Below are 461,373 nucleotides of genomic sequence, written 5' to 3' on the forward strand. Positions count from 1 at the left end.
GCGCTCGACCAACCTGCGCTGGTCGGCGGACGGCACCCCGCGCAGGGAGCGGTTCCACATGGGCGAGGCGCTGGTCAACCCGGCCCACTGGGCGTCGCGACCGCGCTGGCAGGACGATGTGGAACTGCTGCTCCTGGGCATCGAACCCGAGTGGCTGGAGAAGCTGGCGGCCGAGGGCGGGGCCACCGGCAAGGTCGAGCTGGTCCCGCGCTACCACTTCACCGATCCCCTGCTGCGGACGCTGCTGGAGCGGCTGGTGGCCGAGTACGCCGGCCCCGGCCCCGTGGACCCGTTGTACGCGCAGTCGCTGGTGCAGGCCGCCGCGGCGGTGGTGTTGCGCGTCGCGGGCCAGGGCGGGTCCGCCACGGCCCGGGCCGGCGGCCTGACGCCGCGCCGGCTGGCCGAGGTGGTGGACTTCATCCACGCGCACCTGGCCCGCCGGGTCACGCTGGCGGAGCTGGCCGCCGTGGCGGGGGTGAGCGAGTCGCACTTCACCCGGGCCTTCAAGGCGTCGACCGGCGACTCCCCCCACCAGTACGTGCTCCAGCGGCGCCTTGAGCACGCGCGGCGCGAGCTCGTACGGACCGACCGGCCGATCGCGGAGATCGCGGCCGAGGCGGGGTTCGCCGACCAGAGCCACCTGACCCGGACCATGCGCCGGCACGACGGAGCCACGCCGCGCCTCCTGCGCCACGACGGGGGCCGCTGACCCCGCCCGCCCGCGTCGTGGCAGCGGGTCGTCGTCGGCCCGGGCGCGCGGTCGTGAGTGGTTCGTTCCACCGATGAGCGGAACGTTCAAGATCGATCCGTGCGGTCGCGGCGAGGCTGGGGGCGTGGCACGGTCGGCATCCACCGGCCTGTCCCTCCCAGCCACTCCCCCAGGAGGCCGTCATGGTCAACACCCCGGACACGACACTCAACGGCAAGGTCGCCTTCGTCGGCGGCGCCTCGCGCAACCTCGGCGGGCTGATCAGCACCACGCTGGGCGCCTCGGGCGCCCGCGTCGCCGTGCACTACAACAGCGCGTCCTCGCGGGCATCGGCCGAGGAGGTCGCCGAGCGGATCAACGCCGGCGCGGGCGAGGCGTTCACCCTCCAGGCCGACCTGACCCGGGTGAGCGAGGTCGAGCGGGCCTTCGACGAGGTCCTTGGGCGCTTCGGCACGCTCGACATCAGCGTCAACACCGCCGGCATGGTGCTCAAGAAGCCACTGACGGAGATCACCGAGGAGGAGTACGACCGGATGTTCGCGGTCAACTCCAAGGCCGCGTTCTTCGTCATGCGCGAGGCGGCCCGCCGCATCGCGGACGGCGGCAAGATCATCACGATCCTCACCTCGCTGCTCGCCGCGTACACCGGCCTGTACTCGTCGTACGCGGGCAGCAAGGCCCCGGTCGAGCACTTCGCACGGGCCCTGTCGAAGGAGTTGTTCGGCCGGAACATCTCGGTCAACAACCTCGCCCCCGGGCCGATGGACACCCCGTTCTTCTACCCCGCCGAGGACGAGGACGCCATCGCCTTCCACAAGTCCTCCGCCATGAACGGCGACCTCACGAAGATCGAGGACATCGTGCCCTGGGTGCGGCTGCTGCTCACCGACGGCTGGTGGGCCAACGGCCAGACCCTCTTCCTCAACGGCGGCTACACCACCCGCTGACCGATCGACGCCCGGCCCGGGAACGCGGCGGCCCAGGACACGCGCGCCTCCCGGGTCAACCGGGCCCCGCCCCGCCGGGGTCGGCGGGCGCCGGGCGGGGGGCGCGGGTCCGGTAGTGGTCGGCGGCGATGCGGACGAAGGAGCGTACGAGCGGCGTGGGGCGCTCCGCCCGCCAGGCGATGACCAACCGGCTCGGCGGCGCGTCGGTCAGCGGGACCACCGTGAGCCCCGCGGGCAGGGCGTGGCCGAGCGGAGCCAGGCCCACCGAGCCGCTCCACAGCACGGACTGCAGGCACTCGTGGACGGTGCGCACGACGGGGCCCGGCCGACGCCGTTCCGGCTCGCTCGTCGCGGCCCAGAACGCCTGCCACGCCGGGTCGGTGCCGTCCGGGAAGCGGAACCACGGGCGGTCGGCGACGTCGGCCAGGCACACCTGGTCGCGGCCGGCCAGCGGGTCGTCGGCGCGCAGGACCACTCCGACCGGGTCCGAGCCCAGCACGTGGGTGGCGATGCCGTCGCTCGCGAACGGCGCCCGGGTCAGGGCCACGTCCACGAGGCCGGCGCGCAGCCCGGCCGTCGGATCGGCGAAGTCGGCCTCGCGGACGGCGACGCGTACACCGGGGTGCCGGTCCCGGAACGCGGCGGCCAGCGCCGCGCCGGTCTGCTCGACGCTGTCGGCGAGGGTGCCCAGCGTCACGGTGGCCGCCCCGGCCGCGGCGACCACCCGGGCGCGGGCCCGTTCGGCCTGTGCCAGCAGGGCCCGCGCCTCCTCGTACAGCAGCGCGCCGGCGGGGGTGAGGGCCACGCCGCCGGGCGAGCGGCGCAGCAGGGCGCAGCCGAGGTCGGTCTCCAACCGCTGGATGGCCCGGCTCAGCGGGGGCTGGGTCATCTGGAGGCGCGCGGCGGCCCTGCCGAAGTGGAGTTCCTCGGCCACCGACACGAAGTAGCGCAACGTGCGTAGCTCCATCAGCGGCGACGATACCCGTACGGCATGGGGCATGCCCGATCGGTGTTGGACGCCCCGGTGGGCGAGGCGGTGGACTGGGTCGGGCCGGAACCGCCGGCCGACCGCGTCCGCGACCCGGGCGCCCCCGTCACCGCCCCGCACCCCAGGAGTCCCCGTGTCCGATGCCGTGTTGTCCGCCTCGTCCGAGCCCCTCGTCCATGTCGCGGGCGCCCGGGAGATCGCCCGGGATGTGCTGGTCATCCCGGACCGGCGGGTGCGACTGGTGCCCAACATCGGCCTGATCGGCGGCGAGCACTCGGTGCTGGTGGTCGACACGGGCCTGGGGCCGGGCAACGCGCGACGGGTGCTGGACTTCGCGCTCGACTACGCCGGGGGGCGCGAGCTGTACCTGACGACCACGCACTTCCACCCGGAACACGCCTACGGGGCGCAGGTCTTCGCCGGGGCGGCGACGTACCTGGTCAACCGGGCCCAGGCCGAGGACCTCACGGTGAAGGGCGCCGGTTACCTGGAGATGTTCCGGGGGCTCGGCGAGCCCGTGGCGCGCCAGCTCGCCGGCGTCGAACTCCCCCGGCCCGACGTCGTCTACGGCCAGGCCCACCGCCTGGACCTGGGCGGCCGGGTGGTGCACCTGCAGGCCACGGGCCGGGCCCACAGCAGGGGCGACCAGGTGGTGACGGTGCCGGACGTGGGGGTGATGTTCACCGGGGACCTGGTGGAGGCCCGGCAGTTCGCGATCTTCCCGTGGTTCCCGCCGCACGACATCGACGTGTCGGGCACCCGTTGGCTGGCGGTCGTGCGGCGCCTGGCGGCCGAGGCGCCGCGCGTCGTGGTCCCCGGCCACGGCGAGGTCGGCGGCCCGCGACTGCTGGCCGACGTGCGTGACTACCTGCAACTCCTGTGGGACGAGACGTGGATGCGGCGCGCCGGGGCCGCCAGCGAGCAGACGCACGTCGAGGAGATCGAGGCGCTGATGGTCCAGCGGCACCCGGACTGGTCCGGCCGCGAGTGGATTGCGAAGGGCGTCGCGTGCCTGTGCGCCGAGCACACCGGCTGACCGCCGCGTACGCCCCCGGGCGCGGGTCGCGGGGCCGCTCGTTGGGCGCCCCCGCAACCACGCGGTGACGGGCTGTTCTACAGTGCCAAGGTCAGTACCGTCACCTGGTGGCCCGAAAAGGAAAAAACGGATTATGCCGACAGAGACGTTCGAGTTTCAGGTGGAAGCGCGCCAGCTTCTCCAGTTGATGATCCACTCGATTTACTCGAACAAGGACGTGTTCCTGCGCGAACTCGTCTCCAACGCCTCCGACGCGCTGGACAAGCTGCGTCTCGAAGCGCTCCGCGACGACTCGCTCGACGTGGACGTGTCAGACCTCCACATCGACATCGAGGCCGACAAGAGCGCCCGTACGCTGACCGTGCGGGACAACGGCATCGGCATGTCGCGCGAGGAGGTCATCAAGCTCATCGGGACGATCGCCAACTCGGGCACCGCGGCGTTCCTGCGCGAACTGAAGGAGGCGCAGGACGCCAAGGACGCGGCGTCGACCGAGGGGTTGATCGGCCAGTTCGGCGTCGGCTTCTACGCCAGCTTCATGGTGGCCGACCAGGTCACGCTGTTGACCCGGCGGGCGGGCGAGAGCCAGGGCACGCGCTGGACCTCCGACGGCGAGGGCACGTACAGCATCGAGGACGTCGCGGACGCGCCGCAGGGCACCTCCGTCACGCTGCGGCTCAAGCCGGAGGACAGCGAGGACCGGCTGCACGACTACACCGCGCCGTGGAAGATCAGGGAGATCGTCAAGCGGTACTCGGACTTCATCACCTGGCCCATCAGGATGGCCGCCGAGCCCGCCGCGACGGCGAGCGACGACGCGGCGGACCCCGATGACGCCAAGGACGCCAAGGACGCCAAGGACGCCGACGACGCCGCGAAGGCGACCGAGCCCGAGACGCTGAACTCGATGAAGGCGCTGTGGGCGCGGTCGCGGGACGAGGTGAGCGACGACGAGTACCACGAGCTGTACAAGCACATCAGCCACGACTGGAACGACCCGCTCGAAACCATCCGGCTGCACGCGGAGGGTACCTTCGAGTACCAGGCCCTGCTGTTCATCCCGGCGCACGCGCCGCAGGACATGTTCATGCAGGACTTCAAGCGCGGCATCCAGCTCTACGTGAAGCGCGTCTTCATCATGGACCACTGCGAGGCGCTGCTGCCGCCGTACCTGCGCTTCGTCAAGGGCGTGGTCGACGCGCAGGACCTGTCGCTGAACGTCTCGCGCGAGATCCTGCAGCAGGACCGGCAGATCCAGTTGATGCACCGCCGGTTGGCCAAGAAGGTGCTCTCCACGATCAAGGACATGCGCGCCTCGCACGCCGACCGGTACGCCACGTTCTGGCGGGAGTTCGGGCCGGTCCTCAAGGAGGGGCTGCTCAGCGACTTCGAGAACCGCGACGCGATCCTCGGCGTCTCCTCGTTCGCCTCCACCCACGACGCGCAGGAGCTGACGACCCTGCGGGAGTACGTGGAGCGGATGAAGGAGGGCCAGCAGGACATCTACTTCATGACGGGCGAGTCCCGGCAGGCCATCGAGAACTCGCCGCACATGGAGGCGTTCCGCGCCAAGGGCATCGAGGTGCTGCTGCTGACCGACCCGGTCGACGAGGTGTGGGTGCAGGCCGTCCCCGAGTTCGAGGGCAAGCAACTGCGCTCGATCGCCAAGGGCGAGGTGGACCTCGACACCGAGGAGGAGAAGGCGGAGGCCGACTCCGCGCGCGAGAAGCGGCAGGAGGAGTTCGCGGACCTGCTGACGTGGATGAAGGAGCGGCTGGGCGAGCACGTCAAGGAGGTGCGACTGTCCTCGCGCCTGACCGTCTCGCCCGCCTGCGTGGTCTCGGACACCCACGACGTCACCCCGGCGCTGCAGAACATGTACCGCGCCATGGGCCAGGAGGTGCCGACCGCCAAGCGCATCCTCGAACTCAACCCGGACCACGCGCTGGTCAGCGGCCTCAACAAGGCGCGTGCCGCCCGCGAGGGCGACGACGGCCTGGCGGAGACCGCCGAGCTGATCTACGACATGGCGCTGCTGGCCGAGGGCGGGGAGCTGACCGACCCCGCGCGGTTCGTCAAGCTCATGGCCGACCGCCTGGAGCGCGCGCTGTGAGCCAGCCCGCGAGCCGCTGACCCGGGTCCGACCGCCGCGCCGCCCCGCGAGCCCCTCCCACCGGAGGGCGCCCGCGGGGCGGCGTCGTGTACCGGCTCGCGTCGGACGGGGCGGATGGTCGACCCTACGGGGATGAGCCAGCCCAGAATCCGCGTCGCCGCCTACGTGCTCCGCCACCGCGCCGCCCGCCCGGAACTCCTGGTCTTCGACCACGTCGGCCTGCCGGAGGCCGGCACCCAGGTCCCGGCGGGCGGGGTCCGGCCGGGCGAGAGCTTCGAGGAGGCGGCGCTGCGCGAGGTCGCCGAGGAGACGGGGCTGCGGACGGCCACCGCCGTCCGCGAGCTCGCCGTCGAGGACAAGCCACACCCCGAGACCGGGCAGCCGCGCAGGACCACCTTCCTCCTGCTGCGCGCACCGGCCGACGCCCCCGACGCCTGGCGGCACCACGTCACGGGCACCGACACGGACGCGGGCCTCACGTTCGCGTGCCGCTTCCTGCCGCTCCCCCTGGCCCGGCCGCTGGCCGACGACCAGGACGCCTGGCTGGGCCGCGTCGACCCGCGGCTGGCGACCGCGCCGGGGGGCGGGCGGTAGGGGCGGGGTCCGTGCGCGGCCCTGGGCGCGTCAGTCGGCGGTGCAGTGCTTCTGCGCGTCCTTGCGTACCGTGCGGCCGGTGAACTCCTCCAGGATGGCGATGTTCTCCGGCGCGTAGTTCGTCGCGGTGATCTTGTCGGCGTCGGGGCCGCCGACCACGCCCGTGTAGGGCGCCGACTTCTCCAACCAGTACGCCGTGCGCAGGAACTGGGTGAGCACCAGCTCGCGCAGCTTGGGCTCGGCCTTGATTTTTGCCCAGTAGTCGGGGTGCTTGGTCTTGGCCACCCGCAGGTAGAGCAGCAGGTAGCGCAGGTTGGTGGCGGCGATGTCGCGGGCGTTGCTGGCGCCGACGCCCTTGATGTACTCGTGGACGACCGTCACGGCCGGCAGACCGGTCAGCCCGGCGTTCTGCTCGGCCAGCACGCCCTGCAGGCGGTAGGTGCCCTGCGTGGCGTCGCGCAGGTAGGTGTTGTCCATGGAGGCGGTGAGCCGGTCCTTGATCAGCGGCAGGATCTCCTTGCGCGGGAACCCGCCGTGCACGGGGACCTGTGTCGCCTGCTGCGAGCCGTTGATCCAGGCCGCGATGGACACGTCCCACTTCGTCCGGGACGGGTCGAGGTCCCACATGTGGGTCTCCTCGTGGATGGCCACCATCATCGACTCGGCGAAGCCCTCGAAGCTGCGCTTGTTGACGAACTGGTCCCAGTACTTGTCCTTGGCCTGGGCGATGGCCAGCTTCTCGCCGCTGGGCCAGCGGCGCTGGTACATGGCCTGGAGGGTGCGCATCCAGTTCGACGCGTTGAAGGCGGCCCGCAGGTCGCTGACGTCGGCCTGCGGGTTCGACGGCTCGGAGTAGCAGAAGGGTTCGGCGGCGCCGGCGGGGCGGGCGGGGGCCGGCTGCCCCGAGGGGGCGGGGGCCGCCGAGGCCACGTAGCCCGATCCCAGGGACAGGGCGAGACAGCCGGTCAGCAGGCGGAGGGACCATCGTCCACGGCTCACGGGGACACCTCGTCTCAGAACGGACGGTAGGGGGACGGCAGGTTCCGCACGCCGGGCCGCGCGGCGCCGGGCCGCGCCGGACCGGCGCGCGTTTGTCGTGGACACAACGTATGACCGACGCGCGCCCGCGCCTACTTCCATGGCGTCATAACACCCGGGAAGGGTTCGGCCCCCGCCGGGGAGCGCCGACGCCGGGCCGCGCGGCGGGGCCGCCGGTCGGCCGGCCAGGGTGGCCGGGAGGGATCGCCCTGCAACCATCTCGCAACCTCGCGCCCAGTTAGCTGGTGTCGCCCGCGGGCCGGTGCGGCGACCACCGGCCGCGGCGCACGCGCGGCGACGGGGCGCGCGCCTGGGGAGTCGGCACTGCGGGTGGACGGTACGGCGATGAGGTGGGGAGGGCGGGATGGGCGACGCGTACGGCGTCTCGCGCATCGCACTGACCGACGCGGCACGGGAGTTGCTGCGGCGGCTCACCCGCGTGCACGGGCCGCTGATGTTCCACCAGTCGGGCGGCTGTTGCGACGGCAGCTCGCCCATGTGCTACCCGCGGGGCGAGTTCCGCACCGGCGACTCCGACGTGCTGCTCGCCTCGCTCGCGGTGGACGGGCTCGCCGAACGGATCGACTTCTGGATGGCGGGCCCGCAGTTCGAGCGCTGGCGCCACACGCACCTGACGGTGGACGTGGTGCCGGGGCGGGGCAGCGGGTTCTCGGTGGAGGCCCCCGAGGGCGTGCGGTTCCTGATCCGCTCGCGGCTCTTCACCGACGAGGAGCAGGCCCTCCTCGACGGGTGACTCGGCCGCGATCCGGCACCGGGCGGCGGCCCGGTGCCGCCACGACGGCGGCTGGCGCGGACGGTGCGTCAGCCGCTTCGCCGCCGGCGGGCCGGCCGCTCACGCGGCGAACGGCCGGCCCGCTGGCCGGGCGGGCGCGCCCGCCCCGCCCGTACGGCCCTCCGTCGCCCGGCCCTTCGCGCGGCGACGGCGCGGAGGCCGCCGCGAGCACGGGGCGGCTCGCCCCGGGGCCGGCCGCCGGGGTGTCAGCCGCTGGCCACGTCCGTCAGGGCGAGTTCGTGCAGCCGGTCCGGCGGGCCCGGCCGCGCGTAGTACCAGCCCTGGGCCGTGTCGCAGCCGAGCATCCGCAGGTGCTCCGCCTGCGAGCCGGTCTCCACGCCCTCCACCGTCACGGCCAGGTCGAGCGTGTGGGCCAGCGAGACGATGCCCTCCACGATCTTCACGTCCACCGGGTCGGCCGGAGCGCGCTGCATGCCCAGTGTGAAGGACCGATCCAGCTTGAGCGTGCTCACCGGAAGGCGGCGCAGGTACGCGAGGTTGGAGTAGCCCGTCCCGAAGTCGTCCAGGGCGATGTCCACGCCGAGGTCGGCGAGTTGCCGCAGCGGGCGCAGGGCCTCCTCGTCCGCGCCGATCAGGTCGTTCTCGGTCACCTCAAGGCACAGCGCCGCGGGGTCGAGGCCCGCCTCGTCGAGCACCGCGACGGTGTCGGATACCAGGTCGGGGTAGCGCAGTTGGCACGGCGACAGGTTGACGTTGACCCGCAGCGGCTCGCCGTCGTCGCCCGCGTCCCGCCAGGCCCGGGCCTGCCGGGCGGCCTCGGCGAGCACCCAGCGGCCGAGCGGCACGATCAGCCCGGTGTTCTCGGCGAGGGTGATGAACTGGTCGGGGCCGAGCACCCCGTGGACCGGATGCAGCCAGCGCACGAGGGCCTCGGCGCCGCGTACGGTGCCGTCCTCCAGGCGCACCAGCGGTTGGTACTCGATGAAGAACTCGCCCTTCTCCAGCGCGGCGGGCAGCCCGTTGGTGAGGCTGTGCCGGGCGATGACGCGGGCGTCGGACGCGGCGTCGGCGACCTCGTACCGGTTGCCGCCCGCCGCCTTCGCCCGGTACATCGCGATGTCCACGCTGCGCATCACGGCGGCCCGGGTGGTCTCGCCGCGGGTTCCGCTGGCGACCCCGATGCTGGCGCGCACCAACAGGTCCCGGTCCTTGATCCGGACCGGCTCGGCCAGCGCCCGCAGCATCCGCTCGGCGAGGTCGATGGCGTCGCGCTGGGCGGTGGGCCCGGCGGTGAGGGCGAAGAACTCGTCACCGCCGGGGCGGGCGACGATCTGGGAGGGCGAGGTCAGGCACCCCTGCAACCGTTCGGCGACGGCGATCAGCAGGTGGTCGCCGACGATGTGGCCGAGGCTGTCGTTGACGGCGCGGAAGCCGTCCAGGTCGAGGTAGCACATGCCGAACCGGGCCGCCTCGTCCGCCCCGCGCCCCGCGCCCGGCACGCGACCGCCCGCCTCGCGGTCGGTGGCCGGCTCGTCGGGCGGGCCCGGGGGCCGCGCGAAGTCGCCGGGCCCGTAGGCCGCCCCGGGCGCGGGCGCGGCGGCGCCGTTCGTCCCCCGGCGCCACGGTCGCCGCTCGTCGGCGGCCGGGCCGTGCTCGTCGGGTACGGGGGCGTGGTCGGTGGCGGCCGGGCTGGACGACCCCGGTATCGCCTCGGCCTCCGCCTCCGCCAGGGCCGCGGCCTCCCAGCCGGCCCCGGCCGGGTGGTCGCGGTCCGCGTCGGCGGTGTGGGGCTCGGCGAACCCGGTGGACTCGGCGGCGGCCGGGCCCGCGATCACCGCGTCGAGGCGCTCGAAGAACAGCGTGCGGTTGGGCAGGCCGGTCAGCTCGTCGTGGGTGGCCTCGTAGCGCAGGCGGTCACGCAGCCGGCGCTGCTCGGTGATGTCCTCCATCAGGGCGAGTTGGTACTGCGGCTTGCCGTGCGCGTCCCGCAGCAGGGTGACGGTGAGGTTGGTCCACAGCACGCTGCCGTCGCCCCGGTAGTACGGCTTCTCCATCCGGAAGTGCTCGCGCTGACCGGTGATCAGCTCGCGGTAGATCTCCATCGCGGCCGGGGCGTCCTCCGGGTGCGCCCAGTCCACCACGTTCTCGCCCAGCAGGTGGTCGCCCGGCCGGCCGAACATCCGGGCCACGGCGTCGTTGACCAGCAACACCTGACCGTTGAGGTCCGCCACGCCGACGCCGATGACCGCCCCGTCGAAGACCGCCTGGAAGCGGGCCTCGCTGTCGTGCAGGGCCTGTTCCGCGGCGGCGCGCGCGGCCAGCGCCTCCCGGGAGACCGACTCCTGCTCGCCCTTGGCCCGCTCACTCAGCGCGTGCGCGAAGCCGGCGGCGAGCGCGTGCTGGAGCCTGGCGCACCGGGCCCGGCTCTCCTCCGCCGGCATCGGTCGCCTGGGCGGGCAGTACAGCACCAGGTAGGCGTCGAGCACGCCGAGCGTGACCGGCAGCCCGCCCGCGACGTCGCACCGGGCCGCGACGAGCGCCTGGCCCACCTCGTAGGCGGGTTGGGTGTTCAACGGCATGGTGCGCAGCGCGTCCCGCAACCGGCGCGCGAGGGGCACCAGGTGCTCCACGAACTCGCCCTCGGGCATGGAGATCGCCGTGGACGGGCGAATGGCCCGACTCCAGATCCTGGCGAAGCGTCGGAGCCGATCGTCCTCGCTCTCCGGCCCCGTACTGTACGGCTCCGCGTCCTGTGTCCCGCTCGGCCTCGCGGTCACGCCTCGCGCCTCACTGCGGCCCGCTCCATCAGTACTCTCCAGATCTCCCGGGGGGTGTGGTCCGGCTCCGCGCACCGTTGCTGAGCAGACATTACTGATCGCCCGTTCGAAGGGAAGACGCAAACGGAAATCCACGATCCGCATCTGGCCGCGGGCCAGGGGGAATTCTGCCGTGCCCAGCGTGGTCGCGTCGCCTGGTGCGCGTGTGAAGTGGGCCTGATGAGGTAGAGGAGGCTCACAGGTACGGACGTGGCGTACCAATGCAGCGCCGTGGCCGAGGTGTTTCGATGTGCGGCCATTTTCCGTCGTACGTCCGTTCCCGCTGTGGCGCCTTACCGCCACCTCGCCGCCCGTCGCACTCTGGTGCGCGGGGTTCCGGAGCGCCGCGGGGCGCCCGGGCGCTCCGCCCGTACGCGCCGGAGCGCGACCCCGCGCAACCGCCGTTCCACACAACACGCCGCCCGTGCGCCGGCGTTGCGGTCGGGTGCCACCGCCCCGGCCGGCGGGGGCGGCGAGGGGCAGGCGCGGGCTGGGGCGACGCGCGTGCGGCGGGGCGCGGTGAGGCGCGCGGCGGTTCACGGTGGGGCGGGACCGGGGCTCTCGCGGGGCTTGCGGCGTGCGGTGCTTGCGGTGAGCAACTCGTCTCGACGGGCGGGTCGTTCAGTCCTCGGTGGTACGCCGCGCCGCGCCGCCCGTCGCGGCCTCGTCGCGCGCGTCGGGGGTCGAGTGCGGGGCGGCGCCCGGGGGCCACGGTGCGCCGGCCAGGTGCTGGGCCACCGCGGTGGCGAGCGCGCGGGCCCGGGCCGCGGCGTGACGCGGGCCCGTGCGGCGGCCGGGGCCGGCGGGGTGGGGCAGGCCGCCGACGGCGAACACGCCGGGGTGTGAGGTGCGGCCTTCGGCGTCGACGGCCGGGCGCCCGAGGTCGGCGGCGACGGCCAGGCCCGCGGCTGCGGCCAGCTCGTTCTCCGGGACCCAGGAGCCGCAGAACACCACGGCCGCGCAGTCGAGTTGGGCCATCGCGCCGTCGGCGCGGCGCAGCCGCACGCCCGTGACGCGCCCGCCGGCGCCGGTCAGTTCGGTCACGGCGGCGTCGCCGAGCACGGGGACGCCCCAGCCGAGCCTGGTCAGCGCGCGCCACGGCGACGGGCCGAGCGACGGCGCGCCGACCAGCGCGACGGGCCGGGTGCCGGCCTGCCGCAGGGCGTCCGCCACCCGGTAGCCGGCGTCGTCCGCCGACCCGACGACCACGGCGGTGGCACCGAGGAGTTGGCCGGGTTCGTCGAACGCGCGCAGCGCACCCTCGCCGGTGAAGACGCCCTCTCCGCGCGCGCCCGGCACCCCGCGCGCGGCGCGCGGGCGCTCCCTGGCGCCGGTGGCCAGCACGACGGCCCGCGCGGTGATCAGCTCGCGCCCGCCGGGCCCGGTAGCCGCCAGGGTCAGCGGGCCCGCCCAGCCGGTGACGGTCCAGCCGGTGCGCACCAGGGCCCCGGCGCCGGTGGCCGCGTCGAGCAGGCGCCGCGCCGCCTCCCGGCCGGCCGGGGCACGGCGCGGGGCGCGGGGGTCGGGCCAGGCGCCGCAGGCCCACGGCGCGTAGCGCAGCACGCCACCGGCCGAGGGCTGTTGCTCAAGCACCTCCACCCGGCCGACCCCGGTCGCGGCCAGCGCGCCCGCGGCGGCGAGGCCGGCCGCGCCCGCGCCGACCACCAGCACGTCCACGCCCCGCTCGACCGGCCCGACGGCGTCCGCGTCGTCGGGCGCGGTCGCGGGCGCGGGGCGGGTGGCGGCGGTGTCGTCGCCAGTGGCGGCGGTCGGTGGTCGGGCCTCGCACAGGGCCCGTACCGCCGCGGCGCACCGGGTGCCCTGGCACCGGCCGGCCGCCACCCGGGTGCGCCGGCGCAGCCCGTCCAGGCCGGCCGGTGGCACCGTGCTGGCCAGCGCGTCCCGCACCTCGCCCCGGGTGACCCGCTCGCAGGGGCAGATGACGGTGCCGTACTCCGGGTCGGCGGCGATGAGTTCGGGGCGCTCGAAGGGGCGCGGCGACGCGTCGCCGAGGGCGGGCATCCGCACCGGCGGCAGTTCGCGCGGGGCGCCGAGGGTCAGGCCGCCGGCGGCGAGGAGTCCGACGACGTGGGCGGCGATGGCCAGGGAGCCGGTCAGGCCGGTGGAGCGGATGCCGCCGACCGTGACGTAGCGCTGCTCGGGGTGCGCGTGGATCTGGTAGTCGTCGTGCTCGGTGGCGGCGCGCAGCCCGGCGTAGACCGCGGTGACCTCCTCGGCGAGCAGTTCGGGCAGGACGCGCGCGCCGTGCGCGCGCAGGAACGCCAGCCCCGCCTCGGTGGACTGGGTCGCGCTCTTGTCGGCCAGGTCCTCGGCGGTGGGGCCGAGCAGTACGTTGCCGAAGACGGTCGGCGCGACGAGCACGCCCTTGCCGAGTGCCGTGGGGACCGGGAGCACGATGTGGCGCACCAGGCGGTGGGCGCTCTTGTCGAAGACCATGAGTTGGCCGCGGCGTGGGGTGACCGTGAAGGCGTCGTGCCCGAGCAGCCGGTCGATCTCGTCGGAGCGCAGGCCCGCGGCGTTGACCAGGTGGCGGGCGCGCAGCGTCCCGCGGTCGGTGAGGATCTCGTGCCAGGGCCGGCCGCCGCTCCCCCGGTCCCGCTGGCCGCCGACGCCGTGCACCCGGCAGCCGAGGTGCAGGTCGACTCCGGCGCGTACGGCCTGCGTGGCGTAGCCGATGACCGTGGTCCACGGGCAGATGACGCTCTCATCCGGCACCTCGAGGGCGCCGAGCGCCCCCGGGCCCAGGTGGGGTTCGCGGCGGCGCAGCTCGGCGGCGTCGAGCAGGCGGGTGGCGTGGTAGCCGTTGCGCTCGGCCTTGGCGGCGAGCTGGGGCAGGGCGGCGAGTTGCTCCGCGTCCCAGGCCACGAGCAGCGCGCCGACCCGGCGCACCGGGATGCCCGCCTCGGCGGCGTACCCGGACAGCAGCCGGTACCCGTCGCGCACCAGGCGGGCCTCCAGGGTGCCGGGGGTGGCGTCGAAGCCGGTGTGCAGGATCGCGGTGTTGGCCTTGGACGTGCCCTTGCCGACGTCGTCCGCCGCCTCCACGAGCGCCACCCGCAGCGGGTGGCGGGCCAGTTCGCGCGCGATGGCGCAGCCGACGACCCCGGCGCCGACGATCGCGACGTCGTACCCGGTCTCGTGCGCGTCGCGCGGCAGTCGGCCGGTGGTCGTGACGGTCATGCGGTCCCTCGCTGGTCGCTGGTGCCGGGCGCGCGTGGCCGGCCGTTCGCCCTCGCCCGGGATGCCCTCGCGGGCGGCTCACTGGGCGGGGGCCCGGCCGGCTCGCACGGTCAGGCTACGGGGCGCGGGCTGCGGGGCGGCGGGGCGCGACGGTGCGGGTGGGCCGGCCGGGGCGCGTGGTGGCCAGGCGGTTACGGGGTGCGGGCCAGCAGCGTGGCCACGGCCGCGCGGAAGGTCGCGCGTCGCTCGGCGGCCCGCTCCGCGGGGATGCGGGGCTCGTAGACCGCGGCGGGCCGCCAGGCGGGGAGCGCCTCGGGCACGGTCAGCCGGGGGTCGAGGCCGAGCCTGGCCACCGCGCCGACGCCCAGCGCGGTGGCGTCCGGCAGCGCCGACACCTCGACGGGGCGTTGCAGCAGGTCGGCCTGGGCCTGCATGAGCAGGGCCGACCGGGTCAGGCCGCCGTCCACGCGGAGCGCTTCGAGCGGCGCCCCGAGGTCGGCCGCGGCGGCGTCGGCGATCTCGGCGACCTGGGCCGCGATGCCCTCGCACAGCGCGCGGACCAGGTGCCCGGGCCCGGTGTCGAGGCCGAGCCCGGTGAGCGTGCCGCGCGCGTCGCCGCGCCACCAGGGCGCGGCGAGGCCCGCCAGCGCGGGCACGAAGGTCACGCCGCCGGTGTCCGGTACGGTGCCGCCGACCCGGTCGATGTCGTGGGCGCCGGCGAGCACGCCGAGTTCGGTGAGCCAGCGCACGGCGGAGGCGGCGGCGAACACCTGGCCGTCCAGGCAGTAGTCGGCCCGCCCGCCAAGCCGCCAGGCCACGCAGCTCACCAGCCCCGACGCGCCGCGCCTGGGGCGGTCGCCGGTCGGCGCGAGCAGGAAGGCGCCGGTGCCGTAGGTGCACTTGGCGACGCCCGGCTCGGTGACGCTCTGGGCGAGCAGCGCCGCCTGCTGGTCCACCAGCAGCCCGGTCAGCGGCACCTCGGCGCCGAAGGCGGTGGTGCCGCCCACGTGGCCGTCGGCGTCCACGATCTCGGGCAGTTGCTCCCGCGCGAGCCCGAAGACCTCCAGGGCGGTCCTGGACCAGGTGAGGCTGTCCAGGTCCAGGAGCCCGGTGCGGCCGGCGGTCGCCGCGTCGGTGACGAAGGCACCGGTCAGCCGGTGCACCAGCCAGGCGTCGCTGGTGGTCACGACGCCGTCGCGGGTCAGGTGCCGGCGCAGCCAGGCCATCTTGGGCGCGGCGAAGTACGGGTCGAGCGGCAGCCCGGTGATCTGCCGTACGGTCGCGGCGTGTTCGGCCAGTTCCGCGCAGAGCGGTTCGGCGCGGCGGTCCTGCCACACGATGGCGTCGGTCAGCGGCTCCCCCGTGGCGGGGTCCCAGGCCAGCACGGTCTCGCCCTGGTTGGCGAGTCCCACGGCCACCACCGGCTCGCCCGCGTCGGCCAGCGCCCGGCGCCCGGCGTCCAGCACCGACGCCAGCAGGGCCCGCGGGTCGGCCTCGGCCAGCCCGCCCGCCGCGTACCGGGGGCGCAGCTCCGCGTACGCCGTGCCGATCACGCCCCGCTCCGGGCAGATGACCAGCGCCTTGGTCCCGGAAGTCCCCTGGTCCACGGCGAGTACGGGCCCGCTCATCGCTCGCCGCCGCTCACTGGCCTACCACTCACTGGCGCACCTCGCCCTTCGCCGGTGTGATCACGTCCGCGTCCTGCCGCAGTGTCGACGCCCGGTGGCGGGTCAGGCAACCGTGCGGGTCAAACGGTCCCCGGCGGCGGTGCCGTGGAGTGCCGCGGGCCGGTCGGGGACGCGGGCGGTGTGGGCGAGGGCGCGCGAGCGAGGGTGGCGTGGTGCGCGCCCGCCCGTCGCCTTCGTGAACGATGTTCGCGTGGTGGCGAGTTGTGCGGGCATTCGTCCGCGAACTCCGCGCGGGGCGCCCGTCGGCGCCTTCTCGCCGGCCTGGCCCGCCGCTGGTTGATTAATCAAGCGTCGAGTTCTCGAATTTCCTCGCACTATCCACATAACGCCACCACAAGTGGGCCGCGTGCGCCCTTCGGACGGAAATGCGCGCGCCCAGTCGGCCATCGCGTGGCGGGATTCCGCCCGCTTTCGACAATCTGACGGCCCGTAGGTTTTCCCGATCACTGGATTAGCGGGCCTCTTCCCTGTACGAATGCCATCCGAGTGTCAGAACATCAGGCAGACCGCCGCTCCGGCACGGTGTCCGACCGCGGACCGTACGGCTGTTCGCCGCCCCGTAGCCGTACCGCGCGCCGACCACGCCGGTGTGGCAGCCGCCGCACACCACGCACCCTGAAGGACCGATGACCCCCACGCCACGACCCGAGCACCGCCCCCGCGGCGCCCGGGCGCGCTCCTTCCGCACCTCCTCCGCGCCCCCGGGCCGGGGCACCTCGCCGGGGGCGCCCCGTGGCGACTGCGGGCCACCGGGGCCGGGCGAGGGGCCCGGGGCCCGGGCGTGTCGCGCGGTGGTGGCCTGATGGCCGACGAGGAGTTCCGCCCGGTCTACCACCCGGCGGGCCACGACAGCGGTCTGCGGAACGCGATCCAGGACGTGCGCACGGGCCGCTGGGTGGCCATGCGCGACCTGCTCGCCTCGACCCCCGACTGGGGACTGTGGACCCAGCGCACCCAGGTGCTGGCGGCCACGGCCGCGGGCACGGACGTGGTGCGGGCCTGGCGTTCGGAGGAGCCGGACAACGTCGCGGCGCTGGTGATGCACACCCGGGTGCTGGTGGAGCGCGCGGTGCGCGCGCACCGCGCGGGACACCGGCACACCAGGGAGTTATGGCAGGAGGCGTGGGAAGCCTGCCAGCTCACCGCCCACAACGCGCCCGCCGACCCGGTGCCGTGGGTGTGCCTGGTGGCGCTGGCCCAGTTGGACGAGGGGCAGCGGCTCGCCGAGCACCGGGCGCACCCGCCGGAGCCGATGCTCTTCCCCGGCCCGTGGGGGCTGTTGACGGAGGCGCACCGGCGCGACCCGTACAACCGCGAGGCGTACCACCGGATGCTCCAGTTCGTGCACGCCCGGCGCGGTGGCGGCTCGCTGTCCGAGGCGGTGAACTTCGCGCGCTGGGCGTCCTCGCGCGCCCCGGTCGGCCCCGCCGTGCACGCGCTGCCGCTGTACGTGCAGGTGGAGCGCTACCGCGAGGAGCGCGGCCACCAGCGCGCCCTTGACCTGCACTGGACCACCGACGAGGCGCTGCGGGACGCCGACCACGCCCTGCACTACTGGTTCGCCCACACCCCGCCCGAGCGGTGTTCGCTGCTCGACCTGAACTACCTGGCGCACGCGCTGTGGGCGGCCCTGCGCTTCACCGAGGCGGCGCCCGTCTTCGCGGCGCTCGGCCCGTACTACACACCGATGCCCTGGGCGAGCCGCGGCCAGGGCGCCGGCGGCCCGGACGCGGCCGAGGAGGTGTTCCTCCGCGCGCGCGGCCGGTGCCTGGCGGCGGCGCGGCGCTCGGGCCCCTGACCGCCGGCGCGCCCGCCCCACCCCGCGACGCGCCCCGGCGCGAGCCCGGGCCCGACACGGTCCGCGCGCCCTGCTCCGCGCGCCCCCTCGGCGCTTCCCTCGTCCTCCCACCCCCGTACTCCCCCGTTCCCTACTCTCCCCCGTGTTCCCCCTTCGGAAGGTACGTGTCATGGCCCCTACAAAATGGTCCCGTTCGGGCTCCGCCGCGCCGCACGAGGCGGCGCAGCGCGACGAGGAGCAACGGCTGCGCGAGCTGGGCTACCAACCGGTGCTGGCCCGCCGCATGGGGCACTTCGGAAACTTCGCGATCAGTTTCTCGGTCATTTCGGTGCTCTCCGGCTGTATGACGCTCTACGGCTTCGGCCTCGGCACCGGCGGCCCCGCGGTGATGTTGTGGGGCTGGATCGGCGTCGGACTCTTCGTCCTGTTCGTCGGCCTCGCCCTGGCCGAGGTGACCAGCGCCTATCCCACGTCGGGCGCCCTGTATTACATGGCCGACCGCCTGGGTGGCCGTAAATGGGGCTGGTACACGGGATGGCTCAATCTCCTGGGTCTGCTCGGCGCCATCGCCGGAATCGACTACGGCGCTGCCCTGTTCACCGGCGCCGTACTCAACCTGCAATGGGGATTCGATCCGACGCCCGAGTCGACCATGCTGATCTTCGTCGCCATCCTGCTCGTACACGCCACGCTGAACCTGTTCGGTGTGCGGCTGGTCAGCGTGCTCAACTCGATCAGCGTCTGGTGGCACCTGGCGGGCGTGGCCCTCATCGTCATCGTGCTCACGGTCGTCCCCGACCACCACCAGTCCGCCGACTTCGTCTTCACCGAGTTCGTCAACGACACCGGCTGGGACAACCCGCTGTACGTCACCGCCATCGGCCTGCTCCTCGCCCAGTACACGTTCTCCGGCTACGACGCCTCGGCGCACCTGTCCGAGGAGACCTCGCACGCGTCGGTCTCCGCGGCGCGCGGCATCGTGCGCGCCATCTGGGTGTCGTGGATCGCCGGCTTCGTCCTGCTGGCCGGTCTGACGTTCGCCATCCAGGACTACGCCGGGGCGCAGAACAGCAGCACGGGGGTGCCGCCCGCGCAGATCATGCTGGACGCGCTCGGCAACACGGGCGCGGTGCTGCTGCTCCTCGTGGTGATCGTGGCCCAGTTGTTCTGCGGCAACGCCGAGGTCGCCGCCGCCAGCCGGATGGTGTTCGCCTTCAGCCGGGACGGCGCGCTCCCCGGCTCCGGGCTGTGGCGCCGGGTGAGCGCGCGCACCCAGACGCCGGTGCACGCGGTCTGGCTCTCGGTCGCGGTCGCCTGCCTGCTCGCGCTGCCGTCGCTGTACTCCGAGACCGCCTACGGCGCCGTCACGGCCATCAACGTCATCGGCATCACGCCCGCCTACGCCATCCCGATCTACCTGCGGCTGCGCGCCGGCGACCGGTTCGAGCCCGGCCCCTGGCACCTCGGGCGCTGGAGCAGGCCGGTGGGCTGGGTCGCGGTGTGCTGGGTGGCGATGGTCACGGTCCTGTTCTGCCTGCCCCAGTCCCGCCCGGTGACGGTGGACTCGATGAACTACGCCGTGATCGCGCTGGCCGTCGTCCTCACGCTGGCCACCGTCTGGTGGTACGTGGCCCGCCGCTCCTACGGCACGCCGGCCGCCTACGGAACGGCCCGGGAGCAGGCGGAGATCGCCGAGGACATCGTCTGACCCACCCGCGCCCGCTCATCTCGTCCGCCCCCACCGCGCCCCGCCGCCAGCCCGCTCACCAGGCGGCGGGGCGCGCCCGCGCGCTCGTACGGCGGCCGTGAGATGAGCGGGCGCGGCGCGCTGGTGGCGTACGGCCGGTCTGGTACGCGCCGCGCCGGCTGGCCGCGCCGCTGGGAAGCGCCGGGCGTCGGCCACCGCGGGCCCGCGCGAGATGTCCGCAAAGAGGCTAGGAGCCGGCGGCGGCCCGCCCGAGAGTTGGGGCCGCCAGTACGGGGCGCCGGCGGGCGCGCCGCGGACCGGGGGCCCGCGCGCGACGGCCCGCGCCCGGCGCCCTGCCCCCGCGCAGGCCCGCGGAGTCGCCCCCATGACCAGCGAAGTCGCCACCGCGCACGGGCTGTTCGCCGCCCAACGCCGGGCCCGAGTTGGCCGCGTTCCCGCTGGAGGCCGCGGCGCTGCGGCGGGCCGCCGCGCCGGGCCGGCCGGCGCTGGCCGCCTACGGGGTGGGGAGCGAGTGAGCACCGAGGCCGGCCCGGCCCACCCCCCGCCCGCGGGCACCTTCTTCCTGGCCGGGACGATGCGGGGCGCTCACGCCGGCGCCGAGGTGGCCGACCAGTCCTACCGCGCGGCGCTGGCCGCCCGCATCGCCGCGCGGCGGCCCGGCGCGGTGGTCCACGCCCCGGGCGCGCTGACGCGCGCGTGGCTGGCAGAGCACCCCGGCGCGCACGCCGCGCTCGCGGCGACGCCCTCCGTGCGCCGTGCCGGGCTCGCCCCGAACTGCTGGCGCTGACCGCGGCCTTCCATCGGCTCACCCGGCTCGCGGCCGAGAGCGAGGTGTGCGTGGCCTGGCTGCCCGGGCACGAGCCGAGCACGGGCACGGCGGCCGAGATGCTCAGCGCCCACCGCGCGGGGCGCACCGTACTGGCCGTCACCGCGATGCGCCAGACCCGGCGGTGCTCGCGTGCGCCACCGTCATCGTGCCGGACCTCGACGCGTTCGACGCCTGGCTCGCGCACCCGGAGGGCGGCGGATGAGCCGACCCGCGCCGCCGCCGGGTCCGGCCGCCGGCGGCGCGCGGGCTCGGCGGCGCACGCCCACCGCGGGCGGGACCCGCCGTCGCCGGGCCGTCGGCCGACCCGGGTCCTGTCTCACGCCTCACGCCGTATCAGGACACGACGGCGCCGCCGATCGGCGCACACCGGTCGCGAGCCCGCCGGTCACCGCATCCGGGTGAGCGGCCCGAGGGCTTGGTGGCAAAGTGCCGTCCGGCGGGTACCCGCAACGGCATGATCAAGCGCGCACTGTGGCAGGGACTGATCGCCGGCACCGCCGGAGGCGTCGTGATGACCCTCGGCGAGAAAGTCGAACAGACCATCACCGGCCGGCCCGACTCCCACGTACCCGCCCGGGTCCTCCAGCGCCTGACCGGCCTGCCCAAACGCTCCGGCAAGCAGCCTCTGTTGGCCAATTGGGCCATGCACTTCGGCCAGGCCGCCCTCCTGGGTGTGCTGCGCTCGGTGATGGCCCAGTCCGGGCTGCGTGGGCCGGTCGCCTCGGCGAAGTTCACCGTCGTACGCCTGACCAACGACCAGATCCTCGAAAACGCCACCGGAGTCGGCGCCCCGCCATCGACCTGGCCCCGGCGGGAACTCGTCATCGACGTACTGCACAAGAGTGTCTACGCCTTCACCACCGGCGTCATCGCCGACGCCCTCGCCCACCGAAGCGCCGGCCCCGGCCCAGGACAACGCCACGCCCACCTCCGCCCCGGCCGCCACCCCGACATCGGGCCCCTCCCCCGCCAGGACGCCTACGGCAGGTAGCCCGGCTACCGCACGCCCCGCCGCGTCGCCAGGGGCCCGGCCGGCGCCGGGAAGCCGCGCGGTAACGCGCGGCTTCCCGGGTGCCCGGACTCCCGGCAGGCGGACGCCAGCGGCGGACCGGCCCGGCTCGCCGTCACGTCCCGGCCAGGCCAGGCGGCAGCGACGTGGCACACCGTGGGCGACCACGCCGCCGGGTCGAGGTCGCCGACGGCGTCCCGACCGCCCCCGGGCCTCCTGAACTACTCCGCTGCGGCGACCTGAACCGTACGGTCCTCGGCGAGCGAGCGCCGCGCGGCGTCCAGCACGCGCACGATCTCGTAGCCGAAGTCCACGTCGCACGGGTGGTCCCGGCGGCCGTCGGTGACCATGGTCGCGAGCGCGTCGACCGCCTCGGCCGCGGCCACCGAGGCGGTGGTGAAGCCCCGGGGCAGGGTGTGCACGCCCTCCTCCCCGACGGCGGTGGTCACCACCTGGCGGGCGGCGGGTGGCACGGTCAGGCTCAGCGCGGCGGTGCCGGTGGCGCCCGTGGCGTGCCGGGTCGTCAGGTGCACGGTGTCGCCGCGTCCGGCCAGCGCCGTGACCTGTTCGACGGGGCCCAGGAGCGGGGCCAGGAGGGACAGGGCGTGCGGGCCGATGTCCCACAACGCGCCCTCGCTCCGTCGCCAGTCGCCCGGGGCCGGGCGCTCTCGCGGGTCGTAGAGCGGGACGAGCCAGACGGCGGAGGCCGTGTGCCAGCCGCCGGTACGCGCCGCCGCGTCGATCCACACGCGTTGCTCGGGTCGGAAGCGGCAGGTGAGGAAGGTCAGCGAGGCGACGTCGGAGGCGCGGACGGCCGCGCGGACCCGGGCGGCCTGCCCCGGGTCGACCGCCACCGGCTTCTCCAGCAACAGGTGGCGGCCCGCGCGCGCGGCGCGCTCGGCGAGGTCCGGCTGGACCGTGGGCGGGACGGCGAAGGCGACGGCGTCCACGTCCGCCACGAGCGCGTCGAAGCTGTCGTAGGCCGGCACCCCGAGCGCGTCGGCGGTCCGCGCGGTCCGCTCGGGCGACCGCCCCCACACCCCGGCGAGCACACCGCCCGCGCTGGCCCGCAGACCAGCACCGTGCGTGTCGCGCGCCCACGCGCCCGTGCCCACCAACCCGAACCGCAGACCCATGTCAGCCCAGCCCCTTCCGCACCGCCGTCGTATCCGAACAGTGCCACCATGCCGCACCGGCCCCCACCGCGCCCGAACGCCCTCCGTCACGATCACGGTGGGCCTGTCCGGCCACCTCACCCTCGACGGCGCCAAGGGCTGCCGTCAGGTCACAGAGGTCACGTTCGGGCCGCACACGTGCCGAGGACTCCCAGCTCCGCGAGCACCCAGCGCTGAGCCGGTGTCGGCCTGGCCGGGAAGTACAGGTAGCACACGCCGCCCGAGCCGCTCACCACCTTGCCGCTGGCGTTGTACCGCTTGGTCCGCAGCCAGATGTTCTCGAACTCGCGCCGCTGGTAGACCCGGCGCACCGCCTCGTTGGTCTCGCTGTTCGGGTCGTTGGCGACGACGTCGCCCCGCGCCGTGAAGCCGATGACGGTCATCAGGTGGCCCGCCGTGCCGTATCCGGCGCCGGTCAGCTCGCCGGGCAGGAAGGACTGCGAGGTGATCAGCGGGATGCCGGCGGCGATCAGCATCTCGGCGTCGGTGAGCGTGTCGAGGCGGGTCACCACGCCGGTCAGGTCGCGGTAGGTGGCCGCGTAGGCGGCGTTGAAGGGCCAGTTGCCGCAGCCCTCGTACTGGTAGTCGAAGGTGAACCGGGCCGCGTGGCAGACCTGCGGATCGGCGTAGTCGGGGTTGACCCAGGCGAGGTCCGCCCGGCTGGGCCTGCGGCCCCAGTACTCGATGATCATCTGCGACGAGGTCGGGCTGCACCACGCCTCGCCGCCGTTGTCGTACTCCGGGTACTGGCCCTTGTGGACCTCCTGCGAGTACCTCGGCACGGTCAGCTCGCGGCCGGTGGCCATGTCCGGTTCGGAGGCGGGCACCGTGAACCGGTCGGGCACGTCCGAGCCCATCGCCCCCACCCGCCACACCAGCGGCGTCAGCGCGGTGCCGGGGCGGCGGTGGAGGGTCAGCCGCAGCCGGTACGCCGCGATCCGCAGCCCCGCGCCGGCCGGGTCCGCGTCGACGGCCAGCGTGTCGGTGGCCACCGTGCTCTTGCCGTCCCGCTGGCCGTCCACGGAGGTGCGCCGGATGTCCTGGTCGCCCGCGGCCCAGCGGCCCATCACGTACCAGGGGCTGAGCCCGCCGTCGGTGTAGGTCACCCGCAGCTCGACCTGGAGCCAGGTGCCCTGGGGGGTGTGCGCGTTCCAGGAGGCGATGACCTCGCCCGCCGGGGTGGGCAGCGTGTGCACCGGCCCGGTCCAGGTGGCGTACTCCCAGGGGGCCGTGGTGCCGGTGTGCGGGTCGGCGTACTCGGTCGTGCCGGCCGGCTCGGCGATCACGATGCCGGGCCGCGCCCCGTCCCGCACCCGCACGCCCCGCACGGCGCCGGAGCGCCAGTCCGCGCCGCTGGTCCAGGCCCGGTTGTCCACGGTGGAGCCGGCGCGGGCCCCTGTCGCGTTCGGGACGCCCGGGGCGCCGGCGGGCGCCGCGCCACGCGCCGGGGAGACGGCGGCGAGCCCGGCGGTCACGCCGAGCGCGGCGGTCAGGAGGGTACGGCGTGGGGTGGGTCTGCTCATGGTGAAAGGCCCCCAGTCATCCGATACGACGGCAGGTGCACGACAGATGGCCCCACTATGACCGCTGTGCCCGGCCGGGGGCCAGTGATGTGCGGTACGGCGCGTCACCGCTCGGGCACGCCCGCGTGACCGGCGGCCCGCACGCGGCGCGGACGCGCCCCCGCCCGTAGGGTGTCCCGGTGATCGACCGCACCGACCCCTCCCTCGCCGACCTCGCCGAACGGCTGCGCGCCCTGCCGCCGTCGCTGGGGCCGGTGCGGCTGGTCGCGGTGGACGGGCACGCCGGGTCGGGCAAGACGACCTTCGCGGCCCGCCTCGCCGCGGCGCTCGACGACGCGCCGGTGCTGCACACCGACGACCTGGCCAGCCACGCGGCGCTGTTCGACTGGCAGGCCCGGCTCATCGACGAGGTGCTGGAGCCGCTGGGGCGCGGCGCCGTCGCGGACTACGCCGTCTACGACTGGCACGCGCGCCGCTTCGCCGAACAGCACACGCTGCCGCCCGCACCGGTGGTGATCATCGAGGGCGTCGGGGCCGGCCGTCGGGAGGTGCGGCCGTACCTGGCGAGTCTGCTGTGGATGGAGTTGGCGGAGCGTGACTCCTGGCGCCGGGGGCAGCGGCGCGACGGGCCCGGGATGTCCGCCTTCTGGGCGGGGTGGTTCCCCGCCGAGCGCGCGCACTTCGCCGCCGACCCGTCGCGTCCGTACGCCGACGCGCTGGTCTGTCAGCCGGCCACGAGGTCCGAGGGGTATCGCGTACTACCGGGCCCCGGGGGCACCATCTGACCCACCGCCAGCCTCACTCTGCGTGACGCGCACCGGTCATGCCGGGGATCATGGCGACTTCCCACAAGACCCACCCCTCAACTCCGCTTGACCTGGGGGCCATACAGGTCTTACGTTCTCAATGTGCGGCTCGTACGGGTCGCCCGCAGACACGAAGCCCCCGATTGTTCCCCCGTGATCGGGGGCTTCGTTCTGCCCTCCGCGCCGCGATTTGCGCGCTTTGCGAGACTTCACACTCACGCTGGGTAACCGGTTCCGGAATCGCCTTCCGCACATCGCGAAACGACCCGCCACCAACCGAATCACGCCCTTCCCCAACGAACAGCCGTGCGCACCCTTCGGCCGACACCGTCTTCGCAGGTACGATGCCCATCAGTGCCGCCGGCGGGCGGACGCACCAGCGCACTGGTCAATCCCCGGTCGCGGCACGGCGGTTCGGCGAAGCGGCGACCGGGCACCCGCTCGGCGCCACACCACGGGGGCTCGGTTTGTGGGGGATGGGATGGATTTCGGCATCCAGGGCTCGCACGCCCCGGCCGAGCTAGCCTGGCTGCGCGGCGTGGACGCGTACACCATGGGCGCGTACCCGCAGGCCGAGGAGGAGTTCCGGACCGCGGTCGAACTCGACCCCGGCATGGCGGACGGCTGGCTCGGCCTGCACGCCCTGCGTGCCGACACCGCCACCGCGCTGCTGCGCATGTACCGGCACCGCGACCGGTTCGGCGAGCAGCGCGCCCGGCACCGACGCTCGCTCAACTCCTGGTACTGGCTCGGCTGGTGGGTGCAGCCGGTCCTGGAAAGCGGTCGCGACCTGCTCCTGGCGCACGCCTCGCACTGGCTCGACGGCCGACACGTCCCCGAGCTGGACCGCGCGCTGGCGGGCTGCCCGCCCGTCGAGGCCGACCCGCAGGCCCGCTTCCTGCACGCCTGCCGGGCCTACCTGGTCAAGGACTGGGAGCAACTCGTACGGCACACCGAGCCGCTGCTCCAGGACCCGCTCCTCGGCATCGAGGCCGGCCTGTTCGGCGGCATGGCCCGGGTCCGCCTCGAGATGTACAGCCAGGCCGAGCCGCTGCTGTCCGCGGCGTTGATGCGCTGCCGCAGCGAGCAGCCGCAGCGCAAGGAGTTGCGGTACTGGCTGGCGCGCGCCCACGAGGGCATCGGGCGCAGCGCGGCGGCCCTGCCGCTGTACCGGGCGGTGCACCGCATCGACGCGACGTTCATGGACACCGCCGCCCGGCTCGCCGCCATCGCGGAGTCCGACGGCTTCGACGACGGACCCGACCTGGCCCCGGTCTCACTGGCCGGCGCCGGCCAGGACACCGCCGACGGGTTCGACGGCGGCGACGCCGAACCGGTGCCGACGGCCGACCCGCCCGAGGGCCGCGAGCTGCGCCCCGGCCCCGAGGCCCCGCTCGGCACCGGTCCCCGGCCCACCGACGGGCCGCGCGACCGCGTCGTCGCGCCGCGCCAGTCCGACGCCGACCTGCCGACCGGTCCGGCCGATCCGCAGCTCCTCGCCGACACCCTGGGCGAGCTGGACCGGATGGTCGGCCTGGAGCCGGTCAAGCGTCAGGTGCGGGCGCTGTCCGCGCAGTTACGCATGGCCCGGCTGCGGACCGGACAGGGGCTGCCGGTGCAGCCGCCGAAGCGGCACTTCGTCTTCTCCGGCCCGTCCGGTACCGGAAAGACCACCGTGGCGCGCATCCTGGGCCGGGTCTTCTACGCGCTCGGGCTGCTCGGCGGCGACCACCTGGTGGAGGCCGGCCGGGCCGACCTGGTCGGGGAGTACCTGGGCCAGACGGCGGTCAAGGCCAACGAGCTGATCGACTCGGCGCTGGGTGGCGTGCTCTTCGTCGACGAGGCGTACAGCCTCTCTAACTCCGGCTACACCAAGGGCGACGCGTACGGCGACGAGGCCCTCCAGGTGCTGCTCAAGCGCGCCGAGGACAACCGGGACCGACTGGTGGTCATCCTCGCCGGCTACCCCGAGGGCATGGACCGGCTGCTCGCCGCCAACCCCGGCCTCGGCTCCCGCTTCACCACCCGGGTGGACTTCCCGAGCTACCGGCCGCAGGAGCTGACCGCCATCGGCGAGGTGCTGGCCGCCGAGAACGGGGACCGCTGGGACGAGGAGGCCGTCGAGGAGCTGCGCAGCATCAGCGGCCACGTCGTCGACCAGGGGTGGATCGACGAGCTGGGCAACGGACGCTTCCTGCGCACCCTGTACGAGAAGAGCTGCGCCTACCGCGACCTGCGGCTCTCCGGCTGGAGCGGCACCCCGGGCCGCGACGACCTGGCCACCTTGCGGTTGCCGGACCTCATGCAGGCGTACGGCGAGGTCCTCTCCGGCCGCGGCCCGACCGACCGCGACCGCAAGGACCCCCCGTTCGGCTGAGCCCGTGGCCCAGGGGTGACGCGGGCCCCGGCGGCCGGCCGCCGGGGCCGGCGTCAGGGGCGGACCGTGGCGTGTGAGCCCGGCCGGTGCGCGGGGTCGCGGACCTCGCCCACCAACTCCTCCAGCACGTCCTCCATCGCCACCAGGCCGAGCACCCGGCCCGACGCGTCGCTGACCGCCGCCAGGTGGGCCGCCGCCCTGCGCATCACCGTCAGGGCGTCGTCCAACGGCAGTTCGGCCCGCAGCGTCTGGATGGGCCGCCACACGTGCTGCGGCACGGCGCGCTCGGGCTCCTCCAGTTCCAGCACGTCCTTCACGTGCAGATAGCCCATGAAGGCGCCGCCCGGGCCGCGCACCGGGAAGCGCGAGTAGCCGGTGCGTACGGTCAGCTCCTCGACCTGGCGGGGCGTCACGGCCGGGTCCACCGTCACCAGGCCCGCCGGGTCGAGCAGGACGTCGGTGACCGGGCGGGTGCCCAGTTCGAGGGCGTCCGCCAGGCGCTCCTGCTCGTCGGGGGCGAGCAGGCCGGCCTGCCGGGAGTCAGCGATCAGGTGGGTGAGCTGCTCGCTGGTGAACACCGCCTCCACCTCGTCCCTTGGCTCCACCCGGAACAGCCGCAGCACCAGGTGGGCGCAGGCCCCGAACAGGGCGGTCACCGGCCGGCACAGCCGGGCGAAGGCGACGAGCCCCGGGGCCAGCCACAGCGCGGTCAGCTCCGGCGCGGCCATGGCCAGGTTCTTCGGCACCATCTCGCCGATGACCAGGTGCAGGCAGACCACGGCGGCCAGCGCGATGGCGTAGCCGATCGGGTGGATGAGCTGGTGCGGGAGGTGGACGGCGTGGAAGCCGGGCTCCAGGAGGCGGGCGACCGTCGGCTCGGCCACCGCGCCGAGCGTCAGCGAGCACACGGTGATGCCGAACTGCGCGGCGGCCATCATCTGCGGCAGGTTCTCCAGCCCCTGGAGCACGGTGCGCGCCCGGCTGGAGCCGGCCGCCGCCTGGGGCTCGATCTGGCTGCGCCGGACCGAGACCAGGGCGAACTCGGCGCCCACGAAGAAGCCGTTCGCGCACACCAGGAGCAGGGCGAACAGCAGTTGCAGCGCGCTCATCGGCCCGTCCCCCCGGCCGCCGCCCCACCCACGGGCGTACGGTCGTCAGCGGCCCGACCCGGCGCCCGTGCGGCCACCGGCGCGTCGACCGCCGCGCGGGCGGCGCCCGTCGCGACGGCGGCCTCCGACGGCCGGTCGGCGCCGGGCCGCCCGGCCACGCACAGCGCGGGGCTCAGCTCGGAGCGCGGGCCCGGCGCGGCGACCCGTACGGCCGCCGCCTGGCCGGTCCGTACGACGCGGACCCGCTCGGCGCGGTGGTGGCCGACCTGGCGGACCGCGAGCCTCCAGCCACCGGGGAGTTCGGCGACGTCACCGGGGGCCGGGATGCGGCCGAGCAGCCCGGCCACCAGGCCGGCGGCCGTCTCGTACGGTCCCTCCGGGGCCACCAGGCCGATCCGCGCGAGGGTGTCCACGCGGCAGCTCCCGTCGGCCTCCCACACCAGGCAGCCGTCGTCGCCGGCCACCTGGACCAGCTCGGGCTGGTCGGCCGTGTCGTGCTCGTCGCGCACCTCGCCGACCAGCTCCTCCACGATGTCCTCCAGCGTGATGACGCCGGCCGTCCCGCCGTACTCGTCCACGACCACGGCGATGGGCTGGTCGCGCAACTGCTTGAGCAGCGGCTGCACCGGCAGCGTCATCGGCACCAGCAGCGGCGCCTGGGCGATGGCGTCGACCGGGGTGTGCAGCCGGTGGGCCGCGGGTATGGCGAGCGCGTCCTTGAGGTGCACCATGCCGACCACCTCGTCGAGGCGGTCGCGGTAGACGGGGAAGCGGGACAGGCCAGTGGCGCGGGTCAGGTTCAGGACGTCCTGGGCGGTGGCCGTGGCCTGGAGGGCGCTGACCCGTACCCGGGGCGTCATGACGTGCTGCGCGGTCAGCCCGGCCAGCGAGAGCGTGCGTACGAACAGGTCGGCGGTGTCCTGCTCGATGGCGCCGGCCCGGGCCGAGTGCCGGGCGAGCGAGACGAGTTCGCCGGGCGTGCGGGCCGAGGCCAGCTCCTCGGTGGGCTCCACGCCAAGGGCCCGCACCAGGCGGTTGGCCACCGTGTTCAGCAGGGCGATCAGCGGTCGGAAGAAGCGGGCGAAGGCGTGCTGTGGGCCGGCCACGAAGCGGGCGACCTGGAGCGGGCGGGAGACGGCCCAGTTCTTGGGCACCAGCTCGCCGATGACCATCTGCACGGCCGAGGCCACCAGCATGCCCACGGCCACGGCGAGGCCCGGCACGGCGCCGGAGGGGGCCCCGGTGGCGGTGAGCGGGCCGGTGAGCAGGTGTCCGAGGGCGGGTTCGGCGAGCATGCCGACGACCAACGAGGTGATGGTGATGCCCAGTTGGGTGCCGGAGAGCTGGAAGGAGAGCTCCCGCAGGGCCTCGACCACGGTGCGGGCCCGACGGTCGCCGTCGGCCGCGGCCCGTTCCGCCTCCGCCCGCTCCACCGTGACCAGGCCGAACTCGGCGGCGACGAAGAAGCCGTTGGCGAGGATGAGGAAGAACGCCGCGGCGAGCAGCGACAGGGAAACGGTGGGACTCATGCCGCCGCCTCCCGGGGACGTGGAGAGGCGGCGCGGGTACTACAGGACGAACCGTCCATCGCTGGAGGAACTCACTCCTCGGATCGCAGGAGCCGCTTCGGCACGCGCGCGGCGCGTTCAGCCACCGAAAGGGCGGGGCGCGGGCGCGCCTTGGGCACCAGGGTAATCAAGGAGTGAGCGCCTCGGGCAGGGCCGTCAGCGCGTGTGGTCGCCCGTTCCGTGGGCCTCGCTCAGGGCCCGCAGCGTGCGCGCGTCCTCGATCGCCTGCGCCTTCGCGATGCCGGGCTGGATGCCGAGCGCGGGCATGCTGGTGCCGTCGGCGAGGTCGAGGAAGACCCAGGGATCACCCGGTCGCAGGTTGACCCGCAGGATCTCGGGCCACTCCAGGTGCCGGCGCGTGGTCAGGTTGGTGACGGTGACCCCGTCCGGCGCGGCGACGACCTTGGGCCGGGCGAGCAGCGCGAGCACGCCGCAGAAGAGCAGGCCGGTGAAGATGAAGCTGATCCGCTCCCCCGGGCTCAGGCCCGGCAGGGCCAGCGCGATGACCAGCAGCGTGATGAACAGCAGGACGCCGACCGCCAGCAGCACGACCCGGGTGCGGGTCGGCCGGAAGGTGATCGGCAGCTCGGGCAGGGGCGCGGGGGCGGACACTCGGCGGGCCTCTCAGATGTGCGGGGGGTGGTCACCGCGGGTGCGGCGACCGGGGGCGGCGGGGTGTCGGCCCCGCCGCCTCGCGGTCGGTCACCGGCCGGGCCCGGTCGGTCACCGGCCGGGCCTCGGCCCGCGGCGGGGCCGCGACGTCACAGCCGGCAGGCGTGGATGCCGGTGGTCAGGATCGCGCGGGCGCCCAGGTCGTACAGCTCGTCCATGATGCGCTGGGCCTCGTTGGAGGGGACCATCGAGCGGACCGCGACCCAGCCCTCGTGGTGCAGCGGGGAGACGGTGGGCGACTCCAGGCCGGGGGTGAGGGCCACGGCGCGCTCCACGTGCTCCACGCGGATGTCGTAGTCCATCATCACGTACCGGCGGGCGACCAGGACGCCCTGCATGCGCCGGAGGAACTGCTGCACCTTGGGGTCGTCGACGGACTCCCCGGCGCGCCGGATGACGACCGCCTCGGACTCCAGGATCGGCTCGCCGATGATCTCCAGGCCGGCGTTGCGCAGCGTGGTCCCGGTCTCCACCACGTCGGCGATGATCTCCGCGACGCCGAGCTGGATGGCCGTCTCGACGGCGCCGTCGAGGTGGACGACGGCGGCGTCCACGCCGTTGTCGGCCAGGTGCTTGGTGACCAGGCCGGAGAAGGAGGTGGCGACGGTCATGCCGCCGAAGTCGCGCACGCTCTGGGCGGTGCCGGGGCGGGTGGCGTAGCGGAAGGTGGAGCCGGCGAAGCCGAGCTGCATGATCTCCTCGGCCTGCGAGCCGGAGTCCAGCAGCAGGTCGCGGCCGGTGATGCCGATGTCGAGGCGGCCGGAGCCGACGTAGACGGCGATGTCGCGCGGGCGCAGGAAGAAGAACTCGACCTCGTTGGCGCTGTCGACCAGGACCAGCTCCCGCCGGTCCTTGCGCTGCCGGTAGCCGGCCTCATGGAGCATCGCCGACGCAGGCTCGGACAGTGAACCCTTGTTGGGGACGGCGATGCGCAGCATGAGGTCAGCTTCCTTTACGCGGGAGGGAGGGCTTCGCGGATACGTGTCGTGCGTACGGGTCTCGCACGGGGCGGGGAGCGGAGGGGGAGCCGCGGCTGCCCGGGGTGTCCGGGCGGTGCCGCGCGGCGGACGCCGTCGTGGGGTCCGCCACGCGTGGCCGCGTCACAGATGAGCGTATACGTCGTCCAGGGAGATGCCGCGGGCGACCATCATCACCTGAACGTGGTACAGGAGCTGCGAGATCTCCTCGGCTGTGGCGTCGGCGCCCTCGTACTCGGCGGCCATCCACACCTCGGCGGCCTCTTCGACGACCTTCTTGCCGATGGCATGCACGCCCTTGCCCACGAGCTCGGCGGTGCGCGACGTGCTGGGGTCGCCGGTGGCGGCCTTGTGTTGGAGCTCGGTGAACAGCTCCTCGAATGTCTTGTTCGCCATGGTGCGACTTAGCCTACGGGGTGCCGGGCGCGGCTTCAGCGCCAGGGCTCGGAGATCGAGCGCAGGGTGGTGGCGGTGGCGACGGCGGCGGTGACCGCCTCGTGCCCCTTGTCCTCCTTGGAGCCCTCAAGCCCGGCCCGATCGAGTGCCTGCTGCTCGTCGTCGCAGGTCAGCACGCCGAAGCCGATGGGGACGCCGGTGTCGACGCTGACCTGGGTCAGGCCCTGGGTGACGCCCTGGCAGACGTACTCGAAGTGCGGGGTGCCGCCCCTGATGACGACGCCGAGCGCCACGATCGCGTCGTAGCCCCGGCCGGCGAGCACCTTGGCGACCACCGGGAGTTCGAAGCTGCCCGGCACCCGCAGCAGGGTCGGCTCGTCGATGCCCAGCTCGGTCAGCGCGCGGAGCGCGCCGTCCACCAGGCCGTCCATCACCTGCTCGTGCCACTGTGCGGCGACGACGGCGACCCGCAGGTCACCGCAGTTCTTCACGGACAGTTCGGGGGCGCCTTGGCCGCTCATGTCTCTCCTCGTGCGCTGTGCTGAACACTTGCTGAACGCTGTGCTGGTCGGTGTGCGCCCGGCGCCGTCGACCGGGTGTCGAGGCGGCCCGGACGCTTGGACGCGGCGCGGGCCGGGTGGCTCACTGGTCGCAGGTGGTGACCGGCTCCCCGTCGAGCCAGGGCAGCTCGTGCCCCATCCGGTCGCGCTTGGTGCGCAGGTACCGCAGGTTGTGCTCGCCGGCCTGGACCGGCATCGGCTCGCGCCCGGTGACGCGCAGGCCGTGCTCGGCCAGGGCCGCCGCCTTGTGCGGGTTGTTGGTCATCAGCCGTACGGAGCGCACCCCGAGGTCGATGAGGATCTGCGCGCCGGCGGCGTAGTCCCGCGCGTCGGCGGGCAGGCCGAGCTCCAGGTTGGCGTCGAGGGTGTCCCGGCCGCGCTCCTGCAGTTCGTACGCGCGCAGCTTGGACAGCAGCCCGATGCCCCGGCCCTCGTGGCCGCGCAGGTAGAGCACGACGCCGCGGCCCTCGGCGGTGACGCGCTCCAGGGACGCCTGGAGCTGGGGGCCGCAGTCGCAGCGCTGGGAGCCGAAGATGTCGCCGGTCAGGCACTCGGAGTGGACGCGGACCAGCACGTCGTCGCCGTCGCCGAGGTCGCCCTGGACCAGGGCGATGTGCTCGATGCCGTCCACGGCGGAGCGGTAGCCGTACGCCCGGAAGTTGCCGAACGCGGTCGGCAGCCGGGTCTGGGCCTCGCGGCGCACGGTGGGCTCGGCCGCCGCGCGGTAGGCGACGAGGTCCTCGATGGAGATGATCGCCAGGCCGTTCTTGCGGGCGAAGGGCACCAGCTCGGGCAGGCGCAGCATGGCGCCGTCCTCGCCGGCGATCTCCACGATGGCGGCGGCGGGGCGCAGCCCGGCGAGCCGGGCCAGGTCCACGCCGGCCTCGGTGTGCCCGTTGCGGGTGAGCACGCCGCCGGGGCGGGCGCGCAGCGGGAAGACGTGGCCGGGGCGGACGAAGTCGGCCGGGGCGCTGTGCGGGTTGGCCAGCAGGCGGATGGTAACGGCCCGGTCGGCGGCGGAGATGCCGGTGCTGACGCCGTGCTCGGGGCCGGCGTCCACGGAGACGGTGAAGGCGGTGCGCATCGCCTCGGTGTTCTGCTCGACCATCTGCGGCAGGTCGAGCCGGTCGATGTCGGTGGCCTCCAGCGGTACGCAGATCAGCCCGCGGCACTCGCTCATCATGAACGCCACCAGCTCGGGGGTGGCCTTCTCGGCGGCGATGACGAGGTCGCCCTCGTTCTCCCGGTTCTCGTCGTCGACGACGACCACGGGGCGGCCGGCGGCGATCTCGCTGATGGCCCGCTCGACCGGGTCGAGGGTCAGGTCGCCGTCGGACAGCCCGGCGAGGGCGGGGGCGTGCGGGCCGGGCCAGTTGAGTGAGGTGGTCATGCGGGCGCTCCTTCCAGGGCGGGCGCGCCCGTGCGGGAGCGCAGCCACCAGTCGCGGGCACCCCACAGGGCGAGCGCGAGGTAGATCACGTAGACCAGGCCGGAGAAGGCCAGGCCGCTGCTGAAGGCGAGCGGGACGCCCACCAGGTCCACGAGCAGCCAGGCGAACCAGAACTCGACCAGGCCGCGGGCCTGGGCGACCATCGCCGCGAGGGTGCCGACGAAGATGTACGCGTCGGGCCACGGGTTCCAGGACAGCTCGGGCACGGCGGTGAACAGCCCGCCGACGGCGAGCGTGCCCGCGGCGGTCGCGCCGACGAGCGCGGCCCGTTCCCGCCAGCTCGCGAAGCGCACGGCTATCTGGCCGCCGCGGTCCTGGCTCCCGGTGTGCCACTGCCGCCAGCCCCAGGCGGCCACGGCCATGACCAGGAGCTGCTTGCCGAGGCCGCCGCTGAGCTGGGCGGAGGCGTAGGCGGTGACCAGTACGGCGCCGGCCACGAACTGCACGGGCCACGTCCACACGGAGCGCCGCCAGCCGAGGGCCAGGGCGCCGAGCCCGAAGAGGTTGCCGATCATGTCGGACCAGATGACGTGCTGGCCGAGGACGGTGAACGCCTCGTCGCGCAGGCCGTCCCCCACGCTCTGCCACAGGCTCACGGCGCGACCCCCTCTCGGGCGTGCGCCGCGCCCCGCGCGGGGCCGGGCGCGGCGGGGTCCTGCGGGCCGGGCACGGGCAGGCCGGCGCCGGGCACCATGCCGTGCGCGAGCAGTCGCTCGACGTACTTGGCCAGCACGTCCACCTCCAGGTTGACCGGGTCGCCGACCCGCTTGCCGCCAAGCGTGGTGAGGGCCAGCGTGGTGGGGATGAGGCTGACGGTGAAGTGGTCGGCGCCGGCCTCGACGACGGTCAGGCTGATGCCGTCCACGGTGATGGAGCCCTTGTCGACCACGTACCGGGCCAGGTCGGGCGGCAGCGAGATGGTGACGACCTCCCAGCGCTCGCCCGGCACCCGCTCGGTGATCACGCCGGTGCCGTCCACGTGGCCTTGGACGAGGTGGCCGCCCAGTCGGCCGCCGAGTGCCATCGGGCGCTCCAGGTTGACCGGGGAGCCGGGCGCGAGGGCGCCGAGGCTGGAGCGGCGCAGCGTCTCGGCCATCACGTCCGCGGTGAACTCGCCGTCGGCCGCCTCCACGACGGTCAGACACACCCCGTTGACGGCGATCGAGTCGCCGTGCTTCGCGTCCACGGTGACCCGCGGCCCGCGGATGCGCAGCCGGGCGGAGTCGGCGGTGGCCGCGCCGGGGGTGGTCGGGTCAGCCTCGCCCAGCTCTTCGATGGCGGCGATCTCACCCAGTTCTTCAACGATTCCGGTGAACACGTCAGCTCTCCTGAGAGGTGGTGGGACGGGCCGGCCGCTCGGGCACGGCCGTCATCCGCAGGTCGGGGCCGATGCGGGCGACGTCGGTCACGCCTAGCCGCAACGCCTGCCCGATGGTGGTGATTCCGGCGTCGGCGAGGGCCGCTGGCCCCGCGCCGAGAAGGGTGGGGGCGAGGTAGCCGACGACCTTGTCGACCGCCTCGGCGGCGAGGAAGGCGCCGGCCAGCGTCGGGCCGCCTTCCAGGAGTACGGAGCGCACGCCTCGGGCGTGCAGGGCGGCGAGCAGCGCCGAGACGTCCAGGCCGCGCCCGCGCGGGCCCGGCGGCAGCCGCACCACGTCGGCCAGCCCGTCCAGGTGGCGGGCGTCGGCGTCCTCGCCGACGGCCACCAGGGTGGGGGCGACGTCGTCCAGGACGCGGGCGCCGGGGCGTACGGCGGTGGCATGGGTGTCCACGACGACGCGCAGCGGCTGGGTCGGCCGGGCGCCGGGGTCCGGGAGGCGGGCGGCGAGGTGGGGGTCGTCGGCGCGGGCGGTGCCGGAGCCGACGACGACGGCGTCGGCCTCGGCGCGCAGCCGGTGCACGTCGGCGCGGGCCTGCGGTGAGGTGATCCAGCGGCTGGTGCCGTCGGCGGCGGCGCTGCGCCCGTCCAGGGTGGCGGCGTACTTCCACAGGACGAACGGGCGCCCGGTGCGCACTGCGGTCAGCCACGCCTCGTTGCCCACCGCGGCCTCGGCCCCGAGCAGGCCGCTGGCGACGGTGACGCCGGCCGCGGCCAGGGTGGCCGCGCCGCCGGCGGCCTGGGAGGTGGGGTCGGGCACGGCGTAGACGACGCGGGCGACGCCGGCCTCGATCAGGGCCCGGGTGCACGGCGGCGTGCGGCCGGTGTGGTCGCAGGGTTCGAGGGTGACCAGGGCGGTGCCGCCACGGGCCCGGTCGCCGGCGGCGCGCAGGGCGTGCACCTCGGCGTGCGGTCCGCCGGCGCGCTGGTGCCAGCCCTCGCCCACGGGCGTTCCGGACGCGTCCAGGACGACGCAGCCGACGACGGGGTTGGGGCTGGTGTGGCCGAGGCCGCGGGCGGCCAGCGCGATGGCGCGGCGCATGGCCGTCGTCTCGCTCGCGATCGCCTCGTGGGTGGCCACCGGGTCCTCCTGCCTCTTCGGGCACGGACTCCGGGGCTGTCAGAACGACAGGACAACGGACGGAACACGCCGGATACGCCGAGGCAACGACGCGGCCCACCCCCAAGGGATGAGCGCCGGTACGACGGCGCACCTGTGCTCGCCCGTCGCGCACTGCCTCCCATCCGGACTTTAACCGTCGGTCCAGGAGTTTCACCTGGTCAACCGGCCGCTGGCGGCGGACGGGTCGCGGACTGTAACCGCCGGTTCGGACTTTCACCGACCCCGGAGTGCGCTGACGTCACTGGTACGGCATCCAGTCTGCCACGGGTGGCCAGGGGCGCGCGGGCCGGATTCTGTGGCCTGACTCACAGGAGGCGCGTCAGGGGCCGCCCGGAAGCTGGCTGGAACTGATCGAAAACAGCCGTCCGAATCGCCGTCATCGCGGAACTCTCGCGCCTGCCCCTCGCGTTGATATTGGTCCATACCTATTGACGCTTTGGTCTAGTCCTCTTAGCCTCTGCCACACCTTTGAGCAATCGAACCGGGGTGTGCGCACACCTCGGGCCCCCTCTTCACCTCCCACCACCTCCCACAGCGCGCGCTTTGTACGCCCCCCACGGCACGGATCACCCCCGCGAGCTCCACCGAGCCCCTTCCTGGAGGAACCGATCGTGTTGTCCCGTACCCGAGCGAGAGCCACGCTGGCCGCGTCGGCCGCCGCTCTCGCCGGACTCCTCGTCAGCACCCTCTCGGTCGCTGAGTCACACGCCGAGGACCAGTCCACCTGTCGCCCCGACGGCATGTACCGCACCCCGGGCGTCGACGTCCCCTACTGCTCCGTCTACGACGCCGACGGCCGCGAGAAGATGGGCGCCGACCACCAGCGCCGCGTCATCGGCTACTTCACCAGTTGGCGCACCGGCAAGGACGGCACCCCCGCCTACCTGGCCAACAACATCCCGTGGGACAAGGTCACCCACCTCAACTACGCCTTCGCGCACGTCGACAAGGCCAACAAGCTCTCCGTCGGAGCGGATTCGGCCAACAACCCCGCGACCGGCATGACCTGGCCCGGCGTCGAGGGCGCGGAGATGGACCCGGCGTTCCCGTACAAGGGCCACTTCAACCAGCTCAACAAGTTCAAGAAGAAGCACCCCAACGTCAAGACGCTGATCTCGGTCGGCGGTTGGGCCGAGACCGGTGGCTACATCGACGAGAACGGCCAGCGCGTCAAGTCCGGCGGCTTCTACTCGATGGCCACCAACGCCGACGGCTCGGTCAACCAGGCGGGCATCAACACCTTCGCCGACTCCGCCGTGGACTTCATCCGCCAGTACGGCTTCAACGGCGTGGACATCGACTACGAGTACCCGACATCGATGAAGGACGCCGGCCACCCGCAGGACTGGCCGCTGGCCAACGCCCGGCGCGGCGGGCTCAACAAGGGCTACGCGGCGCTGATGAAGACGCTGCGCGAGAAGCTGGACCGGGCCAGCGCCGCCGACGGCAAGCACTACCTGCTGTCGGTCGCCGCCCCCTCCTCCGCCTACCTGCTGCGCGGCATGGAGACGTACCAGACGACGAAGTACCTGGACTACGTCAACATCATGTCCTACGACCTGCACGGCGCGTGGAACGAGTTCGTCGGCCCCAACGCCGCGCTCTACGACGACGGCAAGGACGCCGAGCTGGCCAAGTGGGGCGTGTACACCGCCTCGCAGTACGGCGGCATCGGCTACCTCAACGGCGACTGGTCCTACCACTACTTCCGCGGCTCGATGCCGGCCGGCCGGATCAACCTGGGCCTGCCGTACTACACCCGCGGCTGGAAGAACGTGAACGGCGGCAAGAACGGGCTGTGGGGCACCTCGAAGGCCAGCTCCTGCCCGGCCGGCTCGGGGCTGACCGAGTGCGGTGACGGCGCCGTCGGCATCGACAACCTGTGGCACGACAAGGACGACAACGGCAAGGAGTCGCCGGCCGGCTCCAACCCGATGTGGCACGCCAAGAACCTGGAGAAGGGCGTCGTCGGCGACTACGTCACCCGCTACGGCTTCCCCGCCGACACCAAGCTCACCGGCGCCTACACCCGCAACTACGACTCCACGCTGGTCGCCCCGTGGCTGTGGAACGCCGACAAGAAGGTGTTCCTGTCCACCGAGGACGAGCAGTCGGTCAAGGCCAAGGCCCAGTACGTGGTCGACAAGGGCCTGGGCGGCACCATGATCTGGGAGCTGGCCGGTGACTACCAGTACAACGCCGGCAAGGGCCAGTACGAGCCGGGCAACACGCTGACCAACACGCTGTACGACGCGTTCAAGGCGGCGCCCGGTTACGGCGCCAAGCGGGCCACCACCAACCTGCCGGCCGAGGCGCTCGACCTCGACGTGAACTTCGGCGAGTTCCCGCTGGGCGACTCGAACTACCCGATCAGCCCCAAGGTGCGCATCACCAACAACACCAAGACCACCATCCCGGGCGGCGCCGAGTTCCAGTTCGACTACGCCACCGCGTCCCCGAACAACGCCAAGGACCAGAGCGGCTGGGGCCTGAAGGTCATCCGCAGCGACCACACGGGGAACAACGTGGGCGGCCTGAAGGGCGACTACCACCGCACCTCGTTCAAGTTGCCGAGCTGGCAGTCGCTCGCGCCCGGGGCGTCCCTCAGCTTCGACCTCGTGTACTACCTGCCGACCTCCACGCCGTCGAACTGGACGGTCTCCTTCGGCGGCAAGTCGTACTCGCTCGCCGGCGACCTGGCCCGCGGCACCAAGATCGTCGACCCCGGTGACGGGACCAGCGGCGGCACGGGCGGCACCGGAGGCAACAACGGCGGCAACGGCGGCCAGTGCACGGCGCCGGCCTGGGACAAGACCGCGGTCTACAACGGCGGCGCGGCCGTCTCCTGGAAGGGCCACAACTGGACGGCCAAGTGGTGGACCCAGGGCCAGGAGCCCGGCGTCGACGGTGTCTGGCAGGACAAGGGAGCCTGCTGACCCCCTGATCACCCGGCGGCGGTGAAGTGTGGCGTCACCCGCCGTCGGGTGCGCCACCGGGCCGGGCCCCCTCTCAGCGGCGGGGGCCCGGCTCGGTGGGCCAAACGAGAAGCGCGCCGGGTCCCGGTTTCGGGGCCCGGCGCGCGGGCGTTTCCCTATGGAGCGGGAGTGGGCCGTCGACGGCGTCGGCCCCCCACTCTCGTTGGCCCCTCTGGTCTCACCGATTCACCGGATTCACCGGTTTACCGGACTCACCGGACTCACCGGCCGAGCTCCCGCTCGGAGGCGACGACCACCCCGAACAGGTCGGCGACGGTGGCCAGGGCGGCCCGGTGCACCTGGTCGGCGGGGACCTCGGCGCCCGCCACCGGCAGCGCGCGGGTCGCGCAGGCGTCGGCGACGACGGTCGGGCGGTGGCCGGCGAGGAACGCGCCCTGTGCCGTGGACGCCACGCACATGTGCGTCATCCACCCCGCGAGCACCACGTCCTGACCCGGGCGCAGGCAGGTGGCCAGGTCCGTGTCCACGAACGCGTTCGGGACCCGCTTGACCACCACCGGCTCCCCGTCGAGCGGGGCGACGTCCGGGTGGATCCGCCCGACCTCGGCATCGATGTCGTACGGGGTGCCCGGGCCGCCGTCGTTGATCACGTGCACGACCCGCGCGCCCTCCCGGCGGGCCCGGGACAGCAGTCGCGCGGCGGCGTCCAGCGAGGGCCGCCAGCCGTCGAGTTCCATGACGCCGCGGGTGTAGGTGTTCTGGAGGTCGATGAGGACCAGCGCGGCCTCGCCGAGGATCGCGGGCGTCTGGTCGAGGCCGTTGAGCTCGCGCAGGGTGGTTCTGGGCATGGGTGTACCGCCTTCGGCATGCGGGTGGAGGGGCGGCCCGAACGGTGAGTGGGCCATGCGGGTAAAACTAGGAGCCGGCCATCGATGTCGGCAATGACGTCTCACCCGCAGATACCGACATGCCACAGCGCCCTGCCCACACCCCTGGGGGACCCGTGCCGGACACCGTCCGCCGTCTCGTCGTCATCATGCTCTTCGACGGCGTCGACCTGCTCGACGTCACCGGGCCGCCGGAGGTGTTCTCGCTGGCTCTGCGCGAGACCGAGGAGGCCGCGGGCTACCGGGTGCTGCTCGCCGCCGCGACCACGGACCCGGTCACCACCGGCGCCGGGGTGCGCGTCCTGCCCGACACCACCTTCGCCGAGGCCGCCGCCGGCGCCGTCGACACGCTCATCGTGCCCGGCGCGGTGGAGGTCGACGCCGAACGCCGCGTCCATCCGCTCGTCGACCCGCGCCTGGTGGAGTGGGTCCGGGTGCTGGCCGCCCGCGCCCACCGGGTCGCCTCCGTGTGCGTGGGCGCTCACCTGCTGGCCGCGGCCGGCCTGTTGGACGGCAGGCGCGCCACCACCCACTGGTCGACGGCGCCGCGACTGGCGGCCGACCACCCGGCCGTCACGGTGGACGCCGACCCGATCTTCATCCGCGAGGGCGACGTGTGGACCGGGGCCGGGATCAGCGCCTGCCTCGACCTGTCCCTCGCGCTGATCGCCGACGACCTCGGCGAGGCCGTCGCCCTGCGGGTGGCCCGGCAACTGGTCATGTACCTCAAACGCCCCAGCGGCCAGAGCCAGTTCAGCGCGCCGCTGGAGCAGGTCTCCACCACGCGCCGCGTCGAGGACCTGCGCCACCACGTCCTGCGCCACCTCGACGCGCCCCTGACCGTCGCCGACCTCGCCGCGTACGCGCACGTCAGCGACCGGCACCTGACCCGGCTCTTCAAGACCGAACTCGGCATGACCCCGCACGCCTACGTCGAGTCGGTCCGGGTGGAGAAGGCCCGCCAGGAACTGGAGTCGTCGGACGCGACGCTGGAGCGCGTCGCCGCGCTCTGCGGTTTCGGCACGACCGACACCCTGGTACGGGCGTTCCGTCGGCGCCTGAACACCACGCCGACGGAGTACCGGCGGCGGTTCCGGCTACCGGCGCGGCACTGACCTCAGCCCTCCGGCGCGAACAGGTCGTCCTGGGCCGCGTCCATGGCGGTCAGCACGGCGCCCCGGAGCACCGCGCGGCCTCCCACCGTGCCGGCCCGCACCTCCAGGCGGACCGGGGCCATCCGGGCCACCCGCTCCGCCACGCGCCGGGCCAGCTCGTCGCCGCCCGCGCGCCCGCACTCGCCCCCGATGACCACGCAGCCCGGGTCGAGCACGGCGCTCACGGCCGCGACCCCGATGGCGACGCCGTCCGCGTACGCGTCGAGGAACGCCTCCGCCGGCCCGACCGGCACCCCAGCGCCCCCGCCCTCCTCGCGCTCGTCCCGCTCGCCCCGGCTCTCCCGTACGGCGGCCACGGCGGCGCGCAGCGCGCGCTCGGCCGCCTCGACGCCCGTGCCCTCGACGGGGAGGCCGTGCCGGAGCGCGAGGTCGCACAGCGCGGGGCCGCCGGCGAGCGAGTGGAATCCCCCCTCGCAGCCGCTCGCGCTGGGCAGCCCGCCGGTGCCCGCGACCGGCAGGAACCCGATCTCCCCCGCGCCCCCGGACGCCCCCCGGCGCAGCGCGCCGTCCAGCACGACCGCCGCGCCGGTCCCGCCGCCGAGCCACAGCAGCACGAAGGTGTCCCGGTCGCGGGCAGCGCCGAGCCGCTGCTCGGCGACGGCGGCGAGGTTGGCCTCGTTCTCCAACAGCAGCTCGGCCGGGAAGTGCGCGCGCACCGCGGCGACCAGGTCGGCGTGCCAGCGCGGGAGCCAGCCCGTGTTGCTGCCCAGGGCGCCGGTGGCCGGGTCGAGCAGGCCGGGCGCGCCCACCCCGATGGTGTGCAGCGAGGTCGCCCCGGCCCGCGCGGCGGTGCTGGTCAGCAGGTCCACGGCCGCCGCCACCGCGGGCGGGCCGGCGGCGGGCCGGCCCGGCTCGCCGGTGGCCCGCGGGGCGATGGGCAGCGACGCCTCGGCCAGCGTGCGGCCGAGCAGGTCGGCTACGCAGACGGTGACCCGGTCGGTGCGCACGTCGATCCCGGCCAGGTGGGCGCGGTCCGCGACGATGCCGTACAGCCGGGCGTTGGGTCCGCGCCGCTCGGCGCCCGCCTCACCCACCACGGTGATCAGCCGGGCTCCCCGCAGCCGTTCCACGAGGTCGGCCACGGTCGGCCGGGACAGCCCGGTGAGCTGCTTGAGCTGGCCGGCCGTCAGCGGCCCTTCGCGTTGCAGGAGGGCCAGCGCCAGGCGGTCGTTGATGGCGCGGGCGGTGCTCGGGGAGGCGGTCTTGCCGCCGGAGTGCACACGCGTCGGGGACATGCCGGAATCCTTGCACGCCCCGTGGGAAATCGGTTATTTATCAGGCAGGGTTCCTGATAGTTTCTCGGCGCGCCGGGGAACCCTCCCCGGAGGCCCCGGGATCGGGGCCGACTTCGAGGCTGGGAGGGCCGGGCAGCATGGTGGACGCCGGGACAGGAACGGGCGCCGGGAAACCGGCCGCCGGGCAGCGGCTGCGCCGGGCGCGCGTCGCCGTCGCGCTGGTCTTCGCCGTGCACGGCGCGGTCACCGGCAGCTTCGCGACCCGCGTGCCCTGGGTGCAGGACCACACGGACGCGAGCGCCGGCCAGCTCGGCCTCGCCCTCGCCTTCCCCGCCATCGGCGCCTCGGTGGCGATGCCGCTGGCCGGCTGGGTCAGCCACCGGTTCGGCGCCCGGACCGCGCTGCGCGGGATGCTCGCGCTGTGGACCCTCTCGCTCACGCTGCCCGCCCTCGCGCCCAACCTGGTCGCGCTGTGCGGGGTGCTGCTCGTCTACGGGGCCACGGCGGGCATGTCGGACGTGGCGATGAACGCGCTCGGCGTGGAGACCGAGGAGCGCCTGGGCCGCTCGATCATGTCCGGGCTGCACGGCATGTGGAGCGTGGGGGCGCTGATCGGCTCGGCCGCCGGTACGGTCGCCGCCCACGCGGAGGTGGACGCCCGCGCGCACCTGGCGGTGACCGCGGCCGTGCTGACCGTGCTCGGCGCGCTGGCCTGTCGCGGCGTACTCGACCTGCGCAGCGCCCCGGACGAGCACCCGCCGCCGCACTTCGCGCTGCCGCCGAGGTCGGCCCTGGTCATCGGCGCCGTCGGGTTCTGCGCGGTGTTCGCCGAGGGCGCCAGCCTGGACTGGTCGGCGGTCTACCTGCGGGACGAGCTGAACACCTCGCCGGGCCTGGCCGCCGCGTCCACCACGGCGTTCGCCTGCACGATGGCGATCGCCCGGCTGGCCGGGGACGCGGTGGTGACCCGGTTCGGGGCGGTGCGCACGGTGCGTACGAGCGGGGTGTGCGCGACGCTGGGCGGCCTGCTGGTCGTCACGGCCACCCATCCGGCCATGGCCCTCGGCGGCTTCGCGCTGCTCGGCCTCGGGGTGGCCGTGGTGGTGCCGCTGGCGTTCGCCGCGGCGGGACGCAGCGGCCCGGCGCCGAGCCAGGCCATAGCGGGCGTGGCGACCATCACCTACACCTCGGGCCTGATCGCCCCCTCGGCGATGGGCTCGGTGGCCGACCTGACCTCGCTGACGGTCTCCTTCGGCCTGGTCACGCTGCTGGCCCTGGGGCTGGTCGTGGGCGCCGGGGTGCTCCGCTCGGCGGGCCGGGTGACGCCGGCCACGGGCCCGACCGAGGCCGGCGGGGTGGACGGGGCGGGGGCGCCCGGCGCGGCGGACGCGGCGCCGACACGGGACGCCTGAGCAGACGCGGGGGCCCGGGCCGACACGGGACGCCCGAACCCGCCGCGGGGCCTGCGTCGACGCGAGACGCCTGAACCCGCCGCGGGGCCTGCGCCGACGCGCGGCCCGAGCCGCGCCGGGCCGGCGGCCGGGCGGGGCGGTCGCGCGGGCCCGGCGCCCCGGGCGGCCCGGCAGCGACCCGAGGTGTCGGCGAGCGGACCGGGGCGGGCCGGGCAGGGGTGGCGTTACTTACCGGTTTCCGTGTCGTACTCCGTGGTGCCGCCGTCGAGGAGGGCCGGGCGGTGGGTGCCGGCGGCCTTGGACAGCCAGCGCAGGGCGTGGTAGCCGGTGAGCACGATCAGGGTGCCGAGGGCGATGCCGCTCAGTTCGAAGTTGTCGGTGAACTTCAGCGAGACCCCGCCGATGCCGATGATGACGCCCGCGGCGGCCGGCACCAGGTTCAGCGGCTGGGAGAAGTCCACCTTGTTCCGTACCCAGATCTGCGCGCCGAGCAGGCCGATCATGCCGTACAGGATGACCGTGATCCCGCCCAGCACGCCGCCGGGGATCGCGGCTACCACGGCACCGAACTTGGGGCAGAGGCCGAAGAGGACCGCGAAGCCGGCCGCCGCCCAGTAGGCAGCCGTCGAGTAGACCCGGGTGGCGGCCATGACGCCGATGTTCTCGGCGTACGTCGTCGTGGCCGGGCCGCCGACCGCGGTGGACAGCATGGAGGCGGTGCCGTCCGCGGCGATCGCGGTGCCCATCCTGTCGTCCAGCGGGTCGCCGGTCATCTCGCCGACCGCCTTGACGTGGCCCGCGTTCTCGGCGATCAGGGCCACCAGGACGGGCAGCGCCACGAGGATCGCGGACCACTCGAAGCTCGGCGCGTGGAAGGTCGGCGTGCCGAACCAGTTCGCGTCGGCGACGCCGGAGAAGTCGATCCGCCAGTGGTCGGTCACCTTGCCCGAGCCGTCCGCCGAGTGGATCTTGCCCGTGGTGCGGTCCAGGACCCAGGAGAGCACGTACCCGAAGACCAGGCCGAGGAAGATGGCGACGCGCGCCCAGAAGCCGCGCAGCACCACCAGGGCCAGGCCGGTGAAGAGCATCGTGGCCAGCGCCGTCCACTGGTCCTGCGGCCAGTAGGTGCCCGCGGTCACGGGCGCCAGGTTGAAGCCGATCAGCATGACCACGGCGCCGGTCACCGCCGGCGGCAGGACGGCGTGGATGACCTTGCCGCCGATGACCTGGATGATCACGCCACAGAGCGCGAGCGCCGCGCCCACCACGAACAGGGCGCCGGTCAGCGTGCCGACGTCACCGCCCTGGCCGGCGATGACGGCGGCGACCCCGACGAAGGAGAGCGACGACCCCAGGTAGCTCGGAATCCGCCCCCGCGTCAGCAGCAGGAACAGGATCGTCGCCACGCCCGACGCCATGAGGGCCAGGTTCGGGTCCAGGCCCATGAGGACCGGGGCGACGAAGCAGGCGCCGATCATCGAGACGACGTGCTGGGCACCGAGCCCGGCCGTACGTCCCCACGACAGCCGCTCGTCCGGCTTGACGACTTCCCCCGGCCGCAGGTTCTTGCCGTCTCCGTGCAGCTTCCATCCGAAGCCCGCCATGCTCACGCTCCACATTCGCGACACTCTGCGCGACGCAGAGCCGGGGTGATGATGAGCGGCCCACCCCACCGGAGGCAAACCGAGCCGAAAGCGACCCATCGCCCCGGACGGCCGAGTGAACGGCCCGTCGCACGCTTTTCGTACGTACGTTCCCACGACCGGGAGGCGACCCTGCCGGCACCGGCCCACGTCCCGCGTGGCCACCCTGCTGACCTGCGAAGGCGTCAGTTCGCCGACGTACGGGAGCAGTTGCGCGCCGCGCGCCGACCGAGCCTTCTCCGCCCGCCGCGACCGGCCCGCACCCGGACGACCGGCCGTGGGGCCGCGCCCCGGAGCCGCGACGGCGCACCCGGATCACGCCGCCACCCTCCGCCGTCCCGCCGCCCCCGCGCTTCCGTATCACGGAAGCCACTGCCCGCGATCAGGGTGCCGGCTGCCCGACTCGCGCCCGTACGCGCCCGCCATCGATCCCCGCCGAAGCCGTGGCCGACCCGACACGAGCCGTAACCAACCCCCCTCGGCCTGCTCCCTCGGCCAGGCTCCGCGCCTGTGGCAACCCTCCAGCCACGGGGGCCGAGTCCGGTTCATCCGTTATGAGGAAGGAACAACCGAGGGCTCCCCGGCGGGCGTTCGGGCTGGGACGCTGGCCGCATGACGCAGGCCGAACAGCGATACACCACTCGCCCCGCCCCTCGGCGCGCCGCTCCTCCCACCGTGGAGCAGGCGCTGCACCGGATGACCGCGTTGGAGCGCGCGCTGCCCGGGCGGGACGGGGTCGCCGTGTTCAACGGCGTGTACCTCTCGGTGACCCAGGAGGTCGAGGACCGGCTCTCGGCGGGTCACTTCCACCACGGGCCGGCGGCCGAGGAGCTGACGGCCCGGTTCGCGGCGCGCTATCTGGCCGCGGTGGACGCGGCGGCCCACGGCGGGCGCCCGTCCCCGGCCTGGCGCCCACTGTTCGACCTGCGGCGGCATCCGGCGGTTCAGCCGGTGCAGTTCGCCCTGGCCGGGATCAACGCGCACATCGGCAACGACCTGGCCCTCGCGCTCCGCGACACCTGCGTCTCGCTCGGCTGCGAACCGGCCGCGCTGGAGGCCGACTTCGACCGGGTGGGCGACGTGCTGACCGGCCTGGAGGAGCGGGTACGGGAGGAGCTGATGCCCGGGCCCGACCTGCTCGACATCGCCGATCCGCTCACCCACCTGGTCGGGGCGTGGAGCCTGGACCGGGCCCGCGACGCGGCGTGGGGCGCCTTCCGGGCACTGTGGGGGCTGCGCGAACAACCGGACCTCGCCCGGGAGTTCGCGGAGCGGGTCGACGCCGGCGTCGGTCTGGTGGGACGGGTGCTGCTGACGCCGCTCAGGCCGTGCGACTGACCGAGGCCGCGCCCTCGCCCGGCCCACGGGTGACCGGGCGGGGCTGGCTCAGTCCTCGGGCAGTGCCACCGGCGCGATCGCGTCGTAGACGTCCCCCGGGCCGGGGTTGGTGGGGTCGGTCGCGCCGCCGAGGTGGTGCATCACGCCCCACACCGCGTTCAGCGCCGTCTGCACCGCGCCCTCGGCCCAGCCGGCCGTCCACGAGATGTCGTCACCGGCCAGGAAGATGCCCCGCTTGTCGGCGGGCAGCCGGTCCTGCATGAAGTGGGTGAACAGGCGCCGCTGGTAGCGGTAGTGGCCCGGCAGGTTGGCCTTGAAGGCGCCCATGAAGTACGGCTCGTTCTCCCAGGAGACGGTCACCGGGTTGCCGATGATGTGCTGGCGGATGTCCACCTTGGGGTAGATCTCGCGCAGCGACTTGAGCATGACCTCCATCCGCTCGTTCGCGGACAGCGGCAGCCACTTGAGGCTGTCGTCGCACCAGGTGTAGGAGAGGCAGATCACGGCGGGCTGGTCCGGGCCGTTGTCGAGGAGGTAGGTGCCGCGGGTCATGCGGTCGGTGAGCGTCATGCTCATCACGTCCCGCCCGGTCTCCTCGTCGGTGTCCAGCCAGAACGGCCGGTCCACGGGGACGAACAGCTTGCTGGACTCCATGTAGTGGGTGCGCTCCACCGCCGTCCAGTGGTCGATCGGGAAGAGCGCGTCGTCACAATCGATCTTGGACAGCAGCATCCAGCTCTGCGCCGTGAAGATCGCCGAACGGTAGGTGCGGATGTCGCCGGACGCGTCCGTGACCGTGATCCGGTTGCCCGCCGTGCGGTGCAGCCGGGTGACCGCGGGGCGCGGCGCGCCCTCGTGCAGCGAGCTGAGCGAGGTGCCCTGCGCCCAGTACGTGATCTTCTGCGGTGCGCGCTCCCACAGCCGCTCGGGCAGTTGCTGGCTGCCACCGACGATGCCGCGGTGGTCGTCGTCGGCGCCGGTGTAGACGACGCGCAGGATCTCCAGGATGGAGTTGGGGAAGTCGGTGTCCCAGCCGCCGGTGCCGAACCCGACCTGGCCGAAGATCTCCCGGTGCCGGAAGGACGCGAAGGCCGGGGAGTCGCAGAGGAAGCCGTAGAACGTCTGGTTGTCCAGCTTCTCCACGAGCTGGGACCAGATCGCGCGGATGGTGGGGATGTCCCGTTCGCGCAGCGCCCGCTGCATGGCGGAGAAGTCCGCGCCCTCCTCCAGGCAGGCGTTCCACGCGTCCATCACCTGGTGGTAGACCTCGGGCAGGTCCTCCAGGGTGCGCGCGTAGTGCGACTGGCCCTTGAGGTCCACGACGGTGGAGGGGGTGTCGGGGGCCAGCGGGTTGGGGAACGGCCGGGTCTCCAGGCCCACCAGGTCGATGTAGTGCTGGAGGGCGGTGGAGCACGGCGGGAAGCGCATGGCGCCCATCTCGGCGGTCAGCGGCTGGCCGTCGTCGGTGGTGCAGCCCTCGAAGCGGTCGGTGCGCAGCCGGCCGCCGATCCGGTCGGCCTCGTAGACGACCGGGCGCAGCCCCATCTTCATCAGCTCGTAGGCGGCGACGATGCCGGACAGGCCGCCGCCGATGACCGCGACCTCGGTGCCGTGCTCGGTCGCGGGCACCTGCCCGAGGCCGGCCGGGTGGTCCAGGTAGTCGTCGTACGCGTACGGGAAGTCGGGCCCGAACATCGTGAGCGGCGGCTGGACGGGCCGCGTCGGCTGCTCGTCGTGGGCGGCGGTGGGCACCGTGGACGTCATGGGGGCGGGCTCCTTGCGTGCGGGCGCGGCGGCGCGCGCTCGGGCGGGCACGGGCGGCGGGCCGTGCGGGCGGTGAAGGTGACGGTGAGGGGTGGCGGTGGGCGCGGGACGGCAGGGCGGAGCCGGGCCGTGGCGGACCGACGGCGGGCGACGGTGGGGCGGGGCGAGGGAGCGCGCGTACGGGGTGGGCCTGGCCGCCCCGTACGGAACGGGTCAGCTCAGGGCGGTGTACAGCGCGGGGCGACGGTCGCGCAGATACGGGTTGGCCTCGCGCGACGCGGCCAGGAACGCCGCGTCGACGTCGGCCATCACCAGCTCCGTGCCCTGACCGGCGCGGGCCCTGGCGATCCCGTCGGGCCCGGCCAGGCAGCTTCGACCGACGAAGTCCAACCCGCCCTCGCGCCCGCAGCGGTTGACGTACGCGATGTAGAGCTGGTTCTCGAACGCGCGGACCGGGACGAGGGATTCGGCGACGAACTGGAACGGGTGCATCTGCGCGGTCGGAACCAGCAGCAGGTCGGTGCCGGCCAGCGCGTGCGCGCGGACGTACTCCGGGAACTCCACGTCGTAGCAGATCATGACGCCGACCCGGAGCCCGTCCAGCGCGGGGAGTTCGACCTGGGCCACGGGCGGGTTCCCGGGCGTGAACCAGCGCTCCTCGAACGCGCCGTACAGGTGCGCCTTGCGGTAGTTGAGCAGGCGCTCGCCGTTCGGGTCGATCAACTGGGCCGAGTTGTAGATCAGCTCGCCATCGCGCTCGGGGTAGCCGTAGCAGATGGCGACGCCGTGCCGGGCGGCCGTGCGCGCGACGGCCTGGGCGGACGGGCCGTCCGCCGGCTCGGCGAGGTCGGGCATGCGCTTCCCGATCGCGTACCCGGTCAGGAACAGCTCCGGAGCGGTGAGCAGTCGGGCGCCGGCGGACGCGGCGCGGGCGACTGCGTCGTCGAGGAGGCCCAGGTTGTGCTCGACCTCGCCGGGTCGTCCCGACGTCTGCAACAGGGCGGTGCGCGGCGTGGTCATGGAACCCCTCGGGCGGTGATGCGGGCACAGGGCCACGGCGGACGGTGCGGCTTGCGGGCGGCCATGTAGACGGTACGGTCTGCCCCCGAGACCGGACAAGACGGCTCCATTGCGCGCCCAGGAGAGATTCGTTGCGTGTTCAAGCCTTTGTGCGGCGTTTCGTTGCGCACCGCGTTCACGCAGGTGGGAGCGGAGGCGTCAGCCCGTGGGGGGACGGCGGGGGCTGCGCCGCTACCTCTGGGGTCGTATCCCCGGGTACGGGGGGACGACCGCGCACGTACGGATGATCAGCCCGTGGAGCGATGTGCGCGACCCGGGCCCGGCGGCAGGCTGGTGACCGTCAACACGACCAGTCGCGCTGCCCGTGCGGCCACCGCCCCGGAAGGGTCGCCATGAACCGTTTCTCGCCCCGGATGTCCGCCGCCACGCCCACCCGGGTCCGCCTCGCCGCGCTCGGCGTCGCCGTGCTGCTGGCCGCCGGCGCGGCCGGCGCCGCGGCGGCCTCCCCCGGGAGCGGCCCGTCGGCCGACGCCACGACCGCCCCGGAGCGCGCGGGGCCCGTCGAGCCGGGCGGCTCCAACGGCGCCGACCCGTGGTTCCCGTTCGCCGCGTACGAGCTGCCGGACGGGGACCAGGGCACGATCAGCCCCCGGCCGGTCGGCGCGACCGATACCTCTCCGATAGCCCCGCCGAACGCGGCAGGCTGACGGCGCTCCCCTGCTCCCGTCCCGGTCTATCGGCCGTTCGCGGACGCCACCGCGCGGCGGCCACGCCGCGGCACACCACGCACCTCCCGAAACCCCCGGCCCGGGTCCGTCGTACTCCGTGCCGGGAGACCGGACGACAGGTCCGCACGATGGCCGGCCGCTCCCGCGCCAGCGCCGCGGACCGGGGCAAGCACCGGAGGTGGGCAGCCGCCCGGAGCACGGCTGCCGCTTGGCCCCGTCGCCCACCGCTCGCCACCCTCCGGAGGCGACACTCATCGGCGACGTCGTCCACACGGCGGCCACCACCGCGCGCACGGATCGCGCCTCGCGGTGGTCGCCGTACCGCCCGCTCCCCCCGCCCGTCGGCCCCACCGACCGCACCACCACGCCCTGGCCCGGCCACGGCACGGCTCGCTCGGCCCGCCTCGGCGCGGGGCGCCGGAGGCCGACCGGTCCTGCCGTGGCTATGTGGGGGCGCCGGAGCTGAAGCGCCGCAGCAGCGGAGAGAGGACCAGGACCGACTTGGTGCGCTCGACGAACGGCTCGCCCGCGATGCGTTCCAACACGCCCTCGAAGTGGCGCATGTCGGAGGCGAAGACCTGCACGATGGCGTCCGCCTCGCCCGTGATGGTGGAGGCGGACACGACCTCCGGGTAGCGCGAGAGGCCGCGGTGGATGTCCGTGGGCGAGGTGTTGCGGCGGCAGTACAACTCGACGAAGCCCTCGGTCTGCCAGCCGAGCGCCACGGGGTCCACGCGCACCGTGAAACCGGTGATCGCGCCCTCGGCGCGCAGCCGGTCCACTCGCCGCTTGACGGCGGGGGCGGACAGGCCGACTTCTGCGCCGATGTCGGCGTACGAGCGGCGGGCGTCCTCGGCGAGGGCGTGCACGATGCGTTCGTCGAGCGGGTTCAGTCGCACTGCGGGTGGGTTCATTTCTCTGCGGCGCCCGGCCGCGGGCGGCCGGTGGGCGGAACGGTGGATCAAGGCCCATCGTCACACGAAACGCGCGATGCGGCTGTTGATCTTCCCTGGGCCCCAGCCTGGGCTCGATCCCGGCCCTGCCCCGGCCCCCCGATGTCGCCCCCGCCTCGCCGGCTCGCCTCGCCGACTCGGGTATCGGGCTGCCGCCCGCCCGTCCGATCGTCCGCCCGTCCGATCGTCACGGCCCGCCCTCGATGCAGATCCCGGCACCGATCCCGAGACCGGCTCGGCCGGTGTCTCCCCCGCTGTCACCCCCCGCACTCCTGCCCCTCTCCCCCTTCTCGCTCACCCGGCGCGGTCGCTCGATGGCGGCCTGGGGCGGGCTCAGGTCACGGTCATGGTGTTGCGGAAGGAGCGCCAGTGCAGCCACGTCAGGTTGGCGAGCGTGGGACACAGGTCGCGCTGGGCCACCGGCGCCTCCCGGCGGTCGGCGCCCATCCGGAAGCAGCCGAGGGCGTGTGCCCTGGCCACGACCGCCGTGACCTCCTGCGCGCTCCGCTTCTCGTCGACGAACTGACCAGCGGGAAGCTCGCCCTCGATGTGCGCGTACGCCGCGTCGGCCACCTTTCGGGCGGCGGTGAGCGCCTTCCCACAGGCCACGGCGTCCCAGGCCGCGTCGCCGCACGCGGAAGCGTCCACCGCGTCGTAGCGGGTCCTGTGGGTCGCTAAGAACTCGGCCGGGCTGGCGGGGGCGGGTTTCGACGGCCGGGAACTGTCGGCGGCGAGAGCGCCGGACCGCGACGCCACGAGCCACCCGGTGGAGTTCGGCCGAGCGACGGCCACCCGTCGTTCCCCGCGTCCCCCGCCCCCGTCCCGCTCGCCGTCGCTGCCGCACCCGCTCAGCGTCAGCGCCGCCGCACCCGCGGCGACCCAGGCAACGTACCGGGGCATGATCATGCGTTCTCTCCCTTGTGCTGGTGACCTGGGGCTCGGTACCCACGCCGCGCGGGCACGCGTCGCGTCGTACGCCGCAGGTTCGCGTGCCGGGCGGGGCACCGGGCTCAGACCGCCGTTCGTGTCGGTGGCCGTCCGGTGCTCAACAGTCCAGCACACCACGGGCGGTTCGGCGGCCCCACCGTGCCCGCGAAGCAACCCGCTCACCCGCAACCAGCACATCCGGAGGCCCTGCGTCCCTCCACCACCGTGCGGCAAGCTGGGCTCGCGGGGCCCGCGCGCCAGGCGCCGCGGCCACAGCGGGAGACCGCCGGAGACAGCCAAAGACAGCCGCAGAGGCCAGCGGTGGGGGGACAGCGCATGTTGGTGCTCGTCGAGTTGCTGGTGAACTTCCACCCGGCCAAGGTGAAGTCACGCGCCGCGTACGCCTTGTCGGCCGTCGTGATGACACTCATCGCACTGTGCGGCTCAGCCAGCGTGTGCCGCTGCTTCGGCCAGCCCTGGCCGCAGGCGCTGACGTGGGCCGTCGTCGCCGCCGGCTGTGTCGCCGCCGCGTACGTCCTCGCGTACCCCTTCGTCAGAGGGCGGTTGACCGCTCGCTGACCCGCGAGCAAGGGCCCTGCGGGTTTCGACAACCGAAGCGCTGTAACCTCAGCCGCGCGGCGCCGGCACGGCGCGTGCCCAACTGTGGTCATCCGTCAGGTAGGCGTCCAACGCCAGACCAGCGGCGGCGAGTTCGGCCTCGAACGCGGCGTCCGGGAGGACGCGGGAGACGAAGGAGTGGCTCCACTCGGCCCCCTCGTACGCGTACTCCATGCGCACCGCGACCCGGTCGGCGCCGCGGTGTTCCACCGAGGCCATGCGGATGCGCAGCCCGTCGCGTTCCCAGGTGCGGGGCACCGTGGCCGCGTCGTGCCAGCGGTCGTTCTCGCGCTGGAGCAGTACGCAGCCGTCGGGCGCCACGTGCCGGGCGCAGGCGCCCAACAGGGCCGCGCCCAGCGCCCCGTCCGCCGTGTTCACCAGGAACGAGGCGAGGAGCACGGCGTCGAAGCGCTCGCCCAGGTCGAGGCGCTCGATGGGCGAGCACACCGTGCGCGCGCCCCTGACGTGCGCCAGCATCTCCGGCGACTCGTCCACGGCGACCACCTCGAAGCCCCGCTCCACCAGCGGCCTGGTCAACCGTCCCGCGCCGGAGCCGAGTTCGAGCAGCCGCGCCCCGGCCGGTACGTGGGCCGCCACGATCTCCGGCTCGTCACCCGCCGGCAGGCGGGCGTACATCTCCACGGCGCAGCCGTCCGGCGTGATGGCCCCCGGGCCCGTCCCCTCGTGTCCCTCGCGTCTCGTGGCGTCCATCCCGCCATCACAGCACGCGCCCCGTCCTCGGCGACAGACGTCGGCGGGCGCTTCCCGCGTGCGGTAGTGCGGGAAGCGCGGTCGTGCGGGAAGCGCGGTCGTGCGTCGTGGGCGCGAGGAGGGGCCGGCGCGGTCAGGCGTCGGGGGCGGCGCGTCCCAGGTCGCGCACGAGGTCCAGCATCTCCGCGCGGTAGAGCGCGGCCGGGTCGTCGTACACGGGGCGCAGGTGGCCGTGGATCTCCAGGGTGACCAGGCCGTGCAACCGCGCCCAGATCCGCAGGGCGCGAGCGGCCACGGCGGGCGTGAGGTCCGGGGCCTCGGCGCGCACCCGGGCCCGGTAGGCGGGCGGGAAGTCGGACCAGTCGTCGTCGGGCTCCGTGGGCGCCGGCCGGCTGGCGCAGGCAGCCACCAGGCGGTTGAGCCCGCCGCAGATCCGCAGCGCCGCCTCGTCAACCGGCCCCTCCCCCGGCGGGGGCTGGTAGCCGGGGAGCGGGTCGCCGTAGACGAGTTGGAAGCCCTGCGGGTGGGCCAGGGCCCACGCGCGCAGGGCCTCGCCCCAGGCGAGCAGCCGCCGCTCCGGGTCGGACGCGGGCGCCTCGTCCCGGGCCCGCTCCAACGCGTCGGCGAGCCCGTGGCCGAAGGTCCGGATCAGCTCCGTGACCAGGTCGTCCCGGGTGGGGAAGTAGCTGTAGATGGCGCGCGGTGTCATGCCCATCTCGCGGGCGATGCCCCGCAGGGAGAGCGCCCCTGGGCCGTCGACGGCCATCTGCCGCAAGGCGATCTCCATGATCTGTTCGGTCGCCTCGGCCCGCAGCCGCTCCCGTCGGCTCGGCTCTCGCCGCGTCGCCTCGACCATCGCGCCACCCCTCGTCGCCCGGCCCTCCGGTCGCGGGCCCTCTTCATGATCCCGCATTGCCAAATCGCCGGCGTTACAGAAGTATACGGCGTGTCATTTTTCTTCACCGCGACATCTTTCCTCGCCGCATCACGCATCGCTCCTCTTCGCCGGGTCGCCGCCACGCGCGCGGCCGGCATACCACTGGGAACGGAGTCCGCCATGCCTGCCTACGTGCTCGTCGACGCCGAGGTGTACGACCACGAAGCCGCCGACCGCTACCGCGTGTTGGCCGAGGAGTCGATCGCCCGGTACGGGGGGCGCTACCTGATCCAGGGCACCGTCCCCGAGGCCGCCGAGGGCGGTTGGCCGGCGGGCCGGGTGGTGACCACGCTGGAGTTCCCCGACATGGCCCGCCTCCGGGAGTGGCACACCTCGCCCGAGTACGCGCGGGCCGCGGCGATCCGGGCGGGCGCCATCGACGTGCGCATGCTGTTCGCGGAGGGCACGGCGGCCTGACGAGGGCAGCCCGCCCTCGGGCCGTGGGGCCCCGACCCCGCCCCGGCGCCCGCCGCCACACGCGTCGGCCCGCCCGGTGTGATCGTGACCGACATCGGTCGGGACCACACCGGGCGGGCCGGTTCGCGGACTGTCCGGGTACTGGCTACGGGAACGCCGCCACGCGGGGGCGCCGCGGGCGCGCGCCCGCTACCAGCTCGCGTGCAGCGGCTTGCCCTCCGCGTATCCGGCGGCGCTCTGCACGCCCACCACGGCCCGCTGGTGGAACTCCTCCAGCGAGTCGGCGCCGGCGTAGGTGCAGGCGCTGCGCACGCCCGCGATGATCGTGTCGATCAGGTCCTCGACGCCGGGGCGGGCCGGGTCGAGGAACATCCGCGAGGTCGAGATGCCCTCCTCGAACAGGGCCTTGCGGGCCCGGTCGTAGGCCGACTCCTCGCTGGTGCGGTTGCGCACGGCGCGGGCCGAGGCCATGCCGAAGCTCTCCTTGTACAGCCGCCCGTCGGCGCTCTGCTGGAGGTCGCCGGGGGACTCGTACGTACCGGCGAACCACGAGCCGATCATCACGTTGGACGCGCCGGCCGCGAGCGCCATCGCCACGTCGCGCGGGTGCCGGACGCCGCCGTCCGCCCACACGTGCTTGCCGAGCCTGCGGGCCTCGGCGGCGCATTCGAGGACGGCGGAGAACTGCGGCCGGCCGACGCCGGTCATCATGCGGGTGGTGCACATGGCGCCGGGGCCGACCCCGACCTTGACGATGTCGGCGCCCGCGGCGACCAGGTCGCGCACGCCCTCGGCTGCGACGACGTTGCCCGCGACGATCGGCACCCGCGGGTCGAGCCCGCGCACCGCGTGCAGCGCGTTGATCATCGACTCCTGGTGGCCGTGCGCCGTGTCCACGACCAGCGTGTCCACGCCGGCGTCGAGCAGGGACTTGGCGCGCCCGGCCACATCGCCGTTGACGCCGACGGCGGCGGCGATGCGCAGGCCGCCGGAGGCGTCGGTGGCGGGCGTGTACAGGGTCGCGCGCAGGGCGGCCTTGCGGGTGAGGATGCCCGCGAGCTTGCCGTCCCGGTCCACGGCGGGAGCGAGCTTGCGGTGCGCGGCGTCGAGCTGGTTGAAGGCGAGGCGCGGGTCGATCTCCGCGTCCAGCACCATCAGCTCCTTGGACATGACCTCGGACAACTGCGTGAAGCGGTCCACGCCGGTCAGGTCGGCCTCGGTCACGATGCCGACGGGGCGACCGCCCTCGACGACGACGCCGGCGCCGTGCGCCCGCTTGGGCAGCAGGGCCAGCGCGTCGGCGACGGTCTGGCTCGGGGAAAGCACGATGGGCGTGTCGAGCACGACGTGCCGCGTCTTGACCCAGCCGATGACCTCGGTGACGACGTCGATCGGGATGTCCTGCGGGATGACGACGAGGCCGCCACGGCGGGCCACGGTCTCCGCCATCCGCCGGCCGGCGATGGCGGTCATGTTCGCGACGACCAGCGGAATGGTGGTTCCGGTTCCATCCGGCGAGCTGAGGTCCACGCTCTGCCGGGAACCGACCGCGGAGCGGTTCGGCACCATGAACACATCGTCGTACGTCAGGTCATGGGACGGTCGCACGTCGTTCAGGAATCGCATGCTAACTCTCTCACCTGCGGTTTTACGGAAGGGCGGGTGGGGAGTCAGCGTCGGGCCCAGCGCCTTCGGCGCCTCGGTCCGGGCTGCGGCTCCTACGCCATCATCGCCGATACGGCGCGCAAGTGGCGAACCCGCGTTCGTATCTGTGTACCTTCCACCGAGGCACCCGGGCGTACCTTCGTAGCTTCGCACAAGGCGTGAGCCGCGTCCCGCCCGGGCCGCACGCGACGGCCCGGCCGACCCGCCGGCCGGCAGTCGCAGCCATCCCGGCACCACCACCGCACCGCGCCGCTACGCCGTCGCCCGCTCCCGCACGTCGTCCACGACCGAGGCGTCGAGCGCGGCCCGCACCAGGCCCGCGGCCAGCGCCGCCGTGTCCTCGGTGGGGACCAGGCGGGCGAGACGTTCCGGGCGGTCCGGCAGGCCGAGGCGTTCGGCGCCCCGCAGCGCCTTCGCGTCCAGGTAGGGGGCGAACTCGGGCCAGACCCGCTGCACCTCACGCAGGAAGATGTCGGCACCGGTCGGGCCGAGGCCCGGCACCTCCTGGAGCAGCGCGCGCACCTTCTCCACGTCGCCGTCCGCCTCCCGGCGCATCCGGCGCAGGTCGCTGCCGTAACGGTCGCGCAGCAGTTCGGCGCCGTCGCCGAGCTGGGTCGCCGTGCGCTCGTCGTAGCGGCGATAGCCACCCTCCCCGAGCGCGTCCACGCGCTCCTGCCAGCTCGCGTCGGCCATCCGGCGCGGGTCGCGCAACCCCGCGTCGGCCAGGGCCCGGGCCGTGGAGACCGCCACCGAGGCCCGGATACGGGCGCTCAACAGGTCGGCCAGCACCAGGAGTTGGTAGAGCGGCTGCGGCGTGTCGCGCAGCCGGATGCCCGCCTCCGCCGCGTAGGTCCGGCCGTGGGTGTCGAGCAGGGCGCGCACGGTGGCCCGCTCCCCCGGCTTCTTCTCGCGCGTCTTCGTCATGGCTCAACCTCCCGCCACCCGGGGCCGCGGGCCCCGCGCCCGCGCGCGTCCGCTTCCGAAGCGCCGGCCCGGCCCGCGGGCGGGTGCTAGCGGCCGACGGCCTTGGCCAACTGGTCCTTGTTCATCGACGACCGGCCCTCGACGCCCTTGCGCTTGGCCTCCTCGTAGAGCTGGTCGCGGGTGGGGCCGGCCGCGCCGCTGTGCGAGCGCTTGCCGCCGCGACGGCTGGACGACATGTCCTGGGTGGACGTGCGGCTCGCCGTCTTGGCCTCGCCGGTGCGCGCGCGTTCCTTGTTCACGGTCCGGGCCGCGATCTCCTTCGCCCGCTTCGTGCTCGTACCGCGCTCCTCCTGGCTCTCCTTGATCTTCTCGTACTGCCGCTCACGCTTGTCGCTCGAACCTCGGGGCATGGGGTGCTTCCTCCTCGGTCGTCGTGGGCGCGGGCGCCAAGCCCGCACACCACCTCACTCTGGGAACCTCACTCTGGGACATTTCTACCGGCGTCGCGACACGGCCACGGCCCACGGCCAGCCGCGCCTCGGGGCCGGTGCGCCGCCGGGGCGCGCCGGCTACGCCCACCCGGCCGGGGTCCGGGCCGGGGCCGGTGTCGCGGCGCGGTCCTCATCCCGGTACCCGAGATCGCTCCGGCGAATCGGGTACCCGCGCCCCGGCCGGCGCCCCGGCCGGCGCCCACCGCCACGGTCGGCCGCCGCCCGCGCCGGCCCCCGCGCGACGCTCGCCCCGCACCAACCCGTCCGCCCGTCCGCAGGTTTCCGCGGGCCACCAGCGGCTACCCGGCCAGCGCGAACGAGGACTAGCGAGGGCGACACACAGCTCAAGGAGGCCGGATGACGACGTACGGCTGTTTCCTCGCGTGCGAGGAGCACGGGCCGCGCGCGCTGGTCGAGCAGGCGCGGATGGCCGAGCAGGCGGGGTTCTCGGCCCTGTGGCTCTCCGATCACTTCCATCCCTGGAACGACGAGCAGGGCCAGAGCCCCTTCGTGTGGTCGGTGATCGGGGCGCTGTCCGAGGCCACGTCGCTGCCGGTCGCGACGGCCGTCACCTGCCCGACCGTACGCCTGCACCCGGCCGTCACGGCGCAGGCCGCGGCCACCAGCGCCGTGCAGCTCGGCGGGCGGTTCCGGCTCGGCGTCGGCAGCGGGGAGGCGCTCAACGAGCACGTGCTCGGCGACCGCTGGCCCCCGGCGGCCATCCGGCTGGCCATGCTGGAGGAGGCCGTACAGGTGATGCGGCGGCTCTTCACTGGCGAGGAGGTCAACCACCACGGCACGTACTACACGGTGGAGAACGCCCGGCTCTACACCGTGCCCGAGACGCCCGTGCCCATCGACGTCTCCGGCTTCGGCCCGGCGGCGACCGAGCTGGCCGGGCGGATCGGCGACGGTTACGTCACCATGGCCCCCGACGCCGAGTCCGTCGAGCGCTTCCGCCGCGCGGGCGGCGGCACCAAGCCGGTGCAGGGCGGGCTCAAGGTGTGCTGGGGCCCGGACCGGGAAGAGGCCGTGGACACGGCGCACCGCCTGTGGTCGAGCGAGCAGTTGCCGGGCGAGCTGCCGCAGGTGCTGCCCACGCCGAGCCACTTCGAGCAGGCGACGACGCTGGTGCCGCGCGAGCGGGTCGCGGCGAACGTGCCGTGCGGGGACGACCCCGAGGTGCACGTGTCGGCGATCCGCGCGTACGTGGACGCCGGCTTCGACGCCGTGTACGTCAGCCAGATCGGCCCGGACCAGCGCGGTTTCTTCGACTTCTACCGCACCAAGGTCCTGCCCCGGCTCCCGGGCTGAGCCGCGACCGCCCGGCACCACCGGGCCCGCGCTCCGGCCGACCGGGACGCACGGTGCCGACCCGGGCACGCGGCGGCCGGTGGCCACCGCTCCGGCGGCGGGCCGATCCATTCCGCGTGACCGTGTTCCGTCTGATCACGACGGGGCACTCGGGTCGGGAGCCGCCCGACATCGCGAACGCAAGGAGGCAACATGCGCCTTTCGGATCTCCGTCCGGTCCTCCCCCACTCCGGCCCCTGGGCCTCGGTCTACGTCGACACCTCGCACACCACGGAGGACGCGGCCAAGCACCAGGAGCTGACGGCCCGCGCCGCGACCCAGCAGCTCGCCGAGCTCGGCGCGAGCCCCGCGGCCCGCGACGCGGTCTACAAGGCCCTGTTCAACGGCCCGGACGCCGGGCCGATCGGCCGCCCCCCGACGTCCGGCAAGCGCGCCGGACGCGCCGTCTTCGCCACGGACGGCGAGGTCGTGCTCGACGTGCCGCTCCCGGGCCCGCCGGCGACCCCGATGACCACCTGGTCCGCGCTGCCGAGGGTCACGCCCCTGCTGCGGTCCATCGGCGACCCGACGCCGTGCCTGGTGGCGTACGTGGACCGCACCGGGGCCGACTTCGAGGTCCGCGACGACGCCGGACGGCGAGAGACGGGGCAGGTCAGCGGGGCCGACTGGCCGATACACAAGACCGCGTCGGCCGACTGGTCGGAGCGGCACTTCCAGACGGCCGTGGAGAACACATGGGAGCAGAACGCGGCCGAGATCGCCAACGCCGCCCACGAGATGTGGCAGCGCTGCGGCGCCGAGGTGATGCTGCTGGTCGGCGACGCCCGTGAGCGCAAGGCGGTGCGCGACCGGCTGCCCGGACCGCTGCGGGCGGTGACCGCGGAGAGCGAGCACGGCGCCCGGTCGACCGGCTCCGGCAGCGCACGGCTCGAACGCGACATCGCCCAGGTACGGGCCGCGCACGAGACCGAGCACGTGCGGGAGGTACTGGACCGCTACCACGCCGCGACGCACGACGACGGCGGCGGCAACGCCATCTCGGGAGTGCCCGCGCTGGTGGAGGCGGCCCGCGAGCACCAGATCGACACGCTGTTGGTCACCCCGGACGGCCAGGACACCGGCCGCGAGGTGTGGATCGGGCCGGAGGGTGACCAACTGGCCGTCCGCAGCACCGAGTTGCAGTACCTGGGCGCGGCGCGCCCCGCACCGGCCCGGGCGGACGACGCGCTGGTGCGCGCGGCCGTGGCCAGCGGGGCCGAGGCCGTCGTCGTCAGCGACCCGACCGCCGCCCCGGTGGGCGGCCTCGGCGCACTCCTGCGCTGGCCGGCCAACCCCCACTAGCGGCGGGGCCACCCGTCCGCGCGTCAGCGAGGCGGCGCCCCCGCACCCGGCGTGCGACCGTCCGGCGTCGCCGCGGTGGCGTCGGACGGCGCGGGGTCGAGGGCCACGTCGAGCACGTCGACGAGTCTGCGCAGCTTCTGCTGCGCGCGCGGCGCGTGGGCGCGCGGCACGCGGATCACGGCGGTGGTCACCCTCGCCGGCGCGGCGGTGGCCCCGCTCGCCGAGGCCCCGGCGGACGCGCTCGCGTCCGCCGGGGCCGCCGTGTACGCGAAGTCCGACACCTGGTGGTGGTTGAGGATGGCGGCGAGCCGGGCGAGGGTGCCACGGCCGGGGCGGAGCGTGACGGTGAGCCGGATGTGTTCCATGCGTGGTGGTCCTGTCTCTGGGTCCGGAAACAGAGAAGACCCCTCGCGAGGCGCGAGAGGTCTGCGTGCGGGCGGTGAGTACGGGGAGGTCACTTCCCCGGGCTCGGTGCCGGCACGCCGCGGCTAATGATCCGCTGCTGCATGGCGGGCATGCTGGCAGAAACCGACCACATCCCGGAGGGGCATCTCATACTGCGGACGGGCCGGGGCGTCGGCGGGGCGGGCGCGGGTGACGCCGCGCGGTGCGGGGCGCCTACGGCCGGGGTCACGGGCGCCGGGCGCACTCGGCGCGCAGCCCGGCCGTCAGGACGCGGATTCCGAAGTCGAAGCGCGCGTCGAAGTCGACGAACCGCTCCCACGGGGTGGCGGCCAGCCGCGGGTAGCGCCCGCCCCGTACCGAGGCCGCGAGCAGTTCGGTCTCGCCGCCGGTCGCCCCCTGCTGCTCGAGCACCTCGCCGAGCACGTAGCTGAAGAGGGTGGTGGCGGCCCACAGCGCCTTCTCCGGGGGCAGTTCCGCCTCCCCCAGGATCGCCAGCATGGTGTCGGCGAGGGTGAGCGTGGCCTGCTGGGCCGTGTAGGTGCCGCCGACGATACGCGCGCCGTCCCGTTGCGCGAGGAGCGTCTCGCGCAGCGCGCGGGCGAGGGCCGCGGCGCGCTCCTCCCAGGTGTCGCCGGTGAGGTCGGCGCGCGCGAGGACACCGGCCAGCAGCGTCTCGGCCGTCTCGTCGAGCAGTGCCTGCTTGTTGTCGAACAGCCGGTAGAGCGTGGGTAGTTGCACCTCAAGACTCGCGGCGAGCCGACGCATCGTCAGCGATTCCAGCCCGCCGGAGTCGACCAGCGCCAGCGCCGTCCGCGCCACCGTCTCGGCCCGCAGCGGCGTCCTGGCCCGGCTGCGGTCCCCCTGAGTTCTCATTGACACGTTAACAACGTTATCACTACCTTGAATTCACTGGTGATAACAACGTTAACGTTTTTTTGGGGGTGGCCCATGCGACAGGTGGCCCCGGCTCGCCCGCGCACACAGGCGGACGAGCTGGCGATGGTGGTACGGCAACTGCGGTGGGAGGCCGTGGGCGTGGTCTCCGTCGAGCTGGCCGCGGCGGACGGGGGCGACCTGCCGCCGTGGCGCCCCGGCGCCCACATCGAGCTGGTCCTGCCCACCGGGATCGCCCGCCAGTACTCGCTGTGCGGCTCGGTGGCGGACCGCTCCCGCTACCGCGTCGGAGTGCTGCGCGAGCGCGGCAGCCGGGGCGGTTCGGAGTACGTGCACGCCTTCCTACGCCCGGGACAGCCGGTGCGGGTGCGCGGCCCACGGGACAACTTCGGCTTCCGCCCGGAGCCGGCGTACCTGTTCATCGCGGGCGGCATCGGCATCACGCCGATCCTGCCGATGGTGCGGGAGGCCGTGCGCCGGGGCGTGCCGTGGCGCCTGGCGTACGGCGGTCGCACGGCGGCCTCGATGGCCTTCCTCGACGAACTCGCGCCCCACCGCGCACACGTGTGGCGCTACCCGAAGGACGAGGCGGGCCGCATGCCGCTCGACGACTGGCTCGCCCGGCCCCGCCCCGGCACCGCCCTGTACGCCTGCGGTCCCGAGTCCCTGCTGACCGCGGTCGAGGAGGGGAGCGCGCACTGGGAACCGGGCGCCGTGCGCATGGAGCGGTTCGCGGCGCGGCCCAGGCCGGCCGGGTCACGGGCCGAGGTCGAGGTGGTGTGCGCGCGGTCGAAGGCGACGGTGACCGTGCCCGGCGACCGCTCCGTTCTGCGCGCGCTCGAAGCGGCCGGTGTGCCGGTGGTCGGCTCCTGCCGGGAGGGCGTCTGCGGTACGTGTGAGACCCGGGTGCTCGACGGCGAACCCGAGCACCTGGACGACATCCTCACGGCGGACGAGCGCGCGGCCGGCGACCGCATGTACCCCTGCGTCTCCCGGGCGCGCGGGAGACGGCTGGTGCTCGATGTGTGACCGCTCGACGGCTGACGGGGCGGCGCGGTGCGCGCCGCGAGGAGGACGACCATGACCGAGACCATCGACCCGCCGCGCGGGGCCGCACCGGCCCGGACGGCGGCCGACGCCTACCGGCCGATCGACCTGGCCCGGGTGCGCGAGGTGCTGGGCCACCCGCTGCCCTTCATCGCGGAGAAGAAGGAGCCCTACCTCGGGGAGTTCGCCACCCGCTTCATCGCGCACAGCACCTTCTGCGTGGTGGCCTCCGCCGACGAGCTGGGCCAGTTGGACACCAGCCCCAAGGGCGACCCGCCGGGTGCGGTGCGGGTGCTCGACCCGTGGACGCTGGCCCTGCCCGAGCGCCCCGGCAACCGGCTCGCCGACACCTTCGAGAACGTGTCCCGCAACCCGGCCCTGGGGCTCGCGTTCTTCGTGCCGGGGGTGCGCGAGGTGCTACGGGTGAACGGGGACGCGTTCATCACCGACGACCCCGAACTGCTCGACCGGCTCGGCGCCGAGGGCAAGCCCGCGGTGCTCGCGACCATCGTGCGGGTCCGCGAGGTGTTCGGGCAGTGCGGGAAGGCCGTGATCCGGGCCAGGCTGTGGGACGGCGACGCCCGCGGCCTCGCCGAGGCCCTGACCCTCGGCAGCAGCTTCTCCGCCCTGACCGTCGCGGAGAACGCCGGCAAGATGGCCCGCACCCTCGGCGACCAGGTCGGCTCCCTGGACGCCACGCTGGAACACCACTACGAGAACGACCTCTACTAAAAGGCCCGCCGCTCCCCGCGCCCACACACCCGACGCCCCGGACCCTGCCGGTCCGGGGCGTCGGGTCCCGCCGCGACGTACGGGCTAGCTCGCGCCGCCGGGACCGGGCTGGCTCACGCCGTCCGGGTCGGCCCGGTCGAGGGCCGGGCGCGGGCCCGGGCCGGTCTCAAGCAGGAGGTAGTCCGCGACGGCCGTGTCCGTGACGAGGCTGGTCACCAGGCCGGAGCGGAGCACCGCGCCGATCGCCTCGGCCTTGCGCAGCCCGCCCGCGATGGCCACCACCTCCGGGATGCGGCGCAGCCGGTCGGCCTCCACCGTGATGCAGCGCTCCCCGAGGTCGCGGCCGATGCGGCGGCCCTCGGTGTCGAAGAGGTGGGCCGACATCTCCGCGGCGGCGCCGAGCGAGGCGTACTGCGCCCGCTCCTCGTCGCTGAGCATGTCGTAGACGGTGGAGATGCCCGGCGCCCAGGAGCCGATGGACACGGCCGCCACGGTGACCTTGTCGAAGTACTCGAAGGCGCGGGCGATGCCGGGCTGGCGGCGCAGCGCGGCGGCGGTCGCCGAGTCGGGCAGCAGCATCGGCGCGTAGATGGGGTGGGCCTCGCCACCGGAGACGGCCGCCGCCCGGCGCACCGCCTCGACCGAGCCGCGCTCGGCCGTGCCCGCGTCGTACACGCCGGTGAGCTGGACGACGGTGCACGGCGGGAGACGGTGCAGGGCGGCGGCCATGTTGATGGTGGACCGGCCCCAGGCCAGACCCAGCACGTCGCCCTCGTCGACCAGCTCGCCGAGCAGGTCAGCGGCCACCTCGCCGAGGTTCTCCGGGTCGGTGGGGGCGGTCGTCGCCGGGCCCGCCGCGTCGTCCAGGCCGTCCGTCAGGGCCGGCGCGGACTCGACCACCACCGCGTGGCGCAGCCCGTAACGGGCGCGCAGGGCGTCCGAGCGCTCGGCGTCGAGCTCGGCGGGCACCCGGATCTCGATGCGCACCAGATCGCGGTCGAGCGCGGTCTCCAGCACCCGGGCCACCTTGAAGCGGCTGACGCCGAACTCCTCGGCGATTTGAATCTTGGACTTGCCCTCCAGGTAGAAGCGGCGCGCCATAGCCGCCGCCTGCACCAGCTCGGCGGGTCCCATCCGCGTGGCTGAACGGCCCGTCGACACCGCGTTCTCCTCACTGTTCACGTTCTGGACTCAACCGTCATCCTGTCAGAAACGGCGGTCCTTGGTTCGCCCTTTACCTTGGCGTTCACCAAGCCGTGGCTCAGTGTCCGCACGCCCACGCGGCGGTGGCGGTCGCCTCCTGCGCCTGGGCCCGCAGTCGGCGTACGGCGCCGGCCGGGTCGTCGGCGCCGTAGACGGCGGAACCGGCGACGAACACGTCGGCTCCGGCCTCAGCACAGCGTTCAATGGTCGAAGACGAAACCCCTCCGTCCACTTGCAGCCACATCTGGAGGCCGTGCCGCCCGATCAACTCCCGGGTGCGGCGGATCTTCGGCAGCATGATGTCGAGGAACGCCTGCCCGCCGAAGCCGGGTTCGACCGTCATGACCAGCAACATGTCGAGTTCGGGCAGCAGATCCTCGTACGGCTCGATGGGCGTCGCCGGCTTGAGCGCCATGGAGGCGCGCGCCCCCTTGGCCCGGATCTCGCGCGCCAGCCGCACCGGCGCGCGCGCCGCCTCGACGTGGAAGGTCACCGAGGACGCGCCGGCCTCCACGTACTGCGGGGCCCAGCGGTCCGGGTCCTCGATCATCAGGTGGCAGTCGAGCGGAACGCCCGACGCCTTGCCGAGCGACTCGACGACCGGCACACCGAGCGTCAGGTTCGGCACGAAGTGGTTGTCCATGACATCAACGTGCAACCAGTCGGCGCCGTCGGGGCCCGACACGGCTGCGGCCTCCTCCGCCAGTCGGGAGAAGTCGGAGGAAAGGATGCTGGGACTGATCTGAACGGCCATGCCGCCAAGCCTGCCACGCCGGGCGCCCACGGGCAGCGCCGGGATCACCGCGACGCCACCGCCCGGGCCTCTCCGGGCGGCCGGGCGGCCAGGTCACGCGCGTGCGCCCGCCCGCTGGCGCGGGTCGCGGCCGGATGGTCGGGGGGGCCGGGTGGTCGGGCCGGGGGGACGCGGCGCGGGCGACCAGCGCGCGGGCCGCGAACCGGGGGTCGCGCGCGGCTCGTTGTCGGCCGCACCGGGCCAACTCGCGGGCCGGCCCGGGCCGCCGGCCGGGTGCCCTACCGGGTGGTGACCTTGTGGACGGTGGTGTCGTCGGGGCGCAGCGGGCGCCCGTCCAACGACTGGACCTCCAGCGCGCGCAGGCGGTGCCCGTCGCGGCGGTCGACCAGTCGCGAGTGCTCCTCGCCGGGGGCGAAGAAGTGCGCCTCGCCCCACTGCCGCAGCGCCACGATGACGGGGAACAGGGCCTCGCCCTTCGGGGTCAGCACGTACTCGCGGTAGGCGCTACCGTCCGACGCCGGGACGGACGCGAGGACGCCGCCGGCGACCAGCGCCCGTAGCCGCGCGGTGAGGATGTTCTTCGCCACGCCCAGACCGCGCTGGAACTCCCCGAAGCGGCGGCTCCCGTCGAAGGCGTCGCGCACGATCAGCAGGGACCACCAGTCGCCGATGGCGTCCACCGACCGCGCGACGGGGCAGTCGCTGTCGTCGAACCGGGTCCTCGTCACCATGCCGTCCTCCACTCCCCGCGCTTCCACTCTGGTTGCAACATGCTACCGGCAAGGCTAGCGTGCCGACTGGTAGCAAGTTGAAACCACATGTGGAGGGGTACCGAATGGCCACCGACCGCGCGCCCGCACCGCCCCCGACCTCGGCCCGGGCCACGCCCCGGGCCGAGGAGGCGCCCGGGTACGTCCTGTCCCGTGGGGTCCTGCTGCTCTTCGCCGTCGCCTGCGGGACCGCGGTGGCCAACGTGTACTTCGCCCAACCGCTCCTGGTGACCGTCGGCCAGGACCTCGCCATGAGCCCGGCGCTGGTCGGCGGCGTCGTCACGCTCACGCACGTCGGATACGGGCTGGGCCTCTTCTTCCTCGTACCGCTGGGCGACGTGGCCGACCGCCGGCGGCTCGTCGTGGTCCAACTGCTGCTCCTGGTCGCGGCGTTGGCGACGATCGCCGTGGCCCCCACGGCGGCGGTCCTGCTCGCGGGCATGGTCGCCATGGGGCTGCTCGCCGTCGTCACCCAGACGCTGGTGGCCTTCGCGGCCTCGCTGGCCCCGCCCGCCCAGCGCGGACGCGTCGTCGGCCTGGTGACCAGCGGCGTGGTCAGCGGCATCCTGCTCGCCCGCACCGCCTCCGGCGCCATGGCCGACCTCGCGGGCTGGCGCTCCGTCTACCTCGCGTCGGCGGTGCTCACCGCGCTGCTCGCGCTGGTCCTGCACCGCGTGCTGCCGCGCCACACCGGCGCCCCGCCGGCGGCCCTGGGCTACGGGCGGCTCCTGCGCTCCACGGTCACCCTCTTCGCGCGGGAGCGCCTGCTGCGCCTGCGGGCCGCGCTCGGCCTGCTGATCTTCACCGCGTTCAGCACGCTGTGGAGCGGCGTCGCGCTGCCGCTGAGCGAGGCGCCGCACTCCCTGTCGCACACCGCGATCGGGGCCTGGGGGCTGGTCGGAGTGGTGGGCGCGCTGGCCGCGACGGTGGCGGGCCGGCTGAACGACCGCGGACTCGCGCGGTGGACCACCGGCGCCGCCCTCGCGCTGCTCGCCGTCTCCTGGCTACCGCTGGCCCACACCCGCGACTCGCTGTGGGCGCTGGCCGTGGGCGTCGTCCTGCTCGACCTCGCCGTGCAGGCCGTCCACGTCACCAACCAGACCCTGATCCACGCCCGGCACCCGGCCGCGGGCAGCCGCCTGATCGGCGGGTACATGGTCTTCTACTCGATCGGCAGCGCCACCGGCGCCATCGCCGCGACCACCCTGTACGCGGCGGCCGGCTGGGGCGCCGTCTGCGCCTTCGGCGCCACGGTCAGTTGCCTCGCGCTCGCGCTGTGGGCACTCACACGAGAGGACGCCCGGAGCCGGGCCACCGAGGAAGGCGACGCCTGACGGCGCGAGGCCGGCACCTCAATCCGTACGGCGCAGCAACGCCAGGTACATCGCGTCCGTGCCGTGCAGGTGCGGCCAGAGCTGCACGTCGGGGCCGTCGCCGAGGCCGGGGACGTCGGGCAGCAGGGGGCGGGCGTCGATCCACTCGGCGCCGCCGGCCGACTTCAGCACGTCGTCCACGACGGCCCGGGTCTCGGCCAGGTGCGGCGAACACGTCACGTACGCCACCACGCCGCCGACCCGCGCCGCGGCCAGCGCCTCGCGCAGCAGCCCGCGCTGGAGCGGGGCGAACCCCTCCAGGTCCGCCGGCCGGCGCCGCCAGCGCGCCTCCGGGCGCCGGCGCAGCGCGCCGAGGCCGGTGCACGGCACGTCCACCAGGACCCGGTCGAAGGAGCCGGGCCGCCACACCGGACGGGTGCCGTCGGCGGTGACCACCTGGTACGGGCCCGGGTTGCCGGCCAGCGCGCGGGCCACCAGGCGGGCCCGGTGCGGCTGCTTCTCCGCCGCCAGCAGCGTCGCGCCGCGTTGCGCGGCGAGCGCCGCCAGCAGCGCGGCCTTGCCGCCGGGGCCCGCACAACCGTCGAGCCACCGCGCGTCGGCGCCCTCGACCGGCGCGTTGGCCAGCGCCATGGCCACCAACTGGCTGCCCTCGTCCTGCACGCCGGCGCGCCCCTCGCGGACCGCGTCCAGCGCCCCCGGCTCACCGCCGTCCACCAGCCGCACCGCGTACGGCGACCAGCGACCCGGCAGGGCCCGGTCCTCGCCCGCCGCCGCCAGCAACTCGTCCGCGCCCGAGCGCCCCGGGCGGGCGACCAGCGTGACCTCGGGGCGCTCGTTGTCGGCCGCGAGCAGGTCCTCGATCCCGGCCCGGCCGCCGCCCAGCGCGTCCCACAGCGCGGAGACCACCCAGCGCGGGTGGGCGTGCATGACGCCCAGGTGCGCCTCGGGGTCCTCGTCGTACGGCGGGGCGACGCGGCGCAGCCAGCCGTCGAGGTCGTCCGCGGCGATCTTCCGCAGCACGGCGTTGACGAACTTGGCCCGCCCGTCCCCCAGCACCACCCGCGCCAGCTCCACGGTCGCGCTGACCGCGGCGTGCGTCGGAATCCGGGTGCCGAGGAGCTGGTGCGCCCCCAGGCTGAGCACGTCGAGCACCGGCGGGTCCACCTCGCGCAGCGGCCGGTCCACGCACTCGGCGACGATCTCGTCGTACGTGCCCTGCCAGCGCAGCGTGCCGTACACCAGCTCGGTCGCGAGCGCGGCGTCCCGCGCGTCGAACCCGCCGTCCTCCCTGGCCTTGCGCAACAGCGGGGGCAGTACGAGGTTGGCGTAGGCGTCACGCTCGTCGACGGCCCGCAGCGCCTCGAAGGCGAGCACCCGCACGGGGTCCTTCTTCGGTCGGCGGTAGGGCTTGGCTGGACGGCGGCGATCGTTCACGAAAGGTGCTCCGGAGCTGGGAAGACGAACGCTCCCAGCGTACGTGCCGCGGCGGGCCCCGCGCGCTGCGCGCCCCCGCCACGGCCCCGGGCCGCCCCGGGCGGGTCGGGGCCGGGCGCGGCCGGCGTCACCCGACCGCCGGCCGCACCACGTCGTGGATCAGGCGCAACTGCTCGTCCACGCTGGCCACCCCGGCCAACTCCCGCCCGGTGAACGCCCCAACCAGCGTCTGGTCGGTGATCGCGCAGATCACGTGGTTGATGCCGGCGGGCACGAGCTGGGTACGGATCGCCTCCGCGCACTCCTCGGGCGTCCCGGCGATCGACAGCCGCTCGACCACCTGCGGGCTGGTCAGCTCGATGCCACGGGCCAGATCGCCGGCGCGCACCGCGTCGAGGACGGGCCGCAGCTCGCCCGGGTCCACTCCGTTGCGTCGCAGTTGCTCGTCGGGCATGGCCGACGCGTACAGGCCGACCATGCTGCGCGCGGCCTCCTTGGCCGGCGCGGACTCCGGGCCGGTGGCGAAGACGACCCACGCGCCCAGGTCCAGGCTCCGCCAGTCCCGCCCCGCGCGCTCCGCGCCCGCGCGCACGTGCTCCACCGCGTACGTCAGCGCCTCGCGCGTGCAGCTCATGGCGTGGTGACAGCCGTCCGCCAACTCCCCAGCGGCCTCGAAGGACTTCGGCCCGCGCATCGCCCCCAGCTTGAGCGGCAGGTGTTCCTGTACGGGACGGGCGAAGGTGAACAGCCCCTCGTAGCTGAAGAACTCGCCCCGGCGCGTGATGGTGCCCTCGTCCAGGAGGGTGCGCACCACGCCGAGCGCCTCCTTCACCCGCGACAGCGGGCGGCCCCTCGTCCCCTCGATGCCGTACTGCGCCAACAGCCCGAAGTTGCCACTGGCCAGCACTGCCTCGGCGCGCCCGTGGGAGAGTTCGTCCAGCGTGGCCAGCGCCTGGGCGATCAGCGTCGGCTCGCGCAGCGTGACCGGGGAGGCGCTCGGGCCGAGTCGGATGTTCCGGGTCTGCCCGGCGGCCACCGCGAACAGCGACCACAGGTCCTTGTGCCAGGTCTCGTCCGCCGCGTAACACGCGTGGAAACCGAGTTCGTCGGCGAGCCGGATGGAGGCGAGGGAGTCCTGGAGCGGATAGTCGGGAAGCAGGGCGTAGCTGAACCGCATGAGCGCCACCTCATCTCGTCGGGGACGACCAGCGCGGGCGTGAACCGCCGCCACTCCCAGGGGAGTTGGGCCCGCCGCACCGCCAGCAGTCTGGACAGCCGGTGGCACGCTGTCCAGGGCGCGACCGGGCCCCGCCGAGCCGAGCCGACGCCGGCCCCGCCGCGCGTGAGGCCGGCGCGCGTGAGGCCGACGCGCGTGAGGCCGACGCGTCTGGGCCTGACGCGGCGGGCGCCGCCTGGCTACGCCTCGAACCGCTCCCCCGCCGCGATGCGCACCCCGCGCGCCCAGTCGGCCCCGGCCATCGGCTTCTTGCCCTGCGGCTGCACCCACAGCAACTCGACGGCGTGGCTGCCGGTGCCGGCGAACACGGCGTTCTTCGTCGCGGCGATCTCGCCCGGCGCGAGGTCGGTGCGGTCGGTGACCAGCCGTACGGACTTCACCTTCAGCCGCTCGCCACGGAAGACCGTCCAGGCACCCGGGGCCGGGGCGCAGCCGCGCACCACCCGGTCCACGCGCAGCGCGGGCACCGCCCAGTCGATCCGGGCGTCCTCCACCTCGATCTTCGGCGCGAGCGAGACGCCCTCGGCCGGCTGCGGCACCGGTCGCAGGGTGCCGTCCTCGATGCCGTCCATCGTCGCCGCGAGCAGCCCCGCGCCGGCGAAGGCGAGCCGGGTCAGCAGGTCACCGCTGGTGTCGGTGGGGCGCACCTGCTCGGTGAGGACGCCGTACACCGGCCCCGAGTCCAGGCCCTGTTCGATGAGGAAGGTGGAGGCACCAGTCATCTCGTCACCGGCGAGTACGGCGTGCTGCACGGGGGCCGCCCCGCGCCAGGCGGGCAGCAGCGAGAAGTGCAGGTTGACCCAGCCACGGGCCGGGATGTCCAGCGCGACCTTGGGCAGCAGCGCCCCGTAGGCCACCACCGGGCAGCAGTCGGGCGCGATCTCGCGCAGCCGGGCGAGGAAGTCCTCGTCGCGCGGTTTGACCGGCTTCAGCACCTCGATGCCGGCCTCCTCGGCGCGCTGCGCCACCGGGCTCGCGACCAGGCGCCGGCCGCGCCCGGCCGGCGCGTCGGGCCGGGTGACCACGGCCACGACCTCGTGCCGGTCTGACGCGAGCAAAGCGTCCAGGGCGGGTACGGCGACCTCGGGGGTACCGGCGAAGACGAGCCTCATGTCTGGCGGACTACCTCTCACACGCTGCGGAACGGCGCCCCAGTCTAGGCCGCCGCCTCACCCGGAGTCCCGCCGCCGGGGTCCGCTCGAACCCACCCGATCAGGGGGCGTACGCGATCGGCGTCGCGCGCCCCGGACCGTGACCACGAGGGCGGCTGTGGCGTTGGTCAAGTCAGATTGACCGAATCGGGCCGCTCCAGCGGCCCGATCCTTTTCCCAAGCGACTTCAACGCCGGTTCGAGAGGCTTGTTCATGGCCGACCACGCAACCCACGACGCCCAGGCTCGGGCCAGCCTGCATCTGCTGGTCCGGGACATCGAGCGGGTCCGGCGGCAGGTGGACGCACTGCGTACCCTCACCGCCCAGCTCGGCAACGTCTACCGCCCGCGACGCACCAGTCCGTCCGCGGGCTTCGTCGTCTACGGGCGGGCGCCAGCCCCCACGGTGCGGCTGGCGCAGGAGCTGCGGGACAGCATCGAGACGCTGGTGACGGCCGCGGTGGACTTCGACCGTTCGCTGGGCTTCTCGTGGGACGCGGTCGGCTCGGCGCTCGGCGTCACCAAGCAGGCGGTGCACCGGCGCTACGGCAGCCGCCGGTCCACGGCGACCGGCGGCGCCGAGGCCGGCGGCGAGGCGCTGCGCACGGCCGAGCGGCCGGCGGACGCCACGCCGATCGTCCCCGCCGCCCGCTCGATGCCCTCACTCCCCGCCCCGGCCGGCAGCCCGGCCCCCGCGCTCCGCGAGGACGCCCGCTCGGGCGCGCTCCCCGGACCGCGCAACGGCTGACGCCGCGACGCGGACTCCCCCTCTCCACCTGGCCCGGCGGCTCACCCCCGCCGGGCCAGCGTGGTGTGGGGCCAGCGCCGCACCGCCCCCGGCCGGCGCGCCCGGCCTCAGCCGATGTCGGGCGGGTCCACCCGCACCCACACCGGGTCGCCCTGCTTGCGCGTCAACCGCTGGGCCTGGGCCGCCTTGAGCGCGCTCGCCAGGGCCGCCCCCTGGCCCGGCCGCACCCGGATCAGGGCTCGCTCCCAGCCCCCCGGCTCCTCCGGCGCGCCGAGTCGCGGCGCTGACGGCTCGGCGCCCGCCGCGCGCGCCGGCCCCGGGCGCGGGTCCGCGGCCGGCACCGGGCCGAGGACCTCCGCCGTGTCCGGCAGCTCGACCAGGCGCAACAGGCCGGCGACCGCCGCGGGCGGCCCGGAGACCGCCGCCATCCGGGACACCGGCGGAAAGCCCAACTCCGCCCGCTCGCCCAGCTCCCGCGCCGCGTGCCCGGCGGGGTCCCAGCGCACCAGGGCCTGCACGGGGCGCAGCGTCGGCTCGGCCACGATGGTGACCACGCCGCCCGCGTCCTGCCCGCGCACCAGGGCCGCCGCCGTCAACCAGCGCCGCAGCGCCTCCTCGCTGGCGCGCAGATCCGGACGGGAGAGCAGCGCCCAGCCGTCGAGCAGCAGGGCCGCCGCGTACCCGGGGCCCGGGGCGATGGGCTCGGCGCCCGGCGTGGCGACCACGAGGGCGGGGCGGTCGGGTACGGACTCGCGTATGTGATCGCGCCCCGAGGCCAGCACCGGCACCTCGGGAAAGGCCCGCCCCAGCTCCTCGGCCGTGCGCTGGGCCCCGACGACCTGCGCCCGCGTACGCCGTCCGCCGCACTCCGCGCAGTGCCAGTCGGGGACCTCGGTCCCGCACCAGCCGCAACACAGCGCGGCGCCGGCGGCCGGCGCCTGCACCGGCCCCTGGCAGCGCCCGCACCGCGCCGGCGTACGACAGCTCGCGCAGGCGAGCCGGGGCACGTAACCCCACCTCGGGACCTGTACGAGGACCGGCCCGTGCCGCAGCCCCTCGCGCGCGGTCTGCCAGGCGAGGCTGGGCAGCCGGGCGGCGCGGGCCCCGGCGTCCCGCCCCAACTGCTCGTCGCCGACCGTGCGGATCAACGGGGCAACCCCGCGGGCCACTTCGCGCTCGGCGGCGAGCGGCAGCGCCCAGCGGGTCTCCACGAGCTGGGCCGCCTCGACCGTACGGCTGACGCTGCCCAGCAGGAACGCCGTGCGCTCGTGCGCGCTGCGCAGCAGCAGCACCTCGCGGGCGTGCGGCTGCGGGGCGTGCCGCTCGCTGTGGTTGCTGTCGCCGTCCTCCCAGATCGCGACGAGGCCCAACCGGTGCACGGGGGCGAACATCGCGGCCCGCGTGCCGACCACGGCGCGCAGCGCGCCACGGTTGATCGCCAACCAGCGGCGGTAGCGCTCCTCGGGACCGCTGTCGGCGGTGAGCAGCACATGCTGTCCGGGGCCGAGCAGCTCGCTGAGGGCGGCGTCCACGCGGGCCGCGCTGCGACCGTCGGGCAGCACGGCGAGCGCGCCACGGCCGGCGGCGAGCGTGGCGGCCATGGCACGGGCCAGCTCCATCGGCCAGCCGGGCCCCGGCAGCGCGGTCCACACCGCGCGCGGGGCGTCTCCCCTGGCCAGCGCGCGCAGGAAGCTCGGCCCGTGCGGATAGCGCGCCCAGCTCCCGGGCTCGGGCGGCGCGGGCGGCGGCAGCGGCGCGGGGGACGGCTGGGCCTCCACCCGCGCGTGCCGCTGCGGCACGGCGAGCTGGAGCACGTCGGCCAGCGACCCCGCGTACCGGTCGGCGACCATGCGGCACACGGTGAGCAGCTCGGGCCGCAGGGCCAGCTCCGGCGAGAGGACCTGGGCGATGGCGGCGAGCGGGCCCTGGTAGTCCGACTCGGCGACGCGGTCCAGGATGTACCCGTCGAGGAGCCCGCCGCCCTCGCGCCGCCCGCCGCGGACCTGCCCGGTGCCGGCGCCGAACCGCACCCGCACCCGCACCCCGGGCTGCGCGGCGGCGTCCAGCTCGGCCGGGACCGCGTAGTCCCACAGCTTGTCCAGGTGTACCGGGCCCTTGTCGACGAGCACCCGCGCCACGGGCCGCTCCCTGGCCAGCGGCGCGCCGCGCCAGGTGCGCGGCTTGGCCTTGGGCGCCTTGGTCCTGCGCACCGTCTCGCGAATCAGCGCGAGCTGCTCCCCGGCCCCATCGCCCGCGCCACGCCCGTCGCCGGTCGTCTCCTCCCCCGCCCGAGCGCCCCGCCCGGCCGCCGCGTCACCAGCCCTCCCACCGCCGCGCCCCGCACGCGCCGGCTCGTCACCCGACTGCCCGTTCTCGCTGCTCACAGCATCAGTCTTAGCAGACGGCACTGACAGGGGGCCGGGCCGCGCACACCACGCCGGCCAGGCCAACCGCTCGCACCGGGCCGTGCCACGACGCCCGCCACCCGGCCCCGGCACAACGCCCGCGGCCCCGAACCCTCAACGGGTCCGGGGCCGCGGGCGTGCTGGACGGGCCGGCGCGCGAGCGCGCCGTCAGGCGTCGCTACGTGCCGCTCAGAGGCCGGCGGCCTGCCGCAGCGCGTCCACCCGGTCCGTGCGCTCCCAGGTGAAGTCCGGCAGCGGGCGGCCGAAGTGGCCGTACGCGGCGGTCTGGGCGTAGATCGGGCGGAGCAGGTCGAGGTCGCGGATGATCGCGGCCGGGCGCAGGTCGAAGACCTGGGTGATGGCCTGCTCGATGCGCTCGGCGTCGACGGTGGCGGTGCCGAAGGTCTCCACGAAGAGACCGACCGGCTCGGCCTTGCCGATCGCGTACGCGACCTGGACCTCGCAGCGCGAGGCGAGGCCCGCGGCGACCACGTTCTTGGCGACCCAGCGCATGGCGTACGCGGCCGAGCGGTCCACCTTGGACGGGTCCTTGCCGGAGAAGGCGCCGCCGCCGTGCCGGGCCATGCCGCCGTAGGTGTCGATGATGATCTTGCGGCCGGTGAGGCCGGCGTCGCCCATCGGGCCGCCGATCTCGAAGCGGCCGGTCGGGTTGACCAGCAGCCGGTAGCCCTCGGTCTCCAGCTTGATGCCGTCGTCCACCAGGGCCTTGAGCTCCGGCTCCACGACGAACTCGCGGATGTCGGGGGCGAGCAGCGAGTCCAGGTCGATGTCGGAGGCGTGCTGCGAGGAGACGACCACGGTGTCCAGGCGGACGGCCTTCTCGCCGTCGTACTCGATGGTGACCTGGGTCTTGCCGTCGGGGCGCAGGTACGGGATCGTCCCGTTCTTGCGCACGTCGGACAGGCGGCGCGAGAGCCGGTGCGCCAGGTGGATCGGCAGCGGCATCAGGTCGGGGGTCTCGTCGCAGGCGTAGCCGAACATCAGCCCTTGGTCGCCCGCGCCCTGCTTGTCGAGGTCGTCGTCCTTGTCCCCGTCGGACGAGCCTTCGACCCGGGCCTCGTACGCGGTGTCGACACCCTGGGCGATGTCGGGCGACTGCGCGCCGATGGAGACGGAGACGCCACAGGAGGCCCCGTCGAAGCCCTTCTTGGAGGAGTCGTAACCGATCTCAAGGATCTTGTTGCGCACGAGGGAGGCGATCGGCGCGTACGCCTTCGTCGTCACCTCGCCTGCGACGTGCACCAGTCCGGTGGTGATCAGGGTCTCAACGGCGACCCGCGAGTGCGGGTCCTCCTTGAGGAGGGCGTCGAGGATGGTGTCGCTGATCTGGTCAGCGATCTTGTCAGGGTGGCCCTCGGTCACAGACTCCGAGGTGAACAGGCGGCGGGACACATCGCTCCCTGGGGTTGCAGCGGCTGCTGGCTGAGCATGGGCGGAGACGCACGGGAGCTGCGCCCACGCGAATCCGAGGTCAGTTTATCGGTCGTTCTCGCCGATTGGGCCGCGTGTCTCGCAACACGGGCGCAGGGTGACTTGTCACACACACTTGCGTGGGGTGAATGAGGTGTTCGGCAACACACTGGGGGGCTTTTTCACGCCGACTTCGGTGACACCCGGTTGACCGGGGATCTCGCGTGCTCCCGCCGGCTCCGGCGGTACGTGGAAGAGGTCGGGGCCCGGGGTGCGCCCGCCGCCCCGCGCGCGCCGGGCCTGGGGCGCGCGGGGCGGCGAGGCGGGGTTCAGGCGTCGGTCGCCGGGGGCAGCGCGCGGGCGACCAGGTCCCAGACGGTCTCGGCGAGCGCCTCCTTGGGCCCGTACGGGACGGGGGTCTCGCTGCCGTCGGCGCCGAGCACGACGGCCTCGTTCTCCTCCGCGCCGAACGTCTTGTGCTCGCCCACCTCGTTGACGACCAGCAGGTCACAGCCCTTGCGGGCGAGCTTGGCCCGGCCGTTGGGCACCACGTCGTCGGTCTCGGCCGCGAAGCCGACGACGAGCTGACCGGGGCGGGCGCGTTCGGCCGAGAGCTCGGCGAGGATGTCCGGATTCCGCACCAGCGCGATGGGCTCGGGCTCCTGCCCGTCCCGCTTCTTGATCTTGCCGGTCGCGTACGTCGCGGGTCGGAAGTCGGCCACGGCCGCAGCCATGACCACCACGTCCGCGTCGGGCGCCGCCTTCAGCATGGCCTCGCGCAGTTGCACCGCCGTACCCACGCGCACCACGTCCGCGCCGGCCGGGTCGGGCAGCGCGCTGTTCGCGGAGACGAGGGTCACCCGCGCACCACGGGCCACAGCCGCGCGGGCCAGCGCGTACCCCTGCTTGCCCGAGGAGCGGTTGCCCAGGAAGCGCACCGGGTCCAGCGGCTCCCGGGTGCCTCCGGCGCTCACCACCACGTGCCGGCCCGCGAGGTCGCGCCGGGTGCCGGCGGCCGGGCCGGCGGCCAGCACGCGGCGACAGACCTCGAAGATCTCGCCCGGGTCCGGCAGCCGGCCCTTGCCGGTGTCCACGCCGGTCAGCCGGCCGACGGCGGGCTCGATGACCACCGCGCCGCGCCGCCGCAGCGTCGCCACGTTCTCCCGCGTCGCCGGGTGCTCCCACATCTCGGTGTGCATGGCCGGCGCGAAGACGACCGGGCAGCGGGCCGTGAGCAGGGTGTTGGTCAGCAGGTCGCCGGCGAGCCCGTGGGCGGCCTTGGCCAGCGTGTCGGCGGTGGCCGGGGCGACCACGACCAGGTCGGCCGCCTGCCCGATGCGTACGTGCGCCACCTCGTGCACGTCCGTCCAGACCTCCGTGGAGACCGGGTGGCCGGACAGCGCCGACCAGGTCGCCTCGCCGACGAAGTGCAGGGCGGACGCGGTGGGCACCACCCGTACGTCGTGGCCCGACTCGGTCAGGCGGCGTAGCAGCTCACACGCCTTGTAGGCGGCGATGCCGCCGCTCACGCCCAGCACCACGGAGGGCTTGCGGGCCGCGCCACCGGCTGCCGCCGGCTCGCCCGCCCCGGTGTGTGGTTCCCGCCCCGCGCCCGCCGTCGCTTCGGCCGCCGGCTGGTTGGTGGACTCTTCCATCGCTCGCTTCTCCCCGCGCTCTCGCATGGGCCCATGACACACCACGGGCCCGGCAGCCGCTCCCCCGGCCTGCGCCGGAGGCCCGCTGCCGGGCCCGTGGTGTGAGAAAAACCTACCGCTCGCGCGGCTACTGCGCCGGGCCCTCGATGGCCTCGGAGGTCAGCAGGCCCGCGTTGATCTCGCGGAGCGCGATCGACAGCGGCTTCTCGTGGACGTGGGTGTCCACGAGCGGGCCGACGTACTCCAGGAGGCCCTCGCCGAGCTGCGAGTAGTACGCGTTGATCTGACGAGCACGCTTGGCGGCGTAGATCACCAGGCTGTACTTCGAGTCGGTGGCCTCAAGCAGCTCATCAATCGGCGGGTTGATGATGCCCTCGGGCGCGGTGATGGAAGAGGACACTCTCTGCCTTCCGATCGGGTTCAGCGATGTCGCGGACGCCTTCGGCGACCGCGTCGGTGACGGTGTCACCGGGCGTGTGTCTGATGGCATCTGTTGCGCACGGCGCTGGTCACATAGCGCGCCGTACTGATCGTCAACGACGATAACGGCGGTGTGATGCTTGCCGTACCGAGCGTTGACGAGGGTCGAAGAAATCAGAGCAGATCAGACCACTCGCATCAAGGCTAGCAGCTCAGCGCTGACGTCCTCGACGGAGGTGTTGACCAGGGTGGTGTCGAACTCGGACTCGGCGGCCAGCTCGACCTTCGCCGCCGCCAGCCTGCGCTCGATCACCTCCGGCGGCTCGGTGCCCCGCCCGGTCAGGCGGCGCACCAACTCGTCCCAGCTCGGCGGGGCCAGGAAGACCAACTGCGCCTCCGGCATCGACTCGCGGACCAGCCGGGCGCCCTGGAGGTCGATCTCCAGCAGCACCGGCTCCCCCGCCTTAAGGCGGTCGAGGACCGCCCGGCGCGGGGTGCCGTAGCGGTTGCCCGCGAACTCGGCCCACTCCAGCAGCTCTCCGTTGGCGACGAGCTTGTCGAACTCCTCGTTCTCGACGAAGAAGTACTGGACGCCGTGCCGCTCGCCGGGACGCGGCTTGCGGGTGGTGGCGGAGACCGAGAGCCATACCTCGGGATGGGCCTGGCGCAGGTGCGCGACGACCGTGCTCTTGCCGACCCCGGAGGGGCCGGAGAGCACGGTCAGCCGCGGACGTGCGTCCGGAGGTACGGGGGATACCGCCTGCGAAGCGAGAGGGCTGGTCGCCCCCTGGGGATGTGCTGCCATGCGGCGATTATCCAGGTTCCCGGGAGCGCCGGAAAACGTCAGGCGGCCTTGCCGCCGAACTCACGCTCCAGGGCGGCGATCTGGTTGGAGCCGAGACCGCGCACCCGGCGGCTCTCGGAGATGCCGAGCCGCTCCATGATCTGCTTGGCACGAACCTTGCCCACGCCAGGGAGGGACTCAAGGAGCGCGGAGACCTTCATCTTGCCGATGACGTCGTCCTGTTGACCCTGCTGGATGACGTCGTGCAGCGAGGCACCGGAGTTCTTGAGTCGATTCTTGACCGCGGCGCGCTCCCGGCGAGCCGCGGCGGCCTTTTCGAGCGCGGCTGCGCGCTGTTCAGGGGTAAGGGGCGGAAGAGCCACGCCTACGTCACCTCGGATATCGAACTGTCGGATACGGACCGGTGAGGAACCTAGTCGCCCCTCACCAGGGTGAGCAACGCGCAACACACCTGCGCGTTGTGCTCTCGTCGGAGACTAGCGGCCACGGCCGCTCCAGTCAGCGAGAACAGACGAAAAGTCCTGGTCAGACTCGCTCGACCAGGACTTTTCGGGGCAAAAACACCGGGTTCTGAGGTACTTATTTCACGGCTACCCGCACGTCGTCGGCGATTCTGGCCGCCGCGACGCGCAACGCGGCGGCGTCCGGACCGTGGCGCAGCACCCCACGACTCACGCTGGGCACCACGTTCCCCACCGCGTCGCCGAAGACCGCCGGGAGGTCGGCGGGGGTCGCGCCCTGGGCGCCGATGCCCGGCGCGAGGAGCGGCCCGTCGATGGCGAGCGAGCCGCCGGCGGCGGCGAGCGCGTCGCCCAGCGTGGCGCCCACCACCGCGCCGAAGGAGCCCAGCGGCCGGCCCTGACCCTGCCAGGCGGCGCGCTCGGCGGCGTTGCGCTCGGCGAGGTGGCCCAGCACCGTGGCGGCGACACCGCGGCCGTCGGCGCGCACCGCGTGCTGCACCTCGGCGCCCTCCGGGTTGGAGGTCAGCGCCAGCACGAACAGGCCGCAGCCGCTCGCGCGGGCCAGCTCGACGGCCGGGTCGAGCGAGCCGAAGCCCAGGTAGGGGCTGACGGTGAGCGCGTCCGAGAACAGCGGCGAGGCGGGGTCGAGGTAGGCGGCGGCGTACGCGGCCATGGTGGAGCCGATGTCGCCGCGCTTGGCGTCCATCAGCACCAGGGCCCCGGCGGCGCGCGCCTCGGCGACGGTGCGCTCGAGCACGGCCACCCCCCGCGAGCCGAACCGCTCGAAGAACGCGGACTGCGGCTTGAGCACGGCCACCCGGTCGGCCAGGGCCTCCACCACGGTGCGCGAGAACCGCTCCAGGCCCGCCACGTCGTCGCCCAGGCCCCAGTCGGCGAGCAGCGAGGCGTGCGGGTCGATGCCCACGCACAGCGGCCCGCGGGTCTCCATGGCCTGCCGCAGCCGGGCGCCGAAGGCGGCGGGGGCCTGCGGGCCGCCGGTGACGTCCGTGGCCTGCGGGGTCGGGGTGTCGCTCATGCCGCCTGCTCCTTGGTCTCGGCCCCCACCGCGTCGGCCAGGGTGGCGTACGGGCTGGCTGCCAGGCGGGCGGCCAGCCCCTTGTGCAGGGCGCGGCACCACAGCGGGCCCTGGTAGATGAAGGCGCTGTAGCCCTGGATCAGGGTGGCGCCGGCCAGGATGCGCTCCCAGGCGTCGTCGGCGTCCTCGATGCCGCCCACGCCGACCAGGGTGACCCGGTCGCCGACGCGCCCGTACAGCCGGCGCAGGACCGCGAGCGAGCGCTCCTTGACCGGGGCGCCGGAGAGGCCGCCGGTCTCCGCCACCAGCGCGGGGTCGCTGGTCAGGCCGAGGCCGTCGCGGGCGATGGTGGTGTTGGTGGCGATGATGCCGTCCAGGCCGAGTTCGACGGCGAGGTCGGCGACGGCGTCGATGTCCTCGTCCGCCAGGTCGGGGGCGATCTTGACCAGCAGCGGGACGCGGCGGGTGGTGACCGTGCGGTCGGCCGCCTCGCGCACGGCGGTCAGCAGCGGGCGCAGGTGTTCCACGGCCTGGAGGTTGCGCAGCCCGGGGGTGTTGGGCGAGGAGACGTTGACGACCAGGTAGTCGGCGTGGCTGGCGAGCCGCTCCGTGGAGGTGACGTAGTCGGCGATGGCCTCCGCTTCGGGGACCACCTTGGTCTTGCCGATGTTGACGCCGACGGTAGCCCTGAAGGCGGGGCGGCGGGCGGCGAGCCGGGCGGCGACGGCGGCGGAGCCCTCGTTGTTGAAGCCCATCCGGTTGATCAGCGCGCGGTCGCCCACCAGGCGGAAGAGGCGCTTGCGCGGGTTGCCCGGCTGGGCGTGGCCGGTGACCGTGCCGATCTCGACGTGGTCGAAGCCGAGCATGGTCATCCCGTCGATGGCCATGGCGTTCTTGTCGAACCCGGCGGCCAGCCCGAACGGGCCGTGCATCCGCAGGCCCAGGGCCTCGGTGCGCAGCTCCTTGTACCGGGGGGCGAGCACGGCGGCGACGAGGGTGCGCAGGACGGGGACGCGGGCGACGAGCCTGATCCAGCCGAAGGCGAGGTGGTGGGCCCGTTCGGGGTCCATCCGCTGGAAGAGGAGTCGGAACAGGAGCGGGTAAGGGTTCATGCGGGCGCGGGCTTTCGCTAGGCCGGTACGGGCAGGGCTGGGAGCGGGCCGGGCGGGGCGGCGGGCCCGCTCGGCCCGGGCGGGGACGGGGGTCTGGGCGGGCGCCCGGGGGCCGGCGGGTGGCCGGCCCCCGGGGCGCGTCCGTCCGCTACTTCGCGTCGCGGGCCGCGATGAGCTGCCCGGCGTGCTCCTGCAGGGAGCGCACCCCGACCTCGCCCCTGGCCAGCGCCTCGATGCCCTGGACAGCGGCGGCGAGGGCCTGGACCGTGGTGAGGCAGGGCACGGCGCGGGCGACGGCCGCAGTGCGGATCTCGTAGCCGTCCAGCCGGCCTCCGGTGCCGTACGGGGTGTTGACGATGAGGTCGATCTGCCCCTCGTGGATGAGCTGGACGATCGTCTTCTCGCCGTTCGGGCCCTCGCCCTCGCTCTGCTTGCGCACCACGGTGGCGTCGATGCCGTTGCGGCGCAGCACCTCGGCGGTGCCGGAGGTGGCCAGCAGCTCGAAGCCGTGCGCCACCAGTTCGCGCGCCGGGAAGATCATCGAGCGCTTGTCGCGGTTGGCGACCGAGACGAAGGCCCGGCCGCCCCTGGGCAGCGCCCCGTACGCCGCGGCCTGGGACTTCGCGTATGCCGTGCCGAAGACCGAGTCGATGCCCATGACCTCGCCGGTGGAGCGCATCTCCGGGCCCAGGATGGTGTCCACGCCGCGGCCCGAGGCGTCCCGGAAGCGGGTCCAGGGCAGCACGGCCTCCTTGACGGAGATCGGCGAGTCCAGCGGCAGCGTTCCGCCGTCGCCGGTGGCCGGCAGCAGGCCCTCGGCGCGCAGTTCGGCGATGGTGGCGCCGAGCGAGATGCGGGCGGCGGCCTTGGCCAGCGGCACGGCGGTGGCCTTGGAGGTGAAGGGGACGGTGCGCGAGGCGCGCGGGTTGGCCTCGAGGACGTAGAGGATGTCCCCGGCCATGGCGAACTGGATGTTGATCAGGCCGCGCACCCCGACGCCCTTGGCGATGGCCTCGGTGGAGGACCGCAGCCGCTTGATGTCGAAGCCGCCGAGGGTGATCGGGGGCAGCGCGCAGGCGGAGTCGCCGGAGTGGATGCCGGCCTCCTCGATGTGCTCCATGACGCCGCCGAGGTAAAGCTCGTGGCCGTCGTAGAGGGCGTCGACGTCGATCTCGATGGCGTCGTCGAGGAAGCGGTCGATGAGGACCGGGTGCTCGGAGATCAGGCCGGCGTGCCGGGTCAGGTACTCGGCCAGCGAGGGCTCGTCGTAGACGATCTCCATGCCGCGCCCGCCGAGCACGTACGAGGGGCGGACCATGACCGGGTAGCCGATCTCGGCGGCGATGCCCTTGGCCTGCTCGAAGGAGAAGGCGGTGCCGTGCTTGGGGGCGGGCAGCCCGGCCTCGGTGAGGACGCGCCCGAAGGCGCCGCGCTCCTCGGCGAGGTCGATGGCCTCGGGCGAGGTGCCGACGATGGGCACCCCGTTGTCCTTGAGGGCCTGGGCGAGGCCGAGCGGGGTCTGCCCGCCGAGCTGCACGATGACGCCCGCGAGCGGGCCCGCCTGCCGCTCGGCGTGCACGATCTCCAGGACGTCCTCCAGGGTGAGCGGCTCGAAGTAGAGCCGGTCGGAGGTGTCGTAGTCGGTGGAGACGGTCTCCGGGTTGCAGTTGACCATGACGGTCTCGTAGCCGGCGTCGCTGAGCGCGAAGGAGGCGTGCACACAGGAGTAGTCGAACTCGATGCCCTGGCCGATGCGGTTGGGCCCGGAGCCCAGGATGATCACCGCGGGCTTCTCGCGCGGCGCGACCTCGGACTCCTCGTCGTAGGCGGAGTAGAAGTACGGGGTGCGCGCGGCGAACTCGGCGGCGCAGGTGTCCACCGTCTTGTAGACGGGGCGGATGCCGAGCGCGTGCCGCACCTCGCGGACCACCTCGGGGCCGAGGTCGCGGATGGCGGCGATCTGTACGTCGGAGAAGCCGTGCCGCTTGGCCTCGCGCAGAATCTCGGGCGAGAGCTGGTCAGCGGCGGCGATCTCGTCGGCGATCTCCTTGATCAGGAAGAGTTGGTCGACGAACCAGGGGTCGATCCGGGTCGCGTCGAAGACCTCCTCCTGGGTGGCGCCGGCGCGGATGGCCGCCATCACCGTGTTGATCCGGCCGTCGGTGGGGACGGCCGCCCGCTCCAGGAGCGCGGCCTTGTCGCCGGGCTCGGAGACGAAGTCGAACTGCGAACCCTTCTTCTCCAACGAGCGCAGCGCCTTGTTGAGCGCCTCGGTGAAGTTGCGGCCGATGGCCATGGCCTCGCCGACCGACTTCATGGTGGTGGTCAGCGTGGCGTCGGCGGCCGGGAACTTCTCGAACGCGAACCGCGGGACCTTGACCACGACGTAGTCGAGCGTGGGCTCGAACGAGGCGGGGGTCTGCTCGGTGATGTCGTTGGGGATCTCGTCCAGCGTGTAGCCGACGGCGAGCCGGGCGGCGATCTTGGCGATCGGGAAGCCGGTGGCCTTGGAGGCGAGCGCGGAGGAACGGGAGACCCGGGGGTTCATCTCGATGACGATGACCCGGCCGTCCTCGGGGTTGACGGCGAACTGGATGTTGCAACCGCCGGTGTCCACGCCGACCTCGCGGATGACGGCGATGCCGATGTCGCGCAGGGTCTGGTACTCGCGGTCGGTGAGCGTCATGGCCGGCGCGACGGTGATCGAGTCGCCGGTGTGCACGCCCATGGGGTCGAAGTTCTCGATGGAGCACACGACCACGACGTTGTCGTTCCTGTCGCGCATCAGCTCCAGCTCGTACTCCTTCCAGCCGAGGATGGACTCCTCCAGGAGTACCTCGGTGGTCGGCGAGAGGGTCAGGCCCTGGCCGGCGATGCGGCGCAGTTCCTCCTCGTCGTGCGCGAAGCCGGAGCCGGCGCCTCCCATGGTGAAGGAGGGGCGGACCACGACCGGGTAGCCGCCGAGCTTCTCGACGCCGTCCAGGACGTCGTCCATCGAGTGGCAGATGACCGAGCGGGCGGACTCGCCGTGACCGATCTTGGCGTTGACGGCCGCGACGACGTCCTTGAACTGGTCGCGGTCCTCGCCCTTGTTGATGGCCTCGACGTTGGCGCCGATCAGCTCGACGCCGTACTGGGTCAGCACGCCCGAGTCGTGCAGCGAGATCGCGGTGTTCAGCGCGGTCTGGCCGCCGAGCGTGGGCAGCAGGGCGTCGGGGCGCTCCTTGGCGATGATCTTCTCGACGAACTCGGGGGTGATCGGCTCGACGTACGTGGCGTCGGCGATCTCCGGGTCGGTCATGATCGTGGCCGGGTTGGAGTTGACCAGGATGACGCGCAGGCCCTCGGCCTTGAGCACGCGGCACGCCTGGGTGCCCGAGTAGTCGAACTCGGCCGCCTGCCCGATAACGATCGGTCCCGAGCCGATGACCAGGACGGACTGGATATCGGTGCGCTTAGGCACGGGGGCCCTCCATCAGGGAAACAAAGCGGTCGAACAGGTAGGCCGCGTCGTGCGGGCCGGCGGCGGCCTCGGGGTGGTACTGGACGCTGAACGCGGGCACGTCGAGGCACTCCAGGCCCTCCACGACGTTGTCGTTCAGGCCCACGTGGGCGACCCGGGCCCGGCCGTAGGGCGTGTCCACGACCTCGTCCAGGGGCGCGTCCACGGCGAAGCCGTGGTTCTGCGCGGTGATCTCCACCTTCCCGGTGGTGCGGTCCTGCACCGGCTGGTTGATCCCGCGGTGGCCGTACTTGAGCTTGTACGTGCCGAAGCCGAGCGCCCGGCCGAGCACCTGGTTGCCGAAGCAGATGCCGAACAGCGGGGTGCGCCGGTCCAGGACGCCGCGCGCCAGTTCCATCGGGTGGTCGGCGGTGGCCGGGTCGCCGGGGCCGTTGGAGAAGAACACGCCGTCGGGCTCGATGGCGTAGATCTCCTCCAGGCTGGCGGTGGCCGGGAAGACGTGGACCTCTATGCCGCGCTCGGCCATCCGGCGCGGGGTCATCGTCTTGATGCCCAGGTCGATGGCGGCGACGGTGAAGCGCTTGGTGCCGACCGCGGGGACGACGTACGTCTGCTTGGTGGTCACCTCGCTCCACAGGTCGGCGCCCTTCATGCCGGGGGCCGTGCGCACCCGCTCGACGAGCGCGGACTCCTCCTCCAGGGCGGTGCCGGAGAAGATGCCGACGCGCATGGCGCCGCGCTCGCGCAGGTGGCGGGTGAGGGCGCGGGTGTCGACCCCGCTGATGCCGACGACGCCCTGCGCCGCCAGCTCCTCGTCCAGGGTGCGCCGGGCACGCCAGTTGGAGGGCTTGCGGGCGGGGTCGCGGACGACGTAGCCGGAGACCCAGATGCGGCCGGACTCCGGGTCCTCGTCGTTGACGCCGGTGTTGCCGACGTGCGGTGCGGTCATGACGACCACCTGTCGGTGGTACGAGGGGTCGGTCAGGGTCTCCTGGTATCCGGTCATGCCGGTGGAGAACACCGCCTCGCCGAAGGTCTCCCCCACCGCCCCGTAGGCGCGGCCACGGAAGGTGCGGCCGTCCTCCAGAACGAGCACGGCGGGGACCCTGGCCCCCTGGGTGGAGAGCGTCATCATGTGCCTTTCTCGGGGGTTGCGGGGGTCGCTCCCCGCGGTGTCGCAGCCTCGGGGGTTGCGGGGGTCGCTCCCCGCGGTGTCGCAGCCTCGGGGGTCGCGGGGGTCGCCCCCCGCGGTGTCGCAGCGCCGGCGGCCACGCGACCGTCCTCGTCACGCTGCGTGGCGGTCGCGTCGCTGGGGCCGCCGGTGAGGTCGTTGATCGCGGTGACCCAGGCCGCGTGTTCGGCGGCGTGGTCGGAGCGGAAGCCGGAGTCGATCGCGCTGTCGCCGAGCTGCCAGGTGATCACCAGCAGCCCGCCCTCGGTGAGGACCTTGCCGGCGATGCCCTTGTCGAGCCGGGCGCCGCGCAGCGCGCTGGTGGGCACGTGGAAGTCCCGGGCGCCGGGGCGCCGCACGGTCAGTCCGGCGTCCGTCAGCGTGACGTCGGCGCGGCTACGGACGCCGAGGCCGTGCGCGACGATGCGCTCCAGCCACTGCCCGGCCTTGGTCGAGCCGTGGTAGCGCCCGGCCATGGTGAGCCGGGGCTCGCCCGGGTCGGCGGGCACCTGCGCCAGCTCCGGCAGGTCCGACTGGAGCAGCCCGCGCCACTTCCAGCCCTCCCGCATCAGCCAGTACAGCAGCACGATGACCAGCAGCAGGCCCACGACCCAGCCGGTGCGCGCGGCCCAGTCGCCCGCGTTCTGGGTGTCGTCCGCCGCCAGAAATGTCACAGGTGTCACGTCAGCTTCCCGTCCACGACCGTTGCCCGGCCCCGCAGGAAGGTGTGTGTCACTCGGCCCGGCAGCTCGCGCCCCTCGTAGGGCGTGTTACGACTGCGGGAGGCGAAGCCCGCGGGGTTCACCACACCACGGTATGCCGCGTCGAGCAGGGTCAGGTTGGCGGGCTCGCCGGCGGCGACGGGCCGGCCGTGGCCGGCGAGGCGGCCGATGGCGGCGGGCCGGAAGGACATCCGGTCGGCGACGCCGGCCCAGTCCAGGAGGCCGGTGTCCACCATGGTGTGCTGGACGACCGAGAGCGCCGTCTCCAGGCCCACCATGCCCATGGCGGCGGCCGCCCACTCGCAGTCCTTGTCCTCGTGCGGGTGGGGCGCGTGGTCGGTGGCGACGCAGTCGATGGTCCCGTCGGCGAGCGCCTCGCGCAGCGCGAGCACGTCGGCCTCGGTGCGCAGCGGCGGGTTCACCTTGTAGACGGGGTTGTAGGAGCGTACGAGTTCGTCGGTGAGCAGCAGGTGGTGCGGGGTGACCTCGGCGGTGACGTTCCAGCCCTTGGACTTGGCCCAGCGCACGATCTCCACCGAGCCGGCCGTGGACAGGTGGCAGATGTGCACCCGGGAGTCCACGTGCGCGGCGAGCAGGACGTCGCGGGCGATGATCGACTCCTCGGCGACGGCGGGCCAGCCGCCGAGGCCGAGTTGGGCGGAGACGACGCCCTCGTTCATCTGGGCGCCCTCGGTGAGCCGGGGCTCCTGCGCGTGCTGGGCGATGACGCCGTCGAACGCCTTCACGTACTCCAGGGCCCGGCGCATGATCACCGCGTCGTCCACGCACTTGCCGTCGTCGGAGAAGACCACGACGCCGGCGGCCGACTCGTGCATGGCGCCGAGCTCGGCGAGCTGCGCGCCCTCGAGGCCGACGGTGACGGCGCCGACCGGCTGCACGTCGCAGTAGCCGGACTCGCGGCCGAGCCGCCACACCTGCTCGACGACGCCGGCGGTGTCGGCGACGGGGAAGGTGTTGGCCATCGCGTGCACGGCGGTGTAGCCGCCGACGGCCGCGGCCTGGGTGCCGGTCAGCACGGTCTCGGAGTCCTCGCGGCCCGGCTCGCGCAGGTGCGTGTGCAGGTCGACCAGGCCGGGCAGCAGGATCTGGCCCTCGGCCTCGATGACCGTGGCGCCCTCGGCCGACAGGCCCTGGCCCACGGCGGCGATGGTCTCGCCCTCGATGAGGACGTCGGCGCTGTCGCCGCCGATCAGTCGCGCGCCGCGCAGCAGGGTCTTGGTGGTCTCGCTCATGGCGTGCTGGTCTCCTCGGTGCGGGCGGGCTTGTCGGCGGGGGCGCTCGGGGCGAGGGCGGGCTCGTTGCCGCCGAGCAGCAGGTACAGGGCGGCCATCCGGATGCTCACGCCGTTGGTCACCTGCTCCACGGCGGTGCAGCGGGGCGAGTCGGCGACCTCGGCCGTGATCTCCATACCCCGGTTCATCGGCCCCGGGTGCATGACGATGGCGTGTTCCGGCATTCGGGCCATGCGGTCGCCGGTCAGGCCGTAGCGGCGGGCGTACTCACGCTCGGTGGGGAAGAACGCGGCGTTCATCCGCTCGCGCTGGACGCGCAGCATCATCACGGCGTCCGAGGTGGGCAGCACCGCGTCCAGGTCGTAGCTGACCTCGCAGGGCCAGCTCTCGACGCCGATGGGCACCAGCGTCGGCGGGGCGACCAGGGTGACCTCGGCGCCGAGCGTGGTGAGCAGGTGCACGTTGGAGCGGGCGACGCGGCCGTGCAGGACGTCACCGACGATGGTGACCTTGCGGCCCGCCAGGTCACGGCCGGTGCCGTCACCCGGGCCGCGGTGGTGGGTGGGCCCGCCGTCCGCGGCGCCGGCCAGGTGGCGACGCATGGTGAACGCGTCGAGCAGCGCCTGCGTGGGGTGCTCGTGGGTGCCGTCGCCGGCGTTGACGACCGAGCCCTTGATCCAGCCGGAGGTGGCCAGCCGGTGCGGGGCGCCGGAGGAGTGGTGCCGGATGACGACGGCGTCGGCGCCCATCGCCTCCAGGGTCAGCGCGGTGTCCTTGAGGGACTCGCCCTTGGAGACCGAGGAGCCCTTGGCGGAGAAGTTGATGACGTCCGCGGACAGCCGCTTGGCGGCGGCCTCGAAGGAGATGCGGGTGCGCGTCGAGTCTTCGAAGAACAGGTTGACGACGGTGCGCCCACGCAGTGTGGGCAGCTTCTTGATCGGCCGGTCCGCGACGCGGGCCATCTCCTCGGCGGTGTCGAGGATCAGGACGGCGTCGTCGCGCGTGAGGTCGGCGGCCGAGATGAGGTGACGCTTCATCTGTGGGCTCCGTGAGGTAAGGAGTGGTGGGGCGTGCGGGCATGCGGGCACGCGGCGGCACGGCCCGGGGGCCGATGCCGTACGGGGGGCTACTGCCCGGCGTCCGCGCGCTCCCCTTCGGCGCCGCCGCGGGGGCTTGTGGGGCGCACGCCAAGGAGCACGCTGTCCCGGCCGTCCAACTCGGTGAACTGCACCTTCACCGTCTCGCGGAGGGAGGTCGGGAGGTTCTTGCCGACGTAGTCGGCGCGGATGGGCAGCTCGCGGTGGCCTCGGTCGACCAACACGGCGAGCTGCACGGCGCGCGGGCGCCCGATGTCGTTGAGGGCGTCCAGGGCGGCGCGGATGGTGCGGCCCGAGAAGAGCACGTCGTCGACGAGGATGACCAGCCGGCCCTCGATGCCCGCCGTGGGGATCTCGGTACGGGCGAGCGTACGGGCGGGGCCGAGCCGCAGGTCGTCGCGGTACATGGTGATGTCGAGCGAACCGACCGGGATGGCGCGGGAGGTGATCTCCTCAAGCTTGGCGGCGAGCCGCTGGGCGAGGAAGACGCCGCGCGTCGGGATGCCCAGGAGGACGACGTCGTGGGCGCCCTTGGCGCGTTCCACGATCTCGTGGGCGATGCGGGTCACGACCCGGGCGATGTCCGGGGCCTCGAGCACGGGCCGGGCATCGATCTCCGAGCCAGAGCTATGGCCAGAGCTTGTGGTCGATGCGGGGCCAGGGGGCTGGCTGGGTGCGTCCATAACGGAACGGACCTCCTTCTCCGCCTCACGGGACGGACCTTAAAGGACGTCGGATTTACGTTATTGACGGTACCAGGACCGAAAAGGTGCGCAGTCGTGACCCCCACCCGAGCACGCGTACGCAACTTTCGGCTTGACGAAGCCAGATTACGCTGCGTAACCTCACAGTGAGTTACCAGTCTTCGTCCGGGGAGCTTTATGTCCAGCGAATACGCTAAACAGCTCGGAGCCAAGCTCCGCGCCATCCGCACCCAGCAGGGGCTCTCCCTCCACGGTGTCGAGGAGAAGTCCCAGGGCCGCTGGAAGGCCGTGGTGGTCGGTTCGTACGAGCGCGGCGACCGCGCCGTGACGGTGCAGCGCCTGGCCGAGCTGGCCGACTTCTACGGCGTTCCCGTGCAGGAACTCCTGCCGGGCACGACGCCGGGCGGTGCCGCCGAGCCGCCGCCGAAGCTGGTGCTCGACCTGGAGCGGCTGGCGCACGTCCCGGCCGAGAAGGCGGGTCCCCTGCAGCGGTACGCGGCCACGATCCAGAGCCAGCGCGGCGATTACAACGGCAAGGTCCTCTCGATCCGCCAGGACGACCTGCGCACCCTCGCGGTGATCTACGACCAGTCGCCCTCCGTGCTGACCGAGCAGCTCATCGGCTGGGGCGTGCTGGACGCGGACGCCCGTCGCGCCGTGCAGCACGAGGACCTGTGACCGACCGCCGGTGACCGGCTGCCGGTAGCGCCCGCGACACCTCGGGCGCGCCCTCGGGCCCCGGCTCGCACCTCATCGCCGTACGCACCCCCGCCCGCCGGGGTGGACACCCGCTGTCGCGGAGTGCCCGCCCTCGCGGCGCGGGGGTCTGTGGCGTGGAGCGACACGCAGCGTTGACCCGCGTCCGCTGGTCGGCCGTGGCCGGCCGCCGGCCGTCACTCGTTCGGGCGTACGCGGTCCGACCGCGTCAGGGCTCCGCACATGCCGCTGCCCCTGGCGACCCTCTCGGGTCGTGCCAGGGGCAGCGGCATGAGGCGTACTGGTCAGCCTTCGCGGCGCAGGCTGGGCTTGAGCTCCTTGAGCCGCCCCAGCAGGCCGTTGACGAACGCCGGGGAGTCGTCCGTGGAGAACTCCTTGGCGAGCTGCACCGCCTCATCGATCACCACCGCGTCCGGCGTCTCGTCCTCCCAGATCAGCTCGTAGGCGCCGAGCCGCAGGATGTTCCGGTCGACGACCGGCATCCGGTCCAGGGACCAACCGACCGCGTAGGTGGCGATCAACTCGTCGATGCGGTCCGCGTGGTCGGCGTACCCCTCGGTGAGCTGCATCGTGTACTCGTTGACCGGCGGCTGCCGGTCGTCGGACCGCGAGTGCCTGATCCAGTCCGCGAGCACGGTCGGCACGGCGGTGCCGCGCTGATCGGCCTCGAAGAGGATCTGGAAGGCACGCTTGCGGGCCTTGTTGCGGGCAGCCACGGTTAGCTGTTCACCCGACCGAGGTACTCACCGGAGCGGGTGTCGACCTTGATCTTCTCACCGGTGGTGATGAAGAGCGGGACCTGGATCTCGTAACCGGTCTCCAGGCGGGCGGGCTTGGAGCCACCGGTGGAGCGGTCACCCTGGACACCGGGCTCGGTGTACTCGATGACCAGCTCGACGGAGGCCGGCAGCTCGATGTAGAGGACGGCGCCCTCGTACATGGCGACGACGACCTCGTTGCCCTCGAGCAGGTAGTTGGCCGCGTCGCCGACGGTCTCCGGCGTCACGTTGATCTGGTCGAACGTCTCCGTGTCCATGAACACGAAGTCGTTGCCGTCCTTGTACGAGAACTGCATGCCGCGCTTGTCGACATTCGCCGTCTCGACCTTCACGCCGGCGTTGAAGGTCTTGTCGACGACCTTGCCGGACAGCACATGCTTCAGCTTGGTGCGGACGAAGGCGGGGCCCTTACCGGGCTTGACGTGCTGGAACTCGACGACGGACCAGAGCTGGCCCCCGTCGAGCTTGAGCACCAGGCCGTTCTTGAGGTCGTTCGTGGATGCCACGGTTGCGGAATCTCCTGGACTGAAGCTGGTGGAACCAGGGGTGCGCGCTAGAGCGCGAGCAGCTCCTTGGTCGTGATGGTGAGTAGCTCGGGGCCGCCGTCTGCCTCGGGGCGAACGACGAGTGTGTCATCGATCCGGACGCCGCCCCGCCCCGGGAGGTGGACCCCCGGTTCGACGGTGACCGGCACACGAGCGTCCAGTTTACCCATGGCTTCCGGCGCCAGCCGAGGGTCCTCGTCGTTTTCCAGGCCCACCCCGTGCCCGACCCGGGCCCCCAGCGTCGCATCGCAGCCCGCGGCGGCCAGCACCTGCCGGCTCGCACGATCCACCTCGCGGTAGGCAGTGCCCGGCGCCAGCGCCTCCCGACCGGCCCGCTGGGCGGCGAAGACCACATCGTACAGTTCGATCTGCCAGTCAGCCGGCGAGGTTCCGATGACGAAGGTCCGGCCCACCTCGCAGCGGTAGCCGCGGTAGCCGGCGCCCAGGCAGACGGTGAGGAAGTCGCCCTCCTCGACGCGGCGGTCGGTGGGCAGGTGCCCGAGGCGGCCCGAGTGCGGGCCGGTGCCGACGGAGGTGGCGAACGTCGGGCCGTCCGCGCCGTGGTCCACCAGGCGGCGCTCCAGCTCCAGCGCGAGGTGCCGCTCGGTGCGGCCCACCAGGATCGATTCGAGGAGTTCGCCCAGCGCCTGGTCGGCGATCTCGGCGGCGATGCGCAGGGCGGCGATCTCGTCGTCGTCCTTGACGATCCGCTGCTGCTCGACGGCGCAGCCGAGGTCGGCGAGGTCGAGCCGGGGCGCGGCCGAACGCAGGGCGCGGTGCCGGTCCACGGTGAGGTGGTGCTCCTCGACGGCCAGCCGCGCGGCGCCCGCGGCGGCGGCGAGGTCGGCCGCGGCGACGGCCGGGTCGCCGTGCGGCTCGGTCAGCTCCCGCACCGGAAGGTCATCCTCGGGCCGGGCTGGCGCGGGCTCGGCCGCCCGGGCGGCGGGACGCAGCAACACGTCCTCGGTCGGCCCGAGCAGCAGTACGGCCCCGGGCCGCGTCTCGCCGCACAGATAGCGGACGTTGGCGGGCCGGGACACGAGCGCTGCCGCGTTCCCCACGGCCGCGCAACGCTCGCGCAGGCGGGTACGTCGCGTCGCGAAGACCTCGGACATGCTTCGAGCCTAGGCGCGCCGCGCCCACTCGGCCGGTCGGGCGCGTCCGAGTGGGGACGACTGGCGCCCGGCGTGGGTCCGGACGCGGAGCCGGGGCGCGGGGTCAGGCGACGCGCCAGGGCCCCGGACGGCGGCCCGGGACGCCTCGGGAAGGGGGAGTTCGCCACGGCCGGCCCCGGGCCCGACCAGCGGAAAGGTTCCGACGGCCGGGCCCTGGTGGCTACCAGGTGGGCGGGCTCGCGATGCTGCGCGCGACGGCCTCGTCCAGCATCTGGGCGGTCTGTGCCACGTCGTACTGCGAGTTGTCGATGATCGGCAGCCCCGACCCGTACCAGCCGGCCATCCTGCCGTGGATGCGGGCGACCTCCTCGTCGCTGAGCCTGCGGTTGCCCGAGCGCGCCGCGTTGCGCTCCAGGACGACCTCGAGGCCCGGCAGGAGCACCACGGGCAGCAGCCCGGGGCCGACGTGCCGCTTCCAGCCGCCGAGGCCCACGACCGGGCGGTCGGGGAAGACGGCGTCGTCCAGGATGCAGGAGATGCCGTTGGCCAGGAAGTTGCGGGCCGCGAAGCCGCAGGTGCGGCGGGCGAGCCGGTACTGCGCCTCGGAGTTCTCGTTCCAACCGGACTGCGGGTTGGCGAAGCCGGACCTGACCCACTCGCGCACGTCGTCGAGGCTGATGTGCGCGGTGGGCACCCGCCGGCTGTCCGCCCACAGCCGGGCCACGGTGGTCTTGCCCGCGCCGGCCGGCCCGATGAGCAGCACGGCCACCGCGGTGCGGGACGCGTCGATCACGGGCTGGTCCCGCGACGCGTCGGGCAGCGGTACGGGAGCGCCCGGGGGCAGCGTCACCGGCCCGGTGGTGCCGTCGGTCGCGGGCGGCGGCCCGGAGGGGGCCGACATCGGCGGCGCCGGGTGCGGCGGGGGCGCCGGCGCGGGGAGCGGCGGGCTCCCGGGCCAGCCGGGCGTGGGGGCGGGGCCCGGCGTCGGATGGGGGCCGCCGGCCACGGGCGGCGACCCGGGTGGCGCGGGGTGGCCCGAGTGCTGGGCGGCGCCCGCCGCACCCTGCCCCTGGCCGTGGGACGGGGGCAGCGGAACTCCCACTGCGTGCTGCATCCGGTGGCTCTCCGTCTCGTACGGGCGGCTGACGTGTGTAGACCCGGCCGCGCGCGTGCGCCGGCCGAGTGCGCTACCGAACGGTACTCTCCCACTTCCGGGTGAACGGCGCCTCACCCGGCCCGTCGTTGGCCGGTGCGCACTCCCCCACCGGCGCCGACCGCCGGCCCCGGGCCGCGCCGGGCCCGACCGGCCGGGCGCGCCGCGCCCCCGGGCCGAACGCGCGGCGCCCGGGCCTGGCACCGGGCCTCAACTCGCCGGACGGATACGGGAGTTGAGGTGACCGTCACGCGACGGGGCGTGTGGCGGCGGCGCCTGCTGGGCCCGGGGCGTCGCGCGGGTCGCGTCAGGCGGAGAGCTGGTCCGCCAGGGCCCGCAGGGCGAGCCGATATGACCCGATTCCGAACCCGGCGATCGTGCCGCTGGCGACGGCGGCGATGACAGAGTTGTGACGGAACTCCTCGCGCGCGTGCGGGTTGGAGATGTGCACCTCGATCAGCGGCGCCGTGCGCTGCGCCGCCGCGTCCCGCATCCCGTACGAGTAGTGCGTGAACGCGCCCGGGTTGATCACCACCGGAAGGGCGCCGTCCGCGGCCTCGTGCAGCCAACGGATCAGCTCGCCCTCGTCGTTGGTCTCGCGCACCTCGACGTCGAACCCCAGCTTCTCGCCGAGCGCCGTGCACTGCTCGACCAGACCGGCGTAGGACGTCGCCCCGTACACGTCGGGCTCGCGGCTGCCGAGGCGGCCCAGGTTGGGCCCGTTGAGCACCAACACCCGGCGCCGGTCCGTCACTTGGCCACCTCCCCGTAGGCGGCGAGCAGCACCGCCGGGTCCGGGCCCTCCAGGACGGTGGGCTTGCCGAGCCCGTCCAGGACGATGAAGCGCAGCAGATCGCCCCGGGACTTCTTGTCCACCCGCATCGTCTCCAGGAGCCGAGGCCACTGGTCGGCCCGGTAGCTGAGCGGCAGCCCGACGGAGTCCAGGATGGCGCGGTGCCGGTCGGCCGTGGCGTCGTCAAGGCGCCCGGCCAGCCGGCCGAGTTCGGCCGCGAAGACCATGCCGACCGAGACGGCCGCGCCGTGCCGCCAGTTGTAGCGCTCGTTCTTCTCGATGGCGTGCGCCAGCGTGTGCCCGTAGTTGAGGATCTCGCGCAGGCCCGACTCCTTGAGGTCCGACGAGACGACGTCGGCCTTGACCTTGATCGAGCGCTCCAGGAGTTCCGCGGTGTGCGGGCCCTGCGGGCTGCGGGCGCCGGCCGGGTCGGCCTCGATCAGCTCCAGGATCACCGGGTCCGCGATGAACCCGGCCTTGATCACCTCGGCGAGGCCGCTGACGTAGTCGTTCACCGGCAGCGAGTCGAGCGCCGCCAGGTCACACAGCACCCCGGACGGCGGGTGGAAGGCCCCGACCAGGTTCTTGCCCTCGGCGGTGTTGATGCCGGTCTTGCCGCCGACCGCCGCGTCCACCATGCCGAGCACCGTGGTCGGCACCGCGATCCAGCGCACCCCGCGCAGCCAGGTGGCCGCCACGAAGCCCGCCAGGTCCGTGGTGGCGCCACCGCCGACGCCGATGATCACGTCCGAGCGTGTGAACCCGGTCTGGCCCAGCGCCTTCCAGCAGTACGCGGCGACCTCGGCGGTCTTGGACTCCTCCGCGTTCGGCAACTGGATGGCGATGGCCTCGAAGCCCTGCTCCGCGAGGTCGGCGCGCAGCGCCTCGCCGGTGGCGGACAGCGCCTCGGGGTGCAGCACCGCCACGCGCTTGACCCCGGAACCGATGAGGGCGGGCAGCTCGCCGAGGAGTTGGCGGCCGATGAGCACCTCGTACGACGCGGTTCCCGCGCTGCCCGCGACCTGGACGCGGGTCGGCTGCGCGGGGTCGGCGGGCGCTGCGGTCTTGGACGGGTCAGTCATGCGTTCCTCACTGCGGGATGCGGCGTCTGCGGGATGCGGGTCACACGATCACTTCTCAAGCTCCAGCGCCCCCGCCACCTCGCCGGCCACGTCCTCGGGAGTGCGGTCGTCGGTGCTCACGACGGCGCGGGCCACCTGCGTGTACAACGGGCGGCGCGCCTCCATCAGCTCCCGCCAGCGCTGTCGCGGGTTGACGGCCAGCAGCGGGCGCGGCGCGTCCAGGCCCACCCGGCGCACGGCCGCGGCGAGCCGCACGTCGAGGAAGACCACGGGCAGGCCGGTCAGCAGCGCCCGGGTGTCCTCGTCCATCACCGCGCCGCCGCCGAGCGAGAGCACACCCTGGTGCTCGGCGACCGCGGCGCGCACCGCGGCCCGCTCAAGGGCGCGGAAGTGCGGCTCGCCGTGCTCGAAGAAGATCTCCGGGATGGGCTGGCCGGCGGTCCGCTCGATGTCGGCGTCGGTGTCGCGGTAGGTGGTGCCCAGGCGCTCGGCGAGCAGCGCGCCCACGGTCGTCTTGCCCGCGCCGGGCGGGCCCACCAGGATCACGACGGGCCCGCGGCGCTCGCCGGCGCCGGGCGCGGCGTGCTGCTCCGCGCCGGTCACCGGATCTGCAGGTGGTCGAGGAAGCCACGGACGTTGCGGCGGGTCTCGGGGACGCTGTCGCCGCCGAACTTCTCCGCCACCGCGTCGGCGAGCACCAGCGCCACCATCGCCTCGGCGACGATCCCGGCGGCCGGCACGGCGCACACGTCCGAGCGCTGGTGGTGGGCCTTGGTCGGCTCTCCGGTGGTCACGTCGACGGTGGCCAGCGCCCGGGGCACGGTCGCGATGGGCTTCATCGCGGCCCGCACGCGCAGCAGCTCGCCGGTGGTCAGCCCGCCCTCGGTGCCGCCGGAGCGGCCGGTCGCCCGCTTGATCCCGTCCTCGGTCGGCAGGATCTCGTCGTGCGCCTGCGAGCCGGGGACCCGGGCCAGGTCGAACCCGTCGCCCAGCTCGACGCCCTTGATGGCCTGGATGCCCATGAGCGCCGCCGCGAGCCGCGCGTCGAGCCGCCGGTCCCAGTGCACGTGCGAGCCGAGCCCGACCGGCACGCCGTACGCCAGCACCTCGACCACGCCGCCGAGGGTGTCGCCGTCCTTGTGCGCCTGGTCGATCTCGGCCACCATCGCCTCGCTGGCCTCGGGGTCCAGGCAGCGCACCGGGTCGGCGTCGAGACGCTCGACGTCGCCGGGGGTCGGGTAGACGCCGTACGGGGCCTTCGCCGCGGCCAGTTCCACCACGTGCGAGACGATCTCGATGCCGGCCGTCTCCTTGAGGTAGGAGCGGGCGACGGCGCCGAGGGCGACGCGGGCCGCGGTCTCCCGCGCGGAGGCGCGCTCCAGGATGGGCCGGGCCTCGTCGAAGCCGTACTTCTGCATGCCGGCCAGGTCGGCGTGGCCGGGCCGGGGGCGGGTCAGCGGCTCGTTCCTCGCCAGCCCCGCCAGCACCTGTGGGTCGACCGGGTCGGCGGCCATCACCTGTTCCCACTTGGGCCACTCGGTGTTGCCCACCATGATCGCCACGGGGCCGCCCATGGTCAGGCCGTGCCGTACGCCGCCGATGAACGTGACCTCGTCGCGCTCGAACTTCATCCGGGCACCGCGGCCATAGCCGAGCCGCCGCCGCGCGAGGGCGTCCGCCACCATGTCGGTGGTGATCGGTACCCCGGCGGGCAGCCCCTCCAGGGTCGCCACCAGTGCGGGGCCGTGCGACTCCCCCGCCGTCAGCCAACGCAACCTGCTCAACGGTGCTCCTTAAAACCTCGCGCCCGTGCGACTTCTCAGCTCCGATCCTCCCATGAGCTGCGACGGAGCCCGTTCGCCCGTCCACGCTACGGACGACGGCCCGCGCCGGTCCCGGGGCGGCGCGATGTTCGGGCAGCGTCCGCACGGCGCACCGGCGCCCGACCGCGCGCGCCCCCGGTGGCCACCGGCCGGGCGCGCGCGGAACGCCGCCGCGCGGGCCCGAGCCGCTACGGCGCCGTGGCTCGCTGCCGCGCCGCGAGCGCGGCCTCGCCCGCCTCCCGCATGGCGGCCAGCGGTGCCGCGCCGCCGGTCATCCGCTCCACCTGCAACACCGCCTGGTGCACGAGCAGGTCGAGCCCGCCGACGACGGCGCCGCCGCGCGCCGACCAGGCTGCGGCGAGCGCGGTCGGCCAGGGGTCGTAGAGCACGTCGAAGAGCGCGCCGGGCCGCTCGGGCACGGCGGCGGCCAGCGCGTCGGTGCTGCCGGCCGGCGTGGTGGCGAACACCAGCGGGGCGCTCATCGCCTCGGCGGCGTCCGCCCAGTCCGCGATGCGCACGCGCACCCCGAGCCGCTCGCCCCACTGCCGCATCTCGGTGGCCCGGGCCGCCCCGCGCACGTACGCGGTGACCTCGCCGACCTGGATGCGGGCGAGGGCGGCCAGCGCTGAGGACGCCGTAGCCCCGGCGCCCAACACCGCGGCGCGCTCCACCCGTTCCACGCCGCGCTCGCGCATGGCCGCGATCATGCCGGGGATGTCGGTGTTCTCGCCGACCCGCCGACCCTCCTCGGTGAACAGCACGGTGTTCACCGCCTCCACCGAGGCCGCGGTCTCGCTGATCTCGTCGAGCAGCGGGATGATCGCACGCTTGAGCGGCATCGTCAGCGAGAGCCCGGCCCAGGTGCGGTCCAGCCCCTGGAGGAAGGCCGGCAGCCCGGCCTCGTCCACCTCGTACCGGTCGTAGCGCCAGCCGGTCAGACCCAGCTTGGCGTACGCGGCCCGGTGCAACACCGGCGAGAGCGAGTGCGCGATGGGCGATCCTAGGACCGCCGCCCTGCGGTCGTCCGGCATCTGTCTGTCCCCGCCCCCTGTGTCAGTTACCGCCGCCGCGCGTCTTGTTGAACTCGTCGACCAGCTTCTTGTGCTCGGCGTAGGTCTTGGTGAACTTCGTCGTCTTGAGGTCGACGGAGACGAAGTAGTACCACCCGCCCCGCTCGGGCTTCAGGGTGGCCTTCAGCGCGTCCTCCCCCGGGTTCCCGATGGGTCCGGGCGGCAGCCCCTCGTCGTGGTACGTGTTGTAGGGGTTGTCGTACTTGCGCAGTTCCTCGATCGTCAAGTCGATCTTGCTCTGGTTCTTGATGTAGTTGTACGTCGAGTCGAACTCCAGCAGCCCGTTGGTCTGCACGTTGTCGGGCTTGAGGCGGTTGTAGACGACGTCGGCCATCTTGCGGAAGTCGTCGTGCGTCATGCCCTCGGCGTTGACGAGGCTGGCCACGGTGACGATGTCGAGCGGCGACGACAGGCCCAGGCTCCGCGCCTTGGCCTCGTCGATGCCGAGCTTCTCGTACTCCTTGTTGGCCTGCTCGACCATCTTGCGCAGTACGGCGGCGGGCTTGGCGTCCTTGCCGACGCTGTAGCGGGAGGGATAGAGGAACCCCTCCAGCGGGTCCTTGATGTCGGGGTTCTTGTTCGCCCAGGCGGGGAGCCCGAGGTTGCGGTACTCCTTCCGGGCCACCTCCAGGGTGGTGCCCTCAGCGGCGCCGATCTTCTTGTCGATCGCGGCGTAGACGGCGCGGTTGCGCATGCCCTCGCTGATGATCAGGGAGTTGAGCGCCGCGGGGTCGGTCATCATCGTGACGGCCGCGTCCCCCGACATCCGCTTGTTGAGCGTGTACGTCCCCGCCTGGATGCGATCGCCCTTGGGGCTCTCGTTGGCGGCGTCCACGAACGCCCGGCTGCTCTTGACGACGCCTTCGCGTTTGAGAATCTCGCCCATGGCGGCGACGCCGGTGCCCTCGGGGATCTCGATCTGCACCTGCTCGTCGGTGCCCTCGCCCGCGAAGTCCGGCGCGGCGCCGAAGTGGCTCTGCCAGAACTGGTAGCCGAAGTACCCCACGCCACCCACGACGCCGCCGAGCACCACCGTGACCACCAGACACGCCATGCCGCTACGGCGCTTGGTCTTCTTGTTCCGCCGCTCCCGGGACTGCCGACGCTCCTCGCGCGGGTCGCTGACATCGTCGTCATACGCGTCGTCGAACCCGCCCTCGTGCTCGGCGCCCCGGCCGTCGCCGCGCCCCGGCCCGCGTCCGTCGCGCCCGCCTCGGCCGGCGCCGTCGGCGTCGTCGAAGAAGGAGTTCTTCTCTTCCGCGAAGAAGGGGTGGTCGGGCTGGCCCGGATCGGGCTCGTTCTCCGCCCGCCAGTCGTCTACCGGCTCCTCCGCCGGAGGGCCCGCCGGAGACCGTCCGCGCGTCCGCTGCCGGGGCTCCTGCCCCGCCTGTCCCTGGTACGCCGGCTGCTGCTGGGGGTGCTGGCCGTGCGGGGGCGCCTGCTGCTCGGGCGCCGGATAGCCGTCCGGCGTCCCGTGGTAGTCGGCCTGCCCGCCGCCGTAGGGGTGACCGTGCTGACCGGAGGGGTAGCCGTCGACCGGCTGGCCGTGCTGGTCCGGCGCGTAGGGCTCGCCGGGCTGCGCGTGCTGACCCGTCCCGTACGGATCGCCCGACTGGGCGTGCTGACCCGTCCCGTACGGGTCACCGGACTGGGCGTGCTGACCCGTCGGGTAGGCGTCACCGGGCTGGGCGTGCTGGCCCGTCCCGTAGGGGTCGACGGACTGGTTCGGCTGTTGGCCGTGCTGCTGGCCCGGCTGTTGGCCCTGCTGCTGGCCGTGCGTGTACGGGTCGCCCGGGCCGCCGCCGTACGGGGCGCCCGAGCCCGGCGCGCCGTCCCAGCCGTACTGCTGCTGCGCGAAAGGTTCCTGCTGCTGCGCATACTGCTGGGCCTGGTCACCGTAGGGGCTCTGACCGCCCGCGGCCTGCTGCCCGTGCCACCCCGGGTCCCCGTACAAGGGGTCCTCGGGGTCCCACGGTTGGGAGCCGGAGCTCCGGCCATACTCAGTCATCAATCCCCTAGTGCCGCGCTGCGGCAGCCGGTACGCGCGTGGGGCGCGGGGTTCGCTCCGCCGGGCTATCACGACGCCCGGGATTCGAACGGCTGCCATGCCGCGCGGAACGTTACCGTATCGCGATCAGATGACCACTTCGACGGCCTCTCCCGGCGGGCGGCCCGAGGCGCGCTCCGTCTCCAGCGCGTTCTGGAGGATGATGACGGCGGCGGCCTGGTCGACGACCGACCGCCCCTTCTTGCTCCTGACCCCCGCGGCGCGCAGCCCCTGGGTCGCGGTGACCGTGCTCATGCGCTCGTCGACCAGTCGTACCGGCACCGGCGCAACGGCCCGGGCCAGCTCGTCGGCGAAGCCGCGCACCTTGGTCGCGGCCGGACCCTCCGTACCGCGCAGGGACCGTGGCAGTCCGACGATGACCTCGATCGGCTCGTACTCCTCGACGATCGCCACCAGCCTGCGCCGCGCGGCCGGCACGTCCCGGCCCGGCACCGTCTCCACCGGTGTCGCGAGGACCCCGTCGGGGTCGCACGAGGCCACCCCGATCCGGGCGTCTCCGACATCGACGGCGATCCGTCGCCCGCGTCGCATGGGCCGTTCCTCGCTCACGCCGCCTCGTCCCCGCTCCCGCTCGACCTACCGCTCACGCCGGAGCCGTTGTTCCACCATCGGGGCGACGTACTTCCGTCACCCCGTCCGTTCCCGCGCCCAGTCGAGTGCACATCGCACCGGTCCGGGCGGTCATCGGCCGGCCGGGTGACGTCCACCCGGCCGGCCGACCACTCCTCCCACCACGCGGCGGCCCGCCCGCGCGTCACGCGCGGCGCGGCCACCCGCCGCGCCCACTCAGCCGCGCGGCCCGCCGGCTCGGCCGGTCCGCACGCCTGGTCGGCTGGTGCTCACGCCCGCTGGGCCGCTCCTCACGCCTGCTCGGCGACGAGGCGCTGCACGGCGGCGACCGCGTCGTCGATGGCGGCCGGGTTCTGGCCGCCGCCCTGCGCGACGTCCGGCTTGCCGCCGCCGCCTCCGCCGAGCGTCTTGGCGGCGGTGCGCACCAGCTCGCCGGCCTTGAGGCCGCGCTCGCGGGCCGCCTCGTTGGTGGCGATCACGGTGAGCGGGCGCTCGCCGGCGACGGCGAACAGCGCGACGACGGCTGGGCGACCGCCCTGGATGCGCCCGCGCACGTCGAGCACCAGCTTGCGCAGGTCGTCAGCGCCGGTGCCGTCGGGCACCCGGCCGGTCACCAGCGCGACGCCCCGCACGTCCTGGGCGCCCTCGGCGAGGCCGGCGGCGGCCTGCAGCACCTTCTCCGCGCGGAACCGCTCGATCTCCTTCTCGGCCTCCTTGAGCTTGGCCAGCATTCCGGAGATCTTCTCCGGCAGCTCCTCGGGACGCCCCTTGACCAGGTCCGTGAGCTGCGAGACCACCGTGTGCTCGCGAGCGAGGAAGTTGTACGCGTCGACGCCCACCAGGGCCTCCACGCGGCGCACCCCCGAGCCGATCGAGGACTCGCCGAGCAGCTTCACCAGGCCGAGCTGGGCCGTGTTGTGCACGTGCGTGCCACCACACAGCTCCTTGGAGAAGTCGCCGATGGTCACCACGCGCACCCGGTCGCCGTACTTCTCGCCGAACTCGGCGATGGCGCCCTGCTTCTTCGCCTCGTCCATGCTCATCACCTCGGCGGTGACGTCGAGTTCGCGGGAGAGCACGTCGTTGATCTTCTGCTCGACGTCCGTGAGTACCGTGCCGGGGACGGCGGCGGGCGAGCCGAAGTCGAACCGGAAGCGGCCGGGCGAGTTCTCCGAGCCGGCCTGGGCGGCCGTCGGGCCGAGCGCGTCGCGCAGCGCCTGGTGGGTGAGGTGGGTGGCGCTGTGCGCGCGGGCGATGGCCCGCCGGCGGGTGACGTCGATCTGGGCGTACGCCCCGGCGCCGACGACGACCTCGCCGACCTGCACCACGCCCTTGTGCACGCTCACGCCGGGCACCGGCTGCTGCACGTCGCGCACCTCGACCACGGCGCCGGTGTCCAGCCTGATCCGGCCCGTGTCGGCGAGCTGACCGCCGCCCTCGGCGTAGAACGGCGTGCGGTCGAGGACGACCTCGACCTCGTCGCCCTCGTGCGCGGCGGGCGACGAGACGCCGTCGACGAGCAGCCCGACGACGGAGGACTCGCCCGCCGTCTCCGCGTACCCGGTGAAGACCGTGGTGCCGGAGGTGTCGGCGACCGCGCGGTAGGCCGAGAGGTCGGCGTGGCCCTGCTTCTTGGACTTGGCGTCCGCCTTGGCCCGCTCCCGCTGCTCCTTCATCAGGCGGCGGAAGCCCTCCTGGTCGACGGTCAGCCCCTGCTCGGCGGCCATCTCCAGGGTCAGGTCGATGGGGAAGCCCCACGTGTCGTGCAGCAGGAACGCCTTGTCGCCGGCGAGCGTGGTGGAGCCGGCGGCCTTGGTCTCGCTGACGGCCGTGTCCAGGATGTTGGTGCCGGACTTCAGCGTCTTCAGGAACGCGCTCTCCTCGGCCAGGGCGACCGTCTCGATGCGCTTGCGGTCCTCGAGCAGCTCCGGGTACTGCTGGCCCATCGTCGTGAGCACGACGTCCACGAGCTGCCCGACCACCGGCCCGGTGGCGCCCAGCAGGCGCATGTTGCGGATGGCGCGGCGCATGATGCGGCGCAGCACGTACCCGCGGCCCTCGTTGCCCGGGGTGACGCCGTCGCCGATGAGCATCACCGAGGTGCGGATGTGGTCGCCGACCACGCGCAGGGCGACGTCGGTGTCCGTGCTGGTGCCGTAGGCGACCCCGGTCAGCTCGGTGGCCTGGTCCATGACGACCCGGAGGGTGTCCGTCTCGTACATGTTGCGCACGCCCTGCAGGATCATCGCGAGGCGTTCGAGGCCGAGGCCGGTGTCGATGTTCTTGCTGGGCAGCTCGCCGAGGATCGGGAAGTCCTCCTTGCCGGAGCCCGGTCCGCGCTCGTACTGCATGAAGACCAGGTTCCAGATCTCCACGTACCGCTCGTCGTTGACGGCCGGGCCGCCCTCGGGGCCGAACTCGGGGCCGCGGTCGTAGTTGATCTCGGAGCAGGGGCCGCACGGTCCGGGCACGCCCATGGACCAGTAGTTGGGGCCCATGCCCAGGCGCTGGATGCGCTCGGCCGGCACGCCGATGACCTCACGCCAGATGCGCTCGGCCTCGTCGTCCTGCTCGTAGACCGTGATCCACAGCTTCTCCGGGTCCAGGCCGTAGCCCCCGTCCGCCTGCGAGCTGGTCAGCAGCTCCCAGGCGAGCTTGATGGCGCCTTCCTTGAAGTAGTCACCGAAGGAGAAGTTGCCGCACATCTGGAAGAACGTGCCGTGCCGCGTGGTCTTGCCGACCTCTTCGATGTCGGGCGTGCGCACGCACTTCTGCACGCTGGTGGCCCGGTCGAAGGGGGGCTTGACCTCACCGAGGAAGTACGGCTTGAAGGGCACCATGCCCGCGGGGACCAGCAACAGCGTCGGGTCGTCCGCGATCAGCGACGCCGACGGCACGACGGTGTGCCCCCGCTCCTCGAAGAAGCGTAGCCAGCGGCGGCGGATTTCGGCCGACTCCATCAGTAGTCCTCTTTCCGATCGTTCCGGTCGGTCTTCCGGTCGTTTTCCCGGTCGTTCCAGTCGTCGCCCCGGCGGGTGTCCGGATCGCCTTGGGCGGTCAGGCCCGCGGGGCGGTAGGTCTTCGACTCCAGCACCTGCGCGTGCCGTACGGGCAGTTCCCGGGCGTCGGGCCCCCCGTTGAGTCCCAGCGCGTCGTTCAACGCCGCCTCACGGTCCGACATTCCGACCCGTACGTCCAGGGCGAACTGCTTCAGTCGGTGTCCGGTCTCCACCGCCTTGTCCGCGGCCTGCGCGGCCAGACTCTCGGGGGTCAGCTGGCGCAACTTGCGGTTGACCTTCGTGGTGGCCCACACGCCGGCTGCGGCGCCGGTGGTGAACCAGAATGCGCGGCGGAACATCGCGATCAGTCCTTCTTGCTCCGGTCATTGCTCCGGCTGGTGCTCCGGCTGCGGCGGCCACCGCGCCGTGCGGACGGCACGGTCTTGCCGACGACGACGGTCGTACGCTCCGGAGCCTCGCCCTTGCGGCCGATGGCCCGACGTACCCCGTACCCGAACGCGGCCACCTTCACCAACGGTCCGCCGAAGGCCGACGAGACGGTGGAGGAGAGCGCGGACGCGTTGGAGGTGACCTCCTGGACGTCGGCCGCGATCGAGTCGACGCGCGCGAGCTGCGTGTTGGCGTTGCGCACCGTGGCCGACGCCTCGCTCAGCAGCGGCACGGCCTGGTCGGTCACGTCCGCCACCAGCTTGGTGGTCGCCCTGAGCGCCTGCGCGAGCCTCACCAGCGCGAGGGCGAGGAACGACACCAGGATCGCCCAGAAGACGGCCACGAGGATCCCGGCCACTTCACCACCGGACACGTCGCACCGCTCCCTGCTGATCGTTGACTCGTCATGGGCTGTGCTCGTTCAGCACGTCCCGCCGCCGCTTGCGGGCGGTCAGACATCGCGGGCGCGGGCGGCAGACACCGAGCCTATCGCGCCGCGGCTCGTCGGCCGTACCGCATTGTCGCTCGCCACAGGCCGCTTCCGACGGGGGCGCGCGCCCCGGCCGGGTGGCACGGACGGGGATTGTACGGCCCGCATACCGTTGAGTACGCTCCGTGTTTTATGCGACATGTTCCGCGCCCCGGATCAGCGAAGCCCAGCCCCTCCGCCCAACCCAGCAGAGCGGGCGCCCTCCCCGCCGAAGTCAGCCGGTTCGTCGGACGGTCCGCGGAACTGGCTCAGATCAAGCGACTCCTCGCCCGAACCCGCCTGGTGACGATCACGGGCGTCGCCGGAATCGGCAAGTCCCGGCTGGCGCTGCGGGCGGCCAGGCGGATGCGGAATCGCTTCTGCGACGGCATGTGGCTGGTCAGCCTGGCCGAACTCCCCGCCGACACCCGCCCCGACGAGGCGGTGCTGGGCGCGCTCGGGCTGACCGTGTCCAGCGGGCGGAGTCCGCGCGAGGTGCTGGTGCGGCGCCTCGCGCAGGGCGAGACGCTGTTGGTGCTCGACGGCTGCGAGCACCTGAGCGAGCCGTGTGCCGCGCTGGTGGCCGAGCTGTTGCGAAGGGTGCCGGGGCTGCGGGTGCTCGTCGCCAGCCGGCGCCCGCTCGGGATCACCGGCGAGCGGCTGCTGCCGTTGCGCCCGCTGCCGGTGTGGCCCGACGCCGTCGAACTCTTCGCCGACCGGGCCTCGGCGCTGCTGCCCGCCTTCACCGCGGCGGCCGGCCGCGAGGCGGTGAGCGAGGTGTGTCGGCGTCTGGACGGCGTGCCGCTGGCCATCGAGCTGGCGGCGGCGCAGTTGCGCACCCTGTCCCTGGAACAGCTCCTGCTCCGGCTCGATGACCCGCTCCGGCTGCTGACCAGCGACGGCCACAGCATCCCCGACCGGCACCGTTCGCTGTCCACCGCGATCGGCTGGAGCCACGAGCTGTGCACGGCCGGCGAGCGGTTGCTGTGGTCGCGGCTGTCGGTCTTCGACGGCGGCTTCGACCTGGACGCCGTCGAGTACGTGTGCTCCGGCCCGGACCTGCCGGCCGACGAGGTGCTGCCGGCCCTGTCGGGCCTGGTCGCGCAGTCCGTCGTGGTCCGGGACGACCCGCCCGAGGGCGCCGGCCAGGCCCGCTACCGGCTGCTGCGCCCGGTGCGCGCCTACGGCGCCCGGTGGCTGGCCGAGCTGGGCGAGACGGAGCGGCTGCGCAAGCGGCACCGCGACTGGTACCTGGGGCTCGCCACCTGGTGTGAGCTGGACTGGTTCAGCCTGCGCCAGATCGAGGTGGCCCAGCGCGTGGAGGCGGAGCTGCCGAACCTGCGGCTCGCGCTCGAGTACAGCCTGGAGAGCCCCGAGGACGCGCACATCGGCCAGTACCTGACCGGCACCCTGTGGTTCTACTGGGTCGGCTGCGGGCGGCTCGCCGAGGGCCAGCGCTGGCTGGAGCGCGCGCTGGAACTCGGGGGCGACCAACCGGAGCCGCGCGCGAAGGCGCTGTGGGCGGTGGGCCTGACGGCGGCGGCGCGCGGGGACGCGGTGGCCGCGCTGACCGCGCTGCACGAGTGCCGCGAGCTGGCCGACCGGTGCGGCGACGAGAGCGCGGCGGCGCTGGCCACCCAGATGCTGGGCGCGACCGCGCTCGCCAACGACGACCTGCCGGGCGCGGTGGCCCTGTTACGCGAGTGCCTTGAGCGCTATCGCGCCCGGGGCGAGTTGAACGCCCTGGTGCTCCTCGCCCAGGTGCAGCTCGCGCTGGCGCTGGCGCTGATCGGCGACGCGGAGGCGGCCCTGGCGCTGGCCGAGGACGCCCGCCAGGTGGCGACCGACAGCGGGGAGCGGTGGGTGCGCTCGTACGCCCTGTACGCGCTGGCCTGCGCGCGGGCCGAGCGGGGCGAGGACGAGCAGGCCCGCGAACTCCTGGTGGCCTGCCTGGAAATCAAGCGGGAGTTCGGCGATCTGCTGGGCATGACGCTGGCCCTGGAGCGGCTGGCGCCGCTGGTGGTGCTCGACGCGCCGGAGTGGGCGGCCGAGTTGCAGGGCGCCGCCCTCACCGGCTGGCGCGACCTGGCCGGCGAGCCGCTGCGCTCCCCGCTGCTGCGCCAGCGGCACGAGCGCTGCGCCGCGCGGGCCAGGGGCCTGCTCGGCGACGCGGGGTACGAGGCGGCGCGGCGCGACGGGCGGCGCGGGGGCCTGGACACGGCGGTGGCCCAGGTCCTGGAACGGGGCCGCGGGCGCCCGGCCAGTCTGGTCGGGCAGGCGGGCGGGGTGGCCGGGCGGCCCTGGCCCGAGGAGGACCGGGCCAGCGAGGGCCGGGCGGCCGAGGAGTGGGCCGCGGGCGCGGCAGCCGCGCTGCGCCGCAAGCAGCCGGCCGGCCCCCCGCCGGCCGAGGCGGACGAGGAGCCCGGGGGCTAGGTCCGGCTCGCCCGGCCTGGCACGCGAAAGGCCCCGCCCTCGCGGGCGGGGCCTACCTGCTGAGCTGTGCTTAGCGGGCGTAGTACTCGACGACGAGCTGCTCGTCGCAGATCACCGGGATCTCCTTGCGGTTCGGGTCCCGGTCGAGGCGGAACGCGAGCGCCTTGAGGTTGACCTCGAGGTAGCGCGGCGTCTCACCGTCGGTGTCGTAGCCACCCTCGCGAGCGACCTGGAAGGGGTGCTTCTCGCGGCTGCGCTCGCGGACCATCACGACGTCGCCCGGGCGGACGCGGAAGGACGGCTTGTCGACCTTGCGGCCGTTGACCTCGATGTGACCGTGCACGACCATCTGGCGCGACTGGTAGATGGTCCGGGCGATGCCCGACCGAAGGACGAGCGCGTCCAGGCGGCGCTCAAGCTCGATGATCAGGGCCTCGCCCGTCTTGCCGTCGACCTTCCGAGCGCGGTCGTAGGCACGGGCCATCTGGCGCTCGCTGATGTCGTACTGAGCGCGCAGACGCTGCTTCTCAAGGAGTCGGACCTTGTAGTCGCTGTTCTGCTTGCGGCCACGGCCGTGCTCACCCGGCGGGTAGGGGCGAGCCTCGAAGTACTTGACGGCCTTGGGAGTCAGTGCGATGCCGAGCGCACGCGACTTCTTGACCTTGGGGCGCGACTGGTTCACGTGGAACGAACCTCCGTGTAAGTTAGGTTAGGCTTACCTTAGCCGAGGAGAACGCATGTTTCGACCTGGGAGCCCCACATCAAGCACCGCCCAGGGCAGGGAGTCAGACGACTCCGGGCCTGAAGGCACTGAGGTGGGTCAGCCGCGCCCCGCGGAAGACGCCCGGCAGCCCACTGCCGCCGAGCGCGTACGAACCCTCGTGGAGTCCAAGGCTACGGCTTCTCTCGCGATTCCTGGAATCGAGGAGCCGGAGGACTTCGCCGCGGGCATCCCGACGGCCCGCACCGTCATGCCCGACGGAGACGTGCTACTGCTGGTCCCCGGCGACTCTCCGGCGGCCAGAGCCGCAGCGTACGCCCAGGATGACGACCTCACGTGCGTGATGGAGATCACGGACGTCGCACCCGTTTCGGTGCCGTATCGCGTGCGCGGGCGCGCCTGGGTCGCCGGCTGGCTCACCCCGGTACGCAACGAGGAGCGGGCCGCCTGCGCCATGCTGCTCGCCGAGCGCCACCCGGTGGGCGAGATCCTCGGCATGGACGACGCGCTGCAGCCGCCCACCGCGAGCCGACCCGGCGGGCGTCCCGCCTGGGTACTGCTGCGCCTTGAGGTCGGCGAGGCGTGCGTGGACGACCTGTGGGGCGCCGAGGGCGTCGAGCCGGACGCCTTCGCCGCCGCGGCACCCGACCCGCTGGTGGCCCACGAGGCCGACCTCCTCCAGCACCTGCACTCCGCGCACAGCGAGCAGGTCCAGATGCTCTGCGCGCTCATCGGGGAGCGCGCCCACTGCGGAGCGGCGCGGGAACCTGGCGCACCGCAGCAGGGGGAGGCGCGCGTGTCGGCCGGACGCGCCGTGCGGGCGGTGCCCGTCTCCCTCAGCCGCTTCGGCCTGCGGGTCCGCTTCACCGACTCCACCAGCCGCTCCTTCGACGCCCGCTTCGACTTCCCGGAGCCGGTGCGCGACGTGACGGAGCTACGGCGCGCCATACACACCCTCTTCGAGGCCGCGGCCGAGTAGCCGACCACCGCGCCCGAGCACCCACACCCGCGTGCCCCTCCGCGCCCGCTCACCCCGTACCCCCTCCGACCATCTCGGCGTCCCGGGCACACCCGACCGGTGCGCCCCTCCCCAACTCCCGCACACCTGGCGGGAGTCGGGCGCGTGACGACGGTGCGGCGAACCGGCCGCGCCGGCTGGCCGGCCAAGCCGCGCCGCGTGACCCCGGGCGCCGATCGCGCCCGCCGGGGCGGCCTGGCTCCCGCGCGGGTCGGGTTACTCGGCGGCCTTGGTCTCCGGCTGCTCGCCGCGCGCGGGCGGGGGCGGCGGGTCGCCGCGCAGCCGGGCCCTGACCCGCTCCACGACGTCGGCGTAGCGCGCCTCCGCCCCGTACCGCGTCGGCTCGTAGTACCGCTTGCCGTGCACCGCGTCCGGCGCGTACTGCTGCGCGGCGATGCCGCCCGGCAGGTCGTGCGGGTAGAGGTAGCCCTGCGCGTGGCCGAGCTTCTGGGCGCCCTTGTAGTGCCCGTCGCGCAGGTGTGGCGGGACGGGGCCGGCGAGGCCGGCGCGCACGTCGGCCAGGGCCGCGTCGATGGCCAGGTACGCGGCGTTGGACTTGGGCGCGAGCGCGAGCGCCACCGTGGCCTGCCCGAGCGCTATCCGGGCCTCGGGGTAGCCGATCAGGGCCACCGCCTGGGCCGCGGCCACCGCCGTCTGGAGCGCCGTCGGGTCGGCCATGCCGATGTCCTCGCTCGCCGAGATCATCAGCCGCCTGGCGATGAACCGGGGGTCCTCGCCCGCCTCGATCATGCGGGCGAGGTAGTGCAGGGCCGCGTCCACGTCCGAGCCGCGGATGGACTTGATGAGCGCGCTCGCCACGTCGTAGTGCTGGTCGCCGCTCCGGTCGTACTTCACGGCCGCCCGGTCGACCGCCTCCTCCAGCGTGGCCAGCGTGATCTGCGGCTCGCCCTTGGCTATCGCCGAGCCCGCGCCCGCCTCCAGTGCCGTCAGCGCCCGTCGGGCGTCGCCACCGGCGATCCGCAGCAGGTGTGCCTCCGCGTCCTCGGGCAGCTCCACCACACCGCCGAGACCGCGCTCGGCGGCCAGCGCGCGACGCAGCAGAGACCGCAGGTCGTCGTCGGTCAGCGGCTCCAGCGTGAGCAGCAGCGAGCGGGAGAGCAGCGGGGAGATGACCGAGAAGTACGGGTTCTCCGTGGTGGCCGCGATGAGGGTGACCCAGCGGTTCTCCACGGCGGGCAGCAGCGAGTCCTGCTGGGCCTTGCTGAAGCGGTGGATCTCGTCCAGGAAGAGCACGGTCTCCCGGCCGTACCCGCCCGAGCTGCGGCGCGCGCCGTCGATGACGGCCCGCACCTCCTTGACGCCGGCGGTGATCGCCGACAGCTCCACGAAGCGCTTCTTGGTGGCCTGGCTGACGACGTAGGCCAGCGTCGTCTTCCCGGTGCCCGGCGGGCCCCACAGGATGACCGACGAGGACCCGGCCGGGCCGCCGCTCCCCTCCCCCACCAGCCGGCGCAGCGGCGAACCGGGACGCAGCACGTGCTGCTGCCCCACGACTTCATCGAGCGTGCGCGGACGCATCCGGACGGCCAGCGGGCTGGCGGCCGGGTCCTTCTCCTGGCGCTCCTCGGCGGCGGCGGTGAACAGGTCTGGCTCCACGTGGGAAGCCTATGTCACCGCACCGACAACGGGCCGGGGCGACCAACGGGAAGCCGGGCCCACCCGGGGTTCGCACCCAGGGTGGGCCCGGCCGGCCCGGCGTCTTCGGTCAGGCCCAGAGCTGGCTCTTCCACTTGGTGAGGATCAACATCGCGATGACGCCCATCCACAGCACCGGCAGCACCCAGTGGAACTCCAGGAACCCGCGGCGCAGTCCCTCGGGCGCCGGCAGGAAGCGGTGCTTGACGTTGAACCACGTCACGTAGGAGAACATCAGGATGGTGGCGGCCCAGGCCAGGCAGCACCACAGGCACAGCGCGCCGATCTCGTACAGCGACTGGTACTGGAGCCAGGTGCAGAAGCCGACGCCGAACAGGCAGCCGGCGTTCAGGGTCAGCCAGTACCAGCGCGGGAAGCGCGCGCCGACGAGCACGCCCACGCCCACGGCGATGACGATGCCGTAGGCGATCAGGCCGAGCATGGGGTTCGGGAAGCCGAACGCCTCGGCCTGGTCGCTCTCCATGATGCTGCCGCAGGAGACGATCGGGTTGATGCTGCAGCCGGGGGTGTAGGTCTTCCCCTCGGCCTTCGCCTCCAGGATGTGGTTCTTGTCGAGGGTGATGATCCAGGCGGCCAGCAGGCCCGCGGCGCCGGAGAGGATGAGCAACCAGGCGAAGACCCGGCCGCCGCCGACGGCGCCGCCGGGGGTGGTCTTCTCCGCGTCCCCGTCCGTGTCAGAACGGTGAAGTGCCGAAGTCGTCATAGCGCCATTCGTCTCGTCAGTCGGTCATAGCCCGGTCATTGTGCACCAGGCACCTGTGAATCAACCGCGCCGTGCGCGCAGTTCCTCCACGACGGCGTCCAGGGCGACAGGTGTCTGGTCCCCGCTCTCCAGATCCTTCAGCTGAACGACGCCCTCGGCAAGGTCGCGCTCCCCCGCGACCAGGGCGAACCTGGCGCCGGAGCGGTTCGCGGACTTCATGGCGTTCTTCAGACCCTTGCCGCCGAAGGCGAAGTCGGCGGCGACGCCGGCCCGGCGCAGGGCTGTGACCAGGTCGAAGAGCACGTCCCTGGCCGCATCGCCGAGCGGCACCGCGTACACCTCGGTGGCCGCCGGCAGCTCCAGTTCCACGCCCTCGGCGCGCAGCGCGAGCACCGTGCGGTCCACGCCGAGCGCCCAGCCGACCGACGGCAGGGCCGGGCCGCCGATCATCTCGGACAGGCCGTCGTAACGCCCGCCGCCGCCCACCGCGGACTGCGAACCGAGCCCGTCGTGAATGAACTCGAACGTGGTACGCGTGTAGTAGTCGAGCCCGCGCACCAGCTTCTCGTCGTCCTCGAAGACGACGCCCGCGGCCGTCAACAACTGGCGTACGCGCTCGTGGTAGACCTTGCACGCCTCGCACAGGTGGTCGCGCAGCGCGGGGGCGCCGACGAGTTGCTTGCGCACGGCCTCGCGCTTGTCGTCGAGCACCCGCAGCGGGTTGATCTCGATCCGCCGCCGGGTCTCCTCGTCGAGGTCGAGCCCGCGCAGGAAGCCCTGCAGCGCCTCGCGGTAGGCCGGCCGGCACTCCTTGTCGCCCAGCGAGTTCAGCAGGAGGCGGAAGTCGCGCAGCCCCAGCGAGCGGTAGGCGTCCACGGCCAGGATGATCAACTCGGCGTCCAGGGCCGGGTCCTCGGCGCCGATCGCCTCGGCGCCGACCTGCGAGAAGTGCCGGTAGCGGCCCGCCTGGGGGCGCTCGTAGCGGTAGTACGAGCCCGAGTACCAGAGCTTGACCGGCAGGTTGCCGGCCTTGTGCAGGTTGCGCTCCAGGGCGGCGCGCAGCACGGAGGCGGTCCCCTCGGGGCGCAGCGCGAGTTCGGTGCCGCCCTTGGTGGTGAGGGTGTACATCTCCTTGGTCACGATGTCGGTGGACTCACCGACGCCGCGCGAGAAGAGTTCGACGTGCTCGAAGCCGGGGGTCTCGATGTAGCCGTACCCGGAGCGGCGCAGCGGGGCGGCGAGCGCCTCGCGGACCGCGAGGAAGGTCGCGGAGTCCGGCGGGGTCAGGTCGTACGTGCCCTTGGGGGCGGTGAAGGCGTTCACGGGGTAGGTCGTCACATTCCTCGTCGCGGGGCGGCCGGGCCGCCTCCGAGGCCGGCGGCCACCTGCCGCAGGTACGGGTTGGTGGCGCGCTCCTGGCCGATGCTGGTCTGGGGACCGTGACCGGACAGCACCACGGTCGAGTCGTCGAGCGGCAGGCACACGCGGGCCAGCGACTGGAGGATCTCGGCGTGGTCACCGCCGGGCAGGTCGGTGCGTCCGATGGAGCCGGCGAAGAGCAGGTCGCCCGAGAAGAACACCGACGGGATGTCGGCGCTCTCGGGCAACCGGAAGGTCACCGACCCCTTGGTATGGCCGGGCGCGTGCGCGACGGACAGCTCGAGACCGGCCAGGTTCAGGGCCGCGCCGTCGGAGAGCTCCTTGACGTCGTCGGGCTCGCCGACGGTCAGCTCCCCCATCAGCGGCATCCCGATGGAGCGGCCGAGCGCCTTCTCCGGGTCGCTCATCATGTAGCGGTCGGCCGGGTGGATCCAGGCCGGTACGTCGTGCGCCCCGCACACCGGGACCACCGAGGCCACGTGGTCGATGTGGCCGTGGGTGAGGATGACGGCCACGGGCTTGAGCCGATGCTTGGCGATGGTCTCCGCGACGCCCTCGGCGGCCTGGTGGCCCGGGTCGATGATCACGCACTCCTCGCCGGCGGCGGGGGCGACCAGGTAGCAGTTGGTCCCCCAGGCCCCGGCAGGGAACCCAGCAATGAGCACGATCGTCCTTCAGGTGGTCCGGCGGTCGGCGCGGTGGCCGTGACGCCGGGGCGGAAAGTCGGCGTGCGAAGAGCCTACCTGCGGCGCACGGGCCACAGCGAACCGCTATACGGTACGGCCATGCGCCGGCGGACGGCCGCCAGCGGGCGGCCCGCGCTACCGGCGGGCGGGGCGGACGGAGGACCGTCACGGACCCGCGAGCACGGCACCGGCCAGCGCCGGGAAGCCGCGCCGGGGGACGCACACACGGCAGACGCCGCGCGGCAATGGCGCGGCGTGACAGTTGGAGGAGTAGACCCGGTGGTCAGTCAGGAGCAGCGGCGACGACAGCTCGCCCGCGAGAAGCTGGAGCGTCAGCAGCAGCGCAAGGCCGCCGCCCGGTCGAAGACGCAGAAGCGCAACGCCGCGATCGCGGGCGGCATCGTCCTGGCGCTGGTCGCCGGGCTCGTGGTGGCGGCGGTGGGCCTCTTCGACTCGGACGACAACGGCAAGGACAAGAAGGACACCGTCGCCGACCCGTGCGCCAGGCCCGCCCCGGGCACCCCGTCGGGGCAGACCTGGAAGAAGGAGCCGAAGCTCACCATCGACAAGTCGGCCGACTACACGATGGAGCTGGCGACCACCTGCGGCGACATCACCATCGGGCTGGACGCGAAGAACGCCCCGCACACGGTGAACTCCTTCAACTTCCTTGCCGGCAAAGGGTACTTCGACCACACCAAGTGCCACCGCCTGACCGACCAGGGCATCTACGTGTTGCAGTGCGGCGACCCCAAGGGCGACGGCACCGGCACGCCCGGCTACACGATCCCGGACGAGAACCTGAAGGACCCGAAGCTCAAGGGGAACGTCTACCCGGCGGGCACGATCGCCATGGCCAACCGCTACAACCCGCAGCCGCCCAAGGGTGAGAGCAAGAACGAGGACAGCGGCGGCAGCCAGTTCTTCATCGTGTACCAGGACAGCGAGCTGCCTCCGTACTACACGCCGTTCGGCACGCTCAAGGGCGGCGAGGACGTGCTGAAGAAGATCACCAAGGCCGGCGCGACGGCCCCCGACCCACAGACGGGGAACACCGCGCCGATCGCCACCGTGGTGATCAACAAGGCGACCGTCAAGCGTTCTTGACGTCGGTGCCGGGCGCCGGCGCCGCCCGCGCGGCGCTCCGTCCGCATGCCCGCGCGCTCCCGCGCGGGAGCGCACTGACGCGCGTACTGCGAAATTTCGGTCGCGCTGGATACGGACAGCCGGGCCACCGGTCGCCTATGTTTGCGTTGTGTAGGGTGCCTGCTCCGACGGCTGCCGCCCTGCCGAATCGGTACCCCAGCAGCTCGTCGGACCGGCCCGGCGCTGCCAGGCCGGGAGTAAACCGTGGACGATGCCCGCGGGCCGCGCGCCCGCGCCGGCATCATGTGGAGGAGGCGCTGTGAGCAGCGACCCATGGGGCCGCGTCGACGAGACGGGGACCGTGTACGTGCGTACGGCCGATGGTGAGCGGGTCGTCGGTTCCTGGCAGGCGGGCTCCCCCGAGGAAGCCCTGTCCTACTTCGAGCGCAAGTACGAGGGCCTGGTTGTCGAGATCGGCCTCCTCGAACGTCGGGTGAAGACCACCGACCTATCGGCGAAGGACGCGACCGCCGCCATCGACCACCTGCGCCAGCAGGTGGACGAGCACCACGCCGTCGGCGACCTGGACGCGTTGCGGCAGCGGCTCGACAAGCTGGTGCAGACGGTCGAGGCGCGCCGCGAGGAGCGCAAGGCCGCCAAGGCCAAGCAGTCCGACGAGGCGCGCAAGGCCAAGGAGGCGCTGGTCACCGAGGCCGAGGAGTTGGCCGCCAGCGAGCAGTGGCGGGCGGCGGGCGAGCGGTTGCGGGCCCTGGTGGACACCTGGAAGGGGCTGCCGCGTCTGGACCGTAAGACGGACGACGAGTTGTGGCACCGCTTCTCGCACGCCCGCTCGGCGTTCTCCAAGCGCCGCAAGGCCCACTTCGCCTCGCTGGACGCCCAGCGCGAGGAGGCCCGCAAGGCCAAGGAGAAGCTGGTCGCGGAGGCGGAGGCGCTGTCGAAGTCCACGGACTGGGGCCCCACCGCCGCCCGGTACCGCGAGCTGATGACGGACTGGAAGGCGGCCGGGCGCGCGCAGCGCGAGGCCGAGGACGATCTGTGGAACCGTTTCCGGGGCGCGCAGGACGTCTTCTTCCAGGCCCGTGGCGAGGTGTTCGCGGAGCGCGACGCCGAGCAGCGGGAGAACCTGACGCGCAAGGAAGAGCTCGTCATCGAGGCGGAGAAGCTGCTGCCGGTCACGGACCTGAAGGCGGCGCGGGCCGCGTTCCGGTCGATCAACGAGCGCTGGGAGGCCATCGGCCACGTGCCGCGCGACGCCCGGCCGAAGATCGAGGGCCGGATGCACGCGGTCGAGCGGGCCATCCAGGAGAGCGAGGAGTCGGAGTGGCGGCGCACCAACCCGGAGGCCCGGGCCCGCGCCGCTGGACTGACCGGCCAGCTCCAGGCGGCCGTGGACAAGCTCCAGGAGCAGGTGGACAAGGCCAGGGCGGCGGGCAACAACGCCAAGGCGGACAAGCTCGCCAAGGAGCTTGAGGGTCGCCAGGCCCTCCTTGACCAGGCCCTGAAGGGGCTCCAGGAGTTCGGCGGCTGACGCTGCCGCCCGCCCCCGCGGGCACCAGAGGGCGGGCACGACGAGGGTCCCGGTACGCGATGGCGTGCCGGGACCCTCAGTGCGTGCGGGCGCTGGTAGCGCGCGGCCGTCGCGCGTGCCACGGCCCGGGCGGGCCGGCGGGGTGCGGCCCGTACCCGGGCACGCGCGTCCGCGCGGACGGCTCGGCGTGCGATGGGCCGGCGGGCGCCCCGGGTCCGCGAGGGCCCGGCGGCGGGTAGTCGATGTGCTCGCCACCGGGCCTGACACCCCCTGTCACGGCCCTGACGCGCACGCCGCCACGCGCTGACGCGGTCCTACGGGCACGCCGGTTACGGCGATGGGCCAGCGCCGGCCCGCACGCCATGGCCTTCGCGCCACGCGTACGCCCGCGCTCGCCCGAGGTTCTCAACAGGCGCCGGGATCAGCCTCGTTGGATGCGTTCGGTCTGTTCGCTACCGACCTCGGTGATACGGCGCAGGTACCGCTCGATCACCGCGAGTTCCGGGTCGGTGAAGTCGTCCAGGGCTCGGTCGAAGGCCCTGCCGGGCTCCGCCCAGGCGGCCTCGACGTCCGGGGCGCGGTGGACGGTGAGCGTGACCAGCATCTTGCGCCGGTCGTCCGGGTCGGGTTGGCGCGCGACGAGGCCGGCCCGCTCCAGCCGGTCCACCAGGCGGGTGGCCGAGCCGGAGGTCAACCCGGTCAGCTTCGCGATCTCGCCGATGGTGCGCGGCCGGGGCTCCAGGCCGAGCAGGCTCACGCACTGCAGATCCGTGGGGTGCAGGCCGAGCCGCTCGGCCATGGCCTGGTTGAACAGGGTGTAGGCGGCGTGGTGCCGCCGGGCGGCGGCGGTGACCGCCGCGAGCGCCTCCGCGCGGGTTGACACACAGACCTCCGTGGGGCTTATATCTGCGTCACGCAGATGATGTGTGATGCAGAACTTTCTACCACGCCTCCCAGGAGAACCCGTGTCCACGCACTCCCCCGAGCAACTCCGCGCCCTCTACGACCGCTGGAGCCAGTTGTGGCGCGGCGACTTCAGCCACGCCGCCGACATCCTCGACCCCGGCCTCGTCGTCCACCAGGCACGCCCCGACGGCAGCGACTCAGAGGCGACCACCGGCCCGGAGCGGCTGCTGCCCGAGATCGAGCAGACCATGGCCGCCTTCGGCGACGTGGACCTGAGCGTCGACCTCGGACCGATCGTCGAGGGCGACCTGATCGCCGCCCGCTGGACGCTGCGCGCCACGTACACCGGCGGCATCCCGCACGCCACCGCCCCCGTCGGCACGAAGATCGCCTTCAGCGGCCACGACCTGCTCCGCGCGGCCGACGGCAGGCTGTGCGAGTACTGGACCTGCACCGACATCCTGGACGGCCTGACCCAGCTCGGCGCCGTCTCCGGCCCGAACGGCCCGGCCCGCCCCTGACCCACGCGGGAGACCCGCCCTCGCGCTCCCGCGCTCGCGGCACACGGCGTGCCGGTCGTACGGGAGGTCAGGGCCGGCGGGCCGACGTCACCCGGTAGACGTCGTAGACGCCCTCGACGCCCCGGACGGCCTTGAGCACGTGGCCCAGGTGCTTGGGGTCGCCCATCTCGAAGGTGAAGCGCGAGGTGGCCACCCGGTCGCGGGAGGTCTGCACGGCGGCGGAGAGGATGTTGACGTGCTGGTCGGACAGGACCCGGGTCACGTCCGACAACAGCCGCGACCGGTCGAGCGCCTCGACCTGGATGGCCACCAGGAAGACCGACGACTGGGTGGGCGCCCACTCCACGTCGAGCATGCGCTCCGGCTGCTGGGACAGCGAGTCCACGTTGACGCAGTCGGCCCGGTGCACGGACACGCCACTGCCGCGGGTCACGAAGCCGATGATGGGGTCGCCCGGTACCGGCGTGCAGCAGCGGGCGAGCTTGACCCACACGTCCTCGACGCCCTTGACGACCACGCCCGGGTCGGCACTGGAGCGGCGCTTGGTGCGGGAGCGCAGCGGTGTGGACTCCGCTATGTCCTCGGACGCCGCGTCCTCGCCGCCGAGCGCCTGTACCAGCTTCTGCACGATGTTCTGCGCGGTGACGTGGCCCTCGCCGATGGCGGCGTACAGCGAGGAGATGTCCGAGTAGCGCATCTCGTGCGCGAGGGTGACCAGCGAGTCGCCGGTCAGGATGCGCTGGATCGGCAGGTTCTGCTTGCGCATCGCGCGGGCGATGGCGTCCTTGCCCTGCTCGATGGCCTCGTCCCGGCGCTCCTTGGAGAACCAGCCACGGATCTTGTTACGGGCCCGGGGCGACTTGACGAAGCCCAGCCAGTCGCGCGAGGGGCCGGCGCCCGGGGCCTTGGAGGTGAAGACCTCCACCAGGTCACCGTTGTCCAGCGTCGACTCAAGGGGCACCAGGCGGCCGTTGACGCGGGCGCCTATGGTGCGGTGGCCGACCTCGGTGTGCACGGCGTACGCGAAGTCCACCGGCGTCGCGCCCGCCGGCAGCGCTATGACGTCGCCCTTCGGCGTGAAGACGAAGACCTCGTTGCGGGAGAGGTCGAAGCGCAGCGACTCCAGGAACTCGCCCGGGTCCTCGGTCTCCTTCTGCCAGTCCAGGAGCTGCCGCAGCCACGCCATGTCGTTGACGGTGTCCTGCCGGTCGCCCTTGCTCCTGGGCACGTCGGTGCGCACCTTCGAGGCGCCGGCGACGGCCTCCTGCTTGTACTTCCAGTGCGCGGCGATGCCGTACTCGGCGCGGCGGTGCATGTCGAACGTGCGGATCTGCAGCTCGACCGGCTTGCCGCTGGGCCCGATGACCGTCGTGTGCAGCGACTGGTACATGTTGAACTTGGGCATCGCGATGTAGTCCTTGAACCGCCCGGGCACCGGGTTCCACCGCGCGTGGATGGTGCCGAGCGCCGCGTAGCAGTCGCGGACGGTGTCCACCAGGACCCGGATGCCCACCAGGTCGTAGATCTCCGCGAAGTCCCGGCCGCGGACGATCATCTTCTGGTACACCGAGTAGTAGTGCTTGGGTCGCCCGGTGACGGTCGCCTTGATCCGGGCCGCCCGCAGGTCGCCCTGGACCTGGTCGGTGACGACGGCCAGGTACTCGTCCCGCTTGGGGGCGCGCTCGGCCACCAGGCGCACGATCTCGTCGTACATCTTGGGGTAGAGGATCGCGAAGGCGAGGTCCTCCAGCTCCCACTTGATGGTGTTCATGCCCAGCCGGTGCGCCAGCGGGGCGTAGATCTCCAGCGTCTCGCGGGCCTTCTTCTCCTGCTTCTCCCGCTTGAGGTAGCGCATGGTGCGCATGTTGTGCAGCCGGTCGGCCAGCTTGATGACCAGCACCCGCGGGTCCTTGGCCATGGCCACGACCATCTTGCGCACGGTCTCGGCCTGCGCCGCCTCGCCGAACTTGACCTTGTCGAGCTTGGTGACGCCGTCCACCAGGAGCGCGACCTGGTCACCGAAGTCGCGGCGCAGGGTGTCCAGGCCGTACTCGGTGTCCTCGACCGTGTCGTGCAGCAGGCCGGCCATCAGCGTCGCCGGGTCCATGCCCAGCTCGGCGAGGATGGTGGTGACGGCCAGCGGATGCGTGATGTACGGGTCGCCGCTCTTGCGCTTCTGACCCCGGTGCCACCGCTCGGCGACCTGGTACGCGCGCTCGATCTGGCGCAGCGTGGAGGTGTCGGCCTTGGGGTCGTTGCTCCGCACGATCCGCAGCAGAGGTTCCAGGACCGGGTTGTACGGGCTGGAACGCTGCACGCCGAGCCGGGCCAGGCGGGCGCGCACGCGGTTCGACGAGCCCTGCCGGGGCGTGGGCCCGGGCGGCTGGGGACGGGCCGGCACGCTCGTGTTGGGCCCCCCGGTGGGCAGCGCCGCCGGAGGCTTGGGCCCCGGCTTCGGCCCGGGGCTGGACGCGCCGCCGCCCTTCTTGGGCGCGTTTTCGGCCGCCCCGCCGCCCGCGGCGTTCGGCTCGGCGGGGTGTGCGGCGGTCAGCGGCTTGGCCTCGTCTGGCAAGAGCACTCCTCAAGCGGGACCGGTCCGAAACGGGAGTCGGACGGCCATGGTATCGATCCCGCCACACCCATTGTCCCGCCACGGCGCCCACTCCGGCACGCCGAAGGCGGGTACCCGGGGCTTGCCGGGTACCCGCCTCGTAGCGATTCACGCAGGTCAGACGGTGGTAAGCGCCTCCAGCGGGGCACCGTCCAGGCTGGCCTGAAGCCGTTGCCTGCCGTCGAGGAATCCGAGTTCCAGCAGGACCGCGACGCCCGCGACCTCGGCCCCGGCCCGCCGGATGAGGTGCAGGGACGCCTCGGCGGTGCCGCCGGTGGCCAGAACGTCGTCGATGACCAGAACTCGATCACCGGGGCGCAGGGCGTCGGCGTGCAGCTCGATCTCGGCCGTCCCGTACTCCAGGTCGTACGCCTGCCGCAGGGTCGCCCCCGGCAGCTTGCCCGCCTTGCGCACCGGCACGAAGCCCACACCGGCGCGGACCGCGACCGGTGCGGCCAGGATGAAGCCGCGGGCCTCCAGGCCGACGACCTTGTCCGCCCGGTAGGTGCGGCACAGGGCCGCGAGGGCGTCGGTCAGCGCGCCGAAGGCGGCCGGGTCGGCCAGCAGCGGGGTGATGTCCTTGAACACCACCCCGGGCCGCGGGTAGTCCGGGACGTCGTGGATGCGGCTGAGCAGCAGCGTCCGCAGCTCGTCGGGGGCGAGCCCGACGGCCGCCGGCGGCTCGCCGGCGCCCAGGTCGGTGACCTCGGCCCCGGTCATCGGCGCTTGCCCGACGGACGGCCCCGACCGCGGTTGCGGCCCGGCTGGTTACGGGTGGACGACTGCGGGCGGGCGGGCTCGGTGCCGCGCTGGCCCACCACCCCGGCGGCGGCCTCCTCGCGCTCGGCCTCCTCGTCCACCGCGTCCCGCGGGTCCACGTCCTCGGGGTCCTCGTCGTCCGCGTCATCGGCCGGCGCGGCCTTGCCGGACGACTCGGCCCGGGCAGCCGCCGCCGCGCGCTTGGCGCGCACCCGGGTGGCCAGGGCCTTCATCTGCGGGTCCCGCTCCTTCAGGTCGGCGACCAGCGGAGTGGCGATGAAGATCGAGGAGTACGCGCCGGCCGCGAGGCCGACGAAGAGCGCCAGCGAGATGTCGTTGAGCATGCCGGCGCCCAGGAAGCCGCCGCCGATGAACAGCAGCGCCGCGACCGGCAACAGCGCCACCACGGTGGTGTTGATGGAACGCACCAGGGTGCCGTTGAGGCTGCGGTTGGCGATCTCGCTGTAGGTGTAGCGGGTCTGCTTGGTGAGGCCCTTCGCGCCCTCGCGAAGACCGTCGAAGACGACGACGGTGTCGTACAGCGAGTAACCGAGAATGGTCAACAGACCGATCACCGTACCCGGGGTGACCTCGAAACCGACCAGCGCGTACACGCCGACCGTGATCGTGAGGTCGTGCACCAGCGCGATGAGGGCGGCCAGCGCCATCCGCCACTCGAAGGCGATGGCGAGGTAGATCACCACCAGGAGCATGAAGATCGCCAGGCCCTGCCAGGCTTTCTTGGCGATCTCCTCACCCCAACTGGGGCCGACGAGCTGGGTGTTGATCTTCGAGCTCTCGACGCCGAGTTCCTTGGCGAGCGCCTTCTGGACCGGCTGCGCGGCCTCCGTGTCCAGATCGCTGATCTGGATGCGCAGGCCGCCGTTGCCGAGCTTCTGGGCGATGGCCGTGTGGCCCTCGGCGGACTCCTCCGCCTTGTCCCGCGCCTCGTCGGCCGAGATGCTGGTCTTGGGCGTGGTGAAGACCGCGCCGCCGGAGAACTCGATGCCCATGTGCAGGCCGCGCACCGACAGGCCCACGATGGCCGTGATGGTGATCAGGATGGAGAGGCCGTACCAGATCATCCGCTTGGCGACGAAGTCGTAGCCGACCTCACCGCGGTAGAGCCTGGCGCCGAGACTGCCGAGTCGAGACATCTCACGCCTCCTTCGTGTCGGCGGGGGCGGCGGGGCGGCGGCGGGAGCGCAGCGGCGGTTTGGCGCCGAGCCGCTTCGGGTCGAGGCCCGACCAGGGGTGCCCGGTCGCGAAGAACTTGCGGGTGGCGAGGATCGTCATCAGCGGCTTGGTGAAGAAGAAGACCACCACGACGTCCAGCAGCGTCGTCAGGCCCAGCGTGAACGCGAAGCCCTGCACCTTGCCCACCGTGACGATGAAGAGCACCGCGGCGGCCAGGAACGACACGAAGTCGGAGACGAGGATGGTGCGCCGGGCGCGGGGCCAGCCGCGCTGCACGGCGGGCCGCAGCGTGCGGCCCTCGCGGATCTCGTCCCGTACGCGCTCGAAGTACACGATGAACGAGTCCGCGGTGATACCGATGGCCACGATCGCGCCACAGACGGCCGGGAGGTTCAGGGCGAACTGGATCGCCTCGCCGAGCAACACCATGAGCGAGTAGGTGAGCGTGGCGGAGACCGCGAGGCTGGCGATGGCCACCAGGGCCAGGCCCCGGTAGTAGATGACCATGTACAGGATGACCAGCGCGAGGCCGATGGCGCCCGCGATCAGGCCGGCCCGCAGCTGCTCCTCGCCAAGCGCGGAGGAGACGGTGGTCTCGTCGACGATGTCGAAGGTCAGCGGCAGCGAACCGTAGGACAGGATGTTGGCCAGGTCCTCGGCCTCACCCTGCTTGAAGCCACCGGAGATCTCCGCCTTGCCGCCCTTGATCGCGAAGGTGACCTCGGCGTTCGAGGCGACCTCGCCGTCCAGGACGATGCCGAACTGGTTCTGCGGGGACTGCTGCTTGGCCAGCTCGCCGGTGATCTGGCCGAACTGCTTGCCACCCTTGCCGTCGAAGTCGAGCTGGACGATCCAGCCGGAGCCGCCCTGGGCGCTGAAGACCGCGGAGGCGTCCTCGACGCGGTCGCCCTCAAGTTCGACGGGGCCCAGGATGAACTTGGCCTGGCCCTTGCGGTCACACGCGACGATCGGCTGGTCCGTCGGCCGGCTCGCGGCCTTCGAGCTGGCGGCGGAGCGGGCCTTGGGGTTGGTGCAGTCCAGCGCCGCGAACTGCTTCTGCAGCTCCTCGGCCTGCTTGGCCTGGTCGGCTTGTTCCTTCGTCGGCTTCTGCGGGGCGTCGCCGGTGGGCGTCGGCGTGGGGGTGGGCGCGGTGGGCGCCTTCCGCAGCGCGCTGGGGACGGCCCGACCCTGGGTGGTGGGGGTGGAGGTCGGCTTCGCGGCGTCGCTCTTGTCGGAGTCCCCGTCGCCCTTGTCGCCGTCCTTGTCGCCCTTGTCCCCCTGCGGGGGCTTCTTGCCGTCGTCGCCCTTGTCCGGGGTCTCGTTCGGCTTGGGGACGCCGCCCGGGTCCTTGGTGGGCGTGGGGTCACCGATGGACAGCACCGGGCGGAAGCCGAGCTTGGCCGTGGTGCCGACCTGCTCCCGGGCCTGGTCGGCGTCCGTGCCCTTGGGGATGTTGACGATGATGTGCTTACTGCCCTGGGTCTGGACCTCGGCCTCGGACACACCAAGCCCGTTGACGCGCCGCTCCATGATGTTCACGGCGGTGTCCATGTTGGCGCTGGTGATCGCGTTGGGCTTGCCGGGCTCGTTCTTGGCCTCCAGCGTGAAGCTGGTGCCGCCCGCGAGGTCGATGCCCAGCCGCGGGGTGGTGTTGCCGGAGAGGAACATCCCTCCGACCAGCGCCACCATGGCGACCAAGATCCCGACGAGGGCACGACCGGGCCTGCCTTGGGCCCCGGGGGACCTACGGCCCTTCTTCGGTGCTGCCACCTTTTCGTTTCTCCCTGTCCAACCGCCCGGCTACGGGTGTGCGCCGGGCGGCCACGAAGTGATGTGGGGACGTGCCCCCGCCGGAGCCTAGACCGTCTCGTAGCCGCTGCGCACCGAGCGGTGGTGTCACGCGGCGTCCGAAGCGCGACTACTTCGCGTCGTCGCTGCCGGACCCCTTGCGGTCCTCCGGCTTGGCGTCAGCGTCCTCGGGTCGGGACGCGTCGGCGTCGGCGGCACCCGCGGCGCCGGTCTCGTCCGCGGCGTCACCCTTGGTCATGTCAACTCGCCGGTCGTCGTCGCCCTCGGCCCCGGTCAGGGAGGAAGCGTCGTCGGGAACCACGGGGGCGTCGTCGTCGTGCTCGGACTCGATGCCGTGCACGATGCGGTTGTACTCGGCGTCGTCGAGAACGGCACCCACCGAGTTCTTCGCGTAAATGGCGTGCACGCCCGGCGCGACCTCAAGCAGGAGCGTGTCGTCGTGAACCTCCTTGACCGTGGCGTACATGCCGCCAATGGTCCGGATGCCGGTGCCCGGCTGGATCTGGTCACGCATCTGCGCCGCCTGGCGCTGCTTGTTCTTGGCCGATCGGGTCATCAGGAACATGGCCCCGATGATCACGATGAACGGCAGGAGAGTCACGATATTCACGGGACGGGATTTCCTTCGCACGACCGCGAATGCACGGCCTGGTATACGGGGGTGGGTGCGCCGCACTGAACGGACGGCATCGGCGGAGTCTAAGCGAGCCCGCGCCTAAGGAACAACGCCCAGCATGGCACCGGGGTTCCTGACCGGACCACTGTCCGCGCCGTCACCCGTCGAACAGTCCCGACTGCACGCCGCCGCTCCCCGTCCCCTGCGGCGGGGTGAGGCCCAGGTGGGCCCAGGCCGCCGGGGTGCCGACCCGGCCGCGCGGCGTGCGGGCGAGCAGTCCCTCCCGTACGAGGAAGGGCTCGGCCACCTCCTCGACCGTCTCGCGCTCCTCCCCCACCGCGACCGCCAGGGTGGACAGGCCCACCGGGCCGCCGCCGAAGAGCTTGAGCAGTGCCGTCAGTACGGCGCGGTCGAGCCGGTCCAGGCCGCGCCCGTCCACGTCGTAGACCGCGAGGGCCCGGGACGCGATCTCCTTGGTGATCACGCCATCGGCCTTGACCTGCGCGTAGTCGCGCACCCGGCGCAGCAGGCGGTTGGCGATGCGCGGCGTGCCCCGGGACCGGCCGGCGATCTCGATGGCGCCCTCACCGTCGATCTCGACGTCGAGCAGCCGCGCGGAGCGGTGGATGACGCGCTCCAGCTCGGGGGCGCCGTAGAACTCCATGTGCCCGGTGAAGCCGAAGCGGTCGCGCAGCGGCGGCGGCAGGAGGCCGGCCCTGGTGGTGGCCCCGACCAGGGTGAACGGCGGGAGTTCCAGCGGGATGGCGGTGGCGCCAGGGCCCTTGCCGACGATCACGTCGACGCGGAAGTCCTCCATCGCCATGTAGAGCATCTCCTCCGCGGGGCGCGACATGCGGTGGATCTCGTCGAGGAAGAGCACCTCGCCCTCGGTGAGGGAGGAGAGGATCGCGGCGAGGTCTCCGGCGTGCTGGATGGCGGGGCCCGAGGTGATCCGGATGGGGGCGCCCATCTCGGCCGCGATGATCATCGAAAGAGTGGTCTTACCCAGGCCGGGTGCGCCGGAGAGCAGGACGTGGTCGGCCGTGGCGCCGCGCTGGCGGGCGGCGCGCAGCACCAGGTCGAGCTGTTCGCGGACGCGTTCCTGGCCGACGAACTCGCCCAGGTCCTTCGGTCGCAGCGCGGCCTCGATGGCCTGCTCCTCGCCGTCCGCCTCGGCGCCCAACAGTCGATCGGCGCCCGGGCCGACGGGGCCGGTCGGCCCGGTCAGCTCCGTCGCATGCTCGCCGTGGGTGTCGTCCCCGTTCATGACGTCCTTTCTCGGTGTGCGCGCGGTGCCGGGCCGGTGGCCCTCAGCGACCTCGGCCCAGGGTCTGCAGGGCGGCCCGCAACAGCGTGGCCACCTGGGGCTCGGCGCCGCTGGCCACGGCCTGGTCGGCCTGCGGCGCGACGGCGGCCACGGCCTCGTCGGCCTCGCGGGTGGCGTAGCCGAGGCCGATCAGCGCGCCGTGCAACTGGTCGCGCCAACTGGCGGTGACCGCGCTGCCCACGCCCACGCCGCCGGCGCCGCCGGTGGGGTCGCCGAGTCGGTCCTTGAGTTCGAGCAGCAGCCGTTGGGCGCCCTTCTTGCCGATGCCCGGGACGGCGGTCAGCGCCTTCTCGTCGCCGCCGGCGACCGCCCGGCGCAGCGCGTCGGGGGCGTGCACGGCGAGCATGGCCTGCGCGAGCCGCGGCCCGACTCCGCTGGCGGTCTGGAGGAGTTCGAAGACCTGGCGCTCGTCGTCGTCGGCGAAGCCGTACAGGGTCAGCGAGTCCTCGCGGACCACGAGCGAGGTGGCCAGCCGGGCGGGCTTGCCCACGCGCAGCGCGGCCAGCGTGGCCGGGGTGCACTGCACGGCCATGCCGACGCCGCCGACCTCGATGACGGCGAGGTCGGGGGCGAGGGCGGCCACCTGTCCTTGGACGAACGCGATCATGCGGGGCCCTTCCGGGTGCGAGCGGAGGCGGGGGCGGGGGCCGCGCGGCGGGCGGCGGCGCGGCGGGCAGCCGGCGGTGCGGACTGCGGGGGTGTGGCCGGTCGCTCGGCCGGCGCCTGGGCCTGTCGGTGCGCGGCCACGGCCTGCTGGAGGCGGTTGGTGGCGGGGGCACGCCAGATGTGGCAGATGGCCAGCGCGAGGGCGTCGGCCGCGTCGGCCGGCTTCGGGGGCGCGTCCAGCCGCAGCAGGCGGGTGACCATGGCACCGACCTGCGCCTTGTCGGCGCGGCCCGAGCCGGTCACGGCGGCCTTGACCTCGCTGGGGGTGTGCAGCGCGACCGGCAGTCCGCGGCGGGCGGCGCACAGCATGGCCACGGCGCTCGCCTGGGCCGTGCCCATCACGGTCTGCACGTTGTGCTGGCTGAACACCCGCTCCACCGCGACCAGTTCCGGCTGGTGCGTCTCCAACCACTGCTCGATGCCGCGCTCGATGAGCACCAGGCGCTCCCCGATGTCGGCGTCGGCCGCGGTGCGGATGACGCCGACGTCCACCATCCGCAGCGGGCGGCCCGCGACGCCGTCGACGACGCCGATGCCGCACCGGGTCAGCCCCGGGTCCACGCCGAGCACCCGCATCGCGCGCCCTCCCCCTCACTGACGTATGCGTCGCACATCTGTGGGGGTGTCCCCCCGAACAGGCACAGTAGCCGCTGGCTGTGACAACGCGACGGGCCGACGGGGGCGTCCCGTCGGCCCGGTGGCGGCTGCGCCTCGTGCCCCGGACGGTGCGGCTGGGCCGCGGCGCGGGTTCGGCCGCGCTGGCTCAGTCGTACGGCCCGATGCGCAGGCTAGGCGTCGACCTTCTCCATGACCTCGTCCGACACGTCGAAGTTGGCGAAGACGTTCTGCACGTCGTCGCTGTCCTCCAGCGCGTCGATGAGCTTGAAGATCTTGCGCGCGCCCTCCTCGTCCAACTGGACCTGCATGGTGGGCACGAAGTTGGCATCGGCCGAGTCGTAGTCGATGCCCTCCTGCTGGAGCGCGGTGCGCACGGCCACCAGGTCGGTGGCCTCGCTGATCACCTCGAACGTCTCGCCGAGGTCGTTGACCTCCTCGGCGCCCGCGTCGAGCACGGCGCCGAGCACGTCGTCCTCGGCCAACTCGCCCTTGGGGACGATCACTACGCCCTTGCGGTGGAACAGGTACGAGACCGAGCCCGGGTCGGCCATCGAGCCGCCGTTGCGGGTCATGGCCACGCGCACGTCCGAGGCCGCGCGGTTGCGGTTGTCCGTCAGACACTCGATGAGCACCGCGACGCCGTTCGGGCCGTAGCCCTCGTACATGATCGTCTCGTAGTCGGCGCCGCCCGCCTCAAGACCCGCACCGCGCTTGACCGCGCTGTCGATGTTCTTGTTCGGCACGGAGCTCTTCTTGGCCTTCTGGATGGCGTCGAAGAGGGTCGGGTTGCCGTCCGGGTCGGCTCCGCCGGTCCGCGCGGCGACCTCGATGTTCTTGATCAGCTTCGCGAAGAGCTTGCCGCGCTTGGCATCGATCACGGCCTTCTTGTGCTTCGTCGTAGCCCATTTAGAGTGGCCGGACATCCGCCTGTCTCCTTCGCGTAACCAAATTCCTTACCAACGCCTGCGATCCTACCGGGATCACCGGGCCCGGCCGTGCCCGGAGTCCGGGCGGGTCTTCGCGGGGGTTCGAGCGGGCTCGGGCCACTCTCCCGGCGCGGGGCGCGCGGGGCCGGGCCGGGTGGCGGGGCTCAGCGCTCGCGCACCATGTCCACGAACAGGGCGTGTAGGCGGTGGTCGCCGGTCAGCTCCGGGTGGAAGGAGGTGGCGAGCACGTTGCCCTGGCGGACGGCGACGGTGTGGCCGTCGTGCACGGCCAGCACGTCGACCGAGGCGCCGACGGACTCGACCCAGGGCGCGCGGATGAACACGCCGTCCACGGGGCCGCCCTCGACGCCCTTGACCTCGACGGCCGCCTCGAAGGAGTCGTTCTGCCGGCCGAAGGCGTTGCGGCGCACGGTCATGTCGACGCCGCCGAGGGTCTCCTGGTCGTCCCGGCCGTCGAGGACCTTGTCGGCCAGCATGATCATGCCCGCGCACGTGCCGTACATCGGCAGCCCCGCGCGTACCCGCTCGCGCAGCGGTTCCAGCAGGCCGAAGACGCCGACGAGCTTGGACATCGTGGTGGACTCGCCGCCGGGGATCACCAGGGCGTCCACCTCGTCCAGCTCTTCGGGGCGGCGTACGGGGCGGGCCAAGGCGTCGGCCGCGGCCAGCGCGATGAGGTGTTCGCGGACGTCGCCCTGGAGGGCGAGGACGCCGACGGTGGGGGTGCGGGACACGGGGTGGGACCTCGCAGGAGTAAGCGGGTGGGACAGCGGTCGGGGCGCGGGGCCGGGACCGCGGTGGGCGCGGGCGGCGGGGTGGCGGCCCGCCTGTTGGCGCGGCGCCGGGGTGGCCCCGCGCTGGGGCGGGGCCACCCGCCGCTCACATCGGCCGGGGCCGGCTCACCAACCGCGGTTGGCGTAGCGCTCCGACTCGGGGAGGGTGTCGCAGTTGATGCCGACCATGGCCTCGCCCAGGTCGCGGGAGGCGTCCGCGATGACCTTGGGGTCGTCGTAGAAGGTGGTGGCCTTCACGATGGCGGCGGCGCGCTTGGCCGGGTCGCCGGACTTGAAGATGCCCGAGCCGACGAAGACGCCCTCGGCGCCGAGCTGGCGCATGAGCGCGGCGTCGGCGGGGGTGGCCACGCCGCCGGCGGAGAACAGCACGACCGGCAGCTTGCCCAGCTCGGCGACCTCCTTGACCAGCTCGTACGGGGCGCGCAGCTCCTTGGCGGCGGCGAACAGCTCGTTGTGGTCGAGCGAGCGCAGTCGGCCGATCTCGCCCTTGATCTGGCGCAGGTGGCGCACGGCCTCGACGACGTTGCCGGTGCCGGCCTCGCCCTTGGAGCGGATCATGGCCGCGCCCTCGGCGATGCGGCGCAGGGCCTCGCCCAGGTTGGTGGCGCCGCAGACGAACGGGGTGGTGAAGGCCCACTTGTCGCTGTGGTTGACCTCGTCGGCGGGGGTGAGGACCTCGGACTCGTCGATGTAGTCCACGCCGAGCGACTGGAGCACCTGGGCCTCGACGAAGTGGCCGATGCGGGACTTGGCCATCACCGGGATGGAGACGGCGCTGATGATCCCGTCGATCATGTCCGGGTCGGACATCCGGGCCACGCCGCCGTCCTTGCGGATGTCGGCCGGGACGCGCTCCAGGGCCATCACCGCGACGGCGCCCGCGTCCTCGGCGATCTTCGCCTCCTCCGGCGTGACGACGTCCATGATCACGCCGCCCTTGAGCTGCTCGGCCATGCCGCGCTTGACGCGGGCGGTGCCGGTCTCGGGGTGCTGGGAAGCGGTTTCAGGCGTGCTGGGGGACGTGCTCGACACGGTGTGACCTCACTCGATACGAATAGCGCGAATGGTCCTATCGTAGGCCCGTTCGAAACGAGGGTCGGAATGGCCTTCCGGTCCAGGTTCGGGCCGATAGTGCTACACCTCTGACAAAACCCGCTGGTGGCCCCTGGCGGCAAGGGCCAATCCGGGGCGGGTGGCTCGTTGACTGGTCGGGGCGGGCCCGGCGGGCCGCGCCGACCGGAGGCCAGCCGCCCGGTGGAGGCGGCCCGTGCCCGGCCCCGAAACCCCCCGCCCTGGGGCGTTGCCTCTGCCCCTGGGACAGGGGGCACAGTGGCCGCGTGAACGAGGACGTGAACGAGGAACTGGCCACCGGGGAACTGATCACCATCGGGGAACTGGCGGGCCGCACGCGGCTGAGCCCCAAGGCACTGCGGCTGTACGGGGACCGGGGGTTGCTCTCACCCGCGCACGTCGACCCGCGCACCGGGTTCCGCCGCTACGGGCCCGACCAGGTGGAGCGGGCCCGCCGCATCGCGCTGCTGCGCGCGGCGGGCATGCCGCTGGCCCGCGTCGCCGAGGTGCTGGACGCCGACGACGCGCGCTCGACGCGGCTGCTGGACGCCTACTGGCGTGAGCGCCGGGCCGAGCACGCCGCCCGCCGGGCGGCCGTCGCCTACGCGCGCCACGTGCTGACCGGCGACGGCCCCGCCCCGTACGCCATCGCCGAACGCGACGTGCCCGAGCAGAAGGTGGTCTGCGTCCGCCGGCACGTGGGCGCCGCGGAGTTGCCAGGCTTCCTCGCCAAGGCCACCGAGGTCCTCTTCGACCACCTCCGGCAGACCGGCGCCTGCCTGTCGGGGCCGGTGTTCGCCGCGTACCACGGTCTGGTCGGCGAGGACTGCGACGGGCTGGTCGAGGTGTGCGTCCCGACCCGGAGCCCGGTCGAACCGGGCCCGAGGATCGCGGTGCGCGTCGAGCCCGCCCACCGCGAGGCGTACACGGCCCTGGCCCGGCGGGACACCGGGTACGCGGCGATGGCCGCCGCCCACGACGCGGTCGGCGCCTGGCTCCACGCGCGGGGGCACGCCCGCGGCGGCCCCTCGCGCGAGGTCTACCACCCGAACTGGGCGACGGCCTCGTGCCCCGACGAGCGGGTGGCGGACGTCGCCTGCTCGTTCGCCCCGGCCCCGGGAGGCGCCGGCGCTCCCGCCGGCGGCCGGACCGAGCCCAGTCCGGCGGCGGCCGACGGACGGGCGCCGGGCGGGCGGGGTTGGCCGGCGCGCCTCACGCCACCCGATCGGCCAGCGCGGCCGGCAGTTCGTCGTCCATCTCGAAGGCCAGCGGGAACGGCGCGTGGCCCGCGAGCCGGAACCAGCGCACCTTGCGGTGCCGGCGCAGGGCCCGCGCCGCGCGCACCGCGTCGTTGTGGAACCGCCTGGCCATCGGCACCCGGCGGACCGCCTCCACCAACTCCCCCATCGCCGCGTCGCCGCCCGGCGCCTGTTGCACCGCCTCCACCTGGGCGGACTCGGCGAAGACCGCGCGCAGCGCCTGGCTCAGCTCGCTCTCGGCCACCTCCCGGTGCTCCTCCTCGGCCTGCCGCGCGGCCTGCGCCGCCTGGTACAGCACGATCGAGGCGGCCGGGTCGAGCAGGCTTGAGGTGGCCAACTCCTGGGCCACCGAGGCGCGCCGTAGCAACTGCGCGTCGAGCGCCGCGCGGGTCGCGTCCAGCCGGGTGTGCAGCCGGTCCAGGCGGCCGGCGGTCCAGAGCAGATATCCGGCGATGGCGAGGAGAACGACCGCGATCCAGATCAAAGTGGTCACGCGGGGTCACGGTACCGGCTTCCGAGCACCGCCCGAGCCCACGCGCGACCCGCCCCGGCCCCGCGTCCGCCGGGCTCGCGGCTACTCGCGGCTGAGCCCGAACCGGAAACGCGGCGTCGAACGCTCGTCGGTGGCCACCGACGCCGCGCCCGCGGTGACCGTCTCGTACACGGCCAGGATGTCCGCGCCGACCGTGACCCAGTCGAAGCGGCGCACGTGCCGGGCGCCACGGGCGCGCAGCGCGGCCCGCCGCGCCGGGTCGGCCAGCAGCCGCACCGCGGCCTCGGCCAGCGCGCTCGCGTCCTCGTTGCGGAACAGTTCGCCCGCCTCACCCTGGTCGAGCACCTGGGCGAACGCGTCCAGGTCGCTGGCCAGCACCGGCGCGCCCGCCGACATCGCCTCGACCAGGATGATCCCGAAGCTCTCGCCGCCGGTGTTGGGCGCCACGTACAGGTCCACGCTGCGCAGCAGCCGGGCCTTGTCCTCGTCGCTGACCATGCCGAGGAACTCCACCCGGTCCCGCATGGCCTCGGGCAGGTCGGCGACGGCCTCCTCCTCGTCGCCACGGCCGGCGACCAGCAGGCGGGTCCCCGGGCGCTCGGCGAGGATCTCGGGGAGCGCCCGCATCAGCACCGGCAGCCCCTTGCGCGGCTCGTCGATGCGGCCGATGAACCCGATGGTCTCCCCCTCGGCGCCGCCGTTCGACGCGCCGGACCACTCCCGTTTGGGCTCGGCCCGCGCGAAGAAGTCGACGTCCACGCCGTTGGGGATGACCACGGCGTCGCCGCCCAGGTGCTCGACGAGGGTGCGCCTGGCGTACTCGCTGACCGCGATCCGCGCGCTGATCTTCTCCAGCGCGGCCTGCAGGATCGGGTACGCGGCGATCATCGCCCGCGAGCGCGGGTTGGAGGTGTGGAAGGTGGCCACGATCGGGCCCTGCGCCGCCCAGCACGCCAGCAGGCCGAGCGAGGGCGAGGTCGGCTCGTGGATGTGGATCACGTCGAAGTCGCCCTCGTGCAGCCAGCGGCGCACCCGGGCGGCGGACAGGAACCCGAAGTTCAGCCGGGCGACCGAGCCGTTGTACGGAACGGGTACGGCCCGGCCCGCGGAGACGGCGTAGGACGGCAGGGGCGTGTCCTCGTCGGCGGGGGCGAGCACCGACACCTGGTGCCCGCTGCGGATGAGGTGTTCCGCCAGGTCACGGATGTGAAATTGCACGCCGCCGGGGACGTCCCACGAGTACGGGCAGACGATCCCGATTCTCAACTCGGCTCCGTTCCGGGGCTGCCGGGGTTGTCTGGGCGGGGGTTGTCTGGGCCGGGGTCGAGATCGCTAAGCCACAGCGGTTGCAGCATGTGCCAGTCGTAGGGGTGGCTCGCGATGCCCTCGGAGAAGACGTCGGCGAGGCGCTGGGTCATCACGGCACTCCGCTCGGCGCGGGTGCCGGTGCCCGGGTCCTCGATGGCCGGGTGCAGCCGGCCGTGCATGACCGGCGACCGGTCGTACCAGAGCGTCACCGGCAGCAGCAGCGCCCCGGTGCGCACGGCCAGCGAGGCGGGCCCGCCGGGCATCTTCGTGGTCTCGCCGAAGAACGACACCTCGACGCCGGACGCCGACAGGTCGCGGTCGGCGACCAGGCACACCAGGCCGCCGGCGCGCAGCCGCCGCGCGAGCGCGCCGAACGCGCTGCCGCCGGTGTGCGGCAGCACCTCCATGCCCAGGCTCTCGCGGTAGGCGACGAACCGGTCGTAGAGCGTCTCGGGCTTGAGCCGTTCCATGACGGTGGTGAACGGCGCCCCGAGCCTGGTGGCGACCCAGGCTCCGGCCAGGTCGTAGTTGGCCATGTGCGGCAGGGCGACGACCACCCCGCGGCCGCTGGCCAGGCCCTCCTCCAGGTGGTGCACGCCGGCCGGCGCGAAGCTGTCGCGGATGCGGTCCTCGCCCCAGGTCGGCAGCCGGAAGGACTCCAGCCAGTAGCGCGTGTACGAGCGCATGCCGAGCCGGGACAGCGCGGCCAGGCGGCGCGCGGTCGGGTCGGGCACCACCCGCGCCAGGTTCGCCTCCAACTGGCGCACCCCGGCGCCGCGTCGGCGCCACACGGCGTCGGCGGCGTGCTGGCCGAGGCGGGTGACGACCGGTTCGGGCAGCGCCTTCAGGGTGCTCCAGCCCAGCCCGTAGAGCCCGTCGGTCAGGCGTTCCCTCACGCCCGCTCGCTCCCCCCGCGGGCCGAGGCGCCGGCCGCGGTGGTGGTCTCCGAGGCGTCGTCGCCGTCCTCGGCGTCCGCCTCGAGCGCCTCGCGCCGCACGGTGATCACGCGCTGGATCAGGGTGACCAGGCTGCCCACGCCGACCGCCCACAGCGCGATGGGCAGCAGGATGTCGATGTGCGGGACGCCGAACGTGTGCAGCCCCGACAAGCCGCACGCCACCAGCGAGACGACCAGGCGCTCGGCGCGCTCGACGAGGCCGTTGACGTTCACCGGCAGCCCGATGGACTCGCCACGGGCCTTGGTGTACGACACGACCTGGCCGCTGGCCAGGCAGAAGATGGTCACCGCGCACAGCGTGATGCTGTCGCCGCCGCCGGCGTACCACAGGGCGAGCCCGCCGAAGATCGCGCCGTCGGCGACCCGGTCGAGCGTCGAGTCGAGGAAGGCGCCCCACCGGCTTGAGCGGCCGAGCTGGCGCGCCATGTTGCCGTCGACCAGGTCGGAGAAGACGAACAGGGTGATGACCACCGTGCCCCAGAAGAACTCGCCCTGGGGGTAGAAGACCAGCGCGCCGGCCATGACCCCACCGGTTCCGATGAGGGTCACGGCGTCGGGGCTGACCCCGAGCCGGATGAGCAGGGCGGCGAACGGCGTGAGAACACGCGTGAAGAACGCACGCGCGTACTTGTTCAGCATGGCCTTCCCGAAGGGTCGAAATGGGCCGCGTGGTCAGCAGGCCACCGGCTGGCCCATCGTAGCCACGCGGCATGGCGCGCCGCGCACGCGCGCCATCGCCCGGCGACCTGGGGCACCACTGCGGGCGGCGGGCGGGCCCCGCGACGGGGCGCCGACCCGCACCAGCCGCCCAGGCCGACCGCCCTCCCCCGCCCTCCGTCCACCCCGCACGCCGGGTCCGCCGCTCGGCCCGAGGCAGGCGCCGGCGCGCTGGTGGCGGGGTGGCGGGCGGGTGCGGGGCGGGCCCGGCGTGCGGGGTTACGGGGCCATGTGCGACGTATGGACGCGCCATGACCGCGGTGGAAAGCTCGAAGGACGCGGGTGTCAACCGGGAGGTCGAGACACATGGGCGAGAAGACGAGCACGCATCCAGGGGCCGCCGGCAGGGCGACGACGGCCGACCATCCCCGTGCGATCCGGAACGTGGTGCTGGTCGGCCACAGCGGGGCGGGCAAGACGACGCTGGTGGAGGCGTTGGCGCTGGCCACCGGAGCGGTGAACCGGGCCGGCCGGGTCGAGGACGGGGGCTGCCTGTCCGACTACGACGCGATCGAGCACCGGCAGCACCGGTCCGTACAGCTCTCGGTGGTCCCGGTCGAATGGGGCGGAATCAAGATCAACCTACTGGACACACCAGGCTACGCCGACTTCGTCGGGGAGCTGAGGGCCGGTCTGCGAGCCGCGGACGCGGCCCTTTTCGTGGTGTCCGCCGCGGACGGCGTGGACGGTGCGACGCGCATGGTGTGGGAGGAGTGCGCCGCCGTCGGCATGCCCCGGGCCATCGTCATCACCCATTTGGAGGCAGCGCGCGCCGACTTCGACGAGATGACCGAGACCTGCCGCGACGCCTTCGGCGGCGACGACCCCGACGCGGTGCTGCCGCTGTACCTGCCGCTGCACGGCGACGCCGGCCCCGACGGGCACCGCCCGGTCACCGGGCTGATCGGGCTGCTCTCGGAACAGGTCTACGACTACGGCTCGGGCGAGCGCACCCCGCGCCCGCCGGACGCGGAAGAGGCACCGTTGGTGGCCGCGGCCCGCGACCGGCTCATCGAGGGCATCATCGCCGAGAGCGAGGACGAGACTCTCATGGACCGCTACCTCGGTGGCGAGGAGATCGACGTCGGGACGCTCGTCGAGGACCTGGAGCGGGCGGTGGCGCGCGGCTCCTTCCATCCGGTGCTGGCCGCCGCCCCGGCCGGGGACGGCTCCCGGCAGGGACTCGGCACCACCGAACTCCTGGAACTGATCACCGGCGGCTTTCCCACGCCGCTGGAGCGCGCGGCCCCGCCCGTGACCACGCCCCAGGGCGCGCCGCGACCGGCCCTCACCTGCGATCCCGCGGGTCCGCTGGCCGCCGAGGTCGTGAAGACCTCGTCCGACCCGTACGTCGGCCGCGTCTCGCTGGTGCGGATCTTCTCCGGCACGCTGCGCCCCGACGAGACGGTGCACGTCTCCGGGCACGGCCTTGAGGACCGGGGCCACGAGGACCACGACGTGGACGAGCGCGTCGGCGCCCTCTCCGCGCCCTTCGGCAAGCAGCAGCACACCGTGCCGCGGGCGATCGCGGGCGACCTGGCGTGCGTGGGCAAGCTGAGCCGGGCCGAGACCGGCGACACCCTCTCCGCCAAGGACGACCCGCTCCTGATGGAGCCGTGGGTGATGCCGGAGCCGCTGCTGCCGGTCGCCATCGAGGCACACAGCAAGGCCGACGAGGACAAGCTCTCGCAGGGCCTCGCCCGGCTGGTCGCCGAGGACCCGACGATGCGCCTGGAACACAACCCGGACACCCACCAGGTGGTGCTGTGGTGCCTGGGCGAGGCGCACGTGGACGTCGCGCTGGAGCGGCTGCGCGCCCGGTACGGGGTGCGCGTGGACGCCGTGCCGCACAGGGTGTCGCTGCGCGAGACGTTCGGCGCCACGGCCAGCGGCCGGGGCCGGCACGTCAAGCAGTCCGGCGGCCACGGCCAGTACGCCATCTGTGAGATCGAGGTGGAGCCGCTGCCGGCCGGCTCGGGCATCGAGTTCGTGGACAAGGTCGTCGGCGGCGCCGTGCCACGGCAGTTCGTGCCCTCCGTGGAGAAGGGCGTGCGCGCGCAGGCGGCGCGCGGCGTCGCGGCCGGCTACCCGCTGGTGGACGTCCGCGTCACGCTGGTGGACGGGAAGGCGCACTCGGTGGACTCCTCCGACGCCGCGTTCCAGACCGCCGGCGCGCTCGCGCTGCGCGAGGCCGCGGCCGACTGCCGCATCGACCTGTTGGAGCCGGTGTGTGAGCTGCGCGTGAGCATCGCGGACGAGTACGTCGGGGCAGTGATGAGCGACCTGTCCGGGCGTCGGGGCCGGGTGGTGGGCACCGAGCAGACCGGCTCCGGGCTCACGCTGGTGCGGGCCGAGGTACCGGAGTGGAAAATCAGCCGTTACGCCGTGGACCTCCGCTCGCTCTCGCACGGCACGGGCCGCTTCGAGCGCTCGTACGCGCGCCACGAGCCGATGCCCCCACAGCTCGCCGAGCGCATGCGCGAACCGGCGGAAAGCCAGGCATAGTACGCGCGCCACCGCCGCCAACGGCCCTGCCACGGACGGCTTTCGAGGCGGTGAGGACAGGCGGCACCCGCCACGGATACGCTGGAGGGCGGTTCAGCGGCGAGCCGCTGCGGCGCGGGACACGTGCCGAGGATGCCAGTCGGGAACAAGCCGCAGCAACGCAGGTCTGTGGCATTGGGGGCGGTAGTGACGGCGGATGGATTCGACTTCAGTCCCGGGGCGCAGGTGCCGCTCTCCGGGGCGGCCGGGCAGACGGCCGCGACACAGGCGCTCGCCTCGGCCGCCTACCGCGACAGCGAGGTCAGCAAGCTGCTCGACGCCAACTCCGAGTGGACGGTCTCCGAGGTCAAGCCGCCGCGGTTCTCCCTCTTCGAGCCCAACCTCGGGGAGGCGTTCTCGCGCGCCGTCCAGGTCCGCATGCTCGGCGGCGCCCGCAACCAGATCATCCAGTCCTTCGGCATAGAGCCACAGACCGTGGTCGAGCACTGCCTGGCGGCCAACCGCATCCGCAAGACCCGGGACGCGCGGCTGACCGTGGTCATGGTCGTCTTCGGGCTGCTGTTCCTGCCCGGCGTGCTGCTCTGGCTCGCCGCGTTCCAGATCCGGCGCACGCTGGCGGGCTCGAAGAACAAGCGCGCCGGTGCTGTCGGCATCCTGCTGGCCCTGGTCGCCGCCGGCCTCGTCGTGTTCGGGATGATCGAGGCGCCGACGGACGACTTCTGGTGGATCTACGCCCGGGTGATGCTCGTCGCGCCGGTGGTGGGCTGGTTCATCGCGAAGCAGATCAGCGAGCGCACCGCCAAGGACCTGCGCGAGCGCTGGACCGCGCTGCTGACCGGCGGCGGCCTGGGCGCCAAGGTGCCCGAGGCCGTGCCCCGCAACCCCGGCGAGACGGCGGCCGAGCAGTTGCGCAAGAACCTGGAGAAGCTCACCGCCGAGCAGCGCAGCAACATCGTCTTCTACGCCGGGCCCAAGGGGATACTGGGCATGGGCACCCGCTGGGGCACCTGGCAGCTCGCCGAGGACCTGGTGCCCAGCGAGGCGGACAAGGAGATCAACCCGTTCCGTAGCTGGGACGTCATAAAGGCCATCCACGACCAGCTCAAGCTGCTGGAGCGCGGCCCGCTGCACACCGGCGGCTTCCCCACCCCCTCCGTGCGGCACTGGGTGGTCTCCGCCGTCGGCGAGGGCGCCAAGTCGGTGGCCCGCAGCGGGAGCACGGAGGAGGAGGGCTTCCAGGTCAAGGGCGTCGAGTTGCAGCGCATCTGCAACGACCAGCAGTTCGACAGCGGTGACCGGCACTACCTGGGCGTGCAGTTCGTGCTCTGGGACGGCCAGCTCGTGATCACCATGCTCATCACCGTGACCGTGCTGCACAAGACGCTGCGCATCGAGGTGACGGGGCACGCCCTGGGCCCGGTGCACCCGCTCTTCACGACCAAGCCGTCGCCGAAGACCAAGACGGTCAACAAGACCATCAAGTTCTGGGAGACCCGGAGCATCCCGCAGCCGCTGGTCGAGGCCAGCGAGGTGGTGCGGCTCGCGGCCCGGGCCCCCTTCACCTGGTACCCGCCGCTCCTCGACTACCTCGGCGGCAAGCTCACCCTGCCCGAGCCCTTCGGCCTGCGGCACGCCTGGGCCGACAAGCCCTGGCGGCACCGCTTCATGGCGGACGACGCGCTGCGCGCCGCGACCCCGGTGCTGCGCGTGGTGCACGACGCGGCGCTGCGGGTGCTGCGCGACAACGGCGTGGACACCGAGCGCTTCGGCAACCGCTCGCTCGCCCTCAGCGGCGCGGTGCAGGACGCGACGCCCCGCAAGGCCGACCTGTACGACGCCTGACGTCCCCCGGCCAGGCTCCGACCGGCCTCACGCGAACGCACACCCGCGGCCCGCTCCCGGTCATCCGGGGGCGGGCCGCGGGTGCGTTGCCGCCCGGGAACCGGGTGGCGGGGCGGACGGGGGCGCGGGCCGTCGGCCCGCGCCGTGGGACGGGCCCGGCCAGGTCAGGACAGCGGCCAGACGTCGGCGAGCAACTGCCGGGTGTCGCCGAGCAGTTGGGGCAGGACGCGGGTGGTGGCCACGATGGGCATGAAGTTCGTGTCGCCGCCCCAGCGCGGCACCACGTGCTGGTGCAGGTGCGCGGCGATACCGGCCCCCGCGACGCTGCCCTGGTTCATGCCGATGTTGAAGCCGTGCGCGCCGGACGCGGTGCGCAGCGCCGTCATGGCGGCCTTGGTGAACTCGGCGAGCTCGGCCGTCTCGTCGGCGCGCAGCTCGGTGTAGTCGGCGACGTGCCGGAACGGGACCGACATCAGGTGCCCGGAGGTGTACGGGTACAGGTTCAGCACCGCGTACACGTGCTGGCCCCGGGCGATGATCAACCCGTCCTCGTCGCTCTTGTCGGGGATCGTGCAGAACGGACAGCCGTCATCAGCGCCCGGACCGGTCGGCTTGTTCTCGCCCTGGATGTACGCCATCCGATGCGGCGTCCACAGGCGCTGGAAGGCGTCCTGGGTGCCGACTCCGATCTGCTGCTCCGGCTCACTCGTCATGCGCGCCAGCATATTCCCCGGTGGGGCGGTGGCGCGGGGCGCCCCGGGCGGGCCCGCCGCCCGCACGGCCGGCCCGACCAGCAGCGGCGACGCCGGGGCCCCCGCCGCCCCGCCCGGGGAGGGCGGGGCGGCGGGGGCCCGGTCGGTCATACCTGGACGCGACGCTCCACGGCGTCCACGATCTCCGCGATGGCCTCCGCCCGCGGGATGCCGTTCTTCTGCGAGCCGTCGCGGTAGCGGAAGCTGACCGCGCCGGCGGCCACGTCCTCGTCGCCGGCGATGACCATGAAGGGGATCTTCGCCTTCTGCGCGTTGCGGATCTTCTTCTGCATCCGGTCCGACGAAGAGTCGACCTCGATCCGCAGCCCCCTGGCCTTGGCCTCGGCCGCGAACTCCGCCAGGTAGGGCACGTGCCCGTCACCGATCGGGATGCCGACCGCCTGCACCGGGGCCAGCCAGGCCGGGAAGGCGCCCGCGTAGTGCTCCAGGAGCACCGCGAAGAACCGCTCGATGGAGCCGAACAGCGCCCGGTGGATCATGACGGGCTGCTGCCGCGAGCCGTCGGCGGCCGTGTACTCCAGGTTGAACCGCTTGGGCTGCTGGAAGTCCACCTGGATGGTGCTCATCTGCCAGGAGCGCCCGATGGCGTCCTTGGCCTGCACGGAGATCTTCGGCCCGTAGTACGCCGCCCCGCCCGGGTCGGGCACCAGCGGCAGACCCTGCTTCTCGGCCGCCAGCCGCAGCGCCTCGGTGGCCTCCTCCCACTCCGCGTCCTCGCCGATGAACTTGTCGGACTCGGGGTCGCGGGTGGACAGCTCCAGCTCGAACTCGTTCAGGCCGTAGTCGCGCAGCAGGTTCAGGACGAAGGTGAGCAGGTCGTCCAGTTCCTGCGGCATCTGCTCCTTGGTGCAGTAGATGTGCGAGTCGTCCTGCGTGAAGCCACGGGCCCGGGTGAGGCCGTGCACCACGCCCGACTTCTCGTACCGGTAGACCGTGCCGAACTCGAACATGCGCAGCGGCAGCTCCCGGTAGGAGCGGCCACGGGCCTTGAAGATCAGGTTGTGCATGGGGCAGTTCATGGCCTTGAGCCGGTAGTTCTGCCCGTCGAACTCCAGCGGCGGGAACATGCCGTCGGCGTAGTTCGGCAGGTGCCCCGAGGTCTCGAAGAGCTTCTCCTTCGAGATGTGCGGGGTGTTGACGAACTCGTAGTCCGCCTCCTCGTGCCGCCGGCGCGAGTAGTCCTCCATGACCTTGCGCACCACGCCACCCTTGGGGTGGAAGACCGCGAGGCCGGAGCCCAGCTCCTCGGGGATGGAGAACAGGTCCAGTTCGGAGCCCAGCTTGCGGTGGTCGCGCTTCTCGGCCTCGGCGAGGAACTCCAGGTGCGCCTTGAGCTCGTCCCTGGTCGGCCACGCGGTGCCGTAGATGCGCTGGAGCTGGGGGTTCTTCTCGCTGCCCCGCCAGTACGCGGCGGCCGAGCGCATCAGCTTGAAGGCGGGGATGGCCCGCGTCGACGGCAGGTGCGGGCCGCGGCACAGGTCCTTCCAGCACAGCTCGCCGGTCTTGGCGTCGAGGTTGTCGTAGATCGTCAGCTCACCGGCGCCGACCTCGGCGGACGCGCCCTCGGCGGCGTCGGCCGCGGAACCCTTGAGCCCGATCAGCTCCAGCTTGTACGGCTCGTCCGCCAGCTCGTCGCGCGCGGCCTCGTCGCTGACCGCCCGGCGCGAGAACCGCTGGCCGCGCTTCTGGATCTCCTGCATCTTCTTCTCGATGCGCTTGAGATCGTCGGGGTGGAAGGGGGTCTCGACGTCGAAGTCGTAGTAGAAGCCGTCCCGGATGGGCGGGCCGATGCCGAGCTTGGCCTCCGGGAACAGCTCCTGCACGGCCTGCGCCATCACGTGCGCGGTGGAGTGCCGCAGGATGTTCAGGCCGTCCTCGGAGGTGATGTCGACGGGCTCGACGGCATCGCCGTCGGCCACCTCGTACGCCAGGTCCTTCAGCTCGCCGGCCACCCGGGCGGCGACCACGGAGCGCTCGCCCTCGAAGAGCGCGGCGGCCGTCGTGCCCGTCGTGACCACGCGTTCTTCCCGCTCGGAATCGCGTTGGATGATCACACGGACGTCTGACACCGGTCTCTCCTGACGTATGGGTCGCGCGACAGCGAACACTGCGCGACTCGAATCGTACCGAGCGGGGCACCCCTCCCGCGAAACGGTTCGCCGCACCCCCGCCCCTCGGCCGGGCCCCGCCCCCGGGACGATCACGCCACACACCGCCCCCCTCCCCGCCCTGACCCACCACCCCCTCGCGCCCCGCGCTCCCCCAACTCCCCGACGTACGAGGCGGGTTCGAGGCCACACCACCGGGATCACCCGAGGAGGCGCGGCCGGCCAGCACGCGCGAGGGGGCGGCTCAGCGCTCGGCCCGACGCGCGGCGGCCAGCCCCACACCGGCCGCGAGGGCGCAGACGCCGGTCAGCACGCTCAACACGGTCTCCGTCCCGCCGCCGTCGAGCACCACGGTCAGGATCACGTTGGCCCCCAGGCACAGCCCGAGCATCAGCCACAGCACGCCCTTGGTCGCACCGCTCATCTTCGCCACCTTCCTCGCCACCACCCGGCCCGTCCCACCGGCTTTGTCGCGGTTCACGGTAGGGAGGCGGCGGTGGGGCCCACCATGGAGCACTCCCCCATGTCGGGGTGTATCCAGCTACACCATCGAGGAATGCGCGAGGGGCAACGCAAAGCGCCGCACTCCTCATGGAGTACGGCGCCTTATCGATTCCGGGTGGGCGATACTGGGTTCGAACCAGTGACCTCTTCGGTGTGAACGAAGCGCTCTCCCACTGAGCTAATCGCCCGGCTATTCGGCGGTTATCCCTGGGGGCTTTCCCGCGAACGAGTTGAACAATACAGGTCGCGACGACCGTTGTTCAAACCGCGTTCGCTACCCGGGCCCGACGCCCAGCAAGGCCCGCAGCCCGCGCTGGCCGCCGCGCATCATCAGCGCGTGGTTGAGCACGAGGAACGGCCGGCACGGCAACCCCAGGCGCCGCAGAAGAGGCTTGCACAACTCGACCTCCTGCTCGAAGAGCGCCCGACACCCCTCACCCCGCGCGCCGGCCCGCACGGTCCACCGCGCCCAGCCCTCCAGGTCCCCGGTCATCGCGATCTCCAGCACCCGGGCCACGGGATCGCGCCGCGTCGCCCGCGCGGCGAGGAGGAGGTCGTACGGCAGGAACGAACGAACCCGCATCGACCCACTGAGCTCCCCCTCCGCCTCGGCCGCGCGCACCTGCGGCCACCAGGCCGGATACTCCTCGGCCCGCTCCAGCACCGCGTACACCGCTTCGGGCGGCGCGGCGAGCGTCCACGAGCTGCGAAATCGATAGTGATGCCAACCAACCATGCCCACCAGCCTGCCCCGCACGACCCCCCTCAAGGCCCGAATCTCCCGCACGAAGCCCCGCCCCCGGCGACGGGCAGCCGAGCCACCCCGCCACCTCACAGCCGAGCCCGCGCCCACCCCGCTCCGACGAAGCCGAGCACCCCGGCCGTGGCGAAGCCGAGCCACCCCACCACCGCACAGCCGCAACCAGGCCCACCCCGCTACGGCGCAGCCGAGCCACCCCGCGAGGGCAAGGCCGAGCCACCCCCGCGATGGCGAAGCCGAGCCAGCCCCACCCCGCTCCGGCGAAGCCGAGCACCCCCACCCCACGCCGCGGCCCCACCCCGCCGGGCCCCGGGGGTGCGGGTGGCGGAGCCCCCGCCCGGCGAGGCGAAGCCGAGCAGAAACGACGAAGGCGACCCGGTCCGCGCTTTCCGCGGACACGAGTCGCCTATCGCCTTCGTGGGCGATACTGGGTTCGAACCAGTGACCTCTTCGGTGTGAACGAAGCGCTCTCCCACTGAGCTAATCGCCCTCAGCCCGGCCAACATTACCGCATGTCAGGCCGTGCCTATGACCACGGGTGGGTCACTCCTCGATCTTCCACGGCATGACGATGCCGAACTTCCAGACGTACACCGCGAGGGCCGCGGCCACGATCACCAGGCCGATGACGGTCAGGATGATGTTGCGGCGGCGCACCTTGGGATCGAGGGCGCGCTGGGTGGCTTCGCTGACCTTGCGCTTGGTCCAGCGCAGGACGAGCTGGGCCCAGACGAACTCGGTGGCCCAGATTCCTATGCCGCCGAAGATGACCAGCCAGCCGGGCCCGGGGAGCGGCAGCATGATGATGCCCACGATGACCACCGCGAGGCCCACCACGAAGACGCCGACCTGCCAGCTCAGATGCAGGGCGCGCGACTTCTTGATGAAGTGCGGCGCCCGTGAGCCGAGCACCGGCTCGGCCTTCTCGCGCTCTTCGGTATCCCCCGTATCAGGTGGCGTGGGCGTTACGGTGCCCATCTGCCGCCCGTCACTCTCCGCGTTCATACTAGCCAACCTACCGGATCGCACAGCTTCACTGGAATGGCGGATTTAAGCGAACGAGGGGTCGGCCAGCCGAGCGACCCGAAGACCCGCAAAACGGGCAGAGGGGTTTACAACGGCACCGTAGGTGGCATGTCGATTTCGCCGACGTGCGAATCCCCGAGCGCACACTGAGCGAAAGGCCCTGGCGCTTATGAACACCACGGTCAGCTGCGAGCTGCACCTGCGCCTCGTTGTGTCGAGCGAGTCCTCACTGCCTGTACCCGCGGGCCTGCGGTATGACACGGCCGATCCCTATGCCGTGCACGCCACCTTCCACACCGGAGCCGAAGAGACGGTCGAGTGGGTGTTCGCCCGCGACCTGCTCGCCGAGGGCCTGCACCGGCCCACGGGCACCGGCGACGTCCGTGTCTGGCCGTCCCGCAGCCACGGTCAGGGCGTCGTCTGCATCGCCCTGAGCTCTCCGGAGGGTGAGGCACTGCTCGAGGCCCCGGCGCGGGCCCTGGAATCCTTCCTGAAGCGAACAGACGCCGCCGTGCCGCCAGGCACCGAGCACCGGCACTTCGACCTGGACACGGAGCTGTCGCACATCCTGGCCGAGAGCTGACGTCGCGCACGGGCTGACGTCTCGCGGTCACGCATCGCGACGCGCCGGCTCCCGCCCGCGTGGGGCCGTCCGACTCGGGGAGACGGTTCGCGACACGGCGGGCACTCGACAACCGCATACGAGAGACGGCGGTGCCGTCGCCCGGTTCTGACCGCGGCGACGGCACCGTCGTCGCTCCCAGCCGCTAGAGTCACGGGAGTCGAAGGGCAGCCGCCGACCCAGCCGGCCAGGGAGCAGATGGTGCTGATCAACCACGACACCCGGTGCGCGCTCGACGCGGTCGTCGATCTGGTGAACACGATGCCCGAGGGCGCCGCGCCCGACGGATTGCCCGATGTGGCGGCGCTCGGCGACTTCGTCACCCGGCACGCGATCAGCGACGTGGGCGCCCTCGGCAAGCGCGACCTGGTGGCCGTGCACGCGACGCGGGCGCGGTTCGTCGAGGTCTTCGCGGCCACCGACACACCGACCGCCGCGGCCCTGCTCAACGCCATGGTGGCCGCCGCGGGGACCACGCCGCAGCTCACCGACCACGACGGCTACGACTGGCACGTGCACTACTTCGCGCCGGGCGCCTCGATCGCCGACCACCTCGCCGCCGACGGTGGCATGGCGTTGGCGTTCCTGCTGGTGGCGGGTGAGCGCGAGCGGCTGCGGCGGTGTGAGGCCCCGGACTGCCAGCGGGCCTTCGTCGACCTGTCGCGTAACCGTTCGCGCCGCTACTGCGACAGCCGGACCTGCGGAAACCGTCTGCACGTGGCCGCCTACCGCGCCCGGCGTCGGGAGGCCGGGGTCTGAGGCGACCCGGGCCGCACGCGCGGCACGTCGCCGGGCCGGGCGGGTCGGCGGGGGCGGGGGCAGGCCGCGGCGGCGGCTCACCAGCGGTAGAGGTCGTGGACCGCGGCGAGCAGGAGCAGGGTGGCGATCACGCTGAGGAAGAGCATCAGCGGCGGCTGGGACAGTGCGTACAGGCAACCGCGCGCCTCCTGGTGCTCCACGGCGGGTGCCTGGGTGGTGCCCGGCGCGGGGCCTGACACGGGTCCTGGGGCGGGGGTGCGTTCCCCGGGTGAGTGCGACATCGCTGCCCGATGATCCAGGAGCCGGGTCATCGGCAACGACGAACGCCCCCCGCACGGGGGATAGTTCGCTAGATTCCGTGCTTCTTCAGGATCGCCTCGATATCGGCGAACTCGTCGCCACCACCACTCGTCTTCGCCTTGGTCTTGCGCCGGGGCTGCTGCGCGGGGGCCTGGGCGCCACCGAGCGAGGGCGCGGACGCCTCCGGGGCCAGCGCCGCGCGTTGGGCCGCCGCCGCTGCCCTGCGCTCCTTGCGGGTGCCGCCCTCCTCGGAGCGGCGCTCGACGGCGCGGCAGATCACGAACAGCAGCGCGGAGACGGCGAGCACGCCGAAGCCCAGCCACACGGAGGGCTTGAACACCAGGTCGCTGATCCAGTCGGCGATCCCGGTCATGGCCAGCCCCAGCGGCACGAGCGCGTACGCGGCGATGCGGGTCGCCGCCAGGAACCGCTTGCGGTACGCCGTCATGGCGGCGATGCCCAGGCCCGCCGCCGACAGTGCGGCGCACAGCGTCGAGGTCAGCATGCGGTCCTCCTGCTCGTGGGGTGCTGTCCCTTCCATCGTGCACCGTCGGGCGAGCGTTCAGCCACGATCGGGTCGGGGCACGATGCGATATCCGGGACATCTCGGGGGAGCGTGTCCTCCGCAGGTCCCAGTGTGGCTACTCCCGTAGAGGCTGGAAGACTGCTCCCATGAGCCCGAACGACTCCACCGCTTCCCCCCGCTCCGACTCCGCCAGCTCCCCCGTCGTCCTCGACGTGTGGTGCGAGCTCCAGTGCCCCGACTGCCGCTCGGCCCTCGCTGACCTGCGGGAGCTGCGGGCCCGCTACGGCGACGCCCTGGACGTGCGGCTGCGGCACTTCCCGCTGGCCAAGCACCCGCACGCGTACGCGGCGGCCCAGGCGGCGGAGGAGGCCGCGGCGCAGGGCCTGGGCTGGCCGTACGTGGAGGCGGTGCTGGAGCGGGTGGCCGAGCTGGACGCGCGCGGGGTGCCGGTGCTCGTGGAGGTGGCGCGGGAACTGGGCCTGGACGCCGAGGAGTTGGACACCGCGCTGATCGACGGCCGGCACCTGCTGGCCGTGGACGCGGACCAGGCCGAGGGGCAGGCGATCGGGGTCACCGGCACCCCGACGTACGAGATCGGCGGTGAGCGGCTGGACGGTGGGAAGAGCCAGGAGGGGCTGCGGGAGCGGATCACCGAGATCGCTGACCGGCTGCTCGGCGAGAGCGGGCCGCGGTAGCCGGAGGCCGCAGCGGGCCCGGCACGCACCCGCTCGCTTCTCCCAGCGGGTGCGGCGGGGCCGGGCCTAGAGCAGCGACTTGACCATGTGCGTCACGACGTACCGGTACCCCAGCGACTCGTACAGGCGGACCGCTGGCGTGTTGTTCGCGAAGACGTGCAGGCCGAGCCGGGTGACGCCGGCGGCCAGGCTCTCGCGCTCGGCGACCAGCAGCAGGCTGCGGCCGTGCCCCTGGCCACGGTGCTCGGGCGCGACCTCGACGGCGTAGACGTACGCGCCCTCGCCGTTCTCGGAGCGGTCGCCGATCGCGATCCAGATGTTCCCGCGGGCCACGTCCTCGTGGGTGAGCACCCGGAGCAGGACGGAGCGGGTCGCGGGTCCGTCGGGCAGCAGGGTGGCGTAGTCGGCGTCGGCCTTCGTCGTGGCCTGCTCCTCGGGGACGCCGCGGTCCGTCCAGCTACGGATGTAGGTGGCCCGTTCCCGGGCGAACCACTCCGGGTACTCCGCGTCGGTCAGCGGTCGGACGCGGGTCGCGGGCGGCAGTTCGGGCGACTCGGTCAGGTCCTTGACCATGTTGTGGCCGCGCGCGGTGTAGCCGAGGGCGGTGGTCAGGGCGAGGGCGCCGTGGGCGTCGGCCGGCACGGAGGCCGACACCTGGGTGCAGCCCCAGCCGCGCAGCACCTCCTCCGCGGCGAGCGCGGCCACGGTGCCGCGCCCCCGCCGCCGATCGCCTTCGGCGATGCTCAGGTGCCGTATCTTCCCGAACCTTCCGCCGAACCGGTCGTCGGTGCTCAGTTCGGCGGTGCCGACGGGCCGGCCGTTGACGCACACCTCGTACGCGCGGGAGCGGACCCCGTCGGCGGACTCCTGCTGCGGGGCGGTCGGTCTCAAGGTGGTGGTCACGTGGTTGTTGTACCCGCCGGACCGGGCGCCCGTCACCACGTTTTCCCGGACCCGGTGCGCGGGGCCTGAACCCGGTGCGCACGCCCCGGACCCGTACGACCAGACGCGTACGCACCGCGCGGGGCAGCCGCGCCGAACCCTGCCGGTGGCGTCGGCCTGGCGTGCGCTAGCGGGGGTCGGAGTCGGCCGCCGCGCGCTGGGCGAAGGTCCGCATGGCCGCGCGGGTCACCTGGCCTGGCGCCGGTGTCAGGGTGCGGCCCGCGCCCTCGGGGCCGAGTCGGTGCACGGCCTGCACGTCGCGCAGGGTCGAGGTCAGGAAGATCTCCTCGGCGTCGTCGAGCGCCGACAGCGGCAGGTCCGTCTCCTTGGCGCCCACCCACTCCAGGACCAGCGCGCGGGTGATGCCGGGCAGGCAGCCGGAGGTCAGCGGCGGGGTGTGCAGCTCGCCGTCGATGACGAGGAAGACGTTGGAGCCGGTGCCCTCGCAGAGCTGCCCCACGGTGTTGGCGAACAGCGCCTCGGACGCGCCCTGCTGGCGCGCCGCGCTCAGGGCGACGACGTTCTCCGCGTACGAGGTGGACTTCAGGCCGGCGAGGGCGCTGCGCTCGTTGCGGGTCCAGGGGACGGTGATCGCGGCGGTGGTGTCGGGGCTCGGGGCGGTCGGGCTGAGCGCCACGACGAGCGTGGGGGCCGACTGGCCTCGGTCGGAGCCGAGCGGCGCGAGCCCGCCGGTGTAGGTGATCCGCAGTCGTCCCAGGGGCATGGGGTTGTCGGCCAGCACGGCGGCGACGGCCCGGCGCACCTCGTCGGCGTCGGGCTCGGCCAGTCCCAGGCCGCGGGCCGAGGTGGCGAGCCGGTCCAGGTGGCGGGTGAGCGCGAAGGGGACGCCGTCGACGGCCTTGAGTGTTTCGAATATGCCGTCGCCGACCGTTATGCCGTGGTCGAAGACCGAGACGCGGGCCTCACTCTCGTCCCGCAGTGCCCCATCGAGCCAGATCGTCACCGTATCGTCCCCTCTGCCGCCTGTTGTGCCCCCGACGCTACCGCGAGCAGGCGCGACGCCTTGAGCTCGGTCTCGTGCCACTCGCGCTCCGGGTCGGAGCCCCAGGTGATGCCGGCGCCGGTGCCGAAGCGCAGCACCGGGCCGCCGGCGGCGGTCGCGGGCGACGGGTCGCTGGGGGCGCGGTCGATCCAGAAGGTGCGGATGCCGACGGCCACCTCGCCGGTGCGCTGGTCGGCGTCCACCCAGCCGATGCCGCCGCAGTACGGGCCGCGCGGGGCCGTCTCCAGCGCGTCGATGATCGCCAGCGCGCTGGTCTTGGGGGCGCCGGTCACCGAACCCGGCGGGAAGGTCGCGGTCAGCAGCTCGGGCCAGCCCGCGCCGTCGGCCAGTTCGCCGCGCACCGTGGAGACCAGGTGGACCAGGCCCGGGTGCGGCTCCACGGCGCACAGCGCGGGCACCGTCACCGAGCCGGTGGCGCAGACCCGGCCCAGGTCGTTGCGGACCAGGTCCACGATCATCACGTTCTCGGCGTAGTCCTTCTCCAGCAGCTCGGCCGCGACCCGCCCGGTCCCCTTGATCGGGCCGGACTCGACCACGCGGCCGGTCCGGCGCACGAACAGTTCCGGCGACGCCGTGGCCACCTCCACGCCGTGCGCGGGGAGCCGGACCGTGCCGGCGTACGGGGCGGGGTTGCCCCGGGCCAGCACCGCGGTCAGCGCGTCGACGTCGGCGGGGGCGCCCCCGGGCATGGGCGGCAGCGGCGCGGACAGCACCCGGCAGAGGTTGGCCTGGTACACCTCGCCCGCCGCGATGTGCTGCCGGACGCGGCGCACGCCGGCCGTGTACGCGGCCCGGTCCAGGGAGGAGGTCCAGGCGTCCACGGTGGGGCCACGCCAGGCGCCCGGGGTCGGCCGAGGCACCGGCGCGGGGCGCACGTCGCCGAAGCGGGCGCAGGTCAGCCGGCCCTCGAAGTCGGCGACCACGACCCAGAAGCCCGTCGATTCCAGGGCGGCGGGATCGCTGGTGACGTCGCGCAGGTCGGTGGCGAGGCGTCCGCCGAAGCGGGCCAGGGGCGGCAGGTCGTACACGGTGGCGAGTCTATGGCGGGGGCGCGGGGACCGCTGTGAGGTGGCGACCACCGCAGCACGCTGCGGAAACGGAATTTGAGCTGGCCCAGGAATCCGCTAGAGTTCAACACGTCGCCGGGACACGGAAGCGTTCTGGACAACGACAACTGCGGACGTGGCTCAGTTGGTAGAGCATCACCTTGCCAAGGTGAGGGTCGCGAGTTCGAATCTCGTCGTCCGCTCGAAGTGAAGGATTCGTCCTTCGCTCCTGGTGGAGTGGCCGAGAGGCGAGGCAACGGCCTGCAAAGCCGTCTACACGGGTTCAAATCCCGTCTCCACCTCGGACGATTAGCTCAGCGGGAGAGCGCTTCCCTGACACGGAAGAGGTCACTGGTTCAATCCCAGTATCGTCCACTGGACCTTCGGGTCTCGCACGACCCGGATCCCTGAGGATCACTCGCCAGCCTTCCGGGGCTGGCGATCCCGCGCGATTAGCTCAGCGGGAGAGCGCTTCCCTGACACGGAAGAGGTCACTGGTTCAATCCCAGTATCGCGCACGCAGCAATGCACATCCCGGACGATTAGCTCAGCGGGAGAGCGCTTCCCTGACACGGAAGAGGTCACTGGTTCAATCCCAGTATCGTCCACACTTCACGGCCGGTGGCCGGAGCTTCGTCGCTCCGGCCATCGGCCGTTTGACGTGCGCGGGCACGCGGACGCGGGGCCCGTGGCCCGGTGTCGGGCCGGGCCACGGGCCCCGCGCTGTGCGTCGCGCCGGGCGCGGGCGGTCAGGACGAGAAGAGCATGTGCCCGAAGCCGCGCCGCCGGCCGTGGTGGCCGTGGTGCTGACCCTGGTGGGGGGCGCCCCAGGCGGGAGCCGCGGGGTACGCCTGCGGGGCGTGGCCCGCGGCCGGGGCGGGCGGGGGCGGCGGGGCCTGCTGCACCCACTGCGACTCAAGCTGCGTCAGCGACTCAAGCTCCCCGTAGTCCAGAAAGATCCCCCGGCAGCCACTGCACTGCTCGATCTGCACGCCGTTGCGGTTGTACGTGTGCATCGGCGCATGACACTTGGGACACTGCATGGTCCGCTCAACTCCTAGCCATCGGCATCAGCGCCACCGGAACAGGCGCCCGGCGGCGATGAGTTCACCCTACGGCGTGCGCCCCCGTCGCCCGTCCCTGGTTCGGGGCATCGGGTGCGGAACCCTCGCGCGGGAGCGGGCGCGGGCGGGCGCGGCTCCCCGGGCGGGTGGCCCCTCAGAGGGGTGGGGAGGCCGGCAGGCCCGTGTCGGGCGCGGTCGGGACGCCCGTCATGCGCGCGCAGGCGTCGACCATGGCCTGCTCGGCCGCCTCCAGCGCGCGGCCCGCGGCGGCGGCCTTGGCCAGGCCCGATGCCGCGCTCTGCACGGTCAACGCCCGGGCGGGCACGTCGAGCCTGGGCCAGGGGTCGTCGCCCTCCCCCGCCGCCGTACCGCCCGCCGACCGGTAAGCGGCCAACAGGCGCGTCCACTCGTCGGGGTCGAGCAGCCCGGTGGCGAACCAGGCGGCGGGGCGGGCCAGGTCCCAGGCGGGATCGCCGCGCCCGAGGTCGTCGACGTCGATGAGCAGCCACCCGTCGGCCGCCGCCGTGTCGGCGCGGGGGCTGGTCGGCGGGGAGCCCACCAGTTGGCCCAGGTGCAGGTCTCCGTGGCACAGGTGGTCGGTCGCGGGCGCGGGGGCCGCGCCGCGCGCCCAGGCGGGCAGCGTCGCGGCGGCCCGGTGGACGGCGCGGGCGGCGGGCGAGGTGGCGACGGGGGCGGGCGCGGCGCGCAGCCGTTCCAGCGCGGCGGCCACCTTCGCCGGTCCCCGCGTCGGGGGTACGGGCCCCGGCAGCGCGTCCACCGGCACCCGGTGCAGCCGTGCGAGCAGGACGCCCAACGCCTCCCAGGGCGCGGCCTCCCGGTCGTCGGGGGACACGGGCACACCGTAGGGCCACAGGCTCGCCAGGCGCCCGTCGCTCACCGGCGCGAGCAGGGGCGTGGCCGAGACGGGGTCCGGCGCGGCCGGCGCGCTGTGGTGGGGCGAGGCTGACCCGGGCGCCGGGCGGGGGGAGGGAAGGGGCGGGGGTAGCGCGATGGGGAGGGGCGCGAGGAGGCAGGCGCGCAGGCGCGGGTGGGCCGCGACGCGCAGCCGGGCGGCCAGTTCGGCCGGGGCGCTGTCGGCGGCGTGCACCTTGTAGACGACCGGCCCGAACCGTACGACCGTCCCGTCGGGTCGGTCGGCGAGCACCTGTGGCTCGGCTCCCGCGCCGTGCCCCGGCGTGGGCAGGTGGCGCACGAGGGCGGCGGTGCGGCCCCCGCTCGCCACGTCCGGCGGGCGAACGGCGGCGCCCGGGGCGGCGGATTCGGTGTTCACGAGACCCCCGTGCTGGTGCGGGGGCGCGGCGCGGCCCCGAAGCGGTGTGGGGATCGTACGCGCCGGCGCCGGTCGGGGCGGGCGCACGGGAGGGGAAGCGCCCGGGCTGGCACGCACGAGGGCCCTGGTTCCTCGATCCCCATCGAGGCACCAGGGCCCTTCTCTGCCCGGGGGCCGTGGCCTCGGCGAGTGATACCTCGCCATGGCCGTCGGCCGTCCGAGCTGCGTGCCGTCCGCCGCACCCCCGTCCCCACGGGGTTAATGACCGGAAGTCCCCGGCCCGGGCCGCTCTCCCGGGCCCGGAGCGACTAGCGCTCCAGTATTCCGACCACGGACGACGTCTGTGTGACGACGGCTTCCCAGCCGCCGAACACGACCGCGAGGAGTGCGGCGATCGGCAGCACCATGGCCGCCGCCACCAGCGGGTGGCGCGTCCCCGGTCGCCGGGTGCCAAGCGCGGTGGGCAAGCGCCGCTGCTGTGCTTGGAAGTCCGTGCGTCCTGCGGTGACCGCCATCGTCCCCTCCTCGTGTCTGCTTGGGGCGGCGAGCGTCTGACCTCGGGGGACGAGTGCTGCGCCCGCCGCTTGACCTCAACATTAGGTCCGCGACCGGGGGGTGGGCGTCATGCCCTCGTACCGATTACCGGGCCTCCCGGAGGATGACCCGGGGGTGTAGCCGGTACTCCCCTGGTTGGAGACCTGGGCCTGAGCCCCCGGGTCTTCCCTGAGAGGGACCCTCATCTCGCAGGACGAGAGTCCCGGCGGCGCACGGGTCCCGAGGCGAGCACGCCGGCTCACTCACGTGACGGAGGACCAGGCCACGTGCGCCGCGCACCGCCACGACGCCAAACGGAACTGCCGCGTCCGCCCGGTGGGGCCATGCCGCCCCGTAGGGCGCTGTCGCGCCGCGCCCCCGGGTGACATCCCTCACGTCACGGGCCGCCCCGCACGCCGTGTGGTCGCCCTCGGGGTGCCGGCGGCGGGCCGGCGCCGCGCTGCCGCGCGCGGCCTCCCCTGCGGCGACCACGCTCCGTGCACGACCTCCGGTCACGGCCCCAATCCCCGTTCGGCGGCGGCCCCTTGGCCGGGGGCGCGCGGCGGGGGCCCGTGCGCGCCGTGGCGTCGGTCCGGCGTGCCGGTGGAGTGACGCGCCCCGACAATCCGTCTCCCGACGCATGCGCGGCCTCTGCGCACACCGCCCCGTCAATCCGTAAGCTGTGGCTCGTCAGACGGGCAGCAGTGTGGGGCCTCCCCACCGGAGGTAGGGGACGGACATGGCGATGATGCGGCTCCGGCGCGAGGACCCGCGTGTCGTCGGCTCGTTCCGGCTCCACCGTCGGCTCGGCGCGGGCGGGATGGGCGTGGTCTACCTGGGCTCCGACCGGCGCGGCCAGCGGGTCGCGCTGAAGGTGATCCGGCCGGATTTGGCCGAGGACCAGGAGTTCCGGTCGCGCTTCGCCCGGGAGGTCTCGGCCGCCCGGCGCATCCGGGGCGGCTGTACGGCGCGGCTGGTGGCCGCCGATCTGGAGGCGGACCGCCCCTGGTTCGCGACCCAGTACGTGCCCGGGCCCTCGCTGCACGACAAGGTCGGCGACGACGGGCCGTTGCCCGCCTCGCAGGTCGCCTCGATCGGGGCCGCGCTCGCCGAGGGGCTGCTCGCGGTGCACGACGCGGGCGTGGTGCACCGGGACCTCAAGCCGTCGAACATCCTGCTCTCGCCCAAGGGCCCGCGCATCATCGACTTCGGCATCGCCTGGGCCACCGGGGCCAGCACGCTCACCCACGTGGGCACGGCCGTCGGCTCCCCCGGCTTCCTCGCCCCGGAGCAGGTGCGGGGCGCGGCCGTGACGCCGGCGACGGACGTGTTCGCCCTCGGCGCCACCCTCGCCTACTCGTCGACCGCCGACTCCCCCTTCGGGCAAGGGAGTTCGGAGGTCATGCTCTACCGCGTCGTGCACGAGGAGCCGCAGCTCGCGGGCGTGCCTGACGCGCTCGCGCCGCTGCTGCACGCCTGCCTGGCCAAGGATCCCGAGGACCGGCCGAGCACGCTACAACTGTCGCTGCGGCTCAAGGAGATCGCCGCCCGCGAGGCGCACGGCCTGCCGTCGGCGCGCCGCGTGGACCCGCAGGAGGCGGCGCGGCAGCGCGGCGAGCGGCCGAGCGGCCGGCTGGCCGAGGAGTACGCGCGGCAGCGCACGGAGCGGCGCACCGGCGGCTCTCCCCCGCCCCGTCGGGCGGCGACGCGCGGCGAGGCGCCGCGCGGGCCCGTCGCGCGCGGCACCGGCGCGCGTACGGGTCCCGGCTCCGTGTCCGGCCGTACGGGCGGCGCTCCGCGCTCCGGCTCGGCCGCGCGGCCGGGGGCGCGTACGGGTGGCGGCGGCGCGCCGCGCACCGGGGGTGGTTCGGTGCCCCGCCCGGCCGACGCGTCCCGGCACCCCGCGGCGCGGCCCAAGAACGGGCCGGGCGCGCGGACCGGGAGTGGCGGGTCGCGTGCGGGCGGCCGGGCCACGGGCGCGCGGGGGCCCGGGCGCCGCGGGGACGGGCGGACTCAGGGGCGCGGTACGGCCACGGGGCGCCGGCCGGCGCAGACCAGTCGTCGGCTGCTGCGGCAGCGACTTATCGTTTTTGTCGTGGTGACGCTGCTGGTGGCGCTGGGCATCGCGGCGGCGCAGGGCTGCCAGGGCCCCACCCGCGGCCTGGGCCCCAGCGGCCCGGCGCCGACCGCCACGACCGGTCAGGCCGCGGGGCAGAACGCCACGGGGCTGAACGCGGTGGATCACCGACCGTACGACGCCGGCCAGGCCGGCGGGGCGCGGGGTTTCGCCGGAGCGCCGCACGCGCCGTCCGGGCGCGGTTGAGGTCGGCTGGCCCCTCCCCCGTCACGTCGGCGTCCGCCGGTACGCCGCTGCGCGCTCCAGGCGCGCGACCGGACGCCGATCCACGATTCCCGGCCGGCCGCCCGACTCCGCGCGGGTGGCGGGCGGCTGACGCCGGGTCGGTCGCGGGGTGGGCCTATGCGGTGGGGCGGCCCGTGGTGACGGCGTAGAACGCGACGGCCGCCGCCGCCGCGACGTTCAGGGAGTCCACGCCGTGTGCCATCGGGATGCGCACCCAGGCGTCGGCGGCGGCCAGGGCGTGTCGGGACAGGCCGTTGCCCTCGGCGCCGAGCAACAGCGCCGCGCGCTCCAGGCGGTGCGGGGCGGCCTCGTCGATCGAGGTGGCCTTCGCGTCCGGGGTCAGCGCGAGCAGGGTGAAGCCCGCCTCGCGCACCTGGGTCAGATCGCGCGGCCAGGTCGTCAGGCGGGCGTACGGCACGGAGAAGACGGCGCCCATGGACACCTTGACGGAGCGCCGGTACAGCGGGTCGGCGCAGTCCGGGGACAGCAGTACCGCGTCCATGCCGAGCGCGGCGGCGCTGCGGAACGCCGCTCCGATGTTGGTGTGGTCGTTCACGGCTTCGAGGATGGCCACCCGGCGCGCGGTGGCCAGCACCTCGGTGGCCTCGGGGAGCGGCTTGCGGGCCATCGAGGCGAGGGCGCCACGGTGCACGTGATAGCCCGTCACGCGCTCGGCCAGGGCCGGGTCGACGGCGTACACCGGGGCCGGGGCCTCGTCGATGACGTCGCGCATGGCGTCGACCCACTTGGCCGAGAGCAGCATCGAGCGCATGGCGTACCCCGCCTCCAGGGCCCGCCTGATCACCTTCTCGCCCTCGGCGATGAACAGCCCTTCGGCGGGCTCGCGCCGGCGGCGCAGCTCGACGTCGGTCAGGTCGGTGTAGTCGGCGAGGCGCGGGTCGGCGGGGTCGTCGATGGTGATGAGTTCGGCCACGTGCTGATACTGCCTTGTCTGGTCCTGGCGTGGGCCCGCGGGGCGGGCGGCTGAGCGGGAGCGTGCGGCGGGGCGGAGCGGGGCATGCGACGCGGCCGTGGGCGCCGCGCTGGCTACGCCGGCCGCTTCGGCCCGACGGTCACCACGTCGCCGATGACGATGACGGCGGGCGGGCGCACGCCCTCAGCCTTCGCCCGCTCGCCGACGGTCGCCAGCGTGGCGTCCACGCGGCGCTGGGCGGCCGTGGTGCCCTCCTGGACGATGGCGACCGGGGTGTCGGCGGGGCGGCCGTGGCTGACCAGCGCGGCGGCGATGGCGCCGACCTTCTCGACGGCCATGAGCAGCACGAGGGTGCCGCGCAGCCTGGCGAGCGCCGCCCAGTCCACCAGCGAACGCGGGTCATCGGGGGCGACGTGGCCGCTGACGACGGTGAACTCGTGGGCGACGCCGCGGTGCGTGACGGGTATGCCGGCGGCGCCGGGAACGCTGATGGAGCTGGAGATGCCGGGCACCACCGTGCACGGAATCCCGGCCTCGGCGAGCGCCTCGGCCTCCTCCATGCCACGGCCGAAGACGAACGGGTCGCCGCCCTTGAGGCGTACCACCGCCTTGCCCGCCCTGGCGTGCTCGATGAGCGCCGCGTTGATGGCCTCCTGGGCCATGAACCTGCCGTACGGGATCTTCGCGGCGTCGATCACCTCGACGTGCGGGGGCAACTCGTCCAGCAGGTCGCGCGGGCCGAGCCGGTCGGCGATGACCACGTCCGCGGCGGCCAGCAGGCGCCGGCCGCGCACGGTGATCAGGTCGGGGTCGCCGGGACCGCCGCCCACCAGCGCGACCCCGGGCAGCGGCGCCCCGGCGTCCATCGCGGTGGCCGCGGCGGCCTGGCCCTCAGCGGCGAGGCGGTGGTGCGGGGCGGCCAGGGTGCCGTCCCGCAGGCCCTCGACGATCGCGTCCCGCAGGGCGGCGGAGCGGCGTGGGTCGCGGCCGGTGAGGACGGCCACGGTGACGCCGTCGCCGCGCCCGGTGGCCGGGGTCCAGGCCGTGGCCGCCTCGGCGTCGTCGCTGCGCACGCACCACACCCGGCGGGACTCCGCCTCGGCGGAGGCGGCGGCGTTGGCCTCGGGGTCGTTGGTGGCGACCAGCACGTACCAGGCGTCGGCGAGGTCGCCGTCCCGGTAGCGGCGGCGCTCCCAGCGGATCTCGCCGCCGTCGGCCATGGCCTCGACGGACGGGGTGGCCGACGACGAGATGAGCACGACGTCCGCGCCCGCCGCGATGAGCGCCGGCAGCCGGCGCTGTGCTACCTGGCCGCCGCCGATGACGACGACGCGCCGTCCGCTCAGGCGCAGCCCTACGGGGTAGGCGGGGTTCTCGGACATGACGGTACGGCTCCTCGTACGGCGTAAGGCGCCGCTACTGCACCGGAGCGGCTGGTCAGGATGGGCGCGGGCCCTGCGCACACCTTACGGGGGCGGGCAGGGCCCGCGTGGGTGGAGGCGGTGGTGCGGGGCCTGGCGGGCTGGCGGGAGCCGGGTCCGGCGAGTGGGTCGCGGGCCGGCGGGCGGCCCGGCCTCCGGCGGCGTTCGGTCGCCGGAGGCGGGGCCGGTGCGGGGCCTGGGCCCCGGCGGCACTCGGCTGCCGGCCTTTCGGGCCGGTGTGGGGGGCGCCCCACACCGGCCCGGCCGCGCGGTCAGTTCTTCTCGGTCACGCCGGCCGCGTCGAACGTGGCCACCTCGTGCATGGCGCGCGCGGCGCTCTGCACCACCGGCAGGGCCAGCAGCGCGCCGGTGCCCTCGCCGAGTCGCAGGTCGAGGTCGACCAGCGGGCGCAGGCCCAGCTTGGTGAGGGCCGCCACGTGCCCGGGCTCGGCGCTGCGGTGCCCGGCGATGCACGCGGCCAGCGCCTCGGGTGCGATGGCCCGGGCGACCAGCGCCGCGGCGCCCGCGCTCACCCCGTCGAGGATGACCGGCGTGCGCAGCGAGGCGCCGCCGAGCAGGAAGCCCACCAGGGCGGCGTGTTCCAGGCCGCCGACCGCCGCGAGCACGCCGATCGGGTCGGCGGGGTCCGGCTGGTGGAGTTCGATGGCGCGGCGCACCACGTCCACCTTGCGGGCCAGCGTCTCGTCGGTGATGCCGGTGCCGCGACCGGTGATCTCGGCCGGGTCGGCCCCGGTGTAGACGGCGATCAGCGCGGCGGACGCGGTGGTGTTGGCGATCCCCATCTCGCCCGTGAGCAGCGCCTTGTTGCCCGCGGCGACCAGGTCGCGGGCCGTCTCGATGCCCACCTCGATGGCGCGCAGCGCGTCCTCGCGGGACATGGCGGGCCCGACCGTGAAGTCGGCCGTGCCCGGCAGCACGTTGCGCGGCAACAGGCCGGGGGTGCTGGGCAGTTCGGAGGCGACGCCCACGTCCACGACGCAGACCTCGGCGCCGACCTGGTTGGCGAACGCGTTGCACACCGCGCCGCCGGCCAGGAAGTTGGCCACCATCTGGCCCGTGACCTCCTGCGGCCACGCCGTGACGCCCTGGGCGTGCACGCCGTGGTCCCCCGCGAAGATCGCCACGGCGGCGGGCTCCGGGATCGGCGGCGGGCACTTGCGCGAGAGCCCGCACAACTGCGCCGAGATGATCTCCAGCATGCCGAGCGCGCCCGACGGCTTGGTCATCCGCTTCTGCCGCTCCCACGCCTCGCCGAGCGCCTTGGCGTCCAGCGGCCGGATGCCGCGCAGCGTCTCCTGCAGCAGGTCGTGCGGCTGCTCACCGGGGAGCGCGCGCCGGCCGTACGTCTCCTCGTGCACCACCCACGACAGCGGGCGCCGCTTCGACCAGCCCGCCTGCGACAGCTCGGGCTCGGCCGGGAACTCGTCCACGTAGCCGACGCACAGGTAGGCCACGACCTCCAGGTGCTCGGGCAGGCCGAGAGCGCGCACCATCTCGCGCTCGTCGAAGAAGCTCACCCAGCCCACGCCCAGGCCCTCGGCCCGGGCGGCGAGCCACAGGTTCTCCACCGCCAGCGCGGAGGAGTACGGCGCCATCTGCGGCTGGGTGTGCCGCCCGAGGGTGTGCCGCCCGCCACGGGTGGGGTCGGCGGTGACGACGATGTTGACCGGCGTGTCGAGAATCGCCTCGATCTTGAGTTCCTTGAACTGCTTGGCCCGCGCCTTCGGCAACGACTTCGCGTACGCCTCCCGCTGTCGCTGGGCCAACTCGTGCATCGTGCGCCGGGTCTCGGCCGACCGGATCACGACGAAGTCCCACGGCTGGGAGTGGCCGACGCTGGGCGCGGTGTGCGCGGCCTCCAGGACGCGCAGCAGCACCTCGTGCGGGATCGGGTCCGGGCGGAACCCGTTGCGGATGTCCCGGCGCTCGCGCATCACGCGGTGCACGGCGGCGCGCTCGGCCTCGTCGTACCCCTCGGCCGCGGGACGCAGCGGCGCGACCGTCGCCTGCGACTGCGCCTGCTCGGCCTCGGCCGCCGGCTCGGCCGGCCCGCCCTGGGCGGGCTGGGCGCCGTCGGCGGCCGGTCGCGCCGGCCCGGGGACGGCGGGTGCCACGGGCGCGGGCGCGTCGGCGGCGGCGTTCGGCTCGGCGGACCGCGCGGCGGGGATGCCACCGGACACCGGGCTCGCGGCCTGCGGTGCTGCCGCGGGCGCGGGTTCGGCGGGCTCGGGGGCCGTACGCGGCTCCTCGGCCGCCGGGGCCGCCTGGGCGGCCACGGGCGCGGGGGCCGGCGTACCGGCCGCGGCGGACGCGCCGGCGTCGGCCGGGCGGCTGTCGGCCGGGGCCGGGGCCGGGGTCTGGATCTTGTCCTCGGACCCGTTCGCGACGGACTCGGTGGCCACGGGCTGGGCTTCCTGCATGGTCCGGGCTCCGTCCGTGGCAACCGGTGTGTCGGAGCCCGCGGACGCGGCACCGCTCTGCGTTGCGCCCTCTGCGGGCGCCCCTGTCACCGGTTCGGCGGTTTCGGCCGGCTCGGACGGGGCGACGCCCGGCTCGCCGGTGTCCGACGCGGGGGTGCCCGGCCCGGAGGTGCCCGGCTTGACGACGTCCTGCTTGGCGGCATCCGGCTTGGCGGCGTCGGCTGCCGCGGCGGGGGTCGGTTGCGCCGGCGCGGATTCCTGCGCCGGCGCGGTCGCCTGGTTCGCGGCCGGCGCGCCCGCCGGCTGGTCCTGCCCAGCGGCCTGCGGCTGCGCCGCCGCGGGCTGCTCGGGGGCCGGCTGGCCGGCCGCGTCGGCGGTGGGTTCGGCGTCCTGGGACGCCTCGACCGTCGGCGCGGATGCGGCGGACTGCTGCTCGCCGGGCGACGCGGCATCGGCCGGGGCCTCGCCCTCGGCCTTGTGCTCGGCCTCGGCCTTGTCCTCGGCGGGAGCCTGTCGCGCTGCCGCGCCGGGGGCGGGCGGCTCCTGGACGGGTGCTTCCTCGGCAGCCGCTTCCTGGGCGGGCTTGGGCTGGCCCGCTGCGGCCGGCGCGGCGTCGGTCCCGGTTACGGGTGCGTCGCCCTGGCCGGCGTCGCCTGACGCGGCATCGGCCGGCGGGGCGTCAGGCGATGCGGCGTCAGCCGGTGTGGCGTCGCCTGGGCCGGCGTCGGCGTTCGGCGTGCCGGACTGCGGCTCAGCGGGCTGCGGGGCCTGGTCGTCGGGCGTGTCCTGCGTGGTTGTCGCAGCGGACTGCTTCGGCTGGCCGTCCGACGCGGCGATCGGCGCCGCGTCAGCGGACTGCTCGGCGTTCGCGGCGGTGGGCTGCTCCGCGTCCGCGTTCACGGCCGGTTCGGCGGCGGGTGCGGCTGGCTGGTCCGCGGCGGCCACGGAAGTGCCGTCCTGCGCGGGTGTGGACGCGGGCTCGACCGGCCGCGCGTCCTTGGCGGACGACGCGCCCTGCGGGCCCTCGGCCTCCTCGGGCGCGGCCTCGTTGCCCGACGCTTCGTTGCCCGACGCCTCGTCGCCTGACGCCTCGGCAGCCGGGGCATCGGCCGGCGGGGCCTCGGTCGGCTGAGCGTCGGGGGCGGTGCTGGCCTGCTCCGACGCCGGGTCCTGCGGCGCGGCCGGGCTGCCCTGGTCCGCGCTCTGCGCGGAGGCTGCCTCAACCGAGGCGTCCTGTTCGTCGGCAACCGCGTCGGTGGTGGCGGACGGCTGGTCCGGTGCCGTGACCGTGGCGGGCGGCTGGTCGGCGGCGGGCGCGGCGGCATCGGCCGTGGTCGCCTCGTCCGTCGCGGGCTCGGCACCCGTACCCGCATCGGACTTCGACGCGCTGGCGACGCCCGCAACGGGCACGCCGTTCGCCACCGTACGCCGAGGCTTCGCCGTGGCCCGCCCCTTGGCCGCCGACTTGGCCTGCGGCGTGGGCTTGGCCGGCGCGGCATCCCCCTGCGCCGGCGCGGCGGGGTCGGTCGGCGCGTCAGTGGCGGGCGCTTCGGCGGCGCCTGACGCGGCGGTTGGTGCCGCAGCGGTTGGTGCCGCGGCCTCCGGCGCGGTCGCCGGGGCCCCGGGGGGCGTGCCGGGGGGCTGCGCGGCTCCGGTCGGCTGCGGGGCCACCGCGGTGGCCGGCGTGCCGGCGGCGGGGGGCTGCGCGCCGGCGGGAGCGCCGGGCGTGGACTGGGGTGCGGTCTCGGCAGGCAGTGGTGCGTCCTGTTCGGGCTGTGCGGACCGTACGGGCTGTACGGGGTGTTCTGGTTGCCCCGCCGCTTGCGGCGGCACGGGGGCCGGCCGGGCTTCGGCCGGCTGGGCCACAGGGGCGGTAGCGCGTCGGCCACGCCCCGCACCGGCAGCGGGAGCCGCCTCCGGCGTCGGCTGCGGGCCCGGCTCCGGCTTCGCCGTAGCGGGTTCGGCCACGACGGGCTCAGTGGTCGGAGCGTCGGCGGCTGGTGCGCTGGCATGTGCGCCCGGGGCGTCGGTCGCGGCCTTCGCCGGGCCGGCGGTGGCGGTGCCGGCAGGCGGCGGCGCGGACTCCTCACCGGGGACGGCGGGGGCCTCGCCCGGGGCGGGGGTTGCCGCCTCCGGGGTGGGCGTCGCCGCGTTCGTCGGGGTGGTCGGCTGCTGCGGCGCGGCCTGGGCCGGCTGCGCACCCTCGGCCAGCGCGGCCTGCGCGGGGGCGACCTCGTTCGGAGCGTCGGGCGAGGGTTGCGCGCCGGCGCGCGTCATCCCGCCCGTACCCGCGTCGGCGTGGCCGTCAGCGTCGACGGGCAGCGGTACGCCCGCCGCGCTCGCGCCGGAGTCGGCGGGGGTTGCGGCGGGTTGAGCCGTGGCACCGGGCTGGGTGGCCGCGGCGTTGGCCACGGGCTCCGCGCCCTGGGGGGCCACGGGTTGCGCGCCGGCCTTCGCGGCGGACTGCTGGGTTGCGGGGGCCTGTTCCGTTGCGGTGGTGGTGACCTTGCGCCGGCGCCCCGTACCCGAGGGGACGGCGCTCGGGTCGGCCGGGGTGGGCACGTTCTCGACCGCTGCCGCGCGCCGCGGTCGCCGCCGCGCGCCCCGCGATCCGCCCGACGGAGGCGAAGCCTGCTGCGCAGGCTCCGCCAGCTCACCCGCGGGCTGTTGCGCCGCCTGCGGCTGGTCGGCTGCCGGCGCGGTCGCGCCGTCGGTCGCGGCCTGCACGGGCGCGTGGGAGGCACTGGTCCGCGCCGGCGCGGGGCCGGCCGCGGGTGAACCGGCGGCCTCGCCCCGCTGCGGCACGGACTCGACGGCGGCAGGCGACTGCGCGGCCAGCGGGCCCGCCGGCTGTGCCGTACCGCCCTGCTGACCGACCGTCGGCGCGGCGTCGGCTGACACCTCGGCGGGCAGCGGCGCGGCGGCGGCCTGCTGCGCGGGCGCCGCGCCGGCCTGCTCGGCCTGCGGTACGGGCGCGGCGGTGGGCTCCGGCGCGCCCGGGGCGATGGGCTGCGGTGCTGGTGTTGCTGCTGGTGGCGTCGTGGCGTCGGTGATTATCGCCGCGCCGGGCGCCGGCTCGGGCGTCTCGGGCTGCGGCGTCGCCGGTGCGGGCGCGCCGGGCTGCGGCTGCGGCTGACCAGCCGGCTGCTGCCGGGCTTCGCCCTGGTCGGGGCCTACGGGCTGCGGGGCGGGAGCCGACTGAGTCGCCGTCGGGTCCGTGGGCCCGGGCTGCTGATCGGCGTTGGCCGGTGCCGGTGCGGCGGCACGCTGCTCGCCGTCGGCGGGCGTGCCGGTGGCTGCCGGCGCCTGCCGCGCGGGGCCCTCGACGGGCGGGGTCTGGGCGGCGCCGGGCGCCGGCGTCGCGGGGGCCGTGCGCGCGGGGCCCACCAGTGGGGAGGCGACCGGGGGGCGGCCGACGACGCGCGGCGCCTCGTAGCGCGGCTGCCTGGGGCGCGGCTGGGACTGGCCGGCCGCCTGGCGCGGCGCGGGCACGGAGTTCGCCGCGGCGGGCGCGCCCTGCTGCTCGGCGCCGGTGGTGTTCGGCTGGCGCGCCGGCTCCGGCTGCGGGCCGGAACCCGTGGCGGGAGCCTCAGTCGGGCGGCCGACCGTTTCTGCCGGGGCGCCCGCGACGTGCTGGGCCGTGGGAGCGGCTGACGGGGACTGAGGCTGGGACTGGGGCTGCCAGGGCTCGGCCCGCTGCGGCCCGGCCTGGGCGGGGGCCGCGCCGGGGAGTTCGGGGCTGTCCGCGCCGCCGGCTCCGTCGAGGTACTCGGACCCGCCCGTGGGGGCACCCTGGGGACGCGCCGGGGTCCGCGGACCGGCCGGGCCACGGTCGGCGAGGGACCGTACGACGCCGCCGGTCTGCTCCGCGAGCTGCGGGCGCGCGTGCGGTGGGCGGCGCGCGGGCTGCTCGTGCGGCGCGGGCTGGGCCTGCGGCAGCGGCTGGCCGGGCGCGCCGGGTTGGGCGCCGCGGACCTCGTCGTACGCGAGCGAGCCGGTGTCCCGGCCGCCCGCTTCGTGCGCGCCGGCCGGCGCCGGGTGGGCCGCCGGGGGCCGCGCCTGGTGGTAGCGCGGCTGCTGTTCCGCCCAGGCCCCTTGCGCGCCGGGCATCAGGAGCAGATCATCGTCCTCACCGTGCTCGCCCTGGTCCATGTGGTCGGGGTGGTCCTCGTGTTCGTCGGTGTCAAAGGAGTAGGCCACGGCCGTCTGGCGGCCCGCCTGGCCGGGTGGGTTGCCTGGTGCGACGTCGGCGGTAGCACGAGCATCCGCCGGGCGCGGCGCTCCGGGCTGTCCGCCTGCGTTCGCCGGCAGTCCCTCGCCTGGGATCTCGCCGGTGTCGGTCATGCGTACCCCTCGCCCATCGCTCAGTGCTCCTTCCAACTGCTTTCAAGCAAGAACGAGCGTCCGCGCTGCGCGGCACGTGGCGCGTCCCCCCGCCCGTCGTACCGCGAGCCCCGCCGGATGCGGTGCGCCCAGGTCATGGGCGCGAACGCGGCCTCGGCCGAACGCCAGTACAACGGTCCGCCAGCCTACCCCGGGCCCGCTGGGCGGGGGTCACGGGTGGGGCCGGTGCCCGCAGATCAGGAAGGCGACCGCGCGGTCGCGCTCCGACCAGGCCCGGGCGTCCATCTCCATCGACTGGACCATGACGCACTCGACGCCGTAACCCCCGTCCGAGAGTGCCCTGCTGATGGCTTCCGCCTGGTCACGGGTGGCGGCGTGGGTGACGATGCGTTCGGGGCGGCGGGCGGCGCACGCGGTGGCGACGGCCGCGCCCCCGCCCCCGATGCGGACCACGTCCGGCTCCGGCAGGTCTTCGAGTACCTGTGGCGCCGCGCCGTGCACCACGTGGAGTTGCACCTGGAAACGCCGACCGACGGCCGCGATCCGGCCACAGGTGTCCGCATCCTGGTCGACGGCGATGACCGCCGCGCCGAACCGGGCCGCCTCGACCGCGGCGGCCCCGCTGCCGGCGCCGATGTCCCAGACCAGGTCGCCCACGCGGGGACCGAGGCGGGCGAGTTGGCCGGCGCGCAGCCAGCGGGACTCGCCCTCGCCCCGGTCGGCGGCGGCGCCGTAGGCGGAGCTGGGCAGCGCCCAGCCACGGATGGCCGGCGGGTAGCCGGGGTCGCGGCCGGCGATCCAGCCGCCGCCCTGCGGGCCGCTCGGGGCGGTGGTCTGGCCCGCGCCGCCGATGACGATGACGACGTTCGGATCGCGCCACGTGTGGTCGGCGACCTTGTCCGAGGTGAGCACGGTCATCCGCTCGTGCTCGGTGCCCAGCGCCTCGCAGATGACGAACGTACGGTGCACGGGGCCGAGCAGCAGGGCCAGTTCGGCGGGGCCCGCGCCGGGCGAGGTGAGGACGGCGACCTTGGGGTGGGCCCGGCAGACGTTGACCGCCCGGCGCAGGTCGCGGCTGTGGGCGCTGACGACCTGGGCGTCGTCCCAGGGCATGCCGGCGCGGGCGAAGGCCGCGGCGACGGCGGAGACGGCCGGGACCACCTCGACCTCGAGACCGTGCTCGGGGGCGCGCAGCGCCCGGACGACGCCGAAGAACCCGGGGTCGCCGTCGGCGAAGACCACGGCCGAGCCCCGGTGTCCGGCGATGCGGCGGGCGGCCAGGTCGACGCTGCCGAGTCGGATGCGTTCGGCGCCGGGCGGGACCTCGGGCAGGGCCAGGTGGTGGGCGGCGCCCGCGACCAGCGTGGCGGCGGCGACGGCGGAGCGGGCCGCGTCTGTCAGGGGGGAGCCGTCCCATCCGATCACCGTGACGCGGTCGGCCATCTGTGTCAGTCTCCTGGGCTGTGATCGCGGACCCCGCGGCGTACTTGGGAGAGCGGTCGCGCGGGGAGGGCGTGAACGGGGTCGTGCGGGCCGGGCAGCGGAGCGCGTACGGGCCGGCGCTACCGAGCCGTGGGCGGCGTGGCAGGCGGGGTCACGGTGAGCGTACCTCCGACTGGTCCAGACCGGTGGTGCGGGTTGCTCAGCGCCAACTGGGCAGCGTGGCGTAGCCGGAGTCGTCGATGTGTTGTCCGGGGCCGCCGTCGAGGTCCTCGGGGAGCAGGCTCCAGACGATCAGGTCAGTGCGGATGTCGGCCCAACCACCGTCCTCGGTGCGCGAGCGGGCTATCCACGCGTTGCGCAGCACGCCCTCGCTGATGCAGCCGATCTTCTGGGCGACCTGCTGGGCGGCGGTGTTGTCGGCGGCGGTGCGCATCTCGAGGCGCTCGAAGCGTTGGGAGCGAAAGAGCCAGTCGGCGACGGCGAGGACGGATTCGCTGGCGTATCCCTCGCCCCTGGCCCAGGGGGCGGTGATGTAGGCGATCTCGGTGGAGAGGGTGCGCCAGTCGGTGTGGAAGAGGGTGACGACGCCCACCAGGCGCTGGGTGAGGAACTCGGAGACCGCGAAGACGATGCCGCGCCCCTGCGTGCGCTCGACCGGGGCGCGCCGGGTGATCCAGTCGCGGGCCCGGTCGGCGGTGTAGGGGTGGGAGACCGAGGTCCAGGCCACGATCTGCTCGTCGTTCATCATCTCGGTCAGCGGGAGGACGTCGGCCAGCTCCAAGGGGCGCAGCTCCAGCCGGTCCGTACTGATGGATACGTCCGGAAAGGTGCGTGTCATGCGCTGCTCCAACGCGGAGAGATGTATGTGCCCGGGGCCGTCTGAGTGCACCAGCATGCAGCATGCGGCGGCTCATGTGCCAAGCGCGACGGCCCCGCGCACGCCCGAGGGGTGCGCGGGGCCGTGGTCGGCGAGGGCGTGGATCAGCCCTTCGGGGCGCCGAACGCCGGGATGACGGCGCCCTCGTACTTGTCCTCGATGAACTTCTTGACCTCGGGCGAGTTCAGGAGCTTGGCCAGCTTCTTGACCCGCGGGTCGTCCTCCTTGCCCTTCTTGACGGCGAGGAAGTTGGCGTACGGGTTGTTCTCGGCCTTCTCCAGGGCGAGCGCGTCCGTGGCCGGCTTGAGCTTGGCGCCGATGGCGAAGTTGCCGTTGATGATGGCGGCGTCCACGTCGCCGAGGCGGGCCGGGATCTGCGGGGCCTCCAGCTCGGTGAGCTTCAGGCCCTTCTTGTCCTTGATGTCCTTCAGGGTGGCACCGCTGCCGACGCCCGGCTTGAGCTCGATCAGCCCGTTGTCGGCGAGCAGCTTGAGCGCGCGGCCCTCGTTGCTGACGTCGTTGGGCAGCGCGATCGAGTCGCCCGAGCCCAGGTCGGAGAGCTTCTTGACCTTGTTGGAGTAGAGGCCGAGCGGCTCGATCTGGACGTTGACGATCGGCACGATGTGGGTGCCGTTCTTCTTGTTGAACTCGTCCAGGAAGGGCTGGTGCTGGAAGAAGTTGGCGCCGACCTCACCGTTCTCGGTGGCGGTGTTCGGGAGGTTGTAGTCGTTGAACTCCTTCACCTGCAGCTTCAGGTCCTCCTTCTTCGCCAGGTTGTCCTTGACGAACTTCAGGATGTCGCCGTGCGGCGTGGGGCTCGCGGCGACGATGAGCGCCGAGTCCTCGTCGCCGCTGTCCTTGGAGTCGGAGGGCGCGCTGCACGCGCTGAGGGCGAGGGCGGCCGCGGCGGCGACCGCGGCGGCGGCGGAGAGCTTGATGGTGTTGCGCACGAAGAGTGCCTCTTTCTGGACGGATTCCAACCACTGGCTGTCGCGAGTGGTACGCCCGGCAAAGGGTCCGGGCTGGCGTGGGGACGGGGAGAGCGGTGTGGCGCGGGGGCAGCGGGTCAGCCGGTCCGTGGCTGGGCCGATGCCGTGGGCTCGTCGTCGGGCCGGCCGGCGCCGGGCGCCGTGGCGGCCTCGGGTTCGGCCTTGGTCACGACCGTCTGCTCGGCCGTGGCGGGGGCCTCGGTGGTGGCCTCGGCCGCCGTCGCGGGGGCGGTGCCGGCGGTGGCGAGCGCGGCGCGGTCGGCGACGTCGGGCGTGGCGGCCTTCGGTGCCGTGGCGTCGGGGGCCTTGCGCGGCCGGGGCAGCCGCAGCCAGCTCGCGCCGGCGGGGATGGTGCCGGTGCGGCGGCCGATGACGCGAACCACCACGTCGCCGATGAACTGCACGATGGTGACCACGACGACCAGCAGGATGACGGTGACCAGCATCAGTCGGTCGTCCGAGCGCTGGTAGCCGTTGACGATCGCCAGGTTGCCCAGGCCGCCGCCGCCCACCGCGCCGGCCATCGCCGAGTAGCTGATGAGCGTGATGACGGTGGTGGTCAGGCCCGCGATCAGGGACGGCAGCGCCTGCGGCAGCAGCACCTTGAAGACGATGGTCCAGGTGCCGCCGCCCATCGACTGCACGGCCTCGACGAGACCGCCGTCCACCTCGCGGATCGCGGTCTCCACCAGCCGGGCGAAGAACGGGATGGCGCCGATGGCCAGCGCGACCACCGCGGCGGTGGGCCCGATGGAGGTGCCGACGACGAAGCGGCTGAAGGGGATCAGCGCGACGATGAGGATGATGAACGGCAGCGAGCGGCCGATGTTCACGATGGCGCCGACGGTCTTGTTGACCACGACGTTCTGGAGCTGGCCGCCCCGGTCGGTGAGGACCAGGAGCACGCCGAGCGGCAGGCCGCCGAGGACGGCGTAGACGGTGGACCACCAGACCATGAACAGGGTGTCGAGGCTGGCGTCGTTCAGCGCGGGCCACATCTCGGACCAGGTCACTTGGCACCCTCCTCGGCCGGGGCGGCGACGGCCCGCGCGGAGGCGGTCGACGCGGCGGGGGACGCCGCGCCGTCGGGCGCGACCTCGACGTGCAGACCCTGCTCGCGCAGGAAGCCGATCGGCACCACATTCTCCTCGAACGAGCCGGGCAGTTCGATACGCATCCGGCCGACCTGGCGCCCGCCGATGGTGTCCATCGCCGCCCCGAGGATCGAGATGTCGATGTTGTACGTGCGCGCGAGCTGCGAGATGACCGGCTGGCTGGTGGCCTCGCCGAGGAACGTCACGTCCACGACGGTGCGGCCAGCGCCGGTGGCGTCGCCGCCGACCGGGAACAGCTCGCGCGCGAGCTCGGAGCCGGGGGTGGCGAGCAGTTCGGAGACGGTGCCGGTCTCCACGACCCGCCCGCCCTTCATCAGCGCGGCCGAGTCGCAGACGGTCTTGACGACGTCCATCTCGTGCGTGATGAGCAGCACGGTCAGGCCGAGCTGCTGGTTCAGGTCGCGCAGGAGCTGGAGGATCGAGCGGGTGGTCTCGGGGTCGAGGGCGGAGGTCGCCTCGTCGGAGAGCAGCACCTTGGGGTCGCCGGCCAGCGCGCGGGCGATGCCCACGCGCTGCTTCTGCCCGCCGGAGAGCTGCGCCGGGTAGGCCCTGGCCTTGTCGGCGAGGCCGACGAGGCCGAGCAGCTCGATCGCCTTGCGGGAGCGCTCCTTGCCGGATATGCCGAGGATCTCCAGCGGGAGTTCGACATTGCCCTGCACGGTGCGCGAGGAGAGCAGGTTGAAGTGCTGGAAGACCATGCCGATGCGGCTGCGGGCCTGGCGCAGCGCGGCGCTGGCGCGGTGGCTGTTGCCGGCGAGCGCGGTCAGGTCGGAGCCGGCCACGGTGACCGTGCCGGAGCTGGGGCGCTCCAGGAGGTTCACGCAGCGGATGAGGGTGGACTTCCCGGCGCCGCTCTGGCCGACGACACCGAACACCTCGCCCTCGCGGACGTGCAGATCGACGCCGTCGAGCGCGGTGACCTCGCGGCCTCGTGAGCGGTAGACCTTTGTCAGGCCCGTCGTGGTGATCACAGGGGGTTTCCGTCACTGTCGAGTGCGCGGCGGATGGAGTGCCGGCACGGGGCATTCATTGCGGAACACGGCATACGGAGTTCTCCGGCGAGCGCGGTCATCACTGTCCGGCTCCGGCTTCCGGCGGCGCGGGGCGCGTCTCGCGTCGTACGCGGTGCGCACGGACACGCTGCGGCGCGCGGTCTCGCTTCGGGGCGCGAGGCTCCGGCAGGGGCCCTCAGCGGTCACACATTCGACACATACAACGAGCACCGGGCGTCATGTTCGCCTCGGTCGCTGTGGCGCGGCTGCTCGTGGTGGTCATGCGGGCAAGTAAACCAGACACGCGCGTGGCTCGATCAAGCCTGTCCAAATGGCGGACTCGTCCGGTCAAGGCGTGGACAGCGCGTGATCATGGCCGTTCGTCGACGATCAATTCCAACCCATCGGCCCCGACCTGCACGGATACGCACGAAAGATCCTTTATGACGGCGTCCGCGTGAAGATCGTCCACGGGTGTGGTTGTGGTCAAGGCCACGGTCCTCATGCCCGCGGCCCGGCCCGCCGCGAGCCCGGCCGGGGCGTCCTCGAAGACCACGCAGCGGGCCGGGTCCACGCCCAGGCGTCGCGCGGCCAGCAGGAAGGGCTCTGGGTCGGGCTTGCCGCGCCGCACGTCGTCGGCGCAGACGAGCTGACCTGGCCGGATGCCCACCTCGGCGAGCCGTGCCGTGGCCACCCGGCGGTTGGCCGAGGTCACCACCGCCCAGCGGTCGGCGGGCAGGGCGGCGAGCAGGGTGGCGGTGCCGGGCAGCAGCGTCACGCCGCCGGCCACGTCCGCCGCCTCCAGCGCGTCGATGCGCGCCAGCGCGCCCGGTATCCGCTCGGCCGGCAGCAGGTCGCCGATGATGTCGACGGCGGGCCGGCCGTGCAGCTCGATCCGCGCGAACGCCTCGGCACTCACCCCGTACTCCCCTGCCCAGCGGGTCCAGCAGCGCCGCACCGAGGCCAGCGAGGAGACCAGGGTGCCGTCGTTGTCGAAGAGCAGGGCCGCCGCGGAGATCCTCATGGCGGGCCAGCGTATGCGCTGCCGTGGGATGCCCGGATGGCGCCCAGGGGGCGCGGGCCGGGGCCGGGCCGGGGGCCATTAGAGTCGTCGCATGGCTGTCAATCCCTGTGTGCGCCCCCGTCTCGCGCGCACCCCCGAGCGGAGGTGCCGGTGTTCGACGCGCTGACGTGGGCGGTCAGTCTGACCGCACTGGCCCTCGCCGCGTGGTGCGGCCACGCCGCCTATCTCGACCAGCCGACCAAGGACTGGCACTTCATCGGCATGGCCGTGGTGACGGTGCTGGCACTGGCACAGCTCGTGATCGGGATCGTCCGGCTGGCACAGGGGGACAAGCCCGACGACAGCACGACCGTCTTCGTGGCCTATCTGATCGGCTCCGCCTGCGCGATCCCCGCCGTCGGGTTCATGTCGCTCTCGGAGCGGACCCGCTGGGGCTCGGTGACGGTCGCCGCGGGCGCGGTGGTGCTCGCGGTGCTTGAGGTGCGGCTGTGGGACGTGTGGGAGGGCGGCCATGCCTGAGTCCGAGACGCCCGCGTCCGAGACCCCCGAGCCCGGGGCCGCCGGTCCGGCCGGCGCCGACGAGCCGGAGCGGCGCGGCCGACGCCTGGCGATCGGCGAGGGCCCGGGCCGCCTGCTCGTCCTGGTCTACGGCGTCTTCACCGTCGCCGCCGCCTCCCGCTCGCTCTACCAGCTCATCGCCCAGTACGAGGAGGCGCCGCTGGCCTACGTGCTCTCGGCCGTCTCGGCGCTGGTGTACGCGTTCATCACGGTCTCGCTGGTGCGCGGCGGCGAGGGCGCCCGGCAGGCGGCCCTGCTGTGCTGCGCGGCGGAACTGGTCGGCGTGCTCACCGTCGGCACCTGGACGCTGGTGGAACCCTCCGCCTTCCCGGACGCCACGGTCTGGTCGGACTACGGCATGGGCTACCTCTTCATCCCGATCTTCCTCCCGGTGACCGGCCTGCTCTGGCTGCGGCGGGCCCAGCGCGCCTAACCGGCGGCTGAAGCTCCGGCCAGGGCTCGGCCAGCGGGATGCGGCTCAACCGTGGGCGCGCCACGGGCCGCCGGTGTCATGGACGCCGGCGCGCAGCGCGCGGTGTTCCGGGGGCTCATGGTCTCTCGTCGAGAATTCTCCGCACGTGGGCGGCTTTCCGGGGGAGGCTGTGCACCAGGGCGTTCCAGAGGATGCCGTGGTCGACGGCGCCGTAGCCGTGGGCGACGAGGTCGCGCATGCCTTTCATCGCACGCCACCGCACCTCGGGATGCGACGCCGTGAACTCGCCGTCGAGGCGGTTCACCGCCTCCCCGATGCGGTGCAGGATCGCCTCGGCCGAGAGTCGGAGCATCTCATCGCCCTCGTAGGTGTCACGTCCGCGTGCGACGAGTCGGGCGCCGGTGGCGGCGAAGTCGAGGAAGTCGAGGAGGGTTTGACGGGTGCGTGCGTCCAGGGACTCCCGGTGGGGCGGTTCAGGCTGCACGGTGCTCACAGGGGCTTGGCCTCGGCCGTGATGGCGTCGTGGCTCCCGCGCAGGCCGCCCTCGCTGATGACGTCGACCTTGACTCCGAGGGTGTCCTCCAGATCCTGGGCGAGTTCGATCTGGTCGAACAGGGAGGCGTCGGGGGCGAACTTCACCAACAGGTCGAGGTCGCTTCCGGGGCGGTCCTCACCTCGGGCGACCGAGCCGAAGACCTTGACGCTCAGCGCCTTGTGGCGGGCGGCGAGCGCCTTCACCTCGGCTTTGCTCCGGGCCAGTGCGACGGACGCTCGCGGCTTGGCGGCGGCGGTGAGGCGTGCCAGCATCTTCGGCGACGGTCGGCGGGTGCCGTTCTCGTAGGCGGCGATGTTGGGCTGGGCGACGCCGGACAGTTGAGCCAGTTCCCGCTGGGTCAGTCCGGCGGCCCGGCGCATATCGACGAGCTGTGCTGGGGTGCTCTGAGATGCCATGGCGACCCCCCCCTCTCGATATCAACGATCTCGCGTATCGCCCGGCCCGCGCGGTAGCGGCCCGTGGTGGGTGAGAGGTCGCACGGGATGCGGCACCCCGTCGTGGCCCTCGTCCGGGCGCCGCCCGGCGAACGTCACGGCGGCCGGGCGGCCCGCGTCACGCGTGGGGCCGCGGCGGCCCGGCGTCCGTCGTCGTCAGGTGCGCTACCGCTGCCCAGCGTGCCGCACCGGCACCCGTCGGGCCGGCGGGTGTCGGCCCAACGGGTGACGCGGCGACGGGTGGGGGCACCGCCGGATTGAGCGGTGGTGCTACGCGCTCGCGGCGAACGCCTCGGCCGCGGCCCGCTTCTCCAGCGTGACGACGCTCAGCGAGCGGCTGACCCGCTCGGTGCCGACCTGCGCGTAACCGTACTTGCGGTACAGCCGCAGGTTGCCCTCGCTGCGGTGCCCGGTGCTGAGCCGGTACCGCTTGACCTGCTCGGCCGCCAACCGCATCTCGATGGCGGCCAACAGCCGGCCGCCGAGGCCGTGCCGCTGCATGCGGGGGTGGACGATCAGCCCGGCGATCGCGGCGGTTCCGTCCTCGTGCACGGCGCCCCGCACCGACCCGACGACCTCCTCGCCGAGCCGGGCCGCCAGCACCCAGCCGTTGCCCAGCTCGGCACGGAGGTCGTCGAGGGTTTGGGTCAGCGGCTCGATGGAGTAGTCGCCGTACAGCTCGGCCTCGCTCTGGTAGCAGAGGTACTGGAGCTTGAGGATCTGCTCGGCGTCCTGCTCGCTCGCCGGAGAGATGGTCACGCTCATGCCCATGTGCGCATGCCTCCTCTGTGTGTGCCCCGGCCGCGATGAGGGAGATGGTGCGGCGGGACGTGGGGTGCCCTGACAGGAGTCGCCGCGGGGTGGGCGTCGCCTCCGTGGCGCCGATTGTCTATCGCTCCATTCCCCAGGGTTCAGGAGCGGCAACCTCCGCCAGCAGCATTCTGCGCAGGCATCCAAGGCAACGGGAACGTACCGGCCCCAGACTCCCCTGTGAGATTCCCAACTCACCGGCGATTTCACGGTAGGTCGCGTCCCTGGTCGACATCATCGCCAGCAGCACTCTCGGACACCGGCCGGGCAGTCTGCGCACCGCGGCGCGCACCCGGCGCACCTCGTCGGCGGCCAGCGTCATCCCCTCGGTGTCCGGCGTGCCGAGCGGTACGGGCACGCCGTCGATCCCGTCGTACGGCACCTCCCACCGGGCCCGACGCCGCGCGCCCCTGGCCTCGGCCCGGATGGCGGCGCGCAGCCAGGGTGCCCAGCCGGCGGGCCGGGCCGGCGGGGTGCCCGTCCCGGCCCGTTCCAGGAGCCGTACCCATACCTCCTGTTCGAGGTCGGCGGGGTCGAGCCCGGCGCCGGCCGCCTCGGCCGCCGCCTCCGCGACGAGCAGCGGGCCGAGCGTCGCCAGTAACTGTTCGCCGCCCGGGGCAGCGGTGGCGGGCGCCGCGACGGGGCGCTCGCCGGGGGTGCGGGGCGCGGGGAGGGAGGGGTTCATGCCGCGCTAGACAGTGCCCCGCCCGCCGCCGGTTGCCGTCAACGGGCGGCGTCACCCGTCCGGGCAACGTCCGGCCGCGCCCTTGACGGGGCCTCACGTACGGCGCGCCCCGGGTCGGTGACGAGACCGACCCGGGGCGCGCCCGGCCGCCGCCGCTTCCCCCGTCGCGGCGGCCCACGCTCCGACGCGGGGTCAGCCTCCCTCCGAAAGGGGCTGTCCCCGCGCGAAGGCGGCTACTTCCCGACGAAGTCGGCGCGGGCGAGCAGCGCCGTGTCGGGGTGGTCCGAGAAGATGCCGTCGATGCCCTGCTCGAAGTAGAGCTTGAGGGCGCCGAAGGCGTCCCCGTACGCGGCCGGGTCGGTGCCCTTGCGGAAGTCCAGCGGCAGGAAGCTGTTCTCGTTGCGCATCGTGTACGGGTGCACGAGCAGCTTCCTGGCGTGGGCGTCGCGCACCAGCGTGGTGGGCGTGCCGAGCTTGCCGCTCTTGTCGCGCGGGATGACCAGCGACAGGTCCGGGCCGATGCCGCGCGCGAAGCGGGCGATCCACGCCAGGCCCTTCGGCGTGACCAGGTCGGCCACGGTGCGCGGGTCGCCGGCCTGGACGAAGTCCCAGGGGCGCGAGGAGGCGGAGGACAGCAGCACCACGCCGGGGCACGAGACCAGCTTGCTCAGTCGCTCGATGCTGCTGGGCTCGAAGGACTGGACGAAGTTGGGCGAGTTGTGCCGGTGCCGACCGTGGGCGCGCAACAGCTTGGCCAGCCGTGGCTCCAGCGCGAGGCCGATGTCGCGGAAGTAGGTGGGGTGCTTGGTCTCGATGTGCAGCCAGACGCGGCGCCCGCGCCGCTTGCCCTCGCGCTCGGCCCACTCCAGGACCTCGGCGAAGGTGGGCACCTCCCAGCGGCCGTCGTAGAGCGTGTTCTGCCGACGGGTGCCGGGGATGCGCTCGGTGGCGCGCAGGGTCTTCAGCTCGGCGAGCGTGAAGTCCTCGGTGAACCAGCCGGTGAGCTTGGCGCCGTCCACCGTCTTGGTCGTCTTGCGGTCCGCGAACTCCGGGTGCGAGGCGACGTCCGTGGTGCCGGTGATGTCGTTCTCGTGACGGCACACCAGGTGGCCGTCCTTGGTGGGCACCAGGTCCTGTTCGATGACGTGGGCGCCCATGTCGAGGGCGAGCTGGTACGCGCCGAGGGTGTGCTCGGGGCGGTAGCCGCTGGCCCCGCGGTGGGCGACGACCGTGGGCACCGGCAGGTCACGCCCGTGCTGGCCGTGTCCGTGGCCCCGGCCGGCGGCGGTGGCCGTGCCGGTGCCGGACCACACCATCGCTCCGGCGCCGATGGCGGCGGCGCCCAGTAGGGTGCGCCGTCCGGGCCGCTGCTCCTGCTCCATGCGTACTCCTCGTCTTGCCTGTTCGAGGGGGCGATCGTAGGCGCCCCCAGTTTGCGGGCCGTGGACATTCGTGCCAACGGCGCACGAACAGCCGTGGGCCTCGCCCTTCCACGTCGTGGGCCCGGTGTGCGCACAGGGGGTACTCGCGAGTATCGTCCTCACCTGCGCGGGGAGGCCGGTGGCCCGGTGGGCGAGCCGACCCCCCGCCGGGCGCGCACCTCGCGCCGCGTTCCGACCACCACCGACCGGAGGGTCCGTTGTCCCGCATCGTGCTGAAGGCGATTCTCGGAGTGCTCATGCGCGTCCTGTTCCGCCCGAAGGTGGAGGGGGCGGAGCGCATTCCCGGCGACGGTCCGGTGATCCTGGCCGGCAACCACGTCACCTTCGTCGACTCGTTGTTCGTCGCCCTCATCGTCAAGCGGCCGGTGTACTTCATCGGCAAGGACGAGTACGTGACGGGCAAGGGGCTCAAGGGCCGGCTGATGGCGTGGTTCTTCCGCACCAGCGGCATGATCCCGGTGGACCGGGACGGCGGGCACGGCGGCGTCGCGGCGCTGATGACCGGCCGTCGCGTGCTGGAGGAGGGCAAGGTGTTCGCCATCTACCCGGAGGGCACCCGCTCCCCCGACGGCCGCCTGTACCGCGGGCGCACCGGCGTGGCCCGGCTCGCCCTGATGACCGGCGCGGCCGTGGTCCCGTTCGCGATGATCGGCACCGACAAGGTGCAGCCCGGCGGCAAGGGCCGGCTGCACATCGCGCCGGTGACCGTCCGCTTCGGCGAGCCGCTGGACTTCTCCCGCTACGACGGCATGGAGCGCGACCGCTACGTCTTGCGCGCCCTGACCGACGAGGTCATGAGCGAGGTCATGCGCCTGTCCGGCCAGGAGTACGTGGACATGTACGCGACGAAGGCCCGGGCCGCGTAACCCGGTCCCCACCCGCGCACCCGTCCGCGCCCGAAACCCCGTCGCCGCCCGCCAGTTGAGTGATACTGGCGGGCGGCGCGCGTCTGGTGAGGGAGCAGTGCGCGTGAGAGCACTGGCGAGGGACGGCCCGCGACAGGTCGGCCCGTTCCGGCTGGTCGGGATGCTCGGCGGCGGGGGCATGGGCCGGGTCTACCCCGGACGCTCCGCGCAGGGCCGGACGGTCGCGGTGAAGACCGCGCAGGCCCGGGGGTGACCGGCGCGGCCGACGTGTTCGCCCTGGGCGGCGTGTCGACGTACGCGTGCACCGGCTCGGGCTCCTTCGGTCTGGCCGACCCGCGGATCCTGCTCCATCGCACGGTGCGCGAGGAGCCGCGCCTGGCCGAAGTGCCCGCCGGCCTGCGGGAGTTGGCGGCGCGCCGCCCGGCCGAGGACCCGGCCGCGCGGCCCGCCCTCGCCCAACTGGCCGTGGCGCTCGGGCCGCGCGCCCCGTACGCGGGCTGGCTGCCGGCCGCCGTCGCGCACACCTGCTGAGCCTGATGGCCGACGCCACACCGCCGGCGGCGGACGCCACGCCCGTGACGGCGCACACCCGGGCCCGGCCGGCGACCGTGGGCCCGGAGACCGGTGCGCCACGGCCGGCGTTCGGGCCGCCGCCCCCGCCGCCGGCCGCGACGCTACGGGCGCGGCGGCCCGGCCTTCCCGTCGCGGGGCGTGCCCCGGCCTGCCTCCGCCAGCGCCACCGCCTCGGCCGCGGTGTCGGCCAGCCGCTGGCCGCGCAGCAGGAACCAGGCGGCGACGGCCGTGGCGAGCAGCACCACGGCGCCCACCGAGGCCGCGATCCGCAGCCCGTCCACGAACGCCTCCTGCGCCGACGTCAGCAGGGCCTCCCCCTGCCCGGGGGCCAGTCCGTGCGAGGCTTCGACCGCGCCGCCGAGCGACTCGTGGGCCTCGGACGCCGCCTTGTCCGGGACGCCGCCGGGGGTCGCGAAGTCACGGTAGACGCCGGTGACGATGGAGCCGAGCAGGGCGATGCCGAGCGCCGCGCCCAGTTCGTACGCGGTCTCGGAGACCGCCGACGCGGCGCCGGCCTGGTCGCCCGGCACGCTGGAGAGGATCACGTCGGCGGTGACCGTGAAGGAGAACCCGGCCCCGACGCCGACGACCAGCAGCACCGCGCCGAGCAGCGGGTACCCGGTATCGCTCTCCAGCCAGGCCAGCGCGGCCAGCGCCAGGCCGACGGCCGCGAGCCCGCCGGAGACCACGACGCGCACCGAGAACCGGCGCGCGACCAGGCCGGCGACCAGGCCGGCGGAGACCGCGCCGACCGCGGCCGGCAGCTCGGCGAGCCCGGCCTCCAGCGGCTCCCGGTCCTGGACGAGCTGGAGGAACTGGGACAGGAAGAAGACCAGGCCGGACAGGCCGAGGATGGTCAGCAGGTCGGCGAGGACGGCCCCGGAGAAGCCGCGGTGGTGGAAGAGCCGCATGTTCAGCAGCGGCGACGGCAGCGTGAGCTGGCGGCGTACGAACCAGGTCAGGGCCAGCGCGCCGAGCACGCCCGAGCCGGCGACGTCCCAGCCCAGGCCGTGCGCGGCGGCCTCCTTGACGGTGTAGACGACGCCGATGATGCCGACCAGGGAGAGCCCCACGCTGGGCAGGTCCCAGGGGCCGGGCGAGGGGTCTCGTGACTCGGGCAGCAGCCGCATGCCGACCAGGACGAGCACGAGCATCACCGGCAGGTTGATCAGGAAGACCGAGCCCCACCAGAAGTGTTCGAGCAGGAAGCCGCCCACGACGGGGCCGACCGCCGCGCCGGCCGAGGCCGTGGCGCCCCAGATGCCGACGGCGAGGCTGCGTTCCCTGGGGTCGTGGAAGAGGTTGCGGATCAGCGCGAGGGTGGCGGGCATCAGCGTGGCGCCGGCGACGCCGAGCAGCGCCCGCGCCACGATCATCATCTCCGGACTGGTCGCGTACGCGTTGAGTACGGAGATCGCGCCGAACGCCACCGAACCGATCAGCAGCAGCTTCTTACGGCCGATCCGGTCACCGAGGCTGCCCATGGAGACGAGCAGACCGGCGATCACGAAGGAGTAGACGTCACCGATCCACAGCAACTGGGTGCCCGAGGGGCGCAGGTCCTCGCTGAGGAAGGGGGTGGCCAGGCCGAGCACGGTGGCGTCCACCGCGACCAGCAGCACCGCCAGCACCAGCACGGCCAGCGCCAGCCAGCGCCCGGGGCGCGAGGTCTCGGGGCTGGGGTGGGCGCCGGGGCCCGTCGTCACTATCCGACTGCTCATTGCTCCATGCTCCGTCGCACGCCGCCCAACAGCAGCTCGGCGATCAGTTTCTCGGTGCCCCTGGGGGCGATCCGCCCGGCGTGCACGGCCCAGGCAGCGGCCCCGACCAGGCCGTACAGCGCCTCCGTGCACCAGGCGGCGGTCAGGTCGACGCGGAACTCGCCGCTTTCCTGCCCGCGCCGGAACAGGCTGTTCATCCGCTCGTCCAGGCGGTCCCAGCCCGCGTGCGGCTCGCCCTCGAAGAGCTGGTTCTCGGTGGTGAGGAAGGCCAGCAGCGCGGCCTCGGGCTCGATGTGGGTGATCAGCCGGCGCAGCGCGCCGGTGGCGTCGCCCTCCTCGATGGCCGCGGCGTCCAGCGCCGCCTCGAAGCGCGCGATGCCCATCTCCTCCAGGGCCTCGATGAGCGCGTCGCGGCCCGCGAAGTGGCGGTGCAGCGTGGCGCGGCTGATGCCGGCCGCCTTGGCGATCTCGTCCAGCGAGGCCGTCGCCTTGCGGGTGAGCAGGGTCGCCGCCGTGCGCAGCACCTGGCTTTTGTCCACTGTCATGAGACAACCATACGACACATGAGACATTGATGTCTCACTCGGGTCGTCCACTCCGCGACCGGCCCACCGCATCGCCCCGGGCGGCGGGCACGCACGAGGCCGGGCAGGCTCTTGATGAGCCTGCCCGGCCTCGTGTGGCGCTGGAGCGCGGGCGCGCGCCCGCGCTTACCGCTTGGCCTCGGCCCAGTCCCGCTGGACGGCCAGGTCGGCCTTCACCTCGGCCAACTGGAGCGCGACGGCCGACGGCGCGGTGCCGCCGCGCCCGTCGCGCGCGGCCAGCGCGCCGGAGACGTTCAGCACGGTGCGCACCTCGGGCGTCAGGTGCGGGGAGATCGCGGCGAACTGCTCGTCGGTGAGCTGGTCGAGTTCGATGCCCGCCGCCTCGCACACCTTCACGCACTCCCCGGCGACCTCGTGCGCGACCCGGAACGGCACGCCCTCGCGGACCAGCCACTCGGCGATGTCGGTGGCGAGCGAGAAGCCGGCGGGGGCCAGCTCGGCCATCCGCTCCTCGTGCACGGTCAGGGTCGCCATCATGCCGGTGAACGCGGGCAGCAGGACCTCCAACTGGTCACAGGAGTCGAAGACCGGCTCCTTGTCCTCCTGGAGGTCGCGGTTGTACGCCAGCGGCAGCGCCTTGAGCGTGGCCAGCAGGCCGGTCAGGTTGCCGATGAGACGGCCCGACTTGCCGCGGGCCAGCTCGGCGATGTCCGGGTTCTTCTTCTGCGGCATGATCGAGGAGCCGGTGGAGAAGGCGTCGTGCAGCGTCACGAAGGAGAACTCCTTCGTGTTCCACAGGATGACCTCCTCGGCGATCCGCGACAGGTCGACGCCGATCATCGCCGTGATGAAGGCGAACTCGGCGGCGAAGTCGCGGGCGGCGGTGCCGTCGATCGAGTTGCCGGACGCGCCGCGCTCGAAGCCGAGGTCGGCCGCGACCGCCTCCGGGTCGAGCCCGAGCGAGGAGCCGGCGAGCGCGCCGGAGCCGTACGGCGAGACGGCGGTGCGCTCGTCCCACTGGCGCAGCCGCTCCGCGTCCCGGCCAAGGGCCTGCACGTGGGCGAGCACGTGGTGGGCGAAGAGCACGGGCTGGGCGTGCTGGAGGTGGGTGCGGCCGGGCATGGCGGCGTCCGGGTGCGCCTCGGCCAGCGAGACCAGCGCGTCCTGGAGGTCGGTGAGCAGCCCGCCGATGATCCGGGCGTGGTCGCGCAGGTACATCCGGAAGAGGGTGGCGATCTGGTCGTTGCGGGAGCGGCCGGCGCGCAGCTTGCCGCCGAGGTCGGGGCCGAGCCGCTCCAGCAGGCCGCGCTCCAGGGCGGTGTGGACGTCCTCGTCGGCGACGGTGCCCACGAAGGAGCCGGCCGCCACGTCGCCTTCGAGCTGGTCGAGCCCCTTGAGCATCCGGGTCAGCTCGTCCGCGGTGAGCAGCCCGGCGGTGTGCAGCACGCGCGCGTGCGCGCGCGAGCCCGCGATGTCGTACGGGGCCAGCCGCCAGTCGAAGTGGACGGAGGCCGAGAGGGCGGCCAGGGCCTCGGCGGGACCGTCGGCGAACCGGCCGCCCCACAGCCGGACGTCACCGCTGTTGCTGCTCAACTGTTGTCTCCTCGGAAAGGACGCTCGGGAAGTCAGTGTGCGACCGCCTCCCCGCCACGGGGGCGAGGAGGCGGTGGGCGCTGGCGAGGGTGGCGCTCAGGCCAGGTCGCGCTTGGCGGCGATCTTCGAGGACATGCCGAAGATCTCGATGAAGCCCTTGGACAGCGACTGGTCGAAGGTGTCGCCGGTGTCGTAGGTGGCGAGGTTGAAGTCGTACAGCGACCGCTCGGAGCGCCGTCCGGTGACGACCGCGCGGCCACCGTGCAGGGTCATCCGGATGTCGCCGGAGACCTGCTGGTTGGCCTCGGCGATGAAGCCGTCCAGGGCCCGCTTGAGCGGCGAGAACCACAGACCGTCGTAGACCAGCTCGCTCCAGCGCTGCTCGACCTGCCGCTTGTAGCGGGCCAGTTCGCGCTCGACGGTGACGTTCTCCAGCTCCTGGTGGGCGGTGATCAGCGCGATGGCGCCGGGCGCCTCGTAGATCTCCCGGGACTTGATGCCCACCAGACGGTCCTCGACCATGTCGATGCGGCCGATGCCCTGCGCGCCGGCCCGCTCGTTGAGCTGCTGGATGGCCTGCAGGACGGTGACGGGCTTGCCGTCGATGGCGACCGGCACGCCCTCCTTGAAGGTGATGATCACCTCGTCGGCGTCGCGCGGCGTGGCCGGGTTCGAGGTGTAGTCGTAGACGTCCTCGATCGGCGCGTTCCAGATGTCCTCCAGGAAGCCGGTCTCCACGGCCCGCCCGAAGACGTTCTGGTCGATGGAGTACGGCGACTTCTTGGTGGTCGCGATCGGGAGGTTGTTCTCCTCGCAGAAGGCGATGGCCTTGTCCCGGGTCATGGCGTAGTCGCGGACCGGGGCGATGCACTTCAGGTCGGGCGCGAGCGACGAGATGCCGGCCTCGAACCGGACCTGGTCGTTGCCCTTGCCGGTGCAGCCGTGGGCCACGGTGGTCGCGCCGTGCTTCTTGGCGGCGGCCACCAGGTGCTTGACGATGGTGGGCCGGGAGAGCGCGGAGACCAACGGGTAGCGGTCCATGTAGAGCGCGTTGGCCTTGATCGCCGGGAGGCAGTACTCGTCGGCGAACTCGTCCTTGGCGTCGGCGACCTCCGCCTCCACCGCACCGCAGGCGAGCGCGCGCTTGCGGATGACGTCCAGGTCCTCGCCGCCCTGTCCGACGTCCACGGCCACGGCGATGACCTCCGCGCCCGTCTCCTCGGCGATCCAACCGATGCAGACGGAGGTGTCAAGGCCGCCCGAGTAGGCGAGTACGACGCGCTCGGTCACGGGTTTCTCCTTACGGTGCATACGCTGACTGGCATAAGTATGCATCCCTCCGTATGTTTCGTCAACGCGCCGGGCCCGGGCGCGGCACGCGCCCCGACCGCGCCCGGAAACTCGCAGTTCCGCTACACAAACAATCGGAGAACATTTCACTTGTAGTGCAGAGTCCGCTCGGGCAGGGTGACACCGCCCCGACTCCCCAGGCCGGCTCCCTCCGGCACCCGACCGGACGAACGGACCATGAGACCCGCATCCCCCTGGCACGTCGCCGACTTCCGCACGCTGTTCACGGCCTCGGCCCTCAGCCAGCTCGGCACGCACATCAGCTACGTCGCGGTGCCTCTCATCGCCGTCTCCGCGCTCGACGCCTCCCCCGGCCAGGTCGGCGCCCTCGCCACGCTGAGCACGCTCGCCTTCCTGCTCATCGGGCTGCCCGCCGGGGCCTGGGTGGACCGGATGCGCCACCGCCGGGTACTGATCGCCGCCGACCTGACGCGGGCGGCGCTGTACGCCTCGGTCCCGGTGGCCTGGTGGCTGGACGCGCTCACGATGGGCCAGTTGTTCGCCGTCGTGCTGCTGAGCGGCTGCGCCACGGTCTTCTTCGACATCGGTTCGCAGAGCGTGCTGCCGCAACTCGTGGGCCGCTCGGCGCTGGTGCCGGCGAACGCCGCGGTCGTCAGCCTCAGCGCGGTCAGCAGCGTGGCCGGACGCGGCGCCGGCGGCGGGCTCGTCCAACTGCTGACCGCCCCCATCGCCGTGGCCTGCACCGCCGTCAGCTACCTGGCCAGCGCCCTGCGGCTGATCGCGATCCGCCACACCCCGGCCCCGCGCACCGGGCCCACCGTCCGGCTCCGGGCCCAGATCGCGGAGGGCCTGCGGCACGTGTTCGGCAACCCGGAGCTGCGCGCCCTCGCCCTGACGGCCGGCCTCGTCAACCTCGGCGGCCAGCTCATCAACACCATGCTCCCCGTCCTCTTCGTCCGGGACCTTGGCTACCCGGCGGGCGCGCTCGGCCTGTTCTGGGCCGCGGGCGGGGTCGGCCTCCTGCTCGGAGCGCGCTGCGCCCGCCGCGCCGCGGCCCTCCTCGGCTACGGCCGCACGCTGGGCCTGGCCGGCCTGTGCGTGGCGCCCGCCGGCCTGTTGATACCACTCCTCGACCGCGGGCCCTGGCTGTGGGTGGCCGGCGCGGGGTGGCTCCTTGTGATGTTCAAGACGGGCATGGACAACGTGCTCGGGGTCAGCCTGCGCCAGCACATGACCGCCGACGCACTGCTCGGGCGGATGAACGCCACCTTCCGCTTCGTCCTCACGGGCGCGCTCGCCGTCGGCGCGGCGGCGGCGGGCCTGCTCGGCGAGGTGGCCAGCGTGCGCGCCGCGCTCTGGGTGGGCGGCGCGATCCTCGCCACGGCGTTCCTCCCGGTCTTCCTCTCCCCGCTGCGCACCCGCCGCGACCTGCCCGCTCCCCAAGGGCCGACCGCGGGCACCCCGGCCCCGTCCGCCCCACTCGCGCCGTCCGCCCCGTCCGCGCCGACCCCCGCCGACCAGGGGCCGGGGGGTGCCGATCGGGCCGGCGAGCAGGCGTCGTAGGGCTACGGGCCTTGCCCGCCCGTCGCCGCCGGCGCGCGTCGGCCACGCCTGGCTCCGCCCCGGCCCGCCGCGGGCGAACCCGCGGAACACGAGGGCCGGCCCGGCTCCCGGCTCAGCGTCCCGCGCGCACGGTCTCGGCCAGGATCGTCGCGTGGCTGAGGTCGAGGTCCTTCGTCGCCGTCAGCAGGGTCAGGGTGCCGTGCCTGGCCCGGTCGTGGAGCTGGTCAAGGGCCTCACGGGCCGCCGGCTCCGCCAGTTCCGCCTGGTAGCGGCGGGCGAACTCGTCGCGGCGGGCCGGTTCGTGGCCGTACCAGCGGCGCAGTTCCGTGGAGGGTGCCGCGTCCTTGCACCAGTCGTCCAGGCGCGCCGCGTCCTTCGCCAGGCCGCGTGGCCAGATCCGGTCCACCAGGACGCGGGCCCCGTCGTCGGCCGTCGGCTCCTCGTACACCCGACGCACCCGCACCTTCGCCGCTCGGGCCATGATCGCCTCCAGTCATCGTCCAGTACCCCTCCTCATCATGCGAGGCATGGGAAAGACATACGAACGCATCGAGGGACGGCTGCGTACGTTCATCGAGGAGCAGAAGATCTTCTTCACCGCCACCGCGCCGCTGTCCGGCGAGGGCACCGTCAACCTCTCGCCCAAGGGCGTGGCGGGGTCGTTCGCGGTGCTGGACGAGCGGACCGTGGCGTATCTCGACTTCGCCGGCAGCAACGCGGAGACCATCGCTCACCTGCGGGAAAACGGCCGCATCACGTTGATGTGGTGTGCCTTCGACGGACCGCCGAACATCGTGCGGGTGCACGGGCGGGGCGAGCCCGTCTTCCGCGACGACCCGCGCTGGGCCGGTCTGTTGCGACACTTCCCCGCCGTCGACCCGGAGCCGCACGGGTTGCGGGCCGTCATCCTGGTGACCGCCGAACTCGTCCGGGACACCTGCGGCTACGCGGTCCCCCTGATGGACTACCGCGAGGACCGCGCGCTGCACGCCCGGCGCTTCGCGCGCGAGGACGACGCGTCGCTCGACGCGTACTTCCAGCGCAAGGAGCACATCGCCACGAGCATCGACGGCCTACCCGGGCTCCCGCTGCCGCTGCCGCCGTCCCCTCCCGGCGACCGCCCACAGGCGCCGCGCATCCCCGCGCCGCGTTCGCCCGACTGAGCGGGCGGCTCACCCGGCGCGCGGCCGGAGCGTCAGGTGCGCGGCGGCCAGCGACACGAGCAGCAGGCCGGCGCCGGCCGCCGCCACGGCCGAGCCGGCGACCAGGGCGCAGACCACGATGAGGGCCTGCGCCGCCCCGGCCACCAGCAGCGGCCGGCGCGCGGGCCCGGCCCCGCGCCCCGCGCGGGCGATGCCCCGGCAGGCCACGGCGTCCAACGCCACGACGACCACACCGAAGGCCAGGGCGGCGGCCACCAGGGCGTCGCTGGGGCCGCCGGTGGTCTCCTCCTCGGGCCCGATGCCACCCGCGAAGGTGGGCACGAACCAGAAGCAGTACCCGCAGACCACCACTATCTGGGCGACGAGCAGGACCTGGATCGCGTGCCGCGTCAGTCGGTGCGGGGTGCTCATCGTCTCATTGCCTCTCGTCGGTGAGGGGCGGGTGGGCGGAGTCCGCGGCACCCGCCCGCGCCGTACGGGCCCACGCACGGACGGGGTTGTCGCGTGGGTGGGCGAGGGCGTGTCGCGTGCGACCGTACTCGTCGGTGTGCGGCGGGCCGTCAGCGCTCCCACGCCCGCCGCAGCGCGTCGATCTCCTCCGGCGTGCTCTCGCGGGCGATGTAGGGGATGTCGAGCAGGTGGCGGGTGTGTTCCTCGCCCATCCGCTCGCGCACCACGCGGGCGTCCGCGAGCACCTGGGCGTACAGGGACGCGCCGTCCATGCAGAAGATGTCGATCAGCGTCAGACGGCCGTCCAGGGCACGGCGTACGTTCCCCGCGTTCAGGTCGATACCGTCCCACCAGGGCATGGACGCCCGGTAGGCGGCGTTGACGTCGCACGCGGCGCGGTGCGCGGCGGCGAAGTCGGGGTCGTCCGCCACCACGGGAGCCGGCACCACGGGACCGGCCGCCACGGAATCGCCCGTCGCGGGATCGGCTGTCCCGCGATCGGCTGTCGCGGGAGCCAGCTGCGCAGCCGCCGGCGCGTCCGGCGCGTCGCCGGCGGGCCCGGTCCGCGCGTGGCGGGTGGAGGCCGGTACGGGGGTCGGGCGCTCGTGCCACTGGCGTCGCACCGCGTCGGCCACCGGGGCCTCCACCGGTCGCAGGAACTCCATGACGGTCATCGTGCCGCCGCCGTCCAGCGCTTCGGCCCGCTCGACGCGCGGCAGGTAGGGGTTGCCGTCGCAGCGCCGGCACAGGTCGAGGAAGGCCGCGTACGCCGGGTCGAAGGGGCACACGCGGGCGGCCAGGTGACCGCTCGGCGAGCGCAGGCCCACCGCCCAGTCGCCGACGCCGCAGGGCGTCCAGCCGAGGCGGACGAGGTGGGCCGTCGCGTCCCGGTGCGTGCCCCGCGTCCAGGGGTGATCGGCGAGCGGGGCGAGGTCGGCGTGGGCGGGCGTGGCAGGGTCGAAGGTGCGCATCCGGGCAGCCTAGGAGGCGAAGTGCCGCCGAACACAACGGATTTCGCCCCTGCGCCACGCCGACGCGGCCCACCGCCGCGCGGCGGCCCGCTTGCGCCGCCCTACGTGCCCCGACGTGGCGTGACGTACCAACAGGGTGTGCGCCGAACGCCAGTTGGCCCGCGCGTGTGGGACCCGCGTGGCGCCAAGTTGTGGCAAGGTGTCGCGGTATCGGGGGAAGAGTGCGAGCCTGGAGCACGCCGACGAGCGCGTGCGTAAGGAGCTGACACATGTCCACAGAGAGCACCCGCGCCACCATCGACGCCTATCTGGCCAAGACCCGAGCCCGTGACCTGGACGGCGCGGTGGCGCTGTTCTCCGAGGACGTGGACTGGGACGCCCCAGCCTCGGGCGCGGCGCCCTGGTCGGGCCGGCGGTCCTCGCGCGCCGAGGTCGCCGAGTTCTTCCGACTGCTGCACGAGTACCTGGCGCCGCAGGACTTCACCGTCACGCACACCGTGGTCGAGGGAGACCACGGCGTGATCATCGGCCATCTCACGGACACGGTGAAGGCCACCGGCGCGACGCTGGCCACGCCGTTCGCGGCCCATGTCACCGTGCGCGACGGGCAGATCGTCGGCTATCGCCTCTTCGAGGACACGCACGCCCTGGCCAAGGCGCTCAGCGGGGTCCCGGGCCCGCCCGGCACCGACGGGGCGACCGCCCCCGCCGGCTGACGGGCCGTCCCCCGCGCCCGGCGCGGCCGTCGTCGCCCCACGCGTGCCGTGTCCACGTGTCACCGCGTCGACGTGTCGACAGGCCCACGCCCCCGGCGTATGGACCCACCCCGACGCGGCCCCGCCTCCGACGCCCCAGCGCCGCCCCGGCGTACCCGATCCACTCCACCCGTCCGACCTGCCCCACGTATCCGAGAAGCCACCGACCCACCGCCCCCGGCAGCCGCCGACCCGGCTCGCCGGACGGGCGGGTCCCCCTACGTCGACCTGTCGCGTGCCCCGCACCGGGGCGCGCCGATCGGTAGCAGGAGCACCAGGAAAGGCCCCGATTCCATGAGCCTCAACGACACGCTGTCCCAGCCGGCGGTGCGCGCCTTCGTGGCGGCCGTGAACGCCTGCGACCGCGACGCCCTGTGGGCCGCGCTCACGCCCGACGCGTCCATGACCGACGACGGGAAGGAGCACAACCTCGTCGAGTGGGCCGAGCGGGAGATCTTCACCTCGCACCCGCGCATGGACGTCGAGTGGGAGTCGGCGGACGGGCTGTCGCTGCGGGCCCGCTACCACAACGACATCTGGGGCGACCTCTCCTCCGCGTGGACGTTCACCCTCACCGAAGGGAAGATCAGCCACTTCGCGGCCGGGCCCGCCTGAGGTCGGCCGCCCCGGGCGCGGGCCGGTCGGCCGGCGCCCGGGGCGGGCGGCGGCAGCGCGCGGCAACCGGGGCGCCCGCTGACCGCGTCTCACCCACACACACGGCGATGGGCAGGGGAGAGGAGCCGGGTGAGCCACCCTCCGGGGGGAGCAGCGAACACGGCGGGGAGCGCGACGGTACGCCTGCGGCTGCTCGGACCGGTGGGCGTCGACGTCGACGGGCGCGAGGTCAGCCTCGGGCCGCAGCAGTGCGCGCTGCTCGCCCTCCTCGCGCTCGCGGGCGGGCGGGCGGTGAGCACCTCGCGGATCGTGGACGCGCTGTGGGAGGGGGCCGCGCCCGGCGGCGCCGTGACCACGCTGCGCACCCACATCCTGCACCTGCGGCGCATCCTGGAGCCCGGGCGGCGGGCCAGGGACGGCTTTCGCGTCCTGGTGAGTTCGGGTGGCCGGAGCAACACCAACTACGCGCTGCACCTGGCCGAGCGGGACGTGGACGCGCTGTGGTTCCTGCGCCTGGCGCAGCGGGCGCGGAGCGCGTTCGCAGAGGGCGACGCCGCGGGGGCCGTCGCGCACTGGGACGCGGCCCTGGCGCTGTGGTCGGGCCCGCCCCTGGACGGGGTGCGCGACCGGGGCTTCGCACTGGCCGAGGCGGAGCGGCTCACCGAGATGCGGGTGGTGGCCCGGGAGGAGCGGGTGGACGCGCTGCTCGCGCTCGGCCGCGACGAGGAGGCCGTCGACGCGCTCGGCACGCTGGTCGAGGAGCAGCCGCTGCGGGAGCGGCCCCGCGCCCAACTCGTCCTCGCGCTGTACCGGGCGGGCCGGCAGGCCGACGCGCTCGCCGCCTACCAGGACGTGCGGCGCGTCCTGGACGTGGAGCTGGGCATCCAGCCCGGCCGGGCGCTCCGCGAGCTTCACCAGCGGGTCCTGAACGCGGACCCGGCGCTCGACCTCGACGCGGCGCCGGGCCCGGCCCCCGGTCCGACGGCGGAGCCGGTCGGCGAGCCGGCGGCCCCGGCCGCGCCGGCGCCCGTGCCGCGCCAACTCCCGGTGGACGTGGCCGGGTTCACCGGGCGCGCGGAGCGGCTGCGGGAGTTGGACGCCCAACTCGCCGTACGGGCCCAGGCGGCCGACCAGACGCTGGTGATCTCCTCGGTCTCCGGGATGGCCGGCGTGGGCAAGACGGCGCTGGCCGTGCACTGGATGCACCGGGTGGCCGACCAGTTCCCCGACGGGCAGCTCTACGTGAGCCTGCGCGGCTACGCCCCGGGCGCGCCGCTGGCGCCGGACGAGGCGCTGGGGCAGTTGTTGCGCGCCCTGGGGGTGCCGCCGGGGCACCTGCCGGAGCAGCCGGACGAGAAGGGCGCGCTGTACCGGTCGCTGCTGGCCGGGAAGCGGGTCCTGGTCCTGCTGGACGACGCCGCCGCCCTGGAGCAGGTCCGGCCGCTGCTGCCCGCGTCCCCCACCTGCTGCGTCGTGGTCACCAGCCGCAACGACCTGCGTGGCCTGACCGCCTTCCACGACGCGCACCACATCGACCTCGGCGCCTTCCAGGAGGAGGAGTCGCTCGCGCTGCTGGCCCGCGTCATCGGCTGGGAGCGGGTACGCGAGGAGCCCGAGGCCGCCGCCGAGGTGACCCGGCTCTGCGGCCACCTGCCGCTGGCCGTGCGCATCGCCGCCGCCAACCTGCTGGGCAGCCGGGGGCGCGGCGTCGCCGACCTGGCCGCGGACCTGCGCGAGGGCGACCGGCTGGCGGAGTTGTCGACGGGCGAGGAGTGGGAGACGGCGGTACGGGCCCCGTTCGACCTGTCGTACCAGGCGCTGCCCGAGGCGGACCAGCGGCTGTTCCGGCTCCTCGGTCTGATGCCGGGCGCCGAGTTCTCCACCCGCGCGGCGGCGGTGCTGGCCGGGCTGCCGGAGCGGGAGGTCGGCCGGCGGCTGGACCGGCTGTGCGCCAGGAGCCTGCTGGAGTCCTTCCGCCCCGGCCGCTTCCACCTGCACGAGCTGCTGCGGCTGCACGGCCGCGAGAAGGCGCTGAGCGCCGCCGACCCCAAGGAGCGCGAGGCCGCCACCGGGCGGCTGTTCGCCTGGTACCTGGCCACCGCCGACAGCGCGGCCCAACGGCTGTACGGGACGTTCTACTCGTGGTTCGCCGAGCCGCCGCCCCCGCCCGACGACCCGCTGGCGGCACCCCAGTCGTTCGCGGACAAGCACGCGGCGCTCGCCTGGTTGGAGACCGAGCGGGGCAACCTGCTGGCCTGCGTCGAGCACACCGCCGAGCACGGCCCGTACGTGATCGCTTGGCGGATCTCCCTGGTCCTGCACGGCTACCTGATGGCGCACGGGCAGCGCACGGACTGGCTGCGGGCCGCCGACGCCGGCCTGCGCGCCGCCGACGCCGACCGGGACGACTACGGGCGGGCGGTCATGCACTGGAGCCTGGGCTACGTGCACTGGGAACTGGCCCAGCACGAGGCGGCGCTGTGGCACAGCGCGCGGGCCGAGCGGTTGTACGAGGAGGCCGGGCTGCTGGCCGAGAAGGGCGGGGCGCTGCTCGGGCTCGCCGCCTCCAGCCGGGAGCGGGGCCAGTTGGACGCCGCGCACCGGCACGGGCTGCGGGCGCTCGAGGTCTACCGTGCGGTGGCGGAGCCGGCCGGGGAGATCTGGGCGCTGGCCCTGCTCGGCTTCGGCTGCCTGGACCGGGGCCACTACGCGCGGGCGCACGCGTACTTCACCGAGGGGCACGGCCTGGGCCAGGGCTCCAGCGATCCGCACGCGGCGCTGCTGCCGCTGTGGGGGCTCGGCGCCACGCTGCACGGCCTGGGGCGGTTCGCGGAGGCCAGCCGGATACTCCGAAGCGCGCTCGCGGAGGCCGATCGGCTGCCGTCCACGTACGCCGGCGAGGGCGTGCTGTGCTGCCTGGCGCTGCTCTGCCGGGACGCGGGCGACCCGCGGATGGCGGTCAAGCACGCGTCGGACGCCCTGCACACCACGCAGCGCACGCACCGCAGGCTGGTCGAGCCCGACGCGCTCAACACCCTCGGCGCGGCGCTGCTGACCATGGACGACGTGCCCGGCGCGATCGACCGGCACGAACAGGCGCTGCGCCTGGCGACGGCGGCCGGTTGCCGCCGCGCCGAGGTGGCCGCCCGCACCGGCCTCGCCGCCGCCTACCGGAGCCGGGGCACCTACCGCGAGGCGATGTCCCACGCGCACAGCGCGCTGACCCTGGCCCGGCAGGTGGGGTTGCGCGTGGCGGAGGGCGAGGCGCTGACGGAGTTGGCCGCCGTGCGCGGGGCGTTGCGCCACCACGAGAAGGCGCGGGAGGCGGTGGAGCACGCCGTGCTCATCCACCGGGAGACGGGCTGCCGCCCCGGCCTGGCCCGCGCCCTCGACCTGGCCGGCGAGCTGCTCCAGGGGCGCAACTCACGCGCGGCACAGCGCTACCAGCGCGAGGCCGCCGAGGTGTACGCGACGATGGAGCTGCCCGGCCAGCCCGGGCCCGGCGCGGCCCACGCGGAGTCGAGCTGAGCGGGGTCGGGTCGGGTGCCGGGCCGAAGTGCCGGACGGGGTGGGGCCGAACCCGGCGGCGCTAGGTCAGGGCGCGGGCGGCTGCCGTGGCCGCCGCCGCGACGAGGATGACCAGCGGCACCGGGGCCCTGAGCCGCCAGGCGACGAGGGCCGCGGCGAAGCCGGTGACCCGGGCGTCGAGGGTGAGGCCGCCGTTGTCCGGGGCGCCGAGGAGTTGGGTGACGACCAGCACGGCGAGCAGGGCCGGCGTCAGGTACTCCACGAAGCGCGGGAACCAGGTGGGCAGCGCCCTGTCCCCCATGACCAGCGCGCCGGCGCCCTTGAGGAGGAAGGTCGTCGCCACCAGGGCGCCCAGCACGAGCCAGGTCGGGTCGGTCATCGGGCCCTCCGGGTGGCGACCAGCGCGATGAGGCAGGCCGCGGCGATGGCGGTGTCGGGCAGGCCGGCGGCGGTCAGGGCCAGGGCGCTGCCGGTGGCCGCGAGGGCGGTGGCGCGACGCCCCGGGCGGCCGTCGGTGCCCAGGTGCGGGGCGATGAGCAGGAAGAACAGGACCGGGGACACGGCGTCCAGCCCGTAGCGCGTGATGTCCACGGCCGTGATCGGGCCGAGCGCGCCGACCAGGGTTCCGGTCACCCAGCCGAGCCAGAGCACGGCGCCGGAGGAGAGCAGGCGCACCCGGTCGAAGCGGCCGTCGGCGTCGCTGGCGATGGCCCAGGACTCCTCGATCACCCACTGCGCCTCCACCGCGCGCCGGGCTCGACCGCCGCGCAGCGCGGGCAGGATGGCGAAGCCCATGACGAGGTAGCGCAGGTTGAGCAGGGTGCCGGCGACGGCGGCGGCCACCCAGCCACCGCCGCCCGCCAGCACGGACACTGCGGCGAACTGGGACGAGCCCACGAACACCAGCCCGGACATGGTGGTCGCGGCCAGCGCGGTGAAGCCCGAGCCCTTGGCGAGCACGCCGAAGGAGATGCCGAAGGCGAAGATGGCCACGGTGAAGGGGAGCGCGGCCCGGGCGCCGGCCCGGTAGGCGGCGCGGCGGTCCGCCGTCGGCGCCGCCGGGTGCGGCGGCGGGTGCGGCGCCGGCCGGCCCTCGCCTCGCGCGGGCGGGTCAGGGCCCCGCGCGGGCTCGGCCGCGCTCACCGGTCCGCGCCCGCCGTGGCGGCGGCCACCGTGTCCCGGTAGTCCCGCAGCAGCGTCGCGCCGAGCCCGCCGACCGGGAACACGCGGTCGTCGATCGCGCGGACCGGCTGCACCTCGTACGCGGTGCCGGTGAGGAACACCTCGCTGGCGCGGTCGAGTTCGGCCGGCGCGATGGGACGCTCGTGCACCCGGATGCCGAGGCGCCCGGCGGTGGCGATGACGGTGCGACGGGTGATGCCGTCCAGGAAGCAGTCGGGCACGGGGGTGTGCAGGGCGCCGTCGATGACGAGGAAGAGGTTGGCGCCGGTCGCCTCGGCGAGCAGTCCACGGTGGTCGAGCAGCAGCGCGTCGTCGTAGCCGGCGCGTTCGGCGGCCTGCCGGGCGAGGGCGCCGGTGGCGTACGTGGCGGCGCCCTTGGCCCGTACGGGAGCGGTGTCCGGGGGCGGGCGGCGCCAGCGGGCGGTGGCCAGGCGGACGCCGCGGAGCTGGGCCCCGGGGGCGAAGACGTGCGGCCAGGGCCAGGCCGCGATGGCGACGTGCACCCGGGCGCCACGGGGCGAGACGCTCATCGTCTCGGTGCCGCACCAGGCCAGTGGCCGCACGTACGCGTCGCGCAGGTGCTGGGCGCGCACCAGAGCGCGGGTGGCGCGGTCGAGTTCCGTGGCGCTCCAGGGCAGTTCGAAGCCCAACTCCCGGGCCGACGCGCACAGTCGCTCGCTGTGCTCGTGGAGCTTGAAGACCACGCCGTCGTAGACGCGTTCGCCCTCGAAGACGCTGGTGGCGTAGTGCAGGCCATGGCTGAGCACGTGCAGCCGCGCGGCCCGCCAGGGCACGAACCCGCCGTCCAGCCAGATGACGCCGTCACGCTCGTCGAAGGGCTCGCCGGCCGCGAGCGGCGCGGTGGGCTCGGCCGGGGCGGCACCACTCACGTGGCGAACCCCCGCTCGGCGTACGGGTAGCCCTCCAGTTCGTTGGCGGGGGCCGTGTCGTCGCGGCGGGACGCGTAGTAGACGCGGACCTCGTCGATGAGGCCGGCGTCGTTGAAGCGGTAGACCTCCACGCCGCGCAGCACGGTGCCCAGGCCCGGCTTGAAGCTGGTCCACTCGCAGACGGCCGTGCGGGTGTGCTCGTCGGCGAAGACGCCGTCCACGACCCAGGACGAGGAGTTGGCCGCCACGTCGGCGCCCCAGCGCTCGACCGCCGGGTCGATGCCGACGATGGGCCCGCGCATGCCGACCGCGAGGTAGTGCACGACGTCTTCGGCCAGGACCCGCGCGAACAGGTCGCGGTCCACGGCGTTGCAGGCGTCGAAGTACCGCCGTACGGCCGTCTCCATGTGGTCCCGGCTCAGTGCGGCCCGGTGCGGCTGGGGCGAAGTCATCTCTCTCCCGGTGCGAAGTGGAGCGGCGGAAGGGCGGCGAGCTGGCGGTGGGCCCGGCGCAGGATGTGCTGGTCCGCGGTGAAACGGTAGCGGTCGCCCGCTTCGCCGGCTGGCAGGAACCGCCGCACGAACGCGCGGGCCGCGGCCCGGTACGCGGCGGGCGTCGCCACGCTCGCCTCCAACCGCGTGATGTCCGAGACCAGTTCCGCCAGCGCCGGCAGCAGCCGGCGCCGGTCGAGGTGCAGCCGCTCGCCCCGGTCGGTGAGGGCGCCGGTCGCGCGCAGCCAGGAGAACAGCAGGACGCCGGTGCCGGCGTCGAAGTTGCGTACGGCGTCGTCGGCCAGCGGGTAGCGGAACATCCGCTCAAGGACGATCATGGCGATCTGCTCGTCGGCGTACGGCACGCCGCCACCCGCGCAGGCCAGCGCGGTCTGGCAGTCCACCTTGAGTTCCTCAAGGAGGCCCACGAACCAGTTCATCTTGACCGCCAGGTGCTGGTCCAGCGGCCAGGCGCCCTGGTGGTGGAAGTAGTCGTGCAGGTAGCCCCACAGCGAGCGGGCCTGGTAGCAGGTCTCGGGGCGCAGGCCGCTGGAGGCGCGCGGCACCGAGTCGGGGGTCAGGACGGCCTCGGCGGCGGGCAGCGCGTAGGTCTCGTGGATCCTGCGGAACTTGCTGAAGGTGAAGACGGCGTACGCCTGCGCGGTGACCCGGTCGTGGGTGGCGACGTTCTCCGGGAAGAAGACGATGCAGTTGCCATGGGCGAAGCCCGCGCTGCCGGCGAGCAGCGCGGTGGCCTGCGAGGTGTTCTTCGGGTGCGGGTAGCGCGCGGCCACCGTCTCCAGGGCGCGCGGCTCCTCGCGCCGGATGAGGAAGAACTCCATCCGCTGGCCCACCGGTGGCACGCTGTTCGTGGTCCGGGTCGGGGCCAGGAACGCCGCCCAGTCGCCGTCGGCGGGCGCCACCAGCGCGTCCCGGGAGCGGGCGAAGTGCGGCGGGGTGTCCAGTCCCGCGGCCAGCCAGTCGGCGACGTCCGCCCGCAGCGCGTCGGCCTGGTGCTCCCGCCCGTGCCCGGCCAACCAGCTCGCCGCCTGCGCGGTCAGCCCCCGCAGCGCCCGCGCGTCCCGCTCGCCGGGGGTCGCGATGGTGCCGTCGTCCCGCTGGCGCGCGCGGAAGGCGTCGACGCGCGGGATCAGGGTGCGGGTCAGCTCCCGTGCCGTGGCCAGTAGTTGGGCGTCGGCCGGGTGCGGCGCGGCGCTCACGGCGCGACCTCGATCACCTGGTGGACGGTGAAGACCATCGGTACGGCGCCGAAGCTGTGCACGACCCGCAGGCCGTAGGCGCGGGCCGCGACCACCGTGGTGACGCACGCGTCGGCCCGGCCGTCGGCGCAGTCGATGGCGGCCTGCGCGTTGCTCGACGTGGGGCGCGGTTCGCAGTAGGGCGGCACGAGGCCGGCCGGAGCCGGGTGGGTGGCCACCGTGCGCGGCTTCTCGGGCGCGGCGGCCGAGACGGCCAGCACCATCTCGTGGGTCGGCATGAGGAAACTGTCGACCATGCGGCAGGTGCGCAGGTTGTCGAAGACGAGGGTGTGGAGCCGCGGGTAGACGGCGCAGGCGACCAGCGCGTGCGCCCCGGTGCGCGGGAGGCCGTCGAGCGCGGACTCCAGCGAGGGGTGCAGGATGACGGTGCCGCTGTCCGCGAGGCCGCGGCGATCTATCCACTGCCGGGCGGCGGCCTCCAGGTTGGTGCCGGCCGGGCCGAGCGTGTGCAGCGTGCGGATCGTGTCGAGCGGGGACGGGGCTGCGGGCGCTGCGCCTTCCGGCATGTCTCCCCCAGTGCTCCGCACGCGCGCGGGGCACGAGGTGCGGGCTCGGTGGTGTGGACAGGCATGTGCGAGGACAGCGCGTCGCGTGGGGCCGCCGACACGCTGACCCGGTACAGAAGCGGAATCACGCTACCGCCGCGCCCCCGGGGTGTCGAGAACCACCAACGGGTCCACGCCACCTGCGCAACACGCCGGTCGTCGGCGCGAGATGGGCAGGTGGCGTGGGGTGCGAGCGGGTCAACGGGCGCGCTGGGCCAACCGCATCAGGTGGTCGGCCAGGGCCTGGCCGCCCTGCGGGTCACGGCTGATCAGCAGCAGCGTGTCGTCTCCCGCGATGGTGCCGATGATGTCGTGCACCTCGGCGGTGTCGATGGCCGAAGCGAGGAACTGGGCCGCGCCCGGCGGGGTGCGCAGCACCACGAGGTTGGCCGACGCCTCAGCCGAGATCAGCAGCTCGCCCGCGAGCCGGGCCATCCGCCCCTCGCTCGCCGACTCGCCGAGCGGGGCCCGTGGCGTACGGTCGCCGCCCTCGCTGGGCACCGCGTAGATCAGCTCACCGCCGGTGTTGCGGATCTTGACCGCGCCCAGTTCGTCCAGGTCCCGGGAGAGGGTCGCCTGCGTGACGGTCAGCCCGTCGTCGGCGAGCAGCTTGGCGAGCTGGCTCTGCGAGCGGACCGGGTGCCGGCCCAGGATGTCCACGATCCGGCGGTGGCGGGCGGTGCGGGTCTGCGGCACGGCCGGCCCGGTGGGCGTGTGCTCCCCGCCGGTCACCTCGTTGTCCTGCGCCTCGGTCATCGTCTGTCAGTCTCCGGATCGTTGTTCCCCATCGGGCGCGCTGGCCCCATGCGGCGCGGGTACCCCGTCGAGGACGGCGGGCAGCGCCCCAAGGAACGTGTCGATCTCCTCGGCCGTGACGATGAGCGGCGGCGCGAGCCGGATCACGTCCGGCGCGACCGCGTTCACCAGGAACCCGGCGTCCTGAGCCGCCTGCTGCACCCGCTGCGCGAGCGGCTCGTGCAGCACGATACCCAGCAGCAGGCCCGCGCCACGGACCTGGGCGATGCCCGGGTGGTCCAGCGCCTCGATTCCCTCGCGCAGCCGCCGCCCCACGTGTCGCACGTGGTCCAGTACCCCGTCGGCCTCGATGGTCTCCAGCACGGCCAGGGCCGCGGCGCAGGCCACGGGGTTGCCGCCGAAGGTGGTGCCGTGCTGGCCCGGCGTGAGCAGTTCGGCCGCCGGGCCGAAGGCGAGGGTGGCGCCGATCGGCAGGCCGCCGCCGAGCCCCTTGGCCAGCGTGACGACGTCCGGCTCGACGTCCTGGGCCCGGCTGGCGAACCAGTGCCCGGTGCGGCCGATGCCGGTCTGCACCTCGTCCACGACCAGCAGGGTGCCGGTGGCCCGGGTGATCTCGCGGGCCGCGGCCAGGTAGCCGGCCGGCGGCACGACCACGCCCATCTCGCCCTGCACCGGTTCGACGATGACCAGCGCGGTCTCGGTGGTGACGGCCGCGCGCAGCGCGTCGACGTCCCCGTACGGCACGTGGGTGACCGTGCCGGGCAGCGGCAGGAACGGTTCCTGCTTGGCGGGCTGTCCGGTCAGGGCCAGGGCGCCCATGGTGCGGCCGTGGAAGCCGCCGGTGGTGGCGACCATGTGGGTGCGCCCGGTGCGCCGGCCGATCTTGAAGGCGGCCTCGACCGCCTCCGCGCCCGAGTTGGCGAAGAAGACGCGGCCCGGCTGTTCGGAGCCGAAGAGGCGCAGCAGGCGCTCGGCCAGGGCGACGGGGGGTTCGGCGACGAAGAGGTTGGAGACGTGGCCGAGGGTGGCGACCTGGTCGGAGACGGCGCGCACGACGGCCGGGTGGGCGTGGCCGAGGGCGTTGACCGCGATGCCGCCGACGAGGTCCAGGTACCGCGTGCCGTCGGCGTCCCACACCAGGGCGCCCTCGCCGCGCACGAGCGGCACGCGCGGGGCGCCGTAGTTGTCCATCAGCGCGGCCTGCCAGCGCTTGGCGAGTACGGAGTTGTTCACGTCTGCTCCTCGTCCGGCACGACCATGGTGCCGATTCCCTCGTCGGTGAAGATCTCCAGCAGGATGGAGTGCGGCACCCGGCCGTCGATGACGCGCGCGGTGGTCACTCCCCCGCGCACCGCGGTCAGGCAGCCCTCCATCTTGGGCACCATGCCGCTGGCCAGTTCGGGCAGCAGCTTCTCCAGTTGGGACGCGGTGAGCTGGCTGATCACCTCGTCGCTGTGCGGCCAGTCCGCGTACAGCCCCTCGACGTCGGTGAGCACCATCAGCGTCTCGGCGCCGAGTGCCGCGGCCAGCGCGGCGGCGGCGGTGTCGGCGTTGACGTTGAAGACGCCGCCGGCCGGGCCGTCGGCCGCGTCGCCGCTGCGCGCGATCGAGGAGATCACCGGGATGCGGCCGTCGTCGAGCAGCGCCTGGATGGCGCCCACCTCGATGTGGGTGATGTCGCCGACCCGGCCGAGGTCGACCGGTTCCCCGTCCACCCGGGCGTAGCGCTTGGTGGCGGTCATGGTGTGCGCGTCCTCGCCGGTCATGCCGACGGCCAGCGGCCCGTGCTGGTTGAGCAGCCCGACCAGTTCCCGCTGCACCTGGCCGGCCAGCACCATCCGTACGACGTCCATCGCCTCGGGCGTGGTGACCCGCAGGCCGGCCGCGAAGGTGGACTCCAGGCCCAGCCGGTCGAGTTGGGCGCTGATCTGCGGGCCGCCGCCGTGCACGACGACCGGGCGCAGGCCGGCGTGGCGCAGGAAGACGACGTCCTGGGCGAAGGCGGCCTTGAGGTCGTCGTCGACCATGGCGTTGCCGCCGAACTTGATGACGACGCACTTCCCGTGGTGCCGAGTCAGCCATGGCAGCGCCTCGATGAGCGTGCGGGCCTTGGGCAGCGCGGTGTGTTTACGGGTCGCCGGCTGGCCGGGACGGACGGGCGCGGCCGGCGCGGGCTTGACCGGCGCGTCCGGCTGAGCCGGCAGGTCTGACTGGGCCAGCAGGTCCGGCTGAGCCGGCAGATCCGGCTGCGCGGGCGCGTCGGCGGGCGGGGGCGTGGGCCGGCCGGTGGGCTCGGGGGCGGTGTGGCTCATGAGGAGTACGCGCTGTTCTCGTGGACGTAGTCGGCGGTCAGGTCGTTGGTCCAGATCACCGCGGACTGGCTACCGGCCGCGAGGTCGGCGGTGACGCGCACCTCGCGGTAGCGCATGTCCACCAGCTCCCGGTCCTCGCCGACGCTGCCGTTCTTGCACACCCACACGTCGTTGATCGCCACGTTCAGTTGGTCGGGCTCGAAGGCGGCCGAGGTGGTGCCGATGGCGGAGAGCACCCGGCCCCAGTTGGGGTCCTCGCCGTGCAGGGCGCACTTGAGCAGGTTGTTGCGGGCGATGGACCGGCCGACCTCGACGGCGTCCTCCTCGGTGGCCGCGCCGGTGACCTCGATCCGGATGTCCTTGGACGCGCCCTCGGCGTCGCGGACGAGCTGCTGGGCCAGGTCGGCGCAGACGGCGCGGACCGCCTCGGCGAACGCCGCGTACTCGGGCGCGCTGCCCGAGGCGCCGGAGGCCAGCAGCAGCACCGTGTCGTTGGTGGACATGCAGCCGTCGGAGTCGACCCGGTCGAAGGTCGTACGGGTCGCCGCGCGCAGCGCCTTGTCCAGGGAGCCGGCGTCCAGGTCGGCGTCGGTGGTGAGCACGACGAGCATGGTGGCCAGGCCCGGGGCGAGCATGCCCGCGCCCTTGGCCATGCCGCCGACGGTCCAGCCGTCCTCGCTGCGGAAGGCGGCCGTCTTGTGCACGGTGTCGGTGGTCTTGATCGCGATGGCGGCGCCCTCCCCGCCGTCCGGGGTCAGCGCGGCGGCGGCCCGCTCGATGCCGGGCAGCAGCTTGTCCATCGGCAGCCGCAGCCCGATCAGGCCGGTGGAGGCGACGGCGACCTCGCCGGCGCTGTGCCCGAGCACGTCCGCGACCTTCTCGGCCGTGGCGTGGGTGTCCTGGAAGCCGAGCGGTCCGGTGCACGCGTTGGCGCCGCCGGAGTTGAGGACGACGGCGGAGACCGTGCCACCGGCCAGGACCTGCTCGGACCACAGGACGGGGGCGGCCTTGACGCGGTTGGAGGTGAAGACGCCGGCCGCGGCCAGCCGCGGGCCCTGGTTGACGACCAGGGCCAGGTCCGGGTTGCCGTTCTCCTTCAGGCCCGCGGCCACGCCCGCCGCGGTGAATCCCTGTGCTGCCGTAACGCTCACCGTGCTGCTCCGTTCGCTTCCACGAGTTCCAGGGGGGTGCCCGCGGCGGCTGCCGCGCGCGAGGACGGGTTCGGTACCGGGCGTACGGGCCGCCGGGGCCGGCGCCGCCACGGGGCGGGGCCGTGCGCGTGGTTCACGGCGCCACTCCGGTGGTGGGCAGGCCCAGCTCCTCGGGGAGGCCGAGGGCGACGTTCATGCTCTGGACGGCGCCGCCCGCGGTGCCCTTGGTCAGGTTGTCGATGGCGGCGATGACGATGAGCCGCCCGGCCGCCGGGTCGTGGGCGAGTTGCAGGAGCGCGGTGTTGGCCCCGTACACGGCACCGGTCGCCGGCCACTGCCCCTCGGGCAGCAGCCGCACGAAGGGCTCGTCGCGCAGCGCCTTCTCGTACGCGGCGCGCGCCGCTTCCGCGTCGACGCCGGGCTTGGTACGGGCGCTACAGGTGGCCAGGATGCCGCGCGGCATGGGCGCGAGCGTGGGCGTGAACGAGACGCTGACCCGCTCCCCCGCCACGGCCGAGAGGTTCTGCGCCATCTCGGGGGTGTGCCGGTGACCACCGCCGACACCGTACGGACTCATCGAGCCCATGACCTCGCTGCCGAGCAGGTGTGGCTTGGCGGCCTTGCCCGCGCCCGAGGTACCGGACGCCGCGACGATCACCGCCTCCGGCTCGACCAGGCCGGCGGCGTAGGCGGGGAAGAGGGCGAGCGAGACGGCGGTCGGGTAGCAGCCGGGCACCGCGACGCGCTTGCCGCCGCGCAGCGCGTCGCGCGCGCCGGGCAGTTCGGGCAGCCCGTACGGCCAGGTGCCGGCGTGCGGCGAACCGTAGAACGCCTCCCAGTCCGCGGCCTCCCGCAACCGGAAGTCCGCGCCGCAGTCGACCACCAGCACCTCGGGCCCCAGCTCGCGGGCGACCTCGGCGGACTGCCCGTGCGGCAGCGCGAGGAAGACCACGTCGTGTCCGGCCAGGCGACGGGCCTCGGTCGGCTCCAACACCCGCTCGGCCAGCGGCCCCAGGTGCGGCTGGAGCGCGCCGAGCGACTGCCCGGCGTTGGAGTTGCCGGTCAGCGCGCCGATCTCCACCTCGGGGTGCCCGAGCAGCAGCCGCAGCACCTCCCCGCCCGCATACCCGCTCGCCCCGGCCACCGCTACCCGCACCGTCATCGAACCCCTCCTCCTTGGTGGCATGACTATACGGAGGGGGGTAGCTTTATGCAATGAGTGGCCGGGACTGGCCTCAAGGGTTGAGACGGAGCGTCCGAGTCGCCCCGTAAGCGCTTGAGCTGGCCTGTCTAAGCGCCAGTAGTGGCCCGCTGGGCGGCGGCTGCTCCGTTGACCGGCAGTCATCCCCAGCCCTGGCAGCCAGCCGACCCTGTTTATGCTCACGCCCATGGCACTCGAGTGGGAACAGATCATCGTCGACTCCTCCGACCCCATCGCCCTCGGGCGCTGGTGGGCCGAGGCTCTCGGCTGGGTGGTGGTCGACGAATCCGAGGAGATCATCGAGATCCGGCCTGAGCCGGACCGGATACCGGGCCTGCTCTTCGTGCCTGTCCCCGAGGGCAAGACGTCGAAGAACCGACTCCACCCCGACTTCCGCCCCGACGACCAGGAGGCCGAGGTCGCTCGGCTGCTCTCCCTCGGTGCCCGGCGAGCGGACACCGCGCGGGAGGAGCAGCACTGGGCGACCCTTCTCGACCCCAACACTCCTGACTGCCAGTTCTGAGCATACGCGCACGTCAGCGCCAACGACAGAGCCCCGCCCGGCACTTGGCCGAACGGGGCATCTTGCTGAATACCACGAGCATGAAGTCCCGCCCGCACGCCCCTCCCCTGGGCAAATATGCGGACGGGACTGGTATCCCGACGACCCATAACGTGCTCACGGCTCCGGCTTGACTGCTCGCATATACGGCGAGGAGCGAGGGCGGGTGGCAGCTAGCGCGACGCGTCCTGGTGTGTCTTTCTTCCTCGCCGGTGTGAGGCAGTGCCGGCTGCTTGTAGACGATCCAGGGATCGCGCGAGGACGCGTGCCCACCCTCGGTCAGCGCGTTGGAGCAGGAGCACCAGCGCCAGTCGTCCCGTGGCACCGAGCCCGGTACGGGTGATGCGTTGCGCCATGGTGCGCACGTCGTGCACTGCGAAGCTGCTGACCTGATAGCGCTGGTGGCCCGTCTGAGTCGCGTGCCGGATCATCCACCCGTCCACGTCAGCGGCGGCGCCGCACTCATCCGACTCCGCCCCACAGGACAAACCAGGTCCCCCGCCCAGGCACCCCGCCACATACCCCCCGTGCTGCTGTCCCCAGTGCCGGGGCCAAAGGTCCGCCTTCATCGGCCCTCCGCACCGTCACGCGTCACGCGTGAGTAACTGGTGATCACGTGACGAAACAGCCCGTGGGTGGGGTTGCGACCGGTGTGCCGCATCGCCCAGTCCTCTGCCTCTGCGACGGTGTCGCACCCGTCACTCATCGCCTTGCAGTCGACGGACATACAAAACGCTTCGCACGCGACACCGGCTTCAGGCACCTGGTGGATGGTGTGGGGCAGGTAGCCGTACCGCTGCCGACCCTGCCGTGTGGGCTCCTGTCGCTCCGGGGTGCTCACGTCAGACTCCGCCCCGGCTTGGTCGTGCGCTGGACCAGCCACTGTGCAGCAGGGTGCTCTATCGGCACGACGTCCGTGCGGGCGCTCAGCCCTCGATCGGTGTCCGTCTCACCGTCGATCGTGGCGACGACACCGCCCGCCCGGCTGACCATCTGCCGCAGCGTCACGCTGTCTTGGGGGTCGTGACTTACTCGGGCCCAGGTGGCGACGAGGCAGACCATCCTGGTGCCCGTCGGCTGCCCCTCCATCTCCGCCACCATGGCGCGCCAGTAGGGGCGCCGATGGGCGTGGATCGCGTCGTCACCTGTGTCCACCCACAGCCCCTCAAAACGCCACCCCATGCGGGCTACGTAGGCGTGGCATTGGGCTACTCGCTCCAGCATCCGGCCGGTCTGTGCCGTCGCTTCACGGTCGTAGATGAACGCCTTCACAGGGTCCTGTTCCGACTGCCTCGCGACGCGCGCTTCGGGCGTGGTCGCGTGCGTATGCTCTCTCATGGCTACCTCGCGTCAGGTGGTCCACGCCCCCGGACGTTCGCCGCGTCGCGGGGGTCCTCTGCTGTGAGCGCAGATGCGCGTCACCTCATGAGCTTCAGGTCCACGGCAACCTTTGGGGAACAACGAATGGGGAACCCTGCAAGCCCATTTGGGGAACCCCGTTGGGGACTACGCTTGAGAGCCCTGCCCCCTCAGACCCTGCAGGTGGTGCCCATGGATGACCGCCAGACCAAGCGCAGCGGTTACCCGCTGACGATCCCTGACACGTTGCTACTGAGCGATGCGATGCAACGAGCCTGCGCAGCAAGGGATTTCCAAGAGATCTTCCGTTTGGTCAACAGGCGCACGGGCTCCAGTTATGCGGTTATGGCCGCCGCAATCGGCAAGATGACAACCTCACGTGTGAGCGACGTTATCCGTGGTGTCCGTGGCATCCGAGGTCGGCAGGTTGTAGAACGCGTGGCCGATGGCTTCGGAATTCCCGGACAAATGCTTAGCCTGCCGGAAAGGCCATGGGAAGGCAGCCGGTCAAGTACGGATTCCGCACCAGACGCCGTAACCGCTCCAGCGGCGCTAGATATGCCGATGCTAGGCATTACACCATTCGAGGGTATGACGCTTCAGCAAAGCGGCGAGCAGCTCCTCAAGATGTTTCTGCATCTCGATGATGAACTGGGCGGTGACAGTCTCTTCCTTCCGCTGACGCGTTACGTCACACGGATGGCTGAAAGCGTGCGCGAGAACCCCGGAGACGGGCTCTCAGTTTTTGGCCAACTGACTCAGATGGCGGGATGGCTGGCCCTTGATGCCAATAGCCATTCTACTGCCAGGAGGTATTTTGAAGCGGCTGTGCGGGTTGGGAAGGAGTCCAGCGACCCCGGCCTCATGGCAAGCGCACTCGCCTACATGAGTTTGCAGGAAACATATCGAGGCCGGCCATCGAATGCACTCACCCTTGCCCTTGATGCCAATGAAGTAGAACCCCACAAGCTCACGCCTCTCACTCGCACGATGCTGAGAACGCGGCTGGCGCGGGCGCATGCGGGCTTGGGAAACGAAGATTTGTGCCTGGAAACGTTAGAATTGGCGCGAAAGGAATTTGAGCAAGCAGGGAGTCGGAGAGAGCCCCACTACGTCTCTTACGTGGACTCCGTCGAGATCGCCGCCCAGGAAGGCGCTTGCTATCTCGATCTCGGGTTAACAAGCAAGGCAGTCAAGTCTCTCACTAGCGCCATCGGCCTATTGAGTATTCATAGCCCCAATCGAGTCCGTGATCGAGTCCACTACCTTTCCCGTCTCGCTAAATGTTATCTCCTTGACGGGGAAGTCGAGGAAGCCTGTCGAACGGCTAGCCATGCATTGGACTTCAGTCGGACAATTGGCTCAGCGCGCGTCACCGAACGCCTTGGGGAGTTTGAGGCATTGCTTAACCCTTACAATGGCGTGTCCAGCGCCGCCGACTTCAAAGAGGCGTATCGCGCGACCACGCAAGGTACGGCAGCGCGAATCTCCTAGATTCCACGCGAATCGAAAATTACCTCGAATAGAGCTTCGCTATCGGCCAGGTCTGCAAGCACCAAGTCCGCCCCCGATTCTCGGAGAGCCTCTACGGGGCTACTGCCAGTCGCCACCCCGACTGCAAATGCTCCGGCATCGTGAGCGCCTTTGATATCGTGAGGCGTGTCACCGATGATGAACGTTCGCTTTCCGGGGAAAGCGATCCGGTATTTCTCCTCGGCCCGATCGCGGGCGAGTCGAACGAGGTCAGCGCGGTCGCTTCCGTCGTCACCGTAGCCACCCACATCCAAGTCGATCCCGTCAGCAAGACCGAATGCGCTTAGCTTCGCTTTGGCGATAGATCGGATATTCCCTGTTACGAGTGATTGCACGGCCCTTTTGCCGTGAAATGCGGATATAGCTTCATGAACCCCCGGTAGCGAGTGCCCATTGCTTTGCATCTCACCTTTTAGATCTTGTGCTGCCACACCGAGGGCCGAATAGAAATCTGAGACGAGTGAAGGTGACGCCTCAACATCGTTGAGCTGCAAGGTCTCGGTGATGATGGCGCGCTCCGTTCGCCCGGTCATGGAGGCTAGGTCGCGAAGGGGGCGCCCTATGACCGAGCTAAAAGCCCGCTCATAGATGGAACGACTAACGCCACCGATACTTACGAGAGTATGGTCTACGTCCCACAAGACGAGTGCTGGATCAGTCTGTTTCATCGACACGGTGGAATCTTCTCACGCAAACTCGCACTCGGGAAGCCCGCCGTAGTGGCGCCCCTAACCACGAGCATGCTGAAGCCCCCGCGCCCGCCGCTCTAGCTAGGGTGACGAGCGCGGGGAGCTCTGGGTTTATATGGGAAGCGAGGAAACCAACTGTGATTCCCGGGGGTTTACCTCCACCGAAACGGGCTAATGAACCACGTAGGTTTTTTGTCTCCCTGCCGCTCAGGGCGGTGAAGGGGCGGGAGTTACCCCCCTGGTCAGAACGGCGGACGCTCGGCTGCCTCTCGCCGCGAGCGAGCCTCAGCAGCCCAACCACCCGGCTGCCGACGAGCTGTCTCGCGGTTGTGGCACGCAACGCACAGCGGACGAAGATGCTTCGCCGCGTCCGGGCTCGCCTCGCCCCTCGCGATCAACTCGCGGCGACTCACCGGGAAGTGGTCGGCCACCCGCGCGGACCGGCCGCACAGCACGCACCACGGGTTGGCGTACAGGTACGCGCGCCGGATGCGCTGCCACCGTGTCGAGTACACCGCGCCACCACGTGACGCACGGTCGGCGTTCGCCCCACGCTCGTGCGCGACACAGCGTCCACCAGTAGTCAGCTCGGGGCACCCGGGGACAGAGCACGGGGGGCGGGGTTTGCGGGGAACGGGGGTCACCTCCAGACCGGGCAGCTGTGAAGAGGAACCTACGAACAGTCCGGCTCGGTGTTTGTACTCTCCAGTAACTGTGACGGGGCAGGTAGCGAGAAATTCGCCAGGCCACGCCAGGGTGCACTGCCTAGTCCGCCGCCCTCCTCGTCGGGTGAGATGTCCATCGGCAGATCCCAACAACGAAGCCATGGAGGACACTCATGCCCGGCCCGTATGAGCACCAACGCCACGAGAGTCCCCAGCTTGAAATCCGAATTGGCGGACTCAGTCTGACGATTCAGCGAGTTCCCGGATGGTTAGTAGCAGCCCTCGCCACTGTCACAGGGAGCGCGCTCGCCGCGTGGTTCACGCCGCGGTGACTCTCGCTTCGGCCACGCTTCAGTACGCAGCCAAAATGATCCAGGGCAGAGCCCGCTCCGAGCACACTGCCCCGAACTCCGCGCTCGTCCTGAGTCCGTGGCACCCGTGGCACAGCACCTGAACGTTGCGGTCAACGTCTTCCCCGCCGAGGAACAGCGGACGCACATGGTCCACGTCCACCCCGCCGGCGGGGAAGTCCCCCAAGCACCAGTCGCACCAGGCCGAGCCCCGCTCGTCCACCCGTCGCCGGAGCCGCGCCGCAGCGTCCCGACGGCTCGCCCGTCGCGGCTCCGCGCACGACGAGAGCGGACGGCCGGGCCGCTTCGACTTCCCACGGGGTTCGGTCCGGCACTGCCCCCTGCCGTCAACTCGGGACATCCGGGTATCGGGCAGGGGGTATGGGGCTTACGCGGCATGGGGGCCATTCGGCGGGATCGCCGGGGGGTCTATCGGAGTTCCGTCCGGGTGGCGGAGTGTGAGGTCGATAGCCGTCAGCCGGCCAGCGTGCCGCGTTCGCTGAACTCCCCTTGGCATCACGGTCTCTGTCGCCATGGCCGTGTCGGACCATGCGGGCCGCCCATCCGCATCGCGAGGGAAGTACGGGTAGTCCCCCTCAGGCCCCGGGTCGAGTGCGTCAACCGCCATCATCACTCCTTCTTGTCCAGGAACTCATCCCGAGCCTTTCGCAGCTCGTCGGCGAACTCGGCGGCCTTCTCCGCAGCCTTCCTTTCGGCGTAGCTCTCAATGTCAGTGAGAATGGCCACCGGGTAGTAGCGCTGTTCGGGAACGGTCACGACTTCCTGCAATGCCCGCTGTCCTCGCTGCGCCTCATCGAGAACATGCCTGCGCTTGTGGCGGGCCGACCGGTATTCGACGTAGGCCGCGAACCAGGGTTCCTCGGCCAGCAGTTCATAGAACCGGGCGTGGGAATCGTCCCCAGAGTTTGCGGCTTCCATTGCTCGCCCGGACCAGTTGTTGGAAAATTCGCGGTCGTATACCTCTCCGCGCTCGGCCCTACGGGTCGCTTCGGCTTCCTGTGCCGCTTCCAATTCGGCCTGTGCGTCAGCGAGCGGGGCGGACAGTTTTTCGGCTTGCGCCTGGAGCTTGGCGACGCGCTCCGTTGCCTTCTGGATTTCGTTGGTGGTCATATCAGTTGGCACCCTTTGTCACGTCGCGGCCGTGCTCGGCTGCAATCTTCTTGTCGTTCTCGTAGTAGCCAAGGCTCATCCGGATAGAAGTGCCGAGCGTTTCGAACACTTCGGGGCGCGAGTCGCGCAGTGCGGCGAGTTCTTCCATGCGCTCATCCAGCTTGAATGCGTCGGCGCGGCTCTGTCCCTTGTTGCGCTTCCCGTCCAGGAACGCGGCACGGTTGAGATATTCGTTCACGGTCTTTCCTTCATTGTGTTCGGGCGTGAAAAAGCCCCTGCGTATGGCACGTCAGGGGTTCGTGAGTGAAGCTCTGGAGTTGTGGACGTTCCTGCCCCTATGCGGGGGCCCAATCCGGGATTCCGATCAGCGCACGCGCGGCCATTTGCGTTGCCTGGTACGTCTCCGTTCGGCAGTCCGCCGAGCAGTACAGCGGGCGACGACCCCGCCCGACGTAGTGCAGTTCGTTGGAGCAATTCGGGTGGGCACAGATGCCGGGCCCCGTGCCCTCGGCTCGCTGCCGCGCGTCGGTGACGAGTGCGAGCGTTGTACGTGCGGCGGCCTGGTCGCCGTTCACGGCGCCCTGTGCGGCGTTCTCAGCGCGTCGCAGCAGTGCGCAGACCTCTATGAGTCGTGTGGTGTCCATGGTTTCCCTCGGGCGGGCAGATTGGCGTCAGCGGTCCGTCAGCGTGGGCCGCTTCCTGGTTCGCGGGTAGTAGGGACCGAGGGTTGCCCGCAAAACTATTCAGGCCAGACGAATCGGACACCGAATGTGATGCAGGCAACATTTGAACGGTCCGGAATCGTCGGCATGGACCGAACAGCAGACGCAGAGCGGTGAAGGGGTGTTGAGGGTGACGACAGAGACCCCAATCTCTCTTCTCTCTAGGTTTTTCTTGGCTTCCCCAAAAACAGTCGAAGTTCGACACCCTCAACACCTTTTCGCCTCCCGCTGTTCAGCAGCCCCGCCGATGAGCGGGGCGCGTACGCCTGCCTGTGGGCGCACCGGAGCCCCGGCGGGCAACGGGGCCATCCGGGGCTCTGGAGGGGCATAGGGGGCGCGTCGGGGCCCTTATGCGGCGACCAGTTCGCGGACGGGGTCGACCAGGCGCACGCTCGCGCCCTCGGTCGGCTCGTCTCCGCGCGTCTCGGCTTCCAGCGCCGATGCCTCACCCGCGAGAGCGTCGGCGGCGGGGTCCGGCTCTCCGGACATGGTGAACGTGACACGGCGCGTGTCCAGCTTCCGCCACCCGCCGGGGGTGCCTCGCCGTACGTTTAGTCGCACGCCCGCTTCAACGAGTAGCGCTCGTCGTCCCGCCGTGTCCGCCGCTTCCCACTCGTCGCGGATGGTGCGGCCGGTCGGGGTGACGATGCGTTGCGGCTCGCGCTTCTCGCGGGTCTCCAGCTCGGCTATCCGGTTGTCGAGTGCGTCCGCACGCTTCTGCCACTCGGCCGCAGCGTGGCGGGACTTCTGGCGTCCCTTCTGTTCCTGGTGCTCCGCGAACTCGGCGAGGGTGGCGCGAAGCTCGGGCTCAGGGTCGTACCCGGGGACAGTGACGACGTGCGTTGTCTCCACGGGGCCCATCAGGCGCAGGAACTCGACGGTCACGTACTCGTCGGCCCAATCGCCCCTGACATGAGCGGACTTCTCGCACTTGAAGCCGCGCGAATACGGGTTGCACTTGTAGGTGGGGTGCTGGTTGTTCCTGCTGTCCTGCTTGTTCAGGTACATGCGTCCGCCGCACGAGTCGCAGTGGATGACCCGCAACAGCAGCGCGTCCGTGTCCTTCCGGTCCCCGTTGTCGATGCTCCGCTCGTCCAGTACCGCGCCGATGCGGTCGAACTCTTCACGGGTCATGATCGGCTGTGTGGTTGCCGTGATCGGGTTGCCCTCGGCGTCGCGCACGGGGCGGCCCTTGTGCATCTTCCAGCCGAGCAGCGTTTCGTTACGCAACATGCGCGTGATGACACCGGGGTTCCACATGAACGCGTCTCTAACGAGCCCCTTGACTCCCCCGGTCTTTCCGCCGGTCTTACGGCCCTTCTTGACGGCCCAGTGATCGCGCGGACTCGGAACCCCTTCAGTGTTGAGCCCCACGGCGATTGCCGAAACAGTCTTCCCCTCGAACAGCTCTCGGACGATCCGCTCAATGATCAGAACGGCATCGGGGTCGGGGGCAAGCGTCCAGCCGATACCGCCGTGTTCCTTGGACATGGGGGCGGGCATGTAGCCGTACGGCGGGCGCGCGCCGCGCCACCGCAGCGCCATCTTGCGGATGGCAGCCATGGCGCCGGTAACACGGTCGCTAATGCTCTGCGCTTCCACCTGAGCGGAAAAGGCGAACATCATCATCATGAGTTCGCCCATGGGGTCCATGGGGTTGCGGAAGTCGAAGACCAGCCGGCCCCCGCCGATGCCCTCGGCGAAGACCAGCACCTTGCGATGCTCGCGAGCCCACTTCGCAAGCTCGTGCATGTCCGCCATGGACCGGATAGCGCGGTCGAACCGCCACCACACCAGAGCGTCGAACTCATCGGGGCGGGAGAGCCACCCGCCGAGGGCGGGACGGTCAAAGGGGCTGATCTTGGAAGCAGAGACGTCAAGGTCTACCGCTTCCCGGAGCTGGTCTCCCTCGCCAAAGTCGATGTTGAGGGCTGCCGCAACTATGTCGTCGGCTTCGCGCTGCCGCTCGGGGCTGGTGGTCTCATCGGTGAGCACGGACAGGCGTACGCAACGGACACCACGCAGCGTTTCGGTTTCGTAGACCGTGCCCACGAGGGGGTTCCGGGGTGCACTGTTCATGGTCCCCGTAGGGACCGAGGGGTTCCCGCTGTGCTCCCTGACCAGGACTGATGCCACCACGTCGCCACTCCAGAACGTCTAGTTCTGAGTGTTGGGAGACCCGGAGGGCAACGAATTCTGTGTCCTGGGCGAGCGGAAGAGCTGAGCGGGGCCGGGCACCCGTCCGGGCGGAGGCGCCGGGCGGCTGCGCCCGTCCGCAGCCGCCCCCGCCGCTACCTTCCCGAAGGCGGCATGGACAAGACCTACCCCCCAGGACATGACCGTCGGTCATCGCCGCATCCAGGCAGGGGAGGCTCCTGAACGGCGCTTGCGACCTTCTCGGCGACTGAGCGTTCCACTCGGCGGGACGGGCCGACTGAGCCGCTCAGTCACACTGCGGCCGAGCGCGCCGGTTGGCCACTCCGAGCGGCACCGGTGGCCAGTAGGCTCATATTCATGGACGCGTTCCTGCCATACCTGATCTTGATCTGCGGCCTTGCCGCAGTCCTGGGTTCGCTCACCTGGCTGGCAGCACACATCCGCCGCCGAGGTCTCGCGGGCGGAGCCGTGAGCGCGGCCCTGGCCTCCTACGAGGAGGCGTTCCGCATCACCGCTCACGAATCCCACATGGAGATCCGGGCCCAAGCAGAACGCAGGGCTCCGATCCTCTCGCCTGACGACCACTGGAGGCGCGACCCTGATAAGGCCGGTCAGGCGGGAGTAGGAGGTCAGCGGCCGGTTCGGGCACGCCCTCGCCGGTCACGACGGGGCCTGAGCCGCTGGGTCGATCGCCTGAGGTCCAGCCGCTCGCCATGGACACCGCGCTGACCGTTGGCGTTAGCGTGGGGCGCATGATCGTATGGCTCAACGGCACACACGGCGCGGGCAAGACGACGACCAGCGCGCTCGTACAACAACTGCTGCCGGACTCCCGGGTGTTCGACGCCGAGAAGGTCGGCGAGACGCTCATGGACATCACGCCGGGGCTCCCCGAGACGGACAACTTCCAGCACTGGCCGCCGTGGCGCCCGCTCGTGGTCGAGACCGCCCGCCGCGTGCTGGAGTACGCCGGTGGCACCCTGGTGGTGCCGATGACCGTCCTGGTCGAGCCGTACTGGCGCGAGATCAGCGCGGGCCTGGCCCAGTACGCCATTCCCGTACGGCACTTCGTGCTCCACGCCGACCAGGAGACCCTGCGCGCCCGCATCCAGAACGACACCGTCCTCGGCCCCTCACCCTTCCGCTTCAGGTACGTCGAGCCCTACGCCGAGGCGGCCCGCACCTGGCTGCACGCCGAGGCCGAGGTCATCGACACCACCCACCTCACCCCCGCCCAGGCCGCCCTGCGGATCGCGGAGGCCGTCAAGGGGTGAGGGCCGCTCGCCGGCCCGCGGTGTCGGGGCGCGCGAGCCGCGGCCCGGGGGTTCGGCCCGGCCGGAACGCACGGTTCCCCCCGGCCCGTCCGTCCCGACGATCATGGTTGGTAGCCTCGTCGGATGACCGCGACCTTCAGCGAAGCCGTCCGCGCCCGGCTGCGGGCCCCCCACATCTGGTACGTCGGCACCGTGTTCCCCGACGGAGCGCCGCAGGTCAGCCCGATGTGGGTGGACCTGGAGGGCGAGGGGGAGCTGACGTTCAACACCTCGGTGGGCCGGGTGAAGGAGGAGAACCTCCGTCACGACCCGCGCGTCTACCTCTCCCACGCGGACGCCGCCAACCCCTTCGACCGGGTGCAGATCAGCGGCGAGGTGGCCCGCTTCGTCGAGGGTGAGGAGGCGCACGAGCGGATGGACCGGCTGACCCGCAAGTACCTGGGCAGCGAGCGCTTCGAGTGGATCATGCCGGGAGAGCAACGGGTCGCGGTGATCGTGCGCCCGACCAAGGTCCGGCACATCGTCGGCGTCGAGCCGTTCCGGCCGGGCGGCCCGGTTCCCGCCTCCTGACCCCCGTCCGACGGAGGCCGGGGCGCCGGCCGGGGCGCCGGGGCGGCGACGAAGCGGCGGCCCGTGCCCGGTCACCCGGGCCCGCCCCGCCCGACAGCGTCGGCGGCATCGGCGGCGGCGCCCGCCCCGCGCGGCAGCCCTGGCCGCGCCCGCCCGTGCGCGAGCCTCGTGCCGCACTCCCGGGGCGTGCGCCGCCGGCGCGGTGGCTAGGCTGCCGTTCCATGGCCATAAGCACCGCAGTCTGGTCCTTCGCCTTGGTCGTAGGGCTGTTGACGCTGACTCCCGGTCTCGACACCGCGCTGATCCTGCGCACCTCGATGCTCGGCCACGCCCACCGGGCCTGGGGCGTCGTCCTCGGCGTGCAGAGCGGCATCCTGCTGTGGGGGGCCTTCACCTCTCTCGGCGTGACCGCGCTGCTGACCGCCTCGCACCTCGCCTACGAGTGCCTGCGCTGGGCCGGCGCCGCCTATCTGGTGTGGCTGGGCCTGCGGATGATCCGCGACACCTTCCGCGCCGACCACGGGTCGCGGGTGCCCGACGCGGCGGCGGCGTCGGAGAGCGCGGACTCGTTGCTCGGCGGAATGCGGCAGGGGGCGCTCACCAATCTGCTCAACCCGAAGGTGGGCGCGTTCTACGTGGCGGTGCTGCCCCAGTTCATCCCGCCGGGCACCCACCAGTTGCCCATGGGGCTGCTGCTCACACTGGTGCACATCGTGCTGGGCCTGCTGTGGTCCCTCGTACTGATCGGCTGCGCCCGGCTGCTGCACCAGTGGCTGCGCACGCGGCGGGCGCAGCGGCTCCTGGACCGCGTCACCGGGACGGTCATCACCGCGCTCGGCCTGCGCCTGGCCGTCAGCCACTGAGCCCGACGGCGGTCTGCGGCGGCCGGTGGCGGGCGCGGAGGCGCCCGGTGGCGGGCGCGGTGGCGGCCCGGGTCGGGGCGGAACCAGCCAATCCGCGCGTGCCGGTGCGCGGCGGGGCGGGGTCCTGTCGAGGGAGGGTCGATCACGAGATATCTTGATGTCGAGCAATGTTGCAGACGTGGAGCGGAGCACCCGGTGACTGACTCGACCATCATCTACACGCACACCGACGAGGCCCCGGCCTTGGCGACGTACTCCTTCCTGCCGGTGATCGAGGCGTACGCCTCCACGGCCGGAGTGAACGTCGAGAGCCGTGACATCTCCCTGGCGGGGCGGATCATCGCAAGCTTCCCGGAGCGTCTCCAGGAGAGCCAGCGCATCGACGACGCCTTGGCCGAGCTGGGCGAGCTGGCCAAGACGCCGGGTGCGAACATCATCAAGCTGCCGAACATCTCGGCCTCGATCCCGCAGCTCAAGGCCGCGATCGCGGAGCTGCAGGAGCAGGGCTACGCGCTGCCGGACTACCCGGACGACCCGAAGACCGACGAGGAGCGCGACATCCGCGCCCGGTACGACAAGGTCAAGGGCAGCGCCGTCAACCCCGTCCTGCGCGAGGGCAACTCCGACCGCCGCGCCCCCGCGTCGGTCAAGAACTACGCCAAGGCGCACCCGCACCGCATGGGCGCCTGGAGCGCCGACTCCAAGACCAACGTCGCGCACATGGACGGTGACGACTTCCGCTCCACGGAGAAGTCGGTGGTCATCGCCGAGGACGGCGCGCTGCGCATCGAGCTGTCCGGGGACGACGGCAGCACCACCGTGCTGCGCGAGTCGGTGCCCGTGCTCGCCGGCGAGGTGGTGGACGCGGCCGTGCTGCGCGTCGCGGCGCTGCGCGAGTTCCTGGGCGCCCAGGTGGCCCGCGCGAAGGCGGAGGGCGTGCTGTTCTCCGTACACCTGAAGGCCACCATGATGAAGGTCTCCGACCCGATCATCTTCGGTCACGTGGTGCGCACCTTCTTCCCGAAGACGTTCGCCGAGCACGGCCAGACGCTCGCCGCGGCCGGCCTGACCCCCAACGACGGTCTCGGCGGCATCCTCAAGGGCCTGGAGGCGCTGCCCGAGGGCCCGGCGATCAAGGCGTCCTTCGAGGCGGAGCTGGCCGAGGGTCCCGAGCTGGCGATGGTCGACTCGGACCGTGGCATCACCAACCTGCACGTGCCCAGCGACGTCATCGTGGACGCCTCGATGCCCGCGATGATCCGCACCTCCGGCCACATGTGGGGCCCGGACGGCCAGGAGGCCGACACCCTCGCGGTCATCCCGGACAGCAGCTACGCCGGCGTCTACCAGGTCGTCATCGACGACTGCCGCGCCCACGGCGCCTTCGACCCGGCGACGATGGGCTCGGTGCCCAACGTCGGCCTGATGGCGCAGAAGGCCGAGGAGTACGGCAGCCACGACAAGACCTTCGAGATCCCCGCCACCGGCACGGTGCGGGCCGTCGACGGCAACGGCAACGTCGTCCTCGAGCAGGTCGCCAGCGCCGGTGACATCTTCCGTATGTGCCAGACCAAGGACGCCCCGATCCGCGACTGGGTCAAGCTCGCCGTCACCCGCGCCCGCGCGACCGGCGACCCGGCGGTGTTCTGGCTGGACGAGGGCCGCGCGCACGACGCCAACCTGATCGCCAAGGTCCGGACGTACCTGGCCGACCACGACACCGACGGCCTGCGGATCGAGATCATGTCGCCGGTCGAGGCGACCGCGTTCTCGCTGGAGCGCATCCGGCGGGGCGAGAACACGATCTCGGTCACCGGCAACGTGCTGCGTGACTACCTGACCGACCTGTTCCCGATCCTCGAACTCGGCACCAGCGCCAAGATGCTGTCCGTGGTCCCGCTGATGAACGGCGGCGGCCTGTTCGAGACCGGCGCCGGCGGCTCCGCGCCCAAGCACGTGCAGCAGCTCGTCAAGGAGAACTACCTGCGCTGGGACAGCCTGGGCGAGTTCCTCGCGCTCGCGGTCAGCTTCGAGCACCTCGCGCAGACCACCGGCAACGCCCGCGCCCAGGTGCTCGCCGACACCCTGGACCGCGCGACGGCGACGTTCCTCAACGAGGACAAGTCGCCCAGCCGTCGCCTCGGCGGCATCGACAACCGTGGCAGCCACTTCTACCTGGCGCTCTACTGGGCCCAGGAGCTGGCGCGGCAGACCGACGACGCGGAGCTGGCGAAGTCCTTCACCGCGCTCGCCAAGACGCTGGCCGAGCAGGAGCAGACGATCGTGGACGAGCTGATCGCGGTGCAGGGCTCCCCGGCCGACATCGGCGGCTACTACCAGCCCGACCCGGCCAAGGCCGCGGCCATCATGCGCCCGTCGCAGACCCTCAACCAGGCGCTCTCGACGCTCGGCTGACGCCATCGCGGGCCCGGGCGCGGCCGAACCGGTCGCACACCCCGGGCCCGCGCGGCGGGGGCTGCTCCAGCTCGTACGCCCCCGCCCCACCCGCGCTCCGCGGCCATGCGCCGCGCTCGCCCCTCCGCCCCGGCCGGCCCCGCGCCCGCCGGGGCGGCCGCGTCGCGGGGTGACCGCGTCCCCGGTCCGCCCGCGCCCGCGTTCACCGACGGCGAAGGGCGCCCCACGACCGGGCCCGCGCCGCGAGACTCTGGCATATGCCGAACTTCGCCTCGTACGACGGCGTCACCCTGCACTACTCCGTCCTGGGCAGCGGGCCGCCCCTGGTGTGCCTGTCTGGCGGACCGGGTGGTGACGGGCGCGGCCTCGGCGACCTGGGCGGCCTGGCCCGGGGGCGGACCCTGCTGCGGCTCGACGGCCGCGCCGGCGGTCGCTCCGCGATCCCGCCCGACGGGGCCCACTGTGGCTTCGCCGCGCAGGCCCGCGACGTGCTGGCGTTCGCCGACACCCTCGGCCTGGACCAGGTGGACGTCATCGCGCACTCGGCGGGGACGCTGATCGCCCAGGAGTTCGCGCTACGGCACCCGGAGCGGGTGGGCCGGCTCGTGCTCGTGACCCCCGCGGGCCGGTTGGCGAGGGAGCCGGACGAGGCCGAACTGGGCGCCCTGCGAGCCGAGTTGGGCGAGCGGGCCGACTCCGCCGCGGCGATGGCGGCCGGCGCCGCGCCCGGGGCGTACGGCGCGTGGTCGGCCGCCGCGCGGGCCCACCACGCCGCCGGCGCCGCCTACCGGGTGCCGCCGCCGTGGCTCAGGACCCGGTTCTACGCCGACGTGGCCGACGAGCCGACGCGGGTGGCGCGACTGGGCGCGCTGCGGGCGCCCCTGCTGGCCGTCGCCGGCGGCCGGGACGGGATCGCCGGCACGGCCCCGGCGCGGCTGCTCGTCGCCTGCTGCCCCACCGCGCGTCTCGCCCTGCTCCCCGGTTGCGGCCACTGGCCGTGGGTGGACGACCCGGCGGCGTTCCGCACCGTGGTCAGCGCGTTCCTCGCCGCCCCGGCCGCCGTGTGACCGGCGGACGGCACCGGGCCGCCCGGCGCCGCCCGGCGCGGGACCGGTCGCCCCGAGACCCTCCCGGCCTCGCCGTCCTACCGTCGCGCCATGCCGCTCCGCGTCGTGTTCGCCTGTCTGACCACCCTGCTGATCGTCGCGGCGTCCGCCTGCGAGGAACCGACCCCGGACGAGGGCAACGCCTGCTACGAACCGAGCGCCACCCCCACCCCCGAGGGCGACGAGCGGGTCTGCGGCTGACCCTGCTCCCCCACGGGCCCCGTGCGCGACGGCTACCCGCCCTCCAGCGCGATCCGCAACCGCCGTACGCCTTCGGCCAGTTCGGCCAGGCTCGCCACGCCCGCGAAGGACAGGCGCAGCCTGGGACCGGGCGGCTCGGCCGCGTAGGAGGGCCGGCCGGGGGCCACGGCCACCCCGGCGTGCAGGGCCGCCCGCACCACGGCGGCCTCGTCGGTGCCGGGCGGCAGGGACAGCCACAGGTGGAAGCCGCCGGGCGGGACGCGGGCGGGGGGCAGCCCGGGCAGCTCCGCGCCGAGCGCGGCGACCAGGGCCTCCCTGCGGCGGCGCAGCTCGGCGGCGACCGCGCGCAGGTGGCGCGGCCAGGCGGGCGAGCCGACGAGTTCGAGCGTCGCCTCCTGGAGCGGCCAGGGCACGAAGAAGCTGTCGACGACCTGGATGGCGCGCAGCCGGTCGCGCACCGGGCCCCGGGCCGCCAGCGCGCCGACCCGCAGGCTGGGCGAGGTGGCCTTGGTGAGCGAACAGGCGTGCACGACGGTGCCGTCCGGGTCGTCGGCGGCCAGCGTGGGGGGCAGCGCCGGGGCGTCCTCGTGGGCCAGCCGACGGGCGAAGTCGTCCTCGATCACGAACGCCCCGGCCGCTCGCGCGACCCGGATCACCTCGGCCCGCCGCTCCTCGCTGAGCACGGTGCCGGTCGGGTTCTGCATCAGGGGCTGGCAGGCGAAGACCCGCGCGCCGCTGGCCCGGAACGCGTCGGCGAGCAGGTCGGTGCGTACCCCGTGGGCGTCGACCGGGACCGGCACCGGGCGAACCCCGGAGGCACGGGCGACGGCCAGCAGGCCCGGGTAGGTGGGCGACTCGACCAGCACCGGCGCCCCGGGTGGCGCGAGCGCGCGCAGCGCGGTGGTCAGGGAACTCTGGCCGCCTGAGGTGATCAGCACGTCGGCCGCCGTGACGCCGCCGGTGGGCCCGCTGATCTCGCGGGCGAACCAGGCGCGCAGCTTGGGCAGCCCGTCGATCGGCGGGCGGTCCCAGACGCCCGGGCGGCGCCCGGCCCGGCCGAGCGCCGCCGCCAGGGCGCGTTCCGGTTGCAGCGAGGAGTGCAGGTAGCCACCGCTGAGTTCGATCACGTCGGTGGGCGGGGCGGCCAGCGTGGCGAGGATGCCCGAGGCGTCCACCGAGCGGGGTACGGCGTCGGCCGCGGCCTCCGCGCTGAGCGCCACCTCCTGCCAGGAGGTGTCCCCGGCGCGCGGCTGGCCGGCGCCCCGGTCCGCCGGTCCGGCCCGGAACGCGCCGGCCCCCGGCCGCGTCACGACCAGCCCCTCCGCGGCCAGCAGGGCCAGCGCGCGCGAGACGGTCACCGGACTTACCCGGTGCTGCTCGATGAGGGCCCGACTGGACGGCAGCTTCTCACCGGGAGAGTAGCGATCCAGCTCCTCCCGCAGGACTTCGGCCAGTTCCACCACGCTGCTACGCTCAAACATGACAGGCAAAGATAGCGCTACCCACGTTGACGCGATAGCAGTACCCATAGCGACGCCCGGCGTCACCGGCCCCTGCCACGACGGGCCGGACGCCGGGCGCACTGCCCCGGCCGACCCCGCTGACGCGCCCCTCGCCCCAGCCGTCACCCCGTACCCCGATCCGCACCTGGAAGCGGCCACCGAGCCGACCGGCACGGCGTCGGCGGACGCGACACCGGTGGATACGACGCCGGCGGATACGGCATCGGCGGATACGACGCCGGCGGGCGCCGAGCCGGCCCGGGCGACGGCCGGACCCGGGCCGACCGGGGCCCGGCTCGGGACGCTGCTCGCCGTCCTCGGCGTGGCCACCTTCTCGCTGACCTTTCCCGCCACCGCCTGGGCGCTCAAGGGGCTCGGGCCCTGGTCCACGATGGCGATCAGGTCCGTACTGGCAGCGTTGGTCGCCGGCGGCTGCCTGCTCGCGGTGCGGGCCCCGTTCCCGGCCCGCCGCCACTGGCCGGGGCTCGCTGTCGTCGTGGGCGGCATCGTGATCGGCTTCCCGTTGTTCACCACCCTGGCCCTGGAGACCTCCTCCACCGCGCACGCCGCCGTGGTCGTGGGCCTGCTCCCGCTGACGACCGCCGCGTTCGGCGCCGTACGCACCGGGGCCAGGCCCTCGCGGGTGTTCTGGATCGCGGCGGTGGTCGGGGCCGCCGTGGTGATCACCTTCGCGCTCCAGCAGAGCGGCGGCGAGCCCACCAGCGCCGACCTCTTCCTCTTCGCCGCTCTCCTGGTGTGCGCCGCCGGCTACACCGAGGGCGCCACGCTCACCCGCGAGCTGCCCGGCTGGCAGGTGATCGGCTGGGCCCTGGTGTGCTGCCTGCCGCTGACGCTGCCGGCCACCGCCATCGCCCTGGCCATGGAGCCGGTGAACCTGACCGCGCAGGTGGTGGCCGGGATGGTGTGGGTGTCGATGGGCTCCCAGTTCGTGGGCATGTACGTCTGGTACCGGGGCATGGCCGCCATCGGCGTGGCCAAGGCCAGCCAGCTCCAGCTCGCGCAGCCGCTGCTGACCCTGGTGTGGTCCGTACTCCTGTTGGGCGAGCACCTCACGCTGGCCGCCCCGCTGGCCGCGGTCGGCGTGCTGGTCTGCATCGGCGTCACCCAGCGGGCGCGGAGCTAGCGGCCCGGCGCGCCCCGGGCCTCCCCCGGGCGCGGCGGGCGACACGCCCTTCGGCGCGCACGGTCATACACTGACGAACACGGACATCCGTCCCTCCGGAGTTCCCGGACAGGAGGCCAGCGCAGATGCAAGCGAGCGTAGGTGACCGGTTGTTGGTCCACGGCAGGATCGTGGGACAGCACGACCGCGTCGCGGAAGTCGTCGAAGTTCTCGGCCCGAACGGCACGCCGCCCTTCCGCGTGCGGTTCGAGGACGGCCACGAGACCCTGATGTCGCCGGGCCCGGACACCGTCGTCCGGCACGAGGGCGACCCGCACGCCTGACCCGGCCCGCCGGCGCGCCCCGGGCCCGCGCGCGGTGTGCGCGCCCGGACCCGGCGCGGCCGGCGGCGGCCGTCTCGCTCGGTGCCCGGCTCAGTGCGGGGGCCGCACCCGGCTCCGGTAGTGGTCGGCGACCACGCGGGCCATGGCGCCGGACGGGTCGCCCGCCACCTCCTTGGCGGAGAAGAAGGCGTGCCCCGCCACCTGCGGGTGCCGGCGCGCGAGGGTGAGGTGCCGGGAGAGTTCGGCCACGTCCTGCCAGGGCGCGGGCTGGGCCGGGTCGCCCGCCTTGTACAGGGCCTCGCCCACGTACAGCCGTACCCCCGTCCCGCGCACCGTGCGCGCCCACCACGGCACCAGCGTCGCGTAGTCGGCCGCGGCGAAGCCGATGTGCCAGTAGACCTGCGGGACGATGTAGTCGAGCCAGCCCTCCACGACCCAGCGCCGGGTGTCGGCGTACAGGTCGTCGTAGGTCTGCACGCCGGCCCGGGTGTCCGAGCCCAGCGGGTCGGTGGCCTGGTTGCGCCAGACGGCGAACGGGCTGACCCCGAAGCGCACCCGGCGGCGCAGGCCGCGCACCCGCTCGGACGTCTCGCGCACCAGCAGGTCGATGTTGTTCCGACGCCACGCGGCCCGGTCCGGGAAGCCGGCCCCGTGCTTCGCGTACGCCGCGTCGTCGTCGAAGACCTGGCCGGCCACCGGGTACGGGTAGAAGTAGTCGTCCCAGTGCACCCCGTCCACGTCGTAACGGGCCACCGCGTCGAACATGGCGTCCTGCACGAAGCGCCGCACCTCGGGCAGGCCCGGGTTGTAGTACAGCTTCCCGCCGTACGGAACCACCCACTCCGGGTGCACCCGCGCCGGGTGCGTGGCGACCAGCCGGCCCGGGTCCGTGTGGTTGGCGACGCGGTACGGGTTGAACCAGGCGTGCAGTTCGAGGTCGCGCCGGTGCGCCTCGCGCACCGCGAACCCCAGCGGGTCCCAGCCCGGGTCCCGCCCCTGGGTGCCGGTCAGGTACTCGCTCCACGGCTCGTGCGGCGAGGGCCACAGCGCGTCGGCGGTGGGCCTGACCTGAAAGATCACCGCGTTCAGCCGCCGCTCCACGGCGGCGTCGAGCAGGTCGGTCAGCTCGGCCCGCTGCTGCCGCACCGGCAGCCCGGGCTTGGACGGCCAGTCCCGGTTGACCACCGTGGCCAGCCACGTCGCGCGCAGCTCCCGGCGCCGGCCATCGCCGCGCGCAGCGGGCTCGGCGGGGGCCGCCCCCGGCTCCCGGGCCCCGGTCACACCGCCGTCGCCCGCGCCGCGGCGGGCGGCCAGCGCGGGCCCGCCGGTCAGCAGCCCGGACACCGCACCCGTGGCCCCGACGGCGAAGCCACGGCGGCCCATCTTCCCCAAGCGCCCCATCTGCCATCCCTTCACTGTCGCGTGCGTCACATCACTCTGTGGTCAGCATGCCCGCCCCGACCCCCCGTGTGCAGGTGGGCGCGGAGTAACGTCAGGGCCTAGGCGGTCAGCGAAGCCCTCCGTGCCACAAGCCAGGGGCGGATGTCCGCCGCCGGCCGAAGAAGATCAGCGAAAGGCACGATGTGACCGACATCGAACGCGTCGGAGTGGTGGGCTGCGGCCAGATGGGCGCGGGCATCGCGGAGGTGTGTGCTCGTTCCGGCCTGGAGGTCATGGTCGCCGAGACCACGGGCGAGGCCCTGGAGTTGGGCCGTACGCGGCTGACCAACTCGCTGAGCAAGGCCGCCGAACGCGGCAAGCTCACGCCCGACGAGCGGGACGCGGCACTCGCCCGGCTCAGCTTCACCACCGACCTCGGGGAGTTCGCCGACCGCGACCTCGTCATCGAGGCCGTCGTGGAGAACGAGCAGGTCAAGACGGAGATTTTCCGGGTACTCGACCAGGTCGTCACCCGCCCGGACGCCATCCTCGCCTCCAACACCTCCTCCATCCCCCTGGTCAAGCTGGCCGTCGCCACCTCGCGCCCCGACCAGGTCATCGGCATCCACTTCTTCAACCCGGCCCCGGTGCAGCGACTGGTGGAGGTCATCCCCGCGCTGACCACCGGCGAGGAGACGATCAAGCGCGCCGAGGCCGTCGTGCAGGGCGTCCTGGGCAAGCACGCCATCCGGGCCCAGGACCGCTCGGGCTTCGTGGTGAACGCGCTGCTCATCCCGTACCTGCTGTCCGCGATCCGGATGTTCGAGTCGGGCATCGCCAGCCGCGAGGACATCGACGACGGCATGGAGATGGGCTGCGCCCACCCGATGGGCCCGCTCAAGCTCAGCGACCTGATCGGGCTGGACACCGTCGCCTCGGTGGCCGACTCGATGTACGAGGAGTACAAGGAGGCGCTGTACGCCGCTCCCCCGCTGCTCCAGCGCATGGTCGACGCGGGCCGGCTCGGCCGCAAGACCGGCTCGGGCTTCTACACCTACTCCTGACCCGCGCCGATCCGCCCGCCGACCGCGACGGGCGAATCGGCCGGGCACGCCACGTGCCGAGGGGCCGCCCCACCCGGGGCGGCCCCTCGCCGCGTCTCGTGGCCGCGCCCGGAGTCCCTGGGGAGTCTCGGTGGCGCGGCGGCCGTGGGCGCTCGGCGTCAGGCGATCTCGGCCATGCTGAGCTGGAGGTTCATGGGCAGCTCCTGGCGGCGGGTGATGTTGAGCTTGCGGTAGACGCGGGTCAGGTGCTGCTCGACCGTGCTCACGGTGACGTAGAGCTTCAGCGCGATCTCCCGGTTGGTGTAGCCGTAGGCGGCGAGCACCGCCACCCGCTTCTCGGAGTCGCTGAGCTTGGCGTCCACGTCCGGGTCCGCCGACCACAGCGGGTCCTCCTGGGCGGGTGCCGACCGAGCGTGGTGGCCCGGGACCGGGCGCTCGCGCACGGACTCGATGCCGCACTCCTTGGCCAGGTGCCAGGCGCGGCGGGTGACCATGCTGGCCCGCGCGGGCTCGCCCACGGCCTGGAACGCCTGCCCCAGGTCGGACAGTGCCCGGGAGAGCTCGAACCGGTCGCCGTACTTGCGGAGTTCGTCCACGGACTCGGCCAACAGCCGGGGCCGCTGGCCCACCTCGACGAGCGCCGCCCGCACCCGCAGGGCGACGCCCCGCACCCGGGCGTTGCGCGCGTCGCCCATCGCGAGCTGTTCGGCGACCAACTGCTCCGCCTGCTGCCGGTCGCCGAGCTGGATCAGCGCCTCGGCCGCGTCGGTCCGCCAGGGCACCACGACCGCCCGGTCCAGGCCCCACCGCCGGGCGAGCCGGCCGACCTCGAGGAAGTCGCTGAGCGCGGCGTGGAAGCAGTTGGTGGCCAGGTGGTAGAAGCCCCGGGAGCGCAGGTAGCCCAGCGCGTACACGGTACGGAACAGGCCGTCGGGCACCGGGTGGTTGAGCTGTCGGGCGGCGGCGCCGTGCCGGCCCTGGGCGGTGGCCGTGTAGATGAGGACGCTGCGGGGCGCGCAGGCGAAGACGCTGCCGTTCTTCTCCGGCAGGCAGTCCAGCGCCATCGTGGCGTACTCCTCGGCGACCCGCAGATTGCCCTGCCTGATCATGATGACGGCCTGTGCCTGGGCGAAGGCGGCCTTCCAGCCGGGGGCGCCCCGGCGGTCGGCCTCCTCGACGAAGGACTGGCACCAGGGCAGCGCCCGGTCCGGCCGGTCGCCGTGGATCAGGGTGCGCAGGGCCTGTCCGATGGGCTCGATGGTGGTGTCGGTCAACACGGCGGTCTGCAGGAACCGCTCGGCCGCGGCTGCCGCCGGCTCGCCCTCGGCCGCGGTGGGCACGGCCCACATACCGGCCGCGGGGCGGCTGGCCGCGCTGTCGGTAAGGGTGACCGTCGCCGCGCCGTCGGCGTCCTTGGAGACCGCGACCATGGCCCGCGAGCCGGCCGGCGCCGGGTGGCCGAACTGCGCGCCCAGCAGGTTTCCGCGCACCACCTCCGCCGCCTGCGGACTCCCGTCGCCACGCGCCCGCGCCAGCCGCTCCAGCACCTCGGCAGCCGCGTCCACCCGGCCCTGGGTGACCAGGAGTCGGGCCAGCGCGGGCATGTGGGACTCGACCAGCCGCCCGGCGCGCAGCGCCGCCAGCGGCTCGGCGGTGTGCTCCTCGGCGGCGCACGGGTCGACCCGCCAGGTGACCGCCGCGAGCCTGATCTTGATGGCGCTGGTGCGCTGGTCGTCGTCGCACGCCTGGTGGGCGAGGGTCAGACAGGCCACGGCCTGCGCCACGTCGTCGTCGGCCAGAGCCTGCTCGGCCGCGTCCCGCAGGGCCGCGACCCCCCAGCGCTCGTCGGCCTCCCCGGCCGCCAGCAGGTGGCCGGCCACGGCGGGGCTGGGGGCGCCGATGCTGTGCAGCAGCCGCGCCGCGTCCCGGTGCAGCGCGGCGCGCGCCTCCGGCTCCATGGCGTGCACGATGGCGGCCGGCACGCACGGGTGCCTGAACCCGCAACCGTCGGCGATGCCCGCGGCGTTGAGCGCGTGCACGGTCTGCGACGCCGCCGCCGCGCTGATGCCGAGCAGCCGCCGGACGCACTCCACCGAACCCACGTCGCGCAACACGGCCAGCGCCTCGGCCAGCCGCACGGTCTCCCGCCCGCCCCGGTGCAGGCAGGTCAGGACGGCCTGGGTGAACGGGCCGCCGGCCTCGGGGCTGGGCAGTGCGGCACGGCGCTCGGCGGGGGCGGCCCGGTGCTCCTCGACGAGCGCGCGCAGCAGCAGCGGGTTGCCGCCGCTGATCGCGTAGAGGGCGTCACCGAAGTCCTCGTCCTGCGGCAACCCCTGGTAGGTGGCGGCGAGTTCGGCCACGCCGGAGCGGTCGAGCCGCTCCAGCCGGACGCGCTCGAAGTGCGGCAGGCGCAGCAACTCGGTGCTGAAGACGGGGTCGCTGGCGTGCTCGTGGAGGGATTCGGCGAGGACGAGGAGAATCCGCGCGGAGCGGGTGCGCCGCGCGGCGTACAGGAGGTACTGGAGGGTGGGGTCGTCGACGTGCTGGAGGTCGTCCACGCAGACGACGACGGGGGTGGTGGCGCTGAGTCGGTGCAGCGCGGCGCAGAACTCCTGCATGGCCTCGACCCGGACCAGGGTGGCCGGCTCGGCGGGGGCCATCTGCGGCAGGGTGTCGGCGGGCGCGCTGGCGATGAGTTGGCGCAGGGCGCCGAGGGGGACCGAGCGCTCCCGGGGTGAGCCGACGGCGCGCAGCAGCGTGGCGCCCAGCCCCTCGGCCCGCTCGGCGATGCTCTCGATGAACTCGCTCTTGCCGCAGCCCGCCGGCCCTTCGACGAACACGATTCTGGAGTTTCCGGACAGGCATCCAGCGATCGCGCTATCCAGCGTGTTGAGTTCCATACTCCGATCGATCAAAGCCATGGTTACCCCAAGTCCCCGTGAATTCATAGCTTTTGACGCGCCTGCTACCAGGTCTGCCGGGAGGTGCGCCCGCACGCCGCGTGGGAATCGTTCCCGCGAACGGGTTCAGTCTACGGAGCGGGCGGGCGCCCCCCGGTGTCCATAAGTTGCAAGGCAACAACTACGTGCGAGACCGCCGCTGACGCGCGTGGTACTCCGAAGCGCGGCGGCGCTCAGCGGTTGCGGACGGTGGTCGTCCGCGCCCGTGAAGCGGGCCGCGGCGGGCGGGCGGCGGCCCGTCGTACGGCGAACGGCGGCGGACCCGCCACGGCGCGGGGCTGGACGGCGCGGGCCACGCGGGGTGGCCGCGCCGCGCGTATGAGAAGGCCACCCCGGGTCGCCCGGACGGCGCGCCCGGGCGCGGTGGCGAGGTGTCCGCCGGTAGAGCGGCGGAGGGCGGCCGGGGCCGGGGCGAGCGGGGCTCGGAGCGAGCGATGGCGGGGACCGGGGGCCCGGCCGTGGCCGGCCGTCGGGCCCTTGGCCGGGGGCGTCTCGCGGCCCGCCGGCCGCGTCGGGCGCGCGGTGGCCGGGGCGCCGGCGAGCGCGCGGGGCGACTCGGCGGGCGCGCCGCCCCGGCGGGCGTGCGGGCGGGTGTCGCGGCGAACATGGGGGCCGGGGCCGCTACTACGGGTTCGGGGGCGGGCGTCGCGGCACCGCGCGGTGTGGTCCCGCCGTCGTGGTGCGCGCATCGCGCTCCTCCCTTCACACCCTCGACCGATGGGGCGGCGCCGGGGCCCGGGCTGCCGCGTTCGCGAGCGGCGCGTGGGTCGCTCGTCCGCCGTCCTCGCGCCAGGCCATCGGAGGCGGGGCGCGATCGTTTCTCACGATCGCACGGGCGTAAGGACCGGCCAAGACCGCCCTACCCCTCATCTCCACGGCGTGCGCCCCCTAGCCCGCGCCGGTCGGTCGGAGCGGGGGCGGCGCGGGGACGGCGGCGGGGCAGGGGCCAGGGTGCGAGCGGCGCTCCATGGCATCCAGCATTCGGGCAGGGGGCGGGCAGATCGATGCACGGGGGTGCGGGGAGGGTGCGTACGGGATTCTCCCGCCCCCACCGCGCGCCGCACCCTGCGGTGTGGGACTGGGCCGTCGAGTGGCTGGGTCGCCATCAACGCTGGTCGGCGCGGGTTTGCCGAGTCAGTGGGTGGGTTTCCGCCGGCTGGGTCGAGCGGGCCCAGCCGTCCGGCTTCGGCGCCGGTGGGGTCGGGCCGGGGCCAGGCGCCCGGTCGGGCGCCGCGGGCCGTCCCGGCGCCGCGATCCCGGTCGGGCCGTGCCCGTGAGTGACCACGACGGCGCCGTGGGCCGCGACGCTCCGCAGCGGAGGGGCATATTCCACGGACAGTTGATGGGCGCGCACCAGCCGTATGCGCGTCACTCGCGCGACCCCACCCCCAGCCCCACTCCAACGATTCCCCCTGAGCAGCGACCTGCCACGGGAGCGGGCCGCGCGGCAGGGGATATGGGGGATTCCGGATCGGCGACCCCAAATTTCGATCAGGTCTCGATCAAATGACGACCTGAATACATGATGTCCACCGAAGTCACCCCCTGAATCTCCGCGCGCACCCCCCAGCGCGGCTACCGGGAATCCCGTCGAGCGGCCACGGGACATCGGCCAGATCTTGTCCGCGGCCAGTCCATGGCCACGGAATGCGGTAGTGCGACCCCCATTTGCGGTTGGCAACTTCCTGACAGGTCGGGCCACTTGTTCCCGACGCGCCCGGGCACCACCACCGGGGTGCGCCGCGCCACCGCCGCGGCCCCCCACACACCCCGCCCCCGGCCGTGCGGCGCCCAACACCCGTCAAAGCCAGCCGACATCGGGCGCGCGCCCCGTGTCACCAGCGGCGTCACCCGCCGGCGACGACCAGCGGGCGAGGCGGCGTACGCCCCCGCGGGCGTTCGCTCTGGCGCGCGTCGCCCACGGGCCACCCGCGCTTTTTCCGCCCACCGCCCGGGCGTTCCGCCGCGGTACCTACCGCCGGCGCCCGACCCCGCACCGCGCGCCGCGCGCTCCCCGGGGCGCGGTGCGCCGCTCCCGCCCACCACCGCGCCAGCCGCCCCGCCGCCGGCACGCGGCCCGCCACGCGGCGCCGCGCACCGCGCGCCGGCCGGGGCGGCGGGCAGCAAATACCTCCCCCAAGCGCCCGCCAAGTCCGCACCAAGGAACGACCAAGTCCCGCCCCCGCAATCAGCCGTACGGCCGGGAATGCGGCCGACCACTCTCGCTGAGGCGAGAATTCCGCTTTAGCCGGACTCAAGAGATCATCCATGGCTTTTCCCGCCCGCTTTCCGTCGGCGGACCACCCCGGGCCCGCCCGGAGCGGGATGAGCGCGGCCAATTACCCCCTATACAGTGCACAAATAATCGACACGACACAAAGGAATTGCCTTTCGAATGGGCAAGGAGATCACCAGGAGAGGACTTCCGCTTTTCGCGGCTCTATCAGTTCTCCGCCACACCTCCACCAAACCCCCCGGCGTTACACCCCGTAACGACCGCACCCGCGGCCCCCGGGTCACCTTGCGTGAAGCCTTAGGGAGCAACTGTCGAGTAACACCGACGCACGCCGGCGGGCCCTCGCCAACCGAGGCGAGGACCCGCCATCCGACCGCCGCGCGGTCGCCTTCTCTCGTCAGAGACGCCGCTCTGACGTGCTTAAACTCCGGCTCAGCCGGCCCAGATGGGGTCGCGGCGGATCGCCTGCAAGATCATCGAGGTCGTTGGGTAGGTCGAAGTGGTGCCACTCACGTTCATTCCTCCGCTCGGAACCGGGGCAAGAGCCAAGGCCAGCCATACACCGTGCGGCGCAAGGCGCCAACCACCGACGGACCTTGACGGTCACAAGATTAGCGCGGGACAGTTTCCTTTTCCCTCCGGGAGGAAGCTTTGACGTTGCTCTGGCGTGTACGGCACGTACCGTGATGGGCAGTACACGCGTACCGAGCGGCGGCAACGCCGCTCCCAAGGCTTCGAAGCATTTCCAAGAAAAACCCGATGTCTTAAAGTTGCAAGGCAGCAAGAGCAGGGAAGAGGGGGGACGCTCGGGGATGTCGGCAACCATCGGTTCCGACCCGCCATTCGCGGAGCTGGACGACGTGAGCGCGACGGCATACCGGTTGGCCGTGCAGTTGGGCCGCTTCAACCGGCACGAGATCGCCCGACAGCTACGCATATCGACCGATGAGGCCACCCGCATCGAGCGGGTGCTGAGCCTGCTGTGTCTGCTGCACCCCACCCCGGGCGACGCCGAACTGCTCGTCCCGGTGAGCCCCGACGCGGCGGCCGTGGAACTGGTGGGGTCGGCCGAGAACCAGATCCGTGACCTCCAGCACGCCGTCACCGAGGTGCGGGCCCAGATGCTGTCGCTCACCCCCGCCTACTACGACGGCCGTCGCGAACGCAATCGCATGGAGGCGTTCGACGTCGTCTCGGACGTCGCCACCGTGCAGTCGCTCCTCGACGAGCTGAGCGAACGCTGTCGCAGCGAGGTGCTCACCGTGCAGCCGGGCGGCGCCCGGCCGGCCCACATCCTCACCGCGGCCCGCAAGGTCTCGCTCGGGATACTCGACCGTGGGGTGCGCATGCGCACCGTCTACCAGCACACCGCGCGCTCCGACCTGGCGACCCGGGCGTTCGTCCGGGAGTTGATCGAGCACGGCGGTGAGCTGCGCACCAGCGAGGAAGTCATCGACCGGATGATCATTTACGACCGGGAGGTCGTCTTCCTGCCCGAGCACAAGCCCGTGGGGCGCGAGCCGGGCGCGGCCATCGTGCGCGAGCCGACGCTCGTGGCCTTCCTCTGCTCGGTCTTCGAGCACCTGTGGCGCGGTGCGACCCCCTTCCACCTGGGCAGCGTCGAGTCCGACCCGGTGACCGACGACCTCAAGCGGTCCATCGTGCGGCTGATGGCGGAGGGCTACAAGGACGAGATGGTGGCCAGGCGGCTCGGCATGTCGGTGCGGACCTGCCGGCGCCACATCGCCGAGATCATGGAGGAGTTGGAGGCCACCAGCCGCTTCCAGGCCGGCGCCAACGCCGCGCTGTCCAAGCTGCTCTCGTATCCGCAGGACACGGTGTGACCACGCGGGGCGCGGGCCGTACGGACCGGGGGCGGCGGGCCCGGATCGGGGCGGCGCCCGTGGCGTCGGCGCTCGCCCGGCACCGTGGCCGGCGGTCGCGGGCCCGGCCCCACGCGAGCGCCCCGGCCTCGGGCCCCCGGGGGTGTCATGCGTAGTGGCGCCGCCTCCCCGGGCGGGCCCGCCGCCGAGGGCGCGACCAGCCACCTCATCCACCGGCCACGGTCGTCGGAGCACTACCTCCTGGACGCCCCGTGCACCGGCGAGGAACACTTCGTCCTCATCTCCCGGACGCCGCTCGGGCACCCGCTCTTCAACGACGGCCCCGGCCACTTCCACGACATCCAGGGCACCGCGGAGATGGCCCGCCAGGTGGGCGAGTTCATCGGGCACCAGTTCTTCGGCCTGCCCGCCGAACAGCACGCGGCCTTCGCCCGGCTGCACCTTCGCGTCACCCACCTCGCCGCCTGGCGGGCCCGCCCCGAGCAGGCCGACCTGACGGTGCGCGTCCGGGCCCGCCCGACCGAGGTGGTGCGCGGCGTGCCGCGCGGGGTCGAGCTGCGCAGCGAACTGAGCCTGGACGACGTCGAGTGCGCCACCGGCACCGCCAGCCTCGCCTTCCTGCCGCCCGACCCGCCGCTCCGGTACGCTCCCCCGCCCCGGCCGGCGGTCCCCTCCCTCGAGGAGCGCGAGGACGGTGACGCGTACGGAGCCCCCCAGCGTCCCGCCGCGGCGGCGGAGGTGGGCCGTGGCAGCCCGGCCAACGTGGTGGTGAGCGAGCCGGCCGAGGCCGCGCCGTACGGCCGTTTCGTCACGCAACTCCTGGCCAGCACCTACCACCGGGTGTTCGCCGCCGAGGGCGGGGACCACCTGTCGGGCATGCTGCTCCTTGAGGCGATGCGGCAGACGGCGCTGCTGGCGGCCGGCCGGACGTACGGCTGACGCCGTCGCGCGCGACCATGGCCACCTCGCGGGTCCTCTTCAGGGCGCGCGCCGAGCCCGGCCTCCCCCTCACCTGCACGGCCGTTCCCGGGCCGCTCGGCCGGGACGCGCCGCAGCGGCCCTCGGTGCCGGTCACGGTGACCCTGACCCAGTACGGGCGGCGTGTCGCGGAGGCCACCTCGACGGTCCTGCAGGACTTCTGAACCGCGCCCGACCAGCGGGCGCGTCGGCCGCCGGCCGGGCGGGCTAGGCGAAACAGTCGCCGTCGGCCGTGCTGCGCGGGGTGCCGAACTCGGCGTGACCCGGCTCCTTCGCCGCCGCGGCGTCGAAGACCGCGGCGCTCACCCGGTGCCCGCTGTCCAGCACGACGGAGCTGAACGCCCACTCGTGGTTGCCGCCGAGGCTGCCGTCCGGGCGCCGCACCCGCACCGGCCCGCCGTCCGGGGCGAAGCCGACCTCCGTGAACCGGAACTTCATCGCCTGTCCCATGGCCTTGCTGTACGCCTCCTTCAGCGTCCACAGCCGGATCAGGCTGCTGTTGCGCTCGTACTCCGGCAGGTTGGCCAGCGACACCAGTTCGTAGGGGGTGCAGATGTGCCGGCCGAAGTCCTTGCCGTACACCTGCCGGTCGGCGCGCTCGATGTCCACGCCGATCAACCCGCGCGTGGTCAGCCCCACGACCATCACGCCGTCCGCGTGGCTGAGGCTGATGTCGACCTTGTCGCAGCCCCGGAGGTAGGGGCGGCCGGTGGGCCCGTAGCCGAGTTCGCTGCTGCTCGCGCCGCCGTGTACGACCGTCCGCGCCGCGTACCGCAGCAGCATGCGCGAGGCCGCGTACTCCATCCGCAGGTCCGGGTGGGCCAGCGCGAGGTAGCAGGACCAGTCGTCCCCGAGCAGGGTGCGCAGCTCGGCCGCGGAGGCCGCGCCCGGGTACCAGTCGGCCTGTCGGGCGTGCAGCAACACCGCGCCACGGGACAGGAGTTCGGCGCGCGCCCGGTCCCAACCGGTGTCCTGGCCGACGACCTCTATGGGCGGGCCAAGCGGCGGTCCCGGTCTCGGGCTCTCGGCGGCCGTCATGGCAGTCCTCCAAGGGTGAGATGGCAGACGAGCGGGTCGCCACAGCGTACGGATACGCCGACAAGGATGACCGCCGGGCCGGAATCGTTCCCGGGGCGACGCCGCCGTTCGCGGTGGCCGGGTACAACGCGAGGGCAGGGACGGGCTCTTCGCCGGTCCGCGCGGCGACGCCCGGGGCGCGCGACGGCTGGGGCAACGCGGTCCCTCCCGCTGACGGGGCACGGCGGACGGCGGCGGGCACCCGGCCGCGCCGATGGGCTCCGATGGTCGGCGCACCGGCTCAAGAAGCACTGAGGTCCGGCGACTCAAGGGCCGCTGAGGGGGCGGCCCACCCTCACGCGGTGCCGGGCCCGGCACCTATGGTGAAGCGGTCCAGGTACGGGGGCGCTGCCCGCCGACGCGGCCCGGCTGCTGACCTCGGCCCTCGCGGTGGCGAGCACGCCGATGGACACCCGCGGCCGGTACGAGGCGCTGCGCGCGCTGGGCCTGGTCGCCCTGGAGACCGGCGACCCGGGTGCGGCGCGGCGCCCGTTGGACGAGTGTCTGGAGTTGGCCGAGGCGCTCCGCGATCGGCGCCTGGAGGACTACGCCCGCCGCGCGCTGCGCGCCCGGCGCGCCGGACGGCCACAAAGGCGCACGGACGCTCCGACGGCGCGTTGGGGGCGCCCCAGCGGCGTGGAGGTGCGCCCGGGCGGGTGGCGGTTGCGAACGCCGGCCCCGTTCTGAGCGGACGCCGGGCGCTGGGCCGCCGGGGCGCGCAGCGACCCTCGCGTCCGGCCCCCGGCGTCCGGCTCGCGCGGCCCGGGCCCGCGCCGCCGACGCGGGACGGTTCGGCGCGCGGTGCCCGCTCGCCCCGGGTCCCGCCCCGCTCGTCGCCTCCGCAGGTCGCGGCGGCCGACAAGCGGAGCCGGCCGCCGCGACCTGCGGCAGCGTTGTCAGGCCCGCCGCCACGCGGGCTCGGCGGCGCCCGTACGGCCCCGCGCGCGGCCCACCACGGGGTGGCCGGCACGCGCGTGCTCCGGTCACCGTACGCAGCGGTCACCGGGCGTGGCCGACGGCGCGGCCCCGGTGCGTCCCTGGTCGCCATCGAACGGGCCGGCCCGACCGGTCACGGAACGTCATTCGCACGGGGTGTGCGCGGCCAACCCGCGCACACCGCCTGCACACGCTCCCGCACGGCCCGCAACCGTGGTTCGCTCGGTGCGTTGGTAACCGCACGGACACACATGTGGAAGGGGATCAGGCGTGACCACCGAGCCCGAGCAAGCCGTGGTAGCCGCGGAGCTCGCGGAAATCCGTCGCAACCTCGACGTCGGAGTCGCCCGTATCGACGGGCAACTCGCCCTGCTGGCCCAGCGCAGCGCGCAACACGACCGGGACGTGACGAAAGTGACGGAGCGCGTACGGGTGTTGGAGCACGGCCGCTGGCCGCTGCCCTCCCTGGCGGCGCTCACGGGGGTGGGGGCGCTGGCCGTCGCGGTCTGGCAGGCCGCGGGCCGCTGACCGGGCGCCGACGCCGGGCATCGGCCCGCCCGGTGTCGGCCGCCCCGCGTCGCCCCGGCCGCCCCGGGGCGGGGCCGCCGCGACGAGCGCGCGACGGCCCCGCCCGGGTCGGGTCGGGTCAGGTCAGGTCAGGTCAAGCCAGGACAGGCAGGAGCGGGGCGGCTCATCCCAGGCGTATGTGGTGCAGTAGCAGGAGCGCCGCCGCCATGTTGGCGGCCGGCACCTCGCCCCTGGCCACGATGTCCGGGATGAGCTTGAGCGGGACCCACTCGCGACGATCGGACTCGAAGGCGTCCTCGGGCGGGCCCACGTAGTCGGCGTCCTCCGCCCAGTAGATGTGGTGCCGGGCGTCCGACAGGCCGTTGGAGGGCTCGACGGAGAGCAGGTGGCGCAGCGGGCCGGGCCGCCAGCCGGTCTCCTCCTCCATTTCGCGGGCCGCGGCCTCGGCGACGGCCTCGCCGTCCTCGACTACGCCGGCGGGCAGCTCCCAGCCCCAGGTGTCCGTGATGAACCGGTGCCGCCACAGCAGCAGCACCTCGTTCGCCTCATTGACCACCGTGGCCACGGCCACGGGCCGCAGTCGGATCAGATAGTGGTCGAGGTGGTGCCCATCGGGGAGTTCGACGTCCGCCAGGTTCACGCGGAACCAACGGTTCTCGTACACCGTCTGCTCGCTGAGGTTCTTCCATCGCACGGTCTGCCACCTTCCGCCGGGGGTCGAGGGCAGCGACTCGGCGGGAGCAGCCCCGTGTGCCTCACAGCGGAACGCGCAGTGCCCCGTCGATCAGTTCGGCGGCCTCGGAGGTCGCGGCGCATCCGCTCTCGACGAGATGCTCGCGCACCGCGCGGAGCCGGTCCCGTAAGCGCTGCGATTCCATTCCGCGCGCCCGCTGTGCCATTTCCACCGCGGTCGCCCCCGCCCGATCCGCGTCCCCCTGGCGCAACTCGATATGCGTGAGCATCGCCAGCCGGTGTACCCGGCCCCGGTCGTGCGCGGGAGTGTCCACCGCGGCCGTGGCGTGTTCGCGGGCCGCGTCCAGGTCACCGAGGTTCAACAGCGCCTCGGCGACCTGCACGTTCACCAAGCCCGGCTGTACGTAGCCGGTCTCGTCGGGCTCCTGTCCGGGGCGGATGCGCTCGGCGGCGCTCTCCGCGCGCCGGATACAGGACAGCGCCCCCGCGTCGTCGCCGAGCCGGGCGTACGCCTTGGCCTGCATGGCGTACAGGTCGGCCGCGAGGGCGGGGGTGATACGGGGGCCGGCGGCGCGCAGCGCCGATTCGGCGAAGGCGACCGCCTGCCGGTGTTCGCGCATGTGCAGCGACTGGTTGACCAACAGCGCGATGACGTAGGCGCCGAGGCCGCGGTCGCCGCTGGCCTTGGCGAGCCGCAGGGCCTGGTGGAAGTAGCGCTGGGCGAGCCCGTGCGCGTCGGAGTCGTACGCGCAGATCCCCGCGACGGCGACGAGTCCGCCGGTGGCGCGGTGGAGTTGCCGCCCCGTCGCGTCCGGGTAGCTGCCCCGCAGCAGCGGCGCGGCCTCGGAGATCAGGAAGCCGACGACGCGGGCGCGGGTCGCCACGCCGCCCGCCTTGCGGTACATCTGCTCGTAGTGGGCGCGGGCCGAGCGGAGCATGGTGATGTCGCGCATGCTGACCCGGGTCATGCCCTCCCGCGAGACGTCCGCGTCCTCCGGCGGGTTCTCCCACTCCCATACGGGGATGACCGCGGGGGTGCCGGTGACGGCGGGGGCCCGCACGATGTGGGGGCGCTGCTGTTCGTCCGAGCGCCACAGCGCGGTGGCGCGCTCCACGAAGCCGGACAGCGGCGTGCCGGCCCCGCGCGCGCTGCCGGGGGTGCCGAGGCCGATGGCGTCGAGGGTCAGCGCGCGGTGCAGCCGCTCGCCGAGCACCTCGCAGATCAGGTCGGGCACCTGTCCCCGGGGGCGCTGCCCCTTCAACCAGCGGGCCACGGCGGTGTGTTCGTAGCGCAGCTCCATGCCGCGCGCCCGGCCCGCCTCGTTGACGTGTGCCGCCAGTGCCGCGTGCGAGATGCCCGCCTCGTCCAGCACGGCGTCGAGCAGTGTGTTGGGCTCCATGCCGCCCTCCCGATGCCTCCGGTCAGTTCAGCGTAACGGGGTCGCGCGCACACGGGGTGTGAACTTCGCGTACGGCCACGGGCCGCCGCCGCTTCCGCCCCGGCCGCCCGGCCCTGACCTGCGGCGCCGCCCGGGCGACCGCGGTTACGCGGGTCCCGGCCGCACCGGAGCGCGCCCGGCCCCTCGCCCGCCACGCGCTCCCCGGCCGCCGCTAGGAGAGCTGTACGTCACTGGTGAGCGGCAGCGGCACGGACAGTTGGGCGGGCACCCGGCTGCGGTCGTTGCGCAGGACGAGGAGCGCCGCGTCGTCGCCGAGCCGCCCGCCGGTGTGCCGCAGCAGCGCGCCCCGTACCCGGTCGACGACGGCCTGCGGGTGCACCGGCCCGCCGCGCGCGGCCTCCGTCAGCGCCCAGGCCAGCGGGAAGAAGTCGCCCGCGGCGTTGCGGGCGTCCTCGGCTCCGTCGGTGTAGAGCACCAGCGCCTCCCCGGGGAGCAACAGGACGCAGCGGGTGGGCACCGGCAGGTCGGGCAGCGGGAACAGGCCGAGCGGCGGCATGCTCTCGCCCGGCGCCAGTTGCCGCACCCGGGGCAGCGACGGCCGGTGCGGCAGCACGCACCGCCCGGTTCCGTGCGGCCCCGGCCGCCGGGGGCCGACCGGGCCGCCAAGGCCCTGGCCCACCAGCAGGAACGGCCACGGGTGGCCGCAGTTGAGCGCCATCACCTCGCCCGAGGGCCGCACTTCGAGCAGGAGCACGGTCACGAACTCCTCGGCGACCGGGTGCCCGGCACCGGGGCGCCCGGTCGCCGTGGACGCCGCGGACGCCGTCGTGCGCTCGCGCAGGTGCCGCCGCAGGGTGCGCTCCAGGCGCCGTAGGACGCCGGCGAGTTCCACCTCGTCGTGGGCGGCCTCGCGGAAGCTGCCGAGTACGGCGGCGACGGTGTCGAGCGCGGCCAGGCCGTGCCCGCGCACGTCGCCGATGACGATCCGCACCCCGTACGGAGTGGCCACCGCCTCGTACAGGTCGCCGCCGACCACCGCGTCCCGACTGGCGGACAACTGTCCGCCCGCCAAGGCGAGTTGGTCAAGGCGGTGTGGCAGCGGGCGCAGCAGGGTCTGTTGGGCGGCGACGGCCACGCCCCGGGTGCGGTGCAACTCGCGCACCAGGCGCTGTCTGCGCCGGTTGGCCAGCCCGCAGGCGACGAGCACGATGAGGATCGAGCAGCAGGTGCCCAGGGGCGCGCTCGACGGATCTCGCGGCCCGAACCTCGCCATCGGCACCAGGGCGAGGAGTGCGCACGCGCCGCCGAGGAGCACCCGCTTGCACTCGCCGCCCAGGGCGAGGGCCAGCGCGGGGGCGGCGGCCAGCAGCGGTTCGAGGCGCAGCCCGGGTGGGGCGGTCAACTCCAGGATCAGCACCGCGAGCACCCACAGGCCCGGCAGTACGGTCACGAGCAGCCGCGGGCCTCGCGCCGGCGCCGATCGCGTCGCGCCCACCGCCTTGGTTCCGATCATCCACCGGCCCCCTTAGCTGCCCGTTGAGGCGGTCGGGCGGCCCCTGACCTTCGAGTGGCGGGGACTGCGCGACCGGGACGATTGTGGCGACCATCGACACGGCGTTGACTACTTAAGGTGTCCTTCTCACTCCTTCGGGTGAGGGCACCTCGAACACCGCGTCGCCCTGGTGCACACGCGCCCGAGAGTCGAACGTCTCCGCCTCCCGCGCGGTCGCCGGGTCGCGCGACACGGTCGCGGCCACGGCGCGCTCCCCACTCCCGTGCGCCCCTGAGCTGTCGGCCCGCCGGCCGGGCGCCCCCGTGGCGCACGAAGGGCGTACCCCGCGCGTGATGCGCGGGGCACGCCCCTGGTGTGGTTCCGGGGCGCCGTCGGCGCCCGGTTGCGGATCAGGCTCCGCGCAGCACCGCCCCGGTGCGCTCGACGGCGGTGGCGACCGCCGCGTCCCGGGCCGCCGACGCCTCGTCAGCGGTCAGCGTGCGGTCGCTCGCCCGCAGCCGCAGCGCGTAGGCCAGCGACTTCTTGCCCGCGCCGAGCTGCTCGCCGGTGAACTGGTCGAACAGCCGCACCGATTCGAGCAGTGCGCCGGCGCCCTCCCGCAGCGCCGTCTCCACGTCGGCGGCCGGCACCGAGGCGTCGACGATCAGGGCGACGTCACGGGTGGCCACCGGGAAGGTGGACACGTGCGGCGCCTGTACGGGTCCCGGCGTCGCCCGCTCCAGGCGGTCGAGCTCGATCTCCATGGCGCTGGTGCGCTCCGGCAGGCCGAGCGTCTTGATCACCCGGGGGTGCAGCTCGCCCGCGTTGCCGACCAGCACCTCCTGGCCGTCCACGACGGCCAGCAGCGCGGCGCAGCGGCCGGGGTGCCAGGGGGCCTGCTGGTCCTGGCGGACGATCAGCTCGACGCCCGCCTGTCGGGCGACCGCGCGCCCGGCCTCGATGGCGTCGCTCCAGTCCGCCGGGCGGCCCTTGCCCCACCAGCCCGCGCGCTCACGCGTGCCGGCCAGCACGACCGCGGCGCGGCGCGGCTGCCGCGGCAGGGCCGTGTTCAGCGCGGCGATCTCCGTGTCGCTGGGCCGACGGTCCACCGGCAGCCGCACGGCGGCCACGGCGACCTCGTCGGGGGTCGCCGCCGCGCGGAAGACCAGGCCGGTCTCGAACAGCGCGAGGTCGTGCTCGCCACGGCCGTCGTTGCGGCGCAGCGCGCCCAGCAGCCCCGGCAGCAGCGTGGTGCGCAGCACCGGCTCGGTGTCCGAGAGCGGGTTGGCCAGGCGTACGGTCGCGCGCCGCGGGTCGTCGGAGTCCAACCCGAGCTGGTCGAGGATCTCCTCGCTGGTGAACGGGTAGTTGGGCGCCTCGGTGTAGCCGGCCCCGGCCAGCGCCCGGCCGACCCGGCGGTGCAGCCGCTGACGCTCGGTCAGGCCACGCCCAGCGGGCGGCTGGGGCAGCGTGGCGGGCAGGTTGGCGTACCCCTCCAGGCGGATGACCTCCTCGGCGAGGTCGTTGGGGGCGCCCAGGTCCGGCCGCCAGCTCGGGACGGTGACCACCAGCTCGTCCTGCCCGTAGACGTCGCAGCCGACCTCCTGGAGGCGCCGGACGACGGTCTCGCGCCCGTAGGCGACGCCGGCGACCCGGTCAGGGTGGTCGGCGGACATCGTGATGGTGCGCGGTCCGCTGGGCGCGGTGACCTCGGTGACGCCGGCCTCGGCCGTGCCGCCGGCGAGCAGGACGAGCAGGTCGACGGCGCGCTGCGCGGCGGCGGAGGTCGCCTCCGGGTCAACGCCCCGCTCGAAGCGCCGGGACGCCTCCGAGGAGATCTTGTGGCGGCGGGCCGTACGGGCGATCGAGACGGCGTCGAAGTGCGCGGCCTCGATCACCACGTCGGTGGTGCCGACGCTCTCGCCGGAGGTCGGGTCCGCGGCGACATCGGCGATCTCGGTGTTGGCGCCGCCCATGACCCCGGCGAGGCCGATGGGCCCGTTGTCGTCGGTGATCACCAGGTCCTCGGCGTCCAGGACCCGCTTGACGCCCTCCAGCGTGGTGAGCTTCTCGCCCGGCGTGGCCCGCCGGACGCCGATGGTGCCGCTGATCCGGGACCGGTCGTAGGTGTGGAGCGGCTGGCCGAGTTCAAGCATCACGTAGTTGGCGACGTCCACGGTCAGCGAGATGGGCCGCATGCCGGCCTTCTGCAGGCGGCGCTGGAGCCAGATCGGCGAGCGCGCCTCGGGCGAGAGGCCGACGACGGTGCGCGCGGTGAACCGGTCGCAGCCGACCGGGTCGCTCACGCTCACCGGGTAGCCGTAGCCGTTGGGCGCCGGCACGTCCAGCAGGGCCGGGTCGCGCAGCGGCAGCCCGTAGGCGGTGGCGGTCTCGCGGGCTACGCCGCGCAGGGATAGGCAGTACCCGCGATCGGGCGTGACCGCGATGTCGAGCACCTCGTCCCGCAGCTCGAGCAGTTCGATGGCGTCGGTGCCCACCTCGTGCTCGGGCGGCAGCACGATGATGCCGTCGTGGTCGTCGGACATGCCCAGCTCGCTGGCGGAGCAGATCATGCCCTCGGAGACGTGGCCGTACGTCTTGCGCGCGGAGATCTTGAAGCCGCCGGGCAGTTCGGCGCCGGGCAGCACGACGACGACCTTGTCGCCGACCGCGAAGTTGCTGGCGCCGCAGATGATGTTCTGCGGCTCGCCCGTGTTGTTGGCCTGGCCGACGTCGACCTGGCAGTAGCGGATGGGCTTCTTGAAGCCTTCGAGCACCTCGATGGCGAGCACCTTGCCGACGACGAGCGGGCCGGTGAGCCCGGCGCCGAGCTGCTCGACGGTCTCCACCTCAAGGCCGGCGGCGACGAGCTTGGCCTGCACGTCACGGCCGGTCTCACCGGCTGGCAGGTCCACGTACTCCCGCAGCCAGGAAAGCGGGATTCGCATCAGATCTCCATCCCGAACGGCCGGGTGAAGCGCACGTCACCCTCGACCATGTCTCGCATGTCCTCGACGTTGTGGCGGAACATCAGCATCCGCTCGATGCCGAACCCGAAGGCGAAGCCGCTGTACCTCTCCGGGTCGATGCCGCAGGCGACCAGCACGCGCGGGTTGACCATGCCGCAGCCGCCCAGCTCGATCCAGCCCTCCGAGGAGCAGGTGCGGCAGGGCCGGTCCGGGTTGCCGACCGACTCGCCGTGGCACACGTAGCACTGCATGTCCATCTCGGCGGACGGCTCGGTGAACGGGAAGTAGTTCGGCCGCAACCGGGTGCGCACGCCGGCGCCGAACAGGGCGCCGACCATGTGGTCCAGGGTGCCCTTGAGGTCGGCCATGGTCAGACCCTCGTCGATGGCCAGCAGCTCCACCTGGTGGAAGACGGGGGTGTGGGTGGCGTCGAGTTCGTCCGTGCGGTAGACGCGGCCCGGGCACACCACGTAGATGGGCGGCTCGCGGTCGAGCATCGAGCGCACCTGGACCGGCGAGGTGTGGGTCCGCAGCACGATGCCGGACTCCGCGTCCTGCTCGGCGTCCTGCTTGGCGTCCTGCTTGGCCGCTCCTCCGCCGTCGGTGGCGCGCACGAAGAAGGTGTCCTGCATGGCGCGCGCCGGGTGGTCGGGCGTGAAGTTGAGCGCGTCGAAGTTGAACCACTCCGCCTCGACCTCGGGACCCTCGGCCACCTCGTAGCCCATCGCGACGAAGACGTCCTCGATGCGCTCGGAGAGGGTCGTCAGCGGGTGCCGGGCGCCGGGCGTGAACCGGTCGGTGGGCAGCGTGACGTCCACCGCCTCCTCGACCAGCACGCGCGCGTCGCGCTCCGCCTCCAACTCCTCCTGGCGCGCCTTGAGCGCCCGCGACACCTCGCCACGGGCCCCGCCGACGCGCTTGCCCGCGTCCGCCTTGGCCTGCGGCGGCAGCGCGCCGATCTCGCGGTTGGCCAGGGCCAGCGGCGAGCGGTCGCCGGTGTGCGCGATCTTCGCCTCGTGCAGGGCCGCGAGGTCCCCGGCCGCGGCGAACGCGGCCAGTGCCTCGTCCCGCATCCGGGCGATCTCTTCCGGTTTCAGTGCCTCGACCTCTACCGGGTCAAAGGACTTGTTGGGTGCCGACATCTCTTCCCGTGCTTCCGATTGGCTGCTGGCTTCGCCCCGCCTCGGCGCCTCGATCTCGTCCGGATGCCGAGCACGTGTGGCTCAGCCGACGATGGTGGTGCCAAAGGTGCCAAAGGTCGAGTCTACGGGGCGGGTGTACTCGTCCGAGCCCGTAGGGGTCGCCGGGCCACCGCCCGACGGTGGTCAGGCCAGGTGGGCCGGGGCCCCCACGGGCAGGGTAAATCGGAACTCGGCGCCGCCGGCCCTGGAGCGGCCGACCGTGATGGTCCCGCCGTGCGCCTCGACGATGCCCTTGACGATGTAGAGCCCGAGCCCGGTGCCGCCGCGCTTGCTGCCGCGCCAGAAGCGGGTGAAGACGCGCCCCATGGACTCCTCGGGGATGCCGGAGCCCTCGTCGCTGATGGTGACGGCGGTGCTCGGCTGGGCTGCGGAGTCCACGGCTGACCCTTCTGGCTGGGCGGTGACGACGGTGGGGGTCACCTCGATGGTGACGGTTCCCTCGCCGTGCCGCACCGCGTTTTCCAGCAGGTTGCCCAGCACCTGGTCGACCTTGTCCGGATCGGCCCACAGGTCCGGCAGCGGCTCCACGACCTTGATGAGGAACAGGTCGGGGCGCTGGCCGGCCGTGGTGTGCGCCTGCACGTGACGGCGCACGGCGGCGGCCATGTCCACGCACTGGCGGCGCACCTCGAGGCGCCCGGAGTCGATGCGGGAGATGTCCAGCAGTTCGGCTATCAACCGGGTGACCCGGTTGGCGTCGGCGTCCACCGTCTCCAGCATCAGCCGCTTCTGGTCGTCGGTGAACCTCTCCCACTTCGCCAGCAGCGTGGCCGTGAACCCCTTGACCGAGGTCAGCGGCGAGCGCAGCTCGTGCGCGACGGTGGCGATCAGCTCCGCGTTACTGCGCTCGGTACGGCGCCTGGCCTCGGTGCCGCGCAGGGTGACCACGAGGCGGCGCAGCGGACCGGTGGGGCGCGCCCGCACGTACCGCGCGGCAACCAGGACCTCGCGCCCGCCGGGCAGCAGCAGGTTGCGCTCCGGCTGGCCGACCCGGGTGGTCAGCCCGCCGTACGGATCGGTCAGCGCCCACCAGCGGCGCCCCTCCAGGTCCTCCAGGGGCAGCACCCGTTCGAGCTGGTGGCCGATGGCCTCGGCGGCGGGCGTGGCCGTGATGCGGGCCGCCGCGGCGTTGAAGCAGGTCACCCGGCCCCGCTCGTCGGCGACCACGAGGCCGTCCGGCAGGTCGTCGGGGTGCGGTCCGATGGCGGACGCCTCACCCGTCCACGCGTCGATCTCGCCGGGCGGGCACTGTCTTGGCGCATGCGAGGTGGCCGCTGTCGCGCCGGAAACCCTGACGTCCAATCCCCGCACCCCCTCTCGGGCCCCAGGGCCGCAACCCTACTAGGTCGAGGTGACGCAGCGGAGCCCCTCCGTCGCTACGAGCTGGCGCGCTGGGCGCGCGCGGAGGCGTACAGGCACACGGCGGCGGCGGTCGCCAGGTTCAGGCTCTCGGCCTTGCCGTGGATGGGCACCCGCACCACCTCGTCGGCCAGCGCGCGGGTCTCCTCCGGCAGCCCCCACGCCTCGTTGCCGAAGACCCAGGCCGTGGGGCCGCTCATGCGCCCGGCGTCCAGCTCCGCGTCCAGGTCCCGCTGGCCCGCCCCGTCCGCGGCGAGCACCCGTACGCCCGCCTCGTGCAGCCCGCTCACCACCCGCTCGATCGGCACGCCGACGGTGACGGGCAGGTGGAAGAGCGAACCGACCGACGCGCGGACGGACTTGGGGTTGTACAAGTCGACGGAGGCGTCGGTGAGGATGACGGCGTCGGCGCCCGCGGCGTCCGCGCAGCGCAGCACCGTGCCGGCGTTGCCGGGGTCGCGTACGTGGGCGAGCACGGCGATCAGCCGGGGGCGGGCGGCCAGCACGTCGGACAGCGGCGAGTCCAGGAACCGGCAGACCCCGACCAGGCCCTGCGGGGTGACCGTCTGCGAGATCTCGGCGACGACGGCGTCGCTGGCGGTGTGCACCGGCACGGACGCGACGCGGGCGGCCTCGACGATGTCGGCGTGCCGCTCGGCGGCCTCGACGGTGGCGAACACCTCGACCAGCGTCCCCTGGCCCGCGTCCGCGTCGGCGCGGTGCCGGACGACCGCCTCGCGTACCGCCTGCGGCCCCTCGGCGAGGAACCTGCGCTCCTTGGCCCGGGCGTTGCGGCGGGCCAGTCGGCGGGCGGCCAGGACGCGGGGCGATCGCGGAGAGGTCAGCTCGGGGGCCGCCATGTGGTGGTACTCGCTTCCGGTGCGGGGGTTCCAGCGAAGGGCCCGCGCTGGCGCTGGGCCGGCACGGGAGGGGCGAAGACATCGGACCCGCAGGCGGTCGCCGCCTGCGGGTCCGATGTGGGGCGGGCGCTTAGGCCCGGGCCTGGAAAACCGCTCAGGCGGCCTTCGGGGCGTTGACGTCGCTGGGCAGCGCCTTCTGGGCCACCTCGACGAGCGCCGCGAACGCGTTGGCGTCGTTGACCGCGAGCTCGGCCAGGATCTTGCGGTCCACCTCGACGTTGGCGGCCTTCAGACCCTGGATGAAGCGGTTGTACGTCATGCCGTTGGCACGGGCGGCGGCGTTGATGCGCTGGATCCAGAGCTGCCGGAAGTCGCCCTTGCGCTTCTTGCGGTCGTTGTAGTTGTAGACGAGGGAGTGGGTGACCTGCTCCTTCGCCTTCCGGTACAGGCGCGAGCGCTGGCCCCGGTAGCCGCTGGCCTGCTCCAGGATCGCCCGGCGCTTCTTGTGGGCGTTGACTGCCCGCTTGACGCGTGCCACTTGATTAACTCCTTGTACGGGGCCGCGGTTACCTCACGCGGCCCGGAAACGAATGGGTCCCGAACCGTTCTGCCAGCCCCGCCGCAGCGGGGCCGACATCACTTGCCGAGAAGCTTCTTGACCTTCTTGGCGTCGGCCGGGGCCAGCTCCACGGTCCCCGCGAGGCGGCGCGTCAGCGTGGACGACTTGTGCTCGAGAAGGTGGCGGCGACCGGCGCGCTGGCGGACCACCTTGCCGGAACCGGTGATCTTGAAGCGCTTGCTGGCACCACTGTGGGTCTTGTTCTTCGGCATGTCGCCGTTCTCTCCTCGTCGGGGCGCCCCCGCGGCCGTTGCGGGCACGCGAGCGCGTCAGCTCGTTCAGTGTGGGTTCCGGGGCGTGGCCCCGGGGCGGCGGCCTCGGGCTCAGGCCGCCACGATCAGGCCTCGGCCGGCTCCTCGGCGGACTGCTCGGGCGCGTCCGCGGTGAGGCCCTGGCGCTCCGCCTTGCGGGCCGCCTGGGCCTCGCGGGCTTCGGCCATGGCCTCGGTCTTCTTCTTGTGCGGACCGAGAACCATGATCATGTTCCGGCCGTCCTGCTTCGGGTTCGACTCGACGAAGCCGAGGTCTTGGACGTCCTCCGCGAGCCGCTGGAGCAGTCGGTAGCCGAGTTCCGGCCGGGACTGCTCACGACCACGGAACATGATCGTGATCTTGACCTTGTCGCCCTGCTTGAGGAACCGGACGACGTGACCCTTTTTGGTGTCGTAGTCGTGCGGGTCGATCTTCGGCCGGAGCTTCATCTCCTTGATGACCGTGTGCGCCTGGTTCTTGCGCGCCTCACGGGCCTTCATGGCCGACTCGTACTTGAACTTTCCGTAGTCCATGAGCTTGCAGACCGGCGGACGTGCGGTCGCCGCGACCTCGACCAGGTCCAGGTCGTACTCCTGCGCAAGCTCCAGGGCCTTGGCAAGCGGAACGATGCCAACTTGCTCGCCGCTGGGACCGACGAGTCGCACCTCGGGGACGCGAATCCGGTCGTTGATGCGGGGCTCGGCGCTGATGGGGCCTCCTCAGTTGCACCACACGGCCGCCTGGCGGACAGCCGCGTAACGTCAGTTTTCGGTGTGACCACCGTGCCGAGACGCATAAAACGCCCCGAACGGGACACAGGGGGGCTCCTCACAATCCGGGAGCACCGCTGCGGATCACCGCGGGGCGCATCAGGCAGCTCCACGTCGTCCGTACGGAACGACGGGCTCTGCCAGACCGGGACCCGCCAGCCTCGGGGGCCAGCAAGGTGGGAGAGTCGGAGCCTCCACTTGTGGGCCGGGCACACTGATGCCCAGCCGGTCACGTGCAATGTTACACCAGTCCCGCCAGGGCGCCTCCGGACGCCGTCAAGAGCGCCTCCGGCCAGCGGCCCCGCACGCGCGCGGCCCGCGCGGGCGCGCACCCCACTCCCCCACCGCGCCACGGCGGCGCCCGCCCCACGCGGCGGGCGCGAGGGGCGCCCCGACTCCTCTCGTACGATGCGTACGGACCACTTGGCCGGGCCATGGCGCGTACGGCCGCCGTGGCGCGCGCCACGGGACGGACCGCGTACGCGATCCCCCGCGTGCGCGCCGGCGCCCTGCCGTACGAACCCGCCCGACGCCCGGTCGACGCCTACGGCGTCGGACGTACCACCGATTCCGACAGACGAGAGAACCATGAGCGACGCCGACGCCCAGCAGCCGAACCAGGACCAGGGCGCGAACCCGAACTTCGACGCGATGACCCGCGACATCGCGGACGTGCCCGCCGTCGAGGTGATCACGACGGTCGCGGTGCACCTGATGAGCGCCGCCGCGGTCAACCTCGGGCTCGCCGAGGACGCGCCCGAGCACAAGGACCTGGACGAGGCGCGCAAGTTGATCACCGCGTTGGCGGGCCTGGTCAGCGCGAGCGCGACCGAGGTCGGCTCGTACCACGCGGCACCGCTGCGCGACGGCCTCAAGTCGCTCCAGTTGGCCTTCCGCGAGGCGTCGGTCATTCCGGACGAGCCGGGCCAGGGGCCGGGCGAGAAGTTCACCGGGCCGGTCTTCGGGGGCTGAGCCTCCCGGCCGCGACACGGCGCCGTACCGCCCGTGGCGGTACGACGCCGTGCGCGCTGGCGGCGGGCCGCGCGCGGGTCACCCCGCGGACGCCGGCTCGCGCGCGGTGGGTCAGGTCTCGGCGCGCTCGCGGTCGAGCAGGTCGCCCGAGCGCGGGTGGGTGAACTGGTGGCAGACGGCGGCCAGCGCGGCGCCCACCAGCGGGGCGATCAGGAAGAGCCAGAACTGTTCCAGCGCGTCGGTGCCCGCGAAGATGGCGGGGCCGAAGCTACGGGCCGGGTTCACCGAGGTCCCCGTGAGCGGGATGCCCACCAGGTGGACCACGGCAAGCGCCAGGCCGATCGGCAGCCCGTCGAAGCCGACGACGGCCACCTTGTGGGTCACCGCGAGCACCACGAAGACCAGCAGGAAGGTGAGCATCACCTCGGCCAGGAAGGCGCCGCCGGTGTTGATGTGCACGGCCGAGCGGTCGCCGTAGCCGTTGCTGCCGAACGCGCCGCTGGTCTTCAGCCCCGGCACCTGCTTGGCCAGCAGGAACAGGATGGCCGCCCCCGCGATGCCACCCAGCAACTGGGCGATCCAGTACTCGATCGCGGTGCGTGGCGAGATACGGCCGGCCACCAGCATGCCCAGCGTCACCGCCGGGTTGACGTGGCAGCCGGAGATCGGCCCGAGCGCGTAGGCGAGCGCGAGCAGGGTGAAGCCGAAGGTGAGCGCGATGCCGACGGTGCCGATGTAGTCGGCGGCGAGGACCGCGGAGCCCACCGCGAAGAACACCAGCAACAGCGTTCCGGCGAACTCCGAGATGACGGTCCGCGTCTCCAGCCTCGTGTCCATGCCGCTCTCCCTGGGTGGATGATCGTGAATCGCTCCTGTTGCATTGTGGGGCTTTATGGGACATTTCGCCCGCTGGCGGCACGGCGTGGCCGGCCTCCGACGCGACCGGGGCGGGTCGTACGGCTCCCTGGGGGCGGCGGCTCGGGGTGAGGGGTGGGCGCGGCGGTTCGGCTAGGCGACGTAGAGGGGTTCGCCCGGGACCGTGGCGTGCGCCGGCAGCAGGGCCAGTCGCAGGCCCCGGACCAGCCGGGCGCGCAGCACCTCGTCGCCGGCGAGCGACTCGGCGACGCGCTGGGCGACCTCGCGGGTCGGCGCGTCGGCGGCCAGCGTCAGCGCCAGGGTGCCGTCCGCGTCGGGCTCGGTCGACGGGGCGAGGTGCGCGCGCAGCACGCCGGCCTCCGCGGCCAGCACGGTGCGCAGGGCCCGCGCCACGGCCGGGTCGGCCAGCGGGTCGGTGCTGGTCCGCCCCTCGGCGAGGGCCAGCAGCGCGGGGCCGGCCAGCGGAAAGGTCACCGGGCCCGCGAGGTCGAGCACGATGGTGTCGGCCTTCTCGTGCGCGGCGGCCTGGAGCGCCTGGTGCAGGGGCACCGCCACCGGCCTGGCGTCGGGGCGCCAGCGGGCCAGCGCCTCGGTGGAGGTGAAGGCCGGCAGGGCGCGCCGGCCGTCGGGCGCCCGCAGCGTGGGTACGGCCATGTCGCTGGTCTTCTCGCGGCGCAGCACCCCGCCGTCCGCGGTCGGCACCTCCTCGACCTCCCCGAGCACGGCGACCACCGGCACCAGCAGTCGCGCCCCGGCCAGCGCGCTCAGCACGCGCGGCTCGGCGGCCCGGTCGTCGGCCCAGGCGGCGAGAGCGGCGGCGAGCCGCTCGTCGGCGGAACCGTCGTCGTCGGAGAAACCGGGGTCTGGGATGTTCTTGAGCGCCACGCGTCGAGGCTACCCGGGCCCGGTAGGCGGCCGTGCGGTGGTGCGCCGCTGGTCGCTGGACGGGGTTTCGGGACGGGGCGCCGTGCCGGGGCCGTGGGGCGGTCAGCCGGGGCGGCCGGGGTCGCGCGGGCGGCGGTCGCGCCACAGGACCACCGCCGTGAGCACCAGCGCGGAGCCCGCGAAGCCGGCGGTGAGGGCGAGTCGGCTGGGCCCGTCGTCCGCGCCGTCCGCGCGCTCGGGGAGCGGCCCGTGGCCGAAGTACCGGTCGGGGTAGGCGGCGGGCGCCGGGAGCTGGGCCCTGGCCTCCAGCCGGTTGCCGGCCCTGATCGCGGCGGCGGCGTCCACCATGCCCGCGCCGAGTTCGTCGTTGCGGCCCCCCTCGGGCTTGTCCTGGGCGGTCTCCGTGAGCAGCCGCTTGACCTGCGCCGGGCTGAGGTCCGGGTGCGCGGCCCTGACCAGCGCGGCGGCGCCGGAGACGAAGGCCGACGCCGCGCTGGTGCCCCAGCCCTGGTAGTAGCGGCGGTTGGGGTCGGCGATGACGACGTCCACGCCGGGCGCGCAGAGCGTGGCGTACCAGCGGCGGGTGGAGAAGGCCGCGCGGCTGCCGTAGCGGTCCACGGCGGTCACGGCGATCACGCCCGGGTAGGCGGCCGGGTACGAGGCCCGGTCGCCCTCGCCGCCGCCGTTACCGGCCGAGGCCACCACGACGGCGCCCTTGCGCAGCGCGTACTGCACCGCCGCGTCCTCGCGGCGCTCCGGGTGGGCGGACTCGCTGTCGTCACCGAGCGAGAGGTTGATGATGTCGGCGCCGTGGTCGGCGGCCCAGCGGATGCCGTCGGCGAGGGCCGCGCCGCGCGCGCCGCGGGCGCGCTTGCGGGCCGGGTCGCCCTCTTCGAGGATCACCCGCACCGGGAGGATCCTGACACCGGGCGCGACGCCGACCACTCCGTCGTCCCCGCCCGTGCCGTGGCCACGGCCGGCGATGATGCCGGCCATCGCGGTGCCGTGCCGGGCCCAGGACGGGTCGCCGCGCCGGGCGCCGAAGCCGATCATGTCCTTGCCCTGGAGTACCTGGCCGCGCAGGTCGGGGTGGTCGCCGTCCACGCCGGTGTCCAGCACGGCGACCGTGACGCCCTCGCCCTTGGTCGTCCGCCAGGCGTCCGGTGCGTGGATGGCGTCCAGCGCCCACTCCTGGGACTGGATGCCGTCGGCCTCGGCCACGGGTGCCGGCGACAGCAGCGTGAGGCAGGCCAGCGCGCCGAGCACGGCGAGTAGGCGCGAGCGGGCCCGGCGTCGGGCGGGCCGCCGTCCGTGGTGGCGGTGGGTGGCGGTGCGGGGGCGTCCCTGGAGGGCGCGGCCCCGGCGTGGGCGAAACGTCACCTGGCCTCCATCGCGGCGTTCAGGGCCGTGCGAAAGGCTCGCTCGACGCCGGCCGCGAGGCCCTTCGCGTCGTGCCCGAGGCCCGCCTCGGCCGGGTCGGTGGTCGCCCCGCGCGCGGTGGCCCGGTCGGCGGGCTCGGGCCGTTGGACCTCGCGGCCGTCGGCGAAGCCGCTCACCGCGTACACGACCACCGGGAGGTCGGCCGGCACGCTGATGCGCCAACTGGCCCGCTGGGCGTCGCCGAAGCCCTCGGCAGCGGTGCCGTCGGCCGGGTACGGCTTGGGCAGCAGGTCGGCGCGCTGGCCGAGCCGCTCGGTGGCGAACCGGTTCCGCAGGGTCCGCATGCCGGCCGCGTCGGCGCGCGTGACGACCAGGCCGACCGTGGTGACGCTGGTGCTGGTGGCGTCCGCGTACGTGGCACGGAGCAGGCGCGTGCAGCCCACCGGGGACAGCGCGGTGGCCAGCAGCGGGTCGAAGGCGCCGGCGCAGCCGTCGTCGGGGGCGACCGCGATTCGCGTCCAGGTGCGGTCGGCGCCGCCGGGGCCCGCGCCGCGACCGGTCAGCGTGCGCGGGAACAGCGTGTCGACGGGCACGCCGCGCCACAGCGTACGGGCGTGCTGGAAGGCGTCGGTCGAGCGCGCCGGGTCGCCGCCCTCGCGCAGCAGGCTCCCCACGACCGCGCCGACGAGCAGCCCGACACCGAGCACCGCGCACAGCGCGGCGGTCACCAGACGGGCGAGCCCGCGCCCTGGCCGGGCGGTGCGGGGCGTGGCCGTGGCGGTGAGCCCGTGGGCCAGCAGGTCGGCCGCGAGGCCGGCGACGGGATCGGCCGCGGCGGCCGTCCCGGCGTCGGCGGCACCGGCCGGCCCCGCGTCGCGTGCGCCGTCGGACCGCCCGGGCGCCGTGGCCGGCGGGTGGTTCGCAGCGCCGTACGGCCTGGGCTGTCGCGGCGGCTCGGGCGGGCGCGGCGGAACGCCGACGTGCGGTCGGCCGGTCGGACGCGGCGGCTCCTGCCCGGTGGGCGGGGTGAACGGCTGGGCCGGGAAGGGCGGGCCCGCGGTGGGTGGGGCGGGTGCCGGTGGGCCCGTGGCGGCGTCGGCTCGGCCCGGTGGGCGCGTGGCCGGCGGGCGCGTGGTCGGCGCGGCCGGGGCTGCCGCCGCCCCGGCCGCCGGCCGGGGCCGGTCGGCTTCGGCCGGCGTGGTGGCCGGTGGGCCCGGAGCGTGGCCAGGCTCGCCGGGGGGCTCCGGGGCGCGGGGCGCGTCGGGCCCGCCGGGGTCGGGCATCGCACGGGCCGCGGTCACGGGGTGGGCCGGGGCCGGGGGTGTGGTCGGCGCGGACGGCGGCTGGGGCGCGGTGGACGCGGTGGGTTCGGGCGACCGGCCGGGCGCGGGGGCGGGCGGCGGCGCGCTGGATGGCGCGGACGGCACGGGTACGGGGGCGGAGAGCGGCGGTGATTCCAGGCGGTCGGCCGGGTGTGGCGGGGCCGGCGGCGCGGCGGGGGACTCGACGCGCGTGGCCGGCGCGGACGGCGGGGCCTCGGGCCCGGGCGCCGGGCCGGCGGGGCCCACGGGCGTGTGCGGCGGGTGGGCCGGCGGGATGGGGCCGGGGCCGGTCGCCGGGGGGTGCGCGCGAGGGGCGGGCGGCCCGGGCGGTGACGTCGGGGTGGCGGACGGTGGCGCGGGGGGCGGGCCGCCGGCGGGCCGCGTCCGCGGTGGGCGCGGTGCGGGCGGGCGGCCGGGGGGCAGCGGCGGTCGCGGAGGCGCTACCAGCGGGCCGCTGATCGCCGTCGGGGCCGCGTCGGGGTTCGTACGGCCGCCCGAGCGCGGCGGCGGGGGCGCGGGCACCGGGCCGGAGCGGTCCGGGGGGCGCGGCGCGGCCTGGGGTCGTGGCGGGGCGGGTGGTGCGGGGCGGGAGGCGCGTGCGTGCTCCGCGTCGGCGCCCACCTGCACCCCCTCGCACCCTTCGACACCGTTGTGGTCGAACCACCCGATCGCCTTTCGGGACAGGCCGGTTCGTATGTGGACAGCACGCCGCTGACCTGCCGGTCACGGCGTGCGCGACACTCTACGGGGCGTCGGGCACCGTTCGCACCGGGCGCCCGACTACCCAGCGGTAATGACCTCTGGCAAGCTGCCTCCATGTCGTATCCGAGCACCGACCGGGCCCGTCTCGACCGGGCGACGGCCCACCTTGACGCCCCGCTCGCGGTGGTCGACCTCAAGGCGTTCGACGCCAACGCGCGCAGCCTGGCGCAGCGGGCGCGGGGCAAGCCGATCCGTGTCGCGAGCAAGTCGGTGCGCTGTCGGGCGCTGTTGGAGCGCGCGCTGCGGCAGGACGGGTTCGCGGGCGTGCTCAGCTTCACGCTGGCCGAGTCGTTGTGGCTGGCCAGGTCCGGTTTCCCGGACGTGCTGTTGGCCTACCCGTCGGCGGACCGGGCCGGCTACGCCGCACTCACCAGCGATCCGGAGCTGGCCGCCACCGTGACCGTGACCGTCGACGACCCGGCCCAGCTCGACGCGATCGACGCCGCGCGGGGCGGCACCGAACAGGTGCGGATCTGCCTGGAGTTGGACACCTCGCTGCGCCTCGGCCGCGCGCTGCGGGTGGGGGCGCTGCGCTCGCCGCTGCACGATCCGGACCAACTGGTCGCGCTCGCCCGTACGGTCGTGGACCGGCCGGGTTTTCGACTGGTCGGACTCATGGCGTACGAGGGGCACATCGCCGGCGTCGGGGACGCGGTGCCCGGGCATCCGGTGCGTTCCCGGGCGATTCGGCTGTTGCAGGGCGCCGCGCGGCGTGAGTTGGCCGCGCGGCGGGCGGCGGCGGTGCGGGCCGTGCGGCGGGTCGCGGATCTGGAGTTCGTGAACGGGGGCGGCACGGGCAGCGTGCAGCACACCGCGGCGGAGGACGCGGTGACGGAGCTGGCGGCGGGCTCGGGCCTGTACGTGCCGCGGCTCTTCGACCACTACACGTCCTTCCGTGGTCACCCGGCCGCGCTGTTCGCGCTGCCGGTGGTGCGCAGGCCGGGCGTCGGCGTGGTGACGGTGCTCGGTGGCGGCTATCCGGCCTCGGGCGCGGTGGGGGCGGACCGGCTGCCGTCGCCGTACCTGCCGCGCGGGCTGCGGTACCACCCGCTGGAGGGCGCCGGCGAGGTGCAGACGCCGTTGCTCGGTCCGGCCGCCGACGACCTGTCGATCGGGGACAAGGTGTGGTTCCGGCACGCGAAGGCCGGGGAGTTGTGCGAGCGCTTCGACGCGGTGCAGTTGATCGACGGCGAGCGGGTGGTGGACGTGGCGCCCACCTACCGCGGCGAAGGCAAAACGTTCCTGTAGGGGGTGGGCGCGGCCCGCGTGGTGCGGGCCGCGCCCGGCTCACACACCCTCGCCGTCGCCCGTCGCCGGCTCGATGCCACGGATGATCTCGTCCATGCTCGACAGCGGCGGGGCCGCGGAGCTGACGTCGAAGCCGAGCCGCACGACGACCAGGTCCGCCTCGGCCGCCGGCTGGCCGGGCTCGGGGAAGACGACAGTCTGCACGTAGCCGTCGTCGCCCTTCCTGGTGTTCGCCTTCCACCGCACCAGGTACCCGGGTTGGCCGGCGACCGTGACCTCCTCCGCCTTGAGTTCCTGGTGCCCGTCGAGCCCGCCGTACGCGGCCGGTTTGCCGTCGTTCTGACCGGCGCCGTACGACTCCTCGGCGTTGCGCGCGATGTCCTCCCGGGCGATGCCCTCGGGCGTCTGGGACCGGTAGCCCTTGCCGGCGGCGCCGAAGGTGAACACGCCGCCGCGCACGCAGCGCGAGGCCCCGTCGCCCGGGCACGGGTAGGGCGAGGTGGTGATGCCGAGGCCGTCGGCGTGCGGCGGGGACGCGGTCCACTGGTCCAGGATCGGCACGGCGATGCCGTTCGCCGGGTCGACGGCCACCCGGCTGTCGCCCCCCGGCGCCTTCGGCGATCCGGAGGCGCCGTCGCCGTCGTCGCCCGAGCCGCCCGAGCCGCCCGTGCCCTCGCTCGGCGCGGGCGCGCCGAGCGAGGGGCTCGGCCCGGCCTCGTCGCCCTTGTCGCCGCCGTCGTCGCCGCCTTGCAGGGCGATGACGCCCGCGACGACGGCGGCGACCACGACGGCGGCCACGCCCGCGATCACCGCACCGCGCCGGCCACGGCCGGCGGGCGGACCAGCGGGCGGCGGCCCGCCCGGGTAGCCCGGCGGCTGTCCCGGCGGGGGGCCGTAGGGCGCTGGGCCCTGCGGCGGGCCGTACGGAGCCGTGCCCGGAGGCGGGGGCGCGGGGGCGTACGCGCTGGGCGCCGACAGCATGGTCTGCGCGTCGTGCACCGAGGGCGCGTTGCGGCGCCCCTCGGTCCACCCGGCCCCGTCCCACCAGCGCTCGGGGGCGGGCCCGTGGCCCTGGTGGTCGGGGTCGGGGTACCAGCCGGGAGGTGTCGTCATGCTCACCCCCGCACCCTATGACCAGCCCGGGGCGCGGGACAGCGGCGCGGCGGGCCAACTCCGCGCGCGGCGCGGGAGGCTGGCGCGTCCCGGCCGGGTCCGGCCGGCTCGGGTCGGCTCGGTCAGAGCGGGGTCACGTACGCCCCGGCGATGCCGCCGTCCACCAGGAACTCGGCGGCGTTGACGAACGACGCGTCGTCGCTGGCGAGGAAGGCCACCGCGGCGGCGATCTCCTCGGGTTCGGCGAACCGGCCGACGGGCACGTGCACCAGACGGCGGGCCGCGCGCTCGGGGTCCTTGGCGAACAACTCCTTGAGCAGCGGGGTGTTCACCGGGCCCGGGCACAGCGCGTTGACCCGGATGCCCTCGCGAGCGAACTGCACGCCCAGCTCACGCGACATCGCGAGGACGCCGCCCTTGGAGGCGGTGTAGCTGATCTGCGAGGTGGCCGCGCCCATCACGGCCACGAAGGAGGCGGTGTTGATGATCGAGCCCCTGCCCTGGGCCCGCATGTAGGGCAGGGCCGCCTTGCAGCACAGGTAGACCGAGGTGAGGTTGGTCTGTTGGACGCGCTGCCAGGCGGCCAGGTCGGTGGTGAGGATGGAGTCGTCGTCGGGCGGTGAGATGCCGGCGTTGTTGAAGGCGATGTCCACCGAGCCGAAGGCGTCGTGCGCGGCCTTGAACGCGGCCTCCACCTGGTCCTGGTCGGTGACGTCCACGCGCACGAACAGGCCGCCGACCTCGTCGGCCGCGGCCTCGCCGGCCCGTTCGTCGATGTCGGCGCAGACCACGCGCGCGCCCTCGGAGGCCAGTCGGCGGGCGGTGGCCAGGCCGATGCCGCTGCCCGCGCCGGTGATCACGGCCGTACGGTCCACCAGGCGGCGGCAGACCGGAGCGCTCGTGGCGGCCGAGGGGCGCGCGGCCGGGGCCGGGGTGTCGGTCACGTCAGTTCTCCTCGGTGCTGATGAAGACGTTCTTGGTCTCGGTGAAGGCCGCGAGCGCGTCGGGGCCGAGTTCGCGGCCGAGCCCCGAGTGCTTGAAGCCGCCGAACGGGGTCCAGTAGCGCACGCTGCTGTGCGAGTTGACGGAGAGGTTGCCGGCCGCGACGGAGCGGGCGACCCGGACGGCGCGACCCACGTCGCGGGTCCACACGGAGCCGGCGAGGCCGTAGTCGGTGGCGTTGGCCAGCCGTACCGCGTCGGCCTCGTCCTCGAACGGCAGCACCACCGCGACCGGCCCGAAGACCTCCTCGGTGGCCACCCGGCTGTCGGGCGCCGCCTCCAGGACGGTGGCCGGGTACCAGAAGCCCTTGCCGGCCGGGGCCCGGCCTCGGATGGCGGCGGGGGCGTCCTCGCTGACGAAGGAGCGCACGCGCTCCCGGTGGGCCGCGGAGATCAGCGGGCCCATCTGCGTCGCGGGGTCGGCCGGGTCGCCCACCCGGAAGTCCTGGACGGCGGGTTCGAGGAGTTCCAGGAAGCGGTCGTAGACGGAGCGCTGGACCAGGACGCGACTGCGGGCGCAGCAGTCCTGGCCGCTGTTGTCCAGGAAGGAGGCGGGGGCGGCGCGGGCGGCGCGTTCGATGTCGGCGTCGGCGAAGACGATGTTGGGGCTCTTGCCGCCGAGTTCCAGCGTGAGCCGCTTCACCCGTGGCGCGCAGCGGGCCATGAGCTGCCGGCCGACGGCGGAGGAGCCGGTGAAGACGACCTTGGCGACGTCGGGATGGTCCACGAGCGCGGTGCCCACCACCGGTCCCGCGCCGAGCAGCACCTGGAACAGGTCGGGTGGCAGCCCGGCCTCGCGGCCGAGTTCGGCCAGCCGCAGCGCGCTGAGCGGGGTGGCCTCGGCGGGCTTGAGGAGGACGGCGTTGCCGGCGGCGAGCGCGGGGGCCAGGCCCCAGGCGGCGATCGGCAGCGGGAAGTTCCACGGCGCGATGACGGCGACCACGCCGAGCGGTTCGCGGAAGGTGACGTCGAGGCCGCCGGGGACGGGGATCTGCTGGCCCAGCAGCCGCTCCACTCCCCCGGCCGCGTAGTCGAGCAGGTCGCGGGCGTTGCCGGCCTCCCAGCGCGCGTTGCCGACGGGGTGGCCGGCCTCGCGCACCTCGATGTCGGCGAGTTCCTCGATGTGCTGGTCGACGGTCTGGGCGAAGGCGCGCAGCGCCCGGGCGCGCTCGCCGGGGGCCAGCGCGGCCCAGGTGCGCTGGGCGGCCACGGCCCGCGCCACGGCGGCCGTGACCTGCTGCGGGGTGGTGGCGGCGACGGTGGCGATGACCTCTTCGGTCGTCGGGTTGATGACCTGGTGCTCGGTCGGGAACTCCGCGTCTGCCAACGGTGGTCTCCTCACATGCGTTCGAAGGAGCGGAAGCGCTCCCAGTCGGTGACGGCGGTGTCGTACGCCTCCTGCTCGACGTGCGCCATGCGCAGGTAGTGCTCGACCACCTCGGTGCCGAAGGCGGTGCGCGCGAGGGCGCTGCCGCGCCACAGGTCGGCGGCCTCACGCAGGGTCGCGGGCACGCGCTCGGCGTCGCTCGCGTAGGCGTTGCCCGTGACGGGATCGGGCAGCTCCAGCGCGTTGTCGACGCCGTGCAGTCCGGCGGCGATCATGCCGGCGACGGCGAGGTAGGGGTTGACGTCACCGCCGGGGAGCCGGTTCTCCAGCCGGTGGCCCGGGCCGCGGCCGATGACGCGCAGCGCGCAGGAGCGGTTGTCGGGGCCCCAGGCGACGGCGGTGGGCGCGAAGGAGCCGGGCCGGAAGCGCTTGTAGGAGTTGATGTTGGGGGCGTAGAGGAGGGTCAGTTCGCGCATGGCCGCGAGTTGGCCGGCCAGGAAGTGCCGCATGGTGGCGGACATGCCGTACGGGGCGCTGTCGTCGGCGAGTACGGGGCGGCCGTCCGCGTCCCGCAGCGAGAGGTGGATGTGGCAGGAGTTGCCCTCGCGCTCGTCGTACTTGGCCATGAACGTGAGCGCGCTGCCCTCCTGGGCCGCGATCTCCTTGGCGCCGGTCTTGTAGATGGCGTGCTGGTCGCAGGTGGTGAGCGCCTCGTCGTAGCGGAAGGCGATCTCGTGCTGGCCGAGGTTGCACTCGCCCTTCGCGGACTCCACGGTCATGCCGGCGGCGTCCATCTCCAGGCGGATGCGGCGCAGCAGCGGCTCCACCCGGGCGGTGCCGAGTACGGAGTAGTCGGCGTTGTACTGGTTGGCCGGGGTCAGTCCGCGGTACGCGGCGTCCCACGCCTCCTCGTAGCTGTTCTGGAAGATCATGAACTCCAGCTCGGTGCCCACGTAGGCGCTCCAGCCGCGCTCGGCGAGCCGGTCGAGCTGTTGGCGCAGCACCTGGCGGGGCGAGGCGGGCACCGGGGCGCCGTCGTGCCAGCCGAGGTCGGCGATGAGCATGGCGGTGCCCGGCTGCCAGGGGATGCGGCGCAGCGTGCCCGGGTCGCCCCGCATGGCGAAGTCGCCGTAGCCACGGTCCCAGGAGGACATGGCGTAGCCGTCCACGGTGTTCATGTCGACGTCGACGGCGAGCAGGTACGTGCACCCCTCCGCGCCGTGCTCCAGCACCTGGTCGAGGAAGAATCGGGCCGCGAACCGCTTGCCTTGGAGCCGGCCCTGCATGTCGGTGAAGGCGAGGACGACGGTGTCGATATCGCCGGCTGCCACGAGCCTGCGCAACTCGTCGACCGAGAGCGGGGGCGTGCGAACTGCCACGGGCGTGCCTCCTGTCGGTGCGTCCGAAGGTCATAAGGTAGGCCCGTAGACCATTGGTTGGGAAGTAGCCGTGGCCGGGAGGGCGGGTCGATGGACACCGGGACGAACGCACAGGGGAGCGCGCTGCCGCACGGACCCGCGCGACTGAGCCACCTGGCACCGGTGCTGCGGCCGGTGCGCGCCGGCAACGGCTTCGAGGAGGCGCTGGAACAGATACTCCAGGTCGTGCGGCTCGGCCTGGTCCCGGAGGGCGAACGCCTGCCGTCCGAGCGGGAGTTGGCCGAGCGCCTGCGGATCAGCCGGGTGACCCTGCGCGAGGTGTTGAAGGTCCTCCAGGACCAGGGGCTGGTGGAGAGCAGACGCGGCCGGTACGGGGGAACGTTCGTGCTGGCCAGGCCGGCGACGGGCGGCCCGCGGGCGGAGTTGCGGCGCCGGGGGGCGGACGTGGACGTGGAGGACACGCTGCGCTTCCGCGAGGTGCTGGACGTCGGCTCGGCGGGTCTGTGCGCGGCCCACGACCTGGGTCCGGAGCAGCGGCGGCGGGTGCGGGCCGCGTTGGACGGCACGCGCGACGCTGCCCCGCAGGACTACCGCAGGGCGGACACGCTGTTCCACCTCGCCCTCGCGGGCCTCTCCGGCTCCCCCTCGCTCGCCGCCGAGTACGCGGCGGTACGGGCCCGCCTCAACGACCTGCTCGACTGCATTCCGCTGCTGGTGCGGAACGTGGAGCACTCGCAGGCCCAACACGCCGCGCTCGCCGAGGCGGTGCTCGACGGTGACGCGGACGGCGCCCGCGAGATCATGCGCGAGCACTGCGCGGGCACGGCGGCGCTGCTGCGCGGCTTCCTGTCCTAGCCGCCGCGCCGGCCTCCCGCGCGTAACAGCCCTACGGGGCAAGGCCGTTGCGGGAGGTCACAGGGTCGGGCGGCGGCTCGGCAGGCGCGGGCGGGCGGCGCGTACGCCGGGGCGCGCGGGTTCGGCGGGCGGCCGACCGGCGCCCGCCCACAGACCGTGCGTGGGTCTTGCGCATCCGCGAGCGGGACCGCAAAGGTATGCAGTCACACCTTTCCTCCGGCAGGCGGGAGCGGCCCATGGCCGACGAACCTGAGCTGACCACCTCACCCACGGGCGGCGACGAGCCGGAGAGACCGGACCAGGGCCGCGGCCCCACGCTCCCGCAGGCCGTGCCCGCGGCCCGCGCGGCGGAGGCGGGCGAGGGCGCGGACTCGCGCGCCGCGGCGTACCTGGAGCGGCGCTCCCTGCGCCGGGGCAGCGCCGGCCCGCTGCTGCTGACCGGGCTCGGCGTCGCGTACGTCGTCTCGGGCGACTTCTCCGGCTGGAACGCGGGCCTGGCCGAAGGGGGCTTCGGCGGCCTGGCCATCGCCGCCGTCCTGATGGGGCTGATGTACACCTGCCTGGTGTTCTCGCTGGCCGAGCTGGCGTCCGTGCTCCCCACCGCGGGCGGCGGCTACGGCTTCGCCCGCCGCGCGCTCGGCCCCTGGGGCGGGTTCCTCACCGGCACCGCGATCCTCATCGAGTACGTGCTGGCCCCCGCCGCCATCGCGCTGTTCATCGGCGAGTACGTCGAGTCGCTCGGCCTCTTCGGCCTGGAGTCGGGCTGGCCCGTCTACCTGGCCTGCTTCGTCCTGTTCGTCGGCATCCACCTGTGGGGGGTGGGCGAGGCGCTGCGGTTCATCCTGGTGGTGACCGCCGTCGCCGTGGCCGCGCTGATCGTCTTCGCGTGCGCGGCGGCCACGGAGTTCTCCGCGGGCTCGCTCAACGACATCCCCGTCGACCAGGACGCCTTCGGCGCGGGCTCCTGGCTGCCGTTCGGCATCCTGGGCATCTGGGCGGCGTTCCCGTTCGGCATGTGGTTCTTCCTCGGCGTCGAGGGGGTGCCGCTGGCGGCCGAGGAGACCCGCGACCCGGCGCGCACCCTGCCACGGGCGATGGCCTGGTCGCTCGGCATCCTGCTGCTGCTCGCGCTCGTCACCTTCGTGACGGCGACCGGTGCGCGCGGCGCGGCCGTCATCGCCGACGTCGGCGACCCGCTGGTGCAGGCGCTCCAACCGCACGGCGAGCCCACCACGGCCAGCCGGATCGTCAACTACGCGGGGCTCGCCGGCCTGGTCGCCTCCTTCTTCTCGCTGATCTACGCCGGATCGCGCCAGCTCTTCGCCCTGTCCCGGGCCGGCTACCTGCCCCGCGTCCTGTCCCTGACCAACCGCCGCAAGGCCCCCTACCTCGGCCTCGTGGTCCCCGGGGCGCTGGGCTTCGCGCTGGCGGCGGCGAGCGGGGACGGGGCGCGGATGCTGAACGTGGCGGTCTTCGGCGCCACCATCTCGTACGCCCTCATGACCCTGTCCCACGTCGTGCTGCGCTGGCGCGAGCCCCGGCTGCGCCGTCCGTACCGCACCCCGGGCGGCGTGCTGACCTCCTCGGTCGCGCTGGTCCTGGCCTGCTCGGCGCTGGTGGCGACGTTCCTGGTCGACCCGCGAGCGGCGCTGATCGCCCTTGGCGTGTACGGCGTGGCACTGGTCTACTTCGCGTGCTACAGCAGGCACCGGCTGGTGGCATCGGCACCCGAGGAGGAGTTCGCGGCCCTCGCGGAGGCCGAGGCGGCGCTGGCCCGCGACTGACCGGGAGGACGACGTGGCCAAGCCGCTCATCGGCATCAGCACCTACCTGGAGGACGACGCGCGCTGGGGCGTGTGGCGCCTGCCCGCCGCGCTGCTGCCGGCCGGATACCACCAACTCGTGCAGCGCGCGGGCGGCCTGGCCGCGCTGCTGCCACCGGACGGGGCGCCGGGCGCGGCCGACGAGGCGGTCGCCCGACTCGACGGCCTGGTGATCGCCGGCGGCCCCGACGTGCGCCCCGCCCGCTACGGGGCCGAGCCACATCCCAGGACGGGCCCGCCCGCGCTGGCCCGCGACGCCTGGGAACTGGCCCTGATCGCGGCGGCCCTCGACCGCGGCCTGCCGCTGCTGGGCATCTGCCGGGGCCTGCAACTGCTCAACGTCCTCCAGGGCGGCACCCTGCACCAACACCTGCCGGACGTGGTGGGCCACCCGCACCACGCCGGCCCACCCGGACAGTTCGCCCGACACGAGATCACCCCCGTCCCGGGCACCCTCACCGCCCGCCTGCTGCCCACCCCCGTGAGCGTGCCGACCTACCACCACCAGGCGGTGGACCGCGTCGCCCCGAACCTCACCCCCTCGGCCCACACGGCCGACGGCACCGTGGAGGCCCTGGAGTTCACCGCACCACGCCCCTTCGCACTGGCGGTGCAGTGGCACCCGGAGGCGGGCGACGACGACCGGTTGATGCGGGCGCTGGTGGGGGCGGCGGGTGGGGCCGCGCCCGTGCCGGCGGCCTAACCCTGTGCGTGGCGGTGGATGAGCGAGGCCACACCGTTGAGCCACTGCCGCAGCGTCTCGCCCTTCGGCGGACTCACCTCCATGCCCAGGGCCCGGGCCGCCAGGTCGAGCTCCTCGTCAGACCCCGCCACGGCGAGCACCTCGGACAGCTCGGTGAAGGTCCGCTCGAGCTCCTCTCGGGTGCTCCCGGCCAGGTAGTCCTCAACGGCCTCGCGATGTGACGCGTACTCGTACGAGAAATCCTGGTGGAAGTAGGCGCCGAGCAACTGAAATACCTCGGGGAAGAACTCGCCCCATTCCCAGCGCTTCTCCGGCCCCGAACCAGCCCATCGCTCGGGGTTTCGCAGCGCCGCTCGGACGTGATCTCGAACCAGGCTCAGGGACTCCTCGACGCTTCTGCCCTCTGTGGGACGTACGCGCGGCATCAGTTCCACCTCGTCGGCGATCTCGGGCGAGAACAGTCCGACCGTCAGCAGGTCGTCGAGTTCCCGCAGAAGGCGCGCGCCCCGCGCGGGGAAGCGCGTGACGACGCGCAGAAAACCCCGCAACGCCGGCCCCGGTGTGTCCGGTGTGTCGGTGAACGAGTTTCCTGTCTGGCCATAGGCGCGCAGCAGGTTCTGGACTTCATAAAAACGGTAGCCTGGCCCTGCAGAGGAGTAGGTCATTGCGGTCATCCAGACGAGATCGGCTAAGGAATTGGATAGGAGGTCAGCACTCGATAACCAGATGCTGCGGTTGGGTCGCGCTTGAGAATCACTTTGACTTTATTGACCCAGCTCGGCGGCTCCCCTCTCAGGTAACCGTCTCTCGTGAGAGAGAGCCCAGTACGTTCACCGAACTGCACCTCCGGGAGGGCGAGTTTCGACCGCGTCCCAGCGAGCCACTGCCTCACGAGTTGCTGATGCCGCATCAGTGTCTCATCTGTAAATCGTTGAGCCGACTCCCTGTTGATGAAGCGCGAGTCCGCCGCGAGGCCGGGGTTCGACCTCAGCCTCTTTCGCATGTCCCGTGTCGATTTCTCCACGTGACGTTCGATGGTGTGAGATCCATTCCTTCCCTCGTCGCCCTTGATGTCGGCCCGGTGCTCCGGTTTCGTCTTTCCCTTCCGCTTTTCGCGAGGCCAGGCGTTCCGGGTTTCGCCGGGCGGACCGCTGCCACTGGTGCCCGCCGACATGAGAACCACACCCAGCACACCGAACGCCGTGGCATGGGTCGCGGCTTCGACGGTGAGGGCGCGCATGGCGCCGGTGCCGGCGAGAGCAAGGCCGCCGCCGGGCGGAAAGAGCGCGAGGAGCGCGAGCAAGAGCATGGCGAAGCCGAGGTAGGCAAGGAAGTTGTCCAACGCGTCCAGCAGGTGGACATTGCGGATGACCTTGTCGTCAGGGCTCAGCCCCTCCTGGCTCATGCGACCGAGCAACACGGCTCCGGCGGTGAGCGCCCCGAGCGCGGTGCACAGCCGAAAGCGGACGACGGCCCGCGCTTCGGCCAGCGCGAACATGCCGGTCACCCGCCAGGTGCGGAGCATGTCGATAAGTTGCCAGGCGATCCATACGAACGCCGCCATGCCGAAGCCCATGAGCACAGCGGGCCCGTTGCCGGTCTCGAAGCGGTTCTGGAGACTCGCGGTGGCGGGGAAGGAACCCACGAGGAGGAAGAGCGCGGCCGGGGCCATCAACGCCAGGGAGACGGCGACGAACCACACCCGCCGCCCGTCGCGCATGGCGCGAGCGGCCCGCCACGTCGAGCGCACCCCGATGCCTCGCCATGCGTGCAAGTGATCGGACGCGTCGATCTGTCGAGCGGACCAGGCGACCGTGCGGTACAGGGTCTCGGCTCCCGGGTAGGGTCCGCGGTCCACGCCGTACAGCAAGGCGCGGCGCATCCGGGCGAACCGAAGGGCGATGAGCATCGACCACGGCAGGCGCCACAGCCCGTACCCGCCGAGCGCCTCCAGCCCGACGCGGCCAGCCCGTTCCGAGCCGATCAGCACGCCGGGCAGCGCGCGCTTGGCCCGGCGCGACTGCCCCAGGTCAACACCTATCGCGATGGCCAGGCAGAGCAGCGGGACGACCCACAGGACGGCGTCGGTGTCGGCCACCCACGCCTGGATATCGCGATCGGAGCGGTGGGCTGCGGAGTAGTTGACGAGGAGGTGCTGGGCGCATGCCGCGCCGATGGGCAGGAGGCCCGCGAGCCGCAGCCAGCGCCGGCCCCGTACCAGGATGCCCACGCCGAGCCCGCAGAGCGCGGAGAAGACCAGGTGTTGACTGGTCTCGGCCACCGGGTGGGTCGCGCCGAGGTCCAGGGTGCCGAACGGAGCGGGAAACCAGGCGGAGAAGACCTGGTCGGGTCCCGGGATGTAGGGCGGGGTGAGACTGGTGGGGATCAGCCAGCCACCGGCCGAGTGTTCTGTCGCCCGATCCGCGTCCAGCCCGTACCGGGAAACCGCCTCCAGCAGCCCGAATCCGGCACCCAGCGCGCCGCCGGTCACCACGTGGTCGGTCAGCCCCCACTGCCGCCTGAGCTTGCGACTCCCCGCCACCAGGAGCAGCGGGGCGACCTTCACCACCTCTTCGAGCACCGGGTCGACGGTGTAGCTCGCGCGCTCCACCGCCTCGCGCAGCGCTCTGCCGTCCGGCTGCTCGGCGACCGCGCGGGTGTACGCGTACTCCAGTAGTGCGGTCGCCGCGCCGCAGCCGTAGACCCCCACCGCGATCGCCAGCAGCACGGTGGTCACCCGTATCGACCGCGTCGGGGTGGACAGCACCAGCAACTGCGCCACGCCGTACACGGTCGCGGCCACCATCAGAACCGTCACGCGCGGCCCCCCGCCGTCGCCCCGAGATCATGACGCTAGGAGGGCGAACGCACCCCGCACAAGGCGGACTTGAGCCGTGCTCGGTCAGCAGCGCGTCCCGGCGGCCGTCCGCCAGGTCGGGCGGTCCCGCTACCCACCCCGCCGCGTCAGGCTCAGCAACTCCCGCGCCGGGCCCGCCGGGCGTTCGCCGATCGGCCAGACGGCGCGCAGCTCGCGGCGCAGTGGTGCTCCGTCGACCGGGATCTCCACCAGGCGGTGCGCCGACAGCTCGTCGCCCACGGCGAGTTCGCTCAGGACGGCGGGGCCGGCGCCGCTGACGGCGGCGGACTTGACGGCGGTGGTGGAGGCCAGTTCGAGCAGCGGGTCGGCGAGGCCGCCGTGCGCGCGTAGCGCCGCGTCCAGCACCTGTCGGGTGCCGGAGCCGCGTTCGCGCAGGATGAGTGGGGTGGCCGCGAGCTCGGCCGCCGGAACCGGGCCGCGGCGGCGCGCCCAGGGGTGGGCGGGGGCGGTGACGACCACGAGCCGGTCCCGGCCGATGACCGCCCCGTCCAGTCCGGCCGGCGCCCCCGTGCCCTCCACGAAGCCCAGGTCGGCCTCGCCGTCCTGGAGCCGGCGGGCGACGACGGCCGAGTTGCCCGCGAACAGCGACACCGCGGTTCCGGGCCGGCTCGCGCGCAGCGCGATCAGCCAGCCGGGCAGCAGGTACTCGGCGATGGTCATGCTCGCCGCGACCCGCAGCCGCGAGTCGCGGCGGTCGCGTAGCGCGTGCGCGCCCGCGTCGAACGCCTCGGCCGCCTCGACGACGCGCCGCGCCCACTCGGTCACCAGCGTCCCGGCATCGGTCAGCCGCGAACCGCGCGGCGAGCGCTCCACCAGGGTGACGCCGAGTTGCCGCTCCATGGCCCTGATCCGGCCGCTCGCCGCGGGCTGGCTGATGCCGGTCTCCCGCGCGGCGCGGCCCAGGCTGCCGAGCCGGGCGACGGCGAGCAGCAGTTCCAGGGCGCCGAGGTCGGGCACCCGGTGGGCGAGCGGCGTTCGCGGGGCGTCCGCTCCCCCGTCAGCCCCCGAACCACCGGTCCCGCCATCGCCCTGTGTCATAACTTCAGCTTATGCCCTCATAGCCACGGGGGCCCTGGTCAGCGCGGTGCGGGCGGGGCACCGTGGGGGCATGGTCACCCTCGCTCCCGCGGGCCCGCGCCCGCTCATCGCCGACCGGATCAGCGTGCGCCCGCTCGGGCCGAACTGGTACGCCACCGTCATGGGCACGGCCATCGTGGCCACGGCCGGCGTCGCCCTGCCGATCGACGTGCCGGGGGTGCGCGCGGCGTGCGGCGCGGTGTGGGCGCTGTCGGCGCTGCTGCTGGTGGCGTTGCTGATCGCGCGCGCCGGGCACTGGGCCCGCCACGCCGACCAGGCCCGGGCGCACCTGCTCGACCCGGCCGTCGCCCCCTTCTACGGGTGTCTGGCGATGGCGCTGCTCGCGGTCGGCGCGGGCACCCTCGCGGTCGGCCGGGACCTCGTCGGCACGGGGGCCGCCGTCGCGGTGGCCGGCGCGCTGTGGGTGGTGGGCACGGTGGTCGGCCTGTTGGCCGCGGCGGGCATCCCGTACCTGTTGATCACCCGGCACCGCGTCGGCCCGCGCGACGCCTCGCCGGTGTGGCTGCTGCCGGTGGTCGCGCCGATGGTGGCCGCCGCCACCGGCCCGGCGCTCGTCTCGCACCTGCCCGCCGGCCAGTGGCGGGCCGCGCTGTTGCTGGTCTGCTACGCGCAGTTCGGGCTCAGCCTGCTGGGCACGCTGGTGCTGTTGCCGGCCATCGTCGCCGGCCTGCTGCGGTACGGGCCGCCGGCGCTCGCCCTCACCCCGACGCTGTTCCTGGTGCTCGGGCCGCTGGGGCAGTCCACAACTGCGGTGACCCACCTCGCCGACGCCGCGCCCGGCGCCCTGCGCGCCGACCACGCGAGCGCGCTGGCCGGTTTCGCGTTGCTGTACGGCGTGCCGGTGATGGGCTTCGCGCTGTGGTGGCTGGTGCTGGCCGGGGCGCTGGTGGTGCGGGCCGCGCGGCGCGGCATGCCGTTCGCGATGACCTGGTGGGCGTTCACGTTCCCGGTCGGCACCTGCGTGACCGGCGCCGCCGGGCTGGCCCGGCACACGGAGCTGGCGGCGCTGCGGTGGCTGGCGGTCGGGCTGTACGCGGTGCTGGTCGCGGCCTGGGGGGTGGCGCTGGCGCGCACTGCGCGCGGCGTCGTCAGCGGCGCCCTGCTGCCGCCGCCGCTGACCCCGGCCCCGGCCGCCGCCGTGCCCGCCGCCCTGCCCGCGTCGCCGGCCGCGTCCCCGGCCCGGGTCTAGGCCCGGCTCGGCCCGCGACCGGCCGCGCCGGCGTGCCCGGTCGCGCCCGTACGCGTACCCCGCTGAGCGGCCGACGGGTCAGCGGGCCCGCCGCAGCGCCTCGGCCAGCACCGCGGGGGCCTGTGCCAACGACGGCCCGTACCAGGTGAGATGGCGCCCGCTGACCAGCGCGGCGGGCAGGTCGGGGAACGCCTCGGGGCCGTCGTCAGCGGTGAAGCGGTACGGCTCGTCGGGCAGCACCACCAGGTCGGCGCCGCTGGCCCGCAACTCCTCCAGCGGTACGCGGGGGTAGCGCTCGGCGTGGTCCGCGTACAGCTGGTGGACGCCGAGGCGCGTCAGGAGGTCGCCGGCGAAGGTGTCGCGGCCGAGCACCATCCAGGGCCGGCGCCACACCGGCACCACGGCGCTGCGCCGCTGGCCGGTGGCGTCCGCGGCCACCTGGCGCCAGGCGCGCTCGGCCGCGTCGAGCCAGTCGGGTCTGGCGAGCCCGCAGCCGTCCACGAGCACCCGGTGCAGTTCACTGAACGCCTGCTCAAGACCGCGTACCTCGGTGACCCAGACGTCGAGGCCGGCGGCGCGCAGGGCGGCCAGGTCGGGTTCGCGGTTCTCCTCCTCGTTGGCGATGACCAGGTCGGGGGCGAGGGCCGCGATGCGCGCGGTGTCCGGGTTCTTGGTGCCGCCGACGCGCTCCACCGCGAGGTCGGCCGGGTGGCTGCACCAGTCGGTGGCGCCGACCAGCAGCCCGGGGGCGGTGACGGCCACCGCCTCGGTGAGCGAGGGCACGAGGGAGACCACCCGCCGCACGGCCGGGCGACGCTCTGGGCGGTCGCGACGGTCTGGGCGGTCGGAACGGTCGGGGCCTTCGGGTCGGCTGGGTCCAGGCATGTGCCCCACCGTACGGCGCCGCCGTGGCCCGGAGGGTTCCGGGCCACGGCGGCGTGCGGAGGCCCCGCGGCTGCGGCACGGGGCGACCGCGCGCGGTGCGCGGCGCCCCGTGCCGCCTCGTGAGCGGCCGTGCCGCGGGGCGGGTTCAGCGGGCGGTTACTTCACCGGCGCCATCTTGTCGACGATTCCGGGGTGGGCGTCCATCCACTTCTGCACGCCCTCCTCGATCTTGCCCTTGCCGGCGTCCTGAATGGACGCCTCAAGGCCGGCGAGTTCCTTCTCGGTCATGTGCCATTCCTTCAACCACCCGTAGAACTCCGGGTATTTCTTCGGGAAGGACTTGTGACCGAGCGAGCGGATCTCGTTGTTCTCGCCGAACGCCTTCTTCGGGTCGGCGAGTTTGGTCAGCTCGTACTTGCTGTAGGCCCAGTGCGGGGTCCACAGCACGGCGATGATCGGCTCGCGCTTCTTGTACGAGCGCTCCAGTTCGGCCAGCATCGCGGGCGATCCGGCGCTGGTGACCTCGTACTCCCCGTCCAGGCCGTACGCCGGCAGCACCTTGTCCCTGAGCAGCTTCATCTGGCCAGTGCCCGGCTCGATTCCGACGATCTTGCCCTTGAACCTGTCGCCCTTGCCCTTGAGGTCCGCGAGGGACTTCACGTCCTTGACGTAGGAGGGCACCGCCAGTTCGAGCGAGGTCTTGTCGTACCACGCGCCGATATCGACGAGGTTGTGCTTGTACTTGTCCCAGTACTGTTTCTGGGCCACCGGCAGCCAGCCGTCGAATTCGACGTCGATCTGGCCGGCCGCCATTCCCGTGAACATCGAGCCGACGTCGTACTGCTTGATCGACGGCTTGTAGCCTCGGCGTTCCAGGACGTTCTTCCACAGGTAGGTGGTGGCGATGTCCTCGTCCCACGGGAAGTAGCCGATGCGCGGCGCGGCGCCCGCCTGCTTGCCCTTGGCCTCGGCGCCGGCGACCGGGGCGATCTTGTCGATCATGCCCGGGTTCTTCTCCAGCCAGGCGCGCACGCCCTGCTGCTGGTTGCCCTTGCCGGCGTCCTGGATCGCCTGCTCCAACGTGGTGAGCTGCTTCTCGTCGAGCTTGAAGCCCTTCATCCACTCGGCGACCTGCGGCTCCTTCTGTGCGAAGCCCTTGCGCGCCAGCATGTGCAGGCGGTCACCGGAGCCGAACGCGCCCTTGGTGTCCTTCAGCTTGGTCAGGTCGTACTTGCTGTACGCCCAGTGCGGCGACCAGAGGGTGACCGCGACCGGCTCCTGCTTGGCGTAGGAGCGCTCCAGTTGGGAGAGCATGCCGGCGGTGGAGCCGCTGACGAGCTTGTACTCCTTGTCCAGGCCGTAGCCGGGCAGCACCTTGTCCTTCATCAGCTTCATCTCGCCCGCGCCGGGCTCGATGCCGATGATCTTGCCCTTGAAGGTGCCCCCCTTGCCCTTGAGGTCCTCCAGCGTCTTCACGCCCTTGACGTACGAGGGGACGGCGACCTCAAGCGACGTCGGCCCGTACCAGGAGCCCAGGTCGTCCAGCTTGTCGCGGTAGTTCTTCCAGTACGACTCGTGGGTGACCGGCAGCCAGGAGTTGGTCTGCACGTCGATGTCGCCCGCGGCCATGCCGGTGTAGAGCGCGCCGACCTCGTACGACTGCACCTTGGGCTTGAAGCCGCGCTGTTCGAGGACTTCCTTCCACAGGTACGTGGAGGCGACGCCCTCGTCCCAGTTGATGTAGCCGATGTTGAGCGAGCGGCCCTTGCCGACGTCGGCGGTGACCTCGGGGCCCTTCTCGTCCTCGCCGAAGACGTTCATGCCGCCCGCGACGAGCGCGAGGACCACGACGCCGACCGTGGCGAGCGAGGTCGCCGGCCGCCACTGGAGGACCTTCAGGCCGCTGGCGGCGGCGTTGCGCTTGGCGATGGCGCGGCGGCCCAGTGGCGAGACCCGCTCGCCGAGCGCGCCGGTCATGCGGTCCAGGTACATCGCGAGGATGACCACCGCGAGGCCGCCCTCGAAGCCGAGGGCCACGTCCACGGAGCTGATCGCCTCGAAGACCGAGGAGCCGAGCCCGCCGCCGCCGACCATGCCGGAGATGACGACCATGGAAAGGGCCAGCATGATGGCCTGGTTGACGCCGGCCATGATGGTGGGCAGGGCCAGCGGGAGCTGTACGCGCACCAGGGTGCGGCGCGGGCTGGTGCCGAACGCCTCGGCCGCCTCGACCAGTTCCTCGTCCACCTGGCGGATGCCGAGTTCGGTCATCCGCACGCTGGGCGGCATCGCGAAGACGATGGTGGCGATGGCTCCGGGGACCACGCCGACGCCGAAGAAGAAGATGCCCGGGATCAGGTAGACGAAGGCGGGCATCGTCTGCATGAAGTCGAGGACGGGCCGCAGCATCGTGCTGACCGTGCGGCTGCGCGCGGCCCAGATGCCGAGCGGGACCGCCATCACGATGGTGATGAAGCCGGCGACCAGCACCAGCGACAGGGTCTCCATCGCCTCGTCCCACTGCTGGATCGAGTCGATGAGGGCGAAGCCCGCGAAGGCCACCACGCCCGCGACCAGCCCGCGCAGCCACCAGGCGATGACCGCCAGGATGCCCGCGAACAGCAGCGGCTCGGGCGCGGACAGGACGTCGTGCACGCCCTCGTACATGCCGTCGACGACCTTGGCGATGAAGTCGAAGAGCCAGTCGAGGTTCTCCCGGAGCCAGGTGATCCCCGAGTCGATCCACTTGCCGATGTCGAGCCTAGGCACCCGCGGTCACCTTGCCCTCGGCCGTGCCGTTGCCCGTGGAGCCCTGCGCGGCGTCCTTGTTCACGTCACCCTGATCCGTGTCGCTCTTGTCGCTCTTGTTCGTAGCGCCCCGGTCCGCGGCGTCCTTGCCCAGGTGTGGGCCCGGTGGCGCGGCGGTGGGCTCGGCGGTCTGGGTGGGCTCGCCGAGTACGGCCAGCAGTCGGGCGGCCGGTACGAGCCCGATCAGCTCGCCCGCCTCGTCCACCACGGCGACCGGCTCGGAGCTGGCCGAGCAGGGCGCGAACAGCTCGATGATCGGGGTGTCGGCCAGGACGGTGGCCGGCGCCGCGGCCAGCATCTCGCGCGCGGTGCGCGGCGTGGCGCCGTCCGCGCCGGCGAGCGCGCTGGCGGGCTCGGCCATGATGGCGCCCGCGGTGAGCACCCGGGAGCGGTCCACGTCCTGGGTGAAGGAGGCCACGTAGTCGTTGGCCGGGGTGACCAGGATGTCCTGCGCGTTGCCGATCTGGACGATCCGGCCGTCGCGCATCACGGCGATCTGGTCGCCGAGCCGCATGGCCTCGTTGAGGTCGTGGGTGATGAAGACGATGGTCTTCTTGAGCCGCTTCTGGAGTTCCAGGAGCTGGTCCTGCATGTCGCGCCGGATCAGCGGGTCGAGCGCGCTGAACGACTCGTCCATCAGGAGCAGGTCGGCGTCGGTGGCCAGCGCGCGGGCCAGGCCCACGCGCTGCTGCATGCCGCCGGAGAGCTCGTCGGGCCAGGAGTTCTCCCAGCCGGCGAGGCCGGCCAGCTCCAGAGCCTCCTTGGCGCGCGCCTCGCGGTCGGCGCGGGGCATGCCCTGCACCTCGAGCCCGTAGGCCGCGTTCTCCAGCACGCTGCGGTGCGGGAAGAGCGCGAAGTGCTGGAACACCATGCTGATCTTCCGCGAGCGCACCTCGCGCAGCTCGCGCGCGCTCAACCGGGTCAGGTCCGTGCCGTCGTAGAGCACCTGCCCCGCGGTCGGCTCAAGGAGGCCGTTCAACATGCGCAGCAGGGTCGACTTGCCCGATCCGGACAGTCCCATGACAACGAATATCTGGCCCGCCTCGACGGCGAACGACGCGTCGATCACGGCCGCCGTCGTTCCCTGGGAGCGCAGCTCGTCACGGCTAGCACCGCCCTCCAGGGCGGTCACGGCCGCCTTCGGTCGCCTACCGAAGACCTTGTACAAGTGCTCGGCTCGCAGCCTGGACACATACACCTCTCGGGTCGAACTCAAGAAACGACCCAGCCCCCGGTGGGGGCTTCCCGCCGGGGGGCGAGAGACAGGTCGTGGAGCGGGCGGTTTCGGCCCGCCTGACCACGTGCCCAATGCAATAGTTGAATGCGCTACAGGGTCCGCTCCGGGACGGCGCCTGCCCGGAAGGTCCCGGAGCAAACCCTTTGTGTCCCACCTCACAAACGCCGCCCGTCTGATCGGTACGGCATGATCGGGCCGTGACCCGACGCCTGATGCTCCTCGACACCGCCTCCCTGTACTTCCGCGCCTACTTCGGCGTGCCCGACTCGGTGCGCGCCCCGGACGGCACGCCGGTCAACGCCGTGCGGGGGCTCCTCGACTTCATCGCCCGCCTGGTGGACGACCACCGCCCGGACGACCTGGTCGCCTGCATGGACGCCGACTGGCGGCCCCAGTGGCGGGTCGACCTCATCCCCTCGTACAAGGCGCACCGGGTCGCCGACGAGCCGGCCGCCCCGCAGGGCGAGCACGTGCCGCACTCGGGCGACTACGAGGAGGAGGTCCCCGACACCCTCGCGCCGCAGGTGCCGGTGATCGAGGAGGTGCTGGACGCCATCGGCATCGCCCGGGTCGGCGTGGCCGGCTACGAGGCGGACGACGTGATCGGCACCCTCGCCACGCGCGCGAGCGGCCCGGTGGACATCGTCACCGGCGACCGCGACCTGTACCAGCTCGTCAGCGACGAGCGGCGGGCCCGCGTGCTCTACCCGCTCAAGGGCGTGGGCACGCTCCAGGCCGTGGACGAGGCGTGGCTGCGCGGGAAGTACGGCGTGGACGGCTCCGGCTACGCGGACCTGGCCCTGCTGCGCGGCGACCCCAGCGACGGCCTGCCGGGCGTGTCCGGCATCGGCGAGAAGACGGCCGCCAAGCTGCTGGCCGCCTACGGCGACCTCGCCGGCATCACGGCCGCCGCGGCCGACCCGACGTCCAAGCTCACCCCCACCCAGCGCCGGCGGCTGGCCGAGGCCGCGGACTACCTCGCCGTCGCGCCGCGCGTGGTCCGCGTCGACACCGACGTCCCGCTCCCCGCCTTCGACCCGGCCCTGCCCACCGCCCCGCGCCACCCCGCCGCGCTGGACGCGTTGACCGAGCGCTGGGGCCTGGGCACGTCGCTGAGCAGGGTGCTCGCCGTTCTCGCGAGATAAGCTGTTAGGTTAGGTAATCCTAACTTCCCTTTCCCAGGAGGCATCGTGACAGAGCGTCCGGCCCGCAAGCAGCCGCAGCTCCACCGGGGACAGGTGATCCGCACCGAGCGGCTCACCCCCCACATGGTGCGCGTGGTGCTCGGCGGCACGGGGCTGGCGAACTTCAGCGCGGGCGAGTGGAGCGACCACTACGTCAAGCTGCTGTTCCCGATCGAGGGCGTGACCTACCCCAAGCCCTTCGACATCCAGCAGATCCGCGCCGACATGCCGCGCCACCAGTGGCCGGTGACCCGCACGTACACGGTGCGCACCTGGGACCCGGTCAGCCGCGAGCTGGCGATCGACTTCGTGGTGCACGGCGACGAGGGCGTGGCCGGGCCGTGGGCCACCAGCGTCAAGGCGGGCGAGGAGATCTTCTTCCTCGGCCCCGGCGGCGCGTACGCCCCCTCTCCCGACGCCGACTGGCACCTGATCGCCGGCGACGAGAGCGCGCTGCCCGCCATCGCCGCCGCCCTGGAACGGCTGGCGGCCAGCGAGAACCCGGCGCCGGCCCACGTGTTCGTCGAGGTGGCGGACGAGGCCGAGCGCCAGCCGCTGGCCGAGGTGCCGGGCGCCACCGTGCACTGGCTCCACCGCGACGGCGCCCGCGTCGGCGCCAAGCTGACCCAGGCGGTACGCGACCTCGCCTTCCCGCCCGGCGTCCCGCACGCCTTCGTGCACGGCGAGGCCGGCTTCGTGAAGGAACTCCGCCGCCAACTGCGCGTCGAACACCAGATCCCGCGCGAGCGGCTGTCGATCTCCGGCTACTGGCGCCTCGGCCACAACGAGGACGGCTGGCAGGCGGCCAAGCAGGAGTGGAACCAGCAGGTGGAGGCGGAGCAGGAGCGCGGGCAGGCCGGCGCCTAGACCCGCGCCGCCCGCCTCCCCGTACGCCCGGTTCCCGCTCGGGACGGTCCCCGTTCGGGACGGTCCGCGTACGGGACGGTCCCCGTACGGGCGGCCCCGATCCACGACAGCGCCCGGCGCGCCGCGTCCCCGTCGGGGAGCGGCGCGCCGGGCGCAGGTGGTGGGCGGCGGACACATCGGCCAGGCCAGGCCGCCCAGCGGGGCGAGCGCCGGCCCGCCGGCTCAGCCCACCGACGAGTAGGCCACGACCCCGCGTCGCAGGCCGTCCACGGCCCTGCGGGCGTTGCGCGCCACGGTGCCCTCCGGCGGGGCGGCCACGGCGATCTGCCCCAGCACGTCGATGAGCTGCTTGCACCAGCGCACGAAGTCGCCGGCCGGCATCTCCACCTCGCGCAACACGTCGTCCAGACCGTGTCCGGAGGCCCAGCGGTAGGCCGCCCAGGCGAAGCCGAGGTCCGGCTCGCGTTGGCCGACGCCCTCCGCCTGGTTGATCCGGTGGTTCTCCTCCAGCGCGTCGAGGCGGCCCCAGATCCGCACCATCTCGGTGAGCGCCTGCTTCGACTCCCCGGTGGGCAGCTTGGGCGCCACCGCGTCGTCCGCCGCCCGCGCCTCGTAGACCAGCGCCGACGCGCACGCCGCCAGCTCCGCGGGCTTCAGGCCCTCCCAGACCCCGTCCCGCAGGCACTCGCTGGCCAGCAGGTCCAGCTCGCCGTAGAGCCGCGCCAGCCGCTTCCCGTCCTCGGTGACCTCGTCGTCCTGGAGGTAACCCAGCTCGGTCAGCAGCGCACAGATCCGGTCGAAGGTGCGCGCGATGGTGTTCGTACGCCCCTCGATGCGCCGCTCGAGCTGCCGGGTGTCCCGCCGCAGCCGGTGGTACCGCTCGGCCCACCGGGCGTGGTCCTCACGCTCCGCGCAGCCGTGGCAGGGGTGGGCCCGGATTTCCGTGCGCAGCCTGCTGATCTCGGTGTCGTCGGCCGCCGCCGAGCGCTCCTTACGGCGGCGGTGCGGCTCGTGGTGGCCGGCCTTGGTACGCAGCGCGGAGGCCAGGTCGCGACGCGACTGCGGGCTGCGCGCGTTGAACGACTTGGGGATGCGCATCCGCTCCAGCGCCTCCACCGGAACCGGGAAGTCCATCGCCGCCAGCCGCTTGACCTGCCGCTCCGCGGTGAGCACCAGCGGACGTGGCCCGTCGTGGTACTCGAAGCCGCCACGGTGCCCGCCCGCGCGCCCCGCGGGCAACCCGGGGTCGAGCACCAGGGCGAGCCCGGCGTACTTCCCCGCCGGCACCTGGATCACGTCGCCCGGCTTGAGCTTCTCCAGCGCCGTGGCCGCCGCCGCACGGCGCTGCGCCGCGCCCTGCTTGGCCAGCTCCGTCTCCCGGTCGCTCAGCTCGCGCCGCAGCCGGGAGTACTCCTCGAAGTCGCCGAGGTGGCAGGTCATCGACGCCCGGTAGCCCTCCAGACCCTCCTCGTTGCGCTGCACCTGCCGCGAGATGCCGACGACCGCCTTGTCCGCCTGGAACTGCGCGAACGAGGTCTCCAGGAGTTCGCGCGAGCGGTGCCGACCGAACTGCGAGACCAGGTTGACGGCCATGTTGTACGAGGGGCGGAAGGAAGAGCGCAGCGGGTAGGTGCGGGTGCCCGCGAGGCCGGCGAGCGCCGTCGGGTCCATCGCGCGCTGCCACAGCACCACCGCGTGGCCCTCGATATCGATGCCTCGCCGCCCCGCGCGGCCGGTGAGCTGCGTGTACTCGCCGGGGGTGATGTCGGCGTGCTGCTCGCCGTTCCACTTGACCAGCTTCTCGAGGACCACCGACCGCGCCGGCATGTTGATGCCCAGCGCCAGCGTCTCGGTCGCGAACACCGCCTTGACCAGGCCCTTGACGAAGAGTTCCTCGACGACCTCCTTGAAGGTCGGCAGCATCCCCGCGTGGTGGGCGGCGATCCCCCGCTCCAGGCCCTCGAGCCACTCGTAGTAGCCCAGCACGTGCAGGTCCTCGTCGGGGATGGACGCCGTACGCTCCTCGACGATGGTCCGCACCCGGGCCCGCGCCGCGTCGTCGTTCAGCCGCAGCCCCGCGAACAGGCACTGCTGCACGGCCGCCTCGCAGCCCGCGCGGCTGAAGATGAAGGTGATGGCGGGGAGCAGCCCCTCCGCGTCCAGCCGGTCGATCACCTCGGGTCTGCTCGGGGTCCAGATCCGGCTGCGCTGGCGGCGCTCGCGCTCCCGGTCGGCCTCCCGCATGGAGCGACCGCGCCGCTTGTCCCCGCCGAAGCTGGGGCGGCTGTTCTCCATCCGGGCCAGCCGCACCAGGTCGGGGTTGACCTCGCGCCGGCCGGTGCCGGGCTGGCCCTCGGGGCTGTCCTTCTCCTCGAAGAGGTCGTATATCCGCCGGCCGGCGAGCACGTGCTGCCACAGCGGGACCGGGCGGTGCTCGGAGACGATCACCTCGGTGTCGCCGCGCACCGTGTCCAGCCAGTCACCGAACTCCTCGGCGTTGGAGACGGTCGCGGAGAGCGAGACCAGCGTCACCGACTCCGGCAGGTGGATGATGACCTCTTCCCAGACCGCGCCCCGGAACCGGTCGGAGAGGTAGTGCACCTCGTCCATGACGACGTACCCGAGGCCGTCGAGGGAGCGGGAGCCCGCGTAGAGCATGTTGCGCAGCACCTCGGTGGTCATCACGACCACCGGTGCCTCGGAGTTCACGCTGTTGTCGCCGGTCAGCAGGCCGACCTTCTCGGCGCCGTAGCGCTCCACGAGGTCGCTGTACTTCTGGTTCGACAGCGCTTTGATGGGCGCGGTGTAGAAGCACTTGCGGCCCCGGGTGAGGGCCAGGTGGACGGCGAACTCGCCCACGATCGTCTTACCGGAGCCGGTGGGGGCGGCGACCAGGACGCCCTTGCCGGCTTCGAGTGCTTGGCACGCCTCGATCTGGAACGGATCGAGGCCAAATTCGTACATCTCGCGGAACGGAGCGAGAGCCGTGGCCTGGTCGGCCGCCCGGAGGCGGGCCTGGGCGTATCGCTCGGCGGGAGATAGCTCGTCGGTCATCGTACGTACGAGCCTACCGGCCACCTCTGACAACGCACTCGATCTTTACCAGCACCTGGGACGCCACCGGCCCCGGCCGGAGTCCGCCCTCCCCCACGGTCCGCTGCCACCCGGCCGCCCCGGAGGTCAGCCGCCCAGCAGCCGCACGGCGCCCGGCACGGTCACGGCCGTCAGCGGCAGCGGCCCCAGCGGCTCCCCGTCGGCGTAGCCGGTGAGCCCGGGCGCCGCCAGCGAGACCCGCGCCGCGCGGTAGGTGGTCACCGCCGGGTGGCCGAGATGCGTGCCCCGGTAGACCCGTGGGAAGACCCGCAGCAGCGTGCCGCGGGTGCACGGGCCGACGACCGTGATGTCGAAGAGCCCGTCGTCCAGCCGGGCACCGCCGCATATCCGCATCCCGCCGCCGTACGAGGTCCCGTTGCCGACCGCGATCAGCGTCGCCTCGACCTCCCGTTCGGGCCCGTCGTCCAGCCGCAGCCGGTACGGGAAGGTCCGCAGTCCGGCCAGTTCCGCGACCATCGCCAGGTCGTACCGGAAGCGGCCGGTGGGCCAGCGCATCCGGTTGCCGCGGTCGTTGACCCGGGAGTCGAAGCCGGAGGCGAGGACGGTGCCGAAGTACGTCTCGCCGGCGAGGCCGACGTCCACCGGCCGCCCGCCGTCGGACTTGAGGGAGGCCGCGATCAGTCGGGCCGCGGCGCCGGGGTCGCGCACCGGCAACCCGGTGGCCTGCGCGAAGTCGTTTCCGGTGCCCACCGCCACCACGCCGAGCGGGGTGCCGGTGCCGGCCACCGCCTGGAGCGCCAGCGAGGTCATGCCGTCGCCGCCGACCGCCACCAGCGCCCCCGTGCCGCCCGCGACCGCCGCGCGGGCCCGGCTCAGCGCGTCATCGGCGTCGGCGCCCAGCACCGTCCGCACGCGGAACCCCGCGTCGCGGAGCACCCGCGCGGCCGGCTGCGCGGCCCGCGCGCCACGGCCACGGCCCGCCGTTGGATTGACGAAGAGAGTGATGTCGCTGGTCACGCACGGAATCTACCGGCTTATGTGAAGTCGTCGTAGCCGCTGCGCCGGCCCGCATCCGTGCCGCCGCGCTCATCGCCCGTCGCGCCGCCGGCCGAGACCGTCTCCACGTCGTCCACCGCCTCGGGGACGTGGCTCTGCGACGCCTCGTCGTCATCGACGCCGAAGTCGGGATCGTTGGCCCGCTGCTTGGCCTTGCGCCGGTCGTTGATGAGCGAGACGCCCACCGCGACGAAGTACAGCAGCGTGACGGGCCCGGCGAGGGCGAACATGCCCACCGGGTCGGTGCTCGGCGTCGCCAGGGCGCCGAACACGGTGATGCCCATGATCATGCCGCGCCACCAGCCGAGCATCCGGCGTCCGGTGACCACGCCACCGAAGTTGAGCAGCACCAGGACCAGCGGCAGTTCGAAGGCGAGACCGAAGACGACGACCATGCGGGTCAGCAGGTCGATGAAGTCGTCCAGGGGCAACAGGTTGTCGGCGCCCTCCGGGGTGAAGTCGAGCAGCACCTCGGCGGTCGTCGGGAGGATCGCGTACGCGAAGAAGCCGCCGCCCACGAAGAGCGGCACCCCGGCGGCCACGAAGGCCATCGAGTACTTCTTCTCCTGCTTGTGCAGACCGGGCGCGAGGAACGCCCAGAGCTGGTACAGCCAGATCGGCGTGGCGAGCACCAGGCCGGTCATGAAGGAGACCTTGAGCATGATCGTGAACGGCGACAAAAGGCCGTTCACGGTGAAGTAAGCGCACTTCTGGTCGCCGTCCTTGGCGGCCTCCAGATCGGAGACGGAAAGACCGCCACAACCGACCGAGTCCAAGACCGGCTTCATCAGGAAGTCGACGATGTCCTTGTAGTAGAACAACGCGACGGCCGTCACCAGACAGATCGCCAGGACCGCCTTGAGAAGCCTGTTGCGCAACTCACGCAGGTGCTCCGCGAGGGGCATCCGCCCCTCGGGGTCCTTCTCCTTCTTGCGGGCAGGCTTGAGCAACCCACGTCCTCATCTCGTGCGGCAGACGACGGCCGTCGGCCATCGCCTCAGTCGGCCCTGGATTCAGCGCTTCGTCGTGTGGTCGCTCGGCTCGTTCACCGGGCGGGAGCTGCTCACGTCGCCCGGCGCCGCCTGGATGGTGCGGTGCCCACCGGCCTGGTCGGCGGTGTCTTCGGGGTGCGCCGGCTCGGCCGGGGCGGGCTGCTTGCCCTCCGACTTCATCGCCTTGGCCTCGCTCTTGAGGATGCGCGCGGACTTGCCGAGCGAACGGGCCATGTCCGGAAGCTTCTTCGCGCCAAAGAGCAGAATGACGACGACAAGAATGAGGATGATCTCGGGGGCACCGATCTTTCCACCGAACATAAGATTTACCTTCTCACCGAGGCGGCTGGGGTGGCTGTCCGACCGGTCGGACGCGGGAGTCCGGCAGCCGTTGTGGCAGCGATCGTAACGCGGCGGGGTAAACGGGTGGCAATCCCCGGGCGTACTCCCGATTGCGTCCCCGGGCCTCGATACCAGGGCCGCGCCCCTCAGCGTACCGTTCGTTTGTTCCCCAGAGCAGAGCGCCTGAACTGCGCTAACGCGGACGGGGGGTCGGACGGGGCTCAGCGCCGGCGCAGTCCGTCCACCTGAGCGGCGAGCGGGCCGGTGGCGCGTTCCAGGTCCTGCGAGGCCCGCGCGATCCGGTCCGAGCTCTCCCCCACCTGCCGCGCCAGCCGCCGCACCTCCCGGTACACCCGCGCCGCGAGGACGGCGAGAACGGCGAGTCCGCAGAACGCGAGGGCGATAGCAAGCATGGGCCAGAGCATGGAAGGCAACCTACCGTTCACCCCGCCCGGCCAGGCAACCGCCCGCCGGCCCCACCGAACCGCCCCCGCTTCGCCCGCGGGTGACCCGGGTCACGACACCGCCGCCACCGCCCCGACCGGGGCCCGCCAGGCGCCGGCCCGACCGCGCCGTCGCGGCGCTACACCGCCGAGTGCAGCCGCAGCGTGCTGACGCCGCCGCCGGTCAGCAACTCCACGATCCGCTCGCCCGCCGGCTTGCGGACCGCGGTGCCGCAGTCCGGGCAGGTGAAGGAGTAGAAGGTGGTGCGCGTGGTGCCGCCGACCACCAACCGCAGGGCATCGGCCCCCAGCTCGAAGCTGCCCCGGCACTGCGGGCACCCGGCCTTGAAGATCACTGGGGTGGCTCGCCGCGTCGCCCGCGCCGTCATCTGTGCCCTCCGCTCGCCGTACGTCCACTCCACCGCGCGCACACCGGCCGTGCGCCCGCCGCGCGCGGCCCACCGCCCGACAGCGGTCGCCCTCGGTCGACAGCGCTCCGCTCACCGACCGCCAGCCCCCGCACGCGCCCGGTCACACTCGCCCGCGCGGCGCCCATCCGATCACGGCCGGGCCCCGGTGCGCATCCATCGCGTTCCGCTTCCGCCCGTACGCCCCAAACGTCGCCCCTCAAGAGCCGGCGTACGCCCCGTAACGCGACCGCGACGTCACTCGCCGTAGGCGGCCAGGGCCTCGCGCGCGGCGTCGCGCGCGCTGTGGGCCAGCTCCAGCGGGGTCGTGATCCGGCCGTCCTTGCCCAGCCGCAGCCCGAGGCGGCGCAGCGAGCCGGGGTCGGGGGTGCGCAGGGTGATGCGCAGGCCGCCGTCGGGCAGTTCCTCGGCGCTGTCGTGCGGGTAGTACTCGGCGACCCAGCGACCGCCGGGACCCACCTCGACCACCACCTCCGGGTCCTCGGCCGCCGGCTGCACCAACCCCTCGGACAGGTCGCGCAGTTCTATCGGCGGCGGGTCGGAGACCTCGTCCAACAGCTTGATCTCGGCCACCCGGTCGAGCCGGAAGGTGCGCCGGGCCTCGGAGAGCCGGCACCACGCCTCCACGTAGGTGTGGCCGACGGCGAAGAGCCGGATCGGGTCGACCTCGCGCTCGGTGAGCTCGTCCCGGGCGGGCGAGTAGTAACGCAGCCACAGCCGCCGCCGCTCGGCGATGGCCCGGTCCACGTCGGCGAAGACGCCGCCCTCGGACTCGAAGATGACCGAGAGCCGGGAGCTGGCGCCGGCCGCCTCGCCGGCCGCCGCCTCCAGCTTCGCCGTCGCACGCAGCAGCGCCTGCCGGTCGCCCTCGCGCAGCCCCGGCAGGGTGGCCACCGCGCGGGCGGCCACCAGCAGCGCGGTGGCCTCGTCGGCGGCCAGCCGCAGTGGCTCGGTGTCGGCGCTGTTGGGGTTGTGCCACCAGATGCGGTCGCCGTCGGTGTCTATGTCCAGCAGGTCGCCGCCCCGGAAGCTGGTGCCGCACATCGGCAACACGTCCAGGTCGGCGATCAGCTCGTCCTCGGTGATGCCGAAGGCCCGGGCGACGTCGCTGACGCGCGCGCCGGGGCGCTCGCGCAGGTAGGTCACCAGCGACAGCATGCGCCGGGTCTGGTCGATGGCGTTGGTAGCCATGGTCGGTCCGTCCCTCTCAGCCGTTGGCCACGGCGCGCAGCCGCTCCACCACGTCGGCCCGCAACTCGGCCGGTTCCAGGACCACGACGTCTGGCCCGAACTCGACCAGCCAGGCGTCCAACCCGTGCCCGTACGGGATCTCCAGCTCGTCCCAGCCGGCCGGCTCGCCGTCGGCCGCGCCCTCCTCGGACACCGGCCGGATGCTGATCGCCTTGGCCCGCAGCGGGTAGCCGTGGCCGGCGCGCAGCCTGATCCGGGCGGTGCTGGTGGCGGTCTCGCCCGCCCAGGTCTCCACCGTCTCCCGGACCGTCACGTGGTCGGGCACCTCGGCCGTGAAGGCGCCGGCCCGCGAGCGGACCCGGCCGGTGATGCGCGAGAGCCGGAAGACGCGCTCGGCCGCGCGGTCCCGGTCCCAGCCGGCCAGGTACCAGTGGCCGCGCCAGCACTCGAGAATCCACGGCTCGACGGTGCGCCGCTCCGGGCGCGCGGCGTTGGACTTGCGATAGTCGAAGACCACCGGGCGGCGGTCGCGGCAGGCGAGCATCAGCGGTTCGAAGGCCGCCTCGTGGGTCGGGATGCGCGGTTCGAGGGCGCTGTGCGGCTCGCTCGCGTACGGCTCGTCGGCCAGCGGCATCCCCGCGGCCCGCAGCTTCTGCAACGCGCCGCTGGCCGCGCCCGCGAGCCTGGCCTGCTGCCAGACCTTGGCGGCCAGGCCGAGCGCGGCGGCCTCCTCCGGGTCGAGGGTGATGGGCGGCAGCCGGTTGCTGTCGCGGCGGGCCAGGTAGCCCAGCTCGCCGTCGATGCCGTCGACCGTCTCGATGACGAGCCCCAGCTCGCGGAGATCGTCCTTGTCCCGCTCGAACATCCGGTTGACGGCCTCGTCGCTACCGGTGGCGTCGGCCTCCAGGTACGCCTCGATGGACGACCTCAACTCCCGCTTGGTGAGCGGGCGCCGGGTTTCGAGCAGACACAAGGCCAGGTTCATCAACCGCTCGGCCTTGGCAATGGCCATCGACGCCCTCTTCTCGAAGTGCAGCTCTCCTACGACGGTGACCGTACCGCTCCCGCTCGCGCGGGTGAAAGCCGAGGGCCCGTGGCCCGAGCGAGGTGCTCGGGCCACGGGCCCTCGGTGGCCGCGCGCGGCGGCCGTACGACTGGCTCAGCGGGCCGCGCGGGGGCGGTCGCGCCGTGCGCCGGGTCGGCTCAGACGGCGACCAGGTCGCACACGAAGATCAGCGTCTCGCCGGGGGCGATGCGACCGCCGCCGGCGCCGGTGTCGCCGTAGGCCAGGTGCGGCGGGATGGTGAGCTGACGCCGGCCACCCACCTTCATGCCCTGCACACCCTGGTCCCAGCCGGGGATGACCTGGCCGGCGCCGAGCTGGAAGGAGAGCGGGGTGCCGCGGTTCCAGCTCGCGTCGAACTCCTCACCGGTGCTGAAGGCCACTCCGACGTAGTGGACCTTGACCGTGTTCCCGGCCTGTGCGACAGCGCCGTCGCCTTCCCAGATGTCCTTGATCTCAAGGTCGGCCGGCGGCTCGCCGCCCGGGAAGTCGATCTCAGGCTTGTCGATGCTCACGAAAAACTCCTCGCTTACGGGTGGGCAACCGGGACAGTCTTACAGAATGGCGAGGATGTCGACGGCGAAGACCAGCGTGGAGTTCGGCGGGATGCCGTCCTTCTTCTCCTTGCCGTAGCCCTTGTCCGGCGGCACCACGATCAGCACGCGGCTGCCCGTCTTCTTGCCCGCGAGCCCCTCGGTCCAGCCGGGGACGACCTGCTGGAGCGAGAACTGGGCGAGCTGCTTGCTGGCGTAGCTGGAGTCGAACTCCTTGCCGCCGTCCCACAGGACGCCCTTGTACTGGACCATGACGGCGTCCGTCTTCTTGAGCTTGGGGCCGTCGCCTTCGAGGATGTAGTTCGATACGACCTTGGTGGGGGCCTTGCCCTTCGGCACCTCGATGGTGGGCGGCTCGCCGTCCGTCTTGACCCCCACGACGGGCAGGGCCTTGTCGGTCTGCTCGACCTCCTTGCCCTGCGCCGAGCTCTTGGTGTTGTAGGAGCCGACGATGTCGACGACGAACACCAGGGTGTCGTCGCCCTTGATGCCCGCCTGGGGGTTGCCCTCGGAGCCGTAGCCGAGGGCCGGCGGAATCGCGAGCTGGACCCGGCTGTTCACCTTCTTGCCGACCAGGCCCTGGTCCCAGCCGGGGATGACCTTGCCGACCCCGATCGGGAAGACGGCGAGCTTGTCCCGGTCGTACGAGTTGTCGAAGACCTTGCCGTCCTTCCACTTCTGGCCGAGGTAGTTCACCTGCAGGAAGTCGCCCGTCGCGACGGCCGCGCCCCGGCCGGGCACGAGGGTCTTCACGGCGAGGTCGGGTGAGGGCTCGCCGGGCCCCTTGGCCATGGCGGGTTTCTGACCGAACTCCTTGCCCTTGGTGATGTCGGGCAGCGGCCCTGCCACGATCTTCCCGGTCGGCTCCGCCGTGGGGGACTTCGACGTATCGACCTTGTCGGCCTTATCGGCCTTGTCCTTGTTGTTCTCGTCGTCACCGCAGCCCGCGAGCGCGAGCAGGCCGGCGGGTACGGCGAGGAGTACGGAGCGTCGGCGCACGGAATTCCTCGTTCAGTCGAAACTGGATGTGGGCAATGCGCGCCACTCTACGACGTGCACGGGGCCTCGCACGAGGAACGCGCGAGGCCCTGTGACGCGCCCGAAGGCGCCGTGCTGACGGTGCGGTGACTTACATTCCGGCGATGAGCTTCTCCACTCGATCGTCCACCGACCGGAAGGGGTCCTTGCACAGCACGGTGCGCTGTGCCTGGTCATTGAGCTTGAGGTGCACCCAGTCGACGGTGAAGTCGCGGCGCTGTTCCTGAGCCCGTCGGATGAAGTCGCCACGCAGCCTGGCCCGCGTGGTCTGTGGCGGTACCGACTTGCCCTCGAAGATCTTCACGTCGTTGCAGACCCGGGCCGCCTGGCCCTTGCGCTCCAGGAGGTAGTACAGGCCCCGGCGACGGTGGATGTCGTGGTAGGCGAGGTCTATCTGGGCGACCCGCGGATGCGACATGGTGATGTTGTTCTTCGCCCGGTACCGCTCGATGAGCTTGTACTTCATCACCCAGTCGATCTCGGTGGCGATGCGGTCGAGGTCCTCGGTGCGCACCGCCTCCAGCGTGCGGCCCCACAGTTCCAGCACGCGTTCGACGGTGCCGGTCCTGATGCCGCGCCGCTCGCAGAAGTCGACGGCCTTCTCGTAGTACTCCTGCTGGACCTCGAGCGCGGACGCCTCCCGCCCGCTGGCCAGCCGCACCTTGCGTTGACCCGTGATGTCGTGGCTGACCTCGCGGATGGCCCGAATGGGGTTCTCCAGGGTCAGGTCGCGCATGACCGTGCCCGCCTCGATCATGCGCAGCACCAGATCGGTCGCGCCGACCTTGAGCAGCATGGTCGTCTCGGACATGTTGGAGTCACCGACGATGACGTGCAGCCTGCGGTAGCGCTCCGCGTCGGCGTGCGGCTCGTCTCTGGTGTTGATGATGGGGCGCGAGCGGGTGGTGGCGGAACTGACGCCCTCCCAGATGTGCTCGGCGCGCTGGCTGACGCAGTACACCGCCCCGCGCGGGGTTTGCAGCACCTTGCCGGCGCCGCACAGCAACTGTCGGGTGACGAGGAAGGGAATGAGAATGTCGGCGAGCCGGGAGAACTCGCCGTGCCGGGCCACGAGATAGTTCTCGTGACAACCGTAGGAGTTTCCCGCTGAATCGGTGTTGTTCTTGAACAGATAGACGTCGCCCGCGATTCCCTCCTCGTGCAGGCGGCGTTCCGCGTCGACCAGCAGACCTTCCAGGATGCGCTCGCCGGCCTTGTCATGGGTGACCAGCTCGGTCACGTTGTCGCACTCGGGAGTTGCGTATTCCGGGTGCGAGCCCACGTCAAGGTAGAGGCGGGCGCCGTTACGCAGGAAGACGTTGCTGCTGCGGCCCCAGGAAACGACTCGGCGGAAGAGGTAGCGCGCCACTTCGTCAGGCGACAGTCGGCGCTGTCCCCTGAACGTGCACGTGACGCCGTACTCGTTCTCCAGCCCGAAAATGCGGCGGTCCATGACTGAACATTACGCCTGATGACCCGCTCTGAAACCGGGTTCGACGGCACCGTTTCGATCATTTTCCGCCCCCGCGTCACCGCCCGTTGGGGCACTTGCCCGTACGGCGTCACCAGCGAGGAAGCGGCGGCAACCGACCAGCACCAGCAGCGCGGCGATGCCCGCGGCGCCCGGCGCGACGAATCCGGCGACCACGCCGCCCAGTTCGACGGCCGGCCCCGCGGCGGCCGTGCCGACGGCCGCGCCGACGCCGAAGGTGGTCACCAGCCAGGAGAACGCCTCGGTGACGGTGCCGCGCGGCGCGTGCCGGTCCACGACGACGAAGGCGCAGGCGAGGGCGGGTGCCAGGAAGACGCCGGCGATCCCGGCCAGCACGGTCATGGCCACGACACCGGGCACCAGCACCAGCGGCACGTACCCGACCGCGAGCGCCGCGACCAACAGCAGCAGCCGCCGCTCCGGCTCTCCCGACCAGGTCCGCGCGCCGTAGCAGACGCCGCCGATCAGCGCGCCGACGCCGAGCGCCGAGAGCAGGTAGCTGGAGACCATGCCGCCGCCGTGCTCGTCGGCGTACGCCACCGCCGCCACGGCGATCGAGCCGAGCGCCAGGCCGACGAAGAGGAACGAGCCGATCAGGACCAGGATTCCGGGGGACCGCAGGGCCCCGAGCCAGTGCGCCTCGCGCGGCGCGGAGCGCCAGGCGCGGGACGGCTCGGACGCGACCACCCAGAGCGCGCCGAGCACCCCCACCACGTTGATGACCAGCAGCGCCGCCGCCTCCGACCAGGCCGCGACCAGCAGCGTGACCAGCAGCGGGCCGACCGAGAACATCACCTCCTGCGCCACGGCGTCCAGCGCGTAGGCGGCGTGCACCTGCTCGTGACGCGGCAGCACGTGCGGCCACAGTGCCCGGAGCCCGCCCTCCAGGGGCGGCGTGCAGACCCCGGCGAGCACCATCGCCGCGTACGCGACGGGCAGCGGGTCGAGGCCGACGAGGGCGAAGAGCACCATGCCGAGGCCGGAGGCGACGGCGGCCGGGAGCATGACGCGGGGCTGCCCGTACAGGTCCACGGCCCGGCCGAGCAGCGGCTGTCCGACGGCGGTGCCGATGCCGTAGACCGCCGACAGGGCCCCGGCCAGCGCGTAGCTGCCGCCCTCCGAACGGGTGAAGAGCACGATGGCGAGCGCCGCCGTGGCGTTCGGCAACCGGCCGATGAGCGTGCCGGTGAGCAGTCGCGCCGCGTACCTGGTCCGCAGCAGCTCGCCGTAGCCGGTGGCCATGGCCACTCCCTCCGCCCCGCGCCGCGTGGCGTCCCGGAGCCGTCAAGTGTTACGTATAACGGAGCGCCGTCATACGTACCATGGCCGCTGTCAGCGGGTCTACTCGGTTGCGCCGCCGGGCCGGCGCCGACCGGCGCGGCCGGGACGGCCGGCCGCCCCGCGCGGCCCGGCGACGGCGGCGGCCCCGGACGGGTTCGCCTCGGCAGGCACGGCACGGCAAAGAGACGGAACAGCGGTGACAGACACGGCGGGCCCCGGCCCCGAACGCGCCCCCGGGCACCCCGCACGACGGACCGGCGCGGGTGACGCGACACGCCCCGCGACACCCCCGCAGCGGCCCCAGGCGGCCGGCCCGGCGCACGCGACCGGGCTGGCCCACCCCTACGAGGCGGCCGGGGTCGCCGGGGCGGTCGCGGAACCCGCCGGTACCCCACGCGCGGTGGCGCCCCCGGCGGCCGGCATCGGCGAGGTGCGGGGCGGCGCGCGTGCGACAGGCGCCCGGCCGCCGGCCACGCAGGCCGTCTCGGGCCGCCCCACCAGCCGGGACGTGGCCCGCGTCGCGGGCGTCTCACAGGCCACGGTATCCCTGGTGCTCGGGGACAAGTGGCGGGGCCGGGTCTCGCCCCGGACGGCGGATGCCGTACGGCAGGCCGCGCGGGAACTGGGCTACCGGCCCAACCTGGCCGCCCGCCACCTGCGGCTCGGCCGTACCAGGACGGCCCTGCTGGTGGTGCCCGCGCTCAGCAACGAGTTCTTCGCCCGCGTCTACGCCGGCGCCGCCGAGGTCGCCGCCGCGCACGGCGTCGGCGTCGTGCTCTACCCCTCGCCCGAGGGCATCGGCCCCGCCCGGGACCCGTTCGGCTCGGCGCAGGCCACCCTCGACGGAGTGATCGCCTCCTCCATGGCGGCCGACGCGCTCGCCGCACTGCGCGGGGACGGGCTGCCGCTGGTGATGCTCGACAGCAACCCGGACCGGGACCGGGCCGCCGCGACCGTCAACGTCGACATCGAGGCGGGCATGGGGCGGCTGGTGGAGCATCTGCTCGCCCTCGGGCACCGGCGGGTCGCGCACCTGGCCGCCGCCGTGGACTCCTGGACCTTCCACGTGCGCGCGGCGGCCCTGGCCACGGCCCTGCGCGCGATGCCGGGCACGTCCGTACACACCGAGTACGCGCCGCTCTCCGTCGCCGGCGGGCTGTCGGCCGCCGAACGGGCACTGGCCGCCCCCGGCGCCCGTCCCACCGCGCTGGTCTGCGACGACGACGTCCTGGCCGCGGGTGCGTGCAAGGCGGTGCGGCGACTGGGGCTGCGCGTCCCGCAGGACGTGTCGGTGACCGGCTTCGACGACGTGTCGCTGGCGACCGCGGTCGAGCCGGAGCTGACGACGGTGCGGCTGCCGGCCGAGGAGGTGGGGGCCGCGGGCATGCGCGCCCTGCTGGCCGTCCTGGACGGCGGCGTACCCGACGTGACCAGGCTCCCGGTCGAACTCGTCCCCCGTGCCTCCACCGCCGCTCCCCCATCGGAGCCCGCCGCCCCGGCGTGAGCGCCGGCTCGACGGCTCAGCCGGCGGGCCCGTCGGCCGCTGGCGTCGCCGGGGAGGCCGTGCCCCGAGATCGGGCGGCCGGGCAGCGGGCTGGAGTAGACGACGCTGGCGGTGAGGGAGCCCAGGGTGGCGATGCGGCCCGTGCGGCGCTCCAGATGGCGCGTCGAGCGGGCGACCACTTGAGGACGAAGCACTCCTCGCCGGTCACTCCTCGCCGGTCACGTGGTGGGCTTCGACGGTCTCCGGTGTGGTGACGAGCAGGTCGTGGAAGGGCTCGTAGCTGCCCGTGGGGTAGCGGAGGCGGACGAAGGCCAGGCTGTCCAGGCCCAGCGCCCCGGGGCGTACCAGAGCACGGCCCCGTCCGGCGCGCGGCCGACCCGCTGACGGCGCCGGTCGGCTCGGCCCATCGCGCCTGTGAGGACGCCGCGGCCTCCGCGCCGGCACCCGTTCACCGCCCGCGAGCCCGTGCCACGCACCGCGCCCCGGCACGTGGGTCAGGCCACGTGCCGGGGCACGGTGGTGCGCGGTGTGCGCTCGCCCGTGGCGGGCTACTTCTTCTCGTCGTCCGCTGACGCGTCCGGGTCGACCTTCGGCGCGCCCTTGGCCTTGCCGGCCGGCTTCGCCGGTGCCTCCTTGGCCTCCGGCGCGTCCTCGGACGCGCCCGCGCTGGTGTCCGTGGGAGCGTCGTCGGGCGCCTCGTCCCCGTCGGCGCCGGAACCGGTCGCCGCCGCGTCCTCCTCCAGCAGCCGGGAGAGCTGGCTGCCGAGGATGCGCTTGAACTTGCGCTGCTGGGGGCGGGTCCGGTCCAGGACCGCGACCTCCAACTGCTCGGCGGTCAGGCTGCGCTCGCCGCCGTTGTTGTCCCGGGACAGCGACTCCACGGCGAGCTTCAACGCCTCGCCCAGGGTCATGTCGTCGCGGTGGCGCTGATCGAGGTAGTTGCCGATCTGATCGGAGTTGCCGCCGACCGCGACCGAGCCGTGCTCGTCCACGATCGAACCGTCATGCGGCAGCCGGTAGATCTGGTCGTCCTCGGGGCCGGGCCCCACCTCGGCGACGATCAGCTCGACCTCGTACGGCTTCTCGGCGTTGCTGGAGAAGATCGTGCCCAGCGTCTGCGCGTAGACGTTGGCCAGGCCGCGGGCGGTCACGTCCTCGCGGTGGTAGGTGAAGCCGCGCAGGTCGGCGTAGCGCACGCCGCCGATGCGCAGGTTCTCGAACTCGTTGTACTTGCCGACCGCCGCGAAGGCGATCCGGTCGTAGATCTCGCTGACCTTGTGCAGTGCGCGGGACGGGTTCTCGGCGACGAAGACGATGCCGTCGGTGTACTGGAGCACGACAACGCTGCGACCCCGCGCGATGCCCTTGCGGGCGTACTCGGCGCGGTCGGCCATGGCCTGCTGGGGTGAGACATAGAACGGCGTCGACACCGGCTATCCGTCCCTTTCTGTCAGTGGCGAGTGCATGGGCGAATCTTCCCTGTCCGTCAGAGAACGGCGGCCCGGGGGCCGTCCGGCTGCTGGAGCCGCCCGTCGTGCACGGCCCGCGCGATCTCGGACACCTCGGACTCGGCCAGCCGCCGGAAGCCCGCGTCGGTGATGACGGTGACGATCGGGTAGATCCGCCGGGCCAGGTCGGGCCCGCCGGTGGCGGAGTCGTCGTCCGCCGCGTCGTAGAGCGCCTGCACCACGGCAGTCGCCGCCTGATTTTCCGTCAGGTCCTCGCGGTAGAGCTTCTTCAGCGCTCCCCGGGCGAAGACCGAGCCCGAGCCGGTGGCCGCGAAGCCGTACTCCTCCGAGCGCCCGCCGGTGATGTCGTACGAGAAGATGCGGCCCTTGCCGCGATCGACGTCCCAGCCGGTGAACAGCGGCACCACGGCCAGGCCCTGCATGGCCATGCCGAGGTTGCCGCGGATCATGGTGGACAGCCGGTTCGCCTTGCCCTCGAGGGAGAGCTGAACGCCCTCGACCTTCTCGAAGTGCTCCAGCTCCAACTGGAAGAGCTTGACCATCTCCACCGCGAGGCCCGCCGTGCCGGCGATGCCGACCGCCGCGTACTCGTCGGCCGGGAAGACCTTCTCGATGTCGCGCTGCGCGATGACGTTGCCCATGGTGGCCCTGCGGTCACCGGCGAGCACCACGCCGCCCTCGAACGTCGCCGCCACGATCGTGGTGCCGTGCGGGGCCTCGACGGCGCCGCGCACCTCGGGCAGCGGCCGGTTGCCCGGGAGCAGCTCCGGCGCGTGGTCGCCCAGGAAGTCCATGAACGACGAGGAGCCAGGCGTCAGGAAGGCAGCAGGTAGACGCCCAGTGATACGAGTGTTGGCTTCCACAAGTTTCCTTCCAGATATGCGATGACCCGGCGGTACGCCCGGGCCGGTCGTCAACGTCCCCTTGGCCGCATCGCGGTTGAAGCTCCGTACGCCCGGGACCCTACCCGTCCCATGACGTTGATCCACATGCGCGGTGGAAACGGTCGGGCAGATCGTCGGAGCATCCGCCTGACCGCCACCACCACGGCCCGCGCCGCGGGCCCGAACCCCCTCAGCGGGAGGGTCGATCAGGTGCGCCGGACCTACTGGCCGCCCTTTTGCACGAACGAGCGGACGAAGTCCTCGGCGTTCTCCTCCAGGACGTCGTCGATCTCGTCCAGCACGGAGTCCACGTCGTCCGAGAGCTTCTCCTGCCGCTCCTTCAGGTCCTCAGCGGCCTGTGCGTCCTGGGCCTGCTCGTCGACCTCCTCCTTGGAACGCGTCGCTCGCTGCTGCCCACCGTCGGTGTCCTTGGTCGCCATATCCCTCACCCCGCTCGGTTCGACGTACAAGATCAGACCCTACAAGCCGGGCCCGACATCGGGCCCGTACTTGCTACAACGTTCGAGAACCACCTCGATGATTCCCTGATCCCTCGCCTCTCAGACGCGATCAGCCGCTCGACAGCACGCGGACCAGGTCCTCGGCCGTGCGGCAGCGGTCAAGCAGCTCCTTGACGTGGTCGCGGGTGCCGCGCAGCGGTTCCAGGGTGGGCACCCGCTGGAGTGAGTCGCGACCGGGCAGGTCGAAGATCACCGAGTCCCAGGAGGCCGCCGCGACGTCGTCCGCGTACTGTTCCAGGCAGCGCCCGCGGAAGTAGGCCCTGGTGTCCTCCGGAGGCTTGCGCTCGGCCCGCTCGACCTCGTCCTCCGTGAGGATGCGGGACATCTTGCCGCGCGCCGCGAGACGGTTGTACAGGCCCTTGTCCGGGCGTACGTCCGCGTACTGCAGGTCCACCAGGTGCAGCCGGGCCGCGTCCCAGTCCAGGCCGTCGCGGCGCCGGTAGCCCTCCAGGAGCTCGCGCTTGGCGACCCAGTCCAGCTCGCCGGCCAGGCTCATCGGGTCGCGCTCCAGGCGGCCGAGCACGTCCTCCCAGCGGGTGAGGACGTCCTTGGTCTGCTCGTCCGCGTCGGCGCCGTAGCGATCCTCCACGTACTTGTGGGCCAGCTCGAAGTACTCCATCTGGAGCTGTACGGCGGTCAGCGTGCGACCACTACGCAGTGTGACGAGGCGTCGCAGCGTGGGGTCGTGGGAGACCTGGTGCAGGGTGCGCACCGGCTGGTCGACGGCGAGGTCGACGGCGATGAAGCCGTCCTCGATCATGGCCAGCACCAGCGAGGTGGTGCCCAGCTTGAGGTAGGTCGAGATCTCGGACAGGTTCGCGTCGCCGATGATCACGTGCAGCCTGCGGTACTTCTCGGCGTCCGAGTGCGGCTCGTCCCTGGTGTTGATGATGGGCCGCTTCAGCGTCGTCTCCAGGCCCACCTCGACCTCGAAGTAGTCCGCGCGCTGGCTGAGCTGGAAGCCGTGGTTGCGGCCGTCCTGCCCGATGCCGACCCGGCCGGCGCCCGTGATCACCTGCCGGGAGACGAAGAAGGGCGTGAGGTGGCGAACGATGTCCGAGAACGGCGTCGCCCGCTTCATCAGGTAGTTCTCGTGGGTGCCGTAGGAGGCGCCCTTGTTGTCCGTGTTGTTCTTGTACAGCAGGATCGGCTGCCCGCCGGGCAACTGTGCGGCGCGCTCGGCGGCCTCGGCCATGATCCGCTCGCCTGCCTTGTCCCACAGCACGGCGTCCCTGGGATTGGTCACCTCGGGCGAGCTGTACTCCGGGTGCGCGTGGTCCACGTACAGCCGCGCCCCGTTGGTGAGGATGACGTTGGCCAGCCCGATGTCCTCGTCCGTGAGCTGGCTGGCGTCCGCGGACTCGCGGGCGAGGTCGAAGCCGCGGGCGTCCCGCAGCGGGTTCTCCTCCTCGAAGTCCCAGCGGGCGCGGCGCGCCCGGTGCATCGCCGCCGCGTAGGCGTTGACGATCTGGGACGAGGTGAGCATGGCATTGGCGTTCGGGTGGCCGGGGACGGAGATCCCGTACTCCGTCTCGATTCCCATTACTCGCCGTACGGTCATGCGGCCCTCCTTGCCCGGCGGCGCCCACCGGTGAGGTCGGCGCTCAAGTACCGCTGCGCGTCCGATGCGTGTGCGGTCCCCGATCCCCCACCTCGCGGCGCTGCGGTACCGCAGAGCCTAGAACGGCTGAGCGGTGGTGGGGAGATCATTACAGTCATTGCTCCAGTCGTTGTCCACGCGCACTGGCCGGAGAAAAGCATCCGGCTGCGGACGCCCCCAGGGTTCCCCGCCCGAAGCGGGGAGTAGGACATCCGCAGCCGGAGTGCGGTGCTACAGGTACTGACCGGTGTTCGCCACCGTGTCGATGGAGCGGCCGGTGTCCGCCCCCTGCTTTCCGGTGACGAGCGTACGGATGAAGACGATCCGCTCGCCCTTCTTTCCAGAGATCCGGGCCCAGTCGTCCGGATTCGTGGTGTTCGGCAGGTCCTCGTTCTCCTTGAACTCGTCCACGCACGCGGCGAGCAGGTGGGAGACCCGAAGGCCCTTCTGGTCGTGGTCGAGGAATGCCTTGATGGCCATTTTCTTGGCCCGGTCGACGATGTTCTGGATCATCGCGCCCGAATTGAAGTCCTTGAAGTACAGGACCTCCTTGTCACCATTGGCGTAGGTGACCTCGAGGAAGCGGTTCTCCTCGGATTCGGCGTACATCTGCTCGACGACCGACTGGATCATGCCGCTGACCGCCGCCTGCCGCGATCCGCCGTGTTCGGCCAGGTCGTCGGCGTGCACCGGCAGCGTGGGCGTGAGGTACTTCGAGAAGATGTCCTTGGCCGCCTCCGCGTCCGGACGCTCGATCTTGATCTTCACGTCGAGCCGGCCGGGGCGCAGGATCGCCGGGTCGATCATGTCCTCGCGGTTGGAGGCGCCGATGACGATGACGTTCTCCAGGCCCTCCACACCGTCGATCTCCGACAGGAGCTGCGGGACGATGGTGTTCTCCACGTCCGAGCTCACGCCCGAGCCACGGGTGCGGAAGAGGGAGTCCATCTCGTCGAAGAAGACGATGACGGGCGTGCCCTCGCTCGCCTTCTCACGGGCCCGCTGGAAGACGAGCCTGATGTGCCGCTCGGTCTCACCGACGTACTTGTTGAGCAGCTCCGGACCCTTGATGTTCAGGAAGAAGCTCTTGCCCGCCGGCTTGCCGGTCACCTCGGCGACCTTCTTGGCAAGGGAGTTGGCCACCGCCTTGGCGATCAGCGTCTTGCCACAGCCGGGCGGGCCGTACAGCAGGACGCCCTTGGGCGGCCGGAGTTCGTGCTCCTTGAAGAGGTCAGGGTGCAGGTACGGAAGCTCGACCGCGTCCCTGATCAGCTCGATCTGGTTGCCCAGGCCGCCGATCTTGGTGTAGTCGATGTCCGGAACCTCTTCGAGGACGAGCTCCTCGACCTCGCTCTTCGGGATGACCTCGTACACGTAGCCGGAGCGCGGGTCGAGCAGCAGGGCGTCACCGGGGCGGATGACCGCGTCGAGCAGCGGCTCGGCCAGCCGCACCACGCGCTCCTCGTCGGTGTGCCCGATCACCAGGGCGCGCTCGCCGTCCTCGAGGATCTCCTTGAGGGTGACGATGTCCCCGGCGCGCTCGAACTCCATGGCCTCGACCACGTTGAGCGCCTCGTTGAGCATGACCTCCTGGCCACGCCTGAGCTCGTCGAGCTCGACACTGGGGCTGACATTGACCCGGAGCTTTCGGCCACCGGTGAAGATGTCCGCCGTGCCGTCCTCGTTCGCCTGCAAATACACACCGAAGCCGGCCGGTGGCTGCGCCAGCCGGTCGACTTCCTCCTTGAGGGCCACGATCTGGTCACGTGCCTCACGGAGGGTATTGGCAAGCCGTTCGTTCTGTGCGGAAACGCCTGCGAGGTTGGTCTGCAGCTCGACGATCCGCTCTTCGAGAATCCTCGTGTGCCGCGGAGAGTCGGCGAGCTTGCGGCGCAGGACGGCGATTTCCTGCTCTAGATAGGCAACCTGGCCGGCAGGGTCCTCAGACCCCCGCCCCGGCCGGATGCCGCGGTTGATGTCGTCGTCGTGGGCTGCCACGGTCCTCACCTCCTCCAAGGGGAGCTGGACGCTTCCAGACCCTACCTGGGCCGGTGCGGGTTGAAACCCCTAGATCACAAACCGTTCGGGGTGTGTCCGATCTTCACCCTTGCGCACATCCTCACGCCAGGGGAATACCCACCCAACAACATCGGAAAGCGGGCGGTTGTATCGTCGGGTTGGTCAACACCCGTCAGTGCTGGCTTCAATTGGTTCACCCGCGCAGGAACGGCAGGCGAAATGACCGCACAGAACGAGGTCTCCGACACCGAAACGACGGCCGCCGCATCCGAGGCTCTTGAGGTGTGGATCGACCAGGACCTGTGTACCGGCGACGGCATCTGTGCGCAGTACGCGCCCGAGGTCTTCGAGCTCGACATCGACGGCCTGGCCTACGTCAAACCGCCCGTGGCGGCCGGCGAGGAGGCCGAGCTGCTCTCCGCGCCCGGCGCGACGGCCCCGGTGCCGCTGCCCCTGCTCGCCGACGTCAGGGACTCCGCGAAGGAGTGCCCTGGCGACTGCATCCACGTGCGGCGGGTCGCCGACAAGGTCGAGGTCTACGGGCCGGACGCCGCCTGAGCCGCCGCCCGGCCGGCCCGTCCCCCGGGCGCCGCGAGACCGCGGGCGAAGGCGCCGAGCGGCGGCTGTGGCGGGGTGGGCGGTCGTGGTGAGCGGTGGGACCAAGGGTCGCGGGTTCCCGGCTCGTGCAACTCGCGGCCCGGCGGCCGGCCGGCCGTGGCCTACCGGCTCAGCCAGCGGCCGGGCTGTCGCTGTGCGCCGTACGGCACGACGCCGCGGAGGTCGGCCCGGCCTGTGGCCGCGGGCTCAGGCGGGCGGGGCGGTCTGGGCCTGGTACGTGCCGTACGCGGCCGAAAACCGCCCGTGCCGATCGTGTCGCGGCCCTCAGACGCTCCCCGGCAGCGGCATCGCCTTCAGGACGAACTTGTCCTCCTGCCAACGCCAGTTGACGTTGCGCTCCAGGTCCGGACAGCAGCGGGGCACCTGCTGCGACGAGTAGCCGAGCAGCGTGGCCGAAACGGTGGCGTCGCGGAGCGTGAGGCGCTGCACGCTCATGCCCTCGGTGGGCTTGAGGAACGTGCTCACCACGCGCGGCTTCGCGCCGTGCTTGCCCGCGGAGTTGCTGGCGGGCGCTATCACGTAGATGCCGCTGGGCGGGGTACCCAGCTCCGAGTGGCAGCGCACCACGGCCACCGTCTCGGGCCGACCGTCGCCGTCGAGGTCGCCCGACGCGTGCTGGACGACGTCCACCGAGGCCCGTCCGCAGTCCACCGGGTAGGCCGCGGCGCGGGCGTCCGGGGCGGACGCGGTACGGGCGGGCGGGGGCGCGCCGCGGTCGGGGGTCGCCGTGGCGTCCGACGGTTGGAGCGCTACCGAACCCCCGACCACGGCGGTGAGGGCGAGCGCGGTGGCGATCCAGTGCGCCCACCGGGTGCGCGTGTGTGGGAGGCCCGCATCGGGGCCCGCACCGGGCGCGGCGCTGGACGAGGGGGCGGACGCAGAGCCTGCCGAGGGCTGCACGCGGATAACTCCTGTGAGCGTCGTGGCGTCGGGGGTGGCCAGCATGGTGCCACACGTCACACCCCGCGGGAACAGCGGGGTGGTGGCTGGCGCACTTCACCTAACGACGCGGCGCCGCCGACGGTTCCCCTGGCGGGAAGTCGTCGGCGGCGCCGGGTGGTTCGCGCTGCGTACGGTGGCGCGTGGTGCGCGGGACGTACGGGTTGCGGGTGGTGCCGGAGCGAGACCGGGGTGCCGTGCGGTGGCGGTTACTCGCTCGTGGCGGGGGGCTCGGTGGCCGGGCTGTCCGACGCGCTCGTGACGCCGCCGGACTGACCCCGGCCGGGGCCGGTGTAGTCCTCGCCGTAGGCGCCCTTGGCCGGGCGGCGGCGGCGCAGCGGCGGCTCGACGCCGTCGGCCAGGCGGCGCGCGGTGAGCAGGAAGCCGGTGTGCCCGATCATGCGGTGGTCGGGGCGCACGGCCAGGCCCTCCACGTGCCAGGTGCGGACCATGGTCTCCCAGGCGGAGGGCTCGTTGAAGGTCCCGTGCTCCCTGATCGCCTCGACGGTGCGGGCGAGCTGGGTCGTGGTGGCCACGTACGCGCACAGGATGCCGCCGGGCACCAGGGCCTTGGAGACGGCCTCCAGACACTCCCACGGCGCGAGCATGTCGAGGATGACCCGGTCCACGTCGGTGTCCGACAGGTTGTCCTGCAGGTCACCGACGGTCAGCTCCCACGCGGGGTGCGGGCCTCCGAAGTAGCGCTCGACGTTCTGGGTGGCGATCTCGGCGAAGTCGGCACGGCGCTCGTAGGAGTGCAGCATGCCCTGGTCGCCGATGGCGCGCAGCAGGAAGCTGCTGAGCGAGCCGGAGCCGACGCCGGCCTCCACCACCCGGGCGCCGGGGAAGATGTCGGCCATCGCCAGGATCTGCCCCGCGTCCTTGGGGTAGACCACGGCGGCTCCGCGCGGCATGGACAGGACGTAGTCGGGGAGCAGGGGGCGCAGCGCGAGGTAGGCGACGTTCCCGGTGGTACGGACAACACTGCCCTCGGGAGCACCGATCAGCTCGTCGTGCGGGAAGGCACCCTTGTGGGTGTGGAAGCTCTTCCCGGCTTCGAGCGTGAAGGTGTAGTGGCGTCCCTTGGGGTCGGTGAGCTGGACCTGGTCCCCGACCTGGAAGGGCCCGCGACGGCGGGCGGCACCGGTCGGTTCGGACATGTGACCAGCCTACCGGTCTGTCGCCGGACCACCGACCGCGCCGCGGACCGGCGGCTTCCGCGCGCTGGCCGCAGCGGGTGCCGGGCCCCGCCCCCGGCCTGTGACGCGCGGCTCGGGTGGGCCGGAACGCGGGCTCGAGCGGGCGGGCTCGCGGTCGGGCGCCGGGGCCCGGGGCCGGCTAGGAGGGGCGGGCTATCGCGGCGAGGAACGCGCGCTCCACGTCGACCGTGGAGAGCACGCCGTAGATCTCCCCGGTCTCCTCGACCACCAGGTACTCGGTGGCCGGGGTCGCGCGCAGGGTGTCGAGGAGCTGCTCGCCGGTGAGCTCGGCCGAGACGCGCATGCCCTCCTTGAGGTCCTGCGCGAGGCCGCTGACCGCGACCCAGGGGCGGCGGTGCTCGGGGATGCCGACGATGGCCGCCTCGCGGACGACGGCGGTCGGGTCGCCGTGGTTGTCGACGACGACCAGGGCGCGGGCGCCGGCGTCGTTGGCGCGCCGCAGCGCCTCGGAGAGCGGGGTGTCGGCGGCGACGGGGACGGCGCGCCGGGTGAGCGTACGGGCCCGCAGGTCGGGCAGGCGCTCGCGGAGCCGGGCCATCCGCAGGCTGTTGCCGGCGCCGGTCCAGATGATCGCGGCGAGGATGGCGGCCAGCAGCGCGTCGGTGAGCGAGTCCACGCTGCCGAAGCCGTCGGAGTCGCCGAAGCCTCCCGCGTGGGTGATCAGCGGCAGTCCGATGAGTACCGCGACGGCGAGCGCGCGCCCGGTCCAGGCGGCGGCGACGGTGCCGGTCATGGGCTTGCCGCTGAGCTTCCAGACCACGGCCCGCAGCATGCGCCCGCCGTCCAGCGGCAGGCCGGGCAGCAGGTTGAAGGCGGCGACGATCAGGTTGGAGATCATCAGGCCGGCGAGCAGTACGCCGGGCACGGTGCCGGGCTCCACGACCTGCATGCCGAGGTAGAAGACGCCGGCGAGCACGAGCGAGAGCAGCGGGCCGACGAAGGCCAGGACGAACTCCCGGCCCGGTGTCTCGGACTCCTTCTCGATCTCCGACACGCCGCCGAAGAACTGCAACTGGATGCGGCGCACCGGCAGTTTGAAGCGGAGCGCGGCCACCGTGTGCGCCAGCTCGTGCACGAGCACCGAGGCGTAGAAGGCGATGGCGAAGAAGAGCGAGACCAGGTAGCGCGCGGTGCCCAGCTCCGGCAGCACGCGGTCGAGCTGGCCGCCGAACACCCAGGTGATCAGGGCGGCCACCAGGAACCAGCTCGGCGCGACGTAGACCGGGACGCCGAAGGGCCGGCCCATCAGGAAGCCGCCGCCGACCTCCTTGGGCCGCTCAGGTTTGCGGTCCTCGGGCTCGGTCGGGCGGTCCGGCCCGTCGCCGGACCGCCGCTGCCCGCTGTTGTCCACGGTGTCCTCTCGTCATGTACGTCCCTCGCGCCGCCCGCTCGGTTCCACGATCGTGCGGCGTGAGGCGTTCTGCCGTCGATGGTATGCGTCTGCCTGCGCTTCGCTCGGCCTCGGCTCCCCCTTTACCCTCTGGAGGGGTGGCCCCGGGCCTCGGCGTTCGCGGACGTCGGCGCGGGCGGGACGGTTCCCGTCCGTCGCCTGCGCTCCTGCCCCGTCGCGCCCCGGCGATGCCGCCCGTGGCGCGCGGCCGGCTGCCGCGACTGTCAGTGCCGGGCCGTACAGTCTTGCGGCATGGGAACCACGGAGAAGGCGGGGCGGGCGGCGTCCCGGGCACCGCTGTCGTCGTCGCTGTCGCCGTCGCGGGCCGCCGACTTCATGCGGTGCCCGCTGCTGTACCGCTTCCGCGTGATCGACAAGCTCCCGGAGAAGCCCAGCGCGGCGGCGACCCGGGGCACGGTGGTGCACGCCGTCCTCGAGCGGCTCTTCGACTCCCCGGCGACGGACCGCACGGCGCCCCGAGCCCGGGCCATGGTCCCCGGCGAGTGGGAGCGGCTGCTGGCGGCCAAGCCGGAGTTGGCCGAGTTGTTCGCGACGGAGGACGGCGGGCAGGACCCGGAGCGGCTCGCGGGCTGGTTGCGCGAGGCGGAGCAGTTGGTCGAGCGGTGGTTCACGCTGGAGGACCCGACGCGTTTGGAGCCCGCCGAGCGCGAGTTGTACGTGGAGACGGCCCTGGAGTCGGGCCTGACGCTGCGGGGCTACATCGACCGGGTGGACATCGCGCCGACGGGCGAGGTGCGGGTGGTCGACTACAAGACGGGCCGGGCGCCGGCGCCGCGGTATCGGGGCGACGCGCTGTTCCAGATGACGTTCTACGCGCTGGTGCTGTGGCGGCTGCGCGGCGTGGTGCCCAGGCGGCTCCAGCTCGTCTACCTGGGCAGCGGCGACGTGCTGACCTACGACCCGGTCGCGGCCGAGCTGGAGGCGGTCGAGCGCAAGCTGCTCGCGCTGTGGGCCGCGATCCGGGAGGCGACCGAGACGGGGAACTGGCAGCCGCGGCAGACCAAGCTCTGCGGCTGGTGCGACCACCAGGCGCTGTGCCCCGAGTTCGGCGGCACTCCCCCGCCCTACCCCCTCAAGGTCATCCCCGCGCAGTCGGAGCCGCCCGGTCAGGGCAGAATGGGGCAGGTCTAGCGAAGGAGACCCCGTGGCTATCCGCGTTCTGCTCGTCGATGACCAGCCGCTGCTGCGTACCGGCTTCCGCATGATCCTGGAGGCCGAGCAGGACCTCGCCGTCGTCGGGGAGGCCGGGGACGGGCTCCAGGCCCTCGACCAGGTCCGGGCCCTGCAGCCGGACGTGGTGCTGATGGACATCCGCATGCCGCGGATGGACGGCGTGGAGGCGACCCGGCAGATCACCGGCCCCGGACGGGACGGCCCGGCGAAGGTGTTGGTCCTGACCACGTTCGACCTCGACGAGTACGTGGTGGAGGCGCTGCGCGCCGGGGCCAGCGGCTTCCTGCTCAAGGACGCGCCCGCCAACGAGCTGGTGCAGGCGATCCGGGTGGTGGCCGCGGGCGAGGCGATGTTGGCGCCGAGCGTGACCCGGCGCCTGCTGGACAAGTACGCCGACCACCTGCCCTCGGGCGAGGAGTCGGTGCCCGACACGCTGCACACGCTCACCGACCGCGAGGTCGAGGTCCTCAAGCTGGTGGCCCGCGGCCTGTCGAACGCGGAGATCGCCGCCGACCTGTTCGTCAGCGAGACGACGGTCAAGACGCACGTGGGCCACGTGCTCACCAAGCTGGGCCTGCGGGACCGGGTGCAGGCCGCGGTCTACGCGTACGAGAGTGGCCTGGTCCGTCCCGGCGCCCAGTAGGTCACCGGCGGCACGGCGGCGGTGCGGCGCCGTCGGGCCCCGGCCGGTGGGCCGGGGCCGGTGGGGGTCAGCCCGTCTTGGCGATCTCCCAGAAGCGGAAGACCGTGGACGCGTCCAGGGTCCACTGGAGGCCGGTGATGGCGTCGCTGGCCACGGCGTACTGCTTGCCCTGCCACAGGGGTATCACCGGCAGGTCCTTCGCGACCTGGGTCTGGATGCGCGCGAAGTCGCCGACCGTCTCGGCGCGGTTGACCTGGCTCGCGGTGCTCGGCAGCCACCGTGAGGTGATCTTGCCGGCGTCGTAGTGGTTGGCGAGCACGTTGTCGGGGCCGAAGAACGGCGCCGTGAAGTTGTCCGGGTCCGGGTAGTCGGGGACCCAGCCCTTGACGTAGACGCCGTAGTCGCCGCGGCTGATGCCCTTCTCGTACGTGGCGAAGTCGACGCTGCGCACCTCGGCCTCGAACAGGCCGCTGGCGTTGAGCTGCCCGGCGATCAGGCGCAGGCCCGCGTTGGTGCCGGGGCCGTAGCGGATCGGGGTTCCCCACAGGGTGAGTCTGACCTTGTCGGTGATGCCGTCGGCGCGCAGCGCCGCGCGGGCCTTGGCGCGCTGCGGGCGGTCGCCGTACAGGTCGAAGTACGGCGTCTTGTGGGCGGCGATGCCGGCCGGGACGGTGGAGTACAGCGGCTGCACGGTGCGCTGGTAGACGTCGCGGGCCAGCAGGCTGCGGTCGATGAGGTAGGCCACCGCCTGGCGTACGCCGCGCCGTCCCGCGACACGGTCGCGCAGGTTGAAGACCAGGTGTTGGATCTCGGCGCTGGTGCCCTCGACGACCTGGAGGTCCCTGGCGCCGCCGGGCTGGGTGGCGATCTTGGCGACGGCGGCGGACTCCAGGCCGCGGTAGGCGAGGTCGATGTCGCCGCCGCGCACCGCCGCGGCCAGGGCGGGCTGGTCACCGTTGTAGAACTTCATGGTCATGCCGGAGTTCTGTGGCTCGGCCGGGCCCCGGTAGCCGTCGTTGACCGAGAACCGGGCCTCCTCGCTGTCGAAGGAGTCCAGCCGGTAGACGCCGGAACCGACGGCCCGCGCGTCGGTGCGCAGCCTGTCCTTGGGGTAGACGCGGTGGTCCACGATGGAGCCGGCGCCGGAGGCGATCTTCTGCGGGAACGTGGCGTCCGGGGACCTCAGGCGGAAGGTGACGGTCCGCTCGTCCGGCGTGTCGATCCGGTCGATCGAGGAGAGCATGACGGCGGGGCCGTCCTGGTGGGCGATGGCCAACGTGCGCTCGAAGGAGTGCTTGACGTCCTTCGAGGTGAGGTCGTTGCCGTTGGTGAAGGTCAGGCCGGCGCGCAGGGTGCAGCGGAAGACCTTGCTGGCGCGGTCGCGGAAGCCGCAGGACTCGGCCGCCTCCGGCTGGGGCGTGCTGCTCCCCTTGGGGAAGCTCAGCAATGACTGGAAGACGTTGTTGAACAGCAGCCAGGAGCCGGGGTCGTAGCCGGCGGCCGGGTCGGTGGATAAGACCCGGTCCGACATGCCCATGACCACGCGTTTGCCCGTACCCGCGGTCGCACCGCCGTCCGAGCCGCACCCCGCCAACAGGGAGCCGGCGAGCCCCACGACGAGCGGGGCCGCCAGCCACTGGTTCCGTTTCCTCACGCGCGCCTACCTCACGGTTGCCTCGGATGATTCCTCGGAACCGGTGGCGTCGCTGACACCGGCCCGATCAGCCCTTGACTCCGCGGCCCAGCTCCCACAGCCGGAGCTTGCCCGCGTCGTCGACCGCCCACTCCGCTCCGGTGATGCCGTCACGAGTGGCGACGTACTGCTTCCCCTGCCACAGCGGCAACACGGGCACCTCGTCCGCGATGATGTCCTGCGCCTGCTGGAAGTCCCTGACGGCTACGGTGCGCTGCTCCTGCTGCCGGGTGCGCGGGATCAGGACATCTTCGATCGTGGTGTTTCGATAGGGAGAGCCCAGGAAGTTGTCGGGGCCGAAGAACGGTGCGACGTAGTTGTCCGGGTCGGGGAAGTCCGGGTACCAACCCATGCCGTAGGCGGCGTACTCGCCCTTGGCCGCGGCCGGGCGGAACTTCGTCCAGGGCACGTCCTGGATCTTCACCGCGAAGAGCTTGCTGTCGTTCAGTTGCTGCCGGAGCGCCTGGAACTCCTTGGTGGACGCCGGCCCGTAGTGGTCCGAGGAGTAGCTGAGGGTCAGCTTCACCGGGGTGCTCACGTCGGCGTCGCGCAGGATCTTGCGGGCCTTGCTGACGCTGGGGTCGCCGTAGGTGTTGTGGAAGGAGTTGGTGTGCGCCGACGTGCCGGTCGGCACCAGGGAGTACAGCGGCACGGTGGTGCGCTGGTAGACGTCGCGCACCAGCGCCCGCCGGTCGACGAGCTGGGCCATCGCCTTGCGCACGGCCTTGTCGCGCACCCCGGGGGCGTCGGTGTTGAAGGCGAGGTAACGAATCTCCTGGCCCGAGGACTCGGTGAGCTTGACGTCGCCCTGGTACGTGTTCCGCAGGCGCACGATCTGCTCCGGGCTCAGGGTGCGGTTGAGCGCGCTGATGTCACCCGCGTTGAGCGCCTTCTCCATCGCCTTGGCGTTGGGGAAGAACCGCATCTCGACCTTGCTGTTGCCCACCTCCACCGCGCCCTGGTACTTCGGGTTCTTGGTGAAGACGGCCTTGGTCAGCCGGTTCTCGCTGGTCTCGACGCTCACCTCGTACGGGCCCGAGCCGCTCATCTCGAAGCCGGACCTGAGCTTGTTCTTGGCGTAGTCCTCGCTGTCGACCAGCGCGGTGGCCGGCGTGGCGAGCTTGTGCGGGAAGGTGGCGTCGGGTGACTTGAGGTGGAAGACCACCTCCAACTCGCCGGCGGCCTCGACCTTGTCGATGTTGCTGATCAGCGACTGGGGGCCGTTCGCGTAGTCGATGGCCAGCGTGCGCTCGAAGGAGAAGACGACGTCCCGCGCGGTGAGCTCGTGCCCGTTGGAGAAGGTCAGCCCCTCGCGCAGCGTGCAGCGGAACTGCTCGCTCTGCTTGTCCTGGAAGCCGCAGCTGCGGGCGGCGTCGGGCACCGGCGTGCTGCCGGACCTGGGCATGCGCATGAGGGTCTGGAAGACGTTGTGCATCACGCCCCACGACCCGACGTCGTATACCTGGGCGGGATCGAGCGGCGCCGGCGCCGCCTCCGTGGCCTCGATCAGATCCGTACTTCCGACGACGATCGCGTCACCGTCCGAGCCGGCCCCGTCCGCACTCCCGCAGCCCGCGAGAACAGACGTCAACAGGCCCACCAACGCGGGCAACACCATCGTCTTACGGTTCATTCTCGGGGGTCTCCCTACCATCGAAACCCGGGCCCCCACCGTTGTTTGGACAGCGGGCTACGCGGGGTCGTGCTGATGTTTCCCGGGAGACATTAGTAGGCGTCACCAGCATTACTGGAGTGCGGCGTAGTGGGGGCGATATCTCGGCGTTATCGCGCCGGCTCGTCAGGGGATATGGGCAACGCAGAACGATTCGTGCGAGAGACCGCCAAACGGGACACAAGACCTCAACCGAAAGCGGCCGAATCGGTCGGCCAGCACAGGGAGTGGCCACCTGTCGACGGGCCGTTCAGTGAGATAAATCACGCAACCGCCCCTGCCGTGATAACCATTTACCGCGCGGCGGGCGGAAGGCCGCGCTAAGCGGAATTCGATCAGCGATTCACCGACGGACGGTGCGCACTCAGCGCATATGCGGGGGGCGGTTTCCGTAAGCACCACCGCGACCGTCGCGTTACGGTGCGCAGACGCCGCGTGAAGTACGGCGCCTGCGCGGCCAGTTGAGACAGCCGCATTGCGCGACCCGAGAAGATCATCTTTTTCTGATCCGGCATCACTTTGCGCTGTGCCAAGCGAATATGACGCTCAGTCGGCAATCGGAATACGAACCGCGACCGTCCGCTTACGGAATGGCCGCTCTCTCCTGATCAATTGGCTTGACCAATGCGCGGAGAAAAGCGAGGTCCACGCCTTCGAGGGAGGGCACGACGGTGCGCCCCGGCGCCGGCTCGATGGGGACCACCGAGGGCACCGCGAGCACCGGGCAGCCGGCGGCCTCCGCCGCGCTCACGCCGGTCACGGTGTCCTCGACGACGACGCAGCGCGCGGGGTCGGCCCCGAGGCCGGCCGCCGCGAGCAGGTAGGGGTCCGGGTGCGGCTTGGTGCGCTCGACCTCGTCGCCGGCGACGGTGAGCCGGAAGTTCTCGGAGCCCAGCGACAGCAGGACCTGGTCGATGATGCGCCGGTGCGAGGCGGAGACCAGGGCGGTCGGCACGCCGTGTGCCGTCAGCTCCGTGAGCAGCCGCCGGGCGCCGGGCAGCAGTGGCACGCTGCTCCCGATCAGCTCCGCGAAGCGGGTGTTGAGCCGCGTGATCAGCTCGTCCAGCGCGATGTCGGCGCCGGTGACCTCGATGAGGTAGGAGGCGCTGCGGGTCATGGGGCCGCCGACGACGACCGCGCGGTGCGCCTCGTCGAGCACATGCCCGAGCTCGGCGAAGATCGATGCCTCGGCCGTCCACCACAGGCCCTCGGTGTCCACTAGGGTGCCGTCCATGTCGAGCAGGACGCCCTCCAGGACCGGAGCCCGCTCCTCGCCTGGCCGCGCGTCGACAGCGGGGACGCTGCTGGTCATCCATGCACCTCCGTAACGAAAGGCCCGGGCGGGCCACCCGCGACGCGGCGAGGGCGCCCACGAGGGCAAAGGAGCCGGTCACCCTCCGCCCAGGGGAAGGCAACCGGCTGCTACCGGACCGACCAGTGTACGTCGGGGCCCCCAACCGCGCCCTGGGATATCCCGCGCCGTGCCGGCCCGCTCGGCAGGCCCGGGCCCGGGGCGTGCCGGCGTGGCCGGCGGCGGTCCGGGGCCCGGCCCTGGGGCCAGCGGCCGGCTCCGGCGCGCCCGTACGCGCACCGCCCCGCGCCCACCGCGCGTAGGCCCGGCCGCCCCGCCCCCGCCCGTACGCGCACCGCCCGCCCCACGCCCATACGCCCGCCGCCCCGGCCGCGCGGGGCGCGGTCGGGGCGGCGGGGGTGAGTGGAGCGGCGACGGCGGTCAGCGGGCGTTGAAGTACTTCGCCTCCGGGTGGTGGATCACGATCGCGTCCGTGGACTGCTCCGGGTGGAGCTGGAACTCCTCGGAGAGCTTCACGCCGATCCGCTCCGGCTCCAGGAGATCCGCGATCTTCGCCCGGTCCTCCAGGTCGGGGCAGGCCCCGTAGCCGAGGGAGAAGCGGGCGCCGCGGTACTTGAGGTCGAACATCGCCTCGACCGAGTCCGGGTCCTCACCGGCGAAGCCCAGCTCGGCACGGACCCGGGCGTGCCAGTACTCGGCCAGCGCCTCGGCGAGCTGGACGGACAGGCCGTGCAGCTCCAGGTAGTCGCGGTAGGAGTTGGCCTCGAACAGTTCGGCCGTCGCGGCGCCGATCCTCGAGCCGACCGTGACGACCTGGAGGCCGACCACGTCCCGCTCCCCCGACTCCTCGGGCCGGAAGAAGTCGGACAGGCACAGCCGGCGGCCCCGGCGCTGGCGCGGGAAGGTGAACCGGGTGCGCTCGGTGCCGTCCTCGTGCAGCAGCACCAGGTCGTCGCCCTTGGAGACGCACGGGAAGTAGCCGTAGACCACGGCCGCCTCCAGCAGGTTCTCGGTGAGCAGCTTGTCCAGCCAGCCGCGCAACCGGGGCCGGCCCTCGGTCTCCACCAGCTCCTCGTACGTCGGACCGTCACCGGTACGCGCCTGCTTGAGGCCCCACTGGCCCTTGAACAGCGCGCCCTCGTCCAGCCAGGAGGCGTAGTCGACGAGCTGGATGCCCTTGACGACGCGGGTGCCCCAGAACGGCGGGGTGGGCACCGGGTTGTCGGTGGCCACGTCCGAGCGGACCGGGCCGGACTCCGGCTCCGGCTCGTTGACCTCCACGGTGCGCTTGGCGACCCGGCGCTGGCGCAGCTCGGGCAGGGCCGCGCCGGGCACGCCGCGCTTGACGGCGATCAGCGCGTCCATCAGCCGCAGCCCCTCGAAGGCATCCCTGGCGTAGCGGACCTCGCCCTCGTAGATCTCGTGCAGGTCCTGCTCGACGTAGGCGCGGGTGAGCGCCGCGCCGCCGAGGATGACCGGGTAGTCGGCGGCCAGCTTGCGCTGGTTCAGCTCCTCCAGGTTCTCCTTCATGATCACCGTGGACTTCACCAGCAGCCCGGACATGCCGATCACGTCGGCCCGGTGTTCCTGCGCGGCCTCCACGATCGCCGACACGGGCTGCTTGATGCCCAGGTTGACGACGTTGTAGCCGTTGTTGGACAGGATGATGTCCACCAGGTTCTTGCCGATGTCGTGGACGTCGCCGCGCACGGTGGCCAGCACGATGGTGCCCTTGCCCTCCGCGTCCGACTTCTCCATGTGCGGTTCCAGGTAGGCCACCGCGCCCTTCATGACCTCGGCGGACTGGAGGACGAAGGGGAGCTGCATCTGGCCGGAGCCGAACAGCTCGCCGACCACCTTCATGCCCGCGAGCAGCGTGTCGTTGACGATCTCCAGGGCCGGGCGGGAGGCGAGGGCCTCCGCCAGGTCCGCCTCCAGGCCGTTCTTCTCGCCGTCGATGATGCGCCGCTGGAGCCGCTCGTCCAGCGGCAGGGCCAGCAGTTCCTCGGCCCGGCCCGCCTTGAGCGACTTGGTGGTGGCGCCCTCGAAGAGTTCGAGGAACTTCTGCAGCGGGTCGTAGCCCTCCGAGCGCCGGTCGTAGATGAGGTCGAGCGCGGTCTTGACCTCCTCTTCCTCCAGCCGGGCGATGGGCAGGATCTTCGAGGCGTGCACGATGGCCGAGTCCAGGCCGGCCTTGACGCACTCGTCGAGGAAGACCGAGTTGAGCACGATGCGGGCGGCCGGGTTGAGGCCGAAGGAGATGTTGGACAGGCCGAGCGTGGTCTGCACGTCCGGGTGGCGGCGCTTGAGCTCGCGGATGGCCTCGATGGTGTTGACGCCGTCCTTGCGGGACTCCTCCTGCCCGGTGCAGATGGTGAAGGTCAGGCAGTCGATGAGGATGTCGGACTCGCGGATGCCCCAGTTGGTGGTGAGGTCCTCGATGAGCCGTTCGGCGACGGCGACCTTGTGCTCGACGGTGCGGGCCTGGCCCTCCTCGTCGATGGTCAGCGCCATCAGCGCCGCGCCGTGCTCCTGGGCCAGGGCGGTGACGCGGGCGAAGCGGGAGTCGGGGCCGTCGCCGTCCTCGTAGTTGACCGAGTTGATCACCGCGCGCCCGCCCAGCTTCTCCAGGCCGGCGCGGATGACGTCCACCTCGGTGGAGTCCAGCACGATCGGCAGCGTGGAGGCCGTGGCGAAGCGGCCGGCCAGCTCGCGCATGTCAGCGACGCCGTCCCGGCCGACGTAGTCCACGCACAGGTCGAGCAGGTGGGCGCCCTCGCGAATCTGGTCGCGGGCCATCTCCACGCAGTCGTCCCAGCGCCCGTCCAGCATGGCCTCGCGGAACTTCTTGGAGCCGTTGGCGTTGGTGCGCTCGCCGATCGCCAGGTACGAGGTGTCCTGGCGGAAGGGGACGGTCTGGTACAGCGAGGCGGCGCCGGGCTCGGGGCGCGGGGAGCGCTCCGTGGGGGTCATGTCCCGCACCCGCTCCACGACCTGCCGCAGGTGCTCGGGCGTGGTGCCGCAGCAGCCGCCGACCAGGGAGAGCCCGTACTCGCGGACGAAGACCTCGTGCGCGTCGGCCAGCTCCGGGGGCGTGAGCGGGTAGTGCGCGCCGTCCTTGCCGAGGACCGGCAGGCCGGCGTTGGGCATGGCGGACACCCGGGTGCGGGCGTGCCGGGCCAGGTAGCGCAGGTGCTCGCTCATCTCGGCGGGGCCGGTGGCGCAGTTGAGGCCGATCATGTCGATGCCGAGCGGCTCAAGGGCGGTCAGCGCGGCGCCGATCTCGGAGCCGAGCAGCATGGTGCCGGTGGTCTCGACGGTGACCTGGACGAGCAGCGGCAGGTCCACGCCGGCCTCGGTGAGGGCACGCTTGACGCCGATGACGGACGCCTTGGTCTGCAACAGGTCCTGGGTCGTCTCGACCAGCAGGGCGTCGGCGCCACCCGCGATCAACCCGGCGGCGTTCAGCTGGTACGCGTCGCGCAGCGCCTCGTACGGGGCGTGGCCGAGGGTGGGGAGCTTGGTGCCGGGGCCCATCGAGCCGAGCACCCAGCGGGGCCGGCCGTCGGCCGCGAACTCGTCGGCGACCTCGCGGGCGATGCGGGCGCCCGACTCGGAGAGCTCGTAGATCCGGTCAGCGATGTCGTACTCGCCCAGCGCCGAGAGGTTGGCGCCGAAGGTGTTCGTCTCCACGCAGTCCACGCCGACGGCGAAGTACTCCTGGTGGACGTTGCGCACGATGTCGGGGCGGGTGATGTTGAGGATCTCGTTGCAGCCTTCGAGCTGTTCGAAGTCGTCGAGGCTGGGGTCCTGCGCCTGAAGCATCGTGCCCATCGCACCGTCCGCGACCACCACTCGGGTGGCGAGGGCCTCACGCAGCGCGTGGACGCGGTCGGAGCTGGCATTGGGCGATGGCTTGTGCGAGGCCATGGGTGTGCTCTCCCTGAGGTGCGACGGCTGTCGGCTTTGCGTCTTCCGGTGGAAGGCGCACCCGGCCAGCCTAGCCCTCGGGGGCGAAGTGGCGCCGGACGTCCCGCTGTGCGGGACGGCGCGAGGCGGCGTCGCGGGCCGGCACCCGAGCCCGCGCGCCCGGCCATCTGGTATCCCGAGGTCGGCATGGGCCGATAGTGTTCAGCATTGTCGAACCACAGATGGTTGAACCATCTAGTCCCCGAGTCTCCGAGGAGGTTGCGCGATGGCACGGACCATCCAGTCGCTGGAGCGCGCGGCGGCGATGCTCCGGCTGTTGGCGGGCGGCGAGCGCAGGCTCGGCCTGTCCGACATCGCCTCCTCGCTCGACCTCGCCAAGGGCACCGCGCACGGCATCCTGCGCACCCTCCAGCAGGAGGGCTTCGTCGAGCAGGACCCGGCTTCGGGACGCTACCAGCTGGGCGCGGAGCTGCTCCGGCTCGGCAACAGCTACCTGGACGTACACGAGCTGCGCGCCCGCGCCCTGGTGTGGGCGGACGACCTCGCGCGCTCCAGCGGCGAGAGCGTCTACCTGGGGGTGCTGCACCAGCAGGGCGTGCTCATCGTGCACCACGTCTTCCGGCCCGACGACAGCCGCCAGGTCCTTGAGGTGGGCGCGATGCAGCCGCTGCACAGCACGGCCCTCGGCAAGGTGCTCTCCGCGTACGATCCGGTGGCCCACACCGAGGCGGTCGAGGGCGAGCGCACCGCCTTCACGCCGCGCACGGTGACCGGGGCCGCCGACTTCGAGGGCGTCCTCGACCTGATCCGCGCCCGCGGCTGGGCCGCCGATGTCGAGGAGACCTGGGACGGCGTGGCGTCGGTGGCGGCGCCGATCCACGACCGCCGCCGGATGCCGGTGGGCGCGGTGGGCGTCACCGGCGCGGTGGAGCGGGTGTGCCCGGAGGGCAGCCTGCGCCCGGAGCTGATCGCCGCCGTGCGGGACTGCGCCCGGGCGGTCTCCCGCGACCTGGGCGCGGGCCGCTTCTGACGCCGCCGGCCCGGCTTCCCGTACGCCCCGGGTCTACGCCCCCTTGCCCCTCTCCCTGCCCCTGGCCTCCCGGCCCCTCCTGGCTCCTCCGCCTCGGCGTCCGCATGCCCTCTTCTGGCGGGCGGGGCGGGCGGTCGTGGGGTGGGGCGTGGGCGCCGCGGGTAAGCACCCCGTACTTCCCGGTCAGTTACTGACGAGTTTTCGGTCACAGCACCTTGACGGTGTTGACGGTGTCGAGAAAACTGCCGTGCACCGGTCGGCATTGTCGAACACCTAACGACAATATTCGCTATGGTGGACAGCGCCACGGGCCGGTAAAACGCGCTCACCGAGCGCGCGAACCTCCGGAAGGGACCCGGGGTTCGCCCTCCCCTGGACGAACGACAAAGGAGTCGCGGGTGTCCAGCTCCGACATCTTCATCGGCGAAACCATCGGCACGGCCGTACTCATCCTGCTCGGCGGTGGCGTGGTGGCCGCTGTCACGCTCAAGCGGTCCAAGGCGCTCAACGCCGGCTGGCTCGCCATCACCTTCGGGTGGGGTTTCGCCGTGCTGACCGGTGCGTACATCGCGGGAGGCGTCAGCGGCGCCCACCTGAACCCGGCGGTGACCGTCGGTCTGGCCATCAAGGGTGGCGAGGGCGGCACCCAGTGGAGTGACGTGCCGCTCTACTTCGCCTCGCAGCTCCTGGGCGCGATGATCGGCGCGCTCCTGGTGTGGGTCTCGTACTACGGCCACTTCCAGGCCCACCTCACCGACCCCGAGGTCATCGCCGAGACGGGCGGCCAGGAGGGTCTGGTGGACCAGTCGGCCGCCCCGAAGGCGGGTCCGGTGCTCGGCATCTTCTGCACCGGCCCGGAGATCCGCAACGTGGTGCAGAACCTGGCCACCGAGATCATCGCCACCGTCGTGCTGGTGCTCGCCATCCTCACCCAGGGGCTGACCGAGGGACTGGCGGTCTCCGGTACCGGCGCGCTGATGACGGCCCTGGTCGTGGTCGGCCTCGGCCTCTCGCTCGGCGGGCCCACCGGCTACGCCATCAACCCGGTGCGCGACCTCGGCCCGCGCATCGTGCACGCCCTGCTGCCGCTGCCCCACAAGGGCGGCTCGGACTGGGGCTACGCCTGGATTCCCGTCGTCGGCCCACTTGCTGGCGGCGCCATCGCGGGCGGACTCTACGAACTCGCCTTCGCCTAAAGCCCGACCGACGTCATCACGCAGGAGCCGCACATCATGACCGACACCCAGGACTTCGCCTCCACCCCAGGCGCCGCCTCGCACGGCCACGGCCCGTTCATCGCCTCCATCGACCAGGGCACCACCTCCAGCCGCTGCATCGTCTTCGACCGGGACGGCCGCATCGTCGCGGTCGACCAGAAGGAGCACGAGCAGATCTTCCCGAAGCCGGGCTGGGTCGAGCACGACGGCGCCGAGATCTGGGCCAACGTCCAGGAGGTCACCGACGGCGCGATCGCCAAGGCCGGCATCACCGGCGCGGACGTGAAGGCCATCGGCATCACCAACCAGCGCGAGACGACGCTGCTGTGGGACAGGAACACCGGCGAGCCGGTGCACAACGCGCTGGTCTGGCAGGACACCCGCACCGACGCGCTGTGCAAGGAGCTGGGCCGCAACGTCGGACCCGACCGCTTCCGCCGTGAGACCGGCCTGCCGCTCGCCTCGTACTTCGCCGGCCCCAAGATCCGCTGGCTGCTCGACAACGTGGACGGCCTGCGCGCCCGGGCCGAGGCCGGCGAGATCCTCTTCGGCACCATGGACTCCTGGGTCATCTGGAACCTGACCGGCGGCCCCGACGGCGGCGTGCACGTCACCGACGTCACCAACGCCTCGCGCACCATGCTGATGAACCTCGCCACGCTGGACTGGGACGAGCGCATCCTGGCCTCGATGGACATCCCGGCCGCCGTGCTGCCGAAGATCCGCTCGTCGGCCGAGGTCTACGGCACCGCGGCCGGCGGCGCCCTGGCCGGCGTGCCCGTGGCCTCCGCGCTCGGCGACCAGCAGGCCGCGCTCTTCGGCCAGACCTGCTTCGCCAAGGGCGAGGCCAAGTCGACGTACGGCACCGGCACGTTCCTGCTGATGAACACCGGGAGCGCGCCGGTCAACTCGTACAACGGCCTGCTGACCACCGTCGGCTACCGGATCGGCGACCAGGCACCGGTCTACGCCCTGGAGGGCTCGATCGCGGTCACCGGGTCGCTCGTGCAGTGGATGCGCGACCAGATGGGCCTGATCAACAGCGCGGCCGAGATCGAGACGCTCGCCAGCTCCGTCGAGGACAACGGCGGCGCCTACGTCGTGCCCGCCTTCTCCGGCCTGTTCGCCCCCTACTGGCGGGCCGACGCGCGCGGCGTGATCGCGGGACTGACCCGGTACGTCACCAAGGCGCACATCGCGCGCGCCGTCCTCGAGGCCACCGCCTGGCAGACGCGCGAGATCGTGGACGCGATGACCAAGGACTCCGGCGTCGAACTGACCGCTCTCAAGGTCGACGGCGGAATGACCTCCAACAACCTGCTCATGCAGACCATCTCGGACGTCCTGGACGCGCCCGTCGTGCGCCCCATGGTCGCCGAGACCACCGCCCTCGGCGCGGCCTACGCCGCCGGTCTGGCCGTCGGGTTCTGGCCTGACACCGACGCCCTGCGCGCCAACTGGCGCCGGGCTGCCGAGTGGACCCCCCGGATGGAAGCGGACGTACGCGACCGCGAGTACAAGAACTGGCTCAAGGCCGTCGAGCGGACCATGGGCTGGATCGAGGACGAGGAGTAATCATGACCACCCTGCAGAGCGTCCCCGAGCCCGGGACGCGCCCGGCTGCCGGTCCCCGACAGGACCGCGCCGAAACCCGGGACCGACTGTCCAGCGCGACGTACGACCTCCTGGTGATCGGCGGCGGCATCCTGGGCACCTCGGTGGCCTGGCACGCCGCGCAATCCGGACTGCGGGTCGCGATGGTGGACGCCGGCGACTTCGCCGGCGCCACCTCGTCCGCCTCCTCCAAGCTCGTCCACGGCGGTCTGCGCTACCTGCAGACCGGGGCGGTCAAGCTGGTCGCGGAGAACCACCACGAGCGGCGGGTGCTGGCCAAGGACGTGGCCCCGCACCTGGTCAACCCGCTCACCTTCTACCTGCCGGTGTACAAGGGCGGCCCGCACGGCGCCGCCAAGCTGGGCGCCGGCGTCTTCGCCTACTCGGCCCTTTCCGCGTTCGGCGACGGCGTCGGCCGGGTCATCTCGCCCGCCAGGGCCGCCGCCGACAACCCGGCGCTGCGCACCGAGAACCTCAAGGCCGTCGCCGTCTTCGGCGACCACCAGATGAACGACTCGCGGGTCGCGGTCATGACCGTGCGCGCCGCGGTCGAGTCCGGCGCGGTCGTGCTCAACCACGCCGAGGTCACGGGCCTGCGCTTCACGCACGGCCGGGTCAGCGGCGCCGAGCTGCGCGACGGCCTGGACGGCACCGAGTTCGGCGTCGACGCGCGCATAGTCCTGAACGCCACCGGCCCCTGGGTGGACCACCTGCGCCGGATGGAGGACTCCGGCGCGGCGCCCAGCATCCGGCTCTCCAAGGGCGCCCACGTGGTGCTCAAGCGCAAGGCGCCGTGGAAGGCCGCCATGTCCACGCCGGTCGACAAGTACCGGATCACCTTCGCCCTGCCGTGGGAGGACCAGCTCCTGCTGGGGACCACGGACGAGGCGTACGAGGGCGACCCGGGGCAGGTGCGGGCCACCGACGCCGACATCGACCAGATCCTGGAGGAGGCGGCGTTCTCGGTCCGCGACGAGCACCTGTCGCGCGACCTGATCACCTACGCGTACGCGGGCCTGCGGGTGCTGCCCGGCGGGCCGGGGAACACCGAGTCCGCCAAGCGCGAGACGGTCGTCACCGAGGGTCGCGGCGGCATGCTGTCGGTGGCCGGCGGCAAGTGGACCACCTACCGGCACATCGGCCGCACCGTCATCAACAAGCTGGCCAAGCTGCCCGGCGGCGCGCTCGCCGACGACATGGAGCCGCTGTCCCGGTTGCCGCGCCGGGTGCCGCTGCCCGGCATCGCCAACCCGAACGCCGTCGCGCACCGCCTCTTGGTGGACCGCGAGCCGGGCGTGCGGATGGACCCGCTCACGGCCCGTCAGCTCGCCACCCACTACGGCTCGCTGTCCTTCGAGATCGCCCGCCTGGTCGCCGAGGACCCGGCGCTCGGCGAGCGCATCCACCCGGACGGCCCGGAGATCTGGGCCCAGGCCGTCTACGCTCGCGACCACGAGTGGGCCGAGACCGTGGACGACGTGCTGCGCCGCCGCACCACGCTCACCATCCGCGGCTTGGACACCGACGAGGTGCGGGCCCGGGTCGAGGAGCTGCTGCGCCGCTGACGCCCGGCGCTCGTGGTGAGTCGTGAGAGGGGAGGGGCTCCGCCTGGGGCCCCTCCCCTCCGTGCTGCCCGCGGCGCCACGCGCCCGGTCGTACGATGACGCGACGGCACGGGGGGGGTGGCTCGTTGCGAGGTTCGGCCGCGTGGGGCGCGTGGTGGGGACGGTTACGGGGACGGTGGGCCGCGCCGCGGCGCCGCCCGGCGGAGGGCCGGCGACGAGCGGCGGCGACGGCCTGCCGCGCCGCCTGGCACCGGCTGCGGCGCTGGCGGCCCAGCCGGCGGCTGCTGGCGCGCACGGCGGTGGCGCTCGCCCTGACGCTGCTCCTGCCCCCGCTGACCGCGGGCCTCGCGCTGCGCCTGGCGTACTCGGGCGACCCGGCGCCCGACGCGCGGACCCGGGGCCGGGACGCGATCTGGCTCGGGCACGCCTGGGTGGACGGGCGGCGGGACGACGCGGACCTGGCCGCGCTCGGCCGGCGGCTCGACGGCACGGGCCTGCGCGACCTGTACGTCCACGCCGGGCCGCTGGAACACGACGGGACGCTGCCCACCAGCGCCTACCCGGAGGCCCGTTGGCTCATCGACGCGGCGCGCCGGCGGCTGCCGGGCGTCCGGGTGCACGCCTGGTTGGGCGACGCGCTCAGCTACGGCGGCGAGGACGGCATGCGACTGGACCGGGCCGCCACCCGCGCGCGCGTGGTGGCCAGCGCCCGGCAGGTGCTGGCCGCCGGGTTCGACGGCGTCCACCTGGACCTGGAGCCGACGCACTCGGGCAACGCGGACTTCCTGCGGCTGCTGGAGCGGGCCCGGCCGGCGGTGCGCGCGGGCGGCGGCGTGCTCTCGGTCGCCGCCCACCAGATCGACCCGCTGCCCGCCGCGCACACCGTGCTCGGCGCCCTCACCGGCCGCCCCAAGTGGTGGTCCCAGCGGTACTTCGGGCAGGTGGCCCGGCGCGTCGACCAGATCGCGGTCATGTCGTACGACACGGCGATGCCGCTGGAGAGCCTGTACGGGGGCTATGTCGCACACCAGACGGAACTGGCCCTGGAGGTGACCCCGGAGGGGACCGACCTGCTGATGGGGCTGCCCTTCTTCCACACCGACGACCCGGGCCACCGCGCCGCCGCCGAGACCGTGGCCGCGGCCGTGCGCGGCGTCCGGCTGGGGCAGACCCGTGCGGACCGGCACCGCGAGCGGTTCGGGGTCGCGCTGTACGTCGACTTCGCGGCCACCGAGACCGACTGGGCCGCCTACCGACGCGGCTGGGGCGCCTGCCGCCCGGCCTCCGGGTGCGCGCCCGGCCGGCCCACGGCCCAGCCGCCGGGCCGGCCCTGACGCTCCGGCAGTTCCCCGTCGCGGCCGGCTCGGTGGCCCGGGGCCGCCGGGGGCGATGCGGAAGCCGGGGCCGGCGCCCGGCGGTGGGCGGGGCGCGCGCCGAGCGGAGCGCGGGCGCCACGCCACGGGCTGAATGCCATGGGCGCCCGGGGGCTGCGGGTCAGGGCCGGAGAAGCCGTAGGCTTGGGGCCGCACGCAACGGAACTGGAACCGGCGGGGTCACCCGACCACCCCGGTCGGAAGGAGGCGCTGGGTGATCGAGCTTGAGGGGGTTCCCGAGCTGATCGACCCGGTCATGATCTGTGCCTTCGAGGGCTGGAACGACGCCGGAGACGCCGCCTCCACCGCGGTCGGGCACCTGGACCGGGAGTGGAAGGGCGAGGTCTTCGCGGCGCTCGACGCCGAGGACTACTACGACTTCCAGGTCAACCGGCCGACCGTGTGGCTGGACGGCGGGGTGCGCAAGGTCACCTGGCCGACCACCCGGCTCTCGGTGGTGCGGACCGGCGGCGACAAGCCGCGCGACCTCGTGCTGGTGCGGGGCATCGAGCCGAGCATGCGCTGGCGCTCGTTCTGCAACGAGATCCTGGGCTTCGCGCACGAGTTGGGCGTGGAGATGGTCGTGGTCCTTGGGGCACTGCTCGGCGACACCCCGCACACTCGGCCGGTGCCGGTCAGCGGCGTGACCTCGGACCCGGATCTGGCCCGCAGCCTCGACCTGGAGGAGTCCCGTTACGAGGGGCCGACCGGCATCGTCGGCATCCTCCAGGAGTCGTGCACGCATGCCGGCGTCCCGGCCGTGAGCCTGTGGGCGGCCGTGCCGCACTACGTCTCGCAGCCGCCCAACCCGAAGGCCACGCTGGCGCTGCTCAACCGGCTGGAGGACCTGCTGGAGCTGCGCATTCCGCTCGGCGAGCTGCCGGAGGACGCGCGGGCCTGGCAACTGGGCGTGGACCAGCTCGCCGCCGAGGACAGCGAGGTGGCCGAGTACGTGCAGTCGCTGGAGGAGGCGCGGGACACGGCGGAGCTGCCGGAGGCGTCCGGCGAAGCCATCGCGCGCGAGTTCGAGCGCTACCTGCGGCGCCGGGACGGACAGCCGGGGCCCGGCGGGCACGCCAGCGACTCCGGCGTCGCCGACAGCCGCGACTCGTACCTGCGCGACCCCGGCAGCGGTCGGGCGCGCCCGACCAGGTCGACCGCGCGGGACGAGCCCCGGGACGAGCCCCGGGAGGAGTCCTCCGACGCGGCGAAGGCCGAGCCGGACGGGGCCGCCGCCACCGGCGACGGCCGACCGGCGGGCGGGGCGAAGCCCCGGGGCGAGGAAGCCGGGAAGGCCGGGCGAGCCGACGCGGAGGACGAGCGGGCCGAGGACCGCGCGGAGGGCGAGGCGGAGCGGGCCAGGCGGGGCGAGGCCGAGGAAGACAAGGCCGAGCAGGGGCCCGAACAGGACGCGGGCCGCGAGCCCGGCGGGTCCGGCGGGTCCGGCGGGTCCGACGAGGACCCGGCCGACGAGGCCGACGGCAACGCCTGAGCCCGGGCCGCGCCCAGGCTCGGGCGAGCGCGCGGGGCTGACGTGAGGAGGGTGGGTGGTGGGCCGAGGCCCACCACCCACCCTCCTCGTACGTCGCCGTGGCGGCAGTCGCTACAGCGCCACGCCCAGGAGCGCGTCCACGGCGCGCGAGACCACGCCGGGCGCGCCCTCGTCCGTGCCGCCCGTGGTGGCCTGGCGTTCGGCCCAACGGTCCACCGCCGCGAGGGCGGTCGGCGCGTCGAGGTCGTTGGCCAGGGCAGCGCGCACCTCGTCGACCAGGTCGTCGGCCGGCGGGCCGTCCGGGCGGGAGACGGCGGCGCGCCAGCGGTCCAGCCGCTCCCGCGCCTCGGTCAGCACGCCGTCCGTCCACTCCCAGTCGGCGCGGTAGTGGTGCGCGAGCAGCGCCAGCCGGATCGCGGCGGGGTCCACGCCGTCGCGCCGGAGCTGCGAGACGAAGACCAGGTTGCCCTTGGACTTGGACATCTTCGCGCCGTTGAGGGCGACCATGCCGGCGTGTACGTACGCCTTGGCGAAGGGGTGCTCGCCGGTCAGCACCTGGGCGTGCGAGGCGCCCATCTCGTGGTGCGGGAACGCCAGGTCGGACCCGCCGCCCTGCACGTCGAAGCCCATGCCCAGGTGTTCGAGGGCGATGGCCACGCACTCGATGTGCCAGCCGGGGCGGCCGGGGCCGAGCGACGCCCCGTCCCAGCTCGGCTCGCCGGGGCGGGCGGCCATCCACAGCATCGGGTCGAGCGGGTTCTTCTTGCCGGGGCGGTCCGGGTCGCCGCCGCGCTCGGCGGAGAGCAGGCGCATGGCGTGCGCGTCGAGGCCCGAGACGCCGCCGAACGCGGGGTCGGACTCGACGGAGAAGTAGATGTCGCCCTCCACCTCGTAGGCGGCGCCCAGCTCACGCAGCCGCTCCACAAGCGGGACGATGCGCGGGATGGACTCGACCGCGCCGATGTACTGGCGCGGGGGCAGGATCCGCAGGGCGGTCATGTCCTCGCGGAAGAGGGCCGTCTCCCGCTCGGCGAGCGCGGTCCAGTCGTCGCCGTTGGCCACCGCGCGCTCCAGCAGGGGATCGTCGATGTCGGTGACGTTCTGGACGTAGTGCACCTGCCGCTTGGTGTCGAGCCACACGCGCTGAACGAGGTCGAACGCGTTGTAGGTCGCCGCGTGTCCCAGGTGGGTGGCGTCGTACGGCGTGATGCCGCAGACGTAGATACGGGCGACGGGGCCGGGGTCGATGGCTATCGACGCTCCGGTCGCGGTGTCGTGAATCCGGAGGTCGCGGCCCTTGCCGGGCAGGGCGGGAACCTCAGAAGCGGGCCAGGCATACATGACATGAGCGTAACCGGACGCGGCATCCGGCTACGAACCGGTTCGGGTGTCTTGGCGCGATAGGCGGTCTTGCCCACCCGCCCCGTGACGTGCTCGTCAGACCGGGGGCCAGGGGATCGCGGGCCACTGGCCGCTGGGTTCGGGGTGTCTGCCGCTCCGCAGCAGATCGGCTATTCGGCCGCGCAGCGCGTCCAACTCGGCCGTGGTGATCAGCTCCGCCATGCGGGCGGCCAGCGGCCGAGACTCGGCCAGGTCGGCTGAAAGTCGCCGTAGTACCTGGCGGGCCTCCTCGGGCAGCGGCTCCCCCGCCCAGCCCCACAACAGGGTGCGGAGCTTGTCCTGCGCGTGGAAGGTGACCCCGTGGTCGATGGCGTACACCGCGCCGTCCGCGGTGGGCAGCAGGTGCCCGCCCTTGCGGTCGCCGTTGTTGATGACCGCGTCGAGCACCGCGAGCCGCCGCAGCCGCGGGTCGTCGGCGTGCACGAGCAGCGCGGTGCGCCCCTGCCCCACGTCCGCGTGGCCGACCGCCTTCCAGCCGGGCCCCGGCTCGCCGCCCTCCACGAGCGCGAGCAGTTGCGGGCCCGGGGTGTCGCTGTCGCCGTCCGCGGTCTCGATCCACAGCTGGCACATGCCCTCGCCGTACGGGCCCTCGCGCAGCACCGTCGGCGGGATCAGGCCCCACCCGGTGGCCTCGGAGATCTCGTACGCGGCGACCTCGCGCCGGGCGAGGTTGCCGTCGGGGAAGTCCCACAGCGGCTGCTCGCCCGCCACCGGCTTGTAGACGCACTCCAGGCTGTGCCCGCGGTGGGTGACCGTGCACCACAGCACGGCGTTGGACGCGTCGGTCACCTGGCCGCGCACCGTCAGCTCGCCGGCGGCCAGCACCTCGCGCGGCGACGGCGCGTCCGCCACCGAGGGGTCCGCGGACGCCGCCGGCCGGGGCGTCAGGCCCCCCTGCGGTAGCCGTTCTGGCGCGGGCATACGTGTCCCTCCGGGTCGAGCGGCAGACTGCACAGCGGGCACGGCGGGCGGCCGGCGTTGACGACCTCCAGGGCGCGCTTGGCGAACGCCCGGGCCATGGTGCCGGTGAGCCGCACCCGAAGCATCGGCGGCCCGTTCACATCGTCCTGCAGCAGCCGTTCCTCGGCCTCGGCCAGGTCCTCGTCGGTGTCGGCCTCCAGCTCGACGAGGGCCTGCGCCTCCACCACCATGCGCTGTTCCTCGCCGTCCCAGGCCAGCGCCATGGTCCCGACCCGGAACTCCTCCTCGACCGGGGCGTCCAGCGGCGCCGTGTCGGTCATCTCGGCGGGCGCGACGGCCGGCACCGGCGCATTGCCCCCGGTGCGCCGTACGACCTCGTCAAGCAGCTCGTCGATCCGCTCGGCCAACGCCTCGACCTGGGCCTTTTCCAGCGCGACGCTGGTGGTGCGACCGGCCGCCGTCGCCTGCAGGAAGAAGGTGCGGCGGCCAGGCAGCCCGACCGTACCGGCGACGAAGCGGTCCGGCGGGTCATAGAGGAACACCTGACGGGACAACGTCCTGCTCCAGTTTTGTTCGACGGTTCGGCTTGCGGTGGTGCTGCGACGGCCGGTGCGGCCCGGCCTCGGTGGGCCGCTGGGTCCGCCGTCCTGGGTGTCAGGACCACGGTCTCATGCGCGGAACCACCCTACTGCGCGCGGAGATCACGGTGCCCCCGCGCCACCCCCCACCGCGGCGTCCCCGCTCGCGCCCTGCTCCTCGTCCGGTCGCGGCGCGAGCCCCGCGAGGTCGCCGGTGTCGCCGAGCCGGAGCAGGAAGGGGCGCAGCCGGGTGTAGCGGATGGCGGTCACGGAGCAGGGCTCGACGGAGATCCGTTGGAAGAGGTCGAGGTGCATGCCGAGGGCGTCGGCGACGAGCGACTTGATGATGTCGCCGTGCGAGCACATGACGTAGAGGGCGTCCTCGCCGTGCTCGGCGGCGACCCGGGCGTTCCAGTCGCGCACCGCGTCCACGGCCCGGTTCTGCATGCCCCGCATCGTCTCGCCGTCGGGCCCCGGGAACTCGGCCGCCGACGGGTGCCGCTGCACGACCTCCATCATCGGTTCGCCGGCCAGCTCCGCGAGCTTGCGGCCGGTCCAGTCGCCGTAGTGGCACTCGCCGATCCGCTCGTCGGTGTGCACGCGCAGGCCGGGGCGGGCGGCGACCAGCGGTGCCAGCGTCTCCTGGCAGCGCGGCAGTGGGCTGCACACGGCGGTGGCCAGCGGCAGTTCCGCCAGGCGTGCGGGCAGGCCGGCGGCCTGGGCCAGGCCCCGCCCGTCGAGCGTCACACCGGGCGCCCAGCCGGCGAGGACTCCCGAGGTGTTGGCGGTGGACCGGCCGTGCCGGATCAGGATCAGCGTGGGCATGCCTGAAAGCGTACGACCTGCCTCGTGGGCACTCACCATGCATACCTGACGCAGGGCGGGAAGTATTTCCGACGTGATCGTGGACTGTGCCATCTACCGTGACGGGCGCCGCACACCCGGGCCCGCCGACTTCTCCGACGCCATCGAGGAGGCGCGGGCGAGAGGTAACGCGTTCTTGTGGATCGGCCTGTACGAGCCGACCGCCGCCGAGTTCGACCAGGTCACCAGCGAGTTCGGGCTGCACCCACTGGCCGTGGAGGACGCGCTGCGCGCCCACCAGCGGCCCAAGCTGGAGGTGTACGACGACTCGCTGTTCCTGGTGCTCAAGCCGATCCAGTACGACGAGGAGACCACGACGGTGATCACCGGGGAGGTGATGATCTTCATCGGCGACTGCTTCGTGGTGACCGTACGGCACGGCGAGGCCAACCCGCTCGGCAGCGTGCGCAGCCGCCTTGAGCGCACCCCGGCGGTGCTGCAACACGGCCCGACGGCGGTGATGTACGCCGTCTCGGACGCGGTCGTCGACCACTACCTGGAGGTCGCCGACGCGCTCCACACCGACCTGGACGCGCTGGAGGCCGAGGTCTTCACGCCCGACGGCGCGGGCAGGGGCGACTCGGCCGGCCGGATCTACGCCTTCAAGCGCAAGGTCCTGGAGTTCCGGCGGGCCACCGCTCCGCTCACCGAGCCGATGGCGCGGCTCGCGGGCGCCACCGTCCCCTTCGTGCACCGCCACTCGCAGCCGTTCTTCCGCGACGTCAGCGACCACCTGACGCGCACCAACGACCACGTGGACAACCTCGACCGGCTGCTGTCCGACATCCTGGCGGCGCACCTGGCGCAGATGGGCGTGCGGCAGAACGACGACATGCGCAAGATCTCCGCGTGGGCCGCGATGGCCGCCGTGCCCACCATGGTCGCCGGGATCTACGGCATGAACTTCGAGCACATGCCGGAGTTGCGGCAGACGTGGGGTTACCCCGCCGTCCTCGTGCTGCTGGTGGTCTCGATGGTCGTACTGCACCGGCTGTTCAAGCGGCGCGGCTGGTTGTGAGGCCGGGGGGCGGCCGGCGGCCCGGTCAGGCGGGCGGGCGTCCGGGCGTAGGGTCAGGCGAACTCGGGCGCCGTCGCGGGCCCGCCCAGCGCGTCGCGCCGCTCGGGCATCCGCAGGCAGATCATGCGCCGCCAGCCGCCGGCCGCCTCGTACCCGTACATCCCGTGCACGCCCGCGGCCAGCAGCGCGCTCCTGGCCCTCGGCCAGCCCAGCAGGCGTCCCATGTGGCCCATCACCGCGAGGCTCACCCCGCGGTGGACCCGGATCTCCGCGCGGGCGCTCTTCCGCAGCAGGGCCTGGATCATGCGGCCGTAACCGGCCGCGGCCAGTCGGAGCAACTCCTCGTGGCAGTAGGCGAGGTGGTTGTCCTCGTCGTCGGAGATCATGCTGACCGCGCGGCCGACGTCGGGGTGGTCGGCGAAGTGCCGGCGCAGCAGCCGCATCTGCTCGGAGGCGCGCTGCTCGGTGACCCGGCTGTGGGCGAGGTAGGCGACGATGTCGCGCTCGGTCAGCGGTTCGTCGCGGCGCAGCTTGTCGTGCGCGAGGCCGATGCCCTGGCGTTCGAGGAGCATCGTGTAGTCGGTCTCGGGTGGCACGGCCACCGGTTCCAGGCCGCGCTTGCGCAGCAGCGCCCGGAAGACGCGGCCGTGCTTGTCCTCGTCCGCGCCGTGCCGTGCGATCTTCGCCGCCATCGCGCGCTCCCGCTCGGGCACGAGCGCGGCGATGCGGGCGTTCTCCCAGCCGCCCTGGGACTCGCCGCTGGCCGCGATGGAGCAGAAGAGCCGGAAGGAGTCGTCGTTGTCGAGGATCTCCTGGAAGACACCGCGGGCCGAGAGCATCATCGCCACCTCCGTCGAGCGACACGCGCCACATGCGTGGAGAACCAGTCGAATGCCGCGTGCCACGGGGAGCAACAGGTGCCGTGGGCATCTGGGCCACTCGGGTGACGGGACGGCCCCCCGGTGCCCGTAACCGCGTCGCCGGGTGGGGCGTTGTCCTCCGTGACGGCCGTGGCGGGGAAGACCCCCGAGCCCCCACCACGGCCGCGACCCTTTTCCGGTTCTCCTGCCCTCGCCGCCGCGGGGCTCAGGCCAGGCCGGCGCGCTCCAGCGCCTCGACGCCCGCCCGCAGGCCGGCGACCCGCTCCTCCAGCGTGAAGCCCGCGGGCGCCAGCGACAGCGTGGTCACCCCGGCCTCGGCGTAGGCCCGCATCCGGTCGGCGATCCGCTCGACGGGTCCGACCAGCGCGGTGGCGTCGATCAGCTCGTGCGGCACGGCGGCGGCGGCGCCGTCCTTATCGCCGGCGAGGTACTTCTCCTGGATCTCGGCCGCGGCCTGCTCGTACCCCATGCGCTGGGCGAGCTTGTTGTAGAAGTTCTGCTTGGCGCTGCCCATGCCGCCCACGTACAGCGCGGTGTACGGGCGGAACTGGTCGGCCAGCGCCCGCACGTCGTCGCCGACGGCCAGCGGAACGGTGGGCACCAGGTCGAACCCGGTCAGGTCCTTGCCCACCTTGGCGCGGCCCGCCCGCAGCGCGCCGAGCGTGGTCTCCTCGGCGTGCTCGGGGGCGAAGAAGACCAGCAGCGCGCCGTCGGCGATCTCGCCGGTCTGCTCCAGGTTCTTCGGGCCGATGGCGGCGATGTAGAGCGGGATGCGCTCGCGCACCGGGTGCACGGTCAGCTTGAGGGCCTTGCCGGGGCCGTCCGGCAGCGGCAGCGTCCAGTGCTGGCCCTCGTGGCGCAGCGGCGTACGCTCCATCGCCTTGCGGATGATCTCCACGTACTCCCGGGTGCGGGCCAGCGGCTTGTCGAACCTCACGCCGTACCAGCCCTCGGAGACCTGCGGGCCCGAGACGCCGAGGCCGAGCCGGAACCGGCCGCCGGAGAGCGAGTCCAGGGTGGCGGCGGTCATGGCGGTCATCGCGGGGGTGCGCGCCGGGATCTGGAAGATGGCCGAGCCGACGTCGATCCGCTCGGTCTGCGCGGCGACCCAGGAGAGCACGGTGGCCACGTCGGACCCGTACGCCTCGGCCGCCCAGCACACGGAGTACCCGAGCCGATCCGCCTCCTGCGCGACGGCGAGGTTGTCCGCGTCCATTCCCGCACCCCAGTAGCCGAGGTTGATGCCGAGCCGCATGCCACTCCCCTTACCCATCAGTAACGTCCCTACGGCGGGGACTCTAGCGCGCATATGTCCACCGCGGCAGTGTTGGCTTATCCACAGGCCACCACGGGCCGTGGCCAGGCCAGTAATGTCAGCGCTCATGGAGCAGAGGCACCTCGGCCGTACGGGCCTGCGCGTATCCCGGATCGGGCTCGGCACGCTCACCTGGGGCCGGGACACCGACGAGCACGATGCGGCGGACCAGCTCAAGACGTTCTGGGACGCGGGCGGCACGCTCGTGGACACCGCCGACGTGTACGCCGACGGCAGCGCCGAGTACCTGCTGGGCCAGTTGCTCGACGGCCTGGTGCCGCGCCGCGACCTGCTCATCGCGACCAAGGCGGGCAGCGTGCCCGATCCGGACCGCCGCTTCGACGGCTCCCGTGGCCACCTGCTGGCGGCCCTCGACGCCTCGCTCGAACGCCTGGGGACCGACTACGTGGACCTGTGGCAGATCCACGCGTACGACGCGACGACCCCCCTCGAGGAGACCCTGCAGGCCCTGGACATCGCGGTCAGCAGCGGCCGGGCGCGCTACGCCGGGGTGTCCAACTTCTGCGGCTGGCAGCTCGCCAAGGCGGCCACCTGGCAACTCGCGTCGGCGGGTCCGCGGACCCGGCTGGCCAGCACGCAGATGGAGTACTCGCTGCTCCAGCGCGGCATCGAGCGCGAGGTGCTGCCCGCCGCCCTGGACCTCGGCATCGGGCTGCTGCCGTCCTCGCCGCTGGGCCGGGGTGTGCTGACGGGCAAGTACCGGCACGCGACGCCGGCGGACTCGCGGGGCGCGTCGGAGCACATGGCGCCGTTCGTCGCCCCGTATCTGGACGACGCGGCCAGCCGGATCGTCGACGCGGTCTCGATCGCCGCCGACGGGCTGGCCGCCACCGCGCTCCAGGTGGCCCTCGCCTGGGTGCGGGACCGCCCGGGAGTGGCCGCCCCGATCGTCGGCGCGCGCACCGCGCAGCAGCTCAGGGCGGCTTTGTCAGTGGAGGCGCTTACGCTTCCAGACGAGATTCGCCAGGCGCTGGACGACGTGTCAGCGCCCGTGCACCGCTATCCCGATCACGACTGGAGCACGCTGTGAGTTCCGACCGCCCCGCGGGCGAGGCCGCTTCCCCCACCACGGGAGACCCCGCACCGCGCGAGGACGCCACCGCTCCGGCCCCCTCGCCGGACCACCCCGAGGCCCCCGCGGACCCGGCCCCCGCGACGGCTCCGCGAGGTCAGGCCGAGCGCCCCGGCGAGCCCGAGGCGGGCGAGGCCACGGCCGACCCGGACACCACGGCGGACCAGCACCCGGCACCGCCGGCCGAGGCGGCGCGCGAGGCGGAGCCCACGAGCGAGACCGGCGCGCCGCCACGTGAGGCGGAGCCGACGAGCGAGACCGACGCGCAACCGCGCGAGGCGGGCGAGGCGGGCCCGGAGGCGGAATCCGCCGCCGAGACCGCGGGCAGCGCGCGGGTCGCGGCGCCGAGCGCGGGCGAGGCCGGCGCCGGTGGGTCCACCGGCGGCGGGAAGCGGTCGGCCGCGGCCGAGGCGCTGGCCGCCGCGGTGCGCGCCGTCGAGCGGGGCGAGGCCGACGCCGCCTCGTTCTTCACCAGCGCGCGAGGCAGGTCGACGGCGGCCCGACCCGGCGGCGCGCGACCGGCCTCCCCCGGGCACGCCACGCCGACCCCGGGCGACCCGCAGGCGGCCACCCCGCACGCCGCCGGTCCCGCGGGTCCGGCCGGCGGCGCCCCGACGGCCCCGTTGGGTGGTGCCGGTTCGGGCGGAGCGCCTGCTCCCGGGCCGGCCCCGACCGCCACGGCGGGGGCGCCGGCCGCTGCCGGACCCGGAGCCGGCCCGTCCGGTGTCGGCTCACCGGCCGGTGGAGCCGGTGGTGCGCGGGTGCCGTCGGCGGGCGGGCCGGCGGAGCTGGACGAGATTCGCCAGGTGCTGGCCGCCGGCGGCGCGCCACCGCACCTCGCCGAACAGGTCGTACGCGCCCTGGGCGAGGGGGCCGGCCCCGTCCTGCGGGACGATCCGTGGCAGTTGCTCGCCGTCCCCGGGGTGCGCCCCGAGCAGGCGGACGGCTTCGCGCGGGCCCTGCTCGGCCCGGACTGCGGCCCGGGCGACGAGCGCCGCTCCCGGGCGCTGGTGACCTGGCTGTTGGAGCGCGCGGCGCTCGAAGGCCACACGGCCCGCGAGTCGGCCACGCTGCGCGACGCGCTCGCCCAGCACGCCGTGCCGGACCCGGACGAGGCCCTGCGCGACGCCGTGGCGGAGGGCGTGGTGCTGGTCTTCCAGGACGCCCTGGAGACCCCGGGGGCGGCCCCGGCCGCCGAGGACAATGAGGCCGAACAGCCTGTCCGCGTGCTGCTGGGCCTCGACCGGTACGCACTGGCCGAGGAGAGCCTGGCCGACGGCCTGGCCCGAGTGGTCAACACCTTCGAACCGGACGCCGCCGCCGACTCCGCGCCCGGCGCGCGGCCCGAGACCGACGCGGCCCCCGAGAGCGACGCGGCTCGCGAGAGCGGTGCGGAGCCCGAGGCGGAGGCGGCCGGCCCGGTTGCCGACTGGGAGGCGCTGGCCGACGCCGCCCCCTCGCCGTCGGCCGCCGAGCTGGTCAGGGCCGCCGCGGGGCACGGGCTCGTGACGCACAGCGGGGGTGAGAGCGCCCGGGCCGAGGCCGTGGCCCTGGTCGCCGCCGCGCACGCGCGCGGCCTGCGCGCCTACGCCGCCGCGCACACGGACGACGGCCGCCGGCGGCTCGGCGCGGCGCTGGCGGACAGCGGCCTGCCCGCCGCGCTGGCGGTCACGGTCGCCGGGCTGCTCACCGGGGCCGAGGGGCCCGGGCGGGACGCGGACGGCGCCTTCCGGCTCGACCTGCTCGCCGTCCTCGACGCTCCCCAGCTCGACGTGGAGGCCGCCGCGGCGCTGGTCGAGTCACTGCCGGACGGCGTGCGGCTGGTGTTCAGCGGCGATCCGGGGGTCCTGTGGTCGGCGGGCGCCGGCCGGGTCTTCGCCGACGTGGTGGCCGCCCGCTCCTGCCCGCAGGTGGTCTCCCGCACGCCCGACCCCGGCCCGATCGGCGAGCTGGTCTCCGGCATCGGGATCGGCGAGCTCTCGCAGGTGGAGGCGCCGGGCAAGGAGGTGGTGATCGTGCCCGTGCGGGACGCGGGCGACGCCGTGCACCGCACCGTGCAGTTGGTCGCGGACTCGGTGCCACGGGCGATCGGCGTGCCCGTACCCGACATCCAGGTCATCACCGTCGGGCACGGCGGCGCGGTCGGTACCCGGGCGCTCAACGCCGCCCTCAAGGAGCGCCTCAACCCCGGCCCCGGCCGGTTCGGCGGCTTCGACCCGGGCGACCGGGTCGCGTACGCGGTGGCCCCGGGGCGCACCGTGACGGGCACGGTGACCGCGGCCGAGCCCGACGGGCTGCGCCTCGACTGCGGGGGCGAGGACGTGCTCGTGCCCCGGGCCCGGGTCGCCGACGCCCTGCGGCCCGGTTGGGCGGTCACGGCCCACCAGGCGGCCGGCCGGCGCTGGCCCGCGACCGTCGTCGTCCTCCCCGGGGACGCGGGCCCGCTGCTCACCCGGGCCTGGGTCTACACGGCGTTCAGCCGTGGCGAGCGGCACCTGTCCGTGGTCCACGGCGCCGGCCCTGCCCTGCCGCACGCGGTGGCCGAGGTCCCGGCCGCCGAGCGTACGACGCGCCTGCGGGCCCTGCTGCGGGCCCAGAACGCGACGGCCTGACCCGCGCGACGCACCGCCGGACGCCGCGCCGCCGGGCGGCGCGCAGCGCCTGGGGCCGCCCCGGCCGACCGCCGCGAAAGCCCGCCCCGGCCTCCTGGCTGGGCCCCCGGTTCGCCGGGGGCCCGATGCGGCTGGGCCGGCCCGTGCGGGGCCGGCTCGTGCGGGGCGGGTCAGGGCTCGGGGTCGATGAGCTCCAGGTCGTCGTCGGCGTCGTCGGGCTCCTCGTCGAAGACCGCGCTCACGTCGAAGCGGCACACGATCCGCTGCGGGTCCGCGTGGTCGAACGGCGCCGCCAGCCACTCCCCCGGGTCGGCGGGCTCGTCCGCGGCGGCCACCCACAGCGTCGAATCGCCCTCCTCAAGGCCGAACTCCTTGTGCCGGGAGGCGATTTCATCGGGTTCGTACTCGCCGAAGAGAACGCCGAGCGCGGCGTGCACGCTGCTGCCGGCGGCCGCCGCCGCGCCCTTGCCGGGCAGGCCGTTGACGGACGCCCCGTCCGGGTCGAGGTCGGCGATCCGCTGGGCCTGCGAGAGCAGCCGCTGCGGCTCCGCCACCGCGTAGTCCCGGCGGATCAGCACGCTGAGGGCGCTCGGTTCCTCCGGCCCGTCGTACGCGGGCAGGGAGTCGTCGCCGGGGATCTCGAAGGGCGTGACTTCGTCGTACGCGTCGTAGAGGAGTTCGTCATAGGTCTCGGCAGCCGCGGCCAGTTCGTTGAACGCGGCGTAGACGGCCGGGTCGTCCCCGCCGACCCGCCGCTCGACGGCATCGAGGTGCCGGTCCAGTGCGGCTTTGACCGCTTCGGCGGCGGCGCGTACCTCGGCAGCGGATGGCTGCGCAGCATCAGACATAGTGCAGACGCTATCCGTACCAGGCCAGTTCCCGCACAATAGATGCGATGCCGGAATACGAATTCTGCGATGTGTATGTGCCTCGGGGGGTATCCCGCAAGGCCACGACCCGCTTGCTGACCGATCACGCCGAGTACGGACACTGGGAGTTGGACCGCCTACGGCTCAACCCCGACGGCAGCCGCAGAGTGCGGCTGCGCCGCCGGATCATCCGGCAACTCCGCGCTACCTGGTAGAGCGGCGCGGGCCCCGTACGGACGGGGCCCGCGCCGCTCACGAGCCGTGCCTGCCGGCGGGCGGCGCCCGCCCGGGGCGCCGGCGCGCTCGGTCGACCAGCACCGGACGCCGTGCGCCTCGGCCGCTAGGCGGTGCGGGTGGTGCGGGCCCTGCGGTAGAGCACCGTGCCGGCGAGCAGCAGACCGGCGCTGGCGGGCAGGGCGATGGCCAGGGTCCCGGCGCCCGTCTCGGCGAGTTGCTCGGCGGTCTCGGCGACCACCCGCTCGACGGGTCCGGCGGAGCGCTCGGAGCGGGACGCGGGCAGTTCCTCGCCACGCTCCATGTGCGTCTCAGTCCCCGACGGCGTCTCGACCCGGGGTGCCGGCGGTTGCTCGGCGCGCGGCTTCTCCGTGGGCCCCGGCTTGTCCCCGGGCTCGGGCCGCGGTTCGGGCTTCGGCTGCGGCTTCGGCGACGTCACCTCCTCGCGCTCACGCTCGCGCGTGGGCGGCTGGTGCGGCTCCTCGTGGGAGGCGGGGCCGGTCACGTTGCCGCACTTGTTGCGGACGGCCGGGTTCAGCAGTCCGACGACGTTGACGGTGTTGCCGCACACGTTCGCCGGCACGTGCACCGGCACCTGGACGTTGTTGCCCGAGCCGACGCCGGGCGAGCCGTGCGCCCCGCCGACCGCCTGGGCTCCCCCGCCGGAGCGGGTGGTCTCGCGGCGCTCACCCGAGGTGCCCTTCCCCGCGGGCTTGGGCTGCCGAGCTCCGGTGGCCTTGCCGGCGTCGCCCGCCCGGCCCGCGTTGCTCTTGGCGGCGTGGCCGTCCACGTTGGCGCACCTGTTGCCGACGGCCGGGTTGAGCGCACCCACGACGTCGACGGTGTTGCCGCACGCGTTGATCGGGACGTGCACTGGTACCTGCACGTTGTTGCCCGACAGGACGCCCGGTGAGTTCGAACTGGAGCCGTGGGCGGCCGAGTCCGCGTGTGCGTAGCCGCTTGCCACGGCGAGCACGCCGCCGGCTGCGGCCATGGTGATCAGGCCCTTCTTCGCGACCTGTCGCATAGGTTTGGTTCCCCTGATTCTTGCCGTCCGGAATACGCGAGTGCGCGACCGCGCCCGCGCCAATGCCCAGCGGCCCCGGAGTGCATGGCGCGCACTCCGGGGCCGCCCGGGTCTCACCCCCTACGGGAGTGAGTCATCACGTCACTTGTTGATGCAGGTGTTGCCCACGGCGGGGTTCAGCAGCCCGATCACGTTGACCGTGTTACCGCACACGTTCACCGGCACGTGGACAGGCACCTGGACGTTGTTGCCCGACAACACGCCGGGAGAGCCGACAGCGGCACCCTGGGCGCCCGAGTCGGCGGCGGCAACGCCCGCGCCAGCGAGCAGCAGACCACCAGTGGCAGCCGCAGCGGCGACGACCTTCTTGATCATTTTTCCTCCTTGTTGGCAATGCGGCCCCAGCCGCGGACCGCACACCCTGTAACGAAGAGGAGGTAATCGAGCAACGCGTCAAACAGGGCGTTCACTCTTCTCAGTTAACGCCCCGAGCGTCACTTGCGGAACGCGCCGATGCCGGACCCACCGGTGCCGTCCCGTCAGCGGTGGCCGCCCACGCCGTGGGCGGCCACCCACGTTCAGCAGGCGTCGATGAACCGGTCGAGCACCCGGACGCCGAACTGGAGCCCGTCCACCGGAACCCGCTCGTCCACGCCGTGGAACATGCCGGCGAAGTCCAGCTCCGGCGGGAGCTTGAGCGGCGCGAAGCCGAAGCCGCGGATGCCCAGGTCGTCGAAGGACTTGGCGTCCGTGCCGGCCGACAGGCAGTAGGGCACGGCCCGCGCGATGGGGTCCTCGGCGCGCAGCGCGGTCTGCATGGCCTCGACCAGCGCCCCGTCGAAGGTGGTCTCCAGGGCCTTGTCCGCGTGCACGTCCTCGCGCTTGACCCGCGGCCCCAGGATGCGGTCGAGGTCGGCGAGGAACTCCTCCTCGAACCCCGGCAGGAAGCGGCCGTCCACGTGGGCGGTGGCCTGCCCGGGGATCACGTTGACCTTGTAACCGGAGCCGAGCATGGTCGGGTTGGCGGTGTTCCGCAGCGTCGCCCCGATGATCTTCGCGAGGCTGCCGAGCTTCTCCAGCGTGGCGTCCATGTCCTCGGGGTCGAGCGGGACGCCCAGGGCGTCGGAGAGCTCGTCCAGGAAGGAGCGGACGGTCTTGGTGACCCGTACCGGGAACTCGTGCCGGCCCAGCCGGGCCACCGCCTCGCTCAGCTCGGTGATCGCGTTGTCCTTGTGGATCATCGAACCGTGGCCCGCCGTGCCGTCCACGGTGAGCTTCATCCAGTGCATGCCCTTCTGGGCCGTCTCCACCAGGTAGAGCCGCAGGTTCTCGTTGACGGTCAGCGAGAAGCCGCCCACCTCGCTGATCGCCTCGTTGACGCCCTCGAAGAGGCCGGGGTGCTTGTCCACCAGGTAGCGCGCCCCGTACGTGCCGCCCGCCTCCTCGTCCGCCAGGAAGGCGAGAACGATGTCGCGCGGGGGCTTGCGCCCAGTACGCAGCCGGTCGCGCACGACCGCGAGGGTCATCGCGTCCATGTCCTTCATGTCCACGGCGCCGCGGCCCCAGACGCAGCCGTCGGCGATCTCCCCGGAGAAGGGGTCGTGCGTCCAGTCGGCGGCGTTGGCCGGGACGACGTCGGTGTGCCCGTGGATCAGCAGTGCGGGGCGCGAGGGGTCCTCGCCCTCGATGCGCGCGACGGTGGAGGCCCGCCCCGGATGCGACTCGAAGATCTGTGGTTCCAGGCCGACCTCGGCGAGCTTCTCGGCGACGTACTCGGCGGCGGCGCGCTCACCGGGTCCGGAGTGGTCGCCGTAGTTGCTGGTATCGATGCGGATCAGGTCCCGGCACAGGTCGACGACCTCGTTCTCACCGGTGACGGTGGTGGAACCGGTCCCTGCCGGGTTCGACTCGCTCACGCTGCCTCCTCGTCGTTCGTGACGCCGCGCGCTGCCCGCCCCGGGCGGGAGCCACCCGTGGCGTGGTCCGCCGTCCATACTCCCGCGCCGGCCCGCCCAGCCCAAGGCGGTAATGCCGCTGACACGTCCTCGTCACACCCCTCCGGGGGCGACCGGCCGTGTGATCGAGCACGCCTGGATGTTTGCTATGGTTTTCCACGTCGGAACGGGCACCGCCCAGCCGACAGACACCTGGTCCGGGTGGCGGAATGGCAGACGCGCTAGCTTGAGGTGCTAGTGCCCTTTATCGGGCGTGGGGGTTCAAGTCCCCCCTCGGACACTCGCGAGAACCCCAGTTGAACTGGGGTTTTTCTGCTTTTCGGGCGCCAGCGCGCCCCGCCGTGTGACCAGCGGCCGGACGGAGCGAACGGCCGGGCCTGGTCGCCCGGGATTTCGGCCACGGCGGTGTGGAGATCTCCTGTGCCCGTGGCTCGGCCCGCGGCGACGGGGGGCGTCCTTCAAGGTGGCCGTCGTGCCAGGTGGGCCGGTGCGGGGCGGTGCCCGGCGGTGGACCGGCGGGCCTGTCGGGGGTAACCGGGGCGCTTGTTCGGCGAGTTGTCGCCGGGCGGCGCTGTGCTAGCGTCGAAGGCCGCCTTGAAGCCGGAATCGGTGCGGCGGGTCCCGGGGGGACCGGGTCGATGACAAGGGAAGACCTCGGGGAAGACTGGGGAGAGAACCGCAGTGACCACCGACGGCCCGGCCCGGGCCGACGCCAGCGACGGCGATGCCGCCGCCGATATGACCACGACGGGTAATCAACCGATCAGGCAGCGCGACGCCGCGGGCGCCCACGGAACGGGGGCGCGGATGAGAGCCGGTGTGATGCGCCTCATGTCGCACCCGGTGGGCGCCTCACTGGCGCTGGCCGCGGTGCTGCACCTGCTGTGGGTGCTGTTGATCGCCAACAGCGGTGGCGACCTCGCCGCGCAGGACGCGTGGGCGACGTTCGCGACGGAGCACCCGGGGTACGCCTACAACTTCGCCTGGTTCGGCGGCATGCACCCGGTCTCGTACAGCGTCATCTCGCCCTACCTGATGGCGGGGATCGGCGTGCGGACCACGATGGTGATCGCCGGCACGCTGTCCGCCGGGCTCATCGCGCTGCTGCTGGTGCGCAGCCGTGCCGTGCGGCGGCCGATGCTGCCCGCGTTGTACGGGGCGGTGGCGTTGACCTTCAACGCGGCCTCGGGGCGGGTGACGTTCGGGCTTGGCCTGATGTTCGGGCTCGCCGCGGTCGCGGTGGTCTTCGCCTGGCCGCGCCGGTGGCGCGGCGCGCGCTGGTCGCACCGGCTGGCGCGGGGCGGGGCGGCGGCGCTGCTGTCCGCGCTCGCGACCATGGCCAGCCCGGTGGCCGGGCTGTACGTGGGCATCGTGGCCGCCGCGCTGTGGCTGACCAAGCGGCGGATGGCCGCCTACGCGCTCGGCGTGACGCCGTCGGTGGTGGTGGCGCTGTCGGCCTGGTTGTTCCCGTTCTCGGGGACGATGCCGATGAACTTCTCCTCGACGTTCGTGCCGTTCCTGAGCGCCGCCGCGGCGTACTTCTTCGCGCCGAAGCAGTGGCGCACGGTGCGGGTGGCCGCGCTGCTGTACGGGCTCGCGGTGGTGTTGGTCTGGGCGATCCCCTCCCAGATCGGGTCCAACATCACCCGGTTCGGCATGATCTTCGGCGGTGTGGTGCTGCTCGCGATGGTGCCGCCGTTCGCGATGCCGCGGCTGAGCCTGTCGCGGGCGCTGAGCCGCAAGTGGGCGGCGCTGACGGTGGCCATCGCGGTGGTCACCATCGGGCAGGCTTCCCAGTCGACCGCCGACGTCATCAAGACCACGCCGTCGCAGTCCTGGTCGCGCGAGTTGGAGCCGCTGCTCGACCAGTTGGACCGGGCGGGCGCGGAGCGCGGTCGGGTCGAGGTGATCCCCGCCCGCAGCCACGTCGAGTCCTCCACCATCGCCCCGCACTACAACCTGGCCCGTGGCTGGAACCGGCAGGCGGACAAGGGGCGCAACCCGATCTTCTACGAGGAGGGGCGGCTCACGCCGGACAGCTACCGCGCCTGGCTCGGGCGGTGGGCGGTGCACTTCGTCGTGCTGCCGACCAGGGACCGGCTCGACGGGGCGGGCGAGGCGGAGGCCGAACTCGTGGCTGCCGGCCAGCCGTACCTGGACGAGGTGTGGTCCGACGCGAACTGGAAGCTGTACCGGGTCAAGGACCCCACGCCGCTGGCCGACGGCGCGGCCACCGTGCGGCGGGCGGCGGCCGAGGAGCTGACCATCGAGGTGGCCAAGCCGGGCCCGGTCCTGCTGCGCGTCCCGTACTCGCCCTGGCTCGGCCTGATAGACGGCGAGGGCAAGAACGTGGAGCCGCCGCGCGCCGGCGCGGACGGATCGCCTCCGGTGAACGTCGAGGGCTGCCTGACCAAGGAGGTCCAGGAGACGCCGGAGGGCGAGCCGGAGGACGAGTGGACGGTGCTGCACGCGCCGGCGCCCGGCACGTACCACATCGGCGGGCGCTACAAGTTCCCGCGTGGGACGGCCTGCCCGGACGGGCTGCTGGAGGCCCGGTCGAACCGGTAGCGGCGGTCGGCGCGGCCAGGCGGAGCAGGAGTGGGAAGTGAGCGGGGCCCCGTGCGCGGGGCCCCTTTCGCGTTGCCGGGGGTGGGGCCGGGGCGTAAATGGGATGCCCGACGGGGTGGGGCGGTGTCAGAATGCGCCGGCGTCCCCGTCCGGCGGACGCGGCACTTCCAAGGAGCGCAGATGCGGCGAGTTTTCGGAATCTCCCAGGTCCCCTATCTGACGAGTGTTTCCGAGGACTTCGCCACCCATGACCACCCTGAACATCGGCATCCTGGCCCACGTTGACGCGGGCAAGACCAGTCTGACCGAGCGGCTGCTGTTCGACGCCGGCAGCATCGACCGGCTCGGCAGCGTGGACGCCGGGGACACCCAGACCGACACCGGCGCCATCGAGCGCCAGCGCGGCATCACCGTACGGACGGCCGTCGCGCCCTTCCTGGTGGGCGACCGCCAGGTGAACGTGATCGACACTCCGGGGCACCCGGACTTCATCGCCGAGGTGGAGCGGGCGCTCGCGGTGCTCGACGGGGCGGTGCTCGTGCTCTCCGCGGTGGAGGGCGTACAGCCGCAGACCCGTGTCCTGATGCGGACGCTGCGCGCGCTCCGTCTGCCCACCCTGGTGTTCGTCAACAAGATCGACCGCACCGGCGCGCGCGAGGGCCAGTTGCTCGCGGGCATCCGTCGCAAGCTGTCGCCGCGGGTCGTGGCGTTGAGCGAGGTGCGGGTCGCCGGGAGCCGGCGGGCCCGTGCCGAGCCGCGTGCGCTGGAGTCGGCCGCCGTCGTGGCGGAGCTGGCCGAGGTGCTGGCCGAGCACGACGAGGGGTTGCTGGCGCGGCTCGTGGACGGCGGGGAGCCGCCGTCGCCCGACGAGGTGCGCGCGGCGCTGGTCGCGCAGACGGCCGCAGGTCTGGCGCACCCGCTCTACTTCGGCTCGGCGCTGACCGGGCAGGGCGTGGCCGCGCTGGTCGAGGGCATCGTGGGGCTGTTGCCGGCGGCGCCCGAGCCGCGGGCCGGGGAGGCGGTGCGGGGCACGGTCTTCGCCGTCGAGCGCGGCGCGGGCGGCGCGAAGGTGTGTTACGTACGGATGCGCGCCGGGTCCCTGCGGCGCGGTCAGCGGGTGAGCCTGCACCGCGCCGGGCCGGGCGGTGGGGCCGTCGAACGGCCGGGCCGTGTCACCGCGTTGGAGGTCGTCAGGGCGGGGCCCACGCGGCCCGGGGCGGCCGGGCGGGGCCGGGGCGACGGGGCGTACGCCATGGACGGCGGTGACATCGCGCGGGTGTGGGGGTTGGCCGAGGCGCGGGTGGGCGACCAGCTCGGGCACCCCGCCGCGACGGGCGCGGGCACGCCGCCGGTGACCGCCTTCCGGTTTCCGCCGCCGGCCCTGGAGGCGGTGGCCGTGCCGCGCGAGCCGGGGCAGGGCCCCCGGCTGCACGCCGCGCTGACGGCGCTCGCCGACCAGGACCCGCTGATCGGCGCGCGCACGGTGCCGGGTCGGGGCACGGCGGTACTGCTCTACGGGGAGGTGCAGAAGGAGGTCATCGCGGCGACGCTCAGCCGCGACTTCGGCGTCGAGGCGGAGTTCGAGCCGAGCCGGGTGCGCTACCTGGAGCGGCCGGTGGGCCGGGCGGAGGCGTACGAGGGGATGGGCGACCGCGAGGAGACGCTGTTCTGGGCGTCCGTCGGGCTGCGCGTGGAGCCCGGGGAGCCGGGGTCGGGCGTGAGCTACCGGCTCGGGGTCGAGCTGGGCTCGCTGCCGCTGGCCTTCCACCGCGCGGTGGAGTCGGCCGTGCGGGACACCCTGGAGCAGGGGGTGCACGGGTGGCCGGTGACCGACTGCGTGGTCACGTTGTACCGGTGCGGCTTCGACAGCGTGCTGAGCACGGCCGCCGACTTCCGCAAGCTGACGCCGCTGGTGCTGATGCGGGCCGTCGCCGGGGCGGGCTGCCGGGTCTACGAGCCGTACCACGCCTTCGAGTTGGAGCTTCCGCAGGCGGATCTGCCGGCGGCGTTGGCGCTGCTCGCGGCGCGGGGGGCCGAGGTCGTGGAGTCGGGGCCCGCCGCCACGGGCGACGCGGGGCCGGGCGGGGCGGGGGCCGGGGCGTGGCGCGTGCGCGGGGCGCTTCCCGCGCGGGCGGTGGACGCGGTCCAGCGGCGGCTGCCGGGGCTGACGAGTGGCGAGGGCGTCTGGTGGTCGCGCCCGTCGGGCGACCGGGCGGTGACCGGGGCGGCGCCGCGCCGCGCGCGTACGGACGGCGATCCGCTGGACCGCGCCGCCTACCTGCGGCACCTGGCGCTGCGTGAGCGGTAGGCGTACGGGGGCGGCCCGGGCTCCGGGCCGCCGGCGCGGAGCCCGGGTATGCGGGGGGCCGGTGTGCGGAGCCGGGCCGGCGTGCGGGTCGGGGGCGGTGTGCGGGGGCCGGTGGTCAGGCGTCGGTGCGGGCCGGTGTCGGCTCCGGTCGTGGCGGGTGGGGGGTGCGGGGCAGCAGGAGGGGGGTGGCCAGGGCGAGCAGGCCCGTGACGGTGAGGGCGGTGCGCGGGTCGGTGTGGCTCGCGAGCAGGCCGCCGAGGGCGGTGCACAGGGCGATGGCCGCCTGCTGGCCGATGGACCAGGCCGACAGGGTGCGAGCGACGAGGTGCCCGGGCGTGTGGGCGAGCCGGTAGGTGGCGAGGACCGGGGTGTACAGGCTCATGTTGACGATGATCGCCAGCTCGACGGCGATCACGGTGACCAGGCCGACGACGCCGGGGCCGACGAAGGCCAGGCCGATCAGCCAGACGACGCGCAGGGTGCCGACGGTCCGGAAGACGGCGTGCTGGCCGTGGCGGGCCACGACCCGGTGGGCCAGCCGGGAGCCGACGAGGCCGCCGAGGCAGGGGGCGGCGAAGGAGAGGGCGTACTGCCAGGGGGCGAACCCGAGGTCGCGCAGGAGGAGCACGGCCAGCAGCGGTTCGGTGGCCATGACGAGGCCGGCGACGAACAGGTTGTTGAGGTAGAGCGCCCGCAGGACGGGGTCGGCCGCGATGTGGCGCCAGCCGTCCAGGACGGTGCCGGCGCGCGGTGGGCTCGCGGTGGTGGGGCGCGGCGGCTGTTCCCGGCCGCCCGTCGCGGTGACGCACAGCGCGGACAGGAGGTAGCTGACCGCGTCGGCGACCACGGTGGCGACCGGCCCGAACAGGCCGATCGCGGCCCCGCCCAGCGGTGGCCCGACCGCGATGGAGCTCCAGTTCGTGGACTCGAACCGGGCGTTGGCCACCAGCAGGTCGGCCGGCCGGAGCAGCGCCTTGAGGTAGGCGCCGCTGGCCGCGTTGAAGGCGATCCTGGTGGCGGCGACCACCGCCGAGACCACCAGGAGCTGGGCCAGGCTCAGCCAGCCGACGGCGTAGCCGACCGGGATCGTGGCCAAGGCCGCGCACCGGACCAGGTCCATCGCGATCATGACCGGGCGCTTGCGCCGGAACTCCACCCACGGTGCGAGCGGCACCGCGAGCAGGGCGCCCACCGCCGGCCCGACCGCGGACAGCGCGGACACCTCGGCGGGGCTGGCCTCCAACACCAACACGGCGATCAGCGGGAGGGCCCCGAAACCCAGCCCCGACCCGTAGGCGCTCATCGCGTACGCCGCCCACAGCCAGCCGAACCGCCGGCCCAGCCGTCCTGCGCCCACCATGGTCCGCGCGCCCCTTGAGGTCTCGACCCAACAAACCGACGTTGCCGCGCAGGAGCTAAGCGAGACACTCCACAGCAGGTCAAACAACTGCCCTGGGGGCGGCTCACAACCGTTCGTTGTTCATTAGGGTGGGCCGGCGTGGACCTCGAAGCCGTACGTACCTTCGTCGCCGTCGCGGCGGCGGGCCAGTTCCAGGAAGCCGCCGCCGAGCTGTCGGTCACCCAGCAGGCCGTCTCCAAGCGCGTCGCCACGCTGGAGAAGGGGCTCGGCGTGCGCCTGTTCACCCGCACCGCGCGCGGGGCCCGGCTCACCGTCGACGGCCAGGCGTTCCTGCCGCACGCCCGGGAACTGCTCCGGGTGGCGGAGCGGGCCGACGCGTCCGTACGGCCGGGGCGGCGGGCGCTGCGGATCGACGTGGTCAACCGGCGGATCGTGACCGCCGGGCTGCTCCAGGACTTCTACCGCACGCGGCCGGCGATCGCCCTGGACGTGGTGACCCTGGACGCCGACGTGGACGGCGCGATCGCCGCCGTCGAAGCGGGAACGGTCGACGCCACGTTCCACGCCGTCCCGCCCCGGCAGCACCTGCCGGAGGGCATCAGGTCGGCCCAACTGATCCACGAGCCGCACCAGTTGCTCGTCGGGCCGCGGCACCCGCTGGCCGGCGCACGGGCCCTGACGCCCGGGCAACTCGTCGGGCGGCGCATCTGGATGCCGGGCCTCGACGCCCGTGGCGAGGTGGCCGCCTACTACGACGAGCTGTCCGCCGCCTTCGGCCTCACGATCGACGTGGTGGGGCCGGTCTTCGGGAACGAGACGCTGCTCGCGGAGATCGCCGACTCGGCGGACCTGTCGACCCTGGTCGGCGAGGGCTCGCGGTACCTGTGGCCGGACAGCTACGACCTGCGGCGGATTCCGATACGCGACCCGGCGCCGCTCTACCCGCTGTCCCTGATCTGGCGCGCCGACAACCCGCACCCCGGGCTCGGCGAGTTGCGCGGCTACCTCCACTCCAGGCGAACGCACGCGCCCGACGCCCATGTCTGGCTCCCGACCTGGGACGCGCCGGCGGCCCGGAGGCCGTAGCCGAGCGGCGCACGGCGGGCACCGGCCCGCGCCCGGCGGGTGACGTGCGGGCGCCGGGTGCGGGCGCCCCGGGTGCGGGCGACCCGGGTGCGGGCCGGCGCGGCGTGGTGGTGGGGCGCGGGCGAGGTTTCGGGGCCCGCGTGGGCGTGGAATACCTGAGCCTCATCGCAGGTCGGTTGGGCGTCCCCGGGTCGCGGGGCGCGGAGGGAGCGCCATGGTCATCCGACGTCGGAGGACGGCGAGCGCCATCGGGGCCACCGCCGTCGGCGCCGCGGTACTGCTCGCCGGCCTGGCCACGGGGGTCAACGGCGGTGACGAAACGGCGAGTTCGCCCCCCTCCCCCGCCACCGCGGCGCACCGGCAGGCGGCGAGCGAGCCGCCCGCGCCGGCGCCCGCCACCCCCTCGGAGTCGGCCGCCCCAACGGCGCCCCCCGGCGCCTCGGACGCCGTGGCTCCCATGGGCGCGTTCCTCGGCTCCGGGCCCGAGGCGCTACGGCGGATGACTGAATTCCAGCAGTGGCTGGGCGGGCCGACCCTGCGCGTCGGGCACACGTACCTCCCCGGCGACCTGTGGTCCAACATCGAGGGGCGGCCGGAGTTCCTGCGGCCCTGGACCGAGTGGCGGCGGGCCGATCCCGCGCGCCTCCTCGTGCTCAACGTGCCGATGCTGGAGCGCAACGAGGCGGGCGTTCCCGACCACGAGGTGCGGGCGCTGTTGCGGCGGGGCGCCGACGGCGCGTTCGACCGGCACTTCCGCACGCTGGCGCGGCGCCTGGTGCGGCTGGGGGCGCCCGACACGGTCATCGTGCTCGGCTGGGAGATGAACGGCGTGACGTACACCGGCCGGTGCGCGCCCGACCCACCGGCGTGGCGGGCGTACTGGCGGCGCGTCGTCACCGCGATGCGGGCGGTGCCGGGGCAGCGGCTGCGCTTCGACTTCGCGCCCAGTCGCGGGGAGGACGCCATCGGGTGGACCGCCTGCTACCCGGGCGACGACGTGGTGGACATCCTCGGCATGGACTCCTACGACCAGCCCCCGGGCGAGGACTTCGCGGACTACGTGAACCAGCCGTACGGGCTGCGCCACCAGGTCGAGTTCGCCGCGGCGCACGGGAAGCCGATCTCGTACCCGGAGTGGGGGCTCTTCCGCAACGGTGACAACCCGGCGTTCGTGCGGGGGATGTTGGAGTGGATGGCGGCGCATCCGCCCGTCTACCAGACGATCACGGACTACTGCCCGCACGGGGTCTGGGAGTGCGGCCGGAGCCCGAGGTCGACCGAGGCGTTCCGGAGGGAGCTGGCCACTGCGGCGGCGGCCCCGGGCACGGCCCGGCCCGCCACGCCCACCGTCACGCCCTCCGCCTGGTCCACCGACCGGCCCACGGCTGCGCCAGGCCAGGACCGTGGCCCGGAGCCGGACCCGGAACCAGACCGGGACCCGGGCCCGGACGGGCGGTAGGGCGAGCCGTCGGGGCGGGCGTGGGTCAGCGCGGCGGGCCGCCGGCGCGCCGGCCGCGCAGGCGCGTCCGCCAGGCGAGCAGGATCGGCAGCCTGGTGCGGGCGAGGTCCGCGAGCGCGGCGCGCCCCGCGAGGTGGCCGGCGCGCAGCCACAGCGCCGGGGCGAGGTGGCGGCGGGCCAGCAGCAGGCGCTGGTTGACGACGGTCTCCGGCCGCCAGTGCCGCTTGTACGGCTCGTCGCCGCGCAGCAGGCTCAGCACGCGGCGGCCGGTGGCGGTGGCGCGGGCGGCGTCCTGGCGCAGCAGCATGGTGGCGATGTCCACCTTGGCGCGGGCCTCGGGGTGCGCGCCGTAGAGGTAGCCGCCCGCCAGGTGGCGGGAGAACAGCGTGACCTCGCTGACCAGCACCAGGTCGCCGAGCCGGTACTCGGTCAGGGCGGCGTCGCCGGTGCGCGCCAACTGGCGGGTGGCGCGGGCCAGGTGTTCCGCGAAGCGGGGGCGCAGGTGCTCGGGGGTGACGCCACGGCCCTGCCACTGCTGGCCGTGCAGGGCGAGCATGGTGGCCACGGCGCCGGGCACCTCGTGTTCGGCCACGGCGCGGTGGCTGATGCCGAGTTCGTCGATCCGGCGCAGCTTGCGGCGCGCGTTGCGCGCGCTCGCGCCGGAGAGCCTGCGCAGCAGGTCGTCCATGGGCACGCCGGGCAGTTCCAGGCACACGGAGTCGGCGCGCCGACGCACCGGGCCGCGCCAGCGCTCGACCACGCGCTCCGCAGCCGCCCCGGGGCGCACCTCGCGAAGCTCGACCAGCGCGGTGCGGGCCAGGCGGCGCAGCCCGGCGGCGAGCGCGTCGGCGGCCTGCGGGCAGCGGTCGTCGAGGAGGACGTCGCAGAAGTCGGAGATGTCGAGGCCGAGCGGGAGCAGCGTGGGCAACGGACGGTAGCGGAGCATCAGCGGCGCCACGGCCACGAGTTCCCGGGCCGGCGCGGCGGCCGTACCACCGGACGTGCCGCCGGACGTAGCGGCCGGCGCGGTGACGGGTGCGCCGGACGCGCGGACCGACTCGGGCGGCTGTGACGGCTCGGGCGATGCCAGCGGCTCCGGCGGCTCGGGCGGCTGTGACGGCTCGGGCGACGCCGGCAGCCCCGGCGGCTCGCGGTGGACCAGCACCAGGCGCAGCCGGCCGCGTCGGCCGTACGAGAGCCACCAGGAGTGGAGCCAGGCGTGGCTCTGGAACGGGGTGGCGGCGGCGCACCGCCGGTACAGGTCGTCCCACGCGTCGGCCAACGCCCCGAACCGCTCCGCGTCGCGGCAGACGGTGACGACGAGGCGTCCGGGCGGCACGGGGGGCGTGAGTGTGGGGGGTGCGGTGGAAGTGGGGAGCGCGGTGGCCGCGTCGGGTGGGGTGGTTTCCGTCGTGGCCGGTGCCGGGGGTGCGGGTGGCTGGGTGGCGGAGGGTGGCGGCTGGTGGAGCGGGGGGTGGGCGGTCATCGCGGCTCCGATCCCGGTGCGGGGAGCGGGTCGAGGGTGCCGGCCTGGTGGGGCTCGGGGGCGGGGCGTGGGCGTACGAGGAGGGCGAGGGCGCCGAGCAGGCCGCCGGCACAGCCGCCGACGGCGAGGGAGATGGGGAGCGAGGGCGAGGTGGGCGCGGTGGGCGGCACGGCCTGGGCGAAGACGGTGAGCCGTACCCCCGTGCTGCGCGCGGACCGGTTGGCGTGCTCGGCCAGGGCGCGGGCCACGGCGTTGGCGGTGGCCGCGGCGCGTCCGGCGCGGGCGTCGGCCCCCGTGACCTCGATCATCGGGGCGTCGGGCGAGGTGGCGGTGCGCACACTGGCCCGGAGGTCGTCCACGGGGGTCCCGGTGGTGCGCTGGGCCGCGCCCAACACGGCGCCGCCGGTGGTGATGCGGCCGTACGCCTGGGCGAAGCCCAGTGCGGTCGCCGGGTCCGTGCCGTCCTTGGCGACGGCGACGACGTAGCTGGTGGCGGTGTACTCGGGCGTGGCGAGCGCTCCGTACGTGCCACCGCCGGCGAGCCCCAACGCGGCGCCGAGCGCCACCGGCCACCACCCCGGCAGCCGCGACCGCACCGCCCGCCACCGCGCCACGACGGGCCGGCGACCGCCGGGTGGGCGATCGGCACTCGGCGGCCCGGCGGACGGCGCGGCCGGGGCCGCGTCGGCGGCGGCAGCCGCGCCCGGGGCCTGCCGCGCCGCCTGACGGTCGGCATCCGGCCCCCGGGCCGGGCCGTCCGCCACCTCGCTGGCGGCCGGTGCCTCCGGCGAGGCGACGGCCGCGGCCTCGCCGGCAGGGCCGCTGGCGTCCGAGGCGTCTTCGGGGGTGGCGGTACGCGGGGCCTCGGGAGCGTTCGGGTGCGCGGCGTCGGTGGTGGGGGTTGTCGGGCGCGGGGCGGTGTCGCCCCGGGCTTCGGAACCGTCGTGCGCGTCGGCGGGCTGCCGCCCCTCGGCCGCCGCCGCACAGGTGCCGCGCTTGGGGCGCGGGGCGGCGGGGGTGGCCTTGTTCGCGGCCCAGGCGGGGGCGGCCTTCGGCCGTCGCCTGGCGGCCGGCTTGGCGGCCTCCCTGGCGGGCGGGTTCGCGGGCGACGGGGCGGAGGTGTCGGCGCGCGTGGGCGGGGCGCTCGGGGAGGGCGCGGCCTCCAAACCCGGGGGCGGGGCCGTCGCGTCGTCCGCCGGCGGGTGGTCGGTCGGGCCGGCTGGGGCGCGGGGCGCGTCCTCGGTGGCGGCGTCGCGGGGCGGGCCGCCGGGGGTGCCTACGCGAGCCGCCGTCCGCTTGGCCGGGGCGGTGGGGGTCTTGGGCATGGGGCTGCTCACCTCGTGGCGTCCTTGAGGTCGTGGTGGTCCGTCGTGCGTGGGGGTCCGCCCGGGGTGGCGTCGCACGCGGGCCACGGTTGCTGCCGCGGGCCGCGCGCCGGGGCCGGGGCCGGGTACGGAGGGTGGGTTAGGGCGGCGGGCGGCGCGTGGGGGGCGGTCGCGGCGGCGTGCAGGCGGGCGTAGAGGGACAGGAGTTGGTCGGCGGTGCGCTCGATGGCGTAGCGGCGCACGGCGGGTGGGACGGGGAGTCGGCGCGCTCCCCTGGCGGCGTGCGCCCGTAGGGCCGCGGTGAGTTCGGGGGTGCTGGGGCCGACGCGCTGGGCGCCGGGCGCGTCGGCGAGCGGGAGTTCGTCGATGGCCGGGCAGGTGACGTGGATGACGGGCAACCCGGCGGCCAGCGCCTCAAGGACCGCGAGGCCGAACGCCTCCTCCGTGGAGGGTGAGACGCACACGTCCATCGCGGCCAGCAGCGCCGGGATCTCCGTCGCCCGGCCGCCCTCCGGGTCATCCGCCGTGGCCCCGTGGGTGTCCCCGTGCGGGGCCCCGTGCGCGGAGGCGGACGGGGCGACGGCGCCGTCGCGTTCGCCGACCAGGTGGACCCGGTCGGCCGCGCCCATCACGCGGGCCAGGCGGGCCAGGGCAGCGCGTTCCGGGCCGTCGCCGACGAGCAGCAGGTGGACGCCCGGCAGCGCGGCGACCGCGCGTACCGCCGTGTCGAACCGCTTGCCCGGCACCAGGCGCCCCACTCCCCCGGCCACGTAGGCGTCGTGCGGGATGCCGAGCCGGGCGCGCGCCGCGGCCCGGGCGGCGGGGTCGTGGCGGAAGCGTGCCGCGTCGATGCCGTTGGGGATGGTGTGTACCCGCTCGCTGGGTACGCCCCAGTCCCGGAGTCGGTCCGCGATGGTGCCGGAGACCGCGACGGTGGCGCTGCCCAGGCGCTCGGTGGCCAGGTAGAGGGCGCGGGTGCCGGCGGTCAGCGGGCGGCCCTCGATGTGGGTGTGGCCGAGGGAGTGTTCGGTGGCCAGCACGGTCCGTACGCCCGCGAGCCGGGCGGCGATCCGCCCGTAGACGCAGGCGCGGTAGAGGTGGGTGTGGACGAGGTCGTAGCGGCCCGCGCGGATGGCGCGGGTCAGCCGGGGCAGTGCGGCCAGGTCGCGGTTGCCGCGCATGCCGAGGTCCAGGACGCGCACGCCGTCGGCGCGCAGGCCGCGCGCCACCGCGTCCGCGTGGGTGAGGGCGATGACGTCGCTGTGCACGGGCAGGTGGCGCAGCAGCAGCCGCAACTGTTGCTCGGCCCCGCCGGCGCCGAGGCCGGTGATGACGTGCAGCGTCCTCATCGCACCGCCGCCCCGGGGAGCGTGTCGGCGCCGCCGCGCTGCCCCGCGGGGAGGGGGCCTGCCGCCACGGGGAAGGGGTGCCGGCGGCGCAGCGGGAGCAGCAGCCGCTTGGCCGCCAGCCGCCAGGCGCTGTCGGCCTGCCCGACGTGGCTGCGGGGCAGGGCGTACGGGCCGGTCAGTGGGCCGGCGTCGATGGCGCACGCGTAGTCGTACCCGGCCGTGCGCACCGCGTCGATGGCGCGCTGGTCGACCGCGCCGTACGGGTAGCAGAAGCCGGTCACGCGCTGGCCCGTGACGCGCTGGAGTTCCGCGCGGCTGTGCGCCGTCTCGCGGCGCAGCGTGGCCGTGCCCGCGCCGGCGAGCCGGAGGTGCAGCAGGCCGTGCGAGCCGATCTCCATGCCGGCGTCGGCCACCGCGCGCAGCCCGGCCTCGGTCAGCAGGGGCTTACGGGGGCCGAGCGGGTCCCAGGCGTTGTCCTCGCCGACGCGCCCGGGCAGGGCGAACACGGTGGCGGTACAGCCGTGCTCGCGCAGCGCGGGCAGGGCGTGTTCGACGAAGTCGGCGTAGCCGTCGTCGAAGGTCAGGCCCACCAGGCCGGCGCCGCGACCGGCGGCGTACGCGCGCAGCAACTCGGCCACGCCCACGCCACGCAGGCCACGGGAGCACAGCCAGCCGAGTTGGCGGCGCAGTCGGCCGGGCGTGACGGTGATCCGGTACGGGTCGTCGGTGGAGTAGTCCACCGAGTGGTACATGAGCAGCCACGGGATGGCGTGGGCACGGCGCGGGCGGCGCGCGCCCGGCGCGCGGTGCGGGTCAGTGGTCATGGGGGTCCGTTCGACGGGGCGGGCGGGGTGCTGCGTCGTCTCGTACGGGGCGGGTGCGCGGCGCGCGGCCGGGTCGGTCGGGGTGACGGGGGTCGCGCCCGGTGTGGGCGGCGCTAGCCGCGCGGGGGGCGGCCTGGCGGTACGGGTCGTCGCGGTGGCCGTCAAGGTGGTCGCCGGTGGAGCCGTCGCCGGGGTGGCTGCCGGGCGGGGCGTCGGGCGGGGTGTCGGAGTGGGCGGGCGTTCGGCCGGCGCGGCCCGGGAGGCGGCGGGCCGCGCGGGCGGCGGCTCGGCGCGCCGTGCCGCCGGCCGAGCCGAGCAGGTCGGCCACCTCGGGCGCGCGCAGCGCGAGCGCCGCCGCGGCGAACACCGTGGGCACGAGGCACAGCCCGTACGCGGCGGCGGCCAGCGACGCGGTCGCCAGGTGGGCGGCCACGGCCCCCACGGCGCTCGCGACGGCGGCAGCGGCCACCAGCCGGCCGAGGCCCGCGCCCATCCGGCGCACGTCGAGCGGGATCATGCGCCGGCTCAGGCCGCGCAGCAACAGCGCGGCGGTCGTCGTGATCCCCAGGGCGTTGGCGAGGGCGATGCCGTACACGCCCCAGTGCCGCGCCGTGGCCACGCCGACCGCCGTCGTGAGCAGCAGCCCGCCGAGCATCGCCAGCGCCGGGTACCAGGTGGGCCGCGCGACCGAGAAGAACGGCCTGACCAGGGCGCCGGTGAGGCTGTGGCCGAGCAGGCCGATGGCGTACACGCGCATGACGGAGGCGGTGACGGAGGTGTCGTCGGCGTCGAACGCGCCACGTTGGAAGAGGAGTTCCACCAGCGTGGGGGCGTAGCCGACGACGTAGGCGGCGCCGACGAGCACGACGAGCCCGGCCAGGTACAGGTCGCGCTCCACGCGGCGCCTGGCGCGCTCCCGCTCGCCGTCGGCCATCGCGCGGGCCACGAGCGGGAAGGTCACGGTGCAGATCATCAGCGACAGCACCATCGGGACCTGGGCGATCTTCTGTGCGTAGTTGAGGTGCGAGATGGCGCCGGGCGGCAGCGAGGAGGCGACGAAGCGCTCCACCAGGACCTGCGCCTGCCGGGTGAGGGTGAACAGCGCGACGGGCGCCAGCACGGCGAGCCCGAGGGGCACGGCCGCGCCGCGCAGCTGCGGCACGCGGCGGCGTCGGGCGAGGGAGAGCCGGAGACGGGGGCGGGAGCGGGGGGTACGGGCGCGGGGCCAGACGGTCACCGTGCGGGAGAAGGCCGGGAGTTGGACGAGGATCATCAGCACGCTGCCGGCCGCGACGCCGAGCGCCGCGGCGCGCACTCCCCACCGGTCGCCGACGGCCAGCACGGTGCCGATGATGGCCAGGTTGTACGCGACATAGATCGCCGCGGGCGGCACGAAGCTGCGGTGCGCGCGCAGGGCGGCGCTGAGGTAGCCCGCGACGCCGAAGGTGAGGACGGTCAGGGCCGTGAGGCGGGTGCAGTCCACCGCGAGCGCGGGGTGCGTGAGCCCGGGCGCGAGGAGGTTAACGATCCACGGGGCGGCCAGCGCGAGCAGCAGCGCCGCGCCGGCCAGCGCGGCGCACAGGCGCGGGGCCGTGGCGGTGACCAGCGCGCGCACCGGGTCGCCCGCGCCCTGTGACCGCTCGGGCTCCACGGCGGGCGCGGGCGCGGCCTGACGCCGGGACAGCGCGAGGCTGAACGCGGGGATGAGGACCAGGGCCATGGCGTCCTCGATGAGCAGGGTCGCGGCGACCTCGGGCACCGTCCAGGCGACGAGGAAGGCGTCCGTGGCGCCGGTGGCGCCGAAGAGACGGGCGATCGTCTGGTCACGGACGAGCCCGAACAGCGCGCCGCACGCGGTGAGCATCGCCGTCACCGCCGCCGCCCGCGCCACGAACCGCTCGGCTCCACGCGGCGCCTGCTCCCGCGCGGGTGCCGCCGCGGGCGCTAAGACCGGTTCGTGGGGGGCTCGGGATACCGGTGGGAGGGGCGACCGGGCGGGGCTCGCCGGGACGCTCGACCGTGCGGGGGCGGGCGCGGGCGGGGAGGCCGAGGCCGAGGAAGCGCGTGAGGCCGACAGGGTCGGTGAGGTCAGCGAGGTGGAGGAGACGGCCGAGGTGGACGGTACGGGTGTCACGGCGGCGATCCGTGTGGCGGACGGGGCGGCGGGGCCGCGAGAAGGCGTCTTTGGGGGCAGCGGCTTACCGGGGGTGGCGGACGACGGGCGCGGGCCGGGCTCCGGAGGGGGTGCCGGAGCGGTTGCCGGGGGCGGGCACGGGGCGGTGGGCGGTGCGGGCCGGGTACGGGCGTTCGGCGCGGCGTCCGGTTCCACGGGGGTGCGCGAGGTGTCCGGCCGAGTGGAGGCGCTGGGCACGACCGGGTAGGGCGACGTCACCTGGAAGGCCGCCGGGGAGGGGGCGGAGGCGAGCAGGGGCGACAGACCGTCGCCGCCCAGGTCCTCCGGGTCGAGCGACGCGCCGTGCGGGCCCAGCCACGTCAGCCGGGCAACGGGCCGCCGCGCGCCGACCCCGGCCGACGGAGCGGGCCTGATGGATGGGGCAGGCCCGGCTGACGGAGCGGGCCCACCCAAGGGAGCGGGTCCACCGGATGAAGCGGGCCCGACGAATGAGGCAAGCCCGGCCGACGGAGCAGATCCGACGGATGGAACGGGCCCACCAGATGGGGCAGGCCCGGCCGACGGAGCGGGCCCACCGAAGGGAGCGGGCCCGACGAATGGGGCAGGCCCACCGGATGGAACAGGCCCGGTCAACGGAGCAGACCCGGTCGACGGAGCGGGTTCATCGGCCGGAGCGGCCCCCGGCGTTCCGGCCGGGCCGGTGGGGGTGCTCGGGCTGGCCGTGTCGGGGGACGTGCCCCGTGCGGTCGGGTCAGCCGGACCGGGCGTGTCACCTCGTGTGGGCGGGGCAACCGGGCGGCTGGTCGGGGCGGATGGGGGCGAGGCGGTCGGGGCGGGCGGGGGAACGGGGCGCGGGGGCCGTTGCGGGGCTGGCGCTGGGTTGGCCCGGCCCGGCGTGTGGTGCGGGTCGCTCATCGGCGCACCTCCTCGGCGTGGGCGTTCGGGCAGCCGCGCGGCGTGCTCACCTGGCGCGGCGAGGGCGGACCCGACGGGGGCCCGCACGGGTGCGCCGGGCCGGCGGTGTGAGAAGCGGGGCGGCCGTAGGGGGGACGGAGCCCGGCCCGGGGCGGGCCGGGCGCGGGCGCCGTGGAAGCCCGTTCGCCGGGCGTCGGCGGCGCGTCGCCCAGCGCGGCCGGCGACAGCGCCCACCACGCGGCGAGCCCCAGTACCACCGAGGTCAACACGGTCGTGGGGCCGCCGATGTCGGCGTACAGGAAGTCCACGGCCTGCCAGACCAGCAGGCCGACGGCCGCCGCACCGCAGCCGGCCGCACCGCGCCGCGCGCCGGCGCACTCCGGGGCGGCGGCCTGCGGGACGGCGGTCGGCGGGGCGGCGGTCGGCGGGGCGGCGGTCGGCGGGGGCATAGCGGCGTGCGGGGGCATAGAGGCGTGCCCAGAGAGAGGTGCCCGCCCCGCTCGGCGCAGGGTGGACAGCCGGGTCAGGCCGCACAGCAGCAGGGCCGACCAGCAGCCGAGCAGGGCGACGGCGCCGATGAGGCCCTGTTCGCTGAGGACGAGCAGGTACATGTTGTGCGGCGAGAGCAGCGGTTCGCGCTGGAAGGCGTGGCCGGCGCCCGCCGTGTCGCTGGCCGCCGACAGGCCGATCGAGGCGTGCCCGTCGCGGTGGGCGGCGAAGCCCTTGGGGCCGACGCCGGTCACCGGGTGGTCGCGCCAGATGTCAGTGGCGGCGGCCCACAGGCTGTACCGGTCGGTGACCGAGCGGTCGGGCGCGGCCGAGACCCGGGTGATGCTGTCCAGCCGCTCGGCCATCAGCCCGGAGCCCGCTCCCAGCCCGCACACCGCCAGCACCGCCGCCGCGGCCAGCGCCGCCATGACGCGCACCGCGCGGCGCGCCCCGTGGAGGAACAGCACCACCGTGCCCGCGCACGCGGTGGCGATCCACGCGCCCCGGCTGAACGACAGTGCCAGCGGTACCAGCAGCGCGGCGGCGCAGCACAGCGCCGCGCGGCGGGGCCAGCGCGCGCCGGTGCGGGTCGGTGGCAGGGCGAGGCCGACGCTCAGGGCGATCACCGCCCCGTACCCCACGGTGGTCGCCATCGCCATCACGTCCAGCGGTCCGAAGGTGCCCACCGCCCGCACGTCGCGTCCGGCGTACGAGGCGCCGGTCCCGGTGACGTACTGCCGTACGCCCACGGCGCCCTGCACCACCGCCAGCACCACCACCGCCCCGGCCACCCAGCGGAAGTCGCGGCGCGAGCGGAGCAGCAGCACCACCGCGACCGGCACCAGCACGAAGACCTGCGTGCAGCGCGCGAAGCCGGTCAGCGCCGATGCCGGGTCGTCGGCCGCCACGGTCGCGACGGCCACGGCGAGCGCGGGCGCGCCGAGCACCACGGCGGCGGTACGGGTCAGCGGACGCGCGCGGTCCCGCAGCAGACGTAGGGCGCAGTAGCCGACGAGCCCCACCGACGCCAGGTCGGCGGGGGTGACGTGCGGGCCGCCGCCGACGTCGCCGCGCTGGTCGGGCAGGCAGAGCAACAGGACGGTGGCGACGGCGGGCAGCACCGGCCAGGGCACGGCGCGCAGGGCGGCACGCGCTCGATGGGCGGGCGCCCGGTGGACGGGTGTCTCGTGAGCCAGCGCCTGGTGGGCGGGCGCCGCGTGGGCGGGCGTCCGAGCGGGGGTCTGGTGGGCGGGGGCCGGTAGCGGATGGGGGCGCGCGGGGTGCCGCGCCCCGTGTGCCGCGCTCCGGGGCGCGGAGTCGGGGTCGACCGCCGGGCCGGCGCCCTGGCCCATCGTCAGCTCCCCCCGCAGCGGAAGAGGGAGCCGGCGGTGCGCAGCAGGATGCGTACGTCCTGCCACAGCGACCAGGTCTCGATGTAGTGGTTGTCGAAGCGCACCCGGTCCTCGATGGAGGTGTCCCCGCGCAGCCCGTGCACCTGGGCGAGGCCGGTGATGCCCACGGGCATCCGGTGTCGGGCCCGGTAGGCGGGGTAGCGCTGGCTGAACTCACGGACGAAGTAGGGGCGTTCGGGGCGCGGACCGACCAGGCTCATGTCGCCGCGCAGTACGTTCCACAGTTGCGGCAGCTCGTCGAGCGAGGTGCGGCGCAGCCAGCGCCCCACGGCGCTCATCCGCTGGTCGTCGGCGACGCTCCAGCGGGTGGCCGACTCGAACGCGTCGCTGCGCAGCGTGCGGAACTTGAGCACCACGAACGGACGGCCGTCACGCCCCACGCGCTCCTGTCGGAAGAGCACCCCGGGCCCGTCGGAGCAGCGCACGGCCAGCGCGCACGCCGCGAGCAGCGGGGCGACCGCGACCAGCCCCAGCGCCGCGGCGCACACGTCCAGCGCCCGCTTGCCGATGGCGGCGATCCGGTGCCGGGGCGGCGGCGCCAGGCGCCGGCAGGCGAAGCCCCACAGGTGGTCGGGGACCGCCGAGCGCGCGGGCGCAAGCGCCGGATCGGGTTCGGCGGTGACCAGCCACACGGTGCACCGCCGCGCCCGCAACAGCCCGAGCAACGCCGCGACCTGCGGGTCCTCCCACGGCGTCCGGGTGAGGACGGCGGCGCGTACGCCGTGCTGGGCGATGGCCCGGCTGATGTCCTCGTGCCCGGCCAGCACGGGCACCGCAGGTGCCGGCACGGCGGGCGCCGGCACGGCGTCTGGCGCGCTCCCTGGCGCGGTCCCCGGCGCCGGGCCCGTCACGATCCCGATCGCTGAGCCGACCGTGGGCTCGGGCGCCGGGCCGGAGTCGCGGGCCGCCGCCCCGGGGCCCGGGGCGGTGAGTGGCTCGGGCTCGGTGAGCACTCCGGCGCCCGGCCCCGGCAGGGCGCCCGCGGTCAGGGTTCCGGTGGCGATGCCGGCCGTGGACGACTGGCCCGCGGCGAGGGGCGCGGTCGTGGCGGCGCCCGCCGCCAGCGGGACGCCGGGGGCGGGGGCGGGCCCCGCCGCCACGAGGCCGACCGGGCGCAGCCCGTACCCGGGGGCGGCGACGAGGGTGGCCAGCACGCGTTCGCCGACCGGGCCCGAGCCGACCACGAGCGCGGGGCACGGCGCGCGGCGCCGGTGCCGGCGCAGCCCGAGGTGGGCCACGGCCCGCGCCGCGCACAGCAGCGGCGCGTGGACGGCCAACAGTGCGAGCAGGGGCCCCCACCGGGCGGCGTCCGGCTGGTCGAGGGCGACGAGCCCGGTGGTCACCACGCACCAGGTGAGGACGGTGTGCCAGAGCAGGGACGGCAGTTCGTCCAGGGCCGCGGTGGACAGCCCCGGCCGGTAGAGGCCGGCGTGCGCGTTGAGGGCGACGAGCACGCCGAGCGCGGGCGCCGCCGCCCGCGCGGCCTGGCCCGCGTCCGCGAGGAGCAGGGCGGCGACGGTGGCCGCGCCGTCGGCGGCGAGCAGGGCCAGCGGCGCCAGGTGCCCCCAGGTCAGGCCGCGCCGCCGGCGGGTGGCCGGCTCACCCTTGCTGCTCCGGGGCGCGCACACGGCCGCCGCCGGCTGGCGGTCGGCCGTCAACTGGTCCAGCGCGCCAGCCGCGTCGGACAGCTCCACGTTCTCCGTCGTCATGACCCGCCCACACCCGGCCCACCGGCGCCCCCGGGCACCACGCCCGCCCGACCAACCGTCGTCCGACCGGCGTCCGTACGCTCCGCCGCGCGTTCCGCGACGGTACGCACCGGGTCCGCGCCGGCCGCGACCGCGCTGGGCCGCACCGCGCCAGCGGCCAGCCCATCGCGCACCGCGCCGCCGGGCGGGTCGCCGCGTCGCGCCGCCGGCTCGGGCCGCTGGCCGAGCACCGCCGCGTACACCCGCGCCACGTGCGCCACCGCGCGGCGTACGTCATGGCGCTCGCGCGCGTGCCGCCGCGCCCGCGCGCCGAGCAGCTCACGCCGGCCCGGGTCGGCCAACAGGGCGGCGACGGTGCGGGCGAGCGCGCCCGGGTTGGCGGGCGGGGCCAGGCAGTGCGGGGCGTGACCGGGCGGCAGGCTCTCGCGGGCGCCGGTCACGTCGGTGAGCACGACCGGCCGACCGCAGGCCATCGCCTCCAGCGGCGCCAGGGCCATCCCCTCCCAGCGGGACGGGAGGACGACCAGGTCGGCCGCGGCGTACCAGCGCGCGGGGTCGCGCGTGGCGCCGGCGAAGCGGACGCCGGGCGGCGCCGCGCCGCGCAGGGCGGCGGCGGCCGGGCCGTCGCCGACCAGGACCAGGTGCGCGCCGGGCACCCGGGCCGCGATCCGGGGCCAGGCAGCCACCAGCACGTCCTGCCCCTTCTGCCGGCACAGCCGCCCCACACACACCACGAGGGGCGCGTCCGCCGGCACGCCGCGCAGGGCCGGCAGGGCGGCGCGGGCCGCGCGCCGCGCGGCGGCGTCGGCCGGCGGAAAGCGGTCGGTGTCCACGCCGTTGGGCACCACTTCCCAGCGGGCCGCGATCCCCGCGGCCACGCCTCGGCGCCGCTCGTCCTCGCTCACGCACACCACCCGGGCGGCCCACCGCGCGGCGTACCGCTCCCAGCTCACGGCGACGGCGCGCAGCGCGCCGTCGGCCGCGTCGAAGGACCAGGCGTGCGGCTGGTGCAGGGTCGGCACCCGGCCGCGCACCGCGAGCCGCCCCGCCAGGCCGGCCTTGGCGCTGTGCGTGTGCACCAGGTCGGGGCGTACCTCGCGGACCAGTCGGGCCAGGCGCGCGGTCTCGGCGGCCAGCCCGGGCCCGGGGGCGCGGCGCGCCGGCCAGCACAGCACTTCGGCCCCGGCCGCCTCCGCCGCGGCGGCCAGCGTGCCGCCCGGCGGACAAGCGAGCACCGGGCGCAGGCCGTCGGCGCGCTGACCCCGGACGAGGTCGGTGACCACCTGGGCCACCCCGCCGGTCACCGGCTGGGAGACGTGCAGCACCGTCAGCGGCGCGCCGGCGCCGTGCCCGGTCGCCCGGTCCGCGCCGGGGGCCGCGCGCCGCCCCGGCGCGGAGCCCCTACTCGGCATCTGGCCCCCGCGCGGCGAACGGTCGTCTCGTGGCGGGTGATTGTCTTGCGGCACGCACGGCTCCCCAACAGCGGTTCTCAGCGGTGGCGTGGCTCCGGACATGCACGGAGCTGAGGGGGCCACACCATGGCAGAAAGCCAAAACCAATTCACGCGAGACGCGCGCAGATAGGCCGACAGTGTGACTTTCTGTTCCTCACTCGATTAGTGCCCGAGAGCACGGCGCGCCGATCATCCGATATAAGCCGATCCCGGCCACGTCGTTGTTACGGTCCTTTTCTGTCGAATGAGACGACGAGTAGACCAAATGGGCTATCGCTGCCGCGAGGTAGCTCGTGGCTCGTTTCTGCGGGAGGCCGCGTTGGCTGCGTACAGCCGTGTCAGTGCGTCAGCGAAAAATGCCAAGAAAAACGATGCTGTGCCCCGACCCAAGAAGAAGGTGCGCGGGGGCCGTAAACGAGGGGCCGGCGAATCCGCCCGCGCCAATGAAAAGGCGAACGCCACCCCCACCGCCTCGCGCGCGAAAGGCGGCAAGGCGGCGGCCCGGGCCGCCCGGCCCGCCACCGCCAGCGAACCCCTCGGCTCCGGCGGTGTCAGCGAACCCACCGGGGCCAGCCCACCGGCCGACACCGGCCCGCCAGCCGGCTCCGACGCCGCTGGTGGCAGCGGCGAACCCGGGCGCCAACCGCCGGCACCCGCGGCGGCACAGGCCGGTGCTCCCACTCCCGCGACCACGCGCGAGGAAGCTACCTCGACCGGCGGCCAGCCGAACGACGCGACCGGCCGACGATCCGACTCGGCCACCGCGGACACGAGCGACCCGGAAACCAGCCGCCCGGAAATCAGCGAACCGGAAACCGGCCGCCCGGAAGCCAGCGACGCGAACTCGGCCGATACGAAATCCCCGGACCGGCATTCCCACGACACGGAACTCGCCCGCGCGGAAACCACCGACGTGGAATCCCACCCGTGCGCGGAGAATTCCCACCCGGACGACGCAACCGACCCGGCCCACGCACCCGACACGGTCGCCACAGCCGAAACGGACGGCGCCCCGAAAGCCGATACCGCCGATACCGCCGATACCGCGAATACCGCGAACGACACGGCGGACGCGGGCGCGACCGGCGACGCGCGAAACCCCGACGACGCCAACGACGCACGCGGCACAAGCGATACAGACGACGCGAAGCCCACAGGCAGCACGGGCGACGCCGACGACGCCGACGGTGCCGGCCACTCGGACGACCTCGGCCAGGCCAGCGACCCAAGCGACGCCGCCACCTCCAGCGACCCCGAAAAGCCCAGCGAACCGGGCAACGCCCCAGCCGCGGACGAGGCGAGCCGGACGCGCGGGGCGGACGAGACGAGCACGGCAGACGAGACGGGCGAGACGGGCGAGGCAGCCAAGGGAGGTGACGCGGGGGGCGCGACCCCCGCGCGGCCCACCGAGCAGACCTCCGCGCCACGCTACGACTACGACCGCTACAGCCAGTTGGCGGGCCCGCTGACCGAGCCGCCGGCGGACGCCCCGTACCGGGTGCGCTACCGCAGCCTGCTGGCCCAGGAGCCGCACCGGGTGCGGGCCGCGCTGTTGCTGGCGGCGGCGCCCACCGTCTCGGCGATCCTGCTGGTCTGGCTGCTGCGACCGGAGCACTGGGTGCACCGCGATTACGTCTCCGGCTGGGAGACGGCGGCTGACACCGTGATGCTCGTGGCCATCGGGCTGATCGAGGTGTTCCGGCTGTTCACGGTAGTCTCCAACGCCCATGCCACCCTCGTGGCCCGTGACCCGATCCCGGTGCACGCCGCGCCCGGCACCAGGGTGGCGTTCCTGACCAGCTTCGTCCCCGGCAAGGAACCGGTGGCCATGGTGCGGGCCACCCTTGAGGCGGCGACGCGGCTGCGGCACCCCGGCCTCGTGGACGTGTGGCTGCTCGACGAGGGTGACGACGCGGAGATCAAGGAACTGTGCGCGCGACTCGGCGTACGGCACTTCTCGCGCAAGGGCGTGGCCCGCTGGAACCAGCCCACGGGCGCCTTCCGGGCCAAGACCAAGCACGGGAACTACAACTCCTGGCTGGACGCGCACGGCGACGCCTACGAATTCATGGCCTGCGTGGACACCGACCACGTGCCGTTGCCGAACTTCCTGGAGCGCATGCTCGGCTACTTCCGCGACCCGGACGTCGCGTTCGTCGTCGGCCCGCAGGTCTACGGGAACTACGACGCGGCCGTCACCAAGGCGGCGGAAAGCCAGCAGTTCCTCTTCCACGCGCTCATCCAGCGCGCCGGGAACGCCTACGACGGGGCGATGTTCGTCGGCACCAACAACGCCGTGCGCATCAGCGCGCTCAAGAGCATCGGCGGGCTGTACGACTCCATCACCGAGGACATGGCGACCGGCTTCGAACTGCACCGCACGCGCAACCCGGAGACGGGCAACAAATGGCGTTCGGTGTACACGCCCGACGTGTTGGCCGTCGGCGAGGGCCCCACCGCGTGGACCGATTTCTTCACCCAACAACTGCGGTGGAGCCGGGGCACGTACGAAACGGTGCTCAAGCAGTACTGGCGCGGCATTCCCACGCTGCCCCCGGGCAAGCTGCTCAACTACTCGCTGCTGGTCACCTTCTATCCCATGTCCGCGCTCAACTGGATGCTCTCCGCCCTCTCCTGCACCCTGTTCCTGGGGCTCGGCGCGTCGGGCATCCAGATCTCCTCCGAGATCTGGCTGATGCTCTACAGCGACGCGGCGGCCCTCCAGATCGGCCTGTACATCTGGAACCGCAAGCACAACGTCAGCCCGCACGAGCCGAGCGGCTCCTCCGGAACGGCCGGCATGGCGCTGTCGGCGATCTCCGCGCCGATCTACGCGAAGTCGCTGTGCGACGCGGTGCTGCGGCGCAAGAGCCGGTTCGTGGTGACGCCCAAGGGTGACTCGTCCAGCCCCGACCGGCTGGCCACCTTCCGCATCCACCTGCTGTGGGCCGTCGTCTTCGGCGGCTCGCTCCTGGCGGCGCCCTTCCTGGGCCACACCCACATGGCCATGTGTATCTGGGCGTTCCTCGCGGTGCTGCTGTGCCTGGCCACGCCGGCGCTGTGGTACGGCGGGCTGCTGCGCGAACGGCACGCCGCGCGGCCGGCCACCGCCACCCTCCCGGCGGCCCGCGCCGACAGCCCCAGGCCCCCGTCACCCACCTCCGCCCCCACACCCACCAAGGAGACACCACAGACCACCACGGCAACGGCGCAAGACGCCGCGACGGCAGACGCCACGACGGCAGACAAGGACTCGCTGTGCGCTACATGATCACCCCACGGGCCCGGACCACCGCCATGGGCGTCACGGCCATGGTCGTACTGGCCGGCCTCAACGCCCCCGCCGCCGTGAGCTACGCGGAGCGGACCTACCACGCGTACAAGATCAACCAACCCGGCTACAAGGCCCAGTACGGGCACTGGGACCTGCTCTCGGTGCCGGAGAAGTACCGGGTGCGGGCCATCCACGCGGCCCTGCTGCGCTCGGGCAAGGTGCTCCTGATCGCCGGTTCGGGCAACGACCAGAAGCGGTTCGACGCCGGAACGTTCGACACCCTGCTGTGGGACCCGGCCAAGGACACCTTCAAGCTGATCCCCACGCCCGAGGACCTGTTCTGCGGCGGGCACTCGCAACTGCCCGGCGGCAACATGCTGGTGGCCGGCGGCACGGCGCGCTACGAGGTCCTGGACGGCGAGGTCGAGCGGGCCGCCGGCCCGATGCTGGTGAAGAACGAGGACCCGGACCGGGCCCGCCGCTTCGCCAAGGGCACCGTCTTCCGCGCCCCCGACGGCAAGCGCTACCGGGCCACCCGCGCCTTCCGCGTGGACGCGGCCAAGAAGGTGCCCAAGAAGGACAAGAACGGCAAGCGCAAGGGCGGCGAGGTCACCGTCATCGCCAGCGAGACCCGGGTCTTCGTCGAGTCGGTGAAGAAGGGCGAGTCCGGCCTCCGGAGCAAGCCGGCGCAGTACGCCATCCAGGGCCTGACCGGCCAGGCGGCGCGGGACGTCTACGGCCTCGCACAGGCCATGACCCTCGACAAGCAGGACTACCAGGGCATCAACGCGGCCTACGAGTTCGACCCGGAGTCCGAGCGCTACATCCCGGTCGACCCGATGGACGAGAGCCGCTGGTACCCGACGCTGGTCACGCTCGGGGACGGACGGGTGCTGGCCGTCTCCGGCCTGGACGACGTCGGCCAGATCATCAACGGCATCAACGAGATCTACGACCCGAAGACCAAGAAGTGGTCCAAGGCGCCGCGCCGCTACTTCCCGACCTACCCGGCGCTCTTTCTCACCAAGGGCGGCAAGCTCTTCTACTCCGGTTCCAACGCGGGCTACGGGCCGGCCAAGAAGGGCCGCGTGCCGGGCCTGTGGGACCTGCGCCACAACACCTTCCAGCGGGTGCCCGGGCTCACCGACACCGACCAGACCGAGACCTCCACCTCGGTGCTGCTGCCGCCGGCCCAGGACCAGAAGGTGATGATCCTGGGCGGAGGCGGCGTCGGCGAGTCGAGCAAGTCCACGCCCCGTACGGCCGTCGTCGACCTGAACCGGAGCCCGCAGCGCTACGTGAAGGGCCCCGACCTGCCGCAGGGCACCCGCTACCTGTCGAGCGTGATCCTGCCGGACGACACGGTGTTCACCACCGGCGGCTCCAGCGACTACCGGGGCAAGGGCGACAGCGACGTCCACAAGGCCCAGATCTACTCGCCGCGTGCCAACTCCTTCGAGAAGGCCGCCGACCCGACCGTGGGGCGCAACTACCACTCGTCGGCGCTGCTGCTCCCCGACGGCCGGGTCGCCACCTTCGGCTCCGACCCGCTCTACGCCGACCGGGCCAACACCCAGCCGGGCACCTTCGAACGCCGGGTGGAGATCTACAGCCCGCCGTACCTGTACGCCAAGGACCGCCCCGCGCTCGGCGCCGGCCCCAAGGAACTCCAGCGCGGCGGCCGGGCCACCTTCCGGACCCGTCACCCGGAGCGCGTCACCCACGCCAAGCTGATGCGCCCCAGCGCCGTCACCCACACCACGGACGTCGAGCAGCGCTCCATCCAACTCGGCGTCAAGCACCACAAGGACTCGGTCACCCTCTCGATCCCCGACGACCGCACCCTGACCCCACCCGGCTGGTACATGCTCTTCGTCACCAACGCCGAGGGCGTCCCCTCCGTCGCCAAGTGGGTCCACCTGCCCTGACCCCCACCCCACCTCCGCGCACCACCCGGCGCCCCGGTCCGCTGTGACCGGGGCGCCGCGGCGCGGCCGGCCCCATCACCTACTGGCCCGTGGCGGTACGCGCAGTGCTCCCACAGCGGGCCATCACCTCACGGGCTGACCCGCGATGGATCTCGGGGCGTGTTGGCCCGCGGGCTCGGCTGGCTGGTGGTTCACCAGGCCGGCCGGCGGGCCTTCGTATCCGGTAAGCGCAGGCAGAACGCCACCAAGACCACCACCGTCAGCGACGGTCAAGGTCACACCCTGTGGTCCAGGGCCCGGCCCCCGCCTCCCGCCGACGGGCGCCCTCATGCTGCTCATGGCGCCCGGACTCACAGCGCGCCACCCAACGCGGATCAACTCGACCAGATGCCGCGCGAGCCCGCTTGATCGTCACACACCAGGCAACGCACGCGGCCGTCCGCGTGTCCCCCGCACTCACCGGCCAAGATCGATCGCAGGTCGGCCCCTTAGGGTCGGGGCATGACGACGCCCCCTGCCACCAGTGCCTTCGACTCACTCCGCCTCGACGCCGTGCGCGACCAGGAGGCGCTGCGTGGGGTCTACGAACTCCCCAAGGACGCGGCATTGCGCAAGCAGATGACCGAACTCACCGATCAGACCCGACGGTTGATCTGCTGCTCGTCGCTGGTCCTGGTCGCCAGCGCGGACGCCGAGGGCAACTGTGACGTTTCCCCGCGCGGCGGCCCTGCCGGGTTCGTCTCCGTCCTGGACGCACGGACGGTGGCGATACCGGACGCGACCGGCAACAAGCGTCTGGACACCCTGCAGAACGTCATCGCCACCGGACGGGCCGGGCTGCTGTTCGTCATCCCGGGGCGCACCACGACGCTCAGGGTGAACGGCCGGGCCTGCGTCTCCACCCGCCCGGAGCTGCTGTCGCAGCTGACCGCCGTGGGCAAGCCGCCGGCCAGTGCGCTGGTGGTGGGGATCGAGGAGGTCTACCCGCACTGCCCCAAGTCGCTCCTGCGGAGCGGGGCCTGGAAGCCGGAACAGTGGCTGCCGGCGGACGCACAGCCGACCTCGGCCGAGGTGACGCTGGCCCAGCTACGGATACCGGAGCTGACGATCGCTGACATCGAGCAGGCGGAGGCGGACTCGTTGAAGTACCGGTACGCGTGACGGGCCGTCCTGCGCTCGCTGACCCACCAGCCAGCCGAAGCCGCAGGCCAACACACCCCAAGGCCAATCGCGGGGCAACCCAAGAACCCACAAGGCGCACACGCGCCGAGCCGTCCGTCTCGCGAACCCCAACGACACAGCGCACCAGCAGTGTGGTCCGCCCGCCGCGCAGCGGCTACCCGCCCGCGTTCCGCACCAGCTCCAGCGCGTAGGAGGGCCACCACTGCCCCGCCGGTGGGCCGCCGCGGCAGGTGCCGTCGGACTCGCCGGGGCGCTTGATCCAGAGGTAGGCGTCCACGCGGGGGTGGCCGGTTCGGGTGGTCGGGGGTTGGCCGATGGCTCGGCCGGGTGGGTTGCACCAGGTGTCGCCCAGGCCGTCGTCTTCCGCGGGGCCGCGGCCGTTGCGGGAGGTGTCGACGACGAAGTGGGCGTCGTCGAGGAGGCGGGAGAGCCGGTGGCCGTAGTCCACGCTGGCCCGCGTGGTGTGGAAGTTGGACACGTTCAGCGCGAAGCCGTCCGCGTACGCGATGCCGGCCCGCTGGAGCGAGGGCACCAGGCGGGCCGGGTCGGGGACCCAGCCCGCGTTGCCCGCGTCGAGGTAGACCCGCGTCCCCGGCAGCCCGGAGAGCGTGACCACCGCGTGCCGGAGCAGGTCGAGCCGCTCGCCGCGCAGCTCGGCCGGTACGCAGCCGTCGACCACCTGGGCCACCGCGTCCGGCTCCAGGATCACCAGCGCCTCGCGGTCGCCGATGCCGGCCGCCAGGTCGTGCGCCCAGCGCCGGTAGGCGGCGCCGTCGGGCGCACCGCCCGCCGAGTGGTTGCCGCAGTCCCGGTACGGAATGTGATAGCCGACGAGTACCGGCGTCCGCCCGCTCGCCCGGGCGGACTCGGTGACGCGGTGGGCCTTCTGTCGCGGCTGGTCGCCGATCCACTCCGCGGTCGGCTGGTCCGCGAGGGCCCGGAGCAGCCTCGCCTCGGCCAACCGGCCCTCGGCGCGCCAGGCCCGTACCTGGCGGGCCGCGGCGCTACTCGGGTCGTGCCACAACTCGCCCGAGAGGCCGTCCGGATCCGGGTCCCGATCCGGATCCGGGTCCCAGTCCGGGTTCGGGGCCCAGCCCGGGTCCGGGTCCTCGGCGCGCTCCGCGCGATGCGGTGGACCGGCCCGATCGGTTCGATCGGCTGGGGCGGTCGGGCGGGTGTCGGCATGGTCGTCGCTGAGCGTCGGGGCGGGGGTGACCGGGCGCGGGTCGGTGGGTCGCGGGGCGGCGACGGCGGCGGGGTGCGGTTCGGCCGCGGAGGGTGGCGCCGGGGCGGCCACGTCGTGCGGGAGGCAGCCGCCGAGCGCGAGGGCCAGCGCCGCGATCCCGCCGGTCACCGATACGCCGCGCCATGCCGACGGCCGAGGCCGGGCTACCTGTCTCACCTGGGACTCCCTTGTTCGCACCCGGGCTGGCCGCACACCGCTTCACGGCCGGCCCGCTGGACATGACGGAACATCAACCTTTCCCGGCTTCGCGGCGGTCGGCACCCCGGGCACCCGCCAATGGGCTGATCGGACGCGGCAGGACCCACCCACTGGGCGAGCGGGCCGCCCCGGGGCCACGTCCGGCGCGGGAGCACGCCCGTACGGCGCGGCGCCCCCGGCCCCTCGGGCTCCGACCGCCCGCGCCCCGGCCGTGTGTGGCCGATGGGGCGCGGCCGACCGTGCGGGGAGGTGGCCGGACGTGGCAGGCGTCTCGCCCTGCTGGCCAACGGCGCCGCGTACCATCGGTCGGATGATCTCCAACGCCGACCGGCGGGCCTCCGAGGCTCGCCGCGCCGCTTCCCGGGCCCCCCGGGCCGCCGCCGCTGCCTGCAAGGTGACCGTCTGTCGTGGCTGCTGCTGCGGCGACGCGCGCAAGGTGCCCGGCGTCGACCACGCCGGGCAGATCGCCCGGCTGCGCGAGGCGGTGGGAACCTCGGCGGCGGTGCGCGCTTCGGACTGCCTCGACGTGTGCGACCAGGCCAATGTGATGGTCGTGCAGCCCTCGCCACAGGGCCGGGCGGCGGGTGGGCGGCCGGTGTGGCTCGGCCTGGTCAACGACGACGACGCACTGGCCGACATCGCCAGTTGGCTGCGCGCGGGCGGCCCGGGCATCGCCGAACCGCCCGGCGTGCTCGACCTCTACGCCTTCACGGTCTCGCGCCGGGTCCGCGAGGCCCTGGAGGACTGACGGCCCCGGCCGTGCGCCCACCGCCACGGGCCGCGCGCCACCGGGCCGACGGGTGCCTCCCACCCGCCCACGCCTGACCACGCGGCGGGGAACGCGCACGCCTGACCGCGCGGCCGGAACGCACACGCCGTCGCGGCCCGGGAGCCGCGACGGCGTGCGCTGCGTCGTGGTACGTCGTGGTACGCCGTGCGTACGTCGTCACGCGCGGTGCGCACCGTGCGCTTTGTTAGCTATTGCGACACTTGTTACTCGTGGGAGCGCTCCCAAGTACAGCGAGGGTGTGCCTACATCTTCTGCTCGGCCGGCAGGTTCAGGGCCGGGTTGCGGTCGAAGAAGCCGGTGGGGCGGAAGGTGAAGCCGCAGTGGTCGACGGGCATGACCGGCCACTCCTCCGACCGGGGCAGGTGGGTGGGCCCGAAGGTGTGCCACACGGTCAGCTCGGTGTCCTCCAGCGACTCGCCGGCCTGCGTCCAGCGCGGCACGCCGGCCTCGCCCGGGTGCTGGTTGGGGTAGTCGCCCGCCGGGTAGCGCCGGTCCTCGGCGTGCCGGGTCACCCACAGGTGCTTGGTGGCGTACGCGACCCGGCGGGTGACCGCCGCGTCGGGCTGGGCGAGGAGGACCGGACTCGGCTGCGGGATCAGCGCGTACGCCACGGGCTGGCCCACGCGGTTGCGTACGGACGGGTTGGAGATCCGCCAGTGTCGGGACGTCGTCGGGTCGGCGAGCCGGGCGCCGTCGGCGCTGTCGGTCAGGGGCGTGGTGCGGATGGTGAACGCGTTGCCGTTCGGGTTGGCCGGGCCGGAGGGCACCGGCACCGCGTCCACCTCGTGCACGGAGTTGCGGTCGCCGTCCACCGCGACGTCGAGCCGCACGCAGAACAGGTGTTGGTGGTAGGGGGCGACCAGGCCCGGCGCGATCTCCGTGCCGTGCGGCGAGCCGGTGCCGGGCTCCACGGCGGTGGTCTGGACGATGCCGGTGGACTTCACCTCGAAGGCGATGCTGCCGTCCTGGTGGAAGTACCAGTAGAAGGCGTAGTCGTAGTTGCCGACGGTCGCGATGTAGGAGATCACGAGCCGTCGCGCGCGGCGGCTGTGGGCGGCCATGTCGTTGAAGATGTCGGTGTGCTTCCAGAGCAGGCCGATGTCCTCCTCGTGGATGCAGATGGCGTTGGTCAACGTCTCGGGGTTGCCGAGGTCGTCGGCGACGACGGCGTCCAGGTAGTGGATCTCGCCGAGGCAGTCGCAGCCGAGTTGGAGCGCGTTGGCGTTGCGTCCCAGGGTGTACTCGCCCCCGTCCAGGAAGGCCACCCAGTTGCGGGCCTCGTCGGCCTCGCCGTACGCGACGGCCATCTCAGCGAGCGAGGCGCGGCGCAGCACCGGGCGTTCGCGGTCACCGTCCCGGTAGGAGATCTGGTGCAGCACCAGGCCCTCGCGGCCGTTGAAGTCGATGCGCATGTTCCAGCCGAGCCAGTCGATCCGGTGCCCGGTGAGGTGGAAGGAGGGGCCGTCGGGCTGGGTGATGCGCAGCGGTCGCACGTCGGTGCGCGGCGGGCCGGTGAACTCCGGCTCGTACCGGGCGCATTCGGTGGGCACGGGCACGGCGCCGGTGTCGATCAGGCGCACGACCCGCCGCTCGATGACGTCCACGTCGGCGACGAGTCCGGCCACCGGGTGCGCCCACGCGTTGTCGGAGTTGGAGCAGCGCAGGTAGGTGGGCGAGCGCAGCAGCCGGCGCCCGGGCTCGCCGTCGATGACCAGGTCGCCGGCGGCCAGCGGGGCGACGACGGCCAGGCTGGTGTCGGTGATGCCGCGGTCGGCCATCGCGCGCTGCCAGCCCGGGTCGTTCTTGACGATCTCGTCGCAGAGGTCGAACTCACCGAACAGGATGGGCGGTTGCCCCTCCTTCGTGGCGTCCAGGGACCGGTAGGAGAGCAGCACCTCGGCGGTCACGTCGACGATGGCCTCGGCGGCGACGCCGCTGGCCCGGTCGAGCAGGGTGGCCCGCACCCGGCGTACGACCGGGTCGCCCGGGCGGTGTGAGGCGACGGTGTGCCGGTCGGGCTCGTGCGGCAGGACGAGGGGGAACCGGGTGTCGTCGGTGATCTTGCCCGCCTCGGCGAGGACGCGCCGGGCGGTGGCGATCTCCTCCGCGGTCAGCGGATCGAGCGGATGCGCCAGTGCCTTCGCGTCCGAGACCGAGGATTCGCAGCAGGTCATGCGGGGCTCCTTCGTGTTCGTCACGCGCGCGGGTCGCGCGTACGTCGCGGGTGTCCCTGCCGCCGGATGACGGCATGGGGGTGCCGTGGGAGCACGGCAGGTAAGAGCCACGGGCCGGTGCACCGGCGCGTTGGCGGTTTCGTGAAACGGGCATGCGGAAAAGTCGCACGGCCCAGCCGGGGAATGGGTTATCGGGTGCGCGGGACGGTGGTGGTGGCGCGTCGAGCGACTAAGGCGTTTTCACGCGGCGGTGGAGGGCTTATTCGCCTTCCCTGGAGCGGTCGCGACCTTCTCCAATTGGAACGCGTGATTGCCCCTGCCTATTTCGGCGTGCACGGCGGGCCGCGCTATCCGCAGCAACCATCCGTAACCAATTCCGATCACTATGGTGGCGCCCACGACACCGGGCAGCACCCAGCGCGGGGCGGAGTCCGGCTCGGCTTCGAGGAGCACGTCGAAGTCCTTGACGGCGTAGCAGATGATCACTATCAGCACTCCGGCGGCAAGCCCTGAGCTGGCAATACGGGCCAGTTGGGGGCGGGCGGCGCCGCGGCGTACGAAGAAGGCGACGACGGCGACGCTCGCGGTCGCCATCAGGACCATGACGCCGAGCGCGCCGACGTTGCCGCACCAGGTGAACAGCCGCAGCACCGGTACGGTCGGGTCACCGAAGCCCGTTTCGTCACCGAGAGTGAAGCTGGCAACAACTGCCACGGAAAAGAAGGTTTGAAGTGCGGACCCATAGGTGGGTGCGCCACTGAACTTGCCGGTGCGGCCGAATACGGAAGGCAACAATCCCTCGCGGCCCATGGCAAAGGCATAGCGGGCCACGACGTTGTGGAAGCTGAGCATCGCGGCAAACATACCGGTCACGTAGGAGACGTGCATGATGTTGGTGAACGTGCCACCCAAACGATCCTCGGTCAGGGCGAAGAGCATGTGCGGACCCTGCGCGTCGGCGAGCGCCACCACGCGCGAGGGGCCGGCGGCGACGCCGAGCGCCCAGGAGCTGAGGGCGAAGAGGAGGGCGGCGAAGCCCACGGCGAGGAACATCGCCCGGGCGACGACGGCCTGGGGCCGGGTGGTCTCCTCCGCGTACACCGGGGCCTGTTCGAAGCCGGTGAAGGAGGCGACGCAGAAGCACAGCGCGGTGCCGAGTCCGGTGCCGGTGAGGGTGTCGGGGTCGAAGGCGGCCGAGGAGAGGCCGTCGACGCCGGGGTCGCCGAGGCCGACCACGACGAACGTCGCCACCAACACCACCTCGACCACGAGCAGGACGCCGAGCACCCGCACGTTGAGGTCGATCTTCAACCAGCCGAGGGTCCCGACGAGCGCCACGCCGGCCAGGGCCGGTACCCACCAGCCGACGCGCAGGCCGAGGTGTTCGTCGACGAGCCCGGCCACCTCGAACCCGAAGAGGCCGTAGATGCCGACCTGCAACGTGCTGTACGCGACCAGGGCGAGCACGGCCGCGGCGGCGCCGACGGTGCCGCCGAGCCCGCGGGCGATGTAGGCGTAGAAGGCGCCCGCGTTCTGCACGTGCCGGCCCATCTCCGCGTAGCCGAAGCTGAACAACATCAGCACGACGCCCAGGAGCACGAAGAGCAGCGGCTGCCCGACCATGCCCAGCACCGCGTAGGTGGTCGGCATGACGCCGGCGACGACCATCATCGGCGCGCTGGCCGCCGCCACGGACAACAGGAGCCCGGTGGTGCCGATGCGGCCCGCGCGCAGGGCGCGCCCCCGCCCCTCGGCCGCGGTGGCCGCTCGCCCGCGTGGGCTACCCGTCTTCATGGCGGAGCGGTCCTTTCCACGGGAGTGCGGGGAGGTGCGAGGGGTGCGTCAGGGCGAGCCGAGCGCCGCGGTGCGCGCGGCGCGGAACTCCTGCTTGGGGTCGCGGTCGGCGTACGACCAGGGGGCCCGGGTGGCGTGCGGGCCGATGCGGTGGAAGAGGGCGGCGGCCTCGGCCAGGCGGCCCTCGTGGAACTTGGCGTGCGCCAGGTAGTTGAGGTCGATCTGCTGCCTCGGGTGGCCCTCGCCCTCCCACTCCAGCCACCAGTCGAAGGCGGCCTTCATCACCTGCCGGGCCTTGCGCGTGGACCAGTGTTCGGACTCGCGCGGGTCGCGGGGCAGGTGGCCGGCGGCGGCCAGGACGCGGTACCGCTCGGTGTGCGCCACCACGGGGAGCACGGCCAGCGGGGAGTCGGCCGGCGCCTGTTCGGCGGCCCAGTCGGCGAAGTCGTACACCTCGTGCAGCGGGTCGCCGCCGCCGGTGCCGCGCTCGGCGAGGTAGGTGGCCATCAGGTGGTGGGCGTGGTGGTGGTCCCGGTGCCGGGCGCGCACCTGGTCGAAGGCGCGCGCGCAGTCGTCCCCGCTGCCCAGCGCGCGGGCCGCGATGAGCTGTGCCAGCCAGGGCGAGGGGTCGGCCGGGGCCATCCGGGCGGCGACCAGGGCCTGTTCGCGCGCCGTCGCGTAACGCGCCTTGCCGCGCACGGCGCGCAGCGCGGTCGCGCAGGCCAGCAGGGCCGCGGCGCAGGCGCTGTCGGGCTCGGCGCGCTGCCAGTCGCTGGCCCAGGAGGCGCACGCGCTGACCTCGGCGAGGACGACGAGCCGATGTCCCCTGCGGTCCCAGTCGTCGCCGGTCTCGGCGAGCAGCGACCGCGCGGCGCCCCAGCGCCCCTGGGCGAGCGCGTTACGGGCGGCGGCCAGTGGGGCGTCGTCCAGCGCGGGGTCGAAGGCCAGTCGGTCCCTGCGCCACGGGCGGGTGAAGGGGCGTCGGGGAGGCGTCATCCGTGAAGTTCCTCCACAACGCTGTCACCTCCAGTTCCGCCGCGGCGTCAGCTCGCGCGGGGGTGCCCGGCCCATCGGTGGCCCCGGGTGCCAGTGCCGCCGACGGCGAATGATCACGGACAGCAAACCGGTAGTCACTGCTCTGCGTCAAGGCCGGAAGACGCCCCTCGGATTCCGTGACGTCCTCGTGTCCTGGGCGCTGGGCCAAACCTTCCCGAACCCTTATGCCGAACGCCCCGCGCCGGCCCCGGGTTCCCGCCGCGACGCCGCTGCTCACCGACGGTGCGCCGGCGGTGTCAGCGCGCAGTCAACTCGCGGCCCGGCGGCGGGCGTTGCGGCCGGCCTGCCGCGCGGACGCACGAGGTGGGGCCCGTTTCGGCGGCATGCCCTCCGGCACGTGGCGGGGCTCGCCCTACGGACGGCGCACCGTACGCGGTGGGCGGGTGCCGGGGGTCGGCCGGCGCGGCGGGCGGTACGGGAGGCGGGCGACGTGTCACGGCGAACGGGGGCGTGTTACGGACAACTAGGGGTCGAGTAGGGGGCGTGCTCCGCCGCGCCACGGCCGCCGGGCCTAGTCGACCGCCGCTGCCGCCGCGCGGCCCGCCGCGCGGCCGGAGAAGAGGCAGCCGCCGAGGAAGGTGCCCTCCAGCGCGCGGTAGCCGTGGACCCCGCCGCCGCCGAAGCCGGCGGCCTCCCCCGCCGCGTACAGGCCGGGCAGGGGCGAGCCGTCGTCGGTGAGCACCCGTGCGGAGAGGTCGGTCTCCAGGCCGCCCAGGGTCTTGCGGGTGAGGATGTTGAGCCGTACGGCGATCAGCGGGCCGGCCTTGGGGTCGAGCATGGGGTGTGGCGCGGCGGTGCGGATGAGGCGGTCGCCGAGATAGCCGCGGGCCCCGCGCAGGGCGGTGACCTGGAGGTCCTTGGTGAACCTGTTGTTCAGCTCGCGGTCGCGGGCGGCGAGTTCGCGGCGCAGTTCGCCCTCGTCGATGTGGCCGGACCTGCGCCGCGGGTCGGCCTCGGTCAGCTCGTTCATCCGGCGCACCAGGTCGGTCAGGTTGTGCTCGACGACGAAGTCCTCACCACGGTCCATGAAGGCCCGCACGGGGCCCGGCACGCCGCCGCCGGCCCTGCCGAGCACGCCGCGGACGCTCTTGCCCGTCAGGTCGGGGTTCTGCTCGGAGCCGGAGAGCGTGAACTCCTTTGCGATGATCTTCTGGGTGAGCAGGAACCAGGTGTAGTCGTAGCCGGTGCGCATGATGTGTTCGAGGGTGCCCAGGGTGTCGAAGCCCGGGAAGAGCGGCACCGGCAGCCGCTTGCCGAGCGCGTCCACCCACAGCGGGGACGGCCCGGACAGGATGCGGATGCCGTGCCGGGGCCAGATCGGGTCCCAGTTGGCGACGCCCTCGGTGTAGTGCCACATCCGGTCGCGGTTGATCAGGCGGGCGCCGGCCCGCTCGGCGACGCCCAGCATGGCCCCGTCCACGTACTCGGGCACCCCGGAGATCAGGTGTGCCGGCGGCATGCCGAGGCGGCGGGGCCAGTTGCGGCGCACCAGTTCGTGGTTGCCGCCGATGCCGCCCGAGGTGACGATGACCGCCTGGGCCCGCAGTTCGAAGGCGCCGGTGACCTCGCGACCGCTGGGCGTGCCGCGCTCGGCGCCGGAGGGCGCCAGCACCTCGCCGCTGACGGTGTCCAGGTCGCCGCCGGTGCTGGTGAGTCCGGTGACCCGGTGCCGGAACCGGAGGCGGACCAGACCGCGTTCCACGCCGGCGCGCACCCGCCGCTCGAAGGGCGCGACCAGGCCGGGCCCGGTGCCCCAGGTGATGTGGAAGCGGGGTACCGAGTTGCCGTGTCCGGTGGCGTCGTAGCCGCCGCGCTCGGCCCAGCCGACGACGGGGAAGAACCGCACGCCCAGCGCGCGCAGCCAGGCCCGCTTCTCACCGGACGCGAAGTCCACGTACGCCTTGGCCCAGCGGCGCGGCCAGCGGTCCTCGGGGCGGTCGAAGCCGGCCGTGCCCTGCCAGTCCTGCCAGGCCAGCGCGTGGCTGTCGCGGATGCGCAGCCGGCGCTGCTCGGGCGAGTCGACCAGGAAGAGGCCGCCGAAGGACCAGTGCGCCTGCCCGCCGAGCGAGGCTTCGGGCTCCTGGTCGAGCAGGATGACCGTGCGCCCCGCGTCGACCAGTTCGGCGGTGGCGGCGAGCCCCGCGAGTCCCGCTCCGACCACGATGACATCAGCGTCGTACGCCATGGTTTCCGTCCTCGTCGGGGCCCGCCCCTGCGGCACCTGGCCCGGTGGCCTGCGCCGGGCCGGGCGCCCGTCGCCCGCCCGATCCTCGTTACCCGCTGGTATGGCGTCAACCGTCCGGACGGGGTCTTCGCGTGGTGACGGTGCTGGTTGGATGGCCGCATGGCTGATGAGACGCCCCCGTCGGCGGATGAGGTACTGGACGTCGTGGACGAACGTGACCAGGTGGTGGGCCAGGCCCCGCGCGGCGAGGTCTACGCCCGCGGGCTGCGGCACCGCTGCGTGTTCATCCTGGCCAGGGACGCCGCCGGCCGCGTCTTCGTACACCGGCGCACCGAGCGCAAGCTCGTCTTCCCGGGGCTGTACGACATGTTCGTGGGCGGCGTGGTGGGGGCGGGCGAGTCGTACGAGGAGGCCGCGCTGCGCGAGGCCGAGGAGGAGTTGGGCGTCAGCGGGCTGCCCGCGCCGACGCCGCTGTTCGCCTTCTGCTTCGAGCGCCCGGGCAAGTCCTGGTGGTGTCACGTGTACGAGGTGCGCTGCGATCTGCCGGTCGACCCGCAGGTGGAGGAGGTCGCCTGGCACGCCTTCCTCACCGAGGAGGAGCTGGCGGCCAGGCTGGACGAGTGGGAGTGGGTGCCGGACGGCGCGGAGGCGTACGAGCGGCTGTTGGCCTGGCGCGCCGCCCGACCGGCGGACGCGGGCTGACGGGGCCGGCCGGGGGCCTGACGGCGTACGCGGCCCGGGGCTGACGCCGAACGGGGTCGAGCAGGAGGGTCTGGTGGCGCCGGGACGGGGGGCGGGACGCGCCGGTGAGCGCGCCGGGGGCGGGCCGGGGGCGGGCCGGTGACGCGTGGGTGATCGGGTGGCGAGGCGGCGGAGTCGGGCGCGTGCGCGCGGGCGACCTCGGGGCGCCGAGCGGAGTGGGCGGGGCTAGGCTCGGCGGCATGAACGTTCATGCTCTGCCGTCATGACCTCCCGCGATGCCCGTTCGTCCGCCGGCCAGGCCCCCGGTGGGCCCGGGCGCGGCCGGGAGGGCGCGCCGGCCGGCCGGCGCGGGCGCTGGCGGGCCGCGCGCGCGGAGGTCGGGCTGTGGTGGGCGCCGGCCCAGGTGCGGGCCGAGGGTCAGACGCCCGACTACCGGTTCTCGCTCGCCAACGAGCGCACGTTCCTGGCCTGGCTGCGCACGGCGCTCGCGCTGATCGGCGGGGGCTTCGCGGTGGACCAGTTCCTGCCGGACCAGGACCGGCCGCTGCGGACCGTGCTGGCGATCGCGCTGCTGGTGGGCGGCGCGCTGTGCGCGCTGCGCGCGGTCAACCACTGGCTGCGCTGCGAGCGGGCCATGCGCCGCGGTGACGACCTGCCCATCTCGCGCTTCCCGACCGTCCTCGCGCTGGCGGTGGGCCTGATGTCGGTGGTGATGGTGCTGGTCGTGGCGCTGGGCGGGGCCGGTTAGTGGACCGCCCGGCGCGCGATCCGGGCCTCCAGCCGGAGCGGACCCGGATGGCCTGGCGGCGGACGACGCTCACGGGCGCCGTGGTGGGCGTGTTGGCCGGCCGGCAGGCGGTGGTCGAGGGGCCACGGCCGCTGGCGGTGCTGGCGGTGGCACTGGCCGGGCTGGTGTGGCTGGCGCTGCTGGCCGTGGGGCAGCGCCGCATCCGGGCCCTGGCCGCGCCACGGCCGCCCGCGCTGTCCCCGCGGGCGGCCGTGGCCGCGGCCGGGTGCGCCGCGTTGCTGGGCGTGCTGGGCGTCGGCATGTTGTGGTAGCCCAGGCGTGCGCCGGCGCACTCGCACGGCGCGGGCCGGGAGCGCGGAGGTGCCCTTCCGGACGGGGTACTCGGCTGCGACGCTGAGCCGGCCAACTCGCAGGATTCCGGGAGGACACGATGTCCCACAGCAGCGCCGCCACCTGGGCGGCGGCCACCGAGCCCTACTCCGTCCAACTGGCCGCGGGCGTCCACGCGTACGTCCAGCCGGACGGCGGCTGGTGCCTGAACAACGCGGGGTACGTCAGCGACGGGCGCAGCACGGTGATGGTGGACACGGCGGCGACGGAGCGGCGGGCGCGGGCGCTGCGCGAGACGGTGCTCGCCAGCGGGGCGCCGCTGCCGCGGGTGCTGGTGAACACCCACCACCACGGCGACCACACCTACGGCAACTGGGTCTTCCTGCCCGAGGCCACCACCGTGGGGCACGCCGCGTGCCGCGCCGAGACGCTGGCCAGCGGGCGCCAGTTGCACGCGCTCTGGCCCGAGGTGGACTTCGGCACCATCGAGATCGCCCCGCCCACGCTCACCTACACCGACTCGCTGACCCTGTACGTCGGCGAGATCGAGGTGCGGTTGCACCACCCCGGCGTCGCGCACACCAGGGGCGACACCATCGTGTGGCTGCCGGAGCAGCGCGTCGTCTACACCGGCGACCTGGTCTTCCACGGCGGCACCCCGTTCGTGCTGATGGGCTCGCTGGCCGGCTCGCTCGCCGCCGTGGCCCAGTTGCGGGCGCTGGGCGCGGAGACGGTCGTGCCGGGGCACGGGCCGATCACCGGGCCCGAGGTGTACGACACGGTGGAGCGCTACCTGCGGTACGTGGGCGAGCTGGCCGAGCGCGGGCACGCGGAGGGCCGTACGCCGCTGGAGGTGGCGCGCGCCGCCGACCTCGGCGAGTTCGCCGCGTTGCGCGAGAGCGAGCGGCTGGTGGCCAACCTGCACCGGGCCTACGCGGAGCTGGAGGGGCTGCCGCCGGGCGCCCCGCTGGACGTGGCGGCGGCCTTCGCCGAGATGGCGGTGCTCAACGGCGGTCGCCCGGTGGCCTGCCACGCCTGAGCCGGGCCGATCACGGGAATCGCTGGACTCCATACCGACTGGTCGGCATCATGAGCGGGGTCCGCTGATCCCGGTGTCCGCCGTTCCCCGCGGGCCCCGCCCCCGACCCACCGGAGGAAGACCCGATGAGCGCAGGCAGCCCACCCCCGGGGCCCCCGGCCGTCGACGACCCCGGGGCCGCCGCTCCCCCGGGGCTCGACCTGGCGCGGGTGCGGGCCTTCGTGGAGCGCGCGCGGCCGGGCCTGGTGGACGGGCCGCTGCGGGCCCAGCTCATCGAGGGCGGCCGGTCCAACCTCACCTACGCCGTCACCGACGGGGCCACCCGGTGGGTCCTGCGCCGCCCGCCACTGGGCCACGTGCTGGCCACCGCGCACGACATGGGGCGCGAGTACCGGGTCATCAGCGCCCTGCACCCGACGCGCGTGCCGGTGCCCGAGCCGCTGGCGCTGTGCGCGGACGAGTCGGTGACCGGCTCCCCGTTCTACGTCATGGAGCACGTCGACGGCGTCCCGTACCGCAGCGCCGAACAGCTCGCCGAGCTGGGCCCGCGGGCCACCCGGGAGCTGCTGTTCGACCTGGTGGACACGCTGGTGGAGCTGCACGCGGTGGACCCGGCCGCGGTGGGGTTGGCCGACTTCGGCCGGCCCGACGGCTATCTGGAGCGCCAACTCCGGCGCTGGAGCAAGCAGTTGGCGCACTCCACCAGCCGGGAGCTGGCCGGCGTCGAGGAGTTGCTGGGCGGGCTGACCCGGGCGCTGCCCGCCTCGCCGGCGCCGACCGTGCTGCACGGCGACTACCGCCTGGACAACGTGCTGGTCGGCGCGGACCGCGCCATCGCCGCCGTCCTGGACTGGGAGATGTCCACGCTCGGCGACCCGCTGAGCGACCTGGGCCTGCTCGCGATGTACACGGAGCTGCCCGAGGTGCCGGACTCCCCGCTCAGCACCGTGCGCGGCGCCCCCGGGCACCCGTCGGGCGCCGAGCTGATCGAGCGGTACGCGGCGCGCTCGGGCCGCAACGTGGGCCGCGTCGCGTGGTACGTGGCGTTCGCGTTCTTCAAGCTCGCCGTGATCGCGGAGGGCATCCACTACCGCTACACGCTCGGGCAGACCGTGGGCGCCGGGTTCGACCGGGTCGGCGCGCTGGTCCCGCTGCTCGTCGACCGCGGCCTGACCACCCTTGAGGAGGGCTGAGAGCGCCATGGACTTCGCCTACGACGCCCGCACCGAGGAGCTGCGCGGCGCGCTGCTGGCCTTCATGGACGAGCACGTCTACCCGGCCGAGGCCACCGCGCGCGAGCAGCGCGCCGCGCAGGCCGACCCGTGGGTGCCGCCGCCGGTGGTGGCCCAGTTGCAACGGGAGGCGCGCGAGCGCGGGCTGTGGAACCTGTTCCTGCCCGGCACGGAGCACGGAGCGGGGCTGACCAACGCGCAGTACGCGCCGCTCGCGGAGATCACCGGCCGCAGCCCACAACTGGCCCCCACCGCGCTGAACTGCGCCGCGCCCGACACCGGGAACATGGAGCTGCTCGCCGAGTTCGGCAGCGCCGAGCAGCGGGAGCGCTGGCTCAAGCCGCTGCTCGCCGGCGAGATCCGGTCCGCGTTCGCGATGACCGAACCGGACGTGGCCTCCTCGGACGCCACCAACATCGAGACCCGGATCGAGCGCGACGGCGACGCGTACGTCATCACCGGCCGCAAGTGGTACATCTCCGGCGCGCTGCACCCGGACTGCCAGGTGTTCATCGTGATGGGCAAGACCGACCCGGACGGGGCCGACCCCCGGCGCCAGCAGTCGATGGTGTTGGTGCCGCGCGACACGCCGGGCGTCGAGATCCGCCGGGCCATGCGGGTCTACGGGTACGCCGACCACCACCACGGCGGCCACGCCGAGGTCGTCTTCGACCGGGTGCGGGTGCCGGCGGACCACCTGATCGGCGAGGAGGGCGACGGCTTCGCCATCGCCCAGGCCCGGTTGGGCCCCGGCCGTATCCACCACTGCATGCGGCTGATCGGCATGGCCGAGCGCGCCATCGAGCTGATGTGCCGCCGCGCCCTGTCCCGCACGGCGTTCGGCAAGCCGCTGGCCGCGCAGGGCCAGGTGCAGGCGTGGATCGCCGACGCGCGGGTGAGCGTGGAGCAGTTGCGGCTGCTGGTACTCAAGACCGCCTGGCTGATGGACACGGTCGGCAACCGGGGCGCGCACACCGAGATCCAGGCCATCAAGATCGCCACGCCGCGCACGGTGGCCGACATCATCGACCAGGCGGTGCAGTTGCACGGTGGCGGCGGCGTGGGCCAGGACTTCCCGCTGGCCGAGCTGTGGGCCGCCGCGCGCACCCTCCGACTGGCCGACGGCCCCGACGAGGTGCACCAGCGCTCGCTGGCCCGCCGCGAGTTGAAGCGGTACGCGACCGGGGACTGAGCCACCCCTCCCCCGGCGGCCCGCGCACGCCAGGCCGCCGGGGGCTGACGGGCCCTCTCTCGGGGCGCGGGCTCGCGGGGTGGGACTGGCTTACGGGCGCAGGGCGCGCAGCAGCAGGTCGGCCAGGTGGTCGGCGACCTGCTGCGGGGTGAGCGGGCCGTCGGGCCGGTACCAGGTGCCCAGGTGGTGCACGGAACCGAAGTGGTAGTCCACCACCAGGTCGGCGGGGGTGGCGTCGCTGAAGACGCCGGAGCGCTGGCCCTCCTCGATCAGCGCCCGGAACCGCTCGTGGTAGCGGCGCCGCTCGGCCCGCACCTGCTTGTGCTTCTCGGGGCTGAGCTGGTGCATGGACCGGAAGAAGATCTTCGTGTCGTCGAGGTTCTCGATGGTGGTGACCACGACGTCGGCGGCGGCGTCCCGCAGGCGCCGCTGCACGGGCGCGTCCGCGTCCGCGAGCGCGTCGAGCCGCTCCTGTTGCAGGCGCAGCACCCGCCCGTACACCTCGTGCAGCAGGTCGTCCTTGGAGCCGAAGTAGTGGTAGAGCGCGCCCTTGGTGACGCCGGCGGCCTCCACGATCTCCTGCACCGAGGTGCGGTCGTAGCCCCGCTCGGCGAAGAGCCTGGTGGCGGCCTCCAGCAGCCGTCGCGGCACCGGCACCGCTCTCGCGTCGCCGTCCGTCGCCCTGGTCATCGCCGCCACCTGCCCCTCGTTCCGTACCACCGCGGCCCGCCCGCCTGTCGTGCGCTGCCCGAGCGCGCCCGGCGGCTCACCCCGCCTCGCGCAGCTCCCGCCGGAGGATCTTCCCACTCGTCGTCTTCGGCAGCTCCGGCAGTATCTCCACTACGCGGGGGTATTTGTACGCGGCCAGCCGGTGCGCGCAGTAGGCCACGAGGTCGCCGGGCGCCGTGTCGTGCCCGGCGCGCAGGCTCACGTACGCCTTGACCGACTCGCCGCGGTAGGCGTCGGGCACGCCGACCACGGCCGCCTCCCGCACGGCGGGGTGGGTGTACAGGACGTCCTCCACCTCGCGCGGCCAGACCTTGAACCCGGAGGCGTTGATCATGTCCTTCTTGCGGTCCACGACGTACAGCCAGCCCTGCCGGTCCATGAACCCGACGTCGCCGGTGCGCAGTTCGCCGCCGGGCAGCGCGGCCTCGCTCTCCCTGGGCCGGCGCCAGTAGCCGGGCACGACCATCGGGCCGCGCACGGCGATCTCCCCCAACTCGCCGAACGGCACCTCGGCGCCGGTCTCGTCCAGGACGCGCACCACCGTGTCGGGCCCCGGGACGCCGACGGCCAGGGTGCCCGAGGCCGGGTCGACGGGGGCCCGCCGGCCGGGCGGGACGCTGGCGCAGGGGGCGCTGCACTCGGTGAGGCCGTAGCCGTTGTGCAGGTAGGGGCCGAGGCGTTCCTCGAAGGCGGTCACCAGGGCGGGCGGCAGCGGCGCGCCGCCCGAGGAGATGACCGCGAAGGAGGCGAAGTGCTCGCGGGTGGCCTCCGGGCGGGCCAGCAGGGCCATGAACGCGGTGGCGGGCCCGACGGTGTAGGCGGGGCGGTGCTCGGCGAACGCGTCCAGGACCACGCCCGGGTGGAACCGGTAGGTGAGCGCGAGCGTGCCGCCGGCGGCGAGGCAGGCGGACAGCTCGCAGACCAGGCCGGTGATGTGGAACAGGGGGGCGAGCGCGAAGTAGGTGGAGCCGGCCGGCAGCTCGTGCCCGACGCGCTGCCGCTCCGCGTTGTAGACCAGGTTGCCGTGGGTGTTGGTCGCGCCCTTGGGCGCGCCGCTGGTGCCGGAGGTGTAGCAGATCAGCGCCGGGTCGCCGGGGGCCGGCTCGGGCGCGGCGGGCGCGACGGACGCGGTGGGCGCGACGGGCGGGCCGCTGGCCGCGGCCAGCAGGTCGGTGGCGTCCGCGGGCGGGGCCGGCCGGTCGGCGGGCAGTACCCGTGCGTCGTCGCGGCGTTGGAACTGCGATTCGCGGGCCGTGAGCACGACGCGTACGGGCGAGGCGGCGGCCGTCTCGCGCAGGTACGCCTCCCACGCCAGGTCTGCGCAGACCAGCGCGCTCACCTCGGCGTCGGCCAGGATGTGCGCGCACTCGGCCGCCTTGTACATCGGGTTGACCGGCACGGCGATGCCGCCGGCCTTCCAGATGGCGAGCAGGGCCAGCACGAAGTGCGGCGAGTTCTGCAACACGATGGCCAGTCGCTCGCCCGGCCGGAAGCCGCGGGCGGCCAGGTGCGCGGCAAGCGCGTCCGAGAGCCGGTCCACCTCCCGGTAGCTGAGCCGCCCGTCGAAGTAGGCCAGCGCGGTGCGTTCGGGTGTGGCGCGGGCGGAGTCCCGGAAGGCGTGCAGCACGCTGGGCCGCGGGCTGACCGGGCGGCGCTGGGCCGCGTTGAGCTGGGACAGCCAGGGCTGGTCCTGGTAGGAGGTCATCGGCCACTCCTGGTCGGTCGGCCGCGCCTGGCGGGCGCGGGGCTCGGTAGCGGGCTCCCGGGTGCGTCGCTGGCGGCGGGTGCCGGCGGCGGGGCCCGCCGGGGGTCACCGCCCGGCCGCGCCGGGGAGCTGTTCGACCTTCCGCTGGAGGTGGTTGATGCTCTCCAGCCAGCGGTCGGGCGCGGTGGCGCGGGCGGCGTAGTAGTCGGCCACCTCGGGGTGCGGCAGGATCAGGAACCGTTCCTCGGCGATGCCCTGGAAGAGGGCGTCGGCGACCGCCTCCGGCTCGATGGCGGTGGGCGCGAGCACCAGTTCGCCGGTGGGTCCGGTGCCGGCCAGCATGTCCGTGCGGACGCCCTGCGGGCAGATCGCGTGCACCCGGATGCCCCGGTGCCGGTAGGTGGCGGAGAGCCATTCGGCGAAGGCGTACGCGGCGTGCTTGGAGACGCTGTACGGGGCGGAGCCGACCATGGTGAGCAGGCCGGCGGCGGAGACGGTGGACACGAACCGGCCGTGCCCGCGCTCCAGCCAGCCGGGGACCAGCTCGCGGGCCGCGCGGACGTGGGCCATCACGTTGACGTCCCAGGCCGCCGCCCACAGCGCCTCCTCCGCCTCGGGGCCGCCGACCGGGGCGACGCCGGCGTTGGCGCAGAAGACGTCGACGGCGCCGCCGAGCGCGTCCCGCGCGGCGGGCAGCGCCTTCGACGCGTCGCCCGGTACGGCGGTGCCGTCGATCTCGGCGGCCACGGCCCGCGCCTTGTCGGCGTCGATGTCGTTGACCACGACCCGGGCGCCGCGCGCGGCGAAGCCCCTGGCGAGCGCGGCCCCGATGCCGCCGCCCGCCCCGGTCACGACCACTCCCGCGCCCCGCATGGTCTCCACGATGTGCCTCTCCCCTGGTCCCGGCCGCCGGCGACGCGCGCGGGCCACCGACCGCCCGCTGTCCGCCAGCCGGCCGGCCGCCGCGTACGTACGCCGCGTACGCCGCGTACGCCGCGCGCTCAGCGCAGACTAACCGGTCGGTATGGCGTACGAAAGGGCGCGGGGGATGCTGGTCGGCGGGGCGTCTGGCCGGGGCGGGGCCGGCCGGGGGCCGTGACCGTGGCGGGTCAGCGCGCCGCGCTCACGCGCCGCTCGTGCTCGGCGGCGGGACAGCGCCACAACACGTTGAGCGGGTGGTCCCGGGCCAGCGCCGCCCGCTCCCCGCGTCGGGCGAACGCGCCGGAGGGCAACCGGAGTTCGGGCCCCGTCTCGTCGGCCAGCGTGAGCGGGCGCAGGCCGGCCGCCTCGGGCAGGCGTCCGTTGGCCGTGGCCTTCGCGATGCCCTGGGTGACTAGCACGCGGCGTTCTCGACCAGGCCGGAGCGCGGCAGTTCGAAGCCGTGGCCGGCTCGGTGGACCAGCCTCGCCCGGCGCCGCCGTGGCAGAGCGCGAGCCCGGCGACGGAGTGGAGCCGGAACCCGGTGGCGTGGGCGTCACCCTTGTGGTGGCGTCCGCGCCGCCGTGCGGGGCCGGTGCCCGTCGCGCCCGACCCGGTCGCGCGGCCTCGCCCCGGCGCCCGGTTCCGAGTGGCGCGCCGGACCGGTGCGGTTTGCCCGGGATGCGCGCGGGTAGCCGCCGACGAGGGCGCCGTGACGGCCGCGTACGGACGCCGACCCTCGGGCTCGGAGCCGTGCGGGCGGGCGGGCGGCACGGCCCACGGCGATCGGGTGTCGCACGGGCGCGGCGGTGCCGTCCGCCCCGCCGCGGACGACGCCGCGTCACGTCGCTCGCGCCGCGACCCCCTGCGGGCGCGGGGCGGGTCCACGGGCGGGACGCGCTGGAAGACCGAGCGGAAAGATGGAGCCAAATCGCGGCGGGCCACGTCCATTGAGCATCGGGTCTGGTCCGCATGTCGGAGGTGGAATGCTTTGGCCGGTTTCAGAGCACTGGCACGAGAGGTTCGCGATCCACGGAACAGCGTCGCGCTGCGGCGCACCTCGCTCCGTAAATGCCTGGAGCGCTTCGCCCCGTACGGGCACCGCGCCACCTGGCACCACCTGTGCGTCCGCACCGGGATGCGGCCGGGAGACCGCGATCCCGATCCGGCGCGCCTGGTGGCGGCGCTGACGGAGCTTGAGGAGGCGCGGGAGGTGTGGCTCGCCTACGAGGCGGAGTTCGCCGCCCGGCGCAGGCGCGAGAAGCACGACGGAGTACGCCAACCGGGCGCCCTCGACGACTGGCACCGACTCACCTGGGGCGGCTGCGAGGTGGTCCGGTGCGCCGATCCCGAGACGCACCCCGCCAAGCCGTTGCCGCAGGTGCTGCGGCAGGTCATCGCGGCCATGGAGGCGCCGGACGAGGCGGCCGGCGGCTGCCCCGTGTGCGGGCAGGACCGCATGATCTGGCAGAGGCTCGCCGGCCGCGCCTGGGAGCCCGGGCCGGTCTGCGCGAGCTGCGGCATCGTGGTGCCGCGCCCGGTCGTCGCGCCCAGGGCCCCCGCGCTGGCGGGCGCGCGCTGAGCGCCGCGTGGCGAGCGGCGCGCCGCTCGGGGTGGGGCCTGGCGGTGCGCCGCCCGGCGTGTGCCGGGCGGGCCGGGGCGGCTGCCGGGCCGCGCCCGCGCCGGCCGGCTCCCGCCCGGTGGCGCACGCCCGCGCGTCCCGGGGCACGTTGACAGTCCCGCCCCGGGCCAGCATGCTGAGCAACCGCTTAGTCCACGGAGTACGGGCGCGGGCGCTCCCCGTGTCGGTACGTGCGCCGCCAGCACGGCACGGCACCACGGGAGGCATCGCCATGGCACCACCCCGGATCTTCACCTCGCTCGACGAACTGCGCTCCGCGGTCGGCACCGAGTTCGGGCCGAGCGACTGGCTGGAGGTCGACCAGCGGCGGATCGACCTGTTCGCCGAGGCGACCGGGGACCACCAGTGGATTCACGTGGACCCGGAGCGGGCCGCGACCGGCCCGTTCGGCACGACCATCGCGCACGGCTACCTGACGCTGTCGCTGGTGCCCGCGTTCATGCCGCGACTCTGGCGCGTCGAGGGCGTCCGGATGGGCGTGAACTACGGCGTGAACAAGGTGCGCTTCCCGGCCCCGGTGCCGGTCGGCTCGCGGCTGCGCGCGACGGCGAAGATCACGGAGGTCGCCGAGGTCAAGGACGGCGTCCAACTCACCACGGTCATCACGATCGAGCGCGAGGGCGGCGGCGAACGCCCGGTGTGCGTCGCGGAGTCGGTCGCCCGCTTCTTCCACTAGCCGCCACGGCGGCCCCGCCGCACCCCGGGTCACGTGCCCGTCGCCCCCGGGCTGGGCTACCTGCCCGCCGCGCCCCGTGGACTACGCGCCCGCCGCGCCCACCATGCGCAGGGCCAGGGCCGCGTACGAGTCGCCCACCTCGTCCGGACCACGGCGGCCCTCCGTGCTGAACCAGCGGGCCACGTCGATGCAGAGGGACAGGACGGCCAGGGTCGTGCCCGGCACGTCGGTGACGTCGAAGTCGCCGGAGCGCACGCCGTCCTCGATGATGCCGCGCACCGCCGCGTCGGTGGCCCGGCGCATGCCGACGATCTCGGCCCGGTGCTCGGGGCTCAGCGCGTCCAGTTCGTACTGCACCACGCGCGCCGTGGTGTGGTGCTCGGCGTGCCAGCGGACGAAGGAGCGGACGGCGTCGGCCAACCGCTCGGCCGGGCTGCCGTCGGCGAGTGCCGGGCGTTCCAGGATGTCGAGCGCGAGCCGGTGGCCGACCAGGCTGATCTGGTAGAGCAGTTCTTCCTTGGTCTTGTAGTGGATGTAGAGGGCGGCCGGGCTCATGCCCGCGCGGCTGGCGATGTCGCGGGTGGTCGTGGCGTGGTAGCCGCGCTCGGCGAACGCCTGCACCGCGGCGATGACCAGCCGCCGGGCGGCGTCCGGGGCGATGTCGGCCCACTCTTCCTCGGACTGCTGCGCCTGCGCGCTCATGCAAGGCCCCGCTCTGCCAGCCCGCCACGGACCCTCCGCGACGGGAGGCTCACCCTACCGCGCGGGTGAGCGGTCGCTTAGGCTCGCGTTCCGCGCCGCCGGCCAGGGCGGGCCGCCGCGACGACGGTCCGGCAGCGGTCCGGCGGGGCCTGGCCCGATCCGGTCGTAGTCCGGTCGCCGTCCGACCCCGAACACGTCCCGGTCGCGGTCCGAGACAGTCAACGCTGGCCGATACGCCCACGTAACCGGTCAGAACGCGGCGACGCCGGTCAGCTCGCGGCCGATCAGGAGCTTCTGGATCTGACTGGTGCCCTCGTACAGGGTCATCACGCGCGCGTCCCGCAGCAGCTTGCCCACCGGGTACGCGTCCACGTAGCCGTAGCCGCCGAAGACCTGGAGCGCGTTGTTGGCGCACCGTACGGCCGCCTCGCTGGCGTAGAGCTTGGCCACCGACGACTGGGTCGCGAACGGCAGTCCGCGCTCGATGTGGTCGGCTACCTGCCAGGTCAGCAGGCGGGCGGCGGCCACGTCGACGGCGATGTCGGCGAGCAGTTCCTGTACGAGTTGGTGGTGGGCGATGGTCTTGCCGCCGAACTGCTCGCGCTCGCCCGCGTAGGCCACCGCCGCGTCCAGGCACGCCTGGGCGATGCCCACGCAGCCGGCCGCGACCGACATCCGGCCCTTGGCCAGCGCCGACATGGCGACCTTGAAGCCCTGGCCCTCCTCGCCGACCAGCGCCGAGGCGGGCACCCGCACCCCGTCGAAGGTCAGCTCCGCGGTGGCCTGGCCGCGCAGCCCGAGCTTGCCGTGGATCTCGCTGCGGCCGAGCCCCGGCGTGTCGGTGGGCACCAGGAAGGCGCTGATGCCCCGGTGGCCGGGCTCGGGCCCGGTGCGGGCGAAGAGCAACACCACGTCGGCCCAGGTGCCGTTGGTGATGAACGTCTTGGTGCCGTCGATCACGTACGACGCGCCGTCGCGCGCCGCGCGGGTGGTCAGCGACGCGGCGTCCGATCCGGTGCCGGGCTCGGTGAGCCCGAAGCAGCCCACGGCCTCGCCCGCGCACAGCCGCGGCAGCCACTCCCGCTTCTGCGCCTCGCTCCCCCAGGCGGCGATGGACTTGGCGCACAGGCCGAGCGAGACCGACAGGATGCCGCGCACCGCCGAGTCGCCGCGCCCGAGTTCCTCGGTGACCAGCGCGTACGAGAGGTGGTCACCGTCGGAGCCGCCGTAGCGGGCCGGGATGGTGAGGCCGAGGAAGCCGAGCGCGCCCAGCTTGGGCACGATGGCCCGGTCGACCTGCTCGGCGCGGTCCCACGCGGCGGCGTGCGGCGCGACCTCCCGGTCGACGAAGTCCTTGGCCAGTTGGCGCACCGCGCCCTGCTCGTCCGTGAGCTCCAGGTCCATGTCGCCGCCCCAGGGAGTGCGCTTAGTGAGCAGTGCTAGTTTTTGTGTGGCGGCTCTACTATGTGGCGCATGGCCCGCCCCCGCAAGCCCCTGCTGAGCCGCGAGAGAATCGTCACGGCCGCCCTCGCCCTCGTGGACGCCGAGGGCTTGCAGGCCGTCTCGACCCGCCGGCTCGCCGCCGAACTCGGGGTCAGCGGGCCGTCGTTGTACAACCACTTCCCGAACAAGGACGAGATCCTGGACGCGGTCGCGGACACCGTGGTCGCCGAGGTCGACCTGTCGATGTTCGACGCGGGGCGCGACGGCCCGGACCACTGGCGCCCGGCGCTGCTCGCCTGGGCCCGCTCGTACCGGGCGGCGCTCACCGCCCACCCGCACATCGTGCCGCTGCTGGCCCAGGGGCCCGGGCGGCGGCCGACCGGGCTGCGGATGGCGGACGCGGTGTTCGGCGCGATGGTGCGGGCGGGGTGGCCGCCCGCCCACGCGACGCGGGTGGGGGCGCTGATGCGCTACTTCGTCGCCGGGTCCGCGCTCGGTTCCTTCGCCCGCGGTTTCGTGGACGACCCGCGGGCGTACGACCCGGCGGCCTATCCACACCTGGGCCAGGCCCACCTGCTGGCCGAGCGGCAACAGCAGGTGGACGAGGGCGCGTTCGAGACGGGCCTGACGGCCCTGCTGGACGGGCTCGAGCTCCAGTTCCAGCGGCTGCCCTGAGCCGGGCGCGGGACTGGGACACGGACTAGGTCGGGTCGGGGCACTCCGCTCTCCGACCCGACCGGCGCGCGGGCGCTACCGCCCGTCGGCGCGCGCTACTTCTGGCACGTCACGTCCGACCCGGGCAGCCTTCCCGTCCGAAGGTAGGCGTTGACCTGGTCGTCCACGCAGGCGTTGCCGTACTCGCCGAACACCCCGTGGTGGTTGGCGCCCTCCAGGGTCACCAGCCGGGAGCTGGGCAGCATGCCGCGCAGGGCCTTGCTGCCCTGGTAGGAGGTACGGGGGTCGCCGGTGGCGGCCACGATGAGCGCCGGGGTGTCGCGCTCCACCCGGACCGGGGCCTCGCGCGGCATGTCCGGCCAGAACGCGCAGGGGTTGACGTTGTTGGCCATCGGCCCCATCAGCGGGTAGCGCTCCCGGCTGCGCTGGACGTCGCGCCAGTACACCTCGGGGTCGCGCGGCGCCGTCCCGTCGCCGCACAGGATGGCGACCTGCGCGCTGCCGTACCGCGACTGCTTGCCCGTCAGGACGAAGTCCAGCATCTCCGCCAACTCGGGCGTCGGCTCGACGCGCTCGCCGCGCGCCGCGCGGGTGAGCACCGAGAGCTGGCCGGCGAGCGCGTGCCGGGCCGGGTCGCGGTCGTCGGCGGCGCCGGCGAAGGCGACCATCGGCACCGTCGCGTCGTCCACCCGGTACGCGTCCGGGCCCGAGCCGACCACCAGCGGGCGCACCGCCGCGGCCCGCGCGGTGCGCTCGACGGTGCGCAGCACCCGGGGCCCACTGGTGCCGAGGCCGTAGGTCGCGTGGTGCCGCGCGGTCCACGCGGCCCAGGCGCGCAACGCCCGGTCCCCGATCTCCTCCCGGCCCTTGAGCAGGCGGGGCCGGTACTCGCGCGGGTCGATGGCCCCGTCGAGCACCACCCGGTCGAAGCGGCCGGGGAACATCTGGGTGTAGGCGGTGCCCAGGTAGGTGCCGTACGAGTAGCCCAGGTAGGAGATCTTCCGCTCGCCCAGCACGCCGCGTACGACGTCCATGTCGCGGGCCGTGTTGCGGGTGGTGACGTGCGGCAGGACGGCACCGTGTCGGGTGGAACAGCGCCTGGCCAGATCCTTCTGGTGGGCGACCTGCCGGTCGAAGGTGGCCCGGGTCATGCCGGCCGAGACCAGCGCGGTGCCGACGGGCCAGCCGCAGTCCAGCGGGGTGCTGCGGCCGACGAACCGGGGGTCGAGGCCGATCAGGTCGTAGCGGGCGGCGTTGTCGCGCATCGCGGTCCGCGCCGCCAGCGGGCTGGTGAGCGAGGGGCCGCCGGGGCCGCCGTCGTTGAAGACGATCGGGCCGACGCGGTGGGCGGTGTCGGTGGCCCTGATCCGGGAGAGGGCGACGGTGATGGTGCGGCCGGTGGGGCGCGCGTAGTCCAGCGGAACCGTGATGTCGGCGCACCGGGCGCCGGCCTTCTCCAGTTGCCGCCCGTCCTCGTCGTCGGGTCCGAGCACGCAACTCTTCCACTGCGGGCGCTGGTCGTAGAAGCGGGCGAATTCGCTCGTCGCGGCGGGCGGGCCGCCGTGGGCTGCGGCCGGTGAGACGGCCGTGGGCACGGTGGCCAGACAGGCGGCGAGCGCTATGCCCGCCACCGCCGGCCTTGTCATCGCATGCATGACAGCACGCTAGGACGCGCGCCCGGGGCCGCGCGCTGGTGCTGTCCCCCGCCTCGGAAAGGGGGACAGCACCAGCTCGCGGGGCGCGGGGGCGACCGCCGCGCCCACAACCGCCGTACGGGGCGCTCCCGTTGCCAACGGCGCGTCAGAAGACGATGAGCGCCCGGCCGCCGCGGCCCGCGAGCATGGCGTCGAAGGCCGCCGGGATGCCTTCGAGCCCGATCCGGTCGGTGACCAGGGCCGACAGGTCGAGCCGTCCCGCGCGCACGTGCTCCGCGATGGCCGGCAGGTCGCGGACCGGGTCGCTGTTGCCGTAGACGCAGCCGGAGAGGGTGCGGCCGAAGTAGAAGAGTTCCAGCGCGGAGAACGTCACCTGCTGGTCCTTGCCGCCGATGCCCACGACGGTGGTCCGGCCGCCGCGCCGGGTGCTGGTCCAGGCGGCGCGGATGGTGTCCGCGCGGCCCACGCACTCGATGGCCACGTCGGCGCCGTACCCCTCGGTGAGGGCGCGCACCCGCTTGCCCGTGTCGTCGCCCGCTATCAGGAAGTCGGTCGCCCCGGCGGCTCTCGCGAGCTCCTCCTTCTCGGGCGAGATGTCGACGGCGATCAGCGGTCCCGCGCCGGCGATCCGCGCGCACTGGAGCACCGCGAGGCCCACCCCGCCGACGCCGAAGACCACGACCGACTCGCCCTCGACGACCTTGGCCGCGTGGAAGATGGCCCCGTATCCGGTAAGCACCGCGCAGCCGAGCAGCGCCGCGTCCACCAGTGGCACGCCGTCCGGCAGCGGCAGCACCGCGTGCGCGGGCACCACGGTCTCCTCGGCGAACGCCGCGGTGCCAAGGCCCGGGTAGAGGGCGGTGGAGTCGGCCGCGAGGGTGGCGTACGGGGTGTCGGCCGCGGCGCCCGCGTGGGCGCACAGCCACGGCTCGTCCAGCGCGCAGAAGTGACAGTTCCCGCACGAGGGTGCCCAGTTCAGGACGACGCGGTCGCCGGTGTCCACCGTTGTGACGCCCTCGCCCACGGCGCTGACGACCCCGGCCCCCTCGTGCCCGAGCACGGCCGGCACCTGCTGTCGCAGCGTGCCGTTGGACAGCGACAGGTCGGAGTGGCACACGCCGGCGGCGGTGAGCTTGACCCGGACCTGTCCGGGGCCCGGCTTCGGGAGGTCGATCTCGGTGATCTCCAGCGGAGCGTTGACTGCGGTGAGTACAGCGGCGCGAACCACGGTTTCTCCTAGGGGCACAGGCACGGTGTGGGGGTGGGGCGTTGGCCCGCCCCCGTCGCCAGCGGGCCGATGGACCCGGCGCCGACGGGGTGGGCGGACGGACGGGGTGCTCCGGCGTGCGCGGGTGCGCACGCCGGTTCGAGCAACACGACGGTGCGGATCGTACGGCGACGGAGCGGCCCAGCACAGCGTGCACCCGGCCGTACCGGACGGTCCGGTTCGGTTATGTCCGGTGCGCTACGGTGCGGGCGCGCTCACGGCGGGCAGGCGGCCGGCCCGGGGTGCGGGGGGCGGTCGGGCGTACGCGGGGCGCACGGGCGGGCGGGACGGAGCGGGCGGGGCGGGCGTACGAGACGGGGCGGCGCCGGGTCGCCGGGCGCCGGAAGGGGCGGGTCGGGGCGCGGGCCGGGCGAGCGGGGCCCGCGGGGCGTACGGGGCGACGGGCGACGGGGCCGCCCGGCGCGCCCCGCGCTCGGGTGGCGGCACCGTGCGGGCGGCGGCCGGCGCGTCCCGCCACCGTCCGGCCCAGCCGGCCGGGCCCGGCGCCGCCGTCGGGGCGCGGCGCCGGGGCATGCGGGGAGAGCGGAGCGTGCGGGAGGGCGGGGCGTCAGAGCTGGAGCGACTTGGTCTGGAGGTACTCGGTCAGGCCGTGCACGCCGAGTTCGCGTCCGACGCCGGAGCTCTTGTAGCCGCCGAAGGGGGCGAGCGGGTTGAAGCGACCTCCGTTGATGTCCACCTGGCCGGTCTCCAGGCGGCGCGCGACGGCCACCGCCTCGGCCTCGTCGGCCGCCCACACCGCGCCGGCCAGGCCGTACGCCGAGTCGTTGGCGATCCGCACGGCCTCGTCGACATCGGCGTACCGCAGGATCGAGAGGACCGGACCGAAGATCTCCTCCTGGGCGATGGTCATCTCCGGTGTGACGTCGGCGAACACGGTGGGGCGCAGGTAGTACCCGCGCTCCAGGCCCTCCGGGGCCGTGGGGCCGCCGGCCACCAGGCGGGCGCCCTCCGCGATGCCGCGGTCGATGTAGTCGCGGACCCGGTCCCGCTGCGCGGCGCTGACCACGGGCCCGAGCCGGGTCTCGGCGTCGCGCGGGTCGCCCGGCGCGTACTTGGCGGCGGCAGCGGCGGCCAGCTCGACGGCCTCCTCGTACTGGTCGGCGTGGACCAGCAGCCGGGTCCAGGCGCTACAGGTCTGGCCCGCGTTGGCCATCACGTTGGCCACGCCGACCTTCACCGCCCGGGTCAGGTCGGCGCCGGGCAGGACGATGTTGGCCGACTTCCCGCCGAGTTCGAGGGCGACCCGCTTGACGGCCGCCCCGGCGCTCGCGCCGATGCGCCGGCCGACGGCGGTGGAGCCGGTGAAGGAGACCAGGTCCACGCCCGGGTGCTCGGCCAGCGCCTGGCCGGCGACCGGGCCGAGCCCGGTGACCAGGTTGAACACGCCGGCGGGCAGCTCCGCCCCAGCCACCACCTCGGCGAAGAGCTGGGCCACCAGCGGGGTGTTCTCGGCGGGCTTGACGACGACGGTGCAGCCGGCGGCGAGCGCGGGGGCGACCTTGGCGACGATCTGGTGCAGCGGGTAGTTCCACGGCGTGATCGCGCCCACGACGCCCACCGGCTCGTGGAACACCGTGGAGTTGCCGATCCGCTCCTCGAACGCGTACGTCTTCGCCAACTCGGCGTAGCTGTCGGCGACGGCGATCGGCAGGCCGGCGTGGACGGCCTGCGCGAAGCCGACGGGAGAGCCGAGTTCGGCCACCACGGTCTCGGCGATCTCGTCGCGACGGGCGGCGAGCCCGTCGCGCAGGGCCGCCAGGTAGGTGCCGCGCTCGGCCGGCGGGATGGCGGCCCAGCCCGGCTGGGCGGCGCGCGCGGCCCGTACGGCGGTGTCCACGTCCAGCGCCGTGCCAGCCGGCACGGTGGCGATGACCTGTTCGTCCGCCGGGTTGACCACCTCGATCGAGTCCGTGCCGGCCGCGGGCCGCCAGGCGCCGTCGATGTACATCTCGTCATGCGACTTCACGTCGTTCGCCCTCCAGCGCACCGCTCAAGCCCGTCGTACCCCACCAAACTAGCGACGGTAGTTTTCAGACGCCAGGGGCCGCCGCGTGCCCTCGATCACGCGAGCCGTTCCCACCCGGGCCACCCGCGTCACCCCGGCCGCGCCACGCACCGCGCTTGACCTACCTCCCCTCGGCGACAACTGGCTTACACCCGCGCCGCCTTGGCGGCGTCCGGCATACGGCGTCGATGCCCGCATGCCGCGCGCGGTGGGCCGGCGGGGCCCGCAGCCCCTCGGCTCCACGGTGCCCGACGGCCGGCGCGTCGCACCACCCCGCCGAGCCGCTCGACCGCGCGCGGCGGCGGTTCACGGCCGCGCCGCGCGCGTGTGGGGTGTCCGGGGGCGCGCCGCTGGGGGCGCGCGGGCGGGGGTGCGCCGCGCCCGGCGGCGCCCAGCGGCGCTCCGTCGCGCCCGCCGGTCAGCGCGCCCGCGCCGCGTCCCGCACGTCGTACAGATGGGCGAAGACGACGACGTTGGAGCGGTAGCCACGGCCGGGCTCGAAGGGGCCGCCGCAGGTCAGCAGCCGCAGTTCGGGGCGGCCCGCGTCGCCGTAGACCGTGCGGTCGGGAAAGTCGGACCGCGGGTAGGTGCGCACCGCGTCCACCGTGAACACGGCCGTCCTGCCGTCGTGGCGGGCCACCTCGATGAGGTCGCCCCGGCGCAGCGCGGGCAGTTCGAGGAAGACGGCCGGGCCGCGGCGGGTGTCGCGGTGGCCGACGATGATCGCGGTGCCACGCTCGCCGGGGCTCGGGCCCCGCTCGTACCAGCCCGCCACGCGCGGGGCGTTGACCGCCGGCGTCGTGAGGCGGCCGTGCCGGTCCAGACCGAGGCCGACGACCGGCGCGTCGAGGCGCAGCGCGGGGATGGCCACGGTGCTGGGTCGGGCCCGGGCGATGGGGGCGCGCGGCACGAGCGGTCGGGTCGCCCGCGCCGGCCCGCTGGCCGTGCCGCCCGGGCGCTTGCCGGCGGGAGGCCGCGCGCCGGGCGCGCCGGGTGCCGCCGCGCGCCCCTCGGTGTCGCGCGCCGCGCCGGCCGCGCCCGGCCGCCCCGTACCACCCGCGCGCCGGGCGTCGTCCGCGCGTCCATCCGCACCGGTGCCGGCGGCGGCTCGCGATCCACCAGCCCGGGGAGCGCTCACGTCGCCCTCGGCGACGAGCCGCATGGCCGCCGCGCCCGCCGCCCAGGCGGACGGTTCGGGCGGGCGCGACCGGTCCTCCGGCGACGACGCGGGGCCCAGCGCCCAGAACACGCCGCCGCCCAGCAGACACACGGCCGTACTCAGGGTCACCGCCAGGCGGCGCCGGCGGGCGCGGCTCATGCGCCGGCGCGGCGCCCCAGGGCGGCAGCGGCCGGCGCCGCCGGGGCGCGGGCGCGCGGGCGCGGGGTCCGGCGGCGCGCCACTGCCTGGCCTCATGGCGTCCTAGGCGGGGCGCTGCGAGCGACGCCGGGCGCGGCGGCCCCCCACCAGTCCGACCAACCCGACCGCGCCGGCGACCAGGGCCGTACCCGCCCCGGGCGGCGCCGTCCCCTCGTCCGCCTCGCCACCGCCGCCCGCGGCCACGGCGCCACGCGGCTGCCGCCCGTCCGCCGCCGGCACGTCGCCCGGGTCCACGGGCGCCCGCTCGCCGCGCGAGCCTCGGGCAGCGGGCGGCGCTTCGACTTCGGGGCGGTCGGCGGCGGCGCGGTGCGCGACGGACCGCTCGGCGGCCGGCACGGCACGGCGTTCCTTGTCCGAGTTCCCCCGGTTCCCTCGGTCACCTCGGTCCCCCCGGTTCCACTCCGCCGCGCCCGCGCTCGACATCGCGTCGGTGAGCCAGTCCTCGTCGGCCGCCGCGGGGTGCTCTCGCTCCTCGGTCGGTTCCTGCCGGCCGCCTGGGACCTCGCCCCGCGCCTCGTCGTCGGCGGCGGCGGGAGGCGGGTCGTTGGTCGGGGGCTGCCCCTGGTCGCCCGGCGGACACGCGACCGTGAACGTCTTGCGCCGGACCGCCTCCCGCCCCTCCCCCGCACCGGTCCAGGTGAGTTCGTAGCTGCCGCTGGGGAGGGTGTAGGGGCCGGTGTGGCCCCGGCCGGCGTCGATGAGGATGGTGCCGTCGATGCCGGGGAGCTTGCGGGAGTTCGGGCGCGGGGCGATGCGCCAGGCCAGCTCCCGCGCACCGGGGACGTCGACGGCGACGAGGTAGAAGGCGCAGACCGTGCGCTCGTCCCGCGGGTCCTCCACGGGCGTGTCCACGTCGTGGATACGGACGTCCGCGCCGGGCGCCGCGACGGCGGGCGCCTCCAGCGCGGCGACGGTGCCGGTGGCCAGCGCGGCCACGACGAGCGCGGCGGCGCGAGCGCCGGAGCGACGGAGCGGTACCGGGGCGGCCATGTGGATCTCCTTCACGCCGGGACGTTTCGTCCTGCCGGTCATACGTTTCATACGAATCAGTCGTTTGCCTGATTACGTGTCACCTTCACGCCGCCAGGAAACGGCCAACCCCCGAACGCCCGCCCCTATCCCCCACCCGGCCCAACCACCGCCGGCCACCGACCCCGGTCGGCCCGTACGCCACACCAGCCACGGCCGTGGCCGCCCCGTACGCCCGCCGCCCCCGCGCCCGTACGACTCAGGCCACCCCGTACGCCCGCCGCCCTCGCGCCCGTACGCCCCAGGCCGCCCCCGCCCCCGTACGAGCCGCCGCCCCTGCCCGCGCACGGCGACCCGCCGGGGCCCGTAGGGGCCGCACCGGAGGTGAACGGGCGAGGCGGTGCGGGGAGCGAGCGCGGCGGGCCCACCGGTCCGGTTCGCCCCCGGTCGCGCGCGCCGGTCGCTCCGCGGGGCGCGGCGGTCAGGGGTGCGGGCGGGTGGTCGCTTCGCCGCCGCGTGGCTCTGGCCCGGGGGCGTGGTCCGGCGTCGACGGGTGGTCCGGCGGGTGGTCCGGCGGTGCGTCACGCGGGGCGCCACGGGCCGCCGTGCGCGAGGCGCCGTCGCCCCCGTGGCGCAGGCCGCGCCCGGCGACCGCCGCCGAGCCGAGCAGCAGCAGGCCGAGCAGCACGAACGGCGCCGCCGTGCCCGCGAGGCCGGCCAGCGCGCCGGCGGCGGCCGGCGCGGCTGCCTGGCCGAACCGGTTGCCGGTCAGCCGCAGCGCGAGTGCGGTGCTGCGCGCGCCGTCGGGTGCGGCCTGTACCACCGTGGTCATCGACAACGGCTGCCCCACGCCGAGCGCGAAGCCCAGCAGGGCCAGCGCTGTCGCCAGGCCCCACACCGGCAGCGGCAGCGCGACGCTCGCGCACAACACCGCGGCCAGCAGGCAACTCCCGGCCATCAGCGCGGTGCGCCCGACCAGGCGGATCATCGGCGTCATCACCAGCCGGCAGGCGATGGTGGCCGCGGCCCGCAGGCTGAGCAGCAGCCCGACGGTGGCCGGGGCGATGCCACGGTGCTCGCCGAGCACGGGCAGGTAGGCGGTGAGGACGTCGGTCGTGGAGAGCACGGCGAGGCTGATGAAGATGCCGGAGGCCACGCCGCGCGAGCGCATGATGCCCCAGACGGACACGGGCCGCCCGGTCGGCCGTTCGCCCGCCCCGCGCGCCGCCGCCCGCGCGCCCCGCGCGCCGGCGCGCTCGCCGGGGCCTCCCCCGGCGCTCCCGCCGGCGCTCTCGACGCGCCACAGGCCGGCGAACGAGCACATCGCCACCGCCGCCGAGACGAGCAGCGCCGTGGCGCTGGTGGGGGCCAACTGGTCGCCCCGCGCCGAGACCAGCAGCCCGGCGGCGATCGGCCCCACCAGTTGGCCGAGCGAGGCGCCGATGGTGAAGTGGCCGAAGTTGCGGTCCTGGTCGGCGGCGGCGCTCCGGCGGGCCACGATGGACTGCGCGCCGATCACGAACGCCAGGTGTCCCAGGCCCATGACGCCGCTCCACAGCGCCATCGCCGACAGCGAACCGGCCTGCCCGCTGAGCGCGCAGCCCTCCGCGATGAGCACGACGCCGACGGGGAGCAGCGGGGCGGCGCGGCCGTGGTCGGTGCGGCGGCCCAGCGGGACGGCGGCGAACAGCGGGAGCAGCGCGTACACGCCGGCGATGATCCCCACCGCGCGGGCGTCCGCGCCCAGCGCGAGGGCCCGGTAGGAGACGGCCGGCCTGGCCATGCTCACCGCCCCCTGCGCGAACGCGAAGGCGATGACCAAGCGCAGCAGCCAGCCCCTACCGGGCAGCGTCCTCGTCGTCCCCGTCGACCCCGTCATGCCCTAGATGATGCCGAACGCCAGGCTGGCGCCGAGCACCACCAGGGCGGTGAGCGCCGCCCACTTCACGGTGAAGCGGGTGTGGTCGCCGAACTCCACCTTGGCCATGCCGACCAGCACGTACACGGCCGGCACCAGCGGGCTCGACATGTGCAGGGCCTGGCCGACGAGGGAGGCGCGGGCGATCTCCGTGGGCGAGACCCCGTGCGCGGCGCCGGCCTCGGCCAGGATGGGGACGATGCCGAAGTAGAAGCCGTCGTTGGACATGAAGTACGTGAGCGGGATGCTCAGCACGCCGGTGACCACGGCCATGTGCGGCCCGAGCCCGTCGGGGACGCCGTCGACCAGCCAGCGGGCCATGTGCTCGACCATGCCGGTGCCGGTGAGGACGCCGGTGAACACGGCCGCGGCGAAGACCATGCCGGAGACGTTGAGCACGTTCTCCGAGTGCGCGGCGATGCGTGCCTTCTGGTCGGGCATGTGCGGGAAGTTGACGGTGAGCGCGACCGCCGCGCCGAGCAGGAAGAGCACCGGTATCGGCAGGGTCTGCAGGATCAGCAGGGTGAGCAGGGTCGCGGTGAGGGCGGCGTTGAACCAGTACAGCCTCGGGCGGAGCGTCGGCCGGTCCGGGTCCAGGGTCTGCGGGTCGTCGGCGGCAGCGGCGTCGGCGTCGCTCGCCGTGGTGGTCGCGGTGTCCGCGCCGACGGGTCGGGGGTCCGCGTCGCCCGTGCCGGGTTGACCGGCCGGGCCCCGCCCGGTTCCGCCGCCGGTCGGCAGCCGGTCCTTCGTCAGCGGTACGCGCCCCGGACCGCCCGCGCCGGCCACCGCGACGGCCGGGGCGTCGGCGCCGCCGACGGCGGCCAGCACCGGCTCGGCCGCCCGCGCGCCCGGGGCCGCCGCGTCCCGCGCCAGCGCGTCGCCCTCGTCGAGGGTGAGCAGGCCGAGCCGCCTGCGCTCGCGCCGGCCGAGCACGTACGCGAGGAAGAAGACGAAGAGCAGGCCGACCGCGAGCGCCGGGATCATCGGTACGAAGATCTCGCCCGCGTCCAGTTCGAGGGCGGTGGCGGCGCGGGCGGTGGGGCCGCCCCAGGGCACGGTGTTCATCACGCCGTTGGCGGTGGCCGCGACGCAGGTCATCACCAGCACGCTCATCTTCAGCCGCCGGTAGAGCGGCAGCATGGCCGACACGGTGATCATGAAGGTGGTGGAGCCGTCGCCGTCGAGCGAGACCACGGCGGCCAGCACGGCGGTGCCGACCACGATCCGCACCGGATCGGCCTTGCAGAACCGCAGGATGAGCCGGACGATCGGGTCGAAGAGACCGACGTCGATCATGACGCCGAAGTAGATGATGGCGAACATGAGCATGGCCGCCGTGGGCGCCAGATCGCCTATTCCGTCGAGCACGTACTCGCCCAGGTGCGCGCCCTTCCCTACCAGGACGCAGAACAGCGCCGGAACGAGCACCAGCGCCGCCAGCGGGGACATCTTCTTCATCATGATCAGCACCAGGAAGGTAGCGATCATGACGAATCCGAGGATGGTCAGCATGGGTACCTCACGTTCGCCTTCGAACGCCGCCGAGGGGCGGGCAGCGCCGCCGGAGGGGCGGTGAGGCGACGTTAGGCGCGGCAACTTTGCGTTAACAAGGTCTTGACGTGCGAGCAATACGCGCAAAACACCAGGTCAGCCGCGTGCGACGGAGTCGCCCCGGCCCAGTCGGCACGCCGGCCCGTCGAGCACCACCGCCCCCGCCGTTCACCCGCGCGCGGCGCGGGGCGCGGCTTTCGGAGGGTGCCGGCGCGGCACTGGTCGAGGAGGCGCGGGAGCGGGTAGGCATCGAGTCGCACGCGGGGCCGACGTGCCGGGCGGGGCCGGCACATTGACGCCGCACCCCGTCATTCCTATGGTCAAGCATAGGAATTCTTCGATGGTGGATCTCGATGGTGGGAGCACGCGATGAGCGGCACGGACAACGAGCAAGCGAGGAAGGTCGCCGAGGGGCTGACGTACAGCTCCGGATTCGGTAACGAACACAGCAGCGAGGCGGTGCCCGGGGCGCTGCCGCACGGCCGCAACTCGCCCCAGCGCGCCCCGCTCGGCCTGTACGCGGAGCAGCTCAGCGGCAGCGCCTTCACCGAGCCCCGGCGCAACAACCGCCGCTCCTGGCTCTACCGCATCAGCCCCTCGGCGGCGCACCCCCCGTTCACCCGGATCGACAACGGCGCGCTGCGCGGCGCCCCGTTCGCCGGCCCCGAGCAGGTGCCCGACCCCAACCGGCTGCGCTGGGACCCGATGCCGGAGCCGGCCGCCGGCACCGACTTCCTCGCCGGCCTGTGGACGCTCGGCGGCAACGGCGACGCCGCCCAGCGCGTCGGCATGGCCATCCACCTCTACGCCGCCAACGCCTCGATGACCGACCGGGTCTTCAGCGACTCCGACGGCGAGTTGCTGATCGTGCCCGAGAGCGGCGGGCTGCTGCTGCGCACCGAGTTCGGGCTGCTGCGCGCCGAGCCGGGCGAGGTGGCGCTCATCCCGCGCGGCGTGCGGTTCCGCGTCGAACTCCTCGACGCGAGCGCGCGCGGCTACGTCTGCGAGAACTACGGCCAGCCCTTCGTCCTGCCCGACCTCGGCCCGATCGGCGCCAACGGCCTGGCCAACCCGCGCGACTTCCGCGCTCCGGTGGCCGCGTACGAGGAGCGCGAGGCGCCGACCGAGGTGGTCAACAAGTTCTGCGGCAACCTGTGGGCCGCGACGTACGACCACTCCCCGCTCGACGTCGTCGCCTGGCACGGCAACCACGTGCCGTACGTCTACGACCTGCACCGCTTCAACGTCATCGGCTCGATCAGCTACGACCACCCCGACCCGTCCATCTTCACGGTGCTCACCTCGCCGTCGGACACCCCCGGCCTGGCGGGCGTGGACTTCGTGGTCTTCGCGCCGCGCTGGCTGGTGGGCGAGGACACCTTCCGGCCGCCGTACTTCCACCGCAACGTGATGAGCGAGTACATGGGCCTGATCGAGGGTGCCTACGACGCGAAGAAGGCGGGCAAGGGCGGCTTCGTGCCCGGCGGTGGCTCGCTGCACAACATGATGTCGGCGCACGGGCCCGACCGGACGACCTTCGACCGGGCGAGCGCCGCCGAACTCCTGCCGCAGAAGATCGACAACGGCCTCGCCTTCATGTTCGAGACCCGCTGGCCGGTCATCACCACTCCGCAGGCGATCGAAGCCGACCACCTGCAGAGCGGTTATGACGATGTGTGGCAGGGTCTGGAGCGCCATTTCCGGTCGTCGTAGTACGGAGCCAACGTGACCACCTTCGCTCCCGACTCGCTCGCCCTGAACCGCAAGCTGCCGCTCTGGTACCAGGTGTCGCAGTCGTTGCGGGCCTCCATACTGGGCCGCCGCCCGGAGGAGCCGCTGCGGCTGCCCACCGAGGACCGGTTGGCCGAGCACTACGGGGTCAGCGTCCTCACCATGCGGCAGGCGCTCAAGGAGTTGGAGGCGGAGGGGCTGATCAGCCGGCACCGGCGGCGCGGCACGTTCATCGAGCCGAGCGCGCGGCGCGGCGCCCCGGTGCGGCTGCTCGGCTCGGTGGACGCGATAGTGGCCCAGCAGTCAGGTGAGCGCACCACGCTGCTGGGCCACGGCACCGAGCCGATCCCGGCCGACCTCGCCGAGCACTTCCCTGGCCGCACCGAGGCGGTGGGCTACCGGAGGCTGCGCTGCGAGGAGGAGAGCGGCGAGCCCACCAACTGGGCCCACAACCTGATCCGGCCCGACATCGCCGAGAAGATCGACCTCGACGACCTGACCCGCTGGCCCATGACCAAGGTGTTGCGGGACGCGGTCGGGGTGCGCATCAGCCGCATCACGGACACGGTCGAGGCCCGTCTCGCCGACCCGGAGACGGCGGGGCTCCTGAACGTGCCGCTGCTGAGCCCGATCCTGCACTACACGGGCCTGACCTACGACGAGGACGGCGAGATCGTGGACGTGGCCCGTATCCGCTACCGGGGTGACCGTTTCTCCTTCACGGTCACCCTGGACGCCCACTGACCCCCGTCCGCTCCACGCCCCCACCACACCCCGCCCCGCGCGGCGCCCTCCGCGCGCGAGCGCGCCGCGACCGGCGCGGCGGCTCGACCGCGCGCCGGCGCCGGCCCGGACCCGCGCCGGGCATGGCTACCATGCTGGAGGCACAGACGTCGGGGAGGGCTGCCGTGGCGGTAACGGACGCCGGTGGGGGCGAGGCGCCGGAGCTGGCGGACGTGATGCCGTGGTCGGTGGCGCCGCTGCGACTCGGGCGGTCCTGGGTGCTGGCCGCCGACGCCGCCTCGCTCGCGGCCCGCTGGGACCGGCTGCTGCGCGCCGACGACGAGGCCGACCGTACGGCCCTGTTCCACCCCACCCGGGCCCGTACGCCGCACACCGCCGTCGCCCAACTCCCCGGCCAGCCGGGCGCCACCACCAGGTTCGCCCGTGAGCGAGGCCGCTGCCCGCGGCCGGTACGGATCGCGCACGGGCCCTACGACCAGCAGTGGCTGATCCCCGATCACCGGCTGATCGACGCGGCCAGGCCCGAGCTGTGGCGGGTGGCCGACGAGCACCAGGTCCACCTGCTCGAACCGGCCCGCGAGGCACCGCCCCGCACCGGCCAGCGCGGCACCCGAGCGGCGGCCGACGCACCCGGACCCGGCGCACCGGGCCCCGCGCCGCGCTCCACGACGCCGGCCGGCGGCCCGCGGCCGGCCGGGAGCGGCACGCCGCCGGCCGGCCCACCCCTGACGGAGGCCGAACTCTCCTTCGCCGCGCTGCTCCCCGACGGGTACTCCCCCGCGGGCCGGCCCGGCCGCATCCGCCCGCTCTACCGCCGCCCCGGCGCCCGCGAGCCCAACGTCGCCCCGGGGCTCCTCGCCCACCTGGCCCGCCGGCTCGGACGCGAGGTCGCGGCCGAGGACTTGTTCGCCTGGATCGCCGCCGTCGCGCAGCGCGGGCCCGAGGGCGCGACGACCGTGCCGCTGACCGCCTCCCCCGACCTCTGGGAGGCGGGCGTCGCGCTCGGCCGACGCCGGGTGTGGCTCCACACCCGCGGCGCCCGCGGCGGCCCGGCGCCCGGGGTCGCGGGCGCGGCCACCGCGGGTGCCGGTCGGCCTCGGCTGCCGGGCGGTCAGCGTCCGTACGTGCGGGCCGCGCTCGCGGGCCCGCTCGCTCCGGACGCGCTGAGCTACGACCCCGAGGACGGCGCGCTCTGCCTGGGGAACGGCCGGATCTCGCCGGTGGCCTATGCCGCGTGGGAGTACCACAGCGGCGGGGTACGGGTGTTGGAGAGCTGGTTCGAGCGGCGCGCCACGCCCGGCCCGGCCGGCACCCTGGACGCCATCGGACCGCGCGACTGGCCCCAGGAGTGGACGTCTGACCTGCTGGAGTTGATCACGGTCCTCACCCTGCTGACCGAACTGCGCGAGCCGGCCGGGCAACTGCGTAAGGAGCTGGCCGACGGGCCGCTGATCGCGGCGGGCGAGCTGGCCGACGCGGGCGTGCTGCCGGTTCCGGATGCCACCCGACGGCCCGCGTCGGTCCTGGACCACCACGAGGAGGGACCGGAGGGCCAGTTCGCGCTGCTGTGAGGCCGCGTCGCGCCGGCGGCGCCGGCACCCGGGACGCCGGAGGCGGGCCAGGGGGAACGCGGGGTCGCCTGGCACGTACCGGGGCCACCTGGCGGAGGGCACTCACCGCGCGGGCGCGGCCGGCACAGCGTGGGGCCGACGGATCGGCGGCCGACCGGCGCGACGGGCGCGGGCGAAGGAGGCGGCGCGGGTGGCCTGAGCGGAACCACCGGGCGGGGCGACGGCTGGGGTCGGCCGGGGCCCGCTCACGCCGTGGCGGCTGCGGGACGCCTGTCCGGCCTGGTCGCGTACCCAGGCCGGACCGATTCGATCGGGAACGAGCGGGGGTGAAGGAGTCTCGTCTGTCGAACGCGGCACAGCGTCCGGTCGGTCAGCCTCGGCTGCCGAACAGCGAACGCCGCAGTCGCCGCAGCGGCGCGAACAGCGACACCCGGGCACCCCGGCTCTTCTTCGTGCGTGCGTGGTCGCGCGCGGTCAACTCCTGCATCAGCACCGTGGCGCCCTCCGCCTCGCGCTGCGGCACCGCTGGGCCGCCGAGCACCGCGAGGTGGCGGTCGAGACGCGCACTGGACGCGCCGCTCCCACAGTTGATCGCAGGCACTCGTGGCCTGCTTCGCATTGCTATCTGCTCCATGACACTCCCCACCCGTCGTAGGCACCCGCCCCGGGCAGAGTAACCCTACCTCCCCCTGCCGTCACCCATGCATCCCACACCTCGGATTCACGGTGGCGTCAAGGAGGTTGACAGACGTTTTCCCAGCGTGGCGCGCTCGTACGGCCGATTGGCGCCCTCTGGGACACCGATGCGCCCGCACACCGGTCCGCCGTACGCCCGCCCGTCGGACGCCTTCCCCCCGCCGGGTGCGGGCCGGCGGGGAGAGGGTGTGCCTGACCGGGGTCGGCCGGGCCGTGGGTCAGATGGCCGAGCTGAAGGCGGGCAGATAGCCACCCGACTGACCGGCGGCCTTCGGGTGGTAGGAGTCGCCGATCGGGAAGGTCACGCTGTGCAGCCACGCGTCGCCCGAGCAGATCTCGTGGCCGGCGAAGCGGGACGCGATGTCGCCGTAGCCGAAGCCGTGGTCGGCCGCGCGCTTGGCGGTGATCGAGTTGAGCAGGTCGGCCGCGCCGTTGATGGTGGAGCGCTCCTTCTCCGTGAGGCCGACGACGCAGGTGCCGTTGAGCTTGTAGAAGCGCGGGTAGCCGAGCACGACGACGCGGGCCCTGGGGGCCTTGTTCCTGATGGCCGAGTACACCGCGTCGAGCTTGCCGGGCAGCGTCTTCTCGACGTACGCGCGGGCGGTGTTGACCCGGTTCACGCAGTCGCTCTCGGACTGGAGCACGCAGGTGGTCATGACGTCGACGAAGCCGGCGTCGTTGCCGCCGATGGTGATGCTGACCAGGTCGGTGCCGGAGTTGATCGGGCCGAGCTGCTTGTTCAGGACGTCACCGGTGACGGCCCCGGAACAGGCGGTGAAGTGGAAGCTGGCGGGCGCGTTCTTGGCGGCCCACAGCTTGGGGTAGGCGCGGTTGCTGCGCTTGCAGTCGCCACTGCCGCTGTCGTAGTCGCCGGCGCCGACACCGGAGGAGTAGGAGTCGCCGAGGGCCACGTAGTCGCCGCCGGCCGCCTGGGCGCCGACCGAGGCGTCGGCCGCCTGCGCGAGCTGGCCGCCGGTGAGGGCGAGGGTGGCGGTCAGGACCGCGGCGGACGCGGCGGACACGAGCCGGGTGAGTCTCATGGGGGGCCTCCTGGACAGAGTTGCTGCCATGGACGCGCGTAGACAGGCGCCCGCGGGGCGGCCAGGGAGCCGGTACGCCGTGGGGGCCCACCTGATTCGCGCAGGGGGGACGTGTGCTGCGCATGGTTTCTACCCCGTTCCGCCGCCGAATTACGGCCGCATGGCATGAATATGTCATGTCGTCAGAGGTCTTGTTCGGCACCGAAGGGGAGGGAGATATTCACTCTGGCCGGACGTGGAGTCCCGCCCGGCACGCGCGCACGCCCCGTGTGCGCGCTCCCACAACGCGCGTGCCCCACCGACGCGCCACCGATGAGGAGGACCCTCGCGATGGCACAATCCCGCACGCCCCGCAGACCTCACAGACCCCTGGCAGCGGCCCGCACCGCGGCCCTGGCCGCCGTCGCCACCCTCGCCGTCGCCCTGCCCGCCCATGCCGCGCCCCAGGTAGACGCGCCGGGCACCGACGTCGGCACCGTGCTCGGCACGGACAGCCCCGACGCGCTGCCCGGCAGCTACGTCGTCACGCTGCGCCCCGGCGTCTTGGCCAGGTCCGCCGACGGCGCGGCGCTGGTCGCCCGCTACGGCGGCACGGTGCGCCACGTCTACACGGCGGCCCTGAACGGGTACGCCGTACAGCTACCGGCGGCAGCCGCGCGACGGTTGGCGGCCGATCCCGCGGTGGCGACCGTCGTGCAGGATTCCGTCGTTCGGGCGACGGCCACTCAGCACAACCCGCCCTCCTGGGGCCTGGACCGGATCGACCAGCCCGCGCTCCCGCTGGACCAGAAGTACACCTACCCGGACAGCGCGGGCGGCGGGGCCACGGTGTACGTCGTGGACACCGGCGTCCGGATCAGCCACCGCGACTTCGGCGGCCGGGCGGTCAACGGCTACGACGCGGCCGAGGGGGACGACGTCGCCCAGGACGGCAACGGGCACGGCACCCACGTCGCCTCCACCGTCGCGGGCACCGCGCACGGGGTCGCCAAGAAGGCCAGGGTGGTGGCGGTCCGGGTGCTCAACGACCAGGGCTCCGGCTCGATCTCGGGCGTGATCGCGGGCATCGACTGGGTGACCCGGCACCACAGCGGCCCTTCGGTGGCCAACCTGTCGCTGGGCGGCAGCCCCAACACCGCCCTGGACACCGCCGTACGCAACTCGATCAAGAGCGGCGTCAGCTACGCCGTGGCGGCCGGCAACTCCGCCTCGCCCGCGCAGAACTTCTCCCCTGCCCGCGTCACGGAGGCGCTCACCGTGGGCTCCGTCGACAAGACGGACACCGCCGCCCGGTCCTCCAACCACGGCTCGGCGGTCGACCTGTTCGCGCCGGGCGTGGGCATCACCGGCGCCTGGCACACCGGCGACGACGCCACCAGCACGCTGTCCGGCTCCTCGATGGCCACCCCGCACGTCGCGGGCGCCGCCGCCATCTACGGCGCCCTGCACCCGACCGCGAGCCCCGCGCAGGTCGCCAAGGCGGTGCTGGACGGGGCGACCAACGGCGTGGTGATCAACCCCGGTCCGGGAACCCCGAACAAGTTGCTGCGGGTCGTGTCGTAACCACCCCGCCCGGCCCCCGGACCACCCCGCGCACGCCGGCGCGGCCCTCTCGTTCCAGGCCCGCGCCGGCCCAAGCGCACGCGCCCCCGATGGCCCGCTCGGGTGACGGCGGGTGCCCGGGGGCGCGTGCGCGGGCGCGGGGTGGCCTGGCCAGGACCGGTCAACGGACGCGTGTTCACGGCGTGTTCGGGACGCTTAACCCGCCTTGACGGGCATCCGTACACTGCGCGACATTAAGGCCCGGCATCCGGCGCTTCGGGGGGCTAAGTCGCCAATGCAGAGACTGACGGCACGAGACACCACGGACAGCGGGACGGAGCACGTCGCGCACGGCTCCACGGAGTACGCGGCAGCGGCCGAACCACACCACACGGCAGGGCGGGCGACGCGGCGGGCATCGCGGAACGCGGAGGAGAACGCCGCTCACGACGGCGCGCGGGAGGACGTTCCCGAGTACGACTCCGAGCACGATCGGGAGGAGCGGCCGGCGCCGGCGTCCCTCCCGTTGGTCGCCGGGGCGATGCTCGGCATCGGCGGCGTGGGCGCGGTGCTCGCCTTCGCGGACATCGCGTCGTCGCTGCGCGCCCCCTTCACGCTCTTCTTCCTCGTCGTCGCGCCCGCGTCCGCCATCGCGGCGGCGCTGCGCGGCGTGGACCCGCTCAGCCGCCCGGTGCTGGCCGTGGCCGGCGCGGTGGCGCTCGACCTCGCGGTGGCCCACGTCATGCTCGCGCTCCAGACGTGGTCCGCGCGCGGCGGGGTGGTCGTCGTCGGCCTGCTGAGCCTCCTCCTCTTCCTGGTGGCCTGCGCGCGGCGCCTCCGGCGCCACCTGGTGGCCGGCCGCGCGGCCAGGGCCCACGGCTGATCCGGTCGCGCCCGCGTACGGAGCGACCCGCGCGCCGCCGGCCGCTGAACCGGGGGCGGCGGCGGCGTGCCCGGCCCGGCCCGGCCAGTCGCGCGCGGGCGGGGCGCGGGAGTTGCGTAATTGCGTGCGCGCGGGGCGCGGGTGACGGATCATGGCCGCATGTGCGCCGACCACCAGCACGATTCCCGGAGGCAGGCCCTGCCGACCAGCCCCACCAGCCCGAACACTCCCCACGGTGCGCCCAGGCCACCGAAGCAGACGAAGAAGGCCGATCGGCTCGCCGCGGGCGGGGCCGCGGCGTCCGGCTCGGCCGGTGGGCCCGCGAAGGGGGCCGGCCCACGCGAGTCGGACATGACGCCGACCGAGCTGGCGCTGCCGATCCGGTTGAACGTCGACGACAGCGACTCGCCGTCGGACGTGGTGGACGCCCTGTTCCTGGGCCGGTTCGCGACCGGCGAGCAGCCCTTCGCGCGCAGCCACTCCGTGGACCGGGTCAAGTCCGGGCTGACCCTGCTGCCGCCGGGCGCCCGGGTGCTGCGCTCGGCCCGCGACGACGACCGCAGCGCCACCCTCGCGGAGGGTGACGGCTGGACGATGCTGGTCTCGCGGTGGAACCGGGGCGCCGACGTGACCGTGACGGCGGTGGCCGAGGAGTTGGCCGAGAAGGTGCTGCGGCAGTCGGTCGAGGACGCCGAGGACGAGCCGGAGCCGCAGCCGGAGAACGTCACGATGGGGTTCTGGTACGTCTCGCCGCGGCGCGGCCCGTACCGCACCACGCGGCAGATCTCGGCGGGCACCTGGCCGGAGATCCGCGGCAACTACACGGCCCCGGTGGCCACGGCCATGGACCAGTTGATGAAGGTCACGCCGGACGACATCGCCGGGCGGCTGCTGTTGCTGCACGGCCCGCCGGGCACCGGCAAGACCTCCGCGCTGCGCACCCTGGCGCGGGCCTGGCGGGACTGGTGTCAGGTGGACTGCGTGCTCGACCCGGAGCGGCTGTTCAACGACGTCGGCTATCTGATGGACATCGCCATCGGCGAGGACGACGGCACGGCCGGCGGGCGCTGGCGGCTGCTGTTGCTCGAGGACTGCGACGAGTTGATCCGCGGCGAGGCCCGGCACACCGCGGGGCAGGCGCTGTCCCGGCTGCTGAACCTGACCGACGGGCTGCTGGGCCAGGGCCGCAACGTACTGGTGGGCGTCACGACCAACGAGGACCTGGAGCGGCTGCACCCGGCCGTGGTGCGCCCGGGGCGCTGCCTGGCCCGGATCGAGGTGGGCGCGCTGACCCGCCCGGAGGCGGTGAACTGGCTGGGCACCGATGGAGGGGTGGGCCGGGACGGTTCGACGCTGGCCGAGTTGTTCGCCCTGCGCCGCGGCACGGCCCCGGCCTCCGTGCCGGCCCCCGCGTCCGGTTCCGACGCGGGCCTGTACCTGTGAGGGGCTGGTAGGGGCGAGGGCCTGGTCCGGCGGGGGCGGGGACCGGCGGGTGGCGCTCAGTCGTCGCAGTAGGCGGCGCGTAGCGCGTCGGTCACCGCCACCCGCGCCGTCTTCTGGTCCAGGCCCAGGTGGCGGGCGCGGCGGGCGTACGCCTCGGCGGCGCTGGCCAGTTCGCGTTCGGCGGCCTCCCCGGCGGCGGCGATGAACGAGCCGTGCCGGCCCCGGGTCTCGATCACGCCGTCCGCCTCCAGGGCGCGGTACGCCTTGGCCACCGTGTTCGCCGCCAGGCCGAGTTCGTACGCGAGGCCGCGGACCGTCGGCAGCTTGTAGCCGACGGGCAGCGCGCCGCTCCTGGCCTGCTCGGCCACTTGGGCCCGCACCTGCTCGAAGGGCGCGGTGCTGCTGGCGGGCTCGACGATGATGAACAAGGTCACGAGGTGTGCTCCTGACGGGATGGGGGCCAACGCCCCATTGTCGCCAGGGCCCGTTGGCGGGCCGCGCACGGGCCACCGTGCCGGGGTCACAGTTTCAGCGCGACGTCATCACGCCGCAGCCACGCGTCGAGGCCGAGCGCGAGTTCGGTGCTGGCCCGTGGCCGGCCCCCGGTGGGGTCGGCCACGGCGTCGGCTGTACGCGCGGACCTGGCGGGTCGCGCCGTCCGCGGCGACGGCCATGGGATGGGCGTCTCCGGGGGTCGATGACGGCGGGCCGCCGGTGGCCGAGCGCGGCGTGCGCGTCGAGCCAGGTGCCGCCGGCGTCGGGGTCGCGGCAGGCCCTGGTCCGCGTCATGGCGTCGAGGGTGGACTGTTCACGGCTCAGGTCACGGTCGTGGGCGATCCATCCGGTGATTCCGCACGTGAGCGCGGTGCTCCTTCGATCGGCCACTCCCGGGACGGACCCGAGCGCGACGCTGCCCCGTCGGTACGGTGCTCCGTCGGGCGCCTGATCGGCGGGCGGCGGAGGTCGCGGCGTCACCGTACGCCCACCCCGACCTGAGTGTTCCGCCGCCCACCCGGAGCCACCGCGGTCCCGAAAAAATGCGGGGGCGACGGGCCGCGCGGACCCGTACCGTGCTGCCCCATGACTGTGATCGTTCGAGACTTTCGGCCCGAAGACGCCGTGGCAGTGGCCGAAGTGCGCCGTGCCGCCATCCCCTTCATGGTGAACACGCCCGAAACGGTGGCGTGGCAGGTGGCGCACGCCCCCGCCGCGCAGCGGTACCGGCTGCTGGTCGGCGAGTGGGATGGCCGGATCGTCGCCACCGCGCACACCGGCCTGGCCCCCGACGCCGACGAGCCCGGCCGCTCGTTCAGCAACCCCTCGGTGCACCCGGAGGCGCGGGGGCGCGGCGTGGGCACGGCGATGCTGGCCGAGGCCGAGCGCTACCTGGCGGCCGAGGGCGCGACGTCGCTCTACGTATGGGCACTGGACGAGCCGCACTGCCTGGAGTTCGCCGAGCGCCGGGGCTACCAGCTCAGCCGCGGTTCCGTCTTCCAGCGGCTCGACCTCACGACGGCCGAACTGCCGCCCCTGCCGGACGCCGAGGCCCTGCCGGCCGGCGTGGAGCTGCGCACGGTCGCGGAGCTGGCGGACCGCGTCGCCGAGTTCCACGAGGCGGACGTGGAGGCCACCGCCGACGAGCCGGGCGACCTCGCCGGGGCCGCCCCGGACCTGGCCCGGTGGCGCGCCATGTACTGGGACCACCCGGCGCTGGACCGCGATTTGTCCATGGCGGCCCTGGTCGACGGCGCGATAGCGGCGTACACGGTCGCCCACACCGACCGCCGCGACCGCTACCAGTCGGGCATGACCGGCACCCGCCGCGGCTACCGGGGCCGGGGCCTGGCCACGCTGGTCAAGACCGCCTCGCTGCACCGCGCCCGAGCCGCCGGCTTCACCGCCGCCTTCACCAGCAACGACGCGGACAACCAGCCCATGCTGGCCATCAACCGCCGCTTCGGCTACGAGCCGGCCCAGGGGGAACGCCGGGTCTTTCGGTCGCTGGTCTGACCGGTTCCGGCCCCGCCCGGTCGCCCGTCCCCCGGCGGCGGGCGTGCCCGGGGGTCGCGGGCCGCTCGCCCTAGGAGCTGGCGGGCCGGGCCCGTACGTGCATCCGCTCGCCCTGCGCGCCGTACAACGCCAGCCACTCCACCGAGTGGTCCCCCGCGTTGGCGACGCCGTGCGGGGTGCGCGTGTCGAACTCCGCCGCTTCGCCGGCGCCCATGATCAGGTCGTGGTCGCCGAGCGCGAGCAGCAGCTTGCCGGAGAGGACGTACAGCCACTCGTACCCCTCGTGGCTGCCCTGCTCGGGCCGGCCGCGCTGGTCCGGCGGGCGCACCGGCAGGATCTGCTTGTACGCGTGCAGCCCGCCCAGGAAGCGGGTGAGCGGAATCCAGGTCTGCCCGTGGCGGGTGAAGGGGCGCGGGTGGATGCGCGGGTCCCCGGTGGCGGGCGCGCCGACCAGCTCGTCCAGCGGCACGCCGTGCGCCTTGGCCAGCGGGAGCAGCAGCTTGAGCGTGGGCTCGCGCTGCCCCGACTCCAGCCGGGAGAGCGTGCTGAGCGAGATTCCGGTCTCCTTGCCCAACTGGGCCAACGTCAGGCCACGACCGGTGCGCAGCGCGCGCAGCCTCGGCCCCACGGCGGTCAGAACGTGCTCCAGGCTCTCGTCACCCATGGTTCCATTTGCTGCCTTGGCAAAGCTCTTTGTCAACCTGTCGCCGTCCGGCGCAGGGTGGCCCCACCACCGCGGCACCGGGCCCGCGCGGCGCGACGCCCGGCCGGCGCACGCCCGCGCCTGGCCCGTGCCCCACCCTGCGACGAAGGGCAGTACGCCATGACCGAGGAGATCACCGGGAAGGCCGCCGGATCATCCGGTGGCACCGGGCCCACCCCGTCCGACGAGGGCGCGGCCGAGGAGTTCTGGGAGGCCCGCTACCGGGCGGGCGAGCGGCTGTTCAGCGGCGAACCCAACGTCGCCCTGCGCACGGAGGCGGCCGATCTGCCGCCCGGCCGCGCCCTCGACCTCGGCTGCGGCGAGGGGGCCGACGCGATCTGGCTGGCCCAGCGCGGGTGGCGGGTCACCGCCGTCGACGTCTCCCCCACCGCGCTGCTGCGCGGCGCGCGGCACGCGAGGGCTGTCGGCGTCGACGACCGCGTCGCATGGCACCGGCACGACCTGGCCCGCTCCTTTCCCACCGGCACCTTCGACCTGGTCTCCGCGCACTTCCTGCACTCACCGGTCGAGCTGCCCCGCGGCCAGATCCTGCGCACCGCCGCCGCGGCCGTGGCGCCGGGCGGCACCCTGCTGGTCGTCGGCCACGCGGGCTGGCCGTCCTGGGAGACCGCCCCCGACCCGCACGTCGTCTTCCCCACCCCCGACGACGTCCTGGCCGACCTCGCGCTGCCGCCGCAGGAGTGGGAGGTGCGGGTGGCGACGACGTACGACCGCCAACTCACCGGCCCGGACGGGCAGCCGGCCAGTCGGCGGGACAACACGGTGCGGGTGTGGCGGCGTGACACGAGCGCCGGCGGCTGAGCCCGACGAGCCCACGCGGCCGGGCCTACGTCGGTTCCGGCCCCGATCCCGGGTTCGGGTCGGTGTCGGGCGCGGGCGTCGCGTGATGAAGTTCGGTGACCGTGACGGCGGTCTCGAAGCCGAGGACCGGGTCGGGGTCGGCGGAGAGCAGACTGGCGTAGAGCGGCCGGTAGTGGGCGATCTTCCGGGGCGTCTGACCGTCGTTGCCGTAGCTCGCGAGGAGCGTGTCGCCGCGCGCGGCGAAGCCGGTCATGGCGGTGTGGTCGATCCACAGCTCCACGTCGCCGTGGCCGAACGTCAGCGCCGTCTCCTTGCTGCTGGAGCCGGTGCGCCAGCTCGTACGCAGCCTGGCGCTGCCCGTCGCGCCGCGCGAGCGGAACGCGGCGGTGCACCAGGCACTCGCTCCGTCGTCCAGTTGCCGCGCGGAGGTCAGCGCCGTGAGGTGGACGAAGCGGGCGAGCATGCTGAGCTGGTTCACTCCCGAGTCCGTCCAACTGGACCCGTACGAGGCGAATGCCTGCTCGCCACGGAGGACGTAGGGGTCGTAGAACGCCGAGGTGATGCTCGTGATCGGCCCCCACTCCGGGTGCGCGGCGAGCAGGTCGGCGGCCCAGCGCACCTCGGGCGAGAAGGCGAAGTGGTGGGCGGTGAACACGCGGGCGGCGACGTCGTGGGTTTCGGCCAGGGCGCGTAGGCGGGCCAGCGAGGCCAGGTCGTGCACCAGTGGCTTCTCGACCAGCACCCGGGCCGTGGACCGGGTGAGCGCCTCGGTGACCAGGTCGGCGTGCGTGCTGGTGGGCGTGGCCAACACGATCAGGTCGGGCCGGTGTGCCGCGAGCGCCTCGGCGAGGTTCGCGTAGTGCGGGGGCTTGGTCCCCCGGAAGTCGATCGGCTCCCTGACGTGCGGGTCGACGGTGAATTCCAACGTGGCGCGGGGCTGGTCTTCGAGGACGTCGCGGTGCGTCCCCGCGATGATCCCGACTCCGACCAGGCCGACGCGTACGACGTCGCTCGTGTCGCTCATGACGTGGAGGTGCTCCTGCCGTGGAGTGGTCCGCCGCGGTGCGGCTGATCGGCTGGGGGTTCTGCGTGCCGGAAGGTCGTCATGGGGAGCCGACCACTGCGGCCCACCGCCCGAGGGCCGCGGCGGGTCCGTCCACCCACTCGATGTCAGCGTGGTGGTGGTCCGCGGCTTCGGCGCCGGCGAGCCAGGAGGAGACGACGGGGACCCAGTAGGTGTTGCCGCCCGAGGCACGGGTGCGCGCGTCGAGGTCGGAGCGGAGCCGGTGGGCGCCCTCCTGGTCGCCTGCGCGGACGCGCAGCAGGATCTCGGCCACGTCCGCGAGGTTGTGGCCGCCCCGGTAGCCGATCGAGTCCGCCAGGTGACGCGTGTCCTCGACCGCCTGCCGGGCCGCGTCCTGGTCCCCGGCCACGGCCGCGACCACCGCCTCGGCCGAGCGGATCTTGACGAGCTCGACGGGGTTGGGCACGAGGTCGAGGAGCGCCCGGGCGTGGGCCGCCGCCTCGGCGACGGTGGCCGTCTCCCCCGACCAGCAGGCCGTCTGGGCCAGGTTGGCCAGCGCCTTGGCCTCGGCAGCCGCCAGGCCGTGTCCGCGAGCCAGCTCGATCGCCTCCCGGTAGGCCGCCGTGGCCTCCGCGAAGCGGGCGTTCACCCGCCAGACGTGCCCGATCAGCCGCAGGCGCTCCCCCTCGTCCGCCGCGTCCCGGCTGCGCCGCTCCCGCAGCGTGGCCAGCGCGGTAGCGAACCGTCCGCCCAGGTAGTCGTAGTCACAGAGCCAGTAGCTGGCCGCGCCGTCGAACTCGCCGCCCAGCAGGTCCCGGTAGATCGCCGCCGCGCCGGTGTAGTCGCCGTGGTTGCGCAGGGCGTGCGCGAGGTGGAGGCGTACGAGCTGCGCGGTCACGCTGGTCGGGGGCAGCGCGGTGGCGGCGTCGGTCAGCGCGTCGACGGCCGCCTGGGCTCGCCCGGTGCGCCGCAGCTGGACGCCGCGAATGGCCGTGCGGATGGCCGTGAACTCGGGCACCCCCGTGGCGGCGTCGGACAGGCCGGCCCCCACCTCCATCCACTGGCCGGCCATCACCAGGCGTTGGGTGGCGAGCGCCATCCAGTCGTCGAAGATGCCGTGGTCGGCCGCCAGCCTCAGCCCGGACTCCAGCGCCTGTGCCGTCGCGGCCCGGCTGGCGGTCGGCCCCACGCGCTCGCCGAGCCGACGCAACAGGCGGGCGGCCACCTCCTGCCGGTCGCGGTGTGACCACCCGTCGGCGAGCCCGCGGTCCGCCTCCTTGATGGCGGAGCGCAGGGCCAGGTGCAGGGAGTAGGGCAGTTCGTGGGCGTCGTCGTGGGTCAGGAACGGACGGCGCAGGAAGCGCGCCACGGAGCCGTCGGGGAGCGCGGGTTGCCCGGCCCGCAACAGGTCGGCGTCCACGCGGTCGATGAGCGCGGCCGTGCGCACCAGGTGGCGCTCCTCAGGTGACAGGTCCCTGATCGAGCGGGCGGCGACGGCCGTGAACGAGCCGCCGAAGTCCCGGACCGACGGCTGCCCGCCGCGCGCCAGCAGCTCGACAAAGTGCGACACGGACAGGTCCAGGTAGAGCGGAAGTCCCCCGCCGCCGGAGATGATGCGTTCGCGCACCGCGGCCGGCATCGCGGGCTCGCCACCCCGGGTCAGCGCCTCCCGGAGGTAGCTGTCGGCGTCGGAGTCGGAGAGGTATCCCACCAGGTGTTGGCGCGGCTCGGCCGAGTCGTTGTCGAAGTGCAACTGCGGCCAGCGCTCGGGGCCGGTGAAGTCCAGTTCGCCGCTCGTGTGCCCGTCGGCCCAGTCGATCCGGTTCCGGCCGGTGAGCACGTAGAGCACGTTGGGCATCAGGTAGACGCAGCGCTGCACGAACCGCTCCGCCGTGCGGTCGGGCCGGCCGCCCAGGACCTCGAACGTGTCGAGAAAGACGCACACCCGTGGTCGACGGCCCTGCCTCGGCTGTCGCTCCAGGTCCCAGGCCAGGAGGTAGGGGAAGAACGACAGGGTCTCGTAGTCGGCGTCCGCTTCGACCAACTCCGCGAACAGCTCGCAGTCGGCCAGCAACCGCCCCTCCCGCACCCGGTCCCGGATGGCCCGGTACGTGCCGAGCGCCGCGCGGTGGGCGAGCCCCGCCAGGCCGCCGACCTCGGAGGGGACGACCTGACTGATGCTCGCCGCCATCTGTTCGCTGAGCCCGACGTTGCGCGAGGCGCGGCGCATTGCCGGTGAGGCGTCCAGGAACTCCTGTAACGCCTCACCGGGGTGGGCACGGGCCCAGTACGAGGCCAGCGCCAGGTCGAAGGCGGGCCAGCGGTCGCCCAGTTGACCGAGCCCCGCCCGCAGCCGCAGCAGCAGTGTCTCGATGTCGGTCGCGCCCTCCTCGGCGACGTCGACGCGTACGGACACAGCGTCGTCGTGTCCCTCGGCCTGGGCGTCGGCGAGGAAGCGTCGTTCCAGTTCGTGGGAGAGCGTCGTCTTGCCGATGCCCCCGACCCCGTAGAAGGTCAGCACGTTGCGACGCCCCTGGGCGCGGTCGACGACCGGTGAGATCGACGCCTCGTCCAGCCGCCGGTGGAGGGCTTCCAGCGACCGGCCGAAGGCGGTGACCTCGTTGGTTCTGTTGGTGAACACCTGCTGTGCAGCAACGGTGGACTCCATGCCGCTCATGAACGCGGCACGCAGGTTCACTCGTGCCATCCGCAGCCTCCTCAGGCAGCACCTCGGGGTCGCCTCGCAGGCGACCGTAGCGTGCGAGTGATGATCGCGTAACGTGGCGAGTGCGCCACGGTGGCGTCACTGCTCGCGGCTGGGCACGTACGTGCGCAGCGCGTTGAACGTGTCTCGCAGGTCCTCGGGGAGTCGCGGCGCCGGGACGCGGGAGCTGTCTATGTGTTGGTGTCTCCAGCGCGTGAGACCGAAGTCCCGCTTGAGTTGGGCGCTCTCCACCAACTGGCACAGGAACAGCAGGTGGGCGTCGAGGGGGCCTCTTCCGTCGTACGCGGCACGGACCACGTTGATCAGCGCGTCGCGTGCGCCGCGCTCGGGGTAGTACCGCTCCTTCCTGAACAACGCGCCGGGCCTGTGGTGCAGCAGGCCGCGTTCGGTGAGCGCGGCGCGGTGCAAGGAGAGCGCCGCGCTGCCGCGGCGCCGGAGCCAACGGCGCGCGGTGACGGGCTTGGGCGCGGTGGCGGTGGCGGTGGCCTGTACGAGCTCGGCCACAAGGGCGTCGGCCCAGCCGAGGCCGGTGGGCCCGGGGGCGAGCAGTTCCATCTCGCCCGGGCCTCCGTAGAACTCGATGCCGAGCTTCCGGGTTTTCCTGGGGCGGACCAGCAGTGCGCGGCGCAGCGCGAGTTCGCCGAGTTCGGCAGCCGCGCAGCCGTAGGACGTCTGCTTGGTCTCGTGCACGCGACCGGATTCCCGGTGCGAGAGGAGGACGAACTCTTCGGGCAGGGACAGAGGTTGCGGCGGTGAGCCAGCCATGGAACCCATCCTGACGCATCGCGCGCCGCCCCCCGCACGCGCCCCGTCCGCCCTTCCGGAGGCGGGGGCGGCGTCGGGCTAGCGGTTCAGCGGTGGAAGCGGGTGGTCTCGCTCAGCTCCGCGCGCGGCACCGGGATGTTGCTCCACGGGGACGAGGTGTCGGCGTAGCCGAAGGAGATGCCGTACATCAGCCGGCCCTCGTCGATGCCCAGCGAGGCGCGGATGGTGTCCGCGTAGAAGCCGAGCAGCCCCTGCGGGCAACTGGCCACACCGTACGCGGTCATGGCCAGCAGCAGCGTCTGGGCGTACATGCCGACGTCGTTGGCCATGCGTTCCTCGGCGCCCGGCGGCATGAAGAGCAGGGCGACGTGCGGGGCACCGTAGAACCGCAGGCTCTCCCGGTTCACCGCCGCCCGTCCGGCCAGATCGTCCCGGGCGACGCCCATGGCCTGGTACATCACGGCGCCGGCCTGGCTGCGCCGCTCCTGGTGGACACCGGTGTACATGGCGTCGTCGTACGCGAAGTCGAGGGACAGCCGGCCCGCGTCGGCGGCGGCCAGCAGGTCGCGGCTGAGCCGCTCCCGCGCGGCCCCGCTGACGACCTCGACCTGCCAGGGCTGGGTGTTGGAACTGGACGGCGCCGCGCCGGCCAGCGCGAAGACGCTCCGCAACGTCGCGTCGGGCACGGGGTCGGGCCGGTAGGCGCGCACGGCGCGGCGGGAGCGGATGAGGTGCTCGGCGTACTCCGGCCTGAGGTCGGTCATGGTCATGAGGCACTCCTGGTGGGTGGGTGAGTGAGTGAGTAACTGGCTCGGTGAGTGAGCGGCTGGGTGACTGGGTGACTGATGACTGAGTGGCTGGGGTGATAAACGCGCATATAACGCCGTGAAGTGGGCGCGCTGGACAGCGGGTGCGCGGATACGTGGGGCGCGGACGAGTGGGTGCCGGGCGTGCGGCAGCGCGGGGCGACGCCCGGCGGCTCAAGGCGACGGGCGGGGCCGGTCAGGGTGAGGGGTTCGACCTCGCGGCAGCGGAGCCGCGGTTACTCCCGCAGGTGGGAGGCGATGACGCGGTCCGCGGCCTCGATCAGTGTTGCCCGGGAGCGCTCGACCGAGTGGAACTGGGCGGTGGCGCTGGCCCCCTCCATCAGGGTCTGGAGCGTGTACGCCAGGCCGTCCGGGTCGTCCACCGGCAGCCGCGCGACCAGCGCGGTCAGCCGGCGCAGGTACTCCGCCTTGAGTTCGTCGACGGCCTGCCGTACCGGGTGGTCCCGGTCGGGGAACTCGATCGCGGCGTTGGCGACGACGCAGCCGCGGTAGCCGGGCGTGCCCATCTCCCCCGCGACCCGCGCGATGACGTGCCGAAGCTGCGCCAGGTCGTCGTCGGGACAGGCCCGCTCCGCCGCTTCGAACGACGCGAGCCCGGCGACCGCCTGGGCCCGCAGGTAGGCGATGGCGAGGTCGTCCTTGGACCCGAAGTTGCGGTACAGGCTGGGTTTGCCGACGCCGGAGGTCGCCGCGATCTCGGCCACGCCGACCGAGCGGATGCCCTCGCGGGAGAACAGCTCGCAGGCGGCGCGCCAGACCCGCTCGCCCGCCGGAGAGCGGGTACCGCTGCCGTCGACCATCCGTGCGCCCCTTCCTCGCTGCGCGGGCCCGCTGTCGCGCCCCGCGCGGACGCGTGGCGACGGCGCGCCCGTTGGGGCCGCCCGCCACGCGTACCGATCGGTACGCAGGCGACTGTACCGATCGGTACGCGGCGAGGTCAACTCGGTGCATCGGCGCCGCCAGGCCGGCGCGGGCGGCACCGGAACCGGGCGCCCACAGGCTCCGACGAACGGCGCTCAGGCCGGCCCCCCAGCCCCGCGCACCGGGCCCCGCGCACACCTGAGTCCGCACTCGAAGGCCCGAAGGCCCGAAGACGCGACGGCCGGAGCCGCGAGGACGCCAGCGCAGGAAAAATCCGCCCTGGCGCGCGGAGGGGGGGGTTCGAAACGCGCCAGGGCGGAACTGCCGTGCCCCGCGAGGGGGGAGCGGGGCTCGGCCGGGGGTTGTGGTCTGTGGTGCGGTCGCGGTGAGCGCCGCACGGCGGGGAGAACGGGGAGGGTGGAGCGGTTCCGGAAGAAGGGACGAGGCAGTCGGTGCCGGGGGGAACACCGACCGCCTCGCACGGTCGGGGAGGCCGTGACGTGGCCCACATGCTGCCCGTGGGTTACCTCATTGTCTCGCTTCCGGTATTAAAAGACGTTGTGGTCGTTGAGTTCACGTCGGCCACGGGGGAAGAGCACAGCCACCGCCCGCTCCAGGGCGGGTCGCACAAGCAAGGGGGGCGTCGATGACCAGAGTCCTGGTCGTGGACGACGATTTCATGGTCGCCAGACTGCACAGCCGCTGCGTCGCGGCCACGGAGGGGTTCACCGTGGCCGGAGTGGCCCACAGCGGCGCGGAGGCGTTGCGCGCCGCGGAGTTACTGCGGCCCGACCTCGTCCTGCTCGACGTCTACCTGCCGGACATGGACGGGCTCAGCGTGCTGCGCGAGTTGCGGGCACGCGACCCGCGGCACCAGGTGGACGCGTTGTTCATCACGGCGGCGCGGGACGCGCACACCATCCGCACCGCCCTGCGCTCCGGGGCGCTCTACTACCTGATCAAGCCGTTCCACCAGAGCGCCCTGCAGGAGCAGTTGCGGCACATCGGCGCGCTGCGCAGCCGGTTGGCGGGCCTGGACGAGGCGAGCCAGGAGGACGTGGACCAGATCTTCGGTACCCGGCCGCCGGGTTCGCGGGAGTTGCCGAAGGGGCTCGCGCAGCACACGGCGGAGTTGGTGGAGCGGGTCTTGCGCGAGCATCCGCAGGGGCTGTCCGCCTCGGAGTGCGCGGCGGCCGGGACGCTGTCCCGGGTGAGCGCGCGCCGGTACCTGGAGTACTTCGCGGAGACGGGGCGGGCCGACGTCACGTTGCGCTACGGGGGGACGGGGCGGCCCGAGCGGCGCTACCGGTGGGTGGCCTGAGCGTCCGCCCACCCGCGCGAGGGGAGCGGCGCGGGGCCGCGCCGCTCCCCCGCCGCCGTGACACGGGCCGTATGCCGGCCGCCACGGCCCGCTGGACGCCGCCACGGCCGGCCAGAGCCCCCGGGGTCCGGCCGGGACGTGGCGGGCCGCTAGACGGCCAGCAGCGCGTCGAAGCCGCCCGCGCGGGCCAGCTCCTCCAACGCGTCCAGGGCGGCCCGGGCCCGGACCGCCGCGTGCGGGTCGCGTTCGGTCAGGCCGCTCTCGGCGAACTCGTCCTCGTCCAGGCGGAGCACCGTGCCGCCGTCGGCCGAGCGCCACAGGTCCAGGTCGAGGTCGTCGACCACGAGCGTGTCGCCCTCGACCAGGGTCGGCCGCGTGACGTCGCAGTACCAGCCCTTGAGTTCGCCACTCGCGGCGCGGACCTCCTTGACGGCGAACCAGCGGTCGCGCCAGTAGTGCTCGGTGAACACGTCGCCGGGCTCGAAGCGGACGAAGCCGAAGTCCCGGACGCCCGCGCCGGCCCACGGCGCGCGCACGACGACGTGCTCACCGTCGTCGCCCAGCACCTCGGCCGGGTAACTGACCTTGGGCCGCTCCCCCTTGACGAGCCTGACCGTCACCGTGCCACCCGGAAGCAGGGTGTGTGCCATGTGCGTCCTCTCTCGCGTACGAACCGTGCGCCGGCGCTCGCGCCCGGGTACGCCGATGTCCGCCCCGCGCCCCGGCGGGGCAGGCTGGCGCCCGGCCGGGCCGTGCGGTGGCCGGCGCTCGACACTGCCCCATCGCCGGGCGCGCGGACCACCCGTTTTCCCCGGCCGGACCGCGAGCCGGGCCGCCGGTCAGTACGGGGCGCTGCCCAGGTAGTGGAAGACGGGCCGGGGGTGCATCAGGAAGTCGTGGTGGGAGATGTTCCACGCGTACGCGCCGGCGAGCGCGAACACGACGCGGTCGGCGGCGCGCAGTCGCTCCGTCGGGACCCGCGTGGCCAGCACGTCCTTGGGGGTGCACAACTGGCCGGTGAGGGTGACCGGCTCGCCCGTCGCGGCCGGCCGAGGCCAGGGGCGGGGCCACTCGTCCACGGGCAGCACGGCGAACGGCTGGTCGTGGCCCTTGGTCGCGGGGGTGCGCAGGTGGTGCGTGCCGCCGCGGAGCACCGCGAACGCCTCCCCCTGGCTGTGCTTGACGTCGAGCACCTCGGTCACGTACCAGCCGCAGTACGCGGCCAGCGCCCGGCCCGGCTCGATACGCAGGGTGAACTCCGGGTATCGGGCCGCGAGTTCGCCGATCCCGGTGCCGTAAGCGGCCCAGTCGAAGCGTTCGCCCGGGCGCCCGTAGTCGACGGCCATGCCGCCGCCCACGTTGACCTCGGTGAGCTGCGCGGCGAACCAGGGGCCGGCCTCGGTGGCCAGGGTGCGGGCGAAGCGCACGATCCGGTCGGCCACGGCGAGCTGGGCCCGCGCGCCGAGCCCGCTGGCCAGGTGGGCGTGGATGCCGCGCAGTCGCAGGCCCGCCCGGGTGGCCGCGCCCTCCTCGGCGAAGGCCGGCAGTAGGCGCCTGAGCTGGTCCGGGTCGAGGCCGAAGGGGCTGGGCAGGCCGCCCATGGCCAGCGCCGGCCGGGGGCTGGCGCCCGGGCCTGACTCGGGGGCCACCCGCTGGGTCGGGACGTGTTCGCTGTCGGCCTCGCGCGGGCCGCCGTGGCCCGCCACGGCGGGACCGGCGCCCGGCTCGGCCGGCAGGTTGACCCGCAGCAGGACGCCGACCGGGCGCGCGTCCGCTTCGGGGCGGGCCGCCACCAGGCCGATCAGCAGCCGCAGTTCGTGCTCGCTCTCCACGTGGAAGCGCTGCACCCCGAGGTCGAGGGCGCGGCGCAGCTCCGCCTCGGTCTTGCCCGGGCCGCCGAAGGCGAGCGGCGCGCCGGGCACGGCGGACCCGACGTGGGCCAGCTCCCCGCCGGAGGCCACCTCGTAGCCGGTGACGTGGGTGGCGATGGCGCGCAGGATCTCGGCGGCGGGGTTGGCCTTGGCCGCGTAGTACAGCTCCACGGCGGGCGGCAGCGCGCTGCGGACGGCCGCGACGTGTGCCTCGAGTCCGTCCAGGTCGTACACGTAGGCGGGCAGGTCGTCCGGCGGCAGGCCGCGTACGTGGGTCAGCGCGCGCGGGCTGACCAGTTCGTGGGCGGCGTCGGCCGGGTCGAGGAGCGGTGCGGTGGGGGCGTCGGGGCGGCAACCGGGGTCGGGGCTGGGGTCGGGGTCGGGGCTGGTCGAGCGGGGTCGGTACGGGTAGGTCATGCGGGACTCCAGGGGAGGGTGGCGGCGGCCTCGCGGGCGGCCTCGGACAACAGCGCGGAGCCGAGCGGTGAACCGATGCGAACGTACCCGGCCTCTCGGTCGGCCTTGCGGCCCCACCGCGTGAGGAGGTTGGCCTTGGCGGGCAGCGGGGCCCCGGCGGCCAGGGCGCGCAGGGGCGCCGGCTCACCGTGCGCGGCGGAGCGCTCCAGGAGGACCTGGCGCACGGCCCGCCACAGCGCGGGTTCGAGTGTGGGGTGGAGGTCGGCGAGTGCGGCGAGCAACTCCGCGACATGGTTGACCAGCAGGCAGTAGACCACCCGGTCCCAGCCGCGGGGGGCGTCGTAGGTCATGGGCCCGGCGACGTCGGCCGGCAGCGCCGCGAGGGTGCCCGCGTGCCGCGCGGCCAGCAGCTTGGTGCCCTCCAGGTCGCGGAAGAGCACCTGGCGCGGCCAGTTGTCACCGTCCACGCCGACGACCACGTTCTGTAGGTGCGGTTCGAGTACCACGCCGTGGTCGAAGTACGCCGCGAGTACGGGCGGAACGAGGAGCCGCAGGTACGCCTCCCACCAGGCGAGCGCCGTCTCCGGCCCGGCACCCGCGGGGTGCGCGGCGAGCAGGTGGCCGATCTGGGCGCCTCCGGTGGGGTACTCGTCGGCGATGGCGGCGGCCAGCAACCCGGTCACGTCGGGCGCCAGCCGGTCGGTCAGGCCCTCGCGGACGATGACGCCGAACCCCTCGGCCAGTTCGCGGTCGGCGCCGGGGTCGCCGGTGCGCAGCGCGAGCGTGCGGTAGGCGGGCTCGCGCAGCAGCTCGCAGCCGGGGAAGCGGGCGCCGAGGTCGCGGGCGACCGGCTCCAGCAGCTCGGTGAGGGCCACCGCGCCCGCCAGTTCGTACTCGGCGTTCTTCCGCAGGCAGTTGGTGATCCGCACGTTGAGGCTGAACTTCAGGAACACGCGTCCGTCGTAGAGGGTGCGCACCGACGCGGTCGGCGTGAACCACGGACCGCCGGGGCCCAGGTCCCGGACGTCGCCGCGGGCGATGGCGGCCCGCAGCGCGGGGTGGTCGCGCAGCATGGCGTACTGCCAGGGGTGCGCCGGCAGGGGCAGGTAGCCGTCGGGGACCGGGCGCTGGCGGTCGAGGGCGGCCAACGCGTCCTCGGACACCGCCTCCTGCCGCACCCGGTCGGCGCGCACGGCGAGGTGGTGCAGCGGGAAGCGGGCGCCGGTCTCGGGCGCGTACCGGCGCCAGCCGTCGGCGCTGCCGGAGCGGGCCTTGGGCGTGGGGTGGAACCGGTGGCCGAACAGCAGCGACTGCTCGGACGCGAGGTAGGTCAGGTTCCGGTCGCGGCGCGCGCCCCGCCCGTACGGGGGCGGCCCGGCGGGCCGCCCGGCCGAGGCGGGCGGGTCCTGGGTGGGGACGCGGGCCGGCGTGCCGGTGACCGGGGCGGGTGGAGTGCCCGGGTGGTCGGCGCCGGTGGGTGGAGTGGGGAGCGCGGCGCGGTCCGGGTCGGCGGTCGTGTGTCGCAGCGCGGCGGTGATGCCGGCGTGACTGAGGCCGACCTGCTCGATGAACTCGTCGTTGGCCACCCCGGTGCGCAGCCGCAGCTCCCGGTCCACGCGGGCGGCGAGGCCGCGCCAGGACAGTTCGGCCCAGGCGTCGCCGCGGCGCTCGGCCACGGGGCCGGTGAAGCGGTGCGCGCCGATCAGCGAGGTGCGGCGCAGTCGGACGCGCAGCAGGACGCCGCTGCGCGGCATGCGGAGCTGTAAGTGCCCCTCGCTGACCGCGGTGTGGCGCTCCGGGCCCGACATCTCGCGCAGCAGGCAGTTGAGCAGGGTGTGGGCCACCACCTCGTCGGCCGAGGCGAGGGCCGGGGCGGCGAGGCGGGGCAGGGTGGATGACATTCAGCGGCTCCAGCGTGAGGGACGCAGCAGGTAGTTGGGGCCGCTGACGTAGTGCTTGTTCACGTCGGCGGCCCCCGAACGCTCCTTGGCGAGCAGCGTGCCCGCGGTCACCATCGCCTTGACCGGCAGCCGGTCGGCGTTCAGCACCCGGGCGCGGAGCACGGCATCGGGCGCCGCGAGCGCGGTCGGGCCGGTGGTGGGCGCGGGGGCGGCGGCCGGGCCCAGTTGGTCGATCGCCTCCGTGAGGCGGTCGACCAACAGGTCGATGAGGGTGGCCAGCGGGGCGCGGCCGGCGCGGGCCAGCTCGAAGGCGAGGGCCCCGGCGCACAGGTGCACCGCGATGGTGGTGAACACGTCGGCGACGGGCCCGTCTCCGTCGACCAGGATGCGCGGGTCGTCGAAGCCGAGCGACTCCGGCGCGGTGGCGCCGTTCGGGGCGCCGGTGGCGGGGGCGTCGGTGGCGGGGGCGGTGGGGCCGTCGGCGGCGAGGCGGGCCGCGAGCCGGGCCCGGTGCACCCGGGGCCCGTCGTGGTCCTTGACGAGCAGCCGCAGCCGGGTGCGCCCCGCCGCCTCGTCCAGCACCAGCGAGGTGTTCTGCTGGTGGGCTTCGAGCCCCACGCCGTAGCCGAAGCAGGTGACGTGCCAGTCGAAGAGCAGCCGGAAGTACGCGTCGACGAAGGCCAGCAGGTCGCCCCCGTAGAAGCGGTCGGCGAGCGCGTCGGCGACGAGCGAGCCGTCCGGGCCACGGGCGGCCAGCGCCGCCAGCGGCACCACCTGCGCCCGGTCGAGCCCGGCCGGGTAGCGGCGCACCAGGGCGGCGAGCAGCTCGTGCCCGGCGTGCAGGTAGGTGTGTTCGTCGGCGAGCAGGACGCTGTCCGCGAACCGGGGCTCGCGGGCGAGCAGCGTCGCCGTCAGCCGCTGGCCCGCGGCCCCGTCGGTGAGCGTGCCGGGCTTGATGGTGCGCCGGTTGCGGCGCCCGAGGGTCGCCGTGGTCAGCGGCAGCTTGAGGTGGACGGCGGGGTCGTCGACGAGGGCGACGGTCCGCATGGACAGCGTCGGCCGCACCGTCAGCCACGCCCGGGGCGCGAGACGCGCCCGACCGGCGAGGCCGGCCGCGCGGAGCGCGGCGGTGAGCGGCGGGCCCACGGTGAGCGGGTGGACCGGCAGGGCGATGTGGTCGCCGTCGGTGCCGGTGTGGCCGAGCGCGCTGGGCGCGGGCCACCAGGCGGGCAGCGGACCGCTGCCCGCGCGCACCGCCGCGCGCGGCACGACCACCCAGCGCAGCGCGAACGCGGGGTGGAACTCCGGCGCGTGCGCGCGCAGCCCGGCCACGTCCAGGCCTGGCCTGGCGCGCGCGGTGGGGTAGACCGGGTGGTCGCGGTGGGCGGCGAGCGTGTCGTACGCGAGGGAGCCGGCCAGGCCCCGCCAGTGCCGGGCCGGTCGCGGCCCGTACCGCGCGGCCATCTGGCGCAGCACGTCGGGGCGGGCCTCGGCGTGCAGGCGGAGGGTGGCCGCCTCCTGCTCGCCCTCGGCGACGAAGGCGTCGAACCCGGGCCGGTCCACGGGGTCGACCGCGGCCCGCAGCCGGCCGAGTACGGGTCCGAGCCCGGCCAGCGTGCCGTGCTCGGTCTCCAGGACGGGGCGCCTGGCGCGCACCTCGCACTGGAAGCCGTCGGCCTCGACGGGCAACGACACCGGGCCGTCCGGCAGGGCGAGGCGCAACCAGTCGCCGTCGGCGCGGCGCTCCGGGCTGGCTCCGGTGCGCAGCCCGTAGGCGTCCTCCCGGAGCAGCGTGCTGAGCACCCGCGACAACAGGTCGCCCGCGAGCGCGTCGTACGGCCCGCCGGCCGCCTCCCCGGCCCCGTCCGGGCCGGCGGCCCGGCTCCGTGCCCCGTCCGGCTCCGCCGGGAACGCCCCGCTCGCCGGCCCGCTCGGTCCGCCGGGGCTGCCCGGTCCGCGCGGCGCGCCGCGGTTCACGGCCGGATCTCCCAGGTGTGGGCGGCCAGGAAGCGCGCCACGGCCTCGTCGACGGCCCGCTGGTCGGTGCCGGTGGCGCACAGTACGCCGAGGAAGTCGCGGTTGGTGTGGTGCAGCGGTCGGTGGGTGCCGATCTCGCGCAGCGGGCGGTAGTCGAGGCGTACGCCGTCGTGGACGGTCTCGCTCGGGCCCGGCGCGGCGGTCAGCGTGCCGGCGCGGTCGGCGATCACGTACTCCATCCGCATCCGGCCGGCGTGGTCGGTGACCAGCGACGGGGGCAGGGGCTGGCCGGCGTGGGTGCGCAGGACGTGTGCGAAGAGCGGGATGCCGAGGACGTCGGCCAGGGCCAGGTCGCAGCGGTCGCCGATGGCCCGGTAGTTGACCTCGATGATCCTGGCGCGCCCACCCTGCACCACGTACTCGGTGTGGCAGGCGCCGAACCCCACGCCCAGCGCGCGCAGTTGGGCCAGCACCTGGTCGGCGTGCGGGGCGGGGCCCGGCAGCAGGCGCAGTCGCTCCTCGACGAAGTGCGGCGGCGGGGACAGTTCGGTGGCGAAGGCGGCGACGGGGTGCAGAAAGGTGCCGTCGCCCAGGGTCTCCAGCGTGTGCAACGGCCCGGCCAGGAACTCCTCGACCACCAGGGCGGCGCCGGGCCGCCGGGCCGCTATCTCGCGGCAGCGGGCCAGGAGTTCGGCCTCGTCCGCCGCGAGGAAGACGTCCTCGCTCGCGACGCCCTCGCGCGGCTTGACCACGCAGGGGTAGGGCGGGTCGGCCCGTCGTACCGCGCGCGCCAGGCGTTCGGGGTCGGCCGGGGGCGGCTCCGGGTGGAGTTCGGCGGAGAAGACGACGTCCTGCCCGGCCTCGGCGAGCGCGCGCCGTAGTTGGGCCTTGTTCTTGGTCCGCAGCGCCGCGCGCCAGTCCTTGCCCGGCAGCCCGAAGAAGTCGGCGGCCAGCGCGGTCTGCGCCTGGAGGTGGTCGCTGTTGCTGAACACCGCGTCGGGCCGGCCGGTGGCCGCGATGGCGGCGATGACCGCGCGGAAGTCCGTGACGTCGCAGGCGAGGTACGTCAGCTCGGGCAGCGTGCCGCCCGTGGCGGCGTACCGGTCGTAGGCGCGCTCGTGGGCGGCCGGCTGGTCGGTGAGGACGGTGACGGCGCAGCCGAGCCGGGCGGCGGCGGGGAGGAAGCCCTCCGTGACGGAGTCGGTGGGGTTGACGGCAAGGAGGTGGAGCCGCACGGGCGGGGGGAGCCTTTCAGCGCAGGGGCGAACCCTTCGGGCGGGACAGCGAGGAGATCATTTCGCTCGACCAGACAGTAGGTTAGGTTTACCTAAGTCTGTCAATTCGGCACCTTCCGCCGTCAGGTGCCCCATCAGCCACCCTCCGCCGGCGGCGTGCGCACCGGTCGCCGCACGCCTCGCGCGACGCCCGCGCCACCGGTCGCCCCTCGCCCCACCCGGCCCCCTCATCGCCAGCTCCCCCTTCGCCGCGCCCCCACGCCCGGCGCCCCGCACCACGCACGGGCGCCGGCTTCCGCCGGGGCGCCGGCTCCGGCCGGGGCCCCCGGCCGGCACCGCTGACGGTAGTCGCCCCGATCGAGTGGCACCCCCGCCCGTGGGAGCGTTCCCCCTGACGGGTCACGCACGGCGACGACGTTCGGCCACGCGGCGCGGGAAAGGGCGCGGGCGCGGTGGGAGACGGCAAGCGGGCCAGGGGAGTTCGGGGACGCGGGCTTCGGAGGGGGCGACGGGGGCCACCGGGAGTGGGGTTGGCCCGGGCCCACGCTGGGGCTGCCCGGTGGCCGGGTCTCGGCGAGGGGGTGGGGCGGGTGCGCTAGCCGCGGCCCGCCGCGCGGCGGGCGGCGAGGCGCGCCGCGGGGTCCTGGGCGCGGAGGGTGGCGAGTTCGTCGCCGAGGATCGCGCCGAGGCGGGCCAGGAACGCGTGCGGCGCGTCGGCCGCGTCCGCCTCCGGGCCGGGCCCCCGCGCCACCGCCGGGCCGGCGCCGTCCGACGGCCGCCGCTGGGCCCCTTCCCGCTCCCGCGCCCGCGCTTGCGGGGCCTCCTCCACGATCCGGTCCACGATGCCCGCCGCGAGCAGGTCGGCCGAGCGCACGCCCTGGCGGGCGGCCACCTCGTCGGCCCGCTCCGTGGTCCGGTACAGGATGGCCGACGCGCCCTCCGGCGGCAGCGGCGACAGCCACGCGTGCCGGGCCGCCAGCACCCGGTCGGCGGGCAGCAGGGCCAACGCGCCGCCGCCGGCGCCCTGGCCGAGCAACAGGCACAGCGTCGGCGCGGGCAGCGTCACCAGGTCGGCCAGGCACCGGGCGATCTCCCCCGCCAGGCCACCCTCCTCGGCGGCCTGGCTCAACGCGGCCCCCGCCGTGTCCACGACGGTCAGCAGCGGCAGGCCCAACTCGGCGGCGACGCGCATGCCGCGCCGCGCCGTACGCAGCCCGGCCGGGCCGAGCGGCTGCCCAACGCCGGCCTCGGGGCGGACGGCGGCGTCGGGCTCAGGGCCGGGATCGGGGTGGCCCCGGTCGTGGCCGAGGACGACGCACGGCGTGCCGCCCACCCGGGCCAGCGCGAGGAGCATGCCCGGATCGTGCTCCCCGGCGCCGGTGCCGCTCAGCGGCGTGACGTCATCGGCCGCGACCCGCAACAGCGCCCGCACGCCGGGGCGTTCCGGACGGCGCGAGCGCCGGATCGACTCGGCGGCCTCGGGCACCGCACCGTCGCCGGGCGCCCCGTCGTGCCCCGGCGCGTCGGCCGGGGCCTCGGCGGCGGGCCCGACGGCTGGCTCTTCCGCCGGGCCACCGCTCCAACAGTCGGCCGGGCCGACGGCCGGAGCGGTGGCCCGGCCGGCGCCGCGCAGGACGCGCAGGGCGCGCGCCGCGGCGTCGGGCAGTTCGGCCGTCGGCAGCACCGCGTCCACCAGGCCGTGGGCGTACAGGTGCTCGGCGACTTGTACGCCCTCGGGGAACCGCTCGCCGTAGAGCGCCTCGTGCACCCGGGGCCCCAGGAAGCCGATGAGCGCGCCCGGTTCGGCGGTGGTGACGTGGCCGAGCGAGCCCCAGGACGCGAAGACGCCGCCGGTGGTGGGGTGGCGCAGGTGGACGAGGTAGGGCAGGCCGGCCGCCTTGTGGGCCGCGATGGCCGCGGTGACCTTCACCATCTGCACGAAGGCAACGGTGCCCTCCTGCATCCGGGTCCCGCCGGACGCGGGCGCGGCCAGCAGCGGCAGCCGCTCCGCGGTGGCCCGCCGCACGGCCCGTACCAGCCGCTCCCCCGCCGCGACCCCGATCGACCCGGCCAGGAAGCCGAACTCGCAGGCGACGACGGCCACCCGCGCCCCGTCGAGCAGGCCGCTGCCGGTGATGACGGACTCGTCGAGCCCCGTGCGCTCGCGGGCGCGCGCCAGGTCGGCGCGGTACTCCGGGTCGGCGGTGGACACCGTGACCGGCTCGTCCCAGCAGCGCCAGCTCCCGGGGGCGACGACGGTCTCGATCAGTTCACGCGCGGTCGGACGGGAGTGCGTTCCGGTCATGGGCACACCATGCCACGTCCGGGTTCCGCCGCGCTGCCGCTTGCCCCGTCCCAGGTCAGTGCCCTAATCCGGGCCCCGTTCCGGTCCATCCGACGGGTGTGCGGGCCTGGGCTCGTTCGGAGAAAGTCCGGAAGGCGAACTTGACTTCAGGTTCGGTTGAAGTTGCATCGTTTTTCTGATGGTGCTGATCGCACCCGTGGAACGGCGCCGTCGGCCGAGCGGAGGGGGTTTCCGGTGAGGGTGGAAGTCTGGGTGGACGTGCTCTGCCCCTGGGGTTACATCGGCAAGCGGCGACTGGAGCGGGCACTGGCCCGGTTCGACGGACGGGCCGAGGTGGAGATCGTGTGGCGGAGCCTGGAGCTCGATCCCGGCAGCCCGCGGACCACGAGCGGGCCCATCGCGGACCTGCTCGTGGAGTACGGCGTGTACGAGAGCCGGCGGGCGGCGCTCCGGCAGTTCGAGATGATCACGTATCTGGGGCAGCAGGAGGGGCTGGAGCTGCGGCCCGCCACTACGGTGCCGGCGAACTCCTTCGACGCGCACCGGCTGTTGCACCTGGCCGCCGAGCGCGGGCAGGCCGACGCCATGATCGAGCGGCTGCTGCGCGGCTGTCTGACCGAGAACGTGAACGTGGCCGACCACGCCGCGCTGGTGTCGCTGGGCCGCGAGGTGGGGCTCGACCACGCGGAGATGTGGGCGGTCCTGGACAGCGACGCGTACGCGGGGAGCGTGCTGGCCGACCGCGACCTGGCGCGGGAGCGCGGCCTGCGGGGCTCGCCGACGTTCGTGGTCGGCGGGCAGGCCGCGCCGCTGGGCGCGCCGTCGGTGGACACGCTCCTTGAGCTGCTGGGGCAGCCGGTGGGGTGACCCGCGGGGATGCCCCGGGTCGGGCCGCTGCGGAGGAGGCGGCCCGACCCGGGGTGACCGGCCCGGCTGGTCAGCGCGTGTCGCGCAGCCAGTCCCGGTAGTGCGTGGGGGCCAGGTGGGCGCCGGGCCCGGCGGTGAGCACGTCACCGGTGACGGCGGCGAACATGCCGGCGGTGTCGTCGGTACGCACGGGCCGGCCGTCGTGCCGGGCCGCCAGGGTGATCCTGCCGAGTTCGTCCAGCGGGAAGACCTCGGGGCCCGCGACGTCCCGCACGCCGTTGAGCGGCTCGCCGGTGGCGACGTCGACGACCGCGTCCACGACGTCCGCCGCGGCCATCGGCTGGACGCGGGTGGCGGGCAGGCGGACGGCGCTCTCGTCCGAGGTCCAGGACAGGACCGCGTCGACGAACTCGAAGAACTGGGTGGCGCGCACGATGGAGTAGGGCGTCGGGCCCTGCCGCAGCAGTTCCTCCTGGAGGGTCTTGGCTCGGTAGTAGTCGAGTTGGGGCACCTGGTCCACGCCGACGATGGACAGGATCACCTGGTGCCGGACGCCGGCCCGCTCGCCGGCCGCGAGCAGGTTGCCCGTGGCGATGCGGAAGAAGTCCAGCGACGCCGCGTCGAACGTGGGCGAGTTCGCCACGTTGACCACGGTCTCGGCGCCCGTCAGGGCCTGGTCGAGCCCCTCGCCGGTGAGCAGGTCGACCCCGGTGGACGGCGCGGCGGGCACGGCCTCGTGCCCCGCCGCGGCCAGCTCGCGGACCACCTGCGAGCCGATCAGTCCGGTACCGCCGATGACGGTGAGCTTCATGACTCTCGCCTTTCACGCAAGTGCCCGGGGGCACGCCGGTGTCGGTCGGAGGCCGCGCCTCCAACTCGGACACTTCTTGTCCGAGATAATAGTCGGATATTCTTCGTCCGAGTCAAGGGAACGGGGCATCCAGCACCGAGGAGGTGTGCGGCGTGAAGCTGTCGGGCGGGGTCGAGTGGGCGCTGCACTGCTGTGTGGTGCTCACGACCGCGACGGATCCGGTACCCGCGGTGCGGCTGGCGGAGCTGCACGACGTCTCGGGCAGCTACCTGGCCAAGCAGTTGCAGGCGCTCTCCCGCGCGGGCCTGGTCAACTCCGTCCAGGGCAAGGCGGGCGGGTACGAACTCACCCGGGCCCCCGAGCTGATCTCCGTCCTCGACGTGGTGGAGGCCGTGGACGGCTCGCGACCCGCGTTCGTGTGCACGGAGATCCGCCAGCGCGGCCCGCTGGCGACGCCCCCGGAGAGCTGCACCCGGCCGTGTGCCATCACCCGCGCCATGGCCACCGCCGACGCGGCCTGGCGGGCGGCCCTGCGCGACATATCGATCGCCGACCTCGCCCGGGGCGTGGACGAGGACTACGGCCCGACCGCGCTCGCCGGCATCCGCACCTGGCTGACGGGCCCGGACGACGGCGACGGCGCGCCGCACGACCGCTGACCGGGCCGGACCGCTGACCGATACGACCGCTGACTGGCACGGCCGCTGACCGGCACGGTCGCTGACCGGCCGGGACGCGCACGCCTGCGCCGGGCTCGGGCGCCCCGACAGCGGCGGTCAGCCGACCGCCGCCGTCCCCGCCGGCCGGGCCGCGCGGGCCCCGAACCTGGCGCGGGCCCGGTCCGTCACGGCCTCGATCCGCCGGGCCTTGTCGTCGCCCGGGTCGAACGTGAGCTGCCGGCTGGCGCGTTCGGCGGCGGTCAGGTCCTCGGCGCGCAGCGCCACCGCCCGCACCCGGGCCCGCTCCAGGGCCAGCGACTCGTGCAGCGCGTACGCGAGCGAGGTCAGCGCCGGGGTGTGCGCGGTCGGCTCGGGCAGGGTCCTGCCACGGGTGGTGACGGAGCGGTCGGCGTAGCGGACGGTGAGCGTGAGCGCGCGGGCCACCTGCCCGTCCGCGCGCAGCCGCGAGCCGAGTTCGTCGGCGAGGGCGAGCAGCGCGCGGCGGCGCCGCACGGGGTCCAACTCGTCGCTGGAGAAGCGGTGTTCGGCCCCGATGGAGCGGGCCAGGGAGTTGGGCGTGACCGGGGCCCGGTCGATGCCGTGGGCCCGCTCGTAGACCGCCCGCCCCGCCGTGGCGCCCAGGATGCGTTGCAGGGTGCCCGGTGGGGCCGCCGCGATCTGGCCGACCTCGCCGAGACCGTACGCGTCCAGGGTGCGGGCCGTCACCGGGCCGACCCCGTCCAGGGCGGTGGCGGGCTTGCGGGCGAGGAAGGCGGCCACGGCCCGGGGGTCGTCCGGCACCGTGTGCACCGCGCCCCGGCGCCCGCAGCACGCACCGCCCGGGACCCCCGCCTGCCGTCCGCCGCGCGCGCCGCTCCGCCGGCCACCGCCCGCCCCGCCCCGCGCGGCGCACCCGAGGCCGGCCGGCCCCGCGCCGGCACACCCGGGGTCCGGGCGCCCGTCGGCGCGCCGGCCGGCCGGCGGCTGCGCCGCGGCCATCCGGGCGAGCAGCGGGTTCGCGGCCACGCCGACGGTGCAGTCCACGCCGTGCCGGGCCAGCGCCCGCACCCGTACGATGCCCGCCAACTCGGCGGCGTCCCGGCCGAAGTACCGCAGCGCGCCCCGTACGTCCGCCAGCGCACCGTCGGGCGGCAGCGCCTGTACGACGGGCGTCAGCTCGGCGAGCAGCGCGAGCAGCCCCGCGTAGACGTCCTCTCCGACGGGGCCGCCGTCGGGCGCGTGGAACCGTACGCACAGCACCGGCCCGGGCGCCGGGCGCTCCACGGGTCGCGGGTGCTCCCGCGCGCCGGGCGCCGCCGCGGCGTCGACTCCCGCTCCGGCTGTTTCTCGTCCCTCGTGCGTCATCCCGCGCTCCCCGGGCTGGAGTGCCACAACTTGCGCCCCGTGGCGGCGCGTTCGCCGGCGGGCTGGAGGTCGGCCCAGGGGTGCATGGTGTAGCCGTTGGGCAACTGGATGCGGCGCCCGGCGTCCCCGGACGGCGCGTCGGGCGAGCCGTCCGCCTCCGGACCGGGCTCCGGGCCGGACGCGTCGGCGCCCCGCGCCCCGTCCCCCTCGGCGCCCCGGGCCGCCCCGCCCCCTTCGGCGAGGCGGCCGGCGACCGCTTCGAGCCCGCCGGTGCGGCGCAGCTCGGCCAGTTCGGCCAGGTCCCAGGCGGCGGCGCCGACGACGCTGAGGCTGCGCGGGCCGCGCCGCTGCACCACTCCCCTGATCAGCAGCAGCCAGGAGTGGAAGACGGTGTACGCGCACGCCGCGTGGCCCGAGGCGGCCCCGTGGTCGCCGCGTCCGGGCCGCTCGCCCCGGCCGCTCCAGGTGTCCTGGGTGCCCCGTTCCCGGGTGGCGCCGGTGCGGCGCTCCTCCGGCGGGTCGTCGAAGAAGGCGCAGTCGACCAGCCCCGTGCCGTCGTCGAGGGTGGTGAAGATGACGCGGCGCCCGGAGCGGATCGGTGGCGTCTGGGTCGCGGCCTTGGCCCCGGCGACCAGTACGGTCTCGCCGTGCCGTGCCGAGCCCAGTCGCCGCGCGAGCGTCACGCCCAACTCCTCCAGGAAGTCGCGGTGGTCGTCCATGAGGTTCCGGGAGACGTCCATGTTGAGGACGCCCAGCTCGGCGCCGAGCCGCTCCGCCGGGTCGAGGTCGGGCAGCCCGGCGGGCTCGAACGACGCCACGGCGCCGGCGCCCGCGCCACTCTCGCCCCCGGCTTCCGTGGTCGCGGCGGCGGCCGCGGCTGCGTCCAGGGAGAGCTGTTGCCGCCCCGTGCGGGGGCCGCTACGGGGGCCACGTTGCTGCCGGTGCAGTTCGGCGATGTGCAGCAGCAGGTCACGGCGGTTGACGCCGAACGCGTCCAACGCCCCGACCTCGGCGAGCCGTTCCGCGACCGGCCGCCCCGGCCGGGCGCGCCACCACAGGTCCCGCACCGAGGTGTAGGGCTGGCCCGCCACGATGCGCGCCGCCTCGGCCTCGCTCATGCCGTGCACCTCACCGAGCGCGAGCCGCACGCCCCACGTGCCACCCCGACCGTCTCGGCCGCCCCGACCGTCCCGGACGCTCCGGCCGTCCCAACCACCCTCGCCATCGGACACCAGTTCGATGCGATAGGCGGCCGCCGACCGGTTCACGTCCAACGGCAGGATCGGCACCCCGCGCCGCCGCGCGTCCGCGAGCAGCAGCCGCTTGGGGTACATCCCGGGGTCGTGGGTGAGCAGCCCGGCGTAGAAGGCCGCCGGGTGGTGCGCCTTGAGCCAGGCCGACTGGTACGTGGGCACGGCGAAGGCCACGGCGTGCGCCTTGCAGAAGCCGTACGAGCCGAACGCCTCGACGATCTCCCAGGTGCGCGCCACCACCTGCGCCGCGTAACCGCGCGCCGCGGCCTCCTGCGCGAACCACGCGCGCACCCGGCCGCGCCGCTCGGTGTCCGAGAGAGCGCGGCGCGCCTCGTCGGCCAGCCCGCGGTCGCAACCGGTCATGATCCGAAGGATCTCGATCACCTGCTCGTGGAAGACGACCACGCCGTACGTATCGCGCAGCGCCTCCGCCAGGTCCGGATGGGGATAGCGGGGCGGGGTGCGGCCGTGCCGCGCCTCGATGAAGGGGCGCACCATGTCGGCGGCGACGGGGCCGGGCCGAAAGAGCGATATGTCGACTACGAGGTCGTGGAACGTGGCGGGCTGGAGCCGTCCGATCAGGTCGCGCTGGCCGGGCGACTCGATCTGGAAGCAGCCCAGCGTCTCGGTCGACCTGATCAGCTCGTAGGTGGCCGGGTCGGCCGGTGGCACCTGCGCCGGGTCGTCCAGGTCCAGCGGCCGTCCGGTGATCTTGACGACCTCCCGCGCCGCGTGCGCCATCGCCGACTGCAACCGCACCCCGAGCACGTCGAGCTTGAGCAGCCCCAGCTCCTCCACGTCGTCCTTGTCGAACTGCGACATGGCGAAGCCCGCGCCCCCGGGACCGCCCGGCCCTCCGGGGCCGCCGGCATCGCCGGCATCGCCGTCGGCGAGGGACGCGCCCATCGCCCCCCGCATCCCGCCGCTGCCCACGCCGGTGCCCGCGCTGGTCACCACGGGGGTGCGGGCGCGCAGCGTGGCGTCCGAGAGCAGCACCCCGCACGGGTGCATGGCGATCCCGCGCGGCAGCCCGTCCAACGCCTCGACCAGGTCCCACAGCCGGTCCCGGTCGCCCATCCGGGCGGCCACGCCGCGCAACTCCGGCAGTTCGGCCAGGGCAGCGCGGGCGTCCTTGGCCCGGATGTGCGGGAAGGACTTGGCGAGCTGGTCCACCTCCCCCGGGTCCATGCCGAGCGCCGCGCCCACGTCCCGTACGGCGTGGCGCACCCGGTAGGTCTCGGGCATGGCGACCGTCGCGACCCGGTCGGCGCCGAAGCGGTCGAAGATCGAGCGGTAGACGTCGAGCCGGCGGGCCGACTCCACGTCGATGTCGATGTCGGGCAGCGCGCCCCGCCGCACGGACAGGAAGCGCTCCATCAGGAGCCCGTGCGCGACCGGGTCGGCCTGCGCGATGCCCAGCAGGTGGACCACGAACGAGCCGGCGCCCGAACCCCGCGCCGCGACCCGCACGCCCAGCCCCCGCGCGTCGTCCACCACCTGCGCGACGGTCAGGAAGTACGAGGCGAAGCCGAGCCGTTCGATGGTGTCCAACTCGGCCTCAAGCCGCTCCCAGCGCGTCCGGTCGCGGTCGTGGCCGCGCAGCACCATGGCGGCGGCGCAGCGCGAGCGCAGCGTCCGCTCCGCGGTGCGCCCGACGGCGCCGACCAGCCGCGGCTCGGGGAAGTGGACGCTGCCGAGCCCCAGGTCGTCCTCCGGGTCCACCTGGCAGGCGGCGGCCGTGGCCTGGGTCTGGTCGAGCAGCCGGTACGCGGCGTCCCGCCGGAACCCGGCGGCCGTCACGATCCGCTCCGCGACCCGCGCCATGTCGTGCGCGCCCTTGAGCCAGCGCTCACCGCTGTCTCGCTCCCCGGGCGCGCGCGGGACGGGCACCAGCCTGCGGGCGGCGTCCAACACGTCCGCCACCGGCCCCTGCCCCGGGTCGGCGTACCGCACGGCGTTGCTCAGCACGGGCCGTACGCCCTGCTCGGCGGCGAAGCCGACGGTACGGGCGGCGAGCCGCAGCGTGCCCGGCCCGGAACCGGACGGCGAGCCGGCGACGGAGAGCGCGGCCGGCCCGGCGGCGCCGACGGAGGGCTTGGAGCCGGCGCGGCCCCACTGCGCGGCGGCCACGACCGAGGCGGTGGACGCGGCGCGCTCGGCGGCCGAACCGGGCGCGGGCACCGGCCCCGTGCCGGGCCCGCCGTGCCAGACGGCCTCAAGGCGCAGCGCGTCGCCGAACAGTTCGCGCCAGGGGACCAGGAGTCGCGCGGCCCGGTCGGGGCGGCCGGCGGACAGCGCGCGGCCGACGTCGGACTCGGGGCCGAGCAGCACGGTCAGCGGCGCGAGCGCGGCGGGCATGCCGGCGGCCACGGCCGCCAGGTCCTCCCAGTGCAGCAGCGGGCGCGCGTCGCCCCCGGCGTGCGCGGCGGAGACCAGGCCGCACAGCGCGGCCCACCCGGCCGCGCCGTCCCTGGCCAGGAAGACCACCCGGGGCGCCGACTCGTCGACGAACGCGCCGCCCCGTACCGGGGCCCGCCGCCTGACGGTGCGCCCCGGCCGCGGGGCCGCGGGCCGCACGGCCAGGTCGACGCCGAAGAGGGGGCGCACCCCGGCGGCCGACGCCGCCTTGGCGAACCGGACCGCCCCGGCGAGGCTGTCCCGATCGGTCAGCGCCACCGCGTCCATGCCGCGCTCGGCGGCCCGCTCGGCCAACCGCTCCGGGTGCGAGGCGCCGTACCGCATCGAGAACCCGGATGCGACGTGCAGATGCGTGAACCCCGGCATCCGCACGCACCTCCTCACTCGCCAACCTGACCACGACCCACCGCCGCGCCCCACTCACCACCACCGCGCCGCCACCGGCCCGGCCGACATCACCCCGGCCCCGACGGCCGGCCCCACGCCCCGACCCGCGCGCCAGCCTCTGCCCGACCCCTCCGCCCGGGCTCCCCCGCTCGCACTCGCGCCTCACACCCGCGCCGCCGCCGGACGGCCGGCCGCCCCACTCCGAGAGACCACCACCTCACCGACTATTTCTCGCCACCTTTCCCTTCCACCATACCCCCCTCATCGAACACTCGTACGAACATCGTTTCCCACCCCGCCCACGCGCCCCGCCCCCTCGCCCCCACCCCGGCCCCTCACCTGATCGGCGCGTCACAGGCTGCGCGCCGGCGCCGCCCTCGCCACTATGGGGAAGACGAATGACCAGGTGAAGCGGGTGAGGAGCGGTCCATGACGGCGACGCGCGAGAACCGCGAGAACACTGACCGCACCTTCGTCGAGGAACTCAAGGCCGCGGTGACCACGCGCGCCGCCGTACTCGTCGTGGGCGTACTGCTGCTCCAACTGGCCTTCATCCTCTCGTACGTCGGCTCCTTCCACCGGCCGAAACCTGACCATGTGTCGATTGCCGTCGTGGCACCGAAACAGGCCAGCGAGCAGGTGGTGGGCAAGCTCGGCAAGCTGCCGGGCGACCCGCTCGACCCGCGCGCGGTGAGCAGCGAGGCGGAGGCGGTGCGCAAGATCAAGCACCGGGACGTCGACGCCGCGCTGATCGTCGACCCGCGCGGCAGCACCGACCGCCTGCTGGTGGCCGGCGGCGCCGGCTCCTCCCTCGCCCAGGCCGTCGAGCAGGTGGTCACCCAGGCCGAGAAGGCCGACCAGCGCTCGGTGCGTACCGAGGACATCGTGCCCGCCGCCGCCGACGACAGCCGTGGCCTGTCCTCGTTCTACCTGGTCGTCGGCTGGTGCGTGGGCGGCTACCTGTGCGCGGCGGTGCTCGCCATCAGCGCGGGCGCCCGCCCCGCGAACGGCAGCCGGGCCGCCATCAGGCTCGGCGCCCTCGCCCTCTACTCGATCGCGGCCGGCCTGGGCGGCACCATCATCGTGGGCCCGGCGCTCGGCGCGCTGCCCGGCAGCGTGTTCGGTCTGTGGGGGCTCGGCGCCCTGGTGGTCTTCGCCGTCGGCGCGACCACCCTCGCCTGCCAGGGCCTGGCGGGCATCGTCGGCATCGGCCTCGCCATCCTGATCATCGTCGTCCTGGGCAACCCCAGCGCGGGCGGCGCCTACCCCTACCCCCTGCTCCCCGACTTCTGGCAGGCCATCGGCCCCGCCCTCCCCCCGGGCGCGGGCACCTGGACGGCCCGCTCGATCGCCTACTTCCAGGGCAACGCGATCACGGGCCCCCTGCTGGTGCTGGCCGCCTGGGCGGTGGCGGGCACGGTGATCACCCTGGTCCTGGCCATGCGGCGCAAGGACGCGGTCGCGCGACACGCGCAGCCCACGGAGCCCGCGCCGATGCGCTGAGCCCGCGCACCACGCCCCGCCAGAGCGCCCCGTACCGGACGGAAACCAGGTCGATCACCCCCACCTGGGCCAACTACGCTCCTCACCATGGATGTTCTGGTGCGCGAGATGACCGAGGACGACATCGACGCCGTGGCCGCCGTGCGGGTGCGCGGGTGGCAGACCGCCTACGCGGGGCTCATGCCGCAGTCGTATCTGGACGCCATGAGCGTGCGCGAAGACGCCGAGCGGCGGCGGGAGTTCTTCGCGCGGGGGCTCGGGGACGTGATCAACCTGGTCGCGGAGGAACCCGCGCCGGGCGGCGGTGCGGACGGCGGGACCGAGGTCGTGGGGTGGGCCTGCTGCGGTCCGTACCGGGACGAGGACCTGCCGAGCGGGGACGCCGAGTTGTACGCGATCTACGTCAAGCCGGAGCGGCTGGGCGCGGGCATCGGGCACGCGCTGCTGACCGAGGCGCTGCGACGGCTGACGGAGCGCGAGTTCCCCCGGGTGCGGCTGTGGGTCGTACGGGGCAACCAGCGGGCGGAGCGCTTCTACGCCCGGGCCGGGTTCGCCCCCGACGGCGGCGAGGAGTCCTACGAGGTGGCCGGGGCCCAGGTGCCCGAGGTGCGCTACGCCCGCGACCTGCCCGCCGCCCACTCCGTCGCGTAGCCACGCACCCACAGCGCACCCCGGGCCCCGGCCCCGTCCGGCGGCGCCATCCCGCCGCCGTTCCCTCCACCGCTCACACGCCCCAGGCACCCATCCACTCCCACGCCCGCCCCGCGGCGAACGGCCCACCCGTCGCACCCGCGCCCACACCCCGCACCCGCGCCCACACCCACACCCACACCCACACCCACACCCACACCCGTGAACGAACGGCCCGCCCGCCGAGGCTCAGGGCTTCGGCCTCGGGCGTTGACCTGGCGGGCGGGCGGCGGGGCGGGGGTCCCGGCGCCCCGGTATGCCGCCGCGGGGGCCGTCGCCTCTGAGGCCGTCGCCGCGGGCGCCGCGCGCACCGTCGCGCCGCCCGTCGCCGCGTCCCGGCCCGCCGGCCGCTCCCGGCGCCTTGCCGGCCAGTTGGGCCAGGGCCGCCTCCGCCTCCGGCCGTAACCGCTCGTGCTCGCGCGCCGCCGCCAGGATGGGGGCCGCGCGCCGGTCCCCCAGCGTGCCGAGCCCGACCACGCAGGCGCGGGCGATCGGCCAGTAGTGGTCGCGCTCGGCCAGCAGCCGCCGCAACGTGGTGACCAGCGCGGGCACCGACTCGGGGGCGCGCAGTTCCACCAGGAGCCGGATGGGGTGCAGCGCGTAGGCCGTCCGCAGCGGATTGGTGGCCAACACCGCCGCCGCGCGGGCGGTGCGTGGGTCGCCGAGTCGGGCCAGCGCGCGGGCCGCGGTCGCGCAGTGCGCCGGGTCGCGGTAGTTGAGGAGCATCACCAGCGGCTCGAAGGCCCGCCGGTCGCCCGCGCAGCCCAGTGCGAAGGCCGCGGTCTCCCGAGCGCACAGCGGCTGGCCGTTGGCCACCAGCACCCGGGCCAGTTCCTCGCGCGCGGCGGGCGTGTTCTGGCGTACGAGAGCGAGGAGATGCTCGTACGCCGCGTGATCGGCCGCTGTCGTCAGTGCCGCCCGCGCTCGGGCCGCCAGTTCGCGGAGTTCTTCTTCCATCTCCCGCCTCCCCTTGCCCTTGCTCTTGACCTTGTCCGTGCCCACCGCGGCCACCTCGCCCCGGCCGGCGTCGTCTTCCGTGTCCGCATCCGTGTCCGCATCCGCGTTCCGCGTCTCGCCCGCACGTACCCGTCACCCGCTCTATGCCCGCTCGCGCACCCGCCGGACGCGTGTACCGCCCGGGACGCCCCGCGCCCCCACACCGCCCACGCCATCTCCGCCTCCGTCATCTCCCGACCACGCCGGCGCCAAGCCGCCGCGCCCGCCGGCGCGCCGGCGCCGGCCACGAACCACGACCACCGCGCCACCGCCTCGGGGCGCCGCGCGTCTCCGCCACCCCGACCCACCCCCCGCGTCACGCGTCCGTGACCGTCTCCTAGCCCACTGTGACGTGCGCCACCCGGATCTGGCGAGAATGGGTCCTGGTGTTCTTGGTTACTGGCGAGTTAAGCTCCCCGGCACGAGCAGTACCCCTGCTCTGGCGGCCTGGTGACGCAGCCGCCGAAGAGTGAAGTCGGTTCGGCGCTTTGGGTGTTCGGCGCGGCCCCGGGACAGGGCCTTCGCCGCGCACCCCCCGGGTGAGTCCCTACGGGCAGAGTTGCCCACCAGGGGCCGCCCAACTCCTCAGTCGTCACTTCTCCCCGCGGGACAAGGCGGGGAACACCCCCTGGAGTCTGTGATGGACCATTTGTCCACTCCTGATCCCATGCCGTTGCGCACCGTCGCCGTCGTCGGCCTGGGCACCATGGGCACCGGCATCGCCGAGGTGTTGGCCCGCGCGGGCCACGAGGTCATCGGCATCGACGTCGCGGACGCCGCGGCGCGGCAGGCCGTGGCCGCGCTCGCGGCGTCCACCGAGCGGGCCGTGCGGCGCGGGCGGATCACCGAACAAGAGCGGCGGGAGGTGCTCGCCCGGTTCCGGGTCTTCGCCGACCTGTCCGCCGCGGCCGACGCGGACCTGGTGATCGAGGTCGTGCCCGAGGACTACGCCACCAAGCACGAGGTGTTCACCGCGTTGGACGCCGTCGTGCGCCCCGACACGATCCTGGCGACCGGCACCAACGCGCTGTCGGTGACCCGGCTCGCGGCCGACTCGGCCCACCCCGAACGCGTCCTCGGCCTGCACTTCTTCAACCCCGCGCCGGCCATGAAGCTGGTCGAGGTGGTCTCCTCGGTGCTCACGTCGCCGGCGGCCGTCGCCTCGGTCGTCGCACTGGCCCGCGAACTCGGCAAGGAGCCCGTCTCGGTCGGTGACCGGCCCGGTTTCGTCGCCGACGGGCTGCTGTTCGGCTACCTCAACCAGGCCGCGGCGATGTACGAGTCGAAGTACGCGACCCGCGAGGACATCGACGCGGCGATGCGGCTGGGCTGCGGGCTGCCGATGGGCCCGCTGGCGCTGCTCGACCTGATCGGCGTGGACACCGCGCGCACCGTGCTTGAGGCGATGTACGCGGCCTCGCGCGATCGTCTGCACGCGCCCGCGCCCATCCTGGGCCAGCTCAGCGAGGCCGGGCTGACCGGGCGCAAGGCGGGCCGCGGCTTCTACACGTACCAGGAGCCGGGCAGCGACGTGGTGGTGCCGGACGCCCAGACGCCCCGACCCCCGGACGCCGCCGCCGAGCCGGGCGCCGGGTGTCCGGTCAACGCGGTGGGCGTGGCCGGTTCGGGCACCATGGCCAGCGGCATCGCCGAGGTGTTCGCCACCTCCGGGTACCGGGTGGTGCTCGCCGCCCGGAGCCTGGCCAAGGCCGAGCGGGCGGTGGCGCGGATATCCGGGTCGCTGGCCCGGTCGGTGTCCAAGGGGCGGCTGAGCGAGGAGGCGCGGGAGGCGGCGTTGGCCCGGATCACCGCGGCCGACTCGCTGGACGCGTTCGCCGACGTGGACCTGGCCGTGGAGGCGGTGGCCGAGGACCTGGCGGTCAAGCGGCGGCTCTTCCAGGCGCTGGACGAGGTCTGCAAGCCGGGCGCGGTGCTGGCCACCACGACCTCGTCGCTGCCGGTCATCTCCTGCGCCCGCGCGACCTCCCGGCCGGGCGACGTGATCGGAATGCACTTCTTCAACCCGGCGCCGGCCATGAAGTTGGTGGAGGTGGTGCGCACCGTGCTGACCTCCGACGCGACGCACGCCAGCGTGCGCGCGGTGTGCGCCGCGATCCGCAAGCACCCGGTGGACTGCGGGGACCGGGCCGGCTTCATCGTGAACGCGCTGCTGTTCCCGTACCTGAACAACGCCGTGAAGATGGTGCAGGAGCACTACGCGACGCCGGACGACATCGACGCCGCGATGAAGTGGGGCGGCGGCTACCCGATGGGTCCCTTCGAACTCCTCGACGTCGTCGGGCTCGACGTGTCGCTGGCCATCGAGAAGGTGCTGCACCGCGAGTTCCGCGACCCCGGCCTCGCGCCCGCCCCACTGCTCGAACACCTGGTGGCGGCGGGCTGCCTCGGCCGGAAGACGGGCCGTGGCTTCCGCGAGCATGCGAGGGCCTGAACCAGGGGGCGCCGAGGGCACCGAGAACACCGGGAACACGGGGGACGCCGCCCCGCCCGCCGGGCCGGGGCGGCACCCGCCGCCGCGGCCGGAGCGGGAGCGGCGGCCCCCGCCGGGGCTGGCACGGGGGTGGGGCGGGCTGCTGGAACCGACCGGCGACCCGCCCCGCGGCGGTCCCAGAGCCCGGGGCGCAGTCCTGCCCCCGGAAAAAATGCAGTACGTTCCCCCCATGGCCCAGCCCGTAAAGTCCGCCCGTCACCAGCAGTCCACCGCAGGCAAGACGTCCGAGGGCGCCGAGAGCGCCAGCAGCCGGCGCGCCGCCGCCCAGCGACTCACCATGCGTCGCAAGCTCGCGGCTGCCGCCATGGACCTCTTCGCGGCCAAGGGCTACGAGGCGACGACGGTCGACGAGATCGCCGCCCGGGCGGGCGTCGCCCGCAGGACCTTCTTCCGGCACTTCCGCTCCAAGGAAGAGGCCATCTTCCCGGACCACGACGACACCCTGGTGCGCGCCGAGGCCGTGTTGGAGGCCGCCCCCGCGCACGAGCACCCGCTCGACACGGTCTGCCGGGGCATCAAGGAGGTCATGCGGATGTACGCGGCCGACCCCGAGGTGTCCGTGGCCCGATACCGGCTGACCCGCGAGGTGCCGACGCTGCGGGAGGCGGAGATCGCCTCGGTCGCCCGCTACGAGCGGCTGTTCACCCGTTACCTGCTCGGCCACTTCGACGAGACGGCGCACCGCGACGGCAACGACGATCCGCTGCTGGCCGAGGTGGCCGCGTCCGCGGTGGTCACCGCCCACAACCACGTGCTCAGGCGCTGGCTGCGCGCCGAGGGCAAGGGCGACGTGGAGGCGCAGCTCGACCACGCGTTCGCGATCGTGCGCAAGACGTTCGGCACCGGCTTCGGCGCCTACCGGCCCAGCACCGAGCGGGCCACCGCGCTGGCCTCGACGGACGGTCAGGTGCTGGTGGCCGTGACGCGTACGGACGCGCCGCTGGCCGATGTGCTGCACGCCATCGAGAAGGCCATCCAGCAGGACTGAACACACCCGCACAGCGCGGACCCCCTCACGGACTCCGCCACGGACACGCAGCGAGCACGCCCACTGGCACAGCGCGACGGCCGCCCCACCCGGGGCGGCCGTTGTTGCTCATGCGTGCACCGTGGATGACAAGTGAGAGAAATTGTTGGCACCCAGTGTCTTGTCGAGTGGCACGCGGTGCCATACGTTGTGAGTGTCCGGGCGGCCGGCGCGTAGACATTCGTCGCGCGTCGGCTGTCCCCGCACCTTCGTTGCGCGCCCGGACGCCTGCGTCACAGGCACTCTCGCGCCGCATCGCCGCGCGGCCCCCGCCACAAGCGGGGCCGGAGCGAAGCGGCGCCCCGTACCGCCACGCGTCAGCACCGCCGAACCGACGGCACGCATCCCCACTGAACCCCAGCGTTCCCTCAAGCGTCCCCAAACGCTTCGCCGGAGGCCCACGATGAACGAAATCCTGGACGCGATCCTCGCTCCGGACAGCACGTCCGCGGACTTCGCGGCCCTGCCGCTGCCCCCCTCGTACCGCGCGGTGACCGTGCACAAGGACGAGGCCGAGATGTTCGACGGCCTCGCCACCCGGGAGAAGGACCCGCGCAAGTCCCTGCACGTGGACGAGGTGCCGGTGCCCGAACTCGGCCCGGGTGAGGCGCTGGTCGCGGTGATGGCCAGCTCGGTGAACTACAACTCCGTCTGGACCTCGATCTTCGAGCCCGTCTCGACCTTCAGCTTCCTGGAGCGCTACGGCAAGCTCTCGCCGCTGGCCAAGCGACACGACCTGCCGTACCACGTGATCGGCTCCGACCTGGCGGGCGTCGTGCTGCGCACCGGCCCCGGCGTCAACGCGTGGCAGCCGGGCGACGAGGTGGTCGCGCACTGCCTGTCGGTCGAGCTGGAGTCGGCCGACGGCCACGACGACACGATGCTCGACCCCGAGCAGCGGATCTGGGGCTTCGAGACCAACTTCGGCGGCCTGGCCGAGATCGCCCTGGTCAAGTCCAACCAGCTCATGCCGAAGCCGGGCCACCTCAGTTGGGAGGAGGCCGCGTCGCCGGGCCTGGTGAACTCCACCGCCTACCGGCAGTTGGTCTCCCGCAACGGGGCCGGCATGAAGCAGGGCGACAACGTGCTGATCTGGGGCGCCAGCGGCGGCCTCGGCTCGTACGCCACGCAGTTCGCGCTCGCCGGTGGCGCCAACCCGATCTGCGTGGTCTCCAGCGACCAGAAGGCCGACATCTGCCGTGCGATGGGCGCCGAGGCGATCATCGACCGGAACGCGGAGGGCTACCGGTTCTGGAAGGACGAGCACGCCCAGGACCCGCGCGAGTGGAAGCGGTTCGGCAAGCGCATCCGCGAGCTGACCGACGGCGAGGACGTGGACATCGTCTTCGAGCACCCGGGGCGCGAGACGTTCGGCGCCTCCGTCTACGTCACCCGCAAGGGCGGCACCATCGTCACCTGCGCCTCGACGTCCGGCTACACGCACGAGTACGACAACCGGTACCTGTGGATGTCACTGAAGAAGATCGTCGGCTCGCACTTCGCCAACTACCGCGAGGCGTGGGAGGCGAACCGGCTGATCGCCAAGGGCAAGATCCACCCCACGCTGTCCAAGACCTACCGCCTGGACGAGACCGGCCAGGCCGCCTACGACGTGCACCGCAACCTCCACCAGGGCAAGGTCGGCGTCCTCGCCCTCGCCCCCGAGGAGGGCCTCGGCGTCCGCAACGAGGAACTGCGCGCCCAGCACATCGACGCGATCAACCGGTTCCGTGACGCGTAAGCGAACGGACGGACGGACGGACACTGAGGTACCACTCACATGACTGAGCGTCACAAGGACCGTCCGTGGCTGATGCGGACGTACGCCGGACACTCCACCGCCGAGGCGTCCAACGCCCTGTACCGGCGCAATCTCGCCAAGGGCCAGACCGGCCTGTCGGTCGCGTTCGACCTGCCGACGCAGACCGGTTACGACCCCGACCACGTCCTGGCCCGCGGCGAGGTCGGCCGGGTCGGGGTGCCCGTCTCCCATCTGGGGGACATGCGGCGGCTGTTCCAGGACATCCCGCTGGAGCAGATGAACACCTCCATGACCATCAACGCCACCGCGATGTGGCTGCTGGCCATGTACCAGGTGGTGGCCGAGGAGCAGGGGCTCGGCCCGGAGGCCATCGACAGGCTCTCCGGCACCACGCAGAACGACATCGTCAAGGAGTACCTCTCCCGTGGCACGCACGTCTTCCCGCCGGGCCCGAGCCTGCGCCTGACCACCGACCTGATCACCTACTCGGTGAACCACATCCCCAAGTGGAACCCGATCAACATCTGCAGCTACCACCTCCAGGAGGCCGGGGCCACGCCCGTACAGGAGATCGCGTACGCCATGAGTACGGCCATCGCCGTGCTCGACGCCGTACGCGACTCCGGGCAGGTGCCGGCGGAGCGGTTCGGCGACGTGGTGGCGCGCATCTCGTTCTTCGTGAATGCGGGCGTGCGCTTCGTCGAGGAGATGTGCAAGATGCGCGCCTTCGGCCGCATCTGGGACCAGATCACGCGCGAGCGGTACGGCGTGGACAACCCCAAGCAGCGCCGCTTCCGGTACGGCGTGCAGGTCAACTCGCTGGGCCTGACCGAGGCGCAGCCGGAGAACAATGTCCAGCGGATCGTCCTGGAGATGCTGGCCGTCACCCTCTCCAAGGACGCCCGCGCCCGCGCGGTGCAGCTCCCGGCCTGGAACGAGGCGCTCGGCCTGCCCAGGCCCTGGGACCAGCAGTGGTCGCTGCGCATCCAGCAGGTGCTCGCGCACGAGAGCGACCTGCTGGAGTACCCGGACATCTTCGACGGGTCGCACGTCATCGAGGCCAAGGTGGCGGAGCTGACCGCCGCCTCGCTGGCCGAGATCGACCGCATCCAGGAGATGGGCGGCGCGATGGCCGCCGTCGAGTCCGGCTACCTCAAGTCGCAGCTCGTGGCCTCGCACGCGGAGCGGCGGGCCCGGATCGAGGCGGGTGAGGAGCGGATCGTCGGCGTCAACTGCTACGAGAGCACCGAGCCGAACCCGCTCACCGCCGACCTGGACACCGCGATCATGACGGTGGACCCGGCCAACGAGGCCAGGGTGGTCGCCGCGCTGCACCGCTGGCGCGACGAGCGCGACGAGCCGCGCGCCCAGGAGGCGCTGTCCGCGCTCAAGGCGGCGGCGGCCGGCACCGCCAACCTGATGCCGGCGACGCTGGAGTGCGTCCGGGCGGGGGTGACCACCGGCGAGTGGGCGTGGGCGCTGCGGGACGTGTTCGGCGAGTACCGCGCACCGACCGGGGTCAGCGGCGCCCCGTTGGCGGTGGCGGCCGAGCCGGGCAGCGCGCTCGGCGCCGTACGCGACAAGGTCGCCAAGACGGCGGCCGACCTCGGGGTGGGCAAGCTGCGGCTGCTGGTCGGCAAGCCTGGGCTCGACGGGCACAGCAACGGCGCGGAGCAGATCGCGGTGCGGGCCAGGGACGCCGGGTTCGAGGTGGTCTACCAGGGCATCCGGCTCACGCCCGAGCAGATCGTGGCGGCGGCCGTCGCCGAGGACGTGCACTGCGTCGGCCTGTCGATCCTCTCCGGCTCGCACGCCGAACTGGTCCCGGACGTGCTCGCCCGGCTGCGCGAGGCCGGCGTGGCGAGCGCCGCCGGGGCCGACGGTCCGGCCGAGGCCCCCATTCCGGTGATCGTCGGCGGGATCATCCCGTCCGCGGACGCCACCGCGCTGCGCGCCGCCGGCGTCGCGGCCGTCTTCACCCCGAAGGACTTCGGCATCACCGAGATCATCGGCCGTATCGTCGATGAGATCCGTACAGCGAACCAGCTCGACCCCCTGGAGGCCACCGCATGAGTGCCCACCCGTCCGCCGCCGCGCCGTCCGTGGACCGGCTGCGCCCGCGCCGCTCCTGCCTCGCCGTGCCCGGCAGCAACCCGCGGTTCCTGGAGAAGGCCCAGGGGCTCGCCGCCGACCAGGTGTTCCTGGACCTGGAGGACGCGTGCGCGCCGCTGGCCAAGGAGGGCGCGCGGCACACCATCGTGGACGCGCTGAACAACGGCGACTGGACCGGCAAGACGAGGGTGGTGCGGGTCAACGACTGGACCACGCACTGGACCTACCGGGACGTCATCACCGTCGTCGAGGGCGCGGGTCCCAACCTGGACTGCGTCATGCTGCCCAAGGTGCAGGACGCCCAGCAGGTGATCGCCCTGGACCTGCTGCTCACCCAGATCGAGAAGACGATGGGCTTCGAGGTGGGCCGGATCGGCATCGAGGCGCAGATCGAGAACGCCAGGGGCCTGGTCAACGTGGACGAGATCGCCGCCGCCTCGCCGCGCCTTGAGACCATCATCTTCGGCCCGGCCGACTTCATGGCCTCCATCAACATGAAGTCCCTGGTGGTCGGCGAGCAGCCGCCGGGCTACCCGGCCGACGCGTACCACTACATCCTGATGCGCATCCTGATGGCCGCCCGCGCGAACGACCTCCAGGCCATCGACGGCCCGTACCTCCAGATCAGGAACGTGGACGGGTACCGCGAGGTGGCCGGGCGCGCCGCCGCGCTCGGGTTCGACGGCAAGTGGGTGCTGCACCCGGGTCAGGTCGAGGCCGCCAACGAGGTGTTCTCGCCCTCGCAGGAGGACTACGACCACGCCGAGCTGATCCTCGACGCGTACGAGTGGTGCACCTCGGAGGCGGGCGGCAGGAAGGGGTCGGCGATGCTCGGCGACGAGATGATCGACGAGGCCAGCCGCAAGATGGCGCTGGTGATCTCGGGCAAGGGCCGGGCCGCGGGGATGACCCGCACCAGCAAGTTCGAGCCGCCCGCCGCCTGACGCCCGGCCCCGCCTGACGCCCGGCCCCGCGCGGGGCCGGCCCGCGCCGCGGCACACCACGCCCCGCCCCCGGGCCCGCACCGACCCGGGGGCGCCACCCCGGAGGGATGAGCACCATGCAGTTCGGCCGCACCTACGAGGAGTTCACGGTCGGCGACGTGTACAAGCACTGGCCCGGCAAGACGGTCACCGAGTACGACGACCACCTCTTCTGTCTGCTCACCATGAACCACCACCCGCTGCACCTGGACGCGAACTACGCGGAGCACACGACCGACTTCGGCAGGAACGTCGTCGTCGGCAACTACGTCTACTCGCTGCTGCTCGGCATGTCCGTCCCCGACGTCTCGGGCAAGGCGATCGCCAACCTGGAGATCGAGTCGCTGCGGCACGTGGCGCCGACCTTCCACGGCGACACGATCTACGGCGAGACGACGGTGCTGGACAAGACGCCGTCCCGGTCCAAGACCGACCGCGGCATCGTGCACGTGGAGACCAGGGGCTACAAGCAGGACGGCACGCTCGTCTGCGTCTTCCGGCGCAAGGTGATGGTGCCGAACGCGACGTACGTGAAGGAGCGCGGCGGTGAACAGCCCGGCCGCCCCGAACTCCGCGAGCCCGCCCGGCCCGCCGCGCCCGCGCCGACCCCCGCCGACCAGGAGCAGTGACATGAGCCGTCTCGCCCAGACCGAGGGCCTCAACGAGATCCAGCGCGACATACTCACCACCGTGCGGGACTTCGTCGACAAGGAGATCCTGCCGGTCGCCACCGAGTTGGAGCACCGCGACGAGTATCCGAGCCAGATCGTCGAGGGGTTGAAGGAACTCGGCGTCTTCGGGCTGATGATTCCCGAGGAGTACGGGGGGCTCGGCGAGTCGCTGCTGACCTACGCGCTGTGCGTGGAGGAGATCGCCCGAGGCTGGATGAGCGTCTCGGGGATCATCAACACGCACTTCATCGTGGCGTACATGCTCAAGCAGCACGGCACCCAGGAGCAGAAGGACTACTTTCTGCCGAAGATGGCCGCGGGCGAGATCCGTGGCGCGTTCTCGATGTCGGAGCCGGCGCTCGGTTCGGATGTGTCATCCATCACATCCAAGGGCGTGCGCGACGGCGACGACTTCCTGCTCACCGGACAGAAGATGTGGCTCACCAACGGCGGCACCTCCTCGTTGGTCGCGGTGCTGTGCCGGACCGACGAGGGGCTCTCCCCGGAGGAGGCCGCCGCCAAGCCGCACCGCTCGATGACCACGTTCCTGGTCGAGAAGGAGCCGGGCTTCGGCGAGGTGCGCCCGGGCCTGACCATCCCCGGCAAGATCGACAAGATGGGCTACAAGGGCGTCGACACCACTGAGCTGATCATGGACGGGCTGCGCGTCCCGGCCGATCGCGTGCTCGGCGGGGCCACGGGGCGCGGCTTCTACCAGATGATGGACGGCGTCGAGGTCGGCCGCGTGAACGTCGCGGCGCGCGGCTGCGGGGTCGCGCAGCGCGCCTTTGAGCTGGGCGTTTCCTATGCCCAGCAGCGGCACGCGTTCGGCAAGCCGATCGCCCGGCACCAGGCCATCCAGTTCAAACTGGCGGAAATGGGGACCAAGGTCGAGGCCGCCCATGCGATGATGGTCAATGCGGCCCGGAAAAAGGACTCCGGACAGCGGAACGACCTCGAAGCGGGCATGGCCAAGTACCTGGCCTCCGAGTACTGCAAAGAGGTCGTGGAGGACGCCTTCCGCATCCACGGCGGCTACGGCTTCTCCAAGGAATACGAGATCGAGCGCCTCTACCGGGAGGCGCCCATGCTCCTCATCGGCGAGGGCACCGCCGAGATCCAGAAAATGATCATCGGGCGACGCCTCTTGGAGGAGTACCACTTCCAGGGGTAATTGTCCGGTTCGGGGTGGTTTTTTCGAGAACTACATCACAGCCCGTCACTGGTCTTCAGCCACCGACTAGCCCTGGCGCTTGCCCAGTTGCCGCTCGCAACCGATACCATCCCCGAAAAGCCGCCGTCCCCTTTTTCGCTAAGCGGCACCCTCCGCTACGAAGGTCATCCATGCCCCACAGCTCTTCCACCGCACCTCGCGCACGCGTACGCCTCGCGCGCGGAGCGTCGCCGTGGCTCCTTCCGACCGTCGCCACGGCGGCGGTGAGCCTGGCTCGCTCCCGTCGCTCGGGACGCTGGGCTGCCGCCGCCGTGCCCGCCACCGCGCTCGCGGCGGGCATGCTGTGGTTCTTCCGTGACCCAGAGCGCGAGATCGCGCAGGGCCGGGTCATCTCTCCCGCCGACGGCGTGGTGCAGAGCATCATGCCGTGGAAGGACGGACGGACCCGAGTCGCGATCTTCATGAGCCCGCTGAACGTCCACGTGAACCGCGCCCCGCTGGCGGGCACGGTGACCTCGGTCGAGCACATCCCCGGCGGGTTCGTCCCGGCGTTCAACAAGGAGAGCGAGAACAACGAGCGCGTTGTCTGGCACTTCGACACCGAACTCGGGGACATCGAGATGGTCCAGATCGCCGGCGCCGTCGCCCGCCGCATCGTGCCGTACGTGCCGCAGGGCACCAAGGTCGAGCAGGGCGAGCGGATCGGCCTGATCCGCTTCGGCTCGCGGGTCGACATCTACCTTCCGGAAGGTGTCGAGACCGCGGTCGAGGTTGGCGAGACCACCACTGCGGGGGTGACTCGTCTTGACCGTAGTTGATCCGGAGACCCAGTCCGCCTGGGTTCCCGAAGCCGACGAGTGCGGTGACGACACGGACGACATGCCGCTGTCAACGCGGCTGTCGATAGCGGACACCCTCACGCTCGGCAACGCCACCTGCGGCTTCATGGCCGTGTACTTCACCACCACCGGCGTCCTCATCCCGCACCTGACGGGCAACGAGGACGGCGGGATGGCCCGGCACAGCGCCGCCACCGCGGTGATGCTGATGCTGCTCGCCTCGGTCTTCGACCTCTTCGACGGGCTCGTGGCGCGCAAGCTGCGCAGCTCGGCGATGGGCGCGGAGCTGGACAACCTCTCCGACCTGATCAGCTTCGGCCTCGCCCCGGCGTACTTCGTCGTGGTGTGGGGCATGGTCGCCGACGACGCCTATCAGCGGGTATCGGCGGTGGCCGCCATCGTGGTCCTGCTCGCCGTCGTGCTCAGGCTCGCCAGGTTCTCCTGTGTGACCCTGCGCGACGGCGTCTTCCAGGGCATGCCAAGCCCCTTCGGGGCGCTGACCGTGATCTCCGTGGTCCTGCTCGAGCTGCCGTTCTTCCCGACCTTGCTGGCCATCGTGGGCGTCGCCTGGCTGATGGTGAGCCGCGTGGAGTACCCCAAGCCGCGCGGGCTGCTCGCGCTGGCGATGCTGGGGTGGATCGTGCTGAGCATGGGCCTGCTGGCTGCCTGGGCCTTCGAGGCCCCCGGTGGCGAGCTGCTGCTCCAGACCGGCTGCGCGCTCCAGGTGGTGCTGGGCGCGGTGATCCCGCTGTTCGCGACGGCCCGCCGGGTCAACACGTTCCGGGACAACCGGCGCGAGGCGCGGGCGACCCAGTTGCCGTAGCGGGCACGCCCCCCTCACGTCCTACGTGACGAAGGGCCCGAGCATCTCGCTCGGGCCCTTCGTCGTGCCCGGGCCTCGGGGGTTGCCGGGACGGGCGGGCGCCGGCGGTCAGGTCAGGAAGTCGGCCGCGACGCGGGCGGCGAGGCGCTCCAGGAGCGGGCCGGCCTCGGCCATGCAGCGCGCCGGGTCGGGTTCGAGCGCGGTCAGTGCGTACGCCCGGCTCAGGCCCGCCTCCCGCAGGGCGTCGGCGTCCAGCGCGAGCCGCCCGCACACCGCGACCACCGGCACGCCGCGCTCCCGGGCCGCCGCGGCCACCCCGGCCGGGGCCTTGCCGCGCAGGGTCTGCGCATCGAGCGAGCCCTCGCCGGTGATCACCAGGTCGGCGCGGGCCAGCTCCGCGGCGAAGCCGAGCACGTCGAGCAGCACCTCGATGCCGGGCCGGAAGTCCGCGCCGAGTCCGACCAGCGCCCCGTAACCGACGCCGCCCGCCGCGCCGGCTCCCGGCGCGTGGACGTGCGCGGCGGCGCGCGGGCCCACCGCGTCCTCCAGTACCTGTGCGTAGCGCGTCAGGGCCGCCTCCAGGGCCGCCACGTCCGCGGCGCTGGCGCCCTTCTGTGGCCCGTAGACCGCGGCGGCGCCCTGCGGGCCGGTGAGCGGGTTGTCGACGTCGCTGGCGAGGGTGACGGCCGTTGCCGCCAGGCGGGCGTCGAGCCCCGACAGGTCGGCCGTGGCGAGGTCGCGCAGCGCCCCGCCGCCGGGGCCGACCGGGCGGCCCCGCGCGTCGCGCAGGCGCGCCCCGAGCGCCGTGAGCATGCCGGCGCCGCCGTCGGTGGTGGCGCTGCCGCCGACGCCGAGGACGATGTCGCGGGCGCCCGCGTCCAGCGCGGCGCGCAGCAGTTCCCCCGTGCCGTACGTGGTGGCGGTCAGCGGCGCGAAGGTCCCCGCGGGCAGGTGCCGCAGCCCGGACGCCTCGGCCATCTCGACAACGGCGCTCGTGCCGCGCAGCGCGTACGAGGCGTCCACCGGGGTGCCCAGCGGCCCGGTGACCCGGGCCGCGCGGCGCTCGAAACCGGCCGCGACGGCGGCCTCCACCGTGCCGTCGCCGCCGTCGGCGACCGGCACCGCCGCGACGCGCACGCCCGGCGCCGCCGCGCGCAGCCCGGCCGTGAGGTGCTCGGCGACCCGCACGGCCGTCAGCGAGCCCTTGAACTTGTCCGCGGCGATCAGCACCCGCGCCGCGCCGTCCCCGTCGCCGCTGTCCCCGCCCCCGTCGCCACCTCGGTCGTCGCCTCCGCTCACGCGTCGCGCGCGGGGCGCGGCCTCGCGCTCGGCGGCGGGCCGGGTGTCGTCGGCGGGCAGGGCCGGCTCGCCGGCCGTGCCCGACTGGCCCGTGTCCGGCCGGCCCGCATCCGGCCGGCCGGTGGCGCGGGGGTCCCGGGCCGGTGCGGCGGGGCCGGGCGGCGCCGGTCGCGCCTCATCGCGTAGCGGGCCGGACGCCGTGGGCGGGGGGTGTGGTGGAGTGGGCACCGCTGGGACCGTCGGTGGTGGCACGGGAGGTCGGAGGCCGTGCGGTGTCGGTCGGGTGTCGGTCGTCGCGGCGTACGTCACCGTGTGTCTCCCTGGTTCCGGCTGGTTCCGGCCGTGCTCGCGCACGGGCGGTGGCGCCGCGGTGACCCTACCCGCGAGGTCGACGCTGCCCACGGTCGTAGTCGTGCCCAAACGGCGCGCCACGGGAGCATCTCCTGCTTTATCGCACCATAGTGGTGCGCCATGAGTACCCCGCCTACCCAGTCCACCGATCTGCCGCCCGACCCGGACGAGGCCCCGGCCGACGTGCATGACCCGCCGCCCGACCGGGCGGTCGTCACCATCGGGGTGGTGGCCGTGCTGGCCGCCGTCGGCTGGGCCGCGCTCGCCAAGGACAACTTCGCCGACATCTCGGACTCCGCTCTGAACTGGGTGCTCACCAACTTCGGCTGGCTCTTCGTGGTGGCCGCCGACGTGTTCCTGGCGCTGTGCCTGTACATCGCGGTGAGTCGGTACGGCCGGATCAAGCTGGGCCGGGACGAGGACGAGCCGGAGTTCGGCAACCTGGCCTGGATCGCCATGATGTTCAGCGCCGGGATGGGCATCGGCCTGATGTTCTACGGCGTCGGCGAGCCCCTGCTGCACTACACCGACCCGCCGCCGTCCAGCGGCGTGAAGCCGGGCACGGGCGAGGCGGCCCGCACGGCGATGGAGTACTCGTTCTTCCACTGGACCTTCATGCCCTGGGCGATCTACGGCATGGCCGGGCTCGCCCTCGCCTACGTCGTCTTCCGCAAGGGCCGCGGCAACCGGCTCAGCTCCGTGTTCGTCCCGCTCATCGGCGAGCGGCGGGCCAACGGCTGGCCGGGCCGGATGATCGACCTGCTCGCCGTCTTCGCGACCGTCTTCGGCACCGCGACCAGCCTGGGCCTCGGCGCCCTCCAGGTCGCCGAGGGGCTCGACCTCACCGCAGGCGTGGACAACACCAAGACGGTGCAGCTCGTGATCATCTGTGCCCTGTCGGCGGCCTTCGTGCTCTCCGCCTTCTCCGGCCTGCACAAGGGCGTCAAGTGGCTGAGCACGCTCAACATCGTGCTCGCGGCGCTGCTGATGGTGTTCGTCTTCCTCGTCGGCCCGACGGTGTACGTACTGGACAGCGTGCCGGCGAGCATCGGTGGCTACCTCAACGACCTGCTGCCGATGGCCTCGCACACCGGCGCCTTCACCGACCGGAGCTGGCTCGGCACCTGGACGATCTTCTACTGGGCCTGGTGGCTGTCCTGGGCGCCGTTCGTGGGCACCTTCATCGCCCGCATCTCGCAGGGCCGCACCATCCGGGAGTTCCTGGTCGGGGTGCTGCTGGTGCCCAGTGGCGCGACGATGATCTGGTTCTGCGTGATGGGCGGGAGCGCCATCCGGCTGGACTCCAGCGGCACCGCCGACCTCACCGAGAAGGTCAAGGACGGGGCGGAGGCCTCGCTGTTCGGCATGTTGGACGCGCTGCCGCTGGGTACCGCGACCGCCTGGCTGGCCATGGCCCTGGTCATGACGTACTTCATCACCAGCGCCGACTCCGCCTCGCTGGTCATGGGCTCGCTGACCAGCCGTGGGTCGCTGCACCCGCGCACCTGGCTGGTCGTCGCCTGGGGCATCCTGATGGCGGCGGTGGCCGCGGTGCTGCTGGTCGCCGGCGGCCTGGACGCGTTGAAGACGGCCACGATCCTGGTGGCGCTGCCCTTCGTGCTGGTGATGCTGGCGCTGTGCTGGTCGCTGCTGCGCGAGCTGCGGACGGACCCGGGGGCCGGGCCGAAGCGGCACCACGCGATGCACGGGCTGCGGGACGCGATGCGCGCGATGATCGGCGAGGCGCTGACCGAGCAGACCCCCACCCGGCACCACCGGTTGCGCCGGGCCGCCGAGCGCGCCGCTGACCGCGAGGACTCGGACTCCTCCAGCGGCTCCGGCGGCGCAGGTGGCTCGGGCGGTTCCGGCGGCTCGGGGGGCTCTGGCGGCTCCGGCTGAGGCGTAGCCACCCGCCCGCGTCCGGCCGGCGCCGGCGCCGGCGCCGGCCGGACGCGGGCGGGAGCCCCGGGCCGCGACCCAGGGCGCCCGCGCCCGTAATTCGCGGGCCCCGGCCCGGGCGGGGGACGTACAGTGCGCCGGATACGTCAAACGATCTTCGAGTGCTCCGGCGGACGCGCGTGCTCCCTCGGAGCGGAAAGCGCAGGGCGCCCGCCATGACCTCCCCCGCGACCGCCGTACGCCTCGCCACCCGCGCCGACGTGCCGCGCGCGACCGCGACGCTGACCCGGGCCTTCGCCGACTACCCCTTCACCCGGCACACGGTGGCCGCAGACGACCACCTGCGCCGCATCGCGGAGTTCCAGGAGTTGTTCGTCGACCGGATCGGCCTCGCGCACGGCCGGGTCTGGGTCGGCGACGAGGGGGCGGCGGTGGCCGTGTGGACCACGCCGGAGACGGAGGGCGCCGATGCCGTGTTCGCCGAGTTGGCGCCGCGCTTCGCGGAGCTGGCGGGCGACCGGGCACAGGCGTTCGAGCAGGCCGAGGCGGCGTTGGAGCCACACCGCCCGCAGGGGCCGGCGTGGTTCCTGGGTTCGGTGGGCGTCGATCCCGCACACCAGGGCCGCGGGCTCGGCCGCGCCGTACTCGCGCCCGGCATCGAGGCGGCCGAGCGCGCGGGGCTGCCGGCCTACCTGGAGACCTCCGAGGCCCGGAACGTGGCCTTCTACCAGCGGCTGGGCTTCGCCGTCAGCGCGGAGGTCGAGCTGCCCGGCGGCGGGCCGCTGACCTGGGCGATGACGCGGCACGGGTAGCGTTGACGAGGCGAGGACGGGCCGGCTTGGAGTGGCTCCTGCCTCCCCCGGTGCATCGCCCCGGCAGGTCACTCCCCGCGCAGCCGCCCGGACGGGTCACCCTGGCGGAGCCGCCCTGCGGTGGCACACGGCGGAGGCATACGGCCATGGCGCGGGGAACTCGTCGGGGAGGTCAGCCGCCCCAGGTCAGGTCCTCGTCGGAGCCGATCCGCCACAGTGCTGCCGGGCCCGCCGTGGCGCTGCCACTCGCTGCGCCGGGGGCGGACATCGCCACACCGGGGGCGGGGCGTCTGACCCCGCGGACGGAACTGGCGCACGAGACGGCAACGGTGGCCCTGGAAAACGACATGACGATATCCCCCATCGAGTAGAGAGTTCGCATTCGCTGCGCGCGGATTTTCCGCCTGGAAAGGCCCGACCTCACCTGGTCGGACCCGGAAGCGAGGGAAGCGAATTCCCTGCTGATAAACGACTGTCGCGAATCAGCAGAATGGATGGAAGGGATCGTCGGTGGACGGATCGTGCCGTGGCATAAGCTGGCCAGTTGCCGCGAGGTCCGCCGCCTGCTCGTAGTAGGCGGCCACGAACGGCACCTGGCACCCGTCGAAGGTGAGGCCGCCAAGCCGCTCGTACGTGGCGAGCGCGCGCCGGCACACCGCCTCCGCCACGCCTTCGGCGGTCCGTAGCGACGGTGCGAGCAGGAACACCCCCACGACCGCGTTGCCGTCGGCCACCCGATGGACCACCACGTGCTCGACGGCCTCGCCGTCGCCCATGCACCCCGCGATCAGGGCCGCGGCGTCATCGGGCACGGCCGCACCGGGAGCCGCCGTCAGGTGCGCGTGAACCAGATACATGGCCTCATCGTCCATCTCGGGCATTTACTTGCACACACCATCAAGCGGGACTCTTTATGCCATTGCAGGAAACGGCCTACAACTGCCCGCCCGCCGCCCAATAATCGGACGTGTATTCTTAAACTGCTGCTATTGGGGGGTCTCCGTGCTTGATTCCATCGGCTTGTCCCTGCCCGCTGAGCGCTTGTATCGGGCCATGCTCGCCTACTCCGACGAAGGCGTCACCCAACTCGCTCTGCGTCTGCGGTGCTCGGAGCAAGAGGTCCGCGACAGCTTGTCCGAACTGAGCGCGCTGGCCGTGGTGCAGCCCTCCCCGAACGAGCACAGCGGTTTCCACGCCGTGCCTCCCGAGGCCGCCATGGAGTTGTTGCTCGCCCGGCAGCACGCCGAACTCGCCGCGCAGCAGCACAGGGTCGAGGCATCCCGCGCCGCCGCGGCCCAGTTGATCGCCGAGTGCTCCGCGCTCCGCCCTCGTGGTGACAGCGGAGGGTCAGAAATCGTACACGGTGCCGACGCCATCCGGGCCCGTCTCGCGCAGCTCGGCGCCGAGGCGGAGAACGAGGTGACGACCCTGGCTCCTGGGGGCGCCCACACCCCTGAGGACCTCGAAGCCAGCCGCGGGCCCAACGCCACCCTGTTGGACCGTGGCGTGCGCATGCGGACCATCTACCTGTCCAGCGTCCGCAACCACCAACCGACGCTCGACCACGTCGGTTGGCTGCACAGCCGAGGAGGCAAGGTCCGCACCACGCCGACCCTGCCCCTTCGCATGATCATCCTGGACGGCCGGAAGGCGGTCCTGCCGCTGGACCCGGCCGACGCGCGCGCCGGGGCCGTCATCCTGGACGGGCAGTCCACCCTCACCGCCTTGTGCGCCCTGTTCGAGAGCCTCTGGGCCGCCGCGCTGCCCCTCGGGGACCCGGCCCCTCCGCGCGGCACCGCCTTGCCCACTCAGGAGTCGGAGACCCTGCGCCTGCTGGCCGTGGGGCTCACGGACGAGGCCATCGCCAAGCGCCTCGGGGTCTCCCCCCGTACCGCCCGCCGCATCGCCGCCGACCTCATGGAACGACTGGACGCCCGCAGCCGCTTCGAGGCGGGGGTCCACGCGGTCCAGGACGGCTGGCTCCCCGCCACCCGCTGACCAGCGCTCGCGCTGCCCCGACAGGGCCCCCGCCGGCGGCACGGGCCCGGCCCGCGTGAGCGCGCCGGGCCCGTGTCGCCGTACGCAGCGCCGGCCCCCTCCCGCTGCGGGGCGCGGGGCGCCAACGGGTCCCCTGTGGGCAACCGTCGCCGGGCCGGGGGTTACCAGCCGGTGCCGAGGGTGTGGCGGGTGGCGAAGGTGTTCTGTCCGGTGCCGGGGTAGAGGTACATGTTCCCGGTCGTTCCTTGCGGGGCTTGGACACCGGTGATATCGGTGTTCCCGTCCCCGTTCAGATCGGCGCTGAAGATGTCCCGCATGATGTTCCATCCCGATCCCGCGGAGACCGGCGAGTTGAACGTACTCGCTCCGTTCCCGGGATAGATGAACAACGTGCCATCGGACTTCGCGCGGGCAGCGATGTCGGACTTCCCGTCGCTGTTGAAGTCCCCACCGGTGAGTTCCTCAAGGTGGTTCCATCCGGTACCGGCCATGATCGGGGAATCGAAGGTACCCGCGCCGTTCCCGGGATAGATGAACAACGTGCCATCGGACTTCGCACGGGCGGCGATATCGGCTTTGCCGTCACCGTTGAAGTCCCCACCGGTGAGTTCCTCGACGTGGTTCCATCCGGTACCGGCCATGATCGGCGAATTGAAGGTACCCGCGCCGTTCCCGGGATAGATGAACAACGTGCCATCGGACTTCGCGCGGGCGGCGATATCTGTGTTCCCGTCACCGTTGAAGTCACCACCGGTCAACTCATCCAGACTGTCCCAGCCCGTCCCCATCGACCGCCTGGCTTCCAAAGCCCCGGCCCCGTTCCCCGGGTAGACGAACAACGTCCCATTCACCTTCGCCCGCGCCACCACATCCGACCGACCATCACCAGTGAAGTCACCCCCCACAAAATCCGTCATCCCCGCATCCCCAGGCGGGTCGGTCGGCGTGGGCGGGTAGGGGTTCGCGTGGTCGCGCCCGAGACCCGCCTTGGGGCCGCAGGTGGGCCACGCACGCTCTCCCTGCACACCGAGCACCCGTTCCGCGATGAGGATCTGCTGCTGCTTCGTCGCCTGGTGAGCGTAGGGCGCGTACCCCTTTCCTCCGAAAGAGTCCCAGGTACTTCTGGAGAATTGCAGACCGCCGTAGTAGCCGTTGCCGGTGTTGATGGACCAGTTGCCGCCGCTCTCGCACTGGGCGACCTTGTCCCAGGTCGCCACGCTGGCGGCCGAGGCGGGTGAAACGGAAAGGGCGAGGGCCGCGGCGGTGCCGGCCGTCAGGATCGCGCGGACACCGCGCAGCCACGAACGCTTATGCACGGGCATGGGTTGTTCCCCCCTGAGCACATGGATGGACCGTGCAGAATCGAGCACGGCGTGAGGTGTCTCGACTTTCCTCACCCGGGGCGGGGAACGGAAGAACTTTCCGCTGGACTGATTCTGCCGTGACACAAGACGGCCAGGCTCCACTGTCCCGTGGTCGCCGCGCGACTCCACCCAGGCGACCGCCATACGCCTGTGGACGGTCTGTGACACGACACATTCCGTCCACCCCGTAAGGCTTCCGGTCACCGCGTCGTCGAGCGGAAACTGAGGCAGCACCGAGGGAGTGCGCAGCGCCGGTGCGTTTCGCTGGCGCCGCCCCCGTCGGCGCTCGTATTCCGGTGTTTTTCGACAGCACACCCGGAGAACGGGAATGTGCGCTGCTCGACACCGGGAATTCCACGACTTTCCTGCCGCATTTACCCGACTGGAGTCGCGTCATGTCCCCATCTGTTCACCACCGTCGTTCCCTCGCTCTCACCCTGGCCGGCGTCCTGGCACTCGGCGTCACGGTGCTGGAGGGCACCGCGTCAGCGTCCCCCGCCCCCGCTGCGGCGGCTGCTTCGGCGGACGGCGTACAGGACAGGGGGAGCCACGGGCAGGGAGCGCCCTCGATCCAGGAGCAACAGCGCTCCGTGCGGCTCGCGGCGGAGAGGGTGACCCGGAGCGAGGCCCTCACCAGAGCGAGTTCCTGGGTCGGCCTCGGTCTCACGTACAACCAGAACGGCACCTACCAGGGGTACCGACGCGACTGCTCCGGTTTCGTCTCGATGGCGTGGAAGCTCGGTAAGCCGGGCCTCGCGACCCCCAATTTCGTGCCCAGCGGCGCGGCCAGGAGCATCAGCAAGGCCGAGCTGCGGCCGGGTGACGCGCTGAACAACGACCGCGCCGGCAATGACGGCCACATCGTGCTCTTCGAGGGCTGGGCCGATGCCGGCAAGAACTCCTACTGGGGTTACGAGTTCAGTAGCTCCGGCGTTCACCACCGCAAGATCCCGTACCCCTACTTCGCCGGTAGCGGCACATCCAATTACAAGCCCATACGCAATGTCAACATCGTCGATGACGACACGCCGCCGCCTGGGGATGCGGGGATGACGGATTTTGTGGGGGGTGACTTCACTGGTGATGGTCGGTCGGATGTGGTGGCGCGGGCGAAGGTGAATGGGACGTTGTTCGTCTACCCGGGGAACGGGGCCGGGGCTTTGGAAGCCAGGCGGTCGATGGGGACGGGCTGGGACAGTCTGGACGAGTTGACCGGCGGTGACTTCAACGGTGACGGGAACACGGATATCGCCGCCCGCGCGAAGTCCGATGGCACGTTGTTCATCTATCCCGGGAACGGCGCGGGTACCTTCAATTCGCCGATCATGGCCGGTACCGGATGGAACCACGTCGAGGAACTCACCGGTGGGGACTTCAACGGTGACGGCAAAGCCGATATCGCCGCCCGCGCGAAGGCCGATGGGACGTTGTTCATCTATCCCGGGAACGGCGCGGGTACCTTCGATTCCCCGATCATGGCCGGTACCGGATGGAACCACCTTGAGGAACTCACCGGTGGGGACTTCAACAGCGACGGGAAGTCCGACATCGCTGCCCGCGCGAAGTCCGATGGCACGTTGTTCATCTATCCCGGGAACGGAGCGAGTACGTTCAACTCGCCGGTCTCCGCGGGATCGGGATGGAACATCATGCGGGACATCTTCAGCGCCGATCTGAACGGGGACGGGAACACCGATATCACCGGTGTCCAAGCCCCGCAAGGAACGACCGGGAACATGTACCTCTACCCCGGCACCGGACAGAACACCTTCGCCACCCGCCACACCCTCGGCACCGGCTGGTAACCACTCCCCCACACGAGGCCGTCCCCGCACTCCTGGGCGGGGACGGCCTCCGCGCGGCCAGGCCGTGGCGCGCCGACCAGCGGCGCCGACTCAGGCCCCGGCCGCGATGCGCGACGGTTCAGAAGAGCTGCTCCTGGGCCGCCCGCTCCGTGGCCTCGGCCACGAACGCGCCGTCCAGGCACTGGACGCGGCCCCGCTCGAAGTCCAGCAGTTGGCGCTTGCGCTGGAGTCCGCCGCCGTAGCCGGTGAGGCTGCCGGTGGAGCCGATGACACGGTGGCAGGGGACGATGATGCTGATGGGGTTCTTGCCGTTGGCCAGGCCCACCGCGCGGGCGGCGCTCGGCTGTCCGATGGCGTCGGCGAGTTGCCCGTACGAGATGGTCACGCCGTGCGGGATGGAGCGCAGCTCCTCCCAGACCCGGCGCTGGAACGGCGTGCCGGACAGGTGGATCGGCAGTTCGGAGAAGTCGGTGCGGCGGCCGTCGAAGTACTCGGCGAGTTGGTCGATGACCGCGGCGAAGGGCACCTCGTCCCGTTCGCCGAAGGTCTCCAGCGGCGGCCGGTGCCGGTGGTCGGTCATGTACAGACCGGAGAGCACCCCGTCGGTGGCCACCAGGGTGAGCGGACCACAGGGGCTGTCGATGAGGGTGTGGACGCGTACGGGCACGGCAGGTAGCTCTCCTTGGGCTCGGGCTGAGTGAGGGTATCGGGGGCGGCGCGACCGGCGCACGCCACGGGCGTCGGCCGCGCTCGGGGGCGGGCGGGGCGCGTCAGGCGGGCAGCAGGTTGATCGGGTGGTCCTCGGTGGCCCACAGGTACTGCACGGCGTACGCGCGCCAGGGCCGCCACCGGGCGCTGTGCCGGATCAGCGCCCCGGGGGTGCTCGGCAGGCCGAGGCCCTCGGCGGCGCGGCGGATGCCGAGGTCGGTGGGGAGGAAGGCGTCCGGGTCACCGAGGGCGCGCATCGCGATCACCTCCACGGTCCACGGGCCGATGCCGGGCAGGTCCGCCAACTGCGCGCGGGCCCGGTCCCAGTCGCTGCCGACGCCGAGCGTGATGTCCCCGGAGGCGAGCGCGTCGATCAGCGTGCCGAGGGTGGCCCGGCGGGTGCGCGGCATGGCCAGGGCCTGCGGGTCGTGGCCGGCCAGGGCCTCGGTGCTGGGGAACAGGTGGGTGAGGCCGCCGGCCGGGTCGTCCACCGGCTCGCCGTGCGCGGTGACCAGCCGGCCCGCATGGGTGCGGGCGGCTGCCGTGGAGACCTGCTGGCCGAGCACGGCCCGTACGGCGAACTCGTCGGCGTCCACCGTGCGCGGCACCCGGCGCCCGGGCGCCTTCTCCACCAGCGGTGCCAGCTCCGCGTCCGTGCGCAGCAGGTCGTCGGTGGCGACGGGGTCGGCGTCCAGGTCGAGCATGCGGCGGCAGCGGCTGATGGCGCCGGCCAGGTCGCGCTGGTCGGTCAGCGAGAGCTGGCAGCCGATGTGGTCGGGCGCCGGCCGGAGGCTGACGATGCCGTGCCCGTACGGCAGGCGCAGCGTGCGCCGGTACGCGCCGTCGCGCCACTCCTCCACGCCGGGCACGGCGGTGGCGGCGAGGTGGCCGAACAGGTTGTCCGGGCACAGCGGGGCGCGGAAGGGCAGCCGGAGGCTGAGCACGCCGGGCGCGGTGGGCCGGTCGCCGCGGCGGGTGCGCCCGCGCAGTTCCGTCGGGGAGAGGGCGAAGACCTCCCGTACCGTCTCGTTGAACGTGCGGATGCTGGCGAAGCCGGCGGCGAAGGCGACCTCGGCCATCGGCAGCTCGCTGGTCTCGATCAGCAGCCGGGCGGTCTGCGCGCGCTGCGCGCGGGCCAGCGCGAGCGGGCCGGCGCCGAGTTCGGCCAGGAGTTGGCGCTCGATCTGTCGGGTGCTGTAGCCGAGCCGGGCGGCGAGGCCCGGGACGCCCTCGCGGTCCACCACGCCGTCCGCGATCAGCCGCATGGCCCGGGCGACGAGGTCGGCGCGCTCGTTCCACTGCGGGGAGCCGGGGCTGGCGTCCGGGCGGCAGCGCTTGCAGGCGCGGAACCCGGCCTGCTGGGCGGCGGCGGCGCTCGGGTAGAACGTCATGTTCTCGACCTTGGGCGGCACCACCGGGCAGCTCGGGCGGCAGTAGATGCGGGTGGTGAGGACCGCGGTGAAGAACCAGCCGTCGAAGCGGGCGTCCTTGGACTGGACGGCTCTCACGCACCGGTCGAAGTCAGAGTGCATGCGCTCAGCATCGCGGGTGCGCACGGCTGGGGCTCGCGGAAATCCGACATGGCCCTGGAGCCGCGCCCATCTGGCTGATCTTGATCCATCGGCCCGCCGTCTCACCCTCGCCTCGCGCCGCCCCGCCCGGCCCCGTTCCGTCCCGCCCGCCCCGGGGCGGACCCGCCGGCGCCCGCCGGCGCCTACCGGTGGCGGGGCGAGGTCAGGGCGCGCCGGTCAGGCCGGGCGCACGTCGAGGCCGGCGACGCGGGTGGTGGGTGGGGTGCCGTCGGTCAGCAGCAGGGTGGTGATCCGGTCGGCCGGTCCGGCGGTGAAGTGCACGTGGCCGCCGGGCAGCGGTACGACGGTGCCGTCGGCGGTGGTCGGCAGGCACAGGAGGCGGCTCAACCAGTCGGCGGCCACGGCCGGTTCGGGCGTCTCGATCACGAAACCGACCAGGTCGTGCGCGCCGCGCCGGCCTCCCCCGCCCCGGTAGGTGTCGAGGATGGTCTGCCGGTCGGGCTCGTAGCTGATGAAGAACGGCGCCCAGCGCGGGGCGTCCGTGAGGAACGCCTCGCGGAAGGAGACGGGCGAGCCCTCCTTGGCGAAGGTCACCAACTCGACCTCGTGGCCCGCGCGGCGCAGCCGTTCGGTGGTCGCCGTGGCGTCGGTGACGTTGACCGCGAAGTTGAGCCCACCGCCGCCGGCCGCGATCTGGTCCGTCACGAAGGGCATCATCGGCGCCATCGCCCTGCCGTACGGGGAGTCGGCGAACTCCGCGTGGTCCACGACGGTGAGGATCTCGACGTAGCGCACGTCCAGGCGCCACGCGCCGTTCTGGAAGCCCAGGTAGGGCGGGTTGACGTGGGCGGGAAGGCCGGCGTCCGTGTACGCGGCGACCGCTGACGGTACGTCGGGGACGCCGTGCAACAGGTGGTCGAACTCCGGTGACTCCGGCGACTGCGTGGTCATGTCCCGCCCTCTCCCTGGAAGTTAGGTCACCCTAACAACAGCGGACGCGGCCCGCGCGCCGGCCCCCTACCAGCGGCGCAGCCCGCTCCACACCGCGCGCGCCGCGTGGTGTCCCGACATGCCGTGCACGCCGGGGCCGGGCGGGGTGGCCGACGAGCACAGGAAGATCGCGGGATGCGCGGTGGCGTAGGGGACGCGGGCCAGCTTGGGGCGCAGCACGGTCTGCAGGCCCGTGAAGGCGCCGCAGGCGATGTCGCCGCCGACGTAGTTGGCGTTGCGGGCGGCCAGTTCGGGCGGGCCGGCGACGGCGCGCGCGAGCACCCGGTCCCGGAAGCCCGGCGCGAAGCGCTCCAACTGCCGCTCGATGACCTCGGTGGCGTCCCCGCGCCAACCGCTCGGCACGTGCCCGTACGCCCAGAAGGTGTGCTTGCCGGCGGGCGCGCGGGTGGGGTCGATGAGGCTGGGCTGGGTGGTGATCAGGAAGGGCACGCTGGGGTCGCGGCCCGCGACGGCGGCGTGCAGCGCGCCGTCGATCTCGCCGAGGGTGGGACCGATGTGCACGGTGCCCGCGCGGCGCGCCTCGGCGGCCGTCCAGGGCACCGGACCGTCCAGGGCGTAGTCGATCTTGAAGGCGGCGGGCCCGTAGCGGAAGCCGCGGTAGGCGTCGCCGAGCCCCGCGATGCGGGCGAGCGCGGTGGGCGAGGTGTCGAAGACGTACGCGCGGGCGGGCGGCAGGTCGTCCAGGCGCTTGACCTCGTAGTGGGTGTGCACGGCGCCGCCGAGTTCGCGCAGGTACGAGACGAGGGCGTCCGTGATGGCCTGCGAGCCGCCACGGGCGACGGGCCAGCCGACCGCGTGCGCGGCGATCGCGAACATCAGGGCCAGGCCGCCGGTGCCGACGCCGCGCAGCGGGGCCACCGCGTGCCCGGCGAGCCCGGCGAGCAGGCCGCGGGCCTTGTCCTGGTGGAAGCGGCGGGCGAGCAGCGCGGCGGGCTGGAGGGCGAGCGAGCCGAAGCGCACCCAGGTGGCCGGGTCCCGTGGCCGCCCGAGCCACGGGGTGCGCAGGAAGTCGGCGGCCAGCGCCTCCCAGCGGCCGACGAAGGGCGCGACCAGCCGGCGGTAGGCGCCCGCGTCCCGGGCGCCCAGCGACATCGCGGTCTGGCCCACGGAGCGGGCCAGGATCGCGGCGGTGCCGTCCGGGAAGGGGTGGGCCATCGGCAGCTCGGGGTGCAGCCAGGTCAGGCCGTGCCGCTCCAGCGGCATGGCGTTGAAGGCGGGCGAGC

General features: G+C 73.7%; 380 protein-coding genes, 8 tRNA genes, 6 pseudogenes and 1 riboswitch (2 of these 395 cut by a window edge). Of the genes and pseudogenes, 135 read left to right on the forward strand and 259 right to left on the reverse strand.

Features of this window, described 5'->3' with window-relative positions:
• Window positions 1-709, forward strand: partial view of a helix-turn-helix domain-containing protein gene (locus H7H31_RS03585; protein ID WP_187062542.1) — the 3' portion only. It extends 164 nt beyond the left edge of the window; only the last 709 of its 873 coding nucleotides appear in the window; the start codon falls outside the window, past its left edge; it ends in the stop codon at window positions 707-709.
• Window positions 710-891: 182 nt separating this feature from the next.
• Window positions 892-1,656 (forward strand): SDR family oxidoreductase, encoded by a 765-nt coding sequence (locus tag H7H31_RS03590; RefSeq protein WP_187062543.1) that lies wholly within the window; start codon window positions 892-894, stop codon window positions 1,654-1,656.
• Between the two features lie 55 nt (window positions 1,657-1,711).
• Here H7H31_RS03590 and H7H31_RS03595 read toward each other — a convergent pair whose 3' ends face one another.
• On the reverse strand, window positions 1,712-2,623 hold the full coding sequence (locus H7H31_RS03595; protein ID WP_187062544.1) for a LysR family transcriptional regulator: 912 nt from the start codon (window positions 2,621-2,623) through the stop codon (window positions 1,712-1,714).
• A gap of 154 nt (window positions 2,624-2,777) precedes the next feature.
• Between H7H31_RS03595 and H7H31_RS03600 the strand changes: the two genes are divergently transcribed.
• The 3 genes from H7H31_RS03600 (at window position 2,778) to H7H31_RS03610 (ending at window position 6,387) form a co-directional block, all read left to right on the forward strand.
• Window positions 2,778-3,680 carry an MBL fold metallo-hydrolase gene (locus tag H7H31_RS03600; protein ID WP_187062545.1) on the forward strand — a complete coding sequence of 301 codons (903 nt, stop codon included), beginning with the start codon at window positions 2,778-2,780 and terminating at the stop codon, window positions 3,678-3,680.
• A 133-nt stretch (window positions 3,681-3,813) separates the two neighbouring features.
• On the forward strand, window positions 3,814-5,793 hold the full coding sequence (gene htpG / locus H7H31_RS03605; RefSeq protein ID WP_187062546.1) for a molecular chaperone HtpG: 1,980 nt from the start codon (window positions 3,814-3,816) through the stop codon (window positions 5,791-5,793).
• Between the two features lie 132 nt (window positions 5,794-5,925).
• Window positions 5,926-6,387: an NUDIX hydrolase gene (locus H7H31_RS03610; protein WP_187062547.1), complete on the forward strand. Its 462-nt coding sequence runs from the start codon at window positions 5,926-5,928 to the stop codon at window positions 6,385-6,387.
• Window positions 6,388-6,417: 30 nt separating this feature from the next.
• On the opposite strand, the gene H7H31_RS03615 is transcribed toward H7H31_RS03610, so the two are convergent.
• Complete coding sequence (locus tag H7H31_RS03615) at window positions 6,418-7,386, reverse strand: hypothetical protein (protein WP_197995945.1); 969 nt, start codon at window positions 7,384-7,386, stop codon at window positions 6,418-6,420.
• 403 nt (window positions 7,387-7,789) lie between these two features.
• Here H7H31_RS03615 and H7H31_RS03620 point away from each other — a divergent pair, with 403 nt between their 5' ends.
• Window positions 7,790-8,179: a DUF779 domain-containing protein gene (locus H7H31_RS03620; protein WP_187060119.1), complete on the forward strand. Its 390-nt coding sequence runs from the start codon at window positions 7,790-7,792 to the stop codon at window positions 8,177-8,179.
• Between the two features lie 245 nt (window positions 8,180-8,424).
• Here H7H31_RS03620 and H7H31_RS33640 read toward each other — a convergent pair whose 3' ends face one another.
• The 4 genes and pseudogenes from H7H31_RS33640 to H7H31_RS03640 form a co-directional block, all read right to left on the reverse strand.
• A complete protein-coding gene (locus tag H7H31_RS33640; RefSeq protein ID WP_232109667.1) occupies window positions 8,425-10,956 on the reverse strand; it encodes a putative bifunctional diguanylate cyclase/phosphodiesterase in 2,532 nt (843 codons plus the stop codon).
• A 660-nt stretch (window positions 10,957-11,616) separates the two neighbouring features.
• Window positions 11,617-12,672, reverse strand: coding sequence for an FAD-dependent oxidoreductase (locus tag H7H31_RS33645; protein ID WP_232110232.1), 1,056 nt, complete (start codon window positions 12,670-12,672; stop codon window positions 11,617-11,619).
• 105 nt (window positions 12,673-12,777) lie between these two features.
• A pseudogene (locus H7H31_RS33650) lies at window positions 12,778-14,196 on the reverse strand (FAD-dependent oxidoreductase); the annotation flags it as partial.
• A gap of 191 nt (window positions 14,197-14,387) precedes the next feature.
• Window positions 14,388-15,824, reverse strand: coding sequence for an FGGY family carbohydrate kinase (locus tag H7H31_RS03640; RefSeq protein ID WP_187060572.1), 1,437 nt, complete (start codon window positions 15,822-15,824; stop codon window positions 14,388-14,390).
• 862 nt (window positions 15,825-16,686) lie between these two features.
• Here H7H31_RS03640 and H7H31_RS03645 point away from each other — a divergent pair.
• The 4 genes from H7H31_RS03645 to H7H31_RS03660 all read left to right on the forward strand — a co-directional run bounded on the left by H7H31_RS03645 (window position 16,687) and on the right by H7H31_RS03660 (window position 21,210).
• The gene (locus H7H31_RS03645; RefSeq protein ID WP_187060573.1) at window positions 16,687-17,682 is read left to right on the forward strand and encodes a hypothetical protein; all 996 of its coding nucleotides are present in this window, start codon (window positions 16,687-16,689) and stop codon (window positions 17,680-17,682) included.
• 169 nt (window positions 17,683-17,851) lie between these two features.
• On the forward strand, window positions 17,852-19,390 hold the full coding sequence (locus H7H31_RS03650; protein ID WP_187059944.1) for an amino acid permease: 1,539 nt from the start codon (window positions 17,852-17,854) through the stop codon (window positions 19,388-19,390).
• Between the two features lie 511 nt (window positions 19,391-19,901).
• A complete protein-coding gene (locus H7H31_RS03655; protein WP_187059945.1) occupies window positions 19,902-20,177 on the forward strand; it encodes a hypothetical protein in 276 nt (91 codons plus the stop codon).
• A gap of 496 nt (window positions 20,178-20,673) precedes the next feature.
• The gene (locus H7H31_RS03660) at window positions 20,674-21,210 is read left to right on the forward strand and encodes a hypothetical protein (RefSeq protein WP_187117774.1); all 537 of its coding nucleotides are present in this window, start codon (window positions 20,674-20,676) and stop codon (window positions 21,208-21,210) included.
• Between the two features lie 239 nt (window positions 21,211-21,449).
• On the opposite strand, the gene H7H31_RS03665 is transcribed toward H7H31_RS03660, so the two are convergent.
• Together H7H31_RS03665 and H7H31_RS03670 are read right to left on the reverse strand one after the other, a co-directional pair.
• Window positions 21,450-22,364, reverse strand: a complete 915-nt coding sequence (locus H7H31_RS03665; protein WP_232109668.1) for a Gfo/Idh/MocA family protein — start codon at window positions 22,362-22,364, stop codon at window positions 21,450-21,452.
• A gap of 158 nt (window positions 22,365-22,522) precedes the next feature.
• Window positions 22,523-23,926 (reverse strand): peptidase C39 family protein, encoded by a 1,404-nt coding sequence (locus tag H7H31_RS03670; RefSeq protein WP_187063921.1) that lies wholly within the window; start codon window positions 23,924-23,926, stop codon window positions 22,523-22,525.
• A 179-nt stretch (window positions 23,927-24,105) separates the two neighbouring features.
• Here H7H31_RS03670 and H7H31_RS03675 point away from each other — a divergent pair, with 179 nt between their 5' ends.
• Together H7H31_RS03675 and H7H31_RS03680 are read left to right on the forward strand one after the other, a co-directional pair.
• Window positions 24,106-24,711: a uridine kinase family protein gene (locus tag H7H31_RS03675; RefSeq protein ID WP_187063922.1), complete on the forward strand. Its 606-nt coding sequence runs from the start codon at window positions 24,106-24,108 to the stop codon at window positions 24,709-24,711.
• Window positions 24,712-25,213: 502 nt separating this feature from the next.
• Window positions 25,214-27,109 carry an AAA family ATPase gene (locus H7H31_RS03680; RefSeq protein ID WP_187063923.1) on the forward strand — a complete coding sequence of 632 codons (1,896 nt, stop codon included), beginning with the start codon at window positions 25,214-25,216 and terminating at the stop codon, window positions 27,107-27,109.
• A 53-nt stretch (window positions 27,110-27,162) separates the two neighbouring features.
• Here H7H31_RS03680 and H7H31_RS03685 read toward each other — a convergent pair whose 3' ends face one another.
• From H7H31_RS03685 to ribD, 10 genes are all read right to left on the reverse strand, one after another.
• Window positions 27,163-28,218 (reverse strand): hemolysin family protein, encoded by a 1,056-nt coding sequence (locus H7H31_RS03685; protein ID WP_187063924.1) that lies wholly within the window; start codon window positions 28,216-28,218, stop codon window positions 27,163-27,165.
• Window positions 28,215-29,747: a hemolysin family protein gene (locus tag H7H31_RS03690; RefSeq protein WP_187063925.1), complete on the reverse strand. Its 1,533-nt coding sequence runs from the start codon at window positions 29,745-29,747 to the stop codon at window positions 28,215-28,217. The genes H7H31_RS03685 and H7H31_RS03690 overlap by 4 nt, the downstream gene beginning before the upstream one ends.
• Before the next feature lie 195 nt (window positions 29,748-29,942).
• Entirely contained in the window at window positions 29,943-30,398 is a 456-nt protein-coding gene (locus H7H31_RS03695) for a PH domain-containing protein (RefSeq protein ID WP_187063926.1), read from the reverse strand.
• Window positions 30,399-30,547: 149 nt separating this feature from the next.
• Complete coding sequence (gene hisG, locus H7H31_RS03700) at window positions 30,548-31,396, reverse strand: ATP phosphoribosyltransferase (protein WP_187063927.1); 849 nt, start codon at window positions 31,394-31,396, stop codon at window positions 30,548-30,550.
• Between the two features lie 162 nt (window positions 31,397-31,558).
• Complete coding sequence (locus tag H7H31_RS03705; protein WP_069466267.1) at window positions 31,559-31,831, reverse strand: phosphoribosyl-ATP diphosphatase; 273 nt, start codon at window positions 31,829-31,831, stop codon at window positions 31,559-31,561.
• Window positions 31,832-31,866: 35 nt separating this feature from the next.
• A complete protein-coding gene (gene ribH, locus H7H31_RS03710) occupies window positions 31,867-32,352 on the reverse strand; it encodes a 6,7-dimethyl-8-ribityllumazine synthase (RefSeq protein ID WP_176165052.1) in 486 nt (161 codons plus the stop codon).
• Window positions 32,353-32,473: 121 nt separating this feature from the next.
• Window positions 32,474-33,781 carry a bifunctional 3,4-dihydroxy-2-butanone-4-phosphate synthase/GTP cyclohydrolase II gene (locus tag H7H31_RS03715; protein WP_187063928.1) on the reverse strand — a complete coding sequence of 436 codons (1,308 nt, stop codon included), beginning with the start codon at window positions 33,779-33,781 and terminating at the stop codon, window positions 32,474-32,476.
• Entirely contained in the window at window positions 33,778-34,437 is a 660-nt protein-coding gene (locus tag H7H31_RS03720) for a nicotinamide mononucleotide transporter family protein (RefSeq protein WP_232109669.1), read from the reverse strand. Before H7H31_RS03720 ends, H7H31_RS03715 begins: the two co-directional genes overlap by 4 nt.
• A complete protein-coding gene (locus tag H7H31_RS03725; protein WP_187063929.1) occupies window positions 34,434-35,159 on the reverse strand; it encodes a riboflavin synthase in 726 nt (241 codons plus the stop codon). Before H7H31_RS03725 ends, H7H31_RS03720 begins: the two co-directional genes overlap by 4 nt.
• Before the next feature lies 1 nt (window position 35,160).
• Entirely contained in the window at window positions 35,161-36,261 is a 1,101-nt protein-coding gene (gene ribD / locus H7H31_RS03730) for a bifunctional diaminohydroxyphosphoribosylaminopyrimidine deaminase/5-amino-6-(5-phosphoribosylamino)uracil reductase RibD (protein WP_187063938.1), read from the reverse strand.
• Between the two features lie 185 nt (window positions 36,262-36,446).
• A riboswitch (FMN riboswitch) is annotated at window positions 36,447-36,577 on the reverse strand.
• A 376-nt stretch (window positions 36,578-36,953) separates the two neighbouring features.
• Here ribD and H7H31_RS03735 point away from each other — a divergent pair.
• Window positions 36,954-39,278: a chitinase C-terminal domain-containing protein gene (locus H7H31_RS03735; protein ID WP_187063930.1), complete on the forward strand. Its 2,325-nt coding sequence runs from the start codon at window positions 36,954-36,956 to the stop codon at window positions 39,276-39,278.
• 260 nt (window positions 39,279-39,538) lie between these two features.
• On the opposite strand, the gene H7H31_RS03740 is transcribed toward H7H31_RS03735, so the two are convergent.
• Entirely contained in the window at window positions 39,539-40,126 is a 588-nt protein-coding gene (locus H7H31_RS03740; protein WP_187063931.1) for a cysteine hydrolase family protein, read from the reverse strand.
• Window positions 40,127-40,314: 188 nt separating this feature from the next.
• Here H7H31_RS03740 and H7H31_RS03745 point away from each other — a divergent pair, with 188 nt between their 5' ends.
• Window positions 40,315-41,280, forward strand: a complete 966-nt coding sequence (locus tag H7H31_RS03745; protein ID WP_187063939.1) for a GlxA family transcriptional regulator — start codon at window positions 40,315-40,317, stop codon at window positions 41,278-41,280.
• 2 nt (window positions 41,281-41,282) lie between these two features.
• On the opposite strand, the gene H7H31_RS03750 is transcribed toward H7H31_RS03745, so the two are convergent.
• Window positions 41,283-42,575, reverse strand: coding sequence for an ROK family transcriptional regulator (locus H7H31_RS03750; RefSeq protein ID WP_187117775.1), 1,293 nt, complete (start codon window positions 42,573-42,575; stop codon window positions 41,283-41,285).
• A gap of 137 nt (window positions 42,576-42,712) precedes the next feature.
• On the opposite strand from H7H31_RS03750, the gene H7H31_RS03755 reads away from it, so the two are divergent.
• Window positions 42,713-43,987 carry an MFS transporter gene (locus tag H7H31_RS03755; protein WP_187063933.1) on the forward strand — a complete coding sequence of 425 codons (1,275 nt, stop codon included), beginning with the start codon at window positions 42,713-42,715 and terminating at the stop codon, window positions 43,985-43,987.
• Between the two features lie 224 nt (window positions 43,988-44,211).
• Here H7H31_RS03755 and H7H31_RS03760 read toward each other — a convergent pair whose 3' ends face one another.
• Window positions 44,212-45,591, reverse strand: coding sequence for a uracil-xanthine permease family protein (locus H7H31_RS03760; protein ID WP_187063934.1), 1,380 nt, complete (start codon window positions 45,589-45,591; stop codon window positions 44,212-44,214).
• Window positions 45,592-46,242: 651 nt separating this feature from the next.
• On the opposite strand from H7H31_RS03760, the gene H7H31_RS03765 reads away from it, so the two are divergent.
• On the forward strand, window positions 46,243-46,968 hold the full coding sequence (locus H7H31_RS03765; protein WP_222625407.1) for a DUF5995 family protein: 726 nt from the start codon (window positions 46,243-46,245) through the stop codon (window positions 46,966-46,968).
• A gap of 48 nt (window positions 46,969-47,016) precedes the next feature.
• Here the strand turns inward: H7H31_RS03765 and H7H31_RS03770 are convergent, their stop codons facing one another.
• Window positions 47,017-48,732 (reverse strand): flavin monoamine oxidase family protein, encoded by a 1,716-nt coding sequence (locus H7H31_RS03770; protein WP_187063935.1) that lies wholly within the window; start codon window positions 48,730-48,732, stop codon window positions 47,017-47,019.
• Window positions 48,733-48,945: 213 nt separating this feature from the next.
• Complete coding sequence (locus tag H7H31_RS03775; protein ID WP_187059789.1) at window positions 48,946-49,752, reverse strand: carbon-nitrogen hydrolase family protein; 807 nt, start codon at window positions 49,750-49,752, stop codon at window positions 48,946-48,948.
• A gap of 392 nt (window positions 49,753-50,144) precedes the next feature.
• On the opposite strand from H7H31_RS03775, the gene H7H31_RS03780 reads away from it, so the two are divergent.
• Window positions 50,145-50,459 carry a hypothetical protein gene (locus H7H31_RS03780; protein ID WP_187059790.1) on the forward strand — a complete coding sequence of 105 codons (315 nt, stop codon included), beginning with the start codon at window positions 50,145-50,147 and terminating at the stop codon, window positions 50,457-50,459.
• A 464-nt stretch (window positions 50,460-50,923) separates the two neighbouring features.
• Here the strand turns inward: H7H31_RS03780 and H7H31_RS03785 are convergent, their stop codons facing one another.
• Window positions 50,924-51,394, reverse strand: a complete 471-nt coding sequence (locus H7H31_RS03785) for an Lrp/AsnC family transcriptional regulator (RefSeq protein WP_187059791.1) — start codon at window positions 51,392-51,394, stop codon at window positions 50,924-50,926.
• Window positions 51,395-51,766: 372 nt separating this feature from the next.
• Window positions 51,767-52,339, reverse strand: coding sequence for a hypothetical protein (locus tag H7H31_RS03790; RefSeq protein WP_187117776.1), 573 nt, complete (start codon window positions 52,337-52,339; stop codon window positions 51,767-51,769).
• Between the two features lie 357 nt (window positions 52,340-52,696).
• On the opposite strand from H7H31_RS03790, the gene H7H31_RS03795 reads away from it, so the two are divergent.
• Window positions 52,697-52,939, forward strand: coding sequence for a hypothetical protein (locus H7H31_RS03795; protein ID WP_187062209.1), 243 nt, complete (start codon window positions 52,697-52,699; stop codon window positions 52,937-52,939).
• Between the two features lie 48 nt (window positions 52,940-52,987).
• Here H7H31_RS03795 and H7H31_RS03800 read toward each other — a convergent pair whose 3' ends face one another.
• A complete protein-coding gene (locus H7H31_RS03800; protein ID WP_187062210.1) occupies window positions 52,988-53,689 on the reverse strand; it encodes a class I SAM-dependent methyltransferase in 702 nt (233 codons plus the stop codon).
• Between the two features lie 133 nt (window positions 53,690-53,822).
• A complete protein-coding gene (locus H7H31_RS03805; RefSeq protein ID WP_187062211.1) occupies window positions 53,823-54,545 on the reverse strand; it encodes a TetR/AcrR family transcriptional regulator in 723 nt (240 codons plus the stop codon).
• 201 nt (window positions 54,546-54,746) lie between these two features.
• Between H7H31_RS03805 and H7H31_RS03810 the strand changes: the two genes are divergently transcribed.
• Window positions 54,747-55,043 (forward strand): DUF1330 domain-containing protein, encoded by a 297-nt coding sequence (locus H7H31_RS03810; RefSeq protein WP_187062212.1) that lies wholly within the window; start codon window positions 54,747-54,749, stop codon window positions 55,041-55,043.
• A gap of 189 nt (window positions 55,044-55,232) precedes the next feature.
• Here the strand turns inward: H7H31_RS03810 and H7H31_RS03815 are convergent, their stop codons facing one another.
• From H7H31_RS03815 to H7H31_RS03825, 3 genes are all read right to left on the reverse strand, one after another.
• The gene (locus H7H31_RS03815; RefSeq protein ID WP_187062213.1) at window positions 55,233-56,669 is read right to left on the reverse strand and encodes a GuaB1 family IMP dehydrogenase-related protein; all 1,437 of its coding nucleotides are present in this window, start codon (window positions 56,667-56,669) and stop codon (window positions 55,233-55,235) included.
• Between the two features lie 291 nt (window positions 56,670-56,960).
• Window positions 56,961-57,632: an HhH-GDP family DNA glycosylase gene (locus H7H31_RS03820; protein WP_187062214.1), complete on the reverse strand. Its 672-nt coding sequence runs from the start codon at window positions 57,630-57,632 to the stop codon at window positions 56,961-56,963.
• A gap of 86 nt (window positions 57,633-57,718) precedes the next feature.
• A complete protein-coding gene (locus H7H31_RS03825; protein WP_176165034.1) occupies window positions 57,719-58,042 on the reverse strand; it encodes a plasmid stabilization protein in 324 nt (107 codons plus the stop codon).
• Between the two features lie 438 nt (window positions 58,043-58,480).
• On the opposite strand from H7H31_RS03825, the gene H7H31_RS03830 reads away from it, so the two are divergent.
• Together H7H31_RS03830 and H7H31_RS03835 are read left to right on the forward strand one after the other, a co-directional pair.
• A complete protein-coding gene (locus H7H31_RS03830; protein ID WP_187062215.1) occupies window positions 58,481-59,437 on the forward strand; it encodes an LLM class F420-dependent oxidoreductase in 957 nt (318 codons plus the stop codon).
• Between the two features lie 192 nt (window positions 59,438-59,629).
• On the forward strand, window positions 59,630-60,778 hold the full coding sequence (locus H7H31_RS03835) for a baeRF2 domain-containing protein (protein WP_187062216.1): 1,149 nt from the start codon (window positions 59,630-59,632) through the stop codon (window positions 60,776-60,778).
• 23 nt (window positions 60,779-60,801) lie between these two features.
• Here H7H31_RS03835 and H7H31_RS03840 read toward each other — a convergent pair whose 3' ends face one another.
• Together H7H31_RS03840 and H7H31_RS03845 are read right to left on the reverse strand one after the other, a co-directional pair.
• Complete coding sequence (locus H7H31_RS03840) at window positions 60,802-61,143, reverse strand: hypothetical protein (protein ID WP_187062217.1); 342 nt, start codon at window positions 61,141-61,143, stop codon at window positions 60,802-60,804.
• 265 nt (window positions 61,144-61,408) lie between these two features.
• Window positions 61,409-62,056, reverse strand: coding sequence for a TetR/AcrR family transcriptional regulator C-terminal domain-containing protein (locus H7H31_RS03845; RefSeq protein ID WP_187062221.1), 648 nt, complete (start codon window positions 62,054-62,056; stop codon window positions 61,409-61,411).
• Between the two features lie 75 nt (window positions 62,057-62,131).
• Here H7H31_RS03845 and H7H31_RS03850 point away from each other — a divergent pair, with 75 nt between their 5' ends.
• Complete coding sequence (locus tag H7H31_RS03850; RefSeq protein ID WP_187062218.1) at window positions 62,132-63,106, forward strand: PDR/VanB family oxidoreductase; 975 nt, start codon at window positions 62,132-62,134, stop codon at window positions 63,104-63,106.
• A 51-nt stretch (window positions 63,107-63,157) separates the two neighbouring features.
• Window positions 63,158-63,856, forward strand: a complete 699-nt coding sequence (locus H7H31_RS03855) for an MSMEG_1061 family FMN-dependent PPOX-type flavoprotein (RefSeq protein ID WP_187062219.1) — start codon at window positions 63,158-63,160, stop codon at window positions 63,854-63,856.
• A gap of 84 nt (window positions 63,857-63,940) precedes the next feature.
• Here H7H31_RS03855 and H7H31_RS03860 read toward each other — a convergent pair whose 3' ends face one another.
• The 3 genes from H7H31_RS03860 to H7H31_RS03870 form a co-directional block, all read right to left on the reverse strand.
• Window positions 63,941-64,990 carry a sugar-binding transcriptional regulator gene (locus H7H31_RS03860; RefSeq protein WP_187062222.1) on the reverse strand — a complete coding sequence of 350 codons (1,050 nt, stop codon included), beginning with the start codon at window positions 64,988-64,990 and terminating at the stop codon, window positions 63,941-63,943.
• A gap of 127 nt (window positions 64,991-65,117) precedes the next feature.
• Window positions 65,118-65,813 carry a ribulose-phosphate 3-epimerase gene (rpe, locus tag H7H31_RS03865; protein WP_187062220.1) on the reverse strand — a complete coding sequence of 232 codons (696 nt, stop codon included), beginning with the start codon at window positions 65,811-65,813 and terminating at the stop codon, window positions 65,118-65,120.
• 278 nt (window positions 65,814-66,091) lie between these two features.
• Window positions 66,092-66,544, reverse strand: a complete 453-nt coding sequence (locus H7H31_RS03870; RefSeq protein ID WP_187061215.1) for a winged helix-turn-helix transcriptional regulator — start codon at window positions 66,542-66,544, stop codon at window positions 66,092-66,094.
• Between the two features lie 104 nt (window positions 66,545-66,648).
• Between H7H31_RS03870 and H7H31_RS03875 the strand changes: the two genes are divergently transcribed.
• Window positions 66,649-67,917, forward strand: a complete 1,269-nt coding sequence (locus H7H31_RS03875; protein WP_187061216.1) for an MFS transporter — start codon at window positions 66,649-66,651, stop codon at window positions 67,915-67,917.
• An 18-nt stretch (window positions 67,918-67,935) separates the two neighbouring features.
• Here H7H31_RS03875 and H7H31_RS03880 read toward each other — a convergent pair whose 3' ends face one another.
• From H7H31_RS03880 to fmt, 3 genes are all read right to left on the reverse strand, one after another.
• Complete coding sequence (locus tag H7H31_RS03880) at window positions 67,936-69,351, reverse strand: RsmB/NOP family class I SAM-dependent RNA methyltransferase (protein ID WP_187061217.1); 1,416 nt, start codon at window positions 69,349-69,351, stop codon at window positions 67,936-67,938.
• Window positions 69,352-69,478: 127 nt separating this feature from the next.
• Complete coding sequence (locus H7H31_RS03885) at window positions 69,479-70,528, reverse strand: LLM class flavin-dependent oxidoreductase (RefSeq protein ID WP_187061218.1); 1,050 nt, start codon at window positions 70,526-70,528, stop codon at window positions 69,479-69,481.
• 239 nt (window positions 70,529-70,767) lie between these two features.
• Complete coding sequence (fmt, locus tag H7H31_RS03890; protein ID WP_187061219.1) at window positions 70,768-71,700, reverse strand: methionyl-tRNA formyltransferase; 933 nt, start codon at window positions 71,698-71,700, stop codon at window positions 70,768-70,770.
• A 252-nt stretch (window positions 71,701-71,952) separates the two neighbouring features.
• On the opposite strand from fmt, the gene H7H31_RS03895 reads away from it, so the two are divergent.
• Window positions 71,953-72,486 (forward strand): hypothetical protein, encoded by a 534-nt coding sequence (locus tag H7H31_RS03895; protein ID WP_187061220.1) that lies wholly within the window; start codon window positions 71,953-71,955, stop codon window positions 72,484-72,486.
• A 107-nt stretch (window positions 72,487-72,593) separates the two neighbouring features.
• On the opposite strand, the gene H7H31_RS03900 is transcribed toward H7H31_RS03895, so the two are convergent.
• The 14 genes and pseudogenes from H7H31_RS03900 to pyrR form a co-directional block, all read right to left on the reverse strand.
• Window positions 72,594-74,870: a primosomal protein N' gene (locus H7H31_RS03900; protein WP_187117777.1), complete on the reverse strand. Its 2,277-nt coding sequence runs from the start codon at window positions 74,868-74,870 to the stop codon at window positions 72,594-72,596.
• A 210-nt stretch (window positions 74,871-75,080) separates the two neighbouring features.
• A complete protein-coding gene (gene metK, locus H7H31_RS03905; protein WP_187060773.1) occupies window positions 75,081-76,304 on the reverse strand; it encodes a methionine adenosyltransferase in 1,224 nt (407 codons plus the stop codon).
• A gap of 347 nt (window positions 76,305-76,651) precedes the next feature.
• Entirely contained in the window at window positions 76,652-77,977 is a 1,326-nt protein-coding gene (coaBC, locus tag H7H31_RS03910; protein ID WP_232109671.1) for a bifunctional phosphopantothenoylcysteine decarboxylase/phosphopantothenate--cysteine ligase CoaBC, read from the reverse strand.
• 127 nt (window positions 77,978-78,104) lie between these two features.
• Complete coding sequence (gene rpoZ / locus H7H31_RS03915; RefSeq protein ID WP_005319902.1) at window positions 78,105-78,377, reverse strand: DNA-directed RNA polymerase subunit omega; 273 nt, start codon at window positions 78,375-78,377, stop codon at window positions 78,105-78,107.
• Window positions 78,378-78,581: 204 nt separating this feature from the next.
• Window positions 78,582-79,202 carry a guanylate kinase gene (gene gmk / locus H7H31_RS03920; RefSeq protein WP_187060774.1) on the reverse strand — a complete coding sequence of 207 codons (621 nt, stop codon included), beginning with the start codon at window positions 79,200-79,202 and terminating at the stop codon, window positions 78,582-78,584.
• Window positions 79,203-79,240: 38 nt separating this feature from the next.
• A complete protein-coding gene (mihF, locus tag H7H31_RS03925) occupies window positions 79,241-79,564 on the reverse strand; it encodes an integration host factor, actinobacterial type (protein ID WP_176165020.1) in 324 nt (107 codons plus the stop codon).
• A gap of 217 nt (window positions 79,565-79,781) precedes the next feature.
• A complete protein-coding gene (gene pyrF, locus H7H31_RS03930; RefSeq protein WP_187060775.1) occupies window positions 79,782-80,699 on the reverse strand; it encodes an orotidine-5'-phosphate decarboxylase in 918 nt (305 codons plus the stop codon).
• The gene (locus H7H31_RS03935) at window positions 80,696-81,811 is read right to left on the reverse strand and encodes a quinone-dependent dihydroorotate dehydrogenase (RefSeq protein WP_187060776.1); all 1,116 of its coding nucleotides are present in this window, start codon (window positions 81,809-81,811) and stop codon (window positions 80,696-80,698) included. The genes pyrF and H7H31_RS03935 overlap by 4 nt, the downstream gene beginning before the upstream one ends.
• 148 nt (window positions 81,812-81,959) lie before the next feature.
• Window positions 81,960-85,274, reverse strand: coding sequence for a carbamoyl-phosphate synthase large subunit (gene carB / locus H7H31_RS03940; protein WP_187061927.1), 3,315 nt, complete (start codon window positions 85,272-85,274; stop codon window positions 81,960-81,962).
• A complete protein-coding gene (carA, locus tag H7H31_RS03945) occupies window positions 85,267-86,406 on the reverse strand; it encodes a glutamine-hydrolyzing carbamoyl-phosphate synthase small subunit (protein ID WP_187061928.1) in 1,140 nt (379 codons plus the stop codon). The genes carB and carA overlap by 8 nt, the downstream gene beginning before the upstream one ends.
• Before the next feature lie 191 nt (window positions 86,407-86,597).
• Window positions 86,598-87,128: pseudogene (locus tag H7H31_RS03950) on the reverse strand (PH-like domain-containing protein); the annotation flags it as partial.
• Window positions 87,125-88,420, reverse strand: a complete 1,296-nt coding sequence (locus tag H7H31_RS03955) for a dihydroorotase (protein WP_176165016.1) — start codon at window positions 88,418-88,420, stop codon at window positions 87,125-87,127. The gene H7H31_RS03955 and the pseudogene H7H31_RS03950, both read right to left, overlap by 4 nt.
• Window positions 88,417-89,457, reverse strand: coding sequence for an aspartate carbamoyltransferase catalytic subunit (locus tag H7H31_RS03960; protein ID WP_176165015.1), 1,041 nt, complete (start codon window positions 89,455-89,457; stop codon window positions 88,417-88,419). The genes H7H31_RS03955 and H7H31_RS03960 overlap by 4 nt, the downstream gene beginning before the upstream one ends.
• A gap of 89 nt (window positions 89,458-89,546) precedes the next feature.
• Window positions 89,547-90,200, reverse strand: coding sequence for a bifunctional pyr operon transcriptional regulator/uracil phosphoribosyltransferase PyrR (gene pyrR, locus H7H31_RS03965; protein WP_222625108.1), 654 nt, complete (start codon window positions 90,198-90,200; stop codon window positions 89,547-89,549).
• Window positions 90,201-90,398: 198 nt separating this feature from the next.
• Between pyrR and bldD the strand changes: the two genes are divergently transcribed.
• Window positions 90,399-90,899, forward strand: coding sequence for a transcriptional regulator BldD (gene bldD, locus H7H31_RS03970; RefSeq protein ID WP_176165013.1), 501 nt, complete (start codon window positions 90,399-90,401; stop codon window positions 90,897-90,899).
• A 323-nt stretch (window positions 90,900-91,222) separates the two neighbouring features.
• Here bldD and nusB read toward each other — a convergent pair whose 3' ends face one another.
• From nusB to H7H31_RS04035, 14 genes are all read right to left on the reverse strand, one after another.
• Window positions 91,223-91,654: a transcription antitermination factor NusB gene (nusB, locus tag H7H31_RS03975; protein ID WP_176165012.1), complete on the reverse strand. Its 432-nt coding sequence runs from the start codon at window positions 91,652-91,654 to the stop codon at window positions 91,223-91,225.
• 2 nt (window positions 91,655-91,656) lie between these two features.
• Complete coding sequence (gene efp, locus H7H31_RS03980; RefSeq protein ID WP_176165011.1) at window positions 91,657-92,223, reverse strand: elongation factor P; 567 nt, start codon at window positions 92,221-92,223, stop codon at window positions 91,657-91,659.
• Window positions 92,224-92,270: 47 nt separating this feature from the next.
• Entirely contained in the window at window positions 92,271-93,377 is a 1,107-nt protein-coding gene (locus H7H31_RS03985; RefSeq protein ID WP_176165010.1) for a M24 family metallopeptidase, read from the reverse strand.
• Window positions 93,378-93,597: 220 nt separating this feature from the next.
• The gene (locus H7H31_RS03990; RefSeq protein WP_187117778.1) at window positions 93,598-94,491 is read right to left on the reverse strand and encodes an AAA family ATPase; all 894 of its coding nucleotides are present in this window, start codon (window positions 94,489-94,491) and stop codon (window positions 93,598-93,600) included.
• A gap of 346 nt (window positions 94,492-94,837) precedes the next feature.
• Window positions 94,838-95,284 carry a type II 3-dehydroquinate dehydratase gene (gene aroQ / locus H7H31_RS03995; protein WP_187064060.1) on the reverse strand — a complete coding sequence of 149 codons (447 nt, stop codon included), beginning with the start codon at window positions 95,282-95,284 and terminating at the stop codon, window positions 94,838-94,840.
• The gene (aroB, locus tag H7H31_RS04000; RefSeq protein ID WP_187086188.1) at window positions 95,281-96,405 is read right to left on the reverse strand and encodes a 3-dehydroquinate synthase; all 1,125 of its coding nucleotides are present in this window, start codon (window positions 96,403-96,405) and stop codon (window positions 95,281-95,283) included. The genes aroQ and aroB overlap by 4 nt, the downstream gene beginning before the upstream one ends.
• Before the next feature lie 48 nt (window positions 96,406-96,453).
• Window positions 96,454-97,008 (reverse strand): shikimate kinase, encoded by a 555-nt coding sequence (locus tag H7H31_RS33655; protein WP_217202178.1) that lies wholly within the window; start codon window positions 97,006-97,008, stop codon window positions 96,454-96,456.
• On the reverse strand, window positions 97,005-98,189 hold the full coding sequence (aroC, locus tag H7H31_RS04005) for a chorismate synthase (RefSeq protein ID WP_176165005.1): 1,185 nt from the start codon (window positions 98,187-98,189) through the stop codon (window positions 97,005-97,007). Before aroC ends, H7H31_RS33655 begins: the two co-directional genes overlap by 4 nt.
• Before the next feature lie 227 nt (window positions 98,190-98,416).
• The gene (locus tag H7H31_RS04010) at window positions 98,417-99,259 is read right to left on the reverse strand and encodes a shikimate dehydrogenase (RefSeq protein WP_187064061.1); all 843 of its coding nucleotides are present in this window, start codon (window positions 99,257-99,259) and stop codon (window positions 98,417-98,419) included.
• A 22-nt stretch (window positions 99,260-99,281) separates the two neighbouring features.
• A complete protein-coding gene (gene mltG, locus H7H31_RS04015) occupies window positions 99,282-101,306 on the reverse strand; it encodes an endolytic transglycosylase MltG (RefSeq protein ID WP_187064062.1) in 2,025 nt (674 codons plus the stop codon).
• A 126-nt stretch (window positions 101,307-101,432) separates the two neighbouring features.
• On the reverse strand, window positions 101,433-101,897 hold the full coding sequence (ruvX, locus tag H7H31_RS04020; RefSeq protein WP_176165002.1) for a Holliday junction resolvase RuvX: 465 nt from the start codon (window positions 101,895-101,897) through the stop codon (window positions 101,433-101,435).
• 329 nt (window positions 101,898-102,226) lie between these two features.
• Complete coding sequence (gene alaS, locus H7H31_RS04025) at window positions 102,227-104,896, reverse strand: alanine--tRNA ligase (protein WP_187064063.1); 2,670 nt, start codon at window positions 104,894-104,896, stop codon at window positions 102,227-102,229.
• On the reverse strand, window positions 104,896-105,294 hold the full coding sequence (locus H7H31_RS33660; protein ID WP_232109672.1) for a hypothetical protein: 399 nt from the start codon (window positions 105,292-105,294) through the stop codon (window positions 104,896-104,898). The genes alaS and H7H31_RS33660 overlap by 1 nt, the downstream gene beginning before the upstream one ends.
• 5 nt (window positions 105,295-105,299) lie before the next feature.
• Entirely contained in the window at window positions 105,300-105,758 is a 459-nt protein-coding gene (locus H7H31_RS04035; protein ID WP_232109673.1) for a DUF948 domain-containing protein, read from the reverse strand.
• A gap of 249 nt (window positions 105,759-106,007) precedes the next feature.
• Between H7H31_RS04035 and H7H31_RS04040 the strand changes: the two genes are divergently transcribed.
• The gene (locus H7H31_RS04040; RefSeq protein WP_187064064.1) at window positions 106,008-108,287 is read left to right on the forward strand and encodes an ATP-binding protein; all 2,280 of its coding nucleotides are present in this window, start codon (window positions 106,008-106,010) and stop codon (window positions 108,285-108,287) included.
• 70 nt (window positions 108,288-108,357) lie between these two features.
• Here H7H31_RS04040 and rpsD read toward each other — a convergent pair whose 3' ends face one another.
• The gene (rpsD, locus tag H7H31_RS04045) at window positions 108,358-108,969 is read right to left on the reverse strand and encodes a 30S ribosomal protein S4 (RefSeq protein WP_176164998.1); all 612 of its coding nucleotides are present in this window, start codon (window positions 108,967-108,969) and stop codon (window positions 108,358-108,360) included.
• Window positions 108,970-109,024: 55 nt separating this feature from the next.
• Here rpsD and H7H31_RS04050 point away from each other — a divergent pair, with 55 nt between their 5' ends.
• Window positions 109,025-109,987 carry a DUF2470 domain-containing protein gene (locus H7H31_RS04050; protein ID WP_222625432.1) on the forward strand — a complete coding sequence of 321 codons (963 nt, stop codon included), beginning with the start codon at window positions 109,025-109,027 and terminating at the stop codon, window positions 109,985-109,987.
• Between the two features lie 255 nt (window positions 109,988-110,242).
• Here H7H31_RS04050 and H7H31_RS04055 read toward each other — a convergent pair whose 3' ends face one another.
• From H7H31_RS04055 to H7H31_RS04070, 4 genes are all read right to left on the reverse strand, one after another.
• Window positions 110,243-111,643: a replication-associated recombination protein A gene (locus H7H31_RS04055; protein WP_176164996.1), complete on the reverse strand. Its 1,401-nt coding sequence runs from the start codon at window positions 111,641-111,643 to the stop codon at window positions 110,243-110,245.
• Between the two features lie 109 nt (window positions 111,644-111,752).
• Window positions 111,753-112,406 carry a vitamin K epoxide reductase family protein gene (locus H7H31_RS04060; protein ID WP_187064066.1) on the reverse strand — a complete coding sequence of 218 codons (654 nt, stop codon included), beginning with the start codon at window positions 112,404-112,406 and terminating at the stop codon, window positions 111,753-111,755.
• Window positions 112,407-112,466: 60 nt separating this feature from the next.
• Complete coding sequence (gene hisS / locus H7H31_RS04065) at window positions 112,467-113,729, reverse strand: histidine--tRNA ligase (protein ID WP_187064075.1); 1,263 nt, start codon at window positions 113,727-113,729, stop codon at window positions 112,467-112,469.
• 11 nt (window positions 113,730-113,740) lie between these two features.
• Window positions 113,741-114,451 (reverse strand): MBL fold metallo-hydrolase, encoded by a 711-nt coding sequence (locus tag H7H31_RS04070; protein ID WP_176164994.1) that lies wholly within the window; start codon window positions 114,449-114,451, stop codon window positions 113,741-113,743.
• Between the two features lie 300 nt (window positions 114,452-114,751).
• Between H7H31_RS04070 and H7H31_RS04075 the strand changes: the two genes are divergently transcribed.
• Together H7H31_RS04075 and H7H31_RS04080 are read left to right on the forward strand one after the other, a co-directional pair.
• Window positions 114,752-115,579: a peptidylprolyl isomerase gene (locus tag H7H31_RS04075; protein ID WP_187064067.1), complete on the forward strand. Its 828-nt coding sequence runs from the start codon at window positions 114,752-114,754 to the stop codon at window positions 115,577-115,579.
• Window positions 115,580-115,877: 298 nt separating this feature from the next.
• A complete protein-coding gene (locus tag H7H31_RS04080) occupies window positions 115,878-117,107 on the forward strand; it encodes a DUF349 domain-containing protein (RefSeq protein ID WP_187064068.1) in 1,230 nt (409 codons plus the stop codon).
• Window positions 117,108-117,528: 421 nt separating this feature from the next.
• Here the strand turns inward: H7H31_RS04080 and H7H31_RS04085 are convergent, their stop codons facing one another.
• Window positions 117,529-117,990: a MarR family winged helix-turn-helix transcriptional regulator gene (locus H7H31_RS04085; protein WP_232109674.1), complete on the reverse strand. Its 462-nt coding sequence runs from the start codon at window positions 117,988-117,990 to the stop codon at window positions 117,529-117,531.
• Between the two features lie 82 nt (window positions 117,991-118,072).
• Between H7H31_RS04085 and H7H31_RS04090 the strand changes: the two genes are divergently transcribed.
• The gene (locus H7H31_RS04090) at window positions 118,073-118,534 is read left to right on the forward strand and encodes an ester cyclase (protein ID WP_232109675.1); all 462 of its coding nucleotides are present in this window, start codon (window positions 118,073-118,075) and stop codon (window positions 118,532-118,534) included.
• A gap of 67 nt (window positions 118,535-118,601) precedes the next feature.
• Here H7H31_RS04090 and H7H31_RS04095 read toward each other — a convergent pair whose 3' ends face one another.
• From H7H31_RS04095 to pdxS, 11 genes are all read right to left on the reverse strand, one after another.
• Window positions 118,602-121,106, reverse strand: coding sequence for a RelA/SpoT family protein (locus H7H31_RS04095; protein WP_187064070.1), 2,505 nt, complete (start codon window positions 121,104-121,106; stop codon window positions 118,602-118,604).
• 156 nt (window positions 121,107-121,262) lie between these two features.
• Window positions 121,263-121,865, reverse strand: a complete 603-nt coding sequence (locus tag H7H31_RS04100; RefSeq protein WP_187064071.1) for an adenine phosphoribosyltransferase — start codon at window positions 121,863-121,865, stop codon at window positions 121,263-121,265.
• Window positions 121,862-123,061: a protein translocase subunit SecF gene (gene secF, locus H7H31_RS04105; RefSeq protein WP_187064072.1), complete on the reverse strand. Its 1,200-nt coding sequence runs from the start codon at window positions 123,059-123,061 to the stop codon at window positions 121,862-121,864. The genes H7H31_RS04100 and secF overlap by 4 nt, the downstream gene beginning before the upstream one ends.
• A gap of 1 nt (window position 123,062) precedes the next feature.
• Window positions 123,063-124,871 (reverse strand): protein translocase subunit SecD, encoded by a 1,809-nt coding sequence (gene secD / locus H7H31_RS04110; RefSeq protein ID WP_187117779.1) that lies wholly within the window; start codon window positions 124,869-124,871, stop codon window positions 123,063-123,065.
• Between the two features lie 148 nt (window positions 124,872-125,019).
• Window positions 125,020-125,520 carry a preprotein translocase subunit YajC gene (yajC, locus tag H7H31_RS04115; protein WP_187059929.1) on the reverse strand — a complete coding sequence of 167 codons (501 nt, stop codon included), beginning with the start codon at window positions 125,518-125,520 and terminating at the stop codon, window positions 125,020-125,022.
• Between the two features lie 163 nt (window positions 125,521-125,683).
• Window positions 125,684-126,793, reverse strand: a complete 1,110-nt coding sequence (gene ruvB, locus H7H31_RS04120; RefSeq protein WP_232109676.1) for a Holliday junction branch migration DNA helicase RuvB — start codon at window positions 126,791-126,793, stop codon at window positions 125,684-125,686.
• A gap of 43 nt (window positions 126,794-126,836) precedes the next feature.
• Window positions 126,837-127,460: a Holliday junction branch migration protein RuvA gene (ruvA, locus tag H7H31_RS04125; RefSeq protein WP_176164981.1), complete on the reverse strand. Its 624-nt coding sequence runs from the start codon at window positions 127,458-127,460 to the stop codon at window positions 126,837-126,839.
• On the reverse strand, window positions 127,457-128,095 hold the full coding sequence (ruvC, locus tag H7H31_RS04130) for a crossover junction endodeoxyribonuclease RuvC (protein WP_187117780.1): 639 nt from the start codon (window positions 128,093-128,095) through the stop codon (window positions 127,457-127,459). The genes ruvA and ruvC overlap by 4 nt, the downstream gene beginning before the upstream one ends.
• Window positions 128,096-128,307: 212 nt before the next feature.
• Complete coding sequence (locus H7H31_RS04135; RefSeq protein WP_187059726.1) at window positions 128,308-129,060, reverse strand: YebC/PmpR family DNA-binding transcriptional regulator; 753 nt, start codon at window positions 129,058-129,060, stop codon at window positions 128,308-128,310.
• A gap of 167 nt (window positions 129,061-129,227) precedes the next feature.
• Window positions 129,228-129,818 carry a pyridoxal 5'-phosphate synthase glutaminase subunit PdxT gene (gene pdxT / locus H7H31_RS04140; RefSeq protein WP_187059727.1) on the reverse strand — a complete coding sequence of 197 codons (591 nt, stop codon included), beginning with the start codon at window positions 129,816-129,818 and terminating at the stop codon, window positions 129,228-129,230.
• 165 nt (window positions 129,819-129,983) lie between these two features.
• Window positions 129,984-130,910 carry a pyridoxal 5'-phosphate synthase lyase subunit PdxS gene (gene pdxS / locus H7H31_RS04145; RefSeq protein WP_176164978.1) on the reverse strand — a complete coding sequence of 309 codons (927 nt, stop codon included), beginning with the start codon at window positions 130,908-130,910 and terminating at the stop codon, window positions 129,984-129,986.
• Between the two features lie 317 nt (window positions 130,911-131,227).
• Here pdxS and H7H31_RS34895 point away from each other — a divergent pair.
• A pseudogene (locus H7H31_RS34895) lies at window positions 131,228-131,407 on the forward strand (MerR family transcriptional regulator); the annotation flags it as partial.
• Here the strand turns inward: H7H31_RS34895 and H7H31_RS33665 are convergent.
• From H7H31_RS33665 to pgsA, 5 genes are all read right to left on the reverse strand, one after another.
• Entirely contained in the window at window positions 131,336-131,962 is a 627-nt protein-coding gene (locus tag H7H31_RS33665) for a hypothetical protein (protein ID WP_232109677.1), read from the reverse strand. The pseudogene H7H31_RS34895 and the gene H7H31_RS33665 sit on opposite strands and share 72 nt — an antisense overlap.
• 199 nt (window positions 131,963-132,161) lie before the next feature.
• On the reverse strand, window positions 132,162-132,701 hold the full coding sequence (locus H7H31_RS04155; protein WP_176164976.1) for a hypothetical protein: 540 nt from the start codon (window positions 132,699-132,701) through the stop codon (window positions 132,162-132,164).
• An 81-nt stretch (window positions 132,702-132,782) separates the two neighbouring features.
• A complete protein-coding gene (locus H7H31_RS04160; RefSeq protein ID WP_187062009.1) occupies window positions 132,783-133,967 on the reverse strand; it encodes a glycosyltransferase family 4 protein in 1,185 nt (394 codons plus the stop codon).
• A complete protein-coding gene (locus H7H31_RS33670) occupies window positions 133,964-134,905 on the reverse strand; it encodes a phosphatidylinositol mannoside acyltransferase (protein ID WP_232109678.1) in 942 nt (313 codons plus the stop codon). The genes H7H31_RS04160 and H7H31_RS33670 overlap by 4 nt, the downstream gene beginning before the upstream one ends.
• Entirely contained in the window at window positions 134,902-135,606 is a 705-nt protein-coding gene (gene pgsA, locus H7H31_RS33675; protein ID WP_187089355.1) for a phosphatidylinositol phosphate synthase, read from the reverse strand. Before pgsA ends, H7H31_RS33670 begins: the two co-directional genes overlap by 4 nt.
• Window positions 135,607-135,990: 384 nt before the next feature.
• Between pgsA and H7H31_RS04170 the strand changes: the two genes are divergently transcribed.
• Both H7H31_RS04170 and H7H31_RS04175 read left to right on the forward strand, forming a co-directional pair.
• Window positions 135,991-138,189 (forward strand): elongation factor G-like protein EF-G2, encoded by a 2,199-nt coding sequence (locus H7H31_RS04170; RefSeq protein WP_187062010.1) that lies wholly within the window; start codon window positions 135,991-135,993, stop codon window positions 138,187-138,189.
• Between the two features lie 186 nt (window positions 138,190-138,375).
• Entirely contained in the window at window positions 138,376-140,031 is a 1,656-nt protein-coding gene (locus H7H31_RS04175) for a DUF3784 domain-containing protein (protein ID WP_187062011.1), read from the forward strand.
• A 164-nt stretch (window positions 140,032-140,195) separates the two neighbouring features.
• Here H7H31_RS04175 and H7H31_RS04180 read toward each other — a convergent pair whose 3' ends face one another.
• The 7 genes from H7H31_RS04180 to H7H31_RS04210 form a co-directional block, all read right to left on the reverse strand.
• Complete coding sequence (locus H7H31_RS04180; protein ID WP_187062012.1) at window positions 140,196-140,756, reverse strand: HIT family protein; 561 nt, start codon at window positions 140,754-140,756, stop codon at window positions 140,196-140,198.
• 134 nt (window positions 140,757-140,890) lie between these two features.
• Complete coding sequence (gene thrS / locus H7H31_RS04185; protein ID WP_187062013.1) at window positions 140,891-142,873, reverse strand: threonine--tRNA ligase; 1,983 nt, start codon at window positions 142,871-142,873, stop codon at window positions 140,891-140,893.
• Between the two features lie 283 nt (window positions 142,874-143,156).
• Window positions 143,157-143,336 (reverse strand): hypothetical protein, encoded by a 180-nt coding sequence (locus H7H31_RS04190; protein ID WP_176164968.1) that lies wholly within the window; start codon window positions 143,334-143,336, stop codon window positions 143,157-143,159.
• A 196-nt stretch (window positions 143,337-143,532) separates the two neighbouring features.
• A tRNA-Val gene (locus H7H31_RS04195) sits at window positions 143,533-143,604 on the reverse strand.
• Between the two features lie 86 nt (window positions 143,605-143,690).
• Window positions 143,691-144,152, reverse strand: a complete 462-nt coding sequence (locus tag H7H31_RS04200; protein ID WP_187059555.1) for an SRPBCC family protein — start codon at window positions 144,150-144,152, stop codon at window positions 143,691-143,693.
• A 442-nt stretch (window positions 144,153-144,594) separates the two neighbouring features.
• Window positions 144,595-144,666, reverse strand: a tRNA-Val gene (locus H7H31_RS04205).
• Window positions 144,667-144,719: 53 nt separating this feature from the next.
• Window positions 144,720-145,181, reverse strand: coding sequence for a TIGR02611 family protein (locus H7H31_RS04210; protein WP_187061181.1), 462 nt, complete (start codon window positions 145,179-145,181; stop codon window positions 144,720-144,722).
• 190 nt (window positions 145,182-145,371) lie between these two features.
• Between H7H31_RS04210 and H7H31_RS04215 the strand changes: the two genes are divergently transcribed.
• Together H7H31_RS04215 and H7H31_RS04220 are read left to right on the forward strand one after the other, a co-directional pair.
• Window positions 145,372-145,785: an SsgA family sporulation/cell division regulator gene (locus tag H7H31_RS04215; protein WP_003959770.1), complete on the forward strand. Its 414-nt coding sequence runs from the start codon at window positions 145,372-145,374 to the stop codon at window positions 145,783-145,785.
• 240 nt (window positions 145,786-146,025) lie between these two features.
• Window positions 146,026-146,583, forward strand: coding sequence for a CGNR zinc finger domain-containing protein (locus H7H31_RS04220; RefSeq protein ID WP_187061189.1), 558 nt, complete (start codon window positions 146,026-146,028; stop codon window positions 146,581-146,583).
• Between the two features lie 77 nt (window positions 146,584-146,660).
• Here the strand turns inward: H7H31_RS04220 and H7H31_RS04225 are convergent, their stop codons facing one another.
• A complete protein-coding gene (locus tag H7H31_RS04225) occupies window positions 146,661-146,822 on the reverse strand; it encodes a hypothetical protein (RefSeq protein ID WP_176164965.1) in 162 nt (53 codons plus the stop codon).
• A gap of 110 nt (window positions 146,823-146,932) precedes the next feature.
• Entirely contained in the window at window positions 146,933-147,388 is a 456-nt protein-coding gene (locus H7H31_RS04230) for a hypothetical protein (RefSeq protein WP_187061182.1), read from the reverse strand.
• A gap of 167 nt (window positions 147,389-147,555) precedes the next feature.
• Between H7H31_RS04230 and H7H31_RS04235 the strand changes: the two genes are divergently transcribed.
• Window positions 147,556-148,104, forward strand: a complete 549-nt coding sequence (locus H7H31_RS04235; RefSeq protein ID WP_187061183.1) for a DsbA family protein — start codon at window positions 147,556-147,558, stop codon at window positions 148,102-148,104.
• 66 nt (window positions 148,105-148,170) lie between these two features.
• On the opposite strand, the gene H7H31_RS04240 is transcribed toward H7H31_RS04235, so the two are convergent.
• The 3 genes from H7H31_RS04240 to H7H31_RS04250 form a co-directional block, all read right to left on the reverse strand.
• The gene (locus H7H31_RS04240; RefSeq protein WP_187061184.1) at window positions 148,171-149,007 is read right to left on the reverse strand and encodes a GNAT family N-acetyltransferase; all 837 of its coding nucleotides are present in this window, start codon (window positions 149,005-149,007) and stop codon (window positions 148,171-148,173) included.
• Window positions 149,008-149,173: 166 nt separating this feature from the next.
• On the reverse strand, window positions 149,174-150,010 hold the full coding sequence (locus tag H7H31_RS04245) for an aminotransferase class IV (protein WP_187061185.1): 837 nt from the start codon (window positions 150,008-150,010) through the stop codon (window positions 149,174-149,176).
• A complete protein-coding gene (locus tag H7H31_RS04250) occupies window positions 150,007-151,098 on the reverse strand; it encodes a chorismate-binding protein (RefSeq protein ID WP_187061186.1) in 1,092 nt (363 codons plus the stop codon). Before H7H31_RS04250 ends, H7H31_RS04245 begins: the two co-directional genes overlap by 4 nt.
• 148 nt (window positions 151,099-151,246) lie before the next feature.
• Here H7H31_RS04250 and H7H31_RS04255 point away from each other — a divergent pair.
• The 5 genes from H7H31_RS04255 to H7H31_RS04275 all read left to right on the forward strand — a co-directional run bounded on the left by H7H31_RS04255 (window position 151,247) and on the right by H7H31_RS04275 (window position 151,724).
• Window positions 151,247-151,319 (forward strand) — tRNA-Gly (locus H7H31_RS04255).
• Window positions 151,320-151,347: 28 nt separating this feature from the next.
• A tRNA-Cys gene (locus H7H31_RS04260) sits at window positions 151,348-151,418 on the forward strand.
• A gap of 1 nt (window position 151,419) precedes the next feature.
• Window positions 151,420-151,491: transfer RNA gene (locus tag H7H31_RS04265), tRNA-Val, on the forward strand.
• A 71-nt stretch (window positions 151,492-151,562) separates the two neighbouring features.
• Window positions 151,563-151,634: transfer RNA gene (locus H7H31_RS04270), tRNA-Val, on the forward strand.
• Between the two features lie 18 nt (window positions 151,635-151,652).
• Window positions 151,653-151,724, forward strand: a tRNA-Val gene (locus H7H31_RS04275).
• Between the two features lie 141 nt (window positions 151,725-151,865).
• Here the strand turns inward: H7H31_RS04275 and H7H31_RS04280 are convergent.
• The 3 genes from H7H31_RS04280 to H7H31_RS04290 all read right to left on the reverse strand — a co-directional run bounded on the left by H7H31_RS04280 (window position 151,866) and on the right by H7H31_RS04290 (window position 153,986).
• Entirely contained in the window at window positions 151,866-152,159 is a 294-nt protein-coding gene (locus H7H31_RS04280) for a TFIIB-type zinc ribbon-containing protein (RefSeq protein ID WP_187117781.1), read from the reverse strand.
• A 175-nt stretch (window positions 152,160-152,334) separates the two neighbouring features.
• Window positions 152,335-153,393 (reverse strand): aminoglycoside phosphotransferase family protein, encoded by a 1,059-nt coding sequence (locus H7H31_RS04285; RefSeq protein ID WP_232110235.1) that lies wholly within the window; start codon window positions 153,391-153,393, stop codon window positions 152,335-152,337.
• A 386-nt stretch (window positions 153,394-153,779) separates the two neighbouring features.
• Window positions 153,780-153,986: a hypothetical protein gene (locus H7H31_RS04290; protein ID WP_176164957.1), complete on the reverse strand. Its 207-nt coding sequence runs from the start codon at window positions 153,984-153,986 to the stop codon at window positions 153,780-153,782.
• 758 nt (window positions 153,987-154,744) lie between these two features.
• Between H7H31_RS04290 and H7H31_RS04295 the strand changes: the two genes are divergently transcribed.
• Entirely contained in the window at window positions 154,745-156,328 is a 1,584-nt protein-coding gene (locus tag H7H31_RS04295; RefSeq protein ID WP_187060429.1) for a serine/threonine-protein kinase, read from the forward strand.
• Between the two features lie 154 nt (window positions 156,329-156,482).
• Here H7H31_RS04295 and H7H31_RS04300 read toward each other — a convergent pair whose 3' ends face one another.
• The 9 genes and pseudogenes from H7H31_RS04300 to H7H31_RS04340 form a co-directional block, all read right to left on the reverse strand.
• The gene (locus H7H31_RS04300) at window positions 156,483-157,301 is read right to left on the reverse strand and encodes a TrmH family RNA methyltransferase (protein ID WP_187060430.1); all 819 of its coding nucleotides are present in this window, start codon (window positions 157,299-157,301) and stop codon (window positions 156,483-156,485) included.
• Between the two features lie 113 nt (window positions 157,302-157,414).
• A complete protein-coding gene (gene cobA / locus H7H31_RS04305; RefSeq protein WP_187060431.1) occupies window positions 157,415-158,683 on the reverse strand; it encodes a uroporphyrinogen-III C-methyltransferase in 1,269 nt (422 codons plus the stop codon).
• 311 nt (window positions 158,684-158,994) lie between these two features.
• Window positions 158,995-160,731, reverse strand: a pseudogene (gene cobT / locus H7H31_RS34900) (nicotinate-nucleotide--dimethylbenzimidazole phosphoribosyltransferase); the annotation flags it as partial.
• A gap of 4,986 nt (window positions 160,732-165,717) precedes the next feature.
• Window positions 165,718-166,950: a precorrin-6y C5,15-methyltransferase (decarboxylating) subunit CbiE gene (cbiE, locus tag H7H31_RS04315; RefSeq protein ID WP_187063689.1), complete on the reverse strand. Its 1,233-nt coding sequence runs from the start codon at window positions 166,948-166,950 to the stop codon at window positions 165,718-165,720.
• Window positions 166,951-167,149: 199 nt separating this feature from the next.
• A complete protein-coding gene (locus tag H7H31_RS04320; protein ID WP_176164952.1) occupies window positions 167,150-167,788 on the reverse strand; it encodes a GNAT family N-acetyltransferase in 639 nt (212 codons plus the stop codon).
• A 143-nt stretch (window positions 167,789-167,931) separates the two neighbouring features.
• Entirely contained in the window at window positions 167,932-168,777 is an 846-nt protein-coding gene (locus H7H31_RS04325; protein WP_187063690.1) for a MetQ/NlpA family ABC transporter substrate-binding protein, read from the reverse strand.
• Window positions 168,778-169,166: 389 nt separating this feature from the next.
• Window positions 169,167-169,829 (reverse strand): annotated as a pseudogene (locus H7H31_RS04330) (methionine ABC transporter permease); the annotation flags it as partial.
• Window positions 169,826-170,902 (reverse strand): methionine ABC transporter ATP-binding protein, encoded by a 1,077-nt coding sequence (locus tag H7H31_RS04335; protein ID WP_187063692.1) that lies wholly within the window; start codon window positions 170,900-170,902, stop codon window positions 169,826-169,828. The gene H7H31_RS04335 and the pseudogene H7H31_RS04330, both read right to left, overlap by 4 nt.
• Before the next feature lie 391 nt (window positions 170,903-171,293).
• The gene (locus tag H7H31_RS04340; RefSeq protein WP_187063693.1) at window positions 171,294-171,947 is read right to left on the reverse strand and encodes an HAD-IA family hydrolase; all 654 of its coding nucleotides are present in this window, start codon (window positions 171,945-171,947) and stop codon (window positions 171,294-171,296) included.
• 150 nt (window positions 171,948-172,097) lie between these two features.
• On the opposite strand from H7H31_RS04340, the gene H7H31_RS04345 reads away from it, so the two are divergent.
• Window positions 172,098-172,466 carry a hypothetical protein gene (locus H7H31_RS04345; protein WP_176164947.1) on the forward strand — a complete coding sequence of 123 codons (369 nt, stop codon included), beginning with the start codon at window positions 172,098-172,100 and terminating at the stop codon, window positions 172,464-172,466.
• Window positions 172,459-172,938, forward strand: coding sequence for a hypothetical protein (locus H7H31_RS04350; protein ID WP_187063694.1), 480 nt, complete (start codon window positions 172,459-172,461; stop codon window positions 172,936-172,938). Before H7H31_RS04345 ends, H7H31_RS04350 begins: the two co-directional genes overlap by 8 nt.
• Window positions 172,939-173,053: 115 nt before the next feature.
• Here H7H31_RS04350 and H7H31_RS04355 read toward each other — a convergent pair whose 3' ends face one another.
• From H7H31_RS04355 to H7H31_RS04375, 5 genes are all read right to left on the reverse strand, one after another.
• Window positions 173,054-173,422 (reverse strand): HepT-like ribonuclease domain-containing protein, encoded by a 369-nt coding sequence (locus H7H31_RS04355; protein ID WP_187063695.1) that lies wholly within the window; start codon window positions 173,420-173,422, stop codon window positions 173,054-173,056.
• Between the two features lie 5 nt (window positions 173,423-173,427).
• Window positions 173,428-173,889, reverse strand: coding sequence for a helix-turn-helix domain-containing protein (locus tag H7H31_RS04360; protein WP_187063696.1), 462 nt, complete (start codon window positions 173,887-173,889; stop codon window positions 173,428-173,430).
• Between the two features lie 309 nt (window positions 173,890-174,198).
• Window positions 174,199-174,699: a GNAT family N-acetyltransferase gene (locus tag H7H31_RS04365; protein ID WP_176164944.1), complete on the reverse strand. Its 501-nt coding sequence runs from the start codon at window positions 174,697-174,699 to the stop codon at window positions 174,199-174,201.
• A gap of 118 nt (window positions 174,700-174,817) precedes the next feature.
• Complete coding sequence (locus tag H7H31_RS04370) at window positions 174,818-175,423, reverse strand: RNA polymerase sigma factor (RefSeq protein WP_232109680.1); 606 nt, start codon at window positions 175,421-175,423, stop codon at window positions 174,818-174,820.
• A gap of 233 nt (window positions 175,424-175,656) precedes the next feature.
• Window positions 175,657-176,805, reverse strand: a complete 1,149-nt coding sequence (locus H7H31_RS04375) for a glycerophosphodiester phosphodiesterase (protein ID WP_187063697.1) — start codon at window positions 176,803-176,805, stop codon at window positions 175,657-175,659.
• A 257-nt stretch (window positions 176,806-177,062) separates the two neighbouring features.
• On the opposite strand from H7H31_RS04375, the gene H7H31_RS04380 reads away from it, so the two are divergent.
• The 3 genes from H7H31_RS04380 to H7H31_RS04390 all read left to right on the forward strand — a co-directional run bounded on the left by H7H31_RS04380 (window position 177,063) and on the right by H7H31_RS04390 (window position 178,262).
• The gene (locus tag H7H31_RS04380; protein WP_187063698.1) at window positions 177,063-177,731 is read left to right on the forward strand and encodes a lysophospholipid acyltransferase family protein; all 669 of its coding nucleotides are present in this window, start codon (window positions 177,063-177,065) and stop codon (window positions 177,729-177,731) included.
• Window positions 177,732-177,834: 103 nt separating this feature from the next.
• Window positions 177,835-177,984 carry a hypothetical protein gene (locus H7H31_RS04385; RefSeq protein WP_187063711.1) on the forward strand — a complete coding sequence of 50 codons (150 nt, stop codon included), beginning with the start codon at window positions 177,835-177,837 and terminating at the stop codon, window positions 177,982-177,984.
• The gene (locus H7H31_RS04390) at window positions 177,981-178,262 is read left to right on the forward strand and encodes a protein kinase family protein (protein ID WP_187063699.1); all 282 of its coding nucleotides are present in this window, start codon (window positions 177,981-177,983) and stop codon (window positions 178,260-178,262) included. The genes H7H31_RS04385 and H7H31_RS04390 overlap by 4 nt, the downstream gene beginning before the upstream one ends.
• Window positions 178,263-178,405: 143 nt before the next feature.
• Here the strand turns inward: H7H31_RS04390 and H7H31_RS04395 are convergent, their stop codons facing one another.
• From H7H31_RS04395 to H7H31_RS04410, 4 genes are all read right to left on the reverse strand, one after another.
• The gene (locus tag H7H31_RS04395) at window positions 178,406-180,025 is read right to left on the reverse strand and encodes an MFS transporter (protein WP_187063700.1); all 1,620 of its coding nucleotides are present in this window, start codon (window positions 180,023-180,025) and stop codon (window positions 178,406-178,408) included.
• Window positions 180,022-180,570 (reverse strand): TetR/AcrR family transcriptional regulator, encoded by a 549-nt coding sequence (locus H7H31_RS04400; protein WP_187063701.1) that lies wholly within the window; start codon window positions 180,568-180,570, stop codon window positions 180,022-180,024. The genes H7H31_RS04395 and H7H31_RS04400 overlap by 4 nt, the downstream gene beginning before the upstream one ends.
• A 165-nt stretch (window positions 180,571-180,735) precedes the next feature.
• Window positions 180,736-182,163, reverse strand: a complete 1,428-nt coding sequence (gene argH, locus H7H31_RS04405; RefSeq protein WP_187063702.1) for an argininosuccinate lyase — start codon at window positions 182,161-182,163, stop codon at window positions 180,736-180,738.
• 96 nt (window positions 182,164-182,259) lie between these two features.
• Window positions 182,260-183,453: an argininosuccinate synthase gene (locus H7H31_RS04410; protein WP_187063703.1), complete on the reverse strand. Its 1,194-nt coding sequence runs from the start codon at window positions 183,451-183,453 to the stop codon at window positions 182,260-182,262.
• Between the two features lie 237 nt (window positions 183,454-183,690).
• On the opposite strand from H7H31_RS04410, the gene H7H31_RS04415 reads away from it, so the two are divergent.
• Window positions 183,691-185,037, forward strand: coding sequence for an MFS transporter (locus tag H7H31_RS04415; protein ID WP_187063704.1), 1,347 nt, complete (start codon window positions 183,691-183,693; stop codon window positions 185,035-185,037).
• A gap of 112 nt (window positions 185,038-185,149) precedes the next feature.
• Here H7H31_RS04415 and H7H31_RS04420 read toward each other — a convergent pair whose 3' ends face one another.
• Window positions 185,150-185,518, reverse strand: a complete 369-nt coding sequence (locus tag H7H31_RS04420; protein ID WP_187063705.1) for a DUF488 domain-containing protein — start codon at window positions 185,516-185,518, stop codon at window positions 185,150-185,152.
• A gap of 46 nt (window positions 185,519-185,564) precedes the next feature.
• Between H7H31_RS04420 and H7H31_RS04425 the strand changes: the two genes are divergently transcribed.
• Complete coding sequence (locus tag H7H31_RS04425; RefSeq protein WP_187063706.1) at window positions 185,565-186,200, forward strand: pyridoxamine 5'-phosphate oxidase family protein; 636 nt, start codon at window positions 185,565-185,567, stop codon at window positions 186,198-186,200.
• A 9-nt stretch (window positions 186,201-186,209) separates the two neighbouring features.
• On the opposite strand, the gene H7H31_RS04430 is transcribed toward H7H31_RS04425, so the two are convergent.
• Complete coding sequence (locus H7H31_RS04430) at window positions 186,210-186,611, reverse strand: hypothetical protein (RefSeq protein ID WP_187063707.1); 402 nt, start codon at window positions 186,609-186,611, stop codon at window positions 186,210-186,212.
• Between the two features lie 149 nt (window positions 186,612-186,760).
• Window positions 186,761-187,621 (reverse strand): hypothetical protein, encoded by an 861-nt coding sequence (locus H7H31_RS04435; protein WP_187063708.1) that lies wholly within the window; start codon window positions 187,619-187,621, stop codon window positions 186,761-186,763.
• A 269-nt stretch (window positions 187,622-187,890) separates the two neighbouring features.
• On the opposite strand from H7H31_RS04435, the gene H7H31_RS04440 reads away from it, so the two are divergent.
• The 3 genes from H7H31_RS04440 to H7H31_RS04450 all read left to right on the forward strand — a co-directional run bounded on the left by H7H31_RS04440 (window position 187,891) and on the right by H7H31_RS04450 (window position 192,519).
• Window positions 187,891-188,337 (forward strand): nuclear transport factor 2 family protein, encoded by a 447-nt coding sequence (locus H7H31_RS04440; protein ID WP_187063709.1) that lies wholly within the window; start codon window positions 187,891-187,893, stop codon window positions 188,335-188,337.
• Between the two features lie 333 nt (window positions 188,338-188,670).
• Window positions 188,671-188,991 (forward strand): nuclear transport factor 2-like protein, encoded by a 321-nt coding sequence (locus H7H31_RS04445; protein ID WP_187061750.1) that lies wholly within the window; start codon window positions 188,671-188,673, stop codon window positions 188,989-188,991.
• 129 nt (window positions 188,992-189,120) lie between these two features.
• Complete coding sequence (locus tag H7H31_RS04450; protein WP_187061751.1) at window positions 189,121-192,519, forward strand: AfsR/SARP family transcriptional regulator; 3,399 nt, start codon at window positions 189,121-189,123, stop codon at window positions 192,517-192,519.
• Between the two features lie 61 nt (window positions 192,520-192,580).
• Here H7H31_RS04450 and H7H31_RS04455 read toward each other — a convergent pair whose 3' ends face one another.
• The 11 genes from H7H31_RS04455 to argC form a co-directional block, all read right to left on the reverse strand.
• Window positions 192,581-192,898, reverse strand: coding sequence for an AzlD domain-containing protein (locus H7H31_RS04455; RefSeq protein ID WP_187061752.1), 318 nt, complete (start codon window positions 192,896-192,898; stop codon window positions 192,581-192,583).
• Window positions 192,895-193,662, reverse strand: a complete 768-nt coding sequence (locus H7H31_RS04460; RefSeq protein WP_187061753.1) for an AzlC family ABC transporter permease — start codon at window positions 193,660-193,662, stop codon at window positions 192,895-192,897. The genes H7H31_RS04455 and H7H31_RS04460 overlap by 4 nt, the downstream gene beginning before the upstream one ends.
• Window positions 193,659-194,591 (reverse strand): branched-chain amino acid aminotransferase, encoded by a 933-nt coding sequence (locus H7H31_RS04465; RefSeq protein WP_187061754.1) that lies wholly within the window; start codon window positions 194,589-194,591, stop codon window positions 193,659-193,661. Before H7H31_RS04465 ends, H7H31_RS04460 begins: the two co-directional genes overlap by 4 nt.
• The gene (locus tag H7H31_RS04470; protein WP_187061755.1) at window positions 194,588-195,043 is read right to left on the reverse strand and encodes a nuclear transport factor 2 family protein; all 456 of its coding nucleotides are present in this window, start codon (window positions 195,041-195,043) and stop codon (window positions 194,588-194,590) included. Before H7H31_RS04470 ends, H7H31_RS04465 begins: the two co-directional genes overlap by 4 nt.
• Window positions 195,040-196,302 carry a DUF6421 family protein gene (locus H7H31_RS04475; RefSeq protein ID WP_187061756.1) on the reverse strand — a complete coding sequence of 421 codons (1,263 nt, stop codon included), beginning with the start codon at window positions 196,300-196,302 and terminating at the stop codon, window positions 195,040-195,042. The genes H7H31_RS04470 and H7H31_RS04475 overlap by 4 nt, the downstream gene beginning before the upstream one ends.
• A complete protein-coding gene (locus tag H7H31_RS04480; protein ID WP_187061757.1) occupies window positions 196,299-196,868 on the reverse strand; it encodes a type 2 periplasmic-binding domain-containing protein in 570 nt (189 codons plus the stop codon). The genes H7H31_RS04475 and H7H31_RS04480 overlap by 4 nt, the downstream gene beginning before the upstream one ends.
• 237 nt (window positions 196,869-197,105) lie before the next feature.
• On the reverse strand, window positions 197,106-197,663 hold the full coding sequence (locus H7H31_RS04485; protein ID WP_176164920.1) for an arginine repressor: 558 nt from the start codon (window positions 197,661-197,663) through the stop codon (window positions 197,106-197,108).
• A 6-nt stretch (window positions 197,664-197,669) separates the two neighbouring features.
• Complete coding sequence (locus H7H31_RS04490; RefSeq protein ID WP_187061758.1) at window positions 197,670-198,896, reverse strand: acetylornithine transaminase; 1,227 nt, start codon at window positions 198,894-198,896, stop codon at window positions 197,670-197,672.
• Entirely contained in the window at window positions 198,893-199,975 is a 1,083-nt protein-coding gene (argB, locus tag H7H31_RS04495; RefSeq protein ID WP_187117783.1) for an acetylglutamate kinase, read from the reverse strand. Before argB ends, H7H31_RS04490 begins: the two co-directional genes overlap by 4 nt.
• A complete protein-coding gene (gene argJ, locus H7H31_RS04500; RefSeq protein ID WP_187060767.1) occupies window positions 199,972-201,126 on the reverse strand; it encodes a bifunctional glutamate N-acetyltransferase/amino-acid acetyltransferase ArgJ in 1,155 nt (384 codons plus the stop codon). The genes argB and argJ overlap by 4 nt, the downstream gene beginning before the upstream one ends.
• Before the next feature lie 133 nt (window positions 201,127-201,259).
• A complete protein-coding gene (gene argC / locus H7H31_RS04505; protein WP_187060768.1) occupies window positions 201,260-202,288 on the reverse strand; it encodes an N-acetyl-gamma-glutamyl-phosphate reductase in 1,029 nt (342 codons plus the stop codon).
• Window positions 202,289-202,514: 226 nt separating this feature from the next.
• Here argC and H7H31_RS04510 point away from each other — a divergent pair, with 226 nt between their 5' ends.
• Window positions 202,515-202,850 (forward strand): VOC family protein, encoded by a 336-nt coding sequence (locus H7H31_RS04510; RefSeq protein WP_197995946.1) that lies wholly within the window; start codon window positions 202,515-202,517, stop codon window positions 202,848-202,850.
• 604 nt (window positions 202,851-203,454) lie between these two features.
• Here the strand turns inward: H7H31_RS04510 and H7H31_RS35130 are convergent.
• Window positions 203,455-203,772 (reverse strand): DUF7848 domain-containing protein, encoded by a 318-nt coding sequence (locus H7H31_RS35130; RefSeq protein ID WP_455567247.1) that lies wholly within the window; start codon window positions 203,770-203,772, stop codon window positions 203,455-203,457.
• Window positions 203,727-204,044, reverse strand: coding sequence for a hypothetical protein (locus H7H31_RS04515; RefSeq protein ID WP_187060770.1), 318 nt, complete (start codon window positions 204,042-204,044; stop codon window positions 203,727-203,729). Before H7H31_RS04515 ends, H7H31_RS35130 begins: the two co-directional genes overlap by 46 nt.
• A 396-nt stretch (window positions 204,045-204,440) precedes the next feature.
• Here H7H31_RS04515 and H7H31_RS04520 point away from each other — a divergent pair, with 396 nt between their 5' ends.
• Window positions 204,441-205,742, forward strand: a complete 1,302-nt coding sequence (locus H7H31_RS04520) for an XRE family transcriptional regulator (protein ID WP_187060771.1) — start codon at window positions 204,441-204,443, stop codon at window positions 205,740-205,742.
• Here H7H31_RS04520 and H7H31_RS04525 read toward each other — a convergent pair.
• The 5 genes from H7H31_RS04525 to H7H31_RS04545 form a co-directional block, all read right to left on the reverse strand.
• Window positions 205,739-206,449 (reverse strand): HAD family hydrolase, encoded by a 711-nt coding sequence (locus tag H7H31_RS04525; RefSeq protein ID WP_187060772.1) that lies wholly within the window; start codon window positions 206,447-206,449, stop codon window positions 205,739-205,741. The genes H7H31_RS04520 and H7H31_RS04525 overlap by 4 nt on opposite strands.
• Window positions 206,450-207,486: 1,037 nt before the next feature.
• Window positions 207,487-207,846, reverse strand: a complete 360-nt coding sequence (locus H7H31_RS04530) for an HNH endonuclease (RefSeq protein WP_187063043.1) — start codon at window positions 207,844-207,846, stop codon at window positions 207,487-207,489.
• Window positions 207,847-208,115: 269 nt separating this feature from the next.
• Window positions 208,116-208,616: a hypothetical protein gene (locus tag H7H31_RS04535; protein ID WP_187063044.1), complete on the reverse strand. Its 501-nt coding sequence runs from the start codon at window positions 208,614-208,616 to the stop codon at window positions 208,116-208,118.
• A gap of 1 nt (window position 208,617) precedes the next feature.
• Window positions 208,618-208,854, reverse strand: a complete 237-nt coding sequence (locus tag H7H31_RS04540; RefSeq protein ID WP_187063045.1) for a hypothetical protein — start codon at window positions 208,852-208,854, stop codon at window positions 208,618-208,620.
• An 832-nt stretch (window positions 208,855-209,686) separates the two neighbouring features.
• Window positions 209,687-211,417, reverse strand: a complete 1,731-nt coding sequence (locus tag H7H31_RS04545; RefSeq protein WP_187063046.1) for a recombinase family protein — start codon at window positions 211,415-211,417, stop codon at window positions 209,687-209,689.
• Between the two features lie 830 nt (window positions 211,418-212,247).
• On the opposite strand from H7H31_RS04545, the gene H7H31_RS04550 reads away from it, so the two are divergent.
• The 6 genes from H7H31_RS04550 to H7H31_RS04575 all read left to right on the forward strand — a co-directional run bounded on the left by H7H31_RS04550 (window position 212,248) and on the right by H7H31_RS04575 (window position 217,924).
• The gene (locus tag H7H31_RS04550) at window positions 212,248-212,769 is read left to right on the forward strand and encodes an AAA family ATPase (RefSeq protein ID WP_187063047.1); all 522 of its coding nucleotides are present in this window, start codon (window positions 212,248-212,250) and stop codon (window positions 212,767-212,769) included.
• A gap of 123 nt (window positions 212,770-212,892) precedes the next feature.
• The gene (locus tag H7H31_RS04555) at window positions 212,893-213,339 is read left to right on the forward strand and encodes a PPOX class F420-dependent oxidoreductase (protein ID WP_187063048.1); all 447 of its coding nucleotides are present in this window, start codon (window positions 212,893-212,895) and stop codon (window positions 213,337-213,339) included.
• Window positions 213,340-213,560: 221 nt separating this feature from the next.
• Window positions 213,561-214,202: a LysE family translocator gene (locus H7H31_RS04560; RefSeq protein WP_187063049.1), complete on the forward strand. Its 642-nt coding sequence runs from the start codon at window positions 213,561-213,563 to the stop codon at window positions 214,200-214,202.
• A 195-nt stretch (window positions 214,203-214,397) separates the two neighbouring features.
• A complete protein-coding gene (locus tag H7H31_RS04565; protein WP_187063050.1) occupies window positions 214,398-216,617 on the forward strand; it encodes an NADP-dependent isocitrate dehydrogenase in 2,220 nt (739 codons plus the stop codon).
• Window positions 216,618-216,874: 257 nt separating this feature from the next.
• Entirely contained in the window at window positions 216,875-217,684 is an 810-nt protein-coding gene (locus tag H7H31_RS04570) for an alpha/beta fold hydrolase (protein WP_187063051.1), read from the forward strand.
• 90 nt (window positions 217,685-217,774) lie between these two features.
• Window positions 217,775-217,924, forward strand: coding sequence for a hypothetical protein (locus H7H31_RS04575; protein ID WP_187063052.1), 150 nt, complete (start codon window positions 217,775-217,777; stop codon window positions 217,922-217,924).
• A gap of 32 nt (window positions 217,925-217,956) precedes the next feature.
• On the opposite strand, the gene H7H31_RS04580 is transcribed toward H7H31_RS04575, so the two are convergent.
• Window positions 217,957-219,405 carry an aminotransferase-like domain-containing protein gene (locus H7H31_RS04580; RefSeq protein ID WP_187063053.1) on the reverse strand — a complete coding sequence of 483 codons (1,449 nt, stop codon included), beginning with the start codon at window positions 219,403-219,405 and terminating at the stop codon, window positions 217,957-217,959.
• Between the two features lie 325 nt (window positions 219,406-219,730).
• Between H7H31_RS04580 and H7H31_RS04585 the strand changes: the two genes are divergently transcribed.
• Both H7H31_RS04585 and H7H31_RS04590 read left to right on the forward strand, forming a co-directional pair.
• Window positions 219,731-220,570 (forward strand): DMT family transporter, encoded by an 840-nt coding sequence (locus tag H7H31_RS04585; protein ID WP_232110236.1) that lies wholly within the window; start codon window positions 219,731-219,733, stop codon window positions 220,568-220,570.
• Between the two features lie 125 nt (window positions 220,571-220,695).
• On the forward strand, window positions 220,696-220,893 hold the full coding sequence (locus H7H31_RS04590; protein WP_187063055.1) for a DUF1918 domain-containing protein: 198 nt from the start codon (window positions 220,696-220,698) through the stop codon (window positions 220,891-220,893).
• A gap of 90 nt (window positions 220,894-220,983) precedes the next feature.
• Here the strand turns inward: H7H31_RS04590 and H7H31_RS04595 are convergent, their stop codons facing one another.
• A complete protein-coding gene (locus tag H7H31_RS04595; protein ID WP_443728871.1) occupies window positions 220,984-222,285 on the reverse strand; it encodes a glycoside hydrolase family 10 protein in 1,302 nt (433 codons plus the stop codon).
• A 191-nt stretch (window positions 222,286-222,476) separates the two neighbouring features.
• Here H7H31_RS04595 and H7H31_RS04600 point away from each other — a divergent pair, with 191 nt between their 5' ends.
• On the forward strand, window positions 222,477-223,337 hold the full coding sequence (locus H7H31_RS04600) for a 3-hydroxybutyryl-CoA dehydrogenase (RefSeq protein ID WP_187063056.1): 861 nt from the start codon (window positions 222,477-222,479) through the stop codon (window positions 223,335-223,337).
• Between the two features lie 158 nt (window positions 223,338-223,495).
• Here H7H31_RS04600 and H7H31_RS04605 read toward each other — a convergent pair whose 3' ends face one another.
• Window positions 223,496-226,285: a helix-turn-helix transcriptional regulator gene (locus H7H31_RS04605; protein ID WP_315971645.1), complete on the reverse strand. Its 2,790-nt coding sequence runs from the start codon at window positions 226,283-226,285 to the stop codon at window positions 223,496-223,498.
• A gap of 3,060 nt (window positions 226,286-229,345) precedes the next feature.
• On the opposite strand from H7H31_RS04605, the gene H7H31_RS04610 reads away from it, so the two are divergent.
• From H7H31_RS04610 to H7H31_RS04620, 3 genes are all read left to right on the forward strand, one after another.
• Window positions 229,346-230,377: a helix-turn-helix domain-containing protein gene (locus H7H31_RS04610; protein ID WP_187063512.1), complete on the forward strand. Its 1,032-nt coding sequence runs from the start codon at window positions 229,346-229,348 to the stop codon at window positions 230,375-230,377.
• Between the two features lie 147 nt (window positions 230,378-230,524).
• Window positions 230,525-231,316 (forward strand): AfsA-related hotdog domain-containing protein, encoded by a 792-nt coding sequence (locus H7H31_RS04615; protein WP_187063513.1) that lies wholly within the window; start codon window positions 230,525-230,527, stop codon window positions 231,314-231,316.
• Between the two features lie 17 nt (window positions 231,317-231,333).
• A complete protein-coding gene (locus H7H31_RS04620; protein WP_187063514.1) occupies window positions 231,334-231,519 on the forward strand; it encodes a hypothetical protein in 186 nt (61 codons plus the stop codon).
• A 43-nt stretch (window positions 231,520-231,562) separates the two neighbouring features.
• Here H7H31_RS04620 and H7H31_RS04625 read toward each other — a convergent pair whose 3' ends face one another.
• Window positions 231,563-232,393: a 4'-phosphopantetheinyl transferase family protein gene (locus H7H31_RS04625; protein ID WP_187063515.1), complete on the reverse strand. Its 831-nt coding sequence runs from the start codon at window positions 232,391-232,393 to the stop codon at window positions 231,563-231,565.
• 444 nt (window positions 232,394-232,837) lie between these two features.
• On the opposite strand from H7H31_RS04625, the gene H7H31_RS04630 reads away from it, so the two are divergent.
• Window positions 232,838-233,119, forward strand: a complete 282-nt coding sequence (locus H7H31_RS04630) for a hypothetical protein (RefSeq protein ID WP_187063516.1) — start codon at window positions 232,838-232,840, stop codon at window positions 233,117-233,119.
• 519 nt (window positions 233,120-233,638) lie between these two features.
• Window positions 233,639-233,896 (forward strand): hypothetical protein, encoded by a 258-nt coding sequence (locus tag H7H31_RS04635; protein ID WP_176164901.1) that lies wholly within the window; start codon window positions 233,639-233,641, stop codon window positions 233,894-233,896.
• Window positions 233,897-234,059: 163 nt separating this feature from the next.
• Here H7H31_RS04635 and H7H31_RS04640 read toward each other — a convergent pair whose 3' ends face one another.
• From H7H31_RS04640 to infC, 10 genes are all read right to left on the reverse strand, one after another.
• Window positions 234,060-234,590 (reverse strand): NUDIX domain-containing protein, encoded by a 531-nt coding sequence (locus tag H7H31_RS04640; RefSeq protein ID WP_187063517.1) that lies wholly within the window; start codon window positions 234,588-234,590, stop codon window positions 234,060-234,062.
• A gap of 61 nt (window positions 234,591-234,651) precedes the next feature.
• Complete coding sequence (locus H7H31_RS04645; protein ID WP_187063518.1) at window positions 234,652-235,989, reverse strand: transcriptional regulator; 1,338 nt, start codon at window positions 235,987-235,989, stop codon at window positions 234,652-234,654.
• A gap of 211 nt (window positions 235,990-236,200) precedes the next feature.
• Window positions 236,201-237,502 carry a PP2C family protein-serine/threonine phosphatase gene (locus H7H31_RS04650; RefSeq protein WP_187063519.1) on the reverse strand — a complete coding sequence of 434 codons (1,302 nt, stop codon included), beginning with the start codon at window positions 237,500-237,502 and terminating at the stop codon, window positions 236,201-236,203.
• Window positions 237,503-237,891: 389 nt separating this feature from the next.
• Window positions 237,892-240,429: a phenylalanine--tRNA ligase subunit beta gene (pheT, locus tag H7H31_RS04655; protein ID WP_187063520.1), complete on the reverse strand. Its 2,538-nt coding sequence runs from the start codon at window positions 240,427-240,429 to the stop codon at window positions 237,892-237,894.
• Window positions 240,429-241,592 carry a phenylalanine--tRNA ligase subunit alpha gene (pheS, locus tag H7H31_RS04660; RefSeq protein WP_187063521.1) on the reverse strand — a complete coding sequence of 388 codons (1,164 nt, stop codon included), beginning with the start codon at window positions 241,590-241,592 and terminating at the stop codon, window positions 240,429-240,431. The genes pheT and pheS overlap by 1 nt, the downstream gene beginning before the upstream one ends.
• Window positions 241,593-241,775: 183 nt before the next feature.
• Window positions 241,776-242,954, reverse strand: a complete 1,179-nt coding sequence (locus tag H7H31_RS04665) for a sensor histidine kinase (RefSeq protein WP_187063522.1) — start codon at window positions 242,952-242,954, stop codon at window positions 241,776-241,778.
• 74 nt (window positions 242,955-243,028) lie between these two features.
• Window positions 243,029-243,871, reverse strand: coding sequence for a TrmH family RNA methyltransferase (locus H7H31_RS04670; protein WP_187063523.1), 843 nt, complete (start codon window positions 243,869-243,871; stop codon window positions 243,029-243,031).
• Between the two features lie 154 nt (window positions 243,872-244,025).
• On the reverse strand, window positions 244,026-244,409 hold the full coding sequence (rplT, locus tag H7H31_RS04675) for a 50S ribosomal protein L20 (RefSeq protein WP_030381833.1): 384 nt from the start codon (window positions 244,407-244,409) through the stop codon (window positions 244,026-244,028).
• A 98-nt stretch (window positions 244,410-244,507) separates the two neighbouring features.
• Window positions 244,508-244,702, reverse strand: coding sequence for a 50S ribosomal protein L35 (gene rpmI, locus H7H31_RS04680; protein ID WP_176164893.1), 195 nt, complete (start codon window positions 244,700-244,702; stop codon window positions 244,508-244,510).
• Window positions 244,703-244,827: 125 nt separating this feature from the next.
• On the reverse strand, window positions 244,828-245,451 hold the full coding sequence (gene infC / locus H7H31_RS04685) for a translation initiation factor IF-3 (protein WP_217200806.1): 624 nt from the start codon (window positions 245,449-245,451) through the stop codon (window positions 244,828-244,830).
• A 648-nt stretch (window positions 245,452-246,099) separates the two neighbouring features.
• On the opposite strand from infC, the gene H7H31_RS04690 reads away from it, so the two are divergent.
• Window positions 246,100-246,483 carry a DUF1844 domain-containing protein gene (locus tag H7H31_RS04690; RefSeq protein WP_187063524.1) on the forward strand — a complete coding sequence of 128 codons (384 nt, stop codon included), beginning with the start codon at window positions 246,100-246,102 and terminating at the stop codon, window positions 246,481-246,483.
• A 111-nt stretch (window positions 246,484-246,594) separates the two neighbouring features.
• Here H7H31_RS04690 and H7H31_RS04695 read toward each other — a convergent pair whose 3' ends face one another.
• The 4 genes from H7H31_RS04695 to H7H31_RS04710 form a co-directional block, all read right to left on the reverse strand.
• A complete protein-coding gene (locus H7H31_RS04695; RefSeq protein WP_232109682.1) occupies window positions 246,595-247,320 on the reverse strand; it encodes an MIP family channel protein in 726 nt (241 codons plus the stop codon).
• A gap of 171 nt (window positions 247,321-247,491) precedes the next feature.
• Window positions 247,492-248,244, reverse strand: coding sequence for an SseB family protein (locus H7H31_RS04700; RefSeq protein WP_187063525.1), 753 nt, complete (start codon window positions 248,242-248,244; stop codon window positions 247,492-247,494).
• 102 nt (window positions 248,245-248,346) lie between these two features.
• Window positions 248,347-249,510: a type VII secretion-associated serine protease mycosin gene (mycP, locus tag H7H31_RS04705; protein ID WP_187063527.1), complete on the reverse strand. Its 1,164-nt coding sequence runs from the start codon at window positions 249,508-249,510 to the stop codon at window positions 248,347-248,349.
• A gap of 110 nt (window positions 249,511-249,620) precedes the next feature.
• Window positions 249,621-250,925: a hypothetical protein gene (locus tag H7H31_RS04710; protein WP_232109683.1), complete on the reverse strand. Its 1,305-nt coding sequence runs from the start codon at window positions 250,923-250,925 to the stop codon at window positions 249,621-249,623.
• Between the two features lie 837 nt (window positions 250,926-251,762).
• Here H7H31_RS04710 and H7H31_RS04715 point away from each other — a divergent pair.
• Window positions 251,763-252,956 (forward strand): alanine racemase, encoded by a 1,194-nt coding sequence (locus tag H7H31_RS04715; protein ID WP_187061373.1) that lies wholly within the window; start codon window positions 251,763-251,765, stop codon window positions 252,954-252,956.
• A gap of 39 nt (window positions 252,957-252,995) precedes the next feature.
• Here the strand turns inward: H7H31_RS04715 and H7H31_RS04720 are convergent, their stop codons facing one another.
• The 4 genes from H7H31_RS04720 to H7H31_RS04735 form a co-directional block, all read right to left on the reverse strand.
• The gene (locus H7H31_RS04720) at window positions 252,996-254,069 is read right to left on the reverse strand and encodes a DUF2510 domain-containing protein (RefSeq protein WP_187061374.1); all 1,074 of its coding nucleotides are present in this window, start codon (window positions 254,067-254,069) and stop codon (window positions 252,996-252,998) included.
• Between the two features lie 122 nt (window positions 254,070-254,191).
• The gene (locus H7H31_RS04725; protein WP_187061375.1) at window positions 254,192-255,013 is read right to left on the reverse strand and encodes a 3-oxoacyl-ACP reductase; all 822 of its coding nucleotides are present in this window, start codon (window positions 255,011-255,013) and stop codon (window positions 254,192-254,194) included.
• Between the two features lies 1 nt (window position 255,014).
• Complete coding sequence (locus H7H31_RS04730) at window positions 255,015-256,397, reverse strand: aldehyde dehydrogenase family protein (RefSeq protein WP_232109684.1); 1,383 nt, start codon at window positions 256,395-256,397, stop codon at window positions 255,015-255,017.
• A gap of 11 nt (window positions 256,398-256,408) precedes the next feature.
• Window positions 256,409-257,776: a glutamine synthetase family protein gene (locus tag H7H31_RS04735; protein ID WP_187061376.1), complete on the reverse strand. Its 1,368-nt coding sequence runs from the start codon at window positions 257,774-257,776 to the stop codon at window positions 256,409-256,411.
• Between the two features lie 90 nt (window positions 257,777-257,866).
• Here H7H31_RS04735 and H7H31_RS04740 point away from each other — a divergent pair, with 90 nt between their 5' ends.
• The 3 genes from H7H31_RS04740 (at window position 257,867) to H7H31_RS04750 (ending at window position 261,157) form a co-directional block, all read left to right on the forward strand.
• Window positions 257,867-258,631: a FadR/GntR family transcriptional regulator gene (locus tag H7H31_RS04740; protein WP_187061377.1), complete on the forward strand. Its 765-nt coding sequence runs from the start codon at window positions 257,867-257,869 to the stop codon at window positions 258,629-258,631.
• 236 nt (window positions 258,632-258,867) lie between these two features.
• Window positions 258,868-260,415, forward strand: coding sequence for an ethanolamine permease (gene eat, locus H7H31_RS04745; protein ID WP_187061378.1), 1,548 nt, complete (start codon window positions 258,868-258,870; stop codon window positions 260,413-260,415).
• Window positions 260,416-260,428: 13 nt separating this feature from the next.
• Window positions 260,429-261,157, forward strand: a complete 729-nt coding sequence (locus tag H7H31_RS04750) for a gamma-glutamyl-gamma-aminobutyrate hydrolase family protein (RefSeq protein WP_187117785.1) — start codon at window positions 260,429-260,431, stop codon at window positions 261,155-261,157.
• Here the strand turns inward: H7H31_RS04750 and H7H31_RS04755 are convergent.
• From H7H31_RS04755 to H7H31_RS04765, 3 genes are all read right to left on the reverse strand, one after another.
• Entirely contained in the window at window positions 261,154-261,831 is a 678-nt protein-coding gene (locus tag H7H31_RS04755; protein WP_187064357.1) for a contact-dependent growth inhibition system immunity protein, read from the reverse strand. The two genes, H7H31_RS04750 and H7H31_RS04755, sit on opposite strands and share 4 nt — an antisense overlap.
• Window positions 261,832-261,845: 14 nt before the next feature.
• Window positions 261,846-263,975 carry an RNase A-like domain-containing protein gene (locus H7H31_RS04760; RefSeq protein WP_187064358.1) on the reverse strand — a complete coding sequence of 710 codons (2,130 nt, stop codon included), beginning with the start codon at window positions 263,973-263,975 and terminating at the stop codon, window positions 261,846-261,848.
• Between the two features lie 129 nt (window positions 263,976-264,104).
• A complete protein-coding gene (locus H7H31_RS04765) occupies window positions 264,105-265,073 on the reverse strand; it encodes a LysR family transcriptional regulator (RefSeq protein ID WP_187064359.1) in 969 nt (322 codons plus the stop codon).
• A 70-nt stretch (window positions 265,074-265,143) separates the two neighbouring features.
• Here H7H31_RS04765 and H7H31_RS04770 point away from each other — a divergent pair, with 70 nt between their 5' ends.
• Window positions 265,144-266,322 carry a TDT family transporter gene (locus H7H31_RS04770; protein WP_187064360.1) on the forward strand — a complete coding sequence of 393 codons (1,179 nt, stop codon included), beginning with the start codon at window positions 265,144-265,146 and terminating at the stop codon, window positions 266,320-266,322.
• Between the two features lie 78 nt (window positions 266,323-266,400).
• Here the strand turns inward: H7H31_RS04770 and H7H31_RS04775 are convergent, their stop codons facing one another.
• From H7H31_RS04775 to H7H31_RS04785, 3 genes are all read right to left on the reverse strand, one after another.
• A complete protein-coding gene (locus H7H31_RS04775) occupies window positions 266,401-267,207 on the reverse strand; it encodes a helical backbone metal receptor (protein ID WP_222625484.1) in 807 nt (268 codons plus the stop codon).
• 156 nt (window positions 267,208-267,363) lie between these two features.
• Window positions 267,364-269,976 carry an ABC transporter permease/substrate binding protein gene (locus tag H7H31_RS04780; RefSeq protein WP_187064361.1) on the reverse strand — a complete coding sequence of 871 codons (2,613 nt, stop codon included), beginning with the start codon at window positions 269,974-269,976 and terminating at the stop codon, window positions 267,364-267,366.
• Window positions 269,969-271,207: a quaternary amine ABC transporter ATP-binding protein gene (locus H7H31_RS04785; protein ID WP_187064362.1), complete on the reverse strand. Its 1,239-nt coding sequence runs from the start codon at window positions 271,205-271,207 to the stop codon at window positions 269,969-269,971. The genes H7H31_RS04780 and H7H31_RS04785 overlap by 8 nt, the downstream gene beginning before the upstream one ends.
• Before the next feature lie 257 nt (window positions 271,208-271,464).
• Between H7H31_RS04785 and H7H31_RS04790 the strand changes: the two genes are divergently transcribed.
• On the forward strand, window positions 271,465-272,397 hold the full coding sequence (locus H7H31_RS04790; RefSeq protein WP_187118215.1) for a 5'-3' exonuclease: 933 nt from the start codon (window positions 271,465-271,467) through the stop codon (window positions 272,395-272,397).
• Window positions 272,398-272,442: 45 nt separating this feature from the next.
• Entirely contained in the window at window positions 272,443-273,303 is an 861-nt protein-coding gene (locus tag H7H31_RS04795) for a siderophore-interacting protein (RefSeq protein WP_187064363.1), read from the forward strand.
• 222 nt (window positions 273,304-273,525) lie between these two features.
• Here H7H31_RS04795 and H7H31_RS04800 read toward each other — a convergent pair whose 3' ends face one another.
• The 12 genes from H7H31_RS04800 to H7H31_RS04855 form a co-directional block, all read right to left on the reverse strand.
• The gene (locus H7H31_RS04800) at window positions 273,526-276,357 is read right to left on the reverse strand and encodes a DEAD/DEAH box helicase (protein WP_187064364.1); all 2,832 of its coding nucleotides are present in this window, start codon (window positions 276,355-276,357) and stop codon (window positions 273,526-273,528) included.
• Between the two features lie 126 nt (window positions 276,358-276,483).
• On the reverse strand, window positions 276,484-277,374 hold the full coding sequence (locus H7H31_RS04805; protein ID WP_187064365.1) for a diacylglycerol kinase: 891 nt from the start codon (window positions 277,372-277,374) through the stop codon (window positions 276,484-276,486).
• Between the two features lie 17 nt (window positions 277,375-277,391).
• Window positions 277,392-278,363 carry a twin-arginine translocase subunit TatC gene (gene tatC, locus H7H31_RS04810; protein ID WP_232109685.1) on the reverse strand — a complete coding sequence of 324 codons (972 nt, stop codon included), beginning with the start codon at window positions 278,361-278,363 and terminating at the stop codon, window positions 277,392-277,394.
• 63 nt (window positions 278,364-278,426) lie between these two features.
• The gene (tatA, locus tag H7H31_RS04815) at window positions 278,427-278,726 is read right to left on the reverse strand and encodes a Sec-independent protein translocase subunit TatA (RefSeq protein WP_176164873.1); all 300 of its coding nucleotides are present in this window, start codon (window positions 278,724-278,726) and stop codon (window positions 278,427-278,429) included.
• Between the two features lie 242 nt (window positions 278,727-278,968).
• Complete coding sequence (locus H7H31_RS04820; RefSeq protein ID WP_176164872.1) at window positions 278,969-279,172, reverse strand: hypothetical protein; 204 nt, start codon at window positions 279,170-279,172, stop codon at window positions 278,969-278,971.
• Window positions 279,173-279,330: 158 nt separating this feature from the next.
• Window positions 279,331-279,579: a hypothetical protein gene (locus H7H31_RS04825; protein WP_176166544.1), complete on the reverse strand. Its 249-nt coding sequence runs from the start codon at window positions 279,577-279,579 to the stop codon at window positions 279,331-279,333.
• Window positions 279,580-279,855: 276 nt separating this feature from the next.
• On the reverse strand, window positions 279,856-280,809 hold the full coding sequence (locus H7H31_RS04830) for a helix-turn-helix transcriptional regulator (protein ID WP_187064366.1): 954 nt from the start codon (window positions 280,807-280,809) through the stop codon (window positions 279,856-279,858).
• Window positions 280,810-280,825: 16 nt separating this feature from the next.
• On the reverse strand, window positions 280,826-281,821 hold the full coding sequence (locus H7H31_RS04835; RefSeq protein WP_176164870.1) for a helix-turn-helix transcriptional regulator: 996 nt from the start codon (window positions 281,819-281,821) through the stop codon (window positions 280,826-280,828).
• A 191-nt stretch (window positions 281,822-282,012) separates the two neighbouring features.
• On the reverse strand, window positions 282,013-282,387 hold the full coding sequence (locus H7H31_RS04840; RefSeq protein ID WP_187064367.1) for an FKBP-type peptidyl-prolyl cis-trans isomerase: 375 nt from the start codon (window positions 282,385-282,387) through the stop codon (window positions 282,013-282,015).
• A gap of 39 nt (window positions 282,388-282,426) precedes the next feature.
• Window positions 282,427-283,425, reverse strand: a complete 999-nt coding sequence (locus H7H31_RS04845; RefSeq protein ID WP_187064368.1) for an FKBP-type peptidyl-prolyl cis-trans isomerase — start codon at window positions 283,423-283,425, stop codon at window positions 282,427-282,429.
• Between the two features lie 130 nt (window positions 283,426-283,555).
• Window positions 283,556-284,917: a Pup--protein ligase gene (gene pafA, locus H7H31_RS04850; protein ID WP_187064369.1), complete on the reverse strand. Its 1,362-nt coding sequence runs from the start codon at window positions 284,915-284,917 to the stop codon at window positions 283,556-283,558.
• Window positions 284,918-284,926: 9 nt separating this feature from the next.
• Window positions 284,927-286,198, reverse strand: a complete 1,272-nt coding sequence (locus H7H31_RS04855; protein WP_187064370.1) for an MFS transporter — start codon at window positions 286,196-286,198, stop codon at window positions 284,927-284,929.
• A 547-nt stretch (window positions 286,199-286,745) separates the two neighbouring features.
• Here H7H31_RS04855 and H7H31_RS33430 point away from each other — a divergent pair.
• Entirely contained in the window at window positions 286,746-287,741 is a 996-nt protein-coding gene (locus tag H7H31_RS33430) for a LacI family DNA-binding transcriptional regulator (protein ID WP_197995990.1), read from the forward strand.
• A gap of 65 nt (window positions 287,742-287,806) precedes the next feature.
• Here the strand turns inward: H7H31_RS33430 and H7H31_RS33680 are convergent.
• The 6 genes and pseudogenes from H7H31_RS33680 to arc form a co-directional block, all read right to left on the reverse strand.
• A pseudogene (locus tag H7H31_RS33680) lies at window positions 287,807-288,092 on the reverse strand (Lrp/AsnC family transcriptional regulator); the annotation flags it as partial.
• A gap of 197 nt (window positions 288,093-288,289) precedes the next feature.
• On the reverse strand, window positions 288,290-289,171 hold the full coding sequence (gene prcA, locus H7H31_RS04865) for a proteasome subunit alpha (protein WP_232109686.1): 882 nt from the start codon (window positions 289,169-289,171) through the stop codon (window positions 288,290-288,292).
• A 56-nt stretch (window positions 289,172-289,227) separates the two neighbouring features.
• On the reverse strand, window positions 289,228-290,073 hold the full coding sequence (prcB, locus tag H7H31_RS04870) for a proteasome subunit beta (protein WP_176164862.1): 846 nt from the start codon (window positions 290,071-290,073) through the stop codon (window positions 289,228-289,230).
• 242 nt (window positions 290,074-290,315) lie between these two features.
• Entirely contained in the window at window positions 290,316-290,534 is a 219-nt protein-coding gene (locus tag H7H31_RS04875) for a ubiquitin-like protein Pup (protein WP_176164861.1), read from the reverse strand.
• Between the two features lie 130 nt (window positions 290,535-290,664).
• Window positions 290,665-292,176 (reverse strand): depupylase/deamidase Dop, encoded by a 1,512-nt coding sequence (gene dop / locus H7H31_RS04880; protein WP_372455085.1) that lies wholly within the window; start codon window positions 292,174-292,176, stop codon window positions 290,665-290,667.
• Window positions 292,177-292,446: 270 nt separating this feature from the next.
• Window positions 292,447-294,213, reverse strand: coding sequence for a proteasome ATPase (gene arc / locus H7H31_RS04885; protein ID WP_187064372.1), 1,767 nt, complete (start codon window positions 294,211-294,213; stop codon window positions 292,447-292,449).
• A 240-nt stretch (window positions 294,214-294,453) separates the two neighbouring features.
• On the opposite strand from arc, the gene H7H31_RS04890 reads away from it, so the two are divergent.
• Window positions 294,454-294,792 carry a ferredoxin gene (locus H7H31_RS04890; RefSeq protein ID WP_176164859.1) on the forward strand — a complete coding sequence of 113 codons (339 nt, stop codon included), beginning with the start codon at window positions 294,454-294,456 and terminating at the stop codon, window positions 294,790-294,792.
• A 324-nt stretch (window positions 294,793-295,116) separates the two neighbouring features.
• Here H7H31_RS04890 and H7H31_RS04895 read toward each other — a convergent pair whose 3' ends face one another.
• The 3 genes from H7H31_RS04895 to H7H31_RS04905 form a co-directional block, all read right to left on the reverse strand.
• Window positions 295,117-295,752, reverse strand: a complete 636-nt coding sequence (locus H7H31_RS04895) for a hypothetical protein (protein WP_187117786.1) — start codon at window positions 295,750-295,752, stop codon at window positions 295,117-295,119.
• Window positions 295,753-296,000: 248 nt separating this feature from the next.
• Window positions 296,001-296,951, reverse strand: a complete 951-nt coding sequence (locus H7H31_RS04900) for a tRNA (adenine-N1)-methyltransferase (protein WP_187061400.1) — start codon at window positions 296,949-296,951, stop codon at window positions 296,001-296,003.
• Window positions 296,952-297,129: 178 nt separating this feature from the next.
• Window positions 297,130-298,362: a site-2 protease family protein gene (locus tag H7H31_RS04905; protein WP_187061401.1), complete on the reverse strand. Its 1,233-nt coding sequence runs from the start codon at window positions 298,360-298,362 to the stop codon at window positions 297,130-297,132.
• A 291-nt stretch (window positions 298,363-298,653) separates the two neighbouring features.
• Here H7H31_RS04905 and H7H31_RS04910 point away from each other — a divergent pair, with 291 nt between their 5' ends.
• Window positions 298,654-299,553 (forward strand): RecB family exonuclease, encoded by a 900-nt coding sequence (locus H7H31_RS04910; RefSeq protein ID WP_187061402.1) that lies wholly within the window; start codon window positions 298,654-298,656, stop codon window positions 299,551-299,553.
• A gap of 13 nt (window positions 299,554-299,566) precedes the next feature.
• Entirely contained in the window at window positions 299,567-300,238 is a 672-nt protein-coding gene (locus tag H7H31_RS04915; protein WP_176164854.1) for a response regulator, read from the forward strand.
• A 67-nt stretch (window positions 300,239-300,305) separates the two neighbouring features.
• On the opposite strand, the gene H7H31_RS04920 is transcribed toward H7H31_RS04915, so the two are convergent.
• The 4 genes from H7H31_RS04920 to metH all read right to left on the reverse strand — a co-directional run bounded on the left by H7H31_RS04920 (window position 300,306) and on the right by metH (window position 308,845).
• Window positions 300,306-301,892, reverse strand: coding sequence for an ABC transporter substrate-binding protein (locus H7H31_RS04920; protein WP_187061403.1), 1,587 nt, complete (start codon window positions 301,890-301,892; stop codon window positions 300,306-300,308).
• Window positions 301,893-301,959: 67 nt separating this feature from the next.
• Entirely contained in the window at window positions 301,960-303,564 is a 1,605-nt protein-coding gene (locus H7H31_RS04925; protein WP_187061404.1) for an ABC transporter substrate-binding protein, read from the reverse strand.
• Window positions 303,565-304,186: 622 nt separating this feature from the next.
• Window positions 304,187-304,915 (reverse strand): HAD family hydrolase, encoded by a 729-nt coding sequence (locus tag H7H31_RS04930; RefSeq protein WP_187061405.1) that lies wholly within the window; start codon window positions 304,913-304,915, stop codon window positions 304,187-304,189.
• Window positions 304,916-305,335: 420 nt separating this feature from the next.
• On the reverse strand, window positions 305,336-308,845 hold the full coding sequence (gene metH / locus H7H31_RS04935; RefSeq protein ID WP_187063136.1) for a methionine synthase: 3,510 nt from the start codon (window positions 308,843-308,845) through the stop codon (window positions 305,336-305,338).
• A 265-nt stretch (window positions 308,846-309,110) separates the two neighbouring features.
• Between metH and H7H31_RS04940 the strand changes: the two genes are divergently transcribed.
• The 6 genes from H7H31_RS04940 (at window position 309,111) to H7H31_RS04965 (ending at window position 317,136) form a co-directional block, all read left to right on the forward strand.
• A complete protein-coding gene (locus tag H7H31_RS04940; protein ID WP_176164849.1) occupies window positions 309,111-309,875 on the forward strand; it encodes an IclR family transcriptional regulator in 765 nt (254 codons plus the stop codon).
• Between the two features lie 398 nt (window positions 309,876-310,273).
• Window positions 310,274-311,071, forward strand: a complete 798-nt coding sequence (locus tag H7H31_RS04945; protein ID WP_187063137.1) for an MIP/aquaporin family protein — start codon at window positions 310,274-310,276, stop codon at window positions 311,069-311,071.
• 36 nt (window positions 311,072-311,107) lie between these two features.
• Window positions 311,108-312,667 carry a glycerol kinase GlpK gene (glpK, locus tag H7H31_RS04950; protein ID WP_187063139.1) on the forward strand — a complete coding sequence of 520 codons (1,560 nt, stop codon included), beginning with the start codon at window positions 311,108-311,110 and terminating at the stop codon, window positions 312,665-312,667.
• A 2-nt stretch (window positions 312,668-312,669) separates the two neighbouring features.
• Window positions 312,670-314,271, forward strand: a complete 1,602-nt coding sequence (locus H7H31_RS04955) for a glycerol-3-phosphate dehydrogenase/oxidase (protein WP_187063141.1) — start codon at window positions 312,670-312,672, stop codon at window positions 314,269-314,271.
• Window positions 314,272-314,366: 95 nt separating this feature from the next.
• Window positions 314,367-315,605, forward strand: a complete 1,239-nt coding sequence (locus H7H31_RS04960; RefSeq protein ID WP_372455950.1) for a glycoside hydrolase family 18 protein — start codon at window positions 314,367-314,369, stop codon at window positions 315,603-315,605.
• A gap of 253 nt (window positions 315,606-315,858) precedes the next feature.
• The gene (locus H7H31_RS04965; protein WP_187063144.1) at window positions 315,859-317,136 is read left to right on the forward strand and encodes a PAC2 family protein; all 1,278 of its coding nucleotides are present in this window, start codon (window positions 315,859-315,861) and stop codon (window positions 317,134-317,136) included.
• A 111-nt stretch (window positions 317,137-317,247) separates the two neighbouring features.
• Here the strand turns inward: H7H31_RS04965 and mshC are convergent, their stop codons facing one another.
• The 4 genes from mshC to H7H31_RS04985 all read right to left on the reverse strand — a co-directional run bounded on the left by mshC (window position 317,248) and on the right by H7H31_RS04985 (window position 320,861).
• Complete coding sequence (gene mshC / locus H7H31_RS04970; RefSeq protein ID WP_187063146.1) at window positions 317,248-318,477, reverse strand: cysteine--1-D-myo-inosityl 2-amino-2-deoxy-alpha-D-glucopyranoside ligase; 1,230 nt, start codon at window positions 318,475-318,477, stop codon at window positions 317,248-317,250.
• Window positions 318,478-318,573: 96 nt separating this feature from the next.
• A complete protein-coding gene (locus tag H7H31_RS04975; RefSeq protein WP_187063147.1) occupies window positions 318,574-319,458 on the reverse strand; it encodes an SCO1664 family protein in 885 nt (294 codons plus the stop codon).
• On the reverse strand, window positions 319,422-320,012 hold the full coding sequence (locus tag H7H31_RS04980; RefSeq protein ID WP_176164842.1) for a DUF3090 domain-containing protein: 591 nt from the start codon (window positions 320,010-320,012) through the stop codon (window positions 319,422-319,424). The genes H7H31_RS04975 and H7H31_RS04980 overlap by 37 nt, the downstream gene beginning before the upstream one ends.
• A 147-nt stretch (window positions 320,013-320,159) precedes the next feature.
• Window positions 320,160-320,861, reverse strand: a complete 702-nt coding sequence (locus H7H31_RS04985; RefSeq protein WP_176164841.1) for a histidine phosphatase family protein — start codon at window positions 320,859-320,861, stop codon at window positions 320,160-320,162.
• 64 nt (window positions 320,862-320,925) lie between these two features.
• Between H7H31_RS04985 and corA the strand changes: the two genes are divergently transcribed.
• A complete protein-coding gene (gene corA, locus H7H31_RS04990; RefSeq protein ID WP_187063150.1) occupies window positions 320,926-321,918 on the forward strand; it encodes a magnesium/cobalt transporter CorA in 993 nt (330 codons plus the stop codon).
• Between the two features lie 53 nt (window positions 321,919-321,971).
• Here corA and H7H31_RS04995 read toward each other — a convergent pair whose 3' ends face one another.
• Window positions 321,972-322,757, reverse strand: a complete 786-nt coding sequence (locus H7H31_RS04995) for a ferritin-like domain-containing protein (protein WP_187063152.1) — start codon at window positions 322,755-322,757, stop codon at window positions 321,972-321,974.
• A gap of 247 nt (window positions 322,758-323,004) precedes the next feature.
• Window positions 323,005-324,054 carry an LLM class F420-dependent oxidoreductase gene (locus tag H7H31_RS05000; protein WP_187063155.1) on the reverse strand — a complete coding sequence of 350 codons (1,050 nt, stop codon included), beginning with the start codon at window positions 324,052-324,054 and terminating at the stop codon, window positions 323,005-323,007.
• A 127-nt stretch (window positions 324,055-324,181) separates the two neighbouring features.
• Here H7H31_RS05000 and H7H31_RS05005 point away from each other — a divergent pair, with 127 nt between their 5' ends.
• Entirely contained in the window at window positions 324,182-325,165 is a 984-nt protein-coding gene (locus H7H31_RS05005) for an aldo/keto reductase (RefSeq protein WP_187063148.1), read from the forward strand.
• Window positions 325,162-327,819, forward strand: coding sequence for a helix-hairpin-helix domain-containing protein (locus tag H7H31_RS05010; protein ID WP_187117787.1), 2,658 nt, complete (start codon window positions 325,162-325,164; stop codon window positions 327,817-327,819). Before H7H31_RS05005 ends, H7H31_RS05010 begins: the two co-directional genes overlap by 4 nt.
• A gap of 170 nt (window positions 327,820-327,989) precedes the next feature.
• Here the strand turns inward: H7H31_RS05010 and H7H31_RS05015 are convergent, their stop codons facing one another.
• Window positions 327,990-328,667 (reverse strand): hypothetical protein, encoded by a 678-nt coding sequence (locus tag H7H31_RS05015; protein ID WP_187061704.1) that lies wholly within the window; start codon window positions 328,665-328,667, stop codon window positions 327,990-327,992.
• A 47-nt stretch (window positions 328,668-328,714) separates the two neighbouring features.
• On the opposite strand from H7H31_RS05015, the gene H7H31_RS05020 reads away from it, so the two are divergent.
• Complete coding sequence (locus tag H7H31_RS05020; RefSeq protein ID WP_014059547.1) at window positions 328,715-328,903, forward strand: DUF5703 family protein; 189 nt, start codon at window positions 328,715-328,717, stop codon at window positions 328,901-328,903.
• Window positions 328,904-329,028: 125 nt separating this feature from the next.
• On the opposite strand, the gene H7H31_RS05025 is transcribed toward H7H31_RS05020, so the two are convergent.
• The 3 genes from H7H31_RS05025 to H7H31_RS05035 all read right to left on the reverse strand — a co-directional run bounded on the left by H7H31_RS05025 (window position 329,029) and on the right by H7H31_RS05035 (window position 331,865).
• On the reverse strand, window positions 329,029-329,949 hold the full coding sequence (locus H7H31_RS05025) for a chaplin (protein ID WP_187061705.1): 921 nt from the start codon (window positions 329,947-329,949) through the stop codon (window positions 329,029-329,031).
• A 141-nt stretch (window positions 329,950-330,090) separates the two neighbouring features.
• Complete coding sequence (chpH, locus tag H7H31_RS05030; protein ID WP_187061706.1) at window positions 330,091-330,324, reverse strand: chaplin ChpH; 234 nt, start codon at window positions 330,322-330,324, stop codon at window positions 330,091-330,093.
• A gap of 203 nt (window positions 330,325-330,527) precedes the next feature.
• Window positions 330,528-331,865, reverse strand: coding sequence for a M20/M25/M40 family metallo-hydrolase (locus H7H31_RS05035; protein WP_187061707.1), 1,338 nt, complete (start codon window positions 331,863-331,865; stop codon window positions 330,528-330,530).
• Window positions 331,866-332,099: 234 nt separating this feature from the next.
• On the opposite strand from H7H31_RS05035, the gene H7H31_RS05040 reads away from it, so the two are divergent.
• The 3 genes from H7H31_RS05040 (at window position 332,100) to H7H31_RS05050 (ending at window position 336,780) form a co-directional block, all read left to right on the forward strand.
• Window positions 332,100-332,184: transfer RNA gene (locus H7H31_RS05040), tRNA-Leu, on the forward strand.
• A 551-nt stretch (window positions 332,185-332,735) separates the two neighbouring features.
• Window positions 332,736-334,472, forward strand: a complete 1,737-nt coding sequence (locus H7H31_RS05045) for an MFS transporter (RefSeq protein ID WP_232109687.1) — start codon at window positions 332,736-332,738, stop codon at window positions 334,470-334,472.
• A gap of 247 nt (window positions 334,473-334,719) precedes the next feature.
• A complete protein-coding gene (locus H7H31_RS05050) occupies window positions 334,720-336,780 on the forward strand; it encodes a GTP-binding protein (protein WP_187117788.1) in 2,061 nt (686 codons plus the stop codon).
• A gap of 115 nt (window positions 336,781-336,895) precedes the next feature.
• Here the strand turns inward: H7H31_RS05050 and H7H31_RS05055 are convergent, their stop codons facing one another.
• The gene (locus H7H31_RS05055; protein WP_187117789.1) at window positions 336,896-338,140 is read right to left on the reverse strand and encodes an MFS transporter; all 1,245 of its coding nucleotides are present in this window, start codon (window positions 338,138-338,140) and stop codon (window positions 336,896-336,898) included.
• 138 nt (window positions 338,141-338,278) lie between these two features.
• Between H7H31_RS05055 and H7H31_RS05060 the strand changes: the two genes are divergently transcribed.
• Complete coding sequence (locus H7H31_RS05060; RefSeq protein ID WP_187059799.1) at window positions 338,279-339,226, forward strand: LysR family transcriptional regulator; 948 nt, start codon at window positions 338,279-338,281, stop codon at window positions 339,224-339,226.
• Window positions 339,227-339,440: 214 nt separating this feature from the next.
• Window positions 339,441-340,685, forward strand: a complete 1,245-nt coding sequence (locus tag H7H31_RS05065; protein ID WP_232109688.1) for a glycoside hydrolase family 26 protein — start codon at window positions 339,441-339,443, stop codon at window positions 340,683-340,685.
• Window positions 340,686-340,710: 25 nt separating this feature from the next.
• Here the strand turns inward: H7H31_RS05065 and H7H31_RS05070 are convergent, their stop codons facing one another.
• From H7H31_RS05070 to H7H31_RS05110, 8 genes are all read right to left on the reverse strand, one after another.
• A complete protein-coding gene (locus H7H31_RS05070; RefSeq protein ID WP_232109689.1) occupies window positions 340,711-342,024 on the reverse strand; it encodes a GNAT family N-acetyltransferase in 1,314 nt (437 codons plus the stop codon).
• 143 nt (window positions 342,025-342,167) lie between these two features.
• A complete protein-coding gene (locus H7H31_RS33685) occupies window positions 342,168-343,496 on the reverse strand; it encodes a hypothetical protein (protein WP_232109690.1) in 1,329 nt (442 codons plus the stop codon).
• Between the two features lie 8 nt (window positions 343,497-343,504).
• Window positions 343,505-344,845, reverse strand: a complete 1,341-nt coding sequence (locus H7H31_RS05085; RefSeq protein ID WP_187117790.1) for a glycosyltransferase — start codon at window positions 344,843-344,845, stop codon at window positions 343,505-343,507.
• The gene (locus H7H31_RS05090) at window positions 344,842-345,669 is read right to left on the reverse strand and encodes a polysaccharide deacetylase family protein (protein ID WP_187059682.1); all 828 of its coding nucleotides are present in this window, start codon (window positions 345,667-345,669) and stop codon (window positions 344,842-344,844) included. Before H7H31_RS05090 ends, H7H31_RS05085 begins: the two co-directional genes overlap by 4 nt.
• Window positions 345,659-347,560 carry a murein biosynthesis integral membrane protein MurJ gene (murJ, locus tag H7H31_RS05095; RefSeq protein ID WP_372456020.1) on the reverse strand — a complete coding sequence of 634 codons (1,902 nt, stop codon included), beginning with the start codon at window positions 347,558-347,560 and terminating at the stop codon, window positions 345,659-345,661. The genes H7H31_RS05090 and murJ overlap by 11 nt, the downstream gene beginning before the upstream one ends.
• 1,154 nt (window positions 347,561-348,714) lie before the next feature.
• A complete protein-coding gene (locus H7H31_RS05100) occupies window positions 348,715-350,340 on the reverse strand; it encodes an O-antigen ligase family protein (RefSeq protein WP_408647968.1) in 1,626 nt (541 codons plus the stop codon).
• A 221-nt stretch (window positions 350,341-350,561) separates the two neighbouring features.
• Complete coding sequence (locus H7H31_RS05105) at window positions 350,562-352,328, reverse strand: exopolysaccharide biosynthesis polyprenyl glycosylphosphotransferase (protein WP_187063087.1); 1,767 nt, start codon at window positions 352,326-352,328, stop codon at window positions 350,562-350,564.
• Window positions 352,325-353,740 (reverse strand): glycosyltransferase, encoded by a 1,416-nt coding sequence (locus H7H31_RS05110; protein ID WP_187063088.1) that lies wholly within the window; start codon window positions 353,738-353,740, stop codon window positions 352,325-352,327. The genes H7H31_RS05105 and H7H31_RS05110 overlap by 4 nt, the downstream gene beginning before the upstream one ends.
• Window positions 353,741-354,694: 954 nt before the next feature.
• Between H7H31_RS05110 and H7H31_RS05115 the strand changes: the two genes are divergently transcribed.
• The 3 genes from H7H31_RS05115 (at window position 354,695) to H7H31_RS05125 (ending at window position 360,144) form a co-directional block, all read left to right on the forward strand.
• Window positions 354,695-357,052 carry a glycosyltransferase family 2 protein gene (locus tag H7H31_RS05115; RefSeq protein ID WP_232109691.1) on the forward strand — a complete coding sequence of 786 codons (2,358 nt, stop codon included), beginning with the start codon at window positions 354,695-354,697 and terminating at the stop codon, window positions 357,050-357,052.
• Window positions 357,040-358,983 carry a radical copper oxidase GlxA gene (gene glxA / locus H7H31_RS05120; RefSeq protein WP_187063089.1) on the forward strand — a complete coding sequence of 648 codons (1,944 nt, stop codon included), beginning with the start codon at window positions 357,040-357,042 and terminating at the stop codon, window positions 358,981-358,983. Before H7H31_RS05115 ends, glxA begins: the two co-directional genes overlap by 13 nt.
• Before the next feature lie 501 nt (window positions 358,984-359,484).
• Window positions 359,485-360,144: an MSMEG_1061 family FMN-dependent PPOX-type flavoprotein gene (locus H7H31_RS05125; RefSeq protein WP_187063090.1), complete on the forward strand. Its 660-nt coding sequence runs from the start codon at window positions 359,485-359,487 to the stop codon at window positions 360,142-360,144.
• Window positions 360,145-360,319: 175 nt separating this feature from the next.
• On the opposite strand, the gene H7H31_RS05130 is transcribed toward H7H31_RS05125, so the two are convergent.
• Window positions 360,320-361,567: a glycoside hydrolase family 6 protein gene (locus H7H31_RS05130; RefSeq protein WP_232109692.1), complete on the reverse strand. Its 1,248-nt coding sequence runs from the start codon at window positions 361,565-361,567 to the stop codon at window positions 360,320-360,322.
• A 352-nt stretch (window positions 361,568-361,919) separates the two neighbouring features.
• Between H7H31_RS05130 and H7H31_RS05135 the strand changes: the two genes are divergently transcribed.
• Complete coding sequence (locus tag H7H31_RS05135; protein ID WP_222625295.1) at window positions 361,920-362,357, forward strand: (2Fe-2S) ferredoxin domain-containing protein; 438 nt, start codon at window positions 361,920-361,922, stop codon at window positions 362,355-362,357.
• A gap of 284 nt (window positions 362,358-362,641) precedes the next feature.
• Here the strand turns inward: H7H31_RS05135 and H7H31_RS05140 are convergent, their stop codons facing one another.
• The 4 genes from H7H31_RS05140 to H7H31_RS05155 form a co-directional block, all read right to left on the reverse strand.
• On the reverse strand, window positions 362,642-364,573 hold the full coding sequence (locus H7H31_RS05140; protein WP_187063091.1) for a primary-amine oxidase: 1,932 nt from the start codon (window positions 364,571-364,573) through the stop codon (window positions 362,642-362,644).
• Window positions 364,574-364,813: 240 nt separating this feature from the next.
• Window positions 364,814-366,367 (reverse strand): APC family permease, encoded by a 1,554-nt coding sequence (locus H7H31_RS05145; protein ID WP_187063092.1) that lies wholly within the window; start codon window positions 366,365-366,367, stop codon window positions 364,814-364,816.
• Window positions 366,368-366,415: 48 nt separating this feature from the next.
• Window positions 366,416-367,363, reverse strand: coding sequence for a hypothetical protein (locus H7H31_RS05150; protein ID WP_187063093.1), 948 nt, complete (start codon window positions 367,361-367,363; stop codon window positions 366,416-366,418).
• A 571-nt stretch (window positions 367,364-367,934) separates the two neighbouring features.
• Window positions 367,935-369,608 carry an FAD-binding dehydrogenase gene (locus H7H31_RS05155; RefSeq protein WP_187063094.1) on the reverse strand — a complete coding sequence of 558 codons (1,674 nt, stop codon included), beginning with the start codon at window positions 369,606-369,608 and terminating at the stop codon, window positions 367,935-367,937.
• 159 nt (window positions 369,609-369,767) lie between these two features.
• On the opposite strand from H7H31_RS05155, the gene H7H31_RS05160 reads away from it, so the two are divergent.
• From H7H31_RS05160 to H7H31_RS05185, 6 genes are all read left to right on the forward strand, one after another.
• The gene (locus H7H31_RS05160) at window positions 369,768-370,310 is read left to right on the forward strand and encodes an NUDIX hydrolase (protein WP_187063095.1); all 543 of its coding nucleotides are present in this window, start codon (window positions 369,768-369,770) and stop codon (window positions 370,308-370,310) included.
• A gap of 262 nt (window positions 370,311-370,572) precedes the next feature.
• Entirely contained in the window at window positions 370,573-371,058 is a 486-nt protein-coding gene (locus H7H31_RS05165; protein ID WP_187059696.1) for a YidH family protein, read from the forward strand.
• The gene (locus H7H31_RS05170) at window positions 371,058-371,369 is read left to right on the forward strand and encodes a DUF202 domain-containing protein (RefSeq protein ID WP_187059697.1); all 312 of its coding nucleotides are present in this window, start codon (window positions 371,058-371,060) and stop codon (window positions 371,367-371,369) included. Before H7H31_RS05165 ends, H7H31_RS05170 begins: the two co-directional genes overlap by 1 nt.
• Before the next feature lie 119 nt (window positions 371,370-371,488).
• On the forward strand, window positions 371,489-372,427 hold the full coding sequence (locus H7H31_RS05175; RefSeq protein WP_187059698.1) for an MBL fold metallo-hydrolase: 939 nt from the start codon (window positions 371,489-371,491) through the stop codon (window positions 372,425-372,427).
• Between the two features lie 125 nt (window positions 372,428-372,552).
• A complete protein-coding gene (locus H7H31_RS05180; RefSeq protein ID WP_187117791.1) occupies window positions 372,553-373,620 on the forward strand; it encodes a phosphotransferase family protein in 1,068 nt (355 codons plus the stop codon).
• Between the two features lie 7 nt (window positions 373,621-373,627).
• Window positions 373,628-374,851 (forward strand): acyl-CoA dehydrogenase family protein, encoded by a 1,224-nt coding sequence (locus H7H31_RS05185; RefSeq protein WP_187062141.1) that lies wholly within the window; start codon window positions 373,628-373,630, stop codon window positions 374,849-374,851.
• Window positions 374,852-374,941: 90 nt separating this feature from the next.
• Here the strand turns inward: H7H31_RS05185 and H7H31_RS05190 are convergent, their stop codons facing one another.
• The 4 genes from H7H31_RS05190 to H7H31_RS05205 all read right to left on the reverse strand — a co-directional run bounded on the left by H7H31_RS05190 (window position 374,942) and on the right by H7H31_RS05205 (window position 378,625).
• Window positions 374,942-375,541 (reverse strand): TetR/AcrR family transcriptional regulator, encoded by a 600-nt coding sequence (locus H7H31_RS05190; RefSeq protein ID WP_217196953.1) that lies wholly within the window; start codon window positions 375,539-375,541, stop codon window positions 374,942-374,944.
• A 76-nt stretch (window positions 375,542-375,617) separates the two neighbouring features.
• On the reverse strand, window positions 375,618-377,285 hold the full coding sequence (locus H7H31_RS05195) for a class I adenylate-forming enzyme family protein (protein ID WP_187062142.1): 1,668 nt from the start codon (window positions 377,283-377,285) through the stop codon (window positions 375,618-375,620).
• A gap of 105 nt (window positions 377,286-377,390) precedes the next feature.
• A complete protein-coding gene (locus tag H7H31_RS05200) occupies window positions 377,391-378,158 on the reverse strand; it encodes an SDR family oxidoreductase (RefSeq protein WP_176166531.1) in 768 nt (255 codons plus the stop codon).
• Window positions 378,159-378,394: 236 nt separating this feature from the next.
• Window positions 378,395-378,625, reverse strand: a complete 231-nt coding sequence (locus H7H31_RS05205; RefSeq protein WP_187062143.1) for a hypothetical protein — start codon at window positions 378,623-378,625, stop codon at window positions 378,395-378,397.
• Window positions 378,626-379,194: 569 nt separating this feature from the next.
• Here H7H31_RS05205 and H7H31_RS05210 point away from each other — a divergent pair.
• Both H7H31_RS05210 and H7H31_RS05215 read left to right on the forward strand, forming a co-directional pair.
• Entirely contained in the window at window positions 379,195-379,785 is a 591-nt protein-coding gene (locus H7H31_RS05210; RefSeq protein ID WP_187062144.1) for a hypothetical protein, read from the forward strand.
• 271 nt (window positions 379,786-380,056) lie between these two features.
• A complete protein-coding gene (locus H7H31_RS05215) occupies window positions 380,057-380,521 on the forward strand; it encodes a MaoC family dehydratase (protein ID WP_187062145.1) in 465 nt (154 codons plus the stop codon).
• An 81-nt stretch (window positions 380,522-380,602) separates the two neighbouring features.
• On the opposite strand, the gene H7H31_RS05220 is transcribed toward H7H31_RS05215, so the two are convergent.
• Together H7H31_RS05220 and H7H31_RS05225 are read right to left on the reverse strand one after the other, a co-directional pair.
• A complete protein-coding gene (locus H7H31_RS05220) occupies window positions 380,603-381,223 on the reverse strand; it encodes a TetR/AcrR family transcriptional regulator (RefSeq protein ID WP_176164809.1) in 621 nt (206 codons plus the stop codon).
• Window positions 381,224-381,472: 249 nt separating this feature from the next.
• Window positions 381,473-382,627 carry an acyl-CoA dehydrogenase family protein gene (locus H7H31_RS05225; protein WP_187062146.1) on the reverse strand — a complete coding sequence of 385 codons (1,155 nt, stop codon included), beginning with the start codon at window positions 382,625-382,627 and terminating at the stop codon, window positions 381,473-381,475.
• A 69-nt stretch (window positions 382,628-382,696) separates the two neighbouring features.
• Here H7H31_RS05225 and H7H31_RS05230 point away from each other — a divergent pair, with 69 nt between their 5' ends.
• Window positions 382,697-383,341: a TetR/AcrR family transcriptional regulator gene (locus tag H7H31_RS05230; RefSeq protein ID WP_187062147.1), complete on the forward strand. Its 645-nt coding sequence runs from the start codon at window positions 382,697-382,699 to the stop codon at window positions 383,339-383,341.
• Window positions 383,342-383,436: 95 nt separating this feature from the next.
• On the opposite strand, the gene H7H31_RS05235 is transcribed toward H7H31_RS05230, so the two are convergent.
• The 7 genes from H7H31_RS05235 to H7H31_RS05265 all read right to left on the reverse strand — a co-directional run bounded on the left by H7H31_RS05235 (window position 383,437) and on the right by H7H31_RS05265 (window position 394,066).
• Window positions 383,437-384,996, reverse strand: a complete 1,560-nt coding sequence (locus H7H31_RS05235) for an alpha/beta hydrolase (protein ID WP_308284232.1) — start codon at window positions 384,994-384,996, stop codon at window positions 383,437-383,439.
• Window positions 384,997-385,141: 145 nt separating this feature from the next.
• Window positions 385,142-386,224, reverse strand: coding sequence for a zinc-binding dehydrogenase (locus H7H31_RS05240; RefSeq protein ID WP_187062148.1), 1,083 nt, complete (start codon window positions 386,222-386,224; stop codon window positions 385,142-385,144).
• A 607-nt stretch (window positions 386,225-386,831) separates the two neighbouring features.
• The gene (locus H7H31_RS05245; RefSeq protein WP_187060116.1) at window positions 386,832-388,250 is read right to left on the reverse strand and encodes an aldehyde dehydrogenase family protein; all 1,419 of its coding nucleotides are present in this window, start codon (window positions 388,248-388,250) and stop codon (window positions 386,832-386,834) included.
• 457 nt (window positions 388,251-388,707) lie between these two features.
• Window positions 388,708-389,577: a class F sortase gene (locus H7H31_RS05250; RefSeq protein ID WP_232109693.1), complete on the reverse strand. Its 870-nt coding sequence runs from the start codon at window positions 389,575-389,577 to the stop codon at window positions 388,708-388,710.
• A 132-nt stretch (window positions 389,578-389,709) separates the two neighbouring features.
• On the reverse strand, window positions 389,710-390,657 hold the full coding sequence (locus tag H7H31_RS05255; protein ID WP_187060117.1) for a hypothetical protein: 948 nt from the start codon (window positions 390,655-390,657) through the stop codon (window positions 389,710-389,712).
• Window positions 390,658-391,117: 460 nt separating this feature from the next.
• A complete protein-coding gene (locus H7H31_RS05260; RefSeq protein WP_187061966.1) occupies window positions 391,118-392,515 on the reverse strand; it encodes an MFS transporter in 1,398 nt (465 codons plus the stop codon).
• A 3-nt stretch (window positions 392,516-392,518) separates the two neighbouring features.
• Complete coding sequence (locus H7H31_RS05265) at window positions 392,519-394,066, reverse strand: CitMHS family transporter (RefSeq protein WP_187061967.1); 1,548 nt, start codon at window positions 394,064-394,066, stop codon at window positions 392,519-392,521.
• 408 nt (window positions 394,067-394,474) lie between these two features.
• On the opposite strand from H7H31_RS05265, the gene hmgA reads away from it, so the two are divergent.
• The 3 genes from hmgA (at window position 394,475) to H7H31_RS05280 (ending at window position 398,151) form a co-directional block, all read left to right on the forward strand.
• Window positions 394,475-395,818 (forward strand): homogentisate 1,2-dioxygenase, encoded by a 1,344-nt coding sequence (gene hmgA, locus H7H31_RS05270; protein ID WP_176164801.1) that lies wholly within the window; start codon window positions 394,475-394,477, stop codon window positions 395,816-395,818.
• 12 nt (window positions 395,819-395,830) lie between these two features.
• Entirely contained in the window at window positions 395,831-396,580 is a 750-nt protein-coding gene (locus H7H31_RS05275) for a GntR family transcriptional regulator (RefSeq protein ID WP_176164800.1), read from the forward strand.
• 215 nt (window positions 396,581-396,795) lie between these two features.
• Window positions 396,796-398,151, forward strand: coding sequence for a type ISP restriction/modification enzyme (locus tag H7H31_RS05280; RefSeq protein ID WP_232110240.1), 1,356 nt, complete (start codon window positions 396,796-396,798; stop codon window positions 398,149-398,151).
• Window positions 398,152-398,521: 370 nt separating this feature from the next.
• On the opposite strand, the gene H7H31_RS05285 is transcribed toward H7H31_RS05280, so the two are convergent.
• Together H7H31_RS05285 and H7H31_RS05290 are read right to left on the reverse strand one after the other, a co-directional pair.
• Window positions 398,522-398,785, reverse strand: a complete 264-nt coding sequence (locus H7H31_RS05285) for a hypothetical protein (protein WP_176164798.1) — start codon at window positions 398,783-398,785, stop codon at window positions 398,522-398,524.
• Window positions 398,786-399,065: 280 nt separating this feature from the next.
• On the reverse strand, window positions 399,066-399,887 hold the full coding sequence (locus H7H31_RS05290; RefSeq protein WP_187061969.1) for an SGNH/GDSL hydrolase family protein: 822 nt from the start codon (window positions 399,885-399,887) through the stop codon (window positions 399,066-399,068).
• A gap of 330 nt (window positions 399,888-400,217) precedes the next feature.
• Here H7H31_RS05290 and H7H31_RS05295 point away from each other — a divergent pair, with 330 nt between their 5' ends.
• The 3 genes from H7H31_RS05295 to H7H31_RS05305 all read left to right on the forward strand — a co-directional run bounded on the left by H7H31_RS05295 (window position 400,218) and on the right by H7H31_RS05305 (window position 403,755).
• The gene (locus H7H31_RS05295) at window positions 400,218-401,450 is read left to right on the forward strand and encodes a S8 family peptidase (protein WP_197995947.1); all 1,233 of its coding nucleotides are present in this window, start codon (window positions 400,218-400,220) and stop codon (window positions 401,448-401,450) included.
• A gap of 274 nt (window positions 401,451-401,724) precedes the next feature.
• Window positions 401,725-402,312 carry a hypothetical protein gene (locus H7H31_RS33690; protein WP_232109694.1) on the forward strand — a complete coding sequence of 196 codons (588 nt, stop codon included), beginning with the start codon at window positions 401,725-401,727 and terminating at the stop codon, window positions 402,310-402,312.
• A gap of 351 nt (window positions 402,313-402,663) precedes the next feature.
• Window positions 402,664-403,755, forward strand: coding sequence for a DUF5925 domain-containing protein (locus H7H31_RS05305; RefSeq protein ID WP_187061971.1), 1,092 nt, complete (start codon window positions 402,664-402,666; stop codon window positions 403,753-403,755).
• Between the two features lie 56 nt (window positions 403,756-403,811).
• On the opposite strand, the gene H7H31_RS05310 is transcribed toward H7H31_RS05305, so the two are convergent.
• Window positions 403,812-404,189, reverse strand: coding sequence for a GntR family transcriptional regulator (locus H7H31_RS05310; RefSeq protein ID WP_176164794.1), 378 nt, complete (start codon window positions 404,187-404,189; stop codon window positions 403,812-403,814).
• 724 nt (window positions 404,190-404,913) lie between these two features.
• Between H7H31_RS05310 and H7H31_RS05315 the strand changes: the two genes are divergently transcribed.
• A complete protein-coding gene (locus H7H31_RS05315) occupies window positions 404,914-405,765 on the forward strand; it encodes a GNAT family N-acetyltransferase (RefSeq protein WP_308284231.1) in 852 nt (283 codons plus the stop codon).
• Window positions 405,766-405,835: 70 nt separating this feature from the next.
• Here the strand turns inward: H7H31_RS05315 and H7H31_RS05320 are convergent, their stop codons facing one another.
• Window positions 405,836-406,429: a helix-turn-helix domain-containing protein gene (locus tag H7H31_RS05320; protein ID WP_187061462.1), complete on the reverse strand. Its 594-nt coding sequence runs from the start codon at window positions 406,427-406,429 to the stop codon at window positions 405,836-405,838.
• 159 nt (window positions 406,430-406,588) lie between these two features.
• Here H7H31_RS05320 and H7H31_RS05325 point away from each other — a divergent pair, with 159 nt between their 5' ends.
• Window positions 406,589-407,290: a class I SAM-dependent methyltransferase gene (locus H7H31_RS05325; protein ID WP_187061463.1), complete on the forward strand. Its 702-nt coding sequence runs from the start codon at window positions 406,589-406,591 to the stop codon at window positions 407,288-407,290.
• A 25-nt stretch (window positions 407,291-407,315) separates the two neighbouring features.
• Here the strand turns inward: H7H31_RS05325 and H7H31_RS05330 are convergent, their stop codons facing one another.
• The 5 genes from H7H31_RS05330 to H7H31_RS05350 form a co-directional block, all read right to left on the reverse strand.
• Entirely contained in the window at window positions 407,316-408,314 is a 999-nt protein-coding gene (locus H7H31_RS05330) for a Gfo/Idh/MocA family protein (protein ID WP_187061464.1), read from the reverse strand.
• A 79-nt stretch (window positions 408,315-408,393) separates the two neighbouring features.
• On the reverse strand, window positions 408,394-411,021 hold the full coding sequence (locus H7H31_RS05335; protein WP_187061465.1) for a tetratricopeptide repeat protein: 2,628 nt from the start codon (window positions 411,019-411,021) through the stop codon (window positions 408,394-408,396).
• A gap of 96 nt (window positions 411,022-411,117) precedes the next feature.
• Window positions 411,118-411,804 (reverse strand): GOLPH3/VPS74 family protein, encoded by a 687-nt coding sequence (locus tag H7H31_RS05340; RefSeq protein WP_232109695.1) that lies wholly within the window; start codon window positions 411,802-411,804, stop codon window positions 411,118-411,120.
• 86 nt (window positions 411,805-411,890) lie between these two features.
• Entirely contained in the window at window positions 411,891-412,574 is a 684-nt protein-coding gene (locus tag H7H31_RS05345; RefSeq protein ID WP_197995948.1) for a nitroreductase, read from the reverse strand.
• Between the two features lie 272 nt (window positions 412,575-412,846).
• Window positions 412,847-413,431, reverse strand: a complete 585-nt coding sequence (locus H7H31_RS05350) for a TetR/AcrR family transcriptional regulator (RefSeq protein WP_187061467.1) — start codon at window positions 413,429-413,431, stop codon at window positions 412,847-412,849.
• Between the two features lie 707 nt (window positions 413,432-414,138).
• Between H7H31_RS05350 and H7H31_RS05355 the strand changes: the two genes are divergently transcribed.
• A complete protein-coding gene (locus H7H31_RS05355; protein ID WP_176164787.1) occupies window positions 414,139-414,813 on the forward strand; it encodes a response regulator in 675 nt (224 codons plus the stop codon).
• A 149-nt stretch (window positions 414,814-414,962) separates the two neighbouring features.
• Here H7H31_RS05355 and H7H31_RS05360 read toward each other — a convergent pair whose 3' ends face one another.
• From H7H31_RS05360 to H7H31_RS05385, 6 genes are all read right to left on the reverse strand, one after another.
• Entirely contained in the window at window positions 414,963-415,463 is a 501-nt protein-coding gene (locus H7H31_RS05360; protein ID WP_187059908.1) for a DUF402 domain-containing protein, read from the reverse strand.
• Between the two features lie 189 nt (window positions 415,464-415,652).
• The gene (locus tag H7H31_RS05365; RefSeq protein WP_187117792.1) at window positions 415,653-417,101 is read right to left on the reverse strand and encodes a type III PLP-dependent enzyme; all 1,449 of its coding nucleotides are present in this window, start codon (window positions 417,099-417,101) and stop codon (window positions 415,653-415,655) included.
• Complete coding sequence (locus H7H31_RS05370; protein ID WP_232109696.1) at window positions 417,098-419,002, reverse strand: IucA/IucC family protein; 1,905 nt, start codon at window positions 419,000-419,002, stop codon at window positions 417,098-417,100. Before H7H31_RS05370 ends, H7H31_RS05365 begins: the two co-directional genes overlap by 4 nt.
• Window positions 419,003-420,805, reverse strand: coding sequence for an IucA/IucC family protein (locus H7H31_RS05375; RefSeq protein ID WP_232110241.1), 1,803 nt, complete (start codon window positions 420,803-420,805; stop codon window positions 419,003-419,005).
• 170 nt (window positions 420,806-420,975) lie between these two features.
• Window positions 420,976-422,214 carry an ATP-grasp domain-containing protein gene (locus tag H7H31_RS05380; RefSeq protein WP_187059861.1) on the reverse strand — a complete coding sequence of 413 codons (1,239 nt, stop codon included), beginning with the start codon at window positions 422,212-422,214 and terminating at the stop codon, window positions 420,976-420,978.
• A gap of 595 nt (window positions 422,215-422,809) precedes the next feature.
• Window positions 422,810-424,519 carry a carboxyl transferase domain-containing protein gene (locus H7H31_RS05385; RefSeq protein ID WP_187060450.1) on the reverse strand — a complete coding sequence of 570 codons (1,710 nt, stop codon included), beginning with the start codon at window positions 424,517-424,519 and terminating at the stop codon, window positions 422,810-422,812.
• A 234-nt stretch (window positions 424,520-424,753) separates the two neighbouring features.
• On the opposite strand from H7H31_RS05385, the gene H7H31_RS05390 reads away from it, so the two are divergent.
• A complete protein-coding gene (locus tag H7H31_RS05390; protein WP_187060451.1) occupies window positions 424,754-425,386 on the forward strand; it encodes a DsbA family oxidoreductase in 633 nt (210 codons plus the stop codon).
• A gap of 70 nt (window positions 425,387-425,456) precedes the next feature.
• On the opposite strand, the gene H7H31_RS05395 is transcribed toward H7H31_RS05390, so the two are convergent.
• On the reverse strand, window positions 425,457-426,197 hold the full coding sequence (locus H7H31_RS05395) for an SDR family oxidoreductase (RefSeq protein ID WP_187060452.1): 741 nt from the start codon (window positions 426,195-426,197) through the stop codon (window positions 425,457-425,459).
• 152 nt (window positions 426,198-426,349) lie between these two features.
• On the opposite strand from H7H31_RS05395, the gene H7H31_RS05400 reads away from it, so the two are divergent.
• Window positions 426,350-426,856, forward strand: coding sequence for an RrF2 family transcriptional regulator (locus tag H7H31_RS05400; protein WP_187060453.1), 507 nt, complete (start codon window positions 426,350-426,352; stop codon window positions 426,854-426,856).
• A gap of 117 nt (window positions 426,857-426,973) precedes the next feature.
• Here the strand turns inward: H7H31_RS05400 and H7H31_RS05405 are convergent, their stop codons facing one another.
• Both H7H31_RS05405 and H7H31_RS05410 read right to left on the reverse strand, forming a co-directional pair.
• Complete coding sequence (locus H7H31_RS05405) at window positions 426,974-428,221, reverse strand: DNA polymerase Y family protein (RefSeq protein WP_187060454.1); 1,248 nt, start codon at window positions 428,219-428,221, stop codon at window positions 426,974-426,976.
• On the reverse strand, window positions 428,218-432,258 hold the full coding sequence (locus tag H7H31_RS05410; RefSeq protein ID WP_187117793.1) for a DNA polymerase III subunit alpha: 4,041 nt from the start codon (window positions 432,256-432,258) through the stop codon (window positions 428,218-428,220). Before H7H31_RS05410 ends, H7H31_RS05405 begins: the two co-directional genes overlap by 4 nt.
• A 450-nt stretch (window positions 432,259-432,708) precedes the next feature.
• Between H7H31_RS05410 and H7H31_RS05415 the strand changes: the two genes are divergently transcribed.
• A complete protein-coding gene (locus tag H7H31_RS05415) occupies window positions 432,709-433,782 on the forward strand; it encodes a YhgE/Pip domain-containing protein (protein ID WP_187117794.1) in 1,074 nt (357 codons plus the stop codon).
• An 87-nt stretch (window positions 433,783-433,869) separates the two neighbouring features.
• Window positions 433,870-434,433 carry a GNAT family N-acetyltransferase gene (locus H7H31_RS05420; protein ID WP_232109697.1) on the forward strand — a complete coding sequence of 188 codons (564 nt, stop codon included), beginning with the start codon at window positions 433,870-433,872 and terminating at the stop codon, window positions 434,431-434,433.
• A 228-nt stretch (window positions 434,434-434,661) separates the two neighbouring features.
• Here the strand turns inward: H7H31_RS05420 and H7H31_RS05425 are convergent, their stop codons facing one another.
• Entirely contained in the window at window positions 434,662-435,429 is a 768-nt protein-coding gene (locus tag H7H31_RS05425) for a HEAT repeat domain-containing protein (RefSeq protein ID WP_232110242.1), read from the reverse strand.
• 679 nt (window positions 435,430-436,108) lie between these two features.
• On the opposite strand from H7H31_RS05425, the gene H7H31_RS05430 reads away from it, so the two are divergent.
• The 9 genes from H7H31_RS05430 (at window position 436,109) to pssA (ending at window position 447,371) form a co-directional block, all read left to right on the forward strand.
• Window positions 436,109-437,920, forward strand: coding sequence for a 3-hydroxyacyl-CoA dehydrogenase family protein (locus H7H31_RS05430; RefSeq protein WP_187063654.1), 1,812 nt, complete (start codon window positions 436,109-436,111; stop codon window positions 437,918-437,920).
• A gap of 229 nt (window positions 437,921-438,149) precedes the next feature.
• Entirely contained in the window at window positions 438,150-438,968 is an 819-nt protein-coding gene (locus H7H31_RS05435; RefSeq protein ID WP_372454639.1) for a TetR family transcriptional regulator, read from the forward strand.
• 442 nt (window positions 438,969-439,410) lie between these two features.
• Window positions 439,411-440,748, forward strand: a complete 1,338-nt coding sequence (ccrA, locus tag H7H31_RS05440) for a crotonyl-CoA carboxylase/reductase (RefSeq protein ID WP_187063656.1) — start codon at window positions 439,411-439,413, stop codon at window positions 440,746-440,748.
• A gap of 39 nt (window positions 440,749-440,787) precedes the next feature.
• The gene (locus H7H31_RS05445; protein WP_187063657.1) at window positions 440,788-442,842 is read left to right on the forward strand and encodes a protein meaA; all 2,055 of its coding nucleotides are present in this window, start codon (window positions 440,788-440,790) and stop codon (window positions 442,840-442,842) included.
• Window positions 442,839-443,825 (forward strand): HpcH/HpaI aldolase/citrate lyase family protein, encoded by a 987-nt coding sequence (locus H7H31_RS05450; protein ID WP_187063658.1) that lies wholly within the window; start codon window positions 442,839-442,841, stop codon window positions 443,823-443,825. Before H7H31_RS05445 ends, H7H31_RS05450 begins: the two co-directional genes overlap by 4 nt.
• A 116-nt stretch (window positions 443,826-443,941) precedes the next feature.
• A complete protein-coding gene (locus tag H7H31_RS05455) occupies window positions 443,942-444,493 on the forward strand; it encodes a MaoC family dehydratase (RefSeq protein ID WP_187063667.1) in 552 nt (183 codons plus the stop codon).
• Window position 444,494: 1 nt separating this feature from the next.
• Window positions 444,495-445,709 carry an acyl-CoA dehydrogenase family protein gene (locus tag H7H31_RS05460; RefSeq protein WP_187063659.1) on the forward strand — a complete coding sequence of 405 codons (1,215 nt, stop codon included), beginning with the start codon at window positions 444,495-444,497 and terminating at the stop codon, window positions 445,707-445,709.
• Window positions 445,710-445,879: 170 nt separating this feature from the next.
• Window positions 445,880-446,527, forward strand: coding sequence for a phosphatidylserine decarboxylase (locus H7H31_RS05465; protein WP_176164770.1), 648 nt, complete (start codon window positions 445,880-445,882; stop codon window positions 446,525-446,527).
• Window positions 446,514-447,371: a CDP-diacylglycerol--serine O-phosphatidyltransferase gene (pssA, locus tag H7H31_RS05470; RefSeq protein WP_176164769.1), complete on the forward strand. Its 858-nt coding sequence runs from the start codon at window positions 446,514-446,516 to the stop codon at window positions 447,369-447,371. Before H7H31_RS05465 ends, pssA begins: the two co-directional genes overlap by 14 nt.
• Window positions 447,372-447,479: 108 nt before the next feature.
• Here the strand turns inward: pssA and H7H31_RS05475 are convergent, their stop codons facing one another.
• Complete coding sequence (locus H7H31_RS05475; RefSeq protein ID WP_187063668.1) at window positions 447,480-448,601, reverse strand: glycerate kinase; 1,122 nt, start codon at window positions 448,599-448,601, stop codon at window positions 447,480-447,482.
• A 540-nt stretch (window positions 448,602-449,141) separates the two neighbouring features.
• Between H7H31_RS05475 and H7H31_RS05480 the strand changes: the two genes are divergently transcribed.
• Both H7H31_RS05480 and H7H31_RS05485 read left to right on the forward strand, forming a co-directional pair.
• The gene (locus tag H7H31_RS05480) at window positions 449,142-450,920 is read left to right on the forward strand and encodes a BCCT family transporter (RefSeq protein ID WP_187063660.1); all 1,779 of its coding nucleotides are present in this window, start codon (window positions 449,142-449,144) and stop codon (window positions 450,918-450,920) included.
• A 215-nt stretch (window positions 450,921-451,135) separates the two neighbouring features.
• Window positions 451,136-451,732 carry a GNAT family N-acetyltransferase gene (locus H7H31_RS05485; RefSeq protein WP_187063661.1) on the forward strand — a complete coding sequence of 199 codons (597 nt, stop codon included), beginning with the start codon at window positions 451,136-451,138 and terminating at the stop codon, window positions 451,730-451,732.
• Window positions 451,733-451,904: 172 nt separating this feature from the next.
• On the opposite strand, the gene H7H31_RS05490 is transcribed toward H7H31_RS05485, so the two are convergent.
• Both H7H31_RS05490 and H7H31_RS05495 read right to left on the reverse strand, forming a co-directional pair.
• The gene (locus tag H7H31_RS05490) at window positions 451,905-452,081 is read right to left on the reverse strand and encodes a hypothetical protein (protein WP_187117795.1); all 177 of its coding nucleotides are present in this window, start codon (window positions 452,079-452,081) and stop codon (window positions 451,905-451,907) included.
• A 133-nt stretch (window positions 452,082-452,214) separates the two neighbouring features.
• A complete protein-coding gene (locus H7H31_RS05495; protein ID WP_187063662.1) occupies window positions 452,215-452,613 on the reverse strand; it encodes a hypothetical protein in 399 nt (132 codons plus the stop codon).
• Between the two features lie 121 nt (window positions 452,614-452,734).
• Between H7H31_RS05495 and H7H31_RS05500 the strand changes: the two genes are divergently transcribed.
• Window positions 452,735-453,730 carry a helix-turn-helix domain-containing protein gene (locus H7H31_RS05500; RefSeq protein WP_187063663.1) on the forward strand — a complete coding sequence of 332 codons (996 nt, stop codon included), beginning with the start codon at window positions 452,735-452,737 and terminating at the stop codon, window positions 453,728-453,730.
• 161 nt (window positions 453,731-453,891) lie between these two features.
• Here H7H31_RS05500 and H7H31_RS05505 read toward each other — a convergent pair whose 3' ends face one another.
• Window positions 453,892-455,052, reverse strand: coding sequence for an FG-GAP-like repeat-containing protein (locus tag H7H31_RS05505; protein WP_187063664.1), 1,161 nt, complete (start codon window positions 455,050-455,052; stop codon window positions 453,892-453,894).
• 296 nt (window positions 455,053-455,348) lie between these two features.
• On the opposite strand from H7H31_RS05505, the gene H7H31_RS05510 reads away from it, so the two are divergent.
• Window positions 455,349-456,899 carry a C40 family peptidase gene (locus tag H7H31_RS05510; protein ID WP_187063665.1) on the forward strand — a complete coding sequence of 517 codons (1,551 nt, stop codon included), beginning with the start codon at window positions 455,349-455,351 and terminating at the stop codon, window positions 456,897-456,899.
• A 118-nt stretch (window positions 456,900-457,017) separates the two neighbouring features.
• On the opposite strand, the gene H7H31_RS05515 is transcribed toward H7H31_RS05510, so the two are convergent.
• From H7H31_RS05515 to H7H31_RS05530, 4 genes are all read right to left on the reverse strand, one after another.
• The gene (locus H7H31_RS05515; RefSeq protein WP_232109698.1) at window positions 457,018-457,566 is read right to left on the reverse strand and encodes a methylated-DNA--[protein]-cysteine S-methyltransferase; all 549 of its coding nucleotides are present in this window, start codon (window positions 457,564-457,566) and stop codon (window positions 457,018-457,020) included.
• 103 nt (window positions 457,567-457,669) lie between these two features.
• Entirely contained in the window at window positions 457,670-459,139 is a 1,470-nt protein-coding gene (locus H7H31_RS05520) for a DNA-3-methyladenine glycosylase 2 (protein ID WP_187059630.1), read from the reverse strand.
• Between the two features lie 216 nt (window positions 459,140-459,355).
• On the reverse strand, window positions 459,356-460,090 hold the full coding sequence (locus H7H31_RS05525; RefSeq protein ID WP_187060650.1) for a VOC family protein: 735 nt from the start codon (window positions 460,088-460,090) through the stop codon (window positions 459,356-459,358).
• Between the two features lie 66 nt (window positions 460,091-460,156).
• Window positions 460,157-461,373, reverse strand: the 3' portion of a protein-coding gene (locus H7H31_RS05530; protein WP_187060653.1) for a phytoene desaturase family protein. Its footprint extends 190 nt past the window's final position; the window shows 1,217 of its 1,407 coding nt (coding positions 191-1,407); its start codon lies off the right edge, out of view — the gene reads right to left on this strand; it ends in the stop codon at window positions 460,157-460,159.

Source organism: Streptomyces buecherae, from assembly GCF_014295035.1.
In the GTDB taxonomy this organism is placed as follows: domain Bacteria; phylum Actinomycetota; class Actinomycetes; order Streptomycetales; family Streptomycetaceae; genus Streptomyces; species Streptomyces youssoufiensis.

Bases quoted from the DNA above. Each gene is read 5' to 3' on its own strand.
- H7H31_RS03590 (WP_187062543.1), top strand. From the start codon at position 892: ATGGTCAACACCCCGGACACGACACTCAACGGCAAGGTCGCCTTCGTC.
- H7H31_RS03595 (WP_187062544.1), bottom strand. From the start codon at position 2,623: ATGGAGCTACGCACGTTGCGCTACTTCGTGTCGGTGGCCGAGGAACTC.
- htpG (WP_187062546.1), top strand. From the start codon at position 3,814: ATGCCGACAGAGACGTTCGAGTTTCAGGTGGAAGCGCGCCAGCTTCTC.
- H7H31_RS03610 (WP_187062547.1), top strand. From the start codon at position 5,926: ATGAGCCAGCCCAGAATCCGCGTCGCCGCCTACGTGCTCCGCCACCGC.
- H7H31_RS03620 (WP_187060119.1), top strand. From the start codon at position 7,790: ATGGGCGACGCGTACGGCGTCTCGCGCATCGCACTGACCGACGCGGCA.
- H7H31_RS03640 (WP_187060572.1), bottom strand. From the start codon at position 15,824: ATGAGCGGGCCCGTACTCGCCGTGGACCAGGGGACTTCCGGGACCAAG.
- H7H31_RS03645 (WP_187060573.1), top strand. From the start codon at position 16,687: ATGGCCGACGAGGAGTTCCGCCCGGTCTACCACCCGGCGGGCCACGAC.
- H7H31_RS03650 (WP_187059944.1), top strand. From the start codon at position 17,852: ATGGCCCCTACAAAATGGTCCCGTTCGGGCTCCGCCGCGCCGCACGAG.
- H7H31_RS03660 (WP_187117774.1), top strand. From the start codon at position 20,674: ATGATCAAGCGCGCACTGTGGCAGGGACTGATCGCCGGCACCGCCGGA.
- H7H31_RS03665 (WP_232109668.1), bottom strand. From the start codon at position 22,364: ATGGGTCTGCGGTTCGGGTTGGTGGGCACGGGCGCGTGGGCGCGCGAC.
- H7H31_RS03670 (WP_187063921.1), bottom strand. From the start codon at position 23,926: ATGAGCAGACCCACCCCACGCCGTACCCTCCTGACCGCCGCGCTCGGC.
- H7H31_RS03680 (WP_187063923.1), top strand. From the start codon at position 25,214: ATGGATTTCGGCATCCAGGGCTCGCACGCCCCGGCCGAGCTAGCCTGG.
- H7H31_RS03685 (WP_187063924.1), bottom strand. From the start codon at position 28,218: ATGAGCGCGCTGCAACTGCTGTTCGCCCTGCTCCTGGTGTGCGCGAAC.
- H7H31_RS03690 (WP_187063925.1), bottom strand. From the start codon at position 29,747: ATGAGTCCCACCGTTTCCCTGTCGCTGCTCGCCGCGGCGTTCTTCCTC.
- hisG (WP_187063927.1), bottom strand. From the start codon at position 31,396: ATGCTGCGCATCGCCGTCCCCAACAAGGGTTCACTGTCCGAGCCTGCG.
- H7H31_RS03705 (WP_069466267.1), bottom strand. From the start codon at position 31,831: ATGGCGAACAAGACATTCGAGGAGCTGTTCACCGAGCTCCAACACAAG.
- ribH (WP_176165052.1), bottom strand. From the start codon at position 32,352: ATGAGCGGCCAAGGCGCCCCCGAACTGTCCGTGAAGAACTGCGGTGAC.
- H7H31_RS03715 (WP_187063928.1), bottom strand. From the start codon at position 33,781: ATGACCACCTCACTCAACTGGCCCGGCCCGCACGCCCCCGCCCTCGCC.
- ribD (WP_187063938.1), bottom strand. From the start codon at position 36,261: ATGCGCCGCGCCATCGCGCTGGCCGCCCGCGGCCTCGGCCACACCAGC.
- H7H31_RS03740 (WP_187063931.1), bottom strand. From the start codon at position 40,126: ATGCCCAGAACCACCCTGCGCGAGCTCAACGGCCTCGACCAGACGCCC.
- H7H31_RS03745 (WP_187063939.1), top strand. From the start codon at position 40,315: ATGCTCTTCGACGGCGTCGACCTGCTCGACGTCACCGGGCCGCCGGAG.
- H7H31_RS03750 (WP_187117775.1), bottom strand. From the start codon at position 42,575: ATGTCCCCGACGCGTGTGCACTCCGGCGGCAAGACCGCCTCCCCGAGC.
- H7H31_RS03755 (WP_187063933.1), top strand. From the start codon at position 42,713: ATGGTGGACGCCGGGACAGGAACGGGCGCCGGGAAACCGGCCGCCGGG.
- H7H31_RS03760 (WP_187063934.1), bottom strand. From the start codon at position 45,591: ATGGCGGGCTTCGGATGGAAGCTGCACGGAGACGGCAAGAACCTGCGG.
- H7H31_RS03765 (WP_222625407.1), top strand. From the start codon at position 46,243: ATGACGCAGGCCGAACAGCGATACACCACTCGCCCCGCCCCTCGGCGC.
- H7H31_RS03770 (WP_187063935.1), bottom strand. From the start codon at position 48,732: ATGACGTCCACGGTGCCCACCGCCGCCCACGACGAGCAGCCGACGCGG.
- H7H31_RS03775 (WP_187059789.1), bottom strand. From the start codon at position 49,752: ATGACCACGCCGCGCACCGCCCTGTTGCAGACGTCGGGACGACCCGGC.
- H7H31_RS03780 (WP_187059790.1), top strand. From the start codon at position 50,145: ATGAACCGTTTCTCGCCCCGGATGTCCGCCGCCACGCCCACCCGGGTC.
- H7H31_RS03785 (WP_187059791.1), bottom strand. From the start codon at position 51,394: ATGAACCCACCCGCAGTGCGACTGAACCCGCTCGACGAACGCATCGTG.
- H7H31_RS03790 (WP_187117776.1), bottom strand. From the start codon at position 52,339: ATGATCATGCCCCGGTACGTTGCCTGGGTCGCCGCGGGTGCGGCGGCG.
- H7H31_RS03795 (WP_187062209.1), top strand. From the start codon at position 52,697: ATGTTGGTGCTCGTCGAGTTGCTGGTGAACTTCCACCCGGCCAAGGTG.
- H7H31_RS03800 (WP_187062210.1), bottom strand. From the start codon at position 53,689: ATGGACGCCACGAGACGCGAGGGACACGAGGGGACGGGCCCGGGGGCC.
- H7H31_RS03805 (WP_187062211.1), bottom strand. From the start codon at position 54,545: ATGGTCGAGGCGACGCGGCGAGAGCCGAGCCGACGGGAGCGGCTGCGG.
- H7H31_RS03810 (WP_187062212.1), top strand. From the start codon at position 54,747: ATGCCTGCCTACGTGCTCGTCGACGCCGAGGTGTACGACCACGAAGCC.
- H7H31_RS03815 (WP_187062213.1), bottom strand. From the start codon at position 56,669: ATGCGATTCCTGAACGACGTGCGACCGTCCCATGACCTGACGTACGAC.
- H7H31_RS03820 (WP_187062214.1), bottom strand. From the start codon at position 57,632: ATGACGAAGACGCGCGAGAAGAAGCCGGGGGAGCGGGCCACCGTGCGC.
- H7H31_RS03825 (WP_176165034.1), bottom strand. From the start codon at position 58,042: ATGCCCCGAGGTTCGAGCGACAAGCGTGAGCGGCAGTACGAGAAGATC.
- H7H31_RS03830 (WP_187062215.1), top strand. From the start codon at position 58,481: ATGACGACGTACGGCTGTTTCCTCGCGTGCGAGGAGCACGGGCCGCGC.
- H7H31_RS03835 (WP_187062216.1), top strand. From the start codon at position 59,630: ATGCGCCTTTCGGATCTCCGTCCGGTCCTCCCCCACTCCGGCCCCTGG.
- H7H31_RS03840 (WP_187062217.1), bottom strand. From the start codon at position 61,143: ATGGAACACATCCGGCTCACCGTCACGCTCCGCCCCGGCCGTGGCACC.
- H7H31_RS03845 (WP_187062221.1), bottom strand. From the start codon at position 62,056: ATGAGAACTCAGGGGGACCGCAGCCGGGCCAGGACGCCGCTGCGGGCC.
- H7H31_RS03850 (WP_187062218.1), top strand. From the start codon at position 62,132: ATGCGACAGGTGGCCCCGGCTCGCCCGCGCACACAGGCGGACGAGCTG.
- H7H31_RS03855 (WP_187062219.1), top strand. From the start codon at position 63,158: ATGACCGAGACCATCGACCCGCCGCGCGGGGCCGCACCGGCCCGGACG.
- H7H31_RS03860 (WP_187062222.1), bottom strand. From the start codon at position 64,990: ATGGGACCCGCCGAGCTGGTGCAGGCGGCGGCTATGGCGCGCCGCTTC.
- rpe (WP_187062220.1), bottom strand. From the start codon at position 65,813: ATGGCCGTTCAGATCAGTCCCAGCATCCTTTCCTCCGACTTCTCCCGA.
- H7H31_RS03870 (WP_187061215.1), bottom strand. From the start codon at position 66,544: ATGGTGACGAGGACCCGGTTCGACGACAGCGACTGCCCCGTCGCGCGG.
- H7H31_RS03875 (WP_187061216.1), top strand. From the start codon at position 66,649: ATGGCCACCGACCGCGCGCCCGCACCGCCCCCGACCTCGGCCCGGGCC.
- H7H31_RS03885 (WP_187061218.1), bottom strand. From the start codon at position 70,528: ATGCGGTTCAGCTACGCCCTGCTTCCCGACTATCCGCTCCAGGACTCC.
- fmt (WP_187061219.1), bottom strand. From the start codon at position 71,700: ATGAGGCTCGTCTTCGCCGGTACCCCCGAGGTCGCCGTACCCGCCCTG.
- H7H31_RS03895 (WP_187061220.1), top strand. From the start codon at position 71,953: ATGGCCGACCACGCAACCCACGACGCCCAGGCTCGGGCCAGCCTGCAT.
- coaBC (WP_232109671.1), bottom strand. From the start codon at position 77,977: ATGGAAGAGTCCACCAACCAGCCGGCGGCCGAAGCGACGGCGGGCGCG.
- gmk (WP_187060774.1), bottom strand. From the start codon at position 79,202: ATGGCAGCACATCCCCAGGGGGCGACCAGCCCTCTCGCTTCGCAGGCG.
- pyrF (WP_187060775.1), bottom strand. From the start codon at position 80,699: ATGAGCGACACCCCGACCCCGCAGGCCACGGACGTCACCGGCGGCCCG.
- H7H31_RS03935 (WP_187060776.1), bottom strand. From the start codon at position 81,811: ATGAACCCTTACCCGCTCCTGTTCCGACTCCTCTTCCAGCGGATGGAC.
- carA (WP_187061928.1), bottom strand. From the start codon at position 86,406: ATGACGCTCTCCACCCAGGGGGCCAGGGTCCCCGCCGTGCTCGTTCTG.
- H7H31_RS03955 (WP_176165016.1), bottom strand. From the start codon at position 88,420: ATGAGCGAGACCACCAAGACCCTGCTGCGCGGCGCGCGACTGATCGGC.
- H7H31_RS03960 (WP_176165015.1), bottom strand. From the start codon at position 89,457: ATGAAGCGTCACCTCATCTCGGCCGCCGACCTCACGCGCGACGACGCC.
- pyrR (WP_222625108.1), bottom strand. From the start codon at position 90,200: ATGGACGCACCCAGCCAGCCCCCTGGCCCCGCATCGACCACAAGCTCT.
- bldD (WP_176165013.1), top strand. From the start codon at position 90,399: ATGTCCAGCGAATACGCTAAACAGCTCGGAGCCAAGCTCCGCGCCATC.
- H7H31_RS03985 (WP_176165010.1), bottom strand. From the start codon at position 93,377: ATGTCCGAGGTCTTCGCGACGCGACGTACCCGCCTGCGCGAGCGTTGC.
- H7H31_RS03990 (WP_187117778.1), bottom strand. From the start codon at position 94,491: ATGCAGCACGCAGTGGGAGTTCCGCTGCCCCCGTCCCACGGCCAGGGG.
- aroB (WP_187086188.1), bottom strand. From the start codon at position 96,405: ATGACTGACCCGTCCAAGACCGCAGCGCCCGCCGACCCCGCGCAGCCG.
- H7H31_RS04010 (WP_187064061.1), bottom strand. From the start codon at position 99,259: ATGCCGGACGACCGCAGGGCGGCGGTCCTAGGATCGCCCATCGCGCAC.
- mltG (WP_187064062.1), bottom strand. From the start codon at position 101,306: ATGACTGAGTATGGCCGGAGCTCCGGCTCCCAACCGTGGGACCCCGAG.
- ruvX (WP_176165002.1), bottom strand. From the start codon at position 101,897: ATGCGACGCGGGCGACGGATCGCCGTCGATGTCGGAGACGCCCGGATC.
- alaS (WP_187064063.1), bottom strand. From the start codon at position 104,896: ATGGAGTCGGCCGAAATCCGCCGCCGCTGGCTACGCTTCTTCGAGGAG.
- H7H31_RS33660 (WP_232109672.1), bottom strand. From the start codon at position 105,294: ATGTTCCGCCGCGCATTCTGGTTCACCACCGGCGCCGCAGCCGGCGTG.
- H7H31_RS04040 (WP_187064064.1), top strand. From the start codon at position 106,008: ATGCGACATGTTCCGCGCCCCGGATCAGCGAAGCCCAGCCCCTCCGCC.
- H7H31_RS04050 (WP_222625432.1), top strand. From the start codon at position 109,025: ATGTTTCGACCTGGGAGCCCCACATCAAGCACCGCCCAGGGCAGGGAG.
- H7H31_RS04060 (WP_187064066.1), bottom strand. From the start codon at position 112,406: ATGACGACTTCGGCACTTCACCGTTCTGACACGGACGGGGACGCGGAG.
- H7H31_RS04100 (WP_187064071.1), bottom strand. From the start codon at position 121,865: ATGACCGGGGCCGAGGTCACCGACCTGGGCGCCGGCGAGCCGCCGGCG.
- secF (WP_187064072.1), bottom strand. From the start codon at position 123,061: ATGTCTCGACTCGGCAGTCTCGGCGCCAGGCTCTACCGCGGTGAGGTC.
- ruvB (WP_232109676.1), bottom strand. From the start codon at position 126,793: ATGAACGGGGACGACACCCACGGCGAGCATGCGACGGAGCTGACCGGG.
- ruvA (WP_176164981.1), bottom strand. From the start codon at position 127,460: ATGATCGCGTTCGTCCAAGGACAGGTGGCCGCCCTCGCCCCCGACCTC.
- ruvC (WP_187117780.1), bottom strand. From the start codon at position 128,095: ATGCGGGTGCTCGGCGTGGACCCGGGGCTGACCCGGTGCGGCATCGGC.
- H7H31_RS04135 (WP_187059726.1), bottom strand. From the start codon at position 129,060: ATGTCCGGCCACTCTAAATGGGCTACGACGAAGCACAAGAAGGCCGTG.
- pgsA (WP_187089355.1), bottom strand. From the start codon at position 135,606: ATGCTGAACAAGTACGCGCGTGCGTTCTTCACGCGTGTTCTCACGCCG.
- H7H31_RS04170 (WP_187062010.1), top strand. From the start codon at position 135,991: ATGGGCGAGAAGACGAGCACGCATCCAGGGGCCGCCGGCAGGGCGACG.
- H7H31_RS04180 (WP_187062012.1), bottom strand. From the start codon at position 140,756: ATGCTGGCGCGCATGACGAGTGAGCCGGAGCAGCAGATCGGAGTCGGC.
- H7H31_RS04190 (WP_176164968.1), bottom strand. From the start codon at position 143,336: ATGAGCGGTGCGACCAAGGGCGTGCTGTGGCTGATGCTCGGGCTGTGC.
- H7H31_RS04200 (WP_187059555.1), bottom strand. From the start codon at position 144,152: ATGGTTGGTTGGCATCACTATCGATTTCGCAGCTCGTGGACGCTCGCC.
- H7H31_RS04210 (WP_187061181.1), bottom strand. From the start codon at position 145,181: ATGAACGCGGAGAGTGACGGGCGGCAGATGGGCACCGTAACGCCCACG.
- H7H31_RS04215 (WP_003959770.1), top strand. From the start codon at position 145,372: ATGAACACCACGGTCAGCTGCGAGCTGCACCTGCGCCTCGTTGTGTCG.
- H7H31_RS04230 (WP_187061182.1), bottom strand. From the start codon at position 147,388: ATGCTGACCTCGACGCTGTGCGCCGCACTGTCGGCGGCGGGCCTGGGC.
- H7H31_RS04235 (WP_187061183.1), top strand. From the start codon at position 147,556: ATGAGCCCGAACGACTCCACCGCTTCCCCCCGCTCCGACTCCGCCAGC.
- H7H31_RS04280 (WP_187117781.1), bottom strand. From the start codon at position 152,159: ATGCAGTGTCCCAAGTGTCATGCGCCGATGCACACGTACAACCGCAAC.
- H7H31_RS04290 (WP_176164957.1), bottom strand. From the start codon at position 153,986: ATGGCGGTCACCGCAGGACGCACGGACTTCCAAGCACAGCAGCGGCGC.
- H7H31_RS04295 (WP_187060429.1), top strand. From the start codon at position 154,745: ATGGCGATGATGCGGCTCCGGCGCGAGGACCCGCGTGTCGTCGGCTCG.
- cobA (WP_187060431.1), bottom strand. From the start codon at position 158,683: ATGTCCGAGAACCCCGCCTACCCCGTAGGGCTGCGCCTGAGCGGACGG.
- cbiE (WP_187063689.1), bottom strand. From the start codon at position 166,950: ATGGCCGACCGCGTCACGGTGATCGGATGGGACGGCTCCCCCCTGACA.
- H7H31_RS04320 (WP_176164952.1), bottom strand. From the start codon at position 167,788: ATGACACGCACCTTTCCGGACGTATCCATCAGTACGGACCGGCTGGAG.
- H7H31_RS04340 (WP_187063693.1), bottom strand. From the start codon at position 171,947: ATGAGGATCTCCGCGGCGGCCCTGCTCTTCGACAACGACGGCACCCTG.
- H7H31_RS04350 (WP_187063694.1), top strand. From the start codon at position 172,459: ATGCCTGAGTCCGAGACGCCCGCGTCCGAGACCCCCGAGCCCGGGGCC.
- H7H31_RS04360 (WP_187063696.1), bottom strand. From the start codon at position 173,889: ATGGCATCTCAGAGCACCCCAGCACAGCTCGTCGATATGCGCCGGGCC.
- H7H31_RS04365 (WP_176164944.1), bottom strand. From the start codon at position 174,699: ATGGGCATGAGCGTGACCATCTCTCCGGCGAGCGAGCAGGACGCCGAG.
- H7H31_RS04370 (WP_232109680.1), bottom strand. From the start codon at position 175,423: ATGAACCCCTCCCTCCCCGCGCCCCGCACCCCCGGCGAGCGCCCCGTC.
- H7H31_RS04375 (WP_187063697.1), bottom strand. From the start codon at position 176,805: ATGGAGCAGGAGCAGCGGCCCGGACGGCGCACCCTACTGGGCGCCGCC.
- H7H31_RS04395 (WP_187063700.1), bottom strand. From the start codon at position 180,025: ATGAGCAGTCGGATAGTGACGACGGGCCCCGGCGCCCACCCCAGCCCC.
- H7H31_RS04400 (WP_187063701.1), bottom strand. From the start codon at position 180,570: ATGACAGTGGACAAAAGCCAGGTGCTGCGCACGGCGGCGACCCTGCTC.
- H7H31_RS04415 (WP_187063704.1), top strand. From the start codon at position 183,691: ATGAGACCCGCATCCCCCTGGCACGTCGCCGACTTCCGCACGCTGTTC.
- H7H31_RS04420 (WP_187063705.1), bottom strand. From the start codon at position 185,518: ATGGCCCGAGCGGCGAAGGTGCGGGTGCGTCGGGTGTACGAGGAGCCG.
- H7H31_RS04425 (WP_187063706.1), top strand. From the start codon at position 185,565: ATGGGAAAGACATACGAACGCATCGAGGGACGGCTGCGTACGTTCATC.
- H7H31_RS04430 (WP_187063707.1), bottom strand. From the start codon at position 186,611: ATGAGCACCCCGCACCGACTGACGCGGCACGCGATCCAGGTCCTGCTC.
- H7H31_RS04435 (WP_187063708.1), bottom strand. From the start codon at position 187,621: ATGCGCACCTTCGACCCTGCCACGCCCGCCCACGCCGACCTCGCCCCG.
- H7H31_RS04440 (WP_187063709.1), top strand. From the start codon at position 187,891: ATGTCCACAGAGAGCACCCGCGCCACCATCGACGCCTATCTGGCCAAG.
- H7H31_RS04445 (WP_187061750.1), top strand. From the start codon at position 188,671: ATGAGCCTCAACGACACGCTGTCCCAGCCGGCGGTGCGCGCCTTCGTG.
- H7H31_RS04455 (WP_187061752.1), bottom strand. From the start codon at position 192,898: ATGACCGACCCGACCTGGCTCGTGCTGGGCGCCCTGGTGGCGACGACC.
- H7H31_RS04470 (WP_187061755.1), bottom strand. From the start codon at position 195,043: ATGACTTCGCCCCAGCCGCACCGGGCCGCACTGAGCCGGGACCACATG.
- H7H31_RS04480 (WP_187061757.1), bottom strand. From the start codon at position 196,868: ATGCCGGAAGGCGCAGCGCCCGCAGCCCCGTCCCCGCTCGACACGATC.
- H7H31_RS04485 (WP_176164920.1), bottom strand. From the start codon at position 197,663: ATGACCGAGGCGCAGGACAACGAGGTGACCGGCGGGGAGCACACGCCC.
- argB (WP_187117783.1), bottom strand. From the start codon at position 199,975: ATGAGCCACACCGCCCCCGAGCCCACCGGCCGGCCCACGCCCCCGCCC.
- argC (WP_187060768.1), bottom strand. From the start codon at position 202,288: ATGACGGTGCGGGTAGCGGTGGCCGGGGCGAGCGGGTATGCGGGCGGG.
- H7H31_RS04510 (WP_197995946.1), top strand. From the start codon at position 202,515: ATGGCACTCGAGTGGGAACAGATCATCGTCGACTCCTCCGACCCCATC.
- H7H31_RS04520 (WP_187060771.1), top strand. From the start codon at position 204,441: ATGGATGACCGCCAGACCAAGCGCAGCGGTTACCCGCTGACGATCCCT.
- H7H31_RS04525 (WP_187060772.1), bottom strand. From the start codon at position 206,449: ATGAAACAGACTGATCCAGCACTCGTCTTGTGGGACGTAGACCATACT.
- H7H31_RS04530 (WP_187063043.1), bottom strand. From the start codon at position 207,846: ATGTCCCGAGTTGACGGCAGGGGGCAGTGCCGGACCGAACCCCGTGGG.
- H7H31_RS04535 (WP_187063044.1), bottom strand. From the start codon at position 208,616: ATGACCACCAACGAAATCCAGAAGGCAACGGAGCGCGTCGCCAAGCTC.
- H7H31_RS04545 (WP_187063046.1), bottom strand. From the start codon at position 211,417: ATGAACAGTGCACCCCGGAACCCCCTCGTGGGCACGGTCTACGAAACC.
- H7H31_RS04550 (WP_187063047.1), top strand. From the start codon at position 212,248: ATGATCGTATGGCTCAACGGCACACACGGCGCGGGCAAGACGACGACC.
- H7H31_RS04555 (WP_187063048.1), top strand. From the start codon at position 212,893: ATGACCGCGACCTTCAGCGAAGCCGTCCGCGCCCGGCTGCGGGCCCCC.
- H7H31_RS04560 (WP_187063049.1), top strand. From the start codon at position 213,561: ATGGCCATAAGCACCGCAGTCTGGTCCTTCGCCTTGGTCGTAGGGCTG.
- H7H31_RS04570 (WP_187063051.1), top strand. From the start codon at position 216,875: ATGCCGAACTTCGCCTCGTACGACGGCGTCACCCTGCACTACTCCGTC.
- H7H31_RS04575 (WP_187063052.1), top strand. From the start codon at position 217,775: ATGCCGCTCCGCGTCGTGTTCGCCTGTCTGACCACCCTGCTGATCGTC.
- H7H31_RS04580 (WP_187063053.1), bottom strand. From the start codon at position 219,405: ATGTTTGAGCGTAGCAGCGTGGTGGAACTGGCCGAAGTCCTGCGGGAG.
- H7H31_RS04590 (WP_187063055.1), top strand. From the start codon at position 220,696: ATGCAAGCGAGCGTAGGTGACCGGTTGTTGGTCCACGGCAGGATCGTG.
- H7H31_RS04605 (WP_315971645.1), bottom strand. From the start codon at position 226,285: ATGAATTCACGGGGACTTGGGGTAACCATGGCTTTGATCGATCGGAGT.
- H7H31_RS04610 (WP_187063512.1), top strand. From the start codon at position 229,346: ATGTCGGCAACCATCGGTTCCGACCCGCCATTCGCGGAGCTGGACGAC.
- H7H31_RS04615 (WP_187063513.1), top strand. From the start codon at position 230,525: ATGCGTAGTGGCGCCGCCTCCCCGGGCGGGCCCGCCGCCGAGGGCGCG.
- H7H31_RS04620 (WP_187063514.1), top strand. From the start codon at position 231,334: ATGGCCACCTCGCGGGTCCTCTTCAGGGCGCGCGCCGAGCCCGGCCTC.
- H7H31_RS04625 (WP_187063515.1), bottom strand. From the start codon at position 232,393: ATGACGGCCGCCGAGAGCCCGAGACCGGGACCGCCGCTTGGCCCGCCC.
- H7H31_RS04630 (WP_187063516.1), top strand. From the start codon at position 232,838: ATGGACACCCGCGGCCGGTACGAGGCGCTGCGCGCGCTGGGCCTGGTC.
- H7H31_RS04645 (WP_187063518.1), bottom strand. From the start codon at position 235,989: ATGGAGCCCAACACACTGCTCGACGCCGTGCTGGACGAGGCGGGCATC.
- H7H31_RS04650 (WP_187063519.1), bottom strand. From the start codon at position 237,502: ATGATCGGAACCAAGGCGGTGGGCGCGACGCGATCGGCGCCGGCGCGA.
- pheT (WP_187063520.1), bottom strand. From the start codon at position 240,429: ATGCGAATCCCGCTTTCCTGGCTGCGGGAGTACGTGGACCTGCCAGCC.
- pheS (WP_187063521.1), bottom strand. From the start codon at position 241,592: ATGTCGGCACCCAACAAGTCCTTTGACCCGGTAGAGGTCGAGGCACTG.
- H7H31_RS04670 (WP_187063523.1), bottom strand. From the start codon at position 243,871: ATGGCGGCCCCCGAGCTGACCTCTCCGCGATCGCCCCGCGTCCTGGCC.
- rpmI (WP_176164893.1), bottom strand. From the start codon at position 244,702: ATGCCGAAGAACAAGACCCACAGTGGTGCCAGCAAGCGCTTCAAGATC.
- H7H31_RS04690 (WP_187063524.1), top strand. From the start codon at position 246,100: ATGAGCGACGCCGACGCCCAGCAGCCGAACCAGGACCAGGGCGCGAAC.
- H7H31_RS04695 (WP_232109682.1), bottom strand. From the start codon at position 247,320: ATGGACACGAGGCTGGAGACGCGGACCGTCATCTCGGAGTTCGCCGGA.
- H7H31_RS04715 (WP_187061373.1), top strand. From the start codon at position 251,763: ATGTCGTATCCGAGCACCGACCGGGCCCGTCTCGACCGGGCGACGGCC.
- H7H31_RS04720 (WP_187061374.1), bottom strand. From the start codon at position 254,069: ATGACGACACCTCCCGGCTGGTACCCCGACCCCGACCACCAGGGCCAC.
- H7H31_RS04740 (WP_187061377.1), top strand. From the start codon at position 257,867: ATGGACACCGGGACGAACGCACAGGGGAGCGCGCTGCCGCACGGACCC.
- eat (WP_187061378.1), top strand. From the start codon at position 258,868: ATGGCCGACGAACCTGAGCTGACCACCTCACCCACGGGCGGCGACGAG.
- H7H31_RS04755 (WP_187064357.1), bottom strand. From the start codon at position 261,831: ATGACCGCAATGACCTACTCCTCTGCAGGGCCAGGCTACCGTTTTTAT.
- H7H31_RS04765 (WP_187064359.1), bottom strand. From the start codon at position 265,073: ATGACACAGGGCGATGGCGGGACCGGTGGTTCGGGGGCTGACGGGGGA.
- H7H31_RS04770 (WP_187064360.1), top strand. From the start codon at position 265,144: ATGGTCACCCTCGCTCCCGCGGGCCCGCGCCCGCTCATCGCCGACCGG.
- H7H31_RS04775 (WP_222625484.1), bottom strand. From the start codon at position 267,207: ATGCCTGGACCCAGCCGACCCGAAGGCCCCGACCGTTCCGACCGCCCA.
- H7H31_RS04790 (WP_187118215.1), top strand. From the start codon at position 271,465: ATGCTCCTCGACACCGCCTCCCTGTACTTCCGCGCCTACTTCGGCGTG.
- H7H31_RS04800 (WP_187064364.1), bottom strand. From the start codon at position 276,357: ATGACCGACGAGCTATCTCCCGCCGAGCGATACGCCCAGGCCCGCCTC.
- tatA (WP_176164873.1), bottom strand. From the start codon at position 278,726: ATGTTCGGTGGAAAGATCGGTGCCCCCGAGATCATCCTCATTCTTGTC.
- H7H31_RS04820 (WP_176164872.1), bottom strand. From the start codon at position 279,172: ATGCTCTGGCCCATGCTTGCTATCGCCCTCGCGTTCTGCGGACTCGCC.
- H7H31_RS04825 (WP_176166544.1), bottom strand. From the start codon at position 279,579: ATGACGGCGCGGGCGACGCGGCGAGCCACCCCAGTGATCTTCAAGGCC.
- H7H31_RS04830 (WP_187064366.1), bottom strand. From the start codon at position 280,809: ATGGCTACCAACGCCATCGACCAGACCCGGCGCATGCTGTCGCTGGTG.
- H7H31_RS04835 (WP_176164870.1), bottom strand. From the start codon at position 281,821: ATGGCCATTGCCAAGGCCGAGCGGTTGATGAACCTGGCCTTGTGTCTG.
- pafA (WP_187064369.1), bottom strand. From the start codon at position 284,917: ATGGACCGCCGCATTTTCGGGCTGGAGAACGAGTACGGCGTCACGTGC.
- H7H31_RS04855 (WP_187064370.1), bottom strand. From the start codon at position 286,198: ATGGCCACCGGCTACGGCGAGCTGCTGCGGACCAGGTACGCGGCGCGA.
- H7H31_RS04875 (WP_176164861.1), bottom strand. From the start codon at position 290,534: ATGGCGACCAAGGACACCGACGGTGGGCAGCAGCGAGCGACGCGTTCC.
- dop (WP_372455085.1), bottom strand. From the start codon at position 292,176: ATGACCGTACGGCGAGTAATGGGAATCGAGACGGAGTACGGGATCTCC.
- H7H31_RS04890 (WP_176164859.1), top strand. From the start codon at position 294,454: ATGACCGCACAGAACGAGGTCTCCGACACCGAAACGACGGCCGCCGCA.
- H7H31_RS04900 (WP_187061400.1), bottom strand. From the start codon at position 296,951: ATGTCCGAACCGACCGGTGCCGCCCGCCGTCGCGGGCCCTTCCAGGTC.
- H7H31_RS04910 (WP_187061402.1), top strand. From the start codon at position 298,654: ATGGGAACCACGGAGAAGGCGGGGCGGGCGGCGTCCCGGGCACCGCTG.
- H7H31_RS04925 (WP_187061404.1), bottom strand. From the start codon at position 303,564: ATGAACCGTAAGACGATGGTGTTGCCCGCGTTGGTGGGCCTGTTGACG.
- H7H31_RS04930 (WP_187061405.1), bottom strand. From the start codon at position 304,915: ATGACCAGCAGCGTCCCCGCTGTCGACGCGCGGCCAGGCGAGGAGCGG.
- metH (WP_187063136.1), bottom strand. From the start codon at position 308,845: ATGGCCTCGCACAAGCCATCGCCCAATGCCAGCTCCGACCGCGTCCAC.
- H7H31_RS04940 (WP_176164849.1), top strand. From the start codon at position 309,111: ATGGCACGGACCATCCAGTCGCTGGAGCGCGCGGCGGCGATGCTCCGG.
- glpK (WP_187063139.1), top strand. From the start codon at position 311,108: ATGACCGACACCCAGGACTTCGCCTCCACCCCAGGCGCCGCCTCGCAC.
- H7H31_RS04955 (WP_187063141.1), top strand. From the start codon at position 312,670: ATGACCACCCTGCAGAGCGTCCCCGAGCCCGGGACGCGCCCGGCTGCC.
- H7H31_RS04960 (WP_372455950.1), top strand. From the start codon at position 314,367: ATGACGCGACGGCACGGGGGGGGTGGCTCGTTGCGAGGTTCGGCCGCG.
- mshC (WP_187063146.1), bottom strand. From the start codon at position 318,477: ATGTATGCCTGGCCCGCTTCTGAGGTTCCCGCCCTGCCCGGCAAGGGC.
- H7H31_RS04975 (WP_187063147.1), bottom strand. From the start codon at position 319,458: ATGCCCGCGCCAGAACGGCTACCGCAGGGGGGCCTGACGCCCCGGCCG.
- H7H31_RS04985 (WP_176164841.1), bottom strand. From the start codon at position 320,861: ATGCCCACGCTGATCCTGATCCGGCACGGCCGGTCCACCGCCAACACC.
- H7H31_RS04995 (WP_187063152.1), bottom strand. From the start codon at position 322,757: ATGCTCTCGGCCCGCGGTGTCTTCCAGGAGATCCTCGACAACGACGAC.
- H7H31_RS05000 (WP_187063155.1), bottom strand. From the start codon at position 324,054: ATGCGGCTCGGCATCAACCTCGGCTACTGGGGTGCGGGAATGGACGCG.
- H7H31_RS05005 (WP_187063148.1), top strand. From the start codon at position 324,182: ATGGAGCAGAGGCACCTCGGCCGTACGGGCCTGCGCGTATCCCGGATC.
- H7H31_RS05015 (WP_187061704.1), bottom strand. From the start codon at position 328,667: ATGTCTGATGCTGCGCAGCCATCCGCTGCCGAGGTACGCGCCGCCGCC.
- H7H31_RS05020 (WP_014059547.1), top strand. From the start codon at position 328,715: ATGCCGGAATACGAATTCTGCGATGTGTATGTGCCTCGGGGGGTATCC.
- H7H31_RS05025 (WP_187061705.1), bottom strand. From the start codon at position 329,949: ATGCGACAGGTCGCGAAGAAGGGCCTGATCACCATGGCCGCAGCCGGC.
- chpH (WP_187061706.1), bottom strand. From the start codon at position 330,324: ATGATCAAGAAGGTCGTCGCCGCTGCGGCTGCCACTGGTGGTCTGCTG.
- H7H31_RS05045 (WP_232109687.1), top strand. From the start codon at position 332,736: ATGTCGCACCCGGTGGGCGCCTCACTGGCGCTGGCCGCGGTGCTGCAC.
- H7H31_RS05050 (WP_187117788.1), top strand. From the start codon at position 334,720: ATGACCACCCTGAACATCGGCATCCTGGCCCACGTTGACGCGGGCAAG.
- H7H31_RS05055 (WP_187117789.1), bottom strand. From the start codon at position 338,140: ATGGTGGGCGCAGGACGGCTGGGCCGGCGGTTCGGCTGGCTGTGGGCG.
- H7H31_RS05065 (WP_232109688.1), top strand. From the start codon at position 339,441: ATGGTCATCCGACGTCGGAGGACGGCGAGCGCCATCGGGGCCACCGCC.
- H7H31_RS33685 (WP_232109690.1), bottom strand. From the start codon at position 343,496: ATGCCCAAGACCCCCACCGCCCCGGCCAAGCGGACGGCGGCTCGCGTA.
- H7H31_RS05085 (WP_187117790.1), bottom strand. From the start codon at position 344,845: ATGAGGACGCTGCACGTCATCACCGGCCTCGGCGCCGGCGGGGCCGAG.
- H7H31_RS05090 (WP_187059682.1), bottom strand. From the start codon at position 345,669: ATGACCACTGACCCGCACCGCGCGCCGGGCGCGCGCCGCCCGCGCCGT.
- H7H31_RS05105 (WP_187063087.1), bottom strand. From the start codon at position 352,328: ATGACGACGGAGAACGTGGAGCTGTCCGACGCGGCTGGCGCGCTGGAC.
- H7H31_RS05110 (WP_187063088.1), bottom strand. From the start codon at position 353,740: ATGCCGAGTAGGGGCTCCGCGCCGGGGCGGCGCGCGGCCCCCGGCGCG.
- H7H31_RS05125 (WP_187063090.1), top strand. From the start codon at position 359,485: ATGACGACGCCCCCTGCCACCAGTGCCTTCGACTCACTCCGCCTCGAC.
- H7H31_RS05135 (WP_222625295.1), top strand. From the start codon at position 361,920: ATGATCTCCAACGCCGACCGGCGGGCCTCCGAGGCTCGCCGCGCCGCT.
- H7H31_RS05140 (WP_187063091.1), bottom strand. From the start codon at position 364,573: ATGACCTGCTGCGAATCCTCGGTCTCGGACGCGAAGGCACTGGCGCAT.
- H7H31_RS05145 (WP_187063092.1), bottom strand. From the start codon at position 366,367: ATGAAGACGGGTAGCCCACGCGGGCGAGCGGCCACCGCGGCCGAGGGG.
- H7H31_RS05150 (WP_187063093.1), bottom strand. From the start codon at position 367,363: ATGACGCCTCCCCGACGCCCCTTCACCCGCCCGTGGCGCAGGGACCGA.
- H7H31_RS05155 (WP_187063094.1), bottom strand. From the start codon at position 369,608: ATGGCGTACGACGCTGATGTCATCGTGGTCGGAGCGGGACTCGCGGGG.
- H7H31_RS05160 (WP_187063095.1), top strand. From the start codon at position 369,768: ATGGCTGATGAGACGCCCCCGTCGGCGGATGAGGTACTGGACGTCGTG.
- H7H31_RS05165 (WP_187059696.1), top strand. From the start codon at position 370,573: ATGACCTCCCGCGATGCCCGTTCGTCCGCCGGCCAGGCCCCCGGTGGG.
- H7H31_RS05175 (WP_187059698.1), top strand. From the start codon at position 371,489: ATGTCCCACAGCAGCGCCGCCACCTGGGCGGCGGCCACCGAGCCCTAC.
- H7H31_RS05180 (WP_187117791.1), top strand. From the start codon at position 372,553: ATGAGCGCAGGCAGCCCACCCCCGGGGCCCCCGGCCGTCGACGACCCC.
- H7H31_RS05185 (WP_187062141.1), top strand. From the start codon at position 373,628: ATGGACTTCGCCTACGACGCCCGCACCGAGGAGCTGCGCGGCGCGCTG.
- H7H31_RS05190 (WP_217196953.1), bottom strand. From the start codon at position 375,541: ATGACCAGGGCGACGGACGGCGACGCGAGAGCGGTGCCGGTGCCGCGA.
- H7H31_RS05195 (WP_187062142.1), bottom strand. From the start codon at position 377,285: ATGACCTCCTACCAGGACCAGCCCTGGCTGTCCCAGCTCAACGCGGCC.
- H7H31_RS05200 (WP_176166531.1), bottom strand. From the start codon at position 378,158: ATGCGGGGCGCGGGAGTGGTCGTGACCGGGGCGGGCGGCGGCATCGGG.
- H7H31_RS05215 (WP_187062145.1), top strand. From the start codon at position 380,057: ATGGCACCACCCCGGATCTTCACCTCGCTCGACGAACTGCGCTCCGCG.
- H7H31_RS05220 (WP_176164809.1), bottom strand. From the start codon at position 381,223: ATGAGCGCGCAGGCGCAGCAGTCCGAGGAAGAGTGGGCCGACATCGCC.
- H7H31_RS05225 (WP_187062146.1), bottom strand. From the start codon at position 382,627: ATGGACCTGGAGCTCACGGACGAGCAGGGCGCGGTGCGCCAACTGGCC.
- H7H31_RS05230 (WP_187062147.1), top strand. From the start codon at position 382,697: ATGGCCCGCCCCCGCAAGCCCCTGCTGAGCCGCGAGAGAATCGTCACG.
- H7H31_RS05235 (WP_308284232.1), bottom strand. From the start codon at position 384,996: ATGCATGCGATGACAAGGCCGGCGGTGGCGGGCATAGCGCTCGCCGCC.
- H7H31_RS05255 (WP_187060117.1), bottom strand. From the start codon at position 390,657: ATGGCCGCCCCGGTACCGCTCCGTCGCTCCGGCGCTCGCGCCGCCGCG.
- H7H31_RS05260 (WP_187061966.1), bottom strand. From the start codon at position 392,515: ATGACGGGGTCGACGGGGACGACGAGGACGCTGCCCGGTAGGGGCTGG.
- H7H31_RS05265 (WP_187061967.1), bottom strand. From the start codon at position 394,066: ATGCTGACCATCCTCGGATTCGTCATGATCGCTACCTTCCTGGTGCTG.
- hmgA (WP_176164801.1), top strand. From the start codon at position 394,475: ATGAGCGGCACGGACAACGAGCAAGCGAGGAAGGTCGCCGAGGGGCTG.
- H7H31_RS05280 (WP_232110240.1), top strand. From the start codon at position 396,796: ATGCCGTGGTCGGTGGCGCCGCTGCGACTCGGGCGGTCCTGGGTGCTG.
- H7H31_RS05285 (WP_176164798.1), bottom strand. From the start codon at position 398,785: ATGGAGCAGATAGCAATGCGAAGCAGGCCACGAGTGCCTGCGATCAAC.
- H7H31_RS05290 (WP_187061969.1), bottom strand. From the start codon at position 399,887: ATGAGACTCACCCGGCTCGTGTCCGCCGCGTCCGCCGCGGTCCTGACC.
- H7H31_RS05295 (WP_197995947.1), top strand. From the start codon at position 400,218: ATGGCACAATCCCGCACGCCCCGCAGACCTCACAGACCCCTGGCAGCG.
- H7H31_RS33690 (WP_232109694.1), top strand. From the start codon at position 401,725: ATGCAGAGACTGACGGCACGAGACACCACGGACAGCGGGACGGAGCAC.
- H7H31_RS05305 (WP_187061971.1), top strand. From the start codon at position 402,664: ATGACGCCGACCGAGCTGGCGCTGCCGATCCGGTTGAACGTCGACGAC.
- H7H31_RS05315 (WP_308284231.1), top strand. From the start codon at position 404,914: ATGGTGAACACGCCCGAAACGGTGGCGTGGCAGGTGGCGCACGCCCCC.
- H7H31_RS05320 (WP_187061462.1), bottom strand. From the start codon at position 406,429: ATGGGTGACGAGAGCCTGGAGCACGTTCTGACCGCCGTGGGGCCGAGG.
- H7H31_RS05325 (WP_187061463.1), top strand. From the start codon at position 406,589: ATGACCGAGGAGATCACCGGGAAGGCCGCCGGATCATCCGGTGGCACC.
- H7H31_RS05330 (WP_187061464.1), bottom strand. From the start codon at position 408,314: ATGAGCGACACGAGCGACGTCGTACGCGTCGGCCTGGTCGGAGTCGGG.
- H7H31_RS05335 (WP_187061465.1), bottom strand. From the start codon at position 411,021: ATGGCACGAGTGAACCTGCGTGCCGCGTTCATGAGCGGCATGGAGTCC.
- H7H31_RS05340 (WP_232109695.1), bottom strand. From the start codon at position 411,804: ATGGCTGGCTCACCGCCGCAACCTCTGTCCCTGCCCGAAGAGTTCGTC.
- H7H31_RS05345 (WP_197995948.1), bottom strand. From the start codon at position 412,574: ATGACCATGACCGACCTCAGGCCGGAGTACGCCGAGCACCTCATCCGC.
- H7H31_RS05350 (WP_187061467.1), bottom strand. From the start codon at position 413,431: ATGGTCGACGGCAGCGGTACCCGCTCTCCGGCGGGCGAGCGGGTCTGG.
- H7H31_RS05355 (WP_176164787.1), top strand. From the start codon at position 414,139: ATGACCAGAGTCCTGGTCGTGGACGACGATTTCATGGTCGCCAGACTG.
- H7H31_RS05360 (WP_187059908.1), bottom strand. From the start codon at position 415,463: ATGGCACACACCCTGCTTCCGGGTGGCACGGTGACGGTCAGGCTCGTC.
- H7H31_RS05365 (WP_187117792.1), bottom strand. From the start codon at position 417,101: ATGACCTACCCGTACCGACCCCGCTCGACCAGCCCCGACCCCGACCCC.
- H7H31_RS05370 (WP_232109696.1), bottom strand. From the start codon at position 419,002: ATGTCATCCACCCTGCCCCGCCTCGCCGCCCCGGCCCTCGCCTCGGCC.
- H7H31_RS05385 (WP_187060450.1), bottom strand. From the start codon at position 424,519: ATGACCGGAACGCACTCCCGTCCGACCGCGCGTGAACTGATCGAGACC.
- H7H31_RS05395 (WP_187060452.1), bottom strand. From the start codon at position 426,197: ATGAAGCTCACCGTCATCGGCGGTACCGGACTGATCGGCTCGCAGGTG.
- H7H31_RS05405 (WP_187060454.1), bottom strand. From the start codon at position 428,221: ATGACGCACGAGGGACGAGAAACAGCCGGAGCGGGAGTCGACGCCGCG.
- H7H31_RS05410 (WP_187117793.1), bottom strand. From the start codon at position 432,258: ATGCCGGGGTTCACGCATCTGCACGTCGCATCCGGGTTCTCGATGCGG.
- H7H31_RS05415 (WP_187117794.1), top strand. From the start codon at position 432,709: ATGACGGCGACGCGCGAGAACCGCGAGAACACTGACCGCACCTTCGTC.
- H7H31_RS05420 (WP_232109697.1), top strand. From the start codon at position 433,870: ATGGATGTTCTGGTGCGCGAGATGACCGAGGACGACATCGACGCCGTG.
- H7H31_RS05425 (WP_232110242.1), bottom strand. From the start codon at position 435,429: ATGGAAGAAGAACTCCGCGAACTGGCGGCCCGAGCGCGGGCGGCACTG.
- H7H31_RS05430 (WP_187063654.1), top strand. From the start codon at position 436,109: ATGGACCATTTGTCCACTCCTGATCCCATGCCGTTGCGCACCGTCGCC.
- H7H31_RS05435 (WP_372454639.1), top strand. From the start codon at position 438,150: ATGGCCCAGCCCGTAAAGTCCGCCCGTCACCAGCAGTCCACCGCAGGC.
- ccrA (WP_187063656.1), top strand. From the start codon at position 439,411: ATGAACGAAATCCTGGACGCGATCCTCGCTCCGGACAGCACGTCCGCG.
- H7H31_RS05445 (WP_187063657.1), top strand. From the start codon at position 440,788: ATGACTGAGCGTCACAAGGACCGTCCGTGGCTGATGCGGACGTACGCC.
- H7H31_RS05450 (WP_187063658.1), top strand. From the start codon at position 442,839: ATGAGTGCCCACCCGTCCGCCGCCGCGCCGTCCGTGGACCGGCTGCGC.
- H7H31_RS05455 (WP_187063667.1), top strand. From the start codon at position 443,942: ATGCAGTTCGGCCGCACCTACGAGGAGTTCACGGTCGGCGACGTGTAC.
- H7H31_RS05460 (WP_187063659.1), top strand. From the start codon at position 444,495: ATGAGCCGTCTCGCCCAGACCGAGGGCCTCAACGAGATCCAGCGCGAC.
- H7H31_RS05465 (WP_176164770.1), top strand. From the start codon at position 445,880: ATGCCCCACAGCTCTTCCACCGCACCTCGCGCACGCGTACGCCTCGCG.
- H7H31_RS05480 (WP_187063660.1), top strand. From the start codon at position 449,142: ATGAGTACCCCGCCTACCCAGTCCACCGATCTGCCGCCCGACCCGGAC.
- H7H31_RS05485 (WP_187063661.1), top strand. From the start codon at position 451,136: ATGACCTCCCCCGCGACCGCCGTACGCCTCGCCACCCGCGCCGACGTG.
- H7H31_RS05490 (WP_187117795.1), bottom strand. From the start codon at position 452,081: ATGTCGTTTTCCAGGGCCACCGTTGCCGTCTCGTGCGCCAGTTCCGTC.
- H7H31_RS05495 (WP_187063662.1), bottom strand. From the start codon at position 452,613: ATGCCCGAGATGGACGATGAGGCCATGTATCTGGTTCACGCGCACCTG.
- H7H31_RS05505 (WP_187063664.1), bottom strand. From the start codon at position 455,052: ATGCCCGTGCATAAGCGTTCGTGGCTGCGCGGTGTCCGCGCGATCCTG.
- H7H31_RS05520 (WP_187059630.1), bottom strand. From the start codon at position 459,139: ATGCACTCTGACTTCGACCGGTGCGTGAGAGCCGTCCAGTCCAAGGAC.
- H7H31_RS05525 (WP_187060650.1), bottom strand. From the start codon at position 460,090: ATGACCACGCAGTCGCCGGAGTCACCGGAGTTCGACCACCTGTTGCAC.